At 73.1% G+C, this 335,773-nt stretch carries 286 protein-coding genes, 1 tRNA gene, 2 rRNA genes, 8 pseudogenes and 2 riboswitches (2 of these 299 only partly in view); of the genes and pseudogenes, 153 read left to right on the top strand and 144 right to left on the bottom strand.

Annotation, left to right across the window (positions count from 1 at the left end):
• The 4 genes from ACQP1S_RS16570 to ACQP1S_RS16555 form a co-directional block, all read left to right on the top strand.
• Nucleotides 1-1,809, top strand: a 23S ribosomal RNA gene (locus tag ACQP1S_RS16570); it begins 1,300 nt to the left of the window's first position.
• A gap of 93 nt (nt 1,810-1,902) precedes the next feature.
• A 5S ribosomal RNA gene (gene rrf / locus ACQP1S_RS16565) occupies nt 1,903-2,019 on the top strand.
• A gap of 420 nt (nt 2,020-2,439) precedes the next feature.
• On the top strand, nt 2,440-2,955 hold the full coding sequence (locus ACQP1S_RS16560) for a LuxR C-terminal-related transcriptional regulator (RefSeq protein WP_432896060.1): 516 nt from the start codon (nt 2,440-2,442) through the stop codon (nt 2,953-2,955).
• Between the two features lie 110 nt (nt 2,956-3,065).
• Nucleotides 3,066-3,794: a LuxR C-terminal-related transcriptional regulator gene (locus tag ACQP1S_RS16555; protein ID WP_432896057.1), complete on the top strand. Its 729-nt coding sequence runs from the start codon at nt 3,066-3,068 to the stop codon at nt 3,792-3,794.
• Nucleotides 3,795-3,866: 72 nt separating this feature from the next.
• On the opposite strand, the gene ACQP1S_RS16550 is transcribed toward ACQP1S_RS16555, so the two are convergent.
• The 7 genes from ACQP1S_RS16550 to ACQP1S_RS16520 all read right to left on the bottom strand — a co-directional run bounded on the left by ACQP1S_RS16550 (nt 3,867) and on the right by ACQP1S_RS16520 (nt 12,687).
• Complete coding sequence (locus tag ACQP1S_RS16550; protein ID WP_432896054.1) at nt 3,867-5,738, bottom strand: ATP-binding cassette domain-containing protein; 1,872 nt, start codon at nt 5,736-5,738, stop codon at nt 3,867-3,869.
• A complete protein-coding gene (locus tag ACQP1S_RS16545; RefSeq protein WP_432908080.1) occupies nt 5,735-7,402 on the bottom strand; it encodes an ABC transporter ATP-binding protein in 1,668 nt (555 codons plus the stop codon). Before ACQP1S_RS16545 ends, ACQP1S_RS16550 begins: the two co-directional genes overlap by 4 nt.
• A gap of 70 nt (nt 7,403-7,472) precedes the next feature.
• On the bottom strand, nt 7,473-7,592 hold the full coding sequence (locus tag ACQP1S_RS16540) for a SapB/AmfS family lanthipeptide (RefSeq protein WP_067312693.1): 120 nt from the start codon (nt 7,590-7,592) through the stop codon (nt 7,473-7,475).
• Between the two features lie 74 nt (nt 7,593-7,666).
• Nucleotides 7,667-7,786 carry a SapB/AmfS family lanthipeptide gene (locus ACQP1S_RS16535; RefSeq protein ID WP_067312693.1) on the bottom strand — a complete coding sequence of 40 codons (120 nt, stop codon included), beginning with the start codon at nt 7,784-7,786 and terminating at the stop codon, nt 7,667-7,669.
• Nucleotides 7,787-7,860: 74 nt separating this feature from the next.
• On the bottom strand, nt 7,861-7,980 hold the full coding sequence (locus tag ACQP1S_RS16530) for a SapB/AmfS family lanthipeptide (protein ID WP_269692070.1): 120 nt from the start codon (nt 7,978-7,980) through the stop codon (nt 7,861-7,863).
• Nucleotides 7,981-8,049: 69 nt separating this feature from the next.
• Entirely contained in the window at nt 8,050-10,647 is a 2,598-nt protein-coding gene (lanKC, locus tag ACQP1S_RS16525) for a class III lanthionine synthetase LanKC (RefSeq protein WP_432896048.1), read from the bottom strand.
• 666 nt (nt 10,648-11,313) lie between these two features.
• Nucleotides 11,314-12,687, bottom strand: a complete 1,374-nt coding sequence (locus tag ACQP1S_RS16520) for a M23 family metallopeptidase (protein WP_432896045.1) — start codon at nt 12,685-12,687, stop codon at nt 11,314-11,316.
• 387 nt (nt 12,688-13,074) lie between these two features.
• On the opposite strand from ACQP1S_RS16520, the gene ACQP1S_RS16515 reads away from it, so the two are divergent.
• The gene (locus ACQP1S_RS16515; RefSeq protein ID WP_432896042.1) at nt 13,075-13,359 is read left to right on the top strand and encodes a hypothetical protein; all 285 of its coding nucleotides are present in this window, start codon (nt 13,075-13,077) and stop codon (nt 13,357-13,359) included.
• A 174-nt stretch (nt 13,360-13,533) separates the two neighbouring features.
• On the opposite strand, the gene ACQP1S_RS16510 is transcribed toward ACQP1S_RS16515, so the two are convergent.
• Nucleotides 13,534-14,127: a LysE/ArgO family amino acid transporter gene (locus tag ACQP1S_RS16510; RefSeq protein ID WP_432896039.1), complete on the bottom strand. Its 594-nt coding sequence runs from the start codon at nt 14,125-14,127 to the stop codon at nt 13,534-13,536.
• Between the two features lie 69 nt (nt 14,128-14,196).
• Between ACQP1S_RS16510 and ACQP1S_RS16505 the strand changes: the two genes are divergently transcribed.
• Nucleotides 14,197-15,087, top strand: a complete 891-nt coding sequence (locus ACQP1S_RS16505) for a LysR family transcriptional regulator ArgP (protein ID WP_432896036.1) — start codon at nt 14,197-14,199, stop codon at nt 15,085-15,087.
• Nucleotides 15,088-15,190: 103 nt separating this feature from the next.
• On the opposite strand, the gene ACQP1S_RS16500 is transcribed toward ACQP1S_RS16505, so the two are convergent.
• Nucleotides 15,191-15,598, bottom strand: a complete 408-nt coding sequence (locus ACQP1S_RS16500; RefSeq protein WP_091240675.1) for a nitroreductase family deazaflavin-dependent oxidoreductase — start codon at nt 15,596-15,598, stop codon at nt 15,191-15,193.
• 237 nt (nt 15,599-15,835) lie between these two features.
• On the opposite strand from ACQP1S_RS16500, the gene ACQP1S_RS16495 reads away from it, so the two are divergent.
• Nucleotides 15,836-16,099 carry an N-6 DNA methylase gene (locus ACQP1S_RS16495; RefSeq protein ID WP_432896032.1) on the top strand — a complete coding sequence of 88 codons (264 nt, stop codon included), beginning with the start codon at nt 15,836-15,838 and terminating at the stop codon, nt 16,097-16,099.
• Nucleotides 16,100-16,135: 36 nt separating this feature from the next.
• Entirely contained in the window at nt 16,136-16,831 is a 696-nt protein-coding gene (locus ACQP1S_RS16490) for a hypothetical protein (protein ID WP_432896029.1), read from the top strand.
• Nucleotides 16,832-16,877: 46 nt separating this feature from the next.
• Here the strand turns inward: ACQP1S_RS16490 and ACQP1S_RS16485 are convergent, their stop codons facing one another.
• Nucleotides 16,878-17,279, bottom strand: a complete 402-nt coding sequence (locus ACQP1S_RS16485; RefSeq protein WP_432896026.1) for a hypothetical protein — start codon at nt 17,277-17,279, stop codon at nt 16,878-16,880.
• A 644-nt stretch (nt 17,280-17,923) separates the two neighbouring features.
• Between ACQP1S_RS16485 and ACQP1S_RS16480 the strand changes: the two genes are divergently transcribed.
• Nucleotides 17,924-18,163 (top strand): type I restriction-modification system subunit M N-terminal domain-containing protein, encoded by a 240-nt coding sequence (locus ACQP1S_RS16480; protein ID WP_432896023.1) that lies wholly within the window; start codon nt 17,924-17,926, stop codon nt 18,161-18,163.
• 48 nt (nt 18,164-18,211) lie between these two features.
• On the opposite strand, the pseudogene ACQP1S_RS16475 reads toward ACQP1S_RS16480, so the two are convergent.
• Nucleotides 18,212-18,477, bottom strand: a pseudogene (locus tag ACQP1S_RS16475) (IS5/IS1182 family transposase); the annotation flags it as partial.
• The gene (locus tag ACQP1S_RS16470) at nt 18,459-19,370 is read right to left on the bottom strand and encodes an SDR family NAD(P)-dependent oxidoreductase (RefSeq protein WP_432896020.1); all 912 of its coding nucleotides are present in this window, start codon (nt 19,368-19,370) and stop codon (nt 18,459-18,461) included. The pseudogene ACQP1S_RS16475 and the gene ACQP1S_RS16470, both read right to left, overlap by 19 nt.
• A 128-nt stretch (nt 19,371-19,498) precedes the next feature.
• Between ACQP1S_RS16470 and ACQP1S_RS16465 the strand changes: the two genes are divergently transcribed.
• The 5 genes and pseudogenes from ACQP1S_RS16465 to ACQP1S_RS16445 all read left to right on the top strand — a co-directional run bounded on the left by ACQP1S_RS16465 (nt 19,499) and on the right by ACQP1S_RS16445 (nt 23,403).
• Nucleotides 19,499-20,146 carry a TetR/AcrR family transcriptional regulator gene (locus ACQP1S_RS16465; protein WP_432896017.1) on the top strand — a complete coding sequence of 216 codons (648 nt, stop codon included), beginning with the start codon at nt 19,499-19,501 and terminating at the stop codon, nt 20,144-20,146.
• A 69-nt stretch (nt 20,147-20,215) separates the two neighbouring features.
• Nucleotides 20,216-20,482 carry a hypothetical protein gene (locus ACQP1S_RS16460; protein WP_432896014.1) on the top strand — a complete coding sequence of 89 codons (267 nt, stop codon included), beginning with the start codon at nt 20,216-20,218 and terminating at the stop codon, nt 20,480-20,482.
• Between the two features lie 24 nt (nt 20,483-20,506).
• Nucleotides 20,507-20,641, top strand: a pseudogene (locus ACQP1S_RS16455) (Scr1 family TA system antitoxin-like transcriptional regulator); the annotation flags it as partial.
• 483 nt (nt 20,642-21,124) lie between these two features.
• Nucleotides 21,125-21,766, top strand: a complete 642-nt coding sequence (locus ACQP1S_RS16450; RefSeq protein WP_432908503.1) for a hypothetical protein — start codon at nt 21,125-21,127, stop codon at nt 21,764-21,766.
• A gap of 152 nt (nt 21,767-21,918) precedes the next feature.
• Nucleotides 21,919-23,403, top strand: a complete 1,485-nt coding sequence (locus tag ACQP1S_RS16445; protein WP_432896011.1) for an SDR family NAD(P)-dependent oxidoreductase — start codon at nt 21,919-21,921, stop codon at nt 23,401-23,403.
• A gap of 73 nt (nt 23,404-23,476) precedes the next feature.
• On the opposite strand, the gene dinB is transcribed toward ACQP1S_RS16445, so the two are convergent.
• The 4 genes from dinB to pip all read right to left on the bottom strand — a co-directional run bounded on the left by dinB (nt 23,477) and on the right by pip (nt 28,677).
• A complete protein-coding gene (dinB, locus tag ACQP1S_RS16440) occupies nt 23,477-24,664 on the bottom strand; it encodes a DNA polymerase IV (RefSeq protein WP_432896008.1) in 1,188 nt (395 codons plus the stop codon).
• Between the two features lie 96 nt (nt 24,665-24,760).
• Nucleotides 24,761-26,338, bottom strand: a complete 1,578-nt coding sequence (locus ACQP1S_RS16435; RefSeq protein ID WP_432896005.1) for a glutamate synthase-related protein — start codon at nt 26,336-26,338, stop codon at nt 24,761-24,763.
• Nucleotides 26,339-26,394: 56 nt separating this feature from the next.
• Nucleotides 26,395-27,528, bottom strand: a complete 1,134-nt coding sequence (locus ACQP1S_RS16430; protein ID WP_432896002.1) for a peptidoglycan recognition protein family protein — start codon at nt 27,526-27,528, stop codon at nt 26,395-26,397.
• A 198-nt stretch (nt 27,529-27,726) separates the two neighbouring features.
• A complete protein-coding gene (gene pip, locus ACQP1S_RS16425; protein WP_432895999.1) occupies nt 27,727-28,677 on the bottom strand; it encodes a prolyl aminopeptidase in 951 nt (316 codons plus the stop codon).
• Nucleotides 28,678-28,727: 50 nt separating this feature from the next.
• Between pip and ACQP1S_RS16420 the strand changes: the two genes are divergently transcribed.
• From ACQP1S_RS16420 to ACQP1S_RS16405, 4 genes and pseudogenes are all read left to right on the top strand, one after another.
• Entirely contained in the window at nt 28,728-29,282 is a 555-nt protein-coding gene (locus ACQP1S_RS16420; RefSeq protein ID WP_432895996.1) for a MarR family winged helix-turn-helix transcriptional regulator, read from the top strand.
• Between the two features lie 129 nt (nt 29,283-29,411).
• On the top strand, nt 29,412-31,034 hold the full coding sequence (locus ACQP1S_RS16415) for a serine/threonine-protein kinase (RefSeq protein ID WP_432895993.1): 1,623 nt from the start codon (nt 29,412-29,414) through the stop codon (nt 31,032-31,034).
• 82 nt (nt 31,035-31,116) lie between these two features.
• A pseudogene (locus tag ACQP1S_RS16410) lies at nt 31,117-31,863 on the top strand (mechanosensitive ion channel family protein); the annotation flags it as partial.
• 516 nt (nt 31,864-32,379) lie between these two features.
• Entirely contained in the window at nt 32,380-33,663 is a 1,284-nt protein-coding gene (locus ACQP1S_RS16405; RefSeq protein WP_432895990.1) for an MFS transporter, read from the top strand.
• Nucleotides 33,664-33,764: 101 nt separating this feature from the next.
• Here ACQP1S_RS16405 and ACQP1S_RS16400 read toward each other — a convergent pair whose 3' ends face one another.
• The 6 genes from ACQP1S_RS16400 to ACQP1S_RS16375 all read right to left on the bottom strand — a co-directional run bounded on the left by ACQP1S_RS16400 (nt 33,765) and on the right by ACQP1S_RS16375 (nt 39,054).
• Nucleotides 33,765-34,160, bottom strand: coding sequence for a YchJ family protein (locus ACQP1S_RS16400; protein ID WP_432895987.1), 396 nt, complete (start codon nt 34,158-34,160; stop codon nt 33,765-33,767).
• 74 nt (nt 34,161-34,234) lie between these two features.
• Nucleotides 34,235-34,888, bottom strand: coding sequence for a C39 family peptidase (locus tag ACQP1S_RS16395; RefSeq protein WP_432895985.1), 654 nt, complete (start codon nt 34,886-34,888; stop codon nt 34,235-34,237).
• 537 nt (nt 34,889-35,425) lie between these two features.
• Nucleotides 35,426-36,535: a magnesium and cobalt transport protein CorA gene (locus ACQP1S_RS16390; protein WP_432895982.1), complete on the bottom strand. Its 1,110-nt coding sequence runs from the start codon at nt 36,533-36,535 to the stop codon at nt 35,426-35,428.
• A 77-nt stretch (nt 36,536-36,612) separates the two neighbouring features.
• Nucleotides 36,613-37,245 carry a class F sortase gene (locus ACQP1S_RS16385; protein WP_091240548.1) on the bottom strand — a complete coding sequence of 211 codons (633 nt, stop codon included), beginning with the start codon at nt 37,243-37,245 and terminating at the stop codon, nt 36,613-36,615.
• A gap of 134 nt (nt 37,246-37,379) precedes the next feature.
• The gene (locus ACQP1S_RS16380; protein ID WP_091240544.1) at nt 37,380-37,868 is read right to left on the bottom strand and encodes a hypothetical protein; all 489 of its coding nucleotides are present in this window, start codon (nt 37,866-37,868) and stop codon (nt 37,380-37,382) included.
• Nucleotides 37,869-38,196: 328 nt separating this feature from the next.
• Nucleotides 38,197-39,054 (bottom strand): class I SAM-dependent methyltransferase, encoded by an 858-nt coding sequence (locus ACQP1S_RS16375; protein WP_432895978.1) that lies wholly within the window; start codon nt 39,052-39,054, stop codon nt 38,197-38,199.
• Nucleotides 39,055-39,165: 111 nt separating this feature from the next.
• Between ACQP1S_RS16375 and ACQP1S_RS16370 the strand changes: the two genes are divergently transcribed.
• Nucleotides 39,166-40,428, top strand: a complete 1,263-nt coding sequence (locus ACQP1S_RS16370) for an MFS transporter (RefSeq protein ID WP_432895975.1) — start codon at nt 39,166-39,168, stop codon at nt 40,426-40,428.
• Here the strand turns inward: ACQP1S_RS16370 and ACQP1S_RS16365 are convergent.
• Together ACQP1S_RS16365 and ACQP1S_RS16360 are read right to left on the bottom strand one after the other, a co-directional pair.
• Nucleotides 40,411-41,481: a Gfo/Idh/MocA family oxidoreductase gene (locus ACQP1S_RS16365; RefSeq protein WP_432895972.1), complete on the bottom strand. Its 1,071-nt coding sequence runs from the start codon at nt 41,479-41,481 to the stop codon at nt 40,411-40,413. The genes ACQP1S_RS16370 and ACQP1S_RS16365 overlap by 18 nt on opposite strands.
• A gap of 84 nt (nt 41,482-41,565) precedes the next feature.
• Complete coding sequence (locus ACQP1S_RS16360) at nt 41,566-42,663, bottom strand: serpin family protein (RefSeq protein ID WP_432895970.1); 1,098 nt, start codon at nt 42,661-42,663, stop codon at nt 41,566-41,568.
• Nucleotides 42,664-42,806: 143 nt separating this feature from the next.
• Here ACQP1S_RS16360 and ACQP1S_RS16355 point away from each other — a divergent pair, with 143 nt between their 5' ends.
• A complete protein-coding gene (locus ACQP1S_RS16355) occupies nt 42,807-43,994 on the top strand; it encodes a lycopene cyclase family protein (RefSeq protein WP_432895967.1) in 1,188 nt (395 codons plus the stop codon).
• Nucleotides 43,995-44,011: 17 nt separating this feature from the next.
• Here the strand turns inward: ACQP1S_RS16355 and ACQP1S_RS16350 are convergent, their stop codons facing one another.
• Nucleotides 44,012-45,118, bottom strand: coding sequence for a serine hydrolase domain-containing protein (locus tag ACQP1S_RS16350; protein WP_432895964.1), 1,107 nt, complete (start codon nt 45,116-45,118; stop codon nt 44,012-44,014).
• 198 nt (nt 45,119-45,316) lie between these two features.
• Between ACQP1S_RS16350 and rnhA the strand changes: the two genes are divergently transcribed.
• Nucleotides 45,317-45,793 carry a ribonuclease HI gene (gene rnhA, locus ACQP1S_RS16345; RefSeq protein WP_357893631.1) on the top strand — a complete coding sequence of 159 codons (477 nt, stop codon included), beginning with the start codon at nt 45,317-45,319 and terminating at the stop codon, nt 45,791-45,793.
• Nucleotides 45,794-45,957: 164 nt separating this feature from the next.
• On the opposite strand, the gene ACQP1S_RS16340 is transcribed toward rnhA, so the two are convergent.
• On the bottom strand, nt 45,958-46,209 hold the full coding sequence (locus tag ACQP1S_RS16340; RefSeq protein ID WP_091240525.1) for a hypothetical protein: 252 nt from the start codon (nt 46,207-46,209) through the stop codon (nt 45,958-45,960).
• Nucleotides 46,210-46,300: 91 nt separating this feature from the next.
• The gene (locus ACQP1S_RS16335; protein WP_432895960.1) at nt 46,301-47,164 is read right to left on the bottom strand and encodes a pentapeptide repeat-containing protein; all 864 of its coding nucleotides are present in this window, start codon (nt 47,162-47,164) and stop codon (nt 46,301-46,303) included.
• Between the two features lie 152 nt (nt 47,165-47,316).
• Between ACQP1S_RS16335 and ACQP1S_RS16330 the strand changes: the two genes are divergently transcribed.
• Both ACQP1S_RS16330 and ACQP1S_RS16325 read left to right on the top strand, forming a co-directional pair.
• A complete protein-coding gene (locus ACQP1S_RS16330; RefSeq protein WP_432895957.1) occupies nt 47,317-48,792 on the top strand; it encodes a flavin-containing monooxygenase in 1,476 nt (491 codons plus the stop codon).
• 58 nt (nt 48,793-48,850) lie between these two features.
• Nucleotides 48,851-49,759, top strand: coding sequence for an SDR family NAD(P)-dependent oxidoreductase (locus ACQP1S_RS16325; RefSeq protein ID WP_432895954.1), 909 nt, complete (start codon nt 48,851-48,853; stop codon nt 49,757-49,759).
• A 30-nt stretch (nt 49,760-49,789) separates the two neighbouring features.
• On the opposite strand, the gene ACQP1S_RS16320 is transcribed toward ACQP1S_RS16325, so the two are convergent.
• Nucleotides 49,790-51,238: a cryptochrome/photolyase family protein gene (locus tag ACQP1S_RS16320; RefSeq protein ID WP_432895951.1), complete on the bottom strand. Its 1,449-nt coding sequence runs from the start codon at nt 51,236-51,238 to the stop codon at nt 49,790-49,792.
• Between the two features lie 71 nt (nt 51,239-51,309).
• Between ACQP1S_RS16320 and ACQP1S_RS16315 the strand changes: the two genes are divergently transcribed.
• The 4 genes from ACQP1S_RS16315 to ACQP1S_RS16300 all read left to right on the top strand — a co-directional run bounded on the left by ACQP1S_RS16315 (nt 51,310) and on the right by ACQP1S_RS16300 (nt 55,691).
• Nucleotides 51,310-52,872: an MFS transporter gene (locus ACQP1S_RS16315; RefSeq protein WP_432895948.1), complete on the top strand. Its 1,563-nt coding sequence runs from the start codon at nt 51,310-51,312 to the stop codon at nt 52,870-52,872.
• A 67-nt stretch (nt 52,873-52,939) separates the two neighbouring features.
• Nucleotides 52,940-54,028 (top strand): S-(hydroxymethyl)mycothiol dehydrogenase, encoded by a 1,089-nt coding sequence (locus ACQP1S_RS16310; RefSeq protein ID WP_432895946.1) that lies wholly within the window; start codon nt 52,940-52,942, stop codon nt 54,026-54,028.
• Nucleotides 54,025-54,654: an MBL fold metallo-hydrolase gene (locus tag ACQP1S_RS16305; protein ID WP_432907660.1), complete on the top strand. Its 630-nt coding sequence runs from the start codon at nt 54,025-54,027 to the stop codon at nt 54,652-54,654. Before ACQP1S_RS16310 ends, ACQP1S_RS16305 begins: the two co-directional genes overlap by 4 nt.
• 344 nt (nt 54,655-54,998) lie before the next feature.
• A complete protein-coding gene (locus ACQP1S_RS16300; protein WP_432907658.1) occupies nt 54,999-55,691 on the top strand; it encodes a hypothetical protein in 693 nt (230 codons plus the stop codon).
• Nucleotides 55,692-55,755: 64 nt separating this feature from the next.
• Here the strand turns inward: ACQP1S_RS16300 and ACQP1S_RS16295 are convergent, their stop codons facing one another.
• The 3 genes from ACQP1S_RS16295 to ACQP1S_RS16285 all read right to left on the bottom strand — a co-directional run bounded on the left by ACQP1S_RS16295 (nt 55,756) and on the right by ACQP1S_RS16285 (nt 59,280).
• On the bottom strand, nt 55,756-57,372 hold the full coding sequence (locus ACQP1S_RS16295; RefSeq protein ID WP_432907655.1) for an alkaline phosphatase D family protein: 1,617 nt from the start codon (nt 57,370-57,372) through the stop codon (nt 55,756-55,758).
• Nucleotides 57,373-57,473: 101 nt separating this feature from the next.
• Nucleotides 57,474-58,898: an MFS transporter gene (locus tag ACQP1S_RS16290; protein ID WP_432907652.1), complete on the bottom strand. Its 1,425-nt coding sequence runs from the start codon at nt 58,896-58,898 to the stop codon at nt 57,474-57,476.
• 145 nt (nt 58,899-59,043) lie between these two features.
• Nucleotides 59,044-59,280 (bottom strand): hypothetical protein, encoded by a 237-nt coding sequence (locus ACQP1S_RS16285; RefSeq protein ID WP_091240495.1) that lies wholly within the window; start codon nt 59,278-59,280, stop codon nt 59,044-59,046.
• Between the two features lie 140 nt (nt 59,281-59,420).
• On the opposite strand from ACQP1S_RS16285, the gene ACQP1S_RS16280 reads away from it, so the two are divergent.
• Nucleotides 59,421-60,581 (top strand): geranylgeranyl reductase family protein, encoded by a 1,161-nt coding sequence (locus ACQP1S_RS16280; RefSeq protein WP_432907648.1) that lies wholly within the window; start codon nt 59,421-59,423, stop codon nt 60,579-60,581.
• Between the two features lie 15 nt (nt 60,582-60,596).
• Here ACQP1S_RS16280 and ACQP1S_RS16275 read toward each other — a convergent pair whose 3' ends face one another.
• On the bottom strand, nt 60,597-61,631 hold the full coding sequence (locus ACQP1S_RS16275) for an NAD(P)-dependent alcohol dehydrogenase (RefSeq protein WP_432907645.1): 1,035 nt from the start codon (nt 61,629-61,631) through the stop codon (nt 60,597-60,599).
• A 78-nt stretch (nt 61,632-61,709) separates the two neighbouring features.
• On the opposite strand from ACQP1S_RS16275, the gene ACQP1S_RS16270 reads away from it, so the two are divergent.
• Nucleotides 61,710-61,895, top strand: coding sequence for a hypothetical protein (locus ACQP1S_RS16270; protein WP_432907642.1), 186 nt, complete (start codon nt 61,710-61,712; stop codon nt 61,893-61,895).
• Between the two features lie 75 nt (nt 61,896-61,970).
• On the opposite strand, the gene ACQP1S_RS16265 is transcribed toward ACQP1S_RS16270, so the two are convergent.
• On the bottom strand, nt 61,971-63,773 hold the full coding sequence (locus ACQP1S_RS16265) for a bifunctional metallophosphatase/5'-nucleotidase (RefSeq protein ID WP_432907639.1): 1,803 nt from the start codon (nt 63,771-63,773) through the stop codon (nt 61,971-61,973).
• 234 nt (nt 63,774-64,007) lie between these two features.
• Between ACQP1S_RS16265 and ACQP1S_RS16260 the strand changes: the two genes are divergently transcribed.
• Nucleotides 64,008-64,910, top strand: coding sequence for an SDR family oxidoreductase (locus ACQP1S_RS16260; protein WP_363674145.1), 903 nt, complete (start codon nt 64,008-64,010; stop codon nt 64,908-64,910).
• A 52-nt stretch (nt 64,911-64,962) separates the two neighbouring features.
• Here the strand turns inward: ACQP1S_RS16260 and ACQP1S_RS16255 are convergent, their stop codons facing one another.
• Both ACQP1S_RS16255 and ACQP1S_RS16250 read right to left on the bottom strand, forming a co-directional pair.
• On the bottom strand, nt 64,963-65,616 hold the full coding sequence (locus ACQP1S_RS16255; RefSeq protein WP_432907636.1) for a nucleotidyl transferase AbiEii/AbiGii toxin family protein: 654 nt from the start codon (nt 65,614-65,616) through the stop codon (nt 64,963-64,965).
• On the bottom strand, nt 65,613-65,942 hold the full coding sequence (locus tag ACQP1S_RS16250; RefSeq protein ID WP_432907633.1) for a hypothetical protein: 330 nt from the start codon (nt 65,940-65,942) through the stop codon (nt 65,613-65,615). Before ACQP1S_RS16250 ends, ACQP1S_RS16255 begins: the two co-directional genes overlap by 4 nt.
• A 388-nt stretch (nt 65,943-66,330) precedes the next feature.
• Between ACQP1S_RS16250 and fdh the strand changes: the two genes are divergently transcribed.
• From fdh to ACQP1S_RS16210, 8 genes are all read left to right on the top strand, one after another.
• A complete protein-coding gene (fdh, locus tag ACQP1S_RS16245; RefSeq protein ID WP_432907631.1) occupies nt 66,331-69,636 on the top strand; it encodes a formate dehydrogenase in 3,306 nt (1,101 codons plus the stop codon).
• Nucleotides 69,629-70,735, top strand: coding sequence for a 4Fe-4S dicluster domain-containing protein (locus tag ACQP1S_RS16240; RefSeq protein ID WP_432907628.1), 1,107 nt, complete (start codon nt 69,629-69,631; stop codon nt 70,733-70,735). The genes fdh and ACQP1S_RS16240 overlap by 8 nt, the downstream gene beginning before the upstream one ends.
• Nucleotides 70,732-71,940: an NrfD/PsrC family molybdoenzyme membrane anchor subunit gene (gene nrfD / locus ACQP1S_RS16235; RefSeq protein WP_432907625.1), complete on the top strand. Its 1,209-nt coding sequence runs from the start codon at nt 70,732-70,734 to the stop codon at nt 71,938-71,940. Before ACQP1S_RS16240 ends, nrfD begins: the two co-directional genes overlap by 4 nt.
• A gap of 45 nt (nt 71,941-71,985) precedes the next feature.
• Nucleotides 71,986-72,081: transfer RNA gene (locus ACQP1S_RS16230), tRNA-Sec, on the top strand.
• Nucleotides 72,082-72,103: 22 nt separating this feature from the next.
• Entirely contained in the window at nt 72,104-73,402 is a 1,299-nt protein-coding gene (gene selA / locus ACQP1S_RS16225) for an L-seryl-tRNA(Sec) selenium transferase (RefSeq protein ID WP_432907622.1), read from the top strand.
• Nucleotide 73,403: 1 nt separating this feature from the next.
• Nucleotides 73,404-75,164, top strand: coding sequence for a selenocysteine-specific translation elongation factor (gene selB / locus ACQP1S_RS16220; RefSeq protein WP_432907619.1), 1,761 nt, complete (start codon nt 73,404-73,406; stop codon nt 75,162-75,164).
• Between the two features lie 139 nt (nt 75,165-75,303).
• Nucleotides 75,304-75,501: a hypothetical protein gene (locus tag ACQP1S_RS16215; RefSeq protein WP_091240450.1), complete on the top strand. Its 198-nt coding sequence runs from the start codon at nt 75,304-75,306 to the stop codon at nt 75,499-75,501.
• Between the two features lie 206 nt (nt 75,502-75,707).
• A complete protein-coding gene (locus ACQP1S_RS16210; protein ID WP_176738858.1) occupies nt 75,708-75,884 on the top strand; it encodes a hypothetical protein in 177 nt (58 codons plus the stop codon).
• A gap of 110 nt (nt 75,885-75,994) precedes the next feature.
• Here the strand turns inward: ACQP1S_RS16210 and ACQP1S_RS16205 are convergent, their stop codons facing one another.
• The gene (locus tag ACQP1S_RS16205) at nt 75,995-76,651 is read right to left on the bottom strand and encodes a hypothetical protein (protein ID WP_432907616.1); all 657 of its coding nucleotides are present in this window, start codon (nt 76,649-76,651) and stop codon (nt 75,995-75,997) included.
• A 137-nt stretch (nt 76,652-76,788) separates the two neighbouring features.
• Here ACQP1S_RS16205 and ACQP1S_RS16200 point away from each other — a divergent pair, with 137 nt between their 5' ends.
• Nucleotides 76,789-76,989, top strand: a complete 201-nt coding sequence (locus ACQP1S_RS16200; protein ID WP_432907613.1) for a hypothetical protein — start codon at nt 76,789-76,791, stop codon at nt 76,987-76,989.
• Nucleotides 76,990-77,219: 230 nt separating this feature from the next.
• On the opposite strand, the gene ACQP1S_RS16195 is transcribed toward ACQP1S_RS16200, so the two are convergent.
• Both ACQP1S_RS16195 and ACQP1S_RS16190 read right to left on the bottom strand, forming a co-directional pair.
• Nucleotides 77,220-77,429 (bottom strand): phosphatidylethanolamine-binding protein, encoded by a 210-nt coding sequence (locus ACQP1S_RS16195; protein WP_357775868.1) that lies wholly within the window; start codon nt 77,427-77,429, stop codon nt 77,220-77,222.
• 164 nt (nt 77,430-77,593) lie between these two features.
• Nucleotides 77,594-78,475 (bottom strand): universal stress protein, encoded by an 882-nt coding sequence (locus ACQP1S_RS16190; RefSeq protein WP_432907609.1) that lies wholly within the window; start codon nt 78,473-78,475, stop codon nt 77,594-77,596.
• A 238-nt stretch (nt 78,476-78,713) separates the two neighbouring features.
• Here ACQP1S_RS16190 and ACQP1S_RS16185 point away from each other — a divergent pair, with 238 nt between their 5' ends.
• The 16 genes from ACQP1S_RS16185 to gcvP all read left to right on the top strand — a co-directional run bounded on the left by ACQP1S_RS16185 (nt 78,714) and on the right by gcvP (nt 94,345).
• Nucleotides 78,714-79,889 carry a PP2C family protein-serine/threonine phosphatase gene (locus ACQP1S_RS16185; RefSeq protein WP_432907606.1) on the top strand — a complete coding sequence of 392 codons (1,176 nt, stop codon included), beginning with the start codon at nt 78,714-78,716 and terminating at the stop codon, nt 79,887-79,889.
• 47 nt (nt 79,890-79,936) lie between these two features.
• Nucleotides 79,937-80,407 carry a MarR family winged helix-turn-helix transcriptional regulator gene (locus ACQP1S_RS16180; protein WP_432907603.1) on the top strand — a complete coding sequence of 157 codons (471 nt, stop codon included), beginning with the start codon at nt 79,937-79,939 and terminating at the stop codon, nt 80,405-80,407.
• Nucleotides 80,408-80,681: 274 nt separating this feature from the next.
• Nucleotides 80,682-81,326, top strand: coding sequence for a CDP-alcohol phosphatidyltransferase family protein (locus ACQP1S_RS16175; RefSeq protein WP_432907600.1), 645 nt, complete (start codon nt 80,682-80,684; stop codon nt 81,324-81,326).
• Complete coding sequence (locus ACQP1S_RS16170) at nt 81,323-82,273, top strand: DUF881 domain-containing protein (protein ID WP_432907597.1); 951 nt, start codon at nt 81,323-81,325, stop codon at nt 82,271-82,273. Before ACQP1S_RS16175 ends, ACQP1S_RS16170 begins: the two co-directional genes overlap by 4 nt.
• Entirely contained in the window at nt 82,270-82,602 is a 333-nt protein-coding gene (locus ACQP1S_RS16165; protein ID WP_067311500.1) for a small basic family protein, read from the top strand. The genes ACQP1S_RS16170 and ACQP1S_RS16165 overlap by 4 nt, the downstream gene beginning before the upstream one ends.
• A 9-nt stretch (nt 82,603-82,611) precedes the next feature.
• Entirely contained in the window at nt 82,612-83,565 is a 954-nt protein-coding gene (locus ACQP1S_RS16160; RefSeq protein ID WP_432907593.1) for a DUF881 domain-containing protein, read from the top strand.
• Between the two features lie 54 nt (nt 83,566-83,619).
• Nucleotides 83,620-84,000, top strand: coding sequence for a glycine cleavage system protein GcvH (gene gcvH / locus ACQP1S_RS16155; protein WP_091241022.1), 381 nt, complete (start codon nt 83,620-83,622; stop codon nt 83,998-84,000).
• 220 nt (nt 84,001-84,220) lie between these two features.
• Entirely contained in the window at nt 84,221-84,673 is a 453-nt protein-coding gene (odhI, locus tag ACQP1S_RS16150) for an oxoglutarate dehydrogenase inhibitor Odhl (protein ID WP_091240417.1), read from the top strand.
• Between the two features lie 50 nt (nt 84,674-84,723).
• The gene (ftsR, locus tag ACQP1S_RS16145) at nt 84,724-85,419 is read left to right on the top strand and encodes a transcriptional regulator FtsR (RefSeq protein ID WP_176738857.1); all 696 of its coding nucleotides are present in this window, start codon (nt 84,724-84,726) and stop codon (nt 85,417-85,419) included.
• 179 nt (nt 85,420-85,598) lie between these two features.
• Nucleotides 85,599-86,063: a bifunctional nuclease family protein gene (locus ACQP1S_RS16140; RefSeq protein ID WP_091241020.1), complete on the top strand. Its 465-nt coding sequence runs from the start codon at nt 85,599-85,601 to the stop codon at nt 86,061-86,063.
• Between the two features lie 176 nt (nt 86,064-86,239).
• Nucleotides 86,240-86,848, top strand: a complete 609-nt coding sequence (locus ACQP1S_RS16135; RefSeq protein ID WP_432907588.1) for a MerR family transcriptional regulator — start codon at nt 86,240-86,242, stop codon at nt 86,846-86,848.
• 349 nt (nt 86,849-87,197) lie between these two features.
• Entirely contained in the window at nt 87,198-88,451 is a 1,254-nt protein-coding gene (locus ACQP1S_RS16130; RefSeq protein ID WP_432907585.1) for a nitric oxide synthase oxygenase, read from the top strand.
• A 2-nt stretch (nt 88,452-88,453) separates the two neighbouring features.
• Complete coding sequence (locus tag ACQP1S_RS16125; RefSeq protein WP_432907582.1) at nt 88,454-89,683, top strand: globin domain-containing protein; 1,230 nt, start codon at nt 88,454-88,456, stop codon at nt 89,681-89,683.
• The gene (locus ACQP1S_RS16120) at nt 89,680-90,315 is read left to right on the top strand and encodes a hypothetical protein (protein ID WP_091240404.1); all 636 of its coding nucleotides are present in this window, start codon (nt 89,680-89,682) and stop codon (nt 90,313-90,315) included. Before ACQP1S_RS16125 ends, ACQP1S_RS16120 begins: the two co-directional genes overlap by 4 nt.
• 61 nt (nt 90,316-90,376) lie before the next feature.
• Entirely contained in the window at nt 90,377-91,276 is a 900-nt protein-coding gene (locus ACQP1S_RS16115) for an NAD-dependent protein deacetylase (RefSeq protein ID WP_432907579.1), read from the top strand.
• 77 nt (nt 91,277-91,353) lie between these two features.
• Nucleotides 91,354-91,450, top strand: a riboswitch (glycine riboswitch).
• A gap of 72 nt (nt 91,451-91,522) precedes the next feature.
• Nucleotides 91,523-94,345: an aminomethyl-transferring glycine dehydrogenase gene (gene gcvP / locus ACQP1S_RS16110; protein WP_432907576.1), complete on the top strand. Its 2,823-nt coding sequence runs from the start codon at nt 91,523-91,525 to the stop codon at nt 94,343-94,345.
• Between the two features lie 119 nt (nt 94,346-94,464).
• Here the strand turns inward: gcvP and ACQP1S_RS16105 are convergent, their stop codons facing one another.
• The gene (locus tag ACQP1S_RS16105; RefSeq protein WP_067311530.1) at nt 94,465-94,665 is read right to left on the bottom strand and encodes a DUF5999 family protein; all 201 of its coding nucleotides are present in this window, start codon (nt 94,663-94,665) and stop codon (nt 94,465-94,467) included.
• Between the two features lie 123 nt (nt 94,666-94,788).
• Here ACQP1S_RS16105 and ACQP1S_RS16100 point away from each other — a divergent pair.
• From ACQP1S_RS16100 to def, 3 genes and pseudogenes are all read left to right on the top strand, one after another.
• Nucleotides 94,789-95,977: pseudogene (locus ACQP1S_RS16100) on the top strand (chorismate-binding protein).
• Between the two features lie 25 nt (nt 95,978-96,002).
• The gene (locus ACQP1S_RS16095; RefSeq protein WP_432907572.1) at nt 96,003-96,764 is read left to right on the top strand and encodes a TetR/AcrR family transcriptional regulator; all 762 of its coding nucleotides are present in this window, start codon (nt 96,003-96,005) and stop codon (nt 96,762-96,764) included.
• 34 nt (nt 96,765-96,798) lie between these two features.
• Nucleotides 96,799-97,308 carry a peptide deformylase gene (gene def, locus ACQP1S_RS16090; RefSeq protein WP_432907570.1) on the top strand — a complete coding sequence of 170 codons (510 nt, stop codon included), beginning with the start codon at nt 96,799-96,801 and terminating at the stop codon, nt 97,306-97,308.
• An 11-nt stretch (nt 97,309-97,319) separates the two neighbouring features.
• Here def and ACQP1S_RS16085 read toward each other — a convergent pair whose 3' ends face one another.
• Nucleotides 97,320-98,096, bottom strand: coding sequence for a GNAT family N-acetyltransferase (locus tag ACQP1S_RS16085; protein ID WP_432907567.1), 777 nt, complete (start codon nt 98,094-98,096; stop codon nt 97,320-97,322).
• 3 nt (nt 98,097-98,099) lie between these two features.
• Entirely contained in the window at nt 98,100-98,354 is a 255-nt protein-coding gene (locus tag ACQP1S_RS16080) for a winged helix-turn-helix transcriptional regulator (RefSeq protein ID WP_432907564.1), read from the bottom strand.
• A 190-nt stretch (nt 98,355-98,544) separates the two neighbouring features.
• On the opposite strand from ACQP1S_RS16080, the gene ACQP1S_RS16075 reads away from it, so the two are divergent.
• Nucleotides 98,545-99,159 (top strand): malonic semialdehyde reductase, encoded by a 615-nt coding sequence (locus ACQP1S_RS16075; RefSeq protein WP_432907557.1) that lies wholly within the window; start codon nt 98,545-98,547, stop codon nt 99,157-99,159.
• 54 nt (nt 99,160-99,213) lie between these two features.
• Here ACQP1S_RS16075 and ACQP1S_RS16070 read toward each other — a convergent pair whose 3' ends face one another.
• On the bottom strand, nt 99,214-99,987 hold the full coding sequence (locus tag ACQP1S_RS16070; protein ID WP_432907554.1) for a sulfite exporter TauE/SafE family protein: 774 nt from the start codon (nt 99,985-99,987) through the stop codon (nt 99,214-99,216).
• Between the two features lie 174 nt (nt 99,988-100,161).
• Here ACQP1S_RS16070 and ACQP1S_RS16065 point away from each other — a divergent pair, with 174 nt between their 5' ends.
• A complete protein-coding gene (locus ACQP1S_RS16065; RefSeq protein WP_432907551.1) occupies nt 100,162-100,941 on the top strand; it encodes an endonuclease/exonuclease/phosphatase family protein in 780 nt (259 codons plus the stop codon).
• Nucleotides 100,942-100,953: 12 nt separating this feature from the next.
• On the opposite strand, the gene ACQP1S_RS16060 is transcribed toward ACQP1S_RS16065, so the two are convergent.
• The 3 genes from ACQP1S_RS16060 to ACQP1S_RS16050 all read right to left on the bottom strand — a co-directional run bounded on the left by ACQP1S_RS16060 (nt 100,954) and on the right by ACQP1S_RS16050 (nt 105,152).
• A complete protein-coding gene (locus tag ACQP1S_RS16060; protein WP_432907548.1) occupies nt 100,954-101,850 on the bottom strand; it encodes a bifunctional 5,10-methylenetetrahydrofolate dehydrogenase/5,10-methenyltetrahydrofolate cyclohydrolase in 897 nt (298 codons plus the stop codon).
• A gap of 13 nt (nt 101,851-101,863) precedes the next feature.
• Nucleotides 101,864-101,940, bottom strand: a riboswitch (ZMP/ZTP riboswitch).
• Nucleotides 101,941-102,017: 77 nt separating this feature from the next.
• Nucleotides 102,018-103,022 carry a tyrosine-type recombinase/integrase gene (locus tag ACQP1S_RS16055; RefSeq protein WP_432907546.1) on the bottom strand — a complete coding sequence of 335 codons (1,005 nt, stop codon included), beginning with the start codon at nt 103,020-103,022 and terminating at the stop codon, nt 102,018-102,020.
• 546 nt (nt 103,023-103,568) lie between these two features.
• A complete protein-coding gene (locus tag ACQP1S_RS16050) occupies nt 103,569-105,152 on the bottom strand; it encodes a DUF6194 family protein (RefSeq protein WP_432907543.1) in 1,584 nt (527 codons plus the stop codon).
• An 82-nt stretch (nt 105,153-105,234) separates the two neighbouring features.
• Here ACQP1S_RS16050 and ACQP1S_RS16045 point away from each other — a divergent pair, with 82 nt between their 5' ends.
• Nucleotides 105,235-106,011 (top strand): MerR family transcriptional regulator, encoded by a 777-nt coding sequence (locus tag ACQP1S_RS16045; RefSeq protein WP_432908076.1) that lies wholly within the window; start codon nt 105,235-105,237, stop codon nt 106,009-106,011.
• Here the strand turns inward: ACQP1S_RS16045 and ACQP1S_RS16040 are convergent.
• On the bottom strand, nt 105,949-106,677 hold the full coding sequence (locus tag ACQP1S_RS16040; protein WP_363671739.1) for an SDR family NAD(P)-dependent oxidoreductase: 729 nt from the start codon (nt 106,675-106,677) through the stop codon (nt 105,949-105,951). The genes ACQP1S_RS16045 and ACQP1S_RS16040 overlap by 63 nt on opposite strands.
• A 157-nt stretch (nt 106,678-106,834) precedes the next feature.
• Here ACQP1S_RS16040 and ACQP1S_RS16035 point away from each other — a divergent pair, with 157 nt between their 5' ends.
• On the top strand, nt 106,835-107,296 hold the full coding sequence (locus ACQP1S_RS16035) for a peroxiredoxin (RefSeq protein ID WP_432907540.1): 462 nt from the start codon (nt 106,835-106,837) through the stop codon (nt 107,294-107,296).
• Between the two features lie 67 nt (nt 107,297-107,363).
• Nucleotides 107,364-108,068 carry a hypothetical protein gene (locus tag ACQP1S_RS16030; RefSeq protein WP_091240360.1) on the top strand — a complete coding sequence of 235 codons (705 nt, stop codon included), beginning with the start codon at nt 107,364-107,366 and terminating at the stop codon, nt 108,066-108,068.
• A 149-nt stretch (nt 108,069-108,217) separates the two neighbouring features.
• On the opposite strand, the gene ACQP1S_RS16025 is transcribed toward ACQP1S_RS16030, so the two are convergent.
• From ACQP1S_RS16025 to ACQP1S_RS16015, 3 genes are all read right to left on the bottom strand, one after another.
• Complete coding sequence (locus ACQP1S_RS16025) at nt 108,218-109,423, bottom strand: GNAT family N-acetyltransferase (RefSeq protein WP_432907536.1); 1,206 nt, start codon at nt 109,421-109,423, stop codon at nt 108,218-108,220.
• Nucleotides 109,424-109,547: 124 nt separating this feature from the next.
• Entirely contained in the window at nt 109,548-110,546 is a 999-nt protein-coding gene (gene cydB, locus ACQP1S_RS16020; RefSeq protein WP_432907533.1) for a cytochrome d ubiquinol oxidase subunit II, read from the bottom strand.
• A 15-nt stretch (nt 110,547-110,561) separates the two neighbouring features.
• Nucleotides 110,562-111,968 carry a cytochrome ubiquinol oxidase subunit I gene (locus ACQP1S_RS16015; RefSeq protein WP_432907530.1) on the bottom strand — a complete coding sequence of 469 codons (1,407 nt, stop codon included), beginning with the start codon at nt 111,966-111,968 and terminating at the stop codon, nt 110,562-110,564.
• 172 nt (nt 111,969-112,140) lie between these two features.
• Between ACQP1S_RS16015 and ACQP1S_RS16010 the strand changes: the two genes are divergently transcribed.
• From ACQP1S_RS16010 to ACQP1S_RS15995, 4 genes are all read left to right on the top strand, one after another.
• On the top strand, nt 112,141-112,917 hold the full coding sequence (locus tag ACQP1S_RS16010; protein ID WP_432907527.1) for a lysophospholipid acyltransferase family protein: 777 nt from the start codon (nt 112,141-112,143) through the stop codon (nt 112,915-112,917).
• Between the two features lie 67 nt (nt 112,918-112,984).
• Nucleotides 112,985-113,752, top strand: coding sequence for a glycerophosphodiester phosphodiesterase (locus tag ACQP1S_RS16005; RefSeq protein ID WP_432907524.1), 768 nt, complete (start codon nt 112,985-112,987; stop codon nt 113,750-113,752).
• Nucleotides 113,753-113,767: 15 nt separating this feature from the next.
• Nucleotides 113,768-115,159, top strand: coding sequence for an MFS transporter (locus tag ACQP1S_RS16000; RefSeq protein WP_091240340.1), 1,392 nt, complete (start codon nt 113,768-113,770; stop codon nt 115,157-115,159).
• Between the two features lie 45 nt (nt 115,160-115,204).
• Nucleotides 115,205-115,921, top strand: coding sequence for a thymidine kinase (locus ACQP1S_RS15995; RefSeq protein ID WP_091240337.1), 717 nt, complete (start codon nt 115,205-115,207; stop codon nt 115,919-115,921).
• Nucleotides 115,922-115,954: 33 nt separating this feature from the next.
• On the opposite strand, the gene ACQP1S_RS15990 is transcribed toward ACQP1S_RS15995, so the two are convergent.
• Nucleotides 115,955-116,413 carry an Rv0361 family membrane protein gene (locus tag ACQP1S_RS15990; RefSeq protein ID WP_432907520.1) on the bottom strand — a complete coding sequence of 153 codons (459 nt, stop codon included), beginning with the start codon at nt 116,411-116,413 and terminating at the stop codon, nt 115,955-115,957.
• Nucleotides 116,414-116,522: 109 nt separating this feature from the next.
• On the opposite strand from ACQP1S_RS15990, the gene ACQP1S_RS15985 reads away from it, so the two are divergent.
• Complete coding sequence (locus ACQP1S_RS15985; protein ID WP_432907517.1) at nt 116,523-118,229, top strand: acyl-CoA dehydrogenase family protein; 1,707 nt, start codon at nt 116,523-116,525, stop codon at nt 118,227-118,229.
• 33 nt (nt 118,230-118,262) lie between these two features.
• Here ACQP1S_RS15985 and ACQP1S_RS15980 read toward each other — a convergent pair whose 3' ends face one another.
• The 7 genes from ACQP1S_RS15980 to ACQP1S_RS15950 form a co-directional block, all read right to left on the bottom strand.
• Nucleotides 118,263-118,856 carry a TetR/AcrR family transcriptional regulator gene (locus ACQP1S_RS15980; protein ID WP_432907514.1) on the bottom strand — a complete coding sequence of 198 codons (594 nt, stop codon included), beginning with the start codon at nt 118,854-118,856 and terminating at the stop codon, nt 118,263-118,265.
• A 45-nt stretch (nt 118,857-118,901) separates the two neighbouring features.
• Complete coding sequence (locus ACQP1S_RS15975) at nt 118,902-119,900, bottom strand: tyrosine-type recombinase/integrase (RefSeq protein WP_357775964.1); 999 nt, start codon at nt 119,898-119,900, stop codon at nt 118,902-118,904.
• Nucleotides 119,901-120,007: 107 nt separating this feature from the next.
• Nucleotides 120,008-120,430 carry an Hsp20/alpha crystallin family protein gene (locus ACQP1S_RS15970; protein WP_091240323.1) on the bottom strand — a complete coding sequence of 141 codons (423 nt, stop codon included), beginning with the start codon at nt 120,428-120,430 and terminating at the stop codon, nt 120,008-120,010.
• A 202-nt stretch (nt 120,431-120,632) separates the two neighbouring features.
• Nucleotides 120,633-121,022 carry a cupin domain-containing protein gene (locus ACQP1S_RS15965; RefSeq protein ID WP_363671763.1) on the bottom strand — a complete coding sequence of 130 codons (390 nt, stop codon included), beginning with the start codon at nt 121,020-121,022 and terminating at the stop codon, nt 120,633-120,635.
• 43 nt (nt 121,023-121,065) lie between these two features.
• A complete protein-coding gene (locus ACQP1S_RS15960; RefSeq protein ID WP_432907508.1) occupies nt 121,066-121,551 on the bottom strand; it encodes an N-acetyltransferase family protein in 486 nt (161 codons plus the stop codon).
• Between the two features lie 91 nt (nt 121,552-121,642).
• On the bottom strand, nt 121,643-122,470 hold the full coding sequence (locus ACQP1S_RS15955; RefSeq protein WP_432907505.1) for a phosphotransferase family protein: 828 nt from the start codon (nt 122,468-122,470) through the stop codon (nt 121,643-121,645).
• A 156-nt stretch (nt 122,471-122,626) separates the two neighbouring features.
• Complete coding sequence (locus ACQP1S_RS15950) at nt 122,627-123,535, bottom strand: helix-turn-helix transcriptional regulator (protein WP_432907502.1); 909 nt, start codon at nt 123,533-123,535, stop codon at nt 122,627-122,629.
• 166 nt (nt 123,536-123,701) lie between these two features.
• Between ACQP1S_RS15950 and ACQP1S_RS15945 the strand changes: the two genes are divergently transcribed.
• Nucleotides 123,702-124,100 (top strand): VOC family protein, encoded by a 399-nt coding sequence (locus ACQP1S_RS15945; protein ID WP_432907499.1) that lies wholly within the window; start codon nt 123,702-123,704, stop codon nt 124,098-124,100.
• Between the two features lie 548 nt (nt 124,101-124,648).
• Nucleotides 124,649-125,269 (top strand): recombinase family protein, encoded by a 621-nt coding sequence (locus tag ACQP1S_RS15940; protein WP_432907497.1) that lies wholly within the window; start codon nt 124,649-124,651, stop codon nt 125,267-125,269.
• Between the two features lie 276 nt (nt 125,270-125,545).
• On the opposite strand, the gene ACQP1S_RS15935 is transcribed toward ACQP1S_RS15940, so the two are convergent.
• Nucleotides 125,546-127,552: an NACHT domain-containing protein gene (locus tag ACQP1S_RS15935; RefSeq protein ID WP_432907494.1), complete on the bottom strand. Its 2,007-nt coding sequence runs from the start codon at nt 127,550-127,552 to the stop codon at nt 125,546-125,548.
• Between the two features lie 74 nt (nt 127,553-127,626).
• On the bottom strand, nt 127,627-127,992 hold the full coding sequence (locus ACQP1S_RS15930; RefSeq protein ID WP_432907491.1) for a hypothetical protein: 366 nt from the start codon (nt 127,990-127,992) through the stop codon (nt 127,627-127,629).
• Between the two features lie 291 nt (nt 127,993-128,283).
• Here ACQP1S_RS15930 and ACQP1S_RS15925 point away from each other — a divergent pair.
• The 4 genes and pseudogenes from ACQP1S_RS15925 to ACQP1S_RS15910 form a co-directional block, all read left to right on the top strand.
• A pseudogene (locus tag ACQP1S_RS15925) lies at nt 128,284-128,568 on the top strand (helix-turn-helix domain-containing protein); the annotation flags it as partial.
• A gap of 17 nt (nt 128,569-128,585) precedes the next feature.
• Complete coding sequence (locus ACQP1S_RS15920; protein ID WP_432907488.1) at nt 128,586-128,774, top strand: helix-turn-helix domain-containing protein; 189 nt, start codon at nt 128,586-128,588, stop codon at nt 128,772-128,774.
• Nucleotides 128,753-129,358 (top strand): transposase, encoded by a 606-nt coding sequence (locus ACQP1S_RS15915; RefSeq protein WP_432907487.1) that lies wholly within the window; start codon nt 128,753-128,755, stop codon nt 129,356-129,358. Before ACQP1S_RS15920 ends, ACQP1S_RS15915 begins: the two co-directional genes overlap by 22 nt.
• Nucleotides 129,359-129,749: 391 nt before the next feature.
• Entirely contained in the window at nt 129,750-130,988 is a 1,239-nt protein-coding gene (locus tag ACQP1S_RS15910) for an MFS transporter (protein WP_432908074.1), read from the top strand.
• A 532-nt stretch (nt 130,989-131,520) separates the two neighbouring features.
• Here ACQP1S_RS15910 and ACQP1S_RS15905 read toward each other — a convergent pair.
• The gene (locus ACQP1S_RS15905) at nt 131,521-132,501 is read right to left on the bottom strand and encodes a Vgb family protein (protein ID WP_432907484.1); all 981 of its coding nucleotides are present in this window, start codon (nt 132,499-132,501) and stop codon (nt 131,521-131,523) included.
• 63 nt (nt 132,502-132,564) lie between these two features.
• Between ACQP1S_RS15905 and ACQP1S_RS15900 the strand changes: the two genes are divergently transcribed.
• Nucleotides 132,565-133,092 (top strand): TetR/AcrR family transcriptional regulator, encoded by a 528-nt coding sequence (locus tag ACQP1S_RS15900; protein WP_432907481.1) that lies wholly within the window; start codon nt 132,565-132,567, stop codon nt 133,090-133,092.
• A gap of 15 nt (nt 133,093-133,107) precedes the next feature.
• Here ACQP1S_RS15900 and ACQP1S_RS15895 read toward each other — a convergent pair whose 3' ends face one another.
• Nucleotides 133,108-133,884, bottom strand: a complete 777-nt coding sequence (locus ACQP1S_RS15895) for a maleylpyruvate isomerase family mycothiol-dependent enzyme (RefSeq protein WP_432907479.1) — start codon at nt 133,882-133,884, stop codon at nt 133,108-133,110.
• Nucleotides 133,885-134,326: 442 nt separating this feature from the next.
• Between ACQP1S_RS15895 and ACQP1S_RS15890 the strand changes: the two genes are divergently transcribed.
• Nucleotides 134,327-134,899 (top strand): DUF1062 domain-containing protein, encoded by a 573-nt coding sequence (locus ACQP1S_RS15890; RefSeq protein ID WP_432907477.1) that lies wholly within the window; start codon nt 134,327-134,329, stop codon nt 134,897-134,899.
• A 95-nt stretch (nt 134,900-134,994) separates the two neighbouring features.
• On the opposite strand, the gene ACQP1S_RS15885 is transcribed toward ACQP1S_RS15890, so the two are convergent.
• Genes ACQP1S_RS15885 through ACQP1S_RS15875 form a run of 3 tightly spaced genes read right to left on the bottom strand, consistent with a single transcriptional unit; the run spans nt 134,995 to nt 136,875 of the window.
• The gene (locus ACQP1S_RS15885) at nt 134,995-135,780 is read right to left on the bottom strand and encodes a cation transporter (protein ID WP_432907475.1); all 786 of its coding nucleotides are present in this window, start codon (nt 135,778-135,780) and stop codon (nt 134,995-134,997) included.
• Entirely contained in the window at nt 135,780-136,109 is a 330-nt protein-coding gene (locus ACQP1S_RS15880) for an ArsR/SmtB family transcription factor (protein ID WP_091240283.1), read from the bottom strand. Before ACQP1S_RS15880 ends, ACQP1S_RS15885 begins: the two co-directional genes overlap by 1 nt.
• A gap of 46 nt (nt 136,110-136,155) precedes the next feature.
• Nucleotides 136,156-136,875, bottom strand: coding sequence for a TetR/AcrR family transcriptional regulator (locus tag ACQP1S_RS15875; RefSeq protein ID WP_091240280.1), 720 nt, complete (start codon nt 136,873-136,875; stop codon nt 136,156-136,158).
• 88 nt (nt 136,876-136,963) lie between these two features.
• On the opposite strand from ACQP1S_RS15875, the gene ACQP1S_RS15870 reads away from it, so the two are divergent.
• Both ACQP1S_RS15870 and ACQP1S_RS15865 read left to right on the top strand, forming a co-directional pair.
• Complete coding sequence (locus tag ACQP1S_RS15870) at nt 136,964-137,836, top strand: NAD(P)H-binding protein (protein WP_432907472.1); 873 nt, start codon at nt 136,964-136,966, stop codon at nt 137,834-137,836.
• A 68-nt stretch (nt 137,837-137,904) separates the two neighbouring features.
• Complete coding sequence (locus ACQP1S_RS15865; protein WP_432907470.1) at nt 137,905-138,489, top strand: maleylpyruvate isomerase N-terminal domain-containing protein; 585 nt, start codon at nt 137,905-137,907, stop codon at nt 138,487-138,489.
• 60 nt (nt 138,490-138,549) lie between these two features.
• Here the strand turns inward: ACQP1S_RS15865 and ACQP1S_RS15860 are convergent, their stop codons facing one another.
• Both ACQP1S_RS15860 and ACQP1S_RS15855 read right to left on the bottom strand, forming a co-directional pair.
• Nucleotides 138,550-139,026, bottom strand: a complete 477-nt coding sequence (locus ACQP1S_RS15860; RefSeq protein WP_432907467.1) for a DUF1992 domain-containing protein — start codon at nt 139,024-139,026, stop codon at nt 138,550-138,552.
• A 94-nt stretch (nt 139,027-139,120) separates the two neighbouring features.
• A complete protein-coding gene (locus ACQP1S_RS15855) occupies nt 139,121-139,669 on the bottom strand; it encodes a GNAT family N-acetyltransferase (protein WP_432907464.1) in 549 nt (182 codons plus the stop codon).
• A 136-nt stretch (nt 139,670-139,805) separates the two neighbouring features.
• Here ACQP1S_RS15855 and ACQP1S_RS15850 point away from each other — a divergent pair, with 136 nt between their 5' ends.
• Nucleotides 139,806-140,456, top strand: coding sequence for a LysE family translocator (locus tag ACQP1S_RS15850; RefSeq protein WP_091240265.1), 651 nt, complete (start codon nt 139,806-139,808; stop codon nt 140,454-140,456).
• 5 nt (nt 140,457-140,461) lie between these two features.
• On the opposite strand, the gene ACQP1S_RS15845 is transcribed toward ACQP1S_RS15850, so the two are convergent.
• Entirely contained in the window at nt 140,462-141,748 is a 1,287-nt protein-coding gene (locus tag ACQP1S_RS15845) for an O-antigen ligase family protein (RefSeq protein WP_432907460.1), read from the bottom strand.
• Nucleotides 141,749-141,847: 99 nt separating this feature from the next.
• Nucleotides 141,848-143,896 (bottom strand): beta-galactosidase, encoded by a 2,049-nt coding sequence (locus ACQP1S_RS15840; RefSeq protein WP_432907457.1) that lies wholly within the window; start codon nt 143,894-143,896, stop codon nt 141,848-141,850.
• Between the two features lie 155 nt (nt 143,897-144,051).
• On the opposite strand from ACQP1S_RS15840, the gene ACQP1S_RS15835 reads away from it, so the two are divergent.
• The 4 genes from ACQP1S_RS15835 to ACQP1S_RS15820 all read left to right on the top strand — a co-directional run bounded on the left by ACQP1S_RS15835 (nt 144,052) and on the right by ACQP1S_RS15820 (nt 151,583).
• Entirely contained in the window at nt 144,052-146,388 is a 2,337-nt protein-coding gene (locus ACQP1S_RS15835; protein ID WP_432907455.1) for a TIM-barrel domain-containing protein, read from the top strand.
• Nucleotides 146,389-146,606: 218 nt separating this feature from the next.
• Nucleotides 146,607-147,827, top strand: coding sequence for an ROK family transcriptional regulator (locus ACQP1S_RS15830; RefSeq protein ID WP_432907452.1), 1,221 nt, complete (start codon nt 146,607-146,609; stop codon nt 147,825-147,827).
• 232 nt (nt 147,828-148,059) lie between these two features.
• Nucleotides 148,060-150,528 (top strand): beta-glucosidase family protein, encoded by a 2,469-nt coding sequence (locus tag ACQP1S_RS15825; RefSeq protein ID WP_432907450.1) that lies wholly within the window; start codon nt 148,060-148,062, stop codon nt 150,526-150,528.
• Nucleotides 150,525-151,583, top strand: coding sequence for a LacI family DNA-binding transcriptional regulator (locus tag ACQP1S_RS15820; RefSeq protein ID WP_432907447.1), 1,059 nt, complete (start codon nt 150,525-150,527; stop codon nt 151,581-151,583). The genes ACQP1S_RS15825 and ACQP1S_RS15820 overlap by 4 nt, the downstream gene beginning before the upstream one ends.
• 176 nt (nt 151,584-151,759) lie before the next feature.
• Here ACQP1S_RS15820 and ACQP1S_RS15815 read toward each other — a convergent pair whose 3' ends face one another.
• The 4 genes from ACQP1S_RS15815 to ACQP1S_RS15800 are packed head-to-tail and all read right to left on the bottom strand — an operon-like array spanning nt 151,760 to nt 155,154.
• Complete coding sequence (locus ACQP1S_RS15815; protein WP_432907444.1) at nt 151,760-152,269, bottom strand: NUDIX hydrolase; 510 nt, start codon at nt 152,267-152,269, stop codon at nt 151,760-151,762.
• Nucleotides 152,270-152,278: 9 nt separating this feature from the next.
• Complete coding sequence (locus tag ACQP1S_RS15810) at nt 152,279-153,097, bottom strand: SDR family NAD(P)-dependent oxidoreductase (protein ID WP_432907441.1); 819 nt, start codon at nt 153,095-153,097, stop codon at nt 152,279-152,281.
• Nucleotides 153,094-154,446, bottom strand: a complete 1,353-nt coding sequence (locus ACQP1S_RS15805) for a flavin-containing monooxygenase (RefSeq protein ID WP_432907438.1) — start codon at nt 154,444-154,446, stop codon at nt 153,094-153,096. Before ACQP1S_RS15805 ends, ACQP1S_RS15810 begins: the two co-directional genes overlap by 4 nt.
• Before the next feature lie 57 nt (nt 154,447-154,503).
• Complete coding sequence (locus ACQP1S_RS15800; RefSeq protein ID WP_363671811.1) at nt 154,504-155,154, bottom strand: TetR/AcrR family transcriptional regulator; 651 nt, start codon at nt 155,152-155,154, stop codon at nt 154,504-154,506.
• 58 nt (nt 155,155-155,212) lie between these two features.
• Here ACQP1S_RS15800 and ACQP1S_RS15795 point away from each other — a divergent pair, with 58 nt between their 5' ends.
• Together ACQP1S_RS15795 and ACQP1S_RS15790 are read left to right on the top strand one after the other, a co-directional pair.
• Nucleotides 155,213-156,577: an MFS transporter gene (locus ACQP1S_RS15795; RefSeq protein ID WP_432907435.1), complete on the top strand. Its 1,365-nt coding sequence runs from the start codon at nt 155,213-155,215 to the stop codon at nt 156,575-156,577.
• Between the two features lie 12 nt (nt 156,578-156,589).
• Nucleotides 156,590-157,750 (top strand): hypothetical protein, encoded by a 1,161-nt coding sequence (locus ACQP1S_RS15790; RefSeq protein WP_432907432.1) that lies wholly within the window; start codon nt 156,590-156,592, stop codon nt 157,748-157,750.
• On the opposite strand, the gene ACQP1S_RS15785 is transcribed toward ACQP1S_RS15790, so the two are convergent.
• Entirely contained in the window at nt 157,725-159,866 is a 2,142-nt protein-coding gene (locus tag ACQP1S_RS15785) for a molybdopterin-containing oxidoreductase family protein (RefSeq protein ID WP_432907429.1), read from the bottom strand. The genes ACQP1S_RS15790 and ACQP1S_RS15785 overlap by 26 nt on opposite strands.
• 252 nt (nt 159,867-160,118) lie before the next feature.
• Between ACQP1S_RS15785 and ACQP1S_RS15780 the strand changes: the two genes are divergently transcribed.
• Nucleotides 160,119-160,460, top strand: coding sequence for an RNA polymerase-binding protein RbpA (locus ACQP1S_RS15780; protein WP_091240230.1), 342 nt, complete (start codon nt 160,119-160,121; stop codon nt 160,458-160,460).
• A gap of 108 nt (nt 160,461-160,568) precedes the next feature.
• Here ACQP1S_RS15780 and ACQP1S_RS15775 read toward each other — a convergent pair whose 3' ends face one another.
• The 9 genes from ACQP1S_RS15775 to ACQP1S_RS15735 form a co-directional block, all read right to left on the bottom strand.
• A complete protein-coding gene (locus ACQP1S_RS15775; protein WP_432907426.1) occupies nt 160,569-161,099 on the bottom strand; it encodes an FxsA family protein in 531 nt (176 codons plus the stop codon).
• A 96-nt stretch (nt 161,100-161,195) separates the two neighbouring features.
• The gene (locus ACQP1S_RS15770) at nt 161,196-161,969 is read right to left on the bottom strand and encodes a polyprenol monophosphomannose synthase (RefSeq protein WP_432907423.1); all 774 of its coding nucleotides are present in this window, start codon (nt 161,967-161,969) and stop codon (nt 161,196-161,198) included.
• Nucleotides 161,970-161,992: 23 nt separating this feature from the next.
• Nucleotides 161,993-163,558 carry an apolipoprotein N-acyltransferase gene (gene lnt / locus ACQP1S_RS15765; protein ID WP_432908071.1) on the bottom strand — a complete coding sequence of 522 codons (1,566 nt, stop codon included), beginning with the start codon at nt 163,556-163,558 and terminating at the stop codon, nt 161,993-161,995.
• 619 nt (nt 163,559-164,177) lie between these two features.
• Nucleotides 164,178-165,527 carry a glutamate mutase L gene (locus tag ACQP1S_RS15760; protein ID WP_432907420.1) on the bottom strand — a complete coding sequence of 450 codons (1,350 nt, stop codon included), beginning with the start codon at nt 165,525-165,527 and terminating at the stop codon, nt 164,178-164,180.
• Nucleotides 165,524-165,916, bottom strand: coding sequence for a hotdog domain-containing protein (locus ACQP1S_RS15755; RefSeq protein WP_432907417.1), 393 nt, complete (start codon nt 165,914-165,916; stop codon nt 165,524-165,526). Before ACQP1S_RS15755 ends, ACQP1S_RS15760 begins: the two co-directional genes overlap by 4 nt.
• Complete coding sequence (locus ACQP1S_RS15750) at nt 165,913-166,698, bottom strand: OAM dimerization domain-containing protein (protein WP_432908069.1); 786 nt, start codon at nt 166,696-166,698, stop codon at nt 165,913-165,915. The genes ACQP1S_RS15755 and ACQP1S_RS15750 overlap by 4 nt, the downstream gene beginning before the upstream one ends.
• Before the next feature lie 35 nt (nt 166,699-166,733).
• Nucleotides 166,734-168,329: a lysine 5,6-aminomutase subunit alpha gene (locus tag ACQP1S_RS15745; protein ID WP_432907414.1), complete on the bottom strand. Its 1,596-nt coding sequence runs from the start codon at nt 168,327-168,329 to the stop codon at nt 166,734-166,736.
• Complete coding sequence (locus ACQP1S_RS15740; protein WP_432907411.1) at nt 168,326-169,891, bottom strand: amidohydrolase; 1,566 nt, start codon at nt 169,889-169,891, stop codon at nt 168,326-168,328. The genes ACQP1S_RS15745 and ACQP1S_RS15740 overlap by 4 nt, the downstream gene beginning before the upstream one ends.
• A gap of 5 nt (nt 169,892-169,896) precedes the next feature.
• Nucleotides 169,897-171,006: a zinc-binding alcohol dehydrogenase gene (locus ACQP1S_RS15735; protein ID WP_432907409.1), complete on the bottom strand. Its 1,110-nt coding sequence runs from the start codon at nt 171,004-171,006 to the stop codon at nt 169,897-169,899.
• Between the two features lie 114 nt (nt 171,007-171,120).
• On the opposite strand from ACQP1S_RS15735, the gene ACQP1S_RS15730 reads away from it, so the two are divergent.
• Entirely contained in the window at nt 171,121-172,527 is a 1,407-nt protein-coding gene (locus tag ACQP1S_RS15730) for a KamA family radical SAM protein (RefSeq protein WP_425413131.1), read from the top strand.
• Between the two features lie 57 nt (nt 172,528-172,584).
• On the opposite strand, the gene ACQP1S_RS15725 is transcribed toward ACQP1S_RS15730, so the two are convergent.
• From ACQP1S_RS15725 to ACQP1S_RS15715, 3 genes are all read right to left on the bottom strand, one after another.
• Nucleotides 172,585-172,920, bottom strand: a complete 336-nt coding sequence (locus ACQP1S_RS15725; RefSeq protein ID WP_091240206.1) for a YnfA family protein — start codon at nt 172,918-172,920, stop codon at nt 172,585-172,587.
• A gap of 63 nt (nt 172,921-172,983) precedes the next feature.
• Entirely contained in the window at nt 172,984-173,175 is a 192-nt protein-coding gene (locus ACQP1S_RS15720; RefSeq protein WP_091240203.1) for a CsbD family protein, read from the bottom strand.
• A gap of 236 nt (nt 173,176-173,411) precedes the next feature.
• Nucleotides 173,412-174,530 (bottom strand): FAD-dependent oxidoreductase, encoded by a 1,119-nt coding sequence (locus ACQP1S_RS15715; RefSeq protein WP_432907404.1) that lies wholly within the window; start codon nt 174,528-174,530, stop codon nt 173,412-173,414.
• Nucleotides 174,531-174,583: 53 nt separating this feature from the next.
• Here ACQP1S_RS15715 and ACQP1S_RS15710 point away from each other — a divergent pair, with 53 nt between their 5' ends.
• Together ACQP1S_RS15710 and ACQP1S_RS15705 are read left to right on the top strand one after the other, a co-directional pair.
• A complete protein-coding gene (locus tag ACQP1S_RS15710; RefSeq protein WP_432907401.1) occupies nt 174,584-175,276 on the top strand; it encodes a TetR/AcrR family transcriptional regulator C-terminal domain-containing protein in 693 nt (230 codons plus the stop codon).
• A 153-nt stretch (nt 175,277-175,429) separates the two neighbouring features.
• The gene (locus tag ACQP1S_RS15705) at nt 175,430-175,996 is read left to right on the top strand and encodes a histidine phosphatase family protein (protein WP_432907398.1); all 567 of its coding nucleotides are present in this window, start codon (nt 175,430-175,432) and stop codon (nt 175,994-175,996) included.
• 90 nt (nt 175,997-176,086) lie between these two features.
• Here the strand turns inward: ACQP1S_RS15705 and ACQP1S_RS15700 are convergent, their stop codons facing one another.
• From ACQP1S_RS15700 to ACQP1S_RS15690, 3 genes are read right to left on the bottom strand one after another with little or no spacing between them, the layout of a single operon-like run.
• Nucleotides 176,087-176,578, bottom strand: coding sequence for an Lrp/AsnC family transcriptional regulator (locus tag ACQP1S_RS15700; protein ID WP_357776072.1), 492 nt, complete (start codon nt 176,576-176,578; stop codon nt 176,087-176,089).
• A 59-nt stretch (nt 176,579-176,637) separates the two neighbouring features.
• Complete coding sequence (locus tag ACQP1S_RS15695) at nt 176,638-176,853, bottom strand: DUF433 domain-containing protein (RefSeq protein ID WP_432907395.1); 216 nt, start codon at nt 176,851-176,853, stop codon at nt 176,638-176,640.
• 9 nt (nt 176,854-176,862) lie between these two features.
• Entirely contained in the window at nt 176,863-178,005 is a 1,143-nt protein-coding gene (locus ACQP1S_RS15690) for an acyl-CoA dehydrogenase family protein (protein ID WP_432907392.1), read from the bottom strand.
• A gap of 193 nt (nt 178,006-178,198) precedes the next feature.
• Between ACQP1S_RS15690 and ACQP1S_RS15685 the strand changes: the two genes are divergently transcribed.
• The 3 genes from ACQP1S_RS15685 to ACQP1S_RS15675 all read left to right on the top strand — a co-directional run bounded on the left by ACQP1S_RS15685 (nt 178,199) and on the right by ACQP1S_RS15675 (nt 181,793).
• The gene (locus ACQP1S_RS15685; RefSeq protein WP_432907389.1) at nt 178,199-179,320 is read left to right on the top strand and encodes a glycoside hydrolase family 5 protein; all 1,122 of its coding nucleotides are present in this window, start codon (nt 178,199-178,201) and stop codon (nt 179,318-179,320) included.
• Between the two features lie 273 nt (nt 179,321-179,593).
• On the top strand, nt 179,594-180,760 hold the full coding sequence (locus ACQP1S_RS15680; protein ID WP_432907386.1) for an SGNH/GDSL hydrolase family protein: 1,167 nt from the start codon (nt 179,594-179,596) through the stop codon (nt 180,758-180,760).
• Nucleotides 180,761-180,893: 133 nt separating this feature from the next.
• Nucleotides 180,894-181,793 carry a 5'-3' exonuclease gene (locus ACQP1S_RS15675; RefSeq protein WP_432908066.1) on the top strand — a complete coding sequence of 300 codons (900 nt, stop codon included), beginning with the start codon at nt 180,894-180,896 and terminating at the stop codon, nt 181,791-181,793.
• Nucleotides 181,794-181,901: 108 nt separating this feature from the next.
• Here the strand turns inward: ACQP1S_RS15675 and ACQP1S_RS15670 are convergent, their stop codons facing one another.
• Entirely contained in the window at nt 181,902-182,810 is a 909-nt protein-coding gene (locus ACQP1S_RS15670) for an MHYT domain-containing protein (RefSeq protein ID WP_432907383.1), read from the bottom strand.
• Between the two features lie 146 nt (nt 182,811-182,956).
• A complete protein-coding gene (locus ACQP1S_RS15665; RefSeq protein WP_432907381.1) occupies nt 182,957-185,761 on the bottom strand; it encodes a DEAD/DEAH box helicase in 2,805 nt (934 codons plus the stop codon).
• Nucleotides 185,762-185,847: 86 nt separating this feature from the next.
• Here ACQP1S_RS15665 and ACQP1S_RS15660 point away from each other — a divergent pair, with 86 nt between their 5' ends.
• Nucleotides 185,848-186,615, top strand: coding sequence for an HAD family hydrolase (locus ACQP1S_RS15660; protein WP_432907378.1), 768 nt, complete (start codon nt 185,848-185,850; stop codon nt 186,613-186,615).
• Complete coding sequence (locus ACQP1S_RS15655; protein ID WP_432907375.1) at nt 186,612-187,481, top strand: EamA family transporter; 870 nt, start codon at nt 186,612-186,614, stop codon at nt 187,479-187,481. Before ACQP1S_RS15660 ends, ACQP1S_RS15655 begins: the two co-directional genes overlap by 4 nt.
• An 85-nt stretch (nt 187,482-187,566) precedes the next feature.
• Here the strand turns inward: ACQP1S_RS15655 and ACQP1S_RS15650 are convergent, their stop codons facing one another.
• Nucleotides 187,567-188,493: a diacylglycerol kinase family protein gene (locus tag ACQP1S_RS15650; RefSeq protein ID WP_432908063.1), complete on the bottom strand. Its 927-nt coding sequence runs from the start codon at nt 188,491-188,493 to the stop codon at nt 187,567-187,569.
• Nucleotides 188,494-188,925: 432 nt separating this feature from the next.
• Nucleotides 188,926-189,249, bottom strand: coding sequence for a TraR/DksA family transcriptional regulator (locus ACQP1S_RS15645; protein ID WP_091240169.1), 324 nt, complete (start codon nt 189,247-189,249; stop codon nt 188,926-188,928).
• Between the two features lie 413 nt (nt 189,250-189,662).
• Between ACQP1S_RS15645 and ACQP1S_RS15640 the strand changes: the two genes are divergently transcribed.
• The 3 genes from ACQP1S_RS15640 to ACQP1S_RS15630 all read left to right on the top strand — a co-directional run bounded on the left by ACQP1S_RS15640 (nt 189,663) and on the right by ACQP1S_RS15630 (nt 193,721).
• A complete protein-coding gene (locus tag ACQP1S_RS15640) occupies nt 189,663-191,321 on the top strand; it encodes an FAD-dependent oxidoreductase (RefSeq protein ID WP_091240969.1) in 1,659 nt (552 codons plus the stop codon).
• Nucleotides 191,318-192,754 (top strand): ATP-binding protein, encoded by a 1,437-nt coding sequence (locus ACQP1S_RS15635; RefSeq protein ID WP_432907370.1) that lies wholly within the window; start codon nt 191,318-191,320, stop codon nt 192,752-192,754. Before ACQP1S_RS15640 ends, ACQP1S_RS15635 begins: the two co-directional genes overlap by 4 nt.
• Nucleotides 192,755-192,983: 229 nt before the next feature.
• Nucleotides 192,984-193,721: a MerR family transcriptional regulator gene (locus tag ACQP1S_RS15630; protein ID WP_432907367.1), complete on the top strand. Its 738-nt coding sequence runs from the start codon at nt 192,984-192,986 to the stop codon at nt 193,719-193,721.
• A 61-nt stretch (nt 193,722-193,782) separates the two neighbouring features.
• Here the strand turns inward: ACQP1S_RS15630 and ACQP1S_RS15625 are convergent, their stop codons facing one another.
• From ACQP1S_RS15625 to ACQP1S_RS15615, 3 genes are all read right to left on the bottom strand, one after another.
• Complete coding sequence (locus ACQP1S_RS15625) at nt 193,783-196,635, bottom strand: ATP-binding protein (RefSeq protein WP_432908059.1); 2,853 nt, start codon at nt 196,633-196,635, stop codon at nt 193,783-193,785.
• Between the two features lie 194 nt (nt 196,636-196,829).
• Complete coding sequence (locus ACQP1S_RS15620; protein WP_432907365.1) at nt 196,830-197,405, bottom strand: DUF305 domain-containing protein; 576 nt, start codon at nt 197,403-197,405, stop codon at nt 196,830-196,832.
• 120 nt (nt 197,406-197,525) lie between these two features.
• A complete protein-coding gene (locus ACQP1S_RS15615; RefSeq protein ID WP_432907362.1) occupies nt 197,526-198,290 on the bottom strand; it encodes a lytic polysaccharide monooxygenase in 765 nt (254 codons plus the stop codon).
• A 300-nt stretch (nt 198,291-198,590) separates the two neighbouring features.
• On the opposite strand from ACQP1S_RS15615, the gene ACQP1S_RS15610 reads away from it, so the two are divergent.
• Entirely contained in the window at nt 198,591-198,764 is a 174-nt protein-coding gene (locus ACQP1S_RS15610) for a hypothetical protein (protein WP_432907360.1), read from the top strand.
• Nucleotides 198,765-198,802: 38 nt separating this feature from the next.
• On the opposite strand, the gene ACQP1S_RS15605 is transcribed toward ACQP1S_RS15610, so the two are convergent.
• The 5 genes from ACQP1S_RS15605 to ACQP1S_RS15585 are packed head-to-tail and all read right to left on the bottom strand — an operon-like array spanning nt 198,803 to nt 203,047.
• Nucleotides 198,803-199,852, bottom strand: coding sequence for a quinone oxidoreductase family protein (locus tag ACQP1S_RS15605; RefSeq protein ID WP_432907357.1), 1,050 nt, complete (start codon nt 199,850-199,852; stop codon nt 198,803-198,805).
• The gene (locus ACQP1S_RS15600) at nt 199,852-200,214 is read right to left on the bottom strand and encodes a hypothetical protein (RefSeq protein WP_363671867.1); all 363 of its coding nucleotides are present in this window, start codon (nt 200,212-200,214) and stop codon (nt 199,852-199,854) included. Before ACQP1S_RS15600 ends, ACQP1S_RS15605 begins: the two co-directional genes overlap by 1 nt.
• Nucleotides 200,211-201,074 (bottom strand): extradiol ring-cleavage dioxygenase, encoded by an 864-nt coding sequence (locus ACQP1S_RS15595; protein ID WP_067308360.1) that lies wholly within the window; start codon nt 201,072-201,074, stop codon nt 200,211-200,213. The genes ACQP1S_RS15600 and ACQP1S_RS15595 overlap by 4 nt, the downstream gene beginning before the upstream one ends.
• A 33-nt stretch (nt 201,075-201,107) precedes the next feature.
• The gene (locus tag ACQP1S_RS15590) at nt 201,108-201,905 is read right to left on the bottom strand and encodes a citryl-CoA lyase (RefSeq protein ID WP_432907352.1); all 798 of its coding nucleotides are present in this window, start codon (nt 201,903-201,905) and stop codon (nt 201,108-201,110) included.
• Nucleotides 201,887-203,047: a CaiB/BaiF CoA transferase family protein gene (locus ACQP1S_RS15585; RefSeq protein WP_432907350.1), complete on the bottom strand. Its 1,161-nt coding sequence runs from the start codon at nt 203,045-203,047 to the stop codon at nt 201,887-201,889. The genes ACQP1S_RS15590 and ACQP1S_RS15585 overlap by 19 nt, the downstream gene beginning before the upstream one ends.
• 249 nt (nt 203,048-203,296) lie before the next feature.
• Between ACQP1S_RS15585 and ACQP1S_RS15580 the strand changes: the two genes are divergently transcribed.
• Both ACQP1S_RS15580 and ACQP1S_RS15575 read left to right on the top strand, forming a co-directional pair.
• A complete protein-coding gene (locus ACQP1S_RS15580) occupies nt 203,297-204,757 on the top strand; it encodes an amidohydrolase family protein (protein WP_432907347.1) in 1,461 nt (486 codons plus the stop codon).
• A gap of 59 nt (nt 204,758-204,816) precedes the next feature.
• The gene (locus ACQP1S_RS15575) at nt 204,817-205,659 is read left to right on the top strand and encodes an IclR family transcriptional regulator domain-containing protein (protein ID WP_432907344.1); all 843 of its coding nucleotides are present in this window, start codon (nt 204,817-204,819) and stop codon (nt 205,657-205,659) included.
• Between the two features lie 71 nt (nt 205,660-205,730).
• Here ACQP1S_RS15575 and ACQP1S_RS15570 read toward each other — a convergent pair.
• Together ACQP1S_RS15570 and ACQP1S_RS15565 are read right to left on the bottom strand one after the other, a co-directional pair.
• Nucleotides 205,731-206,102: pseudogene (locus tag ACQP1S_RS15570) on the bottom strand (MFS transporter); the annotation flags it as partial.
• A 210-nt stretch (nt 206,103-206,312) separates the two neighbouring features.
• A complete protein-coding gene (locus ACQP1S_RS15565; RefSeq protein WP_432907342.1) occupies nt 206,313-207,005 on the bottom strand; it encodes a TetR/AcrR family transcriptional regulator in 693 nt (230 codons plus the stop codon).
• A 157-nt stretch (nt 207,006-207,162) separates the two neighbouring features.
• Between ACQP1S_RS15565 and ACQP1S_RS15560 the strand changes: the two genes are divergently transcribed.
• On the top strand, nt 207,163-208,329 hold the full coding sequence (locus tag ACQP1S_RS15560) for an acyl-CoA dehydrogenase family protein (RefSeq protein ID WP_357893901.1): 1,167 nt from the start codon (nt 207,163-207,165) through the stop codon (nt 208,327-208,329).
• The gene (locus ACQP1S_RS15555; protein ID WP_432907339.1) at nt 208,319-209,458 is read left to right on the top strand and encodes a CaiB/BaiF CoA transferase family protein; all 1,140 of its coding nucleotides are present in this window, start codon (nt 208,319-208,321) and stop codon (nt 209,456-209,458) included. The genes ACQP1S_RS15560 and ACQP1S_RS15555 overlap by 11 nt, the downstream gene beginning before the upstream one ends.
• A gap of 150 nt (nt 209,459-209,608) precedes the next feature.
• Here the strand turns inward: ACQP1S_RS15555 and ACQP1S_RS15550 are convergent, their stop codons facing one another.
• Nucleotides 209,609-210,256 carry a DUF2238 domain-containing protein gene (locus tag ACQP1S_RS15550; protein WP_432907336.1) on the bottom strand — a complete coding sequence of 216 codons (648 nt, stop codon included), beginning with the start codon at nt 210,254-210,256 and terminating at the stop codon, nt 209,609-209,611.
• Between the two features lie 244 nt (nt 210,257-210,500).
• Here ACQP1S_RS15550 and ACQP1S_RS15545 point away from each other — a divergent pair, with 244 nt between their 5' ends.
• The 3 genes from ACQP1S_RS15545 to ACQP1S_RS15535 all read left to right on the top strand — a co-directional run bounded on the left by ACQP1S_RS15545 (nt 210,501) and on the right by ACQP1S_RS15535 (nt 214,065).
• Nucleotides 210,501-212,111 (top strand): RICIN domain-containing protein, encoded by a 1,611-nt coding sequence (locus tag ACQP1S_RS15545; protein WP_432907333.1) that lies wholly within the window; start codon nt 210,501-210,503, stop codon nt 212,109-212,111.
• 149 nt (nt 212,112-212,260) lie between these two features.
• Nucleotides 212,261-213,241, top strand: a complete 981-nt coding sequence (locus ACQP1S_RS15540) for an ATP-binding cassette domain-containing protein (RefSeq protein WP_432907331.1) — start codon at nt 212,261-212,263, stop codon at nt 213,239-213,241.
• Entirely contained in the window at nt 213,238-214,065 is an 828-nt protein-coding gene (locus ACQP1S_RS15535; RefSeq protein ID WP_357776157.1) for an ABC transporter permease, read from the top strand. The genes ACQP1S_RS15540 and ACQP1S_RS15535 overlap by 4 nt, the downstream gene beginning before the upstream one ends.
• Here the strand turns inward: ACQP1S_RS15535 and ACQP1S_RS15530 are convergent.
• Both ACQP1S_RS15530 and ACQP1S_RS15525 read right to left on the bottom strand, forming a co-directional pair.
• A complete protein-coding gene (locus tag ACQP1S_RS15530) occupies nt 214,025-217,114 on the bottom strand; it encodes an ATP-binding protein (protein ID WP_432907327.1) in 3,090 nt (1,029 codons plus the stop codon). The two genes, ACQP1S_RS15535 and ACQP1S_RS15530, sit on opposite strands and share 41 nt — an antisense overlap.
• 181 nt (nt 217,115-217,295) lie before the next feature.
• The gene (locus ACQP1S_RS15525) at nt 217,296-218,426 is read right to left on the bottom strand and encodes a hypothetical protein (RefSeq protein ID WP_432907324.1); all 1,131 of its coding nucleotides are present in this window, start codon (nt 218,424-218,426) and stop codon (nt 217,296-217,298) included.
• Between the two features lie 187 nt (nt 218,427-218,613).
• On the opposite strand from ACQP1S_RS15525, the gene ACQP1S_RS15520 reads away from it, so the two are divergent.
• Entirely contained in the window at nt 218,614-220,356 is a 1,743-nt protein-coding gene (locus ACQP1S_RS15520) for an ABC transporter ATP-binding protein (RefSeq protein ID WP_432907321.1), read from the top strand.
• Entirely contained in the window at nt 220,353-222,086 is a 1,734-nt protein-coding gene (locus ACQP1S_RS15515) for an ABC transporter ATP-binding protein (RefSeq protein ID WP_432907318.1), read from the top strand. The genes ACQP1S_RS15520 and ACQP1S_RS15515 overlap by 4 nt, the downstream gene beginning before the upstream one ends.
• Nucleotides 222,087-222,342: 256 nt before the next feature.
• Here ACQP1S_RS15515 and ACQP1S_RS15510 read toward each other — a convergent pair whose 3' ends face one another.
• The gene (locus tag ACQP1S_RS15510) at nt 222,343-223,083 is read right to left on the bottom strand and encodes an alpha/beta fold hydrolase (RefSeq protein ID WP_432907315.1); all 741 of its coding nucleotides are present in this window, start codon (nt 223,081-223,083) and stop codon (nt 222,343-222,345) included.
• Between the two features lie 56 nt (nt 223,084-223,139).
• On the opposite strand from ACQP1S_RS15510, the gene ACQP1S_RS15505 reads away from it, so the two are divergent.
• A complete protein-coding gene (locus ACQP1S_RS15505) occupies nt 223,140-224,099 on the top strand; it encodes a helix-turn-helix transcriptional regulator (RefSeq protein ID WP_432907312.1) in 960 nt (319 codons plus the stop codon).
• 341 nt (nt 224,100-224,440) lie between these two features.
• A complete protein-coding gene (locus ACQP1S_RS15500; protein ID WP_432907309.1) occupies nt 224,441-225,145 on the top strand; it encodes a VOC family protein in 705 nt (234 codons plus the stop codon).
• A 49-nt stretch (nt 225,146-225,194) separates the two neighbouring features.
• On the opposite strand, the gene ACQP1S_RS15495 is transcribed toward ACQP1S_RS15500, so the two are convergent.
• Both ACQP1S_RS15495 and ACQP1S_RS15490 read right to left on the bottom strand, forming a co-directional pair.
• Entirely contained in the window at nt 225,195-225,494 is a 300-nt protein-coding gene (locus ACQP1S_RS15495) for an STAS domain-containing protein (RefSeq protein WP_091240114.1), read from the bottom strand.
• Nucleotides 225,491-229,600: a SpoIIE family protein phosphatase gene (locus ACQP1S_RS15490; protein WP_432907305.1), complete on the bottom strand. Its 4,110-nt coding sequence runs from the start codon at nt 229,598-229,600 to the stop codon at nt 225,491-225,493. The genes ACQP1S_RS15495 and ACQP1S_RS15490 overlap by 4 nt, the downstream gene beginning before the upstream one ends.
• A gap of 381 nt (nt 229,601-229,981) precedes the next feature.
• On the opposite strand from ACQP1S_RS15490, the gene ACQP1S_RS15485 reads away from it, so the two are divergent.
• On the top strand, nt 229,982-230,998 hold the full coding sequence (locus ACQP1S_RS15485; protein WP_091240107.1) for a LacI family DNA-binding transcriptional regulator: 1,017 nt from the start codon (nt 229,982-229,984) through the stop codon (nt 230,996-230,998).
• Nucleotides 230,999-231,265: 267 nt separating this feature from the next.
• Here the strand turns inward: ACQP1S_RS15485 and ACQP1S_RS15480 are convergent, their stop codons facing one another.
• Both ACQP1S_RS15480 and ACQP1S_RS15475 read right to left on the bottom strand, forming a co-directional pair.
• Nucleotides 231,266-231,937 carry a formylglycine-generating enzyme family protein gene (locus ACQP1S_RS15480; RefSeq protein ID WP_091240960.1) on the bottom strand — a complete coding sequence of 224 codons (672 nt, stop codon included), beginning with the start codon at nt 231,935-231,937 and terminating at the stop codon, nt 231,266-231,268.
• Nucleotides 231,938-232,070: 133 nt separating this feature from the next.
• On the bottom strand, nt 232,071-233,732 hold the full coding sequence (locus tag ACQP1S_RS15475; protein WP_363671914.1) for an FAD-binding dehydrogenase: 1,662 nt from the start codon (nt 233,730-233,732) through the stop codon (nt 232,071-232,073).
• A 96-nt stretch (nt 233,733-233,828) separates the two neighbouring features.
• Between ACQP1S_RS15475 and ACQP1S_RS15470 the strand changes: the two genes are divergently transcribed.
• The 7 genes from ACQP1S_RS15470 (at nt 233,829) to ACQP1S_RS15440 (ending at nt 244,092) form a co-directional block, all read left to right on the top strand.
• Nucleotides 233,829-235,151: a PucR family transcriptional regulator gene (locus tag ACQP1S_RS15470; protein ID WP_432907301.1), complete on the top strand. Its 1,323-nt coding sequence runs from the start codon at nt 233,829-233,831 to the stop codon at nt 235,149-235,151.
• A gap of 32 nt (nt 235,152-235,183) precedes the next feature.
• Nucleotides 235,184-236,821, top strand: a complete 1,638-nt coding sequence (locus tag ACQP1S_RS15465; protein ID WP_245722326.1) for a copper resistance protein CopC — start codon at nt 235,184-235,186, stop codon at nt 236,819-236,821.
• Between the two features lie 191 nt (nt 236,822-237,012).
• A complete protein-coding gene (gene kynU, locus ACQP1S_RS15460) occupies nt 237,013-238,266 on the top strand; it encodes a kynureninase (protein ID WP_432907297.1) in 1,254 nt (417 codons plus the stop codon).
• 80 nt (nt 238,267-238,346) lie between these two features.
• Nucleotides 238,347-239,912 carry a Na+/H+ antiporter gene (locus ACQP1S_RS15455; RefSeq protein WP_432907294.1) on the top strand — a complete coding sequence of 522 codons (1,566 nt, stop codon included), beginning with the start codon at nt 238,347-238,349 and terminating at the stop codon, nt 239,910-239,912.
• A 531-nt stretch (nt 239,913-240,443) separates the two neighbouring features.
• Nucleotides 240,444-240,614, top strand: coding sequence for a hypothetical protein (locus tag ACQP1S_RS15450; protein WP_432907291.1), 171 nt, complete (start codon nt 240,444-240,446; stop codon nt 240,612-240,614).
• A gap of 179 nt (nt 240,615-240,793) precedes the next feature.
• On the top strand, nt 240,794-242,533 hold the full coding sequence (locus tag ACQP1S_RS15445) for a pectinesterase family protein (RefSeq protein WP_432907288.1): 1,740 nt from the start codon (nt 240,794-240,796) through the stop codon (nt 242,531-242,533).
• A 203-nt stretch (nt 242,534-242,736) separates the two neighbouring features.
• The gene (locus ACQP1S_RS15440) at nt 242,737-244,092 is read left to right on the top strand and encodes a carbohydrate-binding protein (protein WP_432907285.1); all 1,356 of its coding nucleotides are present in this window, start codon (nt 242,737-242,739) and stop codon (nt 244,090-244,092) included.
• A 147-nt stretch (nt 244,093-244,239) separates the two neighbouring features.
• Here the strand turns inward: ACQP1S_RS15440 and ACQP1S_RS15435 are convergent, their stop codons facing one another.
• The 3 genes from ACQP1S_RS15435 to ACQP1S_RS15425 all read right to left on the bottom strand — a co-directional run bounded on the left by ACQP1S_RS15435 (nt 244,240) and on the right by ACQP1S_RS15425 (nt 250,187).
• Entirely contained in the window at nt 244,240-246,069 is a 1,830-nt protein-coding gene (locus ACQP1S_RS15435) for a right-handed parallel beta-helix repeat-containing protein (RefSeq protein WP_432907282.1), read from the bottom strand.
• A 226-nt stretch (nt 246,070-246,295) separates the two neighbouring features.
• Nucleotides 246,296-248,446 carry a carbohydrate-binding module family 20 domain-containing protein gene (locus ACQP1S_RS15430; protein ID WP_432907280.1) on the bottom strand — a complete coding sequence of 717 codons (2,151 nt, stop codon included), beginning with the start codon at nt 248,444-248,446 and terminating at the stop codon, nt 246,296-246,298.
• A 298-nt stretch (nt 248,447-248,744) separates the two neighbouring features.
• A complete protein-coding gene (locus ACQP1S_RS15425) occupies nt 248,745-250,187 on the bottom strand; it encodes a pectinesterase family protein (RefSeq protein WP_432907277.1) in 1,443 nt (480 codons plus the stop codon).
• A 204-nt stretch (nt 250,188-250,391) separates the two neighbouring features.
• On the opposite strand from ACQP1S_RS15425, the gene ACQP1S_RS15420 reads away from it, so the two are divergent.
• Genes ACQP1S_RS15420 through ACQP1S_RS15395 form a run of 6 tightly spaced genes read left to right on the top strand, consistent with a single transcriptional unit; the run spans nt 250,392 to nt 256,590 of the window.
• Nucleotides 250,392-251,324 (top strand): STM4015 family protein, encoded by a 933-nt coding sequence (locus tag ACQP1S_RS15420; RefSeq protein ID WP_432907274.1) that lies wholly within the window; start codon nt 250,392-250,394, stop codon nt 251,322-251,324.
• 6 nt (nt 251,325-251,330) lie between these two features.
• Nucleotides 251,331-252,281, top strand: coding sequence for an STM4015 family protein (locus tag ACQP1S_RS15415; RefSeq protein WP_432907271.1), 951 nt, complete (start codon nt 251,331-251,333; stop codon nt 252,279-252,281).
• A 1-nt stretch (nt 252,282) separates the two neighbouring features.
• Nucleotides 252,283-253,488 carry an STM4014 family protein gene (locus tag ACQP1S_RS15410; RefSeq protein WP_432907268.1) on the top strand — a complete coding sequence of 402 codons (1,206 nt, stop codon included), beginning with the start codon at nt 252,283-252,285 and terminating at the stop codon, nt 253,486-253,488.
• Nucleotides 253,476-254,279: an STM4013/SEN3800 family hydrolase gene (locus ACQP1S_RS15405; protein WP_432907266.1), complete on the top strand. Its 804-nt coding sequence runs from the start codon at nt 253,476-253,478 to the stop codon at nt 254,277-254,279. Before ACQP1S_RS15410 ends, ACQP1S_RS15405 begins: the two co-directional genes overlap by 13 nt.
• Nucleotides 254,273-255,601: an STM4012 family radical SAM protein gene (locus ACQP1S_RS15400; RefSeq protein ID WP_432907264.1), complete on the top strand. Its 1,329-nt coding sequence runs from the start codon at nt 254,273-254,275 to the stop codon at nt 255,599-255,601. Before ACQP1S_RS15405 ends, ACQP1S_RS15400 begins: the two co-directional genes overlap by 7 nt.
• The gene (locus tag ACQP1S_RS15395) at nt 255,598-256,590 is read left to right on the top strand and encodes an STM4011 family radical SAM protein (RefSeq protein WP_432907262.1); all 993 of its coding nucleotides are present in this window, start codon (nt 255,598-255,600) and stop codon (nt 256,588-256,590) included. Before ACQP1S_RS15400 ends, ACQP1S_RS15395 begins: the two co-directional genes overlap by 4 nt.
• Before the next feature lie 12 nt (nt 256,591-256,602).
• Here ACQP1S_RS15395 and ACQP1S_RS15390 read toward each other — a convergent pair whose 3' ends face one another.
• The 7 genes from ACQP1S_RS15390 to ACQP1S_RS15360 form a co-directional block, all read right to left on the bottom strand.
• Complete coding sequence (locus ACQP1S_RS15390; RefSeq protein WP_432907260.1) at nt 256,603-258,096, bottom strand: MFS transporter; 1,494 nt, start codon at nt 258,094-258,096, stop codon at nt 256,603-256,605.
• Nucleotides 258,093-259,877 (bottom strand): IucA/IucC family protein, encoded by a 1,785-nt coding sequence (locus tag ACQP1S_RS15385; protein WP_432907258.1) that lies wholly within the window; start codon nt 259,875-259,877, stop codon nt 258,093-258,095. Before ACQP1S_RS15385 ends, ACQP1S_RS15390 begins: the two co-directional genes overlap by 4 nt.
• Entirely contained in the window at nt 259,874-260,440 is a 567-nt protein-coding gene (locus ACQP1S_RS15380; RefSeq protein WP_432908056.1) for a GNAT family N-acetyltransferase, read from the bottom strand. The genes ACQP1S_RS15385 and ACQP1S_RS15380 overlap by 4 nt, the downstream gene beginning before the upstream one ends.
• Before the next feature lie 5 nt (nt 260,441-260,445).
• Nucleotides 260,446-261,738: a lysine N(6)-hydroxylase/L-ornithine N(5)-oxygenase family protein gene (locus ACQP1S_RS15375; protein WP_432907257.1), complete on the bottom strand. Its 1,293-nt coding sequence runs from the start codon at nt 261,736-261,738 to the stop codon at nt 260,446-260,448.
• Nucleotides 261,739-261,761: 23 nt separating this feature from the next.
• Nucleotides 261,762-263,312, bottom strand: a complete 1,551-nt coding sequence (locus ACQP1S_RS15370; RefSeq protein WP_432907255.1) for a pyridoxal phosphate-dependent decarboxylase family protein — start codon at nt 263,310-263,312, stop codon at nt 261,762-261,764.
• Nucleotides 263,313-263,452: 140 nt separating this feature from the next.
• Nucleotides 263,453-264,697, bottom strand: a complete 1,245-nt coding sequence (locus tag ACQP1S_RS15365) for an MFS transporter (RefSeq protein ID WP_432907254.1) — start codon at nt 264,695-264,697, stop codon at nt 263,453-263,455.
• Complete coding sequence (locus tag ACQP1S_RS15360; protein ID WP_432907252.1) at nt 264,694-265,404, bottom strand: siderophore-interacting protein; 711 nt, start codon at nt 265,402-265,404, stop codon at nt 264,694-264,696. Before ACQP1S_RS15360 ends, ACQP1S_RS15365 begins: the two co-directional genes overlap by 4 nt.
• A 76-nt stretch (nt 265,405-265,480) precedes the next feature.
• Between ACQP1S_RS15360 and ACQP1S_RS15355 the strand changes: the two are divergent.
• The 6 genes and pseudogenes from ACQP1S_RS15355 to ACQP1S_RS15330 form a co-directional block, all read left to right on the top strand.
• Nucleotides 265,481-267,541: pseudogene (locus ACQP1S_RS15355) on the top strand (penicillin acylase family protein); the annotation flags it as partial.
• Between the two features lie 24 nt (nt 267,542-267,565).
• On the top strand, nt 267,566-268,126 hold the full coding sequence (locus ACQP1S_RS15350; RefSeq protein ID WP_432908054.1) for a GNAT family N-acetyltransferase: 561 nt from the start codon (nt 267,566-267,568) through the stop codon (nt 268,124-268,126).
• Nucleotides 268,127-268,322: 196 nt separating this feature from the next.
• Entirely contained in the window at nt 268,323-268,670 is a 348-nt protein-coding gene (locus tag ACQP1S_RS15345) for a hypothetical protein (RefSeq protein ID WP_432907251.1), read from the top strand.
• Between the two features lie 42 nt (nt 268,671-268,712).
• Nucleotides 268,713-269,261: a nucleotidyltransferase family protein gene (locus ACQP1S_RS15340; RefSeq protein ID WP_432907250.1), complete on the top strand. Its 549-nt coding sequence runs from the start codon at nt 268,713-268,715 to the stop codon at nt 269,259-269,261.
• A gap of 274 nt (nt 269,262-269,535) precedes the next feature.
• Entirely contained in the window at nt 269,536-269,892 is a 357-nt protein-coding gene (locus ACQP1S_RS15335; RefSeq protein WP_091240028.1) for a VOC family protein, read from the top strand.
• A gap of 152 nt (nt 269,893-270,044) precedes the next feature.
• Nucleotides 270,045-270,272 carry a hypothetical protein gene (locus ACQP1S_RS15330; protein ID WP_091240024.1) on the top strand — a complete coding sequence of 76 codons (228 nt, stop codon included), beginning with the start codon at nt 270,045-270,047 and terminating at the stop codon, nt 270,270-270,272.
• A gap of 14 nt (nt 270,273-270,286) precedes the next feature.
• On the opposite strand, the pseudogene ACQP1S_RS15325 reads toward ACQP1S_RS15330, so the two are convergent.
• Nucleotides 270,287-270,673, bottom strand: a pseudogene (locus tag ACQP1S_RS15325) (DUF664 domain-containing protein).
• A 251-nt stretch (nt 270,674-270,924) separates the two neighbouring features.
• Here ACQP1S_RS15325 and ACQP1S_RS15320 point away from each other — a divergent pair.
• From ACQP1S_RS15320 to ACQP1S_RS15300, 5 genes are all read left to right on the top strand, one after another.
• Nucleotides 270,925-271,392, top strand: coding sequence for a hypothetical protein (locus ACQP1S_RS15320; RefSeq protein WP_432908051.1), 468 nt, complete (start codon nt 270,925-270,927; stop codon nt 271,390-271,392).
• Entirely contained in the window at nt 271,392-272,786 is a 1,395-nt protein-coding gene (locus ACQP1S_RS15315; RefSeq protein WP_432907248.1) for a hypothetical protein, read from the top strand. Before ACQP1S_RS15320 ends, ACQP1S_RS15315 begins: the two co-directional genes overlap by 1 nt.
• Before the next feature lie 173 nt (nt 272,787-272,959).
• Entirely contained in the window at nt 272,960-274,336 is a 1,377-nt protein-coding gene (locus ACQP1S_RS15310; protein WP_432908049.1) for a VWA domain-containing protein, read from the top strand.
• 14 nt (nt 274,337-274,350) lie between these two features.
• Nucleotides 274,351-275,463 carry an ATP-binding protein gene (locus ACQP1S_RS15305; protein WP_357776280.1) on the top strand — a complete coding sequence of 371 codons (1,113 nt, stop codon included), beginning with the start codon at nt 274,351-274,353 and terminating at the stop codon, nt 275,461-275,463.
• Entirely contained in the window at nt 275,460-278,363 is a 2,904-nt protein-coding gene (locus ACQP1S_RS15300) for a hypothetical protein (protein ID WP_432907246.1), read from the top strand. The genes ACQP1S_RS15305 and ACQP1S_RS15300 overlap by 4 nt, the downstream gene beginning before the upstream one ends.
• Before the next feature lie 172 nt (nt 278,364-278,535).
• Here the strand turns inward: ACQP1S_RS15300 and ACQP1S_RS15295 are convergent, their stop codons facing one another.
• Nucleotides 278,536-279,462: a DUF4394 domain-containing protein gene (locus ACQP1S_RS15295; protein WP_432907244.1), complete on the bottom strand. Its 927-nt coding sequence runs from the start codon at nt 279,460-279,462 to the stop codon at nt 278,536-278,538.
• 517 nt (nt 279,463-279,979) lie between these two features.
• Between ACQP1S_RS15295 and ACQP1S_RS15290 the strand changes: the two genes are divergently transcribed.
• Nucleotides 279,980-281,485, top strand: coding sequence for a phosphoesterase (locus ACQP1S_RS15290; protein ID WP_432907242.1), 1,506 nt, complete (start codon nt 279,980-279,982; stop codon nt 281,483-281,485).
• 66 nt (nt 281,486-281,551) lie between these two features.
• Here the strand turns inward: ACQP1S_RS15290 and ACQP1S_RS15285 are convergent, their stop codons facing one another.
• On the bottom strand, nt 281,552-282,217 hold the full coding sequence (locus tag ACQP1S_RS15285; RefSeq protein ID WP_432907240.1) for a response regulator: 666 nt from the start codon (nt 282,215-282,217) through the stop codon (nt 281,552-281,554).
• A complete protein-coding gene (locus tag ACQP1S_RS15280; RefSeq protein WP_432907238.1) occupies nt 282,214-283,395 on the bottom strand; it encodes a sensor histidine kinase in 1,182 nt (393 codons plus the stop codon). The genes ACQP1S_RS15285 and ACQP1S_RS15280 overlap by 4 nt, the downstream gene beginning before the upstream one ends.
• Before the next feature lie 195 nt (nt 283,396-283,590).
• On the opposite strand from ACQP1S_RS15280, the gene ACQP1S_RS15275 reads away from it, so the two are divergent.
• The 3 genes from ACQP1S_RS15275 to ACQP1S_RS15265 all read left to right on the top strand — a co-directional run bounded on the left by ACQP1S_RS15275 (nt 283,591) and on the right by ACQP1S_RS15265 (nt 289,127).
• On the top strand, nt 283,591-284,409 hold the full coding sequence (locus tag ACQP1S_RS15275) for a CPBP family glutamic-type intramembrane protease (RefSeq protein ID WP_432907236.1): 819 nt from the start codon (nt 283,591-283,593) through the stop codon (nt 284,407-284,409).
• Between the two features lie 176 nt (nt 284,410-284,585).
• A complete protein-coding gene (locus ACQP1S_RS15270) occupies nt 284,586-287,408 on the top strand; it encodes a M14 family zinc carboxypeptidase (protein ID WP_432907234.1) in 2,823 nt (940 codons plus the stop codon).
• 132 nt (nt 287,409-287,540) lie between these two features.
• Nucleotides 287,541-289,127, top strand: a complete 1,587-nt coding sequence (locus tag ACQP1S_RS15265) for a class I SAM-dependent methyltransferase (protein ID WP_432907233.1) — start codon at nt 287,541-287,543, stop codon at nt 289,125-289,127.
• Nucleotides 289,128-289,204: 77 nt separating this feature from the next.
• Here the strand turns inward: ACQP1S_RS15265 and ACQP1S_RS15260 are convergent, their stop codons facing one another.
• Complete coding sequence (locus tag ACQP1S_RS15260) at nt 289,205-290,104, bottom strand: hypothetical protein (RefSeq protein ID WP_432907232.1); 900 nt, start codon at nt 290,102-290,104, stop codon at nt 289,205-289,207.
• A 482-nt stretch (nt 290,105-290,586) separates the two neighbouring features.
• On the opposite strand from ACQP1S_RS15260, the gene ACQP1S_RS15255 reads away from it, so the two are divergent.
• Both ACQP1S_RS15255 and ACQP1S_RS15250 read left to right on the top strand, forming a co-directional pair.
• Complete coding sequence (locus ACQP1S_RS15255) at nt 290,587-292,059, top strand: RICIN domain-containing protein (RefSeq protein WP_432907230.1); 1,473 nt, start codon at nt 290,587-290,589, stop codon at nt 292,057-292,059.
• Nucleotides 292,060-292,221: 162 nt separating this feature from the next.
• Nucleotides 292,222-293,349: a helix-turn-helix domain-containing protein gene (locus ACQP1S_RS15250; RefSeq protein ID WP_432907228.1), complete on the top strand. Its 1,128-nt coding sequence runs from the start codon at nt 292,222-292,224 to the stop codon at nt 293,347-293,349.
• 3 nt (nt 293,350-293,352) lie between these two features.
• On the opposite strand, the gene ACQP1S_RS15245 is transcribed toward ACQP1S_RS15250, so the two are convergent.
• From ACQP1S_RS15245 to ACQP1S_RS15235, 3 genes are all read right to left on the bottom strand, one after another.
• A complete protein-coding gene (locus ACQP1S_RS15245) occupies nt 293,353-295,599 on the bottom strand; it encodes an ATP-binding protein (RefSeq protein WP_432907227.1) in 2,247 nt (748 codons plus the stop codon).
• Between the two features lie 68 nt (nt 295,600-295,667).
• Nucleotides 295,668-296,195 (bottom strand): RICIN domain-containing protein, encoded by a 528-nt coding sequence (locus ACQP1S_RS15240; RefSeq protein ID WP_432907226.1) that lies wholly within the window; start codon nt 296,193-296,195, stop codon nt 295,668-295,670.
• 166 nt (nt 296,196-296,361) lie between these two features.
• Nucleotides 296,362-297,831, bottom strand: a complete 1,470-nt coding sequence (locus tag ACQP1S_RS15235; protein WP_432907225.1) for a lectin — start codon at nt 297,829-297,831, stop codon at nt 296,362-296,364.
• A gap of 280 nt (nt 297,832-298,111) precedes the next feature.
• Between ACQP1S_RS15235 and ACQP1S_RS15230 the strand changes: the two genes are divergently transcribed.
• Nucleotides 298,112-299,158, top strand: a complete 1,047-nt coding sequence (locus ACQP1S_RS15230; RefSeq protein ID WP_432907223.1) for a LacI family DNA-binding transcriptional regulator — start codon at nt 298,112-298,114, stop codon at nt 299,156-299,158.
• A 115-nt stretch (nt 299,159-299,273) separates the two neighbouring features.
• On the opposite strand, the gene ACQP1S_RS15225 is transcribed toward ACQP1S_RS15230, so the two are convergent.
• The 4 genes from ACQP1S_RS15225 to ACQP1S_RS15210 all read right to left on the bottom strand — a co-directional run bounded on the left by ACQP1S_RS15225 (nt 299,274) and on the right by ACQP1S_RS15210 (nt 304,112).
• Nucleotides 299,274-301,004: an amylo-alpha-1,6-glucosidase gene (locus ACQP1S_RS15225; protein ID WP_432907222.1), complete on the bottom strand. Its 1,731-nt coding sequence runs from the start codon at nt 301,002-301,004 to the stop codon at nt 299,274-299,276.
• A 31-nt stretch (nt 301,005-301,035) separates the two neighbouring features.
• A complete protein-coding gene (locus ACQP1S_RS15220) occupies nt 301,036-301,797 on the bottom strand; it encodes a carbohydrate ABC transporter permease (protein ID WP_432908046.1) in 762 nt (253 codons plus the stop codon).
• A 65-nt stretch (nt 301,798-301,862) separates the two neighbouring features.
• The gene (locus ACQP1S_RS15215; protein ID WP_363676164.1) at nt 301,863-302,774 is read right to left on the bottom strand and encodes a carbohydrate ABC transporter permease; all 912 of its coding nucleotides are present in this window, start codon (nt 302,772-302,774) and stop codon (nt 301,863-301,865) included.
• Between the two features lie 111 nt (nt 302,775-302,885).
• Nucleotides 302,886-304,112: a sugar ABC transporter substrate-binding protein gene (locus tag ACQP1S_RS15210; RefSeq protein ID WP_432907221.1), complete on the bottom strand. Its 1,227-nt coding sequence runs from the start codon at nt 304,110-304,112 to the stop codon at nt 302,886-302,888.
• A gap of 304 nt (nt 304,113-304,416) precedes the next feature.
• On the opposite strand from ACQP1S_RS15210, the gene ACQP1S_RS15205 reads away from it, so the two are divergent.
• On the top strand, nt 304,417-306,249 hold the full coding sequence (locus tag ACQP1S_RS15205) for an RICIN domain-containing protein (protein WP_432907219.1): 1,833 nt from the start codon (nt 304,417-304,419) through the stop codon (nt 306,247-306,249).
• Nucleotides 306,250-306,468: 219 nt separating this feature from the next.
• Nucleotides 306,469-308,073, top strand: a complete 1,605-nt coding sequence (locus tag ACQP1S_RS15200) for an arabinofuranosidase catalytic domain-containing protein (RefSeq protein ID WP_218108135.1) — start codon at nt 306,469-306,471, stop codon at nt 308,071-308,073.
• Nucleotides 308,074-308,277: 204 nt separating this feature from the next.
• On the opposite strand, the gene recD2 is transcribed toward ACQP1S_RS15200, so the two are convergent.
• From recD2 to ACQP1S_RS15160, 8 genes are all read right to left on the bottom strand, one after another.
• Nucleotides 308,278-310,494: an SF1B family DNA helicase RecD2 gene (gene recD2 / locus ACQP1S_RS15195; RefSeq protein WP_432907217.1), complete on the bottom strand. Its 2,217-nt coding sequence runs from the start codon at nt 310,492-310,494 to the stop codon at nt 308,278-308,280.
• A gap of 111 nt (nt 310,495-310,605) precedes the next feature.
• Nucleotides 310,606-313,971 (bottom strand): M12 family metallo-peptidase, encoded by a 3,366-nt coding sequence (locus ACQP1S_RS15190; protein ID WP_432907215.1) that lies wholly within the window; start codon nt 313,969-313,971, stop codon nt 310,606-310,608.
• 372 nt (nt 313,972-314,343) lie between these two features.
• Nucleotides 314,344-314,940 (bottom strand): GNAT family N-acetyltransferase, encoded by a 597-nt coding sequence (locus ACQP1S_RS15185; protein ID WP_432907214.1) that lies wholly within the window; start codon nt 314,938-314,940, stop codon nt 314,344-314,346.
• Nucleotides 314,941-314,986: 46 nt separating this feature from the next.
• Nucleotides 314,987-316,081: a winged helix DNA-binding domain-containing protein gene (locus tag ACQP1S_RS15180; RefSeq protein WP_432907212.1), complete on the bottom strand. Its 1,095-nt coding sequence runs from the start codon at nt 316,079-316,081 to the stop codon at nt 314,987-314,989.
• A gap of 195 nt (nt 316,082-316,276) precedes the next feature.
• On the bottom strand, nt 316,277-318,760 hold the full coding sequence (locus ACQP1S_RS15175) for an FtsX-like permease family protein (protein WP_432907210.1): 2,484 nt from the start codon (nt 318,758-318,760) through the stop codon (nt 316,277-316,279).
• On the bottom strand, nt 318,757-319,572 hold the full coding sequence (locus ACQP1S_RS15170) for an ABC transporter ATP-binding protein (RefSeq protein WP_432907208.1): 816 nt from the start codon (nt 319,570-319,572) through the stop codon (nt 318,757-318,759). Before ACQP1S_RS15170 ends, ACQP1S_RS15175 begins: the two co-directional genes overlap by 4 nt.
• Nucleotides 319,573-319,683: 111 nt before the next feature.
• Complete coding sequence (locus ACQP1S_RS15165) at nt 319,684-320,340, bottom strand: response regulator transcription factor (RefSeq protein ID WP_091239950.1); 657 nt, start codon at nt 320,338-320,340, stop codon at nt 319,684-319,686.
• On the bottom strand, nt 320,328-321,554 hold the full coding sequence (locus ACQP1S_RS15160) for a sensor histidine kinase (RefSeq protein WP_432907207.1): 1,227 nt from the start codon (nt 321,552-321,554) through the stop codon (nt 320,328-320,330). Before ACQP1S_RS15160 ends, ACQP1S_RS15165 begins: the two co-directional genes overlap by 13 nt.
• Before the next feature lie 169 nt (nt 321,555-321,723).
• On the opposite strand from ACQP1S_RS15160, the gene ACQP1S_RS15155 reads away from it, so the two are divergent.
• Nucleotides 321,724-321,942, top strand: a complete 219-nt coding sequence (locus tag ACQP1S_RS15155) for a hypothetical protein (RefSeq protein WP_432907206.1) — start codon at nt 321,724-321,726, stop codon at nt 321,940-321,942.
• Nucleotides 321,943-322,043: 101 nt separating this feature from the next.
• Here ACQP1S_RS15155 and ACQP1S_RS15150 read toward each other — a convergent pair whose 3' ends face one another.
• The 4 genes from ACQP1S_RS15150 to ACQP1S_RS15135 all read right to left on the bottom strand — a co-directional run bounded on the left by ACQP1S_RS15150 (nt 322,044) and on the right by ACQP1S_RS15135 (nt 325,560).
• Nucleotides 322,044-323,057 (bottom strand): HEAT repeat domain-containing protein, encoded by a 1,014-nt coding sequence (locus ACQP1S_RS15150; protein ID WP_432907205.1) that lies wholly within the window; start codon nt 323,055-323,057, stop codon nt 322,044-322,046.
• A gap of 4 nt (nt 323,058-323,061) precedes the next feature.
• On the bottom strand, nt 323,062-323,724 hold the full coding sequence (locus ACQP1S_RS15145; protein WP_432907203.1) for a HEAT repeat domain-containing protein: 663 nt from the start codon (nt 323,722-323,724) through the stop codon (nt 323,062-323,064).
• A gap of 141 nt (nt 323,725-323,865) precedes the next feature.
• Complete coding sequence (locus ACQP1S_RS15140; RefSeq protein ID WP_432907201.1) at nt 323,866-324,609, bottom strand: YqjF family protein; 744 nt, start codon at nt 324,607-324,609, stop codon at nt 323,866-323,868.
• Between the two features lie 42 nt (nt 324,610-324,651).
• Nucleotides 324,652-325,560: a bile acid:sodium symporter family protein gene (locus ACQP1S_RS15135; RefSeq protein ID WP_432907199.1), complete on the bottom strand. Its 909-nt coding sequence runs from the start codon at nt 325,558-325,560 to the stop codon at nt 324,652-324,654.
• A gap of 164 nt (nt 325,561-325,724) precedes the next feature.
• Here ACQP1S_RS15135 and ACQP1S_RS15130 point away from each other — a divergent pair, with 164 nt between their 5' ends.
• The 9 genes from ACQP1S_RS15130 to ACQP1S_RS15090 form a co-directional block, all read left to right on the top strand.
• Nucleotides 325,725-326,657: a family 16 glycoside hydrolase gene (locus tag ACQP1S_RS15130; RefSeq protein ID WP_432907197.1), complete on the top strand. Its 933-nt coding sequence runs from the start codon at nt 325,725-325,727 to the stop codon at nt 326,655-326,657.
• A gap of 184 nt (nt 326,658-326,841) precedes the next feature.
• Nucleotides 326,842-328,857, top strand: coding sequence for a phage tail sheath family protein (locus ACQP1S_RS15125; protein WP_432907195.1), 2,016 nt, complete (start codon nt 326,842-326,844; stop codon nt 328,855-328,857).
• A 12-nt stretch (nt 328,858-328,869) separates the two neighbouring features.
• Nucleotides 328,870-329,388 carry a phage tail protein gene (locus ACQP1S_RS15120; RefSeq protein WP_432907193.1) on the top strand — a complete coding sequence of 173 codons (519 nt, stop codon included), beginning with the start codon at nt 328,870-328,872 and terminating at the stop codon, nt 329,386-329,388.
• Nucleotides 329,385-330,101, top strand: a complete 717-nt coding sequence (locus ACQP1S_RS15115; protein WP_432907191.1) for a hypothetical protein — start codon at nt 329,385-329,387, stop codon at nt 330,099-330,101. The genes ACQP1S_RS15120 and ACQP1S_RS15115 overlap by 4 nt, the downstream gene beginning before the upstream one ends.
• A gap of 535 nt (nt 330,102-330,636) precedes the next feature.
• Nucleotides 330,637-330,921, top strand: coding sequence for a hypothetical protein (locus ACQP1S_RS15110; RefSeq protein WP_432907189.1), 285 nt, complete (start codon nt 330,637-330,639; stop codon nt 330,919-330,921).
• Complete coding sequence (locus tag ACQP1S_RS15105; protein WP_432907187.1) at nt 330,918-332,204, top strand: DUF4255 domain-containing protein; 1,287 nt, start codon at nt 330,918-330,920, stop codon at nt 332,202-332,204. Before ACQP1S_RS15110 ends, ACQP1S_RS15105 begins: the two co-directional genes overlap by 4 nt.
• Nucleotides 332,204-334,051, top strand: coding sequence for an ATP-binding protein (locus ACQP1S_RS15100; RefSeq protein ID WP_432907185.1), 1,848 nt, complete (start codon nt 332,204-332,206; stop codon nt 334,049-334,051). The genes ACQP1S_RS15105 and ACQP1S_RS15100 overlap by 1 nt, the downstream gene beginning before the upstream one ends.
• The gene (locus ACQP1S_RS15095; RefSeq protein WP_363673124.1) at nt 334,048-334,290 is read left to right on the top strand and encodes a hypothetical protein; all 243 of its coding nucleotides are present in this window, start codon (nt 334,048-334,050) and stop codon (nt 334,288-334,290) included. The genes ACQP1S_RS15100 and ACQP1S_RS15095 overlap by 4 nt, the downstream gene beginning before the upstream one ends.
• Nucleotides 334,287-335,773 carry the start of an eCIS core domain-containing protein gene (locus ACQP1S_RS15090; RefSeq protein WP_432907184.1) on the top strand. The gene runs 6,082 nt beyond the window's last position, so 1,487 of the gene's 7,569 nt are visible here — the first part of the coding sequence; the start codon lies at nt 334,287-334,289; its stop codon lies off the right edge, out of view. Before ACQP1S_RS15095 ends, ACQP1S_RS15090 begins: the two co-directional genes overlap by 4 nt.

Raw genomic sequence — 335,773 nt, 5'->3', positions numbered from 1 at the left:
GGGTAGGGGAGCGTCGTGCCGGGGGTGAAGCAGCGGGGTGACCCAGTTGTGGACGCGGCACGAGTGAGAATGCAGGCATGAGTAGCGAAAGAAGGGTGAGAAACCCTTCCGCCGGATGACCAAGGGTTCCAGGGCCAGGCTAATCCGCCCTGGGTGAGTCGGGACCTAAGGCGAGGCCGAGAGGCGTAGTCGATGGACAACGGGTTGATATTCCCGTACCCGCGAAAGAGCGCCCGTGATGAACCTTATTGTGCTAACTGCCCGATCTGTTGGCGGTCTTCGGACCAAGAACGGGGAGCGCAGGAACCTGGTGGGTAGTAGTCAAGCGATGGGGTGACGCAGGAAGGTAGCTGAGCCCGGCCGGTGGTTGTGCCGGGGTAAGCGTGTAGGCCGTGTTGTAGGCAAATCCGCAACACATGGGGCTGAGACGTGATGCCGAGCCGATTCAGGTGAAGTCAGTGATCCTATGCTGCCGAGAAAAGCCTCTAGCGAGTTCTTAGCGGCCCGTACCCCAAACCGACACAGGTGGTCAGGTAGAGAATACCGAGGCGATCGGGCGAACTGTGGTTAAGGAACTCGGCAAATTGCCCCCGTAACTTAGGGAGAAGGGGGGCCGGAGACGTGAAGCCCCATGCGGGTGGAGCGTTGTATGGCCGCAGAGAGCAGGGGGAAGCGACTGTTTACTAAAAACACAGGTCCATGCGAAGAAGTAATTCGATGTATATGGACTGACGCCTGCCCGGTGCTGGAACGTTAAGGGGACCTGTTAGCTCTTCGGGGCGAAGCGGAGAACTTAAGCGCCAGTAAACGGCGGTGGTAACTATAACCATCCTAAGGTAGCGAAATTCCTTGTCGGGTAAGTTCCGACCTGCACGAATGGCGTAACGACTTCCCCACTGTCTCAACCACAGGCCCGGCGAAATTGCATTACGAGTAAAGATGCTCGTTACGCGCGGCAGGACGGAAAGACCCCGGGACCTTTACTATAGCTTGACATTGGTATCTGAATGGGCTTGTGTAGGATAGGTGGGAGCCGGTGAAACCTGTACGCCAGTATGGGTGGAGGCAATCTTGAAATACCACTCTGGTTGATTTGGGTATCTAACTTCGGACCGTTATCCGGTTCAGGGACAGTGTCTGGTGGGTAGTTTAACTGGGGCGGTTGCCTCCTAAAAGGTAACGGAGGCGCCCAAAGGTTCCCTCAGCCTGGTTGGCAATCAGGTGTTGAGTGCAAGTACACAAGGGAGCTTGACTGTGAGACTGACAGGTCGAGCAGGGACGAAAGTCGGGACTAGTGATCCGGCACTTGCGAGTGGAAGCGGTGTCGCTCAACGGATAAAAGGTACCCCGGGGATAACAGGCTGATCTTCCCCAAGAGTCCATATCGACGGGATGGTTTGGCACCTCGATGTCGGCTCGTCGCATCCTGGGGCTGTAGCAGGTCCCAAGGGTTGGGCTGTTCGCCCATTAAAGCGGTACGCGAGCTGGGTTTAGAACGTCGTGAGACAGTTCGGTCCCTATCCGCCGTGCGCGTAGGATACTTGAGAAGGGCTGTCCCTAGTACGAGAGGACCGGGACGGACGAACCTCTGGTGTGCCAGTTGTCCCGCCAGGGGCACGGCTGGTTAGCTACGTTCGGAAGGGATAACCGCTGAAAGCATCTAAGCGGGAAGCCTGCTTCAAGATGAGGTATCCCACCCCACTTTGTGGGGGTAAGGCCCCCAGCTAGACGACTGGGTTGATAGGCCGGAAATGTAAGCCCGGTAACGGGTTCAGTTGACCGGTACTAATAGGCCGAGGACTTGACTACAAAGCTGCTACGCGTCCACTGTGCAACTCTGAACAACCGAACAACCCCCACACCGTGTGTGGGTGCGTGTGTTGTTTGATATGTTCATAGTGTTACGGCGGTCATGGCGGAGGGGAAACGCCCGGTCACATTCCGAACCCGGAAGCTAAGCCCTCCAGCGCCGATGGTACTGCACTCGGGAGGGTGTGGGAGAGTAGGACACCGCCGGACAACCTTTAGTTGAGGCCGACCCCGTCAGGGGTCGGCCTCAACTGCATTCCCACCCCCACCGATCTCCGACCTGAACTGCCCTCCGCCCCCAACCGCATTCCAGCCCACCTGCACGGTGATCACCATCCCACCAGGCCCGCCCGCACAGGGACGGGCCTACGGTGTTTCTCCGAATGCAGATCGCCCCATTTTTCGCGGACCCTTATTGCGTCGTCCTTCCGACATTCATGACTATTCTGTCGTCCCCTCGGGAAAATACAAAGGGTGGACGAACTGACCAACCGGAAACAGTCGTTGTCGGATCCGGGCCGGCCAGCAGAAGCCGAATTGTCGACGATCCGGGTCGTGGTGGTGGGTCCTCCGGGCCTGTTACGCACCGCGCTTGCAGCGGTGTTGGCCGCTGCGCCCGGGTTCGACTTGGTGGGGGAGAGCGAGCCTGACCACCAGCTGACGGATCGGGTCGTCACCCGGCGTCCGCACGTGGTGCTGGTCGACCTGGACGCGATCGAGGACCCGGCTGTCCTTACCGGACGGTGGCACGCCCGGCTCCCGGAGTGCGCGGTGGTGGTGTTGACCTCCCGGCGGACCGCGCGGGTGCTGCGGCGGGCGCTCGGCGCGCGGGTGCGCGGCATCATCGCGAAGGACGTCGCCCCTCAGGAGCTGCTGGGTCAACTGCGGCTGGTCGCCGAGGGACAGCGGATGATCGACCCGGTGACAGCGCTGGCCGCGCTCGACGCCGCCGTCAATCCGTTGAACGAGCGGGAACGCGAGGTGACCGCCGCTGCGGCCCGCGGGCTGTCGACCAAGGAGATCGCGGCGCACCTGCACCTGGCACCCGGCACCGTCCGCAATCACCTGTCCGTGGTGCTGCGCAAGACCGGGGCCCGCAACCGTTGGGAAGCCGTCCTGCGGGCCCAGGACGCCGGCTGGATCTGACTACCCGTGAGAAGGGGTGTCGGTCCAGTTACGAATTCAATAAGATTCCCAACCGTGCGTCATTGGTTGCACACATCTCGTCAACACGGGTTTGATCTCGGGAGTGGCTTATGGTTCGCACACTGCTCGCTCTCCAGGGTGGGCTGCTCCGGGGCGCCCTCGCCCAGCTGCTCTCGGCCGAGCACGACATCGAGATCGTCGGTGAGGTGGACAGTCCGCACCACCTACGGGCGGCAGTCCGGGCCGAGCGCCCCGACGTGGCCGTGATCGAGTTCGACATGCTGCCCGTGGCGGAACTGATCCACCTGGCAACCGCCGGCCCCGCCGCCGATTTTGCCGCCGACCCCGCCGGTGATCCGTACTCCTCGGTGACAGGTGCTGATCCGGTGGCCACGGACGTCACCGGCGGTCCGCACCCCCGACAGCTGGTCGCCCTGCCGGCCACCCTCGTCGGCTCCCTGCTGGTCCTGGTCGAACAGCGACGGGCGAGACGACTCGGCCCCGTGCTCGCCGAGCACGGTCACCGGATCGGCTTCCTCAGCCGCGACGTCCCGCCCGGTCGAATTGTCGACGGGGTGCGTCAGCTCGCCGGGGGACGGGTCGTCCTGGACCCGGATCTGGTGGTCGCCGCCCTGGAGGTCGCGGACAGCCCGTTGACCAATCGGGAGCGGGAGGTGCTCGACGTGGTCGCCGAGGGACATCCGGTCCAGGAGATCGCCGATCGACTGGTGCTGTCCGCCGGGACGGTGCGCAACCACCTGTCGCGGATCATGGCGAAGACCGGGGCCCGGACCCGCTGGGAAGCGGTGCGGATCGCCCGCGAGTCGGGCTGGCTGTGACCGGCCCGGCCCGGCCCGACCTCGGTCGTCCCCGGTGCCACCTCCCGCAACCTCCCGGTGCCGGCCTACGGACTAGGCCCCGCCCCGCTCCCCGGCCCGGCCGTCGGCACCGGTCCGGGCCACCGCCGCCGACCCACTCCGGGCCCTCGCCACCGTTCCGGTCGGGGCCACCGCCTCCGGTGCCACGTCCGGCGTCGTCCAGCAGCGGGCGATTGCCGACGGATCCCGCTCCGTCTCGCCGTAGCCGACCAGGGCGCGATAGGCCGCCGAGCGGGTGAGCAGCCCTTCGTGGGTGTCCAGCAGCGCGGTGCGCCCGTCGAGCAGCAGGACCCGCCGGGCCCGCAGCGCCGAACTGACCCGGTGCGCGATCACCACCAGGGTTCCCGACCGGGCGGCGAATGCGTTCTCCAGCCGGGCCTCGGTTGCCGGGTCCAGGTGGCAGGTGGCCTCGTCGAGAATGGTCAGTGGGGCGGGGGAGAGCCAGGCCCGCAGCAGCGCCAGCTGCTGGCGTTCGCCTGCGGACAGGTCCCCCGGGCGCAGCAGCGCATCGTGGCCACCGAGCCGGGCCAGCAGCCTGGTCAGGCCCAGCCGGGCCGCCGCCCGGTCCACCGTCTGGTCCGGCAGGCCGGGTGCCAGATAGCCGAGGTTGTCGCGGAGCGTGCCGGTGAAGACGTAGGCCTCCTGGGGGATGAGCACCCGCCGGTCGGCCAGCTCCTTCGGCGTGGCGCCGGTCACTGGTAACCCACCGACGTGGACCGTGCCGGACTGGGGATGCAGCACCCCGGCGATCAGCCCGGCGAGGGTCGACTTGCCGATCCCACTGGCCCCGACGATCACCAGATGGTCCCCGACGGGCACATCGAGGTCGAGGTCGTCGAGTACCGGGTCGGCGTGTGGGCCGTACCGGAAGGTGACCGCGCGCAGCGACAACGCCGCCGCAGCCCGATCCGGACCGGGGCGGAACGACCCGGCCGGGGCGGTGGGGAGCGGGGCGGTGCCCGCCGGGGCGGCGGTGCGCAGCAGCCGGTCCAGGGTGACGGCGAACCGGAGGCCACCGGCCGCCACCCCCTGCACCAGGCTGTGCAGTGCCGGCTGCACCCCGCGCGTCACATAGACCAACGCGCCGAGCACGGCGCCCGGCCCGAGACCCTGGCGGACCAGCCACGGTGTGGCCAACAGCAGCACCGGCACCGGCAGCCAGCCGCCCAGCGCCAGGCTCAGGCCGCGGGTCGCCGCCATGGTGGCCAGCCGGCGTTCCACCCGGGCCTGCGCGTCGATGGACCCGCCGACCCAGCCGGTCACCTGGTCCCGGGCACCGCTGGCGGCGACGTCGCGATGGCCGGTCACCGCGGTCACCACGGCCCGGCCCAGCTGCTCGTCGACGCGCACGTACTCCCGTTGCCGGGCCACCATCACCGGCAGCGCCACGGCGAACAGGGCGAGGCCGGCCAGCACCGGCACCGCCACCACCAGGGCCACCGGGGCGGCCAGCGAGAACAGGCCGAGCACGGCGGCACCGAGCGCGAACAGAAATCCGCGGACCACCATCAGCAGCCCGGCGTAGGTGTCCCGGACCAGCTCCACCTGGTGGGTGAGCCGGGCCACCGCCGCGTCGTCGGCCCGGCCGCCGGCCGCGCCGGCCACCGCGCCGCGCACCACCCGCCGGAGCAGGTCGTCGCGGAACGGCTCGACCACGGCACCGAGCAGCGCGTACGACCGGTTGGTGCCGGCCGCGCCGACCAGCACCGCGAACCCGAGCAGGGCCAGCCAGGCCAGCCCGACGCCCGGTCGGCTGGCCAGGAAGCCGCTGTCGACGGCGCGTGCGGTCAGCAGCCCGGACAGGGCCGCCGGGAGCACCTCCGCCGCCGACCAGCCCGCCAACCGCCACAGCTGCGCGCGCCGGGCTCGCAACGCGGCCCGGGTCACCCCGACGACGGTGCTCATGACCGGAACACCTCCCGGTAGTCGGGGTCGGCCCACAGTGTCCGGTGCGGGCCGACCGCTCGGACCCGACCGCCCGCCACCCACGCCACCAGGTCCGCGCGGGCGGCCATGCCGAGCCGGTGGCTGACCACCACCCGGGTACGCCGGTCACCGGGCCCGGTCAGCGCCTGGGTCACCTGGTACTCGGTGGCGGTGTCCAGGCTGGACGTGGCGTCGTCGAGGATGAGCAGTCGTCCGGCCCGCAACGCGCGGGCCAACCCGAGCCGCTGCCGTTCACCGCCGGACATGGCGACCTCGGCCAACGGGGTGCCGTACCGGTCGGGCAGCCGTTCGACGAAGTCGTGGATGGCGGCGGCCCTGGCCAGCGGCACCGGGTCCGCGCCGACCCCGACGGCGACGCCCACCGTCTCGCCGACCAGCACCGGCCGCTCGAACCCGTAACCCACCGCGGCGTGCAGGGCGGCCGGGGTCAGCTCCGGCAGCGGCACGCCGTCCAGCAGCACCTCGCCGTCGTCCGGGTCGCGCAGCCGGCCGGCGACGGCGGCGAGCAGGGACTTACCCGCGCCGGAGGCGCCCACGACGGCCAGCAGCGTGCCGCCGGGCACCCGCAGGTCGACCCGGTCGAGCAGGGGCCGGCCGTCGCCGTCGCGCACGGTCACCCCGTGCAGTTCCAGGGTTCCAGGTCCGGGCGGCAGGGATCGGACGCCGTACCGTCGGGCGGGTTCGGCGAGCACGTCGGCGGCCCGGCGGCAGCCGGCGCGTACCCGGACCGCGGTGTTGAGGGCGGCGACCACGGTGCCGAGGCCGGCACCGAGTGCGGCGTACTGGATGGCGGCCAGCAGCTCCCCGGGCGTCAACCGGCCGGCGGTCAGCGACAGCCCACCGACAGCGACGATCGCGACCTGGAGCAGCGGGTTGAGCACCGCGCCCCGGGTGGCCGCCCCGGCCAGCACCGTCCAGGTCCGCGCGCCGTGCCGGTGCAGCGCGGCGAGGGGGGTCAGCACCCGGTCGACCTCCCGCTCGCCGGTCCCGGCGGCGGCGATGGTGCGCGCCCCCGCCAGCGTCTCCACCAGCCGACCGGCGAGGTCCCCCTGGGCCTGCTGGTAGCCGGCGACGGCGGCGGAGGCGTCGGCGACGAAGCCGCGCAGCAGCAGGGCGAGTAGCAGCAGCCCCAGTACGAAGGTGCCACCGAGCCACGGGTCGATGAGGGTGAGCGCCACCAGGCTGCCCACCGGCGGCAACGCCACGGTGGCGGCCGTGACGACGGTGGGTGCGGCCTGTCCGGCGTCGGCCACCTGCCCCACCACCCGGCCGGCCAGGTCACCCACCGGGCGGCGGGCGGCGGTCTGCGGGTCGAGGGCGAACAGGTGCCGGACCAGGGTGTGCCGCAGGTGGGCCACCGACCGGGCGGTCGCCGCGCCGGTGCCGTAGTCCCGGATGACGCCGACGACGACCAGCAGGGCGATCAGGCCGGCGACGGCGGCCAGCCAGCGGCCGGGGGACGCCTGCGGCGCGGTGCCGACGGCGGCGTCGACGGCCCGGCCCAGCACGGCCGGCAGGGCCAGTTCGGCTGCGGTCCCGGCCACGGTGACCACGGCCAGTGTCGGGGTCCACCAGCCGGCCGCACGCACGGCACGCAGCAGGAGCCGGTCGTCCGGTGTCATCACGCCCCCTCCCACGCCGCGCGGCCCCGGACCGGCAGGTGCCGGTCCGGGGCCATGCGATACCGGTCGATCAGTTGCAGGTGGTGACGCTCAGCGAGCTGTCGCCGCAGAGCAGCAGGCTGGCCTGGCTGCCGCCGCCGGTGCGCTCGGTGGCCGGGAGTTCCATCGCCTGGAGGTCGAGCAGAGCCATGGTCTTACCTCTTTCTGTCATATGGATGATGTGCCTGGTGGTTGAACCTGGTCGTCGGGCCGACGACCGTCGGGTCAGTTGCAGGTGGTGACGCTCAGCGAGCTGTCGCCGCAGAGCAGCAGGCTGGCCTGGCTGCCGCCGCCGGTGCGCTCGGTGGCCGGGAGTTCCATCGCCTGGAGGTCGAGCAGAGCCATGGTCTTACCTCTTTCTGTCATATGGATGATGTGCCTGGTGGTTGAACCTGGTCGTCGGGCCGACGACCGTCGGGTCAGTTGCAGGTGGTGACGCTCAGCGAGCTGTCGCCGCAGAGCAGCAGACTCGCCTGGCTGCCGCCGCCGGTACGCTCGGCGGCCGGCAGCTCCATCCCCTGAAGGTCGAGCAGGGCCATGTCTTTCCTCCTTTCCACAGTCGTCGGGTCGGTGGGCCCCGGGGTGACCCCCGGGGAGCGGGTGGGCCGTCAGTCGGCCGGGGTGGTGTCGCCGGTCGGGCCGAGCAGCGGCAACCGGACCGGGTCGGTGGGTCGGCTGGCCGCCACGGCGGCCAGCACGCCGGCGGTGCCGGTGGCCAGGTCCATGGAGAGCCGCAGCAGTTGGTCGCCGGGGAAGGCGGTGCCGTCGGCGTACGGCAGGGCGTGCCAGCCCAGCAGCCGGGTCTGGGTGTGGGCCACCTCGTACTCGCCCCGGCCGGCCAGGTAGGCCACGATGCCGGCACGGCCGGCGAACAGACCGGACTGGGCGTAGAACGGGAAGTCGGCGCAGCGGCGGATCGCCTCGGCCTGCGCGGACAGGGTGTCGTCGGCCCGGTGGCGCAGGTACCGGTCGAGTACCAGTCCCACCCCGACACTGCCCTCGGCGAGGTACGGCATGGTCCGCCAGCCCTCGTTGACCTCCAGGTGCCCGTCGTCGCGGCGGACGCACCGGCGCAGGTCCTGCCGCAGTGCGGTGGCGGCGTGGTCGAGCAGGCGCTCGTCGGGCTCCCGCTCGTGCTGGCCCAGCAGCATCAGGGCGATCCCGGCGCTGCCGCGCATCAGTCCCGCGTACGGGTACCTGCCACCGCTGATCTCGGCCACCGAGTCGACGTCGCCGAGCCGGTGGACGACCAGGTCGACGGCGCGCCGGGCGGCCGTGGCGTAGCGGGACTCGCCGGTCCGGGCGGCGAAGTGGTGCAGGTTCAGCGCGATGCCGGGCAGGCCACCCACCAGGTCGTTGCCGAGCTCCGTCCACGGTTCGTCGAGACAGCGGTCGAGCAGCCGGCGAGCCTCGTCGCGGTGCCCGAGCAGGTCCAGCACGTACGCCACCCCGTGCAGCCCGTCGAAGAAGCCGAGTCGGCTGCCGGAGGCCGGTTCCCGGACCCGGTCGATCAGCCACCGGACGTGGCGGGGGTCGACGGGGGCACCGCTGGCGTGCAACGCCCAGAGCACCCCGGCCGCGCCGTGGGCGAGGTTCAACCCGCCGTCGCTACCGCTGAACTGCCGGATGTCGCCGGGGAAGAGCCGGTCGTCGCGCTGCGGTGTGGCGCTGGCGGTGATCGCCCGGGCCAGCCGGTCACGCAGACCGGGCCAGTCGTCCGGGTCGACCCGTACCACGTCCGGGTCCAGCCCCGTCCCGGCCGAAGTCGTCGCCGCCGGGGTGACGGGCGCGGGGGCGGTCGGTGGGTCGCCGACGATCACCGCGACGGTCTCGTCGAGCAGTGCCCGGTCGACCGGGAAGTGCGCGGCCACCACGTCGGCCAGGTGCGCCGCCTTCGCCGGGGCCAGTCGCAGCATCGCGGTCAGCGGCAGGAACAGGGCCAGCCGCAGGCAGGCCAGGGCGTAGCGGTCGACGTCGGGGCCGACCCGGTCGCGGGGTGCGGCGAACGCCTGGTTGCGCAGCGCCGGGCGGCTCGCGTCGGCGGCCGGCGCGGCGACCTCGAAGTCGATCAGGGTTACCGCCCCGTCGTCGCCGACCATGATGTTGAACATGTGCAGGTCGCCGTAGACGATGCCGTGCGCGTGGATGGCGTCGACCGCCTCGGCGACCTGCCGGTGCACGTCCAGCGCCCAGCGGGTGTAGTCGGCGCGGTCGGCGTCCGGGTGCACCAGCGGGTAGCGCTGCACCACCTGCTGGTTGAGCGGGCTGCCCTCGACGAACTCCAGGGCCAGGAACTCGTGCCCGCCGAAGCTGAACTCGTCGTGCACCCGGACCAGGTGCGGGACGTCGGCGAGTTGGCGCAGCACGCTGGCCTCCCGCCGCAGCCGGGTCACCGCGTCCGCCCCGGTGGCGTCGAGACCGGCGTGCGGGCGGGCCTCCTTCAACACCACCCGGGCGTCGGTACGGGTGTCCCGCGCCTCGTACAGGCCGCCACCGTTGGAGAAGTGGATGACCTTCTCGATCCGGTAGGGCAGCTCGGTGGTGCTGGCGGCGTTGCGGGCGGCCAGGTGCGGGGTGAGGAAGTCGGGCAGGGTGACCCAGTCGGGCAGGTGGAACACCGGGTCGCGGCGGTCGGGCACCAGGGTGCCGGTGGCGTCCTCGATGGCCGGCACGACCTGACCCTCGGCGGAGAGGCAGTAGCGGGCGGCGAAACCGCCGTAGCGCAGGTAGACCGGGCCGTCGCCGTAGCGCAGGTCGCTCAGGATGTAGGGCCCCTGCTCACCGTCGAGCAGCGCCGCCAGCTCCTTGGCGGTCAGCTCCAGCTCGGCGTCGTCACGCGGGTAGACGGTGACGAACTTGCCGCTGCCGCCCCGGCGGGCGTACTTGCTGTTGCGCATCAGCAGCATCCGGGGGCCGCGCAGGTGCTTGAAGGGGATGCCGCGCGGCTGGCAGTACTCCATTACCTGGGTCAGCACCCGCTCGGCGTTGTCCAGCCGCGCCGAGACGTGGATCTTCCAACCCTGGGCGGGCAGGGTGCCGCCGACCGGCGCGTGGATCAGCCAGTCGTCCTTGACCTCGGACTCCCAGCCCGCCGGCTGCGGGCGGTCCGCGGCGTAGCCGATGCCGGTGGCGGTGGCGCTCGCGCTGGACAACGAGTCGTAGAAGAGCGGGTCGACCGCGCAGTACGAGTCGTATCTGTCGTCCATCTCGGCTGCCTCCCATCCCCTGATCGGTTGACGTCAATCCTGCGATCGGCGGGCTGTTGAGCACAGTGCGATGCGTCATCGACCGACGGTGAGATTCCGACCGGAAACTCGTGACAATGGCGGAGTTTGAAATCGTGAATACGGCATCACCTGCGGGGCGACGTCGCCCTGGCACCCGTGTCCCGCGCGCTCCCGGCCGGGTGACGCGGGACATGCCGCAGGGCGGCACGATCGGGGGTGCGGGGCTGGGCGGTCTGGGGTGCAAGGCTGGGCGGTCGGCGTACGGGCGCCGGGCCGGGCCGGCGGGTGCACCGTGACGGTGTCGTCGATCGGCGCCTCGGGCCGGGCCCGCGCCGGGAGCGCGAGAGGTAGGGGTGGGTCGACCTTCACGGCTCAGCCGCTGCGCGGTGCCGTCGGTTGGCGGACCGTTGGCCGCCGACGCGCACTACCGTCCCGGCCGGGCTGCCACTCGCGCCGAGCCGACCTCAACGGTGGACCCGGGTGGGCGCGGGTGGACCCGGTCGGTGGACCCGGGTGGGCGCGTGTCGCCGGGCGCGGTGGGTGGCCGTCGGCCCGGGTGGCCCGCCCGGAGCGACGAATCCGTCCGGGCGGGCTCACGACCCGGCCGGCGTCGGTCACCGGCGGTGTCGCACGTCGGGTGGACCGTCAGATGGTGTAGAGGACCTTCACGCCGCTGATGCTCGTCGCCGAGACGGCGGTGCCGCGGACGTTGGAGTTCAGGTTGCGCCAGCCGTTGTTGCTGGCCGCCTCGTGCACCATTCCGCCGACCACCGTGTAGATGATCTTCACGCCGTTGAAGCCGATCGCGGCAAGGGTGTCGGGGCTGACCCCGGAGATCCCCGAGTTGAGGTTGCGCCAGCCGTTGGCGCTGCTCGCCTCGTGCACCCAGTCGCCGACCACGGTGTAGATGTACTTCACCCCGTCGACGCTGATCACGGCCAGCGCGTTGGCGCTGACGCCGGAGATGTTGGAGTTGAGGTTGCGCCAGCCGTTGTTGCTGGCCGCCTCGTGCACCGTCCCACCGACCACGGTGTAGATGATCTTCACGCCGTGGTGGTTGATGGCGGCGAGGGCGTTGTTGCTGACCCCGGAGATGCCGGTGTTCAGGTTCTGCCAGCCGTTGGCGCTGCTCGCCTCGTGCACCCAGCCGCCGACCACGGTGTAGATGTACTTCACCCCGTCGACGCTGATCACGGCGAGGGCGTTGTTGCTGACGCCGGAGATGCCGGTCCAGAGGTTGCGCCACCCGGTGTCGCTGGACGCCTCGTACACCCGGCCGTTGTTGACCGTGTAGAGCAGCTTGTTGCCGTTGATGACCATCGACGCGGTGGCCGAGCCGGTGATGCTGTTGACGGGCAGCATCTGCCAGCCGTTGTGGCTGCCGGACTCGTACACCTGGCGGTTGGCGGGCTGCCCGCAGTTCTGGCTGGTCATGTTCCGGGCCGGCGAGGTGGGGCCGGAAATGTAGAGGGGACCGGTGGACGGGCTGCCGTCAGAGGTGATGCCGGAGGCCACCCCGTTGAAGTACGACTCGGTCTTGACGCCGTCGCGTACCTGCTCGAAGTGCAGGTGCGGGCCGGTGGAGTTGCCGGTGCTACCGACCCGGCCGAGTTGCTGGCCGGTCGACACCCACTGTCCGGCGGCGACCATCGGCGTCTCGATCATGTGCAGGTAGAGCGTCCGCCACCCGTCGCCGTGTTCGATGATCACATGCCAGCCGCCGCCGCTTCCCCAGCCGGCGAACGAGACGGTGCCGCCGTACGAGGCGAGAATCGGCCGGCCGTTGCTGGCGCCGCCGGTGAAGGTCAGGTCGATGTCGTAGTCGTCGTGGCCGTAGTAGGTGGCCATCCGCCAGGTCTCACCACAGGGCACCGGCATCTGGAAGTTCGGCCGGGGGCCGGCGGCCCGGGCGGGGGTGGCCACGACAGCGGCGGCGCCCACGGCCGCGAGTACCGCGGCACCGGTGGTCGCGAGCGCCAGGCAGGCCGAGGTGAGGACCCGGGTGAGTGGACCCGTCATGGCGGACTTCCCTCCTGCGGGGAGCAAAGGTAGAAGGGTGTCGATCCTACGGGCGAGACGCCTCCTCCGGGGGCCTGTTCCGTACTGCGTCGCCATCGTCGCTGCTGACGTCGGCAGGGAGAAATGGTAATACTATTCGCGTCCTTTCGATGGGCGTCGCAGGCCCGGGGCGACACTGACTGGTCACTCAATAATGGGGTGAAGAACAGCCCGATGAGCTGGTGATATCCGTCTTGGTGAAGCAGGATGCCGGCCCGCAGTTGCGAATCTCCGTGGAATGCTCGAAAATACTCAGGTCGCCTCGCCGGCGATTCCACATCGGCCGACTCCAGTGCAATAGGGTGCCCGACTCCCCGACTGGATCCGACACGAAATGAGGAGAGAGAAATGCGGAAGCTCCTTCGGCGTGGTGCGGTTTGCGCTGCGCTAACCTCCGCTATCGTCCTGGCGGCACCGGTCGCGGCCCAGGCAGCCCACCCGAACCAACTGTGCCGCACCAACAGCCCGGCCATTCTCTACACGAGCCCGGATTCGGGGATCTACGTCCCGCAGGGCGCGCTGGTCCGCATTCTCGACTACCAGGGGGCGCTTCACTACCTGGCTCGCTACGACGCGACCGTGGGTCAGCTCGAGCGCATCCGGATCATCCAGGAGAGCTGCTACTACCAGTGAGGCGGTAATCCCGCGTCCCGCGCCACCGGCTTCCATTCCGGTGGCGCGGGACGCGTCGATCCGCCGCATACGCGGCGCAGGGGCCGGTCGTCGACAAGGCATTTGCACCGCAGTGATGCCGCTGTGCCGACGACGGCCAGAGTGGTTGGCCGTTCAGCTGCGGGGTTGGGAGGCTCAGCCGACGGCCACCGAGACGGCGATGGCCACCATGATCACGGCTATCATCGCGTCGATGAGCCGCCAGGCCGCCGGGTGGGCGAGCAGTGGCCCCAGCCGGCGGGCGCCGAGCCCCAACCCGGTGAACCAGGCCAGGCTCGCCGTGGCCGCTCCGGCACCGAACGCCCACCGGTTCGGGTCCTGATGGGCGACCGTGCCGAGCAGCACCACGGTGTCCAGGTAGACGTGCGGGTTGAGGAACGTGAACGCCAGGCAGGCCAGCAGCGTCGCGCGCAACGTGGCCGGGGGGCGGTCCAGCGGGGTGAGGGCGGTGGGACGCAGGGCGCGGCGGGCGGCCAGCACCGCGTACCCGAGCAGGAAGGTGACGCCGCCCCACCGGACGGCGGCCAGGACGGCGGGTGATCCGGTCAGCAGCGCGCCGAGGCCCGCGATGCCGGCGGTCATCAACGTGGCGTCGGCGGCCACGCAGATCGCCACCACCGGGAGCACGTGCTCACGGCGTAGCCCCTGACGCAGCACGAAGGCGTTCTGCGCCCCGATGGCGACGATCAACGCGAGGGAGAAGCCGAAACCGGCGAGCACGGAACCCATGGCGGCCAGGCTAGGGCGGGCGACTCCCGCACTCCAGCTAAAGATTCTGCACGGCCGTTAGAATCGCTCATGTCACTCGACCCGGTCCAGCTGGTGACGTTCCAGGCGGTCGTCACCCACGGCAGCTTCGACGCCGCCGCGCGGGTGCTGCGCGTCACCCCGTCGGCGGTCAGCCAGCGCATCAAGGCGTTGGAGCAGGCCGTCGGGCAGGTGCTCGTGCGCCGCACCCGGCCGTGCGTGCCGACGGCCGCCGGAGCACCCCTGGTACGCCTCGGCGGGCAGTTGGCGCTGCTGGAACAGGAGGCCCTCGACGCGGCACGCGGCGCGCTGCGCGACCACACCCACACCCGGGTCGCCGTCGTGGTCAACGCCGACTCCCTCGCCGGCTGGTTCCTGCCGGCCCTGACCGCCGTGCCCGACGTGCTGGTCGACCTGCGCACCGACGACGAGGGGCACACCGCACACCTGCTGCGCGACGGCACCGTGATGGCGGCGGTCACCACCGAACGCACCGCCGTACAGGGCTGCCGGGTCCTGCGCCTCGGCGCGCTGCGGTACCTCGCCGTCGCCGCACCCGCCGCCCACTCGGCGTGGTTCGCCGACCGCGAGCCCGCGACGGCGTTTCCGACTGCGCCGATGATCCGCTTCGACCGCAAGGACACCCTGCAACACCGCTTCGCCCGTACGCTCATCCGGCGCGACATCGACCCGCCGACGCACTTCGTGCCGGGGACCGCCGGCTTCACCCAGGCGATCCGGCTCGGCCTCGGCTGGGGCCTGCTCCCCGAGGCCGTCGCCCGGCCCGACCTCGCCGCCGGTCGCCTCGTCGACCTGGCCGCCGGCCGGCACCTCGACGTGCCGCTGTACTGGCAGTACTGGCGCCTGGAGTCGACGGCGTTGGCGGCGCTGACGGCGGCGGTCCGGACCGCCGCCAGCACCGCACTGCGCCTCGTCCGATGAGGAACAGCTCCCCCGCCTGCTCAAGGTGCACCTGCACGGCAGTTCGCTCAGCGACTGCGCACCGACGCTGACCTCACCGAGGACGGCGTACGACAGTCTGCGCCTACGGCGCGGGTTCCAGCACGACGACCGGGATCTGGCGGGTGGTCTGCTGCTCGTAGTCGGCGAAGCCCGGGTACGCGGCCTTCTGGGCGCTCCAGATCCGTTCCCGCTCGTCCCCGGCGGTGACTCTGGCGACCAGTTCGACGGTGTCCGTGCCGATCTCCGCCCGGACCCGAGGATGGGCGAGCAGGTTGTGGTACCAGTCGGGACTGGTGGGCGCGCCGGCCTTGGAGGCGAACACGGCGTAACCGCCGTCCAGCTTCTGGTACATCATCGGGTTCACCCGGGGTCGGCCGCTCCGGGCACCGACGGTGTGCAACAGCAGCAGCGGGGCACCGGCGAACTGTCCACCGACCTGCCCACCCTGGGCACGGAACTCAGCGATGATCTTCTCGTTCCAGTCGCTCACGTCTACTCCTCGTACCGCCCGTCAGATCCTTGGTCAACACTATGCCGGCGGTCGCGACCGGGCACGGCGACGGGACCAGGTGCCGACGAACCCCGGCGACCTGTGCCGTTCGCGGGGAATGGCCGCTCAGGATGGCACCGGCGCGGCGACGAAAGTCCTGCGGTACGCCTGCGGCGGCACCCCACTGAGCCGCTTGAACTGGACCCGGAAGTGCGCCGGTGAGGCGAAACCGACGAGGTGGGCGATCCGGTCGACGCCGTCGTCTGCCACCCCCCGTTCGGGGCCACCAACTGGGGCGACGACGAGCTGGGCCACGACCCTCGCTGGATCGTCGGCACCACCCCGCGTACCGAACCGGAGCTGGCCTGGGTGCAGCACGCCCTGGCGCACCTGCGGGTCGGCGGGCACGCGGTGCTGTTGATGCCGCCCGCGGTGGCCAGCCGCCGGGCCGGCAACGCATCCGTAGCGAACTCCTGCGCCGAGGCCACCTGCGCGCGGTGATGGTGCTCCCGCCAGGGGTGGCCGCGGCACCTGTGGGTGTTGCGGCGGGCCGCGACGGAGGCGTCGCCGCCCGCCCGGGTGCTGCTGGTCGACGCAGCCGGCGGCGAGCTTGCCGAGGCCGCCCCCCGGGTGCTGGGCGTGTGGCGGGACTTCGACGCCGTGCCGGACGCCGAGGTCGACCAGGCCCGTTTCGCCCGCACGATCCCGGTGATCGAGCTGCTCGACGAGGAGGTGGACCTGACGCCCGCGCGCCGGCAACCGGCCGTCGGCAGCGAGGTTTCGGGGGAGCAGTTGACACGCACCCGGGAGCGGCTGGCCGCCGTCGTCGCACTGCCGGCGCTGATGCCGCCGGCCACCCCCGCACCGGACGGGGCGGCCGGGCAGTTCCTCACCGTCGGGGAGCTGCTCCGGGCCGGCGCGCTGCACCTGCTCGGACCGGTGCGGGCCGGCGTATCGGAGCCGGCCCCGGACGGGCCGCCCGTGCTCACCGTCGGGGACGTGCTCGCCGGTGCGCAGGCCTCCGGCCGGATCGACGACCGCTACGGCCAGCAGATCCCCCTTGAGGTGAGGGACGTGGTGGTGCCGGTGGTAGCCCAGCAGCGGGCGTACGGCGAGGCGGCCCGGCGGCTGGACGCCTTCGAGCAGGCGCTGCGGCAGGCGGCGACGCTGGGGGCGGAACTGGTGCAACTCACCGCGGGCGGGCTGGCCCCGGGCGCGATTCGGCCGACGTGAGCGGTCCCCGCCACCCGGGGGTGACGGGGACCTGGATGCGCTGGCGTCACGACGAGATCGTCAGGTGGAACGCCCGGTCGGCGGCGACTCCCGCCGAGGTGAACGTCTGGACGAACACGCCGTTCGGCACGCCGAACCGGCCGACCACCGCGATCTCACCACTGGGCGAGGCCCCGACGGCACCGGTCAGGCCGATGCTCCCCACGTACGCGGAGCGGGTCACGTCGTGGCTGAACACCACCTGGTACTGCCCCACGGCGACGCGGGTGGACGAGACCACCCCGAAGCCACGGTTCAGGACCCCGTTGGCCGCGACCACAGCCCAGAAGAGCTGCGCGGTCGGCGGCATGCCGGCTGTGGTGGCGGGGACCAGGAGCGCGGTGGCCTCGGCGATGTCACTGGCGCTCGGGGCGGGCTGGTCGGCTTTCTTGGCTGACTCGGTGGACATGGTGCCTCCTTCGGGTGGCGCCGCAGGGGTGCGGCGGCGTGATGACAAAAGGGCTTATCTGGTGATCAGAAGCAACTTGCCGGTTGAATCTGATCAATACCCTTTTATGAGGTCAACGGTAGGCAGTGCGGCCCGGGTCAGGCCAGGGATGAAGCTGTCCAATCATGGACAGCCGACTATTTGATCAGGGCTTTCACCTGCGCATATGTCATCAAGACCGGAGGGGGGCGACGTCCGTGGCCGGCATCCTCTGTGGACCCTGTCAACGGCTACGATGCGCGAAGGCTGTTGTGCACTTCGCGGGTGCGGAGGGCGTAGATCGTGACGGGGAGCGAGGATGGCCAGACTTCCCGGAGTGGGTCGGGCCGCCGCTGCGGGCGACGCGCCGTCGGATATCCGACCCCGGTGCGCCGGGTCCGGCCCCTTGGTGCAAGCCGGGCAGATCGGGCGGATCGCACCGGGCAACCCCCTCAGCAGGGGTGGAGATCGGCACACGCCACCCATCCCGACGATCCGGACCAAGGTGGGCCACCCGTCGGTCATCGCCCGATGACACCTGGTTGATCATCGCCACCGGGTGGGGGAGCACGTCGGGTGAGCCCGGCAGCCATGATCTTTGACTCAGAGCAATCGAAAGGAACCTGGTGAGCACCAAGCACCAAGAGTTGGCGAACTTCATCTGGTCGGTGGCGGATCTGCTGCGGGGCGACTACAAGCAGTCCGAGTACGGTCGGGTGATCCTGCCGCTGACCGTGCTGCGTCGGCTCGACTGTGTGTTGGCGCCGACGAAGGACGCGGTGCTCGACCGGCATCGGCAGCTCAGGGCGTCGGGCGTGCAGAACGTGGATCCGGTGTTGCGGCGGGCGGCCGGGTTGTCGTTCTAGGCGACGTCTCGCAACTCGGTGCAGGCGTTGCTCGCCACCGGTTTCCGGTCAGCTGGACAGAGCGATGTGGTGCAGGTGGGCGATACCGGATGCGGTGAGGGCCAAGGTCCGGGCGGCGCGACGGTAGTCGCGTAGGTCTTGAGCCGGGCCAGGGCATGTTCGATACGGGTCCGGACTTTGCGATGCCTGGCGTTATAGTCCTGCTTCCACTCGGGTAACTCGCTGCCGTCACGGGGCTTGCGGTACGGCATGATCACTTCGAGGTTTCCGCGGTAGCCGCCGTCTGGGGTGTCTCTCAGGAGCACAGGTCTTCCACGGCCTCCCAGAGCTGTCGTTCACGGTCAGGGTCGTAGGACTCCTTGGACGAGCGCTCCACTCGCGTGCGGTCGATGTAGGAACCGGAAGGTGCCGGGATGCGTCCGAGCGCGACGTCGGCGAGGCGCTGGCCGGCGGCTTTCTGGCTCGACGCCATCGGGGTCAGCGTCATCAGTGGCATGATCCGCCGCCCCACGAACCGGACAGCTGCGCCTGCATCGCGGCTCAGGCCGGTACCGGGCACGAATCCAGGGTTGTAGCCGACAATGTCGACGCCCTGCGGCAGGCGTCGTGCGTACTCGTGGATGAGGTAGATCGCGGCGAGCTTGCTGGTGGAGTAAGCCGTCCCTCCCGCCGTGACAGTGTCGGCCTTCGGGAACGCGCGGATGCGGGCCAGGTCGGCCGGATCCTGCCAGGACGGCGCGGGCATCATTCCCGCGTTGTGGCGGAAGTCGCCGAAGTGCGCGTCGCTGACGGTGAGGACGATCCGTGACGGCACCTCGAATCGATCCTGCAGAAGGCGGAGAAGGACGTGATTGGCGAGCACGTTGACGGCGAATGTCGCCTCGAATCCGTCCGGGCTCTCCGTGACGTTGTTCGTGTAAAGCAGGCCGGCGTTGCCGATGAATCCGCGTAGCGGCGGCAGGTCTCCTGTATCGAGCCGTCGGATCAGCTCGTCAGCTGCCGCGCGGACGCTGCCCATCGACAACAGGTCCGTCGGGATCGATGTCACGGCGCGCCCGTTGCGGCGGAGCTGGGCGGCGAACTCGTTTCCCGTGGCGCCACGGGCCAGGAGCACGAGGTGCGCCTCAGCGTCGCCGTCGAGGACGCGCTCGGCGGCGACGCGGCCGAACCCGCGAGTCGCGCCGGTCATGACGATGGTGTGGGTCACCGGGTTCTCCCCTTGGTGAAGACTCATGGCCGCCTCTAACTATATCGCGTAAATTTACTTTGTATACCGAACGTAACGCCTCCTTGCTGGATCGTCAACCGCACCCTTTACGAGATATAGTGAGCCTCATGTCACCCCGACCCCCGGCCACCGAGCGACTCGATCGCGGCGAGATCCTGTCCACAGCCCTCGCCATCGCGGACGCGGATGGGCTCGACGCCGTCACACTGCGCCGGGTCGCTGCGGGCTGGAACGTCACTCCCATGGCGCTGTACTGGCACTTCAAGAGCAAGGACGCCCTCCTCGACGCGCTGGTCGAGCGGATCCTCGGCGAAATGGAGCTGACCGCCGAGGGCGAGCCCGACCTGCCTACGGTGATGGCGGCCCTGCTGCGTGTCCTGCGCGCACACCCCGCCCTCGCCGAGATCGCACCCCTCCGCTTCATGCGTACGGACGCCGGCATCGATCTGGCCGAGCGGGTCATCGGACTGCTGCGCGCCGAGGGACACTCGCCGGTGGCCGCAGCGCAGCTGAGCATCTTCCTGCTCAACGCGTTGATCGGGTTGGTGATCCGCCAGCCGGGTGAAACCGCCGTCGCCGACCCGGCCCTGCGGGAGTCCCTGCTCAACGCCAAGCGCGCGCGGCTGAAGTCACTCTCCCCGCAGGACTACCCCCACCTGACCGAAACCGCCGACTTCTTCCTCGGACTTCCCGACGAGCAGGAGTACTACCAGCGAGGCTTGACCATGCTCCTTGACGGGGTACGACTCACCTGAACAGGCCAGCACGGTAATCGAGTTACGAGACATCCCTAAGGGCGAGGGCGCGCAGCGAAACAGCCGGGGATGCTGGAGTTGCGGCTCAACCTCGCCAACCTCTACGTGCTCGCTGGTGCCTACCGAGAGGCGCTGCCGGAATTCACCGGACTCGTCGTCGACCTTGCTGAACGGCCTAAACCAGATCAGGAGTTGATCTGGTACTGCCGTCAGCAGGCGGCAATGTGCCATGCCGAACTCGGCGAGGCAGGGACAGCGTTGGCCGAGATGCGCCTGCTTCTGGTCGAGCAGCAGAGGAACCTGGCGACGGACGACCTGTCACCGCTACGGCAGTAGATTGAGGTGGGCGGCGCGGCGGCCATGGCCGGACAACTTCGGCACCTGGCGGAGGCGAGCCGGTTGCCGCACGTGTCGATCCGGGTGTTGCCGCTCGCCGCCGGGGCGCTCGCGGGCTCGTTCGTGCTGCTGGACTTCCCGCTCGGCCTGCGCGTCGACCCCGACCCGCCGGTGGTCTACCAGGAGTCGCTGACCGGGGCGCTTTACCTCGACCAGGCGGGAGACGCAGGCGGCGATGGCGTCGCGGACGATGAGCCGGACGGCGGCGACCAGGCCGGCGGCCCCCTCGGTGGCGGCGGCGAGGGTGTCGGCGCCCCGGGCGAGGCCGGTGATCGCCCGGTGCTGCTCGGCGGCCCAGGCCCGGTAGGCGGGTCCGGCATCGCCGCCCCAGCCGGTCGGGCCGGGACGCCTCGGTGGACGGCGGACCGCGATCACCGACACCGTACCAACCGGTTACGCAGGCAGTGTCCCGTCGGAACCGGCCGCGCCGGACGGCCGCGGCGCGGGGTGTCGAGTCGGCTTCCCGACTGTGGCGCGACCTTCCGAGGGTTGTCCGTTGGCGTCGCACCGTCCATTATGCTCACAGCGCGTGCCGGCGACGATGCCCTCGGTAGTCGCGCGCCTGAACGAAGGGACCTCTGCATGAACTGGACCGAGCGGATCAGCCCACTGCGCCGGCGGCGGGGCCCGGGGACCACCACCCCGCTGCGTGCCGCCCTGGCCCTTCTCGCCGTGCTGGTCGCGGGGGTCGCCACCACGCTCGCCGTCGCGACGCCGGCCAGCGCCGCGACCACCACGATCTGCAAGAGCTCGCCGATACCCGCCGGCTACGTGATCATCGCGGAAGGGTCGTCGGCGTCCTGCCCGTACAGCTTCCCCAACACCTGGACGATCACCACGCCCTCCACCACCTCGACCACCGTGATGTGCAAGGCCTCCGCCGTGCCGACCGGTTACGTGGCCATCGCGGAGGGGTCGTCGGCGTCCTGCCCCTACAGCTTCCCCAACACCTGGACCATCCGGATCCCACCCACCGGCTCGGCGAGCGTGATGTGCAAGGCGTCGACCCTGCCGACCGGGTTCGTGATCATCGCGGAGGGGTCGTCGGCGTCCTGCCCGTACAGCTTCCCGAACACCTGGACGATCACCAAGCCGTCCACCACGGGCATCACCACCATCTGCTCGGCGTCGCCGATCCCGGCCGGCTACGTCGTGGTCGGCACCGGGTCGTCGGCGTCCTGCCCCTACAGCTTCCCGAACACCAAGAGCATCAAGCTGCCCTGACGCCGGGCGGAGGCCACCGCCCCCACGGGAGCGGTGGCCCAGCTCACCGCCGCCGCCGTGACCAGGCGTCGCGCCGGTCCGTCCCGGGTGCGTAGAGTTCCCGGGTCGGGCCGGCGGTCGGCCCCGGATGGCAGGGCGGGACGATAGCGGACATGACGGTGGACAACGTCGGACAATCGGGCGACGTCGACAGCCGGGGGCGCGACGCCGGCACCCCGGGAGTCGACCAGGACGAGTTGGCGGTCGCGCTGCGGGTCTTCGCGGCGTTGGAGTCGCTGCCCAGCGACCACCCGGACGTGGTACGGGTGCAGCGGGCCACCGCCCGGCTGTTCAAGATGGTGAAGCAGCGGCGGCGCGAGGAGCGGCGGGAAACCGTCCTGGCCCACGACCGCGCGGTCACCGCCGCCACCGCCACGGGCGCCCCGGGCCGGATCGACGACGAGACCAAGGGCATCCCGCTCGCCTCGCCGACCGCCGGTGACATCGCCGGCACTCTGATCAATCCGCGTGGCTGCTACATCTGCAAGACCCGCTACCGCGAGGTCGACGCGTTCTATCACCAGCTCTGCCCCGACTGCGCCACCCTCAACCGGCAGCGCCGGGACGCGCGGTGCGACCTGACCGGGCGGCGGGCGCTGCTCACCGGGGGACGCGCCAAGATCGGCATGTACATCGCCCTGCGGCTGCTGCGCGACGGTGCGCACACCACGATCACCACCCGGTTTCCGCACGACGCGGTCCGCCGGTTCACCGCCATGCCGGACAGCGCCGACTGGCTGCACCGGTTGCGGGTCGTCGGCATCGACCTGCGGGACCCCGCCCAGGTGGTGGCGCTGGCCGACTCGGTCGCCGCGCAGGGTCCGCTGGACATCCTGATCAACAACGCCGCGCAGACGGTACGCCGCACCCCCGGCGCGTACGCCCACCTGGTCGCCGCCGAGACGGCGGCGCTGCCCGAGGGGCCGCTGCCGGAGCTGCTCACCTTCACCGGTGGTCGGGGTGTCACCCTGGCGTTGCCGGACGGGACCGTGCCGGCCGCCGCCATCGCCCCGCACGCCCTCACCGCGCTGGCGCTGACCGGCCGGTCCGCCACGCCGGAGCGGATCGCCGCCGCCACCGCCATCGACGCCGGTGGGCTCGCCCCCGACCTCGGCGACACCAACAGCTGGGTGCAGCGGGTGCACGAGGTCGACCCGGTCGAGCTGCTCGAGGTGCAGCTGTGCAACGTGACCGCCCCGTTCGTGCTGGTCAGTCGGCTCCGGCCGGCGCTGGCCGCCGCCCCGGCCGGGCGGGCGTACGTGGTGAACGTGTCGGCGATGGAGGGGCAGTTCGCCCGGGGCTACAAGGGGGCGGGGCATCCGCACACCAACATGGCCAAGGCGGCGCTGAACATGCTCACCCGCACCAGCGCCGAGGACATGCGCGCCGACGGCATCCTGATGACCAGCGTCGACACCGGCTGGATCACCGACGAGCGCCCGCACCCGACGAAGATGCGCCTCGCCGACGAGGGTTTCCACGCCCCGCTGGACCTGGTCGACGGGGCGGCCCGGGTGTACGACCCGATCGTCCGGGGCGAGCAGGGCGAGGAGCTGTACGGCTGTTTCCTGAAGGACTACGCGCCCTGCGCCTGGTGAGCGGCATCGGGTGACCCGGCCCCCGCCGCTGTCAGGCCACCCGGGTGGCCGGCAGCAGGTGGTGCCCGGGGGATCAGTCGGGCAACCGGGGCATCTCCAGACCGGCTCGACGGCCGAGCAGGGTGGCCCGGGTCAGCGCCGCCGCGCCGAACCGGTCCCGGACCGCATCGACGGCGCTGTCCAGCTCGACCCCCCGGTCGAGGGTGAACGGCAGTTCCGGCTGGACCGGGGCGTCGTCGAGGTTGCCCACCGCCACCCCGACCAGGGTGATCCCGCGGCGGGCCAGCTCGGGCTGGGCCGCCCGCAGCAGTGAACGGGCGGCGGCCAGCAACGGTGTCGTCCGGTCGGTGGCCCGGCGCAGGGTCCGCGACCGGGTGGCCGCGGTGTAGTCGGCGAACCGCAGCCGCAGGGTCACCGTCCGGCCGGCCCGGCCGGCGGCCCGAAGCCGGCGGGCCACCCGGTCGACCAGCCCGGACAGGGTGGCGTCGACGTCGGCGGGGGAGTGCGGGCCGGCCCCGAGGGCGTGCTGGGCACCCATCGAGGATCGTCGGCGGCCCACCTGCACCGGTCGGGGGTCGCGGTGGTGGGCCAGCGCGTGCAGATGTCCGCCGGTGCCCGCGCCGAGCAGCGACTCGAGGGTCGGCACGTCGAGGCGGGCCACCTGGCCGACCGTGTGGATGCCCCGGGCGCGCAGCTTCGCCGCGGTGACCGGGCCGACGCCCCAGAGTCGTTCCACCGGCAGCGGGTGCAGGAACGCCAGTTCGCCGTCGGGCGGGACCTCCAGCAGGCCGTCCGGTTTGGCCACCCCGCTGGCGACCTTGGCGAGGAACTTCGTCCGGGCCACTCCGACGGTGATCGGCAGCCCGACCTGCTCGCCGACCATCCGCCGCAGCCGGGTCGCGATCTGCACCGGCGAGCCGGAGAGCCGGCGCAGGCCCCCCACGTCGAGGAACGCCTCGTCGATGGAGAGCCCCTCCACCCAGGGGGTGGTGTCCCGGAAGATGGCGAACACCGCCCGGCTCGCCGCCGTGTACGCCGCCATCCTCGGCGGCACCACGATCGCCTCGGGGCAGAGCCGCCGGGCCTGCCGCCCGCCCATCGCGCTCTGCACGCCGTACGCCTTCGCCTCGTAGCTGGCCGCGAGGACCACCCCACCGCCGACGATCACCGGTCGGCCGCGCAGGCGCGGGTCGTCCCGCTGCTCGACCGAGGCGTAGAACGCGTCCAGGTCGGCGTGCAGGATGCTGGCTCCGGTCGGCACTGCCCCATGTTCGCACAGGTGTTCGACCGAGGCTTGCTGAGCTGCCGCAACGGTGTACCCGAAGAGACCGAACGGTCACCGGCTGCCGGGCTCGGATCAGCCCTGGGCGGTGGCCGACGGGACGGCGCTGCCGCCCTGCGGCGCCTCGCCGGCCATCAGCCGGGCGATCTCCGCCCGGTCCGCCGCCGACGGCAACCCCCACTGCGGCTGGTAGCCGTAGACCTCCCGCAGGGGGCGGGCCGAGGTCCGGCCGTCGAGGATCTCGACGGCGTCGGTGTCGATCAGCCCCGGATGCTCGACCCCGCACGCCTCGGCGACCTTCACCAGGTCCCGGCGCAGGGTGCCGATGTAGTTCGCCGCCCGCACCGACTTGCGGGCCGGGTCCAGACCCCGGGCCAGCCAGGGGTTCTGGGTGGCGACGCCGGTGGGGCAGGAGTCGGTGTGGCACTTCTGCGCCTGGATGCAGCCGATCGCGAGCATCGCCTCCCGACCGACGTTGACCAGGTCGCAGCCGAGCGCGAACGCCACCACGGCGTTGTCCGGCAGGCCCAGTTTGCCCGCGCCGACGAAGACGGTCTGCTCGTGCAGCCCTCGCTCGGCGAAGGTCCGGTAGACCCGGGCGAAGCCCTGCTGGAACGGCAGCGACACCGAGTCGGTGAAGATCAGGGGTGCGGCGCCGGTGCCGCCCTCGCCGCCGTCGACGGTGACGAAGTCGACGCCCCGGCCGGTGTCGCGCATCAGCGTGGTCAGTTCCTCCCAGAACCCCAGGTCACCGACGGCGGACTTGATGCCGACCGGCAGCCCGGTCTCGGCGGCCAGCAGCTCCACCCAGTCCAGCAGGCTGTCGCAGTCGGAGAACTCGGCGTGCCGCGACGGGCTCACGCAGTCCTCCCCGGGGGTGATCCCCCGGGTGGCGGCGATCTCGGCGGACACCTTCGCCCCGGGCAGCAGCCCGCCCAGGCTGGGCTTCGCGCCCTGACTGAGCTTGATCTCCAGGGCCCGCACCGGGGCCCCGGCGACCAGGTCCCGCAGTCGGGCGAGGTCGAACCGGCCCCGGGCGTCCCGGCAGCCGAAGTACGCCGTACCGAGCTGGAAGACCAGCTCACCGCCGTGGCGATGGTACGGCGACAGCCCACCCTCGCCGGTGTTCTGCAGGCAGCCGGCCAGCGCCGCCCCCTGGTTGAGGGCGGACACCGCGTTGCCGGACAGTGAGCCGAAGCTCATCCCGGAGATGTTGACCACCGACCCGGGGCGGAACGCCTTCGCCCGTCCGCGTGGCCCGCCGAGCACCTTGGCCGCCGGCAGCCGTACGTCGTGCCCGCTGGTCGGCACCGACGACGGGACGGTCCGGGCGAACGTGCGGTGCTTGATGATCGGGTAGCCGGGGCTGCGTTCGATGTCGTTGTCGGTGCCGAAGCCGAAGTAGTTGTTCTCCTGCTTGGCCGAGGCGTAGATCCAGCGTCGCTGGTCCCGGGTGAACGGCCGTTCCTCGTTGTTGCCGGCGACGATGTACTGCCGCAGTTCCGGCCCGATCGCCTCCAGCAGGTAGCGGGCCCGCCCGACCAGCGGGAAGTTGCGCAGCAGCGCATGGTCACGTTGCAGGACGTCGCGGGCGGCAAGGCCGGCGACGGCGGCGGCGGCGATCACGGGTACGGTGCGGCGGGCCCACGTCATGCCGGCCACACTCCCCGTTGCCGCCGCCGCTCAAACAGCCCACCCGCGTGGCGCGGTCAGTGGTGGCGCAACGACTGGCGCACGATGCCGCCGACCAGGGCGCACCAGGTGTCGGTGGAGACCCGGCCGGTGCGGGGCAGCCCGTGCAGACCCTGGAGGTCCTGGACGGCCCTGCGGGTGGCGGGGTCGAACCCGCCGGTGACGGTGACCTCGGCGTATCCCTTCCAGTTCAGGATGAACTGCACCGCCTGCACGGGCAGGCCGGTGGCGTCGCGGTCCAGTGCGGGCGCGAGGGTCTCCCAGGTGGGGGCGGTCAGGGTGGCGTCCACGTCGACCGGGATGCCGTTGCGGGCCTGCCAGTCGCCGACCGCGGCGACGGTGGCGGCGTCGAACGTGCCGCTCGGGGTGACCGGGTAGCCCCGGTAGGCGAGCAGGTACTGGGCGACCTGGACGGTGGGGGAGTTGACGAAGCGCCACAGGTCCGGCCAGCGGCGGGCCGGCACCTCGGCCAGGCGGGTGCCGAGCCGGCGGAAGACCTGCCGGCGGACGCCGGGGAAGAGGCGGTAGAACTGCGCGCCGGGGCAGAGCGTGGCGCGGAAGTCCCAATGGCCGAAGATGTCGTGGGCGTGCAGCCCGTACTGCCGGCAGATGGTGGTGCAGAGCCGGACCAGCGAGTCGAGCAGGTCCGGTGGCGGGGTGTCGGTGACGTAGGTGCCCTCGTTCTCGATGCCGATGGCCCGACCGTTCTCGCCGGGGCAGTGCGCCGAGATCATCTGCCGGTCGCCGGCCCGCAGTCGGTCCAGGCTGCCGTGCCGTCCCTCCAGGACGTACCCGCCCCGGCTGACGGTGAAGTGCTGGCCGGTGTCGGACCAGCCGTTGCCGTCCATGTGCAGGTCCTGGCAGTCGTGGGCCAGCGTGACCGCCTGTTCCCGGGAGTGGTCGGTGACGTTCGGGAAGGCCATGTGGTGCACGATGATCTTGTTGGTCGGGATCGTGCTGACCGACAGCGGGTCGGCCGGCGGCCGGGCGTCCCACTCGTCGCAGCCGATGATCCAGTCCAGGTCCGTGCCGGGGGCCGCCCGGGCCACGCCCGGCAGGGCCAGTTCGGACCCGACGACCGCGACGGTGGCCGCGCCGAGACCGGCCCGCAGCAGGGTGCGACGGTCGAGTGCGGGGCGTACGTCGGACATGGCATCTCCTCGGCGGCCGGCGGCGCTGACGACGAATGTGAAAACTAGCTCCGTTGAGCAAGCATGAAGTGGAGGATATTGCCAGGGCGGCGGTCGGCGCTAGAGGGCGCCATCGATCGATTCTGCCCGCCTTCAAGGCGTGCCGGGCGGAACTGTCCGAATTTCCTGCCGTCGGTGCGGTGGTCCCGAGTCGGCTGCTCAGTCGGCGGCGCACCGGTCGAGCGCGGCCAGCAGGTGCCGCCGGGTCGCCGTCGTGCCGAAGTGACCCGCCCCCTCGACCACCTGCAACTGCGAACCCGGCCAGGCCCGGTGCAGCGCCCAGGCCGTGGCCAGCGGGCCGCCCAGGTCGATCCGGCCGTGGATCAGCATCCCCGGGATGCCGGCGAGCCGGCCGGCCTGCCGGATCAGCTCACCCTCGGCCAGCCAGGCCCCCTGGGAGAAGTAGCGCGCGCAGATCCGCACCATCGCGGTCCGGTCCGCCGACGGGCGGTCACCGTACGGATTGCCCACCCCCTCGGCGGAGACCACCGCGTCCTCCCAGGCGCACCAGTCCCGCACCGCCCGCTCCCGTACCGCCGGGTCCGGGTCCTCCACCAGCCGGGCGTACGCGCCGACCACGTCGTCGTCCGGGCCGACGCCACCGCCGGCGAGGAACCGTTCCCACTCGCGGGGGAAGTACCGCCCGACGCCCCGGTAGAGCCAGTCGATCTCCGACCGGCGGGTGGTGGTGACGGCGGCGATGACGATCGCCGACACCCGTTCCGGGTGCCGCTGCGCGTACGCCAGCAGCAGCGTCGAGCCCCACGAGCCGCCGTAGAGCAGCCACCGGTCGACGCCCAGGTGCGCGCGGAGCCGCTCCATGTCGGCGATCAGGTGCGCGGTGGTGTTGTGCCGCAGATCGGTGGTCGGGTCACCGGCGTGCGGGGTGCTGCGCCCGCAGTTGCGCTGGTCGAAAAGGATCACCCGGTAGCGGTCCGGGTCGAAGTACCGGCGGGCCCACGGGCCGCAGCCGGAGCCCGGTCCACCGTGGACGACCAGCGCGGGCCGGCCGGCCGGGTTGCCGCAGACCTCCCAGTAGACCCGGTTGCCGTCGCCGACGTCGAGCATTCCGTGGTCGTACGGCTCGATCGGCGGGTACCGCTCGTCCATCGGTGGGCCTCCCCGGGGCGTGAGATACAACAGCGCTGTTACATTACGGCATGGCTGACGAACCGTCCGACCCCGCACTGCTCGGCACCCGGCTGCGCCACCTGCTGGAGCTGCTCGACGGCGACGTCGCCGCCGTCTATGCCGACCTCGGACTGACCGGCTTCCGACCCCGCTACACCCCGGTGCTGATCGCGCTGGACCGGCTCGGATCGGCATCGATCCGTACCCTGGCCGAGGCGACCGGGGTGACCCACTCCGCCGCCAGCCAGACCGTCGCCCGGATGGCGGCCGACGGGCTGGTCACCCTCGCTCCCGGCACCGACGCCCGGCGACGCGTCGTCACCCCCACCGACCGGGCCCGGGACCTGCTGCCCGTCCTGCACGCCGAGTACGCGGCCACCGCCACCGCCGCCCGCCGGTTCGAGGCGGAGCTGGCGTACCCGCTGAGCCGGCTCGTCGACGAGGCGCTGGCCGCGCTGCGGCAGCGGTCGATGCGGCAGCGCATCGCCGACGTCGCCCCCGACCTGGTCCCCGCCGGCCCCACCGACGGCGGCCCGGTCACCCCGCCTGACGACCGCAGCCGGCACCGGGGTGACCGGAACTAATCTCCGGGGACAGACGTCCGGACGCGAGAAAACACCCGTTGCGCCGATTCACCGCAGCTCGCCCCGGGTGAGAATGATCAGTGTGGCCCTGACCTGTGACCAGTCCCGGCGGACCGGAAAGGCCGGCGGGTGACCGGCGACTGGCGGTTGTCCGGCTACACCCCGGTACGGCAGCTCGGCGCGGGCACGTCCGGCCGGGTGCTGCTCGCCACCCACGACGCCACCGGCACCCCGGTCGCCATCCGCTACCTCCCGCCGTCCCTCGGCGACGATCCCGCCTTCCGGATGGCCTTCCGGGAGCAGGCGCGACTGCTGGTCGAGGTGGACGCCCCGTACGTCTGCCGCCTCTTCGAGTACGCCGAGACGCACTCGGCCGCCGCGATCGTGACCGAACTGGTCGACGGGGTGACGCTGCGCCACCTGCTGCGCGCGCACGGGCCCATCGGGCCGGAGGCCGCGCTCTGCATCCTCAAGGGTTCCCTCGCCGGGCTCGCCGCCGCGCACGCCCGGGGCGTGGTGCACCGCGACCACCGGCCGGAGAACGTCCTCGTCACGGGCGACGGCTGGCCCAAACTCACCGGATTCGGCATCGCCCCGCTGGCCGGCAACCCCGACCACCTGGCCCCCGAGCAGTGGACCGGTGCTCCCGCCGAGCCGGCTGGCGACATCTACGCCGCCACCGCGACGTTCTTCGAGTGCCTCACCGGCCGGCCCCCCTACGACGGTCGGGACCTGGCCACCCTGCGCGCGCAGCACAGCGCCGCCCCGATCCCGGGCACCCCGACCCCCGCCCCCGTGCACGACCTGCTCCACCACGGGCTGGCCTGGTGCCCCGCCGACCGCACCCAGCCCGCCGAGATCTTCCTCGCCGAGCTGGAACACACCGCCGCCCGCTCGTACGGCGGGGACTGGGAGGAGCGGGGCCGACGTCAGTTGGCCCAGCGGGTCGCGCTGCTCGCCGCGTTCCTCCCCTTCCCCGACGGCGCGCCCGCGCACCCCGACCCGGCTGCCGTCGACCCGGCCGCCGAGCCCCGCCCCGGCTACCGGCGCGGCGGCACCCGCAACGCCCTGGTCGGGGTCGGGCTGACCGCAGCCCTGCTGGTCGGTGTCGTCGGGCTGGGTTACGTCGCGCGCCGGCCCGGGTCGTTCACCCTCGCCGACGGGGCCGCCGGGTCGGGCGCCACCGCCGCCGCCACCCGCAGCCCCGCGCCGCTCGCTGCCGCGCCGGCCATCAGCGTGGTGCCGCCGGAGCCGAGCCGCAGCCCCACCCCGGCGGCGACCACCACCGGCCCGCCGCCCACCACCGCCCCCGCCCGGTCGGTCGCCGCGACCACCACCCGGGTACGCACCCCGGGCCCCACGCCACCGGCCACGGCCGTCAGCCCGCTGCTGCCCCCCGACGTGTTCCCACCGGCGGTGTCGTCCCTGGACGCCAGCCCGGTCACTGTGGAGCCGAAGGGCTGCGCCGACGCGGTCACCTCGACCACGGTCACCGCCACGGTCGTCGACGACCGGGCCGCCGGCGACCTGCTCCGGGTGTCGTTCCGCTACACCCTCGACGGGACGACCCGCACCGTCGCCATGGTCCGGACCGGTCCGGACGCCTACCAGGGCACCCTCGGCGACCTGCCGACGCCCGCCTCGGTCACCAGGGTCGCGGTCCAGGTGATCGCGGTCGACGACGCCGGCAACGCCTCGGCGCCCGCCGGCCCGGTGGTGGTGTCCCTGCTGCCCGCCTGCACGTCGGACTGACCGGCCGATCCCCACCGGAGTTTCCGGCGGCCGGGTCGGGGTAGCTTCGGGGGTCGACCGAGCTGACGGTGGAGGACCACGGATGACAGAGAACTTCGGCGACGCGGCGGGTGAGGCCCTCCGCGCGGTGCTGCTCTTCCTGCCCAAGGCGGTCGCCTTCGTGGCGATCCTGGTGGCCGGCTGGCTGATCGCGAAGGCCGTCCGTAAGATCGTCGACAAGGTGCTGGACCGGGTGCACTTCGACCGGGCCGTCGAGCGCGGCGGCATCAAGACCGCGTTGGCCCGCTCCCGCTACGACGCCAGCGACATCGTCGCCAAGCTCGCCTACTACGGCGTGCTGCTGGTGACCCTCCAACTCGCCTTCGGCATCTGGGGGCCCAACCCGATCTCCGACCTCATCGCCGGGGTGATCGCCTGGCTGCCCCGGGCGTTCGTCGCGATCGTCATCGTGGTGGTCGCCGCCGCGATCGCCAACGCGGTCAAGGACATCATCAGCAGCGCGCTCGGTGGCCTGTCCTACGGCCGGGTGCTGGCCAACATCGCCTCCGTGTTCATCCTCGGGCTGGGGGTGATCGCCGCGCTCAACCAGATCGGTGTCGCCACCGCGGTCACCACGCCGGTGCTGATCGCCGTCCTCGCCACCGTCGGCGGCATCCTCGTCGTCGGGGTCGGCGGCGGTCTGATCCGTCCGATGCAGGCCCGCTGGGAGTCCTGGCTGACCCGTGCCGAGCAGGAGTCCCGCACCATCGCCACCCACGCGCGCGCCTACCGGGCGGGGCGGCGGGACGTCGAGGCCCGGCTGAGCCCGTACGCGGAGGCCGAGCGCACCCCGTCGGTGCCCACCGTCGTCGCGCCCACCCCGCCGACGCCGCGGGACGACGACGCCGAGCGTACCCAGGTGGTGACCCGCCCCGACGACGTCGAGGCGACCCAGGTCGTGCCGCGACCCGACGAGGCGGAGCAGACCCAGGTCGTGTCCCGTCCTGCCGACGGGGAACCGACCCCGCCCGGAACCCCGGGCGCGCACGCGACCGACGCGCCCGGCGTTCCGGTGCCGCGCCAGGCCGGCCCGGTCGACGGGTCCACCACCGACAGTGAGGCCACCATGGTCATCCCCCCGCTCGACCCGGGCATGCCCCGCCGTTGACCGGGCGCAGGCGGCGGGGCGGGACCGGACGGTCCCGCCCCGCCGCCGTTGTACCTCCGCCGGGGCCGCGCTCCGGACCGGGTCGGGCTAGCATCGGCGCATGACCTGGCGATGTTGATCCGGCCCTGAAGGCCGAAACCGCGGGCCGCCGCGGACGCCGTACCTCCCGCGTCCGTTCCGTCCCGTGGAAAGGCCCTGATGACCCTCACCTGCTCGCGGGTGCCCGACACCCGTGTCCGCCGGCTGTCGACCACGCTCTACTGCTACCTGTTCCTCAGCGACCTCGTGCTGCTCTACCCGGTGTACGTCCTGCTGTTCGGCGACATCGGCCTCACCGTCGGTCAGATCTCCGGGCTCTTCGTGCTCTGGTCGGTGACCGCGATCGTGCTGGAGGTCCCGTCCGGGGCCTGGGCCGATACCGTCTCCCGCCGCCTGCTGCTCTGCCTCGCCCCGCTGCTCACCGGGGCCTGCTTCGCGCTGTGGGTGCTGGCGCCGTCGTGGTGGGCGTTCGCGCTCGGCTTCGTCCTCTGGGGGGCGGCCGGCGCGCTCGGCTCCGGCGCCCTGGAGGCGTTGGTCTACACCGAACTCGACCGGCTCGGCGCTGCCGGCCGGTACGCCCGCACGATGGGTCGCGCCCGGACCGCCGGGGTGCTCGGCGTGCTCGCCTCGCTCGGTCTGGCCGGCCCGGTCCTCGCCGTCGGTGGATACCCGGCGGTCGGCGCGGCGAGCGTGCTGTCCGGTGTGCTCGCCGCCGCCGTGGCCACCCGGTTCCCGGAGCACCGTCCCGCCGCGCCCGCCCCGCTGTCACCCACCGCTCCGACCGCGCCGCCGGACAGCGTGCCCGACGGGGTGGGGACCGGGCCGGGCTGGTGGGCGAGCCTGCGCACCGGCCTCACCGAGGCGCGCGCCGACCGGCGGGTACGGGCGGCCGTGCTGCTCGTCCCGGCGGTGACGGCGGTCTGGGGCACCCTCGACGAGTACACCCCGCTGCTGGCCCGCGACACCGGCGTCCCGGCGTCCACGGTGCCGCTGCTGCTCCTGCCGGTCTGGCTCGGGATGACCGTCGGCGGCCTGCTCGCCCCGACGGCGGAGCGACTGTCCACCCGGGGGTACGCGGCGTTGCTCGTCCTGGCCGTGGTCGCGCTGGTCGGCGGGGCCGCGGTCCGACATCCCGGTGGTTTCGTGCTGCTCGGCGTGGCGTTCTGCGCCCTGCAACTGGCCACCGTGCTCGCCGACGCCCGGTTGCAGGCCCGGATCACCGGCCCGGGGCGGGCCACCGTCACCTCGGTCGCCGGGATGGGCACCGACCTGGCGATGATCGTCGCCTACGGCGGTTACGCGGTGGTCGCCGCGTCGGCCGGGCACCCGGCGGCGTTCATGGTGGCGGCCGTGCCCTACCTGCTGGTCGCCGCCGCGTTGCTGGTGTCGGGGCGGTCCGGTGCGGTGCCGCAGGCCCGCCCGCCGGCACGGGTGGTTTCGTGAGCCGGCACCGCGGCGGCGGGCGGGCGGCGTCGGACGCGGTGCCGAAGGGCCGACGCCCGCCGCCGGGGCCCCGGGCCCGGGGCGGGGCGGGGCTGCTGGGATCAGCGCGGTAGCGCGTCGAGGTAGACCCAGCTGCCGTCCTCCCGGACGAACCGGCTGTGCTCGTCCACGATGCCCGGCTGTCCGGCGTCCCGGTAGTGGGCGCGGATCGCCACCGTGCCGGTGCTGTCGAGCAGGCCGCCGCGGGTGCGGTCGACGATCTCCAACCGGGTCCACCGCTGGGCGGGGTCGAGTCGCAGCCGGCTCGGCCGGGTACGGGAGTGCCAACTGCGCAACAGGTAGCCGGGGTCGCCGACGGCGAAGGCGCTGAACCTGGACCGCATCAACGCCTCCGCCGTCGGGGCCGCACCGTCGCCCCGGTGCAGGGGCCCGCAGCAGTCGTCGTACGGCAGGCCGGTGCCACAGGGGCAGGACCGCCGGGATGCGTGTTTGGCCACGACGTCCATCCTGCCGCATGCCCCACGAACCGGGCCGACCCCCGTGGTGGGGGTCGGCCCGGTTCGTGTGTGGGTCAGGAGGTGTAGCCGCGGGTGGCGATCCAGTCGGCGAGGTTGTCGACGCTGATCCGGTAGGCGGCGGTGTCGGGGTTGGCGGAGTCGGCGATGGTGACGGTCTTTCCGTTGTCGCGGTAGCCGACGACGCTGATGTAGTGGCCGCCGTCGAAGGCGTGGGTGTTGCCGTCGGTGTCGACGGCGGTGCCGGCGATGTTGGCGACTACGGCGCGGCCGTCGTCGATGGTGCGGACGATGTCGGCACGCAACTCGTCGGTCTGCTTGTCGTCGGCCTTGGTGCTGCGGATCTCGGTGCTTTCGTAGGCCTTGCGGCCGGTTTCCTTGTTCAGGACGGGGGTGATGTCGTTGATGCTGTTGGTGCCGTCCTCGGTGGTGCCCATGACCTTGGCCATGGCGTCGACGTCGATCGCCTTGCCCTGGACGCTCAGGGCGTTGCGGGTGGCGGCGGGGCCGCAGTAGTAGAAGTTGGGCTGGGCGGCGTAGTCGACCTTCAGTTCACGCTCGCCGTGGGGCTTGCGGTCGGTCTGCACCGACGCGGTGGGGGTGGCGGCGTGGGCGGTGTGGGCGGCGGTGAGAGGGCCGGCGATGGCGCCGGTGGTGAAGGCGAGGCCGGCGGCGGTGAGGGCGGTCTTGCGGATCAGATCGGTACGCATGGTGGCGTGCTCCTCTGGTCGGGGGTGTGGCGGACGCCCATAGGGGTGGGCGTCGCCGGGAGGGGGGAAGTCTGTGTGGGGATCGGCCCGGCGGTCGGGGGGACCTGCTCGGGTGTCCGAGGGGGTGTAACCAGCCCGGTGGCGACCGCATTCCGTGGTCGGTGTTCCGGGGCCGTCTCCCGGGGGAGTGGCGGTGGTATGCCAGGTATAACGCGGGGGCCCCGGCGTCGATTCCGTCGTGGGGGTGGCCCCGACCACGGGACACCGGGCCCGGAACCGGACGCGCCGGTGGTCACCACGCCACCGCCCGGCGGCGGAATCGGACACCGGCGGCGGGCACCCGTCCCCAGGATCACCGCCCCAACCGGGGCCGGCTGGAGGCCCGCCTGGACGAGTGGCCGGTGGACCGCGCCGCCGTCCGCCCACGGGACGACACCGCCGCCCCGCCCCGACCGACCCCGTGCGGGGTCGAAACAGACATTCGGCGCGATGGGGCGGAGTCGCCCCGGCCGCAGGGTCAGAGCCGGGCCGGCGGGGTCAGAGCCAGCCGGAGCGGCGGAACATCCGGTGCAGGGTGAACGCCACCGTCGCCATCAGCGCCAGCGCGGCCGGGTAGCCGTACCGCCAGGACAGTTCGGGCATCCGGGCGAAGTTCATCCCGTAGACGCCGGCCACCGCGGTCTGGGTGGCGGCGATCGCCGCCCACGCCGCGATCTTGCGCATGTCGTTGTTCTGGTCCACCGCGAGCTGGGTCAGCCGGGACTGGAGGATCGAGTTGAGCAGCTCGTCGTACGAGGTGATCCGGTCGACGGCCCGGGTCAACCGGCCCTCCACGTCGACGTACCAGCGGCGCAGCCCCGGTGGCGGGCCGCCGTCCGGGCCGGTGACCAGCGCACGCAACGGCTCCTGGAGCGGCAGCACGGCCCGCTTGAACTCCACCAACTCCCGTTTGAGCTGGTAGATCTGCTGGATGTCGGCGTTGCGGTCCGGGGCGAAGACGCTCTCCTCGACCCGTTCCAGGTCCTGCTCGAGGTGGGCGGCGACCTCCAGGTAGAGGTCGACCATCCGGGCGGTCACCGCGTACGCCACCGCCCACGGGCCCTCGGCGAGCAGTGACGGGCGGCCCTGGAGCTCGCGGCGGACCGGCGCGAGGGCGCCCGAGGCGCCGTGCCGGACGGTGACCGCGAACCGGTCGCCGAGCAGCACCATCACGTCACCGGTGTCCACCACCTCGGAGGTCGCGGTCAGCTCGCCCTCGGCGACGTAGGCGGCGGTGCGCAGCACCAGCAGGGTGACCGGGCCGTGCCGCTGCACGGTGGGCCGGTGCCCGTCCGCGAGGGCCTGTGCGACGGTCAGCTCGTCGAGGCCGAAGACCTGCCCGACGGCGGCGAGCACCGCCGCGCCCGGGTCGTGCAGACCCAACCAGACGAACGCGTTGCGGCTGCGCCGGGCCCGGGCGTACGCGTCGGCGTAGTGCAGCCGGCCGGTCTCCCGGCGGCCGTTGACATAGACCGCGCAGTCGACGACGGCATCCGGGTTGACCCGTCGGGTGGTGCCGGTGGCGGTCTCCCCGGCCTGTCGGCGCAGCCGGCCGACCAGGGTGTGGAGCCGGGGCCCGAGCAGGGTCGTCAGCGCTCGCCGCTCCACCGCGTACCTCCGCCTCGCCGCCCGTCCGCCGGCCCACCGTAGTAGGCCGGCGCGACAGTGGTGCGGTCGGGCGGCGGTCAGCCGACGGCGGTGGCCCGCACGACGATGTTGTCGGAGTAGTCGCGGGACCGTTCGTCGAACCGTCCCCCGCAGGTGACCAGGCGCAACGCCGGCCCGGGTCCGCCCGGTCCATAGACCAGCGCGGTGGGGAAGCTCCGCTTCGGGTACGTGCCGACCCCGTCGACCGCGAAGGTCACCGCCCGCCCGTCGGCGCGGGTGACCCGGACGGTGTCGCCGGGGCGCAGCCGCCCGAGGTCGAAGAAGACCGCCGGCCCGTCCCGGGTGTCGACGTGTCCGACGACGACGGCGTTGCCCGCCTCGCCGGGGCTGGCCCCGGGCCGGTACCAGCCGGCGACGGCGGGAGCGTCCAGTGGGGGCACCTCCAGGGTGCCGTTCGGGTCGCCGGCCACCGGCACCAGTTCCGCGTGTACGCCGATGGCCGCGATGTCGATGCGGACCGGCGTCGAGCGGGGCAGGGCCGGGATCGGGGAGCGGCTGCTGTTGCCGCCGCTGACGTCGATGCTCGGCTGGGGTGGCCCGACCGGTCCGATGGTCAGCCCGGCGGCGATCAGGGCGATCCCGGCGGTGCCGCTGACCGTGACCGCCGTGACGGCGGTACGGGTCCGGACCGCCCACTCGGGTACGCGCATCGCCCGTCCTCCCCGACGTCCGATGTGGTCGGGTGCCCGTACCGGTTCGCGCCGGTGCGGGCACCCGTCCCAGGGTTGGTGTGGCTCGTCGTCAGGCGACCCGGTGTCGGTCCGGCCGGGGTCGCCGCCACCCGTCAGGCGACGGTGGTCGCCGCCCGGCGTCGGCGGCGCAGCAGCACGGTGGTGCCGAGCGCGGCGGCCCCGGCGAGTGCGCCACCGGCGGCCAGCAGGCCGGTGTTGCCGGTGCCGCCGCCACCACCGGCGGGCGCCGCGCCGATCGGTGTGACGGCGAAGGTGGCGCTGCCGGCGGCACTGCCGTCACCGCAGGTGGCGGCGACGGTGTAGCTGCCCAGGGTGAAGCCGGCGGTGAAGAGTTCGGCGCTCAGCCCACCGCCTGCGGCGGCGGTGGTGGAGCGGACGTTCTGGTCCCGGTCCGGGCCGGTGACGTGGAAGAGCACGTCACCCGACTTCGGGTTGCAGGTCGTCGCGGTGAGCACGACCGTTCCGCCGACCGGGGTGCTGGCCGGTGACACCGTGGTGTCCGCGAGCGCTGCCGTGGGGAGCAGGAGCGTGCCGAGTCCCACGCCGAGCGCCGTCGATACGAGAACCTTCTGTGCCTTCATATGCGTCTTCCCTCACTTTTCGTCCGCTGTCTGCGTGGGACGTCGTTCGGGCGGCCAACTCCGTAACTCACCGGTGTGGCCAACACTAGGAGGGTTGACCCCCCGTACCGGGGCAAATGAGAAATCTTCGTTGCCGTCACGTGTTTTCCCCCGCGCCACAGAGCGGCGGAAATGCCGGGACAGTGCGGACACCCCGCCCCGACTACAGCCCAGCCTCCTAGGATGCGATAGCGGAGGTGACCCGCCGCGCACGCCACAAACCACTCCCACCACGGAAAAGCTGCCGCCTCCCGCAGGAGCAGGAGACGGCAGCGACCCCGGCGGGAGGTCAGCGGCGGCGGGCCTGGAGGGTGTAGGTCTGGGGGAGCCGCCACGGGCGTTCGGTCAGTCGCCACTCACCGTGCGCGTCGCGGACCTGCCGCCCCGGCAGCGCGTCCCATGGGGCGCTGTCGTGCTCGTGCAGCATGGTCAGCTCCAGTCCGGCGTCGAGCAGGGCGGTGACCACCTCGCCGAGCCCGTGGTTCCACTCGTGCGTGGTGTTGTGCGTGAAGGTCGCCTCGGTGCTCACGTAGGTGCCACCCTCGGTCCAGACCACCGGCTCGGTGCGCTCGAAGTACGGCTGGTCGACCACCAGCAGACCGTCCGGGCGGGTCTCGTCGAGGGCCCACAGCATCGGGTGCCCCTCGCGCAGGAACAGTCGCCCGCCGGGACGCAGCAGGGCGGCGACCACGCCGGCCCAGCGGCGGATGTCCGGCAGCCAGCACAGCGCGCCGATGCCGGTGTAGACCAGGTCGAAACCGCCGCCGAGGACGTCGGGCGCATCGTAGACATCGGCCTGGACGAAGTCGACGGCCGCGCCGGTGCGGTCGGCCAGCGACCGGGCCTGGGTCAGCGAGGCGCCGGAGAAGTCCAGCCCGGTCATCCGCGCGCCGAGCCGGTGCAGCGACACGGTGTCGGTGCCGATATGGCACTGCAGGTGCACGCCGCGCAACCCGGCCACGTCACCGAGGCGGGGCAGGTCGAACCGGACCACCTCGCTGAGGTGGGCGGGGTCGGCGGCGAAACGCTCCACGGCGTAGTCCGGCGAGGCGGCGTGGGCGGCGGCCCGGTCGTCCCAGCTGGCCCGGTTGAGGGTGCGGTAGTCGGTGCCGGGCCGACCGGGGCCCGGATCGTCGTTGTCAGTCACCGGCTGACAGTGGCAGATGCCGGTGGCCCGCTCAACGGCAATTCGGCGGCCGGCCGCCCCGCCCTGGTGGACGACGGCGGGTGTCCGAGCTGCCTGGTAGGTTGCCGGACCGTGACGGGGGAGGGCCTGGACGCCCGGTTCGGCCGGCTCTGGGCGGCGAGCACGCTGTCGGCGCTGGGCAGTGGCATGGCCACGGTGGCGGCCCCGCTGTACGCGGCCGCCCGCAGCGACGACCCGCTGGTGGTCGCCGCTGCCGCCGGGGCCGCCTGGCTGCCCTGGCTGCTCTTCGCCCTGCCCGGCGGGGTGCTGGCCGACCGGCTGGACCGGCGGCGGTTGATGGTGGTCATCGACTGGGTCCGGGTGGCCGCCCTGGTGTCGCTGGGCGTGGCGATGCTGACCGGGCGGGCCGGCATACCGCTGCTGTACGCGGTGCTGTTCGTGGTGAACACCGGCGAGATCGTGTTCCGGTCGGCCAGTCAGGCGATGCTCCCCACGCTGGTGCCGACGTCCCGGCTGGAACGGGCCAACGGCTGGCTCGGCGGCGGCACCACGCTGGCCCAGGGGATGGTGGCGGGCCCGCTCGGCGGTTTCCTGTTCGTGCTCGCCGAGAGCCTCCCGTTCCTGGTCAACGCCGGCACGTACGCGCTCAGCGCGGTGCTCGTCGCGCTGATCGCCGGGTCGTACCGGGGCGGTGGGGAAGCGCTCCCGTCGGCGGCCCGGTCGGTGCGCGCGGAGATCGGGGCGGGCTTCCGGTTCCTGCTCGGCCAGCGGTTGCTGCGCGCGATGGCCGTGCTGATCGGCCTGCTCAACCTCACTTTGACGGCCGCGATGGCGGTGCTGGTGCTGCTCGCGACGCAGCGGCTCGGCCTGGACTCGGTCGGCTACGGCCTGCTGTTCACCAGCATGTCGGTCGGTGGGCTGCTCGGCGCGGTGGTCGGTGACCGGCTCATCGCCCGGGTCACCCCGACCTGGACGGTGCGGGTCGGGCTGCTGGTCGAGGCGGGGCTGCACCTGGCGCTGGCCGCCTCGACCAGCGCCTGGCTGGTCGGGTTCGCGCTGTTCGCGTTCGGCGTGCACGGCGCCCTGTGGGGGATCGTGTTCCACTCGCTGCGGCAGCGGCTGACCCCGTCCGAGCTGCGTGGTCGGGTCGGTGCGACGACGCTGTTCATCGCGGCCGGCGGCAACTGTGTGGGCGCGCTGCTCGGCGGGGTGGTGGCCGGCACGTTCGGGTTGACCGCGCCCTACTGGGCGGGGTTCGTGGTGGCCGTTGCCGTGTCCGCGGCGACCTGGCGGGTGTTCGACCGGTCCGCCGTCGCCGCCGCCTACGCGGGCACGGCACCCCGGCAGCCCGTCGCGTCAGGCGGGGACGGGTAGCACCGTCCGTTCGGCGGCCGAGCGGTGCGCCAGCGCGATCAGCTCCACCGTGCGTACCGCGTCGCGGGGGTCCACCGGCAGCGGCCCCCCGCCGCGCAGCGCCGCCTCGACCTGGGCGTAGAAGTCCTGGTAGCGGCCCGGTTCGGTGGGCACCGGCCGGAGGTCGTCCCCCGCGCCGAGCAGGCCGTACCGGTCGGGGGTGACCTCGCCCCAGCCCGGGGTGTCGGGTCGGCCGCCGAGGCGCAGCGCGTCCTCCTGCCCGTCGAGCCCGTGGCAGGTGTATCCGGCCCGGTCACCGAGGACCCGCAGTCGGGGGCCGAGCTGGGCGGTCACCGCGCTCATCCAGAGGTGGGAGCGGACCCCGCCGACGTGGGTGAGCGCCACGAACGCGTCGTCGTCGACCTGGGCTCCCGGTCGCCGTCGGTCCACCTCGGCATAGACGGTGCCGACCGGCCCGAACAGCTGTACGGCCTGGTCGACGAGGTGGGCACCGAGGTCGTAGAGGACGCCACCGGCGTCGGCCGGGCTGCCGCCCTCCCGCCAGCCGGCCCTGATCTGCGGTCGCCAGCGTGCGAAGCGGGACTCGAAGCGGGCCACCCGACCCAGCGTGCCGTCCTCGACCAGCCGTCGTACGGTGCGGAAGTCGCCGTCCCACCGGCGGTTCTGGAACACCGTCAGGGGGACGCCCCGGTGGTGCGCCTCGTCGACCAGCGCACGGGCGTCGTCGGCGGTGGCGGCGAGCGGCTTGTCCACCACCACCGGCAGCCCGGCGGCGACTGCCGCGCGGGCGTGGGACACGTGGGAGGCGTTCGGGGTGGCCACCACGACCAGGTCGAGGGCGTCCGGGGTGGCCCACAGCGCCGCGACGTCGTCGACGACCCGGGCGTCGGGGTGCTCGGCGGCCAGTTGCTCCCGGCGCTGCGGGTCGGCGGTGACGACGCGGGTCAGCCGCAAGCCGGGGGTGGCGGCGATCAGTGGGGCGTGGAACACCCGGCCGGCGACGCCGTAGCCGAGCAGCCCGACCCGCAGTGGCTGCCGCGTGCTGTCCGTCATGCTGGTTCCCCGATCGTCGGCGCTGGTCGTCCGGTCGCACCGAACCTACGCGTCGCCCGGGGGAGCGCCGGTGGCCGGCCCGGTTCAGGCCCCCGTCGGGTCGGTCACCCAGCCGGCGATCAGCACCAGGCCGGTGGGGCGGTGCACGGCGAGGAAACCGAACGGGCGGTCGACGTCGAGGCGGATGCGTCGTCGACGGACGGTGGCGCGGGGTGGTGCGGAGCCGGCCCGCACGCCGATGGCGGTGACGGCGGCGGCGCGGAATCCGGTGGCGGTGAACTCGGCCCGTGCGCTCTGCCGGGCGTCGGACACCGACAACTGCGGGCTGATGTCGGGGAAGTGGTCGCCGTCGCGTCCGGCGGTGACCAGGCCGAACAGGTCGGCGTGGTCGAGCAGGTCGTGGTCGCCGGTGACGGTGAATCCGACGGTACGCACCAGCAGCTCCGGCCGGTCGTCGTACCCCTCGACGGTGTCCTCGGTGACGCCCGGTCCGGCCGGTGTGGGCAGGATCGCGGGGTGGTCGAGCGCGCCGAGTGCGGCCGGGAGCACCCGGGCGGCCGGCTGCCCGGCCGGGCCGAGGGCGAGCAGCACGTCGACGTCGGCGTCCCCGGTGACGGTGAGCAGGCTGATCGGGCCGGCGGGGGTGTCGGCCACCCGGAGCGCGGCCGGGTCGCCGCCGGGCCGGTGCAGTCCGGCCAGTGGGCGGCCCTGCCATGGCCCGGTCGTCGGCTGGCAGGGGGCGGGCCGGAACGGGGTGGCCCAGTCGACCAGCACGGTCAGCGCGTTCGCCAGCACCAGGGCGGTGCCCGGCCCGACCTGGACCGGCATCCGGTCGACCAGGCCGTCGGTGTGCTTCCGCGCCCACCGGTCGAGCCGTGGCTGGTCGACTGTCGGATCGCCGGTCAGCTCACCCCGGGTCGCGCTGTCCAGCTCGGTGCGCCACCGCCGGCCCAGGGGCAGGCCGGCGCGGGACCAGAAGCCGGTTGCCAGTCGGGTGGTGGGGGAGTCGACGGGGGTGCCCGGGGTGGGGGCGACGGCGTGCAGCTCGTCGCGGGCCGGGCCGGTCGCGAACCGGGCGAGCAGGGCGAGCAGGGGGTACACCCCGGCGCCGGACAGGACGGTCTGCCGGTCGTCCAGTCGGGACGCCCAGCGGGCGGTGAGGTCGTTGGCGGACGGGCTCATGGGGCGGCACGCTACCCGCAGCACCCGGCCCGGCGGCGCGGTGCACGTCCGGGGGCCGGCCGGCGGCACGGGCTGGGGGAGGCGGGTGGCGCGGTGGGTGGGGTCCGTGCCGCCGGTCGGCGGTGGTGTGACAGCGTGGCCGGGTGGGTGCGCGGGTACCGGCCGAGGTCGACCTGGCCGTCGTCGGTGGCGGCGGGGCCGGTTCGTTGGTGCTCGCCGCGCTGGCCCGGCACGGGCCGCCGGGGCTGCGGATCGCCGTGGTGGACCCGGTGCGCAAGCGCGGTCAGGACCGCACCTGGGCGTTCTGGGGCACCCCCGGTGGTGATCTGGAGCCGATGCTCAGCGCCAGCTGGTCGCGGGTGGAGGTGACCACCCCGGCCGTCGCCCGGGTGCTGGACCTGACCCCGTTGCGGTACGCGATGCTGCGTTCCGCGCCGCTGTACGCGCGGGCCGCCGAGGCGGAGCTGCGGCTCGGTGCGACCCGGTACGACGTGGCGGTGGGGGCGCTCGACGACGACGGCGCGACGGTGACGGTGCGCGACACCGACGGGCGGGCGGTGCTGCGGGCCGGCTGGGTGCTCGACTCGCGTCCCCGTCCACCGCGCCGGCCCGGCCGGACGGCGTGGTTGCAGCACTTCCGGGGCTGGTGGTTGGGGTCGTCGACGCCGGTGTTCGACCCGGGGCGGGCGGTGCTGATGGACTTCCGCACCCCGCAGCCGGCCCGGGGTGTGTCGTTCGGCTACGTGCTGCCGGTCAGTGACCGGTACGCGTTGGTCGAGTACACCGAGTTCTCCCCGGCGCTGCTCTCCGACGCGGGGTACGACGCGGGGCTGCGGGGTTACGCCGGGCTGTTGGGTCTGGACCTGGCGGCGTTGACGGTGCGGGAGGTCGAGGACGGGGTGATCCCGATGACGGACGCGCCGTTCGACCGCCGCCCGTCGCCCCGGGTGGTGCGGCTGGGCACCGCCGGTGGGGCGACCCGCCCGTCGACCGGGTTCACCTTCTCGGCGATGCACCGGCAGGCCGGGCAGGTCGCGGCTGCGGTGGCGGCGGGTCGGCCGCCGGTGCCCCGGCCGGCGTACCCGGGGCGGCACCGGTGGATGGACGCGGTGGCGTTGCGGGCGTGGAATTCCGGCGCGGTCGGTGGTCCGGAGTTCTTCGACCGGCTGTTCGACCGGAACCCGGCGTCGCGGGTGCTGCGTTTCCTCGACGGGGCGACGAGCCCGGCGGAGGATCTGGCGCTGATGCGGTCGAGTCCGCTGCTGCCGATGACCTCGGCGGTGGCCGGTGACGCCGCCGGTCGGCTCCGGGCCCGGTTGACCCGGCGCTGAGCAGGGGGCCGCGCCGGTCAGCCGGTGGCGCGGACCATGTCGCGGATCAGCGTCCGCAGGCCCTCCATCGGGTCGCCGTCGTTCGCGCCGAGCCGGTTGCGGGTCGCCGCCACCGTCAGACCCAGCTCCGGGTACGCGTAGGCGAGGCTGCCGCCGCTGCCGGCGGTGCCGAACGACCCGTCGTCGTCGACGGCGTAGCCGAGGCCGAACGCCGTCTCCTGCCCGAACACCCACTCGACGCCCCGGACGGCCACCGCGCTGACCTGGCGCAGCCGGTCGGCGGAGATCAGGCGTACCCCGTCGACGTCGCCGATGAGCGCGGCGTACAGCCGGGCGGCGGCGCGGGCGGTGAGGGTGCCCACGGCGGGCACGTCGGCGCGCAGCACGTCGGGTCGGCTGCCGATGGCGGCGTCGGGGCGTACGGCCGGTGGGGCGACGGCGTCGAAGTGCGGCAGGTGTGCGGAGGCGAACGCCATCAGGTCGGCGAGGCCGTGGTCCTCCAGCGTCGCCAGCCGGGGCAGGTCCGCCTCGGGCACGCCGAAGAACAGTTCCCCGGGTACGCCCAGCGGGGCGGCCACGTCCTCGGCCAGCACGGTGGAGATCCGGCGGCCGGTGACCCGGCGGACCACCTCGCCGACCAGCCAGCCGTACGTCCACGCGTGGTAGGCGATCCGTTCGCCGGGCGCCCAGCGGGGCACCGCGTCGGCGATCAGGGCGCACATCGCGTCCCAGTCGGTGAAGTCGGCCGGGGTGGTGTCGGCGGGCAGGTCCGGCACCCCGGCGGTGTGGGTGAGCACGTGTCGTAGCGTGACGGTGTGCTTGCCGTGTCGGCCGAACTCCGGCCAGACATCGGCGATGCGCAGGTCGTAGTCGAGCCGGCCCGCTTCGGCGAGGACGTGCACCACGGTGCTGGTCAGGCCCTTGCCGGTGGAGACGCTGAAGATCGGGGTGCCGGCGGTCAACGGCCGTCCGGTGGTGGTGTCGGCGGCGCCGGCGGTCTCGTCGACGATCAGTCGGCCGTGCCGGTAGGCCGCCACCTGCACGCCCGCCTCCCGGCCCGAGTCGACCAGGTCGCCGATGGTCCTGCGTACCCGGGCCCGTAGGCCGTCCGTGCCGTCGGTCATGGTCGCCGACTCTGCCAGAACCGGTGCCGGCTCCGCCGCCGGTTTTCGGCGCGGGCCCGTGGTGCCGGGGCACCGGTGCCGGCCGGTCGCTGCCGGCTCGCTGGCCCGGCCTGGCGCCGGCCGGTGCCGGGCCGTGAGCATCGGCGTGGTGGCGGGTGCCGTGTGTCCGGTGTGCATCGGTACCGGTAGGTTCGGCGCATGGTGGACGAGGCGGCCGGCAGGGTCGTGGAGATCTGGACCGACGGCGCGTGCAGCGGCAACCCCGGGCCGGGCGGCTGGGGTGTGTTGCTGCGCTACGGCGGGCACGAGCGGGAGCTGTGCGGTGGCGAGGCCACCCCGACCACCAACAACCGGATGGAGCTGACCGCCGCGATCGAGGCGTTGGAGACGCTGACCCGGCCGGCCGTCGTGCGGCTGCACACCGACAGCACGTACGTCCGTAACGGCATCACCAGTTGGTTGGCGTCGTGGAAGCGCAACGGCTGGCGGACCGCCGCGAAGCAGCCGGTGAAGAACGCCGACCTGTGGCAGCGGCTGGAGGCGGCCTGCACCCGGCACGAGGTGAGCTGGCATTGGGTGAAGGGGCACAACGGCCACCCGGAGAACGAGCGCGCCGACGCACTGGCCAACCGGGGCATGACCGAGGCACGCTCGGCGGTGGGTACTCCCCGCTGAGCGCGGCCCGGCGTCACCGCCCGGTCGGGGCAGCGTCGCCGCCGCCGGCAGGCCCGGGTACCCGCTCGTCGTCGCCCACCGGCGCCGGCCGGGAACCCTGCCGTCGCCCTACCGGCACGGGTGCCCGGGGACGCCCTCGGCGGGGCGGCGGGGATGGGCCCGGACTACTCGGTGGGCGGGTGGGCGGCTTCCTCCTCGGCGGGGTCGCCCGCGCCGGAGACCGCGTCCACGTCGTAGCCGGCGCGGCTGGTCTCCCGGGCCGACAGGTGCTCCTCGGCCGGCAGGTCGGCGAAGTCGTCGCCGGTGTCCCCGCCGCCGCCCAGCGACTCGCCCGGCGGGCGCAGCGACGCCTCGTACGCCGGTACGCCGTCCGGCTCGTCGGTGTCGGCCCGGTCGGTGCGTCGTTCCTCCGTCATGCCGTCCTACCTGCCCGCCACGCCGCCCGGCAAACCCCGCCGTGCCTGGGCGCGGGCTGTGGCGCACCCGGGGTCACCACCTGCCGGGGCGTCAGCGGCGGGGAAGGCGCCCACGGCCGGCGGCGCCGGGGCGGCGGGTCGGGGTGAGGGTCAGTCCGGTCCAGTGCCCGGGGTGGCGCAGCCGGGCGGGCAGGGCGGTGTGCCGGTCGCCCCGGGCCGCTTCGAGCTGGGACTGGTGCAGGAACAGGGTGCTGGACAGGTTCGCCCCGCGCAGGTCCGCCCCGCGCAGGTCCACGCCGGTGACATCGGCCCGGCGCAGGTCCGCGCCGCGCAGGTCCGCGCCGACCAGGCACGCGCCGCGCAGGTTCGCCCCGACCAGGTTCGTGCCGCGCAGGTTCGCCCCGAGCAGCATCGCGCCCCGCCGGTCGGCCCCGCCGGTGCCGGCGCGGGCGGCCTCGCTGGCGGCCGAGAGCAACGGGTTCACCCGGCTCCGGTGGGCGTCCACGTCGACCAGGGTCAGCTCCTCGGGGGTGCCGGCGGTCAGGGCGTCGGTGGCGTCCCGGGCGGCGCGCAGCTGGTCGCGCAGCGGGCCGTCGGGGGTGAGCGTCAGCGCTTCGGTGAGATACCAGAGCAGTTCGTGCAGGGGCCGCGCGACGGCGAACGCGGCGAACATGCCGGCGGCGGTGGCCGGGTCGTCGCGCCAGTCCCGCCCCGGGTAGGTGACCTGGCTGACCCGTTGGCCGGCACCGAAACAGTCGAACACGACGCAGCCGGGATAGCCGCGTTCCCGCAGCTCGTCGTGGATGCCGCACCGGGAGTCGGCGCGCAGCTGGGGGCAGGGCCGGCCGGCGGGCTTGTCCCGGGCGAAATCGGCGGAGGCGGCGAAGGCCGGGGCGACGCAGCACAGCCCGACGCAACGGGCGCAGTCGGCCCGCAGCCCGGTGGTTTCCGACATGCTGCCCGTTCTCCCTGCCTCGACGGTCGTGCCGGCCGGGGGGACGCCGGAAATCCGCCCGGCCCGGCCCCGACCATTGTCCGCCGCGCGGCACCCCGCCGACGACGGGGTGGGATATCGTCCGGTCACCGCCTCGGAATCCGGGAGATGCGATGGCCACCGACCATGTCGACGTGCTCATCGTCGGTGCGGGGTTGTCCGGTGTCGGTGCCGCCTGTCACCTGCGGCGCGAGTGCCCCGACAAGACGTACGCGGTGTTCGAGGCGCGCGACGCGATCGGCGGCACCTGGGACCTGTTCCGCTACCCGGGCATCCGTTCCGACTCGGACATGTTCACCCTCGGCTACTCGTTCCAGCCGTGGACCGACCCGAAGGCCATCGCCGACGGCGACGCCATCCGCCGTTACGTGCGCGAGACCGCCCGGCGGTACGGCGTCGACGAGCACATCCGGTTCCACCACCGGGTGCTGCGCGCCGGGTGGGACAGCACCACCGCCCGGTGGACGGTCCACGCCCGACGGGACGACACCGCCGAAGAGGTGGTCCTGACCTGCAACTTCCTCTTCACCTGCACCGGTTACTACCGGTATGACGCCGGCTACACGCCGGACTTCCCCGGTGTCGGGCGGTATGCGGGCCGGTTGGTGCACCCGCAGCACTGGCCCGGGGACCTCGACCACGCCGGCCGTCGGGTGGTGGTGATCGGCAGCGGCGCCACGGCGGTGACCCTGGTGCCGGCGTTGGCGCGGCGGGCCGGGCACGTCACCATGCTTCAGCGTTCCCCCACGTACGTGCTCGCGTTGCCGGCCCGGGACCGGCTGGCCGACCTGCTGCGCCGCCGGCTGCCGGCCCGGCTGGCGTACCCGGTGGTGCGTGGCAAGAACGTGCTGCTCGGCACCGTCAACTACCAGCTCAGCCGGCGCGCGCCGAAGGTGGTGCGGTCGTTCCTGCTGCGGGCGGCCAAGGGACGGCTGCCGGCCGGCTACGACGTGGACCGGCACTTCTCGCCCCGCTACGACCCCTGGGACCAGCGGCTCTGTGTGGCGCCCGACGGGGATCTGTTCGCCGCCCTGGCGGCCGGCCGCGCCTCGGTGGTCACCGACACCGTCGACACGTTCACCCCCGGTGGCATCCGGCTCGGCTCCGGCGTCGAACTGCCCGCCGACATCGTGGTGACCGCCACCGGCCTGCAACTGCTCGCCCTCGGGGGGATGACGCTCACCGTGGACGGTGCCGACGTCGACCTCGGCGCGACGGTGGCGTACAAGGGCATGATGTTGTCCGGGGTGCCGAACTTCGCGCTGACCATCGGCTACACCAACGCCTCCTGGACGTTGAAGGCCGACCTGGTCGCCGGCTACGTGTGCCGGTTGCTGCGTCATCTGGACGCCACCGGTCAGCAGGTCGTCACCCCCGTCGCGCCCACCGACGGTGCGTTGTCGCCGATCATCGACCTGCGTTCCGGGTATGTGCTGCGCAGCGTGGACGGGCTACCCAAGCAGGGTTCCCGGGCACCGTGGCGGCTCCACCAGAACTACGTCCGCGACGTCCTGCTGATGAAACACGGCCGGCTCGACGACGAGGGGGTGCGGTTTTCCCGGGCGACCGCCGACACCCCGGTCGGCTGAGCCGGCCCGTCGTCCACCACACTGCAATGCGTCCCCTGTACCGCAGCAAGGAGGCCACGTGCGTAGCTTCGTTTTCCCGGCCGGGACCGCCGTGGTCACCGGTGCCGCCAGCGGAATCGGCGAGGCGCTCGCCCACGGGCTGGCCCGGCGCGGCAGCGATCTGGTCCTGCTCGACCGGGACGCCGACCGGCTCGACGCGGTCGCCGCCGCGATCCGTGCCGTCCACCCCGGCCGCCGAGTCGACACCCACCTGGTCGACCTGGCCGACCTGTGCACCACCGCCCGGGTGGCCGAGGAGATCCAGGCCCGGCATCCCCGGATCCGGTTGCTGGTCAACAACGCCGGGGTGGCCCTCGGTGGCCGGTTCGACCAGGTCACCATGGACGAGTTCCACTGGGTCGTGGACATCAACTTCCGGGCGCCGGTGCAGCTCACCCATGCCCTGCTGCCGGCGTTGAAGGCCGAGCCCGGCGCGCACGTGGTCAACGTCTGCAGCCTGTTCGGTCTGATCGCCCCGGCCGGGCAGACCGCCTACTCGGCCAGCAAGTTCGCTTTGCGGGGCTTCACCGAGGCGTTGCGGCACGAGTTGGTCGAGGACGGGATCGGGGTGACGTCGGTGCATCCCGGCGGTATCGCCACCCGGATCGCCCGCAACACCCGGGTCGGCAGCGGGGTGGCCCGCGAGGAGTTCGAGACCACGCTGCGGCAGTTCGAGAAGCTGTTGTCCATCGCGCCCGAACGGGCCGCCGAGGTGATCCTGCGCGGGGTCGAACGCCGTCGCGGCCGGGTGCTGATCGGCTGGTCGGCGAAGCTGCCCGACCTGCTGGGTCGGGTCGTGCCCGGCTCGTACGGCCGGTTGCTCGCCGCCGGTGTCCGCCTCGTCGGTGGTCCGAGCGGACGGTCCGCCCTGTCTCCCCGGTCGGCGGCCCCGGTCCCGACCGACCTGCCCGCCGGCGAGGTCGCGTGAGGGACCCCGGCCCCGGCACGGCACCGTCGGTCAGGGCGGGTTGCTGCCCCGCTTCTCCTCCTGTGCCAGCACCGCCTCCCGGTGCTGCGGGTCGTCCCGGGCGGCCAACTCCGCGGCCAGCCGGGGGTCGGCGACCAGCTTCGCCCGGTTGCGGTGCAGAAACGCCGCGAACCCCCCGGTGTACGGGCAGGCGAGATCGCCGAGTTCCCGGTCCGGCTGGTAGCGGCAGCCGGTGCAGTAGTCGCTGATCTCGTCGATGTACCGCCCGTCCACGGCGTACGGGCGGGTGTCCACCCGGGCCAGGTCGGCGTACTGGCTCATCCCGATCACGGTGGTGTTCATCACCCACTCGACGCCGTCGACGAAGCTGCGCTGGAACCAGTCGACCAGTTCCGTCGGACGCCAGCCGCGCTGCAACGCGTGGTTGCCGAGCACCAGCAGCCGTTGGGCGTGGTGCGCCCAGGCCCGGTCGCGCACCCCGGCGAGCACGTCGGCGAGGCAGCGGGCCTCCACCGCGTCGGCGTCGAGGTCCAGGAACCACTGCGGCAGTGGTTCGGTCGCGGCCAGCCAACCGGTGCCCCGGTAGGGCGGCTCGACATACCAGTAGAGCTGCCAGAGGAACTCGCGCCAGCCGAGGATGCCCCGGATGAACGCCTCCACCGAGTCCTGTGGGGCGTCGCCGGCCCGCCAGGCCGCCTCCGCCCGGGACACGGCCACCGCCGGGTCGAGCAACCCGAGGTTGAACGAGGCGGAGAGCATCCCGTGGGCCAGCACCGGGTCCTCGGCGCTGATCACGTCGCCGTAGCGGCCGAACTCGGGCAGCCGGTGCCGCAGGAAGTGGTCCAGCCGCTCCTCGGCCTCGGCGTGGCTGGCCGGATGCGTGCGGGGGGCGTCCCGGCCGACGAACCGCACGCCGTCGCGTTCCCACCGGTCCAGGTCGGCCCGGACCTCGGCGTCGATGTCGTCCTCGACGATCGGCGGTGGGGCCGGTACGTCCAGGGTGCGCCCGGTGGGGGCGGCACCTGCGCGGCCGGTCGGTCCCGGGCCGGTGAGCACCCCGTGCCGGCGCTTGGCGTACCGGTAGAAGTCGACCATCCGCAGCGGCCCCCGTCGGGGCCGGTCCGCCCAGTCGGCGAAGTCGGCCCGGTCGGTGATGAAGCCGCGGGGCGGCAACACGGTCAGCCCCGGGACGGACCTGACGAAGTCGCGGGTGGCCCGGGTGCTCGGGTGGCAGACCTCGACCGGACCGTCGATCGACGCCAGGGCCTCCCGGAACGTCCCGGCACGCAGCAGCAGCGCCCGGTCGCCCAGTTCGGCGGCGCGGTGTCGCAGGGCGCTGAGGACGAGGTGCGCCTTCTGCCGGTGCAGCCGCCGACGCCGGAACAGCTCGCTGACCTCGACCAGCAGCACCGGTTGGTGGTCGTCGTCCAGGAAGTGCGGCCCGAGTTGATCGGCGAGCAACCACCGGCGGGGAGACATGCGTCGATTGTGCCCAGTCATCCGATCACCCCGCGTGGCGGGGTCGATCGGTGGGGTGACCCCCTCCGGTGGTGCGCCGGTCGATAGTGGCGCGGACCACCGGCGGTCCACCCGCCGCCGGCAACCGGGACCCGGGCGACGCACCATGGCGGTATGACGACACGCCGTACGCCGGCACGGGTGCCCGCGGCGCGGGCCGACCGGCGGCCGGTCGGGTACGGCGTGGTGGGCACCGGGTCGACGCGGTGGTGAGCGTCGCCGCCGCTCCCGCCGGCCGCCGGGCCACTGCGGTCTGGGCGGTGGCCGTCACCGCCTACCTGGCGGCGGTGTTCCACCGCAGCTCCCTCGGGGTGACCGGGGTGGACGCCACGCTCCGGTTCGACATCAACGCCTCCGCCCTGGCGGTGTTCTCGGTGGCCCAGCTCGCCGTGTACGCCGCCATGCAGATCCCGGTCGGGGTGCTCCTGGACCGGTACGGCTCGCGTCGGCTGCTGCTGGCCGGTGGTGCGCTGATGGTCGCCGGTCAGCTCTGCTTCGCCGTGGCCACCGACGTCCGGCTCGCCGTCGCCGCCCGGGTGCTGGTGGGCCTCGGTGACGCGATGACCTTCATCAGCGTGCTGCGGATCGTCGCGTTCTGGTTCCCGGGCCGGCGCAACCCACTGCTGGTGCAGCTCACCGGCACCTTCGGCCAGGTCGGCGCGATCCTCGCCGCGGTGCCGCTGGTGGCGCTGCTGCACCTCGCCGGCTGGACCCCGGCGTTCCTGGTCGCCGCCGGGCTCGGGGCGACGGCGGTGGTGCTGGTGCTGGTGGTCGTCCGGGACGGCCCGGACGTCGGGCCGGGCGTCGTCGCCACCCCCGCCCTGTCCACCGTACGACGGGAGCTGGCCGCCGCCTGGGCCCAGCCGGGCACCCGGCTGGGGCTGTGGTCGCACTTCGTCGCCCAGTTCTCCGGCGCGGTATTCGCGCTGCTGTGGGGCTACCCGTTCCTGGTGCAGGGGCAGGGGCTGCCGCCGACCGTCGCGGCGTCCCTGCTCACCCTGATGACCGTCGGGGCGCTGGTCGCCGGGCCGCTGGTCGCCTACCTGTGCGCCCGGCACCCGTTCCACCGGTCGGTGCTGATCTTCGCGGTCACCGGGGCCAGCGCCGGGGTGTGGGCGGTGGTGCTGGCCTGGCCCGGCCGGGCACCGTTCTGGCTGTTGGTGATCCTGGTGCTGGTGTTGGCCCTCAACGGCCCCGGCGCGGTGATCGGCTTCGACTACGCCCGGACGTTCAACCCGGTGCACCGCATCGGTAGCGCCACCGGCATCGTCAACGTGGGTGGGTTCGTCGCCTCGATCGTGCTGGTGCTGGCGATCGGGGTGGTGCTCGACCTGACCACCCCGGCGGGCGCGGGCGCCCCGCCGCTGGACGCGTTCCGCTGGGCGTTCGCCGTGCAGTACCTGCTCTGGGCGCTGGGCGCGGTCCAGGTGCTGCGGTACCGCAACGCCGCCCGCCGCCGGCACACCGGCGCCGCGGCGGGCCGGACGGTGGAGCCGGACGACGCGGCGCGCGTACCCCCGGGGGACCGGCCCGACGGTGGGGGTGACCGGCCGGCGGGCGGTGAGTCCGGCGGACCGATGGGGCGGGCGGCATGATCGCGGTAGGTTCGGCGGTGAGCGGGACCCACCCGGCCGTCGTGCCGGCAAGCAGGGAGGACACAGCGTGAGCCAGGAAGTCCGGGGCGTCATTTCACGGAGCAAGGGCGCTCCGGTCGAGGTCACCACCATCGTGGTGCCCGACCCGGGGCCCGGCGAGGCGGTGGTGCGGGTGCAGTCCTGCGGGGTCTGCCACACCGACCTGCACTATCGCGAGGGCGGCATCAACGACGACTACCCGTTCCTGCTCGGCCACGAGGCGGCCGGGGTGGTGGAGCAGGTGGGCGCCGGGGTCACCGACGTCGCCCCCGGCGACTTCGTGGTGCTCAACTGGCGGGCGGTGTGCGGCGAGTGCCGGGCCTGCCGCCGTGGCCGGCCGTGGTATTGCTTCAACACCCACAACGCCGCCCGGAAGATGACCCTCACCGACGGCACCGAACTGACCCCGGCACTGGGCATCGGCTCCTTCGCGGAGAAGACGCTGGTCCACGCCGGCCAGTGCACCAAGGTCGACCCGGCGGCCCGGCCCGCCGCCGTCGGGCTGCTCGGCTGCGGCGTGATGGCGGGGCTCGGCGCGGCGATGAACACCGGGCAGGTGACCCGGGGTGACTCGGTGGCCGTCATCGGCTGCGGCGGGGTCGGCGACGCGGCGGTCGCCGGTGCCGTCCTGGCCGGCGCGACCACGATCATCGCGGTGGACACCGACGGCCGCAAGCTCGACTGGGCGCGCCGGTTCGGCGCCACCCACACCGTCGACGCCTCCGCCGAGGACGCCGTCGAGGCGATCCGGGCCGCCACCGGCGGCTTCGGCGCGGACGTGGTGATCGACGCGGTGGGCCGGCCGGAGACCTGGAAGCAGGCGTTCTACGCCCGGGACCTCGCCGGCACCGTCGTGCTGGTCGGGGTGCCCACCCCGGAGATGACCGTGGACCTGCCGCTGCTGGACGTCTTCGGTCGGGGCGGCGCGCTCAAGTCCAGTTGGTACGGCGACTGCCTGCCCAGCCGGGACTTCCCGCTGCTCACCCAGCTCTATCTGCAGGGCCGGCTCGACCTGGACGCCTTCGTCACCGAGGAGATCGCCCTGGACCAGGTGGAGGAGGCGTTCCGCCGGATGCACGACGGTGACGTGCTGCGTTCGGTGGTGGTGTTCCCGTGACCGCCCGGGTCGACCACGCCGTCACCTCCGGCACGTTCTCCCTCGACGGGCAGACCTTCGACGTCGACAACAACGTCTGGGTCGTCGGTGACGACACGGAGTGCGTGGTGTTCGACGCCCCGCACGACGTCGCCGCGATCCGCCGGGCCGTCGGCGACCGTCGGGTGGTGGCGATCCTCGCCACCCACGCCCACGACGACCACGTCCGGGTCGCCCCGGAACTGGCGAAGGTCACCGGCGCGCCGATCCTGCTGCACCCCGACGACCGGGTGCTGTGGGATCTGGTGCACCCCGGCCTGGCCCCGGACGGGGAGCTGTCCGACGGGCAGGAGATCACCGTCGGCGACACCGTCCTGAGGGTCCTGCACACCCCCGGCCACAGCCCCGGCGCGTGCAGTTTCCACGCCCCGTCGCTCGGCGCGGTGTTCACCGGTGACACCCTCTTCGCCGGTGGTCCGGGGGCGACCGGCCGGTCGTACAGCGACTTCGCCACGATCGTGGAGTCGATCCGGACCCGCCTGCTCACCCTGCCGGCGGACACCGTGGTGCACACCGGGCACGGCGACGACACCACCATCGGCGCGGAGGCCCCCCACCTTCAGGAGTGGTTGACCCGCGGCCACTGACCCGCACCGGCCGGCCGGCCTGCACCGTCGCCCGGCCCACCGCTGGACGCCCCCCACGCGCTGCGTCGCGCTTTCGCCGAAATAGCGGTATCCGATCGCCGGGATGCCGCTATTTCGGCGATTTTGCGTGCGCGGCGGCGGGACGTCCCGTCAGGGGTCGGGTGTCTGGTCTGTCGAGTGGCCCGGACCGCAGTCGACCCTCCGCCCGGCATTTCCGGAATGACCGACACTCCCGGCTGGTTGTGTCCCCCGTACGCCGGTCGGCACACCTGCGGCCGGCGGGGAAGTTCCCCCGAGGCCCGCTCACCCCGGAGCGCGTCGCCACGATCGAAAGGGCAACCATCGTGAAGCTGGACTTCACCCGATGGCTCCCGGCCATCGCGAAGGACCGCAGAACCGCACTGAGCATCGCCGGCGTCGCCGCCCTCGGCGGCCTGGCGCTCGGCCCGGCGGCCGTGGCCGCCCCCGTCACCACCGGGCCCCACGAGGATGCCCGCGCCGCGATCGACCTGGCCACCGGCAAGAGCCGGGAGAGCCGCACCGCGGAGTCCGGCCTGACCACGGGCAGCCGGACTGCCGACGTCCCCGCCGGCAAGCCGCGCACCGAGGACCTCATCCCGCACGGGTTGGAGGGTGCCCAGTCCCGCGTCCCGCTGGACGACGCGCAGGTCGCCAACGCCGAGGCGATCATCGCGGAGGCCAAGCGGACCGGGGTGGGGGAGCGCGGCGCGGTGATCGGCGTGGCCACCTCCCTCCAGGAGTCGAAGCTGTACAACCTGGGGCACCTCGGCGCGGACAACGACCACGACTCGCAGGGGCTGTTCCAACAGCGTCCGTCGTCGGGTTGGGGCACGCCGGAGCAGATCACCGACCCGGGGTACGCCTCCCGGGCGTTCTTCGGCGCGCTCAGGAACGTGCCCGGCTGGGAGGACCTGCCGCTGACCACCGCCGCGCAGACCGTGCAGGTCTCGGCCTACCCGTACGCGTACGCGCAGTGGGAGCAGCAGGCGGCGGACCTCGTCCAGCAGCACTGGTGAGCACCTGTTGCAGGCCCGACCGGCCGGTTCCCGCCCCGGGGACCGGTCGGTCGGCCTCCGTGCGTCACGCCGGGGCGTCCTCCCGGCGCAGCTTCGCCGAACCGGTGCCCACCGAGAACCCGGCGGCCCAGCGGCTCGGGCTGTCGGGCTGGGTCCGGTCGAGCAGGTGGTACCAGTCCATCCGGCAGCGCTGCGGGGTCACCTCCAGCACGCCGTAGCCGTGCCCGTCCAGCTCCGTCCACTTCACGTGCGGGTTCGTCGACCGCAGCAGGGTCGCACCCAGCAGACTCAACCCGTTGCCCGCCGGCAGCCCGAGGACGTCGTCGAGGTTGTCGCTGGTCACCGAGGGCACCACGAACTCGGCGGCGGCCGGGTTGGTCAACCCGGTCGACCGGGTGGTCACCTCGTTGGCCCAGGAGGTGTGGATGTCGCCGGTGAGGAAGACCACGTCCCGGGTCCCGGTCGCCCGCAGGTGGTCGACCAGCCGGTCGCGGTCGGCGTTGTAGCCGTCCCACTGGTCGGGGTTGAGCACCGCGCCGTTCTGCGGGATGCCCAGCAGCTTGCCCAGCGGGCCGAGCAGCCACGCCGGCAGCGAACCGAGGTCGACCCGGGCCATCATCACCGGGTTGCCGACCAGTTTCCACTGTGCCGTCGAGCCGGCCAGCCCGTCGGCGAGCCAGCGGAGCTGGGCCGCACCGGCGATGGTGCGGGTCGGGTCGTCCACCGCCGTGCCGGTGGCCTGCTGCGACCGGTAGGACCGCAGATCCAGCATGGACAGCTCAGCGAGCCGGCCGTAGCGCAACCGCCGGTAGATCGTCCCGTCGGCGCCGAACCGCACCGGCATCCACTCCTGGTACGCCTGCCGGGCGGCGGCCACCCGGTCCGACCAGGCGCCCTCGGTGCCCGGGGTGTGGTTCTCCGCCCCGCCGGACCACGCGTCGTTGGCGACCTCGTGGTCGTCCCAGGTGATCACCCAGGGCAGCGCGGCGTGCAGCGCCTGCAGGTTCGGGTCGGTCTTGTAGAGCGCGTGCCGCACCCGGTAGTCGGCCAGGGTCAGCGTCTCGTGCTCGGGCACGACCGGGCGGACCACCGTGCCGCCGGCGTCGAACTCGCCGGTGCCGTACTCGTAGAGGTAGTCGCCGAGGTGCACGACCAGGTTGAGGTCGCCCCGGTCGGCCAGCCGCCGGTAGGCGGCGAAGTGCCCGGCCTCCCAGTTCGCACACGTCACCACGCCCAGCCGTAGCCGGTCGATCGCGGCGTCCACCGCCGGGGCGGTCATCGTCCGCCCGGTCGGTGACCAGCCGTCGCCGTGGCCGAACCGGTACCAGTACGTCGTGGCCGGGGCCAGCCCGGTCACCGCCACCTTGACGGTGTGGTCTTGGGCCGGGCCGGTCGGCGCCACGCCCTGCGCGGCCACCGTGGCGAAGTCGGGGTCGGTGGCGACCTGCCAACGGACGTCGACGTCCGGGCCGAGCCCGGAGCCGGGGAGCGCCTCCGGGACGGGGGTGACCCGGGTCCAGAGCAGGATGCCGTCCGGCAGGGGATCGCCGGAGGCGACCCCGTGCCGGAACGCGCCGGCCGCCGCGTGGGCGGGGCCGCTCGCGGCGAGGGCGAGGACGGCGGTGCCGGCGGACGCACCGGCGAGGCGCAGCAGGGTACGACGGTCGAGGGTGTTCGTCATGGTCTATGTGTCTACCGGTTGTCGCGGTGCGTCCGCAGCCCCGTGCGGTGAGTGTTCGCCGACGGTTCCCCTGCGGTTGGCGACGCCGGTGGACAGCAGCCTCAGTGGCGGTGCGCGGCACGGTGGTTCAGGGCGATGTCGACCGCCGCGGCGACCAGCGCCAGTGTGACGATGCCCATGGCCAGCAGCAGGGAGTGCCGGAACGCGGTGGACCACTGGTCGCCGGTGCCGGCCAGCGACGAGAAGAACAGCGCACCGACGGCGGCGATGCCGGCGGCCGAGCCGATCCGCTGCCCGGTCTGCAACATCCCGGCCGCGCTGCCCGCCTGCGGCACCGGCACCTCGGACAGGGTCAACGTCTGGTTCGGGGTGATCACCAGGCCGCTGCCGAGCCCGGCGAGCAGCAGTGGCAGCGCGGTGAGCAGCGGGATCGCGCCGTGCGGGTCGCCGCGCAGCACGAACACCACCCCACCGAGGCCGACCAGCACCAGGACCAGCCCGATCGCGACCAGCGGGCGGCCGTACCGGTTGACCAGCCGGCCACCGAGGGCGGCCGCGAGCGCCGAGCCGAGGGCGAACGGCGTGATCGCGAGGCCGGCGGTCAGGGCGCGGTAGCCGAGGCCGTTCTGGAGGTAGAGGGTGAAGATGAAGAAGATCGCGGTGAAGCCGCCGAAGTAGATGAGCGCGATCACCGCGCCGATGGTGTACGACCGCAACCGGAACAGTGCCAGGTCGAACAGCGGTGTCCGGGTGCGGCCGAAGCGGCGCTCCCAGAGGCCGAAGGCGACCAGGACGACCAGCCCGGCCGGGATCAGCGCCCACTTCCACGGGCTGGGCCACTGTTCCCGCTGCACCAGCGGCAGCAGCAGGAGCGTCACGCCGACCCCGAGCAGCAGCACCCCGACCGGGTCGAGCCGGTGCCGGTCGAGTCGGCCGGCGGCCCGGGTCGGCAGCAGCCGCCAGCCGAGCAGTACGGCGACCACCCCCACCGGCACGTTCACGAAGAACACCCACCGCCAGCCGTGGTCCTCGCCGCCGAGTTGGATGAGCAGGCCGCCCAGCAGCGGGCCGACGGCGGTGGAGATGCCGATGACCGCGCCGAGCAGGCCGAACGCGCGACTCCGCTCTGCGCCCCGGAACAGCTGCTGGATCAGGCCGGTCACCTGGGGGTTGACCACCCCGGCGGCGGCGCCCTGCAGGAGCCGGGCGGCGACCAGCCAGGTGGGGGACTGGGCCAGCCCGGCCAGCGCGCTGGTGACGGTGAACAGGGCGACCCCGAGCACGAAGGCGTTGCGCCGGCCCCGGGCGTCGCCGAACCGGCCGGCCGGCACCAGGACCAGCCCGAAGGTCAGCGCATACCCGGACAGCACCCACTGCAGGTCGCTCGGGCTGGCCTGCAGCGACCGGTCCATCGACGGGATGGCGACGTTGACGATGCTGACGTCCAGCAGCGTCATGAACGCCGCGACCAGGCCGACCCCGAGGGCCTGCCAGCGTCGTCGGTCGTCCGTCGTCGACGTCACCACGGACGGACGATCAGGCGTGTGACGGCGATCGGGCACGGACCGATGATCCCGTACGGACCGGTGATCGGGCATGCCACAGCGCTACCCGGGTGCCGCCGGCGCGAACCGGCCCGGGAGCCGGCGGCCCGGCGGGGCGGCCCGACGCTCACGCCGGCTGGCGGGCACACCAGCGCGGACCGAAGTCCAGCCCGGCCAGCGGCGAGTCCTCGCGGTGCAGCAGACCCTTCTCGGTGAGCTGGTGCAGGGGCGCGTGCACGTCCTGCTCGGCCAGCCCCGCCTCCTCGGCGATCAGGTCCGGGTACGGCACCTGACCGCGGGTCTCCAGCACGGTCACCGCCTCGTAGACGCGTACCTCGGCCTCCGACAGACGTACCTGCTGCATGGTGCCCTCCTTGCCGTGACCCCGGCCCGGCCGGTCGGGCGGCCCGGGTGGCGCGGTTTACCCACTGGTCACCCGACAATGCCTGCCGGACGGCCGGTCGTGCGCCTCGGCGCGGGGGCGGGTGCCCTAGGCTGACCGGCATGATCATCTGGGATCTCGTGGTGGTCGGCGCCGGGCCGGCCGGACTCAGCGCCGCCCGGGAGGCCGCGGCGGCCGGGGTGCGGACGCTGGTGCTGGACCGGGCCGTGCACCCCCGCTACAAGACCTGCGGAGGCGGCCTGATCGGCACCTCGCTGTCGATGGTGGCCGGTCGGATCGAGGTGCCGGCGCACGACCGGGTCGACCGGGTCACCTTCACCCGGGACGGCCGGTGGGGCTTCACCCGCCGGCACGGCACACCGCTGGTGACCATGGTGCGCCGCGACGAGTTCGACGACCGGCTGCGCGCGGCGGCGGTGTCCGCCGGGGCCGAGGTCCACGAGGGCGTCGCCGTCCGCGCCCTCGACCAGGACCCCGACGGGGTACGCGTCCGACTGGCCGACGGCACCACCGTGACCGCCCGCACGGTGATCGGGGCGGACGGCTCCGCCGGGGTGACCGCCCGGCACGTGGGCGTCCGGTTCCGCCAGGTGGATCTGGGCCTGGAGCGGGAGCTGCCGGTGTCGCCCGCGGAGGCGGCCCGCTGGCGGGGGCGGCTGCTGCTGGACTGGGGCCCGTTCCCGGGCGCGTACGGCTGGGTCTTCCCCAAGGGGGACGTGCTCACCGTCGGGGTGATCGGCGCCCGGGGTGAGGGCGACCGGACCCGGGCCTACCTGCGGGACCTGCTGGACCGGCTGGGTCTGGCCGGGGTGGCCGCCGCGCACGACTCCGGGCACCTGACCCGCTGCCGGGCCGACGACGCGCCGCTGCGCCACGGCCGGGTGCTGGTGGCCGGTGACGCGGCCGGCCTGCTGGAGCCGTGGACCCGGGAGGGGATCAGCTACGCGCTGCGGTCCGGGACGCTTGCGGGTGCGGCGGTCGCCGCCGGTGACCTGGACCGTTACCCCCGGGAGGTGCACGAGCGCCTGGTGCCGTCGATGCGCGCCGGGCACCGGTTGCTGGAGGTCTTCGCCCGTCGCCCCGCGGTGTGCCACGCCTTCCTGGCGACCCCGGTCGGCTGGGCGATGTTCGTCCGGTTCTGCCAGGGCCGGTCGAGCTTCGACCGGACCCTGGACCGGGGGTCGGTGCGCGCGGCGCTGGCCCTGCTGGACCGGCCGTCCACCCGGCGCGGGCAGCCGCAGGCCCCCGCGCCCGCCCGCTGACCCCGCTTCGGCGGATCAGGGCACGATCACCGCGCGGCCGTGGATCTCGCCCGCGCGCAGCAGGTCGTACGCCTCCGGGGCGCGCTCCAGCGGGAAGGTCTGCACGTCGGCGGTGAGCAGCCCGTCCCGACCGAGGGCGATCACCTCCTGCAACTCGGCCCGGGTGCCCCAGAAGGGGACCTCGACGCTGGTCTCGAACGGCACGGTGGGTGGTTCGTCGGCGACCGGCCGCACCGGCAGGGTGCCGCCGCCCAGGCCCACCAGCAGCAGCCGGCCACCGGTGGCCACGACGGTGCGGGCGGTGGAGAGGGTGGCGTCCACCCCGACGCAGTCGATGACCACGTCGGCGCCGTCCGGCGCGGGGCCGACGAGTTCCCGGATCCGGTCGACCGTGTCCGGGCCGGCCGGCACCACGTGGTGCGCGCCCATCCGGGTGGCCAGGTCCAGGGCCGCCACGTTGCTGTCCACCGCGATGATCCGCACGGTGGTGGTGGCGGCGAGGATCTGCACCGCCATGTGCCCCAGCCCACCGATGCCGATCACCACGCAGGACGTCCCGGGCCGCAACGCCGGCCGGGCCAGCGCGATCGCGTGGTACGGGGTCAGCCCGGCGTCGGTCAGCGGCGCCGCCTGGGTCACCGCCAGATCGCCGATGGGCAGCAGCCGGGAGGCGGGCACCCGCACGTACTCGGCCAGCCCTCCGTCGCGGCTGAGCCCGATGCCACCGACGGGCACCTTCCGGCACTGGTTCTCCCGGCCCCGCAGGCAGCCCCGGCAGGTGCCGCAGCCGATGATCCCGTAGACGGCGACCCGGTCACCGGCGGACCACCCGGTGATCCCGTCGCCGACCGTGTCCACGGTGCCGGCGATCTCGTGGCCGAGGGTGAGCGGGGTGGGGAAGACCCCCGGCCCGGCATCGAGGATGTGCAGGTCGGAGTGGCAGGCGCCGACCGCGCCGACGCGTACCAGCACCTCGCCGGGGCCGGGCGTCGGGGTCGGCACCTCCACCTGTTCGAGCACCCCGGGAGCGGTCATCCGTACCGCGCGCATGTCTCGTCCTCTCGTCGCCGACGCCACCGCGCGCTTACCCCTCCCGCCAGCCTTGATGCCGGGCGCACAATACGAGTCATGAGCGAAACCACCGCATCGTTCACCGACGAGCAGCACGCGTTCCTGCGGCACGTCCGCTTCGGCGAGTTGCCGCCGCCGGTCCGTCCCGAGGACCGGGTGGCGTCGACCGAGACCGAGCCACCCCGGTTCAGTCCCGACCCGACCCCCGGCCAGTACGAGCAGGACTCCCGCGCGGGCGGCTGAACGGCCGGCGGGCCCGTCGGGTGGGCGCACCGCTGCGCGCGGCGACGCGCCCACCCGACCCGGCTACCCGTGCGCTCAGAAGACCGGCACGCCCGCGCGGACCAGCCGCCAGTTCGGCACGAAGAAGTCGGCCGGGTCGATGATGCCCCGGGCCTGCGCCCAGTCGATCAGCAGTTGGCGGATCTCCTGCTGCGCGTTGTAGACCTGGGTCTTGACGATGCCGGGGAAGTTCCCGCCGCCGCTGCGCCGGTAGTTGTTCACCGCGACGACGAACCGGGCGTCGGCGGCGACCGGGGTGTCGGTGCCGGGCAGCACGAGCCGGGTGATCCGCTGGCCGACCGGCCGGGAGATGTCGATGTCGTAGTCGACGCCGGAGAACACGTCGTAGTTGTAGTCCGGGACGCCCGGGTCGCTGATGGTCGCCGGGTCGACCGGTGCGCTGACCGGCAGGGTGGTGAAGTACTTCGCCGAGAACTCCAGGTACGCCTTCACCTCGGCGCCGGTGAGCACCACCGCCTCCAGGGTGTTGTCGTAGACGTACAGCCCGGCGACGTCGCGGATACGCACGTCGCCCTGCGGGAACACGGCGGTACGGCTGAACGGCGCGGCGATCGACAGCACCGGCAGCGACCCGGACGGGGTGCCGGCCAGCGCGGCGGTGACCACCTCGGTCTGGACGTGGTTGATGAAGTCGAGGATCGGGGTGTCCCGGTAGCGTGACTCGGCGGCGGACAACTCCTGCGTGGACCGGGCGACCACCGTGTTGACGTAGCCGACGGTCTTGGCGTGCTGACGCCGGACGGCGGCGAGCACCCGGGGGTCCTCGACCACGGTGTTGGTGTTGAGCATGGTGGCGCACTTGCCGACGACCTTCCAGTGGCCCCGCTCCCGGGTCAGGGTGAAGTCCATCCGGGTGAGCCGCTGGCCCCACTTGGACGGCTCGGCGGTGAGCACCTGCGCCCCGGTGGCGGTGTTGGTCACGAACTTCTCCACCACCTCGTTGTGGGCGTGGCCGAAGAGGATCGCGTCGATGCCGGGGACCTGCTGGGCGATCAGCGCCACCGGGTTCTCGTTCGGCAGCTCCGGGCCGTAGCTGGAGGTGCCGCTGTCGCCACCGTGGGCGGAGATGATGACCAGGTCCGCGCCCCGCTGCCGCATGATCGGCACCCACTTGGCAGCGGTCTCCACCATGCCCGGGAAGACCAGTTTGCCCTCGACGTTGCCCTTGTCCCAGATGGCCACCCCGGGGTTGGTCAGGCCGAGGATGCCCACCGTCAGCGTCGGCGTCCCGGGCCCACCGAGCCGCACCCGCTTGAGCACGAACGGCCGGAAGGCCGGCTTGCCGGTCCGGGCGTTCACCGCGTTCGCGGCCAGCGCCGGGAAGCCCAGTTGGTCGATCCAGGTCGCCAGCAGCGGCAGGCCGTAGTTGAACTCGTGGTTGCCCAGCGTCACGGCGTCGTACCGCAGGATGTTCATCGCCCGGGCCATCGGGTGCGTCGCGCCGGTGGTGGTGATCGGCTCCTGCTTGGCGTAGTACGTGGCCAGCGGGGTGCCCTGGATGGTGTCGCCGGCGTCGAGGACCAGGGTGGCCCGGCCCCGGCGCTCGGCGCGGATCTGGTTGACCAGGGTGGCCAGCTTGGCGATGCCGACGTCGTTGTGCTTGCTGTCGTCGAACTCGGCGTCGCGGTAGTAGTCCCAGTTGTAGACGTTGCCGTGGGTGTCCGAGGTGCCCAGGACGGTCAGGTCCCAGGTTTTCGTACCCTGCGGGCCCTTCCGCTCGGCCGCCTGGGCGGGTGCGCCGGCGATCAGCGGGGCGGTCGCCGCGGCGGCGGCGACGGCCAGCACCTGGCGGCGCGAGGCGCCGGAGGAGGAGGTCATGAGGTGCCCTTCATCGGGGGTGGACGCGCCTCGTGGGGCGCCGTTGCGCACCATAACGACCAGCCGTCCCTCTCGCCACAGTGGTCGAGGGTGCTTCACCACATCGACCCCACCGGTCATCCTGCTGTCACCTCCGGGTCAACCGCCGGGCCTACGACTGTTGTTTCCGGCGTACCGGTCGGGGTAGGTCAGCCAGGGACCCAGAACGCACTAAACCAGGCAGGGAGCAGCACGGTGAGTCAGGACCAGTACACCCCGCAGGACCCCACCGAGCAGTACGGCCACCAGGACGGCCAGCCGGCCCAGCAGCAGTCGGCCCCCGGCCGGACCGACCGGATGGGCCCGGAGCCCGACCACGGTGAGACGTCGTACCGGGGCAGTGACCGGTTGACGGGCAAGCGGGCCCTGATCACCGGCGGCGACTCGGGCATCGGCCGGGCGGTGGCGATCGCCTTCGCCCGGGAGGGCGCCGACGTGGTCATCTCCTACCTCGACGAGGAGGAGGACGCCGACGCCCGGGAGACGGTGCGGCTGATCGAGGAGGCCGGCCGGCGTGGCGTGGCGGTACGCACCGACCTGACCGACGAGCAGCACTGCCGTGACCTGGTCGACCGGACCGTCACCGACCTCGGCGGGTTGGACATCCTGGTCAACAACGCGGCCTACCAGATGGCCCAGGACGACGGCATCACGTCGATCAGCACCGCCCAGTTCGACCGGGTGATGAAGACCAACCTGTACGCCATGTTCTGGCTCTGCCGCAGCGCCGTGCCGCACCTGAAGGAGGGCGCGACGATCATCAACACCACCTCCATCCAGGCGTTCGACCCGTCGCCGCCGCTGCTGGACTACGCCACCACCAAGGCGGGCATCGCGAACTTCACCAAGGGTCTCGCGGCGCAGCTCGCCGACCAGGGCATCCGGGTCAACGCGGTCGCCCCGGGCCCGATCTGGACGCCGCTGATCCCGGCGACCATGCCGCCGGAGAAGGTGAAGCAGTTCGGCACCGACACCCCGCTGGGCCGGGCCGGGCAGCCCGCCGAGCTGGCCCCCGCGTACGTCTTCTTCGCCTCCCAGGAGTCCAGCTACGTCACCGGGGAGATCCTCGGGGTCACCGGTGGCCGGTTCACCAAGTGAGCCGCCCCACCCCGGCCGGGCCGGGCGTGCCCCGGTCCGGCCGGCGGGTGGGTCAACGGGGCCAGCCCGCCAACCGGCGGCGTACCTGCGCGATCTGGGCCGGGTCCAAGCCGTAGCGGGCGAGCCGGCGGTCCGGCAGCCGGTCCAGGTAACGGCCGGCGGCCCGGACGTCCTCGTCGGCCAGCGCGGGGTCCACCTGCCGGGCCAGGGTCAGCAGTTCGTCGACGGGATAGTGGGCCAGCGCGGCGGACACGTCGATGTAGTCGCGGGCCTCCCGCCGGTTGACCAGGGCGGCGGTCTTGTTGGCGATCAGGTCGCGGACGTCCATCACCGGGCCGAGGTCCATCACCACCGGTGAGCGGTACCGGTCGAGCCGGGCCAGACTGAGCCGGATCTGCCGGTCGCCCCGGCCGACCACGAAATCCCGGATGTCCCGGTCGTAGCCCTCGAACAGGTCACCGAGGTCGCTGCCCGGGTCGGCCGCCGCGACGGTGTAGCCGGCCCGTTCCAGCGCCGCGCACACCTCCGCCGCCGCCGCCTCGGCCGCCCCCTCCACGTCCGCGAAGAGGTCGACGTCCTCGGTGGGCCGGGTGACCAGCCCGTGTGCCGCCCACGCCACCCCGCCGCCGAGCACGAACCGGTGCGGCCCGGCCGCGGTGAGCGCGACCCGGGCGACCTCCCGGTAGAAGTCGTGCAGGTGGGTCACGCGGCCCGCAGGCCCCGGTGTCGGCTCTCCCAGGCCTGGCGTACCCCCCGGGGCAGGTTGAGCCGCCGCCACACCCGGCGCAGGGTGCGCCCGTCGATCAGCGCCCGCAGGTCGTCGGCGCGGGTGGTCTCCCGCAGCACGTTCTCGTACAACCAGAGCAGATCGTCCGGTTCGGCCAGGTCGAAGGTGCGCTCGCTGCTCCACATCAACCGGACCGGCAGCTCCACCACCCCGCCGGTGGGGCCGGCCAGCTCCGCCAGGGTGCGCGCCACCACCACCGGGCGGCCCGGTCGGGCCAGGTGGGTGCTCGCCAGGGTGGCCTGCATGGTGTCAGGGTAACGCCGGTACGACCAGCTCAGGTACGCGGCTTGCGACGAACCGCCGCTGCCCGGACCCTTTCGACCGTGCGCGACGGGGGGCGGGTCGGGGCGGCGCGGGGTAAACTGGGGGCAGGAGCGTCGGTGTGTCCAGTGTCCCCGGGCCTCACCTGAATTGCCGTCGCGGAGTTCCGTTCGGCTGGAGCCGCGTTGCGCCACGCGCCGAGAGGCGACATGCACACCGACGCTCTGCCGCCACCCCCGACCCGTCCGGGTCGGGGGGCGGCGTCGTGTCGGTGCGCAGAGATCCTCGCGCTCGGGTCGCATCCTCCGCCGCGCTGGCCTATGTTCAGGGGGTCGGCCGGTCGGCGGATCATGCCGGGGAGGGAGGAGCGCAGTGGGTCTGCGTACCTTCATCGCGGGCTGGCCGGTCTACCGCCAGCTCACCGGCACCGACCCGCTCGGCCGGGGCGCCGCGGCACAGTCGGGCCGCTCCGCCGGGCTGACCGCCCGCACCGAGACCGCCGACCGGGTGGCCCGCTCGGTCTGCCCGTACTGCGCGGTCGGCTGCGGGCAGCGGGTGTACGTCTCCGACGACCGGGTCACCCAGATCGAGGGCGACCCGGACAGCCCGATCTCCCGGGGCCGGCTCTGCCCGAAGGGCTCGGCCAGCAAGAGCCTGGTGACCAGCCCGCTGCGGCAGACCACGGTCCGCTACCGCCGGCCGTACTCCACCGACTGGGAGGACCTCGACCTCGACACCGCGCTGGACATGATCGCCGACCGGATCCTCGCCGCCCGCGAGCAGACCTGGGAGGACGTCGACAGCGAGGGCCGTCCGCTGCACCGCACCCTGGGCATCTCCAGCCTGGGTGGGGCGACGCTGGACAACGAGGAGAACTACCTCATCAAGAAGCTGTTCACCGCGATGGGGGCGCTCCAGATCGAGAACCAGGCCCGGATTTGACACTCCGCCACCGTCCCCGGTCTGGGGGCCAGCTTCGGTCGCGGTGGCGCGACGGACTTCCAACAGGACCTCGCCAACGCTGACGTCATCGTCATCCAGGGTTCGAACATGGCCGAGGCCCACCCGGTGGGCTTCCAGTGGGTCATGGAGGCCAAGCGGCGCGGCGCGAAGGTCTTCCACGTCGATCCCCGGTTCACCCGCACCAGCGCGGTGGCCGACACCTACCTGCCGATCCGGGCGGGCACCGACATCGCCCTGCTCGGTGGCGTGGTGCGCTACATCCTGGACAACGAGCTGGACTTCCGGGAGTACGTGCTGGCGTACACGAACGCGGCGACGATCGTCAGTGAGCAGTTCGCCGACACCGAGGACGGCGACGGCCTGTTCTCCGGCTACGACCCGCACACCGACAGCTACGTGCAGACCAGCTGGCAGTACGCCGGGCACGAACAGGATTCCGGCAGCGGGCACACCGCCAAGGAGCGCGACGGCGCGGCCGGCCTGCAGCACGAGTCGCACGGCGCGCAGGTGTCCGGGCAGACCGCGCGGGACGAGACGCTCCAGCATCCGCGCTGCGTCTACCAGATCCTGCGCCGACACTTCGCCCGCTACACCCCGGAGATGGTCGAGCGGGTCTGCGGCATCCCCCGGGAGAGGTTCCTGGAGTTGGCGCGGGCCTGGGCGGAGAACTCGGGCCGGGAACGCACCGGCGCGCTGGTCTACTCGGTGGGCTGGACCCAGCACAGCGTCGGTGTGCAGTACATCCGCACCGGGGCGATCATCCAGCTGCTGCTGGGCAACATGGGTCGGCCGGGCGGTGGCATCCTGGCGTTGCGCGGGCACGCCAGCATCCAGGGCTCGACGGACATCCCGACCCTGTTCAACCTGCTGCCGGGCTACCTGCCGATGCCGCATCACGCCGACCACCCGACCTTCGACGACTGGGTGGACAGCATCCGGCACCCCGGCCAGAAGGGTTTCTGGGGCAACGCGCGGGCGTACGCGGCGAGCCTGTTGAAGGCGTACTGGGGGGACGCGGCGACGCCGGAGAACGACTTCTGCTACGACCACCTGCCCCGGATGACCGGCGACCACGGCACCTACCAGCAGGTGCTGAACATGATCGACGGCAAGATCAAGGGGTACTTCCTGCTCGGTCAGAACCCGGCGGTCGGCTCCGCGCACGGCCGGGCGCAGCGCCTCGGCATGGCCAACCTGGACTGGCTGGTGGTCCGGGACCTGTTCATGATCGAGAGCGCCACGTTCTGGAAGAACGGCCCGGAGGTGGCCACCGGCGAGATCGTGCCGCAGGAGTGCCGTACCGAGGTGTTCTTCCTGCCGGCGGCGTCGCACGTGGAGAAGGAGGGCACCTTCACCCAGACCCAGCGGCTGTTGCAGTGGCGGGAGAAGGCCGTCGAGCCGCCGGGCGACGCCCGCTCCGAGCTGTGGTTCTTCTACCACCTGGGGCGGCGGCTGCGGGAGAAGCTGGCCGGCTCCACCCACCGGCGCGACCGCGCGTTGCTGGATCTGGCCTGGGACTACCCCACGCACGGCCCGCTGGCCGAGCCGAGCGCCGAGGCGGTGCTGCGCGAGATCAACGGGTACGACGTGTCCACCGGCCGCCCGCTCGCCTCGTTCGCCGAGGCGAAGGACGACGGGTCCACCGCCGTCGGCTGCTGGATCTACTCCGGCGTCTACGCCGACGGGGTCAACCAGGCCGCCCGGCGCAGGTCCCGGCACGAGCAGGACTGGGTGGCCGCCGAGTGGGGCTGGGCGTGGCCGGCGAACCGGCGCACCCTCTACAACCGGGCGTCGGCCGACCCGCAGGGCCGCCCGTGGAGCGAGCGCAAGAAGTACGTCTGGTGGGACCCGCAGGCCGGCGAGTGGACCGGCTACGACGTGCCGGACTTCGAGAAGACGAAGCCACCGACGTACCGGCCCCCGCAGGGGGCGTCCGGTCCGGCGGCGCTCGCCGGTGACGACCCGTTCGTCATGCAGGGCGACGGCAAGGGCTGGCTGTACGCGCCGAGCGGGGTGTTGGACGGTCCGCTGCCGACGCACTACGAGCCGGCGGAGTCACCGATGCGCAACCCCCTCTACGGCCAGCAGGCCAACCCGACCCGCAAGGTCTACGCCCATCCGGTGAACTCGGTGAACCCGAGCCCGCCGCAGGAGCACAGCGCGGTCTTCCCGTACGTGTTCACGGTCAGCCGGCTCACCGAGCACCACACCGCCGGGGCGATGAGCCGGACGGTGCGTCCGCTGGCCGAGCTGCAACCGGAGATGTTCGTGGAGGTGTCCCCGGAGTTGGCGGCCGAGGTGGGGCTGGCCCACCTCGGCTGGGCGCACCTGGTCAGCGGACGGGCGGTCATCGAGGCCAAGGTGCTGGTCACCGACCGGCTCACCCCGTTGCGGGTGGACGGTCGGGTGATCCACCAGCTGTGGCTGCCTTACCACTTCGGGTACGAGGGGTTGGTCACCGGCGACTCGGCCAACGACCTGTTCGGCATCACCCTGGACCCGAACGTGCTGATCCAGGAGAGCAAGGTTGGCACCTGTGACATCCGTCCGGGGCGGCGGCCGACCGGTCCACCACTGCGGGACCTGGTGGAGGACTACCGTCGACGGGCCGGGATCGTGCCCGGTGAGCGCCCGCCGACGGTGACGACCCGGGTCCGCCGGCCGGCGGGTCGAAGCGGCGACGGGCCACGGGAGAAGGGCGCCGACCATGCCTGACCGCAACAGCCTGTACGGCCCGCTCGATCCGGCCCCGGACGCGGGCTGGACGTCTGCCGGTCCCCGGATGGGGTTCTTCACCGACACCAGCGTCTGCATCGGCTGCAAGGCCTGCGAGGTGGCCTGCAAGGAGTGGAACGCCGTCCCGGAGTCCGGCTTCGACCTGCTCGGCATGTCGTACGACAACACCGGCGCGTTGACCGCGAACTCCTGGCGGCACGTGGCCTTCGTCGAGCAGCCGGTGCCGGCCGGTCACCGCAGCGCGCCGTTCGCCGGCACCCCGACGGGCGGGTCGGCCGCTGCCGCGTCGGCGGCGGTCGCCGCCGGCACCGCCAGCGCCAGCGGCACCGACCCGGGCGTCCCTGCGGGCAGCGCCGACGCCGCCGCCCGGATGGCCACCGCCACCACCGCCGCCGCACCGGGCGGCACCAGCGGCGGGTCGGCGGGTGGGGCCGTCGGCACGGGCACCCAGTTCCTGGGGATGCCCGGGGCCGCACCGCCCGGCCGGGGCGTCGGCGTGGAGACCCGCACCGACTTCCGCTGGCTGATGATGTCGGACGTCTGCAAGCACTGCACCCACGCCGCCTGCCTGGACGTCTGCCCCACCGGGTCGCTGTTCCGCACCGAGTTCGGCACCGTCGTGGTGCAGGAGGACATCTGCAACGGCTGCGGCTACTGCATCTCCGCCTGCCCCTACGGGGTGATCGACCAGCGTAAGGGCGACGGCCGGGCGTGGAAGTGCACGCTGTGCTACGACCGGCTCGGCGCGGGCATGACCCCGGCCTGCGCCCAGGCCTGCCCGACCGAGTCCATCCAGTACGGCCCCCTCGACGAGTTGCGGGACCGGGCCGCGCAGCGGGTCACCACGCTGCACGACCGGGGCGTGCCGGAGGCCCGGCTGTACGGCCACGACCCGACCGACGGCGTCGGCGGCGACGGCGCGTTCTTCCTGCTCCTCGACGAGCCTGAGGTGTACGGCCTGCCCCCGGACCCGGTGGTCACCACCCGGGACCTGCCGAGGATGTGGCGGCGGGCGGGGCTCGCCGCGCTGGTCATGACGGCGGCGGCCGTCGCCGCGTTCGTCGGAGGATCGTCGTGACCACGGGCCGGATTCCGGTGGGGGAGCGGTTCCGGGGCTTCCGCGCCCGGCTCGCCGCCGACGGTGTGTTCCGGCCGCAGCGTTCCTCGGTGCGGCTCGGCCACGGCCCGAAGGTCGGCGCCGGCCCGGCCGACGGTGCGCGCCCGGCCGGTGCCCCGGGTTCGGCCGACGCTGGGGGCGCTGCCGACGCGCCGGTCGTCGTACCGCCCCGGGACGTGCCGCCGGTGGCGCGGCGGCGGCGCGGCCGGGGCGGTGAGGAGCTGCGGGTCCCGGAGGCGGAGTTCACCTCCTACTACGGCCGGCCGATCCTCAAGGCTCCGGTGTGGCGGTGGGACATCGCCGCGTACCTGTTCACCGGCGGGTTGGCCGCCGGGTCGTCGCTGCTGGCCGCCGGGGGGCAGCTCACCGGCCGGCCGGCGTTGCGGCGGGCCGGCCGGTTCACCGCGTTGGGCGCGGTCACCGCCAGCGCGTACTTCCTCGTCAACGACCTGGGGCGGCCGGCACGCTTCCACCACATGCTGCGGGTGGCGAAACCGACCTCACCGATGTCGGTGGGCACCTGGATCCTCACCGCCTACGGTCCGGCCGCCGGGCTCGCCGCCGTCGCCGAGGGCGCACGGCTGCTGCCGGAGCGCGGCGTGTCCGGGCTGGCCCGTCGACTGCTGCCGCCGGCCGGGCAGGTCGCCGGGCTGGCCGCCGCCGCCGTCGCGCCGGCGCTGGCCACGTACACCGGGGTGCTGCTGGCCGGGACGGCCGTGCCGTCCTGGCACGAGGCGTACCCGGAACTGCCGACCATCTTCGCGGGCAGCGCGCTGGCCAGCGGCGCCGGCGTGGGGCTGCTCGCTGCGCCCTGCGCGCAGGCCGGGCCGGCCCGCCGGATGGCGGTGGCCGGGGCGGCCCTGGAACTGTGGGGCGCCCACTCGGTGGAGACCCGGCTGGGCCTGCTCAGCGAGCCCTACCGGCTGGGTACGGCGGGTCGGCTGCTGCGCGCCGGTCGCCTGCTCACCGCCGTCGGGGTGGTCGGGGCGCTGGCCGGTCGGCGCAGCCGGGTGGTGTCCGCGCTGTCCGGCACGGCGCTGCTGGCCGCCTCGGTGGCCACCCGGTTCGGCATCTTCCACGGCGGGGTGGCCTCGGCGCGGGACCCGAAGTACACGGTGCTGCCGCAGCGGGAGCGGATCCGTCGCCGCGAGTCCGGGCAGGTCTGACACCTCACCGCGCCGCCGGGACGGCCCTGTGGTTGACTCGGGGGCGGAGGCGTTCAGGCGGCTGGTGCCCCTCCCAGCCTTCAAAGCTGGTGTGGTCCGGGACCCGGGCCAGGCGGGTTCGATTCCCGTCCGTCTCCGCCAACCACCGGGGGAGCTGACACGCATGGGCGAGGCGTCGGTCGATCCGCGACGGCGGGTGCCGCGCACCGACGTGCTGTTGGCAGACCCGGGTCTGGCCGCCGCAGCGGTCACCCTCGGCCGGGACCGGGTCAAGGTCGCCGTCGCCCGCGCCCAGCAGCGGGCCCGGCACGGAGAGATCACCCCCGACGAGGTACGCGACGCCGCCCTCGCCGCCCTGCCCGCCCCCGCCCCCCGCGCGGTGCTCAACGCCACCGGGGTGGTGCTGCACACCAACCTCGGCCGGGCCCCGCTGTCCGCCGCCGCCGTCGCGGCGCTGGCCGCCGCCGCCGGCTGCACCGACGTGGAGTTGGACCTCGACACCGGCCGGCGGGCCCGACGCGGCCGGGACGCGCTGGACGCGCTGGCCGCCGCGGTGCCCGACGCCGCCGCCGTGCACGTGGTCAACAACGGGGCGGCGGCCCTGGTGCTCGCCGCGACCGCGCTCGCCGCCGGCCGGGAGATCGTGGTCAGCCGGGGTGAGCTGGTGGAGATCGGCGACGGTTTCCGCCTGCCCGACCTGCTGGCCAGCACCGGCGCCCGGCTGCGTGAGGTCGGCACGACCAACCGCACCACCCGCGACGACTACGCCCGGGTGATCGGGCCGGACACCGGTTTCGTGCTCAAGGTGCACCCGTCCAACTTCGTGGTCACCGGTTTCACCTCGGCCGTCGGTGTCGGGGAGCTGGCCACCCTCGGGGTGCCGGTGGTGGCCGACATCGGTTCCGGCCTGCTCGCCGCCGACCCGCTGCTGCCCGCCGAGCCGGATGCCGCGAGCACCCTGCGGGCCGGGGCGCACCTGGTCACCGCCAGCGGTGACAAGCTCCTCGGCGGTCCCCAGGCCGGGCTGCTGCTCGGCGACGCCGACCTGGTCGACCGGCTGCGTCGGCACCCGCTGGCCCGGGCGTTGCGGGTCGACAAGCTGACCCTCGCCGCGTTGGCGGCCACCCTGCACGGGCCGGCCACCCCGACCCGGATGGCCCTGCACGCCGACCCGGCCGTGCTGCGGGACCGCTGCGAACGGCTGCGCGACGCCCTCGGTGCCGAGGGCCACAAGGCCGAGGTGGTGCCCAGCGTCGCCGTGGTCGGTGGCGGCGGTGCCCCCGGCGTCGAGCTGGACTCCTGGGCGCTGAGCCTGCCCGAGCGGTACGCCGCACCGTTGCGCCGGGGTGATCCGCCGGTGCTCGGCCGGGTGCTCCGGGGCCGGCTCCTGCTGGACCTGCGCTGCGTACCCGCCGACGCCGACGGCACGCTGCGCGACGTGGTGCTGCGGGTGGCCGACTGAGATGCACGTCGTCGCCACCGCCGGGCACGTCGACCACGGCAAGTCCACCCTGGTCCGGGCGTTGACCGGGATGGAACCGGACCGGTGGGCGGAGGAACGTCGCCGGGGGATGACCATCGACCTCGGCTTCGCCTGGACCGCCCTGCCCACCGGCGACACGATCGCCTTCGTCGACGTGCCGGGGCACGAACGGTTCGTGCCGAACATGCTCGCCGGGGTGGGGCCGGTGCCGGCGGCGCTGGTCGTGGTCGCCGCCGACGAGGGGTGGATGCCGCAGTCGGCCGAACACCTGGCGGCCCTGCACGCCCTCGGGGTGTCCCACGGGCTGCTGGTGGTGACCCGGGCCGACCTGGCCGATCCGGGGCCGGCGACGGCGCAGGCCCGCGCGCAGCTCGCGGCGACCTCGCTCGGCGCGGTCGAGTCGGTGGCGGTCAGCGCCGTCACCGGCGTCGGCCTGCCCGAGCTGCGCGCCGCCCTGGCCCGGCTGGTCGGCCGGCTGCCCGCCCCGCAGACCGACCGGCCGGTACGGCTGTGGATCGACCGGGCGTTCACCATCCGGGGCAGTGGCACCGTGGTCACCGGCACCCTCGGTGCCGGCGGGCTGCGCGTCGGTGACGAGTTGGCGGTCGCCGCCACCGGGGAGCCGGTCCGGGTCCGTGGCCTGCACCGCCTCGGCGTGCCCGCGTCTCGGGTCGCGGCGGTGGCCCGGGTGGCGGTCAACCTGCGCGGGGTGCCCCGGGACCGGCTCGGCCGGGGCGACGCCCTGCTCACCCCCGGCGAGTTCCACCACACCGACCTGCTCGACGTGCGGCTGGCCGGCGACCCGGCCGGTGACCTGCCGGCCACGCTGACCCTGCACATCGGGTCGGCGGCCGTGCCGGCGCGGGTCCGACCGCTCGGCGGGGACACCCTCCGGTTGCGGCTGGCCCGTCCGCTGCCGCTGCTGACCGGGGACCGGGCGCTGCTGCGCGACCCGGGCCGGCACCACGTCTGCGGTGGAGTGACCGTGCTGGACGTGGCACCCCCGCCGCTGACCCGACGGGGTGCCGCCGCCGCCCGCGCCGCCGTCCTCGCCGACCTCGACGGGCGTGCCGACCTGGCCGGTGAGCTGCGCCGCCGCCGGCTCGTCCGGGCCGGTGAGCTGCGCCGGATGGGGGTCACCGGCGAGGTCGCCCCGGTCGCCGGGGACTGGCTGGCCGACCCCGGGCACTGGCAACTGCTGGGCGTACAGCTGGTCGAGGAGGTGACCGCCTGGGCCGCGGCGCATCCCTTGGAGGCGGGCGCCCCGGTGGAGGCGCTGCGGCAGCGCCTCGGCCTGCCCGACCGGGCCCTGGTGGAGGCGTTGGTCCGGCCGCCGCTGACGCTGCGGGCCGGCCGGATCGGCACCGGTGGGACCGGGGGCCTGCCCGAGCCGGTGGCCCGCGCGGTCGACCGGGTCCGCCGCGAGTACGCCGCCCACCCGTTCCGCGCGCCGGAGGCCGACCGGCTCGCCGCGCTGGGCCTGGGCCCGCGGGAGGTCGGTGCCGCCGTCCGGGCCGGCGCGTTGCTGCGGCTGGCGGAGAACGTGGTGCTGCTGCCCGACGCGGCCGACGACGCGGTACGGGTGCTCGCCCGGCTGCCGCAGCCGTTCACCCTCAGCGCCGCCCGGCAGGCCCTGGACACCACCCGTCGGGTGGCGGTGCCGCTGTTGGAGCTGCTGGACCGGCGCGGGGTGACCCGTCGGCTGCCCGACGACGCCCGCGAGGTGACCGGGGCGGGCTGACCGGTCCGCCGCACGCGGTGGGCTCCGATCGCCTCGCCGGTCGCCCTGACCGCCTCGCCGGCCGGGCACCGGGGCGTGCCGGCGCAGCTCCGACGGCGAACCGGCCTCCCCCGGCCGCCGGGTCGCCTACCGTGACGCCATGGACCCTTCGGCGGTCTGGCGGGACCGGAACCATCGCTGGCGGATCGAGGCGTACCGGGCTCCGGACCTGCGGTTCGCCATCTTCGCCACCAACGGTCCCACCGAGTCCGCGCCGCTGTGGTTGTTCGGCATGGCCGCGTTGGCCCGCTGGTTGATGACCCACGCCATCTCCCTGGACGACCTGGAGACCGACTGACCCGGGCGGGACCGGCGTCACCCCGGAGCCCTTCGTCGCCGTCGTCGTGGCGTGCACCGTCGGCATGCGGGTCCGACGGGTCCGTGCCGCCGGGTCGAGGTGCCCGGTGGTCCTGCAGGCCCGTCGCCCGGAAGGGGGAACCGGGTCCGATCGTCCGGTCCGGCCTGGCCGCTGCTCGTACCGTGCGGGACGTGAAGGACCGAGGAATGCGGACGTTTCTGGCGGTGGTCGCCGGCCTCGCGGTGATCTACTTCGGGGTGACCGGGCGTAGCTCCACCGAGGACGGCGGCGGAGTCTCCGGCGGGGTGGTGCTGTTGGCCCTGCTCGCCGCCGTGCTGGTGTGGCACCTGACCAAGCCGGCGGGCAACAAGCCGGTCGACTGACCTGCCACGCCGCTGACCTGCCGATCAGCGCGGCTCGTCGACGGCATGAAGGCCGCCCCGCGTACGCCCCTCACCGACGTGACCCGCCGGTGCGCGCCGCCGTCGACACCTCAGCGGGTCGCGGCGGCGGTGCGGGTCACCTCGCCGGCCGACTCCTCCCCGAGGGCCACCCGGACCAGCGCCGACGCCAGCCGACCGAAGTCCGGCTCGGCGACCAACCCGGCCAGCCCGTGCGGGTCGGCCGGTAGGCCGAGCCGTTTCGCGCCGGCCAGGGTGCGCCCGTCGGCGTACGGGCGCACGTCCGACCACACGGTCTGCGCCTCCCGCAGGAAGATGTCCGCCCCGGTGGGGCCGATGCCGGGGAACTCGGTCAGCCGGCGACGTAGCGCCGCCCGATCGCCCCCGGTCTCCCGGTGCATCCGTCGCAGGTCACCGTGCCAGCGGTCCAGGCACAGCCGGGCGCCGGTGCCGAGCATGGTGGCGGTCCGCTCGTCGTAGCGGCGGTAGTGGCCGCGACCCAGCGCGTCCACCCGGTCCTGCCAGCGCGCCGCCTCCATCGTCTGCGGGGTACGCCAGCCGGCGGCGAACAGCTCCCGGGCGGCGGCCACCGCGACCTGGGCCCGGATCCGGGTGCTCAGCAACGTGGTGAGCACCAGCAGTTGATAGAGCGGGCCGGGCCGGTCGGCCAGCGTGATGCCGGCTTCCTCGGCATAGGTGCGGCCCTGCCGGTCCAGTAGCGCCCGGGCCACCCGTCGGTCGTCCCCCATCACCCGCTACTACCCGTCCTGCCGCGGCTCAGCCCTGTCCGCGGGGTTCACCTGCGGGGCTCGCATGCGCCCCCCGTCGGCGGGTAGCCGCTGACGGGCGCGGAGCACCGTGCCCGTCCACCCGGAAGGAGACACCCGTGACGAACGTGCAGCAGCCCGAGATGCGCCGCAACGGGAAGAACCCGACCGTGCAGGACAGCAAGGGGCCCGGCGCGACCGGGCATCCCGCCCACCGGGGCACCTCGCCCGGTGACCGGGGTCGGCCGACGCCCCGTGGCCAGGCGTCCCCGTACGGTCCGGGCGCGCAGACCGCCGACGACGACAGCAACCAGGGCTGACCGGCCGCCGGGCGGGGGCGATCGCCGCCCCCGCCCGGACCGCCGGCCTGGCCGGCGTTGACATCGGCGGGGCCGGGCGGGCCGGGGTCGGCACCGGCGGCGTCGGTGGTGGTGGTGTCGGCCGATACCTCGCTCGGACCGTACGGGGACGCCTGGCCACGGGGCGTCGGCCGACCCCGGTCACCGGGCGAGGTGCCCCGGTGGGCGGGTGACAGCGGGGTGGCGGCGTCTCACTTCGGGTCGCCGGGCTCGCGTTCCCCCTTGGGACCGTAGGTCCGTTCACCCCGGACCACGCCCCGTTGGCCCCGGTCCTCCTGCAGGATCCGGTTGGCCGCCTGGTTGGCTTCCTGGTCGGACGCGCGCCCCGACTGTTCGATCAGGTCACGCAGCCGTGCCCGTTCCTTGTCGTACGCGTTGCTTCCCGGCCGTGGTCCTGGCATGCCGCCTCCTCGGTCCGTCCGTCGCACCTGCGGTACCCGCGCCGACTACCCGTCCCCGGCCCGGCCAACCGCACCCCGTCCACCGCAGCACCGACGCCCCTGCGCCGCCGACGGCCCGTCCCGACCGGGCTGCTCCGTCCCGACCGGTGCGGGGCCGGCAGCCTTCAGGCCGGGGTGTGGACCACTGCCACCGGGCAGGCGCTGTGGTGCAGCACCCGGTGGCTGACCGAACCGAGCAGCAGGCCGCCCAGCGCACCGTGGCCCCGACCGCCGACCACCACCAGTTGCGCCCGGCGGGACGCCTCGGTGAGGGCGGCGACCGGCCGGGCGTGCACGGGCTCGCGGTCGACCGGCACGTCGGGGTGTCGTTCGGCGAGCCCGGCGAGGGCCCCGGCGAGCACGTCGTCCTCCTCGTCACGCAGCCGGGTCTCGTCGTACACCAGGGGTTGGATGTCTCCGGGGCGGGCGGAGGCGGGGTGGGTGTAGGCGTGCACGGCCCGCAGTCGGACACCCCGCGCGGACGCCTGTGCGGCGGCGAAGTCCACGGCGGCGCGGGAGGTCGCCGATCCGTCCACGCCGACCACCACCGGTGCGTCGGCGTGTTCCTCGCCCCGGGCGACCAGGACCGGACAGCCGGCGTGCGTGGCGACCTGGATCGCCACCGAACCGACCAGCAGCGCGGTGAACCCGCCGAGGCCCCGGTCACCCAGCACGATGATCGCCGCGCCGGGCGACTCGCCCAGCAGCACCGCCGAGGCCTCGCCGTCGATGATCTCGCCGGTCACCCGGACGTCGGGGTGGACCGTGCGGGCCTCGACCACGGCGGCCTCGACCAGGTTCTGCGCCTGCTGGCGTAACCCGCCCCCGGGCGGGTTGCCGGCGACCGGGTCGGTCGGCATCCGCAGCAACGGCCAGATGAAGCCGTGCACCACCCGCAGCGGTCGGTGCCGCCGGACCGCCTCCGTCGCGGCCAGCCGGACGGCGCGGAGCGCCGGCTCCGAGCCGTCCACGCCCACCACGACCGCCGCGCCGTTCGCCGAGTTCACCCGTGCACCTCCTGCCTGCGCCAGTATCGCGGCCGGGCGGGGTGCGGCGGGCCGATACCGCGACCGTGGCCGGTGGGGCTGTCCCGCCGGTGCCCGGCCGCGCGGGGGTGTGGTCGGCTCCGGTGGGTCCCGGTACGACGGCGGGGTGTGCTCGGGGGACCGGGTGACCCGGGGCGGGACGGGGTCGCTCGCTCCGTATGATGCTTGCCCTGTAGCAAGAATCTCGGAGGGGACGATCATGCCGGATGCGCTCGCAGCGATGTCGCGTGCGCTACGTGAGGCGCCACCCGACCAGGTGGTGGAGGCCGCCGACCGGGCCCTCCGGTCCGCCTTCGCCGCGGTGCGGGTGGACGTGTTCCTGGCCGACTACCGGATCAGTGGGCTGTGGTCGGTGCTCGACCCGGAGTTGTCCGCCGGTTCGCTCAGCGGCCAGGGTGCCGCGCAACGCTGTTTCAGCAGCCAGCAGCCGGTGCTCGATCCGCACGACGGTGGGCGCTGCCGGGTGTGGGTGCCGCTGACCGCCTGGGGGGAACGGCTGGGCGTGTTCCTGGTCGAGCTGACCGTGAGCCCGGACCGCCCGACCGTGGACCTGGTCGCCGGCCTGGCCGTCGACCTGGCCACCACGTTGCGGGCCGCCGACCGGGAGACCGACCGGTACCGGCGGACGCGGCGTCGGGAACGGTTGAGCATGGCCGCCGAGATGCAGTGGGACCTGCTGCCGGGGCGCAGCGTCACCAACGAGGCGTTCCAGCTGGCCGGCCAGCTGGAACCGGCGTACTCGGTGGGCGGCGACCACTTCGACTGGTCGGTCGATCCCGGGCGGCTCACCCTCACCACCCTCAACGGGGCCGGCACCGGATTGTCCGCCGCGATGCTCACCGCGCTGACGGTCAACGCCATCCGCAACGCGCGACGATCGGGCGGTGGTCTGGTGGAGCAGGCCGAGCTGGCCTCGGACACCCTGTTCTATCAGCATCGGGGGCAGCGGCACGTGGCGACGTTGCTGCTGTCGGTGGACACCGCCACCGGTCGTGCCCGGGCGGTGGACGCCGGTTCGCCGCGTGTGCTGCGGCTGCGGGGGACCACCGTCGAGCGGATCGCCCTGGAGCAGCAACTGCCGCTGGGCATGTTCGCCGAGACCCGGTACGCGGTGCAGGAGTTCGACGTGCTGCCCGGCGATCGGCTCTTCGTGGTCAGCGACGGCGTGTACGACGCGCAACCCGGTGGCCAGGAGGCCTACGGTGAGCGGGCCATGGCCAGGTCGATGCGGTCGACTCGGCTGCAACCGGCGACGGAGGCGGTTGGTACGGTGATGCGCGAGCTGTTCGCATATCATGCCGACACTGATCTACGTGACGACGCCGTCGTCGTGTGCCTGGACTGGTGCGGGCCGGGCGGACGGTGCGGACGGTGATCGGCCGTCAGCGACACACGACAGCGGACAATCGCAGGGGACAGCGGGTGGATCGACCTCCGGATCTTGCCGCGGCGATCGATGCCGCCGCCGAGGCGCTCGTCGGTGTGCTCGACTCGGCCACCTCCCGTCATCAGGTGACGGTCCCGCCGACCCAGCTGCGGGTGCTGTCGTTGATCAGGGAGCGGCCCGAGACGAACGTCAACCGGTTGGCCGAGCTGCTGGACGTGGTGCCGTCGTCGGCCAGTCGCCTCTGCGACCGGTTGGAGGCCACCGGTCTGCTGCGCCGGACCCCGGACCCCCGGGACCGGCGGGAGGTGCGACTGGTCCTCACGGCCGCGGCGGTGACCCTGCTGGCCGAGGTGCGGGAGCGCCGGCACCGGGCGGTGCAGGCGGTGCTGGACCGGATGCCGCCCCGAACCCAGCACGAGCTGCTGTTGGCGTTGCTGGCCTTCGGCCAGGCGGCGGCACCGGGCACGCCGACGCCGCAGACCGATGCCGCCGTCCGCACCGCCTGAGCCGGCATCCCTGCGCCACTAGTATCCTAGGATGCCTTAACGGTGGTGACGCAGCACACAACGCACCACGACACCGACGCCGAACGCGTCCCGCCGGCCACCCGCAGCGAGCCCGATATAGTGGCTGCCGACCCGGGGCTCGACCGTCCCGGGCCACATCAGGGGGAGGTCCCGGCCGGGATCACCGAGACGCCGGCACCTGCCGGCCCGGTAGCGCACGAGCGACCGTGGTGCCCATGCGGGTGCCCGGATCCGTGCTGCGGAGGGAGGTTCGGTGTCACGTCGGCCGGCTCGGACAGAGCATCCGGGTGAACCGGGCGGCGGCACCACCGCGGCAGACCGGATCCTGACGCTGCCGAACCTGATCAGCTTCGTCCGGTTGCTCGGCGTACCCCTGTTCCTCTGGCTGTTCCTGGTCGTGGAGGCGGACGTCGCGGCGATCGTGGTGCTCGCCCTCGGCGGCACCTCCGACTGGGTGGACGGGTGGATCGCGCGCCGGCTCGGGCAGGTCAGCAGGCTGGGGGAGCTGCTCGATCCGCTCGCCGACCGGCTCTACATCCTCGCCACACTGCTCGCCTTCACCGCCCGCGAGGTGGTGCCGTGGCAGTTCACGGCGGCGCTGCTGGCCCGGGAGCTGCTGCTGCTCGGCTCGTTGGCGGTGCTGCGCCGGTACGGCTACGGCCCGCCGCCGGTGCACTACGTCGGCAAGACCGCCACCTTCATGCTGCTGGCCGCCTTCCCGCTGCTGCTCGTCGCGTCGGTGACCACGTCGGTGACGGCCACGACCATCGGGGCGATCGGCTGGGGGGCTGCCTGGTGGGGTCTGGTGCTGTACTGGGTGGCCGGGGCGATGTACGTGACGCAGGCGGCCCGGCTGGTCCGCGCGGCACGGCCGGGTCCCGGGGGAGCCCCCGCATGAGCGCGCCGCAGGACGGCGCGAAGCCGCCGGCCCGGTTGTTCACCCCGGACTTCCTCACCGAGCTGTTCCAGAATCCGTTGGACCCGGGCTATGCCGACGCGGCGGCCCGTCGTCGGGAGGCGCCGGCGGCTGCCGGTTGGCGGGGTGCCTCGGCGCGGGCGGTGGCGATCGTGGTGGTCGTCGCGGTGGGTTTCCTGTTCGCGGTGGCCTACCGGGAGACGGTGGCCGACGAGCCGAGTCGCAGCCAGGCGCGGGCCGCGTTGATCGCGCAGATCAAGCAGCGGGAGGCGGAGACCGACGAGATGACGGCGCGGGCCGGGCGGCTGCGTGAGGAGGTCGGTCGGCAGCGGGACGCGGCGTTGAGTGGTTCGCAGGCGGCCCGGTTGCGCAACCTGGAGGCGGGGACCGGGCTCGGCCGGGTGCGGGGTGACGGCGTGGTGGTGCGGTTGGCCGACGCCCCCGTGCAGGACAACGGGGCGGTGACCGGTGACTCGGGGGCCGGTCCGTCCCGGGTGATCTACTCGGATCTGCAGAAGGTCGCCAACGATCTGTGGGCTGCGGGCGCGGAGGCGATCGCGATCAACGGTCAGCGGTTGACGGCGACGTCGACGATCCGGTCGGCGGGGGCGGCGATCCTGGTGGACTTCCGTCCGGTGACCAGCCCTTACGAGGTTTCGGCGATCGGGCCGAGGTCGTTGCGGGACCGGTTCGACGACAGCCGGTCGGCGTATCTGATGCGTCGGGTGGCCCGGGACACGGGGTTGTCGTTCGAGGTGCGCCGGGCGGACGACCTCACGCTGCCGGCCGCTCCGGAGCCACGGCTACGCTACGCGCGGCCGTCGGTCAGTCCGAACCCGTCACCGGCGGGTTCGGGTGCTGTTCGTCCGTCCGGTACCGGGTCGTCCGGTCCGGGTTCGTCTTCCAGCCCCTCCGGAGGTGTCCGATGATCGCGGTGCTGGCGTTGCTCGCCGGTGTGGTGCTGGGGATCTACCTTGATCCGACGGTGCCGGCGGCGTTGCAGCCGTACCTGCCGATCGCTGTGGTGGCCGCGCTCGATGCCGTGTTCGGCGGGGTGCGGGCGAAGTTGGATCGGATCTTCGACGACAAGCAGTTCGTGGTGTCGTTCATCTCGAACGTGTTGGTGGCCGGGTTGATCGTGTACCTGGGTGACCAGTTGGGGGTGGGTGGTCAGTTGTCCACGGGCGTGGTGGTCGTCCTGGGGGTGCGGATCTTCGGGAATGTGGCGGCGATCCGTCGGCACCTGTTCCGGGCGTAGGTTGGTGACGTGAGCGACGAGCATCGGGAGACGGGCACCGGGTGGCCGCAGCCGGCGGAGCCGGTTCGTCCGGCGGTGGAGCCGGATCCGCGGCCGGACGAACCGGCTCCGGACGAGTTGAGTCCGCTGGTGCCGGTGGAGCCGCCGGAGGGTCGTGCGGTGGAGGCCGGTGACGACGGCGGCCAGACGGTGAACCTGGCGGAGGTGGCCTCGGCGGGGGCGCGGCCGGCGGAGTCCGGGGAACCGCCGTCGGCGGGGCCGTCGGGTCGGAAGGTGTCGTCGGCGGGGGTGATGATCGCGGCGTTGCTGGCGTTGTTGGGGTTCACGTTGGTGGTGCAGTTGAAGACCACCTCGACGGATCCGACGTTGGCGGCGACCCGGCAGGAGGATCTGGTGCGGATCTTCTCTGATCTGGATTCCCGGGAGAAGCGGTTGCAGCAGGACATCGAGGGCCTGGAGGACAGCCAGCGGCAGCTGCGTTCGGGTGAGCAGGGTCGGCAGGCGGCGTTGGAGGAGGCGACGAAGCGGGCCGACGAATTGGGCATCCTGGCGGGTACGTTGCCGGCGCGGGGGCCGGGGTTGGCGGTGCGGTTCGAGCCGGGTGGTAGGCCGATCCGGGCGGACCGGGTGTTGGACGCGGTGCAGGAGTTGCGGGGTGCCGGCGCGGAGGCGATGCAGATCTCCGGTGGGGATCGGGCGTCGGCGCGGATCATCGCCTCGACGTACTTCCTGGACGGGTCGGGGGATGCGTTGGTGGTGGACGGGCGGACGTTGACGGGTCCGTTCACGATCACGGTGATCGGTGATCCGGAGACGATGCGTACCGCGTTGAACATTCCGGGCGGGGTGGCCGCATCGGTTCGTGGTGACGGCGGTAACGTGAGCGTCGAGGATCGTGAGGTTGCCGAGGTTTCGGCGCTGCACGCGCCGTTGAAGCTGGAACACGCCCGTCCGGTCTCCTGACCGGCGCGGCCGCGCCGGGTGGTCCCGGTGCACCGATGGATGAGGGACGCGCTGGTGATTCCTGAGGATCTGCGTTACACCGCCGAGCACGAGTGGGTGGTGGGTGCCGAGGGCGGCACTGTCCGGGTCGGTATCACCCAGTTCGCGCAGGATGCGTTGGGTGACATCGTGTTCGTCCAGTTGCCGGACCCCGGTGTGGTGGTGGGGGCCGGTGATTCGCTGGGTGAGATCGAGTCGACCAAGAGTGTGTCGGAGATCTACGCGCCGGTGAGCGGGACGGTGGCGGCGCGGAACGAGGCGTTGGGTGACTCTCCTGAGGTGATCAACTCGGACCCGTACGGTGCGGGTTGGTTGGTGGAGATCGTGCCGGCCGATCCGGCGGCGCTGGACGGGTTGTTGACCGCCGCCGCGTACCGTGAGCTCACCGAGAGCTGAGTGGCGTCGTGCCGGGCGTGGGTGGTGTTTGCCGCGCGTCCGGTTGCCCTGCATTTCGGCGCTGGCTAGGCTCGCCCAGTCGACCGAGAACCCCAAATGGTTGAGCGTCGGGTAATTGCCTTCCGGGGCACGGGGAGCCAGCCGCCGGGTGTGTGATCTGCCCGGTGGCCATACCCGCCGTTATCCTGATGCTGACCGAACTGATCCGTGAGGTGGTCCCATGACGCGCCCAGGCGACGAGTTCCCCCCGCTCGACGTCACTTCGACGCTCAATCTCGGTTCGTTGGACGAAGTGCTGGAGGGTCCGGATCCTGATGTGGTGCCGAGTCGGATGTCCGGCTCGTTGCCGCCGGGTATGGCGCTGCTGGTGGTTCGTCGGGGCCCGAATGCGGGTGCCCGGTTCCTGTTGGACCATGATGTGACGACGAGTGGCCGGCATCCGGACAGTGACATCTTCCTGGACGATGTGACGGTGTCGCGGCGGCATGCGGAGTTCCATCGGGACTCGGGGATGTTCACGGTGCGGGACGTGGGGAGCCTGAACGGCACCTACGTGAACCGGGAGCGGGTCGAGGCGGCCACGTTGAGCAATGGTGACGAGGTGCAGATCGGTAAGTTCCGGGTGGTGTTCATTGCCGGTCCTCGCCCGGAGGAGGAGGCCGGCCGGGGGTGAACGAGCCTGCGGCCTCCATGCCGTCCGGGGCGGCCCGGTCGCATCCACTGATGAGTATCGGTGAGGTGCTGGGTCAGCTGCGGGTGGAGTTTCCGGACGTCACGATTTCGAAGTTGCGGTTCCTGGAGGCCGAGGGCCTGGTGGAGCCGCAGCGCACGGCGGCGGGTTACCGGAAGTACAGCTGGGACGATGTGGCCCGGTTGCGGTTCGTGCTGACCGCGCAGCGGGATCAGTATCTGCCGTTGCGGGTGATCCGTGAGCAGTTGGCGCAGTGGGATGGCGGTGACGAGACGCCGGGCCGTCAGCGGCCGACGTTGGTGGCGGTGGGTCCTGGTGGTGAGGTGCCGGGCCGGTCGGTGGAGGAGCCTGAGTCGCAGGTGCGGCTCGGGCGGGCCGATCTGGTGGCGCGCAGTGGGATCGCCGAGTCGACGTTGGGTGAGCTGGAGCGGCTGGGTGTGTTGGTGCCGGATTCGCCGGGGTGGTATGACGCGGATGCGTTGATCATCGCGCGGGCGGTGGCGGGGTTGGCGGCGTACGGGTTGGAGCCTCGGCATCTGCGGGGTTACCGGTCGTCGGCGGATCGTGAGGTGGGTTTGTTCGCGCAGTTGGTGGCGCCGTTGGCGCGGCAGTCGGATCCGGCGGCGCGGGCGCGGGCGGCGGAGACGGCGCGGGAGTTGGTGGCGTTGTCGCAGCAGTTGCATGCGGCGTTGGTGCGGGTGGGGTTGCGGTCGACGTTGGGTCGGTGAGTGGTTCGGTGGTGTGTGCGGAAGGTTCTGCCCCGGGAAGCGTGCCGTAGGCTTGCCGGGGTAACCCCTTTTCCGGCGCGGTGCGGGTGCTGATGCGGATGGGACGGCCGTGACGAGGTCCGTGTACCGTGCAGGGACAGGTGCGGGCGGGCGTAGGTGACAACGACACGGAGGCGGCGGTGCGCGAGCTGAGCGTGGTCGGGGTTCGGGTGGAGCTGCCCAGTAACCAGCCGATCGTCCTGCTCAGGGAGGTCGAGGGCGACCGCTATCTGCCGATCTGGATCGGTGCGGTCGAGGCCACGGCTATCGCTTATGAGCAGCAGGGGGTCAAACCGGCCCGGCCGTTGACGCATGATCTGTTGCGGGACGTGCTGGCGGCGTTGAAGGCGCCGTTGCGGGCGGTGGAGATCACGGAGTTGAAGGAGAACGTCTTCTACGCTGATCTGTTGCTGGGTGACGGGGTGCGGGTGTCGGCCCGGCCGAGTGATTCGATCGCGTTGGCGTTGCGGGTGGGTGCGCCTATTCGTTGTGCGGAGCAGGTCCTCAGTGAGGCGGGGATCGTGATTCCCGACGAGCAGGAGGACGAGGTGGAGAAGTTCCGGGAGTTCCTGGAGCAGGTGCGTCCGGAGGATTTCGCCGGCTGAGCGCCGGGTTGTCGTGGTGTCGCGGATGGCGGCGCCGGTGGTGTGGTGTGTCGTCGCGCGGCGTGTCGCGGCGGTTTCTCCGTGGTAACCCCTGGGTGCGGCGTTAGGGTTGCCGTGTCGAGGGGTGCGCGTCGGCGTAGTCGACGTGGTGCCGCACTGACGGGGAGGTTGTCGGGATGCACGAGCCGCGGGAGCCTGAGCCAGGTGTGGAGCGGGGCGAGTCGGGGGCGGTGTCGTCGTCGTTGGATGGTGACGGCGCGGTCGGGTACCGGGGTGTGACGGCCTGTTCGGCGGTGGGGATCAGTTACCGCCAGTTGGACTATTGGGCGCGGACGACGCTGGTGGTGCCGAGTGTGCGGGACGCGTCGGGTTCGGGTACGTCGCGGTTGTACTCGTTCCGGGACCTGGTGGTGTTGAAGGTCGTGAAGCGGTTGTTGGATGCCGGGGTGTCCCTGCAGAACATCCGTAAGGCGATCGAGGCGTTGCGGTCGCGTGGGGTGGAGGACCTGGCGGGGATCACGCTCATCTCGGATGGCACGACGGTGTACGAGTGCCGGTCTGCGGAGGAGGTGGTCGACCTGTTGCAGGGTGGCCAGGGGGTGTTCGGTATCGCGATCGGTGGGGCGTTCAAGGAGATTCAGGGTTCGTTGTCGCATCTGCCGGCGGAGCCGGCGGTGGCCGGTGGCGGGGAGCCGGTGCCGGCGGCGGGGGGTGTCGCGCAGGGTTCGTCGGAGGTGGTGGGTGACGAGTTGGCGGCGCGGCGGGCGCGGCGGCGGGCGGGTTAGTTTCGTGGTGGTGCACAGCGCCGCGGCCGGGGTTCCGGTCGCGGCGTTTTCGTGTGGGGGTGGTGATGGTTGTCGTATCGATCTGGCTCGTGACCTGGGCGGTCCGGTGGATGGGTACGAGCGGTGTGGGGTCCAGGGTGGACATTCCCGGGTGGAGTGGGGTTTGTTGACAGCTGCGGTTCGGCCGGGAATCCTGTCCAGGGCGATCACCAGAGACATCAACCGCTCACGGTGAGTGACGGTTGGTGGTGACGTCGGGCTGATGCGTGGAGCATGGTGCGGGGGTCGCATCCGTGGTCCCGCCGAGGACGGGAAACGAACCACAGTGCACATTGATCACTATGTCGGCGTGGGTTCCGCGCGGGCCGGCGGTGCTGTCGCCGATCATGACGCCGGGGCGCGTTGCCCGGTCACCGCGGTGCCACCGCCGGGTGAGCCGGTCCACTCCGGTGGGGACGTGGTGGCGGAGGCGACGGAGTTCCTGGAGTCGTTGCACGCCGAGCGGCAGTTGCCGGGGTTGGCGGTGCGGCTGGCGGAGGTACGCGAGGAGATCGCGTTGACCGGCTCGTACCGGCACACCCGGGAGGAGTTGGTCTACGGGGCGCGGGTGGCGTGGCGGCAGTCGGCGCGGTGTGTGGGGCGGGTCCGGTGGGCGGGGTTGCGGGTGCGTGACCGCCGGCACGTGATGACGGCGGCGGGTATCGCCGGGGAGTTGTCGGCGCATCTGGCGGCGGGGGACAACGGGGGTCGCATCCAGTCGGTGATCACGGTTTTCGCACCGGACCGGCCGGGGGTGGGTCCGCGGGCGCGGATCTGGAACGACCAGTTGGTCCGTTACTGCGGTCATCTGCGCGACGACGGTGGGGTGGTGGGTGATCCGGCGCAGGTGGGGATGGTGCGGGCGGCCCGCCGGTTGGGGTGGCGGCCGCCGCCGGTGCCGGGTCGGTTCGACCTGTTGCCGTGGGTGATCGAGACGGCGCACGAGTCGCCGTCGGTGTGGCAGGTGCCGCGGGAGTTGGTGCGGGAGGTGGCGTTGAGTCATCCGGATCACCCGTGGTTCGCGGATCTGATGCTGCGTTGGCATGCGCTGCCGGTGATCAGTAACATGCGTCTGCGTATCGGCGGGGTCGACTACAGTTGCGCGCCGTTCAACGGTCACTACCTGGGTGACGAGATCGGCACCCGGAACATGGGTGACCGGGAGCGGTACGACCAGTTGCCGGTGGTGGCGGCGGGGTTGGGGTTGGACACGTCGCGGGAGGACACTCTGTGGCGGGAGCATGCGGCGTTGGTGTTGAACCAGGCGGTGTTGCACTCGTTCCGGGAGGCGGGGGTGCGGGTGTCCGATCCGCACACCGAGTCGGAGTTGTTCATGAAGTTCTGTGCGCAGGAGGAGCGGGCGGGTCGGCCGGTGCACGGTGACTGGTCGTGGCTCAACGGGAGTGTGGGGTGGGCGGCGTTGCATGCGGTGCATCACCGCTACTACGACACCCGGGTCCCGAATCCGAATCTCTGGCAGACTGACCGCGCCTACGACCCGGATGGTGTGGTGGAGATGACGTTGCGTGAGCGTCATGACGTGGCTCGCGCGCAGGAGGACTGAGGATGGACAACGCGGCGTTGCGCCAGAGTTGGAGCCAGTTCTCCGCTGCCGGCCCGGAGGCGGCGAAGTATTTCTATGCCACGTTGTTCGTGGTGGCGCCGGAGGCCCGGTCGATGTTCCCGACGAACATGCAGTATCAGGAGGACAAGCTCCTGGCGGCGTTGGGTCACATCATCACCAGTTTGGACGATCCGGGGGCGTTGACGGCGTTCGCGCAGCGGTTGGGCGCCGACCATCGACGGTTCCACGGTCAGGATCAGCGGGGCAATCCGGTGGTGTTGGGGGAGCGGCACTACATCTGGGTGGGTCAGGCGTTGCTGGCGACGTTGGAGCGGTTCCTCGGCCCGTACTTCACGCCGGCGTTGCGGGCGCAGTGGGCTGCGGCGTACGAGTTGGTGGCGAAGTTGATGCTCGATGGTGCCGCGGAGGCGGAGCGGACGTCGCCGCCGCACTGGGAGGCGGAGGTGTTGACGGCGGAGCGGCGTCGCGCCGACATCGTGGTGTTCACGGTGCGTCCGAATTATCTGTGCACCTACCGGCCGGGTCAGTCGTTGCCGGTGCAGGTGCCGCAGTTGCGGACGTGGCGGTATCTGTCGCCGGCGAACGCGCCGCGGGCGGACGGGACGATCGAGTTCCATGTCCGGGCGACGGGCCGGTTCTCCACCCATCTGGTGCGCAGGTTGCGGGTTGGTGACCGGTTGTTGTTGGGGCATCCGACGGGGGCGGCGTTGTCGTCGTACGACCGGTCGCCGCAGTTGCCGTTGTTGTTGATCGCGGGGGGGACGGGGTTGGCGCCGTTGCGGGCGGTGGTGGAGGCGGTGCAGCAGGGTGCGGGGCGGCGCACGACGCTGGTGGTGGGTGGGCGTACCCCGGACGACCTGTATGACGAGCCGGCAGTGTCGCGGTTGGCGTCGTTGTCGCCGGCGGCGGGTTGGCCGCACGGTGGGACGGGTTGGTTGCGGTACGTGCCGACGGTGGAGACGGGTTGGGGTTGGCAGGGGGCGATCGGTCGGGCCGGTGACACGGCGGTGCGGTTGGGGCCGTGGGCGGATACCGAGATCCTGGTGTGTGGGAGCCCGGAGATGACCCGGGAGACGGTGGCGATCCTGGCGCGCTCGGGTGTGGATCCGGAGCAGATCCTGACGGAAAGCTATGATCATTCCCTCTATCCGCCGCTCGCCGAGGCCGCTGCCGGTGCTCCGCGCGACTTCAGTGGGACAGGTGCCCGATGAGCGTGGACCACTCCGACCGGCTCGGCGCGGAGCAGGGTGAGATCGCCCGCCAGTTGTCCGTGCTGGAGGAGCGGCGGTTCCGGGGCAGCCACTGGTTGTCCGCCGACGAGGTCGCGGCGTTGGTCCGGTCGGCGGATGACCGGATCGGGTTGTTGACGGCGGAGTTGGAGCGGCAGCGGCGGGAGAACCAGGGGCTGCTGAGTCAGGTGGAGATGCTGCGGCACGGGACGTTGCCGAGCAACGCGCCGCAGGGCCCGGACCCGATGACTGTCGAGTTGGCGATGCGGGCGCAGGACGAGGCGAACCGGACGATCGGTGAGGCCAGCGCGGAGGGCGCGGAGATCATCGCCGATGCGCGGCGGCAGGCCGACGAGATCCTGGCCGACGCGCACCGGCGGGCCGGTGACGTGGGGTCGGGGCCGTTGGCCGGTGGGGGGCCGTCGCCGGAGTTGGCGGGGAAGTTGCAGGCGTTGGAGGAGCGGCACGCGGCGGCGTTGGCGGCGGTCGCGGCGGCGCAGCAGCAGCTGAACCGGTGGCAGTCGTATCTGTCGGCGCAGTCGGAGCAGCTGCGGGCGGACGCGGTGGCGGCCGGTGGGGCGAGCGCCCAGTTGCGGGCGGTGCTGGGCGGCTGAAGCGGCCCGGTGGGGGTCGTCCCGGTCGCCGCGGGCGGGGTGGCTGAGGCAGCATGGACGGGTGACGGAGACGATCGACGTGCTGGCGGGCCTGGTCGCCGCCGGTGGGGTCGTGGTGTTGAGTGGGGCGGGGTTGTCCACCGAGTCGGGCATTCCCGACTACCGGGGGCCGACCGGTGCGGCCCGCCGACACACGCCCATGACCTATCAGGTGTTCACCCGGGAGGCGGCGGCCCGGCAACGGTACTGGGCGCGTAGTCACCTGGGGTGGCGGATGATCGCGCGGGCCGCGCCGAACGACGGGCACCGGGCGGTGGCCCGGTTGCAGGCCGCCGGCCTGGTCGACGGGGTGATCACCCAGAACGTCGATGGTCTGCACACGGCGGCGGGTAGCGGGCAGGTGGTGGAGCTGCACGGTCGTCTCGACGCGGTGGTGTGCCTGCGTTGTGGTGACCGGTCGTCGCGGGAGGAGCTGGATCGGCGGTTGGTGGCGGCGAACCCGGGGTTCGACGCGACGGTCGCGGTGGTGAATCCGGACGGTGACGTGGAACTCGACGACGAGCGGGTGGCCGGGTTCCGGATGGTCGACTGCACGTGCTGTGGTGCGGGGATGCTGAAACCGGACGTGGTGTTCTTCGGGGAGACGGTGCCCGCGGACCGGGTGTCGCGGTGTTTCGCGATGGTCGGTCGGGCGCGGTCGTTGCTGGTGTTGGGGTCGTCGTTGACGGTGTTGTCGGGGCGGCGGTTCGTGCTGCGGGCGGCGAAGTTGGGTATTCCGGTGGTGATCGCCAACCAGGGTGTCACCCGGGGTGACGGGTATGCGGCGCTGCGGGTGGACGCCCCGTTGGGGCGGCTGCTGCCCCGGTTGGTCGACCGGGTGGCCCCGGGTGTGACCCGTGCCCCGGGTGACCGGGTCGACGGGTCCGCCCCGGTGGCGGTGGTCACGCCCGTGGCCGGTTGATCTCCGGCCGGTGGGGTCGACCCGGGGGTACGACATCCGCCGGTAACCGTGGCGCTGGTAGCGTTGACCATGCCGACACCACCCGCGCGGGAGAGATCGCCCAGCAGTATCGGGCGGCGCCGAAGGGGCAGATTCTCCCCGGAACCTCTCAGGCAGAAGGACCGCGACGGGCAGGCACTGTGGAGCGCCGTGCGGCGTGACTCAGGGGGAGGCCGATCCGTCGACCTCGCCTCCTGGAGCGCACGCATGACCGTAGAGCAGTTCGCCGACCGGCACATCGGCCCCGGCGCGGATGACGAACGCCGCATGTTGGAGGCCGTCGGTCACGGCTCGATCGATGAGCTGATGGACGCGGCGATTCCCGAGGTGATCCGGTGGCACGGGACCCTGGACCTGCCGGCGCCGGCCACCGAGCGGGAGGCGATCGCCGAGCTGCGCGCGTTGGCGGCCCGTAACACGGTCGCGGTGTCGATGATCGGTCTGGGCTATCACGGCACCCACACCCCGGCGGTGATCCGCCGCAACGTGCTGGAGAACCCGGCCTGGTACACGGCGTACACCCCGTACCAGCCGGAGATCAGCCAGGGCCGGTTGGAGGCGCTGCTGAACTTCCAGACGATGGTGACCGACCTGACCGGGTTGGCGACGGCGAACGCGTCGATGCTCGACGAGGCGACGGCGGCGGCGGAGGCGATGACCCTGGCCCGTCGGGCGTCGAGGAGCCGCAGCACGGTGTACGTGGTCGACGCGGACGCGTTGCCGCAGACCGTCGCGGTGCTCGCCGGCCGGGCCGAGCCGCTCGGTATCGAGGTGCGGGTGGTGGACCTGGCGGTCGAGGAGTTGCCGGCGGAGTTCTTCGGTCTGCACCTGCAGTACCCGGGGGCGTCGGGCGCGGTGCGCGACCATGCGCCGTTGGTGGCGGCGGCGCACGCGGTGGGGGCGTTGGTGACGGTGGCGGCGGACCTGCTGGCGTTGACGGTGCTGCGGGCGCCGGGGCGGATCGGGGTGGACATCGCGGCGGGTACCACCCAGCGGTTCGGGGTGCCGATGGGCTTCGGTGGGCCGCACGCCGGTTATCTGGCGGTGCGGGCGGGGTTGGAGCGGATGCTGCCGGGCCGGCTGGTCGGGGTGTCCCGGGACGCCGCCGGGAACCCGGCGTACCGGTTGGCGTTGCAGACTCGGGAGCAGCACATCCGGCGGGAGAAGGCGACCAGCAACATCTGCACCGCGCAGGTGCTGTTGGCGGTGATGGCCGGCATGTACGCGGTGTACCACGGGCCGGACGGGTTGCGGCGGATCGCCTGGCGTACCCATGAGATGGCGGTGCGGCTCGCGGCCGGGCTGCGCGCCGGTGGGGTGCGGGTCGACGACGTCGCGTTCTTCGACACCGTGACGGCGGTGGTGCCGGGTGGGGCGGCGCGGGTGGTCGCGGCGGCGCAGGCACGGGGGGTGAACCTGCGGCTGGTCGACGCCGACCGGGTGGGGGTGTCCTGCGACGAGACGACGACGGTGGCGCACCTGGCGGCGGTGTGGGCGGCGTTCGGGGTCGACCCGGTCGACGGGGGCGTCGAGAGGGCCCTGCCGGCGGCGTTGACGCGGGACGGGGACTTCCTGACCCATCCGGTGTTCCGCAGTCACCACTCGGAGACGGCGATGCTGCGGTACCTGCGCCGGTTGGCGGACTTCGACTACGCCCTGGACCGGGGCATGATCCCGTTGGGGTCGTGCACGATGAAACTCAACGCGACCACCGAGATGGAGCCGGTGACCTGGCCGGAGTTCGCCCATCTGCACCCGTTCGCCCCGGACGCGCAGACCGCCGGGTACCGGGAGCTGATCGGCCAGTTGGAGGGCTGGTTGGCGGAGGTCACCGGGTACGACGCGGTCAGTGTGCAACCCAACGCGGGGTCGCAGGGGGAGTTGGCGGGGTTGCTGGCGATCCGCGCCTACCACCGGGACCGGGGGGACACCCACCGGGACGTGTGTCTGATCCCGTCGTCGGCGCACGGCACGAACGCCGCGTCGGCGGTGATGGCCGGGATGCGGGTGGTGGTGGTCGGGTGCGACACCGACGGCAACGTCGACCTGGTCGACCTCGACGCGAAGATCGACAAGCATCGGGACGCCCTCGCGGCGATCATGGTGACGTACCCGTCGACGCACGGGGTGTACGAGACGGGCATCGCGTCGTTGTGCGCGAAGGTCCACGACGCCGGTGGTCAGGTGTACGTCGACGGGGCGAACCTGAACGCGTTGGTCGGGTTCGCCAAGCCGGGCCGGTTCGGGGCGGACGTGTCGCACCTGAACCTGCACAAGACGTTCTGCATCCCGCACGGTGGTGGGGGGCCGGGGGTGGGTCCGGTGGCGGTGCGGGCGCACCTGGCGGCGTACCTGCCGGGTGACCCGTCGGGTGCCCGGGTGCAGGGGGCGCCGGCGATCTCGGCGGCCCGGTACGGGTCGGCGGGCATCCTGCCGATCCCGTGGGCGTACCTGCGGATGATGGGCGCGGCGGGGCTGGCCCGGGCGACCGGGGTGGCGGTGCTGGCCGCGAACTATGTGGCGGTGCGGCTGCGGGAGCACTTCCCGGTGCTGTACGCCGGCAACAAGGGCCTGGTGGCGCACGAGTGCATCCTGGATCTGCGTCCGTTGTCGAAGGCGACCGGGGTGAGTGTCGACGACGTGGCGAAACGGCTGATCGACTACGGGTTCCACGCGCCGACGATGTCGTTCCCGGTGGCGGGGACGCTGATGGTGGAGCCGACCGAGAGTGAGGACCTGGCCGAGTTGGACCGGTTCTGCGACGCGATGATCGCGATCCGGGCGGAGATCGACAAGGTGGCCTCGGGACAGTGGCCGGCGGGGGACAATCCGCTGGCGAATGCGCCGCACACCGCGGCGATGGTGGCGGGGGACCAGTGGCCGCACCCGTATCCGAGGTCGGTGGGAGCGTACCCGGGTGGGGTGGACCGGGCGGGGAAGTACTGGCCGCCGGTGCGGCGGGTCGACGGCGCGTACGGCGACCGGAACCTGATGTGTTCGTGCCCGGCGCCGGAGGCGTTCGAGGGCTGAGGCGCGGTGCCGGGGCGGCGGACGTGCCGCCCCGGTGCGGCGACCGGGGGGAGGGCGGCCCCTGTCCGGGGGCCAGCCTGCGATGATGTGGCTGGTGACGCCGACGGACCGTGATCGGGTCAGGCGACGAGGGCGTGCCGGGCCGGCCCGCGGTGCGGGGCGATGGTGCTGCCGTCGGGAAGGAGTTCACCGGTGTCCTCGAAGACGATGACACCGTTGCAGAGCAGGCTCCAGCCCTGCTCAGGGAAGCACGCGATGACCCGGGCGGCGTCCCGGTCGGTCGCTTCGGCGGAGGGGCAGGTGATCTGGTGCTGGCACATCGGGTTCTCCGGACTGTGGGGGCACTGTGTCATGGTTCACATGACCAGTGACGCACAGTACCAAGGGACAGCGCACCGGATCGAGCAGCCTTCGGTCATGTTGCCCCGAAATCCGCTGAACGGATGAGTAAGAATGGGCCACCCGGCGTGGAAACGCTCCCAACGGCGTCGGTCGACATACCGGGAGTGCCGGCGCGCTGCCGCAGCGTGCTCGTCGAACGCGACCGCTACGTTTGGCGCCTCACCGACGGTGGCGACCCGGCCGCGCAGATCGCCGGATTCCTCACCGCGCACGGCCTGCCCGTCGACGACCTGACCCGCCCGGCGACCCACCGCACCGACGGCCCCTGCGGCGCCGCCCTGTTCGTCTCCGCCGCGGCCGGCGCCCGGATGGTCGGCGCACCCACCGGCCCGCCCAGCCCGGTGCCGGGCCTGCCCGACGTGGCCGTGGTCGTCTACGACCACGGCGCCGGCCTCCCCGGGCCGCCCGCACCCAGGCCACCTGCGGGTCGGCCCGTGGCGGGACAGTTGGACCACCGGGCAGCACGCCGACGCCGTGCGGACCGTCCGGGCCGCCATCGGCCGCGGCGACGTCTACCAGGTCAACGTCGTCGGCCACGCCGCCGCCACGTACACCGGCGACCCCGGGCCCGCCCTGGCCCGCCTCGCCGGGCTGCCCGGCGCCCGCTACGGCGGCACCCTGCGCGGCGAGGGCTGGACCCTCGGCTGCGCCTCACCGGAGACCCTCGTCGCGGTGCACGCCGGCCGGGTCGTCACCCGCCCGATCAAGGGCACCCGCCCGGCCACCGCCGCCGGACGCCACGACCTGCTCGCCTCGGCCAAGGAACGCGCCGAACACATCATGATCGTCGACCTGGAACGCAACGACCTGGCCCGGGTCGCCCGCACCGGGTCGGTGACCGTCGACGAGTTGTTCGCCGTCCGCCGCTGGTGCGACCTGTGGCAGGCCGAGTCGACGGTGTCCGCGGCGCTCGCCGACGGGGTCGGCCTGGCCGACCTGCTGCGCGCCACCTGCCCCGGCGGTTCGGTCACCGGCGCACCGAAACACGCCGCGCTGGCGTTGATCGCCGCCGTCGAACCCGTCGGCCGGGGCGCCGGCATGGGCGGGTTCGGCTGGGTCGGCCCCGGCCACCTCGACCTGGGGCTGACCATCCGCACCGCCGCCGCCGCCGGCGACCGGCTGCACCTGTGGGCCGGCGGCGGCATCACCTGGGACAGCGACCCGGCCGCCGAGGTCGCCGAGGCCGCCGCCAAGGCCGCCCCGGTGCGCGCCCTGCTCACCGCCGGCTGACCACACCGGCCGCTAGGGTGGCCGCATGCACGTCGAGTACAGCGGCACCGGCGACCCCGCCCGCAGCCTCGCCCTGCTCTGGCGCACCCGCGAGCGCACCAGCCGCGGCGGCGACCTCGGCGTCGACCGGATCGTCCGGGCCGCCATCGACGTCGCCGACACCGACGGACTCGCCGCGCTGTCCATGCGTCGGGTCGCCGAACGCCTCGGCGTGGGCACCATGTCCCTCTACACCCACGTGCCCGGCAAGGGTGAACTGCTCGACCTCATGCTCGACACCGTGCACGGCGAAACCCCCCGACCGGCGGACGTCCCCGGCGGGTGGCGGGGGCGGCTGGAACGCATCGCCCACGACAACTGGGCGCTGTACCTGCGCCACCGGTGGCTGTTGCAGGTCGCCACCACCCGCCCACCCCTGGGCCCCCACGTCACCGCCCGCTACGACTACGAACTGCGCGCCATCGAGGGCATCGGCCTGACCGACCTGGAGATGGACGCCGTGATCACCCTCGTCGACTCCTACGTCCACGGCGCGGTACGCGGCGCGGTGGAAGCCGCCCAGGCCACCGCCCGCACCGGACTCACCGACGAACAGTGGTGGCAGGCCCACGCCCCCTACCTGGAGAAGGTGATGGACCCGGCCCGGTTCCCCACCGCCGCCCGGGTCGGCGCCACCGCCGGCCAGGAGTACCAGGCCGCCACCGACCCCACCCGCGCCTTCGACTTCGGACTGGCCCGGATCCTCGACGGCATCGCCGCCCTGGTGGCCGACCGGTGCGCCGGGTGAACGCCGCCGGTAACCCCCCGATAGCCTTCCGGGCATGACCGTACGCCCGATCCGGATCATCGGTGACCCCGTCCTGCGCACCGCCTGCACCCCGGTGACCGACTTCGACGCCGCCCTGCAACGCCTCGTCGACGACCTGATGGACACCCTGCTCGGTGCGCCCGGCCGGGCCGGCGTCGCCGCCCCGCAGATCGGCGTCGACGCCCAGGTGTTCGTCTACGACGCCGACGGCCACCGGGGCCACCTGATCAATCCCACCATCGAGTTGTCCGACGAGGTCCAGGACGACGACGAGGGCTGCCTGTCCATCCCCGGGCTGTACTTCCCGACCCGCCGGGCCCTGCACGCCACCGTGCACGGCGTCGACCGGCACGGCGAGCCGTTGACCATCTCCGGCAGCGGGTTCCTCGCCCGCGCGTTGCAGCACGAAACCGACCACCTCGCGGGCCGGCTCTACGTCGACACCCTGCGCGGCGACATCCGCCGCAAGGCGCTGCGGGAGATCCGCGCCGGCCGGTTCGACTCGCCCCGCCGCCCCCGCTGAGCGGCCGGGCCTCAGCGGGGGCCGGTGGTCAACGTGTGCTCACCGAACCGGGCCACCCCGGTGAAACCGAGCCGCTCGTAGAGGCGCACCGCCGCGGTGTTGTCGGCCCGCACGTTCAACGTCACATGATCGACGCTGTCGCGCAGCCGGGCGCACAACGCGGCGACGGCCGCCCCCGCCAGTCCCCGGCCCCGCGCCCGCGGATGGGTCGTCACGTTGCCCAACGCGGCCACCCGGTAGGTCGGTGACCACACGTGCACCCCGGCCACCGCGACGAGGTCACCGTGCTCGCGCACGCCCACGTAGTGGCCGGTGTCGAGCATCCGCGGGTCGAACCAGTTGCCCGGGTACGCGGCGGCGTACAGGGCCCGTAACGCCGGCAGGTCCGCACCGTCGAGCACCTCACCCGAGGCGGTCACCCCGGCCAGCCGACCGGGGTCGGTCAACGCCATCCGCAGGTGCTCCCCGGCCGGGCTGACGACGTACCGGTCGGTGAGGGCCCGTTCCAGCCCGGGGGACAGGTGCGCGTACAGCCGGGCGGGCAGCACCGGGGCCAGCTCGTCGAGCAGCGCGGTCGCCGTCGACCGGTCCCGGTCGGCGGCGAACACCAGCAGCACCGGCTCCGCCGCGCCGTGGTAGAGCAACGCCACCTGCTCGTCGCGCCGGAACCACGACGTGTACGGCCAGAAGAAGTCGTCCAGATCACCCAGTTGGTAGGCGTGCAGCACCGGATCGCGACGCAGCAGCCCGGCCAGCACGGCACGGTCGTGTTCGGCGCGGACCGGCACCGGTCAGCAATCCCGGGCGGGAAGGTTCTCGTCGGCCCACCGGGCCAGCGCGTCCAATGCCGGCAGCAGGGCGGCGCCACGCTCGGTCAGCTGGTAGCTGACCCCCAGTGGGGGACCCTCCCGCACCCGGCGGCTGACCAGGTCGACCCGGGCCAGCTCACCCAGCCGGTCCGACAGCACCGACTCGCTGATCCCCGGCAGTGCCCGGGCCAACTCGGCGAAGCCCGCCGGCCCCTGGGCGAGGGTGCCCAGAATCATGCCGTTCCACCGTTTTCCCAGGAATGCGAACGCCCGGGACAGCCCCCCGGGACAGGCGCGGGGCCCATCGTCGATCGGGGAGCACGTCGTCATCGTCCCAGCATACGTGGTCTACAACTCACCCTAGCCGCTACGAAAAAACTAGCTGCTACTGTGGCCGCAGCAACTGCCGATCCGACCGGAGGACACCATGACCGACGTGCTGCCCGACCACCTGATCACCCTCGACCCCCAGGCCCAGGCCCAACTGTTCACCGAGGCCCGCACCGCCAACACCTTCACCGACGCCCCCGTCGGCGACGACCAGCTCCGCGCCATCTTCGACCTGGTCAAGTACCCACCCACCGCCATGAACGTCCAACCGCTGCGGGTCCTGTTCGTCCGCCCCGGCGAAGGCCGCGACCGCCTCCTCACCCACGTCGCCGAAGGCAACCGCGCCAAAACCGCCACCGCACCCGTCGTCGCCGTCCTCGCCGCCGACACCAACTTCCACGAACACCTCGACACCGTCTTCCCGATCCGCCCCGGCATGCGCGAACACTTCGCCGCCGACCCCACCACCCGCGACGCCATGGCCAGGTTCAACGCCGGCCTCCAGGTCGGCTACTTCCTGCTCGCCGTCCGCGCCGCCGGCCTCGCCGCCGGCCCGATGGGCGGATTCGACGCCACCGGAGTCGACACCGAATTCTTCACCGACACCGGCTGGAAGTCCCTGCTCCTGGTCAACATGGGCCACCCCGGCCCCGACGCCTGGCACCCCCGCCTGCCCCGCCTCGACTACGACACCGTCGTCCGGCACGCCTGAACCACCGACACCCCCGCACCGACCCCGGCTGGCCGGCCGAGCGCCACCACACGCTCAGCCGGCCAGCCACTGGTCGTACCCCAACCTCGCCACCAACGCCACCACCACCACCAGCAACACCACCCGCACGAACCCCGCACCCCGCCGCAACGCCATCCGCGCCCCCACCGCCGCCCCCACCACGTTGCACACCGCCATCGCCAACCCCAACCACCACCACACATGCCCGGTCGCCGCGAACACCACCAACGCCCCCAGATTCGTCCCCGCGTTGACCACCTTCGCCATCGCCGAACCATGCAGAAAATCCGCCCCCACCAACGCGGTGAACGCCACCACCAGGAACGTCCCCGTACCCGGACCGATCAACCCGTCGTACAGGGCGATACCCACCCCGGCCACCCCCACCGCCACCACCACCCGCACCCGGGTCCGCCGCGCCGGCACCGCCACCGTCCCCAACCGCGGCCGCAGCACCACGAACAACGCCACCGCCAGCAACACCACCAACACCACCGGCCGATACGCCCCCGCCGGCACCGCCCCCGCCAACGCCGCCCCCACCCCCGCGCACCCCACCGCCAACACCGCCGCCGGACCCGCCACCGCCCAGTCCACCCGCGTCCGCCGCGCAAACGTCACCGCCGCCGTCGAGGTGCCCGCGATCGCCGCCAACTTGTTCGTCCCCAACGCCGTCGCCACCGGCACCCCCGGCGCCGCCACCAACAACGCCGGCAACAACAACAACCCACCACCGCCCACCACCGCATCCACCCAACCAGCCAGGGCAGCCGCAGTGAGCAGCGTGATCAACGAGGCAGCATCCACGGCCGGCCATTCTCCCCACGCCACCCGGCCACCCGCCCACCCGAGTGGCCCACCTCACCGACCCCGCCGCCGCCGCACCCACACCCCCACCGCACCCAACGCCACGAACACCAACACCGAACAACACAACAACTTGATCATCCGGTAACTGTGCCACGGACGTAGGGTGCACAGGTGCGCCTGGCGACTTTCAACCTGCTGCACGGCCGCTCCCTGACCGACGGGCTCGTCGACCCCGACCGGCTCACCGCCGCCATCCGCGCCCTCGACGCCGACGTCCTCGCCCTCCAGGAAGTCGACCGCGACCAGTCCCGCAGCGGCCACCACGACCTCACCACCCTCGCCGCCCAGGCCCTCGACGCCCCCGAACACCGCTTCGCCGCCGCCGTCGTCGGCACCCCCGGCGTCCAGTTCCGCCCCCTACGTCACGACGACGACGGCCACGGCGAACCCTGCTACGGCATCGGCCTGATCAGCCGCCACCCCGTCCGCACCTGGCAGATCACCCGCCTCCCACCCGCACCCGTACGCTCACCCATCTACGCACCCGGCCCCGGCGGCGGACTGCTCCTGCTCCGCGACGAACCCCGCGTCGTCCTCGCCGCCGTCCTCGACACCCCCCACGGCCCCCTCACCGTCGCCGCCACCCATCTGTCCTTCGTCCCCGGCTGGAACGCCCACCAACTCCGCCGCGTCGTCCGCGCCCTGCGCGCGCTTCCCGCCCCCCGCATCCTGCTCGGCGACCTCAACCTCCCCGCCGGCCCCGCCCGCCTGCTCACCGGCTGGCGACCCCTGGCCCGCCGCCCCACCTACCCCGCCACCGCACCCCGGGTGCAACTCGACCACATCCTCGCCGACCCCCACGGCCTGCACCGGCTGCCCCCCGTCACCGCCGTCGACACCCCCCGCTCGACGATCTCCGACCACCGGCCCCTCATCGTCGACCTCGGCTGACCCGCCCACCGGTCACCCCCGCCCCGCAGCCCGCCGCGCCGCCCACCACGCGTTACGGAACAACATCGCCACCGTCGTCGGACCCACCCCACCCACCCGCGGCGTGATCGCCCCCGCCACCCGCGCACACGACTCGTCCACGTCCGGCAACAACCGCCGACCCGCGTAACGCACCCCACCACCGACCACCACCGCACCCGGCCGCACATGCTCCGGCCGCACGATCCCCGGCACCCCCACCGCCGCCACCAGAATCTCCGCCCGCCGGGTATACCGGGGCCAGTCCGCCACCCCCGTGTGCACCACCGTCACCGCCGCATTCGCCGTCGGCCGCTTCTGCGCCAACAACATCGCCAACGGACGACCCAACGTCGCACCCCGACCCAGCACCACCACCTCCCGACCCGCCACCGGCACCCCGTGGAACGCCAACAACGCCTCGATCCCCGCCGGCGTACACGGCAACGGCCCCGGCAACCCCAACGCCAACCGGCCCATGTTCACCGGATGCATCCCGTCCACGTCGGAATCCGGATCCAACACCTGCAACGCCCGGTCATAGTCCAGGTGCCCCGGAACCGGATGCTGCACCAACACCGCGTGCACCCCGGCGTCGTCGTTGAAATCCGCCAACACCCGGTGCAGATCCGCCTGCGTCGCCGACGCCGGCAACCGCACATGCGGCGACGCGAAACCCAACTCCGCGGCCTGCCGCTGCTTTATCCGGATGTACCCGGCACTCGCGTCGTCGTCACCCACCAGCACCGTCGCCAACGTCGGCACCACCCCGGCCGCCCGCAACGCCGCCACCCCCTCGGCGACCTCGGCGAGAATCCGATCCGCCACCGGCCCACCCGGCAGCAACCGCGCCGAACCGGCCACAGGGGAGGAAGAGAAAGACACAGACATGGCTCACCTCGACCACGGAGGCCCAGGCGGTCGACCCCCGCGACGAGCTCCCCGATGGTGGACCCATCCCCGTGCCGCCAGTCGCATCCACCCCCCACCATGCCACAACCGCACCCACCCGGCCGACACCGTCCGCCCGTGCGGCGCGCACCGGTGACGCCACCCCCTCAGTCGCGCCCACCACCCGACATCAACCCCACCAACACCCGGTTCGTCCGGTTCGACCGCACCGCCGCCCGCTGCTGACCCGCCGTCACCTCGATGTACGTCTGCGACGACGCCAACGACGCATGCCCGAGCAACCGCATGATCTCCGCCGCTCCCGCCCCGTCCTCGGCCAACCGGGTGGCGAACGTGTGCCGCAACGCGTGCAACCGGGCCCCCGCCGGCACCCGATCGGTGATCCCCGCCCGCCGGTAACAGGAATCCACCAGATACTGCAACCCACCCCGACGCAGCGGTTCACCCCGCCGATCCACCAACAACACGTCGTCCGGCCGCACGCTGCGCGCCCCGAACCGCCGCCGCCGGCTGTCCAGGTAGGCCGACACCACCTCGTCCAACTCCGGCTCCACCGGCACCACCCTCGGCCGGCCGCCCTTGCCGTCCACCGCCACCCGCCGCTCACCCGCCCGCCCCGACACCGACGACACCCGCAACGCCAACAGCTCCGCCAGGCGCAGCCCCGCGCACAACGCCAACGCCAACACCGCGACGTCCCGCTCCGGCCACGGATCGCGCTGCCGCGCGTCCTCCCGCGACACCGACGCCAGCAGCACCTCCGGGGTGTCCTCACCCCGCAACGGCTTGGGCCGGGGGAGCGGGGTACGGGGTCGCCCCACCGCCGGCATCGGATTTCCCGCCACCACCTGTTCGGCCACCAGGAACGAGAAGAACCCGTTCCAGCTCGACCAGGCCCGGTGCACCGACGAGGCCGCCCGGGGAGTGGCGAACCGGGCGAACGCCGCCCGCATCACCCTGGGGGAGAGGGTGGAGATCATCAGGGCGTCCGGGGGCAGGGGAGGGGTGTGTTCCGCACCGGCCAGTGTCGCGACGGCGCGCAGGTCCCGCCGGTAGGCCTCCTGGGTGTGCGGGGAGGGCTTGCGGGTGGCCCGTGCCGTCAGGAACTCCTCGATGAGCCGTCCAACCGATTCGTCCTGTTTGTCATGCATAAGGGATATTATGCAGCTTTCTCGGGTTCCTGGCCACCGGGGAAGGGGAGTGGCACACACGATGTGCGTCGGCGCCCCACCGCCGAATGCTCCCGCATGCGCGGCCCCGGGCAGGCGTGGCGGGAGCGACACGCCTGCCCGGCGGCACCCACCTGCCTGATCATCCTGTCCGCCAGCGGTGCCCGGAACGACATCCGGTGTCGGCTGCCATGATCGACCTGCCGCCCGAGGGTCGGTGCGGGCACCGTCTTCGCCCGGATCCTGCCGGAGGTCCTGGCGCTGGATCGCCGCCGCCGTACCCGAGCCGCGCCTGGTTGATCCTGACGGCTGGCGTCACCTCGGGGCGAGGGCGGCGCGGTTCCCGGCGTCGGGCCGCCCTCGACGGTGCGTGGCGCGCTGAAGCGCCCGCTGCCCGGAGGAGGCCCCCGCGCGTTCCACTTTACATAATGTACATTATCGAATCCATGTCCTGGAGGTGGCCGAGGTGCGGACGGATGCGCCGTGGCCACGCCCGGCCGCGCGTCGCGTCCGTCGCTGGACCTGCGGTCAGCTCCTGCGTCGCGCACGCTCCGCGCTGCGGGAACGTGCCTGCGCCACCAGCCGCGCCACCTCGTCGGCGGTGGCCGGGCCCGGGTTGACCACACTCGCCCAGCCCTGCACGGCGTACATCGGATGTGGCATCAAGCGGTCCGGTTCCGCGAAGTCGACCCCGCCGCTGCGTGCGGCGAACTCCTCCGGGCCGTAGCCGAACAGGTTCCGGAACTCGGCACGCCCCACCTCGATGTTGAGCCGGTACCGTCCGGGCTCGGACAGGCCCGACCGCTCGTCGAAGGTCGGGACGTCGTGCAGGACGATCGTGGCGAACGGCCGCGTTCGGTCCTCGCCGGCGAAGAAGAACCGGTCGCCCCAGGTGTAGGGCGGCATCTCGGAGCCCGGCGGGATCCGGGTCTCGGTCACCCCGGGAAGGCCGACGATCCGGGCCGCGTCGGCCGCCCCCGGCGCGGAGCCGATGTGCAGGATCGCGTCGCAGGTCTCGATCGTGCCCGCGTCCAGCGGGAAGTGCCCGAGCAGGTCCACCACACGTGCGCGCAGATCGCTACCGGCCGGCGGTGGGAAGATCCCGGTCTCTGGGCCGAGCCGTTCCTCGTAGGTTCCGGGCTCCGGCTGCCCGAGGCCGACCGGGCCGCTCGCCCCGAGGCTGCCGGCCACGTACACGTACCTGTCCCCGAGCAGCGGCGACACGATCGAGCCGGCCCCGTTCCACTGTGTTGCCAGGTCGATGCCGTCCCAGTGGGTGGCCCACCGGCTCGGGTGCCGTTGCAGGTGGGCGTTGTTCGCCGAAACCAGGGTCGGCCCACGGTCCCGTTCGTGCGCGTGGATGTCGAGCAGGTTCTGCGCCATCAGGGCGTCGCGCACCGCGAGCAGCCGGCCGACCCGCTGCGACGGGGTGCCCGGTTCGGCCATCGCCGCATGGTAGGTGAGCAGGCCGATGACCGTGCTGGCGAGCACCCTGGCGCGGTTCCAGAGCGCCGTGGAGGTGTCCCTGATCAGCTGGGGCGCGTCGGCGTACAGCTGGGCTCGGAGATCCTCGGCGAGACCGCGCAGCGCGGTTGCCTCCGGTGACCGGCCGGGAGATCGCGTCGCGTCGAACATGATCTCCTGCGCGGTCCAGCGTCCCTCGTCGCCGAGCATGCGGTCCAGGTCTGGCGCTGGCACCCCGAGGTAGTCGCGCAGCTCGCGGAGAAGTGGCCCGGGGCTGGGCGCGCCGGTGATCTCGGTGGGAGCGTCGAAGCCGTGGAAGGCGATGCGCTCGCCGGCCGGCCGCATGTCGTTGTGGGCGCGCAGCCAGTCGACCAGTTCGCGGCTGGCGGGGTGGGCGCCCCAGCCGTGGCTGATGCCGGTGGTCAGGTCCACGTCGTCGCGCCGGCCCTGTACGTAGTCGTCGACGGCGAGGCCGGCGGCCCGGTCCGACTCGATGGCGATCGACCGGAAACCGTGCTCGGCGAGTGTTTCGAGAATCCGGTTTCGCAGGTGCGGGAATGCCGGCTCGCCGTGGTAGGGCTCACCGATCGCGAGTAGGTGCGGCCGGCGGGCGGTGATCAGGGACTGCAGCTCGGTGTCGAAAGCCATGACTTCAACCGTATCGTTGAACCAGCGGTGGAGACTTTTTCCCGGACCGACCTGGGGGAACCGGTTGAAGTTTAAAAAGGCGGTGTACCGGCCGGTGGATCTGGCGCGGGCGCACGGGCTGTCTGCGCAGGCGGTTCGCAACTACGAGCAGGCCGGGGTGATCCCGCCCGCCGCGCGGACGGAGAGTGGTTACCGGGTCTACACCGACGACCATGCGGGCGCGTTGGATGCCTACGTCGCGCTTGTTCCGGGGTACGGCTACCGCAGGGCCGGTGAGGTCATGCGGTCGGTGCTCCGCGGCGATCTTCCGACGGCCCTGGCCGTGCTCGACACCGCCCATGTGCAGCTTCAACGTGACCGGGAGATCCTGGACGGGGTCGCCTCGACGGCTGTCGTGCTTGCCGCCGGTGTGCCTGCCGCTCCGGGTCCGGGCGGGCCCGTCCCGGTCGGTGTCGTTGCCCGCCGGCTCGGTGTCACCCCGGCCACGCTGCGCAAGTGGGAGCGTGCGGGCGTCCTGGCTCCGGCCCGGTCGGGGACCGCGCGGTCCTACTCCCCCGATGACGTGCGTGATGCCGAACTCGCTCATCTGCTTCGTCGCGGCGGTTACCCGCTGGATCGCATCGCTGCCGTGATCGGGCAGGTGCACGCCGCGGGTGGGCCCGGCCCGCTGGCGGCCTCGATCGACCAGTGGCGGGGGCGGATCACGGCCCGGGGGCGGGCGATGCTGACCGGTGCCGCCCGGCTCGCGGACTACCTGTCGTTTCTCGACCGGACTACCGGTCCCGCGTCCGCCGGTCTACAGGCCGCCGGCGACGCGCAGCACGGTGCCGGTGGTGTAGGTGGCGTCGGGGCCGAGTAGCCAGGCGACGGCCCCGGCGACCTCGTCGGGTTCACCGGCGCGGCCGAGTGGGATGCGGCCGGCGGCGGTGTCCGGGCGGTCGGGCACTCCGGAGTCGGCGTGGATGTCGGTGCGGATGATGCCGGGGGCGACGGCGTTGACCCGGATGCCGCGGGGGGCGAGTTCCTTGGCCAGGCCGATGGTGAGGGTGTCGGTGGCGGCTTTGACGGCGGCGTAGTGGATGTACTCCCCCGGGCTGCCGAGGGTGGCGGCGGCGGAGGAGATGTTGACGATGACGCCGCCGTGGGTGAGTCGGCGGGCGGCCTGTTGGGCGCAGAGGACGTAGCCGATGAGGTTGACGTCGACGACCCGGCGTAGGTCGTCGGGGCGCAGGTCGGTGAAGGGGCCGATGGGGCTGGTGACGCCGGCGTTGTTGACCAGGGCGGTGAGGGGGCCGAGGTCGGCGGCGGCGGTGAAGAGGCGGTCGATGTGGTTTGGGTCGGTGGTGTCGGCGGGTACGGCGATGGCGCGGCGGCCGAGGCGGTGGATGTCGGCGACGACGGTGGCGGCGGCGGCGTGGTCGCGGCGGTAGCCGATGGCGAGGTGGTGGCCCTCGGCGGCGAGTCGTCGGGCGGTGGCGGCGCCGATGCCGCGGCTGCCGCCGGTGATGACGGTGACCGGAGTCAATGCCCTGCTCCCCTGTCGGCCTGTGGTGCGGTGGTGTGACGGTACCGCCCGGCCGGTGGGGTGCGCGGGGTGTGGGCGGTCACGTGGCGCGGTGACGCGGTGGTGTGCGGGGTGATCGCTTACGCTCACCGCGTTTCGGACGGATCGGTGGAGGTGTGTGGTGGGTGTGAGTGTCGGTGATCTGGTGGAGGATTTCGTCCTGCCGGATCAGGCGGGTACGCCGCGGCGGTTGTCGGAGTTGTTGGCGTCGGGGCCGGTGGTGTTGTTCTTCTATCCGGCGGCGATGACCCGTGGGTGTACGGCGGAGAGCTGTCACTTCCGGGATCTGGCGGCGGAGTTCGCGGCGGTGGGGGCGCAGCGGGTGGGGATCAGTCGGGATCCGGTGGCGAAGCAGGCGGAGTTCTCCCGGTTGCACGGGTTCGACTATCCGTTGTTGTCGGATGTCGAGGGTGTGGTGGCGCAGGCGTTCGGGGTGCGGCGGCGGTTGCCGTTGGGGCCGTTGAGCACCCGGCGGATGACGTTCGTGATCGGGGTGGATCGGCGGGTGCTGGCGGTGGTGCACAGTGAGTTGGGGATGAACGAGCACGCCGATGAGGCGTTGCGGGTTCTGGGGGGCTGATCTTCCGGTTGTCGCCGTGGGCTGGTATCAAGGCAGGAATGACACACGTGTACGAAAGAGGGCTGTGATGGTGGGCCAGGGTTTGTCCGATGACGAGGTGCGGGGCATCCGGGAGGCGTTGACGGCGGGGCGGAAACCGAAGGTGGTGTTCACCGCGTCGGCGGGGCAGATCGCCGGCCAGGTGGGTCAGGTGGTGGAGCTGACCGATCCGGCGGTGTCCGACGAGTTCGTGGTGGTGCGGTTCGGCCGCGACGAGTTGCCCTTCTCCCCCGCTGATGTGGCGGTGGCGCCGCGGGGTGCGGGTCGTCGGGTGGCGGAGCCGAAGCCGGAGCCGGTGGTGGAGCAGGTGGAGTCGGTATCGAAGCCGGAGCCGGAGTTCGTGTTGGACACGCCTCGGGTGCCGGTGCCGGTGCCGCGTCGGGAGGAGTCGAGGGTGGAGCCGGTGCCGGTGGTGGAGAAGCCTGTGGCGCGTCGGCCGGCGAAGGTGGTGAAGCCGAAGGGGCCGGCGGGGCTGACGGTGACGTTGGCGTATGCCGACGGTGAGTGGACGGTGGCGGCGCAGCAGGGCGCGAAGGCGTTGGCGAAGCCGTACGTGGTGAAGCCGGCGGAGGCGTTGCGGATGGTGGCGCTGGTGGACGTGCCGGGGGTGCAGGAGGCGGTGGAGCAGATCCTGTCGGCGGAGCGGTCGGAGGCGGAGCAGCAGGCGGAGAAGCTGCGGGCCGAGTTGGCGGAGATCGAGGCGCGGTTGGCGGAGTTGCGCGAGGCGCGCTGAGGTCGGTTCGTGGTGGGCGGCCCGACGGCTGGTTTCCCGTGTTCGGGTGGCGGTCGGGGCGTCACCGCGGCGGTGGGGTGCGGTGCGGCGGTGACGCCGGTCGGTGCGGCGGGCCGGGTCGTTGTTTCCTGCTCGCGGCGCCGGGTGGGTCAGAAGTAGTCGCCGAGTTGGGCCGGGCCGCCGGCGGCGAGCAGGTCGAGGGTGGCGGGGTCGGTGCCGGTCGGGTGGTGCAGCAGGCCGGCCTGGGCGATGGTGCGGGCGGTGGCGGCGCCGGTGTAGAGCAGGGCGAAGCCGCGGACGGTGAGGTGTAGGTCGGCGGGGGTGGTGGTGCGGCGCAGGTCGGCGCTGCCGTTGGTGATCTCCAGGTGCCAGGTGCCGGTGTTCCAGTCGGCGAGGGGGTCGTCGAGGGTGAAGGTGGCGGTGCCGTGCAGGTGTGCCGGCCAGCCCCGGTCGCGGACGGCGCGGGTGACGTCGACGGGGCGGTGCATCCAGGTGTCCTGTTCGTGTTCGCGGGCCTTCTCCACCGGTAGGTGGGGGGTGAGGGGGTCGCCGGGGAGCAGGGGCAGGCGCAGGGTCGGGGCGACGCTGTGCCAGCTGGCGAGGATGCCGACGAGTTCGCGGGCGGCGTCGGCGGTGGTGGCGGCGAGGTCTTCGATGGTGAGGGTGCCGTGGTCGCCGTAGCCGTCGCGGCGGTTCCAGCCGGCGTAGCCGACGAGGTGGCCGTGGTGTTCGACGAGGGTGAGGCCGTCGTAGGGCAGGGTGGCGTCGGTGGTGTGGCGGGCGCGGTGGTGCTCGTGCAGGGGTCCGCTGCGGGCGAGTAGGCCGCGGCGGTGGCGGGTGGTGTGGGTGTGCAGGTCGTCGACGGCGGTGAGGTCGGCGGGGGTGCCGGGTCGGACGGTGAGGTGTGGGGTGGGTTGGTGGCGGGTGAGCAGGGCGGTGGGTAGGGCGACGGTGCGTAGGGTGCCGGCGGTTTCCCAGCCGCAGGCCCGGTAGGGGGCGGCGACGGTGGGGAAGAGCGCGCTGATGGCGGCGCCCCGGTCGTGTGCGCCGCGCAGCAGGGTGGTGAGCAGGGCGCGGGCGACGCCTCGGCCGCGGGCTTCGGGGGTGACGGCGACGCTGGCGATGTCGGCGGCGGCGACGGTGCGGCCGTCCCACCACTGGTCGTGGTGGAGGTCGGCGGCTTTGCCGATGAGGCGGCCGGTGTGGTCGAACGCGCCGTAGCGGGTGGTGCCGGGGGTGGGGGTGGTGGTCGGTGGTGGTGGTTGCGGGTCGGAGCCGAAGGCGGTGCGGCCGAGGTGCCAGGCGGCGGTGGCGTCGTCGTCGGTGAGTTCCCGGACGTGGGGGGTGTGGCGCATGCGGCGACGATAGCGGTGGGTGGGTGGGGCGGCGATCGGTTTGTGTGGGGACGCGTTGCGGGGCCGGTGCGACCCCCTCGCCCCGGCCCCGCGTCCCCGCGTCCCCGCGCCCCTCGCGCGTCTTTCAGTGTTGCGGGATGTTCTGTACCCCGATTCGCTTGCGGAACACCCAGTAGGTCCAACCTTGGTAGGCGAGGACGATCGGGGTGAAGATCACCGCCACCCAGGTCATGATCTTGAGGGTGTAGGGGGTGGAGGCGGCGTTGGTGGCGGTGAGGGTGCCGGCGGGGTCCAGGGTCGAGGGCATGACGTTGGGGAACAGGGCGGCGAACAGGGTGGCCACGGCGAGGGCGATGGCGACGGCGGTGCCGGTGAAGGCCCAGCCTTCGCGGCGTACCCGGGCGGCGGCGAGGGCGCCGAGCAGGGCGAGGGCGGCGCCGGCGGCGAGCACGACGGCGGCCGGGCTGGAGCGGATGGTGAGGGTCCAGGTGAGGAAGGCGACGGCGACGACGGCGGTGCCGAGGCCGAGTCGGACGGCGAGGGCGCCGGCGCGGTGGCGGATGTCACCGGTGGTCTTGAGGGCGAGGAACACTGCGCCGTGGGTGAGGAACAGGCCGAGGGTGGTCAGGCCGCCGAGCAGGGCGTAGGGGTGCAGCAGGTCGAGCAGGCCGCCGACGTATTCGTGGTCGGCGTCCAGGGGTACGCCGCGGAAGATGTTGGCGAAGGCGACGCCCCAGAGTAGGGCGGGGATGGCGGAGCCCCAGAAGATGGCGTGGTCCCAGCGGCGTTTCCAGGAGGCTTCGGGGCGCTTGTGGCGGTATTCGAAGGCGACGCCGCGGGCGATGAGGGCGAGCAGGATGAGTAGTAGGGGCAGGTAGAAGCCGGAGAAGAGGGTGGCGTACCACTCGGGGAAGGCGGCGAACATGGCGCCGCCGGCGGTGATGAGCCAGACCTCGTTGCCGTCCCAGACGGGGCCGATGGTGTTGATGAGGACGCGGCGTTGCCGGTCGTCGCGGCCGAGGACGGGCAGCAGCATGCCGACGCCGAAGTCGAAGCCTTCGAGGATGAAGTAGCCGGTGAAGAGCACGGCGACGAGGAGAAACCAGATGGTGGTCAGTTCCACGGGGGGCTCCGGGGATCAGTAGGCGAAGGCGAGCGGGCGCTCGGCGTCGTCGGTGTCGTCGGGGGTGGGGGTGACGTCGGGTACGCCGGCGCGGGCGTAGCGCAGCAGGAGTTTGAATTCGATGACGGCGAGGACGGCGTAGATGAGGGTGAAGGCGGTGAAGGAGGTGAGGACCTCGGTGCGGGAGACGCTGCGGGAGACGCCGTCGCGGGTGAGCATTTCGCCGAAGACGATCCAGGGTTGGCGGCCCATCTCGGTGAAGATCCAGCCGAAGGAGTTCGCGAGCAGCGGCAGGGTGGGCATGATCAGGCCGGCGCGTAGCAGCCAGCGGTTGGTGGGGGTGCGGCCTTTGCGTTGGGTCCAGAGGACGAGCAGGGCGATGGCGGCGGCGGCGAGTCCGAAGCCGATCATGAAGCGGAAGCTCCAGTAGGTGACCGGGATGATCGGGGTGTAGCTGCCGGGGCCGTACTGGCTGGCGTACTGGGCCTGGAGGTCGTTGATGCCGTGGACGGTGCCGTGGGGGTCGCCGGTGCCGAGGTAGGACAGCAGGTAGGGGATCTTGAGGGCGAAGACCTCGCGGCTGCCGTCGAGGCTGCCGATGGTGAGCACGGAGAACGAGGCGGGGCTCTCGGTGGTGTAGAGGCCTTCGGCGGCGGCCATCTTCATCGGCTGCACCTGGGTCATGATCTTGCCTTGGATGTCGCCGGTGAGCAGGACCAGGGTGGAGGAGATCAGGACGACCCAGGCGCCGAAGCGGGTGGCGTACCGGTAGGCGTCGGTGTCGGGGCTGGTGCGGTGGCGCATGAGGTGCCAGAGGCCGACGGTGGTGACGAGGGAGCCGGCGACGAGGAAGGCGCCGGCGAGGGTGTGCGGGAAGGTGATCAGGGCGACCTTGTTGGTGAGGACGGCGACGAAGTCGGTGAGTTCGGCGCGTCCGGTGTCGGGGTTGAAGCGGTAGCCGACGGGGTTCTGCATGAACGAGTTGGCGGCGAGGATGAAGTAGGCGGACAGGTTGGTGCCGATGGCGGCGGCCCAGATGCTGGCCAGGTGCAGGCGTGGGGGTAGCCGGTCCCAACCGAAGATCCACAGGCCGATGAAGGTGGATTCGAGGAAGAAGGCGACCAGGGCTTCGATGGCCAGGGGTGCGCCGAAGATGTCGCCGACGAAGCGGGAGTAGTCGGACCAGTTCATGCCGAACTGGAATTCCTGCACGATGCCGGTGACCACTCCCATGGCGAAGTTGATCAGAAAGAGTTTGCCGTAGAACTTGGTGAGTTTGAGGTACTTCTCGTCGCCGGTGCGGTGCCATCGGGTCTGGAGGATGGCGACCAGGACGGACAGCCCGATGGTGAGTGGTACGAAGAGAAAGTGGTAGACGGTGGTGACACCGAACTGCCAGCGGGCGACGTCCAACGCGTCCACCGAGATCCCCCTGCCGTTAATACTACGAGACGTAGTAAATACTACTGCCTGTCGTAGGGCGGGTGGCAGGGCCGGGGGTCCCGATCCGGCCCGGGACCAATGACCCTGATCACCGCAGGCCGCCCGACCCGGGTCCGGTCCTCCCCCACGCCCGTGCGACCATCGGCGACTGATGGACACCCCGCGCCCCGGCTGGCAGCCACCACTGTTCTGGCGTGCCGCCCAACTGTTCGCCCGGCTGGTCGTCGCCGCGCTGGCCCGGCTGGAGGTCAGCGGGGACATCCCCGCGCACCTGCGCCGGGGACCGCTGATCCTGGCCGCCAACCACATCAGCCCCTTCGACCCCATCGTGCTGGGCGCCGCCTGCCGGGCCCGGGGCATGGCGCCCCGCTTCATGGCCACCGGCGGGTTGTTCCGGACCCCCGGGCTCGGTGCGCTGATGCGCCACGCCGGGCACCTGCGCGTCGACCGGGGCACCACCGGCGTACGCCAGGCGCTCGACGACGCCGCCGCCGCGGTCACCGCCGGTTCCGTGGTGCTGGTCTACCCGGAAGGGCGGATCGGCCTCGACCCCGACATGTGGCCCGAACGCGGCAAGACCGGCACCGCCCGGCTCGCCATGGCCTGCGGCGCACCGGTGGTGCCCGTCGCCCAGTGGGGGTCGCACGAGGTGCTGCCCTACCAGGCGCCCCGGGGCATGCTGCGCGGGCTGGGGCGGGCGCTGGTGCGCCGCCCGGTGATCCGGGTCAGCTTCGGTGCGCCACTGGACCTGCGGGACCTCTCCCCCGCCGCGCCCGGCGCGGCGCGGCGCGGCACCGACCGGATCATCGACGCCATCACCGACACCCTGGCCCCGCTGCGCGCCGACGAACCCGACCGGCCCCGGCACGTCGACCCGGGCCGCCCCGTCGACACCAGCCGGGCCCACCACCGCCCCACCGCCAGTTGACCCGCCGCCCACGAAAGATCGCCGGTCGGCCACCCGGCGGTCACGTTGGGCGGGCATACTGCGCTGCGTGCTGACCCGTCCCGGTTACCTGGACGCCCCCACCCCGCTGGCCTTCGCCCACCGCGGTGGCGCCGCCGACGGCGACGAGAACACCGTCGCCGCGTTCACCCGGGCCGTCGACCTGGGCTACCGGTACGTGGAGACCGACGTGCACGGCACCGCCGACGGGGTGTGCGTGGTCTTCCACGACGCCACCCTGCACCGGGTCACCGGGGACCGGGGACGCCTCGCCGACCTGCGGTGGGCCGACCTGGCGTCGGTGCGGGTCGGCGGCGCGGCGGTCGTACCCCGGCTCGACGAGGTGCTGGCCGGTTGGCCGCAGGTCCGGTTCAACATCGACGTGAAGGCCGACGGTGGGGCCACCCCGGCGGTGGCGGCGGTGACCCGGGTCGGCGCGGCCGACCGGGTGCTGCTGGCGTCGTTCAGCGACGCCCGGCTGGCCCGGTTGCGGGCGGCCACCGGGGGTCGGGTGGCCACCGGGCTGGGCATGCGGGGGGTGGCCCGGCTGTGGTGGGCGTCGCGGCACGGCCGGCCGGTGCGGTTGCCGCCGTCGGTGGTGGCCGCGCAGGTGCCGCCCCGGTACGGGCGGGTGCCGGTGGTCGACCGCCGGTTCCTGTCCTACTGCCACCGGTTGGGGTTGCAGGTGCACGTCTGGACGATCGACGAACCTGCCCAGATGCACGACTTACTTGATCGTGGTGTGGATGGCATCATGACCGATCACGTCGGCGTGCTGCGCGACGTCTACCGCAGCCGCGGCCTCTGGGCCGCCTGAGCCCCGAGGACCGCGATGGCCGACCCGGTCACCACCCCCACCGTCGTCGACGCCCCGGCGGGCCTGCGCCGGGAACGGCGTGGCTGGTACCTGTACGACTGGGCCAACTCGGCCTTCCAGACCACCGTCATCACGGTCTTCCTCGGCCCGTTCCTCACCACCGTCACCGAGTTGGCCGCGGGCTGTGAACTCGGCGCGGACAGCTGCGACGGGTACGTGCACCCGCTGGGCATCCGGGTGGCCGCCGGCTCGTACTACCCGTACCTGATCTCGTTGTCGGTGTTCCTGACCGTGTTCGTGCTGCCCGTGGTGGGGGCGATCGCCGACCGGACCATGCACAAGAAGCGGCTGTTGGCCGGCGCGGCGTTCACCGGGGCCGGGGCGACCATCGCGATGGCGTTGGTCACCGGCGAGCGGTACCTGCTCGGTGGGGCGCTTTTCCTGGTCGCCAACATCGCCTTCGGGGCGGCGGTGGTGGTGTACAACTCGTTCCTGCCGCAGCTCGCCGGCCCCGACGAACGCGACGCCGTGTCCAGTCGCGGCTGGGCCATCGGCTACCTCGGCGGTGGTGTGCTGCTGGCGTTGAACCTGGTGGCCGTCACCCTGCTCAGTGAGGACGGCAACCCGCAGCGCACCCTGGACCTGGCCCGCTGGTCGATCGTGTCGGCCGGGGTGTGGTGGGCGGTGTTCACGCTGGTGCCGTTGCGGTGGCTGCGGGAGCATCCCACCGTCGAGGCGGTGCGTGGTGGCGGCCGCAACGTGGTCACCGACGGGTTCCGGCAACTGGGTCGGACCCTGCGGGAGATCAAGGCGTATCCGTTGACGCTGTACTTCCTGCTGGCGTTCCTGGTCTACAACGACGGCATCCAGACGGTGATCACCCTGGCCAGCCAGTACGGCACCGAGGAGTTGCGGCTGGGGCAGAGCACCCTGATCGTGACGATCCTGCTGGTGCAGTTCCTCGCCTTCGGCGGGGCGCTGGGGTTGGGCGCGTTGGCCCGGCGCATCGGCGCGTGGAAGACGGTGCTGCTGTCGTTGGTGCTGTGGACGGGGGTGATTCTCGGCGCGTTCCGGTTGCCCGCCGAGGCGCCGCTGCCGTTCATGATCCTCGGTGCGGCGATCGGCCTGGTCCTCGGCGGCAGCCAGGCATTGAGCCGGTCGCTGTTCAGCCAGCTCATCCCCGCCGGCAAGGAGGGCGAGTACTACGGGTTCTACGAGATCAGCGACAAGGGCACCAGTTGGCTCGGCCCGCTGGCGTTCGGGTTGGTCTTCCAGCTCACCTCCTCCTACCGGGTGGGTCTGGTCTCACTGCTGATCTTCTTCGTGGTCGGGTTCGCGTTGTTGGCGGCCGTGCCGATGCGCCGGGCCATCCTCGCCGCCGGCAACACCCCGCCCCGGGTGCTCTGACCACCGGCCCGATCCACCCGTGCCGATGGGCTAGGCTGCCCCGACGTGACCGACGACGCCGCTGCCACCCCCACCTGCCTGGCCCGCCCGCTCCCGGGCCCGGACGACGGGGGGACCGGCTGCGCCGCCGCGCGGGGTGTCGACGGCCGCCCGTTGCACGCCGCCGCGTTGAAGTTCTTCTGGGGTCCGATGGACTGCGGCAAGTCGACGATGGCGTTGCAGATGAACTACAACCACGCCCGGCAGGGGCGGCGGGGTCTGGTCACCACCCGCATCGACCGGTCGTTGGGCCCGCAGGTGACCACCCGCATCGGGCTGGCCCACTCGGCCGTCGAGGTGACCGACACGTTGGACCTGCGTGCCCTGGTCCGCGACACCTGGGCCGAGGGGGTCCGCATCGACTACCTGATCTGCGACGAGGCGTCGTTCTACGACGTGGCGCACGTCGAGCAGATGGCCGAACTGGTCGACGGCTACGACGTCGACGTGTACGCCTTCGGCCTGGCCACCGACTTCCGGTCCTGCCTGTTCCCCGCCGCCCGGCGGCTGTTCGAACTGGCCGACGAGGTGGCCCGCATCCAGGTGGAGGTGCTGTGCTGGTGCGGCCGGGAGGGGCTGCTCAACGCCCGGGTCGTCGCCGGCCGGGTGGTCCGCGAGGGCGCCCAGGTCGTCATCGGTGACACCGTCGACACCGCCGACGTGCGCTACCAGGTGCTGTGCCGGCGGCACTACCGCTCGGGTGATCTCGGCCCGCGCGCCTGAGCCACCACGACCCGTGACCAGTCGGCCGCGCGGTCAGTACGGGTCGCCGCAGATCCGCCACTTCCCGTCCTCCTTCACCACCGGCAGTCCACGCTCTTCGGCGGCCCCGCCGTCGCGGGTGACCCGCACGGCCACCTCACCGGCCGGCCGGCCCCCCTTGGTGCGCACCGACACGTCGAGGATCTCGTAGCCGGTGACCACCGGCGGGGTGCGGACCCACCCGGCGAAGCCGACCTCGCTCCACCGGCCACGGGTCTGCGCGCAGAGCCGCCGGTAGGCCTGCTCCACCTGCCCGGCGGACAGTTCCCGGAAGAACCCGTCGGCGCTCTCCCGCACCGGGCCGGTGGCGCCCACCACGACCTGCACGTTCCACAGGCCCAACCCGGCCACCCCGACCAGGCACAGGCCGACGGCGAGGCCGCCCAGGAACAGCCCGGTGCGCACCGGGCGGTGCCGCCGCGCCGGCCGGGTCCACGCCTGTTCCACGCCCATCACCTGCGACGGTATGCGCCGGGGCCGCCCCGCGCAGCCGTTTCGCCCCCTGTCGCGCCGCCGGTGCGATCGTCTACCGTCGGCGGACACTCTGGTGAAGGAGCGACGGATGAGCCGCCACGTGCAGCCGGTGCCGGACATCGACGACCCGTACGCCGGTGATCCGTTGTTGCGGTCCTGGCTGACCCGGCAGCTCGGTGAGGCCGGACACGCCGCCGCGCAGGGGCGGCTGACCGCGCTGGCCGCCGACGTCGTCGGGCCGCTGCGCGTCGCGCACGCCGACGCCGAGGCCCACCCGCCGACGCTGGTCCGCTACGACCCGTGGGGTGCCCGCGTCGACCGGATCGACACCAGCGCCGGTTGGCAGGCGCAGCGGGCCGCCGCCGCCCGGCACGCCGTGGTCGCCCTGCCCTACCTGGAGTCGGCGCGCGGCACGTGGGGGGCCGCCGCCCGCGTCGTCCAGCACGCCCTGCTGCACCTGTACGGGCCGGAGTCGGCCACGTTCTCCTGCCCGGTGGCGATGGCCGACGGCGCGGCCGCGCTGCTGAGCACCCCGGAGGTCGACCCGCAGGTACGCGACGCCTGGCTGCCCCGGCTGATCTCCACCGACCCGGACACGGCGATCGTCAGTGGGCAGTGGATGACCGAGTCGCAGGGCGGCTCCGACCTGTCGCGCACCACCACGCTCGGGCGGCCGGCCGCCGACGGGTCGTGGCGGCTGAGCGGGGAGAAGTGGTTCTGCTCGGCCGCCGATGCGGCGATGGCGGTGGCGTTGGCCCGGCCGGAGGGCGCCGGCCGGGGCAGCCGGGTCCTCGCCCCGTTCCTGGTGCCCCGGTACGCCGTCGACTCGCCGCTGGCCGGGGCGACCGCCGCGCCGCACGGCCCCGCCCCCGGGGTGGTGGTGCGCCGGCTCAAGGACAAGCTGGGCACCCGGGCGTTGCCGACCGCCGAGATCGGGCTGCGCGACGCGTACGCGCTGCCGTTGGGTGACCCGACGGTGCCGGGACTGGTGCGGGCGATGACCCTGGTGGTGGTGACCCGGGTGCACAACGCGTCGGCAGCGGCGTCCGGGATGCGTCGGGGCCTGGCCTACGCCCGGGCGTACGCGCGCAGCCGGCACGTCGCGGGCGGGCCGTTGGCGGACAACCCCCTGCACCGGGCCACCCTCGGCGCGTTGGCGGTCGACGCGGCGGGGGCGTTCGCCCTGGCCGGGCACGCGTTCGCGTTGCTCGGTCGGGTGGAGGTGGGCGCCGACCCGGCGGCCGCCGCCGAACTGCGGGTGGTGGCGCCGTTGGCGAAACTGGCCACCGGCCGGTTGGCGGTGGCCGCCGCCGCCGAGTACGGGGAGGCGTTCGGCGGGGCCGGTTACGTCGAGGACACCGGTGTGCCGAGGCTGCTGCGTGACGCCCAGGTGCTGCCGATCTGGGAGGGCACCACCAACGTGCTGGCCCTGGACGTGCTGCGTGCGGTCACCCGGGAGGACGCCGGTGCACCGCTGCTGCGTCGGTTGGCCGGTGCGGTGGACCTGGCCCGGCCGTTGACCCCGGCACTGGCCGACACCCTCGCCACGGTGGCCGGGGAGCTGCGGGTCACCCTCGACGAGGTCGCCGCCGACCCGGCTGCGGTGGCGGTGCTGGCCGGCGCGCGGGGGCTCGCCCTGCGGATGGCGTACGCGCTGGCCACGGCGTTGCTGGTCGAACACGCCGGGTGGGGTGACGGGCAGGCCGAGGTGGCCGCCCGGTTGTGGGCCCGGCGGTGGCTGCGGCACGAGGACGTTTCCGCCGACGCCCACCACCACCTCGACCTGCTCTGCTGACCACAAGGTCCCGCTGACCCCGACGGCCGGGGGTCAGTGGCCGTCGGGGCGGGTGAGCGCGCCGTGCAGGAACAGGTCGACCAGTGCGGTGGTCGACGGCGGTGCGGTGCCCAGCGGCCCGGGTGGGGACAGCAGGCCGAGGAAGAGGTCGGCGAGCCGGTCGGCCGGCAGCCGCAACCGGTCGGAGTCGGGGGTGAACAGCGCGGCCACCGCCGCCCGGACCGCCCCCACCGCCGCGCCGGTCGGCGGTGGGGTCTGGCGGGACCGGCCGGCGGCGTGCAGGGCGCCCAGCACCGCACCCAGTCGGGCCAGGTGAGCGTGGATCACCGTGGCGGCCTCGGTGAGCCGGCCGGTGAGGGCCTGTTCCCGGTCGATCCGGGTCAACCGGTCGAGCAGCGCGTCAGGTCGCAGCACCTCGGCCACGCAGGCGTCGAGCAGCGCCTGCTTGTCGGCGAAGGCGCGGAACACCGTCGCCTCGCCGATTCCGGCGGCCCGGGCCACCTCGGCGGTGGTCAGGGCGGTGCCCCGGCGGGTCAGCAACGGTAGGGCCGTCTGCACGATCATGGCGCGGCGTCGGTCGGCGTTCATGGCCGGCGCGCGACGCCGACGTCCCCCGGGTGCCGTCATGACACCAGGCTCGGGAGTGAGCGCTTACTCCGTCAATCGGTTTTCTCAGCTGCGCCGCCGCGCCCGGGCCGCCCAGATGACGTACGCCGGGTCGCGGTCGAGGTTGTGCCGGTCCCGGTCGTAGCGGCGGGTGGTCCGCGGGTCGGCGTGCCCCATCGCGTCCTGGACGTCCTCCAACGGGACCCCCTCCTCGCGGGCGGTGGTGGCGAAGGCGTGCCGCAGCGAGTGCGGGGAGAGCTTCGCCGCCGCCGCGATGCCGGCGGCTTCGGCCAACCGGCGGACCAGCCGGAACACCGAGTGCCGGTCGAGGCGGCCACCGGTGGCGGTGGCCAGCAGCGGGCCGGTCAACGCGTCGACGCTGACTCCCGCCGTCGCCGCCCGGTCGGCCAGGTAGGCGTCCACCGCGTACGCGGTGCCGGGGGTGAGCGCGCGACGGCGCGGCTTGCCGCCCTTGCCGACGAACCGGACGCTGCGGTGTCCCCGCTCGGCCCCGAGATCGGCCAGGTCGAGCGAGACCAGTTCGCCGACCCGCAGGCCGAGGTCGGCGAGCAGGGCGACGGCGGCCCGGTTACGGGCGGCTGTCGGACCGGTGTCGGTGTCGGCGGCGGCCAGCAGGGCGTCGACCTCCTGTGGGGTGAGCCCGACGGTCGCCGAGTGGTCCCGGTCGATGCGCGGACGGTCGGCGCCGGAGACGGGGTTGGCGTCCACCGCCCGCAGCTTGACCAGGAACTCGTACCAGCTGGACAGGGCGGAGAGCTTGCGGGCGACGGTGGCCGGGGTGAGCGGCCGGCCGCTGCGCGCCGCGGGGGTGGCTTCCAACTGCCGGGCGTAGGCGTTGACGTCGAGGAAGTTGGCCCGCAGCGGGTCCAGGTCACCGGCGGCGCACCAGGTGAGCCAGCCGGCGATGTCGCGCCGGTACGCGTCGCGGGTGTGCGCCGATAACCGACGGTTACGCAGCCACGCCTCGGTGAAGTCGACCGGTGTGCCGGTGAGCGCCGGGCGGGCCGAGGCGCGGGGCAGGACGGGGACGTCGGGGCGCAGCATGCGAAAAAGCCTCTCAGCCTCGGCGGGGAATAACCGTGAGGCGCGCCGGTGTCCCGACGGGCCCGGCCCGGTGCAGGCCGGCGGGGCCTGCACCGGGCCGGCGGCCCTCAGGCGGTGAGCTGCCTGCGCCCGTTACCGGCGGTGACGGGAACCCGGCGCGGCTTGGCCCGCTCCGCGATCGGGATGCGCAGCGTCAACACCCCGTGCTCGTAGGCGGCCTCCAGGCGGTCGGTGTCCAGGGTGTCGCCGAGGAACAGCTGCCGGGAGAAGGTGCCCATCGGCCGCTCGGCGGCGACCAGTTCGACGGTGTCGGTGGTGGGGCGGCGGCGCTGCGCGCGGACGGTCAGCACGTTGCGCTCCACGGTGCAGTCGATGCTGTCGGGGTCCACACCGGGCAGGTCGAACGCGGCGTGGAAGTGGTCGCCGTCGCGCCAGGCGTCCAGGTGCATCACCGCGGGACGGCTGGTGGTGCCGAAGAGCTGCTCGGCGAGCCGGTCGATCTCACGGAAGGGGTCGGTACGCATCAGCATGGTCGTGCCTCCTCGGTTTCCTCGGGCCGAAGGTCCTTGAGTTGAGTCAGGTCGGCTCAACTCGTACTTCAGTATTTACCGCGTCGCGGCGCGCGCGTCAACCCGACGCGACCGGCCCCGTCCTGCGGCGGGATCGTCTGCGCCGGCAGCGGCCCCACCCCGCCGGAGGATGGGGGCCGGTCGGCGGGTGGGGCCGTCAGGCTCAGAGGGCGTGACCCGTGGTGGCGTCCACATGTGCGGGCACCTCGTCGTGCCGGTCGCCCACACTGGACGTCCCCGACGGCTCGAACATCAGGATCGACGCCCCACCGGGAGCAGACGGACGGTGCTCCATCCCGCGCGGCACCACGTACACCGCGCCCCGGGGCAGCACCACCGTCCGCTCGCCGTCCCCGTCACGCAGCCCGATCCGCAGCTCACCGTCGAGCACCAGGAAGAACTCGTCGGTGTGGTCGTGGGCATGCCACACGTGCTCCCCGGCCACCTTCGCCACCCGCACGTCGTAGTCGTTGACCCGGGTGACGATGCGCGGACTCCACAACTGGTCGAAGGAGGCCAGCGCGGTCAACAGGTCGATCGGCTCGTCGCTCATCGCACCATCCTGGCACCCGGCCGAGGGCCCACCGCACCGCCGTTCAGAGGAAGCGGTGCATGACGTGCAGCCCGACCCTCCCCCGGGTCGGATGGTCGAAGGCCGCCGGCACGGTGCCGACCACGGTGAACCCCAGCCGCCGGTACAGCCGCTCGGCGGCCTCGTTTCCCTCGACCACCGCGTTGAACTGCATCGCCGCGTAGCCCTGGTCGCGTGCCCAGTCGAGAGCCTCCTCGGCCAAGGCGCGACCGACCCCCCGCCCCCGGGCGTTGCGGGCCACCATGAAACTGGCGGTGGCGACGTGCCGGCCGGGGCCTGGCCGGTTCGGGCGCATCTTCGCGGTGCCCAGCACCCGGTTGCCCACCACGGCGACCGTGGTCCGACCGGGCGGACGCTCCACCCAGACGTCGCGCAGCGCCGCGGGCGACCACCGGGGGTCGTACGGAAAGGTGTCGCCCGCGGCGACGACGGCTTCGACGATCGCCCGAACCGCGGGCCAGTCGTCCTCGCGAAAGTCCCTGACCGGCATCGGCGCAGGCTACCGCCCCCACGGCCAGGCGGCTGTAGAAGGCCGGAACGGGAATGGTCGGCTATCCTGCCGACAACGTGAGTCGGCGTACCTATCCGGGCTGAGCCGTGGCCTTCCGGAGTTCGTTCAGCCACTCGATACCGAGCCGGTGGCCGTCGGGGAACTGGTCGTCGCGATCCCAGCGCCACACGGTGATCATCGCCAGTACGAGGGTCCGGCAATCTCGGAGCAGCTGGTGATCGACGCCCGGGTAGTGGTCGCCAACCTCGTCGGGCGCGTGGGCCAGGTCGAACTCGATCGGCCCCCGGCAGCACGTCTCGAAGTCGATGAAAAGCGGGCCGGACCGGGTCACGAGCAGATTGCCCGGATGGGGTTCGCCGTGCAGGAGTTGCTCGGGCCGGCCGCTCTCGCTGACCGCCCGTCGTATGCAGTCCAAGGTGTTGGCGAGGAAGACCCGGTCCGGGTCGGCCAGTTCCGGTGTTCGGGCGTGGTCGGCCACGAGCGCCTGGGCCGCAGAAACACGGTCCGTGTAGTGCGGGGTGGGCAGGTCGACCCTGCGCATTCCGGCGTGCAGACGTTCGAGCGCGTCGGCGTACTCCGCGTGGGGGATCGCGCGAGTGGTCACCGGCTCGTAGTAGGCCCACAGGGTGACCACGTAGTCGTCCCGGACGAACACCTCGGGTGATTCCAGCGCGGCCACCGGGCTCCCGACCTCGGCCAGCCGCTGAGCGACATCCACTTCACGCTGGGCGCCCTGGTCTGCCGCCGGTGCCACCCGGGCCAGCACGTCGCAGGGCCGCAGACGCAGGGTGAGCTTGTTGGAGTTGTGCAGGACGGCGGCGTCGTGGACGGTCAGGCCCAGCTGTGAGGCGCTCGACAGAGCTGCCCGCGTCGCCCGCCGAGTCTCATACGCCTGCATCGGCCAGCCCGACCCGGTCGCCACCAGTTCCCCGAACCCGGTGGACTACTGCGAGCCCGCCGAGCAGCAGCCGTCTCTGCGGGGTGGCCGCGTCTATCGACGCTTCATGATGAGTCAAGCAGGGCCGCCTCTCGGGTGACCCGTATTCCAGGATCGCTACCACAGTGCCCGTCCCGAGGTCGCCAGCCGGTCGGCGAGCGCGATGACACGGTCGCGGAGCGCGGCCGGGCGTTCGATGACGAACGGCAGGTCGAGCGCGGCGAGCACGGCGGGCAGCCAGTCGAGACTATCGGCCCGGATCTCCACGGACTGCCAGCCTTCGTCATCATCCTCCTCTCGCACCTCGGCGATGCTGGCCGGTAGCCTCGTGCGGATCTGCGCAAGTGTTCCTTGTATCCGCAGCGTCACGGCATGCCGGTGCGGCGCTTGTGCCATCGAGGCGAGAAGGTGCCCCGCCGGATCGTCTCCGGCGGGCGGCGGCGCGAAGGAGCCCGGAAGTGTCCTCGCCTCGACGATGCGGTCGAGCCGGAAGGTCCGATCCTCGCCGACCTCCGGATCGGCTCCGGTGACGTACCACCGGCCGGCATGGTTGACCAGTCCGGACGGATACAGCACGCGAGCGCTTCGCCGGCCGTCAGGCGAGGTGTACTGGAGCGAGATCGGCCGGTGATGGCGGACCGCGTCGGCGACGGTGAGCAGTACACCTGTCTGCGGTGCAGGGAATTCGCCGGGTTCGGCGGTGAAGGCGAGGGAGGTGAGTACGGCGTCCAGCCGGTCCGCGATCCGCGGCGGCAGGACGCGCCGGATCTTCGCGGCGGCCGTCTCTCCCGCCGTACCCGTTGCCGTCGCCAACCCGGCGCGCCGGCCGGCAACCAGGCCGAGTAGGACGGCCAGGGCTTCGTCGTCACTGAGCATCAGCGGCGGCAGCCGGTATCCGGCGGCGAGCCGGTACCCGCCGTAGCGGCCCCGCACCGATTCGACCGGCACGTCGAGGTCGACCAGATGACCCACGTAGCGGCGCACCGTGCGCGGTTCGACACCGAGGCGCTCGGCGAGTTCGGCCATCGTCCGGACGCCACCGGACTGAAGGAGTTCCAGCAGCGTGAGCACCTGAGCTGTTGGTCGTGCCACGGCCTGGACTCTAACAACAGATACTGGACCAGATGTGTCCAGTATCTGTTCTAGCGTGGGCCCCGCCTCTGACGCGATCCGTACTGAGCAGGGAGAAGACGTGGACTTCATCTCGATCCGCATCATCACCGGCGACATCCGCCGACTCGTCGGCTTCTATGAGAACGTCACGGGCGTGCAGGCGGCCTGGGGCAACGAGGACTTCGCCGAGTTGCGCACCGCCCACGGCACGCTGGCGATCGGCAGCACCCGCACGGTCGCCCTGTTCGCACCGGGCTCGGCCCGCCCGGCCGACAACCACACCGTGATCATCGAGTTCCTCGTAAACGACGTGGACACGATCTACGAGAAGCTGAAGAACGTGGTGGAGGACTTCGTGAACGAACCCACGACCATGCCGTGGGGTAACCGCGCCCTGCTCTTCCGCGACCCCGACGGCAACATGGTCAACTTCTTCACCCCGGTGACCCCCGAGGCGATCGGGAGGTTCCGCCGCTGACCGGACCGGCGTAGCGGCGGTGCTGCGGTGCTGGCCGGCCAGACTGCGGCGACCGGAATCCTGATCTCGGAACGAGCTCGCCGCGGGGCGGGCTGGTGCCGGTGGCGGTCGCGAGCCGATGCAGTCGCGTTGAAGGCCACGGCCATCCCGACCTCGGCGAACAAGGGCAGCTCCGAGCGGCTGTCACCGACGGCCGCGCAACGCCTCAGCGTCACACCGAACTCGGCGGCCACGCTCACCGCGAAGTCGCGCTTGTCCCACGCCGGGCAGTGCGGTGCCGCTCCGGGCCTCGGCTGCCGGACCACGTCGGGGCAGGACAACTGTCTTGGGGTGTTGGTAAGAACCGCGACACCAGGGGCCAAATAGTTGATCTTCACGGGCCGCCCGGGGCGGTCGGCGGTCGTTGAGCTGGTGTCCCGTTAGGGGATCGTCCATCGGGCAACCGCTGGGCGGTCGACTCGGCCGTTCCGCCCCTGGTCGGCGAGTCCCGTAAGACCCGCCCGGTGAAGTGCCCGGTCAACGGGGGCTAAGCGGTACAGTGACGCCTTGTGATCGGCCTCAAGATTGGCTACGCCCGGGTGTCCACCGAGGAGCAGGACCTGAGTTCGCAACTGGCGGCGCTTGCCGAGCTCGGCGTCGGCACCGACCGGATCTACGTCGACAAGGGTCTGACCGGAACCGACCGGGCCCGGCCGGGCCTGCGCGAGGCCCTCGCAGCATGCCGGGCCGGCGACCAACTGGTGGTGACGAAGCTGGACCGGCTCGCCCGCTCGGTCTCCGACGCGCACGACATTGCCAAGGAGCTGACCCTCCGCGAGGTGAAACTCAACCTTGGAGGGTCGATCCACGACCCAACCGACGCGATGGGCAAGCTGCTGTTCACCACCCTGGCGATGATTGCCGAGTTCGAGGCGGACCTGGCGCGGATGCGGACCCGCGAGGGTATGAAGATCGCCAAGGCCAAAGGCCGGCTGCGGGGCAAGCAGCCGAAGCTGAGCGTCAAGCAGGAAGCGCACCTGGTCGCCCTGCACAAGGCCGGCGAGCACACCAGCGCGGAACTGGCTGAGCTGTTCGGCGTGGCCCGCTCGACGGTCTACCGGGCGATCGAGCGGGCCACGGCTGCGGTGCCGACAGGGGCTTCCAGAGCCGGGGGCGTAGCAGGTCAGTAGACGGCCGGTACGCGGCCGGCCTCGGCGAGCCGCACGGGTAACAGCGGGGCAGGCGTAGAGGGATCGTCAGACAGGCGCGGCATCCGCGCCTGTCGAGGCGGAACGGCACATGTACTCGGTTCCGCACCCGGCGCACCAGGCTCGGAACAACATGCTGGTCGCGGTGTCGGCCACCGTCGGCTCGACGGAGTACCGCACATGTCGATGTGACGATGGACCGGCATCAGTGGGAAGAACTCTGCTACTCCGTTGACGAACCTACATCGCCGGACTGGATTACTGGTCGCGGCGTTCCGGCGGACGGGCGAAGTGATCTTGGAGTCGGGTGTGGCGGAACTGGTAGAACGCGCCGGTCTGGCGCAGTATGCCGCGCTGTTGGTGGGCGTCTTCGAGAAAGGTCATCACCCGCCATGGCAGCCGCCGGGTCAGCGGTAGCCAGATGCGCGCGAGGACCACCCACTGCCCCCATGCGGTCAGGCTGAGCAGGGCTCCGAGCCCGCCCCCGAGCGCGGTGAGGAGCCCGGCCAGGAGCCCTCCTTCGAGGGTCCACGTGAGTGTGACGCCCCACAGGGATCCGTCCAGGAGCTTGACGATCACCCCGACCCCGAGTCCCGCCACGGTCCCGAACAAGGGCCCGATCGCGAGCCACTGTAAGAGCGCCGTCTTTCGGTTGAGGTCGAGCAGGCCACGGGGGTCGGAGGCGGCTTCGATGTCGACAGGAGCTTCAAGCCAGGCCATAAGCCCTGCGGCGAGCCCGCCTCCAAGTGCGAACGCGGCCCCGAACACGACCGAGGTCGGCGGGCCGGCCATGAGCCCGGCGGCATTTCTGTAGTGCAGCGCTTGCGCCAGCCCAACCAGGAGTCCGATCCCGGCCCCGGCCGCGAGTCCGGCCACGAGCCCGATCCTGGCCCGCGCGAGGATCTCAGGAATGGACCTGACATCCGACTGTCCTGTCCTGCCGCGGATGCGGATCCGTACGCGTGACGGCTCCAGCGCCGAGCCCCTGATCGCTAGCCGGTGGATGAGCATGAAAGCCAGCGCGGCCGGGATGCCGTTGACCAGCCCGTCCGCGAATCCGACGGAGAGTCCTTCCGCGAGCCTGGGCATAAGCCCGCGCGAGGGTCCGGCGTAGGCGAGCATGTAGATGAGCCAGTCCACGAGCCAGACCGTGAGCCCGAGGCCCGTCCCGGCGGCAAGCCCGACCACGATCGTGCGCGGCAGTGGGCGCATGGCGGTGCCCAGTTCCCACCACGCGAGGTCAGGCTTGCGACACTGCCCGAGGTGCTGGGCGAGGTAACCGAACCAGCGGGAAACCCGTTCGTGGCCCCGGTCCCCGTCCGGACTGGACCACCCGCGCGGCGCCTTGCGACCGGGTTGGGGAGGTGGCTGCGGACCACTTGGATAGACCGACGGGACCAGCGCCCGCAGTAGATAACGCTCGATTGCCTCGGCGGTGGGAAAGTCGCCCGAATTGGTGAGCTCGCCGGGAAGCCGGTCCGGGCCCGCGTGTTCGTAGACGACGCGGCACAACCACAGCAGCAGCGGAACCGACAATGCCTTCGCCACGGGGCTGGACGGATCCCGGGTCAGGGCGTCGGTGAGCGGTCGCCAGCGGTCCTGGTGGAGCGGCGTGGCGCACTCGAGTAGGTACTCCGAGACCGCCTCGGCGGTCAGAGGTTCGGCCTGGACCACGGCGGCCGAGCGCAACACGGAAGCGGATCGGATCGTCCTGGCGTAGTCATCGGTCCGGCACGTCAGCACCAGGGGGCCACCGGCCGCGAGGGCGGCGTTGAGCTTCTTCAGCGCTGTCGGCTGCTCGGCGGCGGGCAGTTCGTCCAGGCCATCGAGCACCGGCAGGACGCGCTGATCGCGAAGGAGGACGCGGACCGTCCCGACGCTCAGGTGGGGATACTCGCGCAGCAGTTGCCGCTCCAGCCAGGTGGCCAGGTGCTCGACTCGGGGTTGCCAGGAGGCGAGCGACAGCAGGACCGGGACCGGGTGCCCTTCCCGCATCCGTTGCAGCAACTCGATCACCAGCAACACAGCCAGGCTTGTCTTGCCGCTGCCCGGCCCGCCCAGCACGACCAGCCGCCGCTGCCGTAGACGCCAGAACGCGTCAGTGAAGGAACCCAGATCCGCAGTACTTCCATCGACGGGATCCCCCGTCAGATGGAGATGGTCACGGAACTCCCCGCTGAGCGTCGCGCGCCACCGAACGGGGATCGGCAACGGGTCCTGCAGACCCCGCAGAGCGGCCTCCTGCCTCCACTGCGCCAGCACCACCCTCCCCAGATTCTGCGCAGCCGTCTCCACCGGGTCGGGAAAATCGGTGCTGGTGATGCCGGAGACGGATGACCCTAGACCGTCCCCGGCGTGAACGGGGGGTGGATCGTCACCGGGCCGTAGAACTGGCCGACCGCCCCGTAGTTCTGCTCCACGGTGTAGGTCCCGGCCGGATCAGCCTGGGCCAGCACCGCCCGGGCTGCGGCGAGGATCTGCGCGTCGGACGCGGCACCGCAGGCCGCCAAGTCCTCACCGATGCGCGCCTGCCACACCCCCGGCTTGGTCTCCCGCGCCTCCAACGCCTCAACCGCCTCGGTACGCCCGGCCAGCCGCTTGACGAGCAGACCCTTCAACCCGGCATACGCGTCCTGCGCACCACTGGTGACCCCCGCCGTCGCGGCGGCGGCCAACGCCGCCACGATCAACTCCACCCCTGTCACCGGACCATCCTTTCCCACACCGTCCGACTGGCCGTCCATTGTGGCAAGTCGCCGCTTGTTCCTCCAGCCGGTGGATCCAGCGCTGCAACCCGTGCAGGCCGACATGAATCACTTCGTGGCGTTGATCATGCAACGGCTACAGAATCGGTGACCCGCCACGCCCGGGCACTGACCCTGCGCCCGGCACGAGCAAGCGGCACTTGGCCGGGGTCGGGCAGTTACAGATCTTGAATGGTCAGGTTCGTCCGATGTGGTCTGTGTGACGGCTTGGGGCTGGGGTAGATCGATGGGATGAGGTATCCCGATGGAGGTGGGTTGTCCGCGCGGGGGCGGGCGAAGCGTGAGGCGGTACGGCGGCAGGCTGCCGGGTGGTTCGCCGAGGGTGTGTCGGTGCCGGAGATCGCGTGTCGGCTGCGGGTGTCGCAGACCGCGGTGTACGGCTGGCGCAAGCGGTGGAAGGCTGGTGGTGAACAGGCTCTGGCGTCGAAGGGGCCGGGCGGGTCTCGGTGCCGGCTGGATGAAGGCCGGCTGCGGCGGCTGGCCGACGCCTTGGAGCAGGGTCCGGCGGCGCACGGCTTCGGCGCCGATCAGCGGTGGACCCTGGCGCGGGTGTCGGACCTGATCGCGCGGATGTTCCGCACCGCTACACCCTGCGCGGCACGGCGAACATCATGTACCGGCTCGGCTGGTCGGTGCAGGTGCCCCAACACCGTTCCGTCGAGCGGGACGAGGCGGCGATCACCACGTGGCGGCGGGAGACGTGGCCGGCGGGAAAACGGTAGCGGCGCAGCGTCAGGCGTGGCTGGTCTTCGAGGACGAGGCCGGTCAGACGCTGCGCCCACCGAAGGCGCGGACCTGGGGACGACGCGGCCACACCCCGGTCGTCCCGGTCGCCGGTAAAGGATCCGGGCGTGTCTCGATCGCCGGGCTGACCTGTTACCGGCCCGGACGGCGGTCGCGGTTCATCTACCGCACGATCATGCACCGGGGCCGTAAGAACGAGCGCCGCAGCTTCAGCGAGCGTGACTACATCGCCCTGCTGGATGCCGCTCACCAGCAGCTCGACGGGCCGATCGTGTGCGTGTGGGACAACCTGAACACCCACGTCTCCGCCGCCATGCGGCAGATGATCGACGCCCGGGACTGGTTGACCGTGATCCGGCTACCGGCCTACGCCCCGGACCTGAACCCGACCGAGGCCGTGTGGTCGCACCTCAAACGCAGAATCGGCAACCTCGCCGCCACCAGCGTCGACCACCTCCAGGCGATCATCAAGAACCGACTCAAGAGCATCCAGTACCGCCACGACCTACTCGACGGCTTCCTCGCTCACACCGGACTGACCCTCGAACCCAACACAACCTGACCATTCAAGATCTGTAAGACCTTTCGGCCGGGAAGGTTGTGGTGCGCATCACAATTGGCCGATCTGAAACCGAGCCTTACTGCCGCCTTTCCCGTGCTGAAAGTTCTCGCTGAGGTTCCTGGTGTGGCCCTGGAGCGCGGCATGGCGCCCCCCTCTACTTCGCCTAGGGGGCGGCGGTCGTCATGGCAGAATCGGCCCCTGAGCGTTGTTGATCTTGCGATTGGATCGCTGGTCTGACCTGCGTGACCGGTAATACGGTCGGCCGCATGCCCGAACCGATACTGCCGACCAGCGGTTCGCATGCCGCTCCTTCTGAGCGCCAGGACGACTGGGGCCTCGATGTGCACGAGGACGGCTTCGGCCTTGGCTCCCCCGGGAGGTGCGGATCGTGTTGGATCTGAAGCCTTATCGGGACGCGCTCGCGCTGCCAGGATTGCGACCCCTACTGCTGGTCGCGATCCTGGCCCGGGTGCCGGTGGCGGCCACCGCGGTGGTAATGACGCTGCACGTCCTCGATCTGGGCCACGGCTATTTCGCCGCCGGACTGGTCGGGGCCGCGATGACGGTCGGTTCGGCGCTCGGCGCACCAATGCTCGGCCGGCTGGTCGACCGGCGCGGCCTACGGCCCATGCTGCTGCTGACCACGGTGGTCGAGGCGCTGTTCTGGGCCACAGCGCCGATCCTGCCGTACCCGGTGCTGCTCAGCGCAGCGTTCGTCGGCGGGCTGCTCACCCTCCCGGTCTTCTCCGTGGTCCGGCAGTCGATCGCTGCGCTGGTCCCGCCGGCCCAGCGCCGCCAGGCGTACGCGCTGGACTCGATGTCGGTCGAACTCAGCTTCATGATCGGGCCGGCGGGGGCGGTGGCCCTTGCCACCAGTGTTTCGCCCACGCTGACCATGTACGCCGTCGGCGGCGGCATCGTGCTGGCCGGGTTCACCCTGCTGGTGCTCAACCCGCCGTCCCGGGCCCGGGGCGAGGAGACGACGCCCGCGCAGCCGCTGCCCCGTCGGCAGTGGCTGACCCCACGGTTGATCGGGCTGCTCGCCGGTGGAGCAGCCAGCACGCTGGTAATCGCCGGCACCGATGTGACACTGGTGGCGGTCCTGCGTGACGCTGGGCAGGTCAACTGGACCGGTGTGGTGCTGGCGCTCTGGGCCTCGTACTCGCTGGTTGGCGGCTTCACCTACGGCGCGCTGTCCCGCCCCGTGCCGTCGCTGGCCGTTACCCTGCTACTCGGTCTGGTCACCATTCCGATTGGTCTGGGCAGCGGCGACTGGTGGCTGCTCGCCCTGGTGCTGCTGCCATCCGGGGCCCTCACCGCGCCCACCGTAGCCGCCACCGCCGACGCGGTGAGTCGGCTGGCGCCGGCGAGCGCACGGGGTGAGGCGATGGGCCTGCACGCCTCGGCGATGGTGACAGGGCTGGCGCTCGGCGCCCCGCTGGCCGGCGCGGTAATCGACGCCTCCGCGCCGGCCTGGGGCTTCGCCGCGACGGGCCTACTCGGCGCGCTGACCGCGCTGGCAGTGCTGCCGACCGAGTTGCGTCACCGAGGCTCCGACGCCGCCATGGCCACCATCACCCCCACCGCCGCTCCCGTGCCCGATTCCGCCCCCGTCCGACCGTCGATCTAGAAGAAGACACCCGGCAGATCAGTTACGGCGTTCGCCCCCACATCCGCTCCACCCGGTCCGCCAGTGTGGCAGCCACTGATCAGATTCAGCGGGCCAGGTCGCAGATAGCTGGGCCGACACCGCCATCCTCACGGGGACATGTCAACTCCGCTGGGGCAGGACAACAACCGCAGCGGACAGCCAACCCCTGCACCGGAGCAGGGATACAACAGAACAGTCATTATGGTGTGCGTACGGTATGCCCTATAAGTCTGTCCAGATTATTGGATTGTCGGTAAATGCAATCCAATAATCTGGGCAGACGGAGGTGCTGGGGGCGGAACGTCGCGTCGGTGGATCGTTCTCCGCAGAAGTCCGGGTCAGTCGCCAACCAGCAGGATCGCCGACACCACCACCGCGCAGGGCAAGCACGTCGTCGGTACGACTCGGCACACTTCACGATGCCCGGGGGTGTCCCCCGCCTCCAGCTCGGGGCCTTGCGGACTGACGCTTGAGAAGGCCCCCGGTAGGCAGGATCATCTCCCTTCTTCGCTCACGCGCTTTCTCCTTTGTCGACCGCAACCACGGAGCCGGTCTCCATCGCCACCCACACCAGGCGGTCCTCCACCCACAGCCCGTGCGGCTCTCGACCGGGCAGCTGGTGAAGGGTCACGTCACCGTCGGCGGTGATCCGGGCCAGCTGGGCGGCGCCCCACAGCGTGACCCAGCATCCGCCGTCCGGGTCGGCCGCGACGGCGTGTGGCCGGCATGCCGGGTCAGCGAAGCTGATCTTCTCCACCGAGCCGGACGGATCGACACGACCGACGCAGCCTCCAGCGATGTCCGCGTACCAGATCCCCGCCGCGGAGGCGGCGATGCCGACCGGTGCGGCCGGCGCACGGCCACTGGGTAGTTCGACGATCCGCACCGCACCGTCATGCAGGTGAGCGAGGGCGCCGGTGGCGTTGAGCGCCACCCACGGCCGGCCGGCGACATCGACGGTGAGCATCGCCGCCCGCGCGTCGGGAACCGGCAGGTCGAACATCGTGGTACCACCCGATGCGGTGACCACCCGGCCGATCTGGTTGAGCCCCGGCGCGGTGAACCAGACTCCACCGTCGGGTGCGGGGGCGATGCCGTAAGGCGCCGATCCGGGTGCCAGGTCGATCACCGTGTGGTCGCCGGAGACGTCGCGGCGGCCCAGTCGATCGTCGGTGCGGGTGCACCAGAGCGCGCCGTCAGAGGCGACGGTCAGCAGCATCGGATGACCGTCGCCGCGAGGGAGGCGCTCGTGCCGGAACACGGCGGCCGTCTCACCGTCGGCAGAGGTGTCGGCAGGCGTGAACCGCGCGAGTCCCGGCGGCGTCACGAGGGTCATCCACAGGTTCCCGGCGGCGTCCCCCGCCACGGCGTACGGGGCCCAACCCGACGGCAGGACCACCTCACGGCACTGTGCTGCCTCCAGCGGTGGCATCAGCTCTCCCTCCCTAAAAACTACAGATGTAGCATTAGGTGCATGGCGTCGGCTGCGCAAGCCCCTTCCGCGTTCCCCGGAGAAACCCGGCCCGGTGGCCGAACCGCCCGTACGCGCGAACGGGTGCTCGACGCCGTCACGTCGCTGCTGCTGGAAGGCGGCTACGACGCCGTGACCATGGATGCCGTCGCAGCGCGCTCGGGAGTCCATCGCACGACCGTCTACCGCCGCTGGCGCGACCCCGGCGGCCTACTCGCCGACTCTCTCGACGCCGCCCGCAAACAACCTTGGGAACCACCGGACACCGGCTCACTACTGGACGACCTGGTCGCCATCAACCGCCAGATCGTCGCCGCCGTGACAGCAGAACCATCGATCACCCGGGCCCTCGTCGCGGCGTCGTTCCGCTCACCGGCCGCCGCCCACGCGCTGCGGTCATTCTGGGAGAACCGCTATGCCAGCGCTGCCGTCGCCGTCGAACGAGCAGCCCGCCGTGGTGAAGCCGTCGAAGGTGTCGACGCGCGGACCGTGCTGATCGCGTCCAGCGCACCGATCTTCTACGAACTCGTGCTCATGAGATCCCCGATGCCGGAGGACATCGCCGAACGCTATGCCCGAGCAGGTGTCGCAGTGGCGGCCGGCCCTTCCTGACCCGGTCGTCGCGCCCTATACCTCCGGTTCCCAGGCGATCAGCTGGTCGAAGACGCGCCGGTCGCCGTCGATCTGCAGCGCGTCCATCGAAATCCGGCCGTAGCAGAACATCACCAGCTCATGGGCCGTGCCCCGGGCGGAGACATAGGCCACCTCCGGCCCCTCGCCGGCGACCGACGCGGGGACGCGGGCGGTCCGGGCGCCGTCGGCGGAGAACCACAGCCGCCAGCTGCGGCCCTCGGTGGCGTGGTAGTCGACGACCGCAGGCTGATGCGGCCACGCGGCCGTCGTCGCCACGCAGGTGGTGAGGAACTCGTCGACACCGTCGAGTGCCACCTCGTCCGGTAACGGCTGCGGGGCGCCCACGGCGACCTGGGCGTCGTAGGTGTGCACGGCGACCTGCTGAAGCTGGTGCCGGGCAACGGCACCGGTCGTCTGCGGCGACTGCGAGGGACCCCACCACGTCCAGCAACCACGATCCGGGCCGGCCTCCCGTAGCGCGCCGAGCAGTTCTTCTGTCGACGCGGCGAACCAGGCCAGCAGCGCCTCCCGATCCCGGGGCGGCACCGGGGCGGACACCACCGGCGGGGCGTCGGCGGGCCCGGCGGCCACGATGGCGGCCCACCTGCGGCGTCCCTCACCCAGGTGCTGCACCAGGTCGAACAACGTCCACTCGGGGCAGGTCGGCACCCGCACGTCGAGGCTGGGCGCCGCGGCGACCGCCGCCCGGAAATCGGTCGATCGTTCGTCCATCAGCCGCAACAGATCGGCGAACTCCAGGGTCTCTTCCACCGCGGCTTTCTACCACCTGCTTCCGGCAACCGACAGCGGATTCCCCCGGGTGCCGGGGCCCTGCGGAAATCCGTTGCCCGGCGGTCCACGGGTCGACCATGCTGACGCGCATGGATCGATGACCAGTGGCGCACGTGCGTAGCGAAGACGGGTTCGAGTCACCTCCCCGTCTCGGTCCGCCGTGCCACCCGAAGCCCGCACCGGTTCCGCCGGTGCAGGCTTCGTTCCCGCGACGTGAGCTGCGACGTCGCGCCAGCCGGCGTGCTCCCACCGAGACGCCGGCTGCCCGCCACTGGATCCGGGAGGCGTCCCCCGGCACGCCATCGCCCTGCCGGGCGCCTCCTGCCTAGACCTGGGAATCGCCGAAGCCATGAACAGTTTCCGCCATGTCCGCATGCCGGCCGACGGTCGCGGACCCGGCATCGACCGCAAAGCACTGTGGGTGGTCAGTGAGCTCGGGCTGCCGACCATCGTCAAAGCCTGCGTGTCGTGCAGGTCCACCCGTCACCGCCCCACCGGGAAGATCCGGGTCAACGCGAACCACAAGCTGCTCGACGTGTGGTTGCTGATCTGCTGCGACCTGTGCGGCCGCACCTCGAAAGTGCCCGTCCACGAGCGCATCAACGTGCGGGCGCTGGACCACGAGCGGCTGGTGATGTTCGAGAACAACGATCCGGCCATGGTGCGCCAGCTGACCATGGACGCCACGCTCGCCCACCGGGCCGCCTACCGGCTCGACTGGACCGGCACCTGGCAGTTGGACACCGACATACCGTTCTACGATCTCCAGCGCGCGGACGCCGCACCACTCAAGGTCGTCGTCAGGTTCGAACTCCCGGCACCCGTCCGGGTCGAGAAGCTGCTCACCGCCGGGTTCGGCCTGAGCCGTGCCGCCGTACGAGGCATGGTCGGCTCCGGGCGCATCCGCCTGCCCCTGCCCCTCGACGCCAAGGCCCGGGAGGACTTCGCCTTCCTCGTCGTCACCACCCCACCGCTGTCACCCGAGCGGACATGACGGGCCGCCCCACGGCGCGATGACCTGCGCCGTGGGGCGGCCCGTACCACCCGGTCGGCCGTCCCAGTCGACGGGCCGGCCCCGGCTGCGGCGGCTCACGGGCCTGCGCCGGCCCTCACCCGCCCGGACATCAGGCAACCGCAGGCGTCCCTCGCGCCGGTGTCGGCCCTCGCCACCTCGGGCGACGCATCGCCGGTGGTGGCCGTGGAAACAGGGCGGACTCCCACGGTCACGTGCAGGGCGGTGTTCGGGGCGCAGCAGGTGTCGCCCCGCCACGCGTCGCGGCCCTCCTTGACCGCGACGGCGGCGATCACCAGGGCGGCGATCGGGTCGGCCCAGGACCAGCCGAACAGGCTGTTGACCGCCAGACCGACGAGCAGGACAGCGGACAGGTAGGTGCACAGCAGGGTCTGCCGGGAGTCGGCCACCACCGAGCGGGAGCCGACCTCGCGGCCGGCGCGGCGCTGCGCGTACGACAGGGCAGGCATGATCAGCAGTGACAGGCCTGCCAGGACCAGGCCGACGGTGGAGTGCGCGGCGTCGGCGTCACCGCGCAGGGCGCGTACCGACTCGACGGTGACGTAGGCGGCGAGGGCGAAGAACGACACCGCGATGATGCGCAGCGCCGTCTTCTCCCGGGCTTCGGGGTCGTGGCCGGCGAACTGCCACGCCACTGCCGCTGCGGACGCCACCTCGATGATCGAGTCGAGGCCGAAGCCGATCAGCGCGGTCGAGGAGGCCAGGGTGCCGGCGGTGATCGCCACGACCGCCTCGACGACGTTGTAGGTGATGGTGGCGGCGACGAACCACCGGACCCGGCGGGTGAGCACCGCGCGCCGGGCGGGCGAGAGGGGAGGCGTGGCGTGGGCCGGCAGGCTCATCAGCAGCAGCCCTGCGCGTCGGCATCGGGGCAGCCGGCCGGGTCGACCGCGAGGACCAGGCCGAGCAGGTCACCCAACGCGTGCGCCAGCCGCGGGTCGGCCAACTCGTAACGGGTGCGCCGCCCCTCGGGGGCGGCGACGACCAGTCCGCAGCCACGCAGGCAGGTGAGGTGGTTGGACAGGTTCTGCCGGGTGGTGCCCAGCAGGACGGCCAACTCCGTGGGATAGCCGGGCCCGTCGCGCAGTGCCAGCAGCAACCGCGCGCGGGTCGGGTCCGACAGGGCCTGCCCGAAACGGGCGAGGACCTGCCCGTACGCCAACGTCTCCACAGCCCTCAAAGTACACCGGATGCTGTACTGAGGGAGATGGCAGTCGTCACCCGTGCGGGTGGCGCAGTGGGGTCAGGGCCCGGTGGAGCCACTCGGTCAGCAGCGCCCGTTCGGCGTCGGTCAGGCCGGGCAGGTCCGGTGCCATCGCCGCGAAGGTCACCGCGACGGCACCCGGGGTCGGGTCGGGGGTCACCGGGGCGGTGGTGAGGATGCTGGCGAGCACCGCGTCGCACATGGCCTCCGCCAGGCCGGGGTCACGCTGCGGCGGGGGTGTCTCCAGCAGGGCGAGCACGACACCGGTGCCGGCGGCGTGGATCATCATGGTGGCCCGCTGTTCGTCGACGCGGAGCAGACCGGCGACGGCGAGCCGGCGCACCCGGGAGCGCAGCACCTCGATGCCCGCGACGGTCGCCGGCGAGGGGTCGCCCGGCCCGCGCGTGCCGAGCAGCCGGAACAACTCGGGGTTGGCCAGGCCGAACTCCACGTGGATCCGCCATCCGGCGCGCAGGTCGGCCACCGGGTCACCCGCCACGGCGACCGACTTGGCGGCGACGTAGGCGGCCATCACGTGTTCGGCGACGGCGTCGACGAGGCCGTTCTTGTCGCCGAAGAGCCGGTAGATGGTGGGGGCCTGGACGCCCGCCGCCTGGGCGACGGCCCGGGTGGTCACCGCGGGGGCGCCGCGCTCGCGCAGCAGCCGGGTGGCGGCCTCGATGATGTCGGATCGGACGTCGTCACGGGGTGAGGTGTCCGGCGGCACGGTCATGAACCAATGCTAACAGCAGCTTGTTAGCGCCGAATTATCAGTGCTAACGTCGGCGACGTAACAGTGGATCGCCGAAGGAGTCGCCATCGTGTTCGTCATCACCGGTGCCACCGGTCAGCTCGGCTCCCGGATCGTCGACCAGGTGCTCACCCGAGTTCCCGCCGACGCCGTGGGGGTGAGCGTGCGTGACGTCGACCGGACCGCGCACCTGGCCGCCCGTGGGGTGCGGGTCCGGCGGGGGGACTTCACCGACCCCGCCACGCTGGCGCACGCCTTCGCGGACGCCGACCAGGTGCTGATCGTGTCCGCCGCCATCCGCGGCGGCGGCGCGGTCGTCGCGAACCGCGCCGCCGCCGACGCCGCCCATGCGGCGGGAGCCCGCCGCATCCTGTACACCAGTCACCAGGCCGCCGCCCGGGACTCACTCTTCCCGGCCCAGCTCACCCACGCCGAGACCGAGGAGCACCTGGCCGGGCTCGGCGTGGCCTTCACCGCCCTGCGCAACGGCTTCTACGCCAGCGCACTCCAGTTCGTGATCGGCGACGCCCTGGAGAGCGGACACCTGGTGGCGCCGGCGGACGGGCCGGTGTCCTGGACCGCACACGACGACCTGGCCGAGGTCGCCGCCATCGCCCTGACCGAGGAGGGGGCGCTCGACGGGGTCACACCCCCGCTGACCGCCCCGGAGATGCTCGACCTCGACGCGGTGGCCGGCGTCCTCACCGACCACACCGGGCGGACGATCTCCCGGATCGTCGTCGGGGACGACGAATGGAGATCAGCCGCCGTACGACGGGGCATGCCCGAGGCGGCCGCGGACTTCACCCTCGGCATGTACCGGGCGGCACGACGGGGAGAGTTCGCCGTCACGGACCCGACCCTGGGGGCCCTGCTCGGGCGGCGTCCGACGCCCGCCCGGTCGGTGATCGAGGCGATCGCCGCCGCCCCCACCCGCACCTGACGGGCCGGCGGGCGCGGAGGAGTCGAATCCACCGGGCGCGCGGGACGCAGCGGTGCGAGGATCACCTGATGTCCATCGAGGAATGGCTGTCCGGGGCCGGGGTGCGGGAGACGGTCGATGAGCTGACCCGGGTGCTCGGCCCGTACACCGACCGGGACTGGACCGCTCCTGCCGGCGACCTGGACTGGTCGTGCTGGACGACCGCCGCGCACATCGCCCACGACCTGCTCGGCTACGCCACCCAGCTCACCGGCCGGCCCGACACCGGCTACCTCCCCCTCGACCTGCGGGTACGCCCCGACGCCACCCCGGCGCAGGTGCTGGTCGTGGTGGCCGCCTGCGGTGGGCTGCTCGCCGCCGCGATCGACACCGTCCCCACGCAGACCCGGGCCTGGCACTGGGGGCCCTGCGACCCGCCCGGCTTCGCCGCCATGGGCATCGCCGAGGCGCTGCTGCACACGTACGACATCACCCGGGGGCTCGCGGTGACGTGGCAGCCGCCGGCGGCGCCCAGCGTGGCGGTGCTGCGGCGGCTCTTTCCCGACGCGCCCGCCGGTGATCCGGCCGCCGTGCTGCTGTGGATGACCGGGCGGACCGCACTGGCGGGACGGCCGCGTCGCACCGACTGGACCTGGCGGGCCGCCGTCGGCTGACCCGACGATCAGCCGGGCAGTTACCCGGGACACCTCCGCCGGGTCGGCGGCAGCAGCCGGTCAGGCCCGTCGCCACGGCCAGCGCCACCGTCGCCCGGGACGCGGCGGGAGTGCCGGTGCTGCCGGCCCGGCCGCGACGGCCGCGTTCCGGGTGGCCCGGTGGGCCCGCCACTGGCGCAGCACCGCCTCGGTGTCGACCGGGCGGACCACCACCCGGGGGCCGGAGGGGAACCGCAGCCAGGCGACGATCTCCCGGTTGAGCACCCCGACGAACTCCCGGACCGATTCCTCGGTGGGCAGGTCACGGGCCTCGTCGGGGACCTGCTCGACCCGGCGGCGCAACTGCAACGGGGTGGGCAGCAGCAGATCGGTGGGCAGTGCCTCCCGCTCCAGGAAACTCTTGATCCACCAGGACTCGTCGTAGGGGAGGTCACGGCCCGGGATCGGCTTGCCCATGCCGGGCAGGTCGTCGAACTCGCCCCGCTCCTGGGCGCTGCGGATCTGCGCCTCGACCGCCGCCTGCCACGCGTCCACCATCCCCGGACACCTCCCCGCCCACCGTATCCGCCCTGGCCGTCACCGGCGCAGCGCCGGCGGGGCGGGTGGCATTCCCGGCTGTGCGGTGGTCGGATCAGCCCCGGTGCCGGACGTGGCGGTGGCCGTCGCGGGGAAACGGTGGCCGGGCGGGCAGCACCTCGACGAAGGGGAACCCCGACTTCTCCGCCACCCGGCAGGACGCCGGGTTGTCCACCTGGTGCAGCAGTTCCAGCCGGCTCAGCCCGGTCGCGGCGAACCGGGTGAACGCCCAGCGGCTCACCGCGTCCACCGCCCGGGGAGCGACCCCCCGGCCGCGTGCCGGCCCGGCCGTCCAGTAGCCGATCTCCGCGTCGGCCCGCCCCGGCACCACGTCCTTGAGCAGGACGCAGGCGACCAGCCGTTCACCGTCGGGGAGCGGCTCGCAGACGGCGAAGCTGAACCGGCGACCCGCCGCCCAGCCCTGCCGGTTTCCGGCCACCCAGCGTCTCGCCTGCGCCGGGGTGGTCAACGGGTCGCGGGTCCGGGCCCGCAGTTCCGGGTCCCGGTGCGCCTCGACCAGGGCGTCGACGTCCTCGACGCGCCAGCAGCGCAGGACCAGTCCGGGGGCGACGGCGGTGGGGGCGGCCCGCAGGGTCACAGACATCTGAGCAGTGTGGCCGCTGACACCGCCCGCCCGGAACCCCTGCCGTGCCGGTGCGGGTGCACGGCCCGGACGGGGCGGCCAGGGACGGCGCGTCGGCGTAGGGTGCCGGTCAGGGACGACAGAGCGGGGGCGGCGAATGGTCACGGTCGGTGCGGTGCTGGGAATCGCCCTGGTGGCGCTCGGTCTGGTGCTCACCCCCGGGCCGAACATGGTCTACCTGGTGTCCCGCTCGGTCAGCCAGGGCCGCCGCGCCGGGCTGGTCTCCCTGCTCGGGGTGGCCGCCGGGTTCGGGGTCTACCTGGCCGCCGCCGTCGCCGGCATCGCCACGGTCTTCGTGCTGGTGCCGCCGCTGTACACGGCGGTGAAGCTGGCCGGTGCGGCGTACCTGCTGTGGTTGGCGTGGCGGACGTTGCGACCGGGTGGGCGGTCGGCGTTCACGCCGCAGGCGCTGCCGGTGGACCGGCCGCGCCGGCTGTTCGCCATGGGACTGCTCACCAACCTGCTCAACCCCAAGATCGCCATCCTGTACGTGTCGCTGCTGCCGCAGTTCGTCGACCCCGCCCGGGGTGACGTGGCGGTGCAGAGCCTGCTGCTCGGCGGCACCCAGATCACCGTGGCGCTGACGGTGAACACGCTCATCGTGCTGACCGCCGGGTCGGTCTCGGCGTTCCTGGTGCGCCGGCCGGGCTGGGCACGGGTCCAGCGCTGGGTCACCGGCAGTGTGCTCGCCGCGATGGCGGTGCGGATCGCGGCGGACCGGTCCCGGGCCGCCGTGGCCACCGGCTGAACCGGTCAGACCGGTGACGGTCGGGTCGCCCCCGTCGGTAGCTCCCGGTTCACCGGGCCGTCCACGGCGGCCACCGCCAGCCCGATGGCGAAGAACATCACCGACAGGTTCATGTCGGTGAACCCGTAGAACGGGGCGAGGGCGAGGGCGACCACCGGCACCACGCTCAACCAGCGGCCGGCGGCGGACACCGCGATCGCCGTGCTGCGCACCAGCACCACGAGCAGTGCCAGCAGGGTCAGCAGGGCGGGGATGCCGTGGCTGTACATGGTCAGCCAGACCTGCCCCTGGGTGCCGAGCGGTTCCGCGCCGGTGGTGGTGTCGGCGCTGCGCGGCGCGCCGTACCCGAGCAGCGGTGAGCGCAGGACCGCGTCGAGGGTCTGCCGGTAGAGGTCGGCGCGGTCCCGGGTCGAGTCGGTGTTCTCCACCCGATTCATGATCATGTCGCCGACGGGGACGACCAGGGTGATCACCCAGGCCACCGCCACGCCGGCGGTGATCGTGCCGATGAGCCGGACGTCGCCGCGCAGCAGCGCCCGCAGCCCCAGGTAGGCCATCCCCACTCCGAGGCCGATGAACATCCCCCGGTTGAGGGTGAGGAACGCCGGCACCAGGGCCAGCGGCAGGGACACCACCAGCACCCGGCGCAGCGGGCCGGTACGCACCGCCGACAGGTACGCCAGCACGCACGGCACGAGCAGCGCGAAGCCGGTCCCCCAGTTGTTGGTGTACGGGTACGGGGCCGCCGTGCGGTAGTACGGGTTACGACCGGTGGGGTTGAACTCGGTGGAGTGCACGTGGGTGACCGCCCGGATCATCCGCTGCCCGGCCAGCCCATCGGGCAGCAGCGACTCCACCGGGGTGGTCAACGCCAGGCGGGGGGCCAGCACGCCGAGCCAGCCGAGCACGACCATCCCCAGCCAGAAGAACAGCACCGGCTGGAACAGCCGTTCCCAGCGCGCCCCCTGCCGTGCGGCGGTGTAGACGTACAGGTAGACCACGAAGGCGGTCAGCACGAAGCCGAGTCGGAGGCCGTAGACGAGCAGGCCGCTGGCCTTCTCCAGGCGGGTGGCGCTGATCAGGATGAGCCCGACGAGGACGAACCACAACGCCGAGCCGGGCGGCCACGCCACCCGGCCGTGGGTGAGCAGGACCACCGCCAGCAGCATCCCGAACAGCGTCCAGCCCAGGTAGAGGCCGCCGAGCAGCCACCACACCGGCATCGCCGCGAACATCACGTACAGCGGCCAGAGCGGTAGCGCCCGCTGCGGTGCCGTGTTTCTCGTCCACACCGGGGAAAGGGTAGGCGGGGCCGGCCCGGTCGGTCATCGGCGGAGTGGCTGTGACGGGCGTCATCGGCGGTGGCGTCGCGGGGGCCGGCCGGTCGGAGGTCATCGGGGGTGCTCGCGGAGCACCGCCGCGCCGCCGGCCGGCAGGGTCACCTCCCGGTCGGCCGGGACACCGGTCAGCAGGTCCAGCCCGTCGGCCGGCACCCGCTGCGGCCGGTCGGTGTGGTTGAGCAGGAACAGCCAGCTCGTCCCGGGGGCGGCGCGACGGACCGCCTCCACCCCGGGTGGGGCGGCCGGGCAGACCGGGTGGACGCCAGCGGTCCGGGCCGCCTCGGTGACCAGGCGGCGGTAGGTGCCGTCGTCGGGCCGGGTGGACAGGTACCAGGTGGTGCCGGTGCCGACCCGGTGCCGGGTCACCGCCGGTCGGCCGTCGAGCACCCCGCCGACGTACGTGCCGACCGGTTCGGCGCCGCGCAGGTGCACGGTCTCCGACCAGATCCGGCCGATCCCGCCGCCGGAGAGCAGCACCTGCTCGTCGGCGGCGAGCGGATGGAACTCCTCCACCCGCAGGCCGAGCAGGTCCCGGTAGGCGCCGGGGTAGCCGCCGAGGTGGACCCGGGCGTGCGGGTCGGCGACCCCGCTGAGGTAGCTGACCAGCAGGTGCCCGCCCGCCTCGACGTGGTCGTGGACCCAGCCGGTGGTGGCGTCGTCGGCCAGGTAGAGGGCGGGCAGGACGAGCAGCCGGTACCGGTCGAGCGGGTCACCGGGGACGACCACGTCGCAGCCGTATCCGGCCCGCCACAGCGCCCGGTGCGCGGCGGCCAACTCGGCGTGCCCGTCGAGGAGCGCCGACGGCATTCCGGGCTGGCGCAGCGCCCAGCCGCTGGCGGCGTCCCAGGCCAGTGCGACGGACGCGGTCGTCTCACCGGCGGTGATCTCGGCGAGCCGGTCGAGGGTCTCGCCGAGCCGTACCGACTCCCGGAACACCCGGCTGTCGGCTCCGGTGTGCGGCACCAGGGCGGAGTGGAACCGTTCCGCGCCGCCGGCCGGGGCCCGCCACTGGAAGAACATCGCCCCCCGGGAGCCGCGGGCGACGTGGGAGAGGCTGTGCCGGGCCATCCGGCCGGGCTCCTTGGTGTGCGCCCGGCCGGTGGTGTGGATCTGACTGGCGGCGCTCTCCATCAGCAGCCACGTCGCGGGCGGGTCGGCGCGCGTCGGGTCGGCGGGGCCGCGCGGGGTGCCGGCCCGGGTGCGTCCGTGCCGGGCCCAGCCGCGCGCCAGGTCGGCGGCGAGGGCGGTCTGTTCCTCGGCGCCGCCGTCGACCACCGACGGGTAGTGGTCGACGGCGACGAGGTCCACCTCGCGGGCCCAGCGGGCGTGGTCGACGGGCACCCAGTCGCCGAGGACGTAGTTGGTGGTGACGGGGATCGCCGGGTTGGCCGCCTTCAGCAGGTCGCGTTGTTCGACGTACGCGGCGAGCAGGGTGTCCGACCAGAACCGCCGGAAGTCCAGCAGGTGGCCGGGGTTGCCGAGGTACTGGGTGGCCCGGGGGGTGCTCACGTAGGCCCAGTCGGTGTAGTGCTGGCTCCAGAAGCTGGTGGCCCAGGCGGCGTTGAGGGTGTCCAGGTCGCCGTGCCGGTCGATGAGCCAGTGGCGGAACGCGGCCTCGGTGTGCGGGCAGTGGCAGGTGGTGCCGTACTCGTTGTGCACGTGCCACATCGCCAGCGCCGGGTGGTGGGCGTAGCGGGCGGCGAGGGTGGCGGCGATGCCCCGGGCGGCGGCCCGGTAGGAGGGGGCGGCGGCGCAGTAGGTGTCGCGGCTGCCGTGGTGCAGCCGTACGCCGTCGGCGGTGACCGGTAGCGCGTCGGGGTGCGCCAGGGAGAACCAGGGCGGCGGGGAGGCGGTGGGGGTGGCGAGGGCGACCCGGATGCCGCCGTCGTGCAGCAGGTCCAGCACCTCGTCGAGCCAGCCGAAGTCGTAGCGGCCGGGGGCCGGCTCCAGCCGGGACCAGGCGAAGACGCCGACGGTGACCAGGTTGACCCGGGCCCGGCGCATCAGGGCGACGTCCTCGCGCCAGATGGCGGCGGGCCACTGCTCGGGGTTGTAGTCACCGCCGTGGCAGAGCCGCCCGTCGTCCCACATACCCACCATCCCGTCAACTTTGTTTGATAGGTGTCCAAACTATGGAGACGATTTACCCATGTCAATCGGTGGATCGTGGGCCAATCGAACTCCCTCGTTGACAGTTCGTTGGGAAAGCAAAGAAACTGTCGGTACCGCTGGAAAACGTTCCCGAGGAGACGCCGATGCCGTACCGACCGCCGTTGGTCCCGTACGAGACGTTCGTGGCCGACCCGCCCGACCTGCCCGTACGGCAGCCGGGCGAGGACGGGGTGGCCACCGTCGGCCGGGCCGAGGTCGTCGCCACGGACCCGCACGGGGTGACGTTCAAGGCCGCCCTGTCCGACGGCGGCAGCCTGGTGCTGCGCCTCGACGTCGCCGGTCACGGCGTGATCCGGGTCCGCCTCGCCGACGACCCCCAGGCCCGTACCCGCTCGGCCCGCGCCCTGACCCTGGTCCATCCCCGGGCCCACCCCGCCGCGATCACCGTGGACGACACCCACGTGCACATCGACGCCGGAGCGATCGTCGCCGAGATCCGCCTCGACCCGTGGCACCTGCGGTTCCTCACCCCCGACGGCCGGCTGCTGCTCGACCAGGACCCGGGCACCCGGGACATCAGCGGCCGACGCCGCACCCTGCCGTTCGGCCGGTCCACCGCCGACGGCGCACCCGTCGCCTGGCACGAGAGCTTCGTCGCGTTCGGCGACGAACGGTTCGTCGGCTTCGGGGAGAAGTTCACCCCGCTGGACAAGCGCGGCCAGCGGGCGCTGATGTGGAACTACGACGCCTTCGGCGGCGAGTCCGACCGCTCCCACAAGAACGTGCCGTTCTACCTGTCCGACCGGGGCTACGGGGTGCTGGTCGACAGCGGCATGCCCGTCGAGTTCGACATGTGCCAGTCCACCCACAGCAGCGTGCAGATCCTCGTCCCCGACGACCTGATCGACTACTACGTGCTCGCCGGTCCCACCCCCACCGAGGTGCTGGACCGCTTCGACGAGTTGACCAGCCGGCCCTACCTGCCGCCGAAGTGGGCCTTCGGGGCCTGGATCTCGTCGGGGTTCTTCCCCGACAGCCAGCAGCGGGTGCTGGAGCGGGCCCGCCGCATCCGCGAGCGGGACATTCCCTGCGACGTGCTGCACCTGGACTGCTACTGGCAGGTCGCCGGCCGCTGGTCGGACCTGCGCTGGGACGACGAGGCGTTCCCCGACCCGACCGGGATGCTGGCGACGCTGACCGGGCAGGGCTTCCGGGTCTGCCTGTGGATGAATCCGTACCTGATGACGGACAGCCCGCTCTACGCCGACGCGGCCCGGGCCGGGTACTTCCTGCACCGCGCCGACGGCAGCACGTACGTCGCGGACGTCTGGCACGGCAGCTACCCGGCCAGCGCCATCGTCGACTTCACCAACCCCGACGCGGTCGCCTGGTTCCGGGGGCTGCTGCGGCCACTGCTGGAGCAGGGGGTGGCGGTGTTCAAGACCGACTTCGCCGAGGCGGTGCCGGCCGACGCGGTGGCACACAACGGGATGACCGGCGTCGAACTGCACAACGTCTACACCCTGCTCTTCAACGACCTCGTCGCCGACCTCACCGAGGAGGTGGCCGGGCACCGTACGGTGTGGGCCCGCTCGTCGTACCTGGGCGGGCAGCGGCACAGCGCGCAGTGGAGCGGCGACGTCAACGCCACCTGGCCCGGCCTGGCGAGCACCATGCGCGGCGGGTTGTCGCACGGGCTGTCCGGGGTGCCGTTCTGGAGCCACGACACCGGCGGCTTCCACGGCACCCCCGACCCGGAACTGTACGTGCGGTGGACCCAGTTCGGGGCACTGTCACCGCTGGTGCGGCTGCACGGCACCACCAGCCGGCTGCCCTGGGACTTCCCCGCCGAGACCGAACGCGACGCGGTGGCCGCGCTGCGGCTGCGCTACCGGCTGATGCCGTACCTGTGGTCGGCGGCGGCGGAGGCGGCGCGCACCGGGGCGCCGATGATGCGGGCGCTGCTCGTCGACACCCCCGACGACCCGACCGCGTGGACCAGCGACCTGCAGTACCGGCTCGGCACCGACCTGCTCGTCGCCCCGGTCACCGACCCGTCCGGGCAGCGCGCCGTCTACCTGCCCACCGGCGACGACTGGATCGACGTCGGCACCGGCGAACGGCACGACGGCGGTCGGCACCTGCGGGTGACCGTGCCGCTGCACCGGCTGCCGCTGTTCGTACGCCACGGCGCGCTGATCCCGCTCGTCGCGGCGGCCGGCACCGTCGCCGACGGCCCGTTCGACGACGTCACCCTGGTCAGCTGGGGTGGGGTGGACGCCCGGACGGTGCTGCACGACGTCGACGGCGACACGGTGGTGGAGGCGGTCCGTGACGGTGACACCCTGCGGGTGCGCACCGACGGGCCACTGCGGGTACGGCGGCTCAGTGTGGTCGGCGAGGGCAGCCCGCGGCGGCTGCTGCTCAACGGCGAACCGGTCACCCCGACCCCGTTCGCGCAGTGGTTCCCGGACGGCTGACCGCACCGCACCGGCGCCCCGCCCCGCCGTGGTGGGGCACCGGACCCGGGGGCCGCTAGAGTTAGTTGAGTTTCCAGCCGAACAGACTTCCCGACGGTGCACCGGTCCGCCGGCAGCGTCGCCCACCGCCGCCCCGGCGTACCCGCCCGGGGTGGGCGGTGGACGATGATGCACCGGCACGGCACCACCCACCGTCGGGCGCAGGGAGCGGGCAGATCGTGATCAGCATCCACAACGAACCGCAGCCGACCGACCTGGGCGACGTCCGGGTGGCCAACCGGGCCGTGGTCCTGCGACACGTCCGCCTGCACGCCCCCTGCTCACGGGCGGACATCGCCGCCGCCACCGGGCTCAACAAGGCCACCGTGTCCAGCCTGGTGACCGAACTGCTCGACCGGCGGCTGGTCCGCGAGACCGGGCTGACCGGCAACCGGGTCGGCCGGCCGGCCACCATGCTCGTCCTCGACGGCGCCCCGTACGCGGCGCTGGGCCTGCAGATCGGCGCGGACGATCTGGTGGTGGTCGCCGTGGACCTGGGCGGCAACCGGCTGCTCACCTGGCGACGGGCGTTCCCCACCCCGACCGCCTCCCCCGCCGAGACCGTCCGGGCCCTGGCCACCCTGGCCCGGCGGGCGATCGGCCGGATCACCGGGCAGGGGCGCACCGTGCTCGGCCTCACCGTCGGGGTGCCCGGCCTGGTCGACACCGCCGGTGGTGTGCCCCTGGCCAGCGGCCTCGGCTGGCAGGACGTGCCGCTCGCCGCCGACCTGCGGGCCGCGCTGCGGGAGACCGGGTTCACCGTGGCCGTCGACACCGACGCCAACCTCGCCGTCCTCGCCGAGCAACGGCACGGCGGGTACGCCGGCGTCACCGACCTGGTCCACCTCACCGGCGGGGTCTCCGTCAGCGCCGGGGTGCTCGCCGGCGGCCGGCTGCTGCGCGGCGGCCGGGGCCACGCGGGCGAGCTCGGCCACCTCTGCCTCGACCCGGCCGGGCCACCGTGCCCGTGCGGGCGACGCGGCTGCCTGGCCGCGTTGACCGCGCTGCCGGCCGTGGTCGACCGGCTGCTCCCCGACGCCGGGCAGGACGGCCCGGTCACCGACTACCTGCCGGAGATCGACCGGATCGTGGCGTCAGCCCGCCAGGACGACCCGGCCGTGCTGGCCGGGCTCGCCGAGATCGGCCGACACCTCGGGCACGGGGCGTCGATTCTGGCCAACCTGCTCAACCCCGAGGCGATCGTGGTGGGTGGACACTTCGCCACCCTGGCGCCCTGGCTGCTGCCGACGGCCCACACGGAGCTGGCCGCCCGGACCCTCGCCCCGCAGGCCGGCGGCTGCCGGCTCGCCGCCTCCACGCTGGATTCGGCCGCCGCCGCGCTGGGCGGCGCCGCCGCCGCGTTGGCCACCATCGAGGCCGGTCGACTCCCCACCGGCTGATCCGGGTACCGGTCACCCCTTGACCGGTCGACGCGCAGGTGCCAACCTCGAACCGCCGCCTCGTCGTTCGGGCATCCGGGGCGGCATGTTCTCCGCAGTCGTCGAAGCGCTTCGCCGCTCCGGGCCGACGACCGCCACCACCACCGCGCGATGCCGCACGTCACCACGGCCGTCGAAGCGCTTCGACGGCCAGCCGGCGCCTCACCGCGAGCCCACCGGAAGGTAACCGCAGATGAACGACCCCACCGGACCGTCCCCCGAAGCACACGCCGACGACCTGCTGGCCCGGCTCACCCTGCCGGAGAAGATCGGCCTGCTGCACCAGTGGCAGGCCCCGGTGCCGCGCCTGGGACTGCCCGGCTTCCGCACCGGCACCGAGGCGCTGCACGGGGTCGCCTGGCTCGGCCCGGCCACCGTCTTCCCGCAGGCCGTCGGACTGGCCAGCAGCTGGAACCCCGAGCTGATCCGGGCGGTGGGCGTCGCCGTCGGTGACGAGGTCCGGGTCAAGCACCAGGCCGACCCGGTCGCCGTCGGGCTCAACGTGTGGGCGCCGGTGGTCAACCCGCTGCGCGACCCCCGGTGGGGCCGCAACGAGGAGGGTTGGTCGGAGGACCCGTGGCTGACCGGCCGGCTCGCCACCGCCTACGCGTCCGGGCTGCGCGGCGACCACCCCCACCGGCTGCGTACCGCCCCGACGGTGAAGCACTTCCTCGGCTACAACAACGAGACCGACCGGGCCACCACCTCCAGCGACCTGCCACCCCGGGTGCTGCACGAGTACGAACTGCCCGCCTTCCGCGCCCCGCTCGCCGCCGGCGCGGCGGTCGCCGTGATGGCCTCGTACAACCTGGTCAACGGGGTGCCCGCGCACCTGAGCCCGCTGCTGGAAGACGAACTGCGGCGGTGGACCTCCGACGAGCTGATGGTCGTCGGCGACGCCGGGGCGGCCACCAACATCGCCGGGGTGCAGGGCCACCTGCCCGACCACGTCACCGGCTTCGCCGCCGCCCTGCGCGCCGGCATCGACAACTTCACCGAGGACGACACCGACAGCGGGCAGACCGTCCGACGCCTCACCGAGGCCCTCGACCGGGGGCTGATCGACGAATCCGACGTGGACCGGGCGGTACGGCGCATCCTCACCGTCCGGGTCCGCCTGGGCGACCTGGACCCACCCGGGCAGGACCCGTTCGCCGGGGTGTCCCCCGACGTGCTCGACAGCCCCGCCCACCGGGAGTTGGCCCGGGAAGCCGCCTGCCAGTCGATCGTGCTGCTGCGCAACGACGGGCTGCTTCCCCTGCCCACCGACGACCCGGCGACCCGGGTGGCGGTGCTCGGCCCGCTCGCCGACACCGTCTACGAGGACTGGTACAGCGGCACCCTGCCCTACGCGGTCACCGCCCGGGAGGGCCTGGCCCGGCTGCTACCGACGGTCACCCACCACCCCGGTGCCGACCGGATCGCGTTGCGCGTCGGCGACCGGTACGTACGCTGCCCCCGCTCGTCCGAGGGCGGGCCGCTGACCGCCGACGATGGCCGCGACGGCACCTGGTTCGACGTGTTCGACTGGGGACAGGACGTGGTGGCGCTGCGCGCCGTCGCCAACGGCCGGCACGTCGGCGCCGACGACGACGGGGCGTTGGCCAACGACCGGCCCGGACCGGGCGGCTGGATCGTGCGGGAGACCTTCCGGTGGCACCCCCGCCCCGACGGCACGACCCTGCTGCACCACCTCGCCACCGGCGCGTACGTGCGGGTCGACGACGACGGGCGGCTCCGCGCCGACGCCACCGACCCGGACACCGCCACCGCCTTCACCGTCGAACTCGTCGCCGACGGCGCGGCCGAGGCCGCCGCGTTGGCCGCCGCCGCCGACGTCGCGGTCGTCGTCCTCGGCAACCACCCGATGGTCAACGGCCGGGAGACCGAGGACCGGGTCGACCTGGCCCTGCCCGCCGGACAGGAGCGGCTGCTGCGCGCCGTACACGCGGCGAACCCACGGACGGTGCTGGTGCTCACCAGCAGCTACCCGTACGCGGTGGGCTGGGCGCAGGAGCACGTCCCGGCGGTGCTGTGGTCGGCGCACGGCGGGCAGGAACACGGCACCGCGCTGGCGCAGGTGCTGCTCGGCGACGCCGACCCCGGCGGCCGGCTCACCCAGACCTGGTACGCCGACGCCGCCGACCTGCCCGACCTGCTCGACTACGACGTGATCGGCGCGGACAGCACCTACCTGTACTACCGGGGCGAGCCGCTGTACCCGTTCGGCCACGGCCTCAGCTACACCCGGTTCGACTACGCTGACCTCCGGGTGAACGCACCGACGGTGTCCGTCGGCGACGAGGTCGAGGTGAGCGTCGAGGTGACCAACACCGGCGACCGGGCTGGTACGGAGATCGTGCAGCTCTACACCCGGCAGCGGCGCTCCCGGGTCAAGCAGCCCCTGCGGCAGCTCCGCGACTTCGCCCGGGTCACCCTCGCCCCCGGCCAACGGCAGACGGTCACCCTGCGACTGCGGACCACCGATCTGTCCTGGTGGGACGCACACCTGGGCGGCCCCGTGGTGGAGGACGCCACGCACACCCTGCTCGTCGGCCGCTCCGCCCGCGACATCCGGGCCGTCGGCGCGCTGACCGTGCACACCCGCCCCGCCCCGCAGCAGCCCCGCCCGGCGGTACCGGCCGGCGGCGGTGCCCGGTGACCGGCACACCCGGGCGCAGCCGCAAGTCGCCCGACCACGTCACCATCGTCGACGTCGCCCGGCACGCCGGGGTGGCCGTGAGCACCGTGTCGTACGTGCTCAGCGGGAAACGGGCCATCTCCGAGGTGACCCGCACCCGGGTGCTGGCCAGCATCCGCGAGTTGGGCTACCACCCGAACGCCGGGGCGCGGGCGTTGGCCAGCCGACGGGCCAACACCATCGCGCTGGTGCTGCCGCTGCGCGCCGGCATGCAGGTGCCGGTGGTGATGCAGTTCGCCATCGCCGTGGTCACCACCGCCCGCCGGTGCGACCATGACGTCCTGCTGGTCACCTCCGACGAGGGGCCGTCCGGGCTGCGCCGCATCGCCGGCAGCGCCATGGTCGACGGGATGCTGGTGATGGACGTCGAGCTGGACGACTCCCGGGTGCCGCTGCTGCGGGACCTGACCCGGCCCAGCGTGCTGATCGGGGTCCCCGCCGACCCGACCGGGCTGACCTGTGTGGACCTGGACTTCCACCGCGCCGGTCAGGTGTGCGTGGAACACCTGGCCCGGTTGGGGCACCGCCGGGTGGCGCTGCTCGGTGCCCCGGCCGCCGTCTACGACCGGGGCACCGGTTTCGCCCACCGCACCCGCGCCGGAGTGGCCGCCGCCGCCGACCGGCACGGCGTCACCGTCGTCACCCAACCCTTCGAGGAGGGACCCGCGTCGATCCGTCAGGAACTCGCCGCCCTGCTCGACCGGCACCCCGACCTGTCCGCGCTGGTGGTGCAGAACGAGGCGGCCGTCGGGCCGGTGCTGGCCTGCCTGCCCACCCTCGGCCGGCGGGTGCCGCAGGACATGTCGGTGGTGGCGATCTGTCCCGACCAGTTCGCCGAGCAGGCCGCACCCCGGCTGACCTCGGTGCCGGTGCCCGCCGAGGAGATCGGCCGGCAGGCGGTGGCGTTGCTGATGCGCAAGCTGCACGACGAGCCGGTGCCGGAGGTGACCCTGCTACCGCCCCGGCTGACCATCCGGGACAGCACCGCCGCGCCGACCGTGCAGGTCCGGCGGTGACCGGCGGCAGCGCACCCGCTCCGCGACGACGCCCCCGCCGTCGACTGGCCGGATGCCTTGCGCACCGGGCGGCGGGCCGCTCGCGTGGACACAGCCGTACCACCCGGGGTTCGCGTTGACGGTCGACGCCACGCCCGCCCCGGTGCGCGACTACCGGCGGCTGGCCGGTCGGTCGGTCACAGCGCGTCGGGCCGGCACAGGGCGGGGTGCCGCTCACCGGGCCGGGCGTACCAGGGGGTGTCGTCGGGGGCGGCGGCCGTGTCCAGCCGCAACCGCGCCCACTCGTCCAGTTCCGGCAGCGCGTCGGGGGTGAACCAGGCCACCTCGGTGGACTCGTCACCGTCGGCGCGGGGCTGCCCGCCGACCGGCCGGCACCGGAACCACACGTTGAGGTACTCGCAGGCGTCGCCGTTGGGGTAGACCACCGGGTGGGTGGCGACACCGGCGATCCGGTCGACGACGACCCGTACCCCGGTCTCCTCCCACACCTCCCGCACGACGGCCTCGGCGGGTTGCTCACCCGGGTCGACCACCCCGGCGGGCAGCGACCAGCGGCCGTTGTCGCCCCGGCGGGCCAGCAGCACCCGGCCGGCGTCGTCGCGGACCACCCCGGTCACCCCGGGCAGCAGCAACAGGTCGTGCCCGACGTGGGCGCGGAGCTTGACGATGTACGGGGAGACGGCCACCAGCCCACGTTAACGGTCGCGGTGCCGGTGGACCATCCCGGCGGCCAGCGGGGCGGCGTCGAGGTCCCCGGCGGCGATCCGGGCGGCGACGGCCCGCCGGACCAGCCGGTCGGCGACGCCGGGGGCGTGACGGGCCAGCGCCAACTCCAGCCGGCCACGGCGGGTGGTGGCGACGTCGCGGGGCGCCCGGCGGGCGGTGGCGGCCCGCAGCACGGCCGCGACGACGCCCCGCACGGGCTCCGGCCGGGACACCCCGCGCAGCGACAGGCCGGCGGCGGCGGTGCTGTCGTGGATCGGCGAGGCCACCATGCTGGGGTAGATCACACTGACACCGACGTGGGTGCCGACCTCGTGGCGCAGCGCGTCGGCGTACCCGACGAGGGCGCGTTTGCTGACCCCGTACGCGGCGGCCAACGGCAGTGGCAGCACCGCCATCCGGCTGGCCACGAAGACCACCCGCCCCCGGGCCGCGATCAGGTCGGGCAGGGCGGCGGCGGTGGTCCGCCACGCGGCGAGCAGGTTCACCTCCAGTTGCTGGCGCACGGTGTCGTCGGGCGGCAGCTCGGCCGGAGCGGGACCACCGACACCGGCGTTGTTGATCAGCAGGTCGAGCCCGCCGAGCCGGTCCACGGCGGCGCGTACCACGACCGGCACCGCCGGGGCGTCGGTCAGGTCACAGCCCAGCACCACCACCCCGGCGGTGGTGTCCGGACAGCGGTCCAGGCCGACCACCCGGGCCCCGGCGGCGTGCAGGGTGGCGCAGAGCTGCCGGCCGAAGGTGCCCCGGGCGCCGGTGACGATCACCCGCCGTCCGGCCAGGCCGGTCACCCGTCCCTCCCGGCGGGTGCCGCCGCGACGCCCCGGCCCCCGCCGCGGGCGGCGCGCCGGGACCCGGCGGTCAACTCCCGGCCGAGCTGGCGCAGGTAGAGGTCGAAGTCGACCCGCATGGCGGGCCGCCGCTGCCCCCACCGCTGGGCCGCCGCCCGCCGCTCGGCCCGGATGTCGGCGTGCTGCCGGGCCGGGTCGGGCAGCGCGTACCGGCCGGCGAGGTGTGCGGCGACCAGTCGGGCCTGCGCCTCCAGCAGGGGGAACGCCGCCCCGGTGGACTGCACCAACCCGACGAAGGTGAGGCCGGGCACGTCGGGGTGGAAGACGTGCCGGTACAGCGGCAGGGCGTCCGCGCCGTCGCCGACCAGCGCCGGGTCGAGGAACGGGATCTCCACCCGGTAGCCGGTGCACCAGATGATCAGGTCGACCTCGTCGGTGCGGCCGTCGGTGAAGGTGACCCGGTCGCCGTCGAGGGCCGCGACCTCGGGGCGGGGGTGGATCTCCCCGTGCGACAGTCGGGACAGCAGCGCGTCGGAGAGGGTGGGATGGTCCTGGAGGAACCCGTGGGCGGGGGCGGGCAGCCCGTAGCGGGTGGGGCTGCCGACGGCAGCGGTGATCATGCCCTGGCTGATCCGCTGGCGCAGCCGCCACGGCAACCGCCGGGCCAGCGCCCCGTTGAGGGTGTCCGACGGGCGGCCCAGCAGGTGCTTGGGCACCACCCAGACACCCCGGCGCAGCGACAACAGGGTCCGTTCCGCGGCGTACGAGGCGTCGACGGCGATGTCCATCGCCGAGTTGCCGCCGCCGACGACGAGGACCCGCCGCCCGGCGAGCTGTTCCGGGCTGCGGTAGGCGTGGCTGTGCATCTGCTTCGCGGTGCTCGTGCCGGCGACCGGGTCGGGTGCCCGGGGCACCCGGTTGTGGCCGTTCGCGACGACCACCGCGTCGACGGTGACCGAGGTCGGGCCGGTCGGGCCGTCGGCGTGCACGGTCCACCGGTCGCCGCGTTCGGGCACCACCCGGTCGACGGTGTGCCGTAGCCGCACCGCCCCGGTCAGGGCGAACCGGTCGGCGTAGTCGGCCAGCCAGCCGGCGACGCGGCCGTGGTCGGGATAGTCGGGCCAGTCGGCGGGCATCGGGTGGTCGGCGAACTGGGTACGCGCCTTACTGGTGTTCAGGTGCAAGGTGCGGTACGCGGGCGAACCGGGCGCCCCGTACACCCACAGGCCGCCGACCCGGTCGCCGGAGTCGAAGCAGACGGCCGGCACCTGCGCGTCGGCGAGCGCCTTGAGGGTGGCCAGGCCGGCCGGACCCGCCCCGATCACCGCCACCGTGGGCCGCTCCGCCATCACCACCCGCCCCTCAATCCAACGACTGTCGGATAATGGCCGGGGCGGGACGGCCCGTCAAGACCCGGCCGGGCCGTACAGGGCGTCGAGGAACCGGTGCACGAACACCCGGAACTCCCGGCGTTCCCGGGCCGGCGACCCGTCGGCGGTCGCCAACGCCACCACGTGCCCGTGCACCGCCCAGACCAGGCTGCGCACCGTCGTGTGCGGGGTCGGCTCGACCAGCGCCCCGACCTGCGCGGCGGCGACGAGCAGGTCGGTGACCAACCGGTACAGCGGCACCGCGTAGCGGGCGTCGAGGTCGGCGTGCCGGTGCGGCTCCAACCAGCGCCGCAGCCACAGCGCGGTGGTCTCCGGCCGGTCCTCGGAGAAGTCCACGAACACGTCCACCAGGTCGTGCAGGGCCTGCCGGGCGGCCTGCGGCCCGGCGGTCAACGCCGACCGGGCCGACTCGGCGGCGGCCTGCAGCACCTCCTGCTCGGCGGCGAAGACCCGGGCGAAACAGGCGTCGTAGAGCTGCGCCTTCGTGCCGGTGTGGTGGGCGACCGTGGCCACGTCGACCCCGGCGGCGGCGGCGACCTCCCGCAACCCGACGGCGTCGAAGCCCCGCTGGGCGAACAACTCGGTCGCGGCGGCGAGCACCACCTCACGGGTCGGCCGGCTCTGGTCCCGCCGGGGCCGACCCGGACGGCGACGGGCGATGGTCATGGCCGCCATTCTGCCCCTACAATCCGACGACTGTGGGATTGGCAGGGAGGGGACGGCGATGAACGGGCCGGACCCGCTGACCGACGACACCACCGGGCTGCCCCGGGGGCCGCTGCTGGGCTTCGCGGCCGGCTCCGTCGGCATGGGCGTCTGGGTGACCGTCCCCGGGCTGCTGCTGCTCTACTTCCTCACCGACGTCCTGGCCGTCACCCCGTGGCTGGCCGGGCTGGCCCTGCTGCTGCCGAAGGTCGCCGACGTGCTGCTGCACCCGTGGGTGGGGCACCGCTGCGACGTGGCCCAGGCCCGCCGGGGCGACCGCCGTCGGTTGCTGCTGCTCGGCTGCGCGCTGCCGGCCGGTTTCGCCGCGTTGTTCGCGGTGCCCGCCGGGTGGACCGGCGGGCCGGCCGCCGCCTGGGTGGCGGTGGTGTTCGTCGCCGCGAACCTGCTCTTCGCCACCTACCAGGTTCCCTACCTGGCAACCCCCGCCGACCTGCGGATCGGCTACCACGAGCGGACCCGGCTGATGGCCTTCCGGATGGTGGCGCTGACCGTCGGCATCCTCGCCTCCGGGTTGCTCGCGCCACTGCTGACCGGCGGGGACGACGCCACCCGGGGCGGCTACCGCCGGATGGGCCTGCTGCTGGCGGTGGGAATGTTCGCCGCCCTGCTGATCGGCGTCACCGGCATCACCCGGCTGCGGCGGGTGGCCGCCGCACCCCCGGTCGCGCCCGGAGGTGGCCGACGGGCCCTGGTCGCCACCCTGCGGGACCCGCAGTTCCGCCGGCTCGTCACCGCCTACCTGGCCATGTCCACCACCACCCACCTGGTGCTGGCCGCGGCCCCCTACTACGCCGAGTACGAACTGGGCCGCCCGCAGCTGACCACCGTGCTGGTGGCCGCGTTCGTCGCCCCGGCGCTGCTGGTCACCCACGGCTGGTCGGCGGTGGCCCGCCGGATCGGCAAGCAGCGGGCGCTGCTGGCCGCACAGGCCGCGTTCGCCGCCGGGTCACTGGTCCTGGCCGTCGGCGCGGCCGCCGGACTGCCGGTGCTGGTGACCGCGGTGGTGGTGCTCGGGGTGGCGTTCGCCGGGATGCAACTGCTGCCGTTCGCGATGCTGCCCGACGTGATCCGTGCCGGTGCCGGCGCCGCCGGCACCTACACCGGGGTGTGGACGGCCACCGAGGCCCTCGGCGGGGCGCTCGGCCCGTGGGCCTACTCCCTCTGCCTGGCCGGCGGCGGATTCGTCGCCTCCACCGCCGGGCAGACCGTGCTCCAGTCCGGCACCGCACTGGCCGCCGTCCGGTACGGCTTCGGTCTGCTGCCGGCGGTGCTGATGCTCGGCGCGCTGCTGCGGCAACGCCGCTACACCCTGGACCGGGTGGCCCGGGTGGGCGGACCGCCGGCACACCCGGGCAGCCTCTAGACTTCCCCGTCGATGGACCCGCAGCCCTCCCCCACCGACCTGCGTCCCTGCGCGCACTGTGGACGTGACGTGCCGCAACGTGCCGGCGCGGGACGCCCGTTCCGCTACTGCCGGGACAACGACGGCGCCTGCCAGCGCGCGTCGCGCAACTCCCGGATGCGCCACCGCAACGCCCCCGGCCTGCCCGGCCAGGTGGCCCGCACCTGGGAGGCCGTCGACCGGCTCGACCAGGTGGTGGAGACCCTCACCGAGGCGCTGCACGCCGAGTTGTCCCCGGTCGGCGTGGAACGGCAACTCGCCCAGGCCCGCGCCGACGCCGCCACCGAGATCGCCCAGGCCCACACCGCCCGCGACGAGGCCCGCGAGGCCGCCGAGACGGCCGCCGCCGAAACCGCCCGGGCCCGGCAGGAGACCCGGGCCGCGACCGCCGCCGCCGACGCGGCGCAGGCCCGTGCGGTGCAGGCCGACGCCGACGCCGCCGCCGCGCAGGAACGGGCCGGGCAGGCCGACACGGCCGCCGACGCGGCCCGCCGCGACGCCAGCGCCGCGCAGGCGCTACGGGTGCAGGCCGAACGGGACCGCGACGCCGCCCGCCACGAACTGCGGACCCTGCGCGGCGAACGCGACACCGAGCGGCAGCGCGCCGCCGACCTGACCGCCGAACGCGACGCCGCCCGCGCCGACGCCGCCCGGCAACAGGCCGACGCGCAGCGGGCCGCCGCCGACGCCACCGCCGCCCGGGAGGAGACCCGACAGGCCCGCGCCGACGCGGCGGCCGCCCGCACCCGGGCCGACAGCGCCGCGCAGCAGGCCCGGCGGGCCGAGGCGACCGCCGAGGCGGCCCAGCGGGATGCCGCCGCCGCGCGGGACGCCGCCGACGCCGCCCGGCAGGAGACCGCCGCGTCGACCGCCCGCGCCGCCGAGGACGTGGCCGCGGCCCTGGCCCGGGTGGACGCGCTGACCGCCGAACTGACCCGCACCCAGGACCAGGTGACGCAGGCGCACCGGGCGGCCGCCGCCGACCGGGCCCGGCTGGCCGAACTGGACCGGCTGCTGCCGGCGGCGCAGGCCGACCGCGACGCCGCCCACCGACGGGCCGGTCAGCTCGCCGACCAGGTCAGCGACCTGGCCACCGCGTTGGCCCGGCTCAGTGGCACCGGTCAGCCGGGCTGAGGCGACCCCGACGGCGCGGTGGGGTCGGCGCCGGTCGCCCCGCGCCGTCCGCCGACAGCAGGTCCGCCGGGGCGGCCTGCACCTCGACCCGGGTGTCGTGGAACGTCGGCCCACCACCGAGGTCGGTGTCGCGGACCCCGGTGACCGCGTTGACGGTGCTGCCGCCGGGACTCAACCGCGCCCAGTACGCCTTGTAGGTGAACGCCAGCCCGGGGCGGGTGGCGTCGTCCACGGCGACGGTGGCCAGGAACTCCCCCCGGTCGTTGTGCACCCGCGCCGGGTCACCGTCGACCAGGCCCCGGGCGGCGGCGTCGACGGGATGCAGGTGGATGCGGGGCGGGCCGGTGCGGCCCCGGTGCCAGGGCAGCGACGCGAACGTCGAGTTGAGGAAGAACCGACCCGCCGGGGAGATCAACGCCAGGGGGAACCGGCGGGCCAACGTCGCGTCCCCCACCTCGACCGGCGGGGTGTAGCCGACCAACGGGTCGACGCCCTGCGCGGTCAGCCGCGGGTCGTGGAACCGGGCCCGCCCGTCGAGGCTGGGGAACCCGCCCTGCGCGTACGGGGCGGAGCCCACCGCCACCCCGGTGGCCCGCGCGTACGTGCGGCGGGTCAACTCCTCGTAGCTGACCCCGGTGCCGTCGAGCAGTTGCCGGGCCAACTCCTCGTCGCTGTCGCGCAACCGGGGATGGTCCAGCCCGAGGGCGGCGGCGATCCGCCGGAAGATCTCGGTGTTGGGCAGCGCCTGCCCCGGCGGGTCGAGCACCGGCAGATTCAGGGTGGTGTAGTGGTGACCGTAGGAGGTGTGCAGGTCGAGGTGTTCGGGCTGCATGGTGGCCGGCAGCACCACGTCGGCGAAGTCGCAGGTGTCGGTCCAGCGTTGCTCCAGCACCACGGTGAACAGGTCGGCGCGGGTCAGCCCCTGACGCAGCCGGTTCTGGTCGGGCACGGTCGCGACGGGGTTGGTGTCGAAGACCACCAACGCGGTGACCGGCGGGTCCGCCTCCCCGGTGAGCGCGGCGGCGAGCCGACTCATGTTGATCGACCGGGCCGGTGGGGCGGGCATCCCGGCGGGCCGGGCCACCCGGTCGGAGTCGATGCGGTGGTGCCCGCTGGTGGTGGCCAACGCCCCACCACCGGGATACCGGAAATCGCCGGTGACCAGGGGGATCGACGCGATGGCCCGGACCGCCTGCCCGGCCCCGGCGTGCCGTTGCAGGCCGAGCCCGATCCGGATGGCGGTGGGCCGGGTGGTGGCGATCCGCTCGCCGAGGCGGCGCACCACGTCGACGTCGAGGCCGCACTCGGCGGCGGCGCGGTCCACCGGCCACTCGTCCAGGCGGGCCTCCAGCCGCTCCCAGCCGACGGTGTGCGCGGCGAGCCACGGCCGGTCGACACCACCGAGGTCCCGCACGTGCCGCATCAACCCCAGGGCGAGGGCGGCGTCGGTGCCGGGCAGCGGCGCCACGTGCGCGTCGCTGCGGGCTGCGGTGTCGGTACGCAGCGGGTCGATGGTGACGACGTACGCGCCACGCTGCTGGGCCTCCCGCACGAACGGCCAGTGGTGCAGATTGGTGGAGAGCAGGTTCGCCCCCCACAGGACGATCAGTTTCGCCTCGACCACCGACTCCGGTTCGAAGCCGACGGACCCGCCGTAGACCGAACCCAGGGCGGCCCGGGAGGCGGCGGTGCAGATGGTGGTGCGCAACCGGGACGCCCCCAGGTGGGCGAAGAGCCGGGGACCCATCGTCCAGCCCTGCACCAACCCCATTGTGCCGGCGAAGTAGTACGGCAGGACCGACTCCGGGCCGTTGATGTCGATGCTGGCGCGCAACCCGCCGGCGACCCGACGTACCGCCTCGTCCCAGCTCGCCGGCCGGTACGACACCGGCCCGACCCCCTTGGGGCCGACCCGCACCAGGGGGGTGGTCAGCCGGTCGGGCCCGGTGACCGCGTCGAGGTAACGGTTGACCTTGCCGCACAGCGCGCCCCGGGTGAACGGGTGCCCCGGATCACCGCGCAGCGCCACCGGCCGTCCGTCGGTGACGGTGAGCTGCCAGACACAGGTATCCGGACAATCCAGGGGGCACGCGCCGGGATGCACGGTGGTGGCCATGCCGCGGATGCTATCGCCACCGGCCGCCGCCGCATGGCCCGTCGTCGGCGCGGCAACCCCCGGCGGCGGTTACCATCGCGGTGCACACCGAGACACGGCACCGATGTCGACCCGGCCGGAAACGAACCCGCCGGGTCGGTGTGGTGGCCGGCTACCCTTGCGGGGGTCGTCCCACCCGTCGGGCGGGAATGCCCCGGCGGTGACCGGCCGTTACACCGGAAGACCAGCACCACGAGCGAGGGGAAGTCGATCATGGGCGAGCGCATGCTGCGCGGAAGCCGTCTGGGCGCGGTCAGCTACGAATCCGACCGCAACACGGAGCTCGCGCCGCGCCAGACCCGCGAGTACCTCTGCGCCAAGGGCCACCAGTTCGAGGTCCCCTTCGCCGTCGACGCCGAGGTCCCCAGCACCTGGGAGTGCAAGTTCGACGGCAGTGTCGCCCGGCTCGTCGACGGCACCGAACCGGAGCAGAAGAAGGCCAAGCCGCCGCGCACCCACTGGGACATGCTGCTGGAACGGCGCTCCATCGCCGAACTGGAGGACATCCTCGCCGAACGGCTCCAGGAGGTCCGCACCCGCCGCGGTCGCGCCTGACGTACCGCAACGACGGCGCCCCCGGGAGAAGCTCCCGGGGGCGCCGTCACGCGTCACCACCGCTTCGTCACCGTCGGCGGCAGCCCCGCACGCGGGACCGCCGGCCGGTCAGGGCCGGCGGGGCTCCACGATCTCACCCTCGATGGCCTGCCCCTCGTCGACCACCGGCGGGGCCACCACGTCACCGTCGACCGGCGGCGACGCCGCCGGGTCACCCCGACGCACCCGCACCGTACGCGGGCCGAACAGGTCACCGGCCACCATCGACGACACCCGCCGCTCGGTGGCCCGCTGCACCCCGGACCGGACCAACCGGCGCACCGGCGGCACCACCAGCACCAGCCCCACCACCCCGCTGAGCAGGCCCGGGATCGCCAGCAGCAACGCGCCGGCCAACCCGACCAGACCGTCGGTCACCTGCCGGCCCGGCGGCTGCCGGGACTCCACCGACGTGCGGAAACCCCGCCAGGCGCGCATCCCCTCCCGGCGCAGCAACACCAGACCCACCAGGGACGCGGCGAACACCAGCAGCACCGCCGTGCCGAACCCGACGGCCCGGCCCACCCCGATGAACACCGCCAACTCCGCCACCACCGCCAGCAGCAGGGCCGGTGGCACGAACCTCAGGTATCGGCGCATCTCACCTCATCCGCATCGCGCGGCACCCGCTCACCACCACCGGCCGGACAGAACCCGGGGCGACAGGACCGCCCCTCCAGCATGCCACGCCCCACGTCACGGCCACCGGTCATGACCGCGACGCCGTCGACCCGGCCGCCGGTCCCGCAACCCCCAGGTGGTGATCCGCCACAACGCCTCGGCCACGATCAACGGGCTCATCTTGCTGGCCCCCCGCTCCCGCTCGACGAACGTGATCGGCACCTCCACGATCCGCACGCCCGCCCGGTACGCCAACCGCGACAACTCCACCTGGAACGAATACCCCTGCGAACACACCGACTCCAGGCGCATCGCCCGCAACGCCGACAACCGGTACACCCGGAAACCACCGGTGGCATCCGACACCGGCATCCCCAACGCCAACCGCGCGTACAGGTTCCCGCACCGCGACAGCACCAACCGCCGCCACGGCCAGTTCACCACCCGCGCCCCACCCACCCACCGCGACCCGATCACCACATCCGCGTCACGGGCCGCAGCCAGCAGGGCGGGCAGATCCTCCGGGGCGTGCGACCCGTCGGCGTCCATCTCCACCACCGCGTCGTAGCCGCGCTGCCGCGCCCACCCGAACCCGGCCAGGTACGCCGCACCCAACCCCTCCTTGCCGGGCCGGTGCAGCACGTGCACCTGCCCGTCGGTGGCGGCCATCGCATCGGCCAGCACCCCCGTACCGTCGGGACTGTTGTCGTCGGCGACCAGCACGTCCACCGCCGGAGCCGCCCGGCGGACCCGGGCCACCACGTCGGCAACGTTGTCGGCCTCGTTGTAGGTGGGAATCACCACCAGCACCCGACCCACCCCCGGCTGCCCCGCGACTGCCTCACCCACGCCTCTCCCCCGTTCCTGCCAGCTCAAGCGGCGGCGGTGACCTCCCGTCGACGGCGCAGCACCCCCGCGACGGCCAACGCCGCCACCGCCAGGCCCGCCAACGCCAACTCCGGCCACCTCCCGGCCCGGGTGGCCGGGGTCCGCCCGTCGGAGAGCGTCACCTGCCGCACCACCACCGCCCGGGTGTTGAACCCGGTGGCGTCGCTTACCCGCCCGTCCGGGGCGACGAACCCGGACACCCCGACCGTCGAGGCCATCAACGCCGCACGACCGTGCTCCACCGCCCGCAACCGCACCATCGCCAACTGCTGTCGGGCCTCCGCCACGTCGAAGGTCGCATTGTTCGTCTGCACCACCAGCAGCTGCGCCCCACCGTCGACGGTGTCCCGCACCAGGCCGTCGTAGGCGACCTCGAAGCAGATCACGTCACCGAGCACCACCGCGCCCGCGTCGACCACCCCCGGGGTCGTCCCCGCCACGAAGTCGGCGCGCACCCGGTCGACCTGCGACGACACCTTCCGGGCCAGCGACCGCATCGGCACGTACTCGGCGAACGGCACCGGATGCCGCTTGGTGTACAGCTGGGTCAGATCCGGGCCGGTGCCGGGCCGCCACAGGATGCCGGCGTTGCGGACCTCACCGGCACCGGGACCGGCGAGCACCGCACCGACCAGGATCGGCGCACCGATCGCGTCAGCGGCCTCGGAGATCCGTGCCCCGGCGGCGGCATTGCGCAACGGATCGATGTCCGAGGAGTTCTCCGGCCACACCACCAGGTCGGGACGCGGCACGGCCCCGCTGGCGACCTGCCCGGCCAACGTCACCGTCGCATCGACGTGATTGTTGAGCACCGCCTGCCGCTGGGCGTTGAAATCCAGGCCCAACCGCGGCACGTTGCCCTGCACGATCGCCACCTGTAAAGACCGGCCGCCGCCGAGGGCACCGGTGGGCACCGCCACCCCCACCCCGACCAGCAACAACAACCCGACCGCGACCCCGGCCACCGGCCGCCACACCCCGTCCGGACCCGGCCACCGCCGCCACCACCCCACCACCAGCAACCCGCCGGCCACCGCCGCCACCCCGGTCACCAGCGGAGCACCACCGAGCCACGCCCACCCCAGCAACGGCGACGCATCCTGGCTGAACGCCAACCGCCCCCACGGGAACCCCCCGAACGGCGTCCGGTCGCGCAGCGCCTCCTGCCCCACCCACAACACCCCGGTCACCGCCGGCCACGCCCACCGCCACCGGTCCACCACCGGCGACACCCACGCCGTCGCCGCCCCCAGCACCGCCAGGTAGCCGGCCTGCAACAACGACAGCAACACCCACGGCAACAAACCGGTGTGCAGGTTGGTCCACGCCAACAACGGGGCGAACAACGCCACCCCGGTCAGGAACCCCAACCCGGCACCGGCGCGCAGCCGCCGCCGGTGCGCCGCCACCGCCAACCCGGCCACCCCCACCGGCGCCAACGGCCACCACCCGTACGGCGGGAACGCCACCAACAGCGCCACCCCGGCCGCCACCGCCACCGGCACCGCCACCCGCAACGGCAACGGCCCACTGGTCGCCCGCACCACCATCGGGGTACGCGTCTCATCCCGGTCGAGCGTCGTCACCGGCACCTCACCACGATCACGGGCCGAAGGCTACCCGCCCCACCCCGACACCCCGGAACCACCGAGCAGGGGCCGCCGCCACAGGCAACGGATGGGCGGCCCGACCAACCACCACCGCGCCCACCGAAGGCCGGACCGCACCGCGCCACCGGCTAAACAAACACCGGTAGCGGGACACCACGGGAGGACACAAAATCGGGGCGCGGCCTAAGCCGCGCCCCGATGCTCCCAGGCCCTTCCCGGCCGGTGGGGCGAGAATGAGCGGCGCCGACCTTCGGACCGACCTGACGGTGGACTGGCTGCCCCCGCCCGGCCGTTGTCTACTGGCCGTACCCCTCACCCTGCCCGTACACCGGTAACCGCGGCCGGTTCGCGCCGCCCCGCCGACCCCCGCCCGCTGGACCTGGCCGCCGCGACGAGACGCACCAACAATGTCGCTCGGCCAGCGGACGAAGGGACGAAGCGAACAACAGCCGCTTCCCGTAGTAGGACTCAAAGACGGTACGGCCTACACCCCCGCCGCTGTCAACCCACCCCCGGCCAGTCGCACCCACCAACCCGGCGTGTCGCGTCGGCGCGCGGCTCACTCCCCACCGAGATGCCGACCCAGCAACGCCCCCGCCGCCACCGGATGCTCCCCGGCGAGCAACCCACCGGCGGCCAGCACGTAGTCCACGTCCACCACCGGCCGTGCCGCCCGCGGCAACGGCCACCCCCCGGCATGATCGGTGAGCACCTGCGTCAACACCCCCACCGCCGCACCGGCCTGCGCGTGACGCAACACACCACCGGAACCCACCAGCAGCCGCACATCCCGCAGATCCCGACCGGCCCGCTCCCCCGTCGCCGCACCCCGGGCATGCCGCCGCAACGCCACCGTCGCCGCCAACGCCGCGATCCGCCCGTCCACCGCCAGACCCTCCCCGTCGGCCGGCAGGAACCCCGGATCAGCCGCCCGTACCGCCGCCGCCGCCGCCAACGCCTCCTGCCCGGCCGCATCGAGCAGCCGCTCCTGCACCGCCGCCCGCACCACCCCCGGCGCGCTCCACCGCATCCCCAGATCACCCTCCACGGTGCGGGCCCGCCACAACACCCCGGCCACCTCCCCACCCGGCCCACCGGCCCGCTCGTCCGGCGTCAGCACCGAATACACGTCGGTCGTCGCCCCACCCACGTCCACCACCGCCAGATCCCCACCCACCACGTCGCCGAGGACCTCCACCCCGGTCAACACCGCATCGGGGGTGGCCGCCCGCACCAACCGGGCGAACCGGGACCCCCGCGACAACCGCTTGCCCCCGATGACGTGCCGCAGGAACACCTCCCGGATCGCCGCCCGCGCCGACGCCGGGGCCAACACCCCGATCCGGGGCAACACGTTGTCCGCCACCGTCACCGGCACCCCCGCCGCCGCCAACACCTCCCGCAACCCGTCCCGGACATCGACGTTGCCGGCCAACACCACCGGCACCCGCCACCGGGCCCGCGCCAACCGGGTCGCGTTGTGCGTCACCGTGTCGACATCCCCACCGTCGGTGCCACCGACCAGCAACACCACGTCCGGTCGGGCCGCCCGCATCGCCGCCAGATCCCCCGCCGCCAACCGGCCCGCCGCCACGTGCACCACGTTCGCCCCCGCCGACAACCCCACCCGCCGCCCCGCCTGCGCGGTCACCAACGGCTCGTAACCCACCACCGCCAGCCGCAACCCACCCCCGGCCGACGAACACACGTACCACGGCAGGCGGTGGGGGTCTGCCGTGACGCCCGCGCGGCCCACCGCCACGCCGACCGCCGCGTCCAGACCGTGCAGCACATCCGTGCCGACCGTCGTCGGCGCCGACGACGCCCCCACCAACCGCCCCTCGTCCAGGTCCACCACCGCCGCCTTCGTCCAGGTCGACCCGACGTCGGCGCAGACCACCAGACTCACGCCGCCCCGGGAACGACCACGGTGCCCGTCGCCGTCACCGCCACCACCGGCTCCGCCAACACCTCCGCCGCCGACCCACCCCGCTCCGGCCGCCCCCGACACACCACCCGCGCCACGAAGTCGATCGTCCGGCTCCGGGTGCCCACCCGCACCACCGTCGCCGTCACCTCCACCACGTCACCCGCCCGCACCGCCGCCAGGAACTGCACCTCCGCGTACGACGCGAACAACCCCTCGTCCCCATCGGTACGGATACACACCTCCGTCGCCACATCCCCGAACAACCCCAACGCGTACGCCCCGTCCACCAGGTTCCCCGCGTAATGGGCGTGCGCATACGGCACGTACCGCCGGTGCGTCACCGTCAACCCGACCCGGGAGTCACTCATACCCTCGCCTTCCTGTCCGTCACCAACGCATGCACCAGATACGACGCCACCTCACCCGGCGTGGTCCCCCGACCGAAGATCCGGTCCACCCCCAACTCGGCGGTCATCTTCTCGTCGAACCGCGGCCCACCCACGATCAGCAACGGCCGCTTCCCCGCCGGCAACGCCTCCCGGAACGCCGCCGACATCTCCCGCGTGTTGTGCAGATGCGCATCACGCTGCGTCACCACCTGCGACACCAGGACCGCATCCGCCCGCTCCCGCCGGGCCGCCTCCACCAACTCCGGCACACTGACCTGCGCACCCAGATTGGTCACCTTCAACTCCCGGTAATACTCCAGACCCTTCTCCCCCGCGATGCCCTTCACATTCAGGATCGCGTCGATACCGACCGTGTGCGCGTCCGTGCCGATACACGCCCCCACCACCGACAACTTCCGGCGCAACCGCTGCTTCACCACCGCATTGACCTCCTTGGCGCCCAGCAACGGAAAGTCCCGCTCCACCACCTGCACCCGATCCAGGTCCACCAGATGGTTCACCCGCCCGTACACCACGAAGAAGGTGAACCCGTCACTCATCGGCTTCGCGTGCACCAGCATCGCCGGATCGATACCCATCCGGTTCGCCAACTGCACCGCCGCACCCTCGGCCCGCTTGTCATGCGGCACCGGCAACGTGAACGACACCTGCACCATCCCGTCACCGGTGGTGTCCCCGTACGGCCGGACCACCCGCTTCCCACCGGACTCCACGACGCCCACGCCGGGCTCGCCGGTCATGCTCTCGCGACCCTCGCTCCGCTCGGTGCGCCCGCTCATGCCACCTGCTCCAGGATCTCCGTCGCCGGGTTGTAGTAGGCCGCCTCGTGCCGCGCCACCCCCGCCAGCCCCTTACCCCGGTCCGCCGGCCGCTTCATGATGCCGAACGTGCCCTCGGCGATCGCCGTCAACAACGACTGGTCCCCGATCCGCTCCAGCAGATCCACCGCCTCACCCAGCACCCGCTGCGCCCGCTGCTGGATGAACCCACCCGGCGCCGGCACGAAATCCTCGTGCAACCCACCCGCCGCACCCAACACGTACCGCACGTTCTGCAGGGCGATGTCCCGATCCGACAACCACGGCGTCACCACCGCCTCCGTCATCATCCCCACCAACAGGATCCCCTGCCCCGTCATCGCGCCCACCAGATTGAAGAACCCGTCCAACAGATTCCCCCGGAACACGTCCCCCGTCATGTGCTTCGTCGGCGGCATCCACTTCAACGGCGCATCCGGAAACAACTCCCGCGCCAACAACGCGTGCGCCAACTCCAACCGGAACGACTCCGGCACATCCGGGTTGATCTCGAACGCGTGCCCCAGACCCAACTGCCAGTCCGCCAACCCCGCCTCATGCGCGAAGAACTCGTTGAGCAACTGCGACACCGTCACCGTGTGCGCCTCGTCCACCGCATCCGCCGTGGTCAGATAGTTGTCCTCACCGGTGTTGATGATGATCCCCGCCCGCGCGTGCACCTGCCGCGAAAACCGCTGGTCCACGAACGTCCGAATCGGATTGATGTCCCGGAACAGAATCCCGTACATCGAATCGTTGAGCATCATGTCCAGCCGCTCCAGACCGGCCAACGTCGCCATCTCCGGCATACACAACCCCGACGCGTAATTCGTCAACCGCACATAGCGGCCCAACTCCTTCGACGTCTCATCCAACGCCGCCCGCATCAACCGGAAGTTCTCCTGCGTCGCGTACGTCCCCGCGAACCCCTCCCGGGTCGCCCCCTCCGGCACATAATCCAACAACGACTGCCCCGTCGACCGGATCACCGCGATCACGTCCGCACCCGCCCGCGCCGCCGCCTGCGCCTGCGGAATGTCCTCATAGATGTCCCCGGTCGCCACGATCAGATAGATCCACGGCCGCCGCTTCGGATCCCCGTACCGCCGGACGAGGCGCTCCCGCTCCGCCCGCCGCCGATCCACCTGCCGCACACCCGCCGCCACCGCCCGGCGCGACGCCCGCCGCGCCGCCGTCGCCGCCTTCCCCGACGGCACCACGAACCGCACCGACCCCGCCGCCGCCTTCTGCGCCAACAACGTCACATCCGGGACACCCTCCCGGACCAGCGCGTCGAACACCGGCAACGCCACCCCGTGACCCAGACCGACATCCGCCACCACCGCATCCACCAACCGGTTCACCCACGGAATCCCATCCGGATCCGCACCCGACACCCCGGCCAGCCGCAACACCGCCCGCTCCACCGACACCGTCGTGTGACTACGCGCCAGATCCACCACCGGCTGCCCGGCCCGACGCGCCAACTCCCGCGCCCGCCCCACCAACACCGGATCAAGACCAAGCTTGCCCGACCCGCCCTGCCGCGCCGTACCGATGGATCGCTCGCTCACGAAATGCCTTCCTCATAGATGACCTCACCGCGCAACACCGTGCGCCGACACACCGGCAACGGCGTCGGATCCGACGGCCCCCGCAACTCCGGATCATCGGCCTGCAACACCGGCAACCCCCGCTCCACCCCCACCGGGGTGGCCCACACCGCGAACGTCGCCGGCGCCCCCAACGCGAGCACACCCTCGTTGTCCAGATGCACCGCCCGCCACCCGCCCCGGGTGTGCGCCGCGAACGCCGCCCGCACACTCATCCGCTGCGCCGCACTGTGATGCGCCGCCGCCGCCCGCACCGACCCCCACGGATCCAACGGCGTCACCGGCGAATCCGACCCGAACGCCAACGCCACCCCCACACCGTGCATCGCCCCCATCGGATTCGACTCCAACGACCGGGCCAGACCCAGCCGCGACTCGTACATCCGACCCGCACCGCCCCACAACCGGTCGAACGCCGGCTGCATGCTCGCCACCACCCCGTACTCCACGAACCCCGCGATCAACCGCTTACTCATGATCTCCGCGTGCTCCACCCGGTGCCGGGCCGCCCGCACCCGATCCGTCCCCAACACCGCCGCCGCCGCCGCGAACCCCTCCAACACCGTCGAGATCGCCGCATCCCCGATCGCATGGAACCCGCCCTGTATCCCGTGCGCCGCACAATCCACCAGATGGTCACGCACCTGAACAGCGTTCAGATAACCGTGCCCGCAACCCTCACCGTCGACGTAGTCCCGCGACACGTGCGCCGTCCGCGACCCCAACGCCCCGTCCGCGAACAGATCACCACCCGCACCCACCGCACCCAACTCCCGGGCCCGCGCCGCCCCCGACAACTCACCCCAGTACCCGTACACCTCCGGCAACCCCGCACCCGACAACGCCAACAACCCGGTGAAGTCCTCCTCGTCGGAAATCTGCGGACCACCACACTCGTGCACCGCCGCGATCCCCAACGACGCCGCATGCGCCAACGCCACCCGCTGCGCCGCCACCCGCTGCGCCAGACCCACCGAACCCTGCGCCGCCACCCGCACCACATGGTGCGCGTCCCGCCGCAACCACCCCGACGCGTCGAAACCCGGCACCCCCGCCGCCTCCGGACACGCCGCCAGCAACGCCTGCGACACCAACGCCGAATGGATCGACGCCTGCGACAGGTACACCCGCCGGCCACCCGCCGCCCGATCCAGCTCCACCGCCCCCGGCAGCCGCGGATCCACCCACGTCGACTCGTCCCAGCCGTGCCCCAACACCACCGCGTCACCCGGCCGACCCGCCGCGAACGCCGACACCGACGCCAGCAACTCCCCCGCCGACCGCACCGACGACAGATCCAGGCCCGACAACACCAACCCGGTGTCCGTGGCGTGCACGTGCGCGTCCACGAACGCCGGCGTCACCAACGCCCCGTCCAACTCCACCACCCGATCGGCAGCCGGCGCATCCGCGTCACCACCCAACCAGGCGATCCGCCCGTCCCGCACCAACAGCGCCGTCGCGCTCGGCTCCGCCGGACAGTGCAGCACTCCACCGCGGTACAACGTCGAGGGGTTCGTCATGGCACTCAGTCTGCCGCCAACCGGGACTCGAAGAGACCACGTACCCCCGGCTCCGCGCGCAACAACCCCAACGCCAGGTCCGCGTGCCCCGGCACGTAACCGTTGCCCACCAGCATCGTCACGTCCGCCGCCAGCCCCTCCGCACCCAACGCCGCCGCCGCGAAACTCGTCGCCATCGAGAAGAAGATCACCGTGCCGCCGTCCGCCGTGGCCAACACCGCCCCGTGCTCACACCCCGGCACGTCCACGCACACCACCGTCACGTCCGCCGGCCCACCCAACGCCGTGGTCACCGCCGACGACAACCCCACCGGATCCCGGGCATCGGCCAACGCCACCACCGACGCCAGACCGGCCGCCACCAGCGCGTCCCGCTCCGCCGCCACCGGCACCACCCCGACGGTACGACCCGCGCCCGCCCGCCGAGCCGCCGCCAACGACAACGACCCGCTCTTACCGCCCCCACCGATCACCGCCACCGTCACCGCCGACCGGTCACCGGCGCGTTCCCGCCGCGCCACCTGCTCGGCGACCACCCGGGCGGTCAACGCCGGCGCCCCACACACGTCCAGCACCGCCAGCGCCAACTCCGGATGCAGATCCGCCGGCAGCACCGCCGCGATGGACCGGGCGAACAGGATCGCGTACCCGTCGCACGGCACCTGCTCGCTGCGCCCGTCCCAACGGGCCAACCCGTCGAGGATGGTCAACGGCGTCAACGTCAACGACACCAGCGTCGCCACCCGGTCACCCACCGACAACCCCAGCGGTGACCGGCGACCGACCTCCTCCACGGTGCCGATCAGCATCCCACCCGACCCGGTCACCGGATTCTGCATCTTGCCCCGGGTCGACACGATCTCCAGCACCTCGGCGCGGACCTTCGCACCGTCCCCGCCGTGCTTCTCGGCCAACTGCCGGAAGCTCGCCGCGTCGAGATTCAGCCGCTCGACCCGGATGCGCACCTCGTTCGGGGCGATCCGGGGGTCGGCGTCCAGCCGCCAGGCCGCCTGCGGCAGCACCCCCGCCGGTTCCACGACGCGGTGCAGGCCCACCGGTGATGTCACACCAACCTCCCCCTCTCCACCGCCCGAAGCCCCGGCCAGGACTCGCATCGCGGGAAAACTTACGGCAGACTAATTTCTTCGCCGGATATTTTCCAGTAGCCTTCGAATCTGCCGATCACCGCTCGCCGGTCACCCCGGCCACGCACACCACGAGGAGGGGCCGTGACCCAGACCCAACCGATGGCGACCATCCCTGGGCCCCGCCCCGCCCCGGTCACCGTGCCGACCGCCGGACAGCCCTACGAATACCGCCGCAGCCCCCTGGTCGAACCCGACTGGACCCGCTTCCCCGGCTGGCGTCACATCACCCGCGAGCAGTGGGAGAACGCCCAGTGGCAACGCGTCAACTGCGTCAAGAACATCAAGCAGCTGCGCGCCGTCCTCGGCGACACCGTCGACGAGACCTTCTACGCCGACCTGGTCGCCGACCAGCAGGCCCTGGCCACCATGTCGATGCTGGTGCCACCCCAGATGATCAACACGATGGTGCCGTTCGCCCCGATGACCACCGAGGCGTTCCGCGCCGACCCCATCCGGCGCTACATGATCCCCGTCGCCGCCGACCGGCGCACCGACTGGCCGTCGCACCCCTACGCCAGCCGCGACTCACTCCACGAACACGACATGTGGGTCGCCGAGGGCCTCACCCACCGCTACCCCACCAAGGTCCTCGCCGAGCTGCTCTCCACCTGCCCCCAGTACTGCGGGCACTGCACCCGGATGGACCTGGTCGGCAACTCCACCCCCGCCGTCGACAAGCTCAAGCTCACCCTCAAGCCCGTCGACCGCTACGACGCCCACATCAGCTACCTCAAGGCCCACCCCGGCGTCCGCGACGTGGTCGTCTCCGGCGGCGACGTGGCCAACGTCCCCTGGCGCAACCTTGAGTCGTACCTCATGCGGCTGCTCGAACTGGAAACCGTCCGCGACATCCGGCTCGCCACCAAGGCCCTGATGGGCCTCCCCCAGCACTGGCTCCAGAACGACGTCGTCGAGGGCCTGGAACGGGTCGCCCGCACCGCCGCCCGCCGCGGCGTCAACCTGGCCATCCACACCCACGTCAACCACGCCCAGTCGATCACCCCGCTGGTCGCCAGGGCCACCCAGACCGCCCTCGACGTCGGCGTCCGCGACGTCCGCAACCAGGGCGTGCTCATGCGCGGCGTCAACGCCACCGCCCCGGACCTGCTCGACCTCTGCTTCGCCCTCCAAGGCGAAGCCGGCATCCTGCCCTACTACTTCTACATGTGCGACATGATCCCCAACGCCGAACACTGGCGGGTCCCGGTCTGGCACGCCCAGCAGCTCCAGCACGACATCATGGGCTACCTGCCCGGCTACGCCACCCCCCGGATCGTCTGCGACGTCCCCTTCGTCGGCAAGCGCTGGGTGCACATGCTCACCGAGTACGACCGGGAGCGCGGCATCTCCTACTGGACCAAGAACTACCGCACCTCCATCGAGTCGGCCGACCTGGAGGCGCTCAACAAGCGCTACGCCTACTACGACCCGATCGACACCCTCCCCGAGACCGGCCAGCAGTGGTGGGCCGCACACCGCGACGACTGACCCCACGCCGTTACCCCGCTGCCCCCGTGACCCCACCGTTCACGGGGGCAGCGGGCGTCACGCCCCGCGCGGGGCGTACATGATCACGGCGACGCCGAGTAGGCAGATCGCCGCGCCCGTCAGGTCCCACCGGTCCGGCCGGAAACCGTCCACCAGCATTCCCCAGGCCAGCGAGCCCGCCACGAAGACCCCGCCGTACGCGGCCAGGATCCGGCCGAAGTGGGCGTCCGGCTGGAACGTCGCCACGAAGCCGTACCCGCCCAGCGCGACCACGCCGCCGGCGATCCACCACAGCCCGCGGTGCTCCCGCCAGCCCTGCCAGATCAGCCATGCGCCACCGATCTCGGCGAGTGCGGCCAGGACGAACAACACCAGCGAACGGGCGACCAGCATGACCGCACGCTAACGCGGATGGCCCCCGGGCGTTCCAGGGGCCATCCGCTGCGGCGACGTTGCTCAGCGCATGGCGTCCTTGACGTCACGGCCGGCGTCCTTGACGTGCTCACCGGCCTGCCGGGCCTTCGCCTCGCTCTGCTCGGTGGCGCCCTCGGCCCGCATCCGCTCGTTGTCGGTGACGTCGCCGATTCGTTCCTTCGCAGCGCCGGTCAGCTCCTGGGCCTTGTTCTTCGCCTTGTCGGTGAAGCTCATGTCGCCTCCTGTCGCTCCGGCGGTATCCGGGGCGTCGGCCCCGGATACATGGGGTCCCCGTTCTGTCCGGCCCGAAACGAACTTGCGCCGTAGGCGCTGATGTCCGTGGTGTGCCGGGGCACACCACCTGTTAGGCATCCTAGGACAATAGGCGGCAAGCTGGCTGCGGAGCTGACCGACCGGGCGGTCGCGATCGCCACGCGACCCCGTACGCCGCGGCACCCTGCTGCCGGCGATCAGGAGGGCTGGACCTGGTCGAAGAGGGCGAGGGCTTCGGCGGGGTCCGGGCTCACCAGGCGTTCCAGACCGGCGGTCGTGATCCTCGACCAGCTGGCGGCCCGGGCCCACATCTGTTCCTCGAAGGCACGGACTGCCTCGTCCAGATTCTCCGGGTCAGCGGCGATGGCCTCCGCCAGCTCGGCACCGTCCAGCATCGCGAGGTTCGCGCCTGCCCCCAACGGCGGCATCAGGTGGGCGGCGTCGCCCAGTAGCGTCACCCCCCGGACGTGGGCCCAGGTGTGGGACCCGGGTAGGACGTACACGGGTCGGTGGGCGAAGGCGGTGCCGTGGCCGAGCAGGTCGCGCACGGGAGCGGCCCAGCCGTCGAACAGCGCCAGCAGACCGGATCGCGTGGCCTCGACGTCGGTCAGGTCCAGGTGCGCGTGCCAGTCCAGCGGCGCGCGGAGCCTGGCGTACACCTTGACGTGACCGCCGCTGTTGCGTTGGGCGACGAGAGACCGGTTCACGCCGAACACGGACACCGAACCGTCGCCGATCAGCCGGGCGAGGTCAGGGTGACGGATGTCGACGTCGTCGAGGGAGGTCTCCACCGAGGTGACGCCGGTGTACTGCGGCGTCACCGGCGAGACCGCCGGACGGACCCGGGACCAGGCGCCGTCCGCGCCCACCACGAGATCGAACGTCTCCGGCCGCCCGTCGGCGAAATGCACCAGGACGCCCTCCCCCGGCACCGGCACCACCCGCGTCACCGCCCGCCCCCACCGCACGTCGAGGGAGCCGAGCAGCAGGTCCCGCAGTTGCCCGCGGTCGATCTCGGGGTTGGCCCGCTCGTCCGGAGCGGGCCGCCAGTCCCGCAGCACGGTCCCCGCCGCGTCCAGGATGCGCATCGCCTGCCCTTCGGGACGGGACAGCGCCTGGAACTCCGCCAGCAACCCCGCCTTGTCCAGGGCCAGCTGACCCAACCCCTCGTGCAGGTCCAGCGTCCCGCCCGGCGGCCGGGCCTCGGGTGCGGGATCGCGTTCGAGGACGGCGACGGGGTGGCCGTGACGGTGCAGGACCCGGGCGAAGGTCAGACCCCCCGGGCCGCCGCCGACCACAGCTATACGATGTCTCATGGCGATACACCGTATAGCGCCGGTACAATGCAGCGCAACGACAGGGAGTGATCATGAGCGTCTGGGACCGGCCTGAGCCGCCGCATCCCCCCGTGCCGCTCGACCGGGGGTCGATCATCGCCGCCGCCATCGCGCTGGCCGACGAGGGCGGGCTGGCGGCGGTGTCGGTGCGCAAGGTCGCCGCCCGGCTGAACGCCGGCCCGATGCGGCTGTACGGCTACATCTCCACCAAGGACCAACTGTTCGACCTCATGGTGGACGAGGTGTACGCCGAGATCGTTCCCGGGGAGCGGCCCGGTGACTGGCGGGAGGCGCTGCGCGGCCTCGCCCACCGCACCAGGCAGGCCGCGCTGCGGCACGAATGGCTGGCCGACCTGCTCGGCGGCCGCCCGGCCCTGGGCCCGAACAGCCTCGCCGTCACCGAGGCCACGCTGGCCGCCCTCGACGGCCTCGCCGACGTCGACACCGTCATGCGCGCCGTGGAGACGGTCAGCGCCTACTTCACCGGCGCGATCAGGCGCGAGGTCGCCGACCTGCGGGCCGAACGCGCCACCGGCCTGTCCACGCGCGACTGGCAGCGTGCCTCCGGCCCGCACGTGACGAAGATGTTGGCCACCGGCCGCTTCCCGGCGCTGAGCAGGGCCGTGCACGACGGCACGGAGGTGGCCGCCGAGGTCTCCTTCGCGACCGGCCTGGACTGGGTCCTCGACGCCGTGGCCGCCAAACTCGCCCGACCGGCGGGGTGACGATCCCCTCCCGCCACCGGTAGGAACCCGGAGAACGACGGAACGCTCTGCGGTGCCGGCCACCTGCACCAGGAGGAAACGGATCGGCGTCCCTCCGCCGGAAACTGCGGGCGCGGCCGGGCCGGTGCCGACGGATGCTGGTTGACTGGGCAGATGAGCGAGATCATCCTGATCCGGCACGGCGAGACGACGTGGAGCGCCAGCCGGCAGCACACCTCGTACACCGATCTGGAGCTGACCCCCGACGGCGAGCGGCAGGCCCGTGCGTTGGCCGGGGTGTTGGCCGGCCAGCCCCCCGCCACCGTGCTCGCCAGCCCCCGGCTACGGGCGCTGCGCACCGCGCAGCTCGCCGGCCTCACCGTCGACCGCACCGACGACGACCTCGTCGAGTGGAACTACGGCCGGTACGAGGGCAGGACCACCGCCGACATCCACACCGACCGGCCGGACTGGGACATCTGGACCGACGGCTGCCCCGACGGGGAGTCCCCCGACGAGATCGGCATCCGGGTCGACCGGCTGCTCGCCCGGCTCGCTCCGCTGCTGGAGCGGGGCAGCGTGGGCCTGGTCGGACACGCCCACCAGCTGCGGGTGGTCGGTGCCCGGTGGATCGGCCTGCCCGCTGCGGGCGGCGGCAAACTCCGCCTGGACACCGCCACCGTCAGCGTGCTCGGCCACGAACACGGCCGACCGGTGATCCTGCGCTGGAACGGCCGCTGAGCACGGCCCCCGGTCACCGCCGTCGGGTCGTCGACGGCAGCCCCGTCGACCACGGCCTCGGCCGGGGGCCCGCAGGACACCGGTCAGGATTCAGGCCGACGCTTCCGCGCCGCCCCGGGCGCGGGTCCGCAGCTCACCGACGGTGACCTTCGGGGGCCGACCCTCGTACGGGGTCGACAACACCACCGTCGTACGGGTGGTGACGTTCGCGGCGGTACGGATCTCCTGGAGCACCCGTTCCAGGTCGCCCGGCCCGGCCACCCGCACCAGGAGCAGATAGAAGTCCTCCCCCGCCACCGAGTAGCAGGAGTCGATCTCGGGCAGGTGGGCCAGCCGTTCCGGCGCGTCGTCCGGCTGGGACGGGTCGAACGGCCGGATCGCGACGAACGCCGTCATCGGCAGGTCCAGCGCCTCGAACGACACCCGGGCGGTGTACCCGTTGATCACGCCGCGCTGTTCCAGCCGGCGGACCCGCTGGTGCACGGCCGAGACCGACAGGCCGACCCTCTCCGCCAGGTCCGTGTACGACAGGCGGCCGTCGGCGGTCAGCGCGGCGACGATGGCACGGTCGATCTCCTCCACGCGTGCAACCTACCCGGTGGAGCGCTCCCCTGGCGACGACGTCCCGCCGGATGTGACGCTCAGCGGGCCGCCCGGTCGCGCACCGCGTCCGCCGCGAAGTTCAACACCTCGGCCAGATCCTCCTCGTCGAGGAAGGGCAGATCGGTGAGGATGTCCGTCACCGACATCCCCTCCGCCAGCATCGCCAGCAGGGTCGCCACCGGGATCCGGGACTGCCGCACGCAGGGTGCGCCACCCATCACCTCGGGGTCGATGGTGATCCGGGGAAAGGTCACCGGCACAGGCTAGTCCTTCGCCAACGCCCGGGAGATCACCAGCCGTTGGATCTGGTTGGTGCCCTCGACGATCTGCAGCACCTTCGCCTCGCGCATGTACCGCTCGACCGGATGGTCGGAGACGTAACCGGCCCCGCCGAGCACCTGCACCGCGTCGGTGGTCACCCGCATCGCCACGTCGGTGGCGAACAGCTTCGCCTTGGCCGCCTCGATCGAGTACGACCGGCCGGCGTCGCGCAGCCGGGCGGCGGCCAGGGTGAGCGCCCGGGCGGCGGAGATCTGAGTGGCCGCGTCGGCCAGCAGGAAGCCCAGCCCCTGGAAGTCGATGATGGCCCGACCGAACTGCTGCCGTTCCCGGGCGTAACCGACGGCGTAGTCCAGCGCCGCCTGGGCCAGGCCGACCGCACAGGCGGCGATGCCGAGCCGCCCCGAGTCCAGCGCGGACATCGCGATGGTGAACCCCGCCCCCTCGCCGCCGATCAGCCGGTCCGCCGGCACCCGGGCGTCATCGAAGGCGACCTGCGCCACCGGCGAGGAGCGCAGCCCCATGGTCCGCTCGGCCGCCTGCGGCACGATGCCCGGCGTGCCGCGGTCGGCCAGCAGGCAGGAGATGCCCTTCGGGCCCGGTTCGCCGGTGCGGCAGAAGACGTTGTAGAAGTCCGCCGCCCCGGCGTGCGTGATCCACGCCTTGACCCCGGTGACCCGGTAGTCGTCGCCGTCGCGGACCGCCCTGGTGGTCAGCGACGCCGCGTCCGAGCCCCCCTGCGGCTCGGAGAGGCAGTACGCCCCGAGCAGTTCCCCGCCCAGCAGGTCCGGCAGCAGTGTGCGCTGGGCGTCGGTGCCGAACTCGGCAAGCGGGTAGCAGGACAGGGTGTGCACGCTGACCGCCTCGGCGACCGCGAGCCAGCGCCCGGCCAGGATCTCCAACACCTGGAGGTAGACCTCGTACGGCTGGGCGGCGCCGCCGTGCTCCTCGGCGTACGGCAGACCCAGCAGGCCGGCCCGGCCCAGGGTGCGCAGCACCTCCCGGGGGAACTCGGCGCGCTCCTCGAAGTCGGCGGCCCTCGGCGCGAGCTCCCGGTCGGCGAGTTCGGTGGCGAGGGCGAGCAGGTCGTGGGCCTCGTCGGTGGGGAGGATCCGGTCGACAGTCATAGCGCGATGAGCTCCAGGGGTGGTGGTGAGCCGTTGCCCGTCGTCGGGCGCCACCCCGTCAGCTTAACGGTCGTTTGGGCCGCGGCCCAGTCCGGTGGTCGGAGACCGACGGCGACCCGGTGAACCGAGGCTGCGGCGATTGCGTACCACCGGGTGCCTTCCCCGGTCCCCACGAGCCCGACCGGAGTCTCCGATGCACCGACGCGCAGTACTGACCTCGACGGGGGTGGCCCTCGCCGCGCTCGTCGCCGGCTGGGCGGCCCTGGCCATCCCCAAGGCCAGCGCCGACACCGAGCCGACGCCGCCGGCCACCGCGGGCCCGGTCGCCACCGCCGACGCCACGACCACCGGATCGCCGACCACCGGGTCACCGGCCACCGCGCCCGCCGGCTCCCCGGTGGCCGTGCACGGCCGGCTGCGGGTGTGCGGGGTGAACCTGTGCGACGAGGCCGGCGAGCCGATCCAGCTGCGCGGCATGAGCAGCCACGGCCTCCAGTTCTTTCCGAACTGCCTCAACCCGGACTCGCTGGCCGCCCTGCGCACCGACTGGCGGGCCGACTTCGTCCGGGTGGCCATGTACGTCCAGGAGGGTGGCTTCGAGACCGACCCGGCCGGTTTCACCCGCAAGGTCGACGAGGCCGTGGTGGCCGCCAGCGCGCTCGGCCTCTACGTGGTGGTCGACTTCCACATCCTGACCCCCGGCGACCCCCGGTTCAACCTGGAGCGGGCCCAGTCGTTCTTCGCCGAGGTCGCCGCCCGGCACGCCGATCGGACCAACGTGCTCTGGGAGATCGCCAACGAGCCCAACGGGGTCGGCTGGGCCGACATCAAGAGCTACGCCGAGGAGGTCATCCCGGTGATCCGGGCCGCCGACCCGGACAGTGTGGTGTTGGTTGGCACCCGGGGATTCTCCTCGCTCGGCGTCTCCGAGGGCGCCGACGAGACCGAGGTGCTCGACGACCCGGTCGACGCCGCCAACATCATGTACACCTTCCACTTCTACGCCGCGTCCCACCGGGACCTGCAACGCGCCACGGTGGCCCGCGCCGCCCGGAGCCTGCCGCTGTTCGTCAGCGAGTTCGGCACCCAGACCTTCACCGGGGACGGCCCCAACGACCTGGACAGCGCCACCGCCTGGCTGGACCTGCTCAAGAGCCTGAAGGTCAGCTACGCGATGTGGAGCTACTCCGACGGACCGGAGAGCAACTCGGTCTTCCGGCGGGGCACCTGCGCCGGCACCGACTTCACCGGGACCGCCGTGCTGACCGAGTCGGGCGAGTTCATCCGCACCCGGATCCGGGGCACGGCCGGCTGACCGTCGGCTCCGGCCGGGGTGGGGCGGGCGGCCACCCCGGCCGGGGCAGCGGCACGGCCGCCGTCACCGGTCAGCCGGTGACGGCCCCCGCGACCCGGCGGGCCCGTTCGGGGTGGGTGCGGACGAACGGCCCACCACACCGACCCGGCCGCAACCGCCGCGTCGGGCCGTTCGTTGGGTCCAGCGGCGGGCGATCAGCACCGCTGGTCCACCGCCGAGACGGTGGACGCCGTACCGCGTCGGCGCCGCCCCCGGGCCGGCAGAGGAGGCACCGTGACGTCGAGCCGGCTGGCCCTGGCGCTGATCGCGGCGGTCGTCACCGTGCTGCCCACCGCCACCGCGGCCGAGGCCGCTGCCGCCGGCACACCGGTGGCCTGCGCGGCGACGGACACCGCGGTCGCCTGCGCCGAGCCCCCGCCGCGCCCGCCCCGGACCGGCGGGGCCCTCGCCGGGGCGCACACCGCCGGCCGGGTCACCGTCGACGGTCACCTCGTGCGGTACAGCTGGCCCGGGGTCTACTTCGAGGGCCGGTTCCGGGGCACCGGCGTCGGGATCGTGCTCGACGACCCGGTCAACGACTACGACGTGCAGCTCGACGGGACGACCGTGGCCACCCTGGTCACCCCCGGCCGGGCCACGTACCGGCTGACCGGGCTGTCCCCCGGGCGGCACACCGTACGACTGGTCAAGCGCACCGAGAGCCCGGCGGCGGCGGGCGCCTTCGGGGGTTTCGTCGCCGCCGCCGGTGGGCGGATGCTGGCCCCGCCGGCCGCCCGTCACCGACAGATCGAGTTCATCGGCGACTCGTTCACCGCCGGTTACGGCAACCTGTCGACCGACCGGGAGTGCACGGACGCGCAGGCCACCCGCCGGACCGACGCCGACCTCAGTTTCGGCGCGCTCACCGCCCGACGCCTCGACGCCGACTACCAGCTCAACGCGTACTCCGGGCTCGGGATGGTGCGAAACCACGACGGCGGCGCGCCCGACGTCACCTACCGCACGTTCTATCCACGGTCCCTGCTCGCCGTGGACGGCGACGTCTGGGACCGGCCCGTCGACTGGCGACCCCAACTGGTCGTGGTCGGGCTGGGCGCGAACGACTTCGCCACCGACCTGCGCCCCGACGAGGCGTGGACGCCGCAGACCCTACGTCGCGCCTACCGGGACGCCTACCACGGCTTCCTCGACCGGCTGCGGGCCCGGTACAGCCGCCACACCCTCATCGTGGTGACCGCGCAGCAGCTGTGGACCACCATCGCGTTCGCCGAGGCCGCCGAGCAGGTGGTCCGGGAACGCCACGACCGGGTCCGCTACTGGTACCAGGACAGCACCGGCCTGGACCACGGTGGCTGCCGGTGGCACCCGTCCCGGCGTGACCACGAGCTGATCGCCGACCGGCTCGGCGCGTTCCTGGCCACCGCGCCGGTGCGCTGGTGACCCGGCCGGCCCGCCGGGCACGGGAGACGACCTCGACGCCGTCCGCAGCGCGCTGTGGGGGCGGGGGCGGTCGTCCCCCATCTCGTCGGTCGGTTGTGCCAGGCTGTCGGGCGTGGCAGACCAACCCCCGATCATGCTGATCGACGCCCCCAGCCTCTACTTCCGGGCCTACTTCGGCGTGCCCGAGTCGGCCGCGCGGACCGCGGACGGCCAGCCGGTCAACGCCGTGCGCGGTTTCCTCGACATGCTCGCCCAACTGGTCCGCACCCGCCGGCCGGACCGGATGGTCTGCGCGTTCGACCACGACTGGCGGCCCGCCTGGCGGGTGGAGCTGCTGCCGTCGTACAAGGCGCACCGGGTCGCCCCGGAGGGTGGCGAGGAGGTGCCCGACACCCTCTCCCCCCAGGTGCCGGTGATCCTCGACGTGCTGGCCGCGATCGGCATCCCCGCCGTCGGGGCGACCGGCTACGAGGCCGACGACGTGCTGGGCACCCTGTCGGTCACCCAACCCGGTCCGGTGGAGGTGGTCTCCGGAGACCGGGACCTGTTCCAGCTCATCGACGACGCCCGCCGGGTCCGGCTGCTCTACGTCGGTCGCGGGGTGGCCAAGCTCGACGACTGCGACGACGCGGCGGTCCGGGCCCGCTACGGCGTGCCCGCCGACCGGTACGCCGACTTCGCCGCACTGCGCGGCGACCCGAGCGACGGGCTGCCCGGGGTCCCCGGGGTGGGCGAGAAGACGGCCGCCCGGCTGATCGACCGCTACGGTGGCCTGCCCGGCATCCTCACCGCGCTCGACGACCCGGGCTCCGGCTTCGCCCCCGGGCTGCGGGCCAAGCTCGACGACGCCCGCGACTACCTGGCGGTGGCCCCGAAGGTGGTCCGGGTCGCCACCGATGTGCCGCTGCCGACGCTGTCCACCGCGCTGCCGACCGCACCGGTCGACCCGGACCGGCTACTGGAGTTGGCGCAACTGTGGAACCTGGCCGGCTCCTGCCGACGGCTGGTCGACGCCCTCGCCACCCAGCCCTGACCGGTGACCCGGCCGGTCAGGGCACCGGGCCGCACCGGCCCGGCCGGGCCGCCAGCCCCGCACGGCCCGGCAACCCGCACGGCCAGCTCGCCAGCCGGACGGACCCGGTCAGCGCGGCGGTGGGACGTCCCGGCGGGACGGGAACGGGGTGCCCGGGCGGCCCAGGGTGGCCGACCGGCTGCGCAGGCCCACCGGGTCCGGGGCGGGCTCCGGGGCGGCGGCCGGCGGGATGACCTGCCGGGCGTCCAGGTAGGCGGCGGCGGCCCGGTCGTCGTCGGTGGGGGCGGCGAGCAGCGCGTAGACCAGCCCCACCACCACGAAGATCACCGCGAGGACGATCGGCACCAGCAGGGTGCTCACCCCCGCCCCGTTCACCTCGCCGCGCTGCCCGTGCAGGTGCACCGACAGGGCGGTCATGCCGGTGAAGTGCATACCGTTGACGGCGACCCCCATCACCAGCGCGGAGCCGGCGATCGCCAGGCCCCGGCGGACGGTCATCGCCAGCCACAGCGCCACGGTGGCCGCGACGACGGCGATGACCACCGACAGGGCCACCCGGGCGCCGTCGTAGTCCAGGTCACCGTTGAGCCGCATCGCGGCCATCCCGGTGTAGTGCATGGCGGCGACACCGATGCCGGTGAACAGGCCGCCGCCGAGGACCTTGGCCGCGCCGAGCCGGCCGGTGCCGACGATGGCCAGGCCGATCCCGACCGCGGTGACGGCGATCACCGTGCTGGCGGCGGTGAGCGGGACGTCGTACCGGATCCGGGTGCCGGTGACCGCGAAGCCGAGCATGGCCATGAAGTGCATCGCCCAGATCGCGGTGCCGCCGATCGCCCACGCCGCCAGCAGGCCCCACCAGACGCGCTGGCCGGAGCTGGTGGCGGTGCGGATCCGCCCGGCGCAGACCAGACCGAGGAACGAACCGAGCACGGACAGCGCGTAACTCAGGGCGGGTGTGATCCACCCGTACTCAAAGTGATTGATCTCCGCCACGGCGGCCTTCCCCCCACTCATTACCGGCGCGTAGGAGACCGCGCCCGAGCAATGATCGGGGAGGCTCCGAGCAGGCGCAACATCGCCCCCCGGGTTTTCGGGCGGGTGCCGTCACGGTGACCGTCCGATGCGTCGATTCACCGCCCGCCGGTGACCGAAGGTGATGATCAGGCGGAGGTGTAATGGGCGAGTACGCCCCGGTTCACGGCGGCTATCGCCTGCCGCGCGGTGGCCCGCAGCTCGGTCGACGCACCACCGGAGTCGGATAGCTGACCGAGCAGGTCGGCAACCTGCCGGGCCCACCGGACGAAGTCCCCGGCGGGCATCTCGCCGTCGATCTGGTGCCCGCTGGCCAGTACCTTGGCCAGCGTCTCCCCCCGTGCCCACCGGTAGATCGGCCAGGCGAACCCGAAATCCGGCTCGCGGGTGACGGTCAGGCCGCGCTGTGCCTCGTCGGCCTCGATCTCGCTCCACAACGTGAGCGTCTCGTCGACCGCCTCGGCGACCGGCCCACGCGGCAGCGACGCCCGCTCGTCGGCGTCCCGGCGGGCCTCGAAGACCACCACCGACACGGCGGCGGCCAACTCCGACGGGGACAGACCGTCCCAGACACCCCGACGTAGGCACTCGGCGACCAGCAGGTCCGCCTCGGTCCAGATCCGGCCGAGCATCCGCCCGGCGTCGGTGACGCCGCCCTCGACGGACAGGTAACCCCGCGCGGTCAGCAACGCGACGATCCGGTCGAAGGTCCGGGCCAACGAACCGGTCCGCCCGGAGACCCGCTGCCGCAACTCCTCGGTGTCGTTTTCCAACCGCCGTCGCCGCTCCGCCCAGCGGGCGTGTTCCTCCCGCTCCGGGCAGGCGTGGCAGGGATGCCGACGCAGCTCGGTGCGGAGCTGACTGAGCCGGTGGTCCTCACCGGCGGCCTGCCGGGAGCGCCCACCCCGACGACCACCGTGCCGGTCCAGCCCGGTGCCGCTGACCTCGGCGGCGAGATCCCGGCGGGCGGCCGGCGAACGGTGGTTGAAGTGCTTGGGCACCCGGATCCGGGCGAGCACCTCGGCCGGGGTGGTGAAGTCGCCGGGACTGACCCGGCCCGCCCACCGGTCCTGGGTGAGCACCAGCGGCCGGGGCTCACCGAACCCCCCGGTCGCCGGGTCGAGGACGACTGCGAGCCCGGCCCGCCGCCCCGACGGCACCCGGATCACGTCACCGACCCGCAGCCGCTCCAGCGCGGCCACCGCGGCGGCCTTGCGCTGGGTCTGCCCCTGCCGGGCGATGGCCCGCTCCCGGTCGGCGATGGCCACCCGCAACGCGAAGTACTCGTCGAAGTCACCCTGGTGGCAGACCGCCTCCGCGCCGTACGCGTCGATGGTCTCGGTGTTGCGCTGCACCTGGCGGGCCAGCCCGACCACCGACCGGTCCGCCTGGAACTGGGCGAACGACGACTCCAACAGCGCGCGGGCCGGTTCGACGCCGACGCTGCCGACCAGATTCACCGCCATGTTGTACGACGGCCGGAAGCTCGACCGCAGCGGGTAGGTACGGGTGGAGGCCAGGCCGGCCACGTGCCGGGGGTCGGTCTCCGGTGACCAGACCACCACGGCGTGCCCCTCGACGTCGATGCCCCGTCGGCCGGCCCGCCCGGTGAGCTGGGTGTACTCCCCCGGGGTGAGATCGACGTGGGCCTCGCCGTTGAACTTCACCAGCCGTTCCAGCACCACGCACCGGGCCGGCATGTTGATGCCCAACGCCAGGGTCTCGGTGGCGAAGACCGCCTTGACCAGACCCCGGACGAACAGCTCCTCGACGACCTCCTTGAACACCGGCAGCATCCCGGCGTGGTGGGCGGCCAGACCACGCTCCAACCCGTCCAGCCACTCCCAGTAGCCCAGCACGGTCAGGTCCTCACCGGGGATCGCGGTGACCCGCGACTCCACCACCCGGCGGATCTCGGCCCGTTCCTCCGCCGAGGTCAGCCGCAGACCGGCCGCGAGGCACTGCTGCACGGCGGCGGCGCAGCCGGCCCGGCTGAAGATGAACAGGATCGCCGGGAGCAGCCCCTCCCGGTCCAGCCGGTCGACGATGTCGGGGCGCATCGGGCCCCGCCAGCGCGGGCCACGCCGCCCGCCGCCGGGGCCGGCGCTGCGCCCCTCCCCCAGCTCCAGCCGCCGGGTCTGGTCCCGGGTGTAGCGCAGCAGCTCCGGGTGCACGTCGTGCTTGCGGGCCGCGTCGGCGTCGTGGAACAGGTCGAACATCCGCTTGCCGACGAGCATGTGCTGCCACAGCGGCACCGGCCGGTGCTCGCTGACCACCACCGCCGTCTCACCGCGCACGGTGACCAGCCAGTCGGCGAACTCCTCGGCGTTGGAGACCGTCGCGGACAGCGAGACCAGGGTGACCGAGGAGGGCAGGTGGATGATCACCTCTTCCCAGACCCCGCCCCGGAACCGGTCGGCCAGGTAGTGCACCTCGTCCATCACCACGTAGGCCAGCCCGGCCAGGGTGGCCGAGCCGGCGTAGAGCATGTTGCGCAGCACCTCGGTGGTCATCACCACCACCGGAGCGTCCCCGTTGATCGCGTTGTCGCCGGTGAGCAGGCCGACCTGCGCCGCGCCGTACCGCTGCACCAGGTCGTGGTATTTCTGGTTGGACAACGCCTTGATCGGCGTGGTGTAGAAGCACTTGCGCCGCACCGGTGGCGTCGCCGGCTCGTCGGCCGCCGCGGACACCGCCGCAGGCGTGCCCCGCAACGCCAGGTGTACGGCGAACTCGCCGACCACCGTCTTGCCCGCCCCGGTCGGGGCACAGACCAGCACCCCGCTGCCCCGCTCCAGGGACTGGCACGCCTCGCGCTGGAAATCGTCGAGATCGAACCCCAGGTCGAGGGCGAACTCTTCCAGGGCCGGGAACTGGGCGGCCTGGGCAGCCCGGCGGCGTGCCTCGGCGTACCGCTCGGCGGGGCTCGACATGTCAGCAAGATTAATCGGTACCACCGACGACCACCCGCCAAGGCCGTCCGGCAACGGGCTCGGGGCGGGTCGGTAGGGTGCACGACGTGCCGGATCATGCCGAACCGCCCGACGCCTCGAACGGCGTCGGGGACGCCACCCCCGCGGGTGCGTCCCGCCGCCCCGTGGAGGCGGTGCTCTTCGACTTCCACGGCACCCTCGCCCAGGTCGAACAGGCCCACGACTGGGTGGTCGCCGCGGCGGCGACGTGCGGGGTGAGCCTGGAGCGGATGCGGGCCACCGCGCTGGCCGACCGGCTGCTCACCGCCGGTCGGGCCGGCGGTCCGTCGCCGGCCCGGGTGCCGCCCCGACTGGCCGAACTCTGGGCCGACCGGGATCTCTACGAGCACGCCCACCGGGCCGCCTACACCGGGCTGGCCGAGACGGTCGACGCCGGCATCGAGGGCTTCGCCGAGGCGCTCTACGAACGGGTGCTGGTGCCACAGGGCTGGGTTCCCTACCCGGACACCGCGCCGGTGCTGACCGCGCTGCGGGCCGCCGGGATTCCGGTGGCGGTGGTGAGCAACATCGGCTTCGACCTCCGGCCGTTCTTCGCCGCCTGGGGGCTGGCCGACCTGATCGACGCCTACGCCCTGTCGTACGAGGTGGGTCGGTGCAAGCCGGACCCGGGCATCTTCCTGCGGGCCTGCGGGATGCTCCGGGTGGACCCCGAGCGGACCCTGATGGTCGGCGACACCCCCGCCGACGCCGGGGCGGTCGCCGCCGGCTGCGGGGTGCTGGTGCTGCCGGCCGCCGGCCCTGGTCGTCCCAGTGGTCTCGGCGCCGTGCTCGACCTGGTCCTGCCATCCCCATGATCGACACTTCCGGCCGGACGGCGGCGGTCGGGCTGGTGCTCGGCGGGGCGCTGTCGGTGCACTTCGGCTCCGCCGTCGCCGCGCTGCTCTTCCCCCGGGTCGGGGTGGCCGGCACGGTGACCCTGCGGTTGGCCATCGGGGCCCTGCTGATGCTGCTGGTGTGCCGACCCCGGTTACGCGGGCACGACCGGGCCGACTGGCTCGCCGTCGGTGCCTTCGGGCTCGCCCTGGCCGGCATGAACTCGGTCTTCTACCAGGCCATCGAACGCATCCCGCTCGGCCCGGCGGTGACCCTGGAGGTGCTCGGGCCGCTCACCCTGTCGGTGCTCACCGCCCGCCGGTGGACCGCCTGGTGCTGGGCCGGGCTGGCGCTGGCCGGGGTGGTCCTGCTGGGCCAGGGCGGATTCGACCGGCTGCACCCGGTCGGCGTCGCCCTCGCGCTCGGGGCGGGCGCGCTGTGGGCCGCGTACATCGTCTGCTCCGCGCGGGTCGGCGGCCGGTTCCCCGGCACCGACGGGCTGGCCCTCGCCCTGGCCCTAGCCGCCGTGCTCACCCTGCCGCTCGGGCTGATCGACGCCGGGGCCCGGCTGTGGCACCCGGGGGTGCTCGCGCTCGGCGCGGGGCTGGCGCTGCTCGCCTCGGTGCTGCCCTACACCCTGGAACTGCTGGCCCTGCGCCGGCTGGCCACCTCGACCTTCGCGGTGCTGATGAGCCTCGGGCCGGCGCTCGCCGCGCTCGCCGGCTGGCTGGTCCTCGGCCAGGACCTGCACCCGGTCGAGGTGCTGGCGATCGGCCTGGTGGTCGTCGCCAGCATCGGCGCGGTCCGGGCCGCCGCCCCGCGCGTCGCCGCCCCTCCCGGCGGGTAGGTGGCCGGCGGGCGGGGGTGGCCCTGCCCAGACCGGTGCCGCCGGTGGACGGTCCGATCAGCAGCGCCGCCGCCGCAGGGGCCGCTCAGCGCAGCAGCCGCACCGCCCGAGGCACCGCGGTGATCCGCACCGGCAGGTCCAGGGACCGCTCGCCGTCGGCGTACGTGGTGATGCCCTCGGCGGCCACCTCGACGGTACGGGCCCGGTAGCTGCGCACCAGCGGATGCGCCACGTGGGTGCCGGCGTAGATGCGCGGCTTGACCCGGATCAGGGTGCGCCGGTCGAACCGGCCGCCGACCACCACGTCCAGCAGCCCGTCGGTGGGGTCGGCGGCGGGGCAGATCCGCATCCCACCGCCGTAGCTGGCGCAGTTGCCCACGGCGATCAGCACGGCGTCCACGTGGTGTTCCGTCCCGTCGAGGCGCAGCGTGTAGCGACGCGGACGCAACCGGGCCAACTCGACCAGGATCGCCAGGTCGTACCGGCGGGGGCCGCGCGGCCAGCGCATCCGGTTGGCGCGCTCGTTGACGATCGCGTCGAAGCCGGCCGCGAGAACCGCGCCGTACCAGCGGTCGGCACCACCGGCGGTGGACATCCGGGCCAGGTCGACCGGGTGGGTGCGACCGGCGCGCAGCGCGGCGGCGATCACCTCGACGGCGGCGAGCGGGTCGGCCGGGAACCCGGTGTCGGCGGCGAAGTCGTTGCCGGTGCCGGCCGGCACCGGGCCGAACGGCACGGCCGTGCCGGCGACCACCTGGAGGGCCTGGTGGACGGTACCGTCACCGCCGACCGCGACCAGCGCGGACGCTCCGGCGGCGACCGCCGCGCGGCAGGCCGCCTCCGCTTCGGCCGGGGTGTGCGCGGTGAGCAGTTCCACCGGCCGACCGGCCGTGGCGAGGCCGTCGAGCACCCGGGGCAGCAGACCCCGATGGCGACCCCGGCCGGCGGTGGGATTGGCGAGCACGGCGACCGGGCCGGCCGCCCGGTGATCGTCTGCGGTCACGGCGAGCACCGTACCGGTTCGCACCAGGCTCCGGCTCCCCCTGACTGCGGCATCCTGATTGGGCACCTGGTCGACGGTGACGCCGGCGGTCTGATCGTCTGACGCCGATGCGCCGGGGGTCACCTTGCGTAAGGCATCCTAGGTAGCTAGGTGGTTGGTGGGGCGGTCGTCGTGGCCCGGCGGCCGGTGGGTGGGTTCCCCGGCATCGTGGCGGGGCGGAATGGGGTTCCGGGCCTCCTCCCGGCCTCCCGGCAGGACACCGTTGCCGGGAGGCGGGAAGAAGCCGCCCGCCGGGGCGACCGCCTCGCTGGCGGCCGGCCCGACACCAGCGAGGCCATCGATCGGAAAGCCCGGCCACCGGCGAGGCCATCGACGGAAAGGGCAATCAGCGGCTGGGGTCCCCGACCCCAGCCCGCCCCACCGCCGGCCACGGACGGCCGGTCAGCCGTGCGCCTTCTGCTGGCAGGGGACGCAGAATCGGGCCTGCGGCAGCACCTCCAGCCGTTCCGCCGGGATCGCCGCCTCGCAGCGTTCGCAGCGGCCGTAGCCGCCCTCGGCCAGCCGTCGCAGCGCTGCGGCCAGGTGGTCCAGGCTCTGCCGGGTGGCCGCGATCAACGCGCCCCGGGTGTGCGCCTCGGCCGGGTCGCCGGTGTCGGCGGTCAGCTCGGTCAACCGGGCCGTCTGCGTCGCGAACTGATCGGTGAGGGCCTGGCGGAGCATGGTCAGCCGGTGCTGTTCGGCCTGGTGGTGCAGGTCGGTGCTCATGGTGTGTCCTTTCGGGGCACCGCGCTTCGGGAAGCGGGGAACGACGGGCGGAAAAAGGGACGGAAACAGAAGAAGGGCCGAAGCCGAAATGGCTTCGCCCTGGTGGCCGATCCGGAGGAGGAGCGTTTCTCCGGGTGGGCCACGCCCGGCGGGGATCGGGCTCGGCCGCCCCTGGGTGGGCACGACGGCGGACTGTGCCGCACCGGGCACCACCGCCTCGAACCGGCCGACCACGACCGCCGTCACCGGAGAACCGGTGGCGGCGGGACGGCGCAGTCGAACGGCCAGGGACATGAGGCCCACCATAGGCCGCGCCCCGAGGAAAGCCAACGGATAACGCCACGGACACCCGCCGCCGGACCGCCATCGGCGGCGCGGCGGCCCGGACCGCCGGCTGTGCTTACATGGGCACCATGGCACAGCCGGTGATCCTCACCATCGACGACGACCCCGCCGTCTCCCGGGCCGTGGCCCGGGACATCCGCCGCCGGTACGGCGACCGGTACCGGGTGGTCCGGGCCGACTCCGGCTCCGGCGGGCTGGACGCGCTGCGGGAGATCAAGCTGCGCGGTGAACGGGTGGCGGTGCTGCTGGCCGACTACCGGATGCCCGAGATGAACGGGATCCAGTTCCTGGAGGCCGCGATGGACCTCTTCCCGGCCGCCCGCCGGGTGCTGCTGACCGCGTACGCCGACACCGACGCGGCGATCGACGCGATCAACGTGGTCGACCTGGACCACTACCTGCTCAAGCCGTGGCACCCGCCGGAGGAGAAGCTCTACCCGGTGGTCGACACCCTGCTGGAAGCCTGGGCGGCCAGCCCCGACCAGGCCAGCGACGAGATCCGGGTGGTCGGGCACCGCTGGTCGGCGCCGTCGTTCGCGGTCCGGGACTTCCTCGCCCGCAACCTGGTGCCCTACCGCTGGCTGCTCACCGACGACCCGGAGGGCGGCCGGCTGCTCGCCGCCGCCGGGGCCGACGCGACCGACGTACCGCTGGTGGTCACCCCGGACGGCAAGGCGCTGGTCGCCCCGACGGAGGCGGAACTGGCCGCGGTGGCCGGGCTCACCGTCGCCCCGGCAGCCGACTTCTACGACCTGGTGGTGGTCGGTGGCGGGCCGGCCGGGCTCGGCGCCGCCGTCTACGGGGCCTCGGAGGGGCTGCGCACCGTGCTGGTGGAGCGGCGGGCCACCGGCGGCCAGGCCGGGCAGAGCAGCCGGATCGAGAACTACCTCGGCTTCCCCGACGGGGTGTCCGGCGCCCAGCTCACCGACCGGGCCCGCCGGCAGGCGCTGAAGTTCGGTGCGGAGTTGCTCAGCACCCGCGAGGTGGTGGGGCTGGAGAGCGCCGGGGCGGCCCGGCTGCTGCACTTCGGCGACGGCAGCACCATCGCCGCGCACACGGTGGTGCTCGCCACCGGGGTGTCCTACCGGGTGCTCGACGCGCCCGGTCTGGCCGACCTGACCGGTCTGGGGGTGTTCTACGGCGCGGCGTCCACCGAGGCCCCGAGCTGCGTCGACCAGGACGTCTGGATCGTCGGCGGGGCCAACTCGGCCGGCCAGGCGGCGGTGCACTTCTCCCGGTACGCCAGCCGGGTGCACCTGCTGATCCGGGGCGCCGACCTCACCGCGTCGATGTCGTCGTACCTGATCCAGCAGTTGGAGCGCAACGACCGGATCGTGGTGCACCCGCACACCGAGGTGGTCGGCGGCGCGGGTGACGGGCATCTGGAACGGCTGCGGCTGCGCGACACCCGCAGTGGCGACGTCCGCGAGGTGGACGCCTCCTGGTTGTTCATCTTCATCGGCGCGGAGCCACGCACCGAGTGGCTGGACGGGGTGCTGGCCCGCGACGAGCGGGGCTTCATCGTCGCGGGTCCCGACCTCACCGCGGGCGGCCGGAAACCACCCGGCTGGACCCTCGCCCGCGACCCGTACCACCTGGAGTCGAGCCTGCCGGGGGTGTTCGCCGCCGGTGACGTGCGGGCCTCGTCGGTCAAGCGGGTCGCCTCGGCGGTCGGTGAGGGCGCGATGGCCGTCTCGCTGGTACACCGCTATCTGGAGGCACAGTGAGCGACACCGACGAACGACTCACCCCGGATCAGCTCCGGGAGCTGTTCCTCTTCGCCGCCCTCGACCCCGAACAGCTCGACTGGCTGGCCGAGCACGGCCGGGTCGAGCAGCGGGCCGGCGGCACCGTCGTCTATGCCGAGGGTGAGCCGGCGAGCTGCTTCTTCACCCTGCTGTCCGGCACGGTGTCGATGAGTCGGCGGGTGCACGGCGACGACCTGGAGGTCAACCGCACCGACCAGCGCGGGGTGTACGGCGGAGCCACCCAGGCGTACCTGGGCGGGCAGGTCGACCAGGTCTACCTGAACACCCTGCGGGCGATCACCGACGCCGAGTTCCTGGTGCTGCCCGCCGAGACGTTCGCCCACGCGGTGCGGACCTGGTTCCCGATGGCGATGCACCTGCTGGAGGGGCTGTTCTTCGGGATGCGGGACACCCAGACCATCATCGGCGAACGGGAACGGCTGCTCGCCCTGGGCTCGTTGTCCGCCGGGCTCACCCACGAGCTGAACAACCCGGCCGGCGCGGCCGTACGGGCCACCTCCGCGCTCCGCGACCGGGTCGCCGGGATGCGGCACAAGCTGGCGATGATCGCCGACGGCCGGCTCGACGGCCGCCGGCTGCACACCCTGGTGGAGTTGCAGGAGGAGGCGGTGAAGCGGGCCGCCCGCGCGCCGCAACTGTCCCCGATGGCCGCCAGCGACGCCGAGGACGAGCTGGCCGACTGGCTGGACGAACACCAGGTCACCGCCGGCTGGGACCTGGCGCCGACGCTGGTCGCCGCCGGCCTGGACACCGGGTGGCTGGAGCAGGTACGCGAGGTGGTCGGCCCGCAGGACATGGAGTCGGCGGTGCGGTGGCTGTCGTACACACTGGACACCGAGCAGTTGATGGCCGAGATCGACGACGCGGTCACCCGGATCTCCACCCTGGTCGGCGCGGCCAAGCAGTACTCGCAGCTGGACCGGGCCCCGCACCAGGTGGTGGACGTGCACGACCTGCTCGACGCCACCCTGGTGATGTTCAAGGCGAAGATCCCACCCGGGGTGCGGGTGGCCCGGGAGTACGACCGGGACCTGCCGCCCATCCCGGCGTACGCGGCGGAACTGAACCAGGTGTGGACGAACCTGATCGACAACGCCCTGTCGGCGATGGGCGCGGACGGCGTGCTGACGCTGCGCACCGGGCGGGCCGGCGACCTGTTGACGGTCGAGGTCGCCGACACCGGACCGGGCATTCCCGAGGCGGTCCGGCCGCGCATCTTCGAACCGTTCTTCACCACCAAGGGCGTCGGTGAGGGCACCGGGCTGGGGTTGGACATCTCGTACCGGATCGTGGTCAACAAGCACCACGGAGACATCCGGGTCGACACCGTGCCGGGGTCGACCGTGTTCCGGGTGCTGCTGCCGTTCACCGCGCCCGCCCACGCCGGCTGACCGGGCGGCCCGGCGATCGGGGCAGTAACGACGAGATCCGGGCAATACGGAAGGCAGTGATCGCGCAATCACGGAGGATAGTGGTTGATCGCCGGTGCGGACAAGTAGTGGTTCCCCTCCTGTCGCCCGGTAGTTACCCGGCCATACGCTCGGCCCCGGGGAGCCCGCCGTCCGCCGCAACCGGCCGGCAGGTCGCCGTACCCCGTCCCCGACGCCTGCGGAGGCCACCGTGACCATCGACCGGGTGACGACCGGGCCGGCTACCGCCGGCACCGCGGTCGGATACACCGTGGAGGAGCTCGCCCGCAAGGTGGGGATGTCGGCGCGCAACATCCGCGCCCACCAGGCCCGCCGGCTGCTGGCCCCGCCGGTGCGCCGAGGTCGGGTCGCGCTCTACGACGACACGCACGTCCGCCGCCTCGAGGCCATCCTGACCCTGCAACGGCAGGGCTTCAACCTGGTCTCCATCGAGGCGATGCTCGGCGTGCGCAACGGCGACGAGGCCCCCGACGGACTGACCGCGATGCTGCAACGGCTGGCCACCGAACGGCCCGCGCTGACCCATGCGCTGACCCGGCACGGGGTGATCGGACGGGCCCCGGACGGGACGGTCCGCACCGTACGGCCCCGGCCGCTGCGGGCCGCGCTGGACCTGCACCGGGTGCGGATGGGCACGGTGCCGGCGTTGCAGGCGCTCAGCGAGGTGCTGGACAGCGTCAGGCCCCTCGCCGACGAGCTGGTCGCGGCCGTCACTGCCCGGATGCTGGCCCTCGCCCCCGAACTGGGTGGCGCCGGGTCCCGCCCGTCGTGGTCCGACGCCGACCGGGAGACGATCCTGCTGACCCAGGGTGTGGTCAACGTGCTCACCGAGGCGTTCCGACTGGCCGTGGAGAGCCAGGCCGAGGCGCACGTCGCCGAACTGCTGGAGAATCAGCCCGGCCCCGAGCCGTCCGGCGACAACGGCTGACCCGGGCACGGTGACGGGACCGGCGACGACGCACCGGACGGTCGTCCACACCGCCCCCCGGTCACCGGTCGGTGTCATCGAAACGGGACACCCAGGCAACCAGACCGGACCGGGACTCCACCCCCGCCTTGCGGTAGATCCGGGTCAGGTGCGCCTCCACGGTGCGCGGGCTGATGTGCAGCTGACGGCCGATCAGCCGGTTGGTGACGCCGGTGGTGGCCAGCCGGGCGATGTGCCACTCCCGGTCGGTCAGTGCGGTCTCGGCGAGCGCCCGCAACGGTCGGGCCAGTCGCAGGGCGACCCGTTCGGTGCCGCACCGGGCCGCCAGTTCCAGTGCCCGGTGGCGGGCCCGGGCGGCGGCGGGGCCGCCCTGGTCCACCGCCTCCGACGCCCGGGCGATCGAGACCAGGGCCAGGCTGTGCCGCAGCACCATGCCGGCGGCCCGGAACCGGTCCGCCGCGACGCGCAGGTAGGGCATGGCCGCCGCCACCTCCCCCTGGGCGAGCAGCACCTCCCCGTACGCCGACTCGGCGAAGGCGCGCTGCCCCGGCAGACCGATCAGGTCGGCGGCCGCCAACGCGGCCCGGGCCCGCCGCTGCGCCTCGGGCAGGTCCCCGGCGGCCAGCGCGGCGGTGCAGAGCACTTCGTGCCACATCGGACGCAGGGACGCCTGGAGGCGGGTCAGCCGGCCGTCCCCACCGGCGTCGGTGAGCATCTCCCGACAGGTGGCCGGGTCGCCGGCGAGCAGGGTCGCGGTCGCCAACGCGGTCGCCGCGGTGCGTCCGGACCAGCTGTCCAGGTCACTGGCGAGCTCCACCGCGCTGCGGGCCAACGCCACCGCGCGTTCGTCGTCGCGGGGGCCGCCCCGCCAGGCGGTGCCCTGCGCCTCGAAGGCGAGCGCGAAGCTGAGCAGGGAGCGGCTGCCGATCCGGCGGGCGACGGCCCCGGCCTCGGTGGCCAACGCGATCACCGTGCCGAGCTGACCCCGGTGGTAGGCCACCTGACTCCGACCGAGCAGCAGTTGGCAGAGACCGTCGTCGCGGTGGGCGTCGCGGACCAGGGCGATCCCCCGGTCCAGGTGCCGGGTGGCGTCGGCGGGTCGCTCCAGGAACAGCTCGGCCAGCCCGAGCGCCAGCAGGCAGTCGGGATGGTCGCGCAGGTCCCGGTCGGGCAGCGCGTCGATGATCGGCACACCCGTGGCGAGCAGCTCGCGGGCGATGTCGACGTCGCCGTCGTGGGCGGCGGCGAGTACGCGTACCGCGAGCAGACCGGCCCGGTCGATGCCGCTGGCCTCGCCGTCGGGTGCACCGCCGGGCACCGGCGAGGGGTGGCCGGACAGGATGCCGACGGCGCCCAGTTCGGTGGCGAGCTGGTACGCCCCGGCGGTCGGCGTCGGCATGCCGATCAGCTCACGGCGGCTGATCGCGGCGGCCTCCGCGTAGTTGCCGAGCAGCCGTTCCACCCGGACCCACTGGGCGACGGCGGCGGCCCGACGGCCGGTCGGGTCGACGGGCAGCTCGGGGACGACCTCCCGCAACAGCGTCCGGCTCTCGGCGAGGTTCCCCGCCTCCCCGGTGATCCGGGCCAGCAGCAGGGTGACGTCGTGCCGGCTGTCGGGGGAGCCGGCCGGTGGCCGCAGTGCGCGCAACGCCGCCCGCAGCCAGCGGACGGCCAGCTCCGGGGCATCGCGGCGGATCTCCTGGGCGGCCCGGCAGAGCACCTCGACGTACGGTTCGACCGGCCGGTCGTGGGGCAGGCCGAGCAGCTGGTCGACCTGTGCCACCCGCTCCGCCGGGGGCGCGCCCCGGGCGAGCAGCGCGGTCAGTGCCCGGTGGTGGGCCTCGACCCGCCAGGCCGGATCGGTGTCCTGACGGACCGCCGAGCGCAGCACCGGATGTCGGAAGGTGAACCGTGCCGTCGCCGGGACGACCCGCAGCAGGTCGCGACGGACCAGCCGCCACGCGGACTCGCCGGCCAGTTGCGCCGGCAGTTGGGCGACCTCGGCGAGCAGTTCCACCGCGCACGGCGTGTCGAACACGGCCGCGGCGCGCAGGCACGCCGTGTCGGCCGGGGGCAGGCCGGCCCATTCGGCGCGCAGGGTGGCCACCGCCCGGTCGGTGAGCCGGGGCGGGCCGGTCGACGGGGCGTCCCGGTCGCCGCCGGCCGGTTCGACGACGGCCAGCGCGGCGAGGTAGCCGGGGTTGCCGGCGGCCCGGTCATGGCGTTCGTCCAGCTCGTCCGGGTCGTCCTGCGGGTACATCTCGACGGTTTCGGCGAGGCTGAGTGGCCCCAGCTCGATCCGCTCCCGACACCCGCCTGCGGGGACGCCGGTGTCGGGCGGGCCGAACGGCATCGCGGTCGCCATCTGCCGGGGCCGGTAGGCCAGGATCAGCAGCAGCGGTGCGGGCACCGGGTAGCGCAGCAGGTGGGTGACGAGCCCGATGGAGGAGACGTCGGCCCAGTGCAGGTCGTCCAGGACGAGGGTCAGCCCGTCCCGGGCAGCCAGGGCGAGCAACCGACGGGCCAGCTGGTAGGTGCGGAACAGCCGCACGTCGACCGGGCCGGCGACACGGGGCAGCAGCGCACCGTCGGGTTCGGCCCCGCCGCCGGGGTGCCGCCGCGGGTCGGCACGGGGTGGCCGGGCGGCGCCGAAGGCGTGCCGGAAGACGTGGAACGGGATGCCCTGCTCGGCCTCCACACCGGTGCCGACGACGAGGGGCAGGGTCGGCGCGCAGCGGGCCAACGCGGCGTGCACCAGGCGGGTCTTGCCGATTCCCGGGTCGCCGACCACCTCGCAGACCACCTGCGTTCCGGTGCGCACGCTGTCGACGTGAGCGGCGCGGATACGCGCGACCTCCGACCGCCGTCCGACGAATGGTGGGCCGGACACCACATTCTCCAGCCCGGCTGCCATCACGCAGATCACGTGCTTTCCCTGCGACACTCCAATGGGGATCGACGGGACTATACCGGGGCCTGAGGAACACGAGGAACATCGATGCCGACGGGCTGGCCGAACGACTCCACCCGCTGGCCGTACGGGTGGTGAAATCAGCCGCTTGCGCTATGGCGACGACGCCGAGGCGTCCACCGGCCGGCGGGCCCGGGTCAGGGTGTGACCCGGGCGACCGGCAGCGCGGTGAGCAGCCGGATCTGCGCGGTACGGGACTCGTCGATGCGTCGGGCCAGGTCGCGGACGGCCGGGGAGGCCGCCAGCGCCAGGTGGGCCCGGGCCAGTTCCGCCGCCTGCCGTTGCTGCGCCACCAGCACCGCCACCAGGACGGCGTCGTATCCGGCGGCCGGGGTGTCCCGCAGCCGGGACACCGGGTCGGGTGCGCCGCCCGGGTCGGGATGCTCGTGCCGGTGCCCGCCGGGGTCCGGCCCGGCGGCGCGGAGCCACTCGCGGGCCTGGGCGACCTCGTCGGTCTCGGTCGCCTCGACGGCGGCGACCAGGGTACGCAGTCCCGGCTGCCGAATCCGCTGTGGCGCGACCCGGACGATGGCCAGGGTCCGCTCCTGGTGGGCCGTCATGGCGTGCAGGAACACCCGGTCGAGTCCGCCGACCACGGTCGACGCACCCGACCCGTTCGACGGGGACGGCACGGGGGTGGCCGGGGATGCGGCGGGCGCGCACCCGGCGAGCAGCAGCACCGCGGCGACGACGACGGCCAGGCGTGGCAGCACACCCCGGGGTCGGTGGCGGCCGGGGTGGGAGCGGTCAACGGTGGACGGTGGACCCCCGACACCCGCGCGCCGAGGCAGGAGCGCGGGTGGTGATCGTCGGTCGGGCACGGTCGACCCCGGTCAGACCTGGGTCCACAGGGCGGGCACGTACGGCGGCTCCCAGCCCGGGATCGCGGTGTGCGCCTGCCGGCACCGGTAGCTCACCGCCTGGTAGGTGACCAGGTCGCCGACCTGGTAGCTGCGACCGGCGGCCCAGGTGCCGCCGACGGTCGGCGAGGGGGCCGGGGTGGTCGGGGGCGGGGTGGTCCGGGTCGGGGTCGGCGTCGGGCCCGGGGTGCGGGTCGGCGTCGGGCTGGGGCTCGGGGTCGGGCCACCGCCGCCGAGTTGCACGTCCACGCAGGCGTAGAAGGCGTTGGCGGTGTCGGAGATGTTCCAGACGGCGAGGATCTTCTGCCGGCCGGAGAAACCGCCCAGGTTGACGGCGTGCGAGACGGTGGCCTCGGGTTGCCGGCCGCCGCCGTCGACGACACCGACCCGGGTGCCACCGATGAAGTACTCCCAGTTGCTGGTGGCGTGCCGGGCCGTGTTCACCCAGGTGAAGGTGACCGTGCTGCCGACCGGGGTGGCCGGCCAGCCCCGGTTGTCGTCGTCGAGGACGGCGAACTGGGTGATCCCGGCGCTGCAACTACGCAGCCCCTTGCGGCCTTCGACGCTCTGCGGCTCGTACCGGATCTGGCCGCAGTCGGGCACCTTCCCCTGGGCGCAGAGGGCCTGGCGGCTGGGTGGGGCGGAGACGTAGCCGTGGGCCTGGGCGGGCGCGGCGAGGCCCAGGGAGGTGACGACGGCACCTGTCGCCACCAGGGGGACGGTGAGGGTTCGACGCATGGGGACTCCTCGAAGCTGGGGGCGGTCGTCGGACGATGGGGACGGGCACCGGGCTGCCCTGCGCCGCTCCGCGGGGATAGACGTCGGGCGATTGAGTCCACCGTAAATTAAAGTTTGTTAACAGTAAAGTCGGCATACCGTTCTTTCTGCCTGGTCGTGCGCCATCCGAAGGCGAGGTCGGCCCCGGTCGGTGCTGGCACGACCCGGGACCGCCCCGGCCCACGACGGGTAACCGCACGCCCATGGAGTGCCGAGGACGGATCCTCGTGATCTCGGCGGACGTCGGCGCCACTGATCGCGTTGCCCCTGTCCGAGCCGGTCACCGGGCTGCTCGTGGGGGCCACCGCGTTCCGGGAGACCCTGTCGCTGGGCGGGAACCGCCTGCCGCTCGTCGTCGGCGCGGTCGTCGCCCTCGTGGTGGGCGTCCGGCTCGGCGCATCCCGGCAGGAGTCGGCACCCACCCGGCCTCGGTGAGCCGGACTCAGAGCGAGCACCGCCTCACCTCGACGAGGTCAGTGCGGTGGTGGGACCAGCACGATGCGGCCGGCGGCGGCCCCGGCACCCTGGTCGGCCCAGGCTGTCGCCGCCTCCGCCAGCGGCCGTACCTGGTGGGCGACGGTCAGCCGGCCGGCGGCGGCGTGCCCGGCCACCACCGTGATCGCCGTCGCGCGTTGCGCGGCGGTCAGCTCGTTGTTGGTGTAGCCGAGGATCCGCAACGACCCGCCGCGCAGGGTCGCGGAGTCGATCGTCGCGGTCGGTGCGGCCGAGCCACCGAGGTTGACCAGCCGGCCGCCCGGGGCCAGGGCACGCAGCGCCGCTGCCGCCGGCACCCCGAACAGGGGGTCCAGCACCAGGTCCACCGGGCCGTCGGCGGCCTGGCGGAAGCGCTGGGCGAGGGTCTCGGGCTCGTCGGTGCCGGCGAGCCGGACCACCGCGTCCGCGCCCGAGCGGCGGGCGGAGTAGACGGCGGCGTCGGACCGGCACGCCGCGACCACCCGTCCCGCCCCACCGAGCCGGGCGAGTTGCACCGCCGCCTGGCCGACCGTGCCGCCGGCGCCCAGCACCAGCACCACCTCCCCGGGGCGCAGCCCACCACGCAGGGTCAACGCCGCCCAGGCGGCGACCGCCGAGAGCCCGAGGGCCGCCACCAGGCAGTGGTCCGCATCGTCCGGCAGGGCCACCGGGTCGGCGGCCGGGACCACCGCGTACCCGGCCAGGCTGCCGTCGCCGGGGGCCATCCCGGCCCGGGTCGGGAACCAGACCGGGGTGCCGTCGTCCAGGGTGCCCACGCCCTGCACCCCCGGGACGTACGGCAGCACCGGCGCGCCCAGGTACGAGGTGCCCGAGGCGCAGAGCAGGTCCAGCGGGGTCAGCGGCGCGGCGGTGACCCGTACCGCCACCTCGCCCTCGGCCGGTGTCGGGCGGGGGCGCTCGACCACGACGGGTGGCTCGCCGTGACCGGTGACGACGACGGCGGGCATCAGCTGACCACCGGGTTCGACGGTCATCGGCCCGGTGGCGGGGTCGGTGGCCATGGTCCCGGGGTCGGGGTCGGTGGCCATCAGGTGGCGATGTCCGGGTAGGGCAGCGAGAAGTGGGCCAACCGCAGGCCGTACTGCTTCTGGTAGGCCATCGGCTCGGTGTGGTCCCGCTCGAACATGGCGATGAACAGGGTCAACGTCAGGAACGGGTGGGCACCGAGGGCGAAGAGCCGGACGTGGTCGTGGGCGACCAGCGCCTCGCGTTCCTCGTCGGTGAAGCGCAGCCAGGTGCTCGCCTCACCGGTGTGGCAGTTCAGTACGGCGTTGGCGCGTTCGGCCTCCCACCAGGTGACCGTGGCGCGCGGGTCGGTGCGGTACCGCTCGACCAGCGCCGGGTCACGGTCGACGGTGTAGAGGAACTTGTCGACCAGGTAGCGGCTCATGCCGGCGCTCCGTTCGGGTACCAGGTGAAGTACGCCTCCATGGTGTGGAACAGGTCCAGGGTGTCCACGTGGTCGGCCTTGGCGCCCGCGCCGGCCACCCCCATCATCAGCATGAAGTCCATGAAGCCGTGGGTGGCGTTGCCGGGGGCGTGCAGGCTGTCCAGGGTCACCTCGGACAGGCAGCCGTCGAGGTCGCCGTTGGCGATCCACTCCACCGCCCGGCGGTCGAACTCCGGGTCCGGGCCCTGCGGGCCGAACTGGCGGGGCCCGCCCAGCTCCAGCGACAGGTGGCCGGTGCCGATGACGGCCACCCGCAGGTGGCTGGGCCAGCTCTCGACGATCTCCCGGATGGCCGCGCCGAGCTGCACGAACCGTTTCGGCTGCGGCAGCGGTGGGGCGAAGATGTTGGTGTAGATCGGCACGATCGGCAGGTCCGCCTCGGGCCGCAGCGTGATGATCGGGCAGGTGATGCTGTGGTCGATCCGCAGCTCGTTGCTGAAGGCCAGGTCGAAACCGGCGTCCAGGCCGGCCCGCAGGACGTGCGCCGACAGGTCCTCCTGACCGCGCAGCAGCATCCGGGGAAGGCCGAACTCGCGTTCCTCGTTGTACCAGTTGGCGTCGTAGAACGGCGCCTTGCCGACCAGGAACTGCGGCATGTTGTCCAGCCACAGCTGGTGGAAGTGGTCGGAGCCGACCATCACCAGCACGTCCGGGTTGGCCCGGGTGAGGGTCTCCCGGAAGGCGAGGATCTTGCGGGCCCACTCGTCGGCGAACGGGGGCCGGTCCTCGCCGGTGGCGGTGGTGGCGCGGTAGTAGAACGGATGGTGGGTGGAGGCGATGACCGCGACGACCTGGGCCATGGCCGCTCCTCTCGCAGGCGGTGGGGGTGGGGATCAGTCGGCGTCGTCCGGCACGTACCGGGCGTTGCGGTCGACGGTCTGGTAGATGTCCATGCCGAGCGGGCGGCGTCGCTCCTCGGCGAGGTGGCCGAGCAGGCCGGCGGTACGGGCCAGCAGGGCGAAGCCGCGCAGCAGGTCGATCGGCAGGCCGAGGTCGGCCAGGGCCGCGCCGCACACCCCCGCGCCGTTGAGCGGCAGGGTACGGCCGAGCACCTGCGGGTGGACCCGGCCGATCGCCTCGAACAGCCGCAGGTGCGGCCCGCGTAGCCCCTCCTGCGCGGCGATCGCGATCAGCACCGGGGTACGCGGGTCGGTCTCCTTGTGCACCGGGTGGCCGAGCCCCGGCACCAGTCGCTTGGCGGCGCGGGCGGCGCGGACCGCGTCCAGCGCGACGGCGTCCCAGCCGGCGTCGTCGGTCGGCGTCTCGGTGAGACCGGCGAGGGTGTCGGCGAGGAACCGGCCGCAGTCCTCGGTGACGCCCAGGAAGCGGGAGCCACCACCGAGCAGTCCGGCGGCGATCGCGCCCTGCAACGCCTCCGGCGCGCTGAGGTAGGTCAGCCGGGCGACGATCGCCGTCGGGGTGAAGCCGTGGTCGGCCAGGGCCACCAGGACCGTCTCGAAGACGCGTACCTCGCCGGGGCCGGGGCGACGCCCGGCGACCAGCCAGAACGCCAGTTCACCGAAGCCCACCCGGCCCATCAGGTCGCCGGCCAGGTCCTGACCGAGCAGCCGGATGGTGGTCGGGTCGGAGGTGCCGATCGAGGTCGGGAAGTCTAGCTGCCGGTCAGCCACGCGCGGATCTCCTCGCCGTGTTCGTCGAGCGCGGGCGGCGGATTGCCGTACCGCGCCGGGGTGTCCGAAAGGGTGATCGGGTGTCGGATGCCGGGCACCGCGGCGGCGCCCTCACCGACGGTGACCACCGGGTCCAGCCCGAGGCGTTCGGCGAGCGCGACACCACCGTCGATGGTGTTGATCGGCGCGCAGGGCACCCCGGCGGCCATCAGGTCGGTGAACCACTCGTCGCGGGTGCGCCGGCGCAGCCGCTCGACCAGCAGCGGGCGCAGCGCCTCCCGGTGGGCGGTGCGGTCCTGGTTGCGGGTGAACCGGGGGTCGTCGACCAGCTCCGGCAGGTCGAGCACCTCACAGAGCCGGCGGAACTGCCCGTCGTTGCCGGCGATCACGATCAGCTCGCCGTCGGCAACTGGCAGCGGCTCGTACGGGAAGAGGCTGGGGTGGGCGTTGCCCATCCGGTAGGGCACCACCCCGCCGGCGACGTAGCCGCTGCTGTGGTTGACCAGGCCGGACAGCGCCGAGGAGAGCAGGTTGACCTCGATGTGCTGGCCGCGTCCCGAGTCGTGCCGGTGGTGCAGTGCGGCGAGGATGCCGATCGCCGCGTGCAGCCCGGCCATCACGTCGAACACGGAGATGCCGGCCCGGTAGGGGGAACCGTCCGGGTCACCGGTGAGGCTCATCAGCCCGGAGATGGCCTGCACCATCAGGTCGTAGCCGGGGTAGCTCGCGCCCGCGCCCGTGCCGAACCCGCTGATCGAGGCGTAGACCACCCGGGGGTTGCCGTCGGCGACGGTGTCGTAGTCCAGCGCGAAGCGGCGCAGCCCGCCGGGCTTGAAGTTCTCGATCAGGACGTCGGCCCGCGCGGCCAGCCGGTGGGCCACGGCCAGGTCGTCGGGGTCCTTCAGGTCGAGCGCGATGGACCGCTTGTTGCGGTTGACACCCAGGTAGTAGGTGGAGACGTCGTCGCGGACCGGGGGCATCCAGGTGCGGGTGTCGTCGCCGCCGGGCCCCTCCACCTTGATCACCTCGGCGCCGAGGTCGGCCAGGAGCATGGTGGCGTACGGCCCGGCGAGGATGCGGGAGAAGTCGGCCACCACGACGCCGTGCAACGGACCGGTCCCCCTCGGTGTCTCCTCCACCATGACCCACCCCTCATGTTGACCGCTAGGCGGACGACTGTCCGCAAGGTCAGTTTCCCGACGAGCCTGCGAGCCGTCAACCATCCCGAGGGAATTCCCCGGAAACTCCCAGCTCCACGCCCTAGGAAACCAACGGACACCCGGCGGTAACGTGCTCTTGACATGACCGGTGACCGGGAACACACTGGCGAAATCTGATCTGACCGTAGAGCGGACAGTCGTCCGCTAGCACCCCGAACGGAAGTGGCGGCGATGAGTGCGAACGAGGGGCGGACGCCGGCGGCCGGCCGACCGGTGGTCCTGCGTAACGGCCTGGTGCTGACGATGGACGACACCCACACGGTGCTCCCCCGCGCCGACGTGCTGGTGATCGGCGACCGGATCGCCGCCGTCGGCGTGGATCTGGCCGTGCCGGAGGGCACCTGGGAGATCGACGCGGCCGGCGGCATCGTCATGCCCGGCATGATCGACACCCACCGGCACATGTGGCAGACCGCGATGCGCGGCTACGGCGCCGACTGGACGCTGGCCCAGTACTTCGTCTGGTACTACCTGGAGTCCGGCAAGCTGTTCCGCCCCGAGGACGTCCACGCCGGCAACCTGCTCGCCGCCATCGAGGCGATCGACGCCGGGGTCACCACCACCGTGGACTGGTCACACGGCCTGCAGACCCCGCAGCACGCCGACGCCGCCGTCGACGCCCTGGAGGCGGTGCCGGGCCGGTTCGTGCTCGCCTACGGCAACCTGCAACAGGGGCCGTGGGAGTGGGCCACCACCCCCGAGTTCCGCGACTTCGTCACCCGTCGCATCCACGGCCGGGGCGACCGGCTCGGCTTCCAGATGGCCTTCGACGTCACCGGCGACCCGGCCTTCCCGGAACGGGCCGCCTTCGAGGTGGCCCGGGACCTCGGGGTGCCGGTCACCACCCACGCCGGGGTGTGGGGAGCCACCAACGACGACGGCATCCGGCTGATGCACGAGCACGGGTTCATGACCGACTCGACGGTCTACGTGCACGCCGCCACCCTCAACCGCGACTCGTACCACCGGATCGCCGCCACCGGCGGCTCGGTCTCGGTCTCCACCGAGAGCGAGCAGAGCGCCGGCCAGGGCTACCCGCCCACCTGGCAGCTGCGCCACCACGACATCCCCGTCTCGCTGTCCATGGACACCAGCGTCTGGTGGAGCGGGGACCTGTTCTCCGCGATGCGGGCCACGCTGAGCGCGGACCGCTCCCGGGAGCACCTCGAGGCGCACGGTCGACAGGAGACCGTCACCCACTGCCACCTGCGTGCCGAACAGGTGGTGGAGTGGGCCACCCGGGGCGGCAGCCGGGCGCTCGGCCTCGACCACCTGGTCGGCGCCCTCACCCCCGGTCGCAAGGCCGACGTGGTGCTGATCAAGAACGACCGCTCGCCGGTGATGTTCCCGATCCTCCACCCCTACGGCCACGTGGCGTTCCAGGCCCAACGCGGCGACGTGCACACCGTGCTGGTCGACGGCAGGCTGGTCAAGCACGAGCACCGGCTGGTCGACGTCGACCTCGCCGCCGCCCGCGCCGCGGTCGAACGCACCGTCGAACACCTCACCGCCACCATGGGCGTCGACGCCTGGGAGAAGGGGATGAACCCGGACGTCCCCGAGACGGCGGTGCTGGACAACCCGTACACCTACACCCAGTGGGACGCCGGCTCGGCGCAGTGGAAACAATAGCCATCCGAGCACCCGGCGGGTGACCACCCGCCGGGCCGGGCAGGCAGCGAAGGGACTCCATGGGGCGCGAGGCCGGAACCGACTTCATCGAGGCGCTGGCGCGCGGCCTCGACGTGCTGCGCTGCTTCCGTCCGGGCCAACCGACGATGACCCTCAGCGAGATCGCGGCGGTGACCGGGCTGGCCCGCCCCACCGTACGACGCATCCTGCTGACCCTGGAGGAGCTGGGCTACGTCCGGGCCGCCGACCGGGGCTTCGCGCTCACCCCCCGGGTGCTGGAACTCGGTGTGGCGTACGTCAACTCGTTGAGCATCTGGGACGTCGCCCGCCCGCACATGCGGCAACTGGTGGCCGAGACCGACGAGTCGACCTCGCTGGCCCAGCTCGACGGCAGCGACATCGTCTACGTGTCCCGGGTGGCGGTGCCCAAGATCGTCACTCTCGCGGTCACCATCGGCACCCGGTTCCCGGCCGTGGCCACCTCGATGGGCAAGGTGCTGCTGGCCGCCCTCACCCCGGCCGAACTCACCACCGTGCTCGCCGTCCCGGGCCGCTCCGGCATCGCCGCCCGCTGGCAGCCGGAACGCGCCGAGCTGGACCGGGAACTGCGCGAGGTGCGGGCGCGCGGCTGGGCCCTGGCCGACCAGGACCTGGCCGCCGGCATCCGGTCGGTCGCCACCGGGGTACGCGACGGCGACGGCCGGGTGGTGGCCGCGCTCAACGTCACCGTGCACGCCGCAGAGACCTCGCTGGAGCGGCTCACCGACGAACACCTGCCCCGGCTGCTGCGGACCGCCGCCGCGATCAGTCAGGACTGGGCCCGGCTCGACACCGTGCCGATGGCCGTGCAGCGTCACGGTGACGGCGTCCCCGCAACACCGTCGGCGGGCCACCCGGGCTGACCCCGGCCGGACCGCCCGCCGGCGGCGTCCCGCGAGGGTGACGCCGACCAGGGAGCCGGCACCGAAGATCACCGGTCGGCGGCGACGAGCGTGGCCGCCGTGCTCAGTGCCACCGTGAGGAAGCCGGCGTTGGCCAGGGCGGCGACCACCCGGGTGCCGAGCAGCACCGCGAAGCTCGTGGTGAGAGCGCCCACCACGTGTGCCACGGCGAAGGCCAGTACGAAGCCCAGCAGGCTGGTCCGGGCCGGCCAGCGGCGCGCGAGCGCCGCCATCAGCGGCGCGCCGACGATCATCCCGACGGCGAAGGCCGAGGTCAGAAGCCCGGCGGCCCGACCGACACGTCGAGGCTCGTGGCGATGTCCGGCACCAGGCCGGCGAGCATGGATTCCGAGGTGCCCCATGGCGAAGACCGCCAGGGCAAGCAGGTAGAGCGACAGCGGCACGAGACGCTCCGAGGTGGGAGAGAACAGGAAGACGTCTCGTCACCACGCGGTCAGCGCCCCAGGGTGCGCGCGAAGGTCCCCGGCAGCACGGGCTGCGGGGAGGCCTGCGGTGAACTCAGTGGTTCAGGGGGCTGACGGCGTGACCGAAAGCCCCCACCTTGGCTGCCTCAGGGCTCGACATGGCCTGCATCTACTCAGACCCACCGGTCGTCACGCAACCGGATTCGACCCGGGTGCGGGTCGCCGATCGGGTGCCCCGCAGCAGCCGGCGGCCCACCCCGGACGGTTGCCGACTATCGCCGGGAAGACCTGCTCCACGATGGTCAGCAGGGTGGCGGTCAGCAGCAGGTGCACCTGACCCCGGTCCAGGGTGCCCCGCTGGAGCCACTCCCGGGCGGTCGAGGTGGCCAGCCCGCCGTACGCCCGGATCATGCCGCGCAGCTCGGCCCGGTACGCGGTGACGTCGGCCAGCCCCACCGCCACGAGCACGCTGTCCGCCGCGACCTCCTCGGCCCCGGTCAGCACCTGGGCGACGTCGGCGTCGTGGCCCATCCCCCCGGCGGTCACCGCGGCCAGCCAGGAGGTGCGGTGCCGGGAGACCACGTCGAGGAACCAGGTGACGCTGGCATCGACCCGGGCGCGCAGGTCACCGGCCGGCAACCGCTCGACGGCCACCTCGGGGACGGTCACCATCACCCGGATGACCTCCAGATACAGCTGCTTCTTGGTGCCGAAGTAGTGGTTGATCAGACCCCGGGCCACCCCGGCCTCGCGGGCGACGTCGGTGGTCGACACGTCCGCGTACGGGCGCGCGCCGAACAGCCGCACCGCGCAGGCGAGGATCTGCCCCCGCCGGGCGTCGGGCTCCAGCCGCCGTCGCCGCGATTCCGTGTCGACACTCACCCATCGACCCTATCGGCCGGTCAGCGGCGTGCGCCCCGGGTCGGGCCGGTCCCGCCAGCCGGGCGCAGCCATCGGCGACGGTCGCCCCGGGGTGGCCGCCGCCCGAGAGTGATCAAGGATTGTTGACAGGCCGCCAACAGGGCGTGAGGGTGTATCCATGCCGACGCCTGGACTCGACAACTACACCTCACCGTGGCGCGAGCCCGAGCACGACGACCTCGCCGCACTGGCCCGCAGCTTCTTCACCCGCGAGGTGCTGCCGCACACCGAGCGGCTGCTGGCGCAGGGCCACCCGGACCGCGACCACTACCGGCGCGCCGGTGAACTGGGCCTGCTCGGCCTCTCCGTGCCCGAGGAGTACGGCGGTGGCGGCGGCGGCTTCACCCACGAGGCGGTCCTGCTGCACGAGCAGACACACACCGGGGAGAGCACCCTCGGGCTGGGCGTGCACAGCGGCATCGTCACCGGCTACCTGGTCGCCTACGGCAGCGCGGAACAGAAGCGGCGCTGGCTGCCCGGCCTGTGCCGCGGCGACCTGGTCGGGGCGATCGCGATGACCGAACCGGACGGCGGCTCCGACCTCCAGGCGATGCGGACCCGGGCCGTCCGCGACGGCGACGACTACCTGGTCACCGGGGCCAAGACGTTCATCAGCAACGGCGGCCTCGCCGACCTGCTCATCCTGGCCGTCAAGACCGACCCGGCGCAGCGGGCCGCCGGCATCTCCCTGCTGGTCTGCGAGGTCGGCGACGACCTGGCCGGCTTCCGGCGGGGCCGGCTGCTGTCCAAGATCGGGCTGCACGGCAACGACACCGCCGAGCTGTTCTTCGACGACCTACGGGTGCCGGCGACCCACCTGCTCGGCGGGGCCGAGGGGCTCGGCTTCGGCCAGATGATGCGGCAACTGCCCCAGGAACGCCTGGTCATCGGCATCGGGGCGGTCGCGGCGATGCAGCGGGCGGTGGAGCTGACCACCGCGTACGTCAAGGAACGCACCGCCTTCGGCAAGCCGTTGATCGGCCACCAGAACACCCGGATGGTGCTGGCCGAGTGCGCCACCCGGACCCGGGTCAGCCGGGTCTTCCTCGACGACTGCATCGGCCGGCACGACCGGGGCGAACTGGACGTGGCCACCGCGGCGATGGCGAAGTCCTGGCTCACCGAGGGGCAGTGCGAGGTCGTCGACCGCTGCCTGCAGCTGTTCGGCGGCTACGGCTACACCACCGAGTACCCGATCGCCCGGATGTACGCCGACGCCCGGGTGCAGAAGATCTACGGCGGCACCAACGAGATCATGAAGGAGCTGATCGCCCGTGCCCTCTGACCCCGGCCCGCCCGCCGCCGGGCCACTGGCCGGGGTGCGGGTGGTGGAGCTGGCCAGCCTCGCGCCGGCCCCGTTCGGCTGCATGGTGCTGGCCGACCTCGGCGCCGACGTGGTACGGGTCGACCGGCCGGGCGACCCCGGCCCGGGACGGCTGGCCGCCCCGACGACCGGCCCGCTGCACCGGGGTCGTCGGGTCACCGCCCTCGACCTGAAGTCCCCCGCCGGGGTGGCCGACCTGCTGCGCCTGGTCGAGCAGGCCGACGTGCTGGTCGAGGCGTACCGGCCGGGGGTGGCCGAGCGGCTCGGCTTCGGGCCCCGGGTCTGCCACGACCGCAACCCCCGACTGGTGTACGCCCGGCTGACCGGCTGGGGCCAGGACGGCCCGCTGGCCGCCCGCGCCGGGCACGACATCGACTACATCGCGGTGGCCGGGGCGCTGGAGCCGCTGGGCCGCCCCGGCGAGCGCCCGCACGCCCCGTTGAACCTGCTCGGCGACTTCGGCGGGGGCGGGATGCTGCTCGCCACCGGGGTGCTGGCCGCGCTGCTGGAACGGGAACGCTCCGGCCTCGGGCAGGTGGTCGACGCCGCGATGGTCGACGGGTCGGCGCTGCTCACCGCGTTCCTGCACGGCCTGGTCGCCGCCGGCCGGTGGTCCGCGCCGCGCGGCGGCAACCTGCTCGACGGCGGCGCCCCGTTCTACGACACCTACCGCACCGCCGACGACCGGTTCGTGGCGGTGGGCGCGTTGGAGCCGGCGTTCTACGCCGCGCTGCTGGCCGGGCTGGGCCTGGCCGACGACCCGGACCTGCCCGCCCAGTACGACCCGGTCGGCTGGCCGGAGCTACGCCGCCGGTTCACCGCCCGGTTCGCCGAGCGCACCCGCGACGAGTGGGCGGCGCTCTTCGCCGACCTCGACGGGTGTGTCGCACCGGTGCTCGTCCCCACCGAGGCGCACCGCCATCCGCACAACGCCGCCCGGGGCACGTTCGTGCGGGTGGGCGACGAGACGCAACCGGCCCCGGCACCCCGGTTCGCGCGGACACCGACGCCACCACCGCGACCGGCTCCGGACCCGGCGCACCCGCTGGACGTCACCACCGTCCTCGACAGCTGGCCCGACCGTCGGTGACTCGTGAACCCGGCGGTCGGTGAGCTGGGGGCCGGCCGTGACCTACCGGGGGCCGTGACCGGGGCCGGCCGGTCGTGGCCCGGGGTGTGGCCGGCCGCCGGTGTGGCCCTGACCGGCGGCGGTGCAGGGCCGTCCTGCGGTGGGGGGTGGTCAGGCCACCGGCACGGCGGGGGCCGGGCGCACGGGTGTCCCGACCGGCAGTTGGCGGTCGTGCCACCGGCTGAGCAGGAGCAGCGAGATGACCGCACCGACCAGCGCGAGGAACATGTCCCACTGGGTGTCCCAGACGTCGCCCTGGGTGCCGAGGAAGTCGTCGGCGGCGGAGCCCCCGGCCACCGAGGACCACCACTCGATCATCTCGAAGATCGCGCTGAAGGCCAGGCAGGCGCAGACCACCAGCGGGGCGAGCCAGCGGCTGCCCCGCAGCGGGGAGCGCCGGACGAGGATCTCGCGGACCAGGATCGCCGGCACGAAGCCCTGCACGAAGTGGCCGAGCCGGTCGTACGGGTTGCGGGAGAGGTCGAGCGCGTCGCGTACCCAGTCGCCGAGCGGAACCCGGGCGTAGGTCCACTGGCCGCCGACGATGAGGATCAGCGCGTGCACCGCCAGCAGGCAGCAGAGCAGGGTGCTCAGCGGGAAGCGCCGCCACACCAGCAGCACCACCGGCACCCCCACGATCACCCAGACCGTCTCCAACAGCCAGGTCAGCCGGTCGTGGGGTCGGATGCCGGACAGCACCAGCGCCCCGACGACGAGACCCAGCAACACCGGGGGGACGAGCGTACGGGCCCGGGTCACGGCGACCACCTGTTCGCATCCGTACGGGCGGCCCAGTCGCCGCCCGGCCGCCGACGATAACAGCGCCGTCGCCGGGCCACCGTCGCCGGCCCGGCCGTTCTCGTGGCGGTGGGACCGGTGTCCCGACCCGGCGGTCCCACCGGCGGTCCGGGCCCGGAGAGGGTTTGCCGCACATCCATATAGGTCGATATGGTGCAGGCGGGAACCGCCCGTCCCGGCGCCCCACCGTCCCCGAGGGAGTCCCATGCCACCTGCCACCCGCACCCGAGGTTCCCGCCCCCGGCGGATCGGCCTGCTCGCCGCCGGCACGCTCACCCTGGTCGCCGCCGCCACCGCCGTCGCCCCGCCGGCCGCCTCGGCGGCCACCGTCGACACCGGGGCCAGCTACGTGCTCGTCAACCGGCACAGCGGCAAGGCGATGGACCTGTACGGCTGGTCCACCGCCGACGGCGCCCCGATCAACCAGTACGCCCGCAACGATCTCGCCGTGCAGCAGTGGCGGTTCGTCGACGTCGGCAGCGGCTACTACCAGATCCGCTCGGCGCACAGCGGCAAGGTTCTGGAACTGCCCAACGCGCTCGACGGCACCGCCCTGGTGCAGAACCCGGCGACCAGCGGCAACACCAGACAACACTTCCGGCTCGTCGACTCCGCCGGCGGCTACGTCCGGTTGCTCAACCGGCACTCCGGCAAGGCCCTCGACGTGTGGGAGAGATCCACCGCCGACGGGGCGATGATCTCGCAGTACCAGGATGTCGACGGCGCGAACCAGCAGTGGCAGCTGGCACGGCCGGGCGGCACGGCCGACTGCGGCAGCGGCGCCTTCCAGGCCGAGGCGGTGCTCAGCGGCGGCACCTGGACCGTCCGCAACGGCGGGACCACCGTGCACACCGGCACCGACCTGCGGGCCGCCGTGCAGGCCGGGGTGAACAGCCTCACCGCCGGCCGGACCAGCAAGCAACGGGTGGTGGTCCGCGGCTCGGGCACGATGAGTGCCAACTCCCGCATCTCGCTGCCCAGCTACACCACCCTCGACGTGTGCGGCACGATCAACGTCACCGGCGCCGGCTCCGGCGACCAGGCGCCCGTCTACTCCCGGGGCACCACCCAGGTCGAGGTGCAGCACCTCACCCTCACCGGCACGCCGCTCTACGGGATCTTCCTGCGCAACGTCACCAATGTCGTGCTCGGGCAACTCGACATGCGGCTCTCCGCCGGCCTCGGCGTCCGCATCGACAACCGGGGCGACACCAGCCAGTGGACCCGCAACGTCCGCATCGACACCGTGTACGTCTCCGGCGCCAGCTCGCACGCGGTGGAGACGTACGGCGTCGACGGGCTGACCATCGGCACCGTCACCGCCCGCAACGTCGGCGAGTCCGGCCTGCTGCTCAACCAGACCATCAACGCCACGGTGTCCACCGTCGACGCCGAGAACGCCGGCACCGGCACCGGGTACGCCGCGTTCCGGATGGCCAACCGCAACGGCCGGATCGGCGACAGCTACCCGACCAACATCCGGGTCGGCACCGTCCGGGCCCGGGGTGGCGGCCGGGGCGTGTTCTGCGTCTCCGAGTCCGGCGGCGCGATCATCGACCGGATCGACATCGCCAACACCGGCAACAACGCCGTGCTCATCGAGAACTGCTACGGCGTGAGCCTGGCGACCAGCGGCGGCACGATCAGCGGCGGCGGCGAGGTGCGGCTGGCCGAACGTACCGAGTTCCCCGGCAACCGGGACCTCACCCTGCGCAACTTCACCCTGGTCAACAACCGGATCGTGGAGAACCCCTGCGCCGACAACCTGACCATCAGCAACGTCACCCTGACCAACTCGACGATCAGCCGCTGCTGAACCGACCGACCCGCGCCCGCGCGGCCCCACCACCCCGCGGTGGGGCCGCGCGCCATCTCCCGGGCCACGGCACCATCCCCCGGGCCGGCGTCAGCGGGTGTCGGTGCCGTGTCGGCGTGGTGTCAGCCGACCGGCGCACGCTGCACGGCATGACAGCTGAACTGATGATCGAGGCCGAGGGCCTGGTCAAGTCCTTCGGGCGCACCCGGGCGCTGCAAGGGGTGGATCTCGCCGTGCCCCGGGGCACCGTGCTCGGGGTGCTCGGCCCCAACGGGGCCGGCAAGACCACCGCCGTACGCATCCTGTCCACGCTGCTGACCCCGGACGCCGGCACCGCCCGGATCAACGGTCTCGACGTGGTCCGCCAGGCCGAGCGGGTCCGACAGTCCATCGGTCTCACCGGCCAGTACGCCTCGGTCGACGAGGACCTGACCGGGCGGCAGAACCTGGAACTGTTCGGCACCCTGCTGGAGCTCGGCCGCGCCGGCGCCCGGCGGCGGGCCGTCGAACTGCTCGACTGGTTCGACCTGACCGACGCCGCGCACCGGCCGGCCAAGACCTACTCCGGCGGCATGCGCCGACGGCTGGACCTGGCCGCCAGCCTGGTCGGCTCGCCGGACGTGATCTTCCTGGACGAGCCGACCACCGGCCTCGACCCGGCCAAGCGCGAGGACATGTGGGACGTGGTCCGCTCGCTGGTCGCCAACGGGGCGACCGTGCTGCTCACCACCCAGTACCTGGAGGAGGCCGACGCGCTCGCCGACGCCATCACGGTGATCGACCACGGCCGGGTGATCGCGCACGACACCCCGGACGGGCTCAAGCGGGTCGTCGGCGGCCAGACCCTGGAGGTCCGGCCGGCCGATCCGGCGCACCTGGCCCCGACCGCGGCGATCCTGTCCCGGGTGGGCTCCGGCGCACCCGCCGACGAAGTCCGCAAGGGCGTGCTCGCGGTGCCGGTCACCGACGACTCCGCGTTGACCGAGAGCGTCGCCCGGCTGGCCACCGCCGGCATCGCCGTCACCGAACTCTCGCTGCACCTGCCGAGCCTCGACGAGGTCTTCTTCACCCTCACCGGCCGGACCGCGGCCGACGACGACACCACCACCCGTACGGAGGCCGCCGCATGAGCACGCTGACCGGTACCCCGCCGAGGACGGTTCCGACGCTGTCCACGGTCGTGGCGAACCCCCGACCCCTGCGCCTGGTGCGGCACTCGCTGGCGCTGGCCAAGCGCAGCCTGATCAAGACCTGGCGTACCCCCGAGGCGTTGATCGACGTCACCCTGCAACCGGCGTTGTTCCTGGTCATCTTCGTCTACGTCTTCGGCGGCGCGGTGGCCGGCTCCACCCACGACTACCTCCAGTACCTGCTGCCCGGCATCCTGGCGCAGACCATCGCCACCGGGTGCATCGCGATCGGCGTCAACCTCAACACCGACATCGCCAAGGGCATCTTCGACCGGTTCCGGTCCCTGCCCGTCCCCCGGTCCGCACCGCTGCTCGGCGCGGTGCTGGGCGACGTGGTGCGGTACGTGATCGTGACCGTGTCGACCCTGGCGATCGGCTACCTGCTCGGCTTCCGGATCGAGTCCGGCCCACTGCGGGCGCTCGCCGGTTGCCTGCTCGCGGTGTTGTTCGCGCTCTGCCTGAGCTGGCTGCCGGTCTACGTCGGGATGAAGGTCCGCACGCCGGGCGCGGTGCAGGGGGTGATGTTCGCGCTGATCATGCCGCTGAGCTTCGCGTCCAACGTGTTCGTCACCGCCGGCACCCTGCCGGGCTGGATGCAGGCGGTGGTGACGGTCAACCCGTTGACCCACCTGGTGACGGCGATGCGCGGGTTGTTCCTCGGCACCCCGGTCGGCGACCACGTGTGGTGGACCCTGCTCTGGTGCGCCGGCTTCGTGGTGGTGTTCATGCCCCTGGCGCTGCGCGCGTACCGCCGGCGGGTCTGACCCGGCCGAGCAGGTCGTCCATCAGCTCACGGATGCGGGCGGTGGCCGCGATGGGCGGTCGCGCCCGCCACCCGGCCAGCAACGGTTCCCGCCGCTCCTCGCCACCGAGGGCGGCGGCGAGCCGTTCGCCGACGCCGGGCGGGAAGAAGGTCGCCGAGTTGCTGCCCAGCCGGGTGCCGAGCGCGAACAACTCCCGGGCGGTCTCGTCCTCGTCGCGGCGCGCGGCGAGTTCGGCGCCACCCAACGCCCACGTCCCGATCACCGGCAGGTCCCGGGAGGACAACGCCTCCTCACCGGCCAGGGACAACAGCCCGGCCGCCCGGGCGTCGACGGCACGCCCGGCGGTCGGCCACACCTGGGCGACACGCAGGTGCAGCACCGCCACCGCGACCCGCAGCACCACCCGGGGCTGCGGCGTTGGGCCGGCCCAGCCCGCCAATGCCCGGACCACCGCGTCGGCGTGGTCGAGCGCCTCGGCGTACCGGCCGCGTTTCCAGGCGAGCCGGGCCAACCCGAGCGACGCCTGCGCGGTGTCCAACTCCTCCCCCTGCCCGGGCACCGCGGTCTCACCCAGCCGCCGCTCGGCCGCCGTATCGCCGGCCAGGGCGAGCTGCACGTCCAGCAGCACCCGGATCCCCCGGGCGTCCTGGGTAGCGCCGATCAACTCCATGTGGTGGACGCCGCACGCCAGCCACTCGATGGCCCGGCTGCCCTCGCGGGCGGTCAGGCCGTGCCCGACAGCCTGTGCCGCCATCGCCATCCCCCAGTGGTCGCCGGCCGCCTCGAACCGGTGGTAGGCATGCTCGGCGTCGACCACGGCGGTGTCCGGCACACCGCCGCTGTCCTGGATCGCCGCGCGGGCGAACAGGCCGAACCCCTGCACGTACGGGTCCGGGTGGGCAATCAGCGCGGTGGTGGCCGGCAGCGACTCGGCCAGGTCGAACCGGTCGAACGCCGGCAGCGCCGAGCTGAGCACCCGATGCCGGGAGGAGATCTCCCCCGGGCGCTCCGCCAGCAGCCGGCGCAGCGCCCGCCGGGCGAGCACGGCGAGCCGGACCGGGCCGCTGATACCGGCGTTGACGATCATCAGCAGGCACATCCAGGCGAGCCGGTCGGCGTCGGGCAGCGGCCGACCGCTGGCCCGGCCGGACAGGATCGCCGAACCCCGTCGCCGGTCGGGGACGTCGAGGTGCAGCAGGCCCCGGGCCCACCCGGAGACCTCCAGGTGCAGGCCCCGCACCGCCCACAGATGAAACAGCGGGGTGGCGATGTCCACGATGGCCGGCTCGTCGTCGTGCCCGAGCGCCCAGCGCAGGCCGGCGACGAGGTTGTCCTGCTCGACGGCGCACCGGTCGAACGCGTCGAGCTGGTCGGGGCCGGTGAACCGGGCGGCGAGCCCGACCGACTGTTCCCGGGCCCAGCCGACCAGGCCGGCCATCGCCGCAGGGCGGTCGCCGGCCGCGTCGAGGCGGGCCTCGCCGTACTCGCGGACGGTCTCCAACATCCGGTAGCGGGGCGGCCCGTCCCCCTCGACCAGGGTCAGCAGGGACTGTTCGACAAGCGTCGCCAGGCCACGTCGGACGTCGGGGGTCGCGGCGACGGCGGCCGCGAGGTCGGCGGTGAACGGGGCAGGGATCACCGCGACCCGCTGGAGCAGGTCACGCTCGGCGGGTGCGAGCAGTTCCCGGCTCCAGTCGACCATCGCCCACAGGCTGGCGTGTCGTTCCGGCAGGCCGCGCAGGGCGGCGTCGAGCAGCGCGAACCGATCGGTCAGCCCGGCGAGCACGTCGTCGATGGGCATGTGCCGCAGCCGGGCAGCGGCGAGTTCGAGGGCCAGCGGCAGGTTGTCCAGCCGGTGGCACAGCGCCCGCACCCGGGTGGTGTCCCAGGTGGACACCGCACCACCGGCGCGGGCCCGGGACTCGATCAGCGCGAGCGCGTCGGCGTCGGGCAGCGCGGTCAGCCGGTGGACCCGCTCGCCGGCCAGGCCCAGCGGGGCCCGGCTGGTCGCCAGCACGGCCACCTCCGGTGGGGTCACCGCAACCAGGTCCGCGACGACGGCCGCCACCGTGTCCAGGACGTGTTCGCAGTTGTCCAGCACGATCAGACCGTCGAGATCCGGCGCCAGGGCACGCAACCGTTCCTCGGGGCTGAGCACCCGACGATCGAGGCCCAGGGTGCCGACGCCGACCGTCGTGGTGTCCGCCCCGCCGAGGGCCGCGAGCACGGTGGGCAGCACCTCCTCGGGCGCCCGCAGGCCGGCGAGTTCGATCACCCGGGCCGGCCGGCCGACTGCCGTCGCCCGGCGTACCACCTCGGCGGCGAGCCGGGTCTTGCCCGCGCCGCCGGTCGCCACGATCGTCACCAGGGCCGCCTCGGCGAGCGCCGCGCCCACCGTCTCGACGTCGCGCTCCCGACCGACCAGGGCGGTCACCGGCCGCCGCCACGCCGCCGGCAGGACGCTGCGCGTCGGCCCGGCCTGGGGCACCCGGCCCGACGACGTGGTCAACTCGCCGCGCAGCAACGCCAGGTGGACCTGGGTGATCACCGGCGACGGGTCGGTGCCGTAGCGGTCGGCCAACTCGGCCCGCAGCCGCTCGATCACCTCCTGGGCCTCGGCGTCGCGCCCCTGGGCGGCGAGCACCCGGACCAGCAGGGCGGCCGACGGTTCGTCGGGTGGGGTACGCGCGACGAACCGACGCAGATCCTCCTCGTCGTACGGACCCGTGCCGGCCAGTGCCGTCTCGGCGCGCAGCGCGACGACGTCGGCGAGGAGCCGGGTGTGCTCGGCGGTGTCCAGCGCCGGCACCTGCGGGAACAGGGCCCGGGCCCGATCGGCCGTGTCCCGGGCGGCCGGCACGTCACCGGCGCGCAGCGCGGCCCGCCCCCGCTCGACCAGGGACCGGGCCCGTACCGCGTCGACGGTGACCTCGTCGGCGGGCAGCCGGTAGCCCCCGGCACGGCGGCCACCGGCAGCCCGAGCCGGCGTACCCGGGACACCAGGGCCTGCACCGCGCCGGTCGCGTCGTCGGGCGGCGCGCCGTCCCACACCGCGTCCACCAGCAGCGGCGTGGAGACCGCCCGGCCCCGGGCGTCGACGAGCGCCCGGATCACCGCGGCGAGCCGTTCACCCCGGACCGGCCGGCCGTCGACCGCGAGCGGCCCGAGGATGGTGATCTGCACGGGTCCAGCATCCCCCACCCGGATGTCGGGCCGTCGCCCGTCCCGGGTCAGCGGCCGGTGCGCCGCGCCCGCCCGACCGCGACCAGCGCGATCATCAGCAGGCCGACGCCGATCCCCCCGACCCCCAGCAGCAGCGACCGAACCCCACCGCCGCCGGCCCGGCGGTCGGCGGTGGTGGGGTTCGGGGCCGACGGCGACCCACCAGACACCGCCGGGGCGGACGGCGACCCGGCGGACGGGGACGAACCGGCGGGCGAGGGGGTCGCCGACGGCTGTGGCCGGGCGTAGCGCAGCACCGTCGGCCGGGTGCCCGGGGGCTGGCCGGCGGTCTCGGAGACGGTGAGCAGCGACCGGCCGTCCCGGCTGTAGGTGATCGACTCGCCCTGCGGCTCGTTCGGCAGCGCGACGACCCGGGGTGCCCCGCCGGTCAGTGCGGCCACCACGTCGCCGTCGGTGACGTCGAACTCGAACGCGTCGGCGTAGGTGCGCAGCACCACCCGACGACCGTCCGGGGCGGTGGCCCCGCCGGTGACCAGCCGACGCCCGAAGAACGAGTACGGGTTCGCGGTCGTGGTGCCCGGCAACCGGAGCTGCCCGGCCCGGGTCAACGGCACCGTCGCGCCGGCCCGCAGCGGCCCGGTCGGGACGTACAGGCCGGCCTCGCCGCCCTGCTTGGTCACCACCACCGGTCGACCGTCCCCGCCGAGCAGCAGCGCCTCCGCGTCGTGCGGGCCGTCGGGGTACGTCAGGCGGTGCAGCACCGGCCGGCGGGCCCCGGGGGCCAGCTTCCACAGCGCCACCGTCGACCGGGTCCGGTCGTTGTCGCCGATGTCCGCGACCCAGATCGTCCCGTCCGCGCCGACCGCCAGGTCCTCGGTGTCGCGGGGCCGCGACGGGAAGGCCGCCGTACGCACCACCGCGCACCGGGCGTCGAGGAAGAAGATCCGCCGCCGGGACGCCTCGTCCGAGCCGTCGTTGACCAGCACGAACCCGGAGTCGGTGGCCACCATCCCGGAGATCTCGGTCAGCCGCTCGTCACGGATCTGGCACACGGTCGTCGGGGCCGCCGCCCGTGCCGTGCCCGGGAAGGCCACCGACGCGACACCCGGGACGACCGTGAGCACGGCGAGCAGGGCCGACCAGCCGGCCCGCGCGCGCGTTCCCGCTCGCCGCGTCATCGCTTCTCCCCCGCCGTGCCGTGCCGTCGCCGGCGGTCCGCCGCCGAAGATCCGAGGACAGGAGCTTGTCCGGTCACCGTCCGCCGCGTCAATGTCGCCACCGCCGCCGCCGGACTGAGGCGTACGCCACCGCGCCGGACGCCCGGACGGGCCGGTGCGCCCGGCAGCCGGTGACTAGCCTGGATCGATGCCCCCACGCCTGCCCCACCCGGACCCGGGCACCCCGGACACGGCCGGGCCGCTGCGGTACATCTGGTGGCTGGTCCGCTGTCAGCCGTGGCGGGTGCTGCGCGGCGCGCTGTTCGGCACCGTCTGGATGGTGGGGCTCGCGGTGCGGCCCCTGCTGATCGCCCGGGCCATCGACGACGGGCTGCGCGCCGGTGACACCGGGGCGCTGCGGGGCTGGGTGGCCGCGATCGTCGTCGCCGGGGCGGCGCTGGCCTGGGCGGGCATCATGCGGCACCGGACGATGACGTTCATCCGGGAGGACGCCAGCGCCCGCTCGGCGGCCGTCCTGCTGCGGCAGCTCGCCCGGATCGGCGCGGTGCTGCCCCGCCGGCTCGCCGCCGGTGACGTCGCCACCGTCGGGGGATACGACATCGTGCGCACCTCGCAGGTGCTCACGCTGACCGGCCCCGGGGTGGGGGCCGTGCTGGCGTACGCGGTGGCCGCCGTGGTGCTCTGGTCGATCGACCCGGTGCTGGCGCTGGTGACGCTGCTCGGGGTGCCGGTGATCGCCGTGGTCATCGGCCCGTTGCTGCGCCGGTTGGAGCGGGCCGAGTCGGTCTACCGGCAGCAGCAGGGTGAGCTGACCACCCGGGCCGACGACATCGTCGCCGGGCTGCGGGTGCTCGCCGGAGTGGGCGGTCGGCACCTGTTCGCCCGCCGGTACGCCGCCCGTTCGCAGCGGTTGCGGGCCGAGGGGTACCGGGTGGGCGCGGTGCTCAGCTGGGTCGACGCGCTGACCACAGTCGTCCCGGGGGTCTTCCTGGCGGCGGTGGTGTGGCTGGCCGCCCGGATGGCCGCCGAGGGCGGGATCACCATCGGGCAACTGGTGGCCGTCTACGGCTACGTGGCGGTGCTCATCGTGCCGGTCTGGTTCCTGCTGGAGGGCAGCTACCAGCTGATCCAGGGCCGGGTCGCCGCCCGGCGGATCGTCGGCCTGCTCCGGCTCACCCCCGACCCGGTGGGCGGTCCGGCGACCCGCGCCGCCCCGGCCGGCCCGGCCGGGTTGCACGACCCGGACACCGGCCTGACGGTCGCCCCGGGACAGCTGGTCGGCGTCGCCGCCGACGACCCGGCCGACGCGGTGGCCCTGGCCGACCGGCTGGGCCGGTACGTCACCAGCCAGGTGACCTGGGGCGGGGTGCCGCTGACCAGCGTCGGGCTCGACGAGGTGCGGGCCCGGATCCTGGTCGCCGACCACGACGGGTACCTCTTCGCCGGGACCCTGCGGCAGATCCTCGCCGGCGCCGACGGGACCGTCGACGATGCCCGGATCGGCGCGGCGCTGCACGTGGCGTCGGCCCGCGACGTCGCCGAAGGGCTCCCCGACGGCCTCGGCACGCCGATCGGCGACCGGGCCCGTACCCTCTCCGGCGGCCAGCGGCAACGGGTCCGGCTGGCCCGCGCCCTGCTCGCCGACCCGGAGGTGCTGATCCTGGTGGACCCGACCTCGGCGGTGGACGCGCACACCGAGGCCCGGGTGGCGCAGCGCCTGCGCCAGGCCAGGGCCGGCCGGACGACGGTGTTGCTGAGCACGTCGCCGGTGCTGCTCGGCCACGTCGACACGGTCGCCCACCTGTGCGGTGGCCGGATCACCGGCAGCGGTCCGCACACCGCGCTGCTCGCCGCCGACCCGGGCTACCGACACCTGGTGTCGCGCACCAGCGGTACGGACGACGCCCCGGCGGGACGGCCCGTCCGATGACGAAGCTCCCGGTCGCGGGTCCGACGGTGGTCCGGCGGGCCGCCCGTGACGTGCTCGCCGGCGACCGGCAGGCGGTCGTCGTCGTGCTGGTGCTGCACGGCGCCGCCGCCCTCGCCGGGCTGGCCGCACCGTGGCTGATCGGTCGGATCGTCGACGAGGTCGCGGCCGGCTCGGGTGCCGGCGCGGTGGACCGGTTGGCGCTGGCCATCGGTGGCTGCGTGCTGACTCAGGGTTTGCTCGCCCGCTACGCCCAGTACGCCGGGCACCGGTTCGGTGAACGGGCCGTGGCCCGGCTCCGCGAGGACTTCGTGACCCGCCTGCTCGGACTGCCCGTCTCGGTGGTCGAGCACGCCGGCACCGGTGACCTGGCCACCCGCAGTTCGGTGGACGTGTCCACGGTGGGCACGATGCTGCGCGACGTGGTGCCGGTGCTGGTCATCGCGGGAACGCAGTTGACGCTGCTGTTCGGCGCGGTGTTCCTGCTGGACCCGCTGCTCGGCCTGGTCGCGCTGGCCGGGTTCCCGTCGATCTGGGCGGCGGTCCACCGGTATCTGCGCCGGGCCACCCCGGCCTACCTGGCCGAGGGGGCGGCGACGGCGGAGCTGACCGAGGCGCTGACCACGACCGCCGAAGGCGCACGCACCATCGAGGCGCTGCGGCTGGGCCATGACCGGGTCGCCCACGGCACCGCCCGCATCGGCGCGGTCTGGGCCACCCGGCGGGCCACCCTCGCGCTGCGGTCGGTGTTCTTTCCGGTGGTGGAGGGCAGCTATCCGATCCCGATCGCCGCCGTGCTGCTCACCGGGGGTTTCCTGCTGTCGCGAGGGCGGGTCAGCCTCGGTGAGGTGGTCGCCGCCGCGCTCTACCTGCAACAGGCGATCGACCCGCTGGACCGGCTGCTGATGTGGGTGGAGCAGGCGCAGCGCGGCATCGCCTCGTTCGCCCGGGTGCTCGGTGTCGGCCAGGTGCCACCCGAGCCACGCGGCCGGGCGGCCCTGCCCGCCGGGCGGGCGGTGGAGGTGCGCAGGGTGACGTTCCGCTATGCGGACGGCCCGCAGGTGCTGCACGGCATCGACCTGACGGTCACCCCGGGGGAACGGATCGCCGTGGTCGGCCCGTCCGGTGCCGGCAAGTCCACGCTGGCCCGGCTGCTCGCCGGGATCGACGTGCCCGACCAGGGTGTGGTGAGCCTCGGTGGGGTCCCGGTCACCGACCTCGACCCGACCGAACGACGCCGCCGGATCGCCCTGGTCACCCAGGAACACCACGTCTTCATCGGCTCGCTGCGCGACAACCTGGCGTTCGCCGCACCGGGCGTCACCGACACCCAGCTGCGGGCCGCACTGGCCGCGGTGGGTGCCGACTGGTACGCCGACCTGCCGGACGGTCTCGACACCCCGCTCGGCGACGGGGTGCGGGAGATCGGCCCCGCCGACGCCCAGCAGTTGGCGCTGGCCCGGATCGTCCTCGCCGACCCGGACACCCTCATCCTCGACGAGGCGACCGCCGCGCTGGACCCGACGACCGCCCGGCGCACCGAACGGGCGCTCGGCGCGGTGCTGGCCGGTCGGACGGTCATCGCCATCGCGCACCGGCTCAACACCGCGCACGACGCCGACCGGGTGGCGGTGCTGGAGGACGGCCGGATCACCGAGATCGGCCGGCACGACGACCTGGTCGCCGCCGACGGCGTCTACGCGTCCCTGTGGCGTTCCTGGCACGGCGGCTGATCCGGCCCTGCCGCTGAGGAGGGCTCCCCCGCCTGGCCCGTCGCGCGTCGGGTGATCTCAGCAGGAATCCGGTAGGTATCACGGCCGAGCTTGCTCGGCGATCAACGACAGTCAGTCATGATGGTCGACCCGGCGGCGTCCGGATCTCGCCGAGTTGAGGACCTCGCCGTGGGTGGCATGGCCGGGTCGTTCGGTTCCGTCGTCGACCGCTCACCGCTGCCGGGTGAGCTGGTGGTTGGTCACCCGGCAGCGGCGGTTACCCCGTCAACGGCGCGTGGTGCAGGATTGCGGCCAGCTCGACCGGCCGGTTGAGCATCGGCCAGTGCCAGGTCGGTAGTTCCTCAAAGCGCCATATGTCGCCGGCCATGTGGCGGTACAGCGGCATTGTCGCCGCCATTCCCTGCGCCTGCTCGGCGGTGAAGCTCGACAGCACACCGAGTCTGGGCAGACTCTCCCATGCCCCGGTCAGCCGGACCGGGGCGGTGGCGGTCGCCCACGGCTGGTCGACCGACCGCTCGTGCAGCAGCGCGACGATCGAGTCATCCACGTCGGGCACGCTGGCGGCCACGTCGGCCCAGGGTGGCGGCGGCAGCCGCCACCCTGCACCGTGGTCGGCCACCAATGCCGCATTGCGCTCGCGCTCGGCCGGCGGGGTGAACTCGACCTGGGCCACCCCGTCGGGCAGCGGACCGGTGTCGACATAGACCAACTGGGCGACGCGGTCGGTGACCCGGTCGGCAGCCGCGGTGACGACGCTACCGGCGTAGCTGTGCCCCACGAGTACCACGTCGCGAAGGCCCTCGTAGCGCAGGAGATTGACCACGTCGGTGACGTGGACGTCGAAGTCGGTGTCGGGACGGCCCAGGTGGGCCCGCTCCCCGAGGCCGGTCAGGCTGATCGGGTACACGTCATGGCCGTGCCGGCGCAGTTCAGTGGCCGTCGATTGCCAGGCCCAGGCGCCGAGCCAGAACCCCGGGACCAGTACGAATGTCGTCATGCCCGGCACGCTACGCTCAATACCGGACAGTTTCCGCCCGGATTAGGAGGACCTCCTTGGCCAGGCCGACAGCCCGGGTCCTCGCCCTGCTGGAGATCCTCCAGTCGGGCGGCGCATTCAGCGTCCCAGACCTGGCCCGCCGGCTCAGCGTCGACGAACGCACCGTCCGCCGCTACGTAGCCCACCTCCTCGACCTGGACATCCCGGTCGAGGCGCGCCGCGGCCGCTACGGCGGGTACCGGCTCGCACCCGGATACAAGGTGCCGCCGCTCATGCTCACCGACGAAGAGGCCATCGCCATCACCCTCGGCCTTGCCGCCGGCCGCAGCGCGGGACTGGTCACCGATCACGCGGCCACCGAGAGCGCCGCCGCCAAGCTGCGCCGGGTACTGCCAGCCGCCCTTGCCCGGCGCATCGACGCCCTACTGGTCACCATGGACGTCACCGGGCCGGTCCGGCAGCCCACCCCGCCCGACGCCGAGGTGCTGCTGGTGCTCGCCGAGGCAGCCCGCCACCGACACCCGGTACAGCTGACGTACACCAGCTGGCACGGCCGCTCCAGCCAACGCGGCCTCGACCCGTACGGGCTGGTCTTCCACAACGGTCGCTGGTACGTCACCGGTCGCGACCACACCAGCGGATCCGTTCGGACGTTCCGACTCGATCGCATCGGTGCCACCCACGCCACCGCCGGAGCTTTCGAGGTGCCAGCCGGGTTCGACCCCACCGGGCACGTCCTCGCCGGACTCGCCTCGGTGGCCTACGCCCACGACATCTCGGTCCTGCTGCACACCAGCCTCGCCCAGGCACAGCGGCGGATCCCCCCATCAGCCGGCACACTCACCGAGGTCACCGACGGAGTACGGCTGACGACCCGAGCCGAACACCTCGACGGCGCCGCCCAGATGCTCGCCGGACTCGGCTGGCCCTTCACCATCGAACGACCCGCCGCACTCAGAGCCGAGGTGCGCGCCCTGGCCGCCCGCCTACTCACCCACGCAGACACCGGCGAGTAGACCCGCCACAGCGACCCCTCGACGCGGGAACGCCGGCAAGCACGAAACTCCGCTGCTGTGCCGCGATACAGGCGACGACCCACATCCACCGGCTACCCATCACGGGCAACGGACGCGCGTCACCGGGACGAGTGGCACCGCAAAGGTCCCCCAGCGCCAGAGGATCACGTGCGACCAGCCGTCGGCGGCTACCCGCGCCAAGGCGTCGTGAGCATGGGCACAGCGGTCCGGGCGGTGACCACCGTCCACCGCCCGGGCCTCCCGCCACCATCGCCGAGGCCCCCGGCCGGGCCCGGCGCAATCGCCTTGTTGCCCCACCGGTCGGCGTCTACTGTGCGGTGATGCTCTCGGGACCCCTGACGTTGACCCTCGATGCACAACACCCGAGCCGACTGGCGCGCTTCTGGGCGGGCCTGCTCCACCGGGAGGTCGTCGAGGACGCCACCGGTGGCGCGCTCCTGCCCGGCACGGACATCCAGCTCGGCCTCCGGTTCGTCCCGAGCCCTACCCGCAAGGCCGGGCTGAACCGGATGCACCTGCACCTGACCAGTACCAGCCCTGACGACCAGCAGCGGCAGGTGGCGACCGCGCTGGATCTCGGCGGCAGCCACCTCGACGTCGGGCAGCGTCCCGAGGAGGGGCACATCGTGCTGGCCGATCCCGAGGGCAACGAGTTCTGCGTCATCGAGCCGGGCAACAACTACCTCGCCGGGTGCGGCCTGCTCGGGGAGGTCGCCTGCGACGGCACCCGGGAGGTCGGCCTGTTCTGGAGCGAGGCGTTGGGCTGGCCGCTGGTGTGGGACCAGGACCAGGAAACCGCGGTCCAGTCGCCGTACGGTGGCACGAAGGTCGCCTGGGGTGGCCCGCCCGTGGCCCCCCAGCAGGGCCGCAACCGGCAGCGACTGGACCTCGCGCCCGAGGGCGACCAGCAGGCGGAGGTCGACCGACTCGTGGCGCTCGGGGCCACCCGGCTCGAGGTCGGTGCGGACGGCGACGTCGTACTGGCCGATCCGGACGGCAACGAGTTCTGCGTGACGGCGAGCTGATCGCCCGGGCACCCCGTCGGCACGCCGTCCGCGCGGTCGGCCGGTCGGATCAGTCGCGGATCGTCACCGTGGTGAGGGCGCCGAGACCGGAGATCGTCAGGACGCTGTCCAGCAACGGATTCGCCACCACCCGGAGGCGGTCGACGTGGGCGAACAGCGCGGCGAGAGCGGCGCTGTCCAGGTATTCCACCGCGGTCAGGTCCACGGTCAGCCGGTGTCCGTCGACGACGGCGTCCACTATCGCGGCCCGGAACTCGTCGGCGTTGCTCATGTCGATCTCGCCGGTGACGGTCAGCACCGGGGCGCCGTCGGCCCGTACGCCGGTAGCCAGGTCCAGAGGCGTGTTCATGCGGGAATCCTCGTGTGCAGCGCGACGGTGGTGCCGGCGTCGGTGGTCTGGATGTCGACGTGTGCCATCAGCGCGCGCATCAGGTGGATGCCGCGTCCCCGGTCGTGGTCGATCTCGGGCACCTTCCACCGTCCCGAGTCGACCACCGTGACGAACAGGTCCGCACCGGCGGCCACCGCGAGCAGCCGGATCAACCCGGGACGGGCGTCGCGGTGGCCGTGCTCGACCGCGTTCGCGCAGGCCTCGCCGGTGGCGACGAGCACGTCCTGGGCCAGATGCGGGTCGGCGCCGGTGCGCCGCAACCACTGTCGCAGGGTGGAACGCACCGGGGCCATCTGCGACCGGTCGGCGGGGAACGACAGTTCCAGCGGCGCCGGGTGACGGTAGAGCAGCAGGGCGATGTCGTCGTAACCGCCCTGCGGGGTCATCCGGCTCATCACCCGGTCGGCGAGCTGCTCCACCCCGGCGGTGTGATCCTCCCGGACGGCGGAGGCAGCCTGCGCGATCCCGCTGTCGAGCGACTGGCGACGGCGTTCCACCAGGCCGTCGGTGTAGAGCAGCAGCACGGCACGGGGTGGGACGACGCTGATCGCGTCGGGGCGTCCGCCCCGGGACGGAATGCCCAGCGGGCTGCCCCGCCCGCCGGCCAGCAGCTCGGTGCGGCCGTCCGGGTGGGTGAGGATCGCGGGCGGGTGCCCGGCGCTGCTGTACGTCAGCTTCCCGCTCTCCGGGTCGAGGATGCCGCAGAACACCGTGGTGCAGGCCGCCCCGGGCAGCATCAGGGCGAACCGGTCCAGGGCGGTGAGCACCTGGGCCGGGCCGGACGCCTCCAGCAGCAGCGCCCGGCAGGCACTGCGCAGTTGCCCCATCACCGCGGCGGCGGGCAGGCCCCGGCCGACGCAGTCACCGACGACGATGCCGATCCGGCCGTCGGGCAGGGTCACCGCGTCGTACCAGTCGCCGCCGACCTCCAGGGGGCGGGTCGCCGGCTCGTACCGTACGGCGAAGCCGTCGGGTAGCTCGGCCGGGCCGAGGATGGACCGTTGCAGCGCGACCGCCACCTCGCGTTGCTGGTCGGCGGCGTGCGCCCGGTGCAGTGCCTGCCCGAGCGCGCCGCACAGGAGCAGCAGCAGCATCTGGTCCTCGGTGCCGAAACCCCGCGCCGGGTCGAGTTCGAGCCAGATCACCAGCGGACCCTGCGGCGAGTCGACAGTGGTGCCGGCGCCGGCCGGCCGGACACCGGTGGCCGGGTCGATGGTGATCCGCAGGGGTGGTTGCGACCGCAGCGCGGTGACGGTGTCGCGGACCGGCCCGGGGAGCTGCGCCCAGTCGGTGACCGGCGTGCCGGTCAGCGTCGGTACGCCGTTCGGTTGCCAGTGGGCGGCGAGCACCCGGTGCGCCTGCCACAGTTGGCGCAGCTCCTCCACCCCGGCGCGCAACGCCTCCGTGGTGCTGGCGGCCCGGGACAGCCGCTGGTTGAGGGCGCTGAGGGCGGTCTCCCGCTGCACCGCGTACCGCTCGGCGGTGACGTCGCGGATGGTGCCGACCACCATCCGCCGGCCGTGGTCGTCGGTGACCGCGTTGAAGGCGACCGCCGTCCAGAGCCGGTGGCCGTCGCGGTGCCGCAGCGGCACCACGAACGAGCCGTGGGTCACCGTCATGGCCTGCGAGAACGCGTCGGCCACCAACCGGTGCGCCGACGGGTCGGTGGCGTCGTCGGGCCACCACGGATACCGGGGACGGTAGGGCAGGCCCTCCGGGCCGTAGCCGAACAGGTCGGCGAAGGCGGTGTTCATCTCCACCAGCGCGCCGTCGGCGTCGAGGACGAAGAAACCCTCCTGCAATGAGTTGATCATCGCGGCCCGCCAGTTGGCATGGTGGTTGCGCAACCGGGCCAGGTCGACGTTGGCCCGGACCCGGGCCAGCAGTTCCTCGGCGGGGAACGGCTTGACGAGGTAGTCGTCGGCACCGGCCTCCAACCCCTCGACGGCGGCCTCCTGACCGGCGCGGGCCGACAGCAGCAGCACCGGCACCCCCATGGTGCGGGGTTCCGCGCGCAGCGCGGCGACCAGTTCGAGGCCGTCCAGACCGGGCATCATCACGTCGCTGACGATCAGGTCGGGCAGGTCGGCCCGGGCCCTGGCCAGGGCGGCGAGTCCGTCCCCCACGGCGGTGACGTCGTACCGGGAACGCAGCAGCCGGTGCAGGTAGTCGCGCATGTCGGCGTTGTCGTCGGCGACGAGCACCCGGGGACGGTCCGGGCCGGGGTGGTCGGTCGACGGTGGCTCCGGCACCGGCCGGTCGTCGACGTCGCCGGCGGGCAGCCAGCGCAGCGCCTCCCGAACGAACGGCTCGGCGGTGTCCGACGGCACCGGCGCGCCGACGCCGGTGACGACGTGCTCGGCGGGCAGGTGGGCCACGCCGAACGGCAGCCGTACGGTGAAGGCGGTGCCGACGTCCGGGGTGCTGTCGACGGTGATCGTGCCACCGTGCAGGCCGACCAGCTCCTGCACCAGGGCCAGTCCGATGCCGCTGCCCTCGTGGGACCGGGACCGGGCCTGCGGCACCCGGTGGAACCGCTCGAACAACCGGGGGATCTCGTCGGCCGGCACCCCGACGCCGGTGTCGACGACCTGGACCGTCGGCATGCCGTCGCGCTCGGCGACGGAGACCCGGATGCCGCCCTGGAAGGTGAACTTCAGGGCGTTGCTGAGCAGGTTGAGGACCACCTTCTCCCACATCGTCCGGTCGACGTGGACCGGCCGGGACAGCGGCGGACAGTCCACGTCCAGGGTGAGGCCGGCCCGTTCGACCGCCGCCCGGAACACGCTGGCCAGCTCGGCGGTGAACCGGGCCAGGTCGACGGGCTCGTAGCTCGCCTGCATCCGGCCGGCCTCGATGCGGGAGAAGTCGAGCAGCGCGGTGACCAACTTACCCAGCCGCAACGCGTTGCGGTGCATGACCTCCAGCTCGTCGCGGACCTGCTCGTCCTGGTCGCCCAGCCGGGCCCGCAGCTCCTGCAACGGCCCGCTGATCAGGGTGAGCGGGGTACGGAACTCGTGGCTGATGTTGGAGAAGAACGCCGTCTTGGCCCGGTCCAGCTCCACCAGTTCCTCGGCCCGCTGCTGCTGCACCTCGTAGGCCACCGCACCGTTGATCAGGGCGGCGGTCTGCTGGGCGACCAGGTCGAGGAAGGTGCGGTAGCCGTCGTCGAGTGCCCGGCCGGCGCTGGCGGCCAGGACGATGACGCCGATGTCCTCGGCGCCGGTCTCGCCGTGCAACGGCAGCACGACGGCCTCGGTCGGCGCGGTCTGCCAGCCGCCGGTCGGCAGTTCGCCGACGCGGGTGACGACATCGGTGACGTGGGCCGGCCGGCCGTCGGCAAGGACCTCGGCCACCGGCCACACCGGCGGCGCAGCCCCGTCGAACCGGTCGACCTCACCGGCCAGGGTGCTGGCGGCCAGGTGCAGCTCGTCACCGTGGGTACGCAGGTGCACCGCCGCGTACGGCACGTCGACCGCGGACCGGCCGAGCGATCCGGCGACCAGCTCGCACGCCTCGTCCACGGTCCGGGCGGTGCCGGCCTGGGCGCCCAGGTCCTGCAACGCGGCGAGCCGACGCTGGCCGATCACCCGCTCGGTGGTGTCGCTGACCGCGGTGAAGACGCCGCGCACCACGCCGTCGTCGTCGTGCAGCGGGCTGTAGGAGTACGTCCAGTACGTCTCCTCCCAGTAGCCGTGCCGGTTCATCGGCAGCAGCAGGTCCTCCGACCAGGTCGCCTCGCCGGTCTCCACCACGCCGTGCAGCATCGGCCCGATGATGTGCCATATCTCGGCCCACACCTGGTCACCGGGCTTGCCCAACGCGGGGTGTTTGCTGCCGAGCAGGGGGCCGTAGGCGTCGTTGTAGATGAACCGCAGCTCCGGCCCCCACCACACGATCATGGGAAACCGGGAGGTCAGGCAGATCCGGGCGGCGGTACGCAGGCTGGCCGGCCATCCCTCGACCGCGCCGAGGGAGGTGGCGGACCAGTCGAAGGCGCGCATCCGCGCGGCCATCTCGCTGGTGCCGGTGAACACCGAACGCCACGCCTGAGCCTCGGCCATCGCCGCCCTGTCCTCCCGCACGTCTCGCGCAGGGACGACCGCGTGTCCGCAGGTCGCCGCCGGCCACCGACAAAGGTTCCTGCCGTCCGCGTACCAGCATGCCGTATGAACAACCGGAGTCGAAATCGGGCCGGGCGGGTGGTTGACCCGGACGGCCGGCCGAGGGCGGGCGGATCAGCCCTGCATCCGGGACATGAAAGCCGTACCGGACACTTCCGTTTCGGGAAAGTTTCGACGCCACTGTCGGGCTCCGGCACCCCCGGGGCACCGACGAACGTCGATTGCGAGCCGCCGAACCGCCGAGCCGGGCAGGCCGTCCCCCGACTTCCGAAACTTTCGGGCTATGCTGCCGACGGGCGCACGACTGCAAGGGAGACGGGCATGGCGGAGGACCGGGCGACGCTGTCGGAGATCGCAACCGCCGCGGGGGTGTCCGTCCCCACCGTCTCGAAGGTGCTCAACGGCCGACCCGACGTCGCTCCGGCGACCCGACGGCGCATCCAGGATCTGCTCGACCGACGGTCGTACACGGCCCGCCGGGCACCCTCGATGCCCGGTGCCGCCGGCCTCATCGACCTGGTCTTCCGGGACCTCGGCAGCCCCTGGGCGATGCAGATCCTCGACGGCGTCGAGGAGTTGGCCTACCGGGCGGGCGTCGGGGTGGTCGTCTCCGCCGTGCACGGCCGCAGCCGCACCCGCCCCGACCGGAGGTGGATCGAACAGCTCTCCAAGCGCCGGTGCGACGGGGTGCTGCTCGTCCTGTCCGACCTGTCCCCCAGCCAGCAGGTCCAACTCGACGAGCTGGGCATCCCGGTGGTCATCATCGACCCGGCCGGCCAGCCCGGCGCGGGCATCCCCTCGGTCGGCGCGACCAACTGGTCCGGGGGCGTGGCCGCCGCCGAACACCTGCTCGACCTGGGTCACCACCGGATCGCGGTGATCGGCGGGCCACCGACCGTGCCGTGCAGCCGCGCCCGGGTCGACGGGTACCGGGCCGCGATGAACGCCGCCAACCGCAAGATCCCCGCCGGGTACATCCGGCACGGCGACTTCACCTCCCCGTCGGGCTACCGGGAGATGAACGCCCTGCTCGACCTCGCCCAGCCGCCCACCGCCGTGTTCGCCTGCGCCGACGAGATGGCGCTGGGCGCCTACGAGGCGCTCTACGAGCGAGGCGCCCGGGTCCCCGACGACATCAGCATCGTCGGCTTCGACGACCTCGACTCCGCCCGCTGGGCTGCCCCGCCGCTGACCACCGTCCGTCAGCCGCTCGCCGAGATGGCCGGCATGGCGACCCGGATGCTGCTGTCCCTGATCGCCGGGGAAGGGCTGGACAGCCACCGGATCGAGCTGGCCACGCCGCTGGTCGTGCGGCACAGCACCCGACGCGTGCCCTGACCCCGACCGTCGACGCCCGGCCGGCACGAAAGATCCGTGCCCGGCGGGCGGGCGGCAACTCCGCCGCCGACGAGGGCAACGCCGCCTTCCGCCCCGGCACCTACACCGGCGCCGGTGTGTTCACCGAGTCGGGCGTCTACCTGCGCAACCGGATCCGCACCCCGGACAACTTCCCCACCAGCTGAGCCGTACCACCACCGCGCGACGCCCCGTCCCCGCCCGGACGGGGCGTCGTCGCGTCGACCCGGGGTGTGCCGGTGCGGGGACTCAGCCCGGCAGGGAACGGGCCAGCCGGAAGCCGACGTCGTCGATGCGGAACGTCGGGTGGCTGCGGCGACGCACCGAGGCCCGGCAGCTCCAGTGTTCGTCGTACCAGCCGCCACCGCGCAGCACCCGGTAGCTGCCGTACACCTCGGCGTCGTAGACGTCCCAGCACCACTCCCAGGCGTTGCCGAGCATGTCGTACAGGCCCCACGGGTTGGGTTCACGGTCGCCCACCGGGTGCAACCGCTCACCGGAGTTGCCCCGGTACCAGGCGATCTCGTCGAGCGGCCCGTAGCGCGGGCCCGTGGTGCCGGCGCGGCAGGCGTACTCCCACTCGGCCTCGGTCGGCAGCCGGTAGCCGTCGGCGGTCGGGTCCCACTCCACGGTGCTCCGGTCCCCGTCCACGTCCGCACCGTCGTCGGGCAGCCGGTACGCCGGGGTCAGCCCCTCCCGGCGGGACAGCGCGACGCAGAAGCGCACCGCGTCCGCCCAGGACACCCCCTCGACGGGGAGCCGGTCGCCCCGGGCGGTGCTCGGCCGTTCCCCGGTCACCCGGGCGTACCACCCCTGGGTGACCGGCACGACGCCGAGCCGGTACGCGGCCACCCCGACCGACCAGCGGCGCTCGGTGCGCCGGTCGGACAGGGTCACCCGGCCCGGCGCGACGGTCACCATCGCGGTCAGCGCGTCGTCGTCCACGAAAGACGATCGTACTGAGGCCGCGGCCGACCCGGGCGGCCCCCGCCAGCACCGCGCGCGGTCGGGACGGACGAAGCGAGCGGTGCCGGCGGTGCCGCAGAGGCCGCCGTCAGGTGGCGGTGGCCGCCGCCGCAGCGCGCCCGGCGGTACGGCCGGAGAACAGACAGCCGCCGAGGAAGGTGCCCTCCAGCGCGTTGTAGCCGTGCATGCCCCCGCCGCCGAAGCCGGCGACCTCACCGGCCGCGTACACCCCACCCAGCGGTTCCCCGTCCGGGCGCAGCACCCGGGCGGACAGGTCGGTGTGCAGCCCGCCGAGGCTCTTGCGGGTGAGCACGTGCAGTTGCACCGCGATCAGCGGCCCGGCCGCCGGATCGAGCAGCCGGTGCGGGGTGGCGACCCGGATCAGCCGGTCGCCCCGGTAGCGGCGCGCGCCCCGGATCGCGGTCAGCTGGGCGTCCTTGCCGAACGGGTGGGCGACCTCGCGGTCACGCGCCTCGACCAGGGCGGTCAGGGCCGCCGTGTCGAGCTGCGGCCCGCCGGTCTCGGCGGCCAGCTTGTTCATCCCGGCCACCAGCTCCGGCAGGGTGTCGGCGACGACGAAGTCGGCCCCGTTGCGCTTGAACGCCTCCACCGGCCCGGGTGCGCCCGGCCGGACCCGTTGCAGCACCTGCCGGACGCTGCGGTTGGTCAGGTCCGGATTCTGCTCGGAGCCCGACAGCGCGAACTCCTTCTCGATGATCTTCTGGGTGAGCAGGAACCAGCTGTAGTCGTGGCCGGTGCCGCGCAGGTGCCGCAGGGTGGCCAGGGTGTCGAAGCCGGGGAACAGCGGCGCCGGCAGTCGCGCCCCGGTGGCGTCGAGCCAGAGTGAGGACGGGCCGGGCAGGATCCGGATGCCGTGCTCGGGCCAGATCGGGTCCCAGTTGCGCAGCCCCTCCGTGTAGTGCCACATCCGGTCCGGGTTGATCACCTGCCCGCCGGCGGTCTCGGTGATGGCGAGCATCCGGCCGTCGACGTGGGCGGGGACCCCGGCGACCATCCGGGTCGGCGGGGTGCCGAGCCGGGCCGGCCAGGCCCGCCGGACCAGGTCGTGGTTGCCGCCGATGCCGCCCGAGGTGATGATCACGGCCTGCGCGCCGTGGCTGAAGTCGCCGACGACCTCCCGGGAGCTGCTGCGTCCGCGCGGCGCGTCGTCGGGGGCGAGGACCGTGCCGCGTACCCCGGTGACCACACCGCCGGTGGTGACGAGTTCGTCGACCCGGTGGCGGAACAGCAGCGTCACCCGGCCCTGGGCGACGGCATCGTGGACCCGCCGGGCGAACGGCTCCACCACGCCGGGGCCGGTGCCCCAGGTGACGTGGAACCGGGGGACGGAGTTGCCGTGCCCGTGGGCCGCTCCCCCGCCCCGCTCGGCCCAGCTGACCACCGGGAAGACCCGGTGGCCCATCGACCGCAGCCAGGCCCGCTTCTCCCCGGCCGCGAAGTGGACGTACGCCTGCGCCCAGCGGCGCGGCCAGTGGTCCTCCGGGCGGTCGAAGGCGGCGCTGCCGGTCCAGTCCTGCCAGGCCAGCTCGACCGAGTCGCGGATGCCCATCCGCCGCTGCTCGGGTGAGTCGACGAAGAAGAGCCCGCCGAACGACCAGAAGGCCTGCCCGCCGAGATTCTCCGCCGACTCCTGGTCCAGCAGCAGCACCCGACGGCCCGCATCGGCGGCCTCGGCGGCGGCGACCAGGCCGGCCAGGCCGGCGCCGATCACGATGACATCCGTGTCCATGGGCCGACCCTACGTACGGGGGTGCCAAAATGATCCGCGCCGGGGCGCAGGATTCGCCCCTGAGGTTGTCATCCAGATGACAAACGGAGGTCGGTCGTGTCGGATGCCCTGCTCGACATCGAGCCCGGCCTCGCCGGTCTCGCCCCGGCCGTCGGCGACCACCTGCGGGGGCTGCGCGGCGCCCTGCACGCGCGGATCCTCGGCACCGTCCGGGCGGCGATGCGGGAGCAGGGCCGGTCGCTGACCGGTGGGCAGGGGCAGGGCCTGGCCCTGGGGGTGCAGACCGCCGTCGACACCTTCGTCGACGCCGTCGCCGACCCCGGGCGGGAGCTGACCGCGACCCGGGAGGTGTTCCACGCCCTGGGCCGCACCGAATACCGCGAGGGTCACCGGGTGGACGCCCTGCGTACCGTGCTGACCCTCGGGGCCCGCGACATCTGGGCCTTCCTGGTGGAACACACCACCAGCGCGGCGGGGCGGAACCCCGGCCCGGCCCCGGCCGACCTGTACGTGATCGCCGGGGCGCTGTTCGGCTACGTCGACGCGTTGGCCGGTGCCGCCGCCGAGGGGTTCCTCGACGAGCAACGGGACACCGCCCAGGACTGGGCCACCACCCGACGTCGCCTGGTCACCCTGCTCGTGCAGCCCGACCCACCGGCCGAGGCGGTGCTGCGCGCCGCCGCGGACGCGGCCCGCTGGCCGTTGCCGACGACCCTGGCGGTGCTCAGCGTCGACGGCACCGACGCCGAGCAGGTGGCCCGGGGCATCGGCGCGGGCGCGGTGGCCGCCGTCATCGGTGACGCCGTCCGGGTGGTGCTGCCCGATCCCGGTACGCCGGGTCGGCTCGACCGGGCCCGGCAGGCGCTGGTCGGCCGGCGGGCCGCCCTCGGGCCGACGGTCGAACGGCACCGGGCGCGGCTGTCGTACCGGCTGTCCCGTCGGGCGTTGACCCTGCACCAGCACGGCGCGCTCGGCCGGGAGCCGGTGGTGTCCTGCGACGACCATCTGCTCGGCCTGCTCGCCGCCTGGGAGCCGGGCCTGGCCGCCCACCTCGCCGACACCGTGCTGGCCCCGCTGGCCGGGCTCCGGCCGACCGCCCGGCGGGCCCTGGCGGAGACCCTGCACGGCTGGCTGCGCCGGCAGGGGCAGGTGGTGGCGGTCGCCGAGGACCTGCACACCCACCCGCAGACGGTCCGTTACCGGATGCGGCAGCTGCGCACCCTGTTCGGCCCGGCCCTGGACGACCCGGACGCCCGACTCGTGCTGACCCTGGCCCTGCGCCAGCAGCCCACCGGCGCGGCGGACCAGCAGCCGGACCGCGCGGAAGACCAGCTGCCGACCGGCGGTGCGGACCCGCGATCCGCCGACGGCGCGGACCGGCGACCGGCCGGGGGCGCAGATCGGTACCGCTCCGGTTGAACCATGTGATCATCAGATCCGAACCACTGGGTGTGCGTACCACCCGTTCCGCCGTGCTGCTGGGGTTGCTCCTCGCGCTGCTGTCCGTACCGCTGGCTCCGGCGACCCCGGCCGCCGCCCACGCCGCGCTGGTCGCGACGAGCCCGGTCCGGGACGCGGTGATCAGCGCCCCGCCCGGGGAGGTGGTGCTGGTCTTCAGCGAGGCGGTCTCGCCGGTCATCGGCCGGGTGCAGGTGCTCGGCCCGGACGGGCGACGGGTCACCGTCGGGGAGCCGGTCGCACAGGGGGCGACCCTGCGGATTCCGGTGCGGGTGCCGGACCGGCCGCTCGGCACCTACCTGGTCAGCTACCGGGTGATCTCGGCGGACAGCCACCCGGTCGCCGGCAGCTTCGCCTACTCCGCCGGTGCGCCGTCGGCGACACCGCCGGAGCCGGTGGCCGTGGACGAACGGCCCGCCGGGGCGTGGACTCCCGCCGCCCGGTACGTCGGCTACCTGGGCCTGGTGCTGGCGGTCGGCCCCACGTTGCTCGGTGCCGTCCGGTGGCCCCGCCGTCGTCGCCGTCGCGCGGTGACCGCCACCGGGTACGTCGGCCTCGCCCTGGTGGCCGTGGGCACCGCCGGGACCTGGGTGGCGCAGGCCGCGGACATGGTCGGGGTGCCGGTCGGCGGGCTGTCGCGCGGTGACCTCGCGGCGGTGGCGGGCAGCGACATCGGGCCGGTGCTCGGCGCCCGGCTGGCGCTGGCCGGGGCCGCCGCCGTGCTGCTGCCGGCGGTGGCCGGTGGGCGGGCCGGTCGGGGCCGGCGGGTGGCGCTGACGGTGGTGGGCCTCGCCGGCCTGCTGACCTGGCCGCTGGCCGGGCATCCGGTGGCCTCCCCGCTGCCGCCGGTGAGCATCCTGGCCGACGTGGTGCACCTGGCCGGAATGAGCGTGTGGCTGGGCGGGCTGTTCACCCTGGCGGTGTTCCTGCTGCCCGGCACCCACCGGCGGGTGCTGGCCCGGGTCCTGCCGGCCTGGTCGCGGTGGGCGACCATCGCGGTGGGCTGGCTGGTCGCCTCCGGGGTCGGGCAGGCCGCGATCGAACTCGGTCGGCCCGGCGCGCTGTTCGGCACCGACTACGGTCGGCTGCTCTGCGCCAAGGCGGCCCTGCTCGCCGCCGTGCTCGGCGTCGCGGCCTGGCAGCGCCGGATGGTGCGCGGCGGCGAGGCCGCCGACCGGCCCCGCCGGGTGGCGCGGGCGGCCGGGGTGGAACTCGCCGCCACCGCGGTGGTGTTGGCGCTGACCGCCGTGCTGGTGCAGACCCCGCCCGGCCGGACCGCCGACACCCAGGCCGCCCGCGCCACCCGCGAGGGCGTCGCACAGACCCTCACCAGCGGCAGCTACACCCTCCAGTTCGACATCTATCCGGTACGGGTGGGCGTGCCGAACTCGTTGCACGCCTACGTCTACACCCCGCAGGGGCAGCCGCTGCCGGTGGTGCAGTGGACGGTCAGCCTCGCCCTGCCGTCGGCCGGGATCGAACCGATGGTCGTGCCGGTGGACACCCCGGAGCCGCACCACGGCAGCGCCGAGATCAGCCTCCCGGCGCGCGGGGAATGGACGATCCGGTTCACCGTCCGCACCAGCGACATCGACCAGGCCACCGTCACCGCCACCGTGCCGGTCGGCTGACCGGCGGTCGGCCCGGCCGGGACGTCCGGCCGGCCGGCGGCGGCAAGGTCCGGGTGCCGGGGCAGTGGCCGGGCCCGGGGCTGGGGCCAGGGCTGGGGCCAGGGCGGGGCCCGGGGCGGTGGGCGCGGTGGGTCGGCGGGACGATCGGCTAGCCTGCATCGGCCCGGGTGTCCGGGCGGAGGGAGGGCACCATGACCGCACAGACATCCCGGCAGGTCGCGCAGGAGTGGGACGCCGCCGATCCGCTCGCCGGGCTGCGGGACCGGTTCGTGGTGGACGACCTGTGCTACCTCGACGGCAACTCGCTGGGCCGGCTGCCGGCCGCCACCGGCGGCCACCTGGCCGGGCTGGTCCGCGACGGCTGGGGCACCGAACTGGTCCGGAGCTGGCCGACCTGGATCGAGTGGCCGCGCCGCATCGGTGACCGGATCGCCGCCCACGCGCTGGGCGCCCGCGAGGGCGAGGTGATCGTCGCCGACTCGACCTCGGTCAACCTCTACAAGCTGGCCGCCGCCGCCCTCGACGCCCGGCCGGGCCGGGGCACGATCCTGGCCGACGCCGAGGAGTTCCCCACCGACCGGTACCTGCTGGAGGGGCTGGCCGCGCAGCGCGGGCACACCCTGCGACTGCTCCCCTCCGACCTCGACGAAGGGTTGGGCCAGGCCACCCTGGTCGAGTCGCTGACCGAGGACGTGGCCCTGGTGGTGCTGTCGGCGGTGTCGTACCGCTGCGGGGCGCTGCTGGACGTGGCGGCGGTGACGGCCGCCGCCCGGCGGGTCGGCGCGTTGGTGCTGTGGGACCTCTCGCACGCGGTCGGCTCGGTGCCGCTGGCGCTGACCGACGCCGGTGTCGACCTCGCGGTCGGCTGCACCTACAAGTACCTCAACGGCGGCCCCGGCGCACCGGCGTTCCTCTATGTGCGGCGGGAGTTGCAGGAGTCGCTGCGGCAGCCGATCTGGGGGTGGTTCGGCCAGCGCGACCAGTTCCGGATGGGTGCCGGCTACGACCCCGCGCCCGGCCCGGAGCGGTTCCTGGTGGGCACCCCGCCGGTGCTGGGGATGGCCGCCCTCGACCCGGCCCTGGACGTGCTGGCCGACGCCGGGACGGACCGGGTCCGGGAGAAGTCGGTACGGCTCGGCGAGCTGATCATCGAACTGGCCGACGCCTGGCTCGTCCCGCACGGCTTCCGGCTCGCCTCCCCGCGCGAGCCGGGCCGGCGCGGCGGGCACGTGTCGCTGCACCACCCGGAGGCGCTGCGGATCTCCCGCGCCCTGGTCGACGCCGGGGTGGTCGGCGACTACCGGGTGCCCGACCGGCTGCGGCTCGGCCCGGCGGCGCTCTACACCCGCTACGTCGACGTGTGGGACGCGATGGACCGGCTGCGGGACATCGCCGAGCGGCAGGCCTGGACCGCAGTGCCGACGGAGCCGTCCCGGGTCACCTGAGCCGGTCCGGGCAGATCCCGGATTCCCCCGCGTCGCCGCCGACTTCGTACCAGCATGTCGGGTGGAGGCGGGAGGGTGCCGTGGAGGTCCTGGTCCTGATCGTGGTGCTGGCCGCCACCGTGCTGGTCGGCACCACCATCGGCGGCCGGTACCGGGTGGCCCCGCCGGTGCTGCTGATCACCATGGGCGGGCTGCTGGCGCTGTTGCCGCCGCTGTCGGAGGTGGTGCTCGAACCCGAGGTGGTGCTGCTGCTCTTCCTGCCCGCCGTGCTCTACCGGGAGAGCCTGGTGATCAGCCTGCGGGAGATCCGGGCGAACCTGCTGGTGATCGCCTCGCTGGCGGTGGCGCTGGTGGTGGTGACCATGGTGGCGGTGGCGCTGGTCGCCAAGGGGCTCGGGATGAGCCCGCAGGCGGCCTGGGTGCTCGGCGCGGTGCTCGCCCCCACCGACGCGGCGGCGGTGGCCGGCCTGGCGAAGCGGATGCCCCGCCGGATCCTGACCACGTTGCGGGCGGAGAGCCTGGTCAACGACGGCACCGCGCTGGTGCTGTTCTCGGTGACGGTCGGGCTGATCGTCGGCGGCACCGCGCCGGGGGTGTTCGGCTTCCTGGGCCGGTTCGTCGGCTCGGCCGCAGGGGGTATCGCCGCCGGGCTGGCCGTCGGCCTGGTCGTGGTGCTGATCCGCCGCCGGCTGGACGACCCGCTGCGCGAGGGCGCGCTGAGCGTGCTCACCCCGTTCGCCGCGTTCCTGCTCGCCGAGGTGGTGCACGCCAGCGGGGTGCTCGCCGTCGTGGTCGCCGGGCTGCTGCTGTCGTACGCCGGGCCACGGGTGATCCGGGCCCGGTCCCGGGTGTTGGCGTACGCCTTCTGGGACCTGTCCACCTTCCTGATCAACGGTGCGCTCTTCGTGCTGCTCGGGATGCAGATCCCCCGGGCGGTGAACCACGTGACCAGCACGTCCCTGGTGCGGTCGGTGACCATCGCCGCCTCGGTGACCCTGATGGTGGTGGTCGTCCGGCTGGTGTGGTTGCAACTGTTCTCCTACGGCCTGCCGGTGGTGGGTCGGGGTGCCGGGGTGAGCCGGCGGGTCCGGGTGGCGGCGGGCTGGGCGGGTTTCCGCGGGGCGGTGTCGCTGGCCGCCGCCCTCGCGGTGCCGGTGACCACGGCCACCACGCACCTGCCGGTGCCGGAGCGGGACCTGATCATCTTCTGCACCGCCGTGGCGATCGTGTCGATCATGGTGGTCCAGGGCACCACCCTGCCGGCGGTGGCCCGCTGGGCCGGCCTGCGCGGCGACGAGGCACGCGGCGACGAGGTGCGGCACGCCCACCGCCGGGCCACCGAGGCGGCGTTGACGGCACTGCCGGACGTCGCCGCCGAACTCAAGGTCGACCGGGAGGCGGTGGACCGGTTGCGCGCCGACTACCAGCGGCATCTCGACCTGGTGACGGCGACCAGCGACGGGCCGGACGCCGACCGGGTCCAGGAGCTGGACGACCGGCTGCGGCTGGGCGTGCTGGAACACAAGCGCCGCGAGGTGACCCGGTTGCGCGACAACAACGAGATCGACGACAGCGTGCTCCGGGAGGTGCAGGCGACGCTGGACATCGAGGAGATCCGCCTGCTCGGCCCCCAGACCGAGGACTGACCACACCACGCCGAGAGACCCGCCGAGAAGATGTCGGCAACGCCGAGTCGCAGCGGAAGAGGCAGCGGCCGGGCGGGGGAGGCCGGGTGTCGGAGTCGCACGCGCGACTGCCGCCGGCACCCATCATCAGCGGATCAGCGTGGCGGCGACATCGGCGGGACCCGACCGGGGCCTCCAACGGTGACGAGGGCACGGAAAGCGACGGCGGCGCTGACACAGTTGCGGTACACGCACCCATCTGGCGGTACGCGCGGGACATCGAGGACTCCATCGCCACCGGTCGCCGTCGCGCGAGGACGGACGAGTTGGCGGATCTGGCCGAGGTGACGGGGCTGCACCCCCCTGACTGGTACGGCACACCCGAGTGGGTGGGAGGCGGTCCTTGAGTCGCATTACTCGCACCTGCCCCATCACCCTGAGTCACGAAAACCCATGCCCCGGTCGCCTGCTCGTTGAAGTAGGTGACGGACGCGGGACACGGCGTGATGTTCTTCCAGGATCTTGCCGCCGCGCCCCACCAACGGAGGCGGCATGCGAGACCAGGGTGACAGGGCGGCAGCGAGCCGGGGCGAGCAGATCCAGGCGGCGGAGCACGAGGAGGCCAAGCAACGGCTTCTCGCCCAGGCCGAGAAAGAGCGGATACCGGCCGAGGAGACGACCCGGGCCCTGCCCGACCGGCGGTGGCGTCGTGGACAGCAGTGAGTCGCCGCCGGTGGACAACGGTGACGTATCGGCGGGGGCGACGGACGAGCTTCGTTCGGCACCGGTCCGCCGGGGCCGAACGCATTGACAGCCGTGCGCGGGCGGGGTTACGGTGCGTCAGGAAAGCGCTTTCACGCGCTGCTCCCCACCTCCCTTCCGGCCCCGGAGGTCCATCCGTCATGCGCAGAAACCGCCGACGATCCCTGCCCGCCGTTGCCGCTGCGGCGCTCACCACCGTGCTGCTGACCCTCAGCCAACTCGGCGGGGCCCAGGTCGCGCACGCCGCCACCCTGTTCAGCGACGACTTCGCCGACGGCGACACCGCCGGCTGGTCGGAATCCGGTGGCTCGTGGTCGGTGTCCTCCGACGACAGCCCGGCGTTGCAGCAGGCCAGGGGCGACACCGCCGACGCCCGGCTGTTCGCCGGCAGCGCGTCCTGGGCCGACCAGGCCGTCCAGGCCCGGGTGAAGCCGATGACGCTGGGCAGCGCCGGCATGGTCGCGCTGTTGGCCCGTGCCAGCGGTGCGACCAGCTACTACCGGCTCGCCCTGCTCCCCGGCGACCAGGTCCGGCTGGAGGCGGTACGCAGCGGCCGGGCCACCCCGCTGGGCACGGTGTCCCACCCGGTGACGACCGACGCCTGGCACACCCTGCGGATCGAGGTCGCCGGGACGGCGGTACGCGGCTGGGTCGACGGCGTCCCGGTCGGCTCCGGCACCGGCACGCTCACCGCGACCGGCCGGATCGGCGTGCAGACCGGTCACGCCACCGCCCGCTTCGACGACGTGGTGGTGACCCGGGGCGGCACCGCCCCGACCAGCCCACCACCGAGCCCCACCGCCACCCCGACCAGCGCGACTCCGAACCCCAGCAGCACCCCCACCGGCACTGCCACCCCGTCGGGCACTCCGCCTCCCACCAGCCCGACGCCCACGCCGACCGGCACTGCGCCGGCCGACGGGTCCTCGGTGGTCGCCCGGGACGGCAGTGGGGATTTCACCAGCGTGCAGGCGGCGGTGGACGCGGTGCCGGTGGGCAACGCGAGCCGGTACACCATCACCATCCGGCCGGGCACCTACCGGGAAACGGTAACGATCCCGGCCGGCAAGCCGTACGTGTCGTTCGTCGGGTCGACCGGTGACGCCCGGGACGTGGTGATCGTCTACGACAACGCCTCGGGCACCCCCAAGCCGGGTGGCGGCACCTACGGCACCTCGGGCAGCGCCTCGGTGACCATCGACGGCAACGACTTCACCGCCCGGCACCTGACCTTCGCCAACGACTTCGACGAGGCGGCGCACGACTACGGTGCCGAGCAGGCGGTGGCCGTGCTCACCCGGGCCGACCGGCTGGTCTTCGACGACGTGCGGTTCCTCGGCAACCAGGACACGCTCTACCACAACAGCGCCACCGTCGACGCTGTCGGCCGGGCGTACTTCCGCGACTGCTACGTCGAGGGCGATGTCGACTTCGTCTTCGGCCGGGGCACCGGGGTCTTCGACCGCTGCGAGATCCGGTCGCTCAGCCGGGGTTCGAGCAGCAACAACGGGTACGTCACCGCCCCCTCCACGATGATCGGCAACCCGTACGGCCTGCTCTTCACCGGTTGCGTGCTGACCACCGACTCGGCGGCGGCGCAGAGCGTGCACCTCGGCCGGCCGTGGCATCCGAGCGGGGACGTCAACGCGATCGGGCAGGCGGTGTTCCGCGACAGCGTGCTCGGCGCGCACGTGAAGGACTCCCCGTGGAGCGACATGTCCGGCTTCTCCTGGCGGGACGCCCGGTTCGCCGAATACCGCAACAGCGGGCCCGGGTCGACGGTCACCACCGACCGGCCACAGTTGACCGACGCGCAGGCGTCGACCTACACCCCGCAGCGGTACCTGGCCGGCGTCGACGGCTGGAATCCGATCCCCTGATGCGCGCCGCCGCCCGCCGCGACCCGGTCGTGGCGGGCGGCAGTCCGACCCGCCGGGCAGGTCCGGCCACTGGTCGGCACGGCCCCGCCGGCCAGTCCGACCCGCCGGGCAGCACGGCCCCGCCGGCGGCCACCGCTTCACCGGGCATTTACACTTAACAAAGTTAACTGATAGCCTCCCCGCCATCGACGAGGAGGTATGTCATGCGACTTCGACCCGGGACGACGGCCGTGCTGGCCGGCACGGTGCTGCTCGCCGCCGCCCTGCCCGCAGCGAACGGTCTGGCCGCGCCGACCACCACCACGGGTGACGCCAGCGCCCTGGTGGCTTGCTCCGCACCGGCCTGGGCCGAGGGTGTCAGCTACCCGGCCGGCACCCGGGTCAGCTACCTCGGCCATCGCTACGAGTCGCTGGTGACCCACACCCCGCCGGCCGGTGCCGGCTGGAACCCGGCCGCCGTCCCGGCGCTCTGGCGGGACCTCGGCGTCTGCACCGGCACGCCCTCCCCCACGCCGTCGCCGACACCCACCGCCACCCGTCCCCCGACACCCACGCCGAGCGCCACGCCCACCCCCGGCACGACGACGCCGCCGCCGGACGGCACGGGCTGCGCGCTGAAGGCCCGGCCGGCCGGCAAGGTGCTCCAGGGCTACTGGGAGAACTGGGACGGTGCGGCCAACGGCGTCCACCCGCCGCTGGGGTGGATACCGATCACCGACCCCCGGATCACCGGGCACGGCTACAACGTGGTCACCGCCGCCTTCCCGGTGATCCGCGCCGACGGCACGGTGCTCTGGGAAGACGGCATGGACGCCACCGTCAGGGTCCCCACCCCGGTGGAGATGTGCCAGGCCAAGGCCGCCGGTCTGACCGTCCTGCTGTCGATCGGTGGGGCCACCGCCGGCATCGACCTCGGCTCGGCGGCCGTCGCCGACCGGTTCGTCGCCACCGTGGTGCCGATCCTCAAGCGGTACCACTTCGACGGCATCGACATCGACATCGAGACCGGGCTGACCGGCAGCGGGGACATCACCCGGCTGTCCACCTCGCAGACGAACCTGATCCGCATCATCGACGGGGTGCTGGACCAACTGCCGGCGGGCTTCGGCCTGACCATGGCCCCGGAGACCGCGTACGTGACCGGTGGCAGCGTCACCTACGGCGCCATCTGGGGCGCGTACCTGCCGGTCATCAAGCGGTACGTCGACAACGGGCGGCTCTGGTGGCTGAACATGCAGTACTACAACGGCAGCATGTACGGCTGCGCCGGTGACTCGTATCCGGCCGGAACGGTCGGCGGCTTCACCGCCCAGACCGACTGCCTCGACGCCGGCCTGGTCGTCCAGGGCACCACCATCCGGGTCCCGTACGACAGGCAGGTGCCCGGCCTGCCCGCGCAACCGGGTGCCGGCGGCGGTCACCTCGCGCCGTCCTCGGTGGCCCAGGCGTGGAACACCTACCGGGGCGGCCTGAAGGGGCTGATGACCTGGTCGGTGAACTGGGACGGGTCCAAGGGCTGGACCTTCGGCGACAACGTCCGCACCCTCCAGGGGCGCTGAGGCCACCGTCGAGCGACGCCGCGCCGCCCGGCCGGCCGACCACGCCGGTCGGGGGCCGGCGGCCCGGTCCGCCGGGTGGGTCGACCCGCCGGGTGGGTCGGTCGTGCTCCCGCCGGTGCGGGCGGGAGCACGACCGGGTCGGGTGGCTCAGAGCCGGGCACCCACGTCGGCAGCGTCGGCCGGACGCAGGAACGTCGACGTCGGGATGGACCCGTCGGCTGCCCGGGGCCCGGTGATCGTGGCCGGGTCGGTGCTGGCCAGCGGCCAGTCGCCGCCGAGGTTCCAGGAGTTGTCGGCCCCGGTCGAGGAGCCGGGCGAGACGTCGGGGGTGTTGCCGACCGCCAGATTGCGGTGGAGCTGGGAGGTGGAACGGGAGACGTCGAAACCGGCCCTGCCGTTGCGCCACGCGGTGTTGCGGTCGAAGAGCAGCGTGCCGGGGTTGCCGTTGTCGATGAATCCGCCGGCCGAGTTGCCCCAGGCCATGCTGTTGCGGGTGACATGGTCGACGGCCGGGCGCGGGTCGTTGCCGCCACCGTGCTTGAAGCCGTTGCCGTCCCCGGCGTAGCCGGGCAGGTTCCAGTAGTTGTAACCGTTGTCGTAGGCGACGCTGTCCTCGATCAGGATCGGCGACTGGAACAGCCAGGCATCGAACCCGTCGTCGGAGTTACGCCAGAGCCGCACGCCGCTTACCCGGTTGTCGAGGCCCGAGCCCTCCTTGATGGCCAGCCCGTCGGCGCTCTCGCCGTTCTTACGGGGATCCCGGTTGCCGTAGCTGTCCAGGTTGATGATCCGGTTGCCGCTGGACGCGCCCTGCAGGTGCAGTCCGGACTCGTAGTTGTCCCGGGTGACCAGACGCTCGTAGCTGCCGTAGTTGGTGTCGACGCCGAAGATGCCGTACGGGCCGTGGACGATCTCCAGGCCGACGAACCGCCACCAGTCCGCCTCGACGTGCAGCACACCCCGGTCGGCCCGGGGGATGCTGGAGCCCACCGCGCCCGGCGTGTACGGCATGTTCTCGCCGTCGATGACCACCTTCTCGCCCTGGTAGTTCATCAGGGTGATCGGGTGGTACCCATTGCCGTCCTTAAGGATCTTGATGGTGCTGGTCGGTGCGTAGGTGCCGCCGCGTACCGCGATGGTGGTGCCGGGCTCGGCCAGGTCGTGCGCGCGCTGGATGGTGCGTAGCGGCCGGGCCAGCGTGCCGGGGTTGGCGTCGTCGCCGTCGGTGGCGACCACCAGCACGACGGCCCCGGCCGGCGGTGTGGTGGCCGGCGGGGTCACGGGCGACGTGGTGGCCGGCGGGGTCACGCTCGGTGACGGGGTGCCGGTGTGGACCGGCGGTGTGGTCGGCGGGATGTCGGCGTTCCTGACCAGGACGTCGTCGAAGGACGCCGACGAGTACGCGGTCTGCAACCCGATCCGGCCGGCCCCGATCAGCGAGCTGGTGACCTCGCCGACGAAGACCCCGTCGACGCGGCCCCGCACGGTGCCGCCGGCGACCTCGACGGCGAGGGTGTGCCAGGTGCCGGTGGCCACGGGGTGGGAGATGCCGGCCAGCACGGTGACCGCGCCGCCGTTCACCGCCTGCAACTGCACCTGGTTGCCGGGCAGCAGCGCCAACCGGTAGTAGCGCGTCGACCCGGCCGCGCGGGCCAGCAGGCCGACCTGGCCGCCGGGGCCGAGGCTGAGCGGTTTCACCCTGGCCTGCACGAGGTAGTCGGTCCAGCCGGTGCTGCCGGTGAAGAGCCGGGCGTTCTCGCTGCCGACGTTCGACTGCCGGACGGCCGGGGATCCGTCGGTGACGACTCCCCAGGTGCCGCCCGACTTCGACCAGCCGGCGGTGTCCCCGTCGGCGAAGTCGTCGCTGAACATGGTGGCGGCGGAGGCGGTGGTGACCGGTCCGACCAGGAGGGTGGCCATGGGAACGAGCACCGCGGCGAGCAGCAGGGCCAGCCGGCGCTGGCGGGACGGGCGCATGGGACGCACCTCCGACGGTGTGGGGTGGTGGCGGCGGGTAGAGAAAGCGCTTTCCGGACGATACGAGCACTGATCGACACCCGTCAACCTTTGGTCTCGGGTCCGGCCCGCGGTCCCGGTCTCGGGTCCGGCCCACCCGCCGCGGCGGCGTCGGTCCGGTGCCCCGGCCCGGACCGGCGCGACGGCCGACCCCTGGAGAGGGACCGGCCGCCGCACCCGCCCGATGTCACCGCCAGGTGTCGTTGCTGCTCCACGTGCCGGTGGACGGGATCGTGGCGCTGCGGTTGCCGCCGGACTCCCAGGTCACCGTGCCGTCCGGGTTCTTCTTGAGGTACTTGTAGTCGACCGTCGTGTTCGCCGGCAGGTTGACCGTGGCCCGCCACAGCGGATAGGCGGCCGAGGAGAGCGCCACCGCGTTGGCCGGGTTCCACGAGCCCAGCGCCGCGACGCTGCCCACCAGGAAGACGTTCTGCCCGTACGAGGTGCTGGCGTTGACGGTGAAGGATGCGCCCTGGGCGCCGGCGGGGTCGCCCCGGAAGGTGTCGGTGACCGTCGAGGTGCCACTGGTCGGCGTGGTCACCGTCCGGTTGCTCCCCGACTCCCAGGTCACCACGCCGGCCGTGGTCTTCTTGAGGAACTTGAACTCCACCGTCGTGGCCGCCGGCAGGTTGACCGTGGCCCGGTAGACCCCACCGCCCTGCGCGGTCAGCTTGACCGCGCCGGCCGGGGCCCACGAACCCAGCGCCGGGACACTGCCGACGACGTAGGCGTCCTGGTCACCGGCGAGGGACGCGGTGACGGTGAAGGTCGTGGCGACCGTGCCGGCGGGGGCGGTCGGTGTGGGCGTGCTGCCGCCCTTCGCGTTGGCGTGCAGCGCCACCGCGCCGTTGGCGGGGATCTGCACGGTGGCCCGGCCGCCGGCGACGGTCACCGTCGTGCCGGTGCAGCCGGCTGCGCCGCGCGCCCCGGAGATGACGTCGCAGTACGACCCGTCGGCCAGGCCGGTGGTGAAGGTGGCGGTGCTGGCGGAACCGGAGTCGTTGATCCCGATCCAGGCCCGGTCACCCCGGTGGAAGCCGATGACGTTGTTGTTGACCACGGTGAAGTCGGAGACGGTCCGGACCGACTTCGCGGTGTTCGCCCAGCCGACCATGCCCTTGATGCCGGTCGACCGGGTCAGGCAGTTCCAACTGTTGCCGCAGACGGTGTCGGTGACATAGCCGTTGCCGTCGGCGGGCGGCGACTGGTTGCGGTCGGACCAGGAGAAGCTGTCGTAGACCGACGGCTTGCCGTGCGGGTAGGCCAGCGCGAAGTAGTTGGCCAGGGTGTAGTCGCTGCCGTCGCGGTAGGACAGCACCACCCCGTCGCGCTCCAGGTCGTGGTTGGTGACCATGGCGAACACGTGGGCGCTGGGCGCGTCGAGGTTCCAGCTCCCGACGTTGGCCAGGTTGGCGATCGAGCCCTGGAAGGCCGACTTCAGCCCCTTGGCGTACCCGAAGTCGAGCACGTCGCCGTTGCCGATGAAGGCGCGGGCCTTGAGGGCGTCGTTGCTGGCACCGTCGAAGATCTCCTGGGCGACGTACGGCCGCTTGTTCTCGGCGGTGGTGTTGCGCAGCTTGCCGAGGATCGCGGCGAAGTCGTCCTTCTTGACGTGCTTGACCGCGTCCACCCGGAAGCCGTCGACGCCGAGGCCGATCAGGTCGTTGAGGAAGCCGGCGATCCTGGTGCGGACGCTGTCCTTCTCGGTGTAGAGGTCGGTCAGGGACAGCAGCTCGCAGCTGGTCACCTGGGCCTCGTTGTCCCAGTCGTTGATCGCACCGGAGGTCGGGCAGTTGTCACCCGGGCGGTGGAAGTCGCCGGTGCCGTAGGGCACGGCCGGGAAGCTGTAGCCGGGGCCGGAGAAGTCGGTGCCGGCGTACCCGACGACCGACTCGGCGTTGTTGGCGCCGGCCATGTGGTTGACCACCGCGTCGACGTACACCCGCACGCCGGCGTGGTGGCAGGTGGTGACCATGTCGGCGAACTGCTGGCGGGTGCCGAACCGGCTGTCCAGCCGGTAGGAGGCCGGCTGGTACACCTCGTACCAGGGGTGTACGCCGTCGGCGCTGGTGGGCAGGCTGATCGACTCCTGCGGCGGGGCGACCTGGACCGCGCCGTAGCCGGCCGGGCCCAGGTGGTCGGTGCACGCCGAGGCGACGGAGCGCCAGTTCCATTCCCAGAGGTTGGCGGTGACCTCGCTGTCGTTGAGGGCCACGGCGGCGGTCGCGGGGGCGGTGGCCGGCAGTGCGCTCAGCGCGGCGAGGGAGGAGGCGGTGACAGCGAGGGCGAGGAGACCCCGTCGCAGACGGGTTCCCCGGGGGACGCGGGGTGTGGACATCTGGAGTGGACCTGCTTCCGGGGGTCGAAGAGGCACTGGTGGGTGTGGACGGCTGTCCGGTGAGAAGACGATGCGGCACCCATGAAAGGTTTTGCAAGACCTTGCGGCAAACTTCTCGACACCCACCGGCAATGATCCGCAAGACATTGCAGCTTCGGTACCGGTCCGCGCCGCACCAGCGCCGCGCCGTTGCCCTGCCGTTCCCCCGGCCGGGCCGTTCCCCGCGTCAGGCACCGACGCGGGGAACGGTCAACACCGGATGACGCTCAGTCGACGCCGCGCTTCCCCGGCAGGATGCTCACATCGGGTTCCAGCCGTCGCTGCCCGCGAGGTACCGCTGCGGGGTGTAGGTGGCGGCCTGGGCGTCGCTGAGCTGGGGACGGTTGCCGTTCGTGCCGGCACCGGGCCCGGTGTTGCGGTACTCCCGGAACCGCGCGTTCTGCCATACGTTGCCGGACATGTCGGTCCACGGCTGGGCGGTCTTCATGGTCGCGCTGAGCGACGACTCCCGATAGAGGACCTGGGCGTCCGGCCCCCACGGACGGCCGAGCTGGGTGGTGTTGTTCGTCGCGCCGGTGATCGTCGAGCGGTAGATCAGCATCCCGTACGTCTTGCTGGCGGCCGTCCGGGCGGCGGTGATCGGCCCACCGGTCGACCGCTTCTCGTAGATCGAGGTGCTGTCGATGACGATCGTGCCGCCGCCGAAGATGAAGTCGACGGTGCCCTCCACGTAGGAGCTCACCACGTACGCCCGGGTCTTGTCGTTGACCAGGAAGGTGTCCTGGTCGCCGAGGAGCCGGACGTTGCGCAGCACCGCCCGGTCCGCGTTCAGGTGCAGCGCGACCGCCTGCTGGTCGACCCCCGAGGAGTTCTCCACGAAGTCGTTGGAGATGGTGAGGTTCTCGGCGACGAAGTTCGCCCCGTCGACGAACATGCTGGCGCTGTTGAACGTGCCGTAGGTGGTGCCGTCCGGCTTACGGGTGCCGGCGGAGTTGTTGTAGACGAGCACGACGTTCGACGGCGCCGAGCCGAGCCCCCGCAGGGTGATGTTGGGCTTGTTCGACGCCACCCGGACGACCTCGCGGTAGGTGCCGGACTTGATGGTGATGGTGGCCCGGCTCGAACTGTTCGCCGGCACGGCGTCGATGGCGGCCTGGACCGTGCGGTATCTCCCGGTGCCGTCCGACGCCACCGTCGGCGTCCCGCTGGTCGGGGGTGGCGTGGTCGGCGGCGGGGTGGTGGGGGGCGGGGTGGTCGGCGGTGCGGTGGTCGGCGGCGGCGTGGTCGGGGGTGCGGTGGTCGGGGGCGGGGCGGTGGTGGGGGTGGTCGTGCCGGTGCAGGAGGTGCCGTTGAGCGTGAAACCGGCGGGGTCGGGGTTGCTGCCGGTCCAGGTGCCGTTGAACCCGACGTCGAGGCTGCCGTTGGTGGCGATAACGGCGTTGTAATCGAGGTTGGTGGCGACCACGTTGCCGCTGGCCGGGCTCGCGGTGAAGCCCCAGGCGCTGGTGACGGCCTGCCCGGCGGGGAAGGTCCAGCCCAGACGCCAGCCGTTGACGGGGTCACCCAGGTTCTTGATCGTGATGGCGGCGGTGAAGCCACCGGCCCACTGGGAGCCGACCTGGTAGGTGACCTGGCAGCCGGCGGCGGCCTGCGCCGAGACGGCGGTGACGACACCGGCGACGAGGGTGGTGGTGACGGCGGTGGCGACGATGAACGCCGCCCGCCGGGTGCGATTTCTCACGAGCGAACTCCCCGGGGTATCCGAACACGGACAGCCGTGGGAGCGCTGACACGAGACTCGCACACCCGCCTGCCGCTGTAAAGCGTCACCGGCCCGGCACTCCGCGTGGAAGCCCGGCCGCCGGGCCCCGCCGGCACTGATCATCGTGTCGGGCGGGCCTGTTACGGTCGCGCCGCTGTCACACCAGTCGAGCCGGAGGTAGGCGTGATCCGTTCGCACATGTCGTCGTTCGCCGGAATGCCGGTGGTCCCCTTCACACCGGGGATGACCCTGCCCGACGATCCGTCGGCCGTCGCCTGGCGGCTGGAGGTCGAGGACTTCGAGGCCGAGCCGGAGGAGTTCGCCGGCCTGGTCGCCGCGCTGCGGGCGGAGGTCCCCGGCGAGGCGGTCCGTGCGCTGGTGGTCGGCGAGTGGGGCTCCACGTACGAGCGGGCCCTGCCGATCGACCTGCTGACCGACGCGGCGAAGGACTGGACCGCCCTGCGCGCGGTGTTCCTGGCCGACCTGGTGAGCGAGCAGTGCGAAATCTCCTGGATCACCCAGGGCGACCTCACCCCGCTACTGGCCGCCTATCCGGACCTCGAGGTGCTGTGGGTACGCGGGGGCAACGAGCTGAGCCTGCAACCGGTGCGGCACACCGGGCTGCGGGAGCTGGGCTTCCAGACCGGCGGCCTGCCGGCCGAGGTGACCCGCGCGGTGGGCGACTGCGACCTGCCCGCGCTGCGCCGGCTCGACCTGTGGCTGGGTCGGCAGGACTACGGCGGGGACACCGGCGTCGATGACCTGGCCGCCATCCTGGCCGGGGACCGGCTGCCGGCGCTGCGGCACCTGGCGGTCTGCAACGCCGAGTTCGCCGACCACATCGCGCAGGCGGTGGCCACCGCCCCGGTGGTGCCCCGGCTGGAGGTGCTCGACCTGTCGATGGGGGTGTTCACCGACCCCGGCGCCGAGGCGTTGCTGGCCGGGCAGCCGCTGACCCACCTGCGCCGCCTCGACCTGCACCACCACTTCCTCTCGCCCGAGGTCGCACAGCGGCTGGCGGACGCGCTGCCCGGCGTCCAGGTCGACGTCTCCGAGCCGCAGGACCCGGACGAGTACCACGGCACCGTCTACCGCTTCACCGCGGTCGGGGAGTGAGCGTCGATGACTTTCGGTTCCCACGCCGAGACGTTCGCCGGCCGGCCGGTGGTCGAGTTCCCCGCCGACGGGCCGCCGCCCGTCGTGGACGGCGAGGTCTGCTGGCGGATCGCCGACTGGCACTTCGACGGGAACACCCGGCAGGACACCCTGTCGGCGCAGTTCCGGGACCGGTTCGACCGGTTCGTCGAGCAGGTCGGTGACCGCGTCGAGGCGCTGGTCGTCGGGGCCTGGGGATACGCGGCGTTCCACCACGCCCCGATCGCCCAGCTCTGCGCGGCGGCTCCCCGGCTGCCCCGGCTGCGGGCCCTGTTCCTCGGCGACATGGTCACCGAGGAGTGCGAGGTCTCCTGGATGCGGGTCGGCGACGTCAGTCCGTTGCTGACGGCCTACCCGGAGCTGGAGGTGCTTCGGGTACGCGGCGGCGAGAACTTCGCCTTCTCCCCGGTGCGGCACGAGCGGCTGCGGAAGCTGTCGGTGCAGAGCGGCGGGCTGTCCCGGGAGTTCGTCGGCGCGGTGCTCAGCTCGGAGCTGCCCGCGCTGCACCACCTGGACCTGTGGCTGGGCACCGACGACTACGGCGGGAACACCACCGTGGCCGATCTGGACGCGTTGCTGGCCGGCAAGCTCTTCCCGGCGCTACGCCGGCTCGGGCTGCGCAACGCCGACATCACCGACGATCTCGCCGCCGCGCTCGCCACCGCCGCCGTGGTGCCCCGGCTGGAGCGGCTCGACCTGTCGCTGGGCACCCTCTCCGACGACGGGCTGGCCGCGCTGCTCGCCGGGCAGTCCCTGACCCACCTGTCCGCCCTCGACCTGCACCACCACTACCTGTCGGAGGAGGCTGCCGACCGGGTGGTCGCCGCGTTGCCCGGCGTCGAGGTCGACGTCTGCGAGCCGCAGGAACCGGACGAGGACGACGGGGAGTTCTACCGCTACACGGCGGTGTCGGAGTGACATGCGACTGACCGTGGTGGGCAACCCCGACAACCGGCGGGTCGCGTTGTTCCGGCGGGCCGTGCGCGAGGCGGGGTTGCCCGACCCGGCGGTGCTGCCCTGGGCGCGGGTGCTCACCGGGTCGGCCCCGCCGGACGCCGACGCCCTGGTTCGGGTCGACTCCCCCGGCGAGGACGCGGAGGTGGACCGGCTGCTGCGCGGCGCGGCCACCCCCGCCCGGCACGGAGAGCTGATCGGCCTCGCCGACACGTACGCCGGGCTGGTGGCCGGGATGGGCCGGGTGGCCGCCGGGGGCGCGACGCTGCTCAACCACTCCGACGACGTGGCGGCACTGTGCGACAAGCGCCGCTGCCACGCGCTGCTGTCGGCCGCCGGGGTGCCGGTGCCGGCGGCGCTGCCGCCGGTCGAGGGCTATCCGCAGTTGCGGGCGGCGATGGCGGCGGCCGGCTGGCCCCGGGTGTTCGTCAAGCCGGCACACGGGTCGTCGGCGGCCGGGGTGATCGCGCTCGCGGTCGGGCCACGCCGGGTGCAGGCGGTCACCCCGATCGAGATCGCCCCGGACGGGCTGTTCAACTCGCTGCGGCTGCGCCGCTACGACGACGAGGCGACCGTCGCGGCGCTGGTCGACCGGCTCGCCCCGGAGGGCCTGCACGTGGAGCAGTGGCTGCCCAAGGCCGGGCTGGCCGACCGGGTGGTCGACCTGCGGGTGGTGGTGGTCGCCGGCCGGCCCACCCACGCCGTGGTCCGGGCCGCCCGGGGACCACTGACCAACCTGCACCTGGGCAACGCCCGCGGCGACCTGGACGCGCTGCGGGCGGCGACCGGCCCGGAGTCCTGGGCGGCGGCGATGCGGACCTGCGCACAGGCGGCGGCGTGCTTCCCCCGGTCGCTGCACGTCGGGGTCGACCTGATGTTCCTGGTGGGCTGGCGACGGCACGCGGTGGCCGAGGTCAACGCGTTCGGCGACCTGCTGCCCGGGGTGCTGACCGACGGCCGGGACACCTACGCCGAGCAGGTGCACGCGCTGACCAGCGGCCGGTGGGACCGGTGGCGGGCGGCAGCACCGGCCCGCCCGACCGGCGACGGCACGGCAGCGACCGGGCCGGCCGGGCGCGACGCGGTGGCCGGCACGGCGACGGGGCCGGCCCGCCCGACGGCCGGCGGGCCGGCGACGACGCGGCGGGAGGAGGTCGGATGCGCACGCTGATCGGCAGTCACGACATCTGCCTGGTCACCCTGGACACGTTGCGCTTCGACGTGGCCGCCGAGCTGGCCGGGGCGGGGCGGACCCCCAGGCTGGCGCGGGTGCTGCCCGGTGGGCGGTGGGAGCGACGGCACTCCCCCGCCAGCTTCACCTACGCCGCGCACCACGCCTTCTTCGCCGGCTTCCTGCCCACCCCGGCCGGCCCGGGCCGGCACGAGCGGCTGTACGCGGCGGCGTTCCCGGGCAGCGAGAGCGCCGGCGGGGACACCTGGGTCTTCGACGCCCCCGACCTGCCCACCGCGCTGGCCGGGGCCGGCTACCACACGCTCTGCCTGGGCGGGGTGGGCTTCTTCAACCGGCGCAGCCCGCTCGGGTCGGTGCTGCCCGGCCTGTTCGCCGAGGCGCACTGGGAGCCGGAGTTCGGGGTCACCTCCCCCACCTGTCTGGACGCCCAGCTCGACCGGCTGGCCGAGGTGCTGCCCGGCCAGCCCGCCGACCGGCCGGTGTTCACCTTCCTCAACGTCGCCGCGCTGCACCAGCCCAACCGGCACCACCTGCCGGGCGCGGCGCAGGACAGCCGGGACAGTCACGCCGCCGCCCTGGAGTACGTCGACTCCCGGGTCGACCGGCTGTTCGCCCTGCTCACCGGCCGGGGGCGGCCGGTGTTCACGATCATCTGCTCCGACCACGGCACCGCGTACGGCGAGGACGGCCACACCGGCCACCGGATCGGCCACGACGTGGTGTGGACCGTCCCGTACGCCCACTTCACTCTGCGACCGGGGGAATGGTGACCAGCGCCGACACGGGCCTCGACGGCTCGCCGTACCAGCAGTACCTCTACGCGTACCCGCACAAGACCTCGTACCGGGCGTTGCGGCCCCGGCCGCTGCTGGCCGACGTGTGGCGGGCCGAGGCCCGGGACGCGCTGTTCCTCTATGTGCACCTGCCGTTCTGCGAGATGCGCTGCGGCTTCTGCAACCTGTTCACCCGGGCCAACGCGCCGCAGGAGCAGGTGACGGCCTACCTGCGGCAGCTGCGCCGGCAGGCCGAACGGGTCGCCGACGCGCTCGGCGACGACGCCGGGTACGCCCGGGTGGCGTTGGGTGGGGGCACCCCGACCTATCTGACCGCCGACGAGCTGACCGAGCTGTTCGACATCGTCACGGGCACCTCGGGGGCCCGGCTGCCGGGCGTACCGCTGTCGGTGGAGACCTCACCGGCCACCGCGACGCCGGACCGGCTGGCGGTGCTGGCGGCGCACGGGGTGCACCGGGTGAGCATCGGGGTGCAGAGCTTCCTCGACGTCGAGGCGCGGGCCGCCGGCCGGCCGCAGCGGCGCGACGAGGTGGAGGTCGCGCTCGGCGCGATCCGGGCCGCGGCGGTCCCGGTGCTCAACATCGACCTGATCTACGGCATCGACGGGCAGACGGCGGTGACCTGGCAGGAGAGCCTGGACGCGGCGCTGGCCTGGCGGCCGGAGGAGCTGTATCTCTATCCGCTCTATGTCCGGCCGTTGACCGGGCTGGGTCGGCGGGCGCACGGCCGGGCCGACTGGGACGCCCACCGGCTGGCCCTCTACCGGCAGGCGGTGGAGATCCTCGGTGCGGCCGGCTACCGCCAGGAGTCGATGCGGCAGTTCCGCCGCGCCGACGTGCCGGCCCCGGACGGGCCGGACTACTGCTGCCAGGACGACGGCATGGTCGGGCTCGGATGCGGGGCGCGCTCCTACACCACCGCCCTGCACTACTCGTTCGACTACGCGGTCGCGGTGTCGCAGGTCCGGGCGGTGCTGGACGACTACCTGGCCCGCCCGGCCGACGACTTCCGGTGTGCCGAGTTCGGCTTCGCCCTCGACGGCGCCGAGCAGCGTCGCCGGTGGCTGCTCAAGTCGCTGCTGCGCGCCGAGGGGGTCGACGCGGCGGCCTACGCCGCCCGGTTCGGCCGGCCGCCGGGCGAGGACTTCCCCGAGCTGGGGCGGTTGGCCGCCCGGGGCTGGGCCCGCGCCGACGGGTTGCGGCTCACCCCGGCCGGGCTGGCCCGCTCCGACGCGATCGGCCCGTGGCTGACCTCCGCCCGGGTGCACCAGGCGATGACCGGGTACGTGCCCCGATGACACCCGCCACCCCGCTCCCGCTGCACCCGGTCCCACCCCGGGCGGCCCTGCCGGTGCAGCCGGTCGCGTCCCGGGCGGCGCAGCCGAGGTGTGCCGGACCCGCCGACGTCGGGGCGGAGCTGGCGGTGCTCTACCGGGGGCCGCTGGCGAGCTGCAACTACGACTGTCCGTACTGCCCCTTCGCGAAGCGGGTCGACCCGCCGGAGCTGCTGCGCGCCGACCGGGCCGCACTGGAGCGGTTCACCGGTTGGGCGGCGGCCACCACCGACCGGCGGCTGTCGGTGCTGTTCACCCCGTGGGGCGAGGGGCTGACCCGCAGCTGGTACCGGGACGCCATGGTGTCGCTGTCGCACCTGCCGCACGTGGATCGGGTGGTCATCCAGACCAACCTGGCCGCCCGGGTGGACTGGCTGGCCGACGCCGACCGGGCGACGGCGGCGCTGTGGACGACGTACCACCCGGGGCAGGTCACCCGGGACCGGTTCCTCGCCCGGTGCGCCCGACTGTCCGCGCTAGGCGTGCGCTACTCGGTCGGCGTGGTCGGCCTGCCCGCACACCTCGCCGAGGCGCGGGCGCTGCGCGCCGCCCTGCCCGAGGCGGTCTACCTCTGGGTGAACGCCGCCGACGGGCACCACTACTCCGCCGAGGAGGAGGCGGCCTGGACGGCGCTGGACCCGCTGTTCGGGTGGAGCGCCCGTGCCCACCCGTCGCTCGACCGGCCCTGCCACGCCGGGGAGACGGCGATCTCGGTCGCGGGTGACGGCACGGTGCGCCGCTGCCACTTCCGGCCCGCGCCGATCGGCAACCTCTACGACGGGTCGTGGCGCGCCGCCCTGAAGCCCCGGACCTGCGACGCCGCGCTCTGCGACTGCCACATCGGGTACGTCCACCTCAAGCCGCTCGGGTTGCGCGACGTGTTCGCCGGTGGGGTGCTGGAACGGATCCCGGCCGCCTGGCCGATGGGGACGGCCCCGGGTCCCGCTCGCTGAGGGCCCCGACGCTCAGCGGGTGCGCTCGGCGCGGCGCAGCAGCCCGGCGGCGAGCAACCCACCGGCCAGGACCGCCACCGCGCCGGCGGTCTGCCCGGTGACCAGCGCGGACGAGAAGGCGTCGGTCACCTGCGCGCGTTCGCTCTCGCCTCCGGCGGCGGCCAGCGCGGCCGGGTACGACCCGGCGCCGGCCACCACGATCGGCGCCAGCGCGGCGAACCGGGCGTTGAGCACCGCCCCGAGCACGGCGATGCCGAGGCTGCCCCCCACCTCCGTCATGGTGCCGTCGATCCCGGCGCCGACGCCGGCCTTCGACGGCGGGATGGCGCTCATCACCGCCTCGACGATGGCCGGGTTGGCCAGGGCGCAGCCGAAGCCCATCACCAGCAGCCCGGTCAGCAGCACGCCGTAGCCGTCGGAGCGGACGTGGGTGACCAGGGTCAGGCCGGCGGAGAGCAGCACCATGCCCAGCGCGATGGCCCCGGGCACCCCGAGCCTGCGGATCAGCCGGGTCGCGATGCCGCCGAGGTTGAGCAGCACGATGGACAGCGCGAACGGCACCATCCGCAGTCCCGCCTCCCAGGCCGGGTAACCCCGGACGAACTGGAGATGCTGAGTGAGCAGGAACAACGCACCGGTGGACCCGAAGGTGATCAGGACGACCCCGGTGACCGCGCCGACGAACCGCCGGTCGGTGAAGAAGTGCATGTCCAGCATGGGGGCGGCGATCCGCCGTTCCCACCAGACGAACGCGGCCAGCAGCAGCACACCGCCGCCGGCCGCGCCGAGCACCGCCGGTGCGGTCCAGCCGCGTTCGGGGCCGTCGATGATGGCCCAGACCACGCCGGTGAGGCCGGCGGTGGACAGCAGCACCCCGCCGATGTCGGGTCGCCCGCCGACCGGGTCCCGGGACTCCGGCACCAACGCCCGGCCGGCCACCAGGCAGACCAGCACGATGGGCACGTTGACCAGGAAGATCGCGCCCCAGGGCAGGTGGGCGAGGATGATGCCGCCGATCGGCGGGCCGGCGGCGTACCCGAGGGCGCTGGTGGCCGCCCAGATGCCGATCGCCCGGGACCGCTCGGCGCCGTCGAAGACCTGCATGGCGACGGCCAGGGTGGCGGTGACCAGCAGCGCCCCGCCGATCCCCATGCCGGCGCGGGCGGCGATCAGCTGGTCGCCGGAGCGGGCCAGCCCGGCGGCCAACGAGCCGACGCCGAACAGCACCAGGCCGGCGACGAGCATCCGGCGGCGGCCGTACCGGTCGGCGGCGCTGCCGGCGGTGAGCAGCAACCCGCACTGCACCAGCGCGTACGCGTTGATCATCCACTGGATGTCGGTGGTGCTGGCGTCCAGTTCGGTGGTGAGCACCGGCACCGCCACGGTGAGCACGGTGTTGTCGAGCACCACGGTCAACTGGGCGAGGCAGAGCACCGCCAGGATCAGCCAGCGCGACCGCAGCGGCACCGCCGGGCCGGGCCGCACGGCGGACAGCGCGGTGCTCATCGGGGCGGGGCGTGGCGGGCGAGCGGGTTGGTCAGGGTCCCGGCGAACTGGAGCGCCGCCGACGGGTCGGCGAGGTCGACCATCTGCTGGTTGTTGCGCAGTTGCAGCCGGTTGAGGCAGGACAGGGTGAACTCCTCGGCGAACAGGTCGTGCCGGCGCAGCCGGTCGGCCAGGTGCGGCACGCGGGCGGCGTAGTCGGTCGCGCAGTCGGCGACGGTACGCCAGAAGTCGTCCTCGTCGAGCACCCCCTCGCCGGCCAGCACGGCGTTGAGGTGGCGGAAGAAGCTGTCGAAGACGTCGGCGAAGATGGTCAGCAGCTGTTCGTCGTCGGGGATGGCGACGCGGACCCGCTGCACGAGCGGCGGCAGGTCGACGTCGGGGTCCATCACCACGATCTCCTCGGCGATGTCCTTGAAGATCACCCGCTCGACCACGCCGTCGTGCAACACCAGGATGACGTTCTCACCGTGCGGCATGAAGGCCAGCCGGTGGGCGTAGAAGCTGTGCAGCAGCGGCACCAGGTAGGCGTCGAGGTAGCGGCGCAGCCACTCCTGCGGGGGCAGGCCCGACTCGGCGACCAGGGCGGCGGCGAGCGACCGTCCGTCACGGTCGGTGTGCAGCAGGGCGGCCATGGTGGACAGCCGCCGGCCGGGGGCCAGGCCGGGAACCGGGCTCTCCCGCCACAGCGCCGCGAGCATCTTGCGGTACGGCGAGTAGCGGTCGGTGGCCACCTCGTACTGCGGGTGGCGGTAGCCGACGGCGGCCCGCTCCCGCAGGATCGTCAGCCCGGTGCCGGCGAGCACCGGGTCGCCGGTGACCAGGTCGACGAGCCAGTCGTTGATCGCCGGGGTGGCCTCCATGTAGGCGGCCGACAGGCCCCGCAGGAAGCCCATGTTCAGCACGGACAGGGCGGTCTTGACGTAGTGCCGGTGCGGGCTGGTGACGTTGAAGAAGGTCCGGATGGACTGCTGCGCCAGGTACTCGTCCGGCGCCTCGCCGAGGCAGACCAGGCGCTGCCGGGCCACCTCACCGGCGAAGGTGACCGCGAGCCGGTTCCACCACTGCCAGGGGTGCACCGGGATGAGCAGGTAGTCGTCCGGGTCGACACCGGCGTCGGTCAGCGTGGCGGCGAACCGGGCCAGGGTGTCCGGGCCGAGTTCGGTGCGCAGCAGGGTGGGGTAGTCGAGGTCGGCGGCGCTGCTGAAGGTGGCGTGGTCGCGGTGCGCGGCGAGCCAGATCAGCCGGACCGGTCGACCGGCCTCCGGGGCGTACGCGTGGTATTCGTGCACGCCGAACCCGATCCGGCCGTTGTTGGCCACGAAGCACGGATGCCCCTCGGTCATGCCGGTCTCGATCGCCTGGAAGTCGGCGCGGGCCAGCTCGGCCGCGCCCAGCGCCGGCCGGGCCAGCTTGTACGCGGTGCCGGCCAGGGTGGAGGTGATCTCCTCCAGATAGACGGGGAGCACCTGGTCGGTGAGGCCGAGCGTGCCGCGCAGTTCGAGGCAGAGGTCGACGGCGTCGGGCGGCAACTCCTCGTCGCCGCGTCGCCGGGTGATGCTGTCCGGGTCGATCTGCCAGTGGTCGAGGGCGAAGCGGCGGGCGGTGAAGTGGTAGTCCACCGTGCCGTCGTCGGTGCGCACGACCCATTGCCCGTCGCCGGTGGGCGTGGGCGCGACCAGGCGTTCGTGGGCGAACTCGGCCAGCGCCTTGCCGACCAGCAGCCGGTTGGCGTGGGCCCAGGTGGCGGGGGTCAGGTGGGCCACGGAAGCGGCGGGGTTCACGCGGGCAGGTCTCCTCGGGTGGCGGCCAGGAACTGGTCGCGGGTGCAGACGCTGAGCAGGGCGTCCTTTTCCGGCTTGCGGATCGGGCCGACGACGGTGAAGCCGACGGCGGCGTTGAGCGCGTGCACGGCGGTGTTGCGCACGTCGGGTTCGACCACCACCCGTCGGGTGTCCGGGTCGGCGAAGAGCCAGTCCAGGACGGTGGTGATGACGGCCCGGGTGAAGCCGTGCACCGGCTGGTCGGTGGGCGCGCACAGCAAGTGCATGCCCACGTCGCCGTCGACCGGCGGGTAGAGGCCGACCAGTTCGACCCGGGCCGGATCGTAGCGTTCGGCGACGAACGCCGGCTCGCCGCGCCACAGCCCGAGGTACGCGTCGTGGTGCGGGTGGTCGGCGATCCCCCGGTACTCCCGGGCGACCCGGTCGACGTCGGCGTCCTGCATCAGCCAGAACGCCGACTTCGGGTGGGTCACCCAACCGTGCAGCAGCCCGGCGTCGCCCTCCGGGTCGAGGGTGCGCAGCGCGAACTCGCCGAGCGCGGGATCGTGCCGGCGGTACACCACGTCGGTCACGAGGTGCCGCCGGCCAGGACCCCGAACTCCTGGAAGGCGATCCGCTCCTCGATCGGATAGTGCTCGCGCCCGGTCAGCTCCCGGATGATCCAGGAGTTGCGGTACGGGCCCATGCCCAGGTCGGGCGAGGTGATGCTGTGGGCGTGGGTGCCGGCGTTCTGGAGGAAGACCCCCCGACCGGTGTGGTCGATGCTGTAGTTGCGGGCCACGTCGAACCGGCCGTGGGAGTCCCAGCGCAGCCGGTCGTGGATCGGGGCGAGGAACTCCGGCACCCGGTAGTGGTAGCCGGTGGCCAGCACCAGCCCCTCGGTGTCGAGGGTCAGGTCGCGGTCCTGCTCGATGTTGCGCAGCCCGAGTCGGTAGGTGCCGGCGGTCTCGTCGTACCGGGCGCTGGTCAGCTCGGTGTTGGTCAGCAGCCGGGTCGGCACCGGCCCGTGCACCCGGTGGGCGTAGAGCAGGTCGAAGATGTCGTTGATCAGGTCGGCGTTGATCCCCTTGAACAGGTTCTTCTGGGTGCCCTCCAGCCGGTAGCGGGTCTCCTCGGGCAGGGCGTGGAAGTAGTCCACGTAGTCCGGTGAGGTCATCTCCAGGGTGAGCTTGGTGTATTCGAGGGGGAAGAAGCGCGGCGACCGGGTGACCCAGTTGAGCTGGTAGCCGTGGCTGCCGAGGTCGGTGAGCAGGTCGTGGTAGATCTCGGCGGCGCTCTGCCCGCTGCCGACGACGGTGATGCTGCGCTTGGCGCGCAGCGCCGACCGGTGTTCCCGGTAGCGGGAGTTGTGGATGACGTCACCGCCGAGGCCCTCACAGGCGTCCGGGACGTGCGGCGGGGTGCCGGTGCCGAGCACCAGGTGCCGGGCCCGGTGGGTGACCCGTTCGCCGTCGACCACGGCGTGCACCACGTACCGGTCGTCGGCGGGGTGGTACTCGACGGAGGTGACCCGGTGGCCGAAGCGCACCGAGGGCAGTTTCGCGGCGGCCCACCGGCAGTAGTCGTTGTACTCGTGGCGCAGCGGGAAGAAGCTCTCCCGGATGTAGAACGGGTAGAGCCGCCCGGATTCCTTCAGGTAGTTGAGGAAGGAGTACGGCGAGGTCGGGTCGGCCAGGGTGACCAGGTCGGCGATGAACGGCGTCTGCAGCCGGGTGGCGTCCAGCAGCATGCCGGGGTGCCAGTCGAAGTCCTCGCGGGCTTCGAGGAACAGGCCGTCGAGATCGTCGAGCGGCGCGGTCAGGCAGGCCAGCCCGAGGTTGTACGGGCCCAGCCCGATGGCGATGAAGTCGGGGGTCGACACAGGGGTTTCTCCAGGGCGGGTGGTCAGCCGACGGGGCTGGACAGCTCGGCGGTGGCGCAGGTGCGGGCGTACCAGCCGGCGTGTTCGGCGATCAGGTCGAGCACGTGGGCGATGTCGTCGAGGGTGGTCTCGGGGTTGAGCAGGGTGAGCTTGAGGTGGTGGGCGCCGTCGACCTTGGTGCCGGCGACGAGGGCGGCACCGGAGGCGGCCAGCGCCTCGCGGGCGTACAGGTTGGCGTCGTCGACGACGTCGCGGCTGACACCGGGCGGCAGGTAGCGGAACACCACCGTACTCAACTGCGAGCGGGTGACCACCTCGAAGCGGGGGTCGTCGGCGAGCAGCCGCCAGGCGGCGGCGGCGAGGTCGATCACCTCGTCGAAGAGCGCGCCGACCGCGTCCGCGCCCATGATGCGCAGGGTGAGCCAGAGCTTGAGGGCGTCGAACCGGCGGGTGGTCTGCAGGCTCTTGTCGACCTGGTTGGGGATGCGCCGCTCGGCCATCCGGGCCGGGTTGAGGTAGTCGGCGTGCCAGGTGGCGTGGCGTAGCACCCGCCGGTCGCGGACGATCAGGGCGCTGGAGCTGACCGGCTGGAAGAACGACTTGTGGTAGTCCACGGTGACCGAGTCGGCCCGTTCGATGCCGGTGAGCAGGTGCCGCCGGGTGGGCGAGACCAGCAGTCCGCAGCCGTACGCGGCGTCGACGTGCAGCCAGACCCCGACGGCGGCGCAGATCTCGGCGATCCGTTCCAGCGGGTCGATCGTGCCGAAGTCGGTGGTGCCGGCGGTGGCGACCACGGCCAGCACGGTGTGACCCTCGCGGCGGCACCGGTCGAGGGTCTCGGCCAGTTCGTCGGTACGCATTCGTCGGCCGGCGTCGGTGGCGACGGTGAGCACCGCGTCGGCGCCCAGGCCGAGCAGCTTGGCGGCCTTCTGGACGCTGAAGTGACCGGCGGTGGAGGTGATGATCCGCAGCCGGGACAGCACCTCGGGCCGACTGGGCCGGTCGGTGCCGCCGCCGACGATCCGGGCGTACGCCTCCTCCCGGGCGAGCAGCAGGGCCTGCAGGTTGGACTGGGTGCCGCCGCTGGTGAAGACGCCGTCGGCGGCGGGGCCGAAGCCGATCCGTTCGGCGGTCCAGTCGACCAGCCGGCGCTCGATCAGGGTGCCGCCGGCGCTCTGGTCCCAGGTGTCCAGGGAGGAGTTGACCGCGCTGAGCACCGCCTCGCCGAGCAGGGCGGGGATGACCACCGGGCAGTTGAGGTGGGCCAGGTAGCGGGGATGGTGGAAGTAGACCGCGTCGCGCAGGTAGACGTCGTGCAGTTCGTCGAGGGCGGCGGTGGTGTCGCCCAGCGGACGGTCCAGGTCGATGCCGGCGACCCGGGGGGCCAACTCGTCCGGGGTGACGCCGGTCCCGGGTCGGTCCACCTCGGCCACCCGGGCGGCCACCCGCTCGATGCCCTGGACGACGGCCCGACGGTAGTCCGCGACGGTGCCGGCGTTGAGCAGGTGGGCGCGGGGCGGGACAGGGCGCGCCCCGGTCACGGGGACCTCGACGGTGGATCCGGGCAGGCTCATGGGCAGTCCTCGACGGTCGGTGACGGACACGCGGGGCGACGGGCGGCGGGGACATGGGGCGTCCTGGTGGCCCAGTTGATCTACAAGTTAGGCTACCCTAACCTAAAATCATGTCAATGCCGACACCCCGGACGCGGCCGTCAACCCGCTGCGGGGACCGGCTCCGCCGCCGGCTCGGGCGCGCGCATCGGCGTGCCCTGGAACCGTCGTTGGTGCCCGAGCCCCACCACGACGCCGAGGGCGACCAGCACGACGGAGGCGATCGCGACGGCGGGGTAGCCGACCCGATCGGCCGCGGCCAGTCCGAGGGAGGCCGCCAGGAACGAACAGACCAGCCCGAACGACGACAGCACGGTGAAGTCGGTCCCCCCGGTCTCCGGCCGCGAGTAGTCCATGTTGACCACGTAGAGCACCACGTTGGCGACGGTGTACGCCGCCATGAAGCAGCACAGCGCGGCCACCGTCGCGCCCAGCGGGGCCCGGCCGGTCATCAGCGGCAGCAGCAGCGCCGTGGAGGCCGCGAGGGCCGCTCCCCCGACGACGAGCAGCCGTCCCCGGCCGGACCGGTCGACGCCGATCCCGGCGAGCAGGCCGGCCACGATCGCCGGGGCGCTGATCACCACGCCGGTGACCACGCCGATGCGTGCCAGCGACCAGCCCGCGTCGACCAGCGCCGGGGTGACCAGGGCATAGGCCGCTCCGGCTCCGGTGTAGACCAGCGGCACCACGCCGAAGGTCCACCAGCGGCAGCCGGGCTGGCCGAACACCGACAGCAACGCCCGGTACGCCTGCCCGGCGCCGGGCACCCGGGCGATCCGGGCCGGCTCCCGCAGCCGCCACACCACCAGCAGCCCGACGGCGGTCAGCGCGGCCAGCAACCCGATCGCCGGCACCCAGCCGTACCGGTCGTAGACCAGCACGCACGCGCCACCGCCGAGCAGGTTGCCCAGGTAACTCGCGGCGACCTGGATGCCGTTGCCGGCGCCCCGGGTCCCCTCGGAGAGCACCCGGACGGCGACCGCGTCGACGGCGATGTCCTGGGTGGCGGAGAGGAAGACGTAGGCGGCGCAGATCGCCACCACCGGGCCGAGCTGCCGGGTCGGATCGGCGAACGGCAGCAGCGCCAGCAGGGTCAGCACCAGACCGGCCTGCAGGGGCAGCAGCCAGGACCGGTAGTGGCCGTGCCGGCGGGAGCCGTACCGGTCGAGCAGCGGGGCCCAGAGGAACTTCAGCGGCCAGACCAGGCCGACGAACTGCAGCAGGGCCAGGGTGTCCAGTGAGGTGCCGCCGTCGCGCAGGATGGCGGTCAGCCCGACGGTGATGAACCCGATGCCGAGGTACTGGGTGACGTAGAGCGTGGTGAGCGTGCCGAGGCGTCCCTTCACCGGGCGCTCCAGTAGCCCAGCGAGGTCAGCTGCTGCTTGCCCATCCCGAGGGTGCGCCGGACGTGCCGGGTGAGGGCCCGGGTGCTGGTCGCCTCGCAGGCCACCCAGTAGTGGGCGTCCGGCGCGGCCGGGAGCGCGGCCCGGACGGTGTCGACGAGTTGCCGCCCGTCGTCGCCCCGCGGCACCCAGGTGACCCGGTGCTGGTCCCGGGTACGCAGGGCCAGCGCCCGTTCCCCGTCGTGGGCGTACTCCAACCAGATCGTGGCGGGGGTGTCGGGCACCGCGTCGAGCAGGCTGTTCACCGCTGGCAGCGAGGCGGCGTCACCGACCACGTAGAGGTGGGCGGGTGCCGGGTCGGGCAGGGCGAAGGCGCTGCCCTGGAGGGTGGCGACGATGGTGTCACCCACCTGCGCGGTGCTCGCCCAGCGGGCCGCGCAGCCGTCGTGCAGGGCGAACTCGAGGGTGAACCGGCCGGCCTCCGGCTCCGGGTCGACCAGCGTGTACGCCCGCTGGTGCGCCCGGCCGGCGTCGTCGAACCAGAGCCGGATCCACATGGTGGGGTGCGCCTTGCCCGCCGCCAGCAGGCCGCCGTCGTCCATGAGCAGACGCTGGTAGTGCCCGCCGACCGACTCGGTGCTCCGCACGGTCAGCCGGAAGTCCCGGCCGCCCATGGCCTTGAGCACCAGGGCCTCCCAGTTCCGTTTCACACGTCCTCCAGGTAAGGTCCGCCTAAGTTAGGCGAGGGTAACTTAGGCGAGGAGTCCTGTGGAGAGTGGGACCGGCATGCCGCCGGGCGACCGGCCGGCCGCCGGCGTGCACCGCGACCGGTGGGGCGTACCGCACCTGTGGGCCGACACCGTCGATGAGCTGGCCCGATGGCAGGGGCGGGTGACCGCTACCGACCGGGCGTGGCAGCTCGAGGTCGAACGCTGGCGGGCCGAGGGCCGACTCGCCGCCCACATCGGTCCCGCCGCACTCGACTGGGACCGGTTCGTCCGGCGGGCCCGGCTCGACGACACCGCCCGGCGCTGCTTCGACCGGCTCGCCCCGGCCACCCGACGCTGGGTGACCGCGTACGCCGACGGGGTCAACGCGGGCCTGGCGACCGGCGCGGCGGCGGCCCCCGAGTTCGCCGCCACCGGCAGCGCGCCCGGCCGGTGGCGACCGTGGACGCCGCTGGGCGTCTTCCTGGTCCAGCACATCCTGTTCGGCACCTTTCCGCAGAAGCTGTGGCACGCCCACGTCGCCGCCACCCTCGGCCCGGCCGCCCGCGACCTGTTCGCCGTCGAGGGGCCCGGCGGCTCCGGCAGCAACGCCTGGGCGCTGCCCGCCGACCCGGTGACCGGCCGTGCCCCGGTCATCGCCGGTGACCCGCACCGGCTGCTCGAACTGCCCGGCATCTACCAGCAGATCCGGCTGGCCTGCCCCGAGTTCGACGTGGTCGGACTGGCCTTCCCCGGGGTACCGGGGCTGCCGCACTTCGGGCACGCCGGCGACGTCGCCTGGGCGGTCACCAACGCGATGGCCGACTACCAGGACCTCTACCGCGAACAGTTGCGCCGCGACGGCGACCTGGTGCTGGTCCGCGACGCCGACGGCTGGGTGCCCGCCCACCGGCACGTCGAACGGATCGAGGTACGCGGCGGCGCGACGGAGACCGTCGAGGTGATCGAGACCCCGCGTGGCCCGGTGATCGACCACGACCGGCACACCGGCGAGGCACTCAGCCTGCGGACCCCGGCCCGGGTGACGGAGAGCCTCGGTTTCGACGCGCTGCTGCCGTTGCTGCGGGCCCGCACCGCCGACGACGTCGCCGACGCGCTGCGCGGCTGGGTCGAACCGGTCAACAGCGTGCTCGTCGCCGACCGGCACGGGGCGGTGCACCAGCTCGTCGCCGGCCTGGTGCCTCACCGCGACGACGGGTGCCGGCGGGAACCGGTGCCCGGCTGGGACCCCCGTTACCGGTGGCGCGGCGACTACGCCGCCGCCAAACCGGTCGCGGTCGGCGAGCCGGCGGTCTGCGCCAACGACCGGCGTGACGACGTCGCCGACCTCGGTGTCGACTTCGCCCCGCCGCACCGGGCCCGCCGGATCCGCGAACTGCTCGCCGACGGCGTCGCCGCGCCGGACGTCCACACGGACACCCAATTGGGGTCGGTGGTCCTGCGCGGTCTGCTCGACCGGCTCGACCCGGGGCCGCTCAGCGGGCCGGCCCGACTGCTGCGGGACCGGCTGACCGGCTGGGACGGCCGGATGGACGCCGACAGCGTCGATGCCGGGGCGTTCGCCGCCTGGCGGGCCGCGCTGGTCCGGCACCTGTCGGCGCACCCCGCCCTGGGCCCGTTGCACGCCCCCGGCGGCTACGACCCGCTCTTCGCCCCGTGGACCGACCCGCTGGCCCGGATCGGGCACGCGGTGGAGGGGGTGGTCGCCGGGCTGCCCCGCCTCGGCGGTGCGGTCGAACCGCTCGCCGCCGCCGCGCTGGAGGAGGTCGCGGCCGGCGACCCACCCGGCCCCTGGGGACGGCGGCATCTGCTGCACCCGCTGCACCTCGGCGTGTCCGAGGCGGTCACGGACCGGGTGGCCGCGATGCGCGACGGTACCGACCTCGGCGGCGACACCAACTGCGTGCTGTCCACCTCCAGCGTGCCCGGGGTCTCCGACGCGTGCTGGCGCGGGCCGGTCGCCCGGTACGTGTGGGACCTGACCGACCGGTCGGCGAGCCGCTGGATCGTCCCCTTCGGCGTCTCGGGCCGCCCCGACGACCCGCACTTCGCCGACCAGTTGCCCCTGTGGGCCACCGGCGAGCTGATCCCCGTCGGCACCGACTGGCGTGGCCTGACCCGAGCACCCCGAGACGAGGACCGCGTGACCTACCAGGAGATGATCCCCGGCTTCGGTGAGTTGACCCTCACCGTGGTCGATCCGGCCGCCCACGCCGCGCTGCTGCACGGCTGGGTGACCGAGCCCCGCGCGTCGTTCTGGGGCATGGGGTCGTACACCGTCGAGGAGGTACGCGAGATCTACGCGTACGTCGACGGCCTGAGCACCCACCACGCGTACCTGATCGGGCTGGACGGCACGCCGGTGGGCCTGTTCCAGACCTACCAGCCGGAGGCCGACCCGGTCGGCGAGCGCTACCGGGTGCGGCCCGGCGACATCGGCATGCACCTGCTGCTCGCCCCCGGCCGCCGACCGCCGCGCGGGCTCACCGACGCGATCGGCCCGGCGCTGGCCCGCTTCCTGTTCCGCGACCCAAGTCGGCTGCGGATCGTGGTCGAGCCCGACGTGCGCAACCGGTTCGCGCTGCGGCGACTGGAACGGGAGGGGTTCACCTTCGCCGACGAGATCGACATGCCCGACAAGCGGGCCCAACTGGCGTTCTTCACCCGGGAGCGGTTCGAGGCGGACCACCGGGTCCCGGCCTGAACCCTGCGGGCGGGCGGCCCCCGACCGCACGGTGGTGAGGCGCGGGCGCGCCGTGACCGCCGCGGTGGTCAGGAACGCCCGCGCGCCACGACTACGCGGTGGTCAGGCGCGTTCGCGCCATGGCCGCGCGGTGGTCAGGCGCGCGGGCCCAGGAAGAGGCCGCCGCTGGCGTCGATGACCTGCCCGGTGACCCAGCGTGCGCCGGATCGGCACCGCGCTCGTCGAGTCGGCGCGTACGCTCACCGCCGGTGACGACCGGTTCCTGCTGGCCCGCCTGCGGCTGATGATCTCGACCCCCGCCCTGCGCGCCCGGCACCTGGACAACCACCACCTGCTGCAACAGGCCATCGTGGGCGGGCTCGGGGACGAGGCCACCGATCCCGATGCGGCCTTCCGCGCCGCGGCGGCGGCCAGCGCCTGCCTGGCCGTCATGCACACCGCGTTGGTGCGGTGGGCACAGGACGACGGGCGCACCGACCTGGCCGACCTGATCACGACGGCGCTCGCGGCGGCCTTCGGCGACGACCCGCCCCGGCCGCGGTGACCCGGGCCGGGCGGGCGCTGCTCTAGGCTCCTCGGGGTGGTCGTGAGCACACAGGACGTGGTGGGCCTCATCGAGTCGGACCCGGCGGCGATGAGAGTGCTCCGGGCCACCGCCGACCTCGGTCTGCCGGACTGGCGGATCGGTGCCGGCTTCGTCCGCAACCGGGTCTGGGACGCGATCAGCGACCTGCCGGCCGCGCCGCCGCGCGACGTGGACGTCGCCTACTTCGACCCGCAGGAGCGGGACCCCCGTGCGGACACCCGTGCCGAGGCCCGGGCCGCGACGCTCCTGCCCGGGGTGCCGTGGGAGATCCGCAACCAGGCACGGATGCACCTGCGCAACGGCGACGGCCCCTACCTCGGCACCCTGGACGCGATATCGCGCTGGCCCGAGACGGCCACCTGCGTCGCGGTCACCCTGCGGGGTGACTCGGTCCACCTGGTGTGCTGCCACGGCGTGGCCGACCTGGTCGGCATGGTCGTCCGCCCCTCACCGGCCTTCGACCACGCCGCAGGCCGCGCGAAGGTACGCGAGCGCGTGACGGCCAAGGGGTGGTGCGGCCGGTGGGCCGGGCTGCGGCTGGAGGTCTAGGGGCTCGGGGTCCACGCTCCCGCCGCGCCACCTGCTCGGCGGCCACCCGGGCGGTCAACGCCCCACCGGCCCGGCCGGGGTGGTGCGGCAGGCGTGAGCTGTCCCGACACACCGGCGCGAGGGACCAGGTAGGCGGGCGACATGGACCACGTCGACCGGCGATGGCGAGCCGCGACGACGGCGGACCGGGACCGACCCGCCCGCCGGCCGGCCGGCCGGCGGGCGGGCAGCGACGTGACCGGACGGCCGACCGGCGTTCTGTCATGATCAGCCGATGGCGAACGTCTGGTCCGGTGTCACGATCGACTGCCTCGACCCCGAGCGGGTGGCCCGGTTCTGGGGCGTCCTACTCGGTCGGGAACCCGGCCCGTCGCAGGAGGGCTGGGTCTACCTCGGCGAGCGGGGTGACCCACAGCCACGGCTGGTGTTCCAGCCGGTGCCGGAGCCCCGGACGGGCAAGGTACGGCTCCACCTCGACGTCGCCGTCGACCACGTCGACGAGGCCATGGCCACGGTCATCGACCTCGGTGGCAGGTACACCGGTGAGCGGCACGACCACGAACAGGGTGTGGTCGTGGTCATGGCCGACCCGGAGGGTCACGAGTTCTGCCTGGTCCAGTACGACGACTGACGGCCCGGGGCGCGGACGGCCGTCGACAGCGAGGACACGTCGATCCGGGTCACGGTCGGTGGCCGGACCCCACCTCGCGATGATCGGTACGACGACTCCTCGGAGCGGCTAATCCGGTCGCGTGCGAGCCGGTCGGCGAGGACGATGGGACGATGTCCGGCACCCCTGAGGGATTCACCTATCGTCTCCGCAAGAACGGGGACGTGGAAGTGCTGCACCACGGCCGCCCCGCCTCGGTGCTCCGGGGTGCCGCCGCAGCCCGGTTCCTGGTCGACGTGGACAGCGACGATCCGCAGGAGCTGATGGCGCGCCTCACCGGCAACTACAAACACGGCAACGAACGCACGGCCAAGCGGCACCCCCGCAACCGGGACCGCTAGCACCGCCCCCACGGTCAGGTGGCGTCGCACCCCGCCCCGGCCGGCGCAGGTGCCCCGACGGCGGCCGGGCGGACCGACCCCGTGGGCTGAGCATCGACGAGCTGCTCCCGCAGGATGTCCGCGTGCCCGCAGTGCTGGGCCAACTCCCGCAGCACGTGGAGGTACACCCACCGCAACGGGCACGGGTCCCGCCGGTGCCCGGACAGGACGTCGTCCAGACCCAGGGCGGCCGTCGCCCGCCGCGACGCGGCGCAGGCCTCCCGATGGGCCTGCTACACGGCGGCGATCGTGTCGTCGTCGGCGAGGACGAGACTGGTCCGACGTGGCGGGGATGCCGATCTCGGCGCGCGACCGCCCCGCGACCGCCCCGTGACGGCCTCGTCGAACCAGACCTTCTCCACGAAGGTCGCATGCTTCACCAGGCCCAGCAGCGTGGTCTGGGAGGCCACCAACGATCATCGGGAGCACCGGACGGCCCGCGCACCGGATGGTCGCCACCCCGGGAACTGTCGTACCCGGGGGCCATGATCTTGTGGTCACGGCGGCGCCGGCCTCGGCCGGCGCACGCCATCAACCATGGTCGACGCCGGTGTTACGGCGGGTGGGAGGACGTGCGGTGACGGACGCTGACGGGGCCGCGCGGCGGCGGAGCGTGCTGGCGGTGGTGCCACCGGCCCGGCCCCGCAAGCTGGCCAAGGTGCCCTTCCTCGAGCTGGCCGACGGGCGGTTGCAGGGGGTGGTGTCCAGCGGGTCCGACATCGAGCGGGTGTATGTCTCGTCGGTGACCGCCGGCAGCCACGCCTACCATTGCAGCACCAACAACAACCGACCCTGCGGCGGGCTGCGCGGCGCGCCCTGCAAGCACCTGGAGTCCCTCGCCGACGAGGCCGTGCTCCAGTACGGCGTCGACCGGGTCGCCCGCTACCTGCGGGTCGACGCCGGTGACGGCACGCAGACCGGCGTCGAGCTGCTGTCCCGGCTCGACGCCCGGCACGAGCCGACCTCGGCCGCGGTGGTGTTCAGCCGGTTCCTGCGCCACCTGGCCTACCTGGAGTTCCCGGCCAGCACCACCGTGCTGCCCGAGCTGCACTGGTTCCCCTCCACCGGGGCAGGTCGCTGATGCTCGGCACGCAGCTGGCGCAGCTGCGCGACAGCACCCCCACCGGGCTGACCGACGCCGACGACGTGGTCGCCGGCTTCGACGACGCCCTGCTGCGGGGCTTCGCCCGGGTCGGCGAACAGGACGCCACCGCGTTGACGGCCCTGGCCGGCGCGGTGGCGGGCACCCCGCTGGGCGAACGGGTGGCCGAGGCGGTGGGCAAGGTGACCGCCGGCTCGGTCGGGCAGGAACATCTGGCCGCGCTGGCCGGCGCCCGGACGGCGCTGCTCGGCGCGACCCACGACGCCCTGCTCGACCAGCTCGACACCGCCCTCGGGCGGCACCGGACCCCGTGGACCCCGACCGGCGAAGCGGGCGATCCCTCCCCCGCCCGCGCCGCCGCCCGGTCCTGGCTGCACGAGACCGCCCTCGCCGGCTGGCGCGGCGTCGACCACGAACTGCTCTCCGCCGTCGGGACGCCGGTCGAGGCGGCGCTGGCCGAGCCGGAGTCGCGCCGGCTGGCGGTGCTGCTCGACGGGCTCGCCGCCGAACTGCGGGCCGGGCTGCCGGTGGCGACCATGGCGCAGGTGCCGGTACGCCGCTGGGCGGACCTGTGGGCCCGGGGTGTGCTGCTCGCCCAGGACGGGCCCGCCCCGGCCACGGTGACCGCCACCGAACGGGTCACCGGTCGACTGCTGCCGCTCGGGGTCGACGTCCACGAGCACGAGACCGCCGTCCAGGTGCAACTGCACGCGATCCTCGAACCGGCCGACGCCACCGCACCCCGGTTGGTCCGGGTGACGGTGGGCGCGGCCAAGGTCGCCACGATCGGTGGGCCTGCGGTGTGGCGGCTGTTGTCGGCGTACCCCGTGCTGCTCACCGCGATCGCGCAACGACGGGCGCTGGTCGTCACCGACCTGCCGGCGCTGGGTGGCGACCTGCACTGGGTCGACGGGCAGGCGCAGGCGGGCGAGCCTGCCGATCCGTTCGCCACCGCCCGGGTGCTGCTCGGCACGGCGGCGGCGACGGCCATCCCGCCGCTGGACCGGCACCCGGTGGCGATCGCCGAGCCGGTGCTGCTGGAGGGCTACGTCGTGCACGACGGCGGGTTGGCCGTCGACCTCGACGGGCACCGCCTCGCGGTCGCCCTCGACCGGTTGCCGGCCGGCGGGCCGCTCACTCCCGCGCTGGTCGCCGCCTCGTCGTCCTGCCTGGGCCTGGTGCGTTGGGACGACGGCCGGTGGCTGGTGCAGCCGCTGGCGGTGCAGGCCACCGTCAAACGCCGGCCGGTCGAGGCGCACAACGGCGACTGGGCCGACGGGGTGACCGACCCGAAGGTGGCGAAGGCCGAGGCCAGGGCGGGCGACGCCGTGGCCGTGCTGCGCGAACGCGCGGGACGGTTGCTGCGCCGATGACCGAGCCCACCGCAATGAGCGACACCACGTCGCCGGGCGACGCCGTGCCACCGGGCGACGACGCCGTGACCTCGGGCGACCTGGCCGCCGAGAACCGCCGGCAGGTGCTCTACTGGCGGTTGCTGAGCCGACTGTTCGACCCCGACGAGCAGCCCACCCTGGAGTCGGCGAGCGTGGCCGTGGTCGACGACCTCGGCCTGCCCGCAGCCCTGCTGGACCCGACCGTCTCGGTGGACACTGTCGTGCAGCGCTTCCCCGTGCTCGCCGACGAGCTGCGCGGCCTGCTCGCCGCCCCCGCCGACCCCACGACCGCCGCCGACCCCGACAGCACCAGCGGCGTCCCCAACACCGCCGGCGTCTCCGCCCCCGGCGGTCCCGCCGCCCCCGGCGACGAGGACGGGACCAGCGGTGACGGTGCGACCGCGTCGAGCGGGGCCGACACCGCCGGCGGCCCGGCTTCCGGCGACCTCGGCAGGCACCGGCCGGGCGAGGCCGAGGTCCGCCGAGCCGCGCTGGTGTCGAAGCTGCTGCTCAACGTCTTCGGCACCGGGTCGGGGCCGGTCAGCGCCGGTCAGTTGGCCCGCTGGCAGTCCGACGCGGGCTGGTTCGAGCAGGCGCTCGGCTGCCCGCCGGGTGAGCTGCGCCGGCAGGGTGGCACCGGGCTGGGCGGCACCCTCGGCAACCTGGAGGCCGACCTGGTGCGCCGGATGCACCTGCGCGAGGTGCTGGCCGATCCGAAGCTGGCCAGCCAGCTCACCCCGAGCATGTCGCTGATCGAGCAGCTGCTGCGGGACAAGGCGAACCTGTCCGGGGTGGCGCTGGCCAACGCGAAGTCGCTGATCCGGCGGTACGTCGACGAGGTCGCCGAGGTGCTGCGGACCCAGGTCGAGCAGACCACCGTCGGCGCGATCGACCGGTCGGTGCCGCCGAAGCGGGTCTACCGCAACCTCGACCTGGACCGCACCATCTGGCAGAACCTCACCAACTGGAGCCCGGAGGACGAGCGCCTCTACGTCGACCGGCTCTATTACCGGCAGACCGCCCGCAAGACCACCCCGTCCCGGTTGATCGTGGTGGTGGACCAGTCCGGGTCGATGGTCGACTCGATGGTCAACTGCACCATCCTGGCCTCGATCTTCGCCGGGCTGCCCAAGGTGGACGTGCACCTGATCGCGTACGACACCCGGGCGTTGGACCTGACCCCGTGGGTGCACGACCCGTTCGAGGTGCTGCTGCGCACCAAGCTCGGCGGCGGCAACGACGGGCCGGTGGCGATGGCGATGGCCCGCCCCAAGATCGTCGAGCCGCGCAACACGGTGCTGGTGTGGATCTCGGACTTCTACGAGTTCAACCGCTCCCAACCGTTGTTCGACGGCATCGAGGCGGTGCACCGCTCCGGGGTGCGGTTCATCCCGGTCGGCTCGGTCAGCAGCTCCGGCCAGCAGAGCGTCAACCCCTGGTTCCGGCAGCGCCTCAAGGACCTGGGCACCCCGGTCCTCTCCGGTCACATCCGCAAACTCGTCTTCGAGCTCAAGAGCTTCCTCACCTAGGAGAGACACCCCTCATGTCCGAGATGTTGCGTGCCCCCGCCGAGGTCAAGTACGCCGACGAACTCGACTACCTGGAGTCGGTCGACACCGGCCCGAAGCCGTTCTCGTGGCGGCTGAGCCCGCGCATGGTCCGACTGTTCGTCCTCGGCTCGGAACGGGCCGACGGTCTGGAGCGGGAGATCCCGCAGAAGTGGTTCGGCGACCGCAGCTTCGTCGAACGCAGCATCGTGACCCTGGCGTCGGACCGGGGCCTGCTGCTCATCGGCGACCCCGGCACCGGCAAGAGCTGGCTGGCCGAGCTGCTGTCCGCCGCGATCTGCCGCAACTCCACCCTGGTGGTGCAGGGCACCGCCGGCACCACCGAGGACCACATCAAATACTCGTGGAACGTCTCGATGGTGATCGCCAAGGGGCAGTCCCGCGAGTCGATGATCCCGTCGCCGATCATGACGGCGATGGAGCAGGGCGTGGTGGGCCGGTTCGAGGAGCTGACCCGCTCCACCAGCGACGTCCAGGACGCGCTGATCTCCATCCTGTCGGAGAAGTACGTCTCCATCCCCGAGCTGAACGACGACAACATCGTCTTCGCCCAACCCGGCTTCTCCATCATCGCCACCGCGAACAGCCGGGACCGGGGCGTGAACGACCTGTCGTCGGCGTTGAAGCGCCGGTTCAACTTCGTCCGGATCCCGGTGGTCACCAACAAGCGCAGCGAGGCGGAGATCGTCCGGTTCCGCACCGAGGAGCTGTTGCGCCGGCACCGCATCGAGCTGGACGTGCCGCCCACCCTGCTGGACATCCTGTTGCAGAGCTTCGCCGACCTGCGGGCCGCCGCCGCGTCGGCGACCAGCGACGACGAGAAGCTGGAGTCGGCGCTGTCCACCGCCGAGCAGATCGGCGTGCTGGAGGACGCCATCCTGCACAGTCAGTTCTTCGGCGACCGTACCCTGCGGGTGGAGACGCTGGCCGGGTCGCTGATGGGGTCGCTGGCCCGCCGCAGCCCGGAGGACCTGGCGATCCTCAACAAGTACCTGCACGGGGTGGTGGAGCCCCGGGCCAAGCAGAACGGTGAGGGCTGGGCGGGCTTCCTCGACGGCGGTCGCCAGGCGATCGCCTCGCTGTCATGACCACCGCCACCGCCCCCGACGATCCCCACCGCACCACCGGGGACGGCGGCACCGCCGGGGCCGGGGTGGCGGCCGGGCCGTTCGGCGCGCTGCGGGAGCAGCTCACCGACGCGGCGGCCACCTTCGCCGGTTCCGCCGACGCGTTGGCCGGCATCCTCGCCGGCATCGTCGACGACGTCGACCGGGCGCTGGGCGAGCGGTTGGAGATCTTCCCGGTCTGTCACCACTCGCCGGCCTCGGCGCTGGCGATGGTACGCCGGCTGCGGCACAAGCAACCCAAGGTGATCTATCTGGAGCTGTGCGAGGACCTCCAGCCGCTCCTGGGCGAGCTGCGCAACTGCCGGCTGCCGGTGGCGGTGCAGGCGTTCGCCTCCGAGCTGGACGGCTTCCCCGCCGAGTGGGGTCCGCTCAGCGTCGTCGCCCCGGTCACCGAGGCGTCCGCCGAATACCAGGCGATCGCGTACGCGTTGGAGACGCCGGGTGTGGAGCTGGTGCTGGTGGACCGCTCCACCGACCACGTCTTCCAGTGGTCGCCGCGCGACGACGCCGGGCCGGCGGGAGCCACCGGGCCGACGGACGATGCCGGGCCGGCGGCGGTCACCGCGTCGACCGGCGGCGCGGGTGAGCAGGCGGCGCTGCACGGCGACGCGGTCGGTGTGGAGATCGGCGACCTGCGGCCCCGGTTCGCCGAGCTGGAGGCGTACCTGCTGCACCACGGCAAGGTGCGGCACTGGTCGGAGTGGTGGGACCAGTACGTCGAGCGTCCCCTCGCCGGCGCCGACCACGACACCTACCGACAGGTGATGGTGCTGATCGGCAGCCTGTTCCGCCGGTTGCGGCCGGCCGGATCGGACCGCACCGAGCGCGACGAGGACCGGGAGCGCTACATGTGGACCCGGATGCGCGAGCATCTCGCCGCGTCCGGGGCCGACCCGGCGGACTGCCTCTACGTGTGCGGTGCGTTCCACGCCGCCAGTCGGGTCGCGCAGTTCGGCCTGGACTCCCCCGCCCCGGATTTCGCGATCACCCCCCGGACCGGCACCCGCTGGCGGTACGGGCTGATCCCGTCGAGCCACTCGGCCATCGAGGCGCAGTTCGGGCTGGCGCCGGGCTCGGTGTCGATCGCCGCCGCCACCTGGACCAAGGCGGTGAGCGGGTCGGGCCTGACGCCGTTCCGGCTGGACGGCCAACGGGGCGGAAAGGGTCGGGGCCGGCGCAAGGCCGCTGCGGTGGCCGCACCGACCGGGCCGATGGCCGATCGGCTCAGCGGATTCCTCGCCGCACCGCCACCCCTGGACGGGCTGGACGAGGCGGAGCTGCGCGGCTGGTGCGTGGACATCGTCCGGTTGGCCCGCCGCAACGGATACCTGGCCAGCACCGCCGACGCGATCGCGGTGTTCGAGACCTCGATCCTGCTGGCCGGGTTGCGTAACCGGGCCCGCCCGACCCCGTACGACTTCGCCGACGCGGCGGTGACCTGCATCGAGAAGGACGTCGTACCGGGTCGGCGGGACGTCCGACGGCTCTGCGAGATCCTGCTCGGCGGGGACCGGATCGGGCAGGTGGGCTACGACGCCCTGCCGCCGCTGGCCCGCGACGTGCTCGACCGTCTCCAGCCGCTCGGCCTGGACCTGGAGAAGCGCACCATCGGACGGGCCCTGCTGGACCTGCACGCGACCCCCGCCCTGGCCGGCTGCTCGGATCTGCTGTGGATGCTGCGGCACCTGCTCCCCGCCGACGCGGTCCGCCCGATCATGGGTGAGCGCCGGTTGGGACACCGGTCCATCCAGGAGAGCTGGGACCTGGCGCTGGGCCGCCACCAGCGGGCGCTGATCGAGCTGGGCTACGAGGGGGTGACCGTCGAGCAGGTGCTGGAGCAGCGGCTGCGCCGGGCGGTCCGGGGCACCGACGCGACCGCCGCCGGTGCCCTCGCCGCCGTGGAGGACGCCATCCGGTTGCTGAACAGCCCCCGGTTGGTCGACGAGCTGGGCGCCCGGGCGGTGGAGCTGCTGGCCACCGAACGCACCGTGGACGACGCCCCGGAGGTGCTGCGGCGGATCCGCCGGTTGTTGGCCCACCACCGGGCCACCGCCCCGGCCCTGCCGGCCTGGTGCGAGGCGTTCGTGACGACCGGTTACGCGCACTACTGCACCCTGCTGCCGACCGCGTTCGTCGAGGAGGAGACCGGGGTCCGGCAGGTCGGGGCGATGCTGGGCTTCCTGTTCAGCATGGAGAGCCTGGCGCTCTCGCTGGGCTGCGACCGGTCCCAGCTCGAACTCGCGGTGGCCCAGTCGCACCCGGAGAGCCCGGCAAAGGTCGCCCTGCTCTGGGCGGCCCGGCACCAGCTCGGCCTGCTGCCGCTGGCCGAGTTGCGGGAGCGCTGCGCCGAACTGCTGGCCAACCCGCTGGTGGTGCCGGCCTTTCCGAGGTATCTCTCCGGTTTCGTGCACGCACTGGAACCGGTGCCAGGGCTCGCGCCGTTCGTGGTGGAGACGATGTCCACCGCCTTCGCCCGGTTGCCCGACCCGGTCCTGCTGCCCTGGCTGCCCACTCTGATCACCACCCTGCGGGAGCACGGCCCGGAGCTGGTGCCGTTGCTGGTGCGGGAGGCCGCGCGCACCTTCCCGGGGACGCTGCCGGAGCTGGACGCCTGGGTGCCGCCGTGGCTGGCCCCGGCCCCGACGCCCACACCGTCGGCGGTACGGGTCGGGCCGGTGGGGCAGGTGCACACCCTGCTCGCCGCGCACCCGGCGGCGGTCGGGGCGGTTGCCGCGTTGCTCGGCTGCGACGGCGGGTGGTCGACACCGCAGGCGACGCCGGCCGGGCCGTCGGAGTCGGCGCTGGTGGCCGCGCATCCGGACACCGTCGAGGCGGTCGCGGCACTGCTCGGCGGCGGGTGATCGGGGTCGCCGTGGGCGACCGTGCCGGCGGGGTGATGCTGGTCCGGTTATGACGGCCTGCCATGCGCTGCCGGGTGCGGGACGGGACACGGCAGCGCATGGCCGATCCGGGCGGACGGCGACGCCGGAGGTCCACCGCCGTCGCCGTCCGGGTGCCCGCCGGGGCGGGTAGTTACGGCTGCTTGAGTTGCAGGGCGAGGTCGACGACCACCTGGGCGAACGCGCCCGTGGTGCTGGCCTCGCCGGTGAGCGGGTCGATCGCGTACAGCCGGCTGGGGCCGGTGCCGTTGAGCACGGCGTAGCCGGTGTTGCCGACGGCCCGGCCGCTGCGGATCGTGCTGTAGATGTCGAAGCCGGCCCGCTGATCGGCGTCGACTCCGAGCTTGCCGGTCGCGGCGAGCTGGCCGGAGTTGGCCGGGGACTGGACGGCGACCTGGTCACCGGTGGTGTCGATGTCGAACAGGGTGGTGGCGGTGTTCGCATTGAGGTCGTTGTTGGTGTAGGCCGCACCGGTCACCCCGAGGGCGGTGCCGACCGCGGGTGGGAAGGTGAGCGTTCCGTCGACGAGGGTGGTCCCGCCGAAGTTGACGTTGTGCCGCAGGTTCTGGCCCGTGTCGCTGATGATCCGTAGCCGGTCGGCGGCCGGGTTGAAGTCGACGCCGAAGTACGTTCCGCTCAGGGCGACGGTCAACTGGCTGACCTGCGTCGCGGTGGCGTCGCGGGTGGACAGGGTGTAGACGCCCCCGGCGTCGCCGACGCCGTAGAGCCTGCCGTCCTGGACCCGGTAGTCGATGCCGACCAGGGTCTCGGCACCGGGTAGGTCGACCGTGCCGATGGTGCAGGTCAGGTTCGGCCGGTTGGCCGCGAACTTGATGAGTTGCTGGTCCTCGGTCAGGCCGACCGCGACGAGGCCGTTGCGGCCACCCAGGTTGAGCAGGTCCCACAGGATCGAGCAGGTGCCGGCGGCCAGCGACGGACGGCTGGCGGACGCAGCGCCCGACGACGGGCCCGACGACGCGGCGGCGGAGACCGGGGTGGCCGACAGCGCGACGACGACGGCCACTCCGGTCAGCAGCCCTCGATGGAGGAGATGGCGCATGGGAGAACCTTTCGGGTAGGAGGCGAGCGAGTTTGCTCGGCAGGGCGGCGGCCCGGACCACCCCAAAGGGAGACGCCTGAAGGCGTTTTCCCTGCTCAGACCCTATCTGGCAAACTTCGTAGCCGACTGTCGGATTGACTACTCCATTGAGAAACTTCGATCGGTTTGCGCATCCGGCGGTGCGTCCCGGTCGCCGCCGCTCGGCAGGAAGCAACCGGCACGCACGGCGGTCGGCAGGCGACGGCCCCGGCACCCACGGGCCGGCCGACGCCCACCCGAGACCCTCGCGGTCGCTGCCGATCCGTCGGTACGTCGCCACAGGTCGGACGGTGATCGGATGCCCCCATCGCGCGCTACGCGACGGGACGCCCACCTTCGGGCATGGACCGGCCGGCGGCCCTCGGCTGGCCGGGCGGCGTTCACGCCGCCCCCGACCGCCGTGCAACGGCTGTTCACCGCCCTCTCCCAGGCTTCGTGATCGACACGGTCAACACCGGATCGAGCGGAAGGCTCCGCAGTGCAGCACAGGGAATCCGAGGACGCCACAGGCGGTCAGCTGTCGCGTCGCCAACTGGTGAAGTACGCGGGCGTCGGCGCGACGCTCGCCGCCGCCGGCCCGTTCGTGGGCGTCGAGGCGGCCCACGCCGACCCGGACCGGCAGGATCAGGCGCAGGCCGGCGCGGGCCGGCCGGACAACCGGATCTGGCGGGCCGGTGACCACCACATCCACTCCGAGTACAGCGGAGACTTCGACACCACGACGAACCCGCCGACGTTCCGCAAGGGCGCCGACGCGGTCTACCCGATCGTCACCAACGCGATCATGGCGAAGAACTTCGGGCTGACCTGGGCGATGTGCACCGACCATGGTGGACCGACGCACTCCAAGGTCAACCTGGAGCAGGCGTACCCCGACCTGCTGCGGTCCCGCCGGCTGGTGCCCGAGGTGTTGCAGTTCTGGGGGATGGAGTTCGATGCCCCGGCGATGGACCACCACACCCTGATGATTCCCCGGCACGCCGACGAGGCGAAGCAGCTCTTCGAGCTGGAGAGTCGGTTCGCCAAGCGGGACCCGTTCCCGGCCGATCCCGGCCGGGACACCGAGGCCAAGATGGTGGAGTTCCTCAAGGTGGCCCGGACCATGCCGCACAAGCCGCTGGTGATCGCCCACCACACCTCCCGTTCGGCGACCGGGCTCGGCGTCTACGGGCAGGACCTGCCGCACGAGTTCCGCAACGGCAACGACGCGGCCCCGGACGTGTACGTCGGCTTCGAGGGTGCCCCGGGGCACCAGGCCGGCCCGCTCAACGGCAGCGCGCGCGGCGGCTACGGCAACCACCCCACCTACGGCGGCTTCGACCAGGCGACCGCCCGGGTCGGCGGGCTGTGGGACGCGCTGCTCGGTGAGGGGCGTCGGTGGTGGATCACCGCGACCTCCGACTCGCACGTGCACTGGACCCGGGGTGGCACCGACTTCTGGCCGGGCGAGTACAGCAAGACCTACGTGCTGGCCCGCCAGGAGTACCGCGACATCATGGACGGGCTGCGGCACGGGCGGATCTTCGTGACCACCGGTGACCTGATCACCCGGCTCGACGTGACGGCCAGCAGCCAGGGGCACTCGGCCGGGTCGGGCGAGACCGTCACGGTCAACCGCCGTAACCGCACCGACGTGGACGTCGAGATCCGGTTCCGGCCGCCGACCGGCACGAACGGCAACGGGGACCGACCGCAGGTCCGGCGGGTGGACCTGATCGTCGGCCAGGTCACCGGGCCGAGCGCCGACCGGGACGCCGACACCAATCCGAGCACCGCCGTGGTCGCCCGGTTCGGCCCGCGCGACTGGCGGCAGCAGGGCGCCCAGCAGGTCATCCGGCACACCCTGCGCAACGTCGAGACCGACAGCTACCTGCGGGTACGCGGCACGAGCACCGACGAGGCCGAGCCGCTCGCCGACGGGCTGGAGAGCCCGTGGAGCGACCTGTGGTTCTATTCCAACCCGGTGTTCGTGCAGGTGCGCTGACCGCGTTGCGGCCCGACGTCGGCGGCGGACGGTCCACACCGCTCCCGCCGATGTCGGGCAGCGCCGCTACTTTTCGGCCGCAGGTGTGCCGGGGACAGCCTGGCCGGTTTCGTAGGCGTACATCACCAGTTGTGCCCGATCGCGGCAGCCCAACTTCAGCAGCAGCGAACTCACGTGCGTCTTGACCGTGCCGTAGCCCAGGTTCAGCGCTTCGGCGATCTCCCGGTTGGCGAGTCCACGAGCCACGGCCCGCAGGACGTCACGCTCGCGTTCGGTGACGCTCGCGTGTACCGGCCGCAGGGCCGGAAGCGTGGCGAACAGCTCGATCAGCCGCCGCGTGACGGTGGGTGCGAGCAGCGCCTCACCGCCCGCGACGACCTCGATGGCGTCGAGCAGGTGCTGGGGGCGCACGTCCTTGAGGAGAAAGCCGCTCGCGCCCGCGCGTAGCGCCGCGTGCACGAGATCGTCGTCGTCATAGGTGGTCAGCATCAACACCCGGGTCCCCCGGCAGCGGTCGTCCGCGACGATCCGTCGGGTCGCCTCCAGCCCGTCCAGGCCCGGCATCCGCACGTCCATCAGCACCACGTCGGGCCGGGCGGAGCGGGCCAGCGCGACCGCGGCCCGCCCGTCACCGGCCTGTCCGACGACCGCCAGCCCCGGGTGCGACTGCAACAGGAGCACGAACGCGCTCCGTACCAGTTCCTGGTCGTCGACGACCGCGACCCGGATCATGGCGGGTCCTCACCCGTGGGCAGGTCCGCGCAGACCTGGAACCCACCGTCGGCGGTGGCTCCGGCGGTCAGGCTGCCCCCGACGGCCCGGGCCCGCTCGCGCAGGCCCAACAACCCGAAGCCCGGCGCGGTCGGCGGCACGTCGGCCCGTTCGCCGGTGCCGGCGGCACCGACCACCACCCGCAGGGCCGTCGGCGCGTAGGTGATCCGCACCGTCACCGGGTGGTCCGGCGCGTGTCTCACCGCGTTGGTGAGGGCCTCCTGCACCACCCGGTAGGCGGCCAGGTCGACCACGGCGGGCACGTCGCGTCTCGTCCCGTCGATCCGCACATCGACGCTCAGCCCCGCCTCGCGAACCCCCTGCACCAGGGTCTCCAGCGACACCAGACCCGGCACCGAAGGTGGCGCGTCGTCACCACCGCGCAGCAGGCCCACCACGGACCGGGTCTGCACCAACGCGCGGCGGCTCGTCTCGGCGATGACCACGAGCGCCCGCTCGGCCGCGTCCGGATCGCCGCGCAGCAGATGTGCGCCCACGCCCGCCTGCACCGCGATCAGCGACATGCTGTGCGCGACCACGTCGTGCAGTTCCCGCGCGATCCGCAGTCGCTCCTCCACGACCGCCTGCCGGGACGCGATGTCGGCCCGCACGCCGGCGGCGGCCAGGAGGTCCCGTTGATGGGCACGCCGTTGCCGTACGGTGTCACCGACCGCGACGACCGCGACACAGATGGCCGCGCTCGTGGCGACATCGATCACGGCGAGGTCCGGGACGCCCGCGCCCTGCAACGCGATGAACGCCACGACGACGAGGGCCAGGCCGATGACGGCCTCGCGACGGGTGCCGTGCGCCGCCACCGAGTACAGGGCCAGCATCGTCAGGTACGGCAACACACCGGTGAAGTACGAGCCGCCCGAGACGACGAAGGCGGCCACCGCCACCAGGGCGAGCCCCAGCAGCGGGCGACGCCGCCGCAGGCCGGTCCCGGCGGCCCCCACCGCGGTGATCACGACTGCGATCACCGACGCCCGGTGCAGGGCCGGGTCGATCGCGGCCACGTCGGCGCTGACGAGAACCGCCACGGCCAGCACGGCCGCGAGCACCGCCAGCGCGGCGTCGACCCAGTCGGGCGCGCGCCGGACCGGCAGGGGCAGCGCGCCGATCTCGGGTCGGGTCATGCGGCGAATGCTACGGACCGGTGGAGCCGCGGGCCTCCGCTGCTCGGCTTACCCCGCCTCTGTCTGCAGACAGAGGCCCACGGCGATCGTCGAGCCTGCTGGCAGAGGTGCACCGGGCAGGCGGCAGGAGACGGTAAGGGCCCCGAGCAACCGGAGTGCAACGTGTTCACGAATCTGTCAGCCACCGCCCGAGCGGTGACGTTCTACGTCATGGCGCTCACCATGTGCGTGGTGCTCGCCCTCACCTGGCCCAACGGCGAAGCCGCCGCGGTCTTCGCCATGGTCACGCCGTTGCTGTCCGTTCTCGTCATGCAGCTCGTGGTCACCCGGGACGGCTGGCGCCGCAGTGGTTGGACGCCGCTGGGGCTGGGCCGGCTCGGTACCCGGCTCTGGCCCGTCGCCGTCGTCACGCCGGTGGCCGTCCTGCTCGTCTCGGAGGCGGTGCTCCGACTGACCGGGCTCACCGGGTGGCACCTCCCCGCAGGTGCCGACAGTGTCGCCATGCTCGTGGACCTGCCGGTCATGCTCGTCTTCGTGTTCTTCGAGGAGATCGGCTGGCGCGGGTACCTCGGTCCGCTGCTGGCGTCCACCGGGCGACGCGTGCCGCACCTGCGCACCGGGCTCCTGCACGGCATCTGGCACCTGCCCCTGGTCTTCTTCGCCACCGGCGGGTACCTCACCGAGGGCAACCGCTGGATCATCGTCCCGGTCTTCCTCGCCGTCCTCACCTGCGCCGGGCAGGTGTACGGCTGGCTCCGCGAGGTCAGCGGAAGCGTCTACCCCGTCGTGATCATGCACACCGCGTTCAACATGGGTCTCGCCGTCGCCGTCGCCAGCACCGCCACCGACAGTCCCGACGCCGTCGCCGCGCTGGGCCGCGAGGCCGGCGTCGTGACCCTCGTCGCGGTGGCCGCGGCGGCACTGTGGACGTCGACCCGGCGTCCACCCGCTCCCGCCGGCACCACCCCCACCACCGTCCCCACGGCCACCCCGGTCGGTGCGCCTGTCCGGTGAGGCCAGGACATCGGTTCAGGCCGCCCGGGTACTGCGCGCGCCCGGGCGGTCCCCGGCTCCACCGAAGTGGATCTTTCGGTTCACCGGGCGGCAGCCCGCCCAGTTCCCGGGTACGAGACGTCCCCTAGGCTTCGATCACCCTTGGTTCATTTCCCGGGAAGGGAAACGAAAGCCTCATGCGACCTGCACAGCGCAGCTCCACCCTGGTTTTCCCACGACGGCTCGCCGGTGCCGCCGTCATCGTCATGTTGGCTGCGACGTCGGCCCTGACCGCCGGGCCGGCGGCCGGGGCCGCGCCCCTGACGCCGGCCTGTAGTAGTGACCCGACCGCCCGGGTGTCCACGGTGCCCAGCCCGGAGAGCTTCCTCGGCTTCCCGCTCGGCACCGGTCAGGAACGGGTGGTCACCAACGAGGAGGTCCGGGGCTACCTCACCGCCGTGGACACCGCCTCGAAGCGGGTCGTCACCGGCGTCATGGGCACCAGCGTGCTCGGCCAGCCGCTGCCGTACGCGGTGGTGTCGAACGAGCGCAACGTCCGGCCGGCCGTGCTCACGGGCATCGCCGAGGACGTCCGCTCGCTGCGCGACCCCCGACTGGTCGACCAGCAGCGGGCCGGCGAGATCATCGAGGCGGCACCGGCGATCGTCTGGGTGACCGCCAACGTGCACGGCGGGGAGAAGAGCGGCACGGATGCCGCCCTCAAGACGCTCTACGAGCTGGCCGCCGGGCTGTCCTGCGAGGTCCAGCAGCGCAACGACAACCTGATCACCATCATCGTGCCGACGCAGAACCCGGACGGCCGCGACGCCAGCCGCCGGCAGAACGAGTACGGCTTCGACCTGAACCGGGACTGGTTCGCCCGGACCCAGCAGGAGACCGACGGCAAGCTCGAACTGATGCGGAAGTACCCGCCGCAGGTCTTCGTCGACGCGCACGAGATGGGCGGCCGGCAGTACTTCTTCCCGCCCAACGCCGACCCGATCCACCACGAGATCGCCGGCGAGGCGGTCGACTGGATCAACCGGATCGGCGAGGCCAACAAGGCCGGCTTCGGCTACCACGGCGCGTGCAGCGCCACGGTGACCACCGAGTGCTACTTCAACTACTCCACCTACGACCTGTTCTTCATGGGGTACGGCGACACCGTGCCGGCCGCCGGCTTCGGCGCCGCCGGGATGACCTTCGAGAAGGGCAGCGCGTCGGCGGTGGCCGACCGGGTGCAGCAGCAGTTCCACACCCAGTGGTCGACCCTCGGCTGGGCGGCGGCGCACAGGCAGGAGGTGCTCGCCGGCTGGTTCAAGGTCTGGAAGGACGCGCTCGCCCAGGGGCGGGCCGGCGCGCTGGAGCCCAACGAGGTGGTCGAACCGACCAACACCGTGCAGTTCCCGGTGCCGGAGCAGACCATCCGGTCGTACTTCCTGCTGCCCGACCGGCAGCTCGCCGACGCCCGCCAGCTGGTCGAACGGCTACGCCGGATGGACGTCGAGGTCTACCAGGTCAAGAAGGCGGTCAAGCTGCCGAGCGCGAAGCTCTTCGGTGGCCGCTCGGCGACCAACCTGACCGTGCCGGTGGGGTCGTACTGGATCCCGATGAACCAGCCGCAGAAGCACTGGATCCAGGCGGTCATGGGTGAGGACCCGTACACGCCGTTCCCGTACTTCTATGACGTGTCGTCGTGGAGCAACCCGCTGCTGATGGGGGTGAACGCGGTCTACACCGGTGCCGACGTGAAGCCCAACGCGGAGCTGATCGACAAGATCCAGAACACCGGTGGCGGCAAGATCCTGGCCGCCCCGCCGTTGAAGGGCTCGTACACCTACGCGCTGGACTCCGCCGCCGCGGCCGAGTTCACCTTCACCCTGCTGGGTAAGGGTGTGCCGCTGGTCCGGGACCTCGACAGCGGCGAGGTGGGCATGCCGGCCGGCGGGCTGACGCCGGAGCTGAACACCACGGCCAAGAAGCTGGGCGTCACGCTCACCCCGTACACCACGGCGGCCGTCGGCACCCCGATCAGCCGGCCGGACGTCGGCCTGTTCGCCGGCACCGGCATCTCCACCACCTCCGGCTCGCACGGCGAGGCCCGGTACGTGCTGGGCAAGCGGTGGGGCCTCGACCTCACCCCGGTCAGCACGGCCGACATCAACGACAACACCCCGGCCTTCACCAACCGGACGGTGCTGCTGGTGCCGGACGGCAGCAACGCGACCGGCGGGCTCACCGCGACCGGGCAGGCCAACCTGCGCGCCTGGATCGCCCAGGGCCACACCTACCTCGGACTGCGCAACGAGGGCACCCGGCTGGCCCGCGCCGCCGGGCTCACCTCCACCACGGAGAAGCCGAAGCCGACCGGCTACACGGTGATCGGGTCGCACCTGCGGGTCGACGTGGACCCGGACAGCCCGGTCGGGCTGGGCCGGCCGGCGGAGGACTTCGAGTTCCACAACAACGACCCGATCCTCAACCCGAGCAGCACCGGCCGCAACGTGCTCCGCTACCCCGGCGGTGACACGTTCTGGGCCAACGGCTACACCGTGCAGGGCGACACGCTCAAGGGCACGGTCGCGGTGGTGGACGAGCCGACCGGGGCCGGACGGGCGGTGCTGTTCGCGTTCAACCCGCTGTTCCGGGCGTACAACGAGAGTGGTCTGCACCTGGTGGCCAACGCGCTGCTCTACCCGAGCAGCGGCACCGCGGCCCGGACCGCGTCGCCGGTCCAGGTCGACCCGGCCCGCGCCGCCGCGGCGGCGGCACCGGTGGCGGAGAACCTGGGCGGCGAGTGGCGGCCGTTCACCATCCAGGTGGCCGCCGGCGACCTGGCCCGCACCGAGGCGGTCGTCGACCGGTACACCGACACCGCCCGGGTCTCCGTGGCGGACGGCTCGGCGTACCTGGTGATCCCGAACCCGGCAGGGCTCCAGATCGACGAGCACCCGTTCCTGGGTGACCTGGTGCGGACCCTGCGGGCCGCGCAGATCCCGCTGCGTTCCGTGGTGGGGTAAGGCCCCTCAGGGTGGGGGCGGCACCGCGCGGTGCCGCCCCCACCGACCCGGGCACCCGCGCGCGGCCGAGCCCTCCGCCCGCCCGGGCACCCCGCGCGGCGCCGGGCAACCGGCGTCGGCTAGGAACGGTGCATGCCCCGCTACCTGCTGTTTCCCGGCCGACATCACCTGCTGACCCGGTTCCAGGCCGACTATCTGCACCGGCTCGCCACCACCGGTCACCACGACGATCCGGACGGCGACCACGCTGCGGCCGACGGCGTGCCGACCGCGACGGCGGGCGACGACCCGGTCACCGTGGTCTGGGCGGTCACCTCGGCCAACCACGAGAACACCCGCCGCAACCCCGTCCCCTACCACCGGCGGGAGGCGGCGATCGAGCGGTTCAGCGTCCTGGCGGGGCTGCGGTCGGTGGTGGTGCCGGTCTTCGACACCGCCGCCACCGACCGGTTCGCCGAGGTAACCCTGAAGAACGTGGCGGCGACCGCCGGCCTGGAGCTGACCCCCGCGAACACCGTGGTGGCCTGTTCCACCCCGCAGGTCGCCGCGATGTACGCCGCGCTGGGGTTCCCGATCGCCGGGGTGGAGGCCGACGTCGACCCGACGCCGGCCCGACCGTGGGACGTGCTGCTGCGGCTGGCCGCCGACGACCCGTCCTGGCGGGACCTGGCCCACCCGGCCACCCTCGACGTGTACGCCCGCTACCGGCTCGACGACCTGGTCCGCTCGGTGGTCAACGACCCGGTGGTCGGGGACGAGGGCGGGCTGACCGCCACCCGCGACTACCGGACGTACGCCGAGGCGTTCGCCGAGGCGGCGCAGCGCAAGTGGGCGGCGGTGCGCGAGCACGTGCGGCCCGGCCGGATCGTCGATGTCGGCTGCGGTGCGGGCGCGGTGCTGGAACTGGCCGACCGGGAGCCGACCCTGCGGGAGAGCGACCTGATCGGGGTGGAGGTGGCGCGGCACCTGTACGAGGAGTGCGTGCACAAGAAGGCCCAGGGCTTCTTCGCCAACCCGAACGTGTTCTTCTACCGCCGCAACGTGCTCGGTGGGGCGGTGTTCGCGCCCCGCTCGGTGGACACCACGCTGACCTTCGCGCTGACCCACGAGATCTGGTCGTACGGCGAGCAGCTGGCCTCGCTGCGCCGGTTCGTGCAGGCCATCTACGACCACACGGTGCCCGGCGGAGTGTGGATCAACAGTGACGTGTGCGGCCCGGACGGCCGGGACCGGACAGTGCGGCTGCGGCTGTCGACCACCGACGGGGCGAACCCGGCGCAGCCCCACCCCGACCTGGCGTCGCTGCCGGCCGAGCGGGTGGCCGAACGGCTCGCCGGGCTGTCGACGCGGGCCCGGCTGGACCAGTTCGCCGTCGACTACCGCTTCCCGTTCCCGCACCGCCCGGTCGACGACGGCACCGGCGCGGTGGTCGAGCTGCCGCTCGGCGCGGCGATGGACTTCCTCACCCGCAAGGACTACACCGACAACTGGCTGTCGGAGACCCAGGAGGAGTTCTGCGGGCTGGAGTGGGCCGACTGGAAGGCCCTGCTGGCCGACGTGGGCTTCGAGGTCGACCCGGCCAGCGGCCCGTACCGCAACGACTGGATCGTCGACCACCGGCTCGCGCCGGCCGCCGCGCTGTCCACGCTGGGCGGCGCACCGCTGGACTGGCCGGTGACGCACGTGTTGCTGGTCGCCCGCCGGCCGGTCAACACCTGACCCACCGGGCCCGACCGGCGACGGAAGGCCGGGGACGGGAGGATGCTCCCGCCCCCGGCACCGCCGTCAGGAGCCGATCAGGACAGGAACTTGTCCAGAGCGGCCTCGATGGTGCCGCTGTCCGGCGCCGCGTACGCCTTCATCGTCGTCTTGTTGTACGAGATGAAGCTCGGGCACCGGGTCGCCGGGGCGCTGACGACCCCACCGTCGCCGATCTTCTCGGCCGTCTTCGCGGCGAAGAAGGTCAGCTGGTAGCGCGACGAGATGTAGGAGACGCTGACGCTCTTGCCGTCGCTCGCCTTGTAGTCGCACTTCTTGGGCGCGCCCTCGCTGCCCGGGACCATCGACATGCAGCCGACCACCGACACGGTGGTGAAGTCGGCCGACTTCGCGTAGTAACGCTTGTCGGAGCCGACCAGCTTCGACGACCAGAGCGTCGGCCGCTCGGGGTTGTTCGAGAAGACGTACGCCTTGGCGGTGGCCGGGCCGCTGTAGGTGGCGGCGTTGAGGATCGGGCTGCCGTCGCAGACCGACGACATGTCGCTGGAGTAGCGGGCGGTCACCGCGTTGTTGTTGTTGCTGTTCGGCTGCTCCGGCGACGACTCGGACGGCTGCGGGACGGCCGAGGTGCCCGTGCCGGGCCCCGGACCGCGGTCGGTGGTCGCGCTCGGCGTCGGCGTCGGGTCGGTCTCGTCGTCGTTGCCGACCAGGGCGAGCCCGATGCCGGCGCCACAGAGCGCGAGAATGAGGACCACCGCGCCGACGATCAGGCCGATGACCAGACCGCGGTTCGACTTCTGCGGCGGCACGGGAACACCGAACTGCGGGGCCTGCCCGTACTGCGGGGCCTGGCCGTACTGCGGGGCCTGGCCCGGCTGGCCGTACGCCGGGTAACCGGCGGGCGGGGCCGGTGGCCCGCTCCACGGGGTGACGTTCGGATCCGGCTGCTCTCCGTACGGAGGGTGACTGTTGCTCATCTGAAGCCCTTATCGCTGTCGACGGTACCCAGGCACTGGATCATCGGTCAGGGTAGTGAGCGGCACAAACCGAGGCGCTCTTTGTCGGAGGGCAACGAACCCCGACCGACCACGGGCGGCTGAGACTTGACTACGCTGAGTGGCGGATTCGGGCTCACCGCCGGGCTCACCGACCCGCCGCAGGCGCCTTCGGCGGCGAAATGCGAGGTGCGGGAAGGGATTCGGCCCGGAACGCGCCTTCCGTGCCGGGCACTGCGAAAACGGTTCACAATGTGATGTAGATCATTGATCACGATCTCGACAAGCGCGACGACCGGGCCAACCGGCGATACGGGACGCGCACCCCACTTCGCCCACCAGGCATCGATGCAGATCACATCTATGTATGGGCATGCGACAGTGGGCCGGCTTATCGTGAGGGTCGAGAAAAGGGCCCGCGCGTCCCTGCGGGCACCTCGCGCCCATCGCAAGAGGAGGCGGCCATGCCTGCCGCGCCCCACCCCACCACCACCCTCCGCCGGTTCTTCCTCGCCCTCGCCGCCTGCGCGGCCCTGCTCGCCCCGCTCACCCTCACCGCCCCCGCCGCCCGGGCCGCACCGGTCACCGTGGCCAACGGCACCCAGTTCACCGACACCGCCGGCGCCGGGGTGCACGCCCACGGCGGCGGCATGATCAAGGTGGGCGACTACTACTACTGGTTCGGCGAGAACCGCAACGACAACAACACCTTCCGGTACGTGTCGGTCTACCGCTCGACCGACCTGCGCACCTGGGAGTTCCGCAACAACGTGCTCACCCAGTCCTCCGCGGGCGAGCTGGCGACGGCCAACATCGAACGACCGAAGGTGATCTACAACGCCGGCACCGGTCAGTACGTGCTCTGGATGCACTGGGAGAACGGCGTCGACTACCACCAGGCCCGGGTCGCGGTAGCCACCTCCAGCACGGTCGACGGCACCTACCGCTACCTGGGCAGCTTCCGGCCGCTGGGCCACGACTCCCGGGACCAGACGGTGTTCCGCGACGACGACGGCACCGCGTACCTGATCTCCGCCACCCGCAACAACGCGGACCTGAACATCTATCGCCTCACCGCCGACTACACCGGGGTCGCCTCGTTGGTCCGGACGCTGTGGCCGGACAACTACCGGGAAGCCCCGGCGATGTTCAAACGCAACGGGGTCTACTTCCTGGTCACCTCGGGTGCCACCGGCTGGTCACCCAACCAGGGCCGGTACGCGACCGCGAGCAGCGTCGCCGGCACCTGGACCAACCCGACCAACTTCGGCGACGGCACCACCTACGACTCCCAGTCGGCGTACGTGCTGCCGGTGCAGGGCAGCGCCGCCACGTCGTACCTCTATCTCGGCGACCGGTGGGCCGGCGCGACGGGCGGCCCGGTCAACCAGTCCCGGTACGTCTGGTTGCCGCTGAACTTCCCCTCGGCCACCTCGCTGACCATGAGCTGGTATCCGCAGCTGACCATCGACACCGCCACCGGCGTCGTCACCGGGGTCAACGGCGGCTACACCTTCGACACGCTGCGCGCCCGGCACAGCGGCAAGTGCCTGGACGTGCTCGACCGGTCCACCGCCGACGCCGCCGCCGTGGCCCAGTACGCCTGCAACAACGGCACCAACCAGCAGTGGCAGCTACGGGATGCCGGCTCCGGCTACGTCCAGATCGTCGCCCGGCACAGCGACAAGTGCCTCACCGTGGCCGGCGGTGCCACCGCCGACAGCGCGCAGGTGCAGCAGTCCGGGTGCCAGCCGGGCCGCACCGACCAGCAGTGGCAGCTACGGGACGCGGGCTCCGGCTACGTCCAGATCGCCGCCCGGCACAGCGGCAGGTGCCTCGATGTCACCGGCTACTCCACCGCCGACGGCGCACGGGTGATCCAGTACACCTGCGGCACCGCCGCCAACCAGCAGTGGCAGCGGGTCGGGGCCTCCTGACCGACCCCGGCCGCCGTCCCGGCTCCCGCAGACCGGGACGGCGGCCGGATGCCACCCCGCGTACCGGCTGCCCAGGCGTCGGTGTGACGAGGTCGTCACTCCAGGTGGCGCTCCGGTGCCGTCTACTGGGCCGGACAGCAGTCGTCCTGGCGGGGGTACGGGGTGCGGGACAACACGCAGGAACAGCTCCACCGGTTACGGTCACTGCGGATCGCGGCCGGGTTGACCATCGAGGAACTCGCCGTCCGCTCCGGGGTGAGCCCCCGGACCATCGGTGGGATCGAACGGCACCGGATCCACCGCCCGCACCACGGCACCCTGCGCGCCCTGGGCGCGGCACTGGGACTGGACGTGCGCGACGCCGGCCAGCTGCACGCGGCCGGCGAACAGGTCGCCGGGGTCACCGGACTGCCCGGGGTGACCGCACACTTCACCGGCCGCCACGACGAGATCGCCTGGCTGACCCGGCAGCTGCGACGCCGCCCCGCGGTACAGCTGATCGGCCTGCCCGGGGCGGGTAAGACGGCGTTGGCGGTGCAGGCCGCCACGGTGCTGGCCGAGCGGTTCCCCGACGGGGTGCGGTTCCCCGGCCCGGTCGCGGACGCCACCGCCGCCACGATCGCGCGACGGTTGCTGCCACCGTCCGACCCGGCGTCACACGGCCCCGACCCGGTGGCCATCGGGGCGTACCGCGACCTGCTACGCCACCGACGGATCCTGGTCCTGCTGGACGACGTCCGCGACGACCGGCAGGTCGGGCCGCTGCTGCCGCCCGACGCCCTCGGCGTCACCCTGATCACCGGCCGGCATCCGCTGACGGGTCTTCCGGCGACCGATCGACGGCTGGTGCCACCGCTGCCGGCGGCCGACGCGCGGGCCGCCCTCACCGCGATGGTGGACGGCACCGCGCCCGCCCCCGCGGTCGCCTCGCTGGCCGCCGGCTGCGGCGGGCTGCCGCTGGCGCTGCGGGTGACCGCGAACCGGCTGCTGACCCGGCCGCAGTGGAGCGCCCAGTGGCTGATCGACCGGTTGGGCAGGCCGGAGCGGGTCCTGGACGCGCTGGTCGCCGGCGACCTGTCGGTGCGCGACGCGTTCGAGCGGACCTATGCCGGGCTGCCGGCCCGGGCCCGCCGCGCCGTCCGGCTGCTGACCCGGCCGGCCGGCCCCGTCCCCGCCGAGGCGGGTTTCCTCGATCTGGCCGAGCGGGGCTGGGTCACCGCCGGCCGGGAGCACCGCTACGAGCCGCACCCGCTGGTACGCGCCTTCGCCCGCGTCGCGCCCGGCACCTGATCCTCACCCGGGGGTGCGGCCGTCGCGGGAGAGGTCGGCCAGCAGCGTCGCGGCCCGACCGGCCAGGTCCGGATCGTCGCACTCCTCGGCCAGCGCGATCGCCCGTACCAGGTGCGCCGGGGCCTCCCGGGTCTCCCCCGTGCGCCGCAACGCCTCGACCAGCTCCACCGACGCCACGGCCTCGATCGCCGGCAAGGCGGTCGCGCGCAGACGCGCGACCGCCTCCCGCCGGGCGGTGACGCACTCCGGCCACCGGCCGAGGGCGGCGAGATCGTCGCCGATGCGCCGGCAGTTCAGCGCGTCGGTGGCGGCCCGGGCGAAGGCCGCGATGGGATAGCGCGGGTCCCGGAGCAACCGTTGCGTCCGCTGGTGCACCCGCAGCGCCTCGGCCGGCCTACCGAGCGCCAGGAGCGAGGAGCCGAGCGACGCCATCGCCTGCGGCAGGCCCTCGCGGTCGGTCGAGCGACGCAGCATCACCCAGGCCCGTTGCCGTTGCCGCAGCGCCGCCGCGTGCTCGCCCAAACCGGCGTGGCCGCTGGCGGCATAGAGCAGCGCCCAGCCCTGCTGGGCCGGGTCGTCCGCGCGGACCGCCCGGTCCAGCGCCCGGCCGGCGGTGGCCACGCTGCCGGCGAACTCCCGCTGGCAGATCGCCTGCGCCCAGGCCAGATAGTTGAGATGGACCGCCTCGGTACGCGGGTCGCCCAGTCGGGCGGCAGACTCGGCGGACAACCGGAAGACCTCGGCCCAGAGGTCGAGATGGACCCGGCTGTCGGAAAACCAGTGCAGCGCGTCGACGGTGTCGACCACCGGGGCGTGCAGGCCCTCGGCGGCGGCCGACCGCAGCGCGGCGAACCAGTTGCCCCGCTCGGCGTCGAGCCATGCGGTCGCCGCCGCGCGATCGGGGAACTCCGTCAGCGACGTCGGCCCGTTCGGTTCGAAGTGCCGCCCGGCGGCCGCGGTCCGCGCCAACCACCAGTGCAGCGAGCACGTCCGCAACGGGCCCACCGAGTCCGGTTCCTCGGCGGTCATCCGGTCGACGGCGAAGTCGCGTACCAGGTCGTGCAGCCCGTACCGGTCTGCGGGAACGGCGGCCACCAGACCGCTCTCGACCAGGGCTTCCAGCCGTTGTTCGGCCTCCTCGTCGGAGACCTGGGTGACCACGGCGACCGGGTCCGGGCCGAAGTCCGGACCGGGCATCAGGGACAGCCGACGGAAGGTCCGTCGCAGGTCGGCCCCGAGCCGCCGGTAGGACAGGCTGAGCGCGGTGTGGATGCCCGCGGTGCCGGCGTCGATGACCCGCAGGCGGGCCTGCTCGCCGGTGAACCGTCGGTTGAGCTCCGCGACGGACAGCCCCGGCTCGTCCGACAGTCGTTGCCCGGTGACGCGCAGCGCCAGGGGCATGTGACCGCAGTGCCGGGCCAGCTCGTGCAGCTCGGTCGGGTCGGCGGCGACGGGCCGGGCGATGGCCCGCAGCATCGCGGTGGAGTCCTCGGCCGGCAACGGCTCCAGGGACAGCCACTGTGCGGTGTCGAGACCGCTGAGCCGCCGCCGGCTGGTGAACAGCACGAGACCCGGCCCGGCCCCGGGCAGCAGCGGCCTCGCCTGGGCCTCGTCGGCGGCGTTGTCCCACACCACCAGGGCCCGGCGCTGGCAGAGCACCGACCGGTACGCCGTGGACCGCTCGTCGAGCCCGGCGGGAATCCGCGGTTCCGGCACACCGAGGGCGCGCAGCAGCCGGTGCAGCGCCTCGCCGGGTGTGGTGGGAACGTCGTCCATGCCCCGCAGGTCGACGAAGAACCGACCGTCGGGGAACTCCGTGGCCAGATCCGCCGAGGCCCGCAGGGCGAGGCTGGTCTTGCCCACCCCGGCCGGCCCGGTGACGACGAGCACGGTGGCCTGCTGCCGGTCACCCGACGGGCGACGGGCGATGTCGCCCAGGGTCCGCAGCTCCGTCGCCCGGCCGCTGAAGTAACGCGGCGGATCGGGCAGTCCCCCGCCGGCCGGCCGCACGGAGGCGGTCTCGACCAGGCGACGACGCTCGTCGTCCGGCACGGCGAGCACGTCGAGCAGCACGGTCAGGGTACGCCGTTGCGGGCGGCGGACCCGGTCGCGTTCGATGTCGCTGATCGCCCGGGCACTCACCCCGCAGCGCTCGGCGAGCCCCTCGATCGACAGGCCCGCCGCCACCCGGCGACCGCGCAGGACGGCACCCAGCGTCGGCCGTTCGGGTGCGCTCGGTATCGGCTTCACCGAGCACACCCTCACAGATCACCGCCCGAGATTCCAGGCATCGACGAGTGACGTAGCGCATGGTCGGATCACCGACCGTTCAGCCGCCACGTCTGGAAACTGCCGTAGTTGCACGCCCGGGCGTACGCGTCCCCGCTGCCGTGGGTGTCGACGCAGATGTAGCGGGTGTCGAAGAAGTTGAGCCGCAGCGACACCTGGTTCCAGTTCGGACCGTAGCCCTCGATCAGCTGCCGCAGGCCGCCGTTGCACGGGTTGGCGTGCTGCTGCGGGCCGCCGTACTCCCACATGTCGAGGCACAGGCCGGACTGGCGGTTGCGGATGGTCACCCGGTCGTATCCGGACGGGGCCTTGTCGGCGTACGAGACGGTCCACGTCTGCCAACTGTTGCCGGCCTGGCACGGCAGTGTGTAGATGGACCCGGCGCTGTTGGTGTCCAGGCACATCCCGGTCGCGAAGTTCTGGAACTGCCCGGTGAACGTGTAGGCCGCCGCCGCCGGGGAGGCGGTCCACACCGCGGCCCCGGCCACCAGCATCATCGTCGCGGCCAGTCGGGCGAGGACTCCCCGCCAGTTCGTGCCACCCCTCCTGACTGTCACCCTTCGCTCCTCCTGTCGTCGGTGCGGCCCTTCCGGTGCGGGCCGACGCCATCCGGCTACCACGAGTAGAGCGACACCTGGCGAGGGTGACCATGCAGAACGGCAGGCAAGAAGCGCCGGCGGCGCGGAGCGGTCATCCGGCGGGTGGCCCCGGTCGGCGCAGTGGTCAGCTACGCAGGTTCCACTGCTGGTTCTGTTGCCCGTTGCAGGACCAGAGGATCAGCTTGGTGCCGTTGGCCGTGGCCCCGGCGTTGGCGTCCAGGCACAACCCCGATTGCACGCCGGCGACGGTCCCATTGGCATTGACGTTCCACTGCTGGTTCGCCCCGCCGTTGCAGTCCCAGATGATCACCTTGGTGCCGTTGCTGCTGCCCTGCCCACTCGCATCGAGACACTTACCCAACACCTGCAACTGCTTGCCCGCCGTGTAGGTGAAACGCTGCGCGGTGCCACCCGTGCAGTCCCAGAGCTGCACCTGGGTGCCGTTGGTGGTGCTGCCGTTCGGCACGTCGACACACCGACCGGACTGACCACCCACCACCTGCACACCCTGCTGCGGATTGCCGCCACCGACCGGCGCGTACCCGGCAGCCGCGATGTTGGCCTGTACCGCGTCCTCGGTGGCCGCCGACGGGTAACCCGAGGTCAACACGCCCTCGAAGAAGGTGCCGCGGCCGGAGACGCTGTTGTCGCCGCCGATGCCGAGCAGGATCGCCCCCTCCTTCTTCATCGGGTGGTAGCCGTTGGGCCGCCGCCCGTCGAAGTAGGTCGTCAGACCACCCGACTGGGCGTTCGCGCCCCGGATCGCCCAGTGGTTCGGCTCGCCCTTGACCATCGCGGTCACGAAGCGGTGGTTGATGGGGGCGATGTTGTTGTATCCCGCATTCACCCCGGAGAACAGCCCCCATTCCAGGTCGGCCATCACCCAGGGGCCGGCGCCGGCGCCGTAGCCCCACTGCTTGTTGGCACCGAAGTAGACCGTCTCCATGATGGCCGGCGCGTCGGCCAAGCCGTCGGTCTGCGCGTTGCCGTAGTCGAAGCAGCACCACTGGTTGTAGTGGGTGCCGTCGACGACGGCGTAGATGCCCTCGGGCTGGTCGCCGGTGGCGACGCCGTTGGTGTTGTTGTTGCGGTAGCCGGTGCCGGGTGAGATGTAGACGCCGTACGCCTTCTGGCCGCCGACGGTGATCGGGGCCGCCTTCGCATCGGCCAGGTTGTCCCAGCCGCCCGGCGCGGGGCCCGGCCAGTAGCCGCCGGGCGCCTGGGTAAGGCGGTTGTTGCGGCCGGACTGGTCGTAGAGAATGGTGATCAGGCAGCTCGTGTTGGCGCAGAACGAATCCTGCGTCGCCGCGTTGACCACACCGCCGGCACTCAACACCCCCACATCCCGGGTGGTGTTGTCCGACGCCCGGCGCACCTGGTACAGCGGACCGTTGTACGCCCCGTACAAGGCCCGGGTGGTGCTGTGCGCGGCCACACACGGCGTACCGCCCGAGGCGTAGATGTCACACGGACCGGTGCCGGCCGCCCGCGCCTGCGGCGCGCCCGACACCACGTAACCGCCGACACCGACGGTAAGGACCAACGAGGCCCCCACCGCCGCCAACAGGCGGCCCAACCTTCTCTTCACGATCATCGGTTCCCTCTCCGGCGCGGTGATGGTGGGTGGCACCCGGCCCTGCGGGGTCGTCCCGTCCGGACGCCCCGGACGGTGGTGGCGACCAGGTGCCCCCGTGACGTCACACGTCACACCTTTTACATTAAGGTCGATCTATTGAATGCGCCATCACCGGGGCCTTTCCACGGCACCCGCCGGGACCGTCGAACACCGGTGGTCGTCGATGACGGTTGCGGAGCCGTTCCTGAACCGGGTGCCGGGGACCGTTATGCTCCAGCGGGAGACATGGAGCATTCCCGTGTCGATACCGGAACTCGGCTTGAGGGCGGGCATGAACATCGGGGAGATCGCCCGGCGGGCCGGGGTGTCCCGCAGCACCGTGTCCTACGTGTTGAGCGGGAAGCGGACCGTGTCGACGACGACCCGGCAGCGGATCCAGGCGGTCATCGACGAGCTGGGTTACCGGCCGAACGCCAGCGCCCGCGCGCTGAAGGAGGGGCGCACCCGCACCCTCGGTCTGGTGATCCCCCCGGCCAGCCAGCGACTGACCGACATGCAGTTGGGCTTCGTCGCCAGCGTCGTCGAGGCGGCCGCCCGGCACGATCTGGACGTGCTGCTGTCCCCCTCCGGCGGCGACCACGACCGGTCGTTCGAGCGCATCGTCACCGGGCGGCGGGTCGACGGGGTGGTGCTGATGGAGATCCGGCTGACCGACGACCGGGTGACCCGGCTGGCGACGGCGGGGGTGCCGTTCGTGACGATCGGGCGGACGGCCGAGCCGCACGGGATGAGCTGGATCGACATCGACTACGCCACGTTGATCTCCCGCTGCGTGCATCACCTGGCCGATCTGGGGCACCGGCAGGTGGCCCTGGTGAACCGGTCCGCCGAGTTGGTCGCCGCCGGCTACGGACCGAGCCACCGCGCCCTGGCCGGCTTCCGGGCGGCCGTCGCCGAGCGGGGTCTGACCGGCGTCGACGTCTGCTGCGGCGACGACACGACCTCTGGCGAAGTGTGCGTGGAGCAGTTGCTGACGACGCATCCGGAGGTCACGGCGGTGGCCACCATCAACGAGGCAGCGCTGCCCGGCATGCAGCGTGCGTTGCACGGCGCCGGCCTGTCGGTGCCGGGCGACTTCTCCGTCACCGGGGTGGCCGCCCAGCACTGGGCGGAGGATTTCCGGCCACCGCTGACCGCCGCGGACGTGCCGATGCGCCAGATGGGTGCCGAGGCGGTGGCGTTGCTGCTGGAGCTGATCGCCGCGCCCGGTGGCCCACCCCGGCACCGGCTCTATGCGCCGCCCATCTCGCTGCGTTCCAGCACCGGCCCGGCCCGGTCCCGTTGACCCGGTCCCGACCTCCCGCAGGGCCGGCCGTCCCGGTCGCGGGCCGGAACGGCCGGCACACCGGGTGCCGGACGCCGCCGCGCCGGGACCCGCCAGGGCGGGCCCGGCGCAGGGATCACGCGTCGCCCCGCGTCGGACCCGTCGCCGCTGCCCGGCGTGCCTGTTGGGCGGCGGCGAGGATGAGATAGCTGCTGGCGGTCCAGGTGTACGCCCGGTCGCGGAGCCCCGCACCGGTCTCGGCATCGAAGTTCTCCGCGAACCCGGACTTCTCGCACAGGGCGAGGAACCGCTGACTGACCTCGTCGGCGATCACGGTGTGCCCGGCCCGGCGCAGGCCGTCCTCGACCAGCACCGTGGAGGGCGCCCAGATCGGGCCACGCCAGTAGCCGTCGGCGAGGTAGTGCGGCGAGTCGGTCGGTTCGGTGGCGAGGCCGTGGGTCGTCAGGTGGCCCCCGATGCCCTGGGCCAACGCACCGGCGACCGGGCCGGGCAGGTCCTCGCCGAGCGCGATCGGCATCAGGTCGAGCAGGCTGCGGCTGGCCCGCCGTCGACCGGTGTGTGGGCTGCGGGCGGTGAAGCGTGCGCCGTCCCACAGGTCCCGCAGCAGGGCGGCGCGGACCCGGTCGGCCTCGGCGGTCCACCGGTCGGCGGGCTCGCCCAGCTCGGTGGCCAGGTCGGCCAGGCAGCGCAGTTGGCTGACCAGGAACGCGGCGAGGTCGGCGGTCTCCAGGACCCGGTCGTCGTCGAAGGTGGTGGCGTTGTCCCAGCCGCTGTCGTTGCCGTGCTGGTAGTGGGGCAGGTCGTGGCCGGGGGCACGGCGCGCGTCGAGCCAGAACCGGGTCCACCGGGCCAGCCGGTCGTACGTCCGGACCAGCTCCGCCCGGTCCGGCGGCGCGGGCAGCCGGCGGCGCAGCTGACCCAGGGCCCACCCGTGGATGGGTGGTTTGACGTAGTTGTGCAGCACCTCCGAGTGGGTGATCGAGTCCGGCAGGGCACCGGCGTCGTCCTGGTGGTCGAAGGGCAGCTGGAACTGGTGCCAGGCCAGCTCGGGCTCACCGGCGGCCAGGGCGATCGCGTTGAAGCAGTGGTCCCAGCTCCACACCTTGTCCATCCAGTGCTTGGACATCAGCACGGCCGGCCGGGTGACGAAACCCGCCGGTTCGACGGTGGCCGACCACAGCACGTACGCGGCCAGTTCGGCGGCGGGGGTGTCGACGCCACGCCAGGGCGCGACCGCGTCGACGAACCTGGCGAACTCGGTGCTGCGGTCCCGGCACAGCTGGTCGAAGGTGCCGGCTCGGGGGTAGGGCCGGCGGGCGGTGCGGTATTCCTCGATCGCGATCTCCCAGGGCTGGTCGGCGGGGAGGTCCAGCCAGCGGTCGGCCGGGCCGAGCGCCTCCAGTCCCCGGGCCGCGCACAGCGCGCCGGACAGCACGGTGACCCGGTAGCGGCGGCCCGTCTCGTAGGAGGTGAACACGGTCGACCCGTCGACCGGGTCACGGTAGAGGTAGGTGCCGCTGAACGGGGTGAGGGTGCCGGCGGCGGCGGCGATCCGCAGCCCGAGGCCCCGACCCCGCAGCCGCAGGGTGTCCGGCCCCTGGTAGGCGGCGTCGATCCGGCCCCTGCCGCTGCGCCAGGTCAACAGCGCGGGGGTGGCGACGACCGTGGTGCCGGCGGCGGGGGCGAGGCGGAGCACCGGGTGCAGTCCGGTCTGGTGGGAGACCAGGTGCAGGTCGTCGGCGTACGTCTTCTCGGCCACCACCGGAGAGATGTTGAGCCACGAGCCGCGGTAGCTGAACGGGATGTCCTGGATGGAGAACTCCGGACCGGACGGTGCGACGGTCATGGCTGGTGACGCCCTTCTGTGGTTCGGGTGGTCAGTCCTTGACCGCGCCGGCGGTGATCCCGGTCGAGACGTACCGCTGGGCCAGGACCAGCAGCACGGCGGCGGGGATCGAGGCGACGACGGCGGTGGCCATGATGGCGTTCCACTGTTGGTTGTTGTTGCCGATGTAGCGGTAGATGCCCAGGGTGATCGGCTGGTGCCCGCCGCCGCCGGCCAGCGTCGAGGCGAAGACGAAGTCCGACCAGGCCCAGAGGAACGCGAACAGCGACACCGTGACGACCGCGTTGCGACTCAACGGCAGCACGACCGACCAGAAGGTACGCAGCCGACCGGCGCCGTCGACCACGGCGGCCTGGAGCAACTCGTCGGGGATGCCGGACATGAAGGCCGTGAAGATCAGCACGCCGAACGGCACCGCCAGGGTCGAGTCGGCCAGGATCAGCCCCGGCAGGGTGTTGAGGATGCCGAGTTCGAGGTAGCCGGCGTAGAAGCCCATCGCCATGATGATGCCCGGGATCATCTGCGCGGTCAGCAGCACGAAGCTGAGCGCCCGGCCGCCCGGCGGCCGGAGCTTCGCCAACGCGTAGCCGGCGGGAGCGGACAGCGCCACCGTCAGCGCCACCGTCGCGAGCCCGACCAGGAAGCTGGTGCCGAGGTACGGCAGTTGCTGGTCGAACACCGCGCGGTAGCCCTCGACGGTGCCGTCGACGGGGAACAGGTGCGGTGGGCTGGCCCGCATGTCCCGGTCCCGGGTGAACGACACGTTGATCATCCAGTAGACGGGGAAGAGCATCAGCCCGGTCAGCACCAGGCCGACGCCGGTCTTCCACCAGGTGCGGCGCGGCGGGGCGGTGGTGGTCACGACTGCTGCCTCCGTTGCCGCCGCAGGTAGCCGAGCCCGGCGAGCAGGGCCAGCACGATGAGCAGGTTGCCGACGGCCGCGCCGGGGCCGAACCGGGGCAGCAGGTTACCGAAGCCGAGCCGGTAGGACCAGGTGGCCAGGGTGGTGGAGGAGTCGGCCGGGCCACCCCTGGTCATGATCCAGATGAGGTCGAAGACCTTCAGCGTGTAGATCAGGCCCAGCAGCAGGGTGATCGCGGAGACGGGGCGCAGCAGCGGGAAGGTGATCGACCGGAACCGTTGCCAGCCGGTCGCCCCGTCGAGGGCGGACGCCTCGTACAGCTCCGCCGGGATCGCCTGGAGGCCGCTGTGCAGCACCACCAGGTTGAACGGGACACCGATCCAGACGTTCGCGATGATCACCGAGACGAGCGACCAGCGGGGCGAGGTGAGCCAGTGGACCGGGTCCACCCCCACCACCCCGAGCGCCGCGTTGACCAGGCCCGCGTCGCTGTTGAGCAGCCACGACCAGGTGGACGCCGAGACGATCAACGGCAGCAGCCAGGGCACCAGGATCACCGCCCGCAGCGTCCGGGACAGCGGGAAGTGCTGGTGGAAGAAGAGGGCCAGCGCCATCCCGATGGTGAACTGGAGGACCAGCGAGGCCACGGTGAAGACCAGGGTGTGGGTCAGCGCCGGCCCGAAGGTCGGATCGGCCAACGTGGTGCGGTAGTTGTCCAGGCCGGCGAAGGGCGCCCCGCCCTGGACGAACGACCGGACGGTGTACTCCCGCAGGCTCAACTCCACATTGCGGTAGAGCGGGTACGCGTAGCAGACGACCAGGTAACCGGTCACCGGGGCGAGGAAGGCCCAGGCCGACCACCGTCCCGCCCGGGACACGCGGTACCCGGGTGGGACGGTGGCGGCCATCCCCCGACGGCTCCGCCCGGCGGTGGCGGCAGCCGTCGAGGTGGTCAGGGCCGAGGTGGTCGGGGGCGAGGCGGTGGGTCCCGTGGCGGTCACGATGGCGGCGCGACCCGACTATCCGGCGGTACGCTGCGCGGCGGCCAGCGCCTCCTGCGGTGTCTTCGCCCCGCTGAGCGCCGCCTGCACCCCGGTCCACAGGGATTCGGAGATCTTCGGATACCTCGTGCCGAGGTTGTCACCGGTGCGGCCCTTGGCGGCCCGGACCGCCTCCACCCAGACCGTGAGCTTCGGGTCGGCTGCCACCTGCCGGTCCTGCACGGCGGTGACGGGCGCGACGTAGGACAGTGTGGTGTCGGTGGCGAGGAGGTTGTCGGCGCTGGTCAGACAGGTGACGAGCTGCCGCGACGTCGCGTACCGGCCGCTGTCGCGCTGCACCGGGATGGAGACGAACTCACCGCCCGTGGGTGCCGGCGCCGGGCCACCCGCGCGGGCCGGGATCGCGATGATGCCGTACCCGAAGCCGAGCTTCTCCGCGTTGGCCAGCTGCCAGGTGCCGTTCTCGGCGAAGGCGTAGTCGCCGGTGGCGAACTCCTGCCAGCTCGTGGTCTGGGTGTTGTTGATGACGGAGTTGGGGGCGTGACCCTGCCTGAGCCAGTCGGCCCACAGCGTCAGCGCGGAGACCGCCGGCGGCGAGTCCAGCGCGGTCAGTTGGGCACCGGCCCCCCAGAACCAGGGCAGGAACTGGAAGCTGCCCTCCTCGGTGCCGATCGCGGAGAAGGTGATGCCCTTCTTGCCCTTGGCCTTCACCTTGGTCAACGCGCTGTTCAGCGTCGCCCAGTCGGTGATGGTGGCGGGGTCGACGCCCGCGGCGGCCAGCACCTCCTTGTGGTAGTAGAGGGCGAGGGTGTTGGCCCCGATCGGCACCCCGTAGGTCCGGCCCTCGCGCTGGCCGGCGCCGAGCAGGTTCGCCGCCATGGCCGCCACGTCCAGTTTGTTCTCGTCCGTGGTGGTGAGCGCGCCGGCCTCGGCCAGGGTCGAGATCACCGGGTTGTCCACGATCAGCAGGTCCGGCGAGTTGCCCTGCTGGGCGGCGAGCAGGGCCTTGTTGGTCAGGTCGGTGGTGTCGTAACCGGTCCGCTCCACCGTCACCCCGGCCCCCTCGCCGCACTTCCTGAGCAGCGCGACCCAGGCGGAGTCGTCGGCGAACTGGGGGTACGGGTCCCAGACCAGGTAGCTGCCGCCGCCCGAGGGTTCGTCGGCGGACGAGCAGGCACCGCCGGCCAACGCGACGAGGGTGGCGACGGCGGCGGCCAGGCACCGCCGTCGGCTGGTTGCTGTCATCTGCTGCCTCAATTCGGGTGGGACGTCAGGAGGTGGCGGGGAGGGCGGTGACCACCGCGCGGGTGGGGCGCGGCCCGATGATGAGGCGAATCGATTCGAAGCATCGGTGCGAACGAACATAGAGCCGTCAATGCGACCAGGTCAAGAGGAGTTGCCCAGAAACAGGATCATCGGCGGAAACGTCGACTTCATCGCCCTGTCATTTCATTGACATTCGTCACAGTCTCGCCCTACGATCCCTGCGAATCGATTCGCATGCGAAGCCCTCCGGAGAGCGTCCCCGCGCCCCACCAAGGAGCCGCCCGTGAAAACCCCGTCCCGCAGCCGGCCCGGACGAATCCGCGTGATCGTCACCCGACTCGCCGTCGGCCTGCTCGCCGTCGCCGCCACCGCCGTCGCCGCCACCCCGGCCCAGGCCGCCGACGAGTCGATCAGCGTCAACTTCTCCGCCGCCGCCGGCACGCCGACCTACCGCGCCTCCGGCTGGATCTACGGCATGACCGAGAACGCCAGCGGCCCGGCCGACCACTTCTACCGGGACGTCAAGTTCCAGTACATGCGGGCCGGGGGCGCGCAGCTACCGGGCAGCGGCTGGGTCGGCGGGAACTACGACCGCCGGTGGAACGCGACCCTGGCCCAGGCCCGCCGGACCGCCGCCCTGGGCGGTCAGTTCATCCTCCTGCCGCACGATCTGTGGGGCGCGGACGGCGCCGGGATCTCCCGCTTTCCCGGCGACAACGGCAACTGGACCGACTACGACAACTTCCTGAGCCGGGTGATCAACGACGTCCGGTCCGCCGGGCTGACCGTGCAGTGGGACATCTGGAACGAACCCAACATCACCATCTTCTGGAACCGCCCGATCTCCCAGTACCTCGAACTGTGGCGGCGCACCTACCAGCGGCTGCGGGCGGAGTTCCCCCACCAGCTCATCGTCGGGCCGAGCTGCGCCTGCGTGCCGTCGACCAACCACGCGTTCTGGAACCAGTACCTGGACTTCGTCCGCTCCACCAACACGGTGCCGGACATCGTCAGCTGGCACTCGCTGCCCGGCGACCCGGTCGCCAACGTCGCCGCCGCCAACGCCACCCTCGACCCGCGCGGCATCCCCCACCCCCGGCCGTACCAGATCAACGAGTACGGCGCGTCCAACGAGCAGAACCCGGCGGACGGCGCCTGGTACGTCGCCCGGCTGGAGCGGGCCCGCGCGGACGGCCTGCGGGCGAACTGGGCCGGCGGCGGCAACCTGCACAACGACCTGGGCAACCTGCTGATCCGCAACTCGGCCGGCCAACACCAGCCCAAGGGCGAGTGGTGGGTCTACCGCTACTACGCCTCACAGACCGGGCAGATCGCCGCGGTGACCGCCAGCCAGTCCTACGACGCCTTCGCCACCAGGGCGACCGGGGTAGCGAAGGTCCTGGTCGGTGGCGGGCGGACCACCGGGAACCTGACCGTCAACCTGCAACGGCTGGACGCCACCAGCGGCATCGTGCAGAACAACCAGGTGCGGGTGCTCACCCAGCGCATCCCGTACAACAACGGCGGTGCGGTGCAGGGGCCGGTCACGGTGTCGAACACCGTGCTCACCGTGGCCAACAACAACGTCACGGTGACCCTGCCGTACGGCAACCAGAACGACACCTACACGGTCACCCTGCTGCCGCCCTCGGACACCGGCTTCCAGTCGGTGGCGGTGGCCCAGCACTCGCAGCAGTGCCTGGACAACACCGGCTCGGGTGCCGCCGACGGCAACCCCCAGCAGCAGTTCCCCTGCGAGGGTGGTGACCAGCAGCTGTGGAACTTCCGCCCGGTCGACGGGGTGGCCAACACCTACACCGTGGTCAACCAGCAGAGCGGCAAGTGCCTGGACGTCGGCGGGGCGTCCACCGCCGACGGCGCGGCCGTGCAGCAGGGGACCTGCCAGAACGGCCCCAGCCAGCAGTTCACCCTGCGCAGGGTGACCTACGGGGGCAACGACTCCCACGACTACCAACTCGTCGCCCGGCACAGCAACAAGTGTGTCGACGTCAACGGGGTCTCCACCGCCGCCCAGGCGCGGATCCTGCAGTGGACCTGCAAGCCGGTCAGCCAGAGCAGCCCGCTGAACCAGACGTGGCGGATCTGGGGCCGGTAGGACCACGGGCCGGGTGCCGGGCGGCCGGCACCCGGCCCCGCGCCGGCCGCCCGGGTGACGGGAGACAGCAGACGAACCACCTCAGGCATTGATTGATGTCGCTTTTTCGGTGATCCTTGGGGAGTTCCGAACCGATTCGCCACCGCCACCACGACCACCGCCACCACCCGTGGGCGGGCCCGCCAGGCCCGCGCCACCGACGAACCAAGGAGCCGCTTCGTGCGCACCCCGTCCCCGAGCGGACCAGGTCAGGTCCGCGATCCCATCCCCCGACGCCGTCGTCTGCACCGGCTGACCATGCTGGTCGGTGCGTTGGCCGGTGTCCTCGTCGTCGCCGGGGCCACGCCCGGCCTCACCTCGCCGAGCGCCGAGGCCGCCGCCGCACCCGCGCTGGCCGCCATCGAGCCGGGGCAGAGCACCCGGATCGTCGGCACCGCCTCCGGCCGGTGCCTCGAGGTCCCCAACGCCAGCACCACCAACGGCACCCAGACGCAGCTGTGGGACTGTCAGGGCGGTGCCGGGCAGACCTGGACCTGGACGGCCAACCGCCAGCTCACCGTGTACGGCAACAAGTGCCTGGACGCCTCCGGTCGGGGCACCACCGCCGGCACGGCGGCGATCATCTGGGACTGCAACGGCCAGAACAACCAGCAGTGGAACGTCAACGCCAACGGCAGCATCGTCGGCGTGCAGTCCGGCCTGTGCCTGGACGCCAACGGCAACGGCACCGCGAACGGCACCAAGATCCTGCTGTGGACCTGCAACGGTCAGACGAACCAGCGGTGGACCTCGCCGACGACCACCGCCCCGCCGACCACGCCGCCGCCCACCACCCCACCCACCACGCCCCCGCCGGGCGGCGCGCTGCCGTGCGACATCTACGCCGCCGGTGGCACCCCGTGCGTGGCCGCCCACAGCACCACCCGGGCGCTCTACGCGGCGTACGCCGGCAACCTCTACCAGGTACGCCGTTCCTCGGACAACACCACCCGCAACATCGGACTGTCCGGTGCGGGCGGCACCGCCAACGCGGCGACCCAGGACTCGTTCTGCACCGGCACCACCTGTGTGGTGACCGTCGTGTTCGACCAGTCCGGTCGCGGCAACGACCTCTGGTACCAGGGGTCCAGCGTGGTTCCCGGTTCGCCGCAGAGCCGGCCGGCCGTCGCGACGTCGGAGTCGCTGACGGTGGGCGGCGCCAAGGCGTACTCGCTCTACATCAACCCGGGCAACAGCTACTGGCGCGACGGTCACCTGACCGGCGTGCCGACCGGCGCCGCGCCGGAGGGCATGTACATGGTCACCAGCGGCACCCACGTCAACAACGGCTGCTGCTTCGACTACGGCAACAGCGAGACCACCCGCAAGGCCGACGCCGCCGGGGCGATGGACGCGCTCAACTTCGGCACCCAGTGCTGGTTCGGCGGCTGCTCCGGCTCCGGCCCGTGGGTGCAGGCCGACCTGGAGTGGGGCCTGTTCCCCGGGGGCAGCAGCTCCTGGAACCCCAACCAGCGGGCGTTCACCAGCAAGTTCGTCACCGCCACCCTGAAGAACAACGGCACCTCACGCTTCGCCATCAAGGGCAGCAACGCCCAGTCCGGCAGCCTCTACACCCTCTATGACGGCTCCCTGCCCCCGGGCTACAGCCCGATGAAGAAGCAGGGCGCGATCATCCTGGGCAGCGGCGGGGACTGCTGCAAGCCCGACGGCGGCGCGAACCTCAGCGCCGGCACCTTCTACGAGGGGGCGATGGTCGCCGGCTACCCGTCGGACGCGACCGAGAACGCGGTCCAGGCGAACATCACCGCCGCCGGCTACCGCTGACCCCGGTGCCGACCACCTGACCGGATCGTCGCGCCGGTCACCGCCCTCGGACGGTGACCGGCGCGACAGCCGACTGTCAGCTGTCGGTGCGGGCGGCGGGGTGCGGAACCACCGCAGGGAGGTCCCGCACCCGGCGGGCCCCACCGCGACCGGCAGGCCCCACAGCGACCGGCAGGCCCGACCAAGACCGGCAGGCCACACCCGCTATCCGGCCGATCCGCCGAGGCGGTGGTCCAGGGCGGTGTGGCGGCGGCCCGCGCCGACGGTGCGCACGGCGGCGGCGAGGGCGCGCCGGGAGCCGACGAGGACGACGAGCTGCCGGGCCCGGGTGACGGCGGTGTAGAGCAGGTTGCGTTGCAGCATCATCCAGGCGCTGGTGGTCAGGGGCACGACGACGGCGGGATACTCCGAGCCCTGGGAGCGGTGGATGGTCATCGCGTACGCGTGGGCCAACTCGTCCAGTTCGTCGAACTCGTAGTCGAGGTTCTCGTCCTCGTCGGTGCGTACGGTGAGGGTCTGTTCCTCGGGGGTGAGCGCGGTGACGATGCCGAGGGTGCCGTTGAAGACGCCGGCCTGGCCCTTGTCGTAGTTGTTGCGGATCTGGGTGACCTTGTCGCCGATCCGGAAGACCCGCCCGCCCATCCGCCGCTCGGGCAGCCCCTCGCGGTGCGGGGTGAGGCGCTGTTGCAGCATGGTGTTGAGGGCGGCGGCACCGGCCGGCCCCCGGTGCATGGGGGCGAGAACCTGCACGTCCCGGCGCGGGTCGAGACCGAACCGGGCGGGAATCCGGGTGCAGGCGACGTCGACGGTCAGCGCGGCGGTCGCCTCGGTGTCGTCGCAGGCGAACAGGAAGAAGTCCGGCAGGCCGTCGAGGACGGGCGGCCGGCCGGCGTTGATCCGGTGCGCGTTGGTGATCACGCCGGACTCGGCGGCCTGGCGGAACACCCGGGTCAGCCGCACCCGGGGGATGGCGGACGCGGTGAGCAGGTCACGCAGCACCTCCCCGGCGCCGACGCTGGGCAGTTGGTCGACGTCGCCGACCAAAAGCAGGTGCGCCCCCGGCGGCACCGCCTTGACCAGCTTGTTGGCCAGGATGAGATCGAGCATGGAGGCCTCGTCGACGACGAGCAGGTCGACGTCGAGCGGGTTGTCCCGGTCGTGGGCGGCCTCCCCGCCGGGCCGCAGTTGCAGCAGCCGGTGCACGGTGGCGGCGGGGTGCCCGGTCAGCTCCGACAGCCGTTTCGCGGCCCGACCGGTCGGGGCGACCAGGGTGACCCTGGCCTTCTTGGCGGCGGCGAGTTCGACGATCGAGCGGACGGTGAAGCTCTTGCCGCAGCCGGGCCCGCCGGTGAGCACCGCGACCTTCGAGGTGAGCGCCAACCGCACGGCGTGCTCCTGCTCGGGGGCCAGGTCGTTGCCGGTGCGCGCCCGCAGCCAGGCCAGCGCCCGGGGCCAGTCGACGTCGGTGAAGTGCGGCAACCGGTCGGCCCGGTCGTGCAGCAGCCGCAACAGGGTGGCGGCGAGGGACTGCTCGGCCCGGTGGAACGGCACCAGGTACACCGCCGGCACCGGGTCGCCGTCGCCGTCGGGCAGGAACTCCTGGACCACCCCCTCCTCGGCGATCAGGGTGTCCAGGCAGCGGGTGACGAGGTCACCGGGCACGTCGAGGATCTTCGTGGCGTCGGCGACGAGCACGGGGGCGGGCAGGTAGCAGTGGCCCGAGTCGGTGGCCTCGGACAGGGTGTACCGCAGGCCGGCCATCACCCGCTGCGGGCTGTCGTGCGGGATGCCGACCGCCTGGGCGATGGTGTCGGCGGTCTTGAACCCGATCCCCCACACGTCGGCCGCCAGCCGGTACGGCTCCTTCGTCACCACCTCGATCGACGCGTCGGCGTACTGCTTGAAGATCCGTACCGCCAGCGACGTGGACACCCCGACCCCCTGGAGGAAGACCATCACCTCCTTGATCGCCTTCTGCTCCTCCCACGCCGCGGTGATCTTCGCGGTGCGTTTCGGCCCCAGCCCGGCGACCTCCACCAGCCGGGCCGGTTCCTCCTCGATGATCCGCAGGGTGTCCAGGCCGAAGTGCGCCACGATCCGTTCGGCGAACACCGGACCGATGCCCTTGACCAGGCCGGAGCCCAGATACCGGCGGATGCCCTGGACGGTCGCCGGCAGCACTGTGGTGTAGGAGTCCACCTCGAACTGCCGGCCGTACTTCGGATGCGACGACCAGCGCCCCGACAGCCGCAGGCTCTCCCCCGGCTGTGCGCCCAGCAACGCGCCGACCACCGTCAGCAGGTCGCTGCCCCGGTCGGTGGCGACCCGGGCGACGGTGTAGCCGGTCTCCTCGTTGACGTAGGTCAGCCGTTCGAGGACCGCGTCCAGGGTGGCGAGCGGCGCGCGGGCGGGGGCGGTCACCCCACCATCGTGCCGGGTGCCCGTCGCGCCCCACCCACCGCCCGGGGCTAAGCCGACGTCCTCCCCCGCCGGGTGGGCGGAGGAGGACGTCGGGTGTCGCGGTGCGCCTGGTCAGCCGATGGTGAGGTTGCCGCCGGAGGCGGTCAGGGTGCTCTCCCGGGTCGTCGACCCGGTCCAGTCCGACGAGAAGAGCAACCGGTCACCGTCCCAGACGGTGATTCCGAGCCCGTCGCGCCGGCCCGGCTCGCCCCGGTCGGTGGCGGTCACCCGCATGGTCAGCCCGGTGGCCACGGCGACCGGGGTCTGGGCGGTGGAGATGTCGTACAGGGTGACCTGGTAGCGCAGGTCGGCGGAAGCTTCGCCGGCCACCGTGGCGACGCCGAACGACTCCAGCGCCGTGCTCTGGAACTTGTACCGCTTGCCTGCCGACTTGTAGCCGACCTTCGCGCTGCCGACCAGCTTCTTGCCGTTGTTGATCCGGCCGTCCAGGGTCACCTCGATGCGCCGGTCATCGTCGAGCGGGTAACCACCGGCGGTGGCCCCGCCCCTGAGGTAGCCCGAGCCGGCGACCGACCGGCCGTACCCGCCGGCCACCGTGACGGTGGCCGTCGCACTGCCGGTGTACGCCCCCGACAGCGTGGCGGTGACCGGGTGCGCGCCGTGCGGCAGCACGGCGCGGCAACTGGCCGAGCCGTCGTCCGCCGCCGCGCCGAACGGCGTCGCGACCGCCGTGCAGAGGGTCTCGCCGCCCTCGGTGAAGGTCACCGTGGCGTTGCGGACGTCACCGCCACCACCAAGGACGGTGGCCCGCAGCAGCACGCCGGTCGAGTCGGCGTCATCCACCGGGGAGGCCAGGGCGTCACCGGTGTAGGTGACCGTGGCGGCGCGTACCTGGGTGATGGCGAGGTCGGCGTCGCTCAGGTCGAAGAAGACGTTGCCGACCGCCTCGATCTTCAGCCGGCCCCGGGCGGTGTCCACGTTCGGCAACGTCACCGTTGCCGCACCGGTGTTCGGGACGCGCTCCGCCAGCACGTACGGGAAGGTCGCCCCGCCGTCGGTGGACAGCGAGATCCGCACCTCGCTCACGTTGATCGGCGCGGTGTCCGTGCCGGCCACGTCCCAGGTGACCGGGGCGGTGCCGCCGCCGAGGTGGGCCGTCGGCATCGCCTGCGAGGTGACCAGGAACGGTCCGGCCGCCGGGGCGACCGTCAGCGCCACGTCGGCGCTGCCGATGCCGCCGCCACCGGGGTGGTGGTCCCGGCCGGTGAGCCGGAAGTGCAGGGTCCGGTCGAAGGTGGCACCGACCCAGTCGGCGGTGGGCAGGAACTCCGAGTAGCAGTCCACCGTCGCGGCCGGCACGTTGCTCGCTCCGCCGGTGGCCGGCGGTGCCGGCGCGGCCGGGCAGGCCCCGGTGGCGGCGTTGGTGTTGTTCGCGGCGATCTGGGTCAGGTTGGGGAAGTGCCGGGTGGGGTCGGTGGTCACCGCGTTCTCGCCCGGCGAGTGGTACTCCAACGTGTCGGTCGGGCTGACCGCCGCCGCCTCACCGAACTGCCGGAACAGCGGCCCGTTGGTCTTGGTGTTGTTGACCAGCGCGGTGCCGGTGCTGCCGCCCCGGTCGTTCTGCTCCCACAGGTAGCTCACGGTGTCGCCGTCGGCGTCGGTCGCGCCACCGGTCAACGCGAACGGGGTCCGCGCCGGAATGGTGTGCGCCGGTGCCGGCACGGTGACCACCGGGGCCCGGTTGCCGGTCTGCGCGGTCGCGAAGCCGCCGTTGCCCGCCGCGCCGCCCCGGGCGGTCTCGCCGACGAAGCCGGTCATCCCCACGGTGTCGGTGAGCCCGAGCGACGACACGTCGACCCCGGCCAGCGGGCCGCCGCCGAAGGTGACCTGGAAGCCGGTGTCGTTCGGCGCGCCGAGCCCACCGAAGGCCGTCACGCTGACGGTGGCCCCGGCCGGCCAGCCGGTGATCGCCTCGATGGCCGCCTTGATCCCGGCAGCGGTGTAGTTGCCGCCCCGGACGACCGGCCCGGAGGACTGCCCCGCGTAGCTGATGGTGAACGAGTCGCCGTCGGTGTCGAAACCGGACAGCGAGACGGTCTGCACCTCGTTGAGCGCCGCCCGGGTGCCGGTGACGAACGTGCTGATCTCGGTGTAGCTGCGCTGCGACCAGTACGGGTCGCTGTGCGGCTGGAGGTTGTCCTGCTGGCAGATGCCCGCGTACGCCATGATCGACGATCCGCTGCCCGGCTCGTACGAGTTGGCCGCGCTGCGGTTGCTGCCGGAGCAGTTGTACTGGGTGCCGTTGAACGTGTGGTTGCCGGCGAACTGGTGCCCGACCTCGTGCGCGACGTAGTCGACCGCGTAGAAGTCGCCGACCGGCGTCGGCAGGCCGGTGCAGCCCCGGGCCTTGCCGTCCAGCCCGACCACGCCGAGACCGGCCACCCCGCCACCGGGCAGGCCCAGTCCGATGTGCCCGACGTCGTAGTTGCCCGCGCCGACGAGCTGACCCAGCACGATCCGGTTGCGGTTGAGCAGCGAGCTGGTGCACGACGAGATCTGCGCCGGGGTGTAGCAGGCCGCCGCGCCACAGGGCCCGTTCGCCTCGGTGGCCAGGGCGGCGGTGTTGAGGTTGGTCTTGTCGGTGTCGTTGACCAGCACCAACCGGATCGCCGTCTCGTCCTCATAGATCTGGGTGACCCGGTTGATCAGGGTCACCTTGGCCGCGGTGACGTTCTCCGCGCCGAAGAAGGTGGCGTACGAGGGGTCGGTGACCAGGGCCAGCCGGTAGGTGCGCAGGGTGACCGGCGGACCCGCCGGTTCGTCCCCGGCCGCCTCCGGCGTCAGCGCCTCGGCCGCCGCCGCGACGTCCTCCCGCTCCACGAGGGCCGGGTCGGTGTCGAGCAGGTCCCGGGCGAAGTAGCTGGCGTAGACGCTCTGGTCGCCGTGGTAGTACGGGTCGAGATACCAGCTGCCGCCGGTCGACCGGATCGAGGCGTGGAAGCCCAACGGGGTCAGGTCGGCCCGGATGGTCGCGGTCGGGTCGTCCAGCCCCCGGCCGACGTACGTGCTGATCTCGGGGTGCCGGGCGGCGAGCCCCGGCTCCATCACCGGCGAGTCGACAAGCGCGAACCGCTGGAACCGCCCGGTCGGGGTGGGCAGCGCGACGGTCAACGCCGACTGCCCCCGCCGGGCCGCGCCGGCCCGCTCGGCCGGCACGTCGGCGAGGGTGTCCGCCAGGCTGGCCCGGTCGAGGGTGTACGCGACGAACCGCTCGGCGCGGATGTCGGGCACCCGCCCGTCGCGGGCGTTCGTCGACAACTCGCCGGGTAGCTGCCGCCACGGGCCGGCGTCGGTCGGCGCGGCGACCGCCGCAGCGCCGCCGGTCAACGGCAGCGCGGTGGCGACCAGCACCGCGGCGAGCAGGCCGGCCAGCCGCCGACGGCCTGGACCGGCGGAATCGGGGGGTGGAACCGTCATCGAGGGGGCCTCACTTCACGAGGTCGGGGAACGGGCCGGATGGCGTGACGTTCGTGGGCCACACCGGGCTGTCCCGGGAAGCACACGCTATGACGGGTCCCCTGTCGACAGACATCATCCGTAAAGTCGAAGCGGCGACAGCGACGGCAGTGTAGATCGTCCCCTGTGGGGCGGCGACGCCGTGACCGAGGACGCGGAGCGCGGAAGAGACCACGCCGTCGCGCGGCTCGGCCGGAACAGGCTCACCGAGGTCCGCCGGGCGGTCGGCGGGACCGCAGCGTCGACCGGGACCGGGCCGCGGCCGGCCGCGGCCCCGACACCCCGCCCGGCCGGCGGTGACCAGCCCCGGGGGGGGTACCGCCCCGGCGACTGTCAGAGGGCTGGTCGATCGCCCCGGATGCGGGCGTGCAGATGCATGTCGTGCCGGCCGTCGCGATGGACGGCGTCACTGCGCTTGGTGCCCTCCAGAAGGAACCCGGCCCGCAGCGCGGTCCGACAGGACGCGGCATTACGGGTCGAGTGATCCAGGTGCAGACGGTGGAAGCCCGCCCCGTCCAGCGCCCAGTCGCCCAGCGCCGTCAACGCCCGGGACGCCACCCCCGCCCGCCGGGCGGCGGGAAGCACCCAGTACGCACATCCCGCGACGCCGTCGTCGAGATCCATGCTGGTCAGGGCGATCCGGCCGCGCACCTCACCGCCGCCCCGGGTCACCGCCCAGCTGGCACCGGCCTCCCGCGCCCAGGCCTGGTGGTATTCCACGAACCACTCCCGGACCTGACTCTCGGAGGCAGGATGACGGCTGTGCCAGTGCCGGATCTCCGGATCCTGGTAGGCGGCCAGGAACACCGGGGCGTCGGCTGGCTCCCAGGGGCGCAGGACCAGGCCACCCGGCGCGGAGAGGGTCGGCTGCGGGCCGGCGGCGAGGGCCCCGGCGGGAATGGTCGGTGGCGTGGAGAGCGGTACCCGCACACCTCATCCTCCCCCACCACGGCGGACCGGTGTCAAGCCGCCGGGGTCATCCGGCGACGTCGACGTCGACGCGGGAGACGCCCCGGTGCGCGCCGAGGCGTTGCGCCTGCGCGACGATGCTGTCGCGGGTGGCGGCGGACAGCGTGCGCCACGGCCGGACGGCGAGCTTCATCGTCCGGCCGGACTTACGGGGACGCCAGGTGCCGACCAGCTCGCCGCCGGCCAGGATGGCGCCGGGGCGGCCCAGCACCGGCCACAACTCCTTGGCGCGGGCCGCGTCCGGCACCAGGGTCGCCCGGTCTCTGGCCTGGAGGAACAGGTCGTACGGGCCGAGCAGGCGGACGGCCGTGGTGTCGTCGCAGGAGACGAGTGCCGGCGCGTCGGCGGCCAGCACCGAGCGGGCCTCCCCGTCGACCCGTACCTCGGTCACGTCCTCGGGCCAGCGGGCCTTCACGTCCCTGACCGCGGCGTCGAGATAGTCGGCCACCTGCTGGGGGGTGGCCGGGCCGAGCAGCCGCAGGTAGGCGCGGATCAGGTCGAACCGGTCACCCGAGGTGGCGGCCCTGGTGAATCCCGGGATGCGGTGCAGGACCGGTGGCGAGGTGTCCGGGCGCAGCTCCAGCCCGGCCCGCACGGCCGCCAGCCGGAACGGCATCTCGTAGAGGTGGGTGGCGGCGCAGGGGCGGCAGAACCGGAGGTAGGGCTGGGGCAGCAGCTCGGCCAACCGACCGGAGACGTCCCCCTTGACCGTCGGCGTGGTGACGACGTCCCGCAGCCGCGCGGCCACCTCGTCGAGGGCGGCCAGGTTGCCGATGCCGGCCGCCTTCAACGGCTTGGCGGCGTCATAGATACGTTTACCCGCGTCGGCGTCGGAGTACGGCGCGACCGCCGCCGCCACCTCGCCCACGTCGGCGCGTCGGTAGAGGTGCGGCGCACCCCGCACGGTCCAGAGCAGGACCAGGTCCGCCAGGGACGGTGCCGGCACCTCGACCCCGCGCACGGCCAGCGCCCACCGGCCGCCGTCGGGGCCGGTGTCCTGCGCCCCGATGTCGAGGATCGCGGTGTCGGCGAGCGTGCCCCCGGGCCGGTCGAGCTGCTGCGCCTGCACGCGGAAATGCAGCACCTGCCGCCGGTCGATCATCCGGCCAGCCTAGGCGGCACCCCCGACAGAACCCGCCGCCGTCGGGTTCGGCACGCCGACAGCGCCCGCACGGCACGCCGACAGCGCCCGCACGGCACGCCGACAGCGCCCGCACGGCATGCCGACAGCGCCCGCACGGCATGCCGACGGCTCCGGCCGGCACCCCGGGGTGCCGGCCGGAGGGGTTCCCCGCCGCTACTCCTTCAGGCCGATGTGGTCGATCGGCGGGACCCGGAGCAGCCGGCGGATCGGCCACACCGTGGTCGCCAGCGCCAGCAGGGTCGCGCCGCCGAGCACCGCCACCGCGCCCAGCGGCGGCACGTACGGGAGCGGGCTGCCGGTCAGCGCGCCGACGATCGCACCCAGGGTCAGCGCCGCGATCGTCGCGCCGATCAGCACCGCGCTGCCGAGCAGCCCGGCCTGCTCGGCGTGGACCATCCGTCGGACCTGCCGCCGGGTGACCCCGACCAGCCGCAACAGCGCCAGCTCGCGGCGGCGGGCCAGCGCCGCCAGCACCATCGTGGTGGCCGCGGCCAGCACCGCATAGCCCACCAGCACGCCGATCAGCAGCCGGTTCAGCCAGGCGCCGAGGGCCAGGTCGGTGCCGATCAGCCGGGTACGGGTGGCCGCGTCGCGCACCTGACCGCCCGGGTGCCCGGCCGACCAGGCGGCCAGCGCGGCGTCGGCGTCCGGGCCGGCCCGGACCAGGATCTCGTCGGCGGTGACCTCGGCGGTGTGCCCGGTGACCGTCCCGGTGGCCAGCGTGACGTCGCCGAAGCCGAGGCCCCGCCCGTATATCGCGACGACCCGCAGGGTGACCGGGGTGCCGTCGCCCAGCCAGAGGTCAGCCCGGTCGCCGACCTGCCACCCGGATGCGGACGCCTGGGTCGCGGACAGCGCGACGGTGCCCACGGCCAGGTCGGCCAGGTCGCCCTCGCGCACGTCGAGGTCCAGAGTGTCGGTGAGGCCGACCGGGTCGACCGCCTGCGCGTCGACCGGCGCGATCCCGTCGATGGACCGCACCACCACCTGGGTACGGCGTACCGCGGTGGCGGACCGCACCCCGGGCAGCTCGCGGACCTGGCCGGCGGCGTCGGCGGGCAGCCCGCCCGGCGCGGTCAGCACCCGCTCGGCGCGCGTCCCCGCGCCGCTCTGGGCGACGGTCTGCCGCTCCAGGTTGGTCTGCAGGAACCAGACCGAGCCGCCGAGCCCGACCGACAGCACCAGGGCGGTCAGCACCGTCGCCGTGCCCTGCGCGTTGGCCCGCAGGTTGGCCGCGGCCAGGTGACCGCTGACTCCCCAGAGGCGGGGCAGCACCGGGGTGAGCAGCCGGGCGGCGTACCCGTTGATCCACGGCGCGAGCAGCGCCACCGCGACGACGAACAGGTAGAGCATGCCGGTCGCGCCGGCCAGCGCGCCGGTCGCGCCGGTGCTGCCGACCGTGAACGCCCCGGACAAGCCGGCGCCCGCCAGCGTCAGGCCACCGGCGACCAGCCGTGCCCGGCCGGGACGTCGGGGTTCGACAGCGATCTCGCCGAGCGCCTCGACCGGCCTGATCGCGGTGACCCGACGCCCGGCGAGCAGGGCGGCGAGCACCGCCACCAGCACCGCCGTGCCGGCGGCGGCCGGCACCGCGAGCAGGCCGCCGGTCATCGGGAAATCGGCCGGGACGAACCCCCGGTCGACCAGCTCACCGTGCACCCAGCGGGCGGCCAGCAGACCGGCCGGCCCGCCGAACGCGGCGGCGACCAGGGCGAGCAGGGCGGCCTCGGCGAGCAGCATCCGACGCACCTGGCCCGGGGTGGCCGCGATCGCGCGCAGCAGCGCCAGGTCCCGGCGGCGGTGCCGCACGGAGAGTCCGATCGTGCCGGCCACCACAGAGACGATCAACAGGACGACGTACCCGCCGAATGCCGAACCGGCGGCGACCAGCAGGCCCTGGGCGGCCAGGTGCGCCGACTGCTCGGCCTTCCCCCGGTCCGCGCCGACGTAGGTCGTGGCGCCGGTGGGCGAGACGATCCGGCGGACCGCGTCGGCGACCGCGTCGTGGTCGGCGTCGGGCGTCAGCCGCACGCCGATCGCATCGACCCGTCCCGGCTGGGCGGACAACCGGGCGGCCTGCGCGTCGGTGAAGAACACCGAGGCGGTGCCGGTGTCGACGGTGGCGCTCACCCGGTAGGACCGGCCGACCCCGCCGACGACCAGGTCGATCCGGTCGCCGGGGGACACGCCGAGCCGGGCGTCGGCCGCCACCTCGTCGTCGGCGCGGGGCGCGCCGCCCGTGGTGACCGGTCGGCCGGCGAAGGCGTACGTGCCCCAGCCGTGCCCGACGGCTGCGGGTACGCCGACCGGCACCCGGTCGTCGCCGGTCACCGCGGCGACGCCGGGCAGCCGACGGAGCCGTTGCACCAGTGCCGCGTCCACCGAGCCCCCCTCGGGAAGGCCGACGGTGCTGGTGGTGGTGTCCCCGTCGAACTCCCGCACCTGGTGGCTGACCGCGCGGTGGGCGACCACCAGGTCGGCCGCCGCCCAGAGCCGGGGCTCCGGGCGCCACCGCAGCCCGGCCTCGACAAGCGTGCCCATCGCGACCAGGATCATCACCCCGGCGACCAGGGCGAGCAGCGTGGCGACGGCCGGTCCGGCGCGGTGCCGCAGCAGCCGGGCGGCGAGCCCGGTCATCGGACGGCCCGCCCGTCCAGCGTCGCCAGGTGCTCGGCGATCCGGGCCGCACCGAGTTGCGGCAGGTCGGCGACGATCCGGCCGTCGGCCAGCACCAGCACCCGATCGGCGTACGACGCGGCGACCGGGTCGTGGGTCACCATCACCACGGTCAACCCGTGTTCGTCGACCACCGCCCGCAGCAGCGTCAGCACCTGGGCCGCGGTGTGCGAGTCGAGCGCGCCGGTGGGCTCGTCGCAGAAGATCACCTCGGGCCGGGTGGCCAGTGCGCGGGCGATCGCCACCCGTTGCTGCTGGCCACCGGAGAGCGCCGCCGGCCGGTGGTGCAGCCGGTCGGTCAGGCCGACCCGGGCGACCACCCGGCGCAACCAGGCCCGGTCCGGGCGGACCCCGGCCAGCCGCAGCGGCAGCACGATGTTCTCCTCGACGGTGAGCGCGCCGATCAGGTTGAACGCCTGGAAGACGAACCCGATCCGGGTCCGCCGTAGCTCGGTCAGCCGGGTCTCGGACAGCCCCGACAGGTCGGTGTCGCCGATGACGACCCGGCCGGAGGTGGGCCGGTCGAGCCCGGCGGCGGTCTGCAACAGGGTGCTCTTGCCGGACCCGGAGGGGCCCATCACCGCGGTGAAGGTGCCCCGGTCGAAGCCGACGTCGACCCCGGCCAGCGCCGTCACCGGGGTACGGCCGGCCGGATAGACCCGGGTGAGCCGGGCGACGCGCACCGCCGTGCCGACGGGGCGGGCGGGGGCGACGGGCCCGACCGGGTCGACGGGCCGCGCGGTGTCGATGGGGTGTGCCGGATGGACTGGCATCCTGGTGGCCTCTTCCGTGTCAGCGGGGGTGGGCTGCGCGCACCAGGAACGCTATGCAGGTCGGCGACCGCGGACCATCCCGCGGACTACCGGCCCGGGGTACCGCAGGCGCTACCCCCGGCCGCCGTCGAGATGGCGCAGCACCGCGGTGACCCGGCGGTCGACCCGGTCGTCCGGGGGCAACTGGAGCTTGGCGAAGATGCTGCGGATGTGCTTGTGCACCGCGCCGTCGGTGACGAACAGCCGCTCGGCGATCGCGGTGTTGCCGAGCCCCTCGGCCATCAGCCCCAGCACCTCGCGCTCACGCGGCGACAACTCGCTCAGGGCCGTGTCCGGCCGACGGTGGCGGGCCAGCAACTGCCCCACCACCTCCGGGTCGATCACGCTGCCACCGTCGGCGACCCGGCGCAGCGCGGCGAGGAACTCCTCGACCCGGCCCACCCGCTCCTTCAACAGGTAGCCGAGCCCGACCGCGCCGACCGAGAACAGGTCGGTGGCGAACGCCTGCTCCACGTAGGCCGAGAGGACCAGCACCGCGAGGCCGGGCTGGCGGCGACGGGCCTCCACCGCGGCCACGATGCCCTCGTCGGTGTGCGTCGGTGGCATCCGCACGTCCACGATCGCCACGTCCGGCGCGTGCGCGTCGACCGCGGTCAGGAATTCCCCCGGGGTGCCCGCCGTGGCGACCACATCCAGGTCCTCCGCCCGCAGCAGCAGGGCCAGCCCCTCCCGCAGCAGCGGGTCGTCCTCGGCGATCACGATCCGCACGGCAGCTCCACCTCCATTCTCGTCGGCCCACCCGGTGGGCTGGTCAGGGTCATCCGACCGTCGTACGCCCCGACCCGCCGACGGATGCCGGTCAGCCCCGAGCCCCGGGTCTCGTCGGCGTCGCCGTGCCCGTCGTCCTCGACGGTCACCAGCAGCCGACCCTGCTCACGGCGTACGGTCACGTCGACCCGGCCGGCGCCGCTGTGCCGGACCACGTTGGTCAACGCCTCGGCCACCACGAAGTAGGCGGTGGCCTCGACCGAGACGGCGCAGCGTACCGGCACCTCGACCGTGAGCCGGCAGGGCACCGCGCAGCCGCTGGCCAGCCCGGCCAGGGCTCCGTCGAGACCCCGGTCGTCCAGCACGGGCGGCAGGATGCCGCGCACCACCGTCCGCAGTTCGCCGAGCGCCTGTTCCGCCGCGTCCTGCGCCTGCCCGAGGATCTCGTCGGCCCGGTCCGGGTCCCGCCGCACCGCCCGACGGGCCGCCCCCAGCAGCACGTTGACCGCGACGAGCCGGTTCTGCGTGCCGTCGTGCAGGGACCGTTCGATGCGGCGCAGTTCGACCGCGTGGGCGTCCAGCGCCGCGGCCCGGGTGGCGGTCAGCTCGGCGACCCGCAACGACAGGTCGACACCCGGCGGCGGGGGCAGCAGCCACCGGCCCGGCCGGGCCTGGAGGCGGGCCAGCACCGGGCCGACCGCGACCGTGGCGGCCAGCCAGCCCACCCCGAGCAACCCGACCATGAGCGCCTCGGCCAGCCCGTCGATGCGCCACCAGACGATCCCCGGTGCGCCGGCCTCGGGCGGGAGCAGCCGGTACCACAGCGGGAACGTGATGTCCTGCACGGCATAGAGCGGCAGGGCCAGGCCGAGCAGCCCGCTGATCAGGCCGGTGACCGAGTGCAGCGTGACCCAGCCGAGTTCCCGACGGACGAACGGGTCGCGCACCGCCACCCGCAGCGCGGCCGGTACCGGCCCCGGGGCGGGGATCGGCCCGCCCCAGCGGGACAGCCGGGCGCGCTCGCGGTCGGCCACCGCGCGTACCGCCCGCAGCGCGCCGGGTGCCGCCGGCAGCCCCACCCAGACCAGGCAGGCCGTCGCGACGCACACCGCCCAGAGCAGCGCGGCCAACGCCAACAGTGCGGTGCCGAGCCCACCGACGAGGTGTTCGAGGGCGTCGACCGAGGCACGGGCCCGGTCCCGCAGGTGTGTCATCGCCAGACCTCCCGCGCCAACATAGGCCACCACGGTGCCCGGCCGGCAGCGTCCAGCGCGGAAAGTACCGCCTGCTGTACCGCCGGTGGTGGCGCTGGCGGGATCGTCCCGCCGCAGCGTCCCGCCTAGCGTCGAACGGGTCGATGCACGTCCGCCCGAGGAGGCAGCCATGACCGATCCGTACCGTATCGCCGACGCCCCGGCCGGCCCGCCGCAGCGGCCGGTCGGCCTGCTCCGCCCGCTGCTGTGGTTGGTCCTGTTCGTCAGCGTGGCGGCCAACGTGGTGCTGACGACCGCCCTGGACGACCCGTGGATCGGCTCCGCGTGCGGACTGGTGGCGGTGCTCTGCGCGGGGACGCTGATCGTCCGGCACCGCCGGGGGCGGTGACCGACGCACGGGGCGCGGGGCCGGTCCGTCTCCGGCGCGGGCCGACGGTGGGCCGGCCGCCGCCGACCTGCCCCCACCGACCTGCCCCCACCGACCGGCGCTCAGCGGCCGGTAGGGGCGGTACGGAGGGTGAGCACGTAGCTCGCGGTGAGCGCGACGGCCCGGTCGTCATCCCCGGTCAGCCCCGCCAGGGCCCGGGACGTCGTGTCCCCCGGGATGCCCGCGAGCGCCTGGGTCAGCCGGCCACGCGCCGCCGCCCCGAGGTCGCCGTGGGTGAGCAGGTCGATCAGGCGCGCGGCGATCCGCTCCGCCGTGGCGGGATCGGTCGCCAGCGCGCTCAGCGCGTCGGCGGCGTCGACGTCGTTCACCTCACCGACGATCATGTCGATGAGCGTCGGTACGGCGTCGGGTTCACCACGGGTCCCGAGCGCCAGCGCCGCGTACCTGCCGACCACGGGGTCCGGGTGGCGCAGGGCGTCGCGGAGCAGCGTGGTGGCGTCCCGGCCCGGGATCTCGACGACGGCCCGGACGGCACGTTCCCGCACCTCGGGCGCGGGTGCGTCGAGCCCCTCCGCCAGCAGGGGCAGCCCGTCGGCCCCCGCGTGGGCCAGCGCCCAGCGCAACGCCCCGGCGACGTTCGGGTCGGACTCGCCCAACGCCGCCTCGACCAGCGCCTCCACCGGCACCGGGACCTCACCGACCGAGGCCAGCGCCGCGCGTTGACGCTGGCCCGCGCGCGGTGAGCCCAGGTCCCGCAGGAGCGCGACGGCCCGGAGGACGTCCTGCCAGTCGGTGGGCCCGGCGGCGTCGATCCGCCGGAGGCGGGTGAGCAGCTCCCGCTCCGCGGTGATCCGCGCCCGCGTCTGCCGGATGAGGTCGTCGACGAGTGCCGAAGGGGTGAAGGCGGGATCGTCGAGCGCCCGCCCCACCGCCCGCAGCGACAACCCCAGCGAGCGCAGACTCTCGATGTGGAAGATCCGTCGGAGGTCCGCGCTGGAGTACTCGCGGTAACCGACGCCGGTACGACCGGTCGGTCGCAGCAGGCCGAGCGACTCGTAGTGCCTGAGCATCCGGGCGCTGACGCCGCAGCGTCGTGACACGTCACCGATCAGCACCGCTTCACCCCTGCCCGCCGGTCCCGCCGAGAGCCACGATGCGCGTCGCCTCCGCGATGGAGAACTCGAATCCGGCGTCCGGGTCGCGCAACAGCCGCTGCGTGGCGACCGCGTGCGCGCGTACCCGGGGATCCGGATCCGTCCCGGCGGTCTGTAGGACCGGCGTGCCGGCCTCGCCGAGGGTGGCCAGCGCCCGGCTGAGGCTCCACTGCGTCGCACGGTCGCCCCGCCCGAGCTGGGTGGCCAGCACCTCGGCCAGTCCGGATTCCGCGCCGTCGGGCACCAGGGCGACCGCCGCCCGCCAGGCGCTGCGCGCCACCTCGTCGTCGGTGTCGGTCAGCAGGGCCCGGGTGATCGCCGGCCAGGCCCGCCGGTCCCCGATCTTGGACAGCGTGTGCAACGCCTGACTGCGGGCCCGGGCGCCGGTCGACCCCAGGGCGGCGACGAGCCGGGGCACCGTCGCCGCCGGCGGGTGACGGGTGAGCGCCCAGGTCAGCATCTCGCGGACGGAGAAGTCCGGTTCGGTCGCGCAGCGGGCGACGAGCGGGTCCACGAACCCCGGGTCGGGGGCGGTGCCGATCGCCAGCGCGGCCCGCAGCCGCACCGACGGGTCACCACTCGCCAGCCCTCGCAGCGCCCGTGTCGTGTCCGTTTCCGATCTGGTCATCCGGACCACCTCCCCGGCGCAGTGTTGCCCCTGACACCGTGTCAGGGTCAACCGGAGCCCGCTGCGTCCACCGATCCGGTAGGCGTCCGCCCGGTCATCGGAGCCCGCGGCATCCGCCCGAACCGGTAGGCGTCCGCCGGGTCACCGGGGGCGGCGCAGGGCGGCCGGTGGACCGAACCGGACCGGCACGCCTGGTGAGTACAGCACGCTGACCGGCGGTCCGGTCGGCGTCGGCAGTCCGGCGGCGGTGACCAGCTCGTCGTCCAGGTGCAGCAGCTCGGCCCGGTGCAGCGGCCACTGCGGATGCCAGTTCGGCAGGTGCCGGGTGCGCCCGTACGCCCGGGTGTGCAGGCCCCACCGGGCGGTGAGGAAGTGCTCCAGCGGGGTCGGCCGGCGGATCGGCGCACCCACCCGGACCACCATCCGGCTGGTCGTCCCGACCGGTCCCGGCCAGCGCCGACGACACCGGTAGCTGCGCAGGTCACCGTCGTGGTCCAGCCGCATCGCCGACCACAGGTACGGCAACCGCAGGGTGATCCGGGCGACCAGCACCGGGATCAGCCGGGACGCGTCGAGGGAGCGGAACACCACGGCCCGCCGACCGGCCTGGTCCACCGAGTAGAGCCGTACGTTGGTCTCCCAGAAGGTCCCCAGGTACGGGACGGCCGGCCCCCGGCCGAAACCGAGGCCGACCATCCGGAAGCCGATCAGTCCGACGTGGGTGGTTCCGTCGAGGGTGTCCGGGCGGGTGCCGGCCGGCAGCAGCGGCGCGACGAGTTCCGGGGCGACCGCCCAGTGCAGGAAGGTCAGGTCCGCCCAACGCTGGCGCAGCAGCGTACGGGGGAACGTCGGGGCGGGTGCGGGGTCGACCGGCTCGATCTGCACGCACCCATCCTGCTCCGCCACTCCGACGACGGGTGGGGTGGGTCAACGGAGGGTCTGTCGGGCCGTTTCCCCGGCGACGGTGGGCGACGGGGCGGCGGAGCGACGGGCGACGACGAGTCCGAAGGCGGCGGCGGTGCCGAACATGAGGCTGCCGTAGACCACCGACGGCATGGCCATCGTGGCGTTGTCCAGCAGGGTCGGGCTCATCCCGATGGTGATGGCCAGGGTCGCGTTGTGCAGGCCGATCTCGAAGGAGGAGGCGACCGAGTCCCGGTGCCCGGCCCGCAGCAGGCGTGGCGCGAGGTATCCGACGGCGAGGCTGATCAGGTTGAACAGCACCACGACCCCGATGATCTCACCGAGGGTGGCCAGGACGTCGTCCTTGATGCCGGCCACCGCCCCCACGATGATCACGGCCAGCACCACGACGGAGGTGATCTTGACCGGGCGTTCCATCCGGAGGGCGAAGGCGGTGAACCGTCGCCGCAGCAGCATGCCGATGGCGATCGGGATCAGGACCAGCGCGAAGACCTGGACCACCTTGCCGAACTGGAGGCCGATCGTGCTGTCCGCGCCGACGAAACCGGCCACCGACAGGTTGACGATCAGCGGGAGGGTGAACAGGGCGAGCACCGAGTTGATCGCGGTCAGCGACACGTTGAGCGCGACGTTGCCCCGGAACAGGTGGCTGTAGAGACCGGCCGTGCTGCCGCCCGGCGAGGCGGCGAGCAGCATCATCCCCACCGCCAACTCCGGGCGGAGGTCGAAGGCGGCCACCAGGCCCAGGCAGATCGCCGGCAGGATCAGCATCTGGCAGCCGAGGCAGATCAGCACCACCCGGGGATGGCGGGCCACCCGGCGGAAGTCCTCGACGGTCAGGCTGAGACCGATGCCCAGCATGACGATGCCGAGGGCGACCGGAAAGAGGGCGAGCGACAACCCGGAACCCATGACCCACCACCCTCCCACATGACATTGACCTTCTTCGTTGCAGCCTGGCATCGACCGGTCCCGTCGGTCATCTCGCCACATGCTCAGCCACCCCCGACGACCGGTGTCGAGTAGCCGACGGCCGGCCGGGACGAACGGATGCGCACGACTGAGATGATTGCTCTATGTCAGCTTCTGATCACATCGATGGCTCCGCCGGCGCCCCCGCGCACCACGAGCAGGACCGCACCGCCGAGCAGGGGCGCATTCCGGTGCAGGAGCGGACAGCGGACGCCGGACCCGCCCGACCCGACGACGGGGACGGCGACCCCGGTCCGCCCGGCAGCGGCGCGGACGAGCCGTCGGCCGACGCTCGGCCGACGCGCCGACAACGGCTGGTCCGGTCGATTCCGACCATCGTCGCCGTACTCGCCGGGGTGGTGGGGGTGGTGGGCGGAGTCGTGGCGTTGATCCCGCACCCGGCCCCGCCCTCGCCCTTCGCCGAGTCGGCCTTCTCCGAGGCGTTCAACTCGCCGCTGGCCGACCCGCAGGAGGCCGACCGCTACTACGCGAGTTGGATCGCCCCCGACCGCGACCCCGACCCGGACGACTCCTGGACCACCGAGGTGGACACCACCAGCGGCCTGTTCCGACTCACCAACCGGACGGACCGCAACGCCGTGCGCTACCACTGGGTCAGCGTCCGGGACGACGCCACCGGCACGGCGCTCGACGCCGCCGACCGACCGGTCACCGTCGACTTCCGGATTCCCGAGCGCGGCACGCCGGCAAGCTCGGCGGGCCTGCTCTACCGGTGTGCCGGCGAGCCCCGGGCGTACTACGCCTTCCTGGTCTCGTCCGACGGCACCTACTCGTTCGCCGTCCGCCGGCCGACCGGCGGTGGGTTGTCCTACCAGCTCACCGAGGTCTCGGACCGGATCCGGCCCGACGGCTGGAACCGGATCGGGATCGTCGCCCACGGTGACCGGCTCGACCTCTATCTCAACGACACCCGGGTCAGGACGGTGCCGGCGGTGGAACTGACCGACGGGCAGAGCGGGGTCATCGCGACGAGCACCGGTGTCTTCGAGTTCGACAACTTCCAGCTCTACCGGTGACCGCAGGACACCGACAGGCCCGGTGCCGGAGCACCGAATCGCCTCCGGGAGCCGATGGCCGGCCACGGCAGTCGACACCGGGTGTCGGGTAGTGGACGCAGCGTAGTCGGGTGCCCGCTAGAGGTGGGTGCGGGGTGAGCGGAGGGTGACACCAGTCGACCCGCCACTGCGAGACGAGGTAGTCATGCCCGTCACTCCGAGCTATCCCGGCGTGTACATCGAGGAAGTCGCGAGTTCCGTCCGCCCGGTGATCGGCGTGGCGACCGGGGTGACCGCCTTCGTGGGGTACGTCCGGACCGGGCCGGAGAACCGCGCCGTCCGGGTGGACACCTTCGGCGATTTCGAACGCCGCTTCGGCGGGGTCGACCGGGACTCCGAACTCAGCCTGGCCGTGCAGCAGTTCTTCCGCAACGGCGGGGCCGCCGCCCTGGTCGTGCGGGTGCCCCGCGCCGATGCCCGGGCCGCCTCGGTGACCCTGCTCGACAAGATCGGCGCCGGGGCGAAGTCCGCGCTGCTGCTGGACGCGACGAGCACCGGCGCGTGGGGCAGTGGGCTGCTCCTCGACGTCGACCACGACGGGGTCGCCGACGCCAAGTCGTTCAACCTGAGCGTCTCCGACACCGCCACCGGCGACACCGAACGGTTCACCGACCTGTCCGCCGACCCGACCAGCGCCGCGTACGCGGTGGCCCTGCTCAACGACCCGGACCGGGGTTCGGCGCTGGTCCGGGCGCGGGCGGGTGCCGCCGGGGCGGGCCGGCCGGTGCCCAGCGGCACGGCCGGCGCGGCGATCGGCACACCCACCGTGGACGCCGCGAAGAACTACCGGCTCACCGTGCAGCCGGACCGGCCCACCAAACCCGACCCGAACGACCCCGCCAAGACCCTGCCGGCGGTCGCCCCGGTGACCGTCACCGTGCTGGACAAGGGCGAGCGGCTGCCGTCCTCCCCCGCCGGGGTGGCCGCGCTGCTGCAACGGAAAATCAACACCGTGCTCGGCGCCGCCGACGGCGCGGCCGGCCTACGGGTACGGGTGACGCCCACCGCCGCCGGTGGGCTGCGCGTCCTCGGCGACGTGGACGCGTTGGTCGCCCCGGCGGCCGTGGACGCCGCCTTCACCGTCGCGGGGGTCTCCCCCGCCGGTGACGTGGCCGACGGCGCGGCTCTGCTCGGCCTGTCCGGCGCCACCACCAACGTCGGCCGGTTCAGCCCGGTGGGCGCCAAGCGGCTCGGCCAGGGCGACCTGGTCACCGGCTCCGACGGCACCGCCCTGCCCGGCACCGCCGCGCTGATCGGCAGCGAGGCCGCCTACTCCGGCATCTACGCGCTGCTCAAGACCGATCTGTTCAACCTGCTCTGCATCCCCGACGCCACCCGGGCCCGGCACGGCGACCCCGGCGTCGTCGACAACGGGTTGGACCCGGAGGCGGTCTGGTCGGCCGCCTACGACGTCTGCGTACGCCGCCGGGCGGTCCTGCTGGTCGACCCGCCGCCCGGCGTGGACGACCCGGACCGCGCCCTGGACTGGATCAACCAGCTCGGGGTCAAGGGCCCCAACGCGGTGGCCCACTTCCCCCGGCTGCGCATCCCCGACCCCACCGACGGCTTCCGCCCCCGCACCGTCGCCCCCGGCGGCACCCTCGCCGGCCTGTACGCCCGCCAGGACACCGAGCGGGGCGTGTGGAAGGCGCCGGCCGGCACCGAGGCGCAGCTGCGCGGGGTCACCAGCCTGGTCTATCCGCTGACCGACACCGAGAACGGGGTGCTCAACCCGTTGGGGCTCAACTGCCTGCGCACCTTCCCGGTGACCGGCACGGTCAACTGGGGCGCCCGCACCACCGCCGGGGCGGACGTGCTGGCCAGCCAGTGGAAGTACACCCCCGTCCGACGGCTCGCGCTCTATATCGAGGAGAGCGTCTTCCGGGGCACCCAGTGGGCGGTCTTCGAGCCCAACGACGAGCCGCTGTGGTCACAGCTGCGACTGAACCTGACGTCGTTCCTGCAGGACCTGTTCCGCAAGGGCGCGTTCGCCGGGCGTACGCCGCGCGAGGCGTACCTGGTGCGGTGCGACGCGGAGACCACCACCAGCGACGACCGGGACCGGGGCGTGGTCAACGTGGTCGTCGGGTTCGCCCCGCTCAAACCCGCCGAGTTCGTCATCGTGCGGATCCAGCAGCTCGCCGGCCAGAGCCCGTCCTGAGAGGTGTGAGTCATGGTGCAGTTCGCGGTCAACCCGACGCGCTTCGACCCGTACAAGAACTTCAAGTTCCGGGTGAAGTGGGACGGCCGCTACGTGGCCGGGGTCAGCAAAGTCAGCGCGTTGAAACGGACCACCGAGGTGGTCAAGCACCGCGACGGCGGCAACGCCTCGACCAGTCACAAGTCGCCGGGGCGCACCGAGTTCGAGGCGGTCACCCTGGAGCGGGGGCTGACCCACGACGCCGAGTTCGCCCAGTGGGCGGGCCGGATCTGGGCGCTGCACGCCGGGCCTGGCGCGGAGATGTCCCTGGCCGACTTCCGCCGGGACATCACCATCGAGCTGCTCAACGAGGCCGGCCAGGTGGCCCAGTCGTACCGGCTGTTCCGCTGCTGGGTCTCGGAATACCAGGCGCTGCCGGAGCTGGACGCCAACGCCAACGCGGTGGCGATCGAGCACATCAAGCTGGAGAACGAGGGCTGGGAACGCGACGAGGCGGTGCCCGAACCGGCCGAACCACGGCTCGGGTCGTGACCGTGGGGCCGCCGCTGACCGAGGTGGAGCTGGTGCACACCTGGGACAGCGCGCTCGGTCGGCCCGGGCCGGGCCGGGGGCTGCTGCTGCTCGGCCGGGCCGACGCCGACCGGCTGCCGGTGGGCGAGGTGACAGCCCTGCTGCTGGCCGCCGCCGCCGGCTGGACGGGCGGCCGGGTGGCGGCCACCGTGGACTGTCGGGTCTGCCCAGAGCACCTGGAGGTGACCCTCACCGTCGCCGACCTGCTGGCCGCCGCGCCGGAACGCACCGACCCGGACCGGACCGCCGGGCCGTTCACCCTGACCTGGCGGGGACACCTGCTCACCCTGCGGCTGCCCACCACCGCCGACCTGGCCGGGGCGGCCCGGGCCGGCGACGCGGCGGCGGCCGAGCGGTGGTTGTTCGACGCCTGCCTGCTCGACGCCGACCCACCGCTGGCCGACCCGTCCGCCGCGCTGCCGGCGGTGTCCGCCGCGATGGCCGATCGCGACCCGCTCGGCGTCGTCGCGGTGTCGTTGACCTGCCCGAGCTGTGGCGGCACCACCGAGGCGCTGCTGGACGTGCCGGCCTGGGCGTGGCAGGCCGCCGACGCCCGGGTCCGCCGGCTGCTCGACGAGGTGCACCGACTCGCCCGGGCCTACGGCTGGTCGGAGGCGGAGGTGCTGGCGCTGGGCCCGCACCGGCGGGCCGCGTACCTGGAGCGGGTCCCGTGACCGGCTACCTGGCCGCGCTGGCGGCGCTGGCCGTCGGCACCGCCCCCGGCTACGCCCGCGCGGCCACGGCCGCTTCGAGCCGGAAACCCCGCAGGCGGACGGGTTCCTGACCGACGAGCAGGAGCGGACCGCGCCCCCGCCGGCCGGCCGCCCGGTCGTCCCGCCGGTAACGGACCCGCCGCGAGCACCCCGCGCCCACGTCGCGACGCCGCCGCCCGTCCCGCTGGGGACGCCACCGGCACCGGTCCTCCGGACGCCGGAGCCCGCTGCCGGGCCCCGACCAATGCCGCCGCCCGACCCCGCCACCCCCGGGGCCGCCGGACCGGACCTGCCCGTAGCCGGGCCGGCCCCCACGGCTGCCGCCGGCCCGACCGCGACCACGTCCACACCCGCCACCGGGCCCGCACCGACGAGCCGGGCCACGCCGCCCCGCCCGCCGGTCGCCCCGGCCGTCGCGGACCGGTCACCGCAGCCACCCCGCCGGGACGCCCCGGACCAACCGCCGCCCCGCACCCCCGCCCCGCACCCCGTCGTCGTGCCCCCGGCCGTCCCGCCGGTGATCGCCAGCCCGGTGGCCCACCCCGGACCGCCCGCCGCGCCCACGAGTCGTGCCCCGGTGACCCGGGCCGCCGCCCGGACCCCGGAGCCGGTCACCGTGCACGTGCACATCGGCCGCATCGAGGTACGCCTCACCGGCGACCGACGGACGACGACCGCCGTGCCCGCCGGCACCCCGACCGCCGCCACGACCCCCACCGTCGCTCCGGGGCCGGCTCCGGAGCTGGAGTCGTACCTGCGCGGGTCGGGGGCGACGCGATGAGCACCGGGTACGCCCTGGCCGCCGTCACCGCCGTGCTGCGCGGGCAGCTGATGGCCTACCTGCGGGCCACCGGCGCCTCGTCGGCGGTCGGTGGGGTCTCCGTCTCCGCCGGCCCACCGGACCGGGTGACCGTCGGCAACCAGGAGGGCAACCAGGTCAACCTGTTCCTCAGCCGGGTGACCCGGAACCCGACCTGGGCCAACCTCGGGCCGCCCCCGCGCAGCACCGGTGGGGACGACGTCGCCGCGCCGCCGCTCGGCGTCGACCTGCACTACGTGGCCAGCGTCTACGGCCACGACCCGTTGACCGGGGAGATCCTGCTCGGCCACCTGCTGGCGATGCTGCACGAGACGCCGGTGCTGACCCGGGCGGCGATCCGCCGGTCGCTCGCCCCCGACCCGCCCGACCCGACGCTGCCCGCCGCGGTGGCCGACTCCCGCCTCGCCGAGCAGGTCGAACTGCTCCGGGTCAGCGTCACCAACAGCCCCGGCGGGGAGGAGAGCTTCCGGCTCTGGTCGGCGTTCAGCGCGCCGTACCGCAGCAGTGTCTTCTTCGACGTGTCGGTGGTGCTGATCGACCCGTTGCGCGGTGCCCGGGAGCCGCTGCCGGTCCGCGCGGTCACCGCCGGCACCATCGACGTCGACGGCCCCGAGGTCGACCAGGTCCGCGCCGACGGGCCGACCGGCACCCCGGTCACGGCGGGCGCGACCCTGGTGGTGACCGGCCGCAACCTGGCCGGGCCGGACGTCCGGGTCCGGATCGGGACGGCCTCGGCCAGCCCGGTCACCGCCTCGGCCGGCGAGCTGCGGGTGCCGTTGTCCGCCTTCGACCGACCCGTCGTGGCCGGCATCCGTGGTCTGGTCGTCACCCACGCGGTGGCGCTGGGCGACCCACCCACACCCCGGCCGGCGATCAGCTCCGACGCGGTGCCGGTCAGCTACCGCCCGACGATCACCGTCGCCCCCGGCGACGTGGTGGTCGGGTCCAGCCGGACGGTCGACGGGGTGGTGCTGCGCACCGGGACGGTCACCGTCGACGTCGTCCCGGAGGTCGAGGCCGGTCAGCAGGTGACCCTCGGTCTGACCGGGGCGGGTGGCACGGTGCTCGCCGCGCCGGCCGACAACGGGGTGCCGTCCGGTGGGCCGCGTACCGGGCGGATCGGCTTCGCCTTCCGGGACCTGCCCGCCGGCACCTACCTGGCCCGGTTGCGGGTGGACGGGGTGGACAGTCCGCTGCACGCCGACCCGACCGGCCGGTACGACGGCCCCGCCGTGGTGCTGTGATGCCCGCCCCGCGCCCGGCCGCCCGCTGGCCCGGCCCACCACCGGTCGCCGGGCACGACGACGGGCTGGCCGCCGAGGTGGAGCGGATCCACCTGCTCCTCAAGGGCGAACCGGCACCGGACGGCCCGGCCGACGCCTCGACGCTGCGCCGGATCGCCGCCGGGTTCGGGCTGACCGCCTTCGAACGCGACGTGCTGGTCGCCTCGGTCGCCGGGGAGCTGGGCCTACTGGACCGGCCAGCCACCTTCGCCTGGTGCCTGGACGCCCTGCCCGGCGGGCACTGGGACGCCCTCGCCGCCGACCGTCCGCTGCGCGCGGCCCGGCTGGTGGAGCTGGGCGAGGGACCGCTGCCGCACGCTCCGCTGCGGGCCGACGAGCGGATCCTGCACGAGCTGCGCGGCGTCGGGCGGCTCGACGAACGGTTACGGCCCTACCTGGTGGAGCTGCCCCCGCCGCCGACCGTCCTGCCGGCCAGCCGTCGCCGGGCCGCACGGCAGCTCTGCGCCGCGTGGCAGGCCGGCCGTCGCCCGCTGCGGGTCTGCGGGCCCGACCACGCCGACCGGGTCGACGTGCTGGCGGCGGCCTGCGCGACGGTGGGCCGGGCCGGGCACCGGGTGACCGCCACCGACCTGCCCCGCGCGGTGACCGACCGGGACGCCTTCGCCCGGCTGTGGAACCGGGAGGTGGTGCTCGCCGACCCGGTGCTGGTCGTCGAGCTGACCGGCGACGAGCCACCCGAGGCGAGCGCCGCCGTGGCGCAGCTCATGGCCCGGCTCGTCGGCGACGTGGTGGTCTGCACCTCCCGCGCGGTCGCCCTCGACGGGGTGGCCCCCGGGCCGACGGTGGACCGGCCGACCCGGGCCGAGCAGCGGGCGCTCTGGCGGAAGCTGCTGCCGGGCCGCGCCGAAGCAGCCGCCGCCCTCCTGGCCCGGGAGTTCGACCTGGGACACCGGGAGATCCTCGACTCCGCCACCCCCGCCGTCCCCGGCCCGACCGTCGACCCGGCGGCGCTGGCCCGGGGCCTGGTCCGTGAACGGGTCCGCCGGGACCTGGACGGGTTGGCCGAACGGATCGACGTACGGGCCGGTTGGGACGACCTGGTGCTGCCCGCCGCCGCTCTGGCCCAGCTGCGTCAGCTGACCGCCGCCGCGGCCGGCCGGACGCTCCTGGCCGAGCAGGGCTTCGCCGGTCGGACCGGCCGGGGCCTCGGGGTGGCCGCGCTGTTCGCCGGGCCCAGCGGCACCGGCAAGACCCTCGCCGCCGAGGTGGTCGCCGGTGTGCTCGGGCTGGACCTGCACCGGGTCGACCTGGCGACCGTGGTGAGCAAGTGGATCGGCGAGACCGAGAAGCAGCTACGGCGGATCTTCGACGCCGCCGAACGCGGCGGCACCGTGTTGCTGTTCGACGAGGCCGACGCCCTGTTCGGCCGCCGTTCGGAGGTACGCGACAGCCACGACCGGTACGCCAACATCGAGGTGTCGTACCTGCTGCAACGGATGGAGCAGTACCGGGGCGTGGCGGTGCTGACCACCAACATGCGGACCGCCATCGACCCGGCGTTCCTGCGCCGGCTGCGGGTGGTGGTCCCGTTCGGGCACCCCGGTCCCGCCGAGCGGGCCGGCCTGTGGCGGCGGGCCTTCCCTCCCGCGATCGCCACCACCGACCTGGACCTGCCCCGCCTCGCCGCGCTGGACCTCACCGGTGGGGACATCCACACCGTCGCGCTGCGCGCCGCCCTGGTCGCCGCCGGGGAGGGCGACCCGGTCGGGATGCGGCACGTGCTCGACGCGGTCGCCGCCGAGTACGCCAAGCACGACCGGCCCGCCGACCCCGGGCTGTGGTCATGAACATCGAGGTCACCACCATCGAGGTCGACATCCGCCGGCTGGTCCTCACCGGCGTCGACGTGCCGGTCGACGCCACCCTCGCGGCCGAGGTGGGCGCCCGGCTGAGCCGGCTGCTGGCCGACCGTGGCCTGCCGTCGGCCGGTGCACCGGCCGGCGACCCACCGGCCACCGATGATCTGCCGACCGCGCTGGCCGAGACGATCTGGGCCCGGCTGGGTCTGCCGGGGGTGGGCCGATGACCACCTCCGACCCGGCCACCGGCGCGGGAGCCGCCCGGGAGACGCCCGCCCACCGGGCTCCCCCACCGACGACGCAACCCGCACCGGGCCGCGACGACGCCCTCGCCACGCTGACCCGCGAACTGGTCGACCGGTACGCCCCGGCGCTGGGCCTACGGCCGGACGCCGTGCGGGTACGCCTCGGCGCGGCGGGTCGACGGGCCGCCATCCACGGCGCGCACGGGCTGCTCGCCGACGGCGCGGTGCACCTGGCCCCGGGCTTCGACCCGTCCCGGGCGGCCGGGCGGGCCCTGCTGGTGCACGAGTTGGGGCACCTGGCGCAGGCGGGAGGCGGCACGGCGTACCCGGGGCAGCGGGCGACCGACCCGGAGGCCGAGGCGCGGGCGCTGGCCGACGCCGCCTCGGCCGGGCGGGCACTGTGGACGCCGGTGGCGTGGTTGCCGGCCGGTGCGGTCGCCGCCGACACCGGTGCGGTCGCCACCCCGCCCCGCCCGGCCAGCCCGCCGGCCCCCGACCGGGCACCGGCCGACGAGGCCGGGACCGGGCCGGTGGAGGCGGAGCTGGGCGCGCTGGTGGACCGCCGGTACCGGGCGGAACGGGCCCGCATGATCGACCTGCTCGACGGCCTCTGGGTCTCCGGCGACGACGTGCGGGGCTGCCTGCGGATCCTGGACACCCTGCCGTTCGTGGTCGCCCGCAGCCTGGTGCACAGCCTGCCTGCGCCCCGGCGCACCGACCTGGCCGGCAACCTCGACGACGACCACCACCGGGCCTATCCGCGTGCCGCGCTGGCCGCCCTCGGCGGACAGACCCCCTACCTGCTACGGGTGCTCGAAGCCGACAACGTGCACGGGTTGCGCACCGAGGGGCTCGACCCGGTGCAGCGACGCATCGCGCTGCACGTGCTGCGGGCCCTGCGGACCAGCGTGTTGCGGGAGCTGCTGGGCGGTGACCGCAAGGCACACTTCCGGGCGTTGCTGGCCGAACGTCCCCCGTCGGGCAGCGACGCCGCCGACCTGCGCGAGCAGATCACCGCGCTGGACGGCGCGGAGACCGACGACGCCCGGCTCGACCGGGACACCGACCTGGGTACCCGGTTGCGCCGGGTGGAACGGCTGATCGGCGAACGCCAGGCCGTCGAGGCGTTGCGCCTGCTGACCGACCTGGCCCCCGCCCCGCCCACCGCCGGCACCCCGCCCACCGGCACCCCGGCCGGCACCGGGTCGGCCGACGCCGGGCCGCCCGAGCCGGGGCCGAGACTGCGGCACGCGGTACGCCAGCTCGACGACAGCGGCCACCTGGACACCCTGCTCGACCAACTGCCGTGGGAGGAGCGGCGGGTCGACGCGCCGCTCGGCCCCCGGCTGCTGGTCGTCCTCGCCGCCCGCCCGGAACACCGGAACCTGGCCCGGGTGGAGGGGCTGCTGTCGTACGGGGTGTTCGACTGGGCGATCCGCGACCACGAGGCCCGCTTCGCGTACCT

This window comes from Micromonospora matsumotoense (genome assembly GCF_050951065.1).
In the GTDB taxonomy this organism is placed as follows: domain Bacteria; phylum Actinomycetota; class Actinomycetes; order Mycobacteriales; family Micromonosporaceae; genus Micromonospora; species Micromonospora matsumotoensis.
This window is presented reverse-complemented; position numbering and strand designations above follow the sequence as displayed.

Excerpts from the sequence above, each read along its gene's own strand:
- ACQP1S_RS16555 (WP_432896057.1), top strand. The coding sequence starts at position 3,066 with ATGGTTCGCACACTGCTCGCTCTCCAGGGTGGGCTGCTCCGGGGCGCC.
- ACQP1S_RS16550 (WP_432896054.1), bottom strand. The coding sequence starts at position 5,738 with ATGAGCACCGTCGTCGGGGTGACCCGGGCCGCGTTGCGAGCCCGGCGC.
- ACQP1S_RS16545 (WP_432908080.1), bottom strand. The coding sequence starts at position 7,402 with ATGACACCGGACGACCGGCTCCTGCTGCGTGCCGTGCGTGCGGCCGGC.
- ACQP1S_RS16540 (WP_067312693.1), bottom strand. The coding sequence starts at position 7,592 with ATGGCTCTGCTCGACCTCCAGGCGATGGAACTCCCGGCCACCGAGCGC.
- ACQP1S_RS16535 (WP_067312693.1), bottom strand. The coding sequence starts at position 7,786 with ATGGCTCTGCTCGACCTCCAGGCGATGGAACTCCCGGCCACCGAGCGC.
- ACQP1S_RS16530 (WP_269692070.1), bottom strand. The coding sequence starts at position 7,980 with ATGGCCCTGCTCGACCTTCAGGGGATGGAGCTGCCGGCCGCCGAGCGT.
- lanKC (WP_432896048.1), bottom strand. The coding sequence starts at position 10,647 with ATGGACGACAGATACGACTCGTACTGCGCGGTCGACCCGCTCTTCTAC.
- ACQP1S_RS16520 (WP_432896045.1), bottom strand. The coding sequence starts at position 12,687 with ATGACGGGTCCACTCACCCGGGTCCTCACCTCGGCCTGCCTGGCGCTC.
- ACQP1S_RS16515 (WP_432896042.1), top strand. The coding sequence starts at position 13,075 with ATGCGGAAGCTCCTTCGGCGTGGTGCGGTTTGCGCTGCGCTAACCTCC.
- ACQP1S_RS16510 (WP_432896039.1), bottom strand. The coding sequence starts at position 14,127 with ATGGGTTCCGTGCTCGCCGGTTTCGGCTTCTCCCTCGCGTTGATCGTC.
- ACQP1S_RS16505 (WP_432896036.1), top strand. The coding sequence starts at position 14,197 with ATGTCACTCGACCCGGTCCAGCTGGTGACGTTCCAGGCGGTCGTCACC.
- ACQP1S_RS16485 (WP_432896026.1), bottom strand. The coding sequence starts at position 17,279 with ATGTCCACCGAGTCAGCCAAGAAAGCCGACCAGCCCGCCCCGAGCGCC.
- ACQP1S_RS16465 (WP_432896017.1), top strand. The coding sequence starts at position 19,499 with ATGTCACCCCGACCCCCGGCCACCGAGCGACTCGATCGCGGCGAGATC.
- ACQP1S_RS16460 (WP_432896014.1), top strand. The coding sequence starts at position 20,216 with ATGCTGGAGTTGCGGCTCAACCTCGCCAACCTCTACGTGCTCGCTGGT.
- ACQP1S_RS16450 (WP_432908503.1), top strand. The coding sequence starts at position 21,125 with ATGAACTGGACCGAGCGGATCAGCCCACTGCGCCGGCGGCGGGGCCCG.
- ACQP1S_RS16445 (WP_432896011.1), top strand. The coding sequence starts at position 21,919 with ATGACGGTGGACAACGTCGGACAATCGGGCGACGTCGACAGCCGGGGG.
- ACQP1S_RS16435 (WP_432896005.1), bottom strand. The coding sequence starts at position 26,338 with ATGACGTGGGCCCGCCGCACCGTACCCGTGATCGCCGCCGCCGCCGTC.
- ACQP1S_RS16430 (WP_432896002.1), bottom strand. The coding sequence starts at position 27,528 with ATGTCCGACGTACGCCCCGCACTCGACCGTCGCACCCTGCTGCGGGCC.
- pip (WP_432895999.1), bottom strand. The coding sequence starts at position 28,677 with ATGGACGAGCGGTACCCGCCGATCGAGCCGTACGACCACGGAATGCTC.
- ACQP1S_RS16420 (WP_432895996.1), top strand. The coding sequence starts at position 28,728 with ATGGCTGACGAACCGTCCGACCCCGCACTGCTCGGCACCCGGCTGCGC.
- ACQP1S_RS16405 (WP_432895990.1), top strand. The coding sequence starts at position 32,380 with ATGACCCTCACCTGCTCGCGGGTGCCCGACACCCGTGTCCGCCGGCTG.
- ACQP1S_RS16395 (WP_432895985.1), bottom strand. The coding sequence starts at position 34,888 with ATGCGTACCGATCTGATCCGCAAGACCGCCCTCACCGCCGCCGGCCTC.
- ACQP1S_RS16385 (WP_091240548.1), bottom strand. The coding sequence starts at position 37,245 with ATGCGCGTACCCGAGTGGGCGGTCCGGACCCGTACCGCCGTCACGGCG.
- ACQP1S_RS16380 (WP_091240544.1), bottom strand. The coding sequence starts at position 37,868 with ATGAAGGCACAGAAGGTTCTCGTATCGACGGCGCTCGGCGTGGGACTC.
- ACQP1S_RS16365 (WP_432895972.1), bottom strand. The coding sequence starts at position 41,481 with ATGACGGACAGCACGCGGCAGCCACTGCGGGTCGGGCTGCTCGGCTAC.
- ACQP1S_RS16360 (WP_432895970.1), bottom strand. The coding sequence starts at position 42,663 with ATGAGCCCGTCCGCCAACGACCTCACCGCCCGCTGGGCGTCCCGACTG.
- ACQP1S_RS16350 (WP_432895964.1), bottom strand. The coding sequence starts at position 45,118 with ATGACCGACGGCACGGACGGCCTACGGGCCCGGGTACGCAGGACCATC.
- rnhA (WP_357893631.1), top strand. The coding sequence starts at position 45,317 with ATGGTGGACGAGGCGGCCGGCAGGGTCGTGGAGATCTGGACCGACGGC.
- ACQP1S_RS16340 (WP_091240525.1), bottom strand. The coding sequence starts at position 46,209 with ATGACGGAGGAACGACGCACCGACCGGGCCGACACCGACGAGCCGGAC.
- ACQP1S_RS16335 (WP_432895960.1), bottom strand. The coding sequence starts at position 47,164 with ATGTCGGAAACCACCGGGCTGCGGGCCGACTGCGCCCGTTGCGTCGGG.
- ACQP1S_RS16330 (WP_432895957.1), top strand. The coding sequence starts at position 47,317 with ATGGCCACCGACCATGTCGACGTGCTCATCGTCGGTGCGGGGTTGTCC.
- ACQP1S_RS16320 (WP_432895951.1), bottom strand. The coding sequence starts at position 51,238 with ATGTCTCCCCGCCGGTGGTTGCTCGCCGATCAACTCGGGCCGCACTTC.
- ACQP1S_RS16295 (WP_432907655.1), bottom strand. The coding sequence starts at position 57,372 with ATGACGAACACCCTCGACCGTCGTACCCTGCTGCGCCTCGCCGGTGCG.
- ACQP1S_RS16285 (WP_091240495.1), bottom strand. The coding sequence starts at position 59,280 with ATGCAGCAGGTACGTCTGTCGGAGGCCGAGGTACGCGTCTACGAGGCG.
- ACQP1S_RS16280 (WP_432907648.1), top strand. The coding sequence starts at position 59,421 with ATGATCATCTGGGATCTCGTGGTGGTCGGCGCCGGGCCGGCCGGACTC.
- ACQP1S_RS16275 (WP_432907645.1), bottom strand. The coding sequence starts at position 61,631 with ATGCGCGCGGTACGGATGACCGCTCCCGGGGTGCTCGAACAGGTGGAG.
- ACQP1S_RS16270 (WP_432907642.1), top strand. The coding sequence starts at position 61,710 with ATGAGCGAAACCACCGCATCGTTCACCGACGAGCAGCACGCGTTCCTG.
- ACQP1S_RS16265 (WP_432907639.1), bottom strand. The coding sequence starts at position 63,773 with ATGACCTCCTCCTCCGGCGCCTCGCGCCGCCAGGTGCTGGCCGTCGCC.
- ACQP1S_RS16250 (WP_432907633.1), bottom strand. The coding sequence starts at position 65,942 with ATGCAGGCCACCCTGGCGAGCACCCACCTGGCCCGACCGGGCCGCCCG.
- ACQP1S_RS16240 (WP_432907628.1), top strand. The coding sequence starts at position 69,629 with ATGCCTGACCGCAACAGCCTGTACGGCCCGCTCGATCCGGCCCCGGAC.
- selA (WP_432907622.1), top strand. The coding sequence starts at position 72,104 with ATGGGCGAGGCGTCGGTCGATCCGCGACGGCGGGTGCCGCGCACCGAC.
- selB (WP_432907619.1), top strand. The coding sequence starts at position 73,404 with ATGCACGTCGTCGCCACCGCCGGGCACGTCGACCACGGCAAGTCCACC.
- ACQP1S_RS16215 (WP_091240450.1), top strand. The coding sequence starts at position 75,304 with ATGGACCCTTCGGCGGTCTGGCGGGACCGGAACCATCGCTGGCGGATC.
- ACQP1S_RS16210 (WP_176738858.1), top strand. The coding sequence starts at position 75,708 with ATGCGGACGTTTCTGGCGGTGGTCGCCGGCCTCGCGGTGATCTACTTC.
- ACQP1S_RS16205 (WP_432907616.1), bottom strand. The coding sequence starts at position 76,651 with ATGGGGGACGACCGACGGGTGGCCCGGGCGCTACTGGACCGGCAGGGC.
- ACQP1S_RS16195 (WP_357775868.1), bottom strand. The coding sequence starts at position 77,429 with ATGCCAGGACCACGGCCGGGAAGCAACGCGTACGACAAGGAACGGGCA.
- ACQP1S_RS16185 (WP_432907606.1), top strand. The coding sequence starts at position 78,714 with ATGCCGGATGCGCTCGCAGCGATGTCGCGTGCGCTACGTGAGGCGCCA.
- ACQP1S_RS16170 (WP_432907597.1), top strand. The coding sequence starts at position 81,323 with ATGAGCGCGCCGCAGGACGGCGCGAAGCCGCCGGCCCGGTTGTTCACC.
- ACQP1S_RS16165 (WP_067311500.1), top strand. The coding sequence starts at position 82,270 with ATGATCGCGGTGCTGGCGTTGCTCGCCGGTGTGGTGCTGGGGATCTAC.
- odhI (WP_091240417.1), top strand. The coding sequence starts at position 84,221 with ATGACGCGCCCAGGCGACGAGTTCCCCCCGCTCGACGTCACTTCGACG.
- ftsR (WP_176738857.1), top strand. The coding sequence starts at position 84,724 with ATGAGTATCGGTGAGGTGCTGGGTCAGCTGCGGGTGGAGTTTCCGGAC.
- ACQP1S_RS16135 (WP_432907588.1), top strand. The coding sequence starts at position 86,240 with ATGCACGAGCCGCGGGAGCCTGAGCCAGGTGTGGAGCGGGGCGAGTCG.
- ACQP1S_RS16125 (WP_432907582.1), top strand. The coding sequence starts at position 88,454 with ATGGACAACGCGGCGTTGCGCCAGAGTTGGAGCCAGTTCTCCGCTGCC.
- ACQP1S_RS16120 (WP_091240404.1), top strand. The coding sequence starts at position 89,680 with ATGAGCGTGGACCACTCCGACCGGCTCGGCGCGGAGCAGGGTGAGATC.
- gcvP (WP_432907576.1), top strand. The coding sequence starts at position 91,523 with ATGACCGTAGAGCAGTTCGCCGACCGGCACATCGGCCCCGGCGCGGAT.
- ACQP1S_RS16105 (WP_067311530.1), bottom strand. The coding sequence starts at position 94,665 with ATGTGCCAGCACCAGATCACCTGCCCCTCCGCCGAAGCGACCGACCGG.
- ACQP1S_RS16095 (WP_432907572.1), top strand. The coding sequence starts at position 96,003 with ATGCACGTCGAGTACAGCGGCACCGGCGACCCCGCCCGCAGCCTCGCC.
- def (WP_432907570.1), top strand. The coding sequence starts at position 96,799 with ATGACCGTACGCCCGATCCGGATCATCGGTGACCCCGTCCTGCGCACC.
- ACQP1S_RS16080 (WP_432907564.1), bottom strand. The coding sequence starts at position 98,354 with ATGATTCTGGGCACCCTCGCCCAGGGGCCGGCGGGCTTCGCCGAGTTG.
- ACQP1S_RS16075 (WP_432907557.1), top strand. The coding sequence starts at position 98,545 with ATGACCGACGTGCTGCCCGACCACCTGATCACCCTCGACCCCCAGGCC.
- ACQP1S_RS16060 (WP_432907548.1), bottom strand. The coding sequence starts at position 101,850 with ATGTCTGTGTCTTTCTCTTCCTCCCCTGTGGCCGGTTCGGCGCGGTTG.
- ACQP1S_RS16055 (WP_432907546.1), bottom strand. The coding sequence starts at position 103,022 with ATGCATGACAAACAGGACGAATCGGTTGGACGGCTCATCGAGGAGTTC.
- ACQP1S_RS16050 (WP_432907543.1), bottom strand. The coding sequence starts at position 105,152 with ATGGCTTTCGACACCGAGCTGCAGTCCCTGATCACCGCCCGCCGGCCG.
- ACQP1S_RS16030 (WP_091240360.1), top strand. The coding sequence starts at position 107,364 with ATGGTGGGCCAGGGTTTGTCCGATGACGAGGTGCGGGGCATCCGGGAG.
- ACQP1S_RS16025 (WP_432907536.1), bottom strand. The coding sequence starts at position 109,423 with ATGCGCCACACCCCCCACGTCCGGGAACTCACCGACGACGACGCCACC.
- ACQP1S_RS16010 (WP_432907527.1), top strand. The coding sequence starts at position 112,141 with ATGGACACCCCGCGCCCCGGCTGGCAGCCACCACTGTTCTGGCGTGCC.
- ACQP1S_RS16000 (WP_091240340.1), top strand. The coding sequence starts at position 113,768 with ATGGCCGACCCGGTCACCACCCCCACCGTCGTCGACGCCCCGGCGGGC.
- ACQP1S_RS15990 (WP_432907520.1), bottom strand. The coding sequence starts at position 116,413 with ATGGGCGTGGAACAGGCGTGGACCCGGCCGGCGCGGCGGCACCGCCCG.
- ACQP1S_RS15985 (WP_432907517.1), top strand. The coding sequence starts at position 116,523 with ATGAGCCGCCACGTGCAGCCGGTGCCGGACATCGACGACCCGTACGCC.
- ACQP1S_RS15980 (WP_432907514.1), bottom strand. The coding sequence starts at position 118,856 with ATGACGGCACCCGGGGGACGTCGGCGTCGCGCGCCGGCCATGAACGCC.
- ACQP1S_RS15975 (WP_357775964.1), bottom strand. The coding sequence starts at position 119,900 with ATGCTGCGCCCCGACGTCCCCGTCCTGCCCCGCGCCTCGGCCCGCCCG.
- ACQP1S_RS15970 (WP_091240323.1), bottom strand. The coding sequence starts at position 120,430 with ATGCTGATGCGTACCGACCCCTTCCGTGAGATCGACCGGCTCGCCGAG.
- ACQP1S_RS15965 (WP_363671763.1), bottom strand. The coding sequence starts at position 121,022 with ATGAGCGACGAGCCGATCGACCTGTTGACCGCGCTGGCCTCCTTCGAC.
- ACQP1S_RS15960 (WP_432907508.1), bottom strand. The coding sequence starts at position 121,551 with ATGCCGGTCAGGGACTTTCGCGAGGACGACTGGCCCGCGGTTCGGGCG.
- ACQP1S_RS15955 (WP_432907505.1), bottom strand. The coding sequence starts at position 122,470 with ATGCAGGCGTATGAGACTCGGCGGGCGACGCGGGCAGCTCTGTCGAGC.
- ACQP1S_RS15950 (WP_432907502.1), bottom strand. The coding sequence starts at position 123,535 with ATGGCCGAACTCGCCGAGCGCCTCGGTGTCGAACCGCGCACGGTGCGC.
- ACQP1S_RS15885 (WP_432907475.1), bottom strand. The coding sequence starts at position 135,780 with ATGAGCCTGCCGGCCCACGCCACGCCTCCCCTCTCGCCCGCCCGGCGC.
- ACQP1S_RS15875 (WP_091240280.1), bottom strand. The coding sequence starts at position 136,875 with ATGACCGTGCCGCCGGACACCTCACCCCGTGACGACGTCCGATCCGAC.
- ACQP1S_RS15865 (WP_432907470.1), top strand. The coding sequence starts at position 137,905 with ATGTCCATCGAGGAATGGCTGTCCGGGGCCGGGGTGCGGGAGACGGTC.
- ACQP1S_RS15860 (WP_432907467.1), bottom strand. The coding sequence starts at position 139,026 with ATGGTGGACGCGTGGCAGGCGGCGGTCGAGGCGCAGATCCGCAGCGCC.
- ACQP1S_RS15855 (WP_432907464.1), bottom strand. The coding sequence starts at position 139,669 with ATGTCTGTGACCCTGCGGGCCGCCCCCACCGCCGTCGCCCCCGGACTG.
- ACQP1S_RS15850 (WP_091240265.1), top strand. The coding sequence starts at position 139,806 with ATGGTCACGGTCGGTGCGGTGCTGGGAATCGCCCTGGTGGCGCTCGGT.
- ACQP1S_RS15840 (WP_432907457.1), bottom strand. The coding sequence starts at position 143,896 with ATGGTGGGTATGTGGGACGACGGGCGGCTCTGCCACGGCGGTGACTAC.
- ACQP1S_RS15835 (WP_432907455.1), top strand. The coding sequence starts at position 144,052 with ATGCCGTACCGACCGCCGTTGGTCCCGTACGAGACGTTCGTGGCCGAC.
- ACQP1S_RS15825 (WP_432907450.1), top strand. The coding sequence starts at position 148,060 with ATGAACGACCCCACCGGACCGTCCCCCGAAGCACACGCCGACGACCTG.
- ACQP1S_RS15805 (WP_432907438.1), bottom strand. The coding sequence starts at position 154,446 with ATGGCGGAGCGGCCCACGGTGGCGGTGATCGGGGCGGGTCCGGCCGGC.
- ACQP1S_RS15800 (WP_363671811.1), bottom strand. The coding sequence starts at position 155,154 with ATGACCATCGCCCGTCGCCGTCCGGGTCGGCCCCGGCGGGACCAGAGC.
- ACQP1S_RS15795 (WP_432907435.1), top strand. The coding sequence starts at position 155,213 with ATGAACGGGCCGGACCCGCTGACCGACGACACCACCGGGCTGCCCCGG.
- ACQP1S_RS15790 (WP_432907432.1), top strand. The coding sequence starts at position 156,590 with ATGGACCCGCAGCCCTCCCCCACCGACCTGCGTCCCTGCGCGCACTGT.
- ACQP1S_RS15785 (WP_432907429.1), bottom strand. The coding sequence starts at position 159,866 with ATGGCCACCACCGTGCATCCCGGCGCGTGCCCCCTGGATTGTCCGGAT.
- ACQP1S_RS15780 (WP_091240230.1), top strand. The coding sequence starts at position 160,119 with ATGGGCGAGCGCATGCTGCGCGGAAGCCGTCTGGGCGCGGTCAGCTAC.
- ACQP1S_RS15775 (WP_432907426.1), bottom strand. The coding sequence starts at position 161,099 with ATGCGCCGATACCTGAGGTTCGTGCCACCGGCCCTGCTGCTGGCGGTG.
- lnt (WP_432908071.1), bottom strand. The coding sequence starts at position 163,558 with ATGGTGGTGCGGGCGACCAGTGGGCCGTTGCCGTTGCGGGTGGCGGTG.
- ACQP1S_RS15755 (WP_432907417.1), bottom strand. The coding sequence starts at position 165,916 with ATGAGTGACTCCCGGGTCGGGTTGACGGTGACGCACCGGCGGTACGTG.
- ACQP1S_RS15750 (WP_432908069.1), bottom strand. The coding sequence starts at position 166,698 with ATGACCGGCGAGCCCGGCGTGGGCGTCGTGGAGTCCGGTGGGAAGCGG.
- ACQP1S_RS15740 (WP_432907411.1), bottom strand. The coding sequence starts at position 169,891 with ATGACGAACCCCTCGACGTTGTACCGCGGTGGAGTGCTGCACTGTCCG.
- ACQP1S_RS15735 (WP_432907409.1), bottom strand. The coding sequence starts at position 171,006 with ATGCGAGTCCTGGCCGGGGCTTCGGGCGGTGGAGAGGGGGAGGTTGGT.
- ACQP1S_RS15725 (WP_091240206.1), bottom strand. The coding sequence starts at position 172,920 with ATGCTGGTCGCCCGTTCGCTGGTGTTGTTCGTCCTGGCCGCACTCGCC.
- ACQP1S_RS15720 (WP_091240203.1), bottom strand. The coding sequence starts at position 173,175 with ATGAGCTTCACCGACAAGGCGAAGAACAAGGCCCAGGAGCTGACCGGC.
- ACQP1S_RS15715 (WP_432907404.1), bottom strand. The coding sequence starts at position 174,530 with ATGAGACATCGTATAGCTGTGGTCGGCGGCGGCCCGGGGGGTCTGACC.
- ACQP1S_RS15710 (WP_432907401.1), top strand. The coding sequence starts at position 174,584 with ATGAGCGTCTGGGACCGGCCTGAGCCGCCGCATCCCCCCGTGCCGCTC.
- ACQP1S_RS15705 (WP_432907398.1), top strand. The coding sequence starts at position 175,430 with ATGAGCGAGATCATCCTGATCCGGCACGGCGAGACGACGTGGAGCGCC.
- ACQP1S_RS15690 (WP_432907392.1), bottom strand. The coding sequence starts at position 178,005 with ATGACTGTCGACCGGATCCTCCCCACCGACGAGGCCCACGACCTGCTC.
- ACQP1S_RS15685 (WP_432907389.1), top strand. The coding sequence starts at position 178,199 with ATGCACCGACGCGCAGTACTGACCTCGACGGGGGTGGCCCTCGCCGCG.
- ACQP1S_RS15675 (WP_432908066.1), top strand. The coding sequence starts at position 180,894 with ATGCTGATCGACGCCCCCAGCCTCTACTTCCGGGCCTACTTCGGCGTG.
- ACQP1S_RS15670 (WP_432907383.1), bottom strand. The coding sequence starts at position 182,810 with ATGAGTGGGGGGAAGGCCGCCGTGGCGGAGATCAATCACTTTGAGTAC.
- ACQP1S_RS15665 (WP_432907381.1), bottom strand. The coding sequence starts at position 185,761 with ATGTCGAGCCCCGCCGAGCGGTACGCCGAGGCACGCCGCCGGGCTGCC.
- ACQP1S_RS15655 (WP_432907375.1), top strand. The coding sequence starts at position 186,612 with ATGATCGACACTTCCGGCCGGACGGCGGCGGTCGGGCTGGTGCTCGGC.
- ACQP1S_RS15645 (WP_091240169.1), bottom strand. The coding sequence starts at position 189,249 with ATGAGCACCGACCTGCACCACCAGGCCGAACAGCACCGGCTGACCATG.
- ACQP1S_RS15640 (WP_091240969.1), top strand. The coding sequence starts at position 189,663 with ATGGCACAGCCGGTGATCCTCACCATCGACGACGACCCCGCCGTCTCC.
- ACQP1S_RS15625 (WP_432908059.1), bottom strand. The coding sequence starts at position 196,635 with ATGGCAGCCGGGCTGGAGAATGTGGTGTCCGGCCCACCATTCGTCGGA.
- ACQP1S_RS15615 (WP_432907362.1), bottom strand. The coding sequence starts at position 198,290 with ATGCGTCGAACCCTCACCGTCCCCCTGGTGGCGACAGGTGCCGTCGTC.
- ACQP1S_RS15605 (WP_432907357.1), bottom strand. The coding sequence starts at position 199,852 with ATGGCCACCGACCCCGACCCCGGGACCATGGCCACCGACCCCGCCACC.
- ACQP1S_RS15600 (WP_363671867.1), bottom strand. The coding sequence starts at position 200,214 with ATGAGCCGCTACCTGGTCGACAAGTTCCTCTACACCGTCGACCGTGAC.
- ACQP1S_RS15595 (WP_067308360.1), bottom strand. The coding sequence starts at position 201,074 with ATGGCCCAGGTCGTCGCGGTCATCGCCTCCACCCACCATCCGTTCTAC.
- ACQP1S_RS15585 (WP_432907350.1), bottom strand. The coding sequence starts at position 203,047 with ATGGTGGAGGAGACACCGAGGGGGACCGGTCCGTTGCACGGCGTCGTG.
- ACQP1S_RS15580 (WP_432907347.1), top strand. The coding sequence starts at position 203,297 with ATGAGTGCGAACGAGGGGCGGACGCCGGCGGCCGGCCGACCGGTGGTC.
- ACQP1S_RS15575 (WP_432907344.1), top strand. The coding sequence starts at position 204,817 with ATGGGGCGCGAGGCCGGAACCGACTTCATCGAGGCGCTGGCGCGCGGC.
- ACQP1S_RS15560 (WP_357893901.1), top strand. The coding sequence starts at position 207,163 with ATGCCGACGCCTGGACTCGACAACTACACCTCACCGTGGCGCGAGCCC.
- ACQP1S_RS15545 (WP_432907333.1), top strand. The coding sequence starts at position 210,501 with ATGCCACCTGCCACCCGCACCCGAGGTTCCCGCCCCCGGCGGATCGGC.
- ACQP1S_RS15540 (WP_432907331.1), top strand. The coding sequence starts at position 212,261 with ATGACAGCTGAACTGATGATCGAGGCCGAGGGCCTGGTCAAGTCCTTC.
- ACQP1S_RS15535 (WP_357776157.1), top strand. The coding sequence starts at position 213,238 with ATGAGCACGCTGACCGGTACCCCGCCGAGGACGGTTCCGACGCTGTCC.
- ACQP1S_RS15525 (WP_432907324.1), bottom strand. The coding sequence starts at position 218,426 with ATGACGCGGCGAGCGGGAACGCGCGCGCGGGCCGGCTGGTCGGCCCTG.
- ACQP1S_RS15520 (WP_432907321.1), top strand. The coding sequence starts at position 218,614 with ATGCCCCCACGCCTGCCCCACCCGGACCCGGGCACCCCGGACACGGCC.
- ACQP1S_RS15515 (WP_432907318.1), top strand. The coding sequence starts at position 220,353 with ATGACGAAGCTCCCGGTCGCGGGTCCGACGGTGGTCCGGCGGGCCGCC.
- ACQP1S_RS15510 (WP_432907315.1), bottom strand. The coding sequence starts at position 223,083 with ATGACGACATTCGTACTGGTCCCGGGGTTCTGGCTCGGCGCCTGGGCC.
- ACQP1S_RS15500 (WP_432907309.1), top strand. The coding sequence starts at position 224,441 with ATGCTCTCGGGACCCCTGACGTTGACCCTCGATGCACAACACCCGAGC.
- ACQP1S_RS15495 (WP_091240114.1), bottom strand. The coding sequence starts at position 225,494 with ATGAACACGCCTCTGGACCTGGCTACCGGCGTACGGGCCGACGGCGCC.
- ACQP1S_RS15490 (WP_432907305.1), bottom strand. The coding sequence starts at position 229,600 with ATGGCCGAGGCTCAGGCGTGGCGTTCGGTGTTCACCGGCACCAGCGAG.
- ACQP1S_RS15485 (WP_091240107.1), top strand. The coding sequence starts at position 229,982 with ATGGCGGAGGACCGGGCGACGCTGTCGGAGATCGCAACCGCCGCGGGG.
- ACQP1S_RS15480 (WP_091240960.1), bottom strand. The coding sequence starts at position 231,937 with ATGGTGACCGTCGCGCCGGGCCGGGTGACCCTGTCCGACCGGCGCACC.
- ACQP1S_RS15475 (WP_363671914.1), bottom strand. The coding sequence starts at position 233,732 with ATGGACACGGATGTCATCGTGATCGGCGCCGGCCTGGCCGGCCTGGTC.
- kynU (WP_432907297.1), top strand. The coding sequence starts at position 237,013 with ATGACCGCACAGACATCCCGGCAGGTCGCGCAGGAGTGGGACGCCGCC.
- ACQP1S_RS15450 (WP_432907291.1), top strand. The coding sequence starts at position 240,444 with ATGCGAGACCAGGGTGACAGGGCGGCAGCGAGCCGGGGCGAGCAGATC.
- ACQP1S_RS15445 (WP_432907288.1), top strand. The coding sequence starts at position 240,794 with ATGCGCAGAAACCGCCGACGATCCCTGCCCGCCGTTGCCGCTGCGGCG.
- ACQP1S_RS15440 (WP_432907285.1), top strand. The coding sequence starts at position 242,737 with ATGCGACTTCGACCCGGGACGACGGCCGTGCTGGCCGGCACGGTGCTG.
- ACQP1S_RS15435 (WP_432907282.1), bottom strand. The coding sequence starts at position 246,069 with ATGCGCCCGTCCCGCCAGCGCCGGCTGGCCCTGCTGCTCGCCGCGGTG.
- ACQP1S_RS15430 (WP_432907280.1), bottom strand. The coding sequence starts at position 248,446 with ATGTCCACACCCCGCGTCCCCCGGGGAACCCGTCTGCGACGGGGTCTC.
- ACQP1S_RS15415 (WP_432907271.1), top strand. The coding sequence starts at position 251,331 with ATGACTTTCGGTTCCCACGCCGAGACGTTCGCCGGCCGGCCGGTGGTC.
- ACQP1S_RS15410 (WP_432907268.1), top strand. The coding sequence starts at position 252,283 with ATGCGACTGACCGTGGTGGGCAACCCCGACAACCGGCGGGTCGCGTTG.
- ACQP1S_RS15405 (WP_432907266.1), top strand. The coding sequence starts at position 253,476 with ATGCGCACGCTGATCGGCAGTCACGACATCTGCCTGGTCACCCTGGAC.
- ACQP1S_RS15400 (WP_432907264.1), top strand. The coding sequence starts at position 254,273 with ATGGTGACCAGCGCCGACACGGGCCTCGACGGCTCGCCGTACCAGCAG.
- ACQP1S_RS15395 (WP_432907262.1), top strand. The coding sequence starts at position 255,598 with ATGACACCCGCCACCCCGCTCCCGCTGCACCCGGTCCCACCCCGGGCG.
- ACQP1S_RS15390 (WP_432907260.1), bottom strand. The coding sequence starts at position 258,096 with ATGAGCACCGCGCTGTCCGCCGTGCGGCCCGGCCCGGCGGTGCCGCTG.
- ACQP1S_RS15370 (WP_432907255.1), bottom strand. The coding sequence starts at position 263,312 with ATGAGCCTGCCCGGATCCACCGTCGAGGTCCCCGTGACCGGGGCGCGC.
- ACQP1S_RS15335 (WP_091240028.1), top strand. The coding sequence starts at position 269,536 with ATGGCGAACGTCTGGTCCGGTGTCACGATCGACTGCCTCGACCCCGAG.
- ACQP1S_RS15330 (WP_091240024.1), top strand. The coding sequence starts at position 270,045 with ATGTCCGGCACCCCTGAGGGATTCACCTATCGTCTCCGCAAGAACGGG.
- ACQP1S_RS15315 (WP_432907248.1), top strand. The coding sequence starts at position 271,392 with ATGCTCGGCACGCAGCTGGCGCAGCTGCGCGACAGCACCCCCACCGGG.
- ACQP1S_RS15305 (WP_357776280.1), top strand. The coding sequence starts at position 274,351 with ATGTCCGAGATGTTGCGTGCCCCCGCCGAGGTCAAGTACGCCGACGAA.
- ACQP1S_RS15300 (WP_432907246.1), top strand. The coding sequence starts at position 275,460 with ATGACCACCGCCACCGCCCCCGACGATCCCCACCGCACCACCGGGGAC.
- ACQP1S_RS15295 (WP_432907244.1), bottom strand. The coding sequence starts at position 279,462 with ATGCGCCATCTCCTCCATCGAGGGCTGCTGACCGGAGTGGCCGTCGTC.
- ACQP1S_RS15285 (WP_432907240.1), bottom strand. The coding sequence starts at position 282,217 with ATGATCCGGGTCGCGGTCGTCGACGACCAGGAACTGGTACGGAGCGCG.
- ACQP1S_RS15280 (WP_432907238.1), bottom strand. The coding sequence starts at position 283,395 with ATGACCCGACCCGAGATCGGCGCGCTGCCCCTGCCGGTCCGGCGCGCG.
- ACQP1S_RS15270 (WP_432907234.1), top strand. The coding sequence starts at position 284,586 with ATGCGACCTGCACAGCGCAGCTCCACCCTGGTTTTCCCACGACGGCTC.
- ACQP1S_RS15265 (WP_432907233.1), top strand. The coding sequence starts at position 287,541 with ATGCCCCGCTACCTGCTGTTTCCCGGCCGACATCACCTGCTGACCCGG.
- ACQP1S_RS15260 (WP_432907232.1), bottom strand. The coding sequence starts at position 290,104 with ATGAGCAACAGTCACCCTCCGTACGGAGAGCAGCCGGATCCGAACGTC.
- ACQP1S_RS15255 (WP_432907230.1), top strand. The coding sequence starts at position 290,587 with ATGCCTGCCGCGCCCCACCCCACCACCACCCTCCGCCGGTTCTTCCTC.
- ACQP1S_RS15235 (WP_432907225.1), bottom strand. The coding sequence starts at position 297,831 with ATGATCGTGAAGAGAAGGTTGGGCCGCCTGTTGGCGGCGGTGGGGGCC.
- ACQP1S_RS15225 (WP_432907222.1), bottom strand. The coding sequence starts at position 301,004 with ATGACCGTCGCACCGTCCGGTCCGGAGTTCTCCATCCAGGACATCCCG.
- ACQP1S_RS15220 (WP_432908046.1), bottom strand. The coding sequence starts at position 301,797 with ATGCTCTTCCCCGTCTACTGGATGATCAACGTGTCGTTCACCCGGGAC.
- ACQP1S_RS15215 (WP_363676164.1), bottom strand. The coding sequence starts at position 302,774 with ATGGCCGCCACCGTCCCACCCGGGTACCGCGTGTCCCGGGCGGGACGG.
- ACQP1S_RS15210 (WP_432907221.1), bottom strand. The coding sequence starts at position 304,112 with ATGACAGCAACCAGCCGACGGCGGTGCCTGGCCGCCGCCGTCGCCACC.
- ACQP1S_RS15190 (WP_432907215.1), bottom strand. The coding sequence starts at position 313,971 with ATGACGGTTCCACCCCCCGATTCCGCCGGTCCAGGCCGTCGGCGGCTG.
- ACQP1S_RS15180 (WP_432907212.1), bottom strand. The coding sequence starts at position 316,081 with ATGATCGACCGGCGGCAGGTGCTGCATTTCCGCGTGCAGGCGCAGCAG.
- ACQP1S_RS15175 (WP_432907210.1), bottom strand. The coding sequence starts at position 318,760 with ATGACCGGGCTCGCCGCCCGGCTGCTGCGGCACCGCGCCGGACCGGCC.
- ACQP1S_RS15170 (WP_432907208.1), bottom strand. The coding sequence starts at position 319,572 with ATGCCAGTCCATCCGGCACACCCCATCGACACCGCGCGGCCCGTCGAC.
- ACQP1S_RS15160 (WP_432907207.1), bottom strand. The coding sequence starts at position 321,554 with ATGACACACCTGCGGGACCGGGCCCGTGCCTCGGTCGACGCCCTCGAA.
- ACQP1S_RS15155 (WP_432907206.1), top strand. The coding sequence starts at position 321,724 with ATGACCGATCCGTACCGTATCGCCGACGCCCCGGCCGGCCCGCCGCAG.
- ACQP1S_RS15145 (WP_432907203.1), bottom strand. The coding sequence starts at position 323,724 with ATGACCAGATCGGAAACGGACACGACACGGGCGCTGCGAGGGCTGGCG.
- ACQP1S_RS15135 (WP_432907199.1), bottom strand. The coding sequence starts at position 325,560 with ATGGGTTCCGGGTTGTCGCTCGCCCTCTTTCCGGTCGCCCTCGGCATC.
- ACQP1S_RS15130 (WP_432907197.1), top strand. The coding sequence starts at position 325,725 with ATGTCAGCTTCTGATCACATCGATGGCTCCGCCGGCGCCCCCGCGCAC.
- ACQP1S_RS15125 (WP_432907195.1), top strand. The coding sequence starts at position 326,842 with ATGCCCGTCACTCCGAGCTATCCCGGCGTGTACATCGAGGAAGTCGCG.
- ACQP1S_RS15120 (WP_432907193.1), top strand. The coding sequence starts at position 328,870 with ATGGTGCAGTTCGCGGTCAACCCGACGCGCTTCGACCCGTACAAGAAC.
- ACQP1S_RS15105 (WP_432907187.1), top strand. The coding sequence starts at position 330,918 with ATGAGCACCGGGTACGCCCTGGCCGCCGTCACCGCCGTGCTGCGCGGG.
- ACQP1S_RS15100 (WP_432907185.1), top strand. The coding sequence starts at position 332,204 with ATGCCCGCCCCGCGCCCGGCCGCCCGCTGGCCCGGCCCACCACCGGTC.
- ACQP1S_RS15095 (WP_363673124.1), top strand. The coding sequence starts at position 334,048 with ATGAACATCGAGGTCACCACCATCGAGGTCGACATCCGCCGGCTGGTC.